This is a genomic window from Variovorax sp. V116, assembly GCF_041154435.1.
Lineage (GTDB): Bacteria > Pseudomonadota > Gammaproteobacteria > Burkholderiales > Burkholderiaceae_C > Variovorax > Variovorax paradoxus.
On record NZ_AP028661.1, the window covers coordinates 1 to 446,401 of the forward strand.

Annotated in this window: 418 protein-coding genes, 1 tRNA gene, 3 pseudogenes and 2 riboswitches (1 of these 424 cut by a window edge); of the genes and pseudogenes, 194 read left to right on the plus strand and 228 right to left on the minus strand. The window is 68.5% G+C overall.

The window, feature by feature from the left end; all coding sequences use genetic code 11:
- Positions 1-116: 116 nt before the first annotated feature.
- The 7 genes from ACAM58_RS00005 to sucC all read right to left on the minus strand — a co-directional run bounded on the left by ACAM58_RS00005 (position 117) and on the right by sucC (position 7,645).
- The gene (locus tag ACAM58_RS00005; RefSeq protein WP_319440045.1) at positions 117-920 is read right to left on the minus strand and encodes a 3',5'-cyclic-nucleotide phosphodiesterase; all 804 of its coding nucleotides are present in this window, start codon (positions 918-920) and stop codon (positions 117-119) included.
- Between the two features lie 32 nt (positions 921-952).
- Complete coding sequence (locus ACAM58_RS00010) at positions 953-3,229, minus strand: CHASE2 domain-containing protein (protein ID WP_369663822.1); 2,277 nt, start codon at positions 3,227-3,229, stop codon at positions 953-955.
- A gap of 42 nt (positions 3,230-3,271) precedes the next feature.
- Complete coding sequence (locus ACAM58_RS00015; RefSeq protein ID WP_278876393.1) at positions 3,272-3,928, minus strand: FHA domain-containing protein; 657 nt, start codon at positions 3,926-3,928, stop codon at positions 3,272-3,274.
- A gap of 24 nt (positions 3,929-3,952) precedes the next feature.
- Positions 3,953-4,753, minus strand: a complete 801-nt coding sequence (locus ACAM58_RS00020) for a Stp1/IreP family PP2C-type Ser/Thr phosphatase (protein WP_369663823.1) — start codon at positions 4,751-4,753, stop codon at positions 3,953-3,955.
- A 32-nt stretch (positions 4,754-4,785) separates the two neighbouring features.
- Positions 4,786-5,472, minus strand: coding sequence for a TerC family protein (locus ACAM58_RS00025; RefSeq protein ID WP_015867929.1), 687 nt, complete (start codon positions 5,470-5,472; stop codon positions 4,786-4,788).
- 102 nt (positions 5,473-5,574) lie between these two features.
- Positions 5,575-6,468 (minus strand): succinate--CoA ligase subunit alpha, encoded by an 894-nt coding sequence (gene sucD, locus ACAM58_RS00030; RefSeq protein WP_015867930.1) that lies wholly within the window; start codon positions 6,466-6,468, stop codon positions 5,575-5,577.
- 10 nt (positions 6,469-6,478) lie between these two features.
- Entirely contained in the window at positions 6,479-7,645 is a 1,167-nt protein-coding gene (gene sucC / locus ACAM58_RS00035; RefSeq protein ID WP_007828709.1) for an ADP-forming succinate--CoA ligase subunit beta, read from the minus strand.
- Between the two features lie 206 nt (positions 7,646-7,851).
- Between sucC and argC the strand changes: the two genes are divergently transcribed.
- The gene (gene argC, locus ACAM58_RS00040; RefSeq protein ID WP_369663824.1) at positions 7,852-8,775 is read left to right on the plus strand and encodes an N-acetyl-gamma-glutamyl-phosphate reductase; all 924 of its coding nucleotides are present in this window, start codon (positions 7,852-7,854) and stop codon (positions 8,773-8,775) included.
- 50 nt (positions 8,776-8,825) lie between these two features.
- On the opposite strand, the gene recX is transcribed toward argC, so the two are convergent.
- Positions 8,826-9,278 (minus strand): recombination regulator RecX, encoded by a 453-nt coding sequence (recX, locus tag ACAM58_RS00045; protein ID WP_369663825.1) that lies wholly within the window; start codon positions 9,276-9,278, stop codon positions 8,826-8,828.
- A 27-nt stretch (positions 9,279-9,305) separates the two neighbouring features.
- Positions 9,306-10,424: a recombinase RecA gene (gene recA, locus ACAM58_RS00050; RefSeq protein WP_018903494.1), complete on the minus strand. Its 1,119-nt coding sequence runs from the start codon at positions 10,422-10,424 to the stop codon at positions 9,306-9,308.
- A 145-nt stretch (positions 10,425-10,569) separates the two neighbouring features.
- On the opposite strand from recA, the gene ACAM58_RS00055 reads away from it, so the two are divergent.
- From ACAM58_RS00055 to ACAM58_RS00065, 3 genes are all read left to right on the plus strand, one after another.
- On the plus strand, positions 10,570-11,055 hold the full coding sequence (locus tag ACAM58_RS00055; RefSeq protein WP_018903493.1) for a MarR family winged helix-turn-helix transcriptional regulator: 486 nt from the start codon (positions 10,570-10,572) through the stop codon (positions 11,053-11,055).
- A gap of 65 nt (positions 11,056-11,120) precedes the next feature.
- The gene (locus tag ACAM58_RS00060; protein WP_015867936.1) at positions 11,121-11,792 is read left to right on the plus strand and encodes a response regulator transcription factor; all 672 of its coding nucleotides are present in this window, start codon (positions 11,121-11,123) and stop codon (positions 11,790-11,792) included.
- Between the two features lie 45 nt (positions 11,793-11,837).
- Positions 11,838-13,283: a sensor histidine kinase N-terminal domain-containing protein gene (locus ACAM58_RS00065; RefSeq protein ID WP_369663826.1), complete on the plus strand. Its 1,446-nt coding sequence runs from the start codon at positions 11,838-11,840 to the stop codon at positions 13,281-13,283.
- A gap of 21 nt (positions 13,284-13,304) precedes the next feature.
- Here ACAM58_RS00065 and ACAM58_RS00070 read toward each other — a convergent pair whose 3' ends face one another.
- The 3 genes from ACAM58_RS00070 to ACAM58_RS00080 are packed head-to-tail and all read right to left on the minus strand — an operon-like array spanning position 13,305 to position 14,969.
- A complete protein-coding gene (locus tag ACAM58_RS00070; RefSeq protein WP_015867938.1) occupies positions 13,305-13,493 on the minus strand; it encodes a hypothetical protein in 189 nt (62 codons plus the stop codon).
- Between the two features lie 13 nt (positions 13,494-13,506).
- Positions 13,507-14,334, minus strand: coding sequence for a biotin--[acetyl-CoA-carboxylase] ligase (locus tag ACAM58_RS00075; RefSeq protein WP_369663827.1), 828 nt, complete (start codon positions 14,332-14,334; stop codon positions 13,507-13,509).
- Positions 14,335-14,336: 2 nt separating this feature from the next.
- Positions 14,337-14,969 (minus strand): SET domain-containing protein, encoded by a 633-nt coding sequence (locus tag ACAM58_RS00080; protein ID WP_062363961.1) that lies wholly within the window; start codon positions 14,967-14,969, stop codon positions 14,337-14,339.
- A 184-nt stretch (positions 14,970-15,153) separates the two neighbouring features.
- Here ACAM58_RS00080 and ACAM58_RS00085 point away from each other — a divergent pair, with 184 nt between their 5' ends.
- Entirely contained in the window at positions 15,154-18,096 is a 2,943-nt protein-coding gene (locus tag ACAM58_RS00085; protein WP_369663828.1) for a DNA topoisomerase III, read from the plus strand.
- Positions 18,093-19,082 carry a Bug family tripartite tricarboxylate transporter substrate binding protein gene (locus ACAM58_RS00090; protein WP_369663829.1) on the plus strand — a complete coding sequence of 330 codons (990 nt, stop codon included), beginning with the start codon at positions 18,093-18,095 and terminating at the stop codon, positions 19,080-19,082. The genes ACAM58_RS00085 and ACAM58_RS00090 overlap by 4 nt, the downstream gene beginning before the upstream one ends.
- 19 nt (positions 19,083-19,101) lie before the next feature.
- Here ACAM58_RS00090 and ACAM58_RS00095 read toward each other — a convergent pair whose 3' ends face one another.
- Positions 19,102-20,031, minus strand: coding sequence for a LysR substrate-binding domain-containing protein (locus ACAM58_RS00095; RefSeq protein ID WP_369663830.1), 930 nt, complete (start codon positions 20,029-20,031; stop codon positions 19,102-19,104).
- Positions 20,032-20,143: 112 nt separating this feature from the next.
- Between ACAM58_RS00095 and ACAM58_RS00100 the strand changes: the two genes are divergently transcribed.
- The 3 genes from ACAM58_RS00100 (at position 20,144) to ACAM58_RS00110 (ending at position 22,283) form a co-directional block, all read left to right on the plus strand.
- The gene (locus ACAM58_RS00100) at positions 20,144-21,109 is read left to right on the plus strand and encodes a tripartite tricarboxylate transporter substrate binding protein BugE (protein ID WP_307593280.1); all 966 of its coding nucleotides are present in this window, start codon (positions 20,144-20,146) and stop codon (positions 21,107-21,109) included.
- Positions 21,110-21,121: 12 nt separating this feature from the next.
- Positions 21,122-21,994, plus strand: coding sequence for an N-formylglutamate amidohydrolase (locus tag ACAM58_RS00105; RefSeq protein WP_369663831.1), 873 nt, complete (start codon positions 21,122-21,124; stop codon positions 21,992-21,994).
- Positions 21,995-22,100: 106 nt separating this feature from the next.
- Complete coding sequence (locus ACAM58_RS00110; RefSeq protein WP_018903485.1) at positions 22,101-22,283, plus strand: hypothetical protein; 183 nt, start codon at positions 22,101-22,103, stop codon at positions 22,281-22,283.
- 13 nt (positions 22,284-22,296) lie between these two features.
- Here ACAM58_RS00110 and ACAM58_RS00115 read toward each other — a convergent pair whose 3' ends face one another.
- Complete coding sequence (locus ACAM58_RS00115; RefSeq protein WP_018903484.1) at positions 22,297-23,184, minus strand: gamma-glutamyl-gamma-aminobutyrate hydrolase family protein; 888 nt, start codon at positions 23,182-23,184, stop codon at positions 22,297-22,299.
- A 128-nt stretch (positions 23,185-23,312) separates the two neighbouring features.
- On the opposite strand from ACAM58_RS00115, the gene ACAM58_RS00120 reads away from it, so the two are divergent.
- From ACAM58_RS00120 to ACAM58_RS00145, 6 genes are all read left to right on the plus strand, one after another.
- Positions 23,313-24,368 carry a sugar phosphate isomerase/epimerase family protein gene (locus tag ACAM58_RS00120; protein WP_369663832.1) on the plus strand — a complete coding sequence of 352 codons (1,056 nt, stop codon included), beginning with the start codon at positions 23,313-23,315 and terminating at the stop codon, positions 24,366-24,368.
- A 388-nt stretch (positions 24,369-24,756) separates the two neighbouring features.
- Positions 24,757-25,017, plus strand: a complete 261-nt coding sequence (locus ACAM58_RS00125) for a hypothetical protein (RefSeq protein ID WP_015867949.1) — start codon at positions 24,757-24,759, stop codon at positions 25,015-25,017.
- Positions 25,018-25,078: 61 nt separating this feature from the next.
- On the plus strand, positions 25,079-25,351 hold the full coding sequence (infA, locus tag ACAM58_RS00130) for a translation initiation factor IF-1 (RefSeq protein ID WP_015867950.1): 273 nt from the start codon (positions 25,079-25,081) through the stop codon (positions 25,349-25,351).
- Between the two features lie 88 nt (positions 25,352-25,439).
- The gene (gene dbpA, locus ACAM58_RS00135; RefSeq protein WP_369663833.1) at positions 25,440-26,870 is read left to right on the plus strand and encodes an ATP-dependent RNA helicase DbpA; all 1,431 of its coding nucleotides are present in this window, start codon (positions 25,440-25,442) and stop codon (positions 26,868-26,870) included.
- Positions 26,871-26,970: 100 nt separating this feature from the next.
- Positions 26,971-27,141 (plus strand): hypothetical protein, encoded by a 171-nt coding sequence (locus tag ACAM58_RS00140; protein WP_319428235.1) that lies wholly within the window; start codon positions 26,971-26,973, stop codon positions 27,139-27,141.
- An 86-nt stretch (positions 27,142-27,227) separates the two neighbouring features.
- A complete protein-coding gene (locus ACAM58_RS00145) occupies positions 27,228-27,542 on the plus strand; it encodes a hypothetical protein (protein ID WP_015867953.1) in 315 nt (104 codons plus the stop codon).
- A gap of 21 nt (positions 27,543-27,563) precedes the next feature.
- Here ACAM58_RS00145 and ACAM58_RS00150 read toward each other — a convergent pair whose 3' ends face one another.
- From ACAM58_RS00150 to ACAM58_RS00265, 24 genes are all read right to left on the minus strand, one after another.
- Entirely contained in the window at positions 27,564-28,487 is a 924-nt protein-coding gene (locus ACAM58_RS00150) for a fatty acid desaturase family protein (protein WP_369663834.1), read from the minus strand.
- Between the two features lie 53 nt (positions 28,488-28,540).
- Complete coding sequence (locus ACAM58_RS00155; protein ID WP_026283856.1) at positions 28,541-29,209, minus strand: GntR family transcriptional regulator; 669 nt, start codon at positions 29,207-29,209, stop codon at positions 28,541-28,543.
- A gap of 32 nt (positions 29,210-29,241) precedes the next feature.
- A complete protein-coding gene (locus ACAM58_RS00160; RefSeq protein ID WP_369663835.1) occupies positions 29,242-30,537 on the minus strand; it encodes an FAD-dependent oxidoreductase in 1,296 nt (431 codons plus the stop codon).
- Positions 30,534-30,782, minus strand: coding sequence for a (2Fe-2S)-binding protein (locus ACAM58_RS00165; RefSeq protein WP_018903478.1), 249 nt, complete (start codon positions 30,780-30,782; stop codon positions 30,534-30,536). The genes ACAM58_RS00160 and ACAM58_RS00165 overlap by 4 nt, the downstream gene beginning before the upstream one ends.
- Positions 30,779-31,885, minus strand: a complete 1,107-nt coding sequence (locus ACAM58_RS00170) for an NAD(P)/FAD-dependent oxidoreductase (RefSeq protein ID WP_369663836.1) — start codon at positions 31,883-31,885, stop codon at positions 30,779-30,781. Before ACAM58_RS00170 ends, ACAM58_RS00165 begins: the two co-directional genes overlap by 4 nt.
- A gap of 11 nt (positions 31,886-31,896) precedes the next feature.
- Positions 31,897-32,847 carry a 4-hydroxyproline epimerase gene (locus ACAM58_RS00175; protein ID WP_278873951.1) on the minus strand — a complete coding sequence of 317 codons (951 nt, stop codon included), beginning with the start codon at positions 32,845-32,847 and terminating at the stop codon, positions 31,897-31,899.
- A 14-nt stretch (positions 32,848-32,861) separates the two neighbouring features.
- A complete protein-coding gene (locus ACAM58_RS00180) occupies positions 32,862-34,001 on the minus strand; it encodes a branched-chain amino acid ABC transporter substrate-binding protein (protein WP_369663837.1) in 1,140 nt (379 codons plus the stop codon).
- A 45-nt stretch (positions 34,002-34,046) separates the two neighbouring features.
- Positions 34,047-34,964 (minus strand): dihydrodipicolinate synthase family protein, encoded by a 918-nt coding sequence (locus ACAM58_RS00185; RefSeq protein WP_369663838.1) that lies wholly within the window; start codon positions 34,962-34,964, stop codon positions 34,047-34,049.
- A 439-nt stretch (positions 34,965-35,403) separates the two neighbouring features.
- Positions 35,404-36,381 (minus strand): tripartite tricarboxylate transporter substrate-binding protein, encoded by a 978-nt coding sequence (locus ACAM58_RS00190; protein WP_026283855.1) that lies wholly within the window; start codon positions 36,379-36,381, stop codon positions 35,404-35,406.
- 48 nt (positions 36,382-36,429) lie between these two features.
- Positions 36,430-37,635 carry a M20 aminoacylase family protein gene (locus ACAM58_RS00195; protein ID WP_369663839.1) on the minus strand — a complete coding sequence of 402 codons (1,206 nt, stop codon included), beginning with the start codon at positions 37,633-37,635 and terminating at the stop codon, positions 36,430-36,432.
- Positions 37,636-37,719: 84 nt separating this feature from the next.
- A complete protein-coding gene (locus ACAM58_RS00200) occupies positions 37,720-39,003 on the minus strand; it encodes an aspartate aminotransferase family protein (RefSeq protein WP_369663840.1) in 1,284 nt (427 codons plus the stop codon).
- Between the two features lie 9 nt (positions 39,004-39,012).
- Entirely contained in the window at positions 39,013-40,068 is a 1,056-nt protein-coding gene (locus ACAM58_RS00205) for a phosphotransferase (RefSeq protein WP_369663841.1), read from the minus strand.
- The gene (locus ACAM58_RS00210) at positions 40,065-41,093 is read right to left on the minus strand and encodes a histone deacetylase family protein (RefSeq protein WP_369663842.1); all 1,029 of its coding nucleotides are present in this window, start codon (positions 41,091-41,093) and stop codon (positions 40,065-40,067) included. Before ACAM58_RS00210 ends, ACAM58_RS00205 begins: the two co-directional genes overlap by 4 nt.
- Before the next feature lie 18 nt (positions 41,094-41,111).
- Positions 41,112-41,900, minus strand: coding sequence for a GntR family transcriptional regulator (locus tag ACAM58_RS00215; RefSeq protein ID WP_062363924.1), 789 nt, complete (start codon positions 41,898-41,900; stop codon positions 41,112-41,114).
- Positions 41,887-42,813, minus strand: coding sequence for a DMT family transporter (locus tag ACAM58_RS00220; protein ID WP_369663843.1), 927 nt, complete (start codon positions 42,811-42,813; stop codon positions 41,887-41,889). The genes ACAM58_RS00215 and ACAM58_RS00220 overlap by 14 nt, the downstream gene beginning before the upstream one ends.
- A gap of 49 nt (positions 42,814-42,862) precedes the next feature.
- Positions 42,863-44,233 (minus strand): aminotransferase, encoded by a 1,371-nt coding sequence (locus tag ACAM58_RS00225; RefSeq protein WP_369663844.1) that lies wholly within the window; start codon positions 44,231-44,233, stop codon positions 42,863-42,865.
- A 30-nt stretch (positions 44,234-44,263) separates the two neighbouring features.
- Positions 44,264-45,220, minus strand: a complete 957-nt coding sequence (locus ACAM58_RS00230) for a 2-hydroxyacid dehydrogenase (RefSeq protein ID WP_369663845.1) — start codon at positions 45,218-45,220, stop codon at positions 44,264-44,266.
- On the minus strand, positions 45,220-46,878 hold the full coding sequence (locus ACAM58_RS00235) for an ABC transporter ATP-binding protein (RefSeq protein ID WP_369663846.1): 1,659 nt from the start codon (positions 46,876-46,878) through the stop codon (positions 45,220-45,222). The genes ACAM58_RS00230 and ACAM58_RS00235 overlap by 1 nt, the downstream gene beginning before the upstream one ends.
- A complete protein-coding gene (locus tag ACAM58_RS00240) occupies positions 46,875-47,726 on the minus strand; it encodes an ABC transporter permease (protein ID WP_015867972.1) in 852 nt (283 codons plus the stop codon). Before ACAM58_RS00240 ends, ACAM58_RS00235 begins: the two co-directional genes overlap by 4 nt.
- A complete protein-coding gene (locus ACAM58_RS00245) occupies positions 47,723-48,694 on the minus strand; it encodes an ABC transporter permease (protein ID WP_018903463.1) in 972 nt (323 codons plus the stop codon). Before ACAM58_RS00245 ends, ACAM58_RS00240 begins: the two co-directional genes overlap by 4 nt.
- Before the next feature lie 40 nt (positions 48,695-48,734).
- Positions 48,735-50,303 carry an ABC transporter substrate-binding protein gene (locus tag ACAM58_RS00250; RefSeq protein ID WP_369663847.1) on the minus strand — a complete coding sequence of 523 codons (1,569 nt, stop codon included), beginning with the start codon at positions 50,301-50,303 and terminating at the stop codon, positions 48,735-48,737.
- 94 nt (positions 50,304-50,397) lie between these two features.
- Positions 50,398-51,189, minus strand: coding sequence for a class II aldolase/adducin family protein (locus ACAM58_RS00255; RefSeq protein ID WP_369663848.1), 792 nt, complete (start codon positions 51,187-51,189; stop codon positions 50,398-50,400).
- A 313-nt stretch (positions 51,190-51,502) separates the two neighbouring features.
- On the minus strand, positions 51,503-52,363 hold the full coding sequence (locus ACAM58_RS00260; protein ID WP_369663849.1) for a pirin family protein: 861 nt from the start codon (positions 52,361-52,363) through the stop codon (positions 51,503-51,505).
- A 36-nt stretch (positions 52,364-52,399) separates the two neighbouring features.
- Positions 52,400-52,789 carry a DoxX family protein gene (locus tag ACAM58_RS00265; protein ID WP_369663850.1) on the minus strand — a complete coding sequence of 130 codons (390 nt, stop codon included), beginning with the start codon at positions 52,787-52,789 and terminating at the stop codon, positions 52,400-52,402.
- 85 nt (positions 52,790-52,874) lie between these two features.
- On the opposite strand from ACAM58_RS00265, the gene ACAM58_RS00270 reads away from it, so the two are divergent.
- On the plus strand, positions 52,875-53,798 hold the full coding sequence (locus ACAM58_RS00270) for a LysR family transcriptional regulator (RefSeq protein ID WP_369663851.1): 924 nt from the start codon (positions 52,875-52,877) through the stop codon (positions 53,796-53,798).
- Between the two features lie 19 nt (positions 53,799-53,817).
- Here ACAM58_RS00270 and ACAM58_RS00275 read toward each other — a convergent pair whose 3' ends face one another.
- From ACAM58_RS00275 to ACAM58_RS00300, 6 genes are read right to left on the minus strand one after another with little or no spacing between them, the layout of a single operon-like run.
- Positions 53,818-54,501 carry a GntR family transcriptional regulator gene (locus tag ACAM58_RS00275; RefSeq protein ID WP_369663852.1) on the minus strand — a complete coding sequence of 228 codons (684 nt, stop codon included), beginning with the start codon at positions 54,499-54,501 and terminating at the stop codon, positions 53,818-53,820.
- Between the two features lie 37 nt (positions 54,502-54,538).
- Positions 54,539-55,207 (minus strand): amino acid ABC transporter permease, encoded by a 669-nt coding sequence (locus ACAM58_RS00280; RefSeq protein ID WP_369663853.1) that lies wholly within the window; start codon positions 55,205-55,207, stop codon positions 54,539-54,541.
- Between the two features lie 2 nt (positions 55,208-55,209).
- Positions 55,210-55,890 carry an amino acid ABC transporter permease gene (locus ACAM58_RS00285; RefSeq protein WP_369663854.1) on the minus strand — a complete coding sequence of 227 codons (681 nt, stop codon included), beginning with the start codon at positions 55,888-55,890 and terminating at the stop codon, positions 55,210-55,212.
- A 33-nt stretch (positions 55,891-55,923) separates the two neighbouring features.
- Positions 55,924-56,775, minus strand: coding sequence for a transporter substrate-binding domain-containing protein (locus ACAM58_RS00290; RefSeq protein WP_319440092.1), 852 nt, complete (start codon positions 56,773-56,775; stop codon positions 55,924-55,926).
- Positions 56,776-56,828: 53 nt separating this feature from the next.
- The gene (locus ACAM58_RS00295) at positions 56,829-57,782 is read right to left on the minus strand and encodes an aminotransferase class IV (RefSeq protein ID WP_369663855.1); all 954 of its coding nucleotides are present in this window, start codon (positions 57,780-57,782) and stop codon (positions 56,829-56,831) included.
- A gap of 19 nt (positions 57,783-57,801) precedes the next feature.
- Positions 57,802-58,587 carry an ATP-binding cassette domain-containing protein gene (locus ACAM58_RS00300; protein WP_027729570.1) on the minus strand — a complete coding sequence of 262 codons (786 nt, stop codon included), beginning with the start codon at positions 58,585-58,587 and terminating at the stop codon, positions 57,802-57,804.
- 138 nt (positions 58,588-58,725) lie between these two features.
- Here ACAM58_RS00300 and ACAM58_RS00305 point away from each other — a divergent pair, with 138 nt between their 5' ends.
- On the plus strand, positions 58,726-59,202 hold the full coding sequence (locus ACAM58_RS00305) for a peptidylprolyl isomerase (protein ID WP_369663856.1): 477 nt from the start codon (positions 58,726-58,728) through the stop codon (positions 59,200-59,202).
- 27 nt (positions 59,203-59,229) lie between these two features.
- Here ACAM58_RS00305 and ACAM58_RS00310 read toward each other — a convergent pair whose 3' ends face one another.
- Positions 59,230-60,849, minus strand: coding sequence for a CHAD domain-containing protein (locus ACAM58_RS00310; RefSeq protein ID WP_369663857.1), 1,620 nt, complete (start codon positions 60,847-60,849; stop codon positions 59,230-59,232).
- A gap of 75 nt (positions 60,850-60,924) precedes the next feature.
- On the opposite strand from ACAM58_RS00310, the gene ACAM58_RS00315 reads away from it, so the two are divergent.
- From ACAM58_RS00315 to ACAM58_RS00325, 3 genes are all read left to right on the plus strand, one after another.
- Complete coding sequence (locus ACAM58_RS00315) at positions 60,925-62,298, plus strand: amidase family protein (RefSeq protein WP_369663858.1); 1,374 nt, start codon at positions 60,925-60,927, stop codon at positions 62,296-62,298.
- 108 nt (positions 62,299-62,406) lie between these two features.
- A complete protein-coding gene (locus tag ACAM58_RS00320; protein ID WP_015867988.1) occupies positions 62,407-62,829 on the plus strand; it encodes a VOC family protein in 423 nt (140 codons plus the stop codon).
- A 77-nt stretch (positions 62,830-62,906) separates the two neighbouring features.
- Entirely contained in the window at positions 62,907-64,079 is a 1,173-nt protein-coding gene (locus ACAM58_RS00325; protein ID WP_369664514.1) for a pirin family protein, read from the plus strand.
- 19 nt (positions 64,080-64,098) lie between these two features.
- Here ACAM58_RS00325 and ACAM58_RS00330 read toward each other — a convergent pair whose 3' ends face one another.
- Complete coding sequence (locus tag ACAM58_RS00330) at positions 64,099-64,389, minus strand: YciI family protein (protein ID WP_015867990.1); 291 nt, start codon at positions 64,387-64,389, stop codon at positions 64,099-64,101.
- A 147-nt stretch (positions 64,390-64,536) separates the two neighbouring features.
- Here ACAM58_RS00330 and ACAM58_RS00335 point away from each other — a divergent pair, with 147 nt between their 5' ends.
- A complete protein-coding gene (locus ACAM58_RS00335) occupies positions 64,537-65,607 on the plus strand; it encodes a M4 family metallopeptidase (RefSeq protein ID WP_049805747.1) in 1,071 nt (356 codons plus the stop codon).
- Positions 65,604-65,945 (plus strand): protealysin inhibitor emfourin, encoded by a 342-nt coding sequence (locus tag ACAM58_RS00340; protein ID WP_018903447.1) that lies wholly within the window; start codon positions 65,604-65,606, stop codon positions 65,943-65,945. Before ACAM58_RS00335 ends, ACAM58_RS00340 begins: the two co-directional genes overlap by 4 nt.
- A gap of 21 nt (positions 65,946-65,966) precedes the next feature.
- Here the strand turns inward: ACAM58_RS00340 and ACAM58_RS00345 are convergent, their stop codons facing one another.
- A complete protein-coding gene (locus ACAM58_RS00345) occupies positions 65,967-67,295 on the minus strand; it encodes an Nramp family divalent metal transporter (RefSeq protein ID WP_369663859.1) in 1,329 nt (442 codons plus the stop codon).
- Positions 67,296-67,397: 102 nt separating this feature from the next.
- Between ACAM58_RS00345 and ACAM58_RS00350 the strand changes: the two genes are divergently transcribed.
- From ACAM58_RS00350 to ACAM58_RS00360, 3 genes are all read left to right on the plus strand, one after another.
- Positions 67,398-67,706 (plus strand): putative quinol monooxygenase, encoded by a 309-nt coding sequence (locus ACAM58_RS00350; protein WP_015867994.1) that lies wholly within the window; start codon positions 67,398-67,400, stop codon positions 67,704-67,706.
- Positions 67,707-67,809: 103 nt separating this feature from the next.
- On the plus strand, positions 67,810-68,379 hold the full coding sequence (locus ACAM58_RS00355; protein WP_369663860.1) for a hypothetical protein: 570 nt from the start codon (positions 67,810-67,812) through the stop codon (positions 68,377-68,379).
- Positions 68,380-68,408: 29 nt separating this feature from the next.
- Positions 68,409-69,008, plus strand: a complete 600-nt coding sequence (locus ACAM58_RS00360; RefSeq protein WP_015867996.1) for a hypothetical protein — start codon at positions 68,409-68,411, stop codon at positions 69,006-69,008.
- Between the two features lie 70 nt (positions 69,009-69,078).
- Here the strand turns inward: ACAM58_RS00360 and gap are convergent, their stop codons facing one another.
- Together gap and ACAM58_RS00370 are read right to left on the minus strand one after the other, a co-directional pair.
- Positions 69,079-70,080 carry a type I glyceraldehyde-3-phosphate dehydrogenase gene (gene gap, locus ACAM58_RS00365; RefSeq protein ID WP_015867997.1) on the minus strand — a complete coding sequence of 334 codons (1,002 nt, stop codon included), beginning with the start codon at positions 70,078-70,080 and terminating at the stop codon, positions 69,079-69,081.
- Positions 70,081-70,143: 63 nt separating this feature from the next.
- Entirely contained in the window at positions 70,144-72,249 is a 2,106-nt protein-coding gene (locus tag ACAM58_RS00370) for a transketolase family protein (RefSeq protein ID WP_369663861.1), read from the minus strand.
- Between the two features lie 136 nt (positions 72,250-72,385).
- Between ACAM58_RS00370 and speD the strand changes: the two genes are divergently transcribed.
- The 3 genes from speD to ACAM58_RS00385 are packed head-to-tail and all read left to right on the plus strand — an operon-like array spanning position 72,386 to position 74,894.
- Positions 72,386-72,766 (plus strand): adenosylmethionine decarboxylase, encoded by a 381-nt coding sequence (gene speD, locus ACAM58_RS00375; protein ID WP_369663862.1) that lies wholly within the window; start codon positions 72,386-72,388, stop codon positions 72,764-72,766.
- Between the two features lie 26 nt (positions 72,767-72,792).
- Entirely contained in the window at positions 72,793-73,503 is a 711-nt protein-coding gene (locus ACAM58_RS00380; protein WP_369664515.1) for a nucleotidyltransferase family protein, read from the plus strand.
- Complete coding sequence (locus ACAM58_RS00385; protein WP_369663863.1) at positions 73,500-74,894, plus strand: aminopeptidase P N-terminal domain-containing protein; 1,395 nt, start codon at positions 73,500-73,502, stop codon at positions 74,892-74,894. The genes ACAM58_RS00380 and ACAM58_RS00385 overlap by 4 nt, the downstream gene beginning before the upstream one ends.
- On the opposite strand, the gene ACAM58_RS00390 is transcribed toward ACAM58_RS00385, so the two are convergent.
- From ACAM58_RS00390 to ACAM58_RS00420, 7 genes are all read right to left on the minus strand, one after another.
- A complete protein-coding gene (locus ACAM58_RS00390) occupies positions 74,836-75,810 on the minus strand; it encodes a LysR family transcriptional regulator (RefSeq protein ID WP_369663864.1) in 975 nt (324 codons plus the stop codon). The two genes, ACAM58_RS00385 and ACAM58_RS00390, sit on opposite strands and share 59 nt — an antisense overlap.
- Positions 75,811-75,859: 49 nt before the next feature.
- Positions 75,860-77,218 carry an esterase-like activity of phytase family protein gene (locus ACAM58_RS00395; protein WP_062363878.1) on the minus strand — a complete coding sequence of 453 codons (1,359 nt, stop codon included), beginning with the start codon at positions 77,216-77,218 and terminating at the stop codon, positions 75,860-75,862.
- An 87-nt stretch (positions 77,219-77,305) separates the two neighbouring features.
- Complete coding sequence (locus ACAM58_RS00400; RefSeq protein WP_369663865.1) at positions 77,306-78,937, minus strand: FAD-dependent oxidoreductase; 1,632 nt, start codon at positions 78,935-78,937, stop codon at positions 77,306-77,308.
- A gap of 4 nt (positions 78,938-78,941) precedes the next feature.
- On the minus strand, positions 78,942-80,486 hold the full coding sequence (locus ACAM58_RS00405) for a polyamine aminopropyltransferase (protein WP_369663866.1): 1,545 nt from the start codon (positions 80,484-80,486) through the stop codon (positions 78,942-78,944).
- A 14-nt stretch (positions 80,487-80,500) separates the two neighbouring features.
- Positions 80,501-80,719, minus strand: a complete 219-nt coding sequence (locus ACAM58_RS00410; protein WP_015868006.1) for a DUF350 domain-containing protein — start codon at positions 80,717-80,719, stop codon at positions 80,501-80,503.
- Between the two features lie 62 nt (positions 80,720-80,781).
- The gene (locus ACAM58_RS00415; RefSeq protein WP_369663867.1) at positions 80,782-82,263 is read right to left on the minus strand and encodes a DUF4178 domain-containing protein; all 1,482 of its coding nucleotides are present in this window, start codon (positions 82,261-82,263) and stop codon (positions 80,782-80,784) included.
- 9 nt (positions 82,264-82,272) lie between these two features.
- Positions 82,273-83,322, minus strand: coding sequence for an SPFH domain-containing protein (locus ACAM58_RS00420; protein ID WP_015868008.1), 1,050 nt, complete (start codon positions 83,320-83,322; stop codon positions 82,273-82,275).
- Positions 83,323-83,487: 165 nt separating this feature from the next.
- Here ACAM58_RS00420 and ACAM58_RS00425 point away from each other — a divergent pair, with 165 nt between their 5' ends.
- From ACAM58_RS00425 to ACAM58_RS00435, 3 genes are all read left to right on the plus strand, one after another.
- Positions 83,488-85,830 (plus strand): NADP-dependent malic enzyme, encoded by a 2,343-nt coding sequence (locus ACAM58_RS00425; protein WP_369663868.1) that lies wholly within the window; start codon positions 83,488-83,490, stop codon positions 85,828-85,830.
- Positions 85,831-86,010: 180 nt separating this feature from the next.
- Entirely contained in the window at positions 86,011-86,421 is a 411-nt protein-coding gene (locus ACAM58_RS00430; protein ID WP_015868010.1) for a ribonuclease domain-containing protein, read from the plus strand.
- A 44-nt stretch (positions 86,422-86,465) separates the two neighbouring features.
- Positions 86,466-86,897 carry a barstar family protein gene (locus ACAM58_RS00435; protein ID WP_369664516.1) on the plus strand — a complete coding sequence of 144 codons (432 nt, stop codon included), beginning with the start codon at positions 86,466-86,468 and terminating at the stop codon, positions 86,895-86,897.
- A 358-nt stretch (positions 86,898-87,255) separates the two neighbouring features.
- On the opposite strand, the gene rsmA is transcribed toward ACAM58_RS00435, so the two are convergent.
- The 3 genes from rsmA to ACAM58_RS00450 are packed head-to-tail and all read right to left on the minus strand — an operon-like array spanning position 87,256 to position 92,032.
- Positions 87,256-88,023, minus strand: a complete 768-nt coding sequence (gene rsmA / locus ACAM58_RS00440; RefSeq protein WP_369663869.1) for a 16S rRNA (adenine(1518)-N(6)/adenine(1519)-N(6))-dimethyltransferase RsmA — start codon at positions 88,021-88,023, stop codon at positions 87,256-87,258.
- Positions 88,023-89,432, minus strand: coding sequence for a peptidylprolyl isomerase (locus tag ACAM58_RS00445; RefSeq protein WP_015868013.1), 1,410 nt, complete (start codon positions 89,430-89,432; stop codon positions 88,023-88,025). Before ACAM58_RS00445 ends, rsmA begins: the two co-directional genes overlap by 1 nt.
- A 17-nt stretch (positions 89,433-89,449) precedes the next feature.
- Complete coding sequence (locus ACAM58_RS00450) at positions 89,450-92,032, minus strand: LPS-assembly protein LptD (RefSeq protein ID WP_369663870.1); 2,583 nt, start codon at positions 92,030-92,032, stop codon at positions 89,450-89,452.
- 234 nt (positions 92,033-92,266) lie between these two features.
- On the opposite strand from ACAM58_RS00450, the gene ACAM58_RS00455 reads away from it, so the two are divergent.
- The 5 genes from ACAM58_RS00455 to ACAM58_RS00475 all read left to right on the plus strand — a co-directional run bounded on the left by ACAM58_RS00455 (position 92,267) and on the right by ACAM58_RS00475 (position 97,833).
- A complete protein-coding gene (locus tag ACAM58_RS00455) occupies positions 92,267-93,523 on the plus strand; it encodes an aminoglycoside phosphotransferase family protein (protein ID WP_369663871.1) in 1,257 nt (418 codons plus the stop codon).
- Between the two features lie 266 nt (positions 93,524-93,789).
- A complete protein-coding gene (locus ACAM58_RS00460; RefSeq protein ID WP_369663872.1) occupies positions 93,790-94,524 on the plus strand; it encodes a 16S rRNA (uracil(1498)-N(3))-methyltransferase in 735 nt (244 codons plus the stop codon).
- 61 nt (positions 94,525-94,585) lie between these two features.
- Positions 94,586-95,950: a M20/M25/M40 family metallo-hydrolase gene (locus ACAM58_RS00465; RefSeq protein ID WP_018903430.1), complete on the plus strand. Its 1,365-nt coding sequence runs from the start codon at positions 94,586-94,588 to the stop codon at positions 95,948-95,950.
- 100 nt (positions 95,951-96,050) lie between these two features.
- Entirely contained in the window at positions 96,051-96,512 is a 462-nt protein-coding gene (locus tag ACAM58_RS00470) for a YidB family protein (protein ID WP_018903429.1), read from the plus strand.
- A 142-nt stretch (positions 96,513-96,654) separates the two neighbouring features.
- Positions 96,655-97,833, plus strand: coding sequence for an MFS transporter (locus ACAM58_RS00475; RefSeq protein ID WP_018903428.1), 1,179 nt, complete (start codon positions 96,655-96,657; stop codon positions 97,831-97,833).
- 12 nt (positions 97,834-97,845) lie between these two features.
- Here ACAM58_RS00475 and ACAM58_RS00480 read toward each other — a convergent pair whose 3' ends face one another.
- Together ACAM58_RS00480 and ACAM58_RS00485 are read right to left on the minus strand one after the other, a co-directional pair.
- Entirely contained in the window at positions 97,846-98,712 is an 867-nt protein-coding gene (locus ACAM58_RS00480) for an alpha/beta hydrolase (protein WP_018903427.1), read from the minus strand.
- Positions 98,709-100,220 carry a M20 family metallopeptidase gene (locus ACAM58_RS00485; protein ID WP_369663873.1) on the minus strand — a complete coding sequence of 504 codons (1,512 nt, stop codon included), beginning with the start codon at positions 100,218-100,220 and terminating at the stop codon, positions 98,709-98,711. The genes ACAM58_RS00480 and ACAM58_RS00485 overlap by 4 nt, the downstream gene beginning before the upstream one ends.
- Positions 100,221-100,308: 88 nt before the next feature.
- Here ACAM58_RS00485 and ACAM58_RS00490 point away from each other — a divergent pair, with 88 nt between their 5' ends.
- Positions 100,309-101,094: a DUF72 domain-containing protein gene (locus ACAM58_RS00490; RefSeq protein ID WP_278878493.1), complete on the plus strand. Its 786-nt coding sequence runs from the start codon at positions 100,309-100,311 to the stop codon at positions 101,092-101,094.
- Positions 101,095-101,107: 13 nt separating this feature from the next.
- Here the strand turns inward: ACAM58_RS00490 and ACAM58_RS00495 are convergent, their stop codons facing one another.
- A complete protein-coding gene (locus ACAM58_RS00495) occupies positions 101,108-101,623 on the minus strand; it encodes a polymer-forming cytoskeletal protein (RefSeq protein ID WP_015868023.1) in 516 nt (171 codons plus the stop codon).
- 135 nt (positions 101,624-101,758) lie between these two features.
- Here ACAM58_RS00495 and ACAM58_RS00500 point away from each other — a divergent pair, with 135 nt between their 5' ends.
- Positions 101,759-102,691 (plus strand): ion transporter, encoded by a 933-nt coding sequence (locus tag ACAM58_RS00500; protein WP_018903424.1) that lies wholly within the window; start codon positions 101,759-101,761, stop codon positions 102,689-102,691.
- Here the strand turns inward: ACAM58_RS00500 and ACAM58_RS00505 are convergent.
- From ACAM58_RS00505 to ACAM58_RS00520, 4 genes are all read right to left on the minus strand, one after another.
- Positions 102,636-103,226 (minus strand): YigZ family protein, encoded by a 591-nt coding sequence (locus ACAM58_RS00505; protein WP_369663874.1) that lies wholly within the window; start codon positions 103,224-103,226, stop codon positions 102,636-102,638. The genes ACAM58_RS00500 and ACAM58_RS00505 overlap by 56 nt on opposite strands.
- Positions 103,227-103,263: 37 nt before the next feature.
- Positions 103,264-103,851, minus strand: coding sequence for a methionine biosynthesis protein MetW (gene metW / locus ACAM58_RS00510; protein ID WP_021013169.1), 588 nt, complete (start codon positions 103,849-103,851; stop codon positions 103,264-103,266).
- Positions 103,848-105,023: a homoserine O-acetyltransferase gene (locus ACAM58_RS00515; RefSeq protein WP_015868027.1), complete on the minus strand. Its 1,176-nt coding sequence runs from the start codon at positions 105,021-105,023 to the stop codon at positions 103,848-103,850. Before ACAM58_RS00515 ends, metW begins: the two co-directional genes overlap by 4 nt.
- A 134-nt stretch (positions 105,024-105,157) precedes the next feature.
- Positions 105,158-105,721 carry a TMEM165/GDT1 family protein gene (locus tag ACAM58_RS00520; RefSeq protein WP_015868028.1) on the minus strand — a complete coding sequence of 188 codons (564 nt, stop codon included), beginning with the start codon at positions 105,719-105,721 and terminating at the stop codon, positions 105,158-105,160.
- Positions 105,722-105,737: 16 nt separating this feature from the next.
- Positions 105,738-105,912: riboswitch (yybP-ykoY riboswitch) on the minus strand.
- A gap of 263 nt (positions 105,913-106,175) precedes the next feature.
- Here ACAM58_RS00520 and ACAM58_RS00525 point away from each other — a divergent pair.
- Positions 106,176-106,721, plus strand: a complete 546-nt coding sequence (locus ACAM58_RS00525; protein ID WP_369663875.1) for an RNA recognition motif domain-containing protein — start codon at positions 106,176-106,178, stop codon at positions 106,719-106,721.
- 80 nt (positions 106,722-106,801) lie between these two features.
- Here the strand turns inward: ACAM58_RS00525 and ACAM58_RS00530 are convergent, their stop codons facing one another.
- Genes ACAM58_RS00530 through ACAM58_RS00545 form a run of 4 tightly spaced genes read right to left on the minus strand, consistent with a single transcriptional unit; the run spans position 106,802 to position 109,771 of the window.
- Complete coding sequence (locus ACAM58_RS00530) at positions 106,802-107,584, minus strand: SDR family oxidoreductase (protein ID WP_369663876.1); 783 nt, start codon at positions 107,582-107,584, stop codon at positions 106,802-106,804.
- An 8-nt stretch (positions 107,585-107,592) separates the two neighbouring features.
- Complete coding sequence (lptC, locus tag ACAM58_RS00535; protein WP_015868031.1) at positions 107,593-108,228, minus strand: LPS export ABC transporter periplasmic protein LptC; 636 nt, start codon at positions 108,226-108,228, stop codon at positions 107,593-107,595.
- Positions 108,225-108,773 (minus strand): KdsC family phosphatase, encoded by a 549-nt coding sequence (locus ACAM58_RS00540; RefSeq protein ID WP_369663877.1) that lies wholly within the window; start codon positions 108,771-108,773, stop codon positions 108,225-108,227. Before ACAM58_RS00540 ends, lptC begins: the two co-directional genes overlap by 4 nt.
- The gene (locus tag ACAM58_RS00545; protein ID WP_015868033.1) at positions 108,773-109,771 is read right to left on the minus strand and encodes an SIS domain-containing protein; all 999 of its coding nucleotides are present in this window, start codon (positions 109,769-109,771) and stop codon (positions 108,773-108,775) included. Before ACAM58_RS00545 ends, ACAM58_RS00540 begins: the two co-directional genes overlap by 1 nt.
- Positions 109,772-109,858: 87 nt before the next feature.
- On the opposite strand from ACAM58_RS00545, the gene ACAM58_RS00550 reads away from it, so the two are divergent.
- On the plus strand, positions 109,859-111,844 hold the full coding sequence (locus ACAM58_RS00550) for a monovalent cation:proton antiporter family protein (RefSeq protein WP_018903420.1): 1,986 nt from the start codon (positions 109,859-109,861) through the stop codon (positions 111,842-111,844).
- 22 nt (positions 111,845-111,866) lie between these two features.
- Here the strand turns inward: ACAM58_RS00550 and ACAM58_RS00555 are convergent, their stop codons facing one another.
- From ACAM58_RS00555 to rpmH, 7 genes are all read right to left on the minus strand, one after another.
- Entirely contained in the window at positions 111,867-112,835 is a 969-nt protein-coding gene (locus tag ACAM58_RS00555) for a zinc ribbon domain-containing protein (RefSeq protein ID WP_015868035.1), read from the minus strand.
- A 94-nt stretch (positions 112,836-112,929) separates the two neighbouring features.
- Complete coding sequence (locus tag ACAM58_RS00560; RefSeq protein ID WP_015868036.1) at positions 112,930-113,394, minus strand: Crp/Fnr family transcriptional regulator; 465 nt, start codon at positions 113,392-113,394, stop codon at positions 112,930-112,932.
- Positions 113,395-113,485: 91 nt separating this feature from the next.
- Positions 113,486-114,901 (minus strand): tRNA uridine-5-carboxymethylaminomethyl(34) synthesis GTPase MnmE, encoded by a 1,416-nt coding sequence (gene mnmE, locus ACAM58_RS00565; RefSeq protein ID WP_015868037.1) that lies wholly within the window; start codon positions 114,899-114,901, stop codon positions 113,486-113,488.
- Between the two features lie 69 nt (positions 114,902-114,970).
- On the minus strand, positions 114,971-116,668 hold the full coding sequence (gene yidC / locus ACAM58_RS00570) for a membrane protein insertase YidC (RefSeq protein WP_062363864.1): 1,698 nt from the start codon (positions 116,666-116,668) through the stop codon (positions 114,971-114,973).
- On the minus strand, positions 116,665-116,952 hold the full coding sequence (gene yidD / locus ACAM58_RS00575) for a membrane protein insertion efficiency factor YidD (protein ID WP_015868039.1): 288 nt from the start codon (positions 116,950-116,952) through the stop codon (positions 116,665-116,667). Before yidD ends, yidC begins: the two co-directional genes overlap by 4 nt.
- Positions 116,949-117,368, minus strand: coding sequence for a ribonuclease P protein component (locus ACAM58_RS00580; protein ID WP_369663878.1), 420 nt, complete (start codon positions 117,366-117,368; stop codon positions 116,949-116,951). The genes yidD and ACAM58_RS00580 overlap by 4 nt, the downstream gene beginning before the upstream one ends.
- Positions 117,369-117,469: 101 nt before the next feature.
- Complete coding sequence (gene rpmH, locus ACAM58_RS00585; RefSeq protein ID WP_007834827.1) at positions 117,470-117,604, minus strand: 50S ribosomal protein L34; 135 nt, start codon at positions 117,602-117,604, stop codon at positions 117,470-117,472.
- A 287-nt stretch (positions 117,605-117,891) separates the two neighbouring features.
- Here rpmH and dnaA point away from each other — a divergent pair, with 287 nt between their 5' ends.
- The 4 genes from dnaA (at position 117,892) to ACAM58_RS00605 (ending at position 124,500) form a co-directional block, all read left to right on the plus strand.
- Positions 117,892-119,271, plus strand: a complete 1,380-nt coding sequence (gene dnaA, locus ACAM58_RS00590) for a chromosomal replication initiator protein DnaA (RefSeq protein ID WP_012745166.1) — start codon at positions 117,892-117,894, stop codon at positions 119,269-119,271.
- Between the two features lie 89 nt (positions 119,272-119,360).
- Entirely contained in the window at positions 119,361-120,467 is a 1,107-nt protein-coding gene (dnaN, locus tag ACAM58_RS00595) for a DNA polymerase III subunit beta (RefSeq protein ID WP_012745167.1), read from the plus strand.
- A gap of 134 nt (positions 120,468-120,601) precedes the next feature.
- A complete protein-coding gene (gene gyrB / locus ACAM58_RS00600) occupies positions 120,602-123,226 on the plus strand; it encodes a DNA topoisomerase (ATP-hydrolyzing) subunit B (RefSeq protein ID WP_012745168.1) in 2,625 nt (874 codons plus the stop codon).
- A gap of 386 nt (positions 123,227-123,612) precedes the next feature.
- Positions 123,613-124,500: a cupin domain-containing protein gene (locus ACAM58_RS00605; RefSeq protein WP_369663879.1), complete on the plus strand. Its 888-nt coding sequence runs from the start codon at positions 123,613-123,615 to the stop codon at positions 124,498-124,500.
- A gap of 99 nt (positions 124,501-124,599) precedes the next feature.
- On the opposite strand, the gene ACAM58_RS00610 is transcribed toward ACAM58_RS00605, so the two are convergent.
- Positions 124,600-124,887 (minus strand): hypothetical protein, encoded by a 288-nt coding sequence (locus ACAM58_RS00610; RefSeq protein WP_012745170.1) that lies wholly within the window; start codon positions 124,885-124,887, stop codon positions 124,600-124,602.
- 302 nt (positions 124,888-125,189) lie between these two features.
- Between ACAM58_RS00610 and ACAM58_RS00615 the strand changes: the two genes are divergently transcribed.
- The 3 genes from ACAM58_RS00615 to ACAM58_RS00625 all read left to right on the plus strand — a co-directional run bounded on the left by ACAM58_RS00615 (position 125,190) and on the right by ACAM58_RS00625 (position 127,699).
- On the plus strand, positions 125,190-125,702 hold the full coding sequence (locus ACAM58_RS00615) for a hypothetical protein (protein ID WP_012745171.1): 513 nt from the start codon (positions 125,190-125,192) through the stop codon (positions 125,700-125,702).
- A 129-nt stretch (positions 125,703-125,831) separates the two neighbouring features.
- A complete protein-coding gene (locus ACAM58_RS00620) occupies positions 125,832-126,320 on the plus strand; it encodes a hypothetical protein (RefSeq protein ID WP_012745172.1) in 489 nt (162 codons plus the stop codon).
- A gap of 131 nt (positions 126,321-126,451) precedes the next feature.
- Complete coding sequence (locus ACAM58_RS00625) at positions 126,452-127,699, plus strand: metallophosphoesterase (RefSeq protein WP_278878950.1); 1,248 nt, start codon at positions 126,452-126,454, stop codon at positions 127,697-127,699.
- Between the two features lie 13 nt (positions 127,700-127,712).
- Here the strand turns inward: ACAM58_RS00625 and ACAM58_RS00630 are convergent, their stop codons facing one another.
- Entirely contained in the window at positions 127,713-128,213 is a 501-nt protein-coding gene (locus tag ACAM58_RS00630) for a polyhydroxyalkanoate granule-associated phasin (protein ID WP_369663880.1), read from the minus strand.
- 204 nt (positions 128,214-128,417) lie between these two features.
- Between ACAM58_RS00630 and ACAM58_RS00635 the strand changes: the two genes are divergently transcribed.
- Entirely contained in the window at positions 128,418-128,993 is a 576-nt protein-coding gene (locus tag ACAM58_RS00635; RefSeq protein WP_369663881.1) for an acyloxyacyl hydrolase, read from the plus strand.
- Here ACAM58_RS00635 and ACAM58_RS00640 read toward each other — a convergent pair.
- Genes ACAM58_RS00640 through ACAM58_RS00650 form a run of 3 tightly spaced genes read right to left on the minus strand, consistent with a single transcriptional unit; the run spans position 128,990 to position 132,042 of the window.
- On the minus strand, positions 128,990-129,961 hold the full coding sequence (locus ACAM58_RS00640) for a lysylphosphatidylglycerol synthase domain-containing protein (protein ID WP_012745176.1): 972 nt from the start codon (positions 129,959-129,961) through the stop codon (positions 128,990-128,992). The two genes, ACAM58_RS00635 and ACAM58_RS00640, sit on opposite strands and share 4 nt — an antisense overlap.
- Positions 129,958-131,226 (minus strand): cardiolipin synthase ClsB, encoded by a 1,269-nt coding sequence (gene clsB / locus ACAM58_RS00645; protein WP_278878954.1) that lies wholly within the window; start codon positions 131,224-131,226, stop codon positions 129,958-129,960. The genes ACAM58_RS00640 and clsB overlap by 4 nt, the downstream gene beginning before the upstream one ends.
- A 33-nt stretch (positions 131,227-131,259) precedes the next feature.
- Positions 131,260-132,042, minus strand: a complete 783-nt coding sequence (locus ACAM58_RS00650) for an endonuclease/exonuclease/phosphatase family protein (RefSeq protein WP_018903409.1) — start codon at positions 132,040-132,042, stop codon at positions 131,260-131,262.
- A 211-nt stretch (positions 132,043-132,253) separates the two neighbouring features.
- Here ACAM58_RS00650 and ACAM58_RS00655 point away from each other — a divergent pair, with 211 nt between their 5' ends.
- Positions 132,254-132,682 carry a hypothetical protein gene (locus ACAM58_RS00655; protein ID WP_012745179.1) on the plus strand — a complete coding sequence of 143 codons (429 nt, stop codon included), beginning with the start codon at positions 132,254-132,256 and terminating at the stop codon, positions 132,680-132,682.
- A 92-nt stretch (positions 132,683-132,774) separates the two neighbouring features.
- Here the strand turns inward: ACAM58_RS00655 and ACAM58_RS00660 are convergent, their stop codons facing one another.
- The 8 genes from ACAM58_RS00660 to ACAM58_RS00695 form a co-directional block, all read right to left on the minus strand.
- Positions 132,775-133,353: a Spy/CpxP family protein refolding chaperone gene (locus ACAM58_RS00660; RefSeq protein ID WP_369663882.1), complete on the minus strand. Its 579-nt coding sequence runs from the start codon at positions 133,351-133,353 to the stop codon at positions 132,775-132,777.
- A gap of 149 nt (positions 133,354-133,502) precedes the next feature.
- On the minus strand, positions 133,503-134,594 hold the full coding sequence (locus tag ACAM58_RS00665) for a flavodoxin family protein (RefSeq protein ID WP_369663883.1): 1,092 nt from the start codon (positions 134,592-134,594) through the stop codon (positions 133,503-133,505).
- 75 nt (positions 134,595-134,669) lie between these two features.
- On the minus strand, positions 134,670-135,569 hold the full coding sequence (locus ACAM58_RS00670) for a pirin family protein (protein WP_012745182.1): 900 nt from the start codon (positions 135,567-135,569) through the stop codon (positions 134,670-134,672).
- A gap of 56 nt (positions 135,570-135,625) precedes the next feature.
- Complete coding sequence (locus ACAM58_RS00675; RefSeq protein ID WP_018903405.1) at positions 135,626-136,378, minus strand: GNAT family N-acetyltransferase; 753 nt, start codon at positions 136,376-136,378, stop codon at positions 135,626-135,628.
- Positions 136,375-137,649, minus strand: coding sequence for a transglycosylase domain-containing protein (locus tag ACAM58_RS00680; RefSeq protein ID WP_028256396.1), 1,275 nt, complete (start codon positions 137,647-137,649; stop codon positions 136,375-136,377). Before ACAM58_RS00680 ends, ACAM58_RS00675 begins: the two co-directional genes overlap by 4 nt.
- A gap of 10 nt (positions 137,650-137,659) precedes the next feature.
- The gene (locus ACAM58_RS00685; protein ID WP_028256395.1) at positions 137,660-138,229 is read right to left on the minus strand and encodes a hypothetical protein; all 570 of its coding nucleotides are present in this window, start codon (positions 138,227-138,229) and stop codon (positions 137,660-137,662) included.
- A complete protein-coding gene (gene xrtQ / locus ACAM58_RS00690) occupies positions 138,210-139,139 on the minus strand; it encodes an exosortase Q (RefSeq protein ID WP_369663884.1) in 930 nt (309 codons plus the stop codon). The genes ACAM58_RS00685 and xrtQ overlap by 20 nt, the downstream gene beginning before the upstream one ends.
- A gap of 18 nt (positions 139,140-139,157) precedes the next feature.
- Entirely contained in the window at positions 139,158-141,233 is a 2,076-nt protein-coding gene (locus ACAM58_RS00695) for a VIT domain-containing protein (protein ID WP_028256393.1), read from the minus strand.
- Positions 141,234-141,443: 210 nt separating this feature from the next.
- Between ACAM58_RS00695 and creD the strand changes: the two genes are divergently transcribed.
- The 3 genes from creD (at position 141,444) to ACAM58_RS00710 (ending at position 146,068) form a co-directional block, all read left to right on the plus strand.
- On the plus strand, positions 141,444-142,925 hold the full coding sequence (creD, locus tag ACAM58_RS00700) for a cell envelope integrity protein CreD (protein WP_369663885.1): 1,482 nt from the start codon (positions 141,444-141,446) through the stop codon (positions 142,923-142,925).
- A gap of 48 nt (positions 142,926-142,973) precedes the next feature.
- Positions 142,974-145,382 (plus strand): penicillin-binding protein 1A, encoded by a 2,409-nt coding sequence (locus ACAM58_RS00705; RefSeq protein WP_369663886.1) that lies wholly within the window; start codon positions 142,974-142,976, stop codon positions 145,380-145,382.
- Positions 145,383-145,462: 80 nt separating this feature from the next.
- On the plus strand, positions 145,463-146,068 hold the full coding sequence (locus ACAM58_RS00710) for a hypothetical protein (protein ID WP_369663887.1): 606 nt from the start codon (positions 145,463-145,465) through the stop codon (positions 146,066-146,068).
- Between the two features lie 6 nt (positions 146,069-146,074).
- Here the strand turns inward: ACAM58_RS00710 and creC are convergent, their stop codons facing one another.
- Together creC and creB are read right to left on the minus strand one after the other, a co-directional pair.
- Complete coding sequence (gene creC / locus ACAM58_RS00715) at positions 146,075-147,517, minus strand: two-component system sensor histidine kinase CreC (protein WP_369663888.1); 1,443 nt, start codon at positions 147,515-147,517, stop codon at positions 146,075-146,077.
- Positions 147,514-148,296 carry a two-component system response regulator CreB gene (gene creB / locus ACAM58_RS00720; RefSeq protein ID WP_369663889.1) on the minus strand — a complete coding sequence of 261 codons (783 nt, stop codon included), beginning with the start codon at positions 148,294-148,296 and terminating at the stop codon, positions 147,514-147,516. The genes creC and creB overlap by 4 nt, the downstream gene beginning before the upstream one ends.
- A gap of 567 nt (positions 148,297-148,863) precedes the next feature.
- Here creB and ACAM58_RS00725 point away from each other — a divergent pair.
- Complete coding sequence (locus ACAM58_RS00725; protein WP_369663890.1) at positions 148,864-149,817, plus strand: YcjF family protein; 954 nt, start codon at positions 148,864-148,866, stop codon at positions 149,815-149,817.
- 12 nt (positions 149,818-149,829) lie between these two features.
- Here ACAM58_RS00725 and cueR read toward each other — a convergent pair whose 3' ends face one another.
- Positions 149,830-150,234, minus strand: coding sequence for a Cu(I)-responsive transcriptional regulator (gene cueR, locus ACAM58_RS00730; protein ID WP_012745194.1), 405 nt, complete (start codon positions 150,232-150,234; stop codon positions 149,830-149,832).
- The gene (locus ACAM58_RS00735; protein WP_018903395.1) at positions 150,231-150,425 is read right to left on the minus strand and encodes a heavy-metal-associated domain-containing protein; all 195 of its coding nucleotides are present in this window, start codon (positions 150,423-150,425) and stop codon (positions 150,231-150,233) included. Before ACAM58_RS00735 ends, cueR begins: the two co-directional genes overlap by 4 nt.
- A gap of 135 nt (positions 150,426-150,560) precedes the next feature.
- Here ACAM58_RS00735 and ACAM58_RS00740 point away from each other — a divergent pair, with 135 nt between their 5' ends.
- Positions 150,561-152,804 (plus strand): heavy metal translocating P-type ATPase, encoded by a 2,244-nt coding sequence (locus tag ACAM58_RS00740; RefSeq protein ID WP_369663891.1) that lies wholly within the window; start codon positions 150,561-150,563, stop codon positions 152,802-152,804.
- 12 nt (positions 152,805-152,816) lie between these two features.
- Here the strand turns inward: ACAM58_RS00740 and ACAM58_RS00745 are convergent, their stop codons facing one another.
- From ACAM58_RS00745 to ACAM58_RS00760, 4 genes are all read right to left on the minus strand, one after another.
- Positions 152,817-153,248, minus strand: a complete 432-nt coding sequence (locus ACAM58_RS00745; RefSeq protein ID WP_369663892.1) for an N-acetyltransferase family protein — start codon at positions 153,246-153,248, stop codon at positions 152,817-152,819.
- 117 nt (positions 153,249-153,365) lie between these two features.
- Positions 153,366-154,592 carry a beta-ketoacyl synthase gene (locus ACAM58_RS00750; protein ID WP_369663893.1) on the minus strand — a complete coding sequence of 409 codons (1,227 nt, stop codon included), beginning with the start codon at positions 154,590-154,592 and terminating at the stop codon, positions 153,366-153,368.
- Entirely contained in the window at positions 154,589-154,897 is a 309-nt protein-coding gene (locus tag ACAM58_RS00755) for an acyl carrier protein (protein ID WP_018903391.1), read from the minus strand. The genes ACAM58_RS00750 and ACAM58_RS00755 overlap by 4 nt, the downstream gene beginning before the upstream one ends.
- A 17-nt stretch (positions 154,898-154,914) precedes the next feature.
- Complete coding sequence (locus ACAM58_RS00760; RefSeq protein WP_369663894.1) at positions 154,915-155,793, minus strand: alpha/beta hydrolase; 879 nt, start codon at positions 155,791-155,793, stop codon at positions 154,915-154,917.
- A 142-nt stretch (positions 155,794-155,935) separates the two neighbouring features.
- Between ACAM58_RS00760 and ACAM58_RS00765 the strand changes: the two genes are divergently transcribed.
- Together ACAM58_RS00765 and ACAM58_RS00770 are read left to right on the plus strand one after the other, a co-directional pair.
- On the plus strand, positions 155,936-156,625 hold the full coding sequence (locus ACAM58_RS00765) for a response regulator transcription factor (protein WP_012745201.1): 690 nt from the start codon (positions 155,936-155,938) through the stop codon (positions 156,623-156,625).
- Entirely contained in the window at positions 156,622-158,034 is a 1,413-nt protein-coding gene (locus tag ACAM58_RS00770; protein ID WP_369663895.1) for a sensor histidine kinase, read from the plus strand. Before ACAM58_RS00765 ends, ACAM58_RS00770 begins: the two co-directional genes overlap by 4 nt.
- On the opposite strand, the gene ACAM58_RS00775 is transcribed toward ACAM58_RS00770, so the two are convergent.
- The 5 genes from ACAM58_RS00775 to gstA all read right to left on the minus strand — a co-directional run bounded on the left by ACAM58_RS00775 (position 158,031) and on the right by gstA (position 163,136).
- A complete protein-coding gene (locus ACAM58_RS00775; RefSeq protein ID WP_018903389.1) occupies positions 158,031-158,516 on the minus strand; it encodes a RidA family protein in 486 nt (161 codons plus the stop codon). The genes ACAM58_RS00770 and ACAM58_RS00775 overlap by 4 nt on opposite strands.
- 23 nt (positions 158,517-158,539) lie before the next feature.
- Positions 158,540-159,643 carry an alkene reductase gene (locus ACAM58_RS00780; protein WP_369663896.1) on the minus strand — a complete coding sequence of 368 codons (1,104 nt, stop codon included), beginning with the start codon at positions 159,641-159,643 and terminating at the stop codon, positions 158,540-158,542.
- 84 nt (positions 159,644-159,727) lie between these two features.
- Positions 159,728-161,584: an acyclic terpene utilization AtuA family protein gene (locus ACAM58_RS00785; protein ID WP_369663897.1), complete on the minus strand. Its 1,857-nt coding sequence runs from the start codon at positions 161,582-161,584 to the stop codon at positions 159,728-159,730.
- On the minus strand, positions 161,581-162,375 hold the full coding sequence (locus ACAM58_RS00790; RefSeq protein WP_369663898.1) for an enoyl-CoA hydratase/isomerase family protein: 795 nt from the start codon (positions 162,373-162,375) through the stop codon (positions 161,581-161,583). Before ACAM58_RS00790 ends, ACAM58_RS00785 begins: the two co-directional genes overlap by 4 nt.
- Before the next feature lie 152 nt (positions 162,376-162,527).
- On the minus strand, positions 162,528-163,136 hold the full coding sequence (gene gstA / locus ACAM58_RS00795) for a glutathione transferase GstA (RefSeq protein WP_018903385.1): 609 nt from the start codon (positions 163,134-163,136) through the stop codon (positions 162,528-162,530).
- 188 nt (positions 163,137-163,324) lie between these two features.
- On the opposite strand from gstA, the gene ACAM58_RS00800 reads away from it, so the two are divergent.
- The 9 genes from ACAM58_RS00800 to ACAM58_RS00840 all read left to right on the plus strand — a co-directional run bounded on the left by ACAM58_RS00800 (position 163,325) and on the right by ACAM58_RS00840 (position 170,600).
- Positions 163,325-163,510 carry a DUF1328 family protein gene (locus ACAM58_RS00800; protein WP_012745208.1) on the plus strand — a complete coding sequence of 62 codons (186 nt, stop codon included), beginning with the start codon at positions 163,325-163,327 and terminating at the stop codon, positions 163,508-163,510.
- Complete coding sequence (locus ACAM58_RS00805; RefSeq protein WP_012745209.1) at positions 163,510-163,656, plus strand: hypothetical protein; 147 nt, start codon at positions 163,510-163,512, stop codon at positions 163,654-163,656. The genes ACAM58_RS00800 and ACAM58_RS00805 overlap by 1 nt, the downstream gene beginning before the upstream one ends.
- Positions 163,657-163,846: 190 nt before the next feature.
- Positions 163,847-165,805 (plus strand): tRNA uridine-5-carboxymethylaminomethyl(34) synthesis enzyme MnmG, encoded by a 1,959-nt coding sequence (gene mnmG, locus ACAM58_RS00810; RefSeq protein ID WP_369663899.1) that lies wholly within the window; start codon positions 163,847-163,849, stop codon positions 165,803-165,805.
- Positions 165,802-166,443 carry a 16S rRNA (guanine(527)-N(7))-methyltransferase RsmG gene (gene rsmG / locus ACAM58_RS00815; protein WP_369663900.1) on the plus strand — a complete coding sequence of 214 codons (642 nt, stop codon included), beginning with the start codon at positions 165,802-165,804 and terminating at the stop codon, positions 166,441-166,443. The genes mnmG and rsmG overlap by 4 nt, the downstream gene beginning before the upstream one ends.
- Before the next feature lie 114 nt (positions 166,444-166,557).
- Positions 166,558-167,172, plus strand: a complete 615-nt coding sequence (locus tag ACAM58_RS00820) for a LysE family transporter (protein WP_307593191.1) — start codon at positions 166,558-166,560, stop codon at positions 167,170-167,172.
- 7 nt (positions 167,173-167,179) lie between these two features.
- Positions 167,180-168,094 (plus strand): ParA family protein, encoded by a 915-nt coding sequence (locus tag ACAM58_RS00825; protein WP_012745213.1) that lies wholly within the window; start codon positions 167,180-167,182, stop codon positions 168,092-168,094.
- Positions 168,094-168,645 (plus strand): alpha/beta hydrolase, encoded by a 552-nt coding sequence (locus ACAM58_RS00830; RefSeq protein ID WP_307593190.1) that lies wholly within the window; start codon positions 168,094-168,096, stop codon positions 168,643-168,645. The genes ACAM58_RS00825 and ACAM58_RS00830 overlap by 1 nt, the downstream gene beginning before the upstream one ends.
- Positions 168,645-169,592: a ParB/RepB/Spo0J family partition protein gene (locus ACAM58_RS00835; RefSeq protein WP_307593189.1), complete on the plus strand. Its 948-nt coding sequence runs from the start codon at positions 168,645-168,647 to the stop codon at positions 169,590-169,592. The genes ACAM58_RS00830 and ACAM58_RS00835 overlap by 1 nt, the downstream gene beginning before the upstream one ends.
- A gap of 108 nt (positions 169,593-169,700) precedes the next feature.
- Complete coding sequence (locus tag ACAM58_RS00840) at positions 169,701-170,600, plus strand: CsgG/HfaB family protein (RefSeq protein ID WP_012745216.1); 900 nt, start codon at positions 169,701-169,703, stop codon at positions 170,598-170,600.
- 83 nt (positions 170,601-170,683) lie between these two features.
- Here the strand turns inward: ACAM58_RS00840 and ACAM58_RS00845 are convergent, their stop codons facing one another.
- A complete protein-coding gene (locus tag ACAM58_RS00845; RefSeq protein ID WP_369663901.1) occupies positions 170,684-172,108 on the minus strand; it encodes an FAD-binding oxidoreductase in 1,425 nt (474 codons plus the stop codon).
- Between the two features lie 87 nt (positions 172,109-172,195).
- Between ACAM58_RS00845 and ACAM58_RS00850 the strand changes: the two genes are divergently transcribed.
- From ACAM58_RS00850 to ACAM58_RS00865, 4 genes are all read left to right on the plus strand, one after another.
- Entirely contained in the window at positions 172,196-172,702 is a 507-nt protein-coding gene (locus tag ACAM58_RS00850; RefSeq protein WP_307593187.1) for a DinB family protein, read from the plus strand.
- A gap of 16 nt (positions 172,703-172,718) precedes the next feature.
- Positions 172,719-173,324: a cob(I)yrinic acid a,c-diamide adenosyltransferase gene (locus tag ACAM58_RS00855; RefSeq protein ID WP_307593186.1), complete on the plus strand. Its 606-nt coding sequence runs from the start codon at positions 172,719-172,721 to the stop codon at positions 173,322-173,324.
- Positions 173,321-173,689, plus strand: a complete 369-nt coding sequence (locus tag ACAM58_RS00860) for a hypothetical protein (RefSeq protein WP_012745220.1) — start codon at positions 173,321-173,323, stop codon at positions 173,687-173,689. The genes ACAM58_RS00855 and ACAM58_RS00860 overlap by 4 nt, the downstream gene beginning before the upstream one ends.
- 313 nt (positions 173,690-174,002) lie before the next feature.
- Positions 174,003-174,521, plus strand: coding sequence for a class IV adenylate cyclase (locus tag ACAM58_RS00865; RefSeq protein ID WP_307593185.1), 519 nt, complete (start codon positions 174,003-174,005; stop codon positions 174,519-174,521).
- Positions 174,522-174,530: 9 nt separating this feature from the next.
- Here the strand turns inward: ACAM58_RS00865 and ACAM58_RS00870 are convergent, their stop codons facing one another.
- On the minus strand, positions 174,531-175,169 hold the full coding sequence (locus ACAM58_RS00870; protein WP_307593184.1) for a GDSL-type esterase/lipase family protein: 639 nt from the start codon (positions 175,167-175,169) through the stop codon (positions 174,531-174,533).
- Positions 175,170-175,182: 13 nt separating this feature from the next.
- Positions 175,183-175,365, minus strand: a complete 183-nt coding sequence (locus ACAM58_RS00875; protein WP_018903373.1) for a hypothetical protein — start codon at positions 175,363-175,365, stop codon at positions 175,183-175,185.
- Positions 175,366-175,543: 178 nt separating this feature from the next.
- Here ACAM58_RS00875 and ACAM58_RS00880 point away from each other — a divergent pair, with 178 nt between their 5' ends.
- Entirely contained in the window at positions 175,544-175,975 is a 432-nt protein-coding gene (locus ACAM58_RS00880) for an RcnB family protein (protein WP_307593183.1), read from the plus strand.
- A gap of 19 nt (positions 175,976-175,994) precedes the next feature.
- On the opposite strand, the gene ACAM58_RS00885 is transcribed toward ACAM58_RS00880, so the two are convergent.
- Together ACAM58_RS00885 and ACAM58_RS00890 are read right to left on the minus strand one after the other, a co-directional pair.
- Complete coding sequence (locus tag ACAM58_RS00885; RefSeq protein WP_012745225.1) at positions 175,995-176,255, minus strand: hypothetical protein; 261 nt, start codon at positions 176,253-176,255, stop codon at positions 175,995-175,997.
- 114 nt (positions 176,256-176,369) lie between these two features.
- Positions 176,370-177,314: a CysB family HTH-type transcriptional regulator gene (locus ACAM58_RS00890; protein ID WP_307593182.1), complete on the minus strand. Its 945-nt coding sequence runs from the start codon at positions 177,312-177,314 to the stop codon at positions 176,370-176,372.
- Between the two features lie 195 nt (positions 177,315-177,509).
- Between ACAM58_RS00890 and ACAM58_RS00895 the strand changes: the two genes are divergently transcribed.
- Together ACAM58_RS00895 and ACAM58_RS00900 are read left to right on the plus strand one after the other, a co-directional pair.
- Positions 177,510-178,112: a TetR/AcrR family transcriptional regulator gene (locus ACAM58_RS00895; RefSeq protein ID WP_012745227.1), complete on the plus strand. Its 603-nt coding sequence runs from the start codon at positions 177,510-177,512 to the stop codon at positions 178,110-178,112.
- Positions 178,113-178,328: 216 nt separating this feature from the next.
- The gene (locus ACAM58_RS00900; RefSeq protein WP_307593181.1) at positions 178,329-179,246 is read left to right on the plus strand and encodes an alpha/beta fold hydrolase; all 918 of its coding nucleotides are present in this window, start codon (positions 178,329-178,331) and stop codon (positions 179,244-179,246) included.
- A gap of 48 nt (positions 179,247-179,294) precedes the next feature.
- Here ACAM58_RS00900 and minE read toward each other — a convergent pair whose 3' ends face one another.
- The 5 genes from minE to ACAM58_RS00925 form a co-directional block, all read right to left on the minus strand.
- Complete coding sequence (gene minE, locus ACAM58_RS00905) at positions 179,295-179,573, minus strand: cell division topological specificity factor MinE (RefSeq protein WP_012745230.1); 279 nt, start codon at positions 179,571-179,573, stop codon at positions 179,295-179,297.
- 3 nt (positions 179,574-179,576) lie between these two features.
- Positions 179,577-180,392, minus strand: a complete 816-nt coding sequence (gene minD, locus ACAM58_RS00910; RefSeq protein WP_012745231.1) for a septum site-determining protein MinD — start codon at positions 180,390-180,392, stop codon at positions 179,577-179,579.
- A 55-nt stretch (positions 180,393-180,447) separates the two neighbouring features.
- Positions 180,448-181,221, minus strand: coding sequence for a septum site-determining protein MinC (gene minC / locus ACAM58_RS00915; protein ID WP_278877705.1), 774 nt, complete (start codon positions 181,219-181,221; stop codon positions 180,448-180,450).
- Positions 181,222-181,342: 121 nt separating this feature from the next.
- Complete coding sequence (locus ACAM58_RS00920; protein ID WP_278877708.1) at positions 181,343-182,629, minus strand: solute carrier family 23 protein; 1,287 nt, start codon at positions 182,627-182,629, stop codon at positions 181,343-181,345.
- A 97-nt stretch (positions 182,630-182,726) separates the two neighbouring features.
- Positions 182,727-183,149 carry a hotdog fold thioesterase gene (locus ACAM58_RS00925; protein ID WP_012745234.1) on the minus strand — a complete coding sequence of 141 codons (423 nt, stop codon included), beginning with the start codon at positions 183,147-183,149 and terminating at the stop codon, positions 182,727-182,729.
- Positions 183,150-183,232: 83 nt separating this feature from the next.
- On the opposite strand from ACAM58_RS00925, the gene ACAM58_RS00930 reads away from it, so the two are divergent.
- The gene (locus tag ACAM58_RS00930) at positions 183,233-184,573 is read left to right on the plus strand and encodes a hypothetical protein (protein ID WP_307593180.1); all 1,341 of its coding nucleotides are present in this window, start codon (positions 183,233-183,235) and stop codon (positions 184,571-184,573) included.
- 21 nt (positions 184,574-184,594) lie between these two features.
- Here ACAM58_RS00930 and ACAM58_RS00935 read toward each other — a convergent pair whose 3' ends face one another.
- The 3 genes from ACAM58_RS00935 to ACAM58_RS00945 form a co-directional block, all read right to left on the minus strand.
- Positions 184,595-185,983: a tripartite tricarboxylate transporter permease gene (locus tag ACAM58_RS00935; RefSeq protein WP_307593179.1), complete on the minus strand. Its 1,389-nt coding sequence runs from the start codon at positions 185,981-185,983 to the stop codon at positions 184,595-184,597.
- A complete protein-coding gene (locus ACAM58_RS00940) occupies positions 185,980-186,432 on the minus strand; it encodes a hypothetical protein (protein ID WP_307593178.1) in 453 nt (150 codons plus the stop codon). The genes ACAM58_RS00935 and ACAM58_RS00940 overlap by 4 nt, the downstream gene beginning before the upstream one ends.
- 97 nt (positions 186,433-186,529) lie before the next feature.
- On the minus strand, positions 186,530-187,816 hold the full coding sequence (locus ACAM58_RS00945) for a hydroxymethylglutaryl-CoA reductase, degradative (RefSeq protein WP_307593177.1): 1,287 nt from the start codon (positions 187,814-187,816) through the stop codon (positions 186,530-186,532).
- A gap of 137 nt (positions 187,817-187,953) precedes the next feature.
- On the opposite strand from ACAM58_RS00945, the gene ACAM58_RS00950 reads away from it, so the two are divergent.
- Positions 187,954-189,345: a PLP-dependent aminotransferase family protein gene (locus tag ACAM58_RS00950; protein ID WP_307593176.1), complete on the plus strand. Its 1,392-nt coding sequence runs from the start codon at positions 187,954-187,956 to the stop codon at positions 189,343-189,345.
- Here ACAM58_RS00950 and ACAM58_RS00955 read toward each other — a convergent pair.
- The 3 genes from ACAM58_RS00955 to ACAM58_RS00965 are packed head-to-tail and all read right to left on the minus strand — an operon-like array spanning position 189,329 to position 192,465.
- Entirely contained in the window at positions 189,329-190,579 is a 1,251-nt protein-coding gene (locus ACAM58_RS00955) for an amidohydrolase family protein (RefSeq protein ID WP_307593175.1), read from the minus strand. The two genes, ACAM58_RS00950 and ACAM58_RS00955, sit on opposite strands and share 17 nt — an antisense overlap.
- Positions 190,576-191,085 carry a GAF domain-containing protein gene (locus ACAM58_RS00960; protein WP_307593174.1) on the minus strand — a complete coding sequence of 170 codons (510 nt, stop codon included), beginning with the start codon at positions 191,083-191,085 and terminating at the stop codon, positions 190,576-190,578. The genes ACAM58_RS00955 and ACAM58_RS00960 overlap by 4 nt, the downstream gene beginning before the upstream one ends.
- A 12-nt stretch (positions 191,086-191,097) precedes the next feature.
- Positions 191,098-192,465, minus strand: a complete 1,368-nt coding sequence (locus tag ACAM58_RS00965; protein ID WP_307593173.1) for an MFS transporter — start codon at positions 192,463-192,465, stop codon at positions 191,098-191,100.
- A gap of 130 nt (positions 192,466-192,595) precedes the next feature.
- Here ACAM58_RS00965 and ACAM58_RS00970 point away from each other — a divergent pair, with 130 nt between their 5' ends.
- Positions 192,596-193,513, plus strand: coding sequence for a LysR family transcriptional regulator (locus tag ACAM58_RS00970; RefSeq protein WP_307593172.1), 918 nt, complete (start codon positions 192,596-192,598; stop codon positions 193,511-193,513).
- 27 nt (positions 193,514-193,540) lie between these two features.
- On the opposite strand, the gene ACAM58_RS00975 is transcribed toward ACAM58_RS00970, so the two are convergent.
- From ACAM58_RS00975 to ACAM58_RS00990, 4 genes are read right to left on the minus strand one after another with little or no spacing between them, the layout of a single operon-like run.
- Positions 193,541-195,358: a feruloyl-CoA synthase gene (locus ACAM58_RS00975; protein WP_307593171.1), complete on the minus strand. Its 1,818-nt coding sequence runs from the start codon at positions 195,356-195,358 to the stop codon at positions 193,541-193,543.
- A 1-nt stretch (position 195,359) separates the two neighbouring features.
- Positions 195,360-196,304: a 3-hydroxyacyl-CoA dehydrogenase NAD-binding domain-containing protein gene (locus ACAM58_RS00980; RefSeq protein WP_369663902.1), complete on the minus strand. Its 945-nt coding sequence runs from the start codon at positions 196,302-196,304 to the stop codon at positions 195,360-195,362.
- A 10-nt stretch (positions 196,305-196,314) separates the two neighbouring features.
- A complete protein-coding gene (locus ACAM58_RS00985) occupies positions 196,315-197,307 on the minus strand; it encodes a Bug family tripartite tricarboxylate transporter substrate binding protein (RefSeq protein WP_307593169.1) in 993 nt (330 codons plus the stop codon).
- 23 nt (positions 197,308-197,330) lie between these two features.
- Positions 197,331-198,257 carry a 3-keto-5-aminohexanoate cleavage protein gene (locus ACAM58_RS00990; RefSeq protein ID WP_369663903.1) on the minus strand — a complete coding sequence of 309 codons (927 nt, stop codon included), beginning with the start codon at positions 198,255-198,257 and terminating at the stop codon, positions 197,331-197,333.
- Positions 198,258-198,389: 132 nt separating this feature from the next.
- Between ACAM58_RS00990 and ACAM58_RS00995 the strand changes: the two genes are divergently transcribed.
- Positions 198,390-199,100, plus strand: coding sequence for a Crp/Fnr family transcriptional regulator (locus ACAM58_RS00995; protein WP_307593167.1), 711 nt, complete (start codon positions 198,390-198,392; stop codon positions 199,098-199,100).
- Between the two features lie 143 nt (positions 199,101-199,243).
- Here the strand turns inward: ACAM58_RS00995 and ACAM58_RS01000 are convergent, their stop codons facing one another.
- Positions 199,244-201,046 carry an NAD(P)/FAD-dependent oxidoreductase gene (locus tag ACAM58_RS01000; RefSeq protein WP_307593166.1) on the minus strand — a complete coding sequence of 601 codons (1,803 nt, stop codon included), beginning with the start codon at positions 201,044-201,046 and terminating at the stop codon, positions 199,244-199,246.
- Between the two features lie 224 nt (positions 201,047-201,270).
- Here ACAM58_RS01000 and ACAM58_RS01005 point away from each other — a divergent pair, with 224 nt between their 5' ends.
- Together ACAM58_RS01005 and ACAM58_RS01010 are read left to right on the plus strand one after the other, a co-directional pair.
- Positions 201,271-201,915: a TetR/AcrR family transcriptional regulator gene (locus tag ACAM58_RS01005; protein WP_307593165.1), complete on the plus strand. Its 645-nt coding sequence runs from the start codon at positions 201,271-201,273 to the stop codon at positions 201,913-201,915.
- Positions 201,912-203,121, plus strand: a pseudogene (locus ACAM58_RS01010) (glycosyltransferase). Before ACAM58_RS01005 ends, ACAM58_RS01010 begins: the two are co-directional and overlap by 4 nt.
- A 6-nt stretch (positions 203,122-203,127) precedes the next feature.
- Here ACAM58_RS01010 and ACAM58_RS01015 read toward each other — a convergent pair.
- The 3 genes from ACAM58_RS01015 to ACAM58_RS01025 all read right to left on the minus strand — a co-directional run bounded on the left by ACAM58_RS01015 (position 203,128) and on the right by ACAM58_RS01025 (position 206,176).
- Positions 203,128-205,059, minus strand: coding sequence for a sigma-54-dependent Fis family transcriptional regulator (locus tag ACAM58_RS01015; RefSeq protein WP_307593164.1), 1,932 nt, complete (start codon positions 205,057-205,059; stop codon positions 203,128-203,130).
- Positions 205,060-205,203: 144 nt separating this feature from the next.
- The gene (locus tag ACAM58_RS01020) at positions 205,204-205,425 is read right to left on the minus strand and encodes a 4-oxalocrotonate tautomerase family protein (RefSeq protein WP_012745243.1); all 222 of its coding nucleotides are present in this window, start codon (positions 205,423-205,425) and stop codon (positions 205,204-205,206) included.
- A gap of 10 nt (positions 205,426-205,435) precedes the next feature.
- Positions 205,436-206,176, minus strand: a complete 741-nt coding sequence (locus ACAM58_RS01025) for an SDR family NAD(P)-dependent oxidoreductase (protein WP_012745244.1) — start codon at positions 206,174-206,176, stop codon at positions 205,436-205,438.
- 111 nt (positions 206,177-206,287) lie between these two features.
- Here ACAM58_RS01025 and ACAM58_RS01030 point away from each other — a divergent pair, with 111 nt between their 5' ends.
- Positions 206,288-207,199: a LysR family transcriptional regulator gene (locus tag ACAM58_RS01030; protein WP_012745245.1), complete on the plus strand. Its 912-nt coding sequence runs from the start codon at positions 206,288-206,290 to the stop codon at positions 207,197-207,199.
- A gap of 12 nt (positions 207,200-207,211) precedes the next feature.
- Here ACAM58_RS01030 and ACAM58_RS01035 read toward each other — a convergent pair whose 3' ends face one another.
- From ACAM58_RS01035 to ACAM58_RS01085, 11 genes are all read right to left on the minus strand, one after another.
- Positions 207,212-209,122 (minus strand): tannase/feruloyl esterase family alpha/beta hydrolase, encoded by a 1,911-nt coding sequence (locus tag ACAM58_RS01035; protein ID WP_307593162.1) that lies wholly within the window; start codon positions 209,120-209,122, stop codon positions 207,212-207,214.
- A 108-nt stretch (positions 209,123-209,230) separates the two neighbouring features.
- Positions 209,231-210,115, minus strand: coding sequence for a helix-turn-helix domain-containing protein (locus tag ACAM58_RS01040; RefSeq protein WP_307593161.1), 885 nt, complete (start codon positions 210,113-210,115; stop codon positions 209,231-209,233).
- 20 nt (positions 210,116-210,135) lie between these two features.
- Entirely contained in the window at positions 210,136-210,837 is a 702-nt protein-coding gene (locus tag ACAM58_RS01045; RefSeq protein ID WP_018903360.1) for an ABC transporter ATP-binding protein, read from the minus strand.
- Position 210,838: 1 nt separating this feature from the next.
- The gene (locus ACAM58_RS01050) at positions 210,839-211,585 is read right to left on the minus strand and encodes an ABC transporter ATP-binding protein (RefSeq protein ID WP_018903359.1); all 747 of its coding nucleotides are present in this window, start codon (positions 211,583-211,585) and stop codon (positions 210,839-210,841) included.
- A gap of 139 nt (positions 211,586-211,724) precedes the next feature.
- Positions 211,725-212,699 (minus strand): branched-chain amino acid ABC transporter permease, encoded by a 975-nt coding sequence (locus ACAM58_RS01055; RefSeq protein WP_307593160.1) that lies wholly within the window; start codon positions 212,697-212,699, stop codon positions 211,725-211,727.
- Positions 212,696-213,568 carry a branched-chain amino acid ABC transporter permease gene (locus tag ACAM58_RS01060; protein ID WP_307593159.1) on the minus strand — a complete coding sequence of 291 codons (873 nt, stop codon included), beginning with the start codon at positions 213,566-213,568 and terminating at the stop codon, positions 212,696-212,698. Before ACAM58_RS01060 ends, ACAM58_RS01055 begins: the two co-directional genes overlap by 4 nt.
- Before the next feature lie 154 nt (positions 213,569-213,722).
- The gene (locus ACAM58_RS01065; RefSeq protein ID WP_307593158.1) at positions 213,723-214,895 is read right to left on the minus strand and encodes an ABC transporter substrate-binding protein; all 1,173 of its coding nucleotides are present in this window, start codon (positions 214,893-214,895) and stop codon (positions 213,723-213,725) included.
- Positions 214,892-215,695, minus strand: coding sequence for an alpha/beta fold hydrolase (locus tag ACAM58_RS01070; protein ID WP_307593157.1), 804 nt, complete (start codon positions 215,693-215,695; stop codon positions 214,892-214,894). The genes ACAM58_RS01065 and ACAM58_RS01070 overlap by 4 nt, the downstream gene beginning before the upstream one ends.
- Before the next feature lie 151 nt (positions 215,696-215,846).
- Positions 215,847-217,394: a benzoate-CoA ligase family protein gene (locus ACAM58_RS01075; protein ID WP_307593156.1), complete on the minus strand. Its 1,548-nt coding sequence runs from the start codon at positions 217,392-217,394 to the stop codon at positions 215,847-215,849.
- A 27-nt stretch (positions 217,395-217,421) separates the two neighbouring features.
- Positions 217,422-218,972 (minus strand): 3,4-dehydroadipyl-CoA semialdehyde dehydrogenase, encoded by a 1,551-nt coding sequence (locus ACAM58_RS01080; protein WP_307593155.1) that lies wholly within the window; start codon positions 218,970-218,972, stop codon positions 217,422-217,424.
- Positions 218,969-219,442, minus strand: a complete 474-nt coding sequence (locus ACAM58_RS01085) for a DUF4863 family protein (protein WP_307593154.1) — start codon at positions 219,440-219,442, stop codon at positions 218,969-218,971. Before ACAM58_RS01085 ends, ACAM58_RS01080 begins: the two co-directional genes overlap by 4 nt.
- A 200-nt stretch (positions 219,443-219,642) precedes the next feature.
- Between ACAM58_RS01085 and ACAM58_RS01090 the strand changes: the two genes are divergently transcribed.
- The 5 genes from ACAM58_RS01090 to ACAM58_RS01110 all read left to right on the plus strand — a co-directional run bounded on the left by ACAM58_RS01090 (position 219,643) and on the right by ACAM58_RS01110 (position 225,730).
- Positions 219,643-220,593 (plus strand): helix-turn-helix transcriptional regulator, encoded by a 951-nt coding sequence (locus tag ACAM58_RS01090; protein WP_012745257.1) that lies wholly within the window; start codon positions 219,643-219,645, stop codon positions 220,591-220,593.
- 129 nt (positions 220,594-220,722) lie between these two features.
- Positions 220,723-222,399 (plus strand): 2,3-epoxybenzoyl-CoA dihydrolase, encoded by a 1,677-nt coding sequence (boxC, locus tag ACAM58_RS01095; protein ID WP_307593153.1) that lies wholly within the window; start codon positions 220,723-220,725, stop codon positions 222,397-222,399.
- Between the two features lie 37 nt (positions 222,400-222,436).
- Positions 222,437-223,864, plus strand: a complete 1,428-nt coding sequence (boxB, locus tag ACAM58_RS01100) for a benzoyl-CoA 2,3-epoxidase subunit BoxB (RefSeq protein WP_307593152.1) — start codon at positions 222,437-222,439, stop codon at positions 223,862-223,864.
- Between the two features lie 128 nt (positions 223,865-223,992).
- Positions 223,993-225,279, plus strand: a complete 1,287-nt coding sequence (boxA, locus tag ACAM58_RS01105) for a benzoyl-CoA 2,3-epoxidase subunit BoxA (protein ID WP_369663904.1) — start codon at positions 223,993-223,995, stop codon at positions 225,277-225,279.
- 10 nt (positions 225,280-225,289) lie between these two features.
- Entirely contained in the window at positions 225,290-225,730 is a 441-nt protein-coding gene (locus ACAM58_RS01110) for a MaoC family dehydratase (RefSeq protein WP_307593150.1), read from the plus strand.
- Positions 225,731-225,786: 56 nt separating this feature from the next.
- On the opposite strand, the gene ACAM58_RS01115 is transcribed toward ACAM58_RS01110, so the two are convergent.
- Complete coding sequence (locus ACAM58_RS01115) at positions 225,787-226,326, minus strand: adhesin (RefSeq protein ID WP_307593149.1); 540 nt, start codon at positions 226,324-226,326, stop codon at positions 225,787-225,789.
- 251 nt (positions 226,327-226,577) lie between these two features.
- On the opposite strand from ACAM58_RS01115, the pseudogene ACAM58_RS01120 reads away from it, so the two are divergent.
- Positions 226,578-226,964: pseudogene (locus ACAM58_RS01120) on the plus strand (Rrf2 family transcriptional regulator); the annotation flags it as partial.
- Here the strand turns inward: ACAM58_RS01120 and ACAM58_RS01125 are convergent.
- A pseudogene (locus ACAM58_RS01125) lies at positions 226,962-227,030 on the minus strand (hypothetical protein); the annotation flags it as partial. The pseudogenes ACAM58_RS01120 and ACAM58_RS01125 sit on opposite strands and share 3 nt — an antisense overlap.
- On the opposite strand from ACAM58_RS01125, the gene ACAM58_RS01130 reads away from it, so the two are divergent.
- Together ACAM58_RS01130 and ACAM58_RS01135 are read left to right on the plus strand one after the other, a co-directional pair.
- A complete protein-coding gene (locus tag ACAM58_RS01130; protein ID WP_369663905.1) occupies positions 227,029-227,937 on the plus strand; it encodes an NAD(P)/FAD-dependent oxidoreductase in 909 nt (302 codons plus the stop codon). The pseudogene ACAM58_RS01125 and the gene ACAM58_RS01130 overlap by 2 nt on opposite strands.
- A gap of 54 nt (positions 227,938-227,991) precedes the next feature.
- A tRNA-Gly gene (locus ACAM58_RS01135) sits at positions 227,992-228,067 on the plus strand.
- A 62-nt stretch (positions 228,068-228,129) separates the two neighbouring features.
- On the opposite strand, the gene fahA (ACAM58_RS01140) is transcribed toward ACAM58_RS01135, so the two are convergent.
- From fahA (ACAM58_RS01140) to ACAM58_RS01170, 7 genes are read right to left on the minus strand one after another with little or no spacing between them, the layout of a single operon-like run.
- Positions 228,130-229,455: a fumarylacetoacetase gene (fahA, locus tag ACAM58_RS01140; protein ID WP_369663906.1), complete on the minus strand. Its 1,326-nt coding sequence runs from the start codon at positions 229,453-229,455 to the stop codon at positions 228,130-228,132.
- 19 nt (positions 229,456-229,474) lie between these two features.
- Positions 229,475-230,281, minus strand: a complete 807-nt coding sequence (locus tag ACAM58_RS01145; protein WP_018903343.1) for a cyclase family protein — start codon at positions 230,279-230,281, stop codon at positions 229,475-229,477.
- 39 nt (positions 230,282-230,320) lie between these two features.
- Entirely contained in the window at positions 230,321-231,112 is a 792-nt protein-coding gene (locus ACAM58_RS01150) for an ABC transporter permease (RefSeq protein WP_307593145.1), read from the minus strand.
- Entirely contained in the window at positions 231,109-231,879 is a 771-nt protein-coding gene (locus tag ACAM58_RS01155) for an ABC transporter permease (RefSeq protein ID WP_018903341.1), read from the minus strand. The genes ACAM58_RS01150 and ACAM58_RS01155 overlap by 4 nt, the downstream gene beginning before the upstream one ends.
- On the minus strand, positions 231,872-232,654 hold the full coding sequence (locus ACAM58_RS01160; RefSeq protein WP_307593144.1) for an ABC transporter ATP-binding protein: 783 nt from the start codon (positions 232,652-232,654) through the stop codon (positions 231,872-231,874). Before ACAM58_RS01160 ends, ACAM58_RS01155 begins: the two co-directional genes overlap by 8 nt.
- Positions 232,651-233,595, minus strand: a complete 945-nt coding sequence (locus tag ACAM58_RS01165; protein ID WP_307593143.1) for an ABC transporter substrate-binding protein — start codon at positions 233,593-233,595, stop codon at positions 232,651-232,653. The genes ACAM58_RS01160 and ACAM58_RS01165 overlap by 4 nt, the downstream gene beginning before the upstream one ends.
- Positions 233,592-234,320 (minus strand): TetR/AcrR family transcriptional regulator, encoded by a 729-nt coding sequence (locus tag ACAM58_RS01170; RefSeq protein WP_012745271.1) that lies wholly within the window; start codon positions 234,318-234,320, stop codon positions 233,592-233,594. The genes ACAM58_RS01165 and ACAM58_RS01170 overlap by 4 nt, the downstream gene beginning before the upstream one ends.
- Positions 234,321-234,419: 99 nt before the next feature.
- On the opposite strand from ACAM58_RS01170, the gene ACAM58_RS01175 reads away from it, so the two are divergent.
- A complete protein-coding gene (locus ACAM58_RS01175; RefSeq protein WP_369663907.1) occupies positions 234,420-236,435 on the plus strand; it encodes an acetoacetate--CoA ligase in 2,016 nt (671 codons plus the stop codon).
- Here ACAM58_RS01175 and ACAM58_RS01180 read toward each other — a convergent pair.
- The 10 genes from ACAM58_RS01180 to ACAM58_RS01225 all read right to left on the minus strand — a co-directional run bounded on the left by ACAM58_RS01180 (position 236,414) and on the right by ACAM58_RS01225 (position 247,133).
- Entirely contained in the window at positions 236,414-238,360 is a 1,947-nt protein-coding gene (locus tag ACAM58_RS01180) for an adenylate/guanylate cyclase domain-containing protein (RefSeq protein WP_307593140.1), read from the minus strand. The genes ACAM58_RS01175 and ACAM58_RS01180 overlap by 22 nt on opposite strands.
- A gap of 189 nt (positions 238,361-238,549) precedes the next feature.
- Positions 238,550-239,263, minus strand: coding sequence for a 2OG-Fe(II) oxygenase (locus tag ACAM58_RS01185; protein WP_369663908.1), 714 nt, complete (start codon positions 239,261-239,263; stop codon positions 238,550-238,552).
- Positions 239,264-239,346: 83 nt separating this feature from the next.
- Positions 239,347-240,132, minus strand: a complete 786-nt coding sequence (locus ACAM58_RS01190; protein WP_244883452.1) for a 2-keto-4-pentenoate hydratase — start codon at positions 240,130-240,132, stop codon at positions 239,347-239,349.
- Positions 240,108-241,487, minus strand: coding sequence for an amidase (locus tag ACAM58_RS01195; protein WP_369663909.1), 1,380 nt, complete (start codon positions 241,485-241,487; stop codon positions 240,108-240,110). The genes ACAM58_RS01190 and ACAM58_RS01195 overlap by 25 nt, the downstream gene beginning before the upstream one ends.
- A gap of 25 nt (positions 241,488-241,512) precedes the next feature.
- Entirely contained in the window at positions 241,513-242,805 is a 1,293-nt protein-coding gene (locus tag ACAM58_RS01200; RefSeq protein WP_369663910.1) for a TRAP transporter large permease, read from the minus strand.
- Positions 242,802-243,464, minus strand: a complete 663-nt coding sequence (locus ACAM58_RS01205; protein ID WP_369663911.1) for a TRAP transporter small permease subunit — start codon at positions 243,462-243,464, stop codon at positions 242,802-242,804. The genes ACAM58_RS01200 and ACAM58_RS01205 overlap by 4 nt, the downstream gene beginning before the upstream one ends.
- Before the next feature lie 11 nt (positions 243,465-243,475).
- Positions 243,476-244,558 carry a TRAP transporter substrate-binding protein gene (locus ACAM58_RS01210; protein WP_018903331.1) on the minus strand — a complete coding sequence of 361 codons (1,083 nt, stop codon included), beginning with the start codon at positions 244,556-244,558 and terminating at the stop codon, positions 243,476-243,478.
- Between the two features lie 175 nt (positions 244,559-244,733).
- Positions 244,734-245,573, minus strand: coding sequence for an IclR family transcriptional regulator (locus ACAM58_RS01215; RefSeq protein ID WP_012745280.1), 840 nt, complete (start codon positions 245,571-245,573; stop codon positions 244,734-244,736).
- A 184-nt stretch (positions 245,574-245,757) separates the two neighbouring features.
- A complete protein-coding gene (locus ACAM58_RS01220; protein WP_012745281.1) occupies positions 245,758-246,162 on the minus strand; it encodes a phage holin family protein in 405 nt (134 codons plus the stop codon).
- A gap of 62 nt (positions 246,163-246,224) precedes the next feature.
- Positions 246,225-247,133 carry a LysR substrate-binding domain-containing protein gene (locus tag ACAM58_RS01225; protein ID WP_369663912.1) on the minus strand — a complete coding sequence of 303 codons (909 nt, stop codon included), beginning with the start codon at positions 247,131-247,133 and terminating at the stop codon, positions 246,225-246,227.
- A gap of 176 nt (positions 247,134-247,309) precedes the next feature.
- Between ACAM58_RS01225 and ACAM58_RS01230 the strand changes: the two genes are divergently transcribed.
- The 3 genes from ACAM58_RS01230 to ACAM58_RS01240 are packed head-to-tail and all read left to right on the plus strand — an operon-like array spanning position 247,310 to position 250,217.
- On the plus strand, positions 247,310-248,509 hold the full coding sequence (locus ACAM58_RS01230) for an acyl-CoA dehydrogenase (protein WP_093435448.1): 1,200 nt from the start codon (positions 247,310-247,312) through the stop codon (positions 248,507-248,509).
- Between the two features lie 11 nt (positions 248,510-248,520).
- Entirely contained in the window at positions 248,521-249,762 is a 1,242-nt protein-coding gene (locus ACAM58_RS01235; protein ID WP_369663913.1) for a CaiB/BaiF CoA transferase family protein, read from the plus strand.
- Between the two features lie 17 nt (positions 249,763-249,779).
- Positions 249,780-250,217: a VOC family protein gene (locus ACAM58_RS01240; RefSeq protein ID WP_278878426.1), complete on the plus strand. Its 438-nt coding sequence runs from the start codon at positions 249,780-249,782 to the stop codon at positions 250,215-250,217.
- Here ACAM58_RS01240 and ACAM58_RS01245 read toward each other — a convergent pair.
- Entirely contained in the window at positions 250,214-250,672 is a 459-nt protein-coding gene (locus ACAM58_RS01245) for a hypothetical protein (protein WP_369663914.1), read from the minus strand. The two genes, ACAM58_RS01240 and ACAM58_RS01245, sit on opposite strands and share 4 nt — an antisense overlap.
- Positions 250,673-250,771: 99 nt before the next feature.
- On the opposite strand from ACAM58_RS01245, the gene ACAM58_RS01250 reads away from it, so the two are divergent.
- Both ACAM58_RS01250 and ACAM58_RS01255 read left to right on the plus strand, forming a co-directional pair.
- On the plus strand, positions 250,772-251,602 hold the full coding sequence (locus ACAM58_RS01250) for an oxaloacetate decarboxylase (RefSeq protein ID WP_369663915.1): 831 nt from the start codon (positions 250,772-250,774) through the stop codon (positions 251,600-251,602).
- A 16-nt stretch (positions 251,603-251,618) separates the two neighbouring features.
- Positions 251,619-252,197, plus strand: a complete 579-nt coding sequence (locus ACAM58_RS01255; RefSeq protein WP_369663916.1) for a uracil-DNA glycosylase family protein — start codon at positions 251,619-251,621, stop codon at positions 252,195-252,197.
- Here the strand turns inward: ACAM58_RS01255 and ACAM58_RS01260 are convergent.
- The 7 genes from ACAM58_RS01260 to ACAM58_RS01290 form a co-directional block, all read right to left on the minus strand.
- On the minus strand, positions 252,194-253,870 hold the full coding sequence (locus ACAM58_RS01260; protein WP_369663917.1) for an amidohydrolase: 1,677 nt from the start codon (positions 253,868-253,870) through the stop codon (positions 252,194-252,196). The genes ACAM58_RS01255 and ACAM58_RS01260 overlap by 4 nt on opposite strands.
- Positions 253,871-253,872: 2 nt before the next feature.
- Positions 253,873-254,868 carry a tripartite tricarboxylate transporter substrate binding protein gene (locus tag ACAM58_RS01265; protein ID WP_307593130.1) on the minus strand — a complete coding sequence of 332 codons (996 nt, stop codon included), beginning with the start codon at positions 254,866-254,868 and terminating at the stop codon, positions 253,873-253,875.
- A 54-nt stretch (positions 254,869-254,922) separates the two neighbouring features.
- Positions 254,923-255,285 carry a cupin domain-containing protein gene (locus tag ACAM58_RS01270; protein WP_018903319.1) on the minus strand — a complete coding sequence of 121 codons (363 nt, stop codon included), beginning with the start codon at positions 255,283-255,285 and terminating at the stop codon, positions 254,923-254,925.
- Between the two features lie 25 nt (positions 255,286-255,310).
- Positions 255,311-256,309 (minus strand): zinc-binding alcohol dehydrogenase family protein, encoded by a 999-nt coding sequence (locus tag ACAM58_RS01275; RefSeq protein ID WP_369663918.1) that lies wholly within the window; start codon positions 256,307-256,309, stop codon positions 255,311-255,313.
- Positions 256,310-256,669: 360 nt separating this feature from the next.
- Complete coding sequence (locus tag ACAM58_RS01280; RefSeq protein ID WP_369663919.1) at positions 256,670-257,560, minus strand: 3-keto-5-aminohexanoate cleavage protein; 891 nt, start codon at positions 257,558-257,560, stop codon at positions 256,670-256,672.
- Positions 257,557-258,321, minus strand: coding sequence for an SDR family NAD(P)-dependent oxidoreductase (locus ACAM58_RS01285; RefSeq protein WP_307593122.1), 765 nt, complete (start codon positions 258,319-258,321; stop codon positions 257,557-257,559). Before ACAM58_RS01285 ends, ACAM58_RS01280 begins: the two co-directional genes overlap by 4 nt.
- A gap of 22 nt (positions 258,322-258,343) precedes the next feature.
- Positions 258,344-259,210: a dioxygenase gene (locus ACAM58_RS01290; protein ID WP_369663920.1), complete on the minus strand. Its 867-nt coding sequence runs from the start codon at positions 259,208-259,210 to the stop codon at positions 258,344-258,346.
- 148 nt (positions 259,211-259,358) lie between these two features.
- On the opposite strand from ACAM58_RS01290, the gene ACAM58_RS01295 reads away from it, so the two are divergent.
- Complete coding sequence (locus ACAM58_RS01295) at positions 259,359-260,390, plus strand: LacI family DNA-binding transcriptional regulator (protein ID WP_369663921.1); 1,032 nt, start codon at positions 259,359-259,361, stop codon at positions 260,388-260,390.
- Here the strand turns inward: ACAM58_RS01295 and ACAM58_RS01300 are convergent, their stop codons facing one another.
- Positions 260,391-262,073: a hypothetical protein gene (locus tag ACAM58_RS01300; RefSeq protein ID WP_369663922.1), complete on the minus strand. Its 1,683-nt coding sequence runs from the start codon at positions 262,071-262,073 to the stop codon at positions 260,391-260,393. It lies immediately after the preceding gene.
- A gap of 28 nt (positions 262,074-262,101) precedes the next feature.
- Positions 262,102-262,293: a DUF1127 domain-containing protein gene (locus ACAM58_RS01305; protein WP_018906665.1), complete on the minus strand. Its 192-nt coding sequence runs from the start codon at positions 262,291-262,293 to the stop codon at positions 262,102-262,104.
- Between the two features lie 90 nt (positions 262,294-262,383).
- On the opposite strand from ACAM58_RS01305, the gene ACAM58_RS01310 reads away from it, so the two are divergent.
- The gene (locus ACAM58_RS01310; RefSeq protein WP_369663923.1) at positions 262,384-263,274 is read left to right on the plus strand and encodes a LysR family transcriptional regulator; all 891 of its coding nucleotides are present in this window, start codon (positions 262,384-262,386) and stop codon (positions 263,272-263,274) included.
- A 2-nt stretch (positions 263,275-263,276) separates the two neighbouring features.
- On the opposite strand, the gene ACAM58_RS01315 is transcribed toward ACAM58_RS01310, so the two are convergent.
- The 7 genes from ACAM58_RS01315 to ACAM58_RS01345 form a co-directional block, all read right to left on the minus strand.
- A complete protein-coding gene (locus tag ACAM58_RS01315; protein WP_369663924.1) occupies positions 263,277-264,311 on the minus strand; it encodes an aliphatic amidase in 1,035 nt (344 codons plus the stop codon).
- Positions 264,312-264,475: 164 nt separating this feature from the next.
- A complete protein-coding gene (locus tag ACAM58_RS01320; protein WP_369663925.1) occupies positions 264,476-264,976 on the minus strand; it encodes a hypothetical protein in 501 nt (166 codons plus the stop codon).
- A gap of 53 nt (positions 264,977-265,029) precedes the next feature.
- Positions 265,030-265,968: a glutaminase gene (locus ACAM58_RS01325; RefSeq protein ID WP_369663926.1), complete on the minus strand. Its 939-nt coding sequence runs from the start codon at positions 265,966-265,968 to the stop codon at positions 265,030-265,032.
- On the minus strand, positions 265,965-266,864 hold the full coding sequence (locus tag ACAM58_RS01330; RefSeq protein WP_012745303.1) for a DMT family transporter: 900 nt from the start codon (positions 266,862-266,864) through the stop codon (positions 265,965-265,967). Before ACAM58_RS01330 ends, ACAM58_RS01325 begins: the two co-directional genes overlap by 4 nt.
- 22 nt (positions 266,865-266,886) lie before the next feature.
- The gene (locus tag ACAM58_RS01335; protein WP_244883451.1) at positions 266,887-267,390 is read right to left on the minus strand and encodes a BON domain-containing protein; all 504 of its coding nucleotides are present in this window, start codon (positions 267,388-267,390) and stop codon (positions 266,887-266,889) included.
- Complete coding sequence (locus tag ACAM58_RS01340) at positions 267,387-267,896, minus strand: flavin reductase family protein (RefSeq protein WP_012745305.1); 510 nt, start codon at positions 267,894-267,896, stop codon at positions 267,387-267,389. The genes ACAM58_RS01335 and ACAM58_RS01340 overlap by 4 nt, the downstream gene beginning before the upstream one ends.
- Positions 267,897-268,002: 106 nt before the next feature.
- A complete protein-coding gene (locus ACAM58_RS01345) occupies positions 268,003-269,232 on the minus strand; it encodes a nucleoside recognition domain-containing protein (RefSeq protein ID WP_278879816.1) in 1,230 nt (409 codons plus the stop codon).
- Positions 269,233-269,310: 78 nt separating this feature from the next.
- On the opposite strand from ACAM58_RS01345, the gene ACAM58_RS01350 reads away from it, so the two are divergent.
- The gene (locus ACAM58_RS01350; RefSeq protein ID WP_369663927.1) at positions 269,311-270,894 is read left to right on the plus strand and encodes a phospholipase D family protein; all 1,584 of its coding nucleotides are present in this window, start codon (positions 269,311-269,313) and stop codon (positions 270,892-270,894) included.
- Between the two features lie 18 nt (positions 270,895-270,912).
- Here the strand turns inward: ACAM58_RS01350 and ACAM58_RS01355 are convergent, their stop codons facing one another.
- On the minus strand, positions 270,913-271,719 hold the full coding sequence (locus tag ACAM58_RS01355; protein ID WP_369663928.1) for a metallophosphoesterase: 807 nt from the start codon (positions 271,717-271,719) through the stop codon (positions 270,913-270,915).
- 123 nt (positions 271,720-271,842) lie between these two features.
- On the opposite strand from ACAM58_RS01355, the gene ACAM58_RS01360 reads away from it, so the two are divergent.
- Positions 271,843-272,016 (plus strand): hypothetical protein, encoded by a 174-nt coding sequence (locus tag ACAM58_RS01360; RefSeq protein ID WP_369663929.1) that lies wholly within the window; start codon positions 271,843-271,845, stop codon positions 272,014-272,016.
- Between the two features lie 10 nt (positions 272,017-272,026).
- Here ACAM58_RS01360 and ACAM58_RS01365 read toward each other — a convergent pair whose 3' ends face one another.
- Positions 272,027-273,007: a LysR family transcriptional regulator gene (locus ACAM58_RS01365; protein WP_012745310.1), complete on the minus strand. Its 981-nt coding sequence runs from the start codon at positions 273,005-273,007 to the stop codon at positions 272,027-272,029.
- A gap of 107 nt (positions 273,008-273,114) precedes the next feature.
- Here ACAM58_RS01365 and ACAM58_RS01370 point away from each other — a divergent pair, with 107 nt between their 5' ends.
- Complete coding sequence (locus ACAM58_RS01370) at positions 273,115-273,663, plus strand: hypothetical protein (RefSeq protein WP_018906658.1); 549 nt, start codon at positions 273,115-273,117, stop codon at positions 273,661-273,663.
- Between the two features lie 99 nt (positions 273,664-273,762).
- On the opposite strand, the gene ACAM58_RS01375 is transcribed toward ACAM58_RS01370, so the two are convergent.
- From ACAM58_RS01375 to ACAM58_RS01385, 3 genes are all read right to left on the minus strand, one after another.
- Complete coding sequence (locus ACAM58_RS01375; RefSeq protein WP_369663930.1) at positions 273,763-275,625, minus strand: phosphoenolpyruvate carboxykinase (GTP); 1,863 nt, start codon at positions 275,623-275,625, stop codon at positions 273,763-273,765.
- Positions 275,626-275,771: 146 nt separating this feature from the next.
- Complete coding sequence (locus ACAM58_RS01380) at positions 275,772-275,924, minus strand: hypothetical protein (RefSeq protein ID WP_012745313.1); 153 nt, start codon at positions 275,922-275,924, stop codon at positions 275,772-275,774.
- 88 nt (positions 275,925-276,012) lie between these two features.
- Complete coding sequence (locus ACAM58_RS01385; protein ID WP_027730607.1) at positions 276,013-277,233, minus strand: threonine ammonia-lyase; 1,221 nt, start codon at positions 277,231-277,233, stop codon at positions 276,013-276,015.
- A gap of 116 nt (positions 277,234-277,349) precedes the next feature.
- On the opposite strand from ACAM58_RS01385, the gene ACAM58_RS01390 reads away from it, so the two are divergent.
- The 3 genes from ACAM58_RS01390 to ACAM58_RS01400 all read left to right on the plus strand — a co-directional run bounded on the left by ACAM58_RS01390 (position 277,350) and on the right by ACAM58_RS01400 (position 282,681).
- Positions 277,350-279,677 carry an ATP-binding protein gene (locus tag ACAM58_RS01390; RefSeq protein ID WP_307593112.1) on the plus strand — a complete coding sequence of 776 codons (2,328 nt, stop codon included), beginning with the start codon at positions 277,350-277,352 and terminating at the stop codon, positions 279,675-279,677.
- Positions 279,678-279,760: 83 nt separating this feature from the next.
- Positions 279,761-281,353 carry a S41 family peptidase gene (locus tag ACAM58_RS01395; RefSeq protein ID WP_307593111.1) on the plus strand — a complete coding sequence of 531 codons (1,593 nt, stop codon included), beginning with the start codon at positions 279,761-279,763 and terminating at the stop codon, positions 281,351-281,353.
- A gap of 143 nt (positions 281,354-281,496) precedes the next feature.
- Positions 281,497-282,681, plus strand: a complete 1,185-nt coding sequence (locus ACAM58_RS01400; protein WP_369663931.1) for a nucleoside hydrolase — start codon at positions 281,497-281,499, stop codon at positions 282,679-282,681.
- Positions 282,682-282,688: 7 nt separating this feature from the next.
- On the opposite strand, the gene recQ is transcribed toward ACAM58_RS01400, so the two are convergent.
- Complete coding sequence (recQ, locus tag ACAM58_RS01405; RefSeq protein WP_369663932.1) at positions 282,689-284,593, minus strand: DNA helicase RecQ; 1,905 nt, start codon at positions 284,591-284,593, stop codon at positions 282,689-282,691.
- 290 nt (positions 284,594-284,883) lie between these two features.
- Between recQ and ACAM58_RS01410 the strand changes: the two genes are divergently transcribed.
- From ACAM58_RS01410 to ACAM58_RS01480, 15 genes are all read left to right on the plus strand, one after another.
- On the plus strand, positions 284,884-285,855 hold the full coding sequence (locus ACAM58_RS01410; RefSeq protein ID WP_369663933.1) for an ABC transporter substrate-binding protein: 972 nt from the start codon (positions 284,884-284,886) through the stop codon (positions 285,853-285,855).
- Positions 285,836-286,714: an ABC transporter permease gene (locus ACAM58_RS01415; RefSeq protein WP_369663934.1), complete on the plus strand. Its 879-nt coding sequence runs from the start codon at positions 285,836-285,838 to the stop codon at positions 286,712-286,714. The genes ACAM58_RS01410 and ACAM58_RS01415 overlap by 20 nt, the downstream gene beginning before the upstream one ends.
- Positions 286,714-287,496 carry an ABC transporter ATP-binding protein gene (locus tag ACAM58_RS01420; RefSeq protein WP_369663935.1) on the plus strand — a complete coding sequence of 261 codons (783 nt, stop codon included), beginning with the start codon at positions 286,714-286,716 and terminating at the stop codon, positions 287,494-287,496. The genes ACAM58_RS01415 and ACAM58_RS01420 overlap by 1 nt, the downstream gene beginning before the upstream one ends.
- 19 nt (positions 287,497-287,515) lie before the next feature.
- On the plus strand, positions 287,516-288,253 hold the full coding sequence (gene hutC / locus ACAM58_RS01425) for a histidine utilization repressor (RefSeq protein ID WP_012745322.1): 738 nt from the start codon (positions 287,516-287,518) through the stop codon (positions 288,251-288,253).
- Between the two features lie 61 nt (positions 288,254-288,314).
- Positions 288,315-289,868 carry a histidine ammonia-lyase gene (gene hutH / locus ACAM58_RS01430; RefSeq protein ID WP_369663936.1) on the plus strand — a complete coding sequence of 518 codons (1,554 nt, stop codon included), beginning with the start codon at positions 288,315-288,317 and terminating at the stop codon, positions 289,866-289,868.
- Positions 289,869-289,892: 24 nt separating this feature from the next.
- A complete protein-coding gene (hutU, locus tag ACAM58_RS01435; RefSeq protein WP_278880739.1) occupies positions 289,893-291,611 on the plus strand; it encodes a urocanate hydratase in 1,719 nt (572 codons plus the stop codon).
- Positions 291,612-291,755: 144 nt separating this feature from the next.
- The gene (locus ACAM58_RS01440; protein WP_026284237.1) at positions 291,756-292,490 is read left to right on the plus strand and encodes an IclR family transcriptional regulator; all 735 of its coding nucleotides are present in this window, start codon (positions 291,756-291,758) and stop codon (positions 292,488-292,490) included.
- A 54-nt stretch (positions 292,491-292,544) separates the two neighbouring features.
- A complete protein-coding gene (locus ACAM58_RS01445; protein ID WP_018906646.1) occupies positions 292,545-293,285 on the plus strand; it encodes a transporter substrate-binding domain-containing protein in 741 nt (246 codons plus the stop codon).
- A gap of 110 nt (positions 293,286-293,395) precedes the next feature.
- Positions 293,396-294,064: an amino acid ABC transporter permease gene (locus ACAM58_RS01450; RefSeq protein ID WP_012745327.1), complete on the plus strand. Its 669-nt coding sequence runs from the start codon at positions 293,396-293,398 to the stop codon at positions 294,062-294,064.
- A gap of 151 nt (positions 294,065-294,215) precedes the next feature.
- Positions 294,216-294,788: a HutD family protein gene (locus tag ACAM58_RS01455; RefSeq protein ID WP_369663937.1), complete on the plus strand. Its 573-nt coding sequence runs from the start codon at positions 294,216-294,218 to the stop codon at positions 294,786-294,788.
- 28 nt (positions 294,789-294,816) lie between these two features.
- The gene (gene hutI, locus ACAM58_RS01460; RefSeq protein ID WP_369663938.1) at positions 294,817-296,067 is read left to right on the plus strand and encodes an imidazolonepropionase; all 1,251 of its coding nucleotides are present in this window, start codon (positions 294,817-294,819) and stop codon (positions 296,065-296,067) included.
- A complete protein-coding gene (locus tag ACAM58_RS01465; RefSeq protein ID WP_369663939.1) occupies positions 296,064-297,473 on the plus strand; it encodes a formimidoylglutamate deiminase in 1,410 nt (469 codons plus the stop codon). The genes hutI and ACAM58_RS01465 overlap by 4 nt, the downstream gene beginning before the upstream one ends.
- 6 nt (positions 297,474-297,479) lie before the next feature.
- Positions 297,480-298,295 carry an N-formylglutamate deformylase gene (hutG, locus tag ACAM58_RS01470; protein WP_369663940.1) on the plus strand — a complete coding sequence of 272 codons (816 nt, stop codon included), beginning with the start codon at positions 297,480-297,482 and terminating at the stop codon, positions 298,293-298,295.
- A gap of 48 nt (positions 298,296-298,343) precedes the next feature.
- Positions 298,344-299,390, plus strand: coding sequence for a homocysteine S-methyltransferase family protein (locus ACAM58_RS01475; RefSeq protein ID WP_369663941.1), 1,047 nt, complete (start codon positions 298,344-298,346; stop codon positions 299,388-299,390).
- An 84-nt stretch (positions 299,391-299,474) separates the two neighbouring features.
- Entirely contained in the window at positions 299,475-300,269 is a 795-nt protein-coding gene (locus ACAM58_RS01480; protein WP_012745333.1) for an SH3 domain-containing protein, read from the plus strand.
- Here ACAM58_RS01480 and ACAM58_RS01485 read toward each other — a convergent pair whose 3' ends face one another.
- Positions 300,270-301,199 carry a LysR family transcriptional regulator gene (locus ACAM58_RS01485; RefSeq protein WP_012745334.1) on the minus strand — a complete coding sequence of 310 codons (930 nt, stop codon included), beginning with the start codon at positions 301,197-301,199 and terminating at the stop codon, positions 300,270-300,272.
- Positions 301,200-301,297: 98 nt separating this feature from the next.
- Between ACAM58_RS01485 and ACAM58_RS01490 the strand changes: the two genes are divergently transcribed.
- The 5 genes from ACAM58_RS01490 to ACAM58_RS01510 all read left to right on the plus strand — a co-directional run bounded on the left by ACAM58_RS01490 (position 301,298) and on the right by ACAM58_RS01510 (position 307,932).
- Positions 301,298-301,759: a PACE efflux transporter gene (locus ACAM58_RS01490; protein WP_369663942.1), complete on the plus strand. Its 462-nt coding sequence runs from the start codon at positions 301,298-301,300 to the stop codon at positions 301,757-301,759.
- A gap of 48 nt (positions 301,760-301,807) precedes the next feature.
- Positions 301,808-301,916: riboswitch (S-adenosyl-L-homocysteine riboswitch) on the plus strand.
- A 62-nt stretch (positions 301,917-301,978) separates the two neighbouring features.
- Positions 301,979-304,693 (plus strand): methionine synthase, encoded by a 2,715-nt coding sequence (metH, locus tag ACAM58_RS01495; protein WP_369664465.1) that lies wholly within the window; start codon positions 301,979-301,981, stop codon positions 304,691-304,693.
- Positions 304,694-304,745: 52 nt separating this feature from the next.
- Entirely contained in the window at positions 304,746-306,554 is a 1,809-nt protein-coding gene (locus ACAM58_RS01500; protein WP_369663943.1) for an ArnT family glycosyltransferase, read from the plus strand.
- Complete coding sequence (locus ACAM58_RS01505; protein WP_062363823.1) at positions 306,551-307,528, plus strand: glycosyltransferase family 2 protein; 978 nt, start codon at positions 306,551-306,553, stop codon at positions 307,526-307,528. Before ACAM58_RS01500 ends, ACAM58_RS01505 begins: the two co-directional genes overlap by 4 nt.
- Positions 307,525-307,932 (plus strand): GtrA family protein, encoded by a 408-nt coding sequence (locus tag ACAM58_RS01510; RefSeq protein ID WP_012745339.1) that lies wholly within the window; start codon positions 307,525-307,527, stop codon positions 307,930-307,932. The genes ACAM58_RS01505 and ACAM58_RS01510 overlap by 4 nt, the downstream gene beginning before the upstream one ends.
- 12 nt (positions 307,933-307,944) lie before the next feature.
- Here ACAM58_RS01510 and ACAM58_RS01515 read toward each other — a convergent pair whose 3' ends face one another.
- Genes ACAM58_RS01515 through ACAM58_RS01525 form a run of 3 tightly spaced genes read right to left on the minus strand, consistent with a single transcriptional unit; the run spans position 307,945 to position 310,651 of the window.
- Entirely contained in the window at positions 307,945-309,144 is a 1,200-nt protein-coding gene (locus ACAM58_RS01515; protein WP_369663944.1) for an amidohydrolase family protein, read from the minus strand.
- Positions 309,090-309,860 (minus strand): TetR family transcriptional regulator, encoded by a 771-nt coding sequence (locus tag ACAM58_RS01520; protein ID WP_049809389.1) that lies wholly within the window; start codon positions 309,858-309,860, stop codon positions 309,090-309,092. Before ACAM58_RS01520 ends, ACAM58_RS01515 begins: the two co-directional genes overlap by 55 nt.
- Before the next feature lie 17 nt (positions 309,861-309,877).
- Positions 309,878-310,651 (minus strand): ferredoxin--NADP reductase, encoded by a 774-nt coding sequence (locus tag ACAM58_RS01525; protein WP_028256313.1) that lies wholly within the window; start codon positions 310,649-310,651, stop codon positions 309,878-309,880.
- Positions 310,652-310,976: 325 nt separating this feature from the next.
- On the opposite strand from ACAM58_RS01525, the gene ACAM58_RS01530 reads away from it, so the two are divergent.
- The 28 genes from ACAM58_RS01530 to ACAM58_RS01665 all read left to right on the plus strand — a co-directional run bounded on the left by ACAM58_RS01530 (position 310,977) and on the right by ACAM58_RS01665 (position 347,045).
- A complete protein-coding gene (locus ACAM58_RS01530) occupies positions 310,977-312,593 on the plus strand; it encodes a 6-hydroxynicotinate reductase (RefSeq protein ID WP_369663945.1) in 1,617 nt (538 codons plus the stop codon).
- Positions 312,594-312,760: 167 nt separating this feature from the next.
- Complete coding sequence (locus ACAM58_RS01535) at positions 312,761-313,663, plus strand: UPF0280 family protein (RefSeq protein WP_369663946.1); 903 nt, start codon at positions 312,761-312,763, stop codon at positions 313,661-313,663.
- A gap of 21 nt (positions 313,664-313,684) precedes the next feature.
- Complete coding sequence (locus tag ACAM58_RS01540) at positions 313,685-314,326, plus strand: amino acid synthesis family protein (RefSeq protein WP_012745345.1); 642 nt, start codon at positions 313,685-313,687, stop codon at positions 314,324-314,326.
- A gap of 37 nt (positions 314,327-314,363) precedes the next feature.
- Positions 314,364-314,948 (plus strand): amino acid synthesis family protein, encoded by a 585-nt coding sequence (locus ACAM58_RS01545; RefSeq protein WP_012745346.1) that lies wholly within the window; start codon positions 314,364-314,366, stop codon positions 314,946-314,948.
- A 73-nt stretch (positions 314,949-315,021) separates the two neighbouring features.
- Positions 315,022-316,227, plus strand: a complete 1,206-nt coding sequence (locus tag ACAM58_RS01550) for an ABC transporter substrate-binding protein (RefSeq protein WP_369663947.1) — start codon at positions 315,022-315,024, stop codon at positions 316,225-316,227.
- Positions 316,228-316,251: 24 nt separating this feature from the next.
- A complete protein-coding gene (locus ACAM58_RS01555) occupies positions 316,252-318,180 on the plus strand; it encodes an ABC transporter permease (protein WP_307593094.1) in 1,929 nt (642 codons plus the stop codon).
- Between the two features lie 730 nt (positions 318,181-318,910).
- On the plus strand, positions 318,911-319,717 hold the full coding sequence (locus ACAM58_RS01560) for an ABC transporter ATP-binding protein (RefSeq protein ID WP_047783365.1): 807 nt from the start codon (positions 318,911-318,913) through the stop codon (positions 319,715-319,717).
- Positions 319,714-320,448: an ABC transporter ATP-binding protein gene (locus tag ACAM58_RS01565; RefSeq protein ID WP_028256307.1), complete on the plus strand. Its 735-nt coding sequence runs from the start codon at positions 319,714-319,716 to the stop codon at positions 320,446-320,448. The genes ACAM58_RS01560 and ACAM58_RS01565 overlap by 4 nt, the downstream gene beginning before the upstream one ends.
- A gap of 53 nt (positions 320,449-320,501) precedes the next feature.
- The gene (gene pncA, locus ACAM58_RS01570) at positions 320,502-321,224 is read left to right on the plus strand and encodes a bifunctional nicotinamidase/pyrazinamidase (RefSeq protein ID WP_018906627.1); all 723 of its coding nucleotides are present in this window, start codon (positions 320,502-320,504) and stop codon (positions 321,222-321,224) included.
- 65 nt (positions 321,225-321,289) lie between these two features.
- Entirely contained in the window at positions 321,290-322,450 is a 1,161-nt protein-coding gene (locus ACAM58_RS01575) for an ABC transporter substrate-binding protein (protein ID WP_012745353.1), read from the plus strand.
- Complete coding sequence (locus tag ACAM58_RS01580) at positions 322,428-322,931, plus strand: (2Fe-2S)-binding protein (protein WP_369663948.1); 504 nt, start codon at positions 322,428-322,430, stop codon at positions 322,929-322,931. Before ACAM58_RS01575 ends, ACAM58_RS01580 begins: the two co-directional genes overlap by 23 nt.
- A gap of 133 nt (positions 322,932-323,064) precedes the next feature.
- A complete protein-coding gene (locus ACAM58_RS01585; protein WP_369663949.1) occupies positions 323,065-326,832 on the plus strand; it encodes a molybdopterin cofactor-binding domain-containing protein in 3,768 nt (1,255 codons plus the stop codon).
- 111 nt (positions 326,833-326,943) lie between these two features.
- Positions 326,944-328,131 carry a fumarylacetoacetate hydrolase family protein gene (locus tag ACAM58_RS01590; protein ID WP_369663950.1) on the plus strand — a complete coding sequence of 396 codons (1,188 nt, stop codon included), beginning with the start codon at positions 326,944-326,946 and terminating at the stop codon, positions 328,129-328,131.
- 132 nt (positions 328,132-328,263) lie between these two features.
- Positions 328,264-329,355 (plus strand): type VI secretion system protein TssA, encoded by a 1,092-nt coding sequence (tssA, locus tag ACAM58_RS01595; RefSeq protein ID WP_369663951.1) that lies wholly within the window; start codon positions 328,264-328,266, stop codon positions 329,353-329,355.
- Positions 329,356-329,435: 80 nt separating this feature from the next.
- Positions 329,436-330,005: a type VI secretion system contractile sheath small subunit gene (gene tssB / locus ACAM58_RS01600; RefSeq protein ID WP_012745358.1), complete on the plus strand. Its 570-nt coding sequence runs from the start codon at positions 329,436-329,438 to the stop codon at positions 330,003-330,005.
- A gap of 18 nt (positions 330,006-330,023) precedes the next feature.
- Positions 330,024-331,532 carry a type VI secretion system contractile sheath large subunit gene (gene tssC, locus ACAM58_RS01605; protein WP_012745359.1) on the plus strand — a complete coding sequence of 503 codons (1,509 nt, stop codon included), beginning with the start codon at positions 330,024-330,026 and terminating at the stop codon, positions 331,530-331,532.
- A 49-nt stretch (positions 331,533-331,581) separates the two neighbouring features.
- Entirely contained in the window at positions 331,582-332,064 is a 483-nt protein-coding gene (locus ACAM58_RS01610; protein WP_012745360.1) for a type VI secretion system tube protein Hcp, read from the plus strand.
- Between the two features lie 113 nt (positions 332,065-332,177).
- Complete coding sequence (locus tag ACAM58_RS01615; RefSeq protein WP_369663952.1) at positions 332,178-333,044, plus strand: type VI secretion system accessory protein TagJ; 867 nt, start codon at positions 332,178-332,180, stop codon at positions 333,042-333,044.
- Between the two features lie 29 nt (positions 333,045-333,073).
- On the plus strand, positions 333,074-333,601 hold the full coding sequence (gene tssE, locus ACAM58_RS01620; protein ID WP_012745362.1) for a type VI secretion system baseplate subunit TssE: 528 nt from the start codon (positions 333,074-333,076) through the stop codon (positions 333,599-333,601).
- The gene (gene tssF, locus ACAM58_RS01625) at positions 333,602-335,473 is read left to right on the plus strand and encodes a type VI secretion system baseplate subunit TssF (protein ID WP_369663953.1); all 1,872 of its coding nucleotides are present in this window, start codon (positions 333,602-333,604) and stop codon (positions 335,471-335,473) included.
- Complete coding sequence (tssG, locus tag ACAM58_RS01630) at positions 335,470-336,636, plus strand: type VI secretion system baseplate subunit TssG (protein WP_369663954.1); 1,167 nt, start codon at positions 335,470-335,472, stop codon at positions 336,634-336,636. The genes tssF and tssG overlap by 4 nt, the downstream gene beginning before the upstream one ends.
- The gene (tssH, locus tag ACAM58_RS01635; protein ID WP_369663955.1) at positions 336,633-339,359 is read left to right on the plus strand and encodes a type VI secretion system ATPase TssH; all 2,727 of its coding nucleotides are present in this window, start codon (positions 336,633-336,635) and stop codon (positions 339,357-339,359) included. The genes tssG and tssH overlap by 4 nt, the downstream gene beginning before the upstream one ends.
- A 20-nt stretch (positions 339,360-339,379) precedes the next feature.
- On the plus strand, positions 339,380-341,713 hold the full coding sequence (locus ACAM58_RS01640; RefSeq protein WP_369663956.1) for a type VI secretion system Vgr family protein: 2,334 nt from the start codon (positions 339,380-339,382) through the stop codon (positions 341,711-341,713).
- Between the two features lie 28 nt (positions 341,714-341,741).
- Positions 341,742-342,182: a DUF3592 domain-containing protein gene (locus tag ACAM58_RS01645; RefSeq protein ID WP_278877288.1), complete on the plus strand. Its 441-nt coding sequence runs from the start codon at positions 341,742-341,744 to the stop codon at positions 342,180-342,182.
- Positions 342,182-344,842 carry a DUF2169 domain-containing protein gene (locus ACAM58_RS01650; protein ID WP_369663957.1) on the plus strand — a complete coding sequence of 887 codons (2,661 nt, stop codon included), beginning with the start codon at positions 342,182-342,184 and terminating at the stop codon, positions 344,840-344,842. Before ACAM58_RS01645 ends, ACAM58_RS01650 begins: the two co-directional genes overlap by 1 nt.
- Positions 344,839-345,915, plus strand: coding sequence for a pentapeptide repeat-containing protein (locus ACAM58_RS01655; RefSeq protein WP_278877285.1), 1,077 nt, complete (start codon positions 344,839-344,841; stop codon positions 345,913-345,915). Before ACAM58_RS01650 ends, ACAM58_RS01655 begins: the two co-directional genes overlap by 4 nt.
- Before the next feature lie 16 nt (positions 345,916-345,931).
- Positions 345,932-346,633: a DUF3540 domain-containing protein gene (locus ACAM58_RS01660; protein WP_244883446.1), complete on the plus strand. Its 702-nt coding sequence runs from the start codon at positions 345,932-345,934 to the stop codon at positions 346,631-346,633.
- A gap of 25 nt (positions 346,634-346,658) precedes the next feature.
- Positions 346,659-347,045: a DUF4150 domain-containing protein gene (locus tag ACAM58_RS01665; RefSeq protein WP_012745371.1), complete on the plus strand. Its 387-nt coding sequence runs from the start codon at positions 346,659-346,661 to the stop codon at positions 347,043-347,045.
- Positions 347,046-347,064: 19 nt separating this feature from the next.
- Here the strand turns inward: ACAM58_RS01665 and ACAM58_RS01670 are convergent, their stop codons facing one another.
- From ACAM58_RS01670 to ACAM58_RS01680, 3 genes are all read right to left on the minus strand, one after another.
- Positions 347,065-347,874 (minus strand): PP2C family serine/threonine-protein phosphatase, encoded by an 810-nt coding sequence (locus ACAM58_RS01670; RefSeq protein WP_018906613.1) that lies wholly within the window; start codon positions 347,872-347,874, stop codon positions 347,065-347,067.
- Positions 347,867-349,792 (minus strand): type VI secretion system-associated FHA domain protein TagH, encoded by a 1,926-nt coding sequence (gene tagH / locus ACAM58_RS01675; protein ID WP_369663958.1) that lies wholly within the window; start codon positions 349,790-349,792, stop codon positions 347,867-347,869. Before tagH ends, ACAM58_RS01670 begins: the two co-directional genes overlap by 8 nt.
- 132 nt (positions 349,793-349,924) lie before the next feature.
- Positions 349,925-350,296, minus strand: coding sequence for a TssQ family T6SS-associated lipoprotein (locus ACAM58_RS01680; protein ID WP_230537943.1), 372 nt, complete (start codon positions 350,294-350,296; stop codon positions 349,925-349,927).
- A 23-nt stretch (positions 350,297-350,319) separates the two neighbouring features.
- Here ACAM58_RS01680 and tssJ point away from each other — a divergent pair, with 23 nt between their 5' ends.
- The 6 genes from tssJ to ACAM58_RS01710 all read left to right on the plus strand — a co-directional run bounded on the left by tssJ (position 350,320) and on the right by ACAM58_RS01710 (position 360,483).
- A complete protein-coding gene (gene tssJ / locus ACAM58_RS01685) occupies positions 350,320-350,976 on the plus strand; it encodes a type VI secretion system lipoprotein TssJ (RefSeq protein ID WP_244883444.1) in 657 nt (218 codons plus the stop codon).
- 159 nt (positions 350,977-351,135) lie between these two features.
- Positions 351,136-352,515, plus strand: a complete 1,380-nt coding sequence (tssK, locus tag ACAM58_RS01690) for a type VI secretion system baseplate subunit TssK (protein WP_018906609.1) — start codon at positions 351,136-351,138, stop codon at positions 352,513-352,515.
- 8 nt (positions 352,516-352,523) lie between these two features.
- Entirely contained in the window at positions 352,524-353,912 is a 1,389-nt protein-coding gene (locus ACAM58_RS01695) for a DotU family type VI secretion system protein (RefSeq protein WP_369663959.1), read from the plus strand.
- On the plus strand, positions 353,912-357,547 hold the full coding sequence (tssM, locus tag ACAM58_RS01700) for a type VI secretion system membrane subunit TssM (RefSeq protein WP_369663960.1): 3,636 nt from the start codon (positions 353,912-353,914) through the stop codon (positions 357,545-357,547). The genes ACAM58_RS01695 and tssM overlap by 1 nt, the downstream gene beginning before the upstream one ends.
- A 1-nt stretch (position 357,548) precedes the next feature.
- Entirely contained in the window at positions 357,549-358,274 is a 726-nt protein-coding gene (gene tagF / locus ACAM58_RS01705) for a type VI secretion system-associated protein TagF (RefSeq protein WP_369663961.1), read from the plus strand.
- Between the two features lie 31 nt (positions 358,275-358,305).
- Positions 358,306-360,483 (plus strand): serine/threonine-protein kinase, encoded by a 2,178-nt coding sequence (locus ACAM58_RS01710; RefSeq protein WP_369663962.1) that lies wholly within the window; start codon positions 358,306-358,308, stop codon positions 360,481-360,483.
- A gap of 28 nt (positions 360,484-360,511) precedes the next feature.
- On the opposite strand, the gene ACAM58_RS01715 is transcribed toward ACAM58_RS01710, so the two are convergent.
- On the minus strand, positions 360,512-362,059 hold the full coding sequence (locus ACAM58_RS01715) for a YifB family Mg chelatase-like AAA ATPase (RefSeq protein ID WP_369663963.1): 1,548 nt from the start codon (positions 362,057-362,059) through the stop codon (positions 360,512-360,514).
- Positions 362,060-362,276: 217 nt separating this feature from the next.
- On the opposite strand from ACAM58_RS01715, the gene ACAM58_RS01720 reads away from it, so the two are divergent.
- The 9 genes from ACAM58_RS01720 (at position 362,277) to ACAM58_RS01760 (ending at position 372,095) form a co-directional block, all read left to right on the plus strand.
- A complete protein-coding gene (locus ACAM58_RS01720) occupies positions 362,277-363,101 on the plus strand; it encodes a TorF family putative porin (RefSeq protein ID WP_012745382.1) in 825 nt (274 codons plus the stop codon).
- Between the two features lie 70 nt (positions 363,102-363,171).
- Entirely contained in the window at positions 363,172-363,510 is a 339-nt protein-coding gene (glnK, locus tag ACAM58_RS01725) for a P-II family nitrogen regulator (protein WP_007833403.1), read from the plus strand.
- 22 nt (positions 363,511-363,532) lie between these two features.
- A complete protein-coding gene (locus ACAM58_RS01730; protein WP_369663964.1) occupies positions 363,533-365,065 on the plus strand; it encodes an ammonium transporter in 1,533 nt (510 codons plus the stop codon).
- Between the two features lie 290 nt (positions 365,066-365,355).
- The gene (locus tag ACAM58_RS01735) at positions 365,356-366,291 is read left to right on the plus strand and encodes an SMP-30/gluconolactonase/LRE family protein (RefSeq protein WP_369663965.1); all 936 of its coding nucleotides are present in this window, start codon (positions 365,356-365,358) and stop codon (positions 366,289-366,291) included.
- 367 nt (positions 366,292-366,658) lie between these two features.
- Positions 366,659-367,540: a LysR substrate-binding domain-containing protein gene (locus ACAM58_RS01740; RefSeq protein WP_369663966.1), complete on the plus strand. Its 882-nt coding sequence runs from the start codon at positions 366,659-366,661 to the stop codon at positions 367,538-367,540.
- A 130-nt stretch (positions 367,541-367,670) separates the two neighbouring features.
- Positions 367,671-369,179, plus strand: a complete 1,509-nt coding sequence (locus tag ACAM58_RS01745; RefSeq protein ID WP_369663967.1) for an FAD-linked oxidase C-terminal domain-containing protein — start codon at positions 367,671-367,673, stop codon at positions 369,177-369,179.
- Between the two features lie 29 nt (positions 369,180-369,208).
- The gene (gene glcE / locus ACAM58_RS01750) at positions 369,209-370,315 is read left to right on the plus strand and encodes a glycolate oxidase subunit GlcE (RefSeq protein WP_369663968.1); all 1,107 of its coding nucleotides are present in this window, start codon (positions 369,209-369,211) and stop codon (positions 370,313-370,315) included.
- Positions 370,316-370,338: 23 nt separating this feature from the next.
- On the plus strand, positions 370,339-371,571 hold the full coding sequence (glcF, locus tag ACAM58_RS01755) for a glycolate oxidase subunit GlcF (RefSeq protein WP_369663969.1): 1,233 nt from the start codon (positions 370,339-370,341) through the stop codon (positions 371,569-371,571).
- An 89-nt stretch (positions 371,572-371,660) separates the two neighbouring features.
- Positions 371,661-372,095 carry a carboxypeptidase regulatory-like domain-containing protein gene (locus tag ACAM58_RS01760; RefSeq protein ID WP_307593073.1) on the plus strand — a complete coding sequence of 145 codons (435 nt, stop codon included), beginning with the start codon at positions 371,661-371,663 and terminating at the stop codon, positions 372,093-372,095.
- A gap of 12 nt (positions 372,096-372,107) precedes the next feature.
- On the opposite strand, the gene ACAM58_RS01765 is transcribed toward ACAM58_RS01760, so the two are convergent.
- The 3 genes from ACAM58_RS01765 to lplT all read right to left on the minus strand — a co-directional run bounded on the left by ACAM58_RS01765 (position 372,108) and on the right by lplT (position 374,922).
- On the minus strand, positions 372,108-372,599 hold the full coding sequence (locus tag ACAM58_RS01765) for a glutathione peroxidase (RefSeq protein ID WP_012745390.1): 492 nt from the start codon (positions 372,597-372,599) through the stop codon (positions 372,108-372,110).
- A 13-nt stretch (positions 372,600-372,612) separates the two neighbouring features.
- Entirely contained in the window at positions 372,613-373,503 is an 891-nt protein-coding gene (locus ACAM58_RS01770) for a DMT family transporter (RefSeq protein ID WP_369663970.1), read from the minus strand.
- Positions 373,504-373,617: 114 nt separating this feature from the next.
- Positions 373,618-374,922: a lysophospholipid transporter LplT gene (lplT, locus tag ACAM58_RS01775; protein WP_012745392.1), complete on the minus strand. Its 1,305-nt coding sequence runs from the start codon at positions 374,920-374,922 to the stop codon at positions 373,618-373,620.
- Positions 374,923-375,094: 172 nt separating this feature from the next.
- Here lplT and alr point away from each other — a divergent pair, with 172 nt between their 5' ends.
- Both alr and ACAM58_RS01785 read left to right on the plus strand, forming a co-directional pair.
- On the plus strand, positions 375,095-376,195 hold the full coding sequence (alr, locus tag ACAM58_RS01780; RefSeq protein ID WP_369663971.1) for an alanine racemase: 1,101 nt from the start codon (positions 375,095-375,097) through the stop codon (positions 376,193-376,195).
- The gene (locus tag ACAM58_RS01785; RefSeq protein ID WP_369663972.1) at positions 376,192-376,926 is read left to right on the plus strand and encodes a hypothetical protein; all 735 of its coding nucleotides are present in this window, start codon (positions 376,192-376,194) and stop codon (positions 376,924-376,926) included. Before alr ends, ACAM58_RS01785 begins: the two co-directional genes overlap by 4 nt.
- 1 nt (position 376,927) lies before the next feature.
- Here ACAM58_RS01785 and ACAM58_RS01790 read toward each other — a convergent pair whose 3' ends face one another.
- Positions 376,928-377,860, minus strand: a complete 933-nt coding sequence (locus ACAM58_RS01790) for a LysR family transcriptional regulator (protein ID WP_369663973.1) — start codon at positions 377,858-377,860, stop codon at positions 376,928-376,930.
- Between the two features lie 94 nt (positions 377,861-377,954).
- Here ACAM58_RS01790 and ACAM58_RS01795 point away from each other — a divergent pair, with 94 nt between their 5' ends.
- The gene (locus ACAM58_RS01795) at positions 377,955-378,911 is read left to right on the plus strand and encodes a DMT family transporter (protein ID WP_369663974.1); all 957 of its coding nucleotides are present in this window, start codon (positions 377,955-377,957) and stop codon (positions 378,909-378,911) included.
- 64 nt (positions 378,912-378,975) lie between these two features.
- Positions 378,976-379,794 carry a hypothetical protein gene (locus ACAM58_RS01800; RefSeq protein WP_018907524.1) on the plus strand — a complete coding sequence of 273 codons (819 nt, stop codon included), beginning with the start codon at positions 378,976-378,978 and terminating at the stop codon, positions 379,792-379,794.
- A gap of 15 nt (positions 379,795-379,809) precedes the next feature.
- Here ACAM58_RS01800 and ACAM58_RS01805 read toward each other — a convergent pair whose 3' ends face one another.
- From ACAM58_RS01805 to ACAM58_RS01890, 18 genes are all read right to left on the minus strand, one after another.
- Positions 379,810-380,787: a 2-dehydropantoate 2-reductase gene (locus ACAM58_RS01805; protein ID WP_278881289.1), complete on the minus strand. Its 978-nt coding sequence runs from the start codon at positions 380,785-380,787 to the stop codon at positions 379,810-379,812.
- Position 380,788: 1 nt separating this feature from the next.
- The gene (locus ACAM58_RS01810; RefSeq protein ID WP_369663975.1) at positions 380,789-381,586 is read right to left on the minus strand and encodes a class II aldolase/adducin family protein; all 798 of its coding nucleotides are present in this window, start codon (positions 381,584-381,586) and stop codon (positions 380,789-380,791) included.
- Between the two features lie 20 nt (positions 381,587-381,606).
- Positions 381,607-382,596 carry a Bug family tripartite tricarboxylate transporter substrate binding protein gene (locus tag ACAM58_RS01815; RefSeq protein WP_369663976.1) on the minus strand — a complete coding sequence of 330 codons (990 nt, stop codon included), beginning with the start codon at positions 382,594-382,596 and terminating at the stop codon, positions 381,607-381,609.
- Between the two features lie 31 nt (positions 382,597-382,627).
- Entirely contained in the window at positions 382,628-384,364 is a 1,737-nt protein-coding gene (gene ilvD, locus ACAM58_RS01820) for a dihydroxy-acid dehydratase (protein WP_369663977.1), read from the minus strand.
- Positions 384,365-384,406: 42 nt separating this feature from the next.
- The gene (locus tag ACAM58_RS01825) at positions 384,407-384,880 is read right to left on the minus strand and encodes a nuclear transport factor 2 family protein (RefSeq protein ID WP_012745402.1); all 474 of its coding nucleotides are present in this window, start codon (positions 384,878-384,880) and stop codon (positions 384,407-384,409) included.
- Between the two features lie 38 nt (positions 384,881-384,918).
- On the minus strand, positions 384,919-385,740 hold the full coding sequence (gene hpaI, locus ACAM58_RS01830) for a 4-hydroxy-2-oxoheptanedioate aldolase (RefSeq protein WP_369663978.1): 822 nt from the start codon (positions 385,738-385,740) through the stop codon (positions 384,919-384,921).
- A 10-nt stretch (positions 385,741-385,750) separates the two neighbouring features.
- A complete protein-coding gene (gene hpaH / locus ACAM58_RS01835; protein WP_369663979.1) occupies positions 385,751-386,554 on the minus strand; it encodes a 2-oxo-hept-4-ene-1,7-dioate hydratase in 804 nt (267 codons plus the stop codon).
- A gap of 4 nt (positions 386,555-386,558) precedes the next feature.
- A complete protein-coding gene (locus ACAM58_RS01840; protein ID WP_018907538.1) occupies positions 386,559-386,963 on the minus strand; it encodes a 5-carboxymethyl-2-hydroxymuconate Delta-isomerase in 405 nt (134 codons plus the stop codon).
- An 11-nt stretch (positions 386,964-386,974) separates the two neighbouring features.
- Entirely contained in the window at positions 386,975-387,850 is an 876-nt protein-coding gene (hpaD, locus tag ACAM58_RS01845) for a 3,4-dihydroxyphenylacetate 2,3-dioxygenase (RefSeq protein ID WP_012745406.1), read from the minus strand.
- Between the two features lie 22 nt (positions 387,851-387,872).
- Positions 387,873-388,847 (minus strand): tripartite tricarboxylate transporter substrate binding protein, encoded by a 975-nt coding sequence (locus ACAM58_RS01850; protein WP_369663980.1) that lies wholly within the window; start codon positions 388,845-388,847, stop codon positions 387,873-387,875.
- A gap of 32 nt (positions 388,848-388,879) precedes the next feature.
- Positions 388,880-390,343 (minus strand): 5-carboxymethyl-2-hydroxymuconate semialdehyde dehydrogenase, encoded by a 1,464-nt coding sequence (gene hpaE / locus ACAM58_RS01855; RefSeq protein ID WP_369663981.1) that lies wholly within the window; start codon positions 390,341-390,343, stop codon positions 388,880-388,882.
- Entirely contained in the window at positions 390,340-391,113 is a 774-nt protein-coding gene (locus ACAM58_RS01860; protein ID WP_369663982.1) for a fumarylacetoacetate hydrolase family protein, read from the minus strand. Before ACAM58_RS01860 ends, hpaE begins: the two co-directional genes overlap by 4 nt.
- On the minus strand, positions 391,110-391,748 hold the full coding sequence (locus ACAM58_RS01865) for a fumarylacetoacetate hydrolase family protein (protein ID WP_369663983.1): 639 nt from the start codon (positions 391,746-391,748) through the stop codon (positions 391,110-391,112). Before ACAM58_RS01865 ends, ACAM58_RS01860 begins: the two co-directional genes overlap by 4 nt.
- A complete protein-coding gene (gene hpaR / locus ACAM58_RS01870; RefSeq protein WP_012745410.1) occupies positions 391,745-392,179 on the minus strand; it encodes a homoprotocatechuate degradation operon regulator HpaR in 435 nt (144 codons plus the stop codon). Before hpaR ends, ACAM58_RS01865 begins: the two co-directional genes overlap by 4 nt.
- A 110-nt stretch (positions 392,180-392,289) precedes the next feature.
- On the minus strand, positions 392,290-392,823 hold the full coding sequence (locus ACAM58_RS01875) for a hypothetical protein (protein WP_369663984.1): 534 nt from the start codon (positions 392,821-392,823) through the stop codon (positions 392,290-392,292).
- 43 nt (positions 392,824-392,866) lie between these two features.
- A complete protein-coding gene (locus ACAM58_RS01880) occupies positions 392,867-397,198 on the minus strand; it encodes an RHS repeat-associated core domain-containing protein (RefSeq protein WP_369663985.1) in 4,332 nt (1,443 codons plus the stop codon).
- A 42-nt stretch (positions 397,199-397,240) separates the two neighbouring features.
- A complete protein-coding gene (locus tag ACAM58_RS01885) occupies positions 397,241-398,824 on the minus strand; it encodes a hypothetical protein (RefSeq protein ID WP_369663986.1) in 1,584 nt (527 codons plus the stop codon).
- A gap of 7 nt (positions 398,825-398,831) precedes the next feature.
- Positions 398,832-401,216 carry a type VI secretion system Vgr family protein gene (locus tag ACAM58_RS01890; protein WP_369663987.1) on the minus strand — a complete coding sequence of 795 codons (2,385 nt, stop codon included), beginning with the start codon at positions 401,214-401,216 and terminating at the stop codon, positions 398,832-398,834.
- Positions 401,217-401,296: 80 nt separating this feature from the next.
- Between ACAM58_RS01890 and radA the strand changes: the two genes are divergently transcribed.
- Both radA and ACAM58_RS01900 read left to right on the plus strand, forming a co-directional pair.
- Positions 401,297-402,685 carry a DNA repair protein RadA gene (gene radA, locus ACAM58_RS01895; RefSeq protein ID WP_012745415.1) on the plus strand — a complete coding sequence of 463 codons (1,389 nt, stop codon included), beginning with the start codon at positions 401,297-401,299 and terminating at the stop codon, positions 402,683-402,685.
- Between the two features lie 236 nt (positions 402,686-402,921).
- On the plus strand, positions 402,922-403,365 hold the full coding sequence (locus tag ACAM58_RS01900; protein ID WP_012745416.1) for a hypothetical protein: 444 nt from the start codon (positions 402,922-402,924) through the stop codon (positions 403,363-403,365).
- A 24-nt stretch (positions 403,366-403,389) separates the two neighbouring features.
- Here the strand turns inward: ACAM58_RS01900 and ACAM58_RS01905 are convergent, their stop codons facing one another.
- Positions 403,390-404,397 (minus strand): recombination-associated protein RdgC, encoded by a 1,008-nt coding sequence (locus ACAM58_RS01905; RefSeq protein WP_369663988.1) that lies wholly within the window; start codon positions 404,395-404,397, stop codon positions 403,390-403,392.
- Positions 404,398-404,528: 131 nt separating this feature from the next.
- Between ACAM58_RS01905 and ACAM58_RS01910 the strand changes: the two genes are divergently transcribed.
- The 3 genes from ACAM58_RS01910 to ACAM58_RS01920 are packed head-to-tail and all read left to right on the plus strand — an operon-like array spanning position 404,529 to position 406,110.
- Positions 404,529-405,482, plus strand: a complete 954-nt coding sequence (locus ACAM58_RS01910; RefSeq protein ID WP_369663989.1) for a branched-chain amino acid transaminase — start codon at positions 404,529-404,531, stop codon at positions 405,480-405,482.
- A gap of 8 nt (positions 405,483-405,490) precedes the next feature.
- The gene (locus tag ACAM58_RS01915; protein WP_012745419.1) at positions 405,491-405,700 is read left to right on the plus strand and encodes a zinc-finger domain-containing protein; all 210 of its coding nucleotides are present in this window, start codon (positions 405,491-405,493) and stop codon (positions 405,698-405,700) included.
- A complete protein-coding gene (locus ACAM58_RS01920) occupies positions 405,697-406,110 on the plus strand; it encodes an ABZJ_00895 family protein (RefSeq protein WP_369663990.1) in 414 nt (137 codons plus the stop codon). Before ACAM58_RS01915 ends, ACAM58_RS01920 begins: the two co-directional genes overlap by 4 nt.
- Here the strand turns inward: ACAM58_RS01920 and ACAM58_RS01925 are convergent, their stop codons facing one another.
- The 7 genes from ACAM58_RS01925 to ACAM58_RS01955 form a co-directional block, all read right to left on the minus strand.
- Positions 406,111-407,370 (minus strand): O-antigen ligase, encoded by a 1,260-nt coding sequence (locus tag ACAM58_RS01925; RefSeq protein WP_018903876.1) that lies wholly within the window; start codon positions 407,368-407,370, stop codon positions 406,111-406,113.
- Positions 407,371-407,512: 142 nt separating this feature from the next.
- Positions 407,513-408,709, minus strand: a complete 1,197-nt coding sequence (locus ACAM58_RS01930; protein WP_278879258.1) for an ATP-binding protein — start codon at positions 408,707-408,709, stop codon at positions 407,513-407,515.
- Positions 408,710-408,716: 7 nt separating this feature from the next.
- Entirely contained in the window at positions 408,717-409,439 is a 723-nt protein-coding gene (locus tag ACAM58_RS01935; protein WP_012745423.1) for a response regulator transcription factor, read from the minus strand.
- Positions 409,436-411,142: an NAD(P)/FAD-dependent oxidoreductase gene (locus tag ACAM58_RS01940; RefSeq protein ID WP_369663991.1), complete on the minus strand. Its 1,707-nt coding sequence runs from the start codon at positions 411,140-411,142 to the stop codon at positions 409,436-409,438. Before ACAM58_RS01940 ends, ACAM58_RS01935 begins: the two co-directional genes overlap by 4 nt.
- A gap of 6 nt (positions 411,143-411,148) precedes the next feature.
- Positions 411,149-411,985, minus strand: coding sequence for a beta-ketoacyl synthase chain length factor (locus ACAM58_RS01945; protein WP_369663992.1), 837 nt, complete (start codon positions 411,983-411,985; stop codon positions 411,149-411,151).
- Between the two features lie 124 nt (positions 411,986-412,109).
- The gene (locus tag ACAM58_RS01950) at positions 412,110-413,312 is read right to left on the minus strand and encodes a beta-ketoacyl-[acyl-carrier-protein] synthase family protein (RefSeq protein WP_369663993.1); all 1,203 of its coding nucleotides are present in this window, start codon (positions 413,310-413,312) and stop codon (positions 412,110-412,112) included.
- Between the two features lie 130 nt (positions 413,313-413,442).
- Positions 413,443-414,813, minus strand: coding sequence for an AmpG family muropeptide MFS transporter (locus ACAM58_RS01955; protein WP_369663994.1), 1,371 nt, complete (start codon positions 414,811-414,813; stop codon positions 413,443-413,445).
- Positions 414,814-414,889: 76 nt separating this feature from the next.
- On the opposite strand from ACAM58_RS01955, the gene ACAM58_RS01960 reads away from it, so the two are divergent.
- From ACAM58_RS01960 to ACAM58_RS02020, 13 genes are all read left to right on the plus strand, one after another.
- A complete protein-coding gene (locus ACAM58_RS01960; protein ID WP_369663995.1) occupies positions 414,890-415,756 on the plus strand; it encodes a M48 family metallopeptidase in 867 nt (288 codons plus the stop codon).
- A gap of 211 nt (positions 415,757-415,967) precedes the next feature.
- The gene (gene atzF, locus ACAM58_RS01965) at positions 415,968-417,677 is read left to right on the plus strand and encodes an allophanate hydrolase (RefSeq protein WP_369663996.1); all 1,710 of its coding nucleotides are present in this window, start codon (positions 415,968-415,970) and stop codon (positions 417,675-417,677) included.
- A gap of 17 nt (positions 417,678-417,694) precedes the next feature.
- A complete protein-coding gene (locus tag ACAM58_RS01970) occupies positions 417,695-418,702 on the plus strand; it encodes an ABC transporter substrate-binding protein (RefSeq protein ID WP_369663997.1) in 1,008 nt (335 codons plus the stop codon).
- 2 nt (positions 418,703-418,704) lie between these two features.
- Positions 418,705-419,535, plus strand: a complete 831-nt coding sequence (locus ACAM58_RS01975) for an ABC transporter permease (protein ID WP_062363791.1) — start codon at positions 418,705-418,707, stop codon at positions 419,533-419,535.
- A complete protein-coding gene (locus tag ACAM58_RS01980; RefSeq protein ID WP_012745432.1) occupies positions 419,532-420,365 on the plus strand; it encodes an ABC transporter ATP-binding protein in 834 nt (277 codons plus the stop codon). Before ACAM58_RS01975 ends, ACAM58_RS01980 begins: the two co-directional genes overlap by 4 nt.
- Complete coding sequence (hpxZ, locus tag ACAM58_RS01985; RefSeq protein WP_018903884.1) at positions 420,362-420,742, plus strand: oxalurate catabolism protein HpxZ; 381 nt, start codon at positions 420,362-420,364, stop codon at positions 420,740-420,742. The genes ACAM58_RS01980 and hpxZ overlap by 4 nt, the downstream gene beginning before the upstream one ends.
- A 47-nt stretch (positions 420,743-420,789) precedes the next feature.
- Positions 420,790-421,908, plus strand: coding sequence for a BMP family ABC transporter substrate-binding protein (locus tag ACAM58_RS01990; RefSeq protein ID WP_369663998.1), 1,119 nt, complete (start codon positions 420,790-420,792; stop codon positions 421,906-421,908).
- Positions 421,909-421,933: 25 nt separating this feature from the next.
- Positions 421,934-422,995, plus strand: a complete 1,062-nt coding sequence (locus tag ACAM58_RS01995) for an ABC transporter permease (protein WP_369663999.1) — start codon at positions 421,934-421,936, stop codon at positions 422,993-422,995.
- Positions 422,992-423,915 (plus strand): ABC transporter permease, encoded by a 924-nt coding sequence (locus ACAM58_RS02000; RefSeq protein WP_369664000.1) that lies wholly within the window; start codon positions 422,992-422,994, stop codon positions 423,913-423,915. Before ACAM58_RS01995 ends, ACAM58_RS02000 begins: the two co-directional genes overlap by 4 nt.
- Before the next feature lie 5 nt (positions 423,916-423,920).
- Entirely contained in the window at positions 423,921-424,625 is a 705-nt protein-coding gene (locus ACAM58_RS02005; RefSeq protein WP_369664001.1) for a cysteine hydrolase family protein, read from the plus strand.
- A gap of 7 nt (positions 424,626-424,632) precedes the next feature.
- The gene (locus ACAM58_RS02010; protein WP_369664002.1) at positions 424,633-426,231 is read left to right on the plus strand and encodes an ABC transporter ATP-binding protein; all 1,599 of its coding nucleotides are present in this window, start codon (positions 424,633-424,635) and stop codon (positions 426,229-426,231) included.
- A 280-nt stretch (positions 426,232-426,511) separates the two neighbouring features.
- Complete coding sequence (locus tag ACAM58_RS02015; protein ID WP_369664003.1) at positions 426,512-427,183, plus strand: cysteine hydrolase family protein; 672 nt, start codon at positions 426,512-426,514, stop codon at positions 427,181-427,183.
- Positions 427,180-427,944, plus strand: a complete 765-nt coding sequence (locus ACAM58_RS02020) for a GntR family transcriptional regulator (RefSeq protein WP_012745440.1) — start codon at positions 427,180-427,182, stop codon at positions 427,942-427,944. Before ACAM58_RS02015 ends, ACAM58_RS02020 begins: the two co-directional genes overlap by 4 nt.
- A 14-nt stretch (positions 427,945-427,958) precedes the next feature.
- On the opposite strand, the gene ACAM58_RS02025 is transcribed toward ACAM58_RS02020, so the two are convergent.
- Positions 427,959-428,762, minus strand: a complete 804-nt coding sequence (locus ACAM58_RS02025) for an exodeoxyribonuclease III (protein ID WP_012745441.1) — start codon at positions 428,760-428,762, stop codon at positions 427,959-427,961.
- A 12-nt stretch (positions 428,763-428,774) separates the two neighbouring features.
- Here ACAM58_RS02025 and pyrE point away from each other — a divergent pair, with 12 nt between their 5' ends.
- Positions 428,775-429,458: an orotate phosphoribosyltransferase gene (pyrE, locus tag ACAM58_RS02030; RefSeq protein ID WP_012745442.1), complete on the plus strand. Its 684-nt coding sequence runs from the start codon at positions 428,775-428,777 to the stop codon at positions 429,456-429,458.
- Positions 429,459-429,468: 10 nt separating this feature from the next.
- Complete coding sequence (locus ACAM58_RS02035; protein ID WP_012745443.1) at positions 429,469-430,155, plus strand: DUF4124 domain-containing protein; 687 nt, start codon at positions 429,469-429,471, stop codon at positions 430,153-430,155.
- Between the two features lie 3 nt (positions 430,156-430,158).
- On the opposite strand, the gene gatB is transcribed toward ACAM58_RS02035, so the two are convergent.
- Genes gatB through gatC form a run of 3 tightly spaced genes read right to left on the minus strand, consistent with a single transcriptional unit; the run spans position 430,159 to position 433,434 of the window.
- The gene (gene gatB / locus ACAM58_RS02040) at positions 430,159-431,649 is read right to left on the minus strand and encodes an Asp-tRNA(Asn)/Glu-tRNA(Gln) amidotransferase subunit GatB (protein WP_369664004.1); all 1,491 of its coding nucleotides are present in this window, start codon (positions 431,647-431,649) and stop codon (positions 430,159-430,161) included.
- Position 431,650: 1 nt separating this feature from the next.
- Positions 431,651-433,138, minus strand: coding sequence for an Asp-tRNA(Asn)/Glu-tRNA(Gln) amidotransferase subunit GatA (gene gatA, locus ACAM58_RS02045; protein WP_012745445.1), 1,488 nt, complete (start codon positions 433,136-433,138; stop codon positions 431,651-431,653).
- Positions 433,135-433,434 carry an Asp-tRNA(Asn)/Glu-tRNA(Gln) amidotransferase subunit GatC gene (gatC, locus tag ACAM58_RS02050; RefSeq protein ID WP_012745446.1) on the minus strand — a complete coding sequence of 100 codons (300 nt, stop codon included), beginning with the start codon at positions 433,432-433,434 and terminating at the stop codon, positions 433,135-433,137. Before gatC ends, gatA begins: the two co-directional genes overlap by 4 nt.
- 215 nt (positions 433,435-433,649) lie before the next feature.
- Here gatC and ACAM58_RS02055 point away from each other — a divergent pair, with 215 nt between their 5' ends.
- The 4 genes from ACAM58_RS02055 (at position 433,650) to mrdA (ending at position 438,301) form a co-directional block, all read left to right on the plus strand.
- Positions 433,650-434,693 carry a rod shape-determining protein gene (locus ACAM58_RS02055; protein WP_007833435.1) on the plus strand — a complete coding sequence of 348 codons (1,044 nt, stop codon included), beginning with the start codon at positions 433,650-433,652 and terminating at the stop codon, positions 434,691-434,693.
- An 85-nt stretch (positions 434,694-434,778) separates the two neighbouring features.
- The gene (mreC, locus tag ACAM58_RS02060; protein WP_012745447.1) at positions 434,779-435,759 is read left to right on the plus strand and encodes a rod shape-determining protein MreC; all 981 of its coding nucleotides are present in this window, start codon (positions 434,779-434,781) and stop codon (positions 435,757-435,759) included.
- A complete protein-coding gene (gene mreD / locus ACAM58_RS02065) occupies positions 435,756-436,277 on the plus strand; it encodes a rod shape-determining protein MreD (RefSeq protein ID WP_012745448.1) in 522 nt (173 codons plus the stop codon). Before mreC ends, mreD begins: the two co-directional genes overlap by 4 nt.
- Before the next feature lie 56 nt (positions 436,278-436,333).
- On the plus strand, positions 436,334-438,301 hold the full coding sequence (gene mrdA, locus ACAM58_RS02070) for a penicillin-binding protein 2 (protein ID WP_369664005.1): 1,968 nt from the start codon (positions 436,334-436,336) through the stop codon (positions 438,299-438,301).
- 42 nt (positions 438,302-438,343) lie between these two features.
- Here mrdA and fahA (ACAM58_RS02075) read toward each other — a convergent pair whose 3' ends face one another.
- The 6 genes from fahA (ACAM58_RS02075) to ACAM58_RS02100 form a co-directional block, all read right to left on the minus strand.
- Positions 438,344-439,618 carry a fumarylacetoacetase gene (fahA, locus tag ACAM58_RS02075; RefSeq protein ID WP_012745450.1) on the minus strand — a complete coding sequence of 425 codons (1,275 nt, stop codon included), beginning with the start codon at positions 439,616-439,618 and terminating at the stop codon, positions 438,344-438,346.
- A 25-nt stretch (positions 439,619-439,643) separates the two neighbouring features.
- Positions 439,644-440,621 carry a tripartite tricarboxylate transporter substrate binding protein gene (locus tag ACAM58_RS02080; protein ID WP_012745451.1) on the minus strand — a complete coding sequence of 326 codons (978 nt, stop codon included), beginning with the start codon at positions 440,619-440,621 and terminating at the stop codon, positions 439,644-439,646.
- Entirely contained in the window at positions 440,618-441,931 is a 1,314-nt protein-coding gene (gene hmgA / locus ACAM58_RS02085; protein WP_012745452.1) for a homogentisate 1,2-dioxygenase, read from the minus strand. The genes ACAM58_RS02080 and hmgA overlap by 4 nt, the downstream gene beginning before the upstream one ends.
- 41 nt (positions 441,932-441,972) lie before the next feature.
- Positions 441,973-442,167: a DUF2783 domain-containing protein gene (locus ACAM58_RS02090; RefSeq protein ID WP_012745453.1), complete on the minus strand. Its 195-nt coding sequence runs from the start codon at positions 442,165-442,167 to the stop codon at positions 441,973-441,975.
- Between the two features lie 8 nt (positions 442,168-442,175).
- Positions 442,176-443,813 carry an FAD-dependent oxidoreductase gene (locus ACAM58_RS02095; RefSeq protein ID WP_012745454.1) on the minus strand — a complete coding sequence of 546 codons (1,638 nt, stop codon included), beginning with the start codon at positions 443,811-443,813 and terminating at the stop codon, positions 442,176-442,178.
- A 138-nt stretch (positions 443,814-443,951) separates the two neighbouring features.
- A complete protein-coding gene (locus tag ACAM58_RS02100; protein WP_012745455.1) occupies positions 443,952-444,911 on the minus strand; it encodes an MBL fold metallo-hydrolase in 960 nt (319 codons plus the stop codon).
- Between the two features lie 144 nt (positions 444,912-445,055).
- Here ACAM58_RS02100 and ACAM58_RS02105 point away from each other — a divergent pair, with 144 nt between their 5' ends.
- Positions 445,056-445,919, plus strand: coding sequence for an IclR family transcriptional regulator (locus tag ACAM58_RS02105; protein ID WP_012745456.1), 864 nt, complete (start codon positions 445,056-445,058; stop codon positions 445,917-445,919).
- On the plus strand, positions 445,916-446,401 hold the 5' portion of the coding sequence (locus tag ACAM58_RS02110) for a Sir2 family NAD-dependent protein deacetylase (protein WP_062363775.1). Its footprint extends 264 nt past the window's final position; the window shows 486 of its 750 coding nt (coding positions 1-486); the start codon lies at positions 445,916-445,918; its stop codon lies off the right edge, out of view. The genes ACAM58_RS02105 and ACAM58_RS02110 overlap by 4 nt, the downstream gene beginning before the upstream one ends.

A 446,401-nucleotide genomic window follows, 5' to 3' on the forward strand; every position in this document is an offset into this window, starting at 1 on the left:
CCCACAACGCCCAAACCGAACACTTTGCACTCAATCCGGTTACATCGAGTGACAGAAACTGCTTCCAAATGCTACAGAGCGTGACAATTTTGTCAGCCCGCTCGGCCTCCACCGCCTCAAAAAGTCAGCACCCCATCCGCCTTCAACCACCGAATATCCCGCTGCGCCAGCCCCGCCACCTGGTGCCCGGCCAGGTGCTCGATCTGCCACATGATCTCTTCGGTTTCGGCCGGCTTGGTGTGGGTGATGTAGATCGGAAACTGCTTGCCCGGATCGATATGCGCCAGCTCGTCGGCGAGCGCGCGGGGGGACAGGTGCAGGCTGCGTTCCGCCAGGGCCTGCTCGCGGTTGCTGAATGCGGTTTCTATGACGAGCATGGCCACGTCCAGGGCGTTGAGGCGGTCCCAGAAGGGGGTGTTGCGCTCGGTGTCGCCGGTGAAGACCCAGTTGGCGCCGCCTTCGGCGCGGCTCACGGCAAAGCCGCAGGCGGGCACGGTGTGCACGGCCGGCAGCACCTCGATGCGCTTGGGGGCGGCGCTGCCCAGTTGCAGCACCTGGCCCACGGCAATGTCGTGAAAGCTCACGAAGGGGGCCTCGGGGCTGGGAATGCTCTCGAAGTCGGGCCAGATGACGTTGTTGAACACATGGGCGCGCAGCGCCTCGATGGTGGCGCGCAGGGCGTGCACGCGCAGCGAGCGGGTGCGGCGGCCGCCGACGGCGTCGAGCATGAGGGGCAACGCGGCGATGTGGTCGAGGTGGCAGTGGGTGAGCACCACGTCGTCGATGCCGGCCATTTCGTCGAGGGTGAGGTCGCCCACGCCGGTGCCCGCATCGACGAGCAGGTCGGTGTCGATCAGGAACGAGGTGGTCCGGCAGTCCTTGGCAATGGCGCCCGAGCAACCCAGCACGCGAACCTGCATTGTGAGAGACCCTCTGCTTGTGTCTTCTGCCGTCATTTGGTTTCGAAGCGGGTTGCGCCGTCCCATTCGGGGTCTTGGGGCCGCAACGCCATGGAGGCTAATCGTTGTGCGTAGAGCTGGTAAAGGACTTTTTTGGCATCCGCGGCCAGCAGCGGATCCAGCAGGTTCCGGCCCATGGCCCAGTCCTGGCGGCGGTAGGCGGCCAGCACTTCGGCCCAGCGCTGCAGCTGGGCGGATTGCTGCAGTGCGGCAGGGGTCTGGGCCTCTGCCTTCGTGGTGGCGCCGAGCGGCGTGAACACGGCCACGGCCTGCGCCCGGCCCTTGACGAGCACGCTGTCGAGCTCCTGCCAGACGAAGCCGGGCGCGAGTTCGCGGGTGGCGCCGCTGGCGACGATCTCCACGCCGTAGTGCACGCTCAGGCCTTCGAGGCGGGAGGCGAGGTTGACCGCGTCGCCAACGACGGTGTAGCTGCGCCGCGCAGCCGAGCCCATGTCGCCCACGCTCATGACGCCGCTGTTGATGCCGATGCCCACGCTGATCTCGGGCCGGCCGGTGCTGCGGTGGAGGTTGTTGATGTCGCGCACGGCCTCGGCCATGTCGAGCGCGGCGCGCACGGCCAGGGTGGCGTGCTCGGGGGTGTCGATGGGGGCGCCCCAGAAGGCCATGACGCAGTCGCCCATGTATTTGTCGACGGTGCCGCGGTGGGTGCTGATGACGCTGGTGAGCCGGTTGAACACGTTGTTCAGGAAGGCCTGCAGTTCGGCCGGGGCCATCTGCTCCGACAGGCGGGTGAAGTTGCGCATGTCGCAGAACATGACGGTCATGTGCTTGCTCTCGGCGCGCATGCTGTAGCGGCCGGGGGTGACGAGCATTTCCTTGACGAGCTGCGGCGGCACGTAGGTGCCGAAGAGCCGCACCAGCCCGCGGCGCGCGCGCGACTCGATGAAGTAGCCCCAGCCCATGTTGAAGGCAAAGGCGAGCACCGCCATGGCCAGCGCGGAGGCAAGCGGCAGCACGAGGCTGTGGCGCTGGTAGAGCCAGGCATTGACGCCGACCAGCGCCGCGACGGTGGCAATGGCCAGCACCACGGCGCGCGGGGCGGGCAGCAGCGACAGGCCCAGCGCCAGCACGAGGCCCGCGGCCAGCACGCTGAGCACTTCATAGCCCGGGGCGTAGTCGGGCACCGCGAGCAGGCGGTGGTCGAGCATGGCCGAGACGATGTTGGCATGCACTTCGACGCCGGGGAAGGCGGCGCCGACAGGGGTGGCGCGCAGGTCCTGCAGGCCCGGCGCGGTGGCGCCGACGAGCACGATGCGGTCCTTCAGCTCGCCAGGCGCAAGCCGCCCTTCGAGCACGTCGCCGGCCGACACGTAGCGGAACGATCCGCCGTGCGCTCCGCCGGGGCCGCGGAACGGCACCTGCATGGAAGCGGCTTCGTTGACGGGGATGCGCAGGCCGCCGACCAGCAGGGACTGGAGCGGCGGCGCGGCGCCGCCGGATCCGCCGGGTGCAAAGGCCGGCCGCACGGGCGGCGAGCCGCTGGCGAGCCGGTAGACGGCCAGGCCCAGCGATTCGTAGTAGCCGGGCCGGGCGCGGTCGCCTTCATAGCGGGCGATGAGCGGCACGGCGCGGATGACGCCGTCGCCGTTGGACATGACCAGCGTGTTGAGAAAGCCCGCCGCCGGCGCAGCATCGGCCAGCACCGGCAGGCTGGCACCAAAGCCGTTCCAGGCGGTGGCATAGCCACGGCCCGGCGGAAAGGCCTCGGCCTGCAGCACGGGGGCCGGCGGCAGCTGGCCCTTGGCGCCGGGCTTTTCGGTGCGCGTGAAGTAGTAGCCGAGCGCCACGCGCTGGCCCTGCATGGCGGCGGCAAAGATGGCGTCGTTGTCGAGCGTGGGGGCGAGCCGGTCGATTTCAGCGGCCAGGCCCGGCATTTCGCGCAGCGGGCCGCGTGCGATCTGGCGCAGCTTGTCGAGGCCGGAGCTGCGGTCGGGCTCGACGAACATCACGTCGAAGCCCAGTGCCGCCGCCTGCTGCCGCCCGGTGAGCTCCCGGGTGAGCCGGGCCAGCTTGTCGCGCGACCACGGCCACTGGCCCTGCCGGGTGAGGCTGGCGTCGTCGACGTCGACGATCACGATGCGCGGATCGAGCGTGCCCGGCATGGTGGCGCGCAGGCGGGTGTCGTAGATCAGGTGGTCGAGCCGGTCGATGGCATCCAGGCGCCAGAGGCCGGTGGCATGCGCGAGCGCGAGCAAAACCGGCAGCAGGGTGATGGCAATGCGCAACCCGTGGCGCCTCATGGCGGTCACCAGTGCAGCCTGGGCGCCGCTGCTGCTGCGCCGCAAGAAAGATCAGACCCGCACGAACTGCATGCGCGTGGCGCCGCCAAGTTCGAGCACGTCGCCTTCCTGCAGCCCGATGGGCTCGGCGCCGAGCGGTGCGCCGTTGAGCGTGACGCCGCCCATGATGGTGGAAGCCATGTAGCTCTGCCGGCGGCGCGTGACCACGGCCACCGCAACGCCGGGCTTGCCGATGGTGGTGACCACCTTCTGCAGCGGCACTTCCTGCCCCTGGTCGGTGCCCGAGAGAACACGCAGTGCGGGCATGCCCAGTTCGAGCAGCGCGCCGGCTTCGGTGGGCGCGGCCGACAGTGGAACGGAGGCCGCGTAGTCGCCGCGCGCAGCACCGCGGGGGGAACCGGCATCGGCGGCCGCGCTGCTGCGGGCGCGGAAGTGCAGGCGGCAGCCGCCGATTTCGATGACGTCGTTGTCCTTGAGCTTCTGCTGCTTCTGGACGACGATCGCATTGACGTAGGTGCCGTTGGTGCTGTTGAGATCTTCAATTTCGACTTCAGCGCCGCGCATGTGCAGCACGGCATGCTCGCCGCTGACCGCGAGATTGTCGAGCACGATGTCGTTGTAGGCGCGCCGCCCCAGCGTGGTCCGGTCCTTGGCAAGCGCCATTTGCCCGATGACAGTGCCATCGATCGAAATGATCATCTTCGGCATTGCCGACTCCCTGAATGCATGTTTTTATTCAGGCGCACCGCCAACGCGCGCCCTGGCCAGGACAACTGAAATATTGTCCCGGCCGCCATTGTCGTTGGCAACGGCCACCAGAAGTGATGCTTTCTGCTGAAGCTCGACATCGTGATTCAAAAGCGTGAAAAGCTGCGCATCCGGGACCATCTCGCTGAGCCCATCGGAGCAGAGCATATAGAGATCGTCGGGCCTTGCGGTGTGCTCGTGCATCTCGAGCACCACCTGCGGCTCCACGCCCATGGCGCGCGTCACGAGGTTGCGGTGCGGGGAGATCAGCGCTTCCTCGGCCGTGATGGCGCCGGCGTCGAGCTGCTGCTGGCGCAGCGAATGGTCGCGCGTGAGCTGCTCGAGCTTGTTGTTGCGAAGCCGGTAGCAGCGCGAATCGCCGATGTGGCCGACCAGCACGCGCTGGGGCCGGAACGCGGCCAGCACCAGGGTGGTTCCCATGCCCTGGAGTTCGGCATTGGCCAGGCCGGCTTCGAGGATGGCGGAGTTGGCTTCGTCGGTGGCCGCCTGCAAGGCGCGCCGGACCACGCGCGCGGGCGCCTGCAGGCCGGCCTGCGCGAACCAGCGCGCAAAGCTGGCGTGCACCAGCGACACGGCCATGGCGCTGGCCACTTCGCCGCCCTTGTAGCCGCCCATGCCGTCGGCCAGCACCGCCAGGCCGAGGGCAGGGTCGACGTGCAGGTCGTCCTCGTTGTGGGCGCGCGCGCGGCCGACGTCGGTCAGCGCCGCAAAGTCCCAGGAGAGCTGGGGCCGGGTGGAGAAAAGGGACGCGCCGACACTCGCCATATGTTTTCAGGAAGCGTCGACGCGCGACGGTTTCAGTGCCCCTCGGCGGCCTGCGCGCGCCGCTGCAGCAGGCGGCCCACGGCCACCACGAAGAAGGCACCGGCGGCCGCGGCCGCATAGTGCAGCCAGGGGTTGGCAGCCAGCACGCCGTGCAGCGACACGTCGCTGGCAATGGTTTCGCCGCCGACCCAGCCGATCAGGGCGGCGCCCAGCATGACGACGATCGGAAAGCGTTCCATGAGCTTGATCATGAGCGTGCTGCCGAAGATCACCAGCGGAATGCTGATGGCCAGGCCAAGCACCAGGAGCACCATGTTGCCCTGCGCGGCGGCCGCCACGGCAATCACGTTGTCCAGGCTCATGACCAGGTCCGCCAGCAGGATGGTGCGCACGGCCGCCATCATGCTGCCGTATTCCTTGGCTTCGCCTTCGCCTTCATCCTCTTCGCTCAGCAGCTGCAGGCCGATCCACAGCAGCAGCAGGCCGCCGACGATCTGCAGGTAGGGCAGCGCCAGCAGCCTGGCCGCCACCACCGTGAGCACGATGCGCAGCACCACGGCCGCGCCCGAGCCGAACAGCACGGCCTTTTTCTGCTGCGCGGGCGGCAGCGAACGGGCCGCCATGGCAATCACCACGGCGTTGTCGCCCGAAAGAATGATGTTGATCCAGACAATCTTGATCAGACCGATCCAGAAGTCGGCGCCTTGAAGGAGTTCCATGTCTCTTGTTCCACTGTGTTGTAGTGAAAAAAGCGCCCGCAATCCAGATTGCGGGCGCTTTTTCTTTTTGCGTGGTTGCGCGGAGAACTGCCGGGGGCTTGTTTAGAGCTGGGCCTTGAGCAGTTTTGCCAGTTCCGAGAAGTTGCGCGTCACGGTGAAGCCGCACTCTTCCATGATGGCGAGCTTGGCATCGGCCGTGTCGGCACCGCCCGAGATCAGCGCGCCGGCGTGGCCCATGCGCTTGCCGGGAGGGGCGGTGACGCCGGCGATGAAACCGACCACCGGCTTCTTCATGTGTTCCTTGCACCAGCGGGCCGCGTCGGCTTCGTCGGGGCCGCCGATTTCGCCGATCATGATGACGGCGTCGGTGTCGGGATCGTCGTTGAAGGCCTTCATCACGTCGATGTGCTTGAGGCCGTTGATCGGGTCGCCGCCGATGCCCACTGCCGACGATTGGCCAAGGCCGATTTCGGTCAGCTGCGCCACGGCTTCATACGTGAGCGTGCCCGAGCGCGAGACCACGCCGATGCGGCCCTTGCGGTGGATGTGGCCGGGCATGATGCCGATCTTGATTTCGTCGGGCGTGATGAGGCCGGGGCAGTTGGGGCCCAGCAGCAGGGTCTTCTTGCCGCCGGCCGCTTCCTTGGCCTTCATCTTGTTGCGCACTTCGAGCATGTCGCGCACCGGAATGCCTTCGGTGATGCAGATCGCCAGGTCCAGGTCGGCCTCGACGGCTTCCCAGATGGCGGCCGCGGCGCCTGCCGGCGGCACGTAGATCACCGACACGGTGGCGCCGGTCTGCGAGGCGGCTTCCTTGACCGAGCCGAAGATCGGGATGTTGAAGATCGACTCGCCGGCCTTCTTGGGGTTCACGCCCGCGACGAAGCAGTTCTTGCCGTTCGCGTATTCCTGGCACTTCTCGGTGTGGAACTGGCCGGTCTTGCCGGTGATGCCTTGCGTGATGACTTTGGTGTCTTTGTTGATGTAGATCGACATGACTTGTTCCTTAGGCCTTCTTGACTGCTGCGACGACCTTCTGGGCCGCTTCCGCCATGGTGTCGGCGCTGATGATCGGCAGGCCCGAATCGGCCAGCAGCTTCTTGCCTTCGACTTCGTTGGTGCCCTTCATGCGCACGACCAGCGGCACTTGCAGGTTCACGGCCTTGCAGGCTGCGATCACGCCGGTGGCGATGGTGTCGCACTTCATGATGCCGCCGAAGATGTTGACCAAGATCGCTTCCACGTTCTTGTTCTTCAGCATGATCTTGAAGGCTTCGGTGACCTTCTCGGGGGTGGCGCCGCCGCCCACGTCCAGGAAGTTGGCCGGCTCGCCGCCGAACAGCTTGATGGTGTCCATGGTGGCCATGGCCAGGCCGGCACCGTTCACCAGGCAGCCGATGTTGCCGTCCAGCGAGATGTAGGCGAGGTCGAACTTGGAGGCTTCGACTTCGGCCGCGTCTTCTTCGTCGAGGTCGCGCAGGGCCACGATCTCGGGGTGGCGGAACAGCGCGTTGCTGTCGAAGTTGAACTTGGCGTCCAGCGCCATGACCTTGCCCTTGCTGTCACGGTTGAGCGGGTTGATCTCGACCAGCGAGGCGTCCGTCTCCATGTAGCAGGTGTAGAGCTTCTTGAGGATGTCGACCGTCTGAGCGGTGGAATCGGCCGGCATGCCGATGCCGTCGGCGATCTGCTTGGCCTGTTCGTCGGTCAGGCCCTTTTCGGGGTCCGCGAACACGGTGATGATCTTCTCGGGCGAGGAGTGGGCCACTTCCTCGATGTCCATGCCGCCTTCGCTCGAGGCGATGAACGCGACCTTCTGCGTGGCGCGGTCGGTCACGGCCGAGACGTAGTATTCCTTGTTGATGTCGGCGCCATCTTCGATGTAGAGGCGGCGCACCTTCTGGCCTTCGGGGCCGGTCTGGTGGGTCTTGAGCTGCATGCCGAGGATCTCGCCGGCGAGCTTCTTGACGTCCTCGATGGACTTGGCGACCTTGACGCCGCCGCCCTTGCCGCGGCCACCCGCGTGGATCTGGGCCTTGACGACCCACACCGGGCCTCCAAGTTTCTGGGCGGCCTCGACCGCCTCCTGAACCGTATAGGCCGGAATGCCGCGCGGCACCGGCACGCCGAACTTGGCAAGGATTTCCTTGCCTTGGTACTCGTGAATCTTCATGAGGGATGTCTCTCGGAAGGAGGAGGTTGAGAACGGGGGATCTGGGGTCTGAGGCGTCTTTGGCTCTGTTGCTCGCGGGCGACGGCAGCCTGGCGGCTGGGGGCGGCGAACAACCGCGGACTGTATCATGGTGCGGCGCACCAATACTCGACGTGGCCTTGCGGTCAATACGTACTTTCTTCTAGCCCCTCTACGCATACTCCGATATGGCCAAGGTTTTCATCGACGGCGAAGCCGGCACCACCGGCTTGCAAATTCGCGAGCGGCTCCAGACGATGCCGCAGATCGAACTCGTGAGCATTGCGCCCGAGCTGCGAAAAGACGTGGCCGCCAAGCGCGAGCTGATGGCCGGCGTCGACCTGGTGGTGCTGTGCCTGCACGACGATGCGGCGCGCGAATCGGTCGCGCTGATCGACCAGCTGCCCGGCAAGAAGCCCAAGATCATCGACGCCTCCACCGCGCACCGCGTGGCGCCCGGCTGGGTGTTCGGCTTTCCCGAACTGGTGCAAGGCCACTGGCAGGCCGTGGCCGCGGCCGACCGCGTCGGCAACCCGGGCTGCTATGCCACGGGTGCCATCGCCATGGTGCGGCCGCTGGTCGATGCCGGCCTGCTGCCGGCCGACTTTCCGATTTCGCTGCCTTCGGTGAGCGGCTATTCGGGCGGCGGCCGGGCCATGATCGAAGACTACGAGAACGGCAAGGCGCCGCTTTTCGAGACCTACGCGCTCGGCCTCAAGCACAAGCACATTCCTGAAATCATGCAGTACACCGGCCTCACGCGCCGGCCGGTCTTCATTCCTTCGGTGGGCAATTTCAAGCAGGGCATGCTGGTGCAGCTGCCGCTGCACCTCGACCTGCTGCCCGGCAAGCCGAAGGCCGGCGACCTGCAAGAGGCCCTGGCCGCGCACTACGCCAAGAGCAACACGCCCGAGCAGTTCGTGAAGGTGCTGCCGCCCACCGATGACGGCAAGCTCGACGCGCTGGCGCTCAACGACACCAACAATCTCGAAATTCGCGTGTTCCCGAACGAGGACCACCGCCACGCCGTGGTGATTGCGCGCCTGGACAACCTGGGCAAGGGCGCGAGCGGCGCCGCGGTGCAGAACCTGAAGCTGATGCTGGCGCTCTGAGCGCCCGCGGCTGAGCCGTTCCTGGCAGGCCGGGGCCGCGCGCCCGGCCGTCAGTCTTCGTCGAAATCGCTCCGCAGCACCTTGGCCACCACCGCGCCCGCAAAGCCGCGCGCCAGCAGGAAGCGCGTTTGCCTGGCGCGCTCCTTCGCGTCGGCGGGCGGGGCGTCGAAGCGGCGGCGCCACAGGGCCGTGGCGCGCTCCACCTCGGTGTCCTGCAGGCTGGCCACGGCTTGCGCAATGGCCTCGGGCGCAATGCCCTTGGCCTGCAGCTCCTGCCGCACCCGCAGCGCGCCCGAGCGGGCGGCGCGCTGGTTCAGCACCGAGGCCACCACCCGCGGCTCGCTGATGAAGTCCTTGGCGGCCAGCTCGTCGAGCGCGCGGGCCAGCTCGCCCGGTGTTTCTTCGTGCCTGGCCAGCTTGCGCTCCAGCTCCACGCGCGAATGCTCGCGCTGGCTCAGGAGCCGCAGTGCGCGGCCTTTGAGGGAGGGGGCGCCGAAAGCCATGCGCTGCCTGCGCGCGTGCTCGCCGGCTTACTCGCCCTTGTCGGCTTTGTCGGCCTTGGCCGCCTTGGCGGGCTTCTCGGCCTTTTCGGGGGCGGGAGCGTTGGCATCGGCCGCCAGCAGCGGAATGCCCAGCGATTCGCGCACCTTGTTCTCGATCTCGCGCGAGAGTTCGGGGTTCTCGCGCAGGAACTCGCGGGCGTTGTCGCGGCCCTGGCCGATCTTTTCGCCGTTGTAGGCGTACCAGGCACCCGACTTGTCGAGGATCTTGGCGTTCACGCCCATGTCGATGATCTCGCCTTCGCGGCTGATGCCTTCGCCGAACAGGATGTCGAACTCGGCCGTCTTGAACGGAGGGCTGACCTTGTTCTTCACCACCTTGACCTTGGTTTCGTTGCCGATGGCCTCGTCGCCCTTCTTGATGGTGCCGATGCGGCGGATGTCCAGCCGCACCGAGGCGTAGAACTTCAGCGCATTGCCGCCGGTGGTGGTTTCGGGCGAGCCGAACATCACGCCGATCTTCATGCGGATCTGGTTGATGAAAATGACCATGCAGTTGGTCTTCTTGATGGTGGCGGTGAGCTTGCGCAGCGCCTGGCTCATCAGGCGGGCCTGCAGGCCGGGCAGCGAGTCGCCCATTTCGCCTTCGATTTCGGCCTTGGGCGTGAGCGCGGCGACCGAGTCGACCACGATCAGGTCGACGGCGCCCGAGCGCACCAGCGAATCGACGATTTCGAGGGCCTGCTCGCCGGTGTCGGGCTGGCTGATGAGCAGGTCGGACAGGTTCACGCCGAGCTTCTGGGCGTACTGCACGTCGAGCGCGTGTTCGGCGTCGACGAAGGCGCAGGTGCCGGCCTGCTTCTGCATCTGGGCGATGACCTGCAGCGTGAGCGTGGTCTTGCCCGAGGATTCCGGGCCGTAGATTTCGATGACGCGGCCGCGCGGCAGGCCGCCGACGCCCAGCGCGATGTCCAGGCCGAGCGAGCCGGTGGAGACCACCTGGACGTCTTCGAGCGCCTCGCCTTCGCCGAGCCGCATGATCGTGCCCTTGCCGAACTGCTTTTCGATCTGGGCCAGCGCGGCCTGCAGGGCCTTGGCCTTTTCGCTGCCTGCGACCGAGATGCTGGTGCCCTTGACGAGTGCGTCCATGAAGAAATCTCCTTGAAAATCAACGGTTTGTGTGTGGATGCGGTCCATCTGCTTTTAATTACAGGCTGGATGCTTGAACAGTAGTGTAGGGGCTGATTGGTTTGAGTAAACCCATTTTTTGGTCAGTTTGCTTTACCATCTGCCGATGGCCGAATCCGCTTTTCCGACCGACCCGGACGCCTGGCGGCAGACCCACCTGGGCCGCCTGCTGGGCCATGCAATGCGCCGCTTCGACGAGCGCGTGCTCGAACTCATGGCGCATGACGTGAACGTGCCGCTGGCGCTGTCGAACCTTGCGGCGCGCGCGCAGGTGAGCGCGGCGCACATCCACATCACGCGGCACCTGGCGCGCGAGGGCTCGCGCCTGACCGAGCTCGCGCAGCGCGCCGGCATGACCAAGCAGGCGATGGGTGCGCTGGTGGACCAATGCGAGGCCTGGGGCCTGGTCACGCGCGGGCCCGATCCGCTCGATGCGCGGGCGCGGCGCGTGCTCTTCACCACCGACGGCCTGGCCTGGCTCGACGCCTTCCGCGGCGCGGTGACACAGGCCGAGCGCGAGTTCCGCGCGAGCGTGGGCAACGACATTGCCACCGTGGTAACCATCGGACTCGAGGCCTACACGGCGGGCTAGACTCGGCAAAGAGACATGTGTGAACGCGGCGCCAGTGCGGCGCCCGAACCGGCCGGAGGTGGCTCATGCGGATTCTGATTGCCGAAGACGACCAGGTGCTGGCCGATGCCCTGCTGCGCAGCCTGCGCACCTCGGGCGCGGCGGTCGACCACGTGGCGAACGGATCGCAGGCCGACACCGCGCTCATGACGCACAGCGAGTTCGACCTGCTGATCCTCGACCTGGGGCTGCCCAACCTGCACGGCATCGAGATCCTGAAGCGGCTGCGCGCACGCGGCTCGCAGCTGCCGGTGCTGGTGCTCACCGCGGCCGACAGCGTGGAGGAACGCGTCAAGGGCCTGGACCACGGCGCCGACGACTACATGGCCAAGCCCTTCAGCCTGCAGGAGCTCGAGGCGCGCGTGCGGGCGCTCACGCGGCGCGGCATGGGCGCCACCAGCAACACGATCCGCCACGGCCCGCTGGTGTACGACCAGGCCGGCCGGGTGGCCACCATCGACGGCAAGATGGTCGAGCTCTCGGCGCGCGAGCTGGGCCTGCTGGAGGTGCTGCTGCAGCGCGCCGGCCGCCTGGTCAGCAAGGACCAGCTGGTGGAGCGCCTGTGCGAATGGGGCGAGGAAGTGAGCCTGAACGCGATCGAGGTCTACATCCACCGGCTGCGCAAGAAGATCGAGAAAGGCCCGGTGCGCATTGCAACGGTCCGAGGCCTCGGCTACTGCCTCGAGAAGATTCCTTGACGCGCCGCCACGCGTAGTGCCCGAAGACCCCCGGGGGCAACTGCCTTGAAACTCTTCCAGCGCGCGCAGCGCTCCCTGTTCGGCGAGATCCTCGACTGGATGCTCACGCCGCTCCTGCTGCTGGTGCCGGTGAGCATCGGCGTGACCTGGCTGGTGGCGCAGGGCATTGCCAATGCGCCCTTCGACCGCGCGCTCGAATACAACGTGCAGACGCTGGCGCGGCTGGTCACGGTGCAGCAGGGGCAGACGCAGTTCGTGCTGCCGCAGCCGGCGCGCGAGATCCTGCGGGCCGACGGCGCCGACCGCGTCTACTACCAGGTGCTCGACAGCCACGGCGCGCTGCTCAGCGGCGAGCCCGACGTACCGCATCCCAACTCCGATGAGCCCCCGGTTCCCGGCGTGGTCACGCTCCGCAACGGCGAGATGCGCGGCAAGTCGGTGCGCGTGGCCTCGCTCTGGCTCGCGGGCCCCGACAGCGACGCGGAGCCGGCGCTGCTGCAGGTGGCCGAGACGCGCGAGAAGCAGTCGGTGCTGGCCACCGAGATCATCAAAGGCGTGCTGCTGCCGCAGTTCGCGATCCTGCCGCTGGCCGTGCTGCTGATCTGGCTGGCGCTGGTGCGCGGCATCAAGCCGCTGTCGGTGGTGGAGGCGCGCATCCGCGAGCGCCGCCCGGGCGACCTGAGCCCGCTGGACGAATCGTCGGTGCCGCTGGAGGTGGTGCCGCTGGTGTCGTCGGTCAACGAGCTGCTCGACAAGCTCAACGATTCGATCCACACGCAAAAGCGCTTCCTGGCCGATGCGGCGCACCAGCTCAAGACGCCGCTCGCGGGCCTGCGCATGCAGGCCGACCTGGCGCAGCGCGAGGGCGCCAATGCCGACGAGCTCAAGCAGTCGCTCAAGCAGATCGGCCGCGCCAGCGTGCGCGCCACCCACACGGTGAACCAGCTGCTCTCGCTCGCGCGCGCCGAAAGCACCGGCGCCGGCACCGGCCGCCAGGCCTGCGACCTGGCGCGGCTCACCATCGAGGTGGTGCGCGAAGCGGTGCCGCGCGCGATCGAGAAGCGCATCGACCTGGGCTACGACGGCGCCGAGGCAGGCGCGCCCGGCGTGGTGATCGAAGGCAACCAGACCCTGCTCAAGGAGCTGGTGCGCAACCTGCTCGACAACGCGATCAACTACACGCCCTCGACCGCCGGGCGGCCCGGCGTGATCACTGCGCGCGTGCTGGCCGACCCGTTCGGCCACGTGGTGCTGCTGCAGGTGGAGGACAACGGGCCGGGCATAGCGGAGTCCGACCGCGAACTGGTGTTCGAGCCGTTCTACCGCGTGCTCGGCAACGAGGCCGACGGCTCGGGCCTGGGCCTGCCGATCGTTCGCGAGATCGCCAACCAGCACCATGCGCAAGTGAAGCTGGAAGACGCGCATCCGGGCCGGCGGCCGCCGGGGGCGCGCTTCACGGTGCGCTTCGAGGGCGAAGAAGCCGCGGCCTGACGAGACGCGGCGGCGGGGTCGTCAGGGCGTGCCCTTGGCGTCCTTGCGGATCTGGAGCCACTCGGGATGCACCTGGCGCGCGAGGCGCTGCGGCTCGCGCTCGTTGAAGCCGGCGGGCGTGAGGCCGAAGCCGGCCAGGTCGCCGCGCGACCACAGCCAGTAGCCCAGGTTGGCGGCGAGCAGGGCCATCAGCACCAGGCGCAGTTTCATGGTGGCCGGTGCCTCAGAACGCCATGCCGCTCGGGCGCACGCTGACTTCGTCGCTCGAGACCAGCTGCAGCCCGCCGGCGGTGCGCACCTGGAGCTCGCCGCCCCAGGCCACGCCCTCGCACAGGCCGAAGCTGCCGTCGCTGAGCTGGACCTGCCGCCCGCGCAAGGCGTCGCGCGCGGCAAAGCGTTCGGCAAACGGCCCGAAGCCCTCGGCCTCGAAGGCCTGCACGCTGCGCACCAGCGGCGCGGCCAGCTCGGCCAGCACCTGGGGCGCGGTGGCATCGGGGCGCCACTGGCGCAGCCAGGCCGGCGGGGTGCGCATGCCATCGCCCTCGCGCGGGCCGATGTTGATGCCGATGCCGATCACCAGGTAGCGCGGCGGGGCCGGCACATCGGCGCGGCCCGCATGCGGCATGGCGGTTTCGATCAGGATGCCGGCCAGCTTGCGGTCCTCCACCCACAGGTCGTTGGGCCACTTGAGCGCGACCTTGGCCGCGCCCGTGGGATCGAGGCTTTCCGCCACGCTCACACCCACGGCCAGCGAGAGGCCGGCCCAGTCGCGCGGCGCGAGCGGCAGGCCCAGCGAGAAGGTGAGGGAGGCGGCGCCTTGTTCTTCGCCCTGCTGCGCGCTCTGCCAGGGCCGGCCGAGGCGGCCGCGCCCGGCCGTCTGGCGCTCGGCCACCAGCAGCACCGGTTCGACACGTCCGGCGCGCGCGCGGCGCATCAGTTCGGTATTGGTGGAGTCGATCTCGGCCACCGCCTCGACCGCGAAGCCGAGCAAGAGCGGCGCCACCGCCGCAGCGATCCGGTCTTCGAGCCAGGCGGCCTGGGTACCCATCATGCTCAGCCCTTGGCGGCTCCGTCGGCCTTCTTGGACTTCTTTTCTTCCGACTTCTTTTCAGCCTTTTTTTCGGCTTTCTTGTCCGCCTTCCTGGCTTCCTTTTTCTCGGCCTTTTTCTTTTCGGCCTTCTTCCTGGCCTTTTTCTTCTTTTTCTTTTCTTCGTCTTCGTCCTTGGGCGTCAGCAGCGTGCCGCGGCAATTCTCGGAACCGCACCAGCAGGGAAACTCGGACAGCAGCTTCGGCGTGTAGGGTTCGTCGATGATCAGGCCGTAGTCGTAGTTGAGCTCTTCTCCTGCAGCGATGTTGCGCAGCGCCTTGATATAAACGCGCCCATCGATCTCGTCGGCCTCGCAGTTCGGCTCGCACGAATGGTTGATCCAGCGCGCATCGTTGCCCTTGACGTTGCCGTCGATCACGCGCCCGTCGTCGATGTGGAAGTAGAAGGTGTGGTTCGGCTGGGCCGGGTCGTGCGGGTGGCGGCGCAGCGCCTCTTTCCAGCTGATGACTTCGCCCTTGTATTCGATCAGCGTTTCGCCCTCGGCCAGGTCGTCCACGGCGAACACGCCGTTGCCGTGGACATCCGAGCGCCGCATCTGGATGCGGCGGCCGGCGAATTGTGGGGATTTGGAAGGCATCGCCGAAGTCTGTTAGGTTGAATATGCACACATGCGCGTGTGCGCGTGCGCACACGCGGGAAGCCGCAGATTGTATGTGGCCCCCACGCTCCCGCACTGCGTGTCGTCGCTGCCCCCCGAGGGGGCCGCAGGCCGCCTTGAGGCGGCTCGGCGGCGGCCTGAGAACTCTTTTAGGAATTTGTTGATGAAGACCTTGGTAATCGCAGAAAAGCCGTCGGTGGCACAGGACATCGTCCGTGCACTCACGCCCGTGGCCGGCAAGTTCGAGAAGCATGATGAGCATTTCGAGAACGACAGCTACGTGGTAACCAGCGCGGTCGGCCACCTGGTCGAAATCCAGGCCCCGGAGGAGTTCGACGTCAAGCGGGGCAAGTGGAGCTTCGCGAACCTGCCGGTGATTCCGCCTCACTTCGACCTGAAGCCGGTCGACAAGACCAAGACGCGCCTGAACGCCGTGGTCAAGCAGGCCAAGCGCAAGGACGTGACGCAACTCATCAACGCCTGCGACGCGGGCCGCGAGGGCGAGCTGATCTTCCGCCTGATCGAGCAGTACGCGGGCGGCAAGACCGGCCTGAACAAGCCCGTGAAGCGCCTGTGGCTGCAGTCGATGACGCCGCAGGCCATCCGCGACGGCTTCGACGCGCTGCGCACCGAAAAGCAGATGCAGGGCCTGGCCGATGCCGCGCGCTCGCGCTCCGAGGCCGACTGGCTGGTGGGCATCAACGGCACGCGCGCCATGACGGCCTTCAATTCGCGCGACGGCGGATTCTTTCTGACGACGGTGGGCCGCGTGCAGACGCCCACGCTGTCGGTGGTGGTCGAGCGCGAGGAAAAGATCCGCAAGTTCGTGAGCCGCGACTACTGGGAAATCCACGGCGTGTTCCAGGCCGAGGCCGGCCAGTACCCGGGCAAGTGGTTCGACGCCAACTTCAAGAAGCCGCCGCCCGGCCCTGACGGCACGGCCGACGCCGAGATCCGCGCCGACCGCGTGTGGAGCGAGCGCGAGGCGCGCGAGATCGCCGATGCGGCGCGCGGCAAGCCCGCCAGCGTCACCGAGGAAAGCAAGCCCACCACGCAGGCTTCGCCGATGCTGTTCGACCTGACCTCGCTGCAGCGCGAGGCCAACGGCCGCTTCGGCTTCTCGGCCAAGACCACGCTGGCGCTGGCGCAGAGCCTGTATGAGCGCCACAAGGCGCTGACCTATCCGCGGACCGACTCGCGCGCACTGCCCGAGGACTACCTGCCGGTGGTCAAGGACACCATGAAGATGCTCGCCGAGAGCGGCATGAAGCACTTGGCGCCCTTCGCGCAGCAGGCGGTCGACGGCAGCTACGTGAAGCCGAACAAGCGCATCTTCGACAACGCCAAGGTGTCGGATCACTTCGCCATCATTCCCACGCTGCAGGCGCCGAGCGGTCTTTCGGACGCCGAGCAGAAGCTCTACGACTTCGTGGTGCGCCGCTTCATGTCGGTGTTCTTCCCGAGCGCCGAGTTCCAGGTGACCACGCGCATCAGCACGGTCGAGACCAATGGCAAAAAATACCCGTTCCGCAGCGACGGCAAGGTGCTGGTCAAGCCGGGCTGGCTCGCGATCTGGGGCAAGGAAGCCATCAGCGACGACGACGAGAAGGACGGCAAGAACCTGGTGGTGGTGAAGCCGGGCGAAACGGTGAAGACCGAATCGGCCGACCTGAAGGCGCTGAAGACCCGGCCGCCCGCGCGCTATTCGGAAGCCACGCTGCTGGGCGCGATGGAAGGCGCCGGCAAGACCATCGACGACGACGAACTGCGCGAGGCCATGCAGGAGAAGGGCCTGGGCACGCCAGCCACGCGCGCGGCCACCATCGAAGGCCTGATCACCGAAAAATACATGCTGCGCGAAGGCCGCGAGCTGATCCCCACGGCCAAGGCCTTCCAGCTCATGACGCTGCTGCGCGGCCTGGGCGTGGAAGAACTCTCCAAGGCCGAGCTCACGGGCGAGTGGGAATACAAGCTCGCGCAGATGGAGAAGGGCGCGCTGAGCCGCGACGCCTTCATGCGCGAGATCGCCGAGATGACGCAGCACATCGTCAAGAAGGCCAAGGAATACGACCGCGACACCGTGCCGGGCGACTACGCCACGCTGTCGACGCCATGCCCCAACTGCGGCGGCGTGGTGAAGGAAAACTACCGCCGCTACAGCTGCACCGGCAAGGCCGGGCAGGAGCCCTGCGGCTTCTCGTTCGGCAAGTCGCCGGCGGGGCGCACCTTCGAGGTGGCCGAGGCGGAAGTGCTGCTGCGCGACAAGCACATCGGCCCGCTGGAAGGCTTCCGCTCCAAGGCCGGCTGGCCCTTCACCTCCGAGATCGTCCTCAAGTACGACGAAGAGGCGAAGAACTGGAAGCTGGAGTTCGACTTCGGCGACGACAAGAACGCCGACACCGGCGAGATCGTCGATTTCAGCGAGCAGGACACGGTGGGCCCGTGCCCGATCTGCGGCGCGCCGGTGTTCGAGCACGGCAGCAACTACGTCTGCGAGAAGTCGGTGCCCACCACTGCGCAGCCGACGCCCAGCTGCACCTTCAAGACCGGCAAGATCATCCTGCAGCAGCCGGTGGAGCGCGCGCAGATGGAAAAGCTGCTGGCCACCGGCAAGACCGACCTGCTCGACAAGTTCGTGAGCATGCGTACGCGCCGCGCCTTCAAGGCCTTCCTGACCTGGAACGCCGAGGAGGGCAAGGTGACCTTCGAATTCGCGCCGCGCGAAGGCGGCAGCAAGTTCCCGCCGCGCAAGACCTTCGGCAAGGCCGCGCCGGCGGGCAAGACCGCGGCGGCCAAGAAGGTGGCGGCCAAGAAGACGCCAGCCGCCAAGAAGGCACCGGCCGCGAAGAAGGCTGCCGCGCCACGCAAGCCGGGCGCGGGCCTCAAGCCCAGCGACTCGCTGGCCGCGGTGATCGGCGCCGAGCCGGTGGCGCGCACCGAGGTCATCAAGAAGCTCTGGGACTACATCAAGGCCAACGGCCTGCAGGACGCGGCCAACAAGCGCGCGATCAATGCCGATGCCAAGCTCAAGCCGGTGTTCGGCAAGGACCAGGTGACGATGTTCGAGCTCGCGGGCATCGTGGGCAAGCACCTGTCGGCGCCATGAAGACCACCATGCAGCGCAGACACTTCGCCGTCGCGCTCGCCGCGGCCTGCACGTTGGCCGTCGGCGCGGCGCAGGCGGCCGCCTGGCCCGACAAGCCCGTGAAGCTCGTGGTGCCGTTCCCGCCCGGGCAGGCCACCGACATCTTCGCGCGCGCACTCGCCGAGCAGCTCGGCAAGCGGCTGGGCCAGCCGGTGATCGTCGACAACAAGGCCGGTGCCGGCAGCAACATCGGCACCGAGTTCGTGGTGCGCGCGCCGGCCGACGGCTACACGCTGGTGGTGGCCGGCAGCGCGATGGCGGTGAACCAGACGCTCTACGCCAAGCCGGGCTTCGACCCGCGCAAGGACCTGGTGGGCATCTCGCTGATTGCCACGGTGCCGCTGGTGTTCCTGGCCACGCCCGAAAGCGGCATCCGCAGCATGGCCGACCTGGCCGCGCGCGCCAAGGCCGAACCGGGCCGGCTGAGCTATGCGAGCGCCGGCATCGGCGGCACGCAGCACCTGTCGGGCGAGATGTTCAAGTCGGCCGCGCGCGTCTTCATCACCCACATTCCATACCGCGGCAGCGGGCCGGCGCAGTCGGACTTCCTGGGCAACCAGATTCCGCTGATGGTCGACTCGGTGACGGCCGCGCTGCCGCACATCAAGTCGGGCAGGGCGGTGGCGCTGGCGGTGACCTCGGCCAAGCGCTCCTCGCAGCTGCCCGACGTGCCCACCGTGCGCGAAAGCGGCGTGGCCGGCACCAGGGACTTCGAGGCCGTGGGCTGGCTCGGCCTGATGGCGCCGCGCGGCACGCCGCCCGAGATCACGGCGCGGCTGAACCAGGAAGTGACCGATATCCTCAAGAGCGAGCAGATGGCGCGCTTCATCCGCGACCGCGGCTCCGAGCCCGCGCCCACCACGGGCGCCGAGTTCGACCGCTTCGTGGCGAACGAGATCCAGCGCTGGGGCGGCGCGGTGAAGGCATCGGGCGCCAAGCCCGAGTAGCCCTTTTGCCGCGCGCCGCTCAGGCGACGGCCGGCGGCGCTTGCTCCTCCGCGCTGCGGTCGGCATCCGCCAGCAGCCAGCGGCGGAAGTGGTCGAGCGTGGCCAGCTGGCCGCGGCCCTCGGGGTAGCAGAACCAGTAGCCCTGGTCGCCGCGGTAGCCGCCGCCCGGCAGCGGCTCGTCCACCAGCCCCGAGGCGATCTCGTCCTGCACCAGGCAGCGCGGCACCAGCGCCACGCCCATGCCCACCATCACCGCGCGGATCATGGTCTGGAACTGGTCGAACTGCGGGCCCGCGAGCGGATCGAGCCCGCGCACGCCGTGCGCCTCGCTCCATTGCAGCCACGATTGCGGCACCGTGACATGGCGCAGCAGGGTGCAGCGCGCCACGTCCTGCGGCGTACGGATGGCGGCTTCGGCCAGGCCCGCGCGCGGCGCGATCAGCGCCACGTCGCGCCCGGCCAGGTAGTGCGAGCGCGCGCCGGGCCAATGGCCGTCGCCGAAGAGGATGGCGCAGTCGAGCTCGGGGCGCTCGAAGTCGTAGCCATGCACGAAGGGCACGAAATGCAGCGTGATCTGCGGATGCAGGCGCTGGAAGTCGGGCAGGCGCGGAATCAGCCACTTGGCGCCGAAGGTGGGCAGGGTGGACAGGTGCAGCGCGCCGCCGCCGTCGCCGCTGGTGATGAATTCCAGCGTGGCCGCCTCCAGCTGCGCGAGCAGGGCGCGCACGGCTTTTTCGTAGCGCTCGCCCGCGGGCGTGAGCGCCAGGCGCTTGCGGCTGCGCTCGAACAGCGGCACGCCGATCCAGCGCTCCAGCTCCTGCACCTGCTTGCTGACCGCCCCCTGCGTGAGGTGCAGCGCCTCGGCGGCGCGCGAGACGCCGCCGAAGCGCACCACGGTGGAAAAGGCGCGCAGCAGGTTCAGCGGCGGGTTGAGGCGGCGGAGCGACATGGCTGGATGCCCATTAAAACATTCCAGATCAGAATGTTAGCTGGTCTATCCTTTGCTTCAAGTAGCGCAGCAACTTTTGCTTCATTGCTTCCGTCTCATTGGAGAAACCCCCATGCAACGTCGTCATCTTCTTTCTGCCCTGGCCGCTGTTTCTGTCGCGCCTGGAATATCCTTTGCCCAGCAAGGCAAGCCGATCCGCATGATCGTGCCCTTCCCGCCCGGCGGCGCCACCGACATCACGGCGCGCGTGCTGTCGGAGCCGCTGGCCAAGATCCTCCAGCAGCCCGTGGTCATCGACAACCGCGCCGGCGCCGGCGGCTCCATCGGCATGGCCGAGGTGGCCCGCTCCGCACCGGACGGCCTCGCCTTTGGCGTGGCCACGCTCTCCACGCACGGCGTGAACCCGGCCGTCTACCAGAAGCTGCCTTATGACCCGCTCAAGGGCTTCGTCGCCGTGACCGAGCTGGTGAAGGCGCCGGGCGTGGTCGTCATCAACCCGCGGGTGCTGCAGGTGCAGAGCTTCGCGGAACTCGTGAAGTACCTGAAGGCCAATCCGGGCAAGGTGTCGTACGCCTCGCCGGGCAACGGCACCATCGGCCACATGTGGGGCGAACTCTTCAAGAGCAGCACCGGAACCTCGATGGTGCACATCCCCTACCGCGGTGCGGGCCCGGCCATCAACGACGTGCTCGCGGGCGAGGTGCCGGTGTACTTCGACCAGGTGGCCTCGTCGCTGCCGCACGTGAAGGCGGGCAAGCTGAAGGCGCTGGCCGTGTCCTGGAGCAGCCGGCTCGACGTGCTGCCCGAAGTGCCGACCTACCGCGAGCTCGGCTACCCGGCCAACAACGATCCGTCGTGGTTCGGACTCGTGGCGCCCGCCGGCACGCCGGCCGACATCGCGCTGCGCATGCAGCAGGCGGTGGCCACGGCGCTGAAGGACGCCACGGTGCGCGAGCGCCTGGCGCTGCAGGGGCTGTACGCCTCGGGCACCACGCCGGCCGAATTCGCGAAGCAGATCGACAGCGAGATCGAGAAGATGAAAAAAGTCGCCGCCTTCGCGCGCATCCGATTGGACTGATCTCGCCTGCCTATGCATCCTGTTCTGAAGCTCATCCAAACCCGCGCCCAGGTGACCAGCATCGCCGGGCACACGCCGCTGGTGCTCGATTCGCCGCACAGCGGCACCGTCTACCCCGAGGACTTCCGGCCCGTGTGCGACCTGGCCACGCTGCGCCGGGCCGAGGACACGCACGTCGAGAAGCTCTACGCCTTTGCGCCCGAAATGGGCGCGGCGTGGATCGAAGCGCACTTTCCGCGCAGCTACCTGGACGCCAACCGCGACACCACCGAGCTGGACACCGCGCTGCTCGACGGCCCGTGGACCGAGCCCCTGTCGGCCGACCCGCGCGTGCTGGCCAAGGTGCGGCTCGGCAAGGGCCTGGTCTGGAAGCTCACCGACGAGGGCCTGCCGATCTACGACCGGCTGCTCACTGTGGACGAGGTGCGCGCGCGCATCGACAGCTGCTGGCGGCCCTACCACGCGGCGGTGGCCGAGGCCATCGACGCGGCGCATGCGCGGCACGGCTACAGCATCCACATCAACTGCCACTCGATGCCGGCGGTGGCGGGCAGCCATGCCACCGATTTTCCGGGCCTCGTGCACGCGGACTTCGTGATCGGCGACCGCGACGGCAGCACCGCCGACCCGGCGCTGTCGCAAAGGATCTGCGCGCACCTGCGCGCGCGCGGCTACAGCGTGGACTACAACCATCCCTACAAGGGCGTGGAACTGGTGCGCCGGCATGGCCGGCCGGCCGAGCACCGGCACAGCATCCAGGTGGAGGTCAACCGCAAGCTCTACATGGACGAGGCCACGCTGGCGCTCGACGAGGCCGGCGCGGCGCGGCTGCGGCAGGACCTGCAGTCGATGGTGGCGATGCTGCTGGCCACCGATCCGCGCTGACCGGCAACAACAACAACCCTGCCGCCGGCGCGTGTGTTGCGGCAGGGCCCGAAGGCGCGCGGCCTATAGTGGCCGCAAGTCTTTTCATCTTCGCCTGGAGTTTGACGTGAAGCCATTCCTTGCAGCTGTTCTTGCCATCGCGATGGGCGCCCTGGCGGCGGGCTGTGCCGGCACGGGCTCGGCCGGCAGCGGCGACCGCGCCGCCGCGTCGTCCGGCAGCGGCGTGACGGTGTTCGGCACCATCGACGCCGGCGTGAGCGGCAGCACGAACCGTTCCGAGCGGCGCTAAGCCGGCCGGGGCGTCAGCGCCGCAGCAGCGCCTGGCGCAGCACCCGCGCCGCGCGGTCGCGGATGCGGCCGTGCCCGGCATCCGGCAGGGTGCGCGGCGCCACCTTCGCGGTGGCGCAGGCCCAGAGAAAGTCGTGCAGGATGGGCGTGTCGTCGACCGTCTCGGTGCTGCCGTACTTGTGGAATTCGGGGTGCCACTGCGTGGCGGCGATGTAGCTGCGGCCCCTGTCGGCGCGGCGGCGGATGGCCTCGGGCACGCGGTCGGGCAGGCTCCAGGCCTCGATCTCGAAACCCGGCGCGAGGTCTTTCACGCCCTGGTGGTGGATGCTGTTGACCTTGGCGGTCTTGACCTCGGGGTAGAGCTTGGCCAGGCGCGTGCCCTCGACGATCTCGATCTGGTGGAAGTTCTGGTCGTAGGTCACCGGGTCGCGGTGCCGCACGGCTTCGGGATGCTCGTGCTGCGCCTCGATGTCCTGGTAGAGCGTGCCGCCGAAGGCCACGTTGATCAGCTGCAGCCCGCGGCAGACGCCGAAGATGGGCTTGCCGGCCTGCTCGAAGGCCTCGACCAGCGCCAGGTCGTACAGGTCGCGGATGCGGTCGCCCACCCAGGCGTCCTTGAGCGGCACCTCGCCGTAGCTGCCGGGCCAGACGTCGGCGCCGCCGTGCATCACCACGCCGTCGAGCCATTCGGCATAGTGCGAGAGCTTGGTGTCGCCGCGCGCGGTTTCGCCCGTGGGGCAGGGCACCATCACCACCATGGCACCGGCCGACATGAGCCAGTGCGCAATGGACTGCTCGACGTACTGCAGCGTCTTGTTGGTGAAGAGCGAACGCGCCGGGTCGGCATGGGAAAAGCAGGCGGACAAGCCGATCTTCAGCCGGGCGGAAACGGGTTGCGGCATCGCGGGACGAGCAGGGCGTGCTGTGCGAAAAGGAAAGTCCATTGTGGCGCTTTGGCCTCTCGCACGGGGTCGGACGACACGCCAAAGTATGCTTTCAACGCCGCCACGACCAAGAAGGAAGACAAGCCATGAAAACGATCAAGGGCCCGGCCATATTCCTGGCCCAGTTCGCCGGGGACGAAGCCCCGTTCAATTCGCTCGACGCCATTGCCGGCTGGGCCGCCGGGCTGGGCTACAAGGGCGTGCAGATCCCGAGCTGGGACGCGCGCCTGTTCGACCTGAAGAAGGCCGCCGAGAGCAGGACCTACTGCGACGAGGTCAAGGGCACGCTGGCCGCGCACGGCCTGGAGATCACCGAGCTGTCGACCCACCTCCAGGGCCAGCTGGTCGCGGTGCACCCGGCCTACGACGCGGGCTTCGACGGCTTCGCGGCGCCCGAGGTGCGCGGCGATCCGGTGCGGCGCCAGCAGTGGGCGGTGGAGCAGCTGCACTTCGCCGCGAAGGCCTCGGCCAACCTGGGGCTCACGGCGCATGCCACCTTCTCGGGCGCGCTCGCCTGGCCGTACCTCTATTCGTGGCCGCCGCGGCCGCCGGGACTCATCGAGGAGGCCTTCGACGAACTTGCGCGCCGTTGGCGCCCGATCCTCGATGCCTTCGACGCGGCGGGCGTGGACGTGGGCTACGAGATCCACCCCGGCGAAGACCTGCACGACGGCGTGAGCTACGAGATGTTCCTGGAGCGCGTGGACAACCACCCGCGCGCCTGCCTCCTGTACGACCCGAGCCACTTCATGCTGCAGCAGCTCGATTACCTGGCGTACATCGACCACTACCACGAGCGCATCAAGATCTTCCACGTGAAGGATGCCGAGTTCAACCCGACCGGCAAGCAGGGCGTCTACGGCGGCTTCCAGAGCTGGATCAACCGCGCGGGGCGCTTCCGCTCGCTCGGCGACGGGCAGGTCGATTTCGGCGCCATCTTCTCGAAGATGGCGCAGTACGACTTCCCGGGCTGGGCGGTGCTCGAGTGGGAGTGCTGCATCAAGCACCCCGAGGACGGCGCGCGCGAGGGCGCGGCCTTCATTGCCGACCACATCATCCGGGTGGCGGAGCGGGCTTTCGACGATTTTGCGGCGGGCGGCGTGGACGTGGCCGCCAACAAGCGGATGCTGGGGATCGGTTGAAGCGCTTTTGAGCTATATTTTTGATAGCATCAAACACTTGACCGGCGGGTGTTTGATGCCGAATTCGCCAAGGCGTTGTTTTTAAGACAAGCAACTGTCATGCCCCGCGGGCTATAATGCCGGGTTCGTTTCGATACCACGACGAAGCACTTTTCGTCACTCCGCCGGCTGACCTGCACTGTCCCTTGGATTTTTCAGGCCTCTTTCCCCCAAGCCGGCTTCACAGTGTGTTGGAGCGCCAGACCGGGCGCCCATGATTGCCACCACTGCCTTCGTTCTTGTTGAAGCGAATAGCGCGTCCGCCGCGCCATTCCGGCCGGCCCACGCCCGTTTTCAATTATTTTTCCGGCATCTTGCGCACACTTTCCGCGCAGGGTGCCAAGGCTTCATGGACATCATTCAACACAGTATCGCGGTGGGCAAGTACCTTGTTTCTCCGCTCATTCGCCACCAGGACGACGGCAATTTCGCCGCATCCGTCTCGATCCGCTCCGGCCGGGGCAGCGGCATGCACGACCGCGTGATGCGTTTCACGCCGCGCTTTGCCAGCCATGCCGCCGCGGCACGCTATGCCGTCGCCCAGGGGCTCGGCTGGGTGCGCGAACGCCACCCCCGCAGCGCGCCGCTCGCTTTGCCGTGCGCGGGCTGAAACAATTACGCCCATCTTCATCTCCAACACACATCGAACGAGAATTCAGAGGTAATCACACATGCCCAAGGAAGAACTGATCGAAATGAACGGCGCAGTGACCGAAGTCCTGCCCGACTCGCGCTACCGCGTGACGCTCGACAACGGCCATCAGCTGATCGCCTACAGCGGCGGCAAGATGCGCAAGCACCACATCCGCATCCTGGCGGGTGACAAGGTGTCGCTCGAACTCTCGCCCTACGACCTGACCAAGGGCCGTATCACCTTCCGCCACCTGGAGCGTCGCGGCCCGCCGCCGACCAACTCCGGCAACAACAACGCACCTCGCCGCTGATCCGCGACGGACGAAGGGCCTTGCAAGCGCCCCGCGCGGGCGCTTGGCAAGGCCTTTGTTTTTGTTGCGGCCGCCCGGCTGCAAAACGATGACCACATCCCCTTCCACCGCCGGCGGCCCGCCAGCCGGCAACGGTTTTGCCACGCTGGCGCTCTCGCCCCAGATGCTGGCCAACCTCACGCAGCTGGGCTACACGCAGATGACGGCGATCCAGGCGGCCGCGCTGCCGCCGGCGCTGCTCGGCAAGGACCTGATCGCGCAGGCCAAGACCGGCAGCGGCAAGACCGCCGCCTTTGCGCTCGCGCTGCTCTCCAACCTGAACCCGCGCCGCTTCGCCATCCAGGCGATGGTGCTGTGCCCCACGCGCGAACTGGCCGACCAGGTCACGACCGAAATCCGCCGCCTGGCGCGCGCGGAAGAGAACATCAAGGTGGTCACGCTCTGCGGCGGCGTCGCGCTGCGCGGGCAAATTGCCAGCCTGGAGCACGGCGCGCACATCGTGGTGGGTACGCCCGGCCGCATCATGGACCACCTGGAGCGCGAGAACCTGAATCTCGAGGCGCTCAACACGCTGGTGCTCGACGAAGCCGACCGCATGCTGGACATGGGCTTCTTCGACGACATCGTGAAGGTGGCGCGCCAGTGCCCCAAGGAGCGCCAGACGCTGCTGTTCTCGGCCACCTACCCCGAAGGCATCGCCAAGCTCGCGCAGCAGTTCATGAAGAACCCCGAGCAGATCACGGTGCAGGCGCAGCATGAGGGCAGCAAGATCCGCCAGCGCTGGTACCAGGTGAAGGAAAGCGAACGGCTGCACGCCGTGAGCCTTTTGCTCGACCATTTCCGCCCCGTGAGCACGCTGGCCTTCTGCAACACCAAGCAGCAGTGCCGCGACCTCGTCGAGGTGCTGCAGGGCCAGGGCTTCAGCGCGCTGGCGCTGTTCGGCGAGCTGGAGCAGCGCGAGCGCGACCAGGTGCTGGTGCAGTTTGCCAACCGCAGCTGCTCCGTGCTGGTGGCCACCGACGTGGCGGCGCGCGGGCTCGACATTGCGCAGCTCGAAGCCGTGATCAACGTCGACGTGACGCCCGACGCTGAAATCCACATCCACCGCATCGGCCGCACCGGCCGCGTGGGCCAGCAGGGCGGCGCCGAGGGCCTCGCGCTGAACCTGGCGAGCATGGACGAGATGGGCAGCGTCGGCAAGATCGAGCAGCTGCAGGGCCGCGAATCCGAGTGGCACCCGCTGGCCGAGCTCACGCCGGCCCGGGGCGCGCCGCTCGCGCCGCCCATGGCCACCTTGCAGATCGTGGGCGGGCGCAAGGAGAAGATCCGCGCCGGCGACGTGCTGGGCGCGCTCACCGGCGACTGCGGCTACGCCAAGGACCAGGTCGGCAAGATCAACGTCAACGAGTTCTCGACCTACGTGGCCGTGGAGCGCGGCATTGCGGCCGAAGCGGCGCGCAAGCTCTCGAGCGGCCGCGTGAAGGGCAAGAGCGTGAAGGTGCGCCTGCTGGAGCTCTGAAAGAAACCCTGTCATGCCGGTTGCTTCGGCTTCTGGCAGGCAAAATCCCCGCTGTGGCCTAATTGAGCCTCGAACATCACTTTTTTTACCCGAGCTTTTCATGCCCAAGAAAATTCGTACCGAAGCCGACCGCGTTGCCACCCCGAAGCCGACGCCCATGCCCGGCTACGCCCTGACCAAGGCCGGTGGCGGCCAGAAGGTCAGCCTCGAACGCGGCACCGCCACGCGCAGCAAGAAGAACCCCGGCAAGCGCGCCAAGAAGGGCGGCTGATCCAGCCCCCGGAGGCTCGCAAGAGCCGCGACGAACGCGCCCTTGGGCGCGTTTTGTCATTGGGACCGCCATCAAGCCAATCCGCGATGTCCGACGACAACCAGATCTTCATCCCGCCTTCGTTCTTCGCGGTCTACAGCGATGCGCGCCAGCGCCTCTCGGAGCCGATCGGCGTGGTGCGCGAGCGCTACGAGATCTGCGAGGACCTGGCCAGCCACCTCGTGGGCCACGCGCAGATCCAGCACCACACCGAGGTGCCGGTCGAGAGCGAGATCCTGCGGCGCATCCATGCCGGGCTCAGGGCGCCCGAAGCCGGCGTGTCGGCCGCCGAGGCCGGCTGGATCGTGCAGCGGCTGGCTGAATTGCTGGGCTGGCCCGGACCCGAGCTGGCTGCGGACTGACGCAGAGCGGACGGGCACCCGTCAGGCCGGCGCGGCGCGCCTGAGCAGGCTCAGGTAGCCGGGCTGCACTTCCATACGCGCGATGGCGCCACGCCGCTGCAGCAGCCGGTGCGCCTTTGGCAGGCTCCAGCAGGGCAGGCCGGTGAACATGTGGTGCTCGCAGTGGTAGTTGACCCAGTAGGGCGCCACCAGCGCGCGTTCGAGCCAGCCGGCCTGCGTGGTGCGCGCCTGGCGCAGCGGATCGGCCTCGTTCTGCGCCACCAGCGCATGCTCGGCGATGTTGCGCACGCGGCTCACGAGCGGCAGCCAGGTGGCCATGGGCAGCAGCCACATCAGGAGCCAGGCCCATCCATATCCGGCCAGCGCGAAGGCCAGGAAGCCGAGGCCGTTGCCGGCCAGGAAGCGCCGGTCCTTCGCCAGCTCGCGCCCGAATGCCTTCAGCGCCGATTCGCCCGGTGCGCGCTGCCGGATGCCCTCGGCGATGTGGCCGAAGCGCTGCTTGTAGAAGGTCTGGCCGCTCAAATCGCGCACGACCTTGCGCCACATCGAATCGCGCGTGATGGGGAAGGGCGCGGACAGCACGAGGTCCGGGTCTTCGGTCTGCTGCACGAAGCGGTGGTGCTGCAGGTGATAGGGCCGGTAGTCGCGCAGCGTGGACGAGCAGAGCCAATGGCCGACCCAGTCGTTGACCCTGCGGCTGCGATGCAGGCCCGCATGCGCGGCGTCGTGCATGAGGATGAAGAGCCCGAGCTGCCGCGCGCCGACGATCGGCACCATGAGCGGCATGGTCCACGGCCACACGATGCCCGCGAGCATCGCGGCGCCGATGACGCCCCAGCAGTGCGCCACCAGCCACAGGCCCTTCCACGGCGAGCGGCGAGTGAGCGACTGCCACTCTTCGTTGGAGAAGAAGTCCTCGGGTTGCGCGCGGGGGGCGACGGCCATCGGGCCAGTATGCGCCGATGGCCCGGCCGCGGCACGCGGAATTCCCCGGGGCTTCAGTTGTCGATCACCTTGCGGGCGAACAGCTCGAGGTAGTCCATCAGGCGGTTGGCGCCGGCAATGGCCGCGGCCTCGTCGCCGGTCGCGATGCCCTGCGCGAGTTCGAGGTGCGCATTGGCGCCCTCGACGATCTCGCCTTCGTGCTGGTAGGCGTACCAGAAGCGGCGGCACTGCACGATGAGCGGGATCACGGCCTTCACCGCCGAGTCGTTGTGGCTCGCCTGGTGGTTGACGAGGTCGAGCGCGCGGTCGGCCTGCATGTAGTCGTTCAGGTCGCCGCGATGGGCGGCCTTCACCATCAGCTCGGCGCAGCGCACGATCTCCTTGCGCTGCAGCGCGGTGGCGCGGCGCGCCGAGCAGGCCGCGATCAGCCGTTCGAGCACGCGCCGGGTCTGGATCACGTCGAGGTGGTCGGCCAGGTCGATGGTCGACACCAGCAGGCCGCGGCGCGGCTGCTGCACGATGAGGCCGATCGACACCATGCGCATCAGCGCCTCGCGCACCGGCGTGCGGCCAAGGCCGGTGCGCTCGGCGAGGTCGGCCTCGACGATCTGGCTGCCGGGCTCCAGCTGCAGCGTGGACAGCAGCGTTTCGATCGCGTCGTAGGCGAGGTCGGCGGCCCGTCGCTTGGGCTGGGGGCGGGGCGCGGTCTTCGGGGGGGCCATTGTTTTCTTTTGCTGCTGGTGCTGCTTCGGCTTCATTGTCGGTCCACATCGCCATCCGGGCGCGCGAGGCCGGCCAGCGTGGCAATGCGCGCCGGCGAGAGCGGCGGCCGCGGCGCGGGCGGGGTCCAGCCGAACAGGAACTGCGCCGCATCGCCGCAGACGCGGCCCTGGCAGGCGCCCATGCCGCAGCGGCGGTGGAGCTTGGCGTCGGTCCAGCCGCTGCAATCCGCAAGTGCCGAAAAGGGTACGTCTTCGCAGCGGCACACGAGGGTGTCGGGCTGCGGCATCTGCCGGATCGCGGGGGCTAGCGCGAAGCTGCGGTGCAGCTGCGCGGCAAAGGCATTCCAGCGGGCGCGCTCGCGTTCGTTCTGCTTCGCTGCGCGCTCGTTGCCGACGGCTGCGTAGCCGGCGATGGTGCCCTGGGCGAGGGCGCGCTCGCTGCCGCCGAAGCCGGTGCATTCGCCGGCCGCGTAGACACCGGGCAGGCTGGTGGCTTGCAGCGCATCGACGGCCAGCGCCTGTGCGCCGGCCTCCGCGGGTGTCAGGTCGCAGCCGAGCATCCGGCCAAGCTGTATGTTGGGTGTGAGGCCGAAGCCGCAGGCGATGCGGTCGCAGGCGATCTCCACCTCGCGCTCGCCCAGCAGGAGCCGAACCGATTCGACCTGCGTGCCGCCGTGGGCCGAGACGATGCGCGACGAAGTGCGGTACTGAGGATCGGCCAGCGTCACCGCCTGCATCGCCTTGCCCGGCCAGCGCAGCAGGCTGGCGGCAAAGCCCGCAACCGCCGCGAACGAGGCCTGCTCGGCGATGCGCACGACCTTGGCGCCCGCCGCGCGCGCCGTTGATGCAGCAGCCAGCAGCAGAGGCCCGCTGCCGGCGATCACGATGCGCTCGCCCTCGACCGGCAGCCCCGCCTTGATGAGCGCCTGCAACCCACCCGCGCCCGTGACGCCGGGCAGCGTCCAGCCCGGGAAGGGCAGCAGCAGCTCTCGCGCGCCGGTGCAGAGGATCAGCTTGCTCCAACGCATGCGCCAGCCGCGTTCGGCGTCTTCGAGCAGCAGTTCGTTGCGCGCAGGCGCCGCGACGACGCGCGTGCCGCTGCACACGCGGATGTTGGCGTGGCGCTCGAGCGCATCGCGCCACCTGCGCGCGGCCACGGGCAGCGACGCGCCGGGCCCGTCGCGCCAGATCTGCCCGCCGGGCGCGGGGTTGTCGTCGATCACGGCGATCGATGCGCCGCTCGGCGCTGCCGCTACGGCCGCAGCCATGCCGGCCGGGCCTGCGCCGACGATCAGCAGGTCGCAGTGCGCCAGCACCATGGCCGTCATGCCGAGGTCTCCACGCGCATGCCTTCGGCGCAGACCGCCTGGCAGGCGAGCCTTTGCCGGCCATCGATCCGCACGCGGCATTCCTGGCACACGCCCATGCCGCAGAAGGGCGCGCGCGGCTGGCCCGTGACGGAGCTGCGCGCCACGCCCATGCCGCCGGCCACGCGCAAGGCGGCGGCGACCGAACTGCCCGCCTTCACGCGGACGGGTTGGCCGTCGATGTGCAGCAAGGTCTCGCCGCTCATGCGCGCTTCTCCAGCAGGCCGCGCGGCGCATAGGGCGCCGCGTCGAACTCAGGGGCAGCGCCGGTCATCAGCGCCGCGAGCAGGTGCGCGCTGCCCGGCGCGGTGGTCACGCCCAGGCCTTCGTGGCCGACCGCGAGCCAGAGCTTCTCGCGCCAGGGATGCTTGCCCAGCAGCGGCAGCCCGTCGGGCGTCGCGGCGCGCAGGCCGGTCCACGAGCGGACCGCGTTGAGCTCCGCGAGCCCCGGCAGGTAGCCGATCGCGCGCTGCAGCATGCGCGCGAGCATCGGCGCTTCGACCGCCGGATCGGTGGTGCCGAACTGGCGCGAGGAGCCGATCAGCAGCTGACCCGTGGGCCGCGGCTGCACGTTGAAGGCGACCGAATCGCCATCGCTGTGGTGCGCGCTCGTCACATAGCCGAGTTCGACGAGCTGGTGGCGCACCGTGCCCGGGTAGCGGTCGGTGATCAGCAGGTGGCCCTTCTTGGGGCGGATCGGAAGTTCAGGGCAGAGCGCCGTGGCTTCGATGCCGTTGGCCAGCACGATCTGCGGCGCGCTGCGGCGGCTGCCGTCCGCGAGCCGCAGCGTGCCGTCAGCTTCGATCGCATCGACCTTCGCGTGCTCGACGCGGATCGAAGCGCCGCCCTCTGCGAGCAGCCAGCGCGCCGCGTTCGGCGCATAGAGGATGCCGTCGCCGGGCACTTCGAGCGCGCCTGCGAGGCCCCGGCGCAGCGCGGGCTCGGCGCGCGCGAGCGTGGGCGCATCGAGCAGGCGGCTGTCGACGCCGTGTGCATGCAGTCGCTCGCGCTTGCGCTCGGCCTCGGCCATTTCTTCTTCGTTCGCGGCGATCCAGAGCGTGCCGCAGGCGCGGTACGCGCAGTCTTCGCCCATGCGGGGCGCCAGGGCGCGCCACTGCGCGATCGAATGGCGGCTCAACGCAAGCTCGGCCGGGTTGTCGTCCATCACCACCAGGTGCCCCATGCCCGCGCCGGTGGCGCCGCCGATGCGCGCATCGAGCACCAGCACGCGGCGGCCTGCCTGTGCCAGCGCATGCGCGCAGGCGGCGCCGACGATGCCGGCGCCGATGACGATGGCATCCGCATCCATGCCGCGCGAGCTCAGAGCCGAATGCCCCAGCCGAAGGGGTCGCTGTCGTCGATCAGCAGCGTGGCTTCGGCGCTGACGTGGGCGCGGCCGCGCAGCGTCGGAACGACCTTGCCGCCGTCTTCCAGCGTGTAGCTGGCCTCGAAGCGGCTGCCGATCACGCTGGCCTGCGTCCACACCTCGCCCGGCGCGAGCTTGCCGTCGGCCGCGAGGCAGGCGATCTTGGCGCTGGTGCCGGTGCCGCAGGGCGAGCGATCGTAGGCGTTACCGGGGCACAGCACGAAGTTGCGGCTGTCGGCGCCCTCGCTGTCGTCGGCAAAGAGTTCGATGTGGTCGATCTCCGCGCCCTCGGCGCCCGTGATGCCCTGTGCCGCCAGCGCGCGGCGCAAGGCGGCGGTGTAGCCGGTCAGCGCGGCGAGGTTGTCGCTGGCCACGCGCTGTCCGTGCTCGCTCACGAGGAAGAACCAGTTGCCGCCCCAGGCGACATCTCCGCGCACGGTCTCGCGCACGGTGCCATGACCGGCCAGCTCGACCGCCACCTGGTGCAGGTGCCGATACGCCGGCACGTTGCGCACGCTGACCGAACCATCGGCATGCAGCGTGGCGGTGACGGTGCCCACGGGCGTTTCGATGCGGTGCTCGCCGGTGCCGATGCGCCCCATGTGCGCGAGGCTCGCGACCAGGCCGATGGTGCCGTGGCCGCACATGCCGAGATAGCCGGTGTTGTTGAAGAAGACCACGCCGGCCGCGGCATCCTTCGACACGGGTTCGCACAAGAGCGCGCCCACCACCACGTCGCTGCCGCGCGGCTCGAGCACCGTGGCCGCGCGCCATTGGTCGTGGCGGTCGGCCAGCAGCGCGCGGCGCGCGGCCATGGTGCCGCCGCCGAGATCGGGAAAGCCGCCGACGACCAGCCGCGTGGGCTCGCCGCCCGTGTGCGAATCGATGACCTGGATGCGCTGCATGTCGTCCTTCAGCTTCAGTAGCTCGCGAGCGGAACGGGCGCGGCGTTCTTGAAGGTGAACACCGTGATCGGCGCCTGTTTCATGTTGCCCTTGTCGTCGTAGCTGTAGGTCGCGGCCACGCCCTTGTAGGTGGTCTTGTAGAGCTCGGCGCCCACCTTGTCGGGGTCGGTGGAGTTGGCCTTCTGCATCGACTCGCCGATGAACATCAGCTGGTCGTAGTACGAGGCGGCATACGCATCCGCATCGGCGTTGAAGCGCTTCTTGAACTTGGCCTTGAAGGCCGGGCCGCTCTGCGCCTTTTCAAGGATGGAGCCGCCCTGCGCGCAGAACACCAGGTCGTTGACCGCGTCGCCGCCGAGCTTGCCGGTGGCCGGGCTGCAGACGGTGTCGCCGCCGAGCAGCTTGCCGGGCACGGCCAGCTGCTTCATCTGGCGCGCCATGGGTGCGGCCTGCGGCGCATAGCCGCCGAAGAAGATGGCTTCGGGCGCCTTGGCCTTCATGTTGGTGAGGATCGCGGTGAAGTCCACGGCCTTGTCGGTGGTGAACTCCTGGCCCACGATGGTGAGGCCCTGCTTCTTCGCTTCCTTGCTGAACTCTTCCGCCAGGCCCTGGCCGAAGGCGGTGCGGTCGTCGATCACGCCCACCTTGCTGACCTTGAGCACCTTGGCCGCGTACACCGCCATGCTGGAGCCGATCTGGTTGTCGCTTGCGATGATGCGAAAGAGGTTCTTGTAGCCGCCCTGCGTGACCTTCGGGTTGGTGCCCACGGTGGAGACCATGGTGCCGCCGTCGGCATAGATGCGCGACGCCGGGATGGCCACGCCCGAGCAATACGGCCCCATCACGTACTTGACGCCGTCGTCCACCAGTTTCTGCGCCACGCTGACGCCGGTCTTGGCGTCGCACTGGTCGTCTTCGGAGACCAGTTCGAACTTCAGCGTCTTGCCGCCGGCCGTGATCTTCTTTGCGTTGAGTTCCTCGATGGCCAGGCGCACGCCGTTTTCGTTGTCCTTGCCCGCGAAGGCATTGGGGCCCGAGAGCGGCCCGCTGTGGCCGATCTTGACGACCTGCTCCTGCTGCGCATGCGCGTGGCCCGCGACGGCGATGGCCGCCACGAGGCCGAGAAACGGAATCATGTGTGCTTTGGACTTCATGCTTGTTCCCAGGTAAGGACGATGAAAAAAGAGTGAGAGCGCGCGTTATGACACGACCGACTGGTATTGCACAGGCCGCGTGGCCAGCGCCTTCTTCACGATGGCCTCGATGGCGGCGCGCTCCTCGCCGATGAGCGGCAGCCGCGGGCGGCGCATGTGCTCGCTGCCCACGCCCACCAGCACGTCGATCAGCTTGAGGTTCTGCACCAGCTTGGTCGACACGTCCAGGTGCAGCATCGGCGTCATCCACTGGTAGAGCTTCAGCGCCTCGGCGAAGCGGCCCGCCTTCATCAGGTCGTACAGCGCCACCGTCTCGCGCGGGAACGCGCAGCCCACGCCGGCCAAGAGGCCATCGCAGCCCAGCGCCAGGCCTTCGTAGGCGAGGTCGTCCACCCCCAGGAACAGCTGGTAGCGATCGCCCACCGTGTTGCGCAGGTCGGTGATGCGGCGGATGTCGTCCGAGCTCTCCTTGATGGCCGCGATCCATTCGCAGTCCGCCAGTTCCAGCATGTGCTCGGGCTTCAGGTCCACCCGGTAGGCCACCGGGTTGTTGTAGACCATGATGGGCTTTTGCGCCGCGTTGGCGATGGTGCGCACGTTGAGCATGGCTTCGCGCGCATCGGCCACGTAGATCACCGAGGGCATCACCATGAAGCCGGCGACGCCGAGCTTGTTGGCTCCGTCCACGTAGCGCAGCGCCTCGCGCGTGCTGGTTTCCGACACATTGGCCAGCACGGGGATGCGGCCGTCGGCGGCTTCGAGCGCGATCTTGGCGACCTGCAGCTTCTCTTCGAGCGTGAGCGTGCTGGCTTCGCCCAGCGAGCCGCAGGTCACGAGGCCGTGGACGCCGTTGCGGATCTGGAAGTCGATGTGCCGCGCGGTGCCTTCGGCATCGATGCTTTCGTCGGCGTGGAACTTGGTGGTGATGGCGGGAAAGATGCCTTGCCAGCGGGGTTGGGTCACGTGAGCGCTCCTGGATGTGCGGTGGGGAAGGGTCCTGATTTAAATATATTAGCGATATATCGTCAAGATATGCGTGGGGTGGGCGCTCTTCCGGGTGGGGTTCTTGTGTGATATCTGCGCAGGCCAGGTGTCTACCGTTCGGGGTGCGATCACGCCGACGGGGTACCTTGCTCCGCGAATGTCCCCCGGCCTGCGGCCTCCTCCTTTATTTCGCTGCGCAAGGCACCCCATCGGCGTGCTCGTCATGCGCAGTGGTCGTTGATCGGTCAGCACCACAGCCGCGCCCATCGTGCACAGGGCATCGGGTGCTCCCCGCAGCGAAATCAAGGAGGAGGCCGCAGGCCGGGGGACATTCGCGGAGGGGAGTACCCGGTGGCCTGGGCACGCGCCCTGAACAACAGCGCCAAAAAACTACGGCGCCAAAAACAACAGCACAAGATCAGTCGATCTTCGCCCCCGAAGCCTTGACCACCGCCCCCATCGCATCCCAGTCCGCGCGCAGCAGCTTCTGGAACTCTTCGGCGCTCTGCATGCGCGGCTCCACGCCCAGGCGCTTGAAGCGCTCCTGGATCGCCGGATCGGACAGCACCTTGTTGGTGGCCGCGTTGAGGCGCTCGACCTCGGCCTTGGGTGTGCCGGCCGGGGCGAGCAGGCCGATCCATGAATCGAAGGCGTAGCCCGGCAGGCCGCTCTCGGCCACCGTCGGCAAGTTTGGCAGGAACGGGCTGCGCGCCTGGCCCGTGGAGGCGAGCAGCTTCATGCGCGGATCGGCCTGGAAGCCCATCACGCCGATGCTCGACGAGATCACCGCCTGCACGCGGCCCGCGAGCACCTCGTTGACCGCCTCGCCGGTCGACTTGGTCGGGATGTGCGTCATCTGCAGCCCGGCCTTGGCAAGGAACGACGCCATTGCCAGGTGCGTGGCGCTGCCGTTGCCGGCCGAGGCGTAGTTGTACTTGCCCGGATTGGCCTTGACCTCCTTGATGAAGTCCGCCGTGTTCGACACGTTGAGCCCGCTCGATACGGCCAGCGCGTAGCCCGCGTTGCCGATGTTGGCCACGCCCACGAAATCCTTCAGCGGGTCGTAGGACAGCTTGCTGTACAGGAAGCCCGCGATGTTGTGGCTCGCGGCCGCGAGCAGCAGCGTGTTGCCGTCCGCAGGCGCCTTGGCCACCGCGGCCGCGCCCACCGTGCCGCCCGCGCCCGCGCGGTTCTCGACGATGGCGCTGGCATTGAGCGCCGCACCCAGCTCGGCGTTGAAGGCGCGCGCCACCGTGTCCTGCACCGCGCCGGTGCCGAAGGGCACGACGATGTGGATCACACGTTGTTGTTGCGCATGCGCGGGCACGAGCGCGCCGAGCGTTGCGGCGGCTGCAAGGGCGGCGAGCGAACGCCGGTTGAATACGGAGGAGGTCATCGAGGCGGCCGCTTTCATCATCATCATCATCGTTGGCAGTGAAAGATCTCAGCCGCCCGCGGGCAGCCAGCGCTGCACCAGCTTCACGAAGTAGCTGGCGCCAATCGGAATGATCTCGTCGTTGAAGTCGAACGAGGTGTTGTGGATGATGCAAGGGCCGGGCCCATGGCCGTCGAGCCGGTGGTCGCCGTCGCCATTGCCGAGGAACGCATAGCAGCCGGGCCGCGCGAGCAGCATGTGCGCGAAGTCCTCGGCGCCCATCACGGCGGGAAAGTTGTCGGTGACCATGCCGTCGCCCACCACCTCGCGCATCACGCTGGTGGCAAAGCGCGCCTCGGCCGGGTGGTTGACCACCGGCGGCGAGGAGCGGTTGAAGAAGACCTCGGCCGTGCAGCCGTGCGCCGCGGCCACGCCCGCGGCCACTTCGCGCAGGCGTGCCTCGATCTTGTCGATGGCCTCGATGGAGAAGGTGCGGATGGTGCCGCCGACCGTGGCCACGTCGGGAATCACGTTGGGCGCATCCGAGCCCTGCAGCTGCGTGACCGCGAGCAGCGCGCGCTCGGTGCTCGGAATGGTGCGCGGCACGATGGTCTGCAGCTGCTGCGCGAGCGTGACCACCGCGGCCACGGGGTCGATGCCGGTGTGCGGCATCGAGGCATGCGTGCCGCGCCCGCGAACGGTGATCTTGTAGGTGTTGCTCGAGGCCATCAGCGCGCCTTCGTTGAGCGCGAAGCGGCCCACGTCGCCGACCGGGAAGTTGTGCAGCGCAAAGACCGCGTCGCACGGGAAGCGCTCGAACAGGCCGTCCTGGATCATCTTCTTCGCGCCGGCCTTGCCCATCTCCTCGGCGGGCTGGAAGATGAAATGCACGGTGCCGTCGAAGTCATCGGGCCCCTGATGCGACAGGTGCCAGGCGGCGGCCAGCAGCATGGTGGTGTGGCCGTCGTGACCGCAGGCATGCATGCGGCCGGCGTGGGTGGACTTGTGCGCGAACTCGTTGGCCTCGTGCAGCGGCAGCGCATCCATGTCGGCGCGCAGGCCGATGGTGCGTGTGCCGCTGCCCTTGCGCAGCACGCCGACCAGGCCGGTGCCGGCAATGCCGCGGTGCACCTCGATGCCCCATTCGGCGAGCAGGCCCGCCACCTTTTCGGAAGTGCGGTGCTCCTCGAAGCCGAGCTCGGGATGGGCATGGATGTCGCGCCGGATATCGACGAAGCGGGAGGCGTGGGCGGCAAAGGAATCGACGATGTTCATGGTGGCAGGCAAGGGTCGTGGGGGCGAATGATTCTGGCGCAAGGCGGCGATCGGCGCCACGCGCAGCAGCGAAGAGGCGATTGGTCAGAGGCCGGCCAGCACCTGGCCGAGCGTCTCGGCCAGCAGGTCGGCATGGGCTTCGGAGAACACCAGCGGCGGGCGGATCTTGAGCGTGTTGGCGTGCTCGCCGGTGGCGCTCAGCAGCACCTGCCGCTCGCGCAGGCCGTTGACGATGCGCGCGGTTTCCGCGGTGGCGGGCGTGCGGGTGCGGCGGTCGGTGACGAGCTCCACGCCCACGAACAGGCCCGCGCCGCGCACGTCGCCGATCAGGCTGTGGCGCTCGGCGAGCTTCGCGATCTGCGCACGCAGGTAACCGCCGACGCGCTGCGCATTGGCCATCAGTTCTTCGCGCTCGATCACGTCGAGCACCGCCATGCCCGCGGCCATCGAGACCGGGTTGCCGCCGAAGGTGTTGAAGTAGCGGCACTCGCGTCCGAAGGCGGCCAGCGCCTCGGGCCGCACCGCGAGGCCGGCCAGCGGGTGGCCGGCGCCCAGCGGCTTGCCCATGGTGACGATGTCGGGCACCACGCCGTGGCGCTGGAAGCCCCAGAACGCATCGCCGGTGCGGCCGAGGCCGGGCTGCACTTCGTCGGCGATGAAGAGGCCGCCGGCCTCGCGCACCGCGTCCACCGCCTCGGCCATGAAGCCCGGCGGATCGGTGAAGATGCCGTCGCTCGAGAACACGGTATCGACCATCAGCGCGGCCGGGCGCATGCCGTGCGCCTTGAGGTCCGCAATGGCCTCGCGCACGCCATCCGCGAACGCGCGGCCCAGTTCGCCGGGCGCAGTGCGGTAGCTGTCAGGCGCGGGCACGGTGCGCACCGCATCGCCGAGCTGCACGAACTTGCCGAGCGAGGGCGAGGCCTCGGCGATCGACGCGGTGACGCCGTGGTACGCGAAGCGCGTGACGATCAGCCCCTCGGCTTTGGTGTGTGAGCGTGCGATGCGCATCGCAAGGTCGTTGGCCTCGCTGCCGGTGCAGGTGAACATCGCGTGTGCGAGCTCGGCCGGCAGGGTGGCGAGCAGCCGCTCGGCGTAGTCGAGCACGCCTTCGTGCAGATAGCGCGTGTGGGTGTTGAGCACGCCGGCCTGGCGCGCGATGGCCTCGACCACGTGCGGGTGGCAATGGCCGACCGAGGCGACGTTGTTGTAGGCGTCGAGATGGGGCCGGCCCTCGGCGTCGTACAGCCACACGCCTTCGCCGCGCACCGGGTGCAGCGGCGTCTCGTAGAACAGGCGGTAGGCCGGGCCGAGCACGCGCGCACGGCGCTCGACGAGGGTTTGAGTCTGGGAGGCGAGGGAAGTCATGGCGATCTCTCAGAGGTTCAGCGCGTGGCGAAAGGCTGCTGTCGCCGCGGCGCTGCCGACGCGCTCGCAGGCCTGCAGCCGCGCCCACGACAGCGGGTTGTTGCGCAGCAGGTAGGGCGCGTTCTCGGGATAGCGCGCGGCGCGCCAACCGCTGATGGCCACCACCATCACGAGCCGCGCGGCGATCAGGTCGAACAGCACGCCGGCCTCGGCCGGCGACAGCGGACGCACCGCGTGGTAGGCGGCCACCAGCGGCACGATGGCCGCGAGCGGATCGTCGCCGGTGCCGGCCTGGTAGGCGGCGGCCACGGCCAGGTCGTTGATGCACGGCGCGCGCACCATGTCGCCGAAGTCGAGGATGGCGGCGATGCGGTCGGTGTCGGCCGGGTCGACCAGCAGGTTGTAGATGTTGAAGTCGTTGTGGATCGGCTGTGCGGGCAGCGTGCGCAGCACCGGCTTGGCGTCGCGCTCGAAGCGGTCGAGCGCGGCGGCGGCCAGCGCGCGGCGCTCCGGCTCGGCAATGTGCGCGAGCAGGCCGCGCACGCTGTCGGCGCGCTGCAGGTCCCAGGGCAGCGGCAGCTCGCCGGCCGGATGATCGAAGCCCGCGAGCGCCACGTCGAGCCGGGCCAGCATGCGTGCAAGGTTCTGCTGCTGCGTCGGCGTGCGCGGCGCCTCGGGCAGCGGCAGGCCGGGCAGGTAGCTGAAGAGGCGCACCACGCGCGGCAGGCCGTCGCCCGGATCGCAGACGAAAGAGGCGGCGCCGCCCTGCGTCGGCACGATGCGCTGCACCGGCAGGCCCGGCTCGGCGGCCGCGAGATGCAGCAGGGCCTGGGTCTGGAAGTCGGCGACGAGCGCGGTCTCGGCCGGGTGCGATATCTTCAGCATGAAGCGGGCGCCGTCGGCGGCGCGCTCGAGCCGGTAGTTGCGGTCGCGCTCGCCGGTCAGCGGCTTCATCTCGCCTTCGATGCCGTAATGCTCGCGCGCGAGTTCGCGCACCCAGGCGCCGTCGAGCGCGGGCGAGGCTTCGCTGAGCACCTGCGTGTCGGCGAACTCTGCAATCGTCATGCCGCGCTCTCGAAACCGCGCAGCGCGCTCGCGATGTTGGGCCCCAGGTCATCGGACAGATAGCCGCCTTCCTGCACCAGCACCGTGGGCAGTCCCAGGCGCGCGATCTCGGCCAGCAGCACGGCGAAGCCGGCGGTCTGGATCTTCATGCCCTTGTAGGGATCGCGCTCGTGTGCGTCGAGGCCCAGCGCCACCACCAGCGCGCCGGGCGCGTAGGCGCGGATGCTGTCGCAGGCATCGCGCAGCGCGGGCAGGTAGCCGTCGATGTCGGTGCCGAGCGCGAGCGGCTTGTTGATGTTGTAGCCCAGGCCTTCGCCTTCGCCGCGCTCGTGCGCGTGGCCGATGAAGAAGGGCGTGAAGTTGCGCGGATCGCCGTGCAGCGAGATGGTCAGCACGTCGGCGCGGCGGTAGAAGATGCCCTGCGTGCCGTTGCCGTGGTGCACGTCGATGTCGAGGATGGCCACGCGGTCGTGCACGCCGCGCAGATATTGCGCGGCAATCGCCACGTTGTTGAGGTAGCAGAAGCCGTTGGCGCGGTCGGCATACGCGTGGTGGCCGGGCGGGCGGCACAGCGCATAGGCCACGCGCTCGCCACCCCGAACGAGCTGCGCCGCATGCGTTGCCATGTTGGCCGAGGCGACGGCGGCCTCCCAGGTGCGCGCGCCGATCGAGCAGGCGTTGTCGCCCATGTGGAAGCCGGCCTGGCCGACCATGCTGTCGGGGTAGGTGCAGGGCTGGCCCGGGAACGGATGGATGTTGGGCATCACCTCTTCGGACGGATCGTCCAGCAGCTGCCAGCGCGCGTAGGCGGTCTCGAGGAAGCGCAGGTACTCGGGCGTGTGGATGGCGGCGCGCGGGCCGGCGCCGAAGTCGCGCGGGGCAACGATCTCGTGGCCCTCCCGCTGCACCGCCTCGAGCAGGCGGAAGGCGCGCTCGGGCTGCTCGTTGCTGCGCTTGAGCTTGCCGCGCACCATGAAGAGCTGCGGGTCGTGGTCCTTGTGGGTGTCGCTGTAGACGACTTTCATCGGTGTGTTTCTCCGGTCTCAGGCATTGGCGGGAAGGGGCGCGGCGCCGTGCTGCTTCACGAACAGCGCGCGCACGTGCTGCCAGGCGTCTTCCAGGTGCACGCGCATCGCGGCCTTGGCGGCCTCGGGGTCGCGGCGCACCAGGGCATCGACGATGGGGCGGTGGGTCTCGGCCATGGCGGTGGGGTCGTGGTAGACCGCGTCGATCAGCGCGATGATCATCTGCATCTCGGTCTGCGTGTTCATGAAGATGCGGTGCAGGTGCGCGTTGCCCGACAGCTCGCAGATCAGCGTGTGCAGCGCCAGGTCGTTGGCGATGCGGTGGTGCTGCGGCTGCGTGTTGGCCTCGCGCACCATGGCCTCGACCAGCGCCTGCACGCGCGCGATGCCGGCGTCGTCGGCCTTGCGGCAGGCCAGCTCGATCGAAGTCAGCTCCAGGCTCAGGCGCACTTCGAACAGGTCGTCGATCTCCTGCACGCTGATGGTCCGCACCGCGAAGCCGTGGCGCGGCTTGGCGACCAGCACGCCCTGGCGCTCGAGCCGCCGCGCCGCCTCGCGCACCGGCGCGCGGCTCACGCCCATGCGGCGTGCGATGTCGGCTTCGACGATGCGGCTGCCGGGTGCCAGGCGCCCTTCGACGATGGCGCGCGTCAGCTGGGCCTCGACCAGGCCGACGAGGTCGGTCGACTCGACCGATTCGAACAAAGCCGCGTCGGCAGCAGGAGGAGGAGGAGAAATTGTGGAAATTGCCATGTTGCTTGTCTCGTCATTGGTATGCGCCAGGGGCGATTCTTCACCGGATGGCATCTGGCGCGGCCGGTGCGGTCTTCAGGCCCCGCCCCGCGCGCGCCAGGTAGATGCCCGCCGCCATGATCAGCGCGATGCCGGCCATCGCGATCGCGTCGGGCGGCCGGCGGAACCAGAAGGTGCTGAAGGCCACGGCCAGCAGCAGCTGGAAGTAGTTGAGCGGCGCCAGCGTCGAGGCCTCGACGCGTTCGAACGCGGCCAGCAGCAGCCACTGCGCCGCCGCGCTGCAGGCGCCGCCCGCGAGCAGCAGCGCCACGTCGCCCCAGGGCGGCGGGTGGGCGGGCAGGAAGAAGGGCGCGGGCAGCAGCGTGACGACGAAGCAGGCCAGCGCGGTCCAGGCGTACTGCACCGGCCCCGCGACCAGGCCCGCGAGCCGCCGCGTGAGCAGCTGGAAGATCGCGTAGCAGACGGCGGCCACCGCCATCAGCACCGTGCCGAGCAGCGGCAGGTCGGCGCCCGGCCGCACGATCAGCAGCATGCCGCCGAAGCCGACCGTCACCGCCACCCAGCGGCTGCGCCGCACCTGCTCGCCCAGGAGCCACGGCGACAGCGCCACCATCAGCAGCGGCGCGGTGAAGTAGATGGCCGTGGCCTCGGCCAGCGGCATCCAGATGAGCGCCGTCATGAAGCAGGTGGCCACCGTCGCGAGCATCAGCCCGCGCAGCAGCAGCAGGGGCTTCTGCTGCGTGCGCCACATGCGCAGGTCGCCATGGCGCAGCAGCATCGCCAAGGCAATGCCGCTCACCGCGACATAGCGCATCACGTTGACGAAGGGCGCCGGGTAGAACTGCAGCATGTACTTGCAGAAGGCGTCGTAGGAGGCAAAGGCCACCAGCGCGCAGAAGAACAGCGCCACGCCGGCGCGCCTGGAGTCCGCCGGACGCAGTGCGAGAGCCGTGGCGGCGGTGCTCATCGCGCGGCCTGAAAGCCCCGCGGGAAACTCTCGTCCGTGCAGAAGGCCTTCACGCGAAGCTTTCTTCGAAGATCGCCATCGCGCGGGCGAAGCGCGCGAACATGTCGTCGACCTGTTCGGCCGTGATGATGAGCGGCGGGCAGAAGGCGATGGAGTCGCCCATGGCGCGCACGATGAGGCCCTGCGCCAGCGCGAGTTCGGCGAGGCGTGCGCCGGCCTTCTGCGCGGGATCGAAGGGCGTGCGCCTGGCGGGGTCGGCATACAGCTCGATCGCGCCGATGAGCCCCACGCCGCGCACCTCGCCGACGTACCTGCGCCCGGCGTAACTCTGCAGCCCTTTCTGGAATTGCGGCACCAGCGACTGCACGTGCGCGAGGATGCTCTCGTCTTCGTAGACCTTGAGCGTCTCCAGCGCGATGGCGCAGGCCACCGGATGGCCCGAGTAGGTGAAGCCGTGGCCGAAGGTGCCGATCTTGCCGCTGTTGGCGGCCACGGCCGCATGCACTTTCTCGTTGACCATCACGGCCGAGATCGGCACATAGCCCGACGAGAGCGCCTTGGCCGCGGTCAGGATGTCGGGCTTCAAGCCGAAGGTGGTGGAGCCGAACATCTGGCCGGTGCGGCCGAAGCCGCAGATCACCTCGTCGGCGATCAGCAGCACCTCGTACCTGGCCAGCACCTTCTGGACCTTGTCGAAGTAGGTGGCTGGCGGCACCAGCACGCCGCCCGCGCCCATCACGGGCTCGGCGATGAAGGCGCCGACCGTCTCGGGGCCTTCGTCGAGGATGCGCTGCTCGAGCGCAGCGGCCAGCCGCGTCGCGAAGTCTTGCTCGCTCTCGCCGGCTTCGGCGTAGCGGAAATGGTGCGGGCAGTCGACGTGCAGGATGCGGTCGATCGGCAAGTCGAAGTCGCGGTGGTTCGGCGCGAGGCCGCTCAGGCTCGCGGCCGCGACGGTGACGCCGTGGTACGCGTTGCGGCGCGCGATGATCTTTTTCTTTTCAGGCTTGCCGATGGCGTTGTGGTAGTACCAGACCAGCTTGACCGCGGAGTCGTTGGCCTCCGAACCGGAGTTGGCGAAGAACACCTTGGACATCGGCACCGGCGCCAGCGCGAGCAGCTTTTCGGCCAGCGCGATCGCGGCCGGGTTCGAGCGGCCGTTGAAGGTGTGGTAGTACGGCAGCCCGTGCAGCGCCTCGCTGCCGGCCTTGGCCAGGCGTGCGTTGCTGAAGCCCAGCGAGGCGCACCACAAGCCCGACATCGCCTCGAGATAGCGGCGGCCCTGGTCGTCCTCCACGAAGATGCCGTCGCCGCGCTGGATCACCAGCGGGCCGAGCTGCGGATGCGTCGCAAGGTTGGTGAAGGGGTGCAGATGCGCGGCGATGTCGTTGGCGGCGTTCTCTGCGTGCGTGCTGGCGTTCATGAAGGCGGTTCCGTTGTGTAGGGAGTTCGATCAATAGCCGCGCGCCAAGTCGACCTGGTTGGCGGGTCGGCGGCCTTGCCGCACCGACGCGAGGTTGTCGAGCGTCTGGCGCGCGATCACGAGGCTGTCGGTGCGCGTGGCGATGTGCGGCGTGACGAGGATGCGCGGGTCGCCCCAGAACGGATGGTCCGGCGGCAGCGGCTCCTGCGAGAAGGCGTCGAGCGTGGCCGCCGAGAGCTGGCCCGCGTCGAGCGCCGGCTGCAGGTCGGCCTCGACCAGGTGGTCGCCGCGGCCGACGTTGATCAGGTGCGCGCCGCGCGGCAGCCTGGCGAACAGCGCGGCATCGAGAAAGCCGTGCGTCTCGGCGGTGAGCGGCAGCAGGCACACCAGCGTGTCGCAGCCCGCAAGGAATTCATCGAGCTGCGCGGCGCCGTGGAAGCCCTCGACGCCGGCCGGCAGTGCCTCTTTCTTGCTGCGGCTCCAGCCGCGAACCGGGTAGCCGATGGCGGCCAGCGCCTCGGCGCAGGCCATGCCCAGCGTGCCCAGGCCCGCAATGCCCACGCGGTGCTGGCGCGGCGACACGATCGGCTGCTCCTCCCATCGGCGGGCCGCGGAACTCGCAACGTAGGCGCGCATGCCGCGGTGCTGCTGCACCACGGCCCAAGAGACATAGGCCTTCATGCCGGCTGCCATGCCGGTGTCGACGATGCGGCACAGCGGCAGGTGGCGCGGCAGTTCAGCATCGGCGGTGATGTGCTCGATGCCCGCGGCCAGCGACTGCACGAGCCGCAGCTTCGGCATCCGGGCGAGCAGGCCGTGCGGCGGGAACCAGCAGACGGCTGCGTCGATCTCGTCGAGCGCGCCGAGCTCTTCGCCCAGGCGCAGGTCGATGCCCGGATGGGCCTCGCGGAAGGCTGCGGCAAGGTATTCCATCTCCAGCACCGCGCTCAGGATCGCCACGCAGGGCACGTCGTCCTTCGCCGCCATCACGCGACCAGCGCCTCGGCCGGCGACGCGGCGGACACCAGCCGCGGCACCGCCTCGATCAGCTTGCGCGTGTAGGCGTGCTTCGGATCGCCGAGCACCTTGTGCGTCTCGCCGTATTCGACGACCTCGCCGCGCTGCATCACCGCGATGTGGTCGCACATCTGGCCCGCCACGCGCAGGTCGTGCGTGATGAAGACCATGGCGAGCTGGAACTGCTCGCGCACCTGCGCGAAGAGCTCGAGCACCTGCGCCTGCACCGAGACGTCGAGCGCCGACACCGGCTCGTCGGCCACCAGCAGTTCGGGCTGCATGGCCAGCGCACGCGCAATGCCGATGCGCTGGCGCTGCCCGCCCGAGAACTCATGCGGATAGCGCTCGGCCGCATCGGCGCCCAGGCCCACGAGCTTCAGCAGCTCCATCGCGCGCGCCATGGCTTCGGCCTTGCCCACGCCCTGCGCAATGGGCCCGCCTGCGATGGCCGCGCCCACGCGGTGGCGCGGGTTGAGCGATGCGTACGGGTCCTGGAACACCATCTGGATCTTGCCCGCGGCCTCGCGCCGGAAGGCCGGCCCCTGCGACAGGCTGCGGCCCTTGAAGAGGATGCGGCCGCTGTCGAACGGCGAGAGCCCCACCAGGCAGCGGCCCACGCTCGACTTGCCCGAGCCCGATTCGCCGACCAGCCCCAGCGTTTCGCCGCGGCGCAGTTCGAAGCTGACGTTCTTTGCGGCCTGCACCGAGCGGCCGCGCTTGAAGAGGCCGTTGCCCGAGCTGTAGGTCTTGCACAGGTCCTGCACCTGCAGCACGCGCACCACCTCGCCGCTTGGCGTGTCGCGCTCGGCAGTGCCGGTGGGAATGGCGGCGATCAGCTTGCGCGTGTAGGGGTGCTGCGGCGCATCGAGCACCTGGCGCACCGGCCCGGCCTCGACCACCTGGCCGGTCTGCATCACGACCACGTGGTCGGCAATTTCCGAAACCACGCCGAAGTCGTGCGTGATGAACAACACCGCCGTGCCGCGGCGCTGCTGCAGCTCGCGGATCAGCGCGAGGATCTGTGCCTGCGTGGTCACGTCGAGCGCGGTGGTCGGCTCGTCGGCAATCAGCAGCACGGGCTCGAGCACCAGCGCGCAGGCGATCATCACGCGCTGGCGCTGGCCGCCCGAGAGGCGGAACGGATAGGCGTCGATCAGCAGCTCCGGATCGGGCAGGCCCACGTCGGCCAGCGCGGCCAGGATGCGCCGCCGCTTCTCGGCCGCGGGCACGCTGCCGTGCGCATCGAAGACTTCGCCGATCTGCTCGCCGATACGCATCACGGGGTTCAGCGCCGTCATCGGCTCCTGGAACACCATGCCGATGCGCCGTCCGCGCAGCTCGCGCATCTGCGGCTCGCTGAGCTGCAGCAGGTCGCGGCCCTCGAACAGGATCTGCCCGGCCACGGGCTCCACATGCGGGCGCGGCAGCAGGCCCATCACGGCATTGGCGATCATCGACTTGCCCGAGCCCGATTCGCCGACCACGCACAGCGTCTGGCCCGGCAGCACCGACAGCGTGGCGCCGTCGACGGCCAGCGCGCGGTCCGCGCCCTTGGGCAGGCGGATGCCCAGGTTGACGACATCGAGCACCGGCTGCACCGGCTTCATGGGCGTGACGGTGGCGCTCATTTGCCCCTCCCGTCGAGCCGCGTGTTGAGCCCGTCGCTCAGGCCTTCGCCCACCAGGTTGAGCGCAAGCACCGTCAGCACGATGGCCAGGCCCGGGAACAGCGCCATCCACCAGGCCTGGCGCAGCACGGTGCGCGCCGCACCCACCATGTAGCCCCAGCTCATCTGGTTCGGGTCGCCCAGGCCAAGGAAGCTCAGGCTCGACTCCAGCAGGATGGCCGTGGCCGTCATGAGCGAGGCCATCACGATGATGGGCGACATGGCGTTGGGCAATATCTGCGTCAGGATGATGCGCGGTGTCGACTGGCCCGCGAGCAGCGCGGCCTGCACGAAGTCGCGCTGGCGCAGCGTGAGGAATTCGCTGCGCACCAGCCGCGCCACCGGCGGCCAGGAGACGATGGCAATCGCCACCACGATCGAATTCACCGAAGGCTGAAAGATCGCCACCAGCACGATCGCCAGCGCGAAGCTCGGCACCGCCTGGAACAGCTCGGTGAAGCGCATCAGCGCCGCGTCGATCCAGCCGCCGAAGTAGCCGGCAATGGCGCCGAGCGTCACGCCGATCAGCAGCGCGACCACGGTCGACACCAGTCCGATCAACAGCGAGATGCGCGCGCCGTAGATCACGCCCGAGAGGATGTCGCGGCCCAGCGTGTCGGTGCCGAGCGCAAAGCCGGGCTCCGTCCACGGCCGCAGGAAGGGCTGCTCGACCATGTTCCACGGATCGTTGGTCGCAACCCACGGGCCGATGAGGGCGACGACCGCCACCAGCACCAGCACGGCCATGCCGAGCACGGCGCCCTTGTTGCGGCAGAAGCGCCGCCAGAATGGACTTTGCAGCAGGGTCATAGCTCGATCCGGGGATCGACCAGCGTGTAGACGAGGTCGGTGATGAGGTTGAACAGCACGGCCATGGCCGCGGTCACGAGGAAGGCGCCGAGCAGCAGGTTGTAGTCGCGCTGCAGCAGCGCGTCGAACATCAGGCGGCCGATGCCGGGCCAGGCGAACACGGTCTCGGTCAGCACCGCGCCGCCGATCATTCCGCCGGCCTGGATGCCCGCGAGCGTGACCACCGGCAGCAGCGCGTTGCGCAGCACGTGCGCCCGCAAAATGCGGCCGGGCTTCACGCCCTTGGCGCGCGCGGTCTTCACGAAGTCCATCTGCGCCACCTCGAGCATGGCGGCGCGCGTCATGCGCGCATACACCGCCATGTAGAAGAGCGCGAGCGTCAGCGCCGGCAGCACCAGGTGGCCCGCGATGTCCCAGGCCAGCGCCAGGCCGGTGGCGCCGGAGCCCACGGTGCTGAAGCCGAAGCCCGGCAGCCAGTCGAGCTGCACCGTGAACACCAGCACCGCCATCAGCGCGAGCCAGTAGAGCGGCGTGGCATAGAAGATGAGCGCCACCACCGTGATCGAGCTGTCGACCCAGCTGCCGGCGCGCCGCGCGGCCAGCGCACCGAGCGTGATGCCGAACAGCAGCGACAGCGCAAACGCCGTGCCCGTGAGCAGCAGCGTGGCGGGCAACCGGTCCATGATGAGCTTCAGCACCGGCTGCTGCTGCCGGTACGAGAAGCCCAGGTCGAGCCGCACCACCTTGCCGACGTAGGTGGCGAGCTGCGTCGTGATCGGCTGGTCGAGCCCGAACTGCGCGCGCAGCTGCGCCACGAACTGCGGATCGGACGCGCCCGCCTCGCCCGCCAGCACCGACACCGGATCGCCCGGCGCCGCGCGCACCAGCATGAAGTTGACCGTGGCGATCAGCAGGATCGCCAGCAGGCCCTGCATCACGCGGCCCAGCATGAACTGCGTACGTTTCATCGGCGGCTCCTGTTGCGTTGCATGTGCTGCGGGCTGGCCGTCATGCGAGCGTCGCGGTGCCCAGGCTGTCGTTCAGGCCGATGCCCGAGCTGATGATGTTGTTCAGCTTGGTGCGGTACAGCGTCGGAAAGTTGAGCTCGTGCAGCCAGGCGACGGGCACTTCGTCGAGCAGGATCTTCTGCACCTGCAGGTAGATGGCCTTGCGCTTCTCGGGATCGCTCTCCTTGGCGCCGGCGTCGAACAGCTCGTCGACCTTCGGGTTCGAATAGCCCTCGACGTTGTTGAACGGCGAGCCCTTGGCGATGTTGCCGGTGGTGTAGTTGCGCGCCACGCCCAGCGCCGGGTCGCCGTACTGGTAGACGTAGGTGAAGGCGAGGTCGTAGTCCCACTCGTTGAGCTTCTGGTTCCAGCCGGCCACGTCGGTGGCCACCAGCTCGACCTTGATGCCGGCCTGCGCGAGGTTCTGGCGCAGGATCTCGGCCGAGCGCGCCCAGGTCTCGCCGTAGGGCAGCGGCAGCAGGCGCAGCGTCTCGCCCTTGTAGCCGGCTTCCTCGAGCAGCTTCTTGGCGGTGGCCACGTTGCGCGGGTACTTGGCGACGTCGGTGCTGTGGAACTTGATGTTGCTGTTGAACGGCCCGGTCGCCGGCTTGGCGAAGCCCTGCCAGGCGATCTTGGCCATGGCTTCGCGGTCGATCGCGTACATCACGGCCTGGCGGAACTTGAGCTTGTCCATCGGCGCCTTGCGGTTGTTGAGCCACAGCCACGAATGCGGCGCGAAGAACTCCCAGCCCTTGGTGGTGACCGCCGCGCCCGGCAGCTTGGAAAGCCGCAGCACGTCGAAGTACTCGACCGCGCCGCCCGGCACCAGGTCGACCTTGCCCGACTCGAAGGCCGCCGCGCGCGAGGCGGCATCGGGAATGATGTGGAAGTACACGCTCTCGACCAGCGGCACGTCCTTGACGTGGTACTTGTCGTTGGCCACGAGCTGGATGTACGAGCCCTTGACCCATTCCTTGAACTTGAACGGCCCGGTGCCGATGGGCGTGGCATTGGCCGGGTTGGCCGCGAACTCGGTGCCTTCGTAGATGTGCTTGGGGATCATCGGCATGCTGCCGACCTCGAAGATGCCGATGAAGGGGCCAAAGGGGTACTTGAGCTTGAACTCGACCGTGAGCGGATCGATGGCCTTGATGCTTTCCACCGCCGCCAGGTTGGCGCGCAGCCGCGCATGCGTCTTGCGCAGGAACACGTCGGCCGAGAACACCACGTCGGCCGAGGTGAAGGGCTTGCCGTCGTGCCAGGTGACGCCGGGCTTGAGCTTGAAGGTGTAGAGCGTGCCTTCCTTGTTGACGGTCCAAGAGGTGGCCAGCGAGGGCAGCGGGTTGATCTTCTCGTCGTAGCGCAGCAGGCCCTCGTAGATGTTGCCCGCGATCATCTGCGTGGGGCCGTTCTGCGTGATGCCCAGCATCAGGCCCGGCGGCTCGGGCTGCACCACGGCGTTGATCACGCCGCCCTTCTTGCCCTGCGCCAGCAGGTGCAGCGGGACACCCGCCAGCGTCAATCCGGCGGCCGAGGCGGCGCCCATCTGGATGAGGTTGCGACGTTTCATGTGCGGAAACTCCTTGTGGCTCTGTGCGAGCGGGTGGGGACGAAGAAACGGGAACGAAAGAACGCGGGCGCCGGCAATGGCGGCACCGCCGCGCTCAGTCGCGGTACGAGGTGGCGGGAAGCGGATCGATGCGCTGCAGCAGTGCGCGCCACTCGCGCGCGTTGGGGTCGGGCTGGCCCGGCTGGCGCACGCTGTCGCCGCTTTCGTACTGCTGCGCGGTCTTTTCGCAGACCTCGGCCGGCACCGGATGCACCGGCAGGCCGCTCGACTGGATCGCCACCTGCACGCGGCAGGCGCGCTCCAGGTTGAGCATCAGGATGAAGGCCTCGGGCACCGTGCGCCCGAGCGTGACCAGGCCGTGGTTGCGCAGGATCAGCGCACGCGCCGTCGGGCCCAGGTCGGCCACCAGGCGCTCGCGCTCATCGGCGTCCAGCGCGATGCCCTCGAAGTCGTGATAGACCACGCGGTTGTAGAACTGCAGCGCCCACTGGTTGCAGGGCTGCAGCCCGCCCGCCAGCGACGACACCGCTACGCCCGCCACCGTGTGCGTGTGCAGCACGCAGGCCGCGTCGTGGCGCGCCGAATGCACCGCGCTGTGGATGGTGAAGCCGGCCGGGTTCACGTCCCAGGGCGAGTCGTCGAGGATGCGCCCCTCCAGGTCGATCTTCACCAGCGACGAGGCCGTGATGTCCTTGAACAGCATGCCGAAGGGGTTGATCAGGAACTGGTCCTCGGTGCCCGGCACGCGTGCGGAGATGTGCGTGTAGATGCTGTCGTCCATGCCGTAGTGCGCCACCAGCCGGTAGGCGGCGGCCAGGTCTTCGCGCACTTGGCGCTCGGCATCGGAAACGGATGGGGCCTGGCGGCCCACTGCCTGCAATTGCATGTCGCGTTCCTTTTTAGGCCCGGCGGGAGGCCGCCGGCGCCATGTTCGGGGTTCATCGGATCGACTGCGCAAACTGTCGACAGTCAACCGACGACAGTCTTAAGCAATATGCAGGCCTGCGTGATGGGGTAAGCCCTTGGTGAGGCGGCTGGAGGCGCGCAAAGGCGCGCCGGCAAAGGGCGAGCGCCAGGAAAAACGCCGCGCGCACTGGGGAAAGTGCGCGCGGCGGATGGGGCGGATGGTGCCTTTGAGCCGGCTTGGCTGCGCCATGAAGGCGCCGGATGCACCAGGGTGCAGCGGGAAAGTGCCCTCTTCAGCGCAGCCGGCCTTCCTCTCGCAGCCGCGCACCGATGCGGCGGATTTCGGCCTCGCCCTGCTCGAGCGCGGCCTTGCTGGTGTGCACCGAGTAGTGCCCCATCACCAGTTCATGCGGATGCTTCGCGGCCGAGCCCAGCACGAAGGAGGTGTCGCCTTGGGCCACGAAGCCGATGGCCGCGCCCGATTCCTCGAACACCGCCAGCTCGCCGGCGGCGACCGGTTCGCCGCCGCCCGCATCGAGCCGGCCCGCGTCGACCGCGATCCAGCCCACCGTGTGGCCGGCCGGCGGCGTGTAGCGCCAGTGCTCGCCGTCCTTCAGCTGCACGGCCAGGTAGTTGATCGGCGCCGGGGCCGGAATGGGGCTTTGCGCCGCGCCGTGGCGCCCGAGCAGCACGCGCGCCGGGCCTTCCCGCGGCACCTGCGAGGGCGACAGGTAGATGCTCTGCGCCGGCGCGTTTTCTTCCGAGGCCGGCAGGGCCACCCAGAGCTGGAAGCCCTGCACGCGCTTCGTGCCCGGCGCGGGCGCGCCGTCGTGCCACACGCCGTTGCCGGCGCGCATCCACTCGACACCGCCGGCCGGCAGCACGCCCTGCTCGCCGGTCGTGTCTTCGTACAGCGTGTCGCCGTCGATCAGCCAGGTCAGCGTGGCAATGCCCGAATGCGGGTGCATGCCGAAGCCCTTGCGGCCGCCCGAGGTGTCGAAGCCGAAAAGGTCGAGGAACACGAAGGGCTTGAGGAATTCGCCCAGGTCGCCCGGGCTCATGAGCCGCGTGATCGGCCCGTGCTGGGAGCCGCGCGTGCGGTAGACGATGGCGCGGGCTTCGGTGGTGATGGCAGTGGCAACGGCGGTGGTCATGGGAGGCTCCTTAACCGATGGAAGAAGAAAGAAAGATCAGGCGGCGCTGGCCGCCGGTACGGGCCGCAGGCGCCAGGCCACGAAGGCTGACAGCAGCAGGAGCACCATGGCCGGCGCGGGGCTGCCGCCGATCAGCACGAGGTGCGTGGCCACGGCGCCGGCCATGGTCGCGGCCAGCAGCAGGCCGCCGATGAAGCCGGTCGCCGGCACCAGCAGCAGCACCGCGCCGCCGACCTCGACCACGCCCGTCAGGTAGCGGAACCACTGGCCGAAGCCGACCGCCTCGAACACCTGGACCATCTGCGGCACGCCGGCCAGCTTGGCGAGGCCGGCGGCACCGAAGGCCAGCGCCAGAAGAATGCGGACGCCCCAGACGATGCGGCGCTGGGTTGTGGAGGAAGTGGAAGCGGGAGATGTGGAAGTCATGGGCACAAGGTTAGGGCGGCACCCATTGATCGACTAGACGGCAGAATCGGATTGCACTCGTCCATCAGTAGAAGGAATCCCCGCCATGCTCGACCTCAACGACATCGCCATGTTCGTGCAGGTGGTGCGCCACGGCAGCTTTGCCGCGGCGGCGCGTCGGCTGGGCCTGCCGCCCAACACCGTGAGCCGGCGCATCCAGCAGCTCGAGGCGCAGCTGGGCACGCGGCTCATGCAGCGCTCCACCCGCAGGCTCACGCTGACCAGCGCGGGCCGGGCGTTCCACGAGCGCTGCGCGGGCGCGGTCGACGGGCTGGTCGAGGCCGGGCAGGCGCTGATCACCGGCAGCCAGCAGCCCAGCGGCCTGGTGCGCGTGGCGGCGACGGCCGATTTCTTCGATTTCTTCCCGATGGAGTGGGTGGCCGGCTTCCTGGCCGCGCACCCGCTGGTGCGCGTCGACTTCGTTCTGAGCGACGCCCGGGCCGACCTGATCGCCGAGCAGATCGACATCGCATTCCGCGGCGGCGCACTGCCCGACTCCGGCTACGTCGGCCGCAAGCTCCTGGGCGCCCGGACCGACGGCATGGTCGCGAGCCCCGCCTACATTGCCGCGCGCGGCGCGCCCGCCACCCTGCAGGACCTGGCGGACCACGACTGCGTGACCTCGCCCCATCCGAGCGGCCGCGCCCTCTGGCGCCTGGCCGGCCCCGGCGGCGCGGAAGAAGAAGTGCAGGTTGGGGGCCGCTTCAGCGGCAACACCGCGCAGGCGCTGCGCAAGGCCGCGCTCGCCGGCCTGGGCATCGCGCTGCTGCCGCCCACCATGGCCCGGCTCGACCTGGAGGCCGGCCGGCTGGTGCCGGTGCTGCCGCAGTACCAGCGCACGGGGCAGGGGCTGAGCGTGCTCTACCCAAGCCGCAAGCACCTGCCGCTGGCGGTGTCGGCGTTCATCGGAATGGTGATGGAGAAGCTCAGCGCGGTGGAGGCGCTGCCGGAGATGCTGCGCACCGAATAACGGGTTTCATGACCCATGCTCAGCCGCGCGGGGCCGTGTTGCGCAGCGCGTGCCGAATGGTCGACAGGCCGCGCAGCAAGTGCGCATCGAGCTCCTCGAGCATCGCGTTGAGGTCGTTGCCGATGGCCAGCTCGAGGAACAGGTGGTGGTTCTCCGCGAAGTCGGGCTTGGGCGCGTGCGTCAGGCGGCACACCGCAAAGCCGAGCTGGATCTTCTGCGTCATCTGGCGCCAGACATCGAGCAGCAGCTGATTGCCGCAGCGCTCGTAGACCAGGCCGTGGAAGTGGGCCTCCGCCGCGCTCTCGCGATGCAGCTCGCTGCTGGAGGCGGCTTCGGCCAATGCCTCGTAGCGCGCGGTCATCTCGGCGCGAAAGGCTTCGTCGCGCTGCGGCCACAGGCGGATGAACGCCTGCCTTTCCATGATGCGGCGCACCTCGTACACGTCGCTCATGGTTTGTTCGCTGATGTCGGTCACGTAGGTGCCGGCGTAGGGCTTGTTCACGAGCAGGCCGGTCTCGATGAGCTCGCGGATCGCCTCGCGCAGCAGGCCGCGGCTGACGCCGAACTGGGTGGCGAAGTGGCTCTCGACCAGCTGCGTGCCGGGCGCGATCTTGCCGGTGAGGATGGCGTCGCGCAGGGTCTGCGCCACGTAGTCGCGCCGCGTGGCCGAGGGAGCGGGTGCGAAATCGGGGAGGGTCTTCATCGCGGCGGGTCGGGTGTCGGGGCGTGGGCGGAGGGCGTCAATGGCTGCGCAGGGCCAGGCGCTTTTCGAGGCGGCTTGCGGCATAGGCGCCAGGGTAGATGAGCACGAAGTACACCACGGCCACGGCCGTCAGGATTTCCAGCGGCCGGTAGTAGGCGGCGCTCAGCGCGCGGCCCTGGTACATGAGCTCGTGCACCGCGATGACGGACGCGATGGACGTGTTCTTCGCCAGCTCGATGCCGCGGTTGGTGAAGGCCGGCAGCATGCGCTTGAGCACCTGCGGCAGCACCACGCGGCGCAGCACCTGCACGCGCCGCATGCCCAGGGCGCGCGCGCCCTCCCACTGGCCCGCCGGCAGCGAGGCGATGCCGCCGCGGAAGATCTCCGAGCAGTAGGCCGATGCGTTGAGCGAGAGCGCGAGCAGCGCCGCCGCATATGGCGTGAGCTGCCAGCCCGTGAGGATCGGAAACGCGTAGAAGAACCACACCAGCTGGATCAGGATCGGGATGTTTCGGAACAGCTCCATGTAGCCGCGCGTCGCGGCGCCCACGAGGCGGCTTTTCGAGCGCGCGCCCAGCGCGATCAGCAGGCCGATCGCCATGGCCGAAGGAAAGGCGACAGCCCACAGGCCGGCCGTGACGCCCACGCCCTTGAGCAGCACGGGCCAGTGCTGCAGCACGGCCGAGAAGTCCCAGGTGAAGTCCATCGTCAGTGTCCTGCAGCGCGGGTGGAGATGGCCAGGCGATGCTCGGCCACGCGTGCGACGAGGCTCAGCGAGAACAGCGCCAGGAAGAAGATGGCCGCGACCACCGTGTACACCTCCAGCGGCCGGAAGGTGATCGAGTTGAGCTGCATGGCTTGGTAGAGCAGGTCGGAGTAGGCCAGCGTGGAGGCCAGCGCGGTGGTCTTGATGAGTTCGAACGAACGCTCGATGAACGGCGGCAGCATGCGCGCGAGCGCCTGCGGCAGCACCACGCGGCGCAGGGCCTGGTGCGAGCGCATGCCGACGGCGCGCGCCGCTTCCCACTGCCCGCGCTCGATCGACACCAGGCCGCCGCGGAACACCTCGGCGAAGAACGCGCCCGACTGCGTCGACAGCGCGATGACCGCCGCCGCATACGGGTCCAGGCTCACGCCGATGAGCACCGGCAATGCGTAGAAGGCCCAGAAGAAATGCACCAGCGGCGGCGTGTTGCGATAGAACTCGATGATCCACAGCGCGGGCCTGGCGAGCCACGCCCTGCCCGACAGCCGAAGGGCCGCGAGCACGACGCCGAACACTACGCCCAGCGCGATGGCAACGGCGGCGATCTTCATCGTGCCGACGAAGCCCGCCAGGAGCATGTCGCGGTGCGCCCAGACGCCGCTGAAGTCCCATTCGTAGTTCATGTGCGCCCGCCCGCCGGTTCGATGCGGCCCGGCCTACTGGCCGAGCGTCTCTTTCATCACGCCCGGCACGGTGGCCGGGTCGATGCCCTTGGTCTTGAGGTACTGGCCGTACAGCGCCTGCGTCTGGCCCGAGGCGTAGAGCTTGCCGATCAGGCCGTCGAGCTGGTTGCGAAAGCCCGCATCGGCCTCGCGCCGGATGCCCACGCTGGTCGGCAGCGCGACGACCGGCTGTGGCACCTGCACCTTGCCCTTGCGGATCTTCGAGTACGCGATGACCAGGGCCGGATGGTAGAAGCCGATCGCGTCGACGCGGCCCGACATGAAGGCCGCCACGGTCTCGTCGGTGTTGGTGAAGCGCTCGATCTTCGCCTTCGGCAGGCGGGTGGTCAGGTCGCGGTCGGTGGCCGTGCCGAGCGCCACGCCGATGCGCACTTCGGGCTTGTCGAGGTCGGCCCAGTTCTTGGCGACGAGGCCGTCCTTCGCGAGCACGCCCTGCGCATACCAGAGCAGCGGGCTGGCCGGAAAGTCGATCGCCTTCTTGCGCTCCTCGGTGGCATCGAGCACGAACATGGCATCGATCTGCCCGGCCTGCAGCGCCGCCACGCTGTTGCCCCAGGTGGTCTCGACCGGCGTCATCTTCACGCCCATCTCCTTGGCGACCTGTTCGCCGAGCAGCACGCCGAGCCCGGTCCAGGTGCCCGAGGCGGGATCGCGGAAGTACCACGGATCGCCGGGCGCGACGCCGATGCGCAGCTCGCCGCTCTGCTTGATCTTCTGCAGCGTGTTGGTCTGCGCGCCGGCGGCAAGGCTGCCGAGCGACAGGGAGGCGGCGAGCGCCAGGGCGACGGCACGGCGCAGGCGCCGGAAGGGAGTGGTGGCGTTCATGGGATGGGCTTTCCGTGGACTGGAGTTGAAGGGAGCAGGCGGTGCGGCGGTGTTCAGGCGGCTGCGGGCAGCGCGCCGTGGGCCTCGTTCGCGCTCGCGATGTAGGTGCGGTAGAGCGCGTCGAGCCGCTGCGTGAGCGGGCCGAGCGGCGCCAGCGCGCGGCCGTCGACCGACGACACCGGCGTGAGGCCGGCCAGCGTGCCGGTGACGAAGGCCTCGTCGGCCGCGTAGACCTCGGCCAGCGTGAAGTCGCCTTCGTGCACCGGGATGCCCGCCCCGCGCGCGAGCCGCACCACCGTGGCGCGCGTGATGCCGTTGAAGCAGTAGCGCCCCGACGAGGTCCACAGCGCGCCGCCCCGCACCGCGAAGAAGTTGGTGGAATTGCAGCTCGAGACGAAGCCGTGGGGGTCGAGCATCAGCGCCTCGTCCGCGCCGGCCTGGATGGCCTGGATCAGGGCCTGGATCAGGTTGAGGCGGCTGTGCGAATTGAGCCGCAGGTCGAACACGTCCGGCCCGCTGCAGCGCAAGGTCGAGGTGAAGAGCTTCAGGCCGTTGCGCTTGGCCTCCGGCGTGACCACCTTGTGCTCGGCCACGCACACCACGGTGGCGCCGCCGATGATGAAGCGCGGGTCCTGGTTGGGCGTTTTCTTGACGCCGCGCGTGACCATGAGCCGGGCGTGCGCGCCGTCGCGCATGCCGTTGCGCAGGAAGGTGTCGACCACCACCTGCTTCATCTGCGCCCGGGTCATGCCGATGTCCAGCGCGATCGACTTCGCGCCCTCGTACATGCGGTCGATGTGGGCGTCGAACGAGATGATGCGGCCGTCGACCAGGCGCACGCCCTCCCACACGCCGTCGCCGCACACGTAGCCGGCATCGAACACCGACACCACCGCCTGGTGACGCGGCACGAACTGCCCGTTCACGTAGACGAGCACTGCGTCGTTGCGTGCATCGGGGGCGTAGGCCTGGGAACTGGTCTTCGAGGGGGCGCTGTCGGCGTGCATATGAATGAGGGTCCTGGGATCAGAAGTGGAAGGCGGTGAAGCGCTCGATGAAGCGCTGCGTGCGCTCCTGCTTCGGATGCTTGAGCACCTCGTCGGGCGTGCCGCTCTCGTGCAGCAGCCCGTCGGCGAGGAACACCACCTTGCTCGCGAAGTGATAGGCAAAGCCGAGCTCGTGCGTCACGAGCAGCATGGTCCGGCCTTCGTCGGCCAGCGCGCGGATGGTGCCGAGCACCTCGCCGACCAGTTCGGGATCGAGCGAGGACGTGGGCTCGTCGAACAGCAGCACCTCGGGCTCCATGGCCAGCGCGCGGGCGATGGCGACGCGCTGCTGCTGGCCGCCGGACAGGTGGCCCGGGTAGGCGGCGGCCTTTTCCGCCAGGCCCACCTTGGCGATTTCGGCCAGCGCGCGCTCGCGGGCCTCTGCCGCAGGCAGGCGCTTGACGGTCACCAGCCCCTCCATGACGTTCTGCAGCACCGTCATGTGCGGGAACAGGTTGAACTGCTGGAACACCATGCCGACCTGCTTGCGCACTTCGCTGAGCTCGGCCTCCCCATAGCGCAGCGTGTCGGACCCCGGCACGGGCCGGCCCACGGCGCGTCCCTTGAGGACCACCTGCCCGGCGGAAGGCACTTCCATGAAGTTGAGGCAGCGCAGCAGCGTGCTTTTGCCAGAACCGCTCGAACCGATGATGGCGATGCGGTCGCCGGGCAGCACGTCGAGGTCGATGCCGCGCAGCACGTGGTGGCTGCCGTAGCGCTTGTGCAGGGCCTGGATGCGGAGAACGGGCGGCGGGGCGGCTGTCATGGCGTGCAATGGTATGGATTGTCGAACAATCGACAATCGGGGGTTGTACTATCCATGCAAAGTCCATGCCATGCTTCCCCACGGGGGCGCTCGCCAGCCGCGCGCGGCCGCTTCGCCCCTGCGGGAGAATCGCCCCCCATGAAAATCGAAAAAGACACAGTCGTCACCCTCAAGTACAAGGTCGCCGACGCCCAGGGCAAGCTGATCGAAGCCAGCCCCGAGCCGATGGCCTACCTGCATGGCGGCTACGAGAACACGCTGCCCAAGATCGAGGAAGTGCTCGATGGCAAGGAAAAGGGCTTCCAGACCACGCTGAACCTGGCGCCCGAAGACGCCTTCGGCCTGCGCGACGAGTCGCTGGTGCGCAGCATCCCCAAGTCCGAATTCCCGCCGGGCGTGAAGGTGGGCGGGCAACTCGAGGGGCGGCTCGACGATGGCACCGAGCACCTCTTCACCGTGATGAAGATCAAGGGCCCGGTCGTGCTGCTGGACGGCAACCACCCCTGGGCCGGCAAGGCGCTGAAGTTCAGCCTCCAGGTGACGGACGTGCGCGCGGCGCTGCCGGTGGAGATCGAGCATCGGCACGTGCATGGTGCGCATGGGCACCATCACTGACCGATCGGGTCCGGCGGCCCGGTCGTTCTAGTTGTTCTTCTTCCAGAACCGCGGCGCCTTTGCGATCCGGCCCAGTGCCTTGCGGCAGGCCTTCGCGCCCGCCGCGTGGCGCGCGCTGAACCAGCCGACGGCGAACCATGCGCGCGCATCGCGCGCGGTGGCTTCGCGGTAGAGCGCGAGCGCCACGGCTTCGTCGTTGAATTCGCCCAGCGCGTCCTGCGCGGGGCGCAGGCGCTTCAGGTAGCGCTCGGCGGCCGGCTTTTCCTTGTCGTCGTCCGCATCGGCGGCGAACAGCGGCGCCGCGAATTCGGCCAGGTAGCGCAGGCGCTTGAGCCGCTTGCGCGTGCGATGCTGGTCTTCGGCCGACAGCGATTCGAAGCGGCGGCCGTCGCGCACCGCCTGCCGATGCAGCCGCTGCAGGCGCTTGCGCAGAAGGCGCCGTGCCTCGGCGGCGTCGAGCGGCGCCGGCGCTGACGCGGGCTGGCCGGCAGCTTCGGCTTCGGTCTGCGGCGCAGCTTCCCCGGCGGTGGCCGCGGTAAAGCCGATCAGCGACACCAGCACCGACTGGAACGCCGGCGCGCGCACCACCTCGCCGGGCGAGGGCGCCTCGGCCGCCGCATCGTCGCCAGCCAGCGGATCGAACTCCGGCGCCCCCGCCTCGCGCAGTTGCGGCTGCGCCAGCTTCAGGATCTGCTCGCGGTCGCGCAGCGCGCCGAGCGCGCGGAAGGCCTCGACCAGCGGCGGCTCCCATTCGCCGCCGTTGAAAAGACCGGTGCGCGGGTCGAGCCCCGCGAGTTCGCGCAGCGCGGTGCGCAGGCGCCGGATGCCGATGCGCAGCTGGTGGATCTGCTCTTCATCCGTGCTGCCCGCGGCGATCTCGCTCGCGTTGGGCAGCATCTGCGCGAGGCACGACGCGACCACGGCCTGCTGGATGGCGCGGCCGCCCGGCTTTTCTTTCTCGTTGGCAAAGCGCGGCGCCTCGGCCTTCACGGCCGGAACCGCATCGACTTTCGCCAGCAGCCGCGTGCCGCGCTCGGCCTTGGACACGGTGCTGAACCACAGGCCGTGCTGCTGCGACCAGCGGCGCGCGAGCGCCACCAGCCCCTGCACGCCGCCGCGCTTGAGCTCGAGTTCCAGTTCGCACACCGGCGACTCGCGCTCGTCCGGCGTGCCCGCATGGGCGATGACCTTGCCGACATCGAGCGCCAGTTCCACCACGGCGGCGCCGGCGCCGGTGGTGCGCACATCACGTGTGAGCCGCACGATGTCGGTGGACTGGCGCTCGACCAGCGCGGCGCCGCTCGCGGCCAGCACCTGGGCAAGCCGCTCGCCCACGGGCGTGCCCTGGTGGCGCTGCGGTTCGATGGCCGGCGCGCCGCCGCCGGCCGCTGCGGCGCCCAGGTCGACGTTGTGTTCGAGCCGGTGCAGCGCGTTGTCGCCGGTGGCCTTGACGGTCTGCACCCAGCGCGGCCCTTCCTTGCGCAGGCGCAGCACGATGCCCTGGGCGGCCAGCGCCTGGTCCGCGGTGTCGAAATAGCGCGCCTGCAGCCGCGTGCGCACCACGCTGCCGCGCCGCATGGCGGCCTCGACGGCTTTCAGGCGCTGTGCGGGAACATGAAACTTGAACTCGATTTCCATGCCGGCCATGATGCCCGGTCTTGTTCATCGCGCCGCCGGCTTTGCGCCTGCCGCTGCGCATCAGGAAAGAAGGAAAGGCTCGCCATGGCCACACCGCTCGATCCCACCGCCCTGCTCGCCGCAGGCGCCGCCCCATCGGCCAGGGCACTGGCCGCCGGCCAGCTGAGCGCCGCGGCGCTGTGCGAAGCCGCCATCGCCCGCATCGAGGCGATCGACGGTGCGCTCAACGCGGTGGTGGTGCGCGACTTCGCCCGCGCGCGCCGCCAGGCCGCCGAAGCCGACGCGGCCCTCGCGCGCGGCGAGCGCCGGCCGCTGCTGGGCGTGCCGATGACGGTGAAGGAGGCTTTCAACGTGGCCGGCCTGCCGACCAGCTGGGGCCTGCCGCAGTTCCGCGATTTCGTGCCGCAGCAGGACGCCGTGGCCGTGGCGCGCCTCAAGGCGGCGGGCGCGGTGATTCTCGGCAAGACCAACGTGCCGCCGGCGCTGGCCGACTGGCAGAGCGCCAACCCGGTGTACGGCCGCACGGTGCACCCGCTCGACGCCGGGCGCACGCCGGGCGGCTCGTCGGGCGGCGGCGCGGTGGCGGTGGCCACCGGCATGGTGGCGCTGGAGCTGGGCTCCGACCTCACGGGCTCGCTGCGTGTTCCCGCGAGCTTTTGCGGCGTGTACGCGCACAAGCCGAGCCACGGCCTGCTGCCGACGCGCGGCTTCGCGTTTCCGGGCACCGAGGAGGCGCTGGCCTCACTGCCCTCGGTGATCGGACCGATCGGCCATGGCGCCGAGGACCTCTCGCTGGCGCTCGACGTGCTGGCCGGGCCCGATGCGGCCCACGTGGCGCAGGGCCGCTTCATGCTGCCGGCGGCGCGCCATGCGGCGGCCAAGGACTGGCGCGTGCTGGTGGTCACCGCGCATCCGCAGGCCGCGGTGGCGGCCGATGTGCGCGCCGCCGTCGAAGGCGCCGGGCAGCGGCTGGCAAAGGCCGGCGCCTCGGTGGCCCGAGCCTCGGACCTGCTGCCCGACCTGGCCGAAGTCGGCGACACCTACGGCCAGATCGTGCAGACCGTGCTCGCGCATGCCGAGCCCGGCGGCCGCTCGCCGATGCAGCTTCGCACCTGGTTCGACCTGCTGGCCACGCGCACGCGCATCCGGGCGCAGCTGCGCACGCTGTTCACGCAATTCGACGCCGTGCTGTGCCCGGCGGTGGGCTGTGCAGCCTTCGAGCACATGGCCGAGCCCGATTTCGAGAAGCGCACGCTCACTATCGACGGAAGGCCCACACCGTATGGCGAGCTGGCGGCCTGGTCCGGGCTCGCGAGCCTGGGCGGGCTGCCCGCCACGGTCGCGCCCGCGGGCTTCACGGCCGGCGGATTGCCGCTGGGCGTGCAGATCGTCGGCCCGTATTTCGAGGATCGCAGCACCCTCGCGCTGGCCGGGCTGCTGGCCAAAAGTGCCGCTTGAAAAAATAATGTGGACACCGTACATTTTCTTTGGTATCTTTTGTGGACGGTGTACACAACACACCGGCAAAGCTCCGATCCATTCTTCATCGACACAGGAAAGACAACCATGGCCAACAAGCAGATCTTCGTGAACCTCGCCGTCAAGAACCTCGACAAGTCCAAGGCATTCTTTGCCGCGCTGGGCTACACCTTCAACGAGAAGTTCACGGACGCCAACGCCGCCTGCATGGTGATCCAGGAAGGCAGCATCCACGCGATGCTGCTGGTGGAAGACTTCTTCAAGACCTTCACGAGCAAGAGCCTCGCCGACACCAGCAAGAGCACCGAGGTGCTGCTGTGCCTGTCGTGCGAAAGCCGCGCCGAGGTCGACGAGATGGTGGCCAAGGCGGTGGCCGCGGGCGGCACGGTGCCGCGCGAGCCGCAGGACTACGGCTTCATGTACGGCCACGGCTTCCAGGACCTCGACGGCCACCTGTGGGAGCTGATGTACATGGACCCGAACGCCGAAGTGACCCACCAGAACGCCTGAGGGCGCGCCGCCAAGCACGCAGAACGATGCCCATCGTTCCATATGCGCTCCTCACTGTTGCGCGGAAGGCCCCTTCCCTGAAGCGCGTGCGCCCCGATATTCCGGACAGCAGCGTTGCCGCGCATCCGGCCGCGGCACGCCCAACCGAAAGGAATACCGAGGTGTCCAGCAACAACGACAGCAGCAGCCCTATCGAGGACGGCCGCAGCCCCGTGCTGCAGGTGAGCCCGCTCGGCTTCCCGTGGCAGACGATCGACCCGTTCCTGTTCTGCGTCTATCACGACGACGCCTATCCGAAGGCCAACGCGCAGATGGGGCCTGAGGCGCCGCTCGCGGGCCGCCAGATCGGCCAGGACTTCAGCCGCAAGGACGGCTGGAGCATGTACCACGGCGACACGGTGCCGGGCTTTCCCTCGCACCCGCACCGCGGCTTCGAGACGGTGACCATCGTGCGCAAGGGGCTGGTCGACCATTCCGATTCGCTGGGCGCCACCGCACGCTTCGGCGGCGGCGACGTGCAGTGGCTCACGGCGGGCAAGGGCATCGTGCATTCGGAGATGTTTCCGCTGCTCGATGCGAACGCGCCCAATCCGCTCGAACTGTTCCAGATCTGGCTCAACCTGCCGGCCAGCAGCAAGATGGCCGAGCCGCACTTCACGATGTTCTGGTCGGAGGCCATTCCGCGCCTTGCGTCCGACGACGCGGCGGGCGGCCGCACCGAGATCGCGGTGGTCGCGGGCCGTTTCGGCGGCACGGCCGCGGGCAACGGAGAGCCGATCCGCCCGCTGGCGCCGCCGCCCGATTCATGGGCCGCGCAGGCCGATGCCGACGTCGCGATCTGGACGCTCAAGATGACGCCCGGCGCGCAGTGGACGCTGCCGCCCGCCGCGGGCGAGGGCACGCGGCGCATGCTGTACTTCTTCAAGGGCGCGGTGGCCACCATCGCAGGCCGGCGCGTGGAAGGCCCGGCCGCCATCGAACTGCGCGCGGACACCGCCGTCGAGCTGCGCAACGGCGATGAAGAGCCGGGCGAATTCCTGCTGCTGCAGGGGCGCCCCATTGCCGAGCCGGTGGCGCAGTACGGTCCGTTCGTGATGAACACGCAGGCCGAGATCAGCCAGACGCTGGCCGACTACCGCCGCACGCAGTTCGGCGGCTGGCCCTGGAGCGATCCGGCGCCGGTGCATGGCCGCGATGCGGCGCGCTTTGCGCGGCACCCCGGCGGGCGCGAGGAAAAGCCGGCGACCTGAGCCGCGCGGGCAAGCGGCCTCAGAGCGCCTTGAGGATCTCGGTCGCGGGCGCGGTCATGCTCGGCACGAACTCGATCACGTGCGTGCTGGCCACGCCGTTCTGCACGAAGGGGTCGCGTGCGAGCACGGCCTCGAGCTCTGCCCGGTCGCCCGAGCGCGCGAAGATCACGCCGCCCTTGCGCGGCACCTGCCGGCCCGAGGCCAGGAACAGACCACTTTGGTAGTGCTTTCGCAGCCACGCCATGTGCCCATCCATCAACACATCGAGCTCTTCAAGCGGACGGATGTAGGTGAGCGTGACGATGAACATGGCAGCAGCGGCAAGTGGATCGGAAGGCTCCGATCGTATGGCCTGGAACGCGGCCACCTCATGACCAGAAGTAACGGTGTGATCCAGGTTTTACGGCTTTCTGATACCGTCTTTTTTGTTGCCCTCAACTGCAAAGGAGAGTCGCCCATGCCGCTTCGCTCGCCGGGCCTTTTGCCGCCCAGCTTCGTACCGCCGTACCTGCTGGACCGGCTGGCGCAACATGCCGGTGCGCATGCCAGCGCGAAGGCGGCGCAGACGCTGATGATCGACCTGCAGCACCGCGGCCTGCGCGAGGCGGTGGCCGGGCAGGGCGTGTCGTCGGGCCCCGCGCCCAGCTATGTGCGGCGCGGCTCGCCCGCGCGCGCCATCCACGACGCAGAGCACACCATGGTCCTGCCGGGGCGGCTGGTGCGTGCCGAAGGACAGGCCGCCACCGGCGACATCGCCGCCGACGAGGCCTACGACTACCTGGGCGCCACCTACCGCCTCTACCACGACATCTTCGAGCGCGATTCCATCGACGGCGCGGGCATGCCGCTCACGGGCAGCGTGCACTACGGCAACGACTACGACAACGCCTTCTGGAACGGCCAGCAGATGGTGTTCGGCGACGGCGACGGCGAGGTCATGAACCGCTTCACCATCGCGGTGGACATCATCGGCCACGAGCTCACGCACGGCGTGATCGACCACGAGTCGGGCCTGGTCTACCAGGGGCAGCCGGGGGCGCTCAACGAGTCGATCTGCGACGTGTTCGGCGCGCTGGTCAAGCAGCACCTGCTCAAGCAGACGGCGCAGCAGGCCGACTGGCTGGTGGGCGCGGGGCTCTTCACCGGCAAGGTCAAGGCGCGCGCGCTGCGCTCGATGGCCGAGCCCGGCACGGCCTACGACGACCCGGTGCTCGGCAAGGACCCGCAGCCTGCCCACATGAAGGACTTTGTCGACACGCGGCAGGACAATGGCGGCGTGCACATCAATTCCGGCATTCCGAACCGCGCCTTCCATCTCGCTGCCACGGCCATCCAGGGTCCGGCATGGGAGACGGCCGGGCGCGTCTGGTACGACACGGTGTGCGACCGGCGGCTGCGCCAGGACGCCGATTTCCTGGCCTTCGCGCAGCTCAGCGTGGAAAATGCGGCCAGGCGCTTCGGCGCCGGCAGCGCGGCGCACAAGGCCGTTGGCGCTGCATGGAACACCGTGGGAGTCACACCATCATGATTCAGCTTCCGCCCCTGGACCAGGCCTCCGTCGTGCGCGTGACGCGCGAGGGCGGCGTGGCCTACGTGCCGGGCCTGTCGCGCCCGCGCAGCTACCAGCTGGGCAACTGCAGCGAGGAACTGCGCCAGCAGATCGGCGAGGCGCTGCAAAGCGCGGCGCCGCACGCGGAGCCGCGCGCAGGCCCCGGTTCGCCGGGCGGCGACCAGCGCTTCTACCGCGTGGAAGTGGTGGTGGAAAGCGCCACCTCCCATTCAGGTTCTTCGGTCAGCTTCGAGGTGCCCGAGAACGAGGCGCCCGCGTCGCTGGTGCACCTGTGGAAAGACGCGGCCGAGCGCTGAGGCTTTTTCTTCTCCGCCGAATCAAGGGCCGCCGAGCACCGCCGACGCCACCAGCCACACGTTGGCCGCGCTGATCACGCCGAACAGCCCCCAGGCCAGCAGCTTGACCAGCGTGCCGCTGGCAAAGCCGCCCATCAGCGCGCGGCTGCTCGTGAAGCGGATCAGCGGCCACATCGCGAAGGGCAGCTGGAAACTCAGCACCACCTGGCTCAGCACCAGCATCTTGCCCACGCCGCCATCGCCGAACCACCAGACCCCCAGGAACGCCGGCCCGAGCGCCAGCCCCCGCGTGATCAGGCGGCGCTGCCAGCACGGGATCTTCAGGTCGAGAAAGCCTTCCATGATGATCTGGCCTGCAATGGTGCCGGTGAAGGTCGAGCTCTGGCCCGAGGCCAGCAGCGCAATGCCGAACAGCGTGGCCGCCACCGCGCTGCCCACGATGGGCTCGATGAGCCGGTAGGCGTCGTCGATCTCGGTCACTTCCACATGGCCGGTGCTGTGGAAGGCGCTGGCCGCCAGCACCATGATGGCCGCGTTGACCAGGAGCGCGAGCGAAAGCGAGAACACCGCGTCGAAGGTGCAGAAGCGCACCGCCTCGCGCCGCGCCGCATCGCTGTCGGCCACCAGCCGGGTCTGCACGATGGACGAATGCAGGTACAGGTTGTGCGGCATCACGGTGGCGCCCACCACGCCGATCGCAAGGTACAGCGCGCTCGGCTGCTGCAGCCGCTCGAAGCTGGGCGCAAAGCCCATTGCCACGCCGAACCAGTTGGGCTGCGACATCGCAAGCTCCACCACGAAGCAGCCCGCGATGGTGCCCACCAGCCCGAGCACGATCGCCTCCACGCGCCGGAAGCCCGCACCCTGCAGCCCCAGCACGAGCAGCGTGTCGAACGCCGTGATGCCGATGCCGACCGGGATCGAGACGCCGAACAGCAGGTGCAATGCGAGCGCGCTGCCCAGCACCTCGGCCAGGTCGCAGGCCACGATGGCCAGCTCCGCGCCCAGCCACAGGAAGCGGCTCACGCGCGGCGAATAGTGCTCGCGGCAGGCGCGCGCCAGGTCTTTCTGCGCCACCAGGCCGAGCCGCACGCACAGCGTCTGCAGCAGCATGGCCGCGAGGCTCGCGAGCAGCACCACGAAGAGCAGGCCGTAGCCGAAGCGCGAGCCGGCCTCGATGTCGGTCGCCCAGTTGCCCGGGTCCATGTAGCCCACCGAAACCAGCAGGCCCGGCCCCGCGTAGCGCAGCAGCTTCTTGCCGAACGGCAGGTCCTGCGGGACCGCCACGCTGCCCTTGACTTCGGAGGGGCAGAAGGGCGCGGTGGCCGTGCGGGGCAGGGGAAAGAACATGCGGGCGATGATAGGGTCGCGCGCGGGACCGCTGTCCCAGCGGCCGGTCTTTTAGATTCGGCGGTCCCATTCCACACACATGAAACTACGGAGCTTTTTTCCATGATCCACGTCGTCGCCGTCATCACCGCCAAGCCGGGCCAGCGCGCCAGCCTGCTCGAAGCCTTTGCCGCCAACCGCGCGGCCGTGCTGGCCGAGGAGGGCTGCATCGAATACGGCGCCACGGTCGACGCGGCGGGCGTGCCGGCATCGAAGGCCAGCTTCGGCCCCGACACCTTCGTGGTGATCGAGAAATGGGAAACGCTGGCCCACCTGCAGGCCCATGCGGTGGCACCGCACATGGCGGCCCACGGCGCGAAGACGAAGGAGCTGGTCCAGAGCAAGCTGATCCACGTGCTCGAGCCGGTCTGAAAATCGGCCTTCGCGCGCGGCGCAATGCCTGCTACCCTCGCGCCGGGATCAGGCATCCCGAGGAGGGACACGAGGCATGGCGATCTTCTTCAGACCGCGGGGTATGCGCCTGCGCGCTTTCACCGCAAGGCTCTTCGCATCGGCCGCGCTGGTGCTGGCGTCCGGCTGCGCGCAGCTCGCCGCGCCGCCCTATGCGGCCGACTACGAGGCGCTCGACCGGCTCGAAGCCGCGCGCCCCGGCATGGTGGCGGTCGCCAAGGTGCAGCCGACCGACCCGAACGACAGCGTCAACACCCTGCGCCTGCGCCGCGCGAAACTGCTTTCGCCCAGCGGCAGCTTCGCGCAGTACCTGGAAGACGCGCTGACGCGCGACCTGGGAGAAATATCGGCCTACGACCCCAAGGCCCCGACCCGCATCGCGGCGCGGATTCTCGTCAACGAACTCGACCTTGGCGTGATCAACGGCAGCGGCCGCATGGAGGTGGAGGTGGTCGTGACGCGCGCGTCCGCGCAGAGGCTGCGCAAGACCTACCGCGGCGAGCTTGCCTTCGACTCGAGCTACGCCAACATCGTGGCCGTGCCCGCCGGACAGGCCGCCTATCCGAGGCTGGTGCGCGCGCTGCTGCGGCAGGTGTATGCCGATCCGCAGTTCATCGCGGCGATTGCACCCTAGCCACAGCCATTGCCGGAGAAAGCCGCACCATGCCTTTTCTTTTTTCTTCTTCGGCCGCTCGCCTGTTTGCCGCTGCGGTCCTGGCGGCCTTGCTGGCCGCCTGCGCCCATCCGATCACGATGATCACGGAAACCGCGCCGCCGCGATCGCAGGCGCGCCTCCTTCCCAAGAAGGTGGCCTACGTGATGACCGACGCCCAGCGCGACCAGCAGGTGACCACCGCCGGCGGCAGCGGCGACCGCGTGAGCTACTACCCGTACCGCGACCTCGAGAAGTCGATCCGCGATGCGCTGCGCGCGGTCTACCGCGACGTGGTCGTGCTGCGCACCGCCGGCGATGCCAAGGCCAACGAGGCGGCGGGCGTGTCGCTGGTGTTCACGCCGCAGATCAGGACCGATTCGAGCTCGTCCTCGTGGATCACCTGGCCGCCCACCTCGTTCACCGCCGAGGTGAGCTGCGTGGTGAGCGATGCGGCCGGCGCCGAGCTCACGCGGGTGCGCGCGGTCGGCAACGGCACGGCGGAGTTCGGCGAGTTCAACGGCGACTACGGGCTCGCCGCCCGCCGCGCCGCCACGCGGCTGACGTCGCAGCTCAGCAGCGAGATCCGAAGGAACGAGAAGCTGCGCTGAAACGCCCGGTGCTCGCCCATGAAAAAACGCGCCCTCGGGCGCGTTTTTGTTGTCGGAGCCGCGAAGCTTTTTACTTCGCCACGACCTTCACCATTTCCAGACACTTGTTCGAGTAGCCCCATTCGTTGTCGTACCAGCTCACGAGCTTCACGAAGGTGCCGTCCAGCGCAATGCCGGCTTCGGCGTCGAAGATCGAGGTGCGCGGGTCGCCGCGGAAGTCGGTGGCCACCACCTTGTCCTCGGTGTAGCCCAGCACGCCCTTGAGCGCGCCTTCGCTCTGCGACTTCATCTCGGCGCAGATTTCCTTGTAGGTGGCTTCCTTCTCGAGCTCCACCGTGAGGTCGACCACCGACACGTCGGAGGTCGGCACGCGGAAGCTCATGCCCGTGAGCTTCTTGTTGAGCTCGGGGATCACCACGCCCACGGCCTTGGCAGCGCCGGTGCTCGAGGGAATGATGTTTTCCAGGATGCCGCGGCCGCCGCGCCAGTCCTTGTTGCTCGGGCCGTCGACGGTCTTCTGCGTGGCGGTGGCGGCGTGCACGGTGGTCATCAGGCCGCGCTTGATGCCCCACTTGTCGTTCAGCACCTTGGCCAGCGGCGCCAGGCAGTTGGTGGTGCAGCTGGCGTTGCTGACGATGGCTTCGCCGGCGTACTTCTTGTCGTTCACGCCGTAGACGAACATGGGGGTGTCGTCCTTCGACGGCGCCGACATGATCACCTTCTTCGCGCCCGCGTCGAGGTGCTTCTGGCAGGTTTCCTTGGTGAGGAACAGGCCGGTGGATTCGAGCACGATGTCGGCGCCGACTTCATTCCACTTCAGCTGCGCGGGATCGCGCTCCTGCGTGAGGCGGATCTTCTTGCCGTTGACGATCAGCGTGTTGCCTTCCACCGTGACTTCGCCCTTGAAGCGGCCATGCACCGAGTCGTACTGGAGCATGTAGGCCAGGTAGTCGGGCTCGAGCAGGTCGTTGATGGCGACGATCTCGATGTCGTTCTTGAAGTTCTGCACCGCTGCGCGCAGCACGTTGCGACCGATGCGACCGAAGCCATTGATACCGAGTTTGATAGCCATCTGATTTGCTCCTAAGGTTGAAAAACTTGTGGTCGGACAGAAAGGAAAAACGCCTCGCCGGGCTCAGCCGCGCAGGGCGGCTTCGACCGTGGCGGCAACGTTCTCGGCCGTGAAGCCGAAGTGCTTGAACAGCGCCGGTGCCGGTGCCGACTCGCCGTAGCTGTCGATGCCCACGACGGCCGCGCAGCCGTATTTCCACCAGCCGCCGGTGCAGCCCATTTCCACCGCGATGCGCGGCAGCTTCTTGGGCAGCACGGCCTTCTTGTAGGCCACGTCCTGGCGGTCGAAGGTGGTGGTCGAGGGCATCGACACCACGCGCACGGCAATCTTCTTTTCGGCCAGCAGTTTCTGCGCGGCCAGCGCGAGCTGCACTTCGGAGCCGGTCGCGATGATGACCGCGGCGGTCTTCTTGCTCTTGAGGCCGACGGCTTCGGGCTCCGACAGCACATAGGCGCCGCGGCTGATGTCGCCGAGGTCACCCTTGGGCGCATAGGCGATGTTCTGGCGGCTCAGGAGCAGCGCGGTGGGGCGCGACTGGTTCTGCAGCGCCACGGCCCAGGCCACGGCGGTTTCGGCGGTGTCGCCCGGGCGCCAGACGTCGAGGTTGGGAATCAGGCGCAGCGAGGCGGCATGCTCGATCGACTGGTGCGTGGGGCCGTCTTCGCCCAGGCCGATGGAGTCGTGCGTGAACACGTGCACCACGCGGCGCTTCATGAGCGCGGCCATGCGGATGGCGTTGCGGCTGTAGTCGCTGAAGGTCAGGAAGGTGCCGCCGTAGGGAATGAAGCCGCCATGCAGCGCAATGCCGTTCATGATGGCCGCCATGCCGAACTCGCGCACGCCGTAGTTGATGTGGCGGCCGATCTCGCCGTGCGGCGGCTCGACGGCTGCGCCCTGCGAGGCTTCGTCTTCGGCGCCTTGCGGGGACTGCGTCGCGATTGGTGCATTCAGCACCACGGCGCCGGTCTTGGCGTCGAAGCGCAGCGCGGCGGTGCTCTTGGTGTTGGTGAGATTGGAGCCCGTGAGGTCGGCGCTGCCGCCGAGCATTTCGGGCAGCGCGGCGGTGAAGGCCTCGAGCGCGAGCTGGCTGGCCTTGCGGCTGGCCACGGTTTCGCCCTTGGTGTGGGCGGCGACCACGGTGTCGAACGCCACCTGGTGGAAGTTCTTCGGCAGCTCGCCCTTCATGCGGCGGGTGAACTCGGCGGCCAGGCCCGGGTAGGCCTTGGCGTAGGCGTCGAAGCGGTCGTTCCAGGCGGCTTCGGCCTTGGCGCCTTCTTCCTTGTGGTTCCAGTCGGCATACGCCTCCTGCGGCACTTCGAAGGCCGCGTACGGCCAGTTCAGCGCGGCGCGCGTGAGCGCGATTTCGTCGGCGCCCAGCGGCTCGCCATGGGCCTTGGCGGTGTTGGCGCGGTTCGGGCTGCCCTTGCCGATCTGCGTCTTGCAGATGATGAGGGTGGGCTTCGAATCTTCCTTCCTGGCCTTGGCGATGGCCTTGGACACGTCCTTGGCGTCGTTGCCGTCGATCGGGCCGATCACGTTCCAGCCGTAGGCCTTGAAGCGCTCTTCGGTGTTGTCGATGAACCAGGGCTTGACCTGGCCGTCGATGCTGATGCCGTTGTCGTCGTACAGCGCAATCAGCTTGTTCAGGTGCCAGGCGCCGGCCAGCGCGCAGGCTTCATGGCTGATGCCTTCCATCATGCAGCCGTCGCCCAGGAAGGCGTAGGTGTGGTGGTCGACGATCGCGTGGTCCTTGCGGTTGAACTCGGCCGCGAGCAGCTTCTCGGCCAGCGCAAAGCCCACGGCATTGGTGATGCCCTGGCCCAGCGGGCCGGTGGTGGTTTCCACGCCGGGGGTCACGTCGACCTCGGGGTGGCCCGCGGTCTTGCTGTGCAGCTGGCGGAAGTTCTTGAGCTCGCTGATGGGCAGGTCGTAGCCCGTGAGGTGCAGCACCGCATACAGCAGCATCGAGGCGTGGCCGTTCGACAGCACGAAGCGGTCGCGGTCGAACCAGTGCGGGTTCGCGGGGTTGTAGCGCAGGTGTTCGCCCCAGAGTGCGACGGCCATGTCGGCCATGCCCATCGGTGCGCCCGGATGGCCGGAGTTTGCTTGTTGGACGGCATCCATGGCCAGCGCGCGAATCGCGTTGGCCATCAGGGCTTGGTTTGCCATGGGCGGTGGGCTTTCGGGGAATGTGGATTAGGGGGAACCCGCGATTTTACCGGCCTCGCTCCAACCCCCTCGCGCAGCGGCCAGAACACCCCACTGATGCTCTTTGGCGACACCCGGGCTGCTAGAGTTGCCACCCATGCACGGGCTGCACCTCACCGCCGATCTCCACGACTGCCAATGCGCCATGCAATGGCTCACCGACAAGGAGGCGCTCGGCGCCGTCTGCCTCAAGGCGGCAACGGCCGCCGGGCTGCAGCCGGTGGGCAAGCTGGTCCATGGTTTTCCGGCCACGCCGCAAGGGCCGGGCGGGGTCACGGCCACCGTGCTGCTGGCCGAATCTCACCTGTGCATCCACACCTGGCCCGAACAGCGCGGCGCCACGCTCGACGTCTACGTGTGCAACTTCGGCGGCGACCATTCGGCCAAGGCGCATGCGCTGATGGAATGCCTGATCTCCCTGTTCAAGCCCGGCCACAGCGAACGCAACGAATTGCTGCGCGGCAAGGTGGCGGCTTGAAGCCTTCTTCTTCTGCGGTGCGGGCGATGATCCTGGCCGCCGGCCGCGGCGAGCGCATGCGGCCGCTGACCGACAGCCTGCCCAAGCCGCTGCTCGAAGTGCGCGGCAAGCCGCTGATGCAGTGGCCGATGGAGGCACTGGCCGCCGGCGGCTTCACCGAACTGGTGGTCAACACCGCCTGGCTCGGCGAGAAGATCTCCAGCCGCTTCGGCCTCAATGCCTTGCTGGATGGGCACCCTGCGCTATCGATTTCATACTCCGACGAAGGCCATGACTTCGGCGAAGCGCTCGAGACGGCCGGCGGCATCGTGCGCGCCCTGCCGCAACTGGGCGAGATTTTCTGGGTGGCGGCCGGCGACGTGTTCGCGCCGGATTTCGTCTTCACGCAGGCCTCGGTGGACCGCTTCGCGGCCAGCGGCAAGCTGGCGCACCTGTGGCTGGTGCCGAACCCGGCGCACAACCTCAAGGGCGACTTCGGTCTTTCGGCCGACGGGCTCGCACTGAACCAGGCAGCCGAGAAATACACCTTCTCGACCATCGGCCTCTACCGGGCCACACTCTTCGCGCCGCCTTACTGCGGCATCCCGGCCGGCAACCCGGCGGGCGCCAAAGCCCCGCTGGCCCCGATCCTGCGCGCCGCGATGGACAATGAACGCGTGAGCGCCGAGCTCTATGCCGGTCCCTGGACCGATGTGGGAACGCCCGAACGGCTTCTTCAACTGAACACGCCAAGATGACCTCAGAAGACAACCGGATCTACGCCGAGCGCCGCGCGCGCCTCGCCTCGCAACTGGGCAAGGACGGCATCGCCATCGTCCCGACCGCGCCCGAGCGCCAGCGCAACCGCGACAGCGACTTCCTGTTCCGGCACGACAGCTACTTCTACTACCTGACCGGCTTCACCGAACCCAACGCCTGGCTGGTGCTCGCGGGCGACGGCCGCAGCATGCTGTTCTGCGCGCCCAAGGACCTGGAGCGCGAGATCTGGGACGGCTATCGCCTGGGCCCCGACGCGGCCCCCGCGGCGCTTGGCGTGGACGAGGCCTTCTCGGTCGGCGAGCTCGACGCCCGGCTGCCGAAGCTGCTCGAGAACAAGTCGACCGTGTGGTTTCCGTTCGCGATCCACAAGGGCCTTGAAACCCGCGTCGACGGCTGGCTGCAATCGGTGCGCGCGCGCGTGCGCTACGGCGCGCTGTGCCCCGAGGAACTGCACGACCTGTGCGGCCCGCTCGACGAAATGCGCCTGGTGAAGGACGCCCACGAGCAGGACATCATGCGGCGCGCCGCGCAGATCAGCGCGCGCGCCCACGTCCGCGCGATGCAGCTGTCGGCGCGCATGCTGCGCGAAGGCAAGGACGTGCGCGAGTACCACCTCGATGCCGAGCTGCTGCACGAGTTCCGCCTGGGCGGCTCGCAGTACCCGGCCTACGGCTCCATCGTGGCGGCAGGCGCCAATGCCTGCGTGCTGCACTACCGCGCCGACGCAGCGCCGGTGCGAAGCGGCGAGCTGGTGCTGATCGACGCCGGCTGCGAGCTCGACGGCTACGCCAGCGACATCACCCGCACCTTCCCCGCCAACGGCAAGTTCAGCGGCCCGCAGCGCGCGCTGTACGACCTGGTGCTGGCCAGCCAGGACGCCTCGGCCGCGGCCACCAAGGCCGGCAACCGCTTCAACGATCCGCACGATGCGGCCGTCAAGGTGCTGGCGCAGGGCATGCTCGACCTGGGCCTGCTCGATGCCGGCAAGGTGGGCAGCGTCGACGACGTGATCGACTCGCGCGCCTACTTCCAGTTCTACATGCACCGCACCGGCCACTGGCTCGGCATGGACGTGCACGACTGCGGCAGCTACGTGGAGCCCACGCAGGTCGGCGAGGTCAGCGAGCGCAAGGACCCGCTGTCCAACGAAGTCATCAAGAACCGGCCGAGCCGCATCCTGCATCCCGGCATGGTGCTGACGCTGGAGCCCGGCATCTACGTGCGCCCCGCCGAGGGCGTGCCCGAGCAGTTCCACAACATCGGCATCCGCATCGAGGACGACGCGATCGTCACGGCCACCGGCTGCGAACTCATTTCGCGCGGCGTGCCGGTGAAGGCGGACGAGATCGAGGCGCTGATGCGAGCTTGACGGCGCGCTGCGACACCGGCGGCGGCGCATGCCGCGCCTGCAGGAAGTCGATGAACACCCTGAGCTTGCGCGGCATCTGCGCGCGGCTCGGGTGGTACAGGTAGAAGCCCGGAAAGGTGGGCCACCAGGGCTCGAGCAACGGCACCAGGCGTCCGCTTTCCAGGTCGCCGCGCACCATGCCTTCGAAGGCCACCATGATGCCCGCGCCGTCGCGCGCGGCGGCCAGCAGCACATCGCCGTCGTTGCTGATCAGCGGCCCGGCCACTTCGACATCGAGCACGCGGCCGTCCTGCGCGTATTCCCAGCGATAGAGGGCGCCCGTGGTCAGGCGATAGTTCAGGCACTGGTGCTCGCGCAGGTCCTCGGGCGTCTTCGGCGGCCTGCGCCCCGCCAGGTAGCGCGGCGACGCCAGGGTCACCATGCGCTGCGGCCCACCCACCGGCAGCGCCACCACGTCCTGCGCCAGGCTTTCGCCAAGCCGGATGCCGGCATCGAAGCCGCCTTCGACCAGTTCGATCATGCGGTTGTCGCAGACCAGCTCCAGCGTGATGTCGGGATAGGCCTCGGCAAAGTCCGCGAAGTGCGGGTTCAGCAGCAATTCGGCCGACACGCGCGCGACGTTCAGGCGCAGCAGCCCGGCCGGCTTGTCGCGCGCCTCGTCGAGGCCTTCGACCGCCTGCGCGAGCGCGGCCAGCGCCGGCTGCGCGCCCTTGAGCAATTGCTGGCCCAGCTCGGTCACGCCGACGCGCCGCGTGGTGCGGTCGAGCAGGCGCACGCCCAGCCGCCCCTCGAGCGTGCGCACGGTCTGCGACAGGGCCGAGGGCGATACGCCCAGCTCTTGCGCAGCCCGCGTGAAGCTGGCGTGGTGCGCAATGCGTGCGAAGGCGGCGATCGCGGGGAGCAGTTCGGGGGACATGCGCGGATTATGAGGACGCGCTTCCGCCGGCGGCTCGCGCCGGCGCCGCCTACCTGGCCTGCAGCAGCGCGCCGGCTTCGAGCAGCACCAGCTCGTTGTCGTCCGCCTTGTTGGGCTCGCGGCTGCTGGAGAACGGCAGGTTGTTGTCGTTGCCCACCACGATGTGCGTGGCATCGACCACGTCGACGTTCTCGATCGTGAAGAACGGGAACTTGAGCACGCCGTCGTTCAGCGGCTTGCGCGCGAGCCTGGCCGGGTCGGCGATGTTCAGCAGGTCGATGTAGCCGATCTTGCGCACCGCGCCGCCCACGTTGGCATCGCTCAGTTCGATCTTGTAGACGCGCTTGAACCTGGCGATGTCGTGGAAGCAGTCGCTGCGCTTCTGGCCCTCGGGGCAGGCCTTGTCGCTGGTGCCTTCGCCGTTGTCGCGCTCGATGACCAGCGCCGTGGTCGCGTCGATCATGTTGAAATCGCCGATGGCGTGGCCGTTGGCTTCGAGCGGGTACTTCCAGTGGCGGCCGGTCCATTTTTCAGACGCCACGTCGAACTCCAGCACGCGCAGCGCTTCCTTGCCGTCGACACGTTCGTAGTCCTTGGCCTCGGCGTTCCACACCGGGCCTTCGAGCAGCGCGTAGAGCCTGCTGCCGTCCTTCGAGGCCGCCATGCCTTCGAAGCCCTTGGAGCGCTTGACCTGGAAATCGACCGTGCCGCCCGGGGCGCCCGGCGTGGTGAGCGCCGGATGGTCGGGCGAGCGCACGGCCTTGCCGTCGACCTCGGTGTCGAACACCGCGAGCACCTTGCCCTTCAGATCGGCCTTGATCAGGAAGGGGCCGAACTCCTCGCCGATCCACAGTGCGCCGCCGGCAAACTGGAAGCTCTCGGGGTCGAAGTCGGAGCCGGTCAGGTAGCGCTGCTTCGTGCCTTCATGGACGATGCGGAACGGCACCTTCTTGTCCGGGTCGTGCAGGAAGATGGTGTTCAGGCGGTTGAACCTGCCGCTCTTGAAGTCCACCTTGTAGTGGTTCAGGTAGAGCATGAAGTCGGGCGAGTTGGCCTTGGCGCCGGCGCCGTTGTCGGTGAGGATCCAGAACGTGCCGTCGTCCATCTTCTTGATGCCCGAGTGGCCCTGCAGCGGCTGGCCCTTGAAGGGCAGCGAGACGCCGGTGCCGCGCCCGCCGGAGAGGCCTTCGATGGTGCCCACCGCCTCCACGCGCTTGCCCGAGGTGAACTTGCCGCTCACCTGCAGGTCGGCGGGCGCGTCCTTGGGCGCAGCGACGAAGCTTTGCGCGGGCAGCACGGCGTGGCCCGCGAGCGTGGCGGGGAAGGCGGTCTGTGCAGCGGCATGGCCGCAGGCGAGCGCGGCGGCCAGCGCGATGAAAGAAGAAATGAAAGAGGCAGGACGCGTCATTGGGAAAGAGAGGTTCCGTGTCGAAACGCGAGACCATGCCGGCCACGCGTGACGCGGCCATGACATGGCCGGCAGGCCCCTGCGGCTTCAGCCCAGCGCCGCGCCCGCGACGTGCCCGCGCGTGAACGCCTCCTCGAAGATCGAGTAGCCCGACCAGTCGGCATGCGCGAACGAAAGCCGTCCCGCGACGACGCGGCCACGGTGCGCCGCGTCCGGCGGCATGCGCTGCGCGCCGATCTGCGCGAGCAGCCCCGGCCGCGGGATCGACATGGCGTGGCCGTAGCGCGTGATCTCGATGCGCGTCGCGAGCGCAGGCAGATCGGGATGCGGCACCGAGAGTTCGGCGAGCAGGTCGTCGCGCCAGCCGGTCCAGGGGCGGTCGAGCAGCAGGCGGCGGCCGTCGGCGCCGTCATGGCGGCTCGGGCCGAGCGGGCGGTACCAGCTCAGCACGGTGCCGCGCGGCGTGGGGTCGAGCGTCTGATGGCGCGCGTCGACATAGCCGAGGCCGCGCGTGCCGTGGATCACGTTGTCCCAGCTCGGCGCGGCGCCGGGGCGGTCGGCGAGCGGCCCGCGCAGGTGCACGTTGGCCACGAGCCAAGGGGCATAGCGCAGCTGCGCGGCGGCGTTCTTCAACACCTGCGGCGCGTTCTCGACCACGCGCGCGGCGATGAACACCGGCAGCGCGACGATGCAGCGCTCCGCCTGCCAGCGCACCAATGATTTGGACGCGGCGTCCCATGCGTCGACCTCGACGCCGCCGCGCAGCTCGGCAATGCGCGTGACGGCCTGGCCCGTGTGCAGGCGATCGCCGAGCGGCCCGGCCAGCCGCTTCGTGAGCCAGCCGTTGCCCTCCGGCCAGGTCAGCACGCCGTCGCGCTCGGCATTCGAATCGGCGCTGCTGCCCGACGAGCCCGGCGCGTGAAAGCCGTGCCGGCTCGCGAAGTAGTGGATGCCGGCCCAGGCCGAGACTTCTTCGATGCCCGCGCCGTAGTCGTCGCGGCAGCAGTAGTCGAGGTACCAGCGCAGCTGCGCATCGCCGAAGCCCTCGCTGTCGAGCCAGTTCGCGAAGCTCACGGCATCGAGCGCCAGCAGCTCGGGCGTGACGTCGGCCTTGAGCGTGGGAATGACGAAGTGCGCCGCGTGCTGCAGCGTGTCGATGCGCTGCGCGAACTTGCGGTACTGCGCATGCGTCTCGGCGCCGACGCCATGCACGGGCAGCAGGCCTTCCTGCCATTCGCCGCGGAAGAACAGCCGCTCCTGCGGGCTGTGGCAGAGGTGGCGCTCGTCGTATTCCCAGCGGCCCGCCACGCGCCGGCGCAGGCCGAGTTCCTCGAGCAGGTCCTGCACTTCGCGCGCATCGTCGCCGGGCGTCGGCAGGTAGTGCGCGCCGAGCGGGCAGGCAATGCCGCTGACCATGCCGCCGCGCGCATTGCCGCCTGCCGCATCCTCGAGCTCGAGCAGCACGAAGTCCTCGATGCCCGCGAGCCGCAGTGCGCGCGCGGCGGCGAGGCCTGCGACACCGCCACCGGCGATCACCACGCGCGTGCGCTCGACGCTTGCCGGAGACGGGCCCTTGAGCGCGCCATCGCGCAGCGCATGGCCGCGCGCCACGTCGATGCCGGTGAAGCCGCCTTCGATGGGCGGCGGCGGGGCCTCGCAGCCGGAGAGCGCAAGGGCACCCGCCGCACCGGCCACGCTGAGGAAATCGCGCCGCTGCATGGCCCTAGTGCGTCGTGATCACCTTGCCCCACTCCTGCTCGTAGGTGGTGACAAGGGTCTGGTTCGACAGCCGGTTCACTTCGGCCGGCACGCGCGCCATGTCGAGCGGAAAGTCGAACATCAGCGGCAAGGTGGAAGGCGAGAGAAAACGCAGGCCCGAAGGCAGCGCATCGGGCATGCGGTACGGCCGCCGGCTCGCGATGATGTAGCCCCATTCGCCGAAGCTCGGCACATGCGCGTGGTAGGGCGTCGCCTGCAGGCCGACCGACTCGATGGTTGCCGCCACGGTCCAGTAGCTCTTGCGCGCGACCAGCGGCGAAGTGGTCTGGATCACCGCGTAGCCGCTCGCCGAGAGGCGCTTCTCGAGCAGCGCATAGAAGCTGTTGGTGTAGAGCTTGCCGATCGCGAAGTTGGTGGGGTCGGGAAAGTCCACCACGATCACATCAAAAATATCCCCAGGCTGCTGCAGCCACTGGAACGCATCGGTATTGACGATCTTCACCTTCGGCGAAGACAGCGAATGCCCGTTGAGCGCCGCCAGCGTTTCGTGCGCGGTGAAGAGCTGGGTCATGTTCGGATCGAGCTCCACCAGCGTGACCGATTCGACCGAGGGATATTTCAGGATCTCGCGCACCGCCATGCCGTCGCCGCCGCCGAGCACCGCGACCTTCTTCGGCGCGCCCTGCGCGGCCATCACCGGGTGGACGAGCGCCTCGTGGTAGCGGTACTCGTCGCGCTCGGCGAACTGCAGGTTGCCGTTCAGGAACAGCCGGTGCCCGAGCTGCCCGCGCGTGACCACGATGCGCTGGTAGGGCGAGGTGGCGCTGAACACGATGCGGTCCTGGTAGAACTTGTCCTCGGCCAGCGTGGTGATGTGGCCGGCCCCGGCGAAGGCGCCGACCAGCGCGGCCAGCGCCAGCAGGCAGGCCAGCGCATGCGCGCCGATGCGGCGCAGCTCATGGCGGAACAGCCACAGCGCCCACACGGCCACGGCGGCATTCATGATGCCGAACAGCAGGCCGGTGCGGATCATGCCCAGCTGCGGCACCAGGATGAGCGGAAAGGCCACCGACACCGCCAGCGCGCCGAGGTAGTCGAAGGTGAGCACCTGCGACACCAGGTTCTTGAGCTGGATGTTGCGCTTGAGGATGCGCATCACCAGCGGGATCTCGAGCCCCACGAGCGTGCCGACCACCACCACGAGCCCGTAGAGCAGCAGGCGGAACGCGCCCGGCACGTAGGCGTTCGCAAGGAAGAGAACGGCCGGCAGCGCGCCGCCGACCAGCGCCACGAGCAGTTCGATGCGCAGGAAGTGCGCCGGCAGCTGGCGCTCGAAGAAGCGCGAGAGCCACGAGCCCACGCCCATCGCGAACAGGTAGGTGCCGATGATGGTGCTGAACTGCAGCACCGAGTCGCCGAGCAGGTACGAGCTCAGCGCGGCCGCGGTCAGCTCGTAGACCAGCCCGCAGGCCGCGACCACGAACACGCTGGCCAGCAGCGCGATCTCGACCGGCTGCGGCCCGCGCGCATCGGCGGAATGCGCGGACACGGCCGCCTCCCCGCTCAATGGATCGCTGCGGCCACGATGACGCAGATGCCCAGGCTCATGGCGGCCACCACCAGGCCCAGCGCCACGTTCTGCTTCTCGACGATCTCGCCCCAGAGGTCGTATGGCGTGAGCTTGTCGATGATGAGGAAGCAGAGCCAGAAGATCAGCACGCCAAGCAGCGCATACACGAGCGATCCGAGGACCACGCCCGGTTTCAGCCATTCAAATCCCATGGGGACCTCCAGTCGTAGTTGCAGTAGTGGATGACATCAGCGCGAAGCCATGTTGCGCTTGTTCATTTGTGGCCGCCGCCGCTCGAATAGCCGCCGTAGGAGCCGCCGTAGCTGCGCGACCCGCCGGACGAGCCACCGCTGCAGGTGCTCAGGATGACCAGCAGCACGATGATGACGATCACGATGAGGATGATGGTGCCGCAGCCCAGGCCCGATGCGGCGCTGACCGGCAGCGCATCGCCGCGCGCGAACATGTCCTTCTTGTCGTCGAGCTTGAATGCGGCGGACACCAGGCCGCTGTCGAGCTTGCTGCCCGAGGACCAGGTCAGCTCGTTGGCCGAGCGCTCCATCGACAGCAGCGCGTTGCCGCTCGCGAAATCGCGGTTGAAGGTTTTCTGGCCACGCTCCACCTGCCAGTAGAACTCGCCCGCCACGTAGGTGGTCTCGGCGTTGTAGGCGTATTGCTGCGTGTAGCGCTTGCCCAGGTAGCTGGCGCTGCTGCCGTTCTCGGCCATCACCGGCGCGCCGGTGGTCGGCTTGACCATGCTCCAGCCGTCCTCGGCATCGACCAGGAAGCTGAAGCCGCGCTTCTTGTTGTACAGCAGGTATTCGTTCCAGCCAAAGTGCTCGTCGTCGCCGGGCTCCACGCCCATGCGGTGCTGGAAGCCCACCACCTGCCATTGCGCACCCTGCAGCTGGCCGGTGCTGCCGATGGGGATGAGCGGGCGCACGGGCTCGTCCTGCACCGCGTGCTTCAGCTCGCCGCCGATGCCCTGCGACAGGTCGATGATGCTGTTGCACGAGCCGCAGGTGATGCTCTTGCTGTCGGCCAGGTTGACGGTGACGGGCGCGCCGCAATTGGGGCAATTGAAGGCGCGGCCTTTTTCGTCCTTGGCGGATTCGTCGCGCAGGCCGGTGAGCTGCAGGTCCTCCAGCTGCACCGAGCGGCCCAGGTAGGCGCCCGGCGGCTCGGTGCCGTAGTCGATGCTGAGCACCAGCCCCTTGTCGCTGCGCAGCTCGACCATCGGGAAGGGGCGGCCCAGCTCGGGCAGGTGCGGCAGTTCGCCCTGGGCGGACAGCAGCGCCACCTGCTCGTTCGACGAGACGGTGTAGCTCTGGCCGTTGAATGCGCTGGTGGCACCCACGCGCAGGTCCGTGGGCGGCGGCGCGGCGCGCTGCAGCTCGAAGGGCAGCGCGAACACGTAGGCGCCGTTGTCCTCGCTCAGGATGCCGGTGCGGTCGCCGTCCAGCGCGGCGATCCACTCGGTCCAGCGCCCGCCGGGGTTGCTGTATTGCAGCCGGCCGACGATGGTGAACGGCTGGTTCTGGATGCGGCCCGCGGCAAACAGCTGCAGCGGGCTGAAGTCGTCGAACAGCTCCGCCATCTTGCCGACGCGCGCGAGCGTCTCGCCCTGGCGCACGACGGTGCTCTGGCAGTAGGGGCAAACGGCGAAGGCCGATTGCGCGGACCTGAATTCGACCGGTGCGCCGCAGCCAGGGCAGGGCGCACGGTAGGCGCGCTGGGCGCCTGCTTGCTCAGCCATTGCCGGTGCTTAGACCAGCTTCTTGAGCAGTTCCGCCTTCTTGGCGTCGAACTCTTCCTGCGTGAGGATGCCCTTGGTCTTGAGCTCGCCGAGCTTCTCGAGCGTGGTCATCACGTCGGCCGGGCTCACCACGGCCACGGCCGGCTGCTGCTGGGTTGCGGCCGCCTGTGCCGCCGCGCCCGGGCTCAGCCCTTGCGCGAGGTTCTGCGCCAGCACCTGGCCGAGCGCCACGCCGGCGCCCAGGCCCATGGCATCGCCCGCGATGCCGCTGCCGCCGCCCGCGCCTTCGGCGAACTTGGGAATGGCCTGCGCGGTCTGGTACTGCATGAACTTGCCCATGTCGTTGCCGACCATGCCCATGCCGATCTTCTGGTCGAGGATCTTCTGCAGTTCTTCGGGCAGCGAGACGTTCTGGACCGTGATGTTCTCGAGCTTGATGCCGATCTTCTCGAACTCGGGCACCAGCTGGGCCGCCAGCGCCTGGGCGAACTGGATCTGGTTGGCGGCAAGGTCGAGGAACGGCACGCCGCTGGACGCGATGGCGTTGCTGATGTTCTGCAGCACCAGCCCGCGCAGCTGGCCGTCGAGGTCGGCCACGCCGTAGATGTCGCGCGTGCCCGAGATCTCGGTGTGGAACAGCTTGGCATCGCCGATGCGGAAGCTGTAGTTGCCGAAGGCGCGCAGGCGCACGGCGCCGAAGTCCTTGTCGCGGATGGTGATGGGCTGCGGCGTGCCCCACTTCTGGTCGACCTGCTGGCGCGTGCTGAAGAAGTAGACGTCGCTCTTGAACGGGGACTCGAACAGCTTGTCCCAGTTCTTCAGGTACGTGAGCACGGGCAGCGTCTGCGTCGTGAGCTTGTACATGCCCGGGCCGAACACGTCGGCCACCTGGCCTTCGTTGACGAACACCGCCACCTGCGACTCGCGCACGGTGAGCGAGGCGCCGTTCTGGATTTCCATCTCCGCCATCGGGAAGCGCCAGGCCAGCGTGCCGTCGCCGGTCTCGGTCCACTGGATGATGTCGATGAACTGTTTCTTGATGAAATCCATCAGGGCCATGGCTGCTCCTCGTCGGTTTTTTTCCGGATTGCGCATATTGCCACATCGTCTTGACGGGTCTGCGCGCTTTCGGCAGGGCCGATCTGCGCCATGCGGCCTATGGCGCCGCGGGCCGAGGTCTACAATCGGCGCCCCCAGAAGAAGCGCCACCAGGAGCAACGGCCCATGTCCGATTCGACGATCTCATCGACCCCCACGCCCGAAGACAAGCGCGCCGAACTGCGGCGCGCCGCCCTCGAGTACCACGAGCTTCCGGTGCCGGGCAAGATTGCCATTGCCGCCACCAAGCAGATGATCAACCAGCGCGACCTGTCGCTGGCCTATTCGCCCGGCGTGGCCGCGCCCTGCGAAGAGATCGTCAAGGACCCGGCCAACGCCTTCAAGTACACGGCGCGCGGCAACCTGGTGGCGGTGATCACCAACGGCACCGCCGTGCTGGGCCTGGGCGACATCGGCCCGCTGGCCTCCAAGCCGGTGATGGAAGGCAAGGGCGTGCTGTTCAAGAAGTTCGCCGGCGTCGACGTGTTCGACATCGAGATCGACGAGAAGGACCCGGCCAGGCTGGTCGAGGTGATCGCCGCGCTGGAGCCCACCTTCGGCGCCATCAACCTGGAGGACATCAAGGCCCCCGACTGCTTCTACGTGGAGCGCGAGTTGCGCAAGCGCATGAAGATCCCCGTCTTCCACGACGACCAGCACGGCACGGCCATCACCGTGGCGGCGGCCATGCTCAACGGCCTCAAGGTGGCGGGCAAGGACATCAACGAGGTCAAGCTGGTCACCTCGGGCGCGGGCGCCGCGGCGCTGGCCTGCCTGAACCTGCTGCTCAAGGTGGGCCTCCAGCGCGAGAACGTGTTCGTGACCGACCTGGCCGGCGTGGTCTACGAAGGCCGCGAAGAGCTCATGGACGACGACAAGCGCCAGTACATGCAGAAAACCACGGCGCGCACGCTGGCCGAGGTGATCGAGGGCGCCGACGTGTTCCTGGGCCTGTCGGCCGGCGGTGTGCTCAAGCCCGCCATGGTGGCCAAGATGGCGCCCAAGCCCGTGATCTTCGCGCTGGCCAACCCGAACCCGGAAATCGCTCCCGAGGACGCCCATGCGGTGCGCCCCGACGTGATCATGGCCACCGGCCGCACCGACTACCCGAACCAGGTCAACAACGTCCTGTGCTTCCCGTACATCTTCCGCGGCGCGCTCGATTCGGGCGCCACCACGATCACCGACGAGATGGAAATTGCCGCGGTGCGCGCGATTGCCGATCTCGCCCAGGCCGAGCAGAGCGAGCGCGTCGCGGCCGCCTACGTCGGCGAAAAGCTGACTTTCGGGCCTGAATACCTGATTCCGAAGCCCTTCGATCCGCGCCTCATGATGAAGATCGCGCCCGCGGTGGCCAAGGCCGCCGAGGAAAGCGGCGTGGCCTCGCGCCCGATCAAGGACATGGACGCCTACCGCGACCGCCTGCAGAGCTTCGTCTACGCCTCGGGCACCACGATGAAGCCGATCTTCGACGCCGCCAAGCGGGCGCAGAAGAAGCGCGTGGCCTATTGCGAGGGCGAGGAAGAGCGCGTGCTGCGCGCCGCCCAGATCGTGGTCGACGAAGGCATTGCGCGCCCCACGCTGATCGGCCGCCCGGCCATCATCGCGCAGCGCATCGAGAAGTTCGGCCTGCGGCTGAAGGAAGAGCTCGACTACGACGTGGTCAACGTCGAGCAGGACCACCGCTACCGCGACTTCTGGCAGACCTACCACCGCATGACCGAGCGCAAGGGCCAGACGGTGCAGACCGCCAAGATCGAGATGCGCCGCCGCCTGACGCTGATCGGCGCCATGCTGCTGCACAAGGACGAGGTCGACGGCATGATCTGCGGCACCTGGGGCACCACGCTGATCCACCTGCACTACATCGACCAGGTGATCGGCAAGCGCCCCGGCGGCTGCGAAAGCACGCCGCAGGACGTGCCGGTGTACGCCTGCATGAACGGCCTGCTCTTGCCTGACCGCCAGGTGTTCCTGGTCGACACCCACGTCAACTACGACCCCTCGCCCGAGGAACTGGCCGAGATCACGACCATGGCGGCCGAGGAAATGATGCGCTTCGGCCTCAAGCCCAAGGCCGCGCTGCTGTCGCACTCCAACTTCGGCACCAGCAACGAGCCCAGCGCGGTCAAGATGCGCAAGACGCTCGACCTCTTGCGCGTGCAGGCGCCCTGGCTCGAGGTGGACGGCGAAATGCACGGCGACGTGGCGCTCGACAGCAAGCAGCGCGCGATCGTCATGCCGCACAGCGCGCTGGCGGGCGACGCCAACCTGCTGGTTTTCCCGAACATCGACGCGGCCAATATTTCCTACAACCTGCTCAAGACCGCGGCCGGCGGCAATATCGCGATCGGCCCGGTGCTGCTCGGAGCCGCCAAACCTGTGCATATTCTCACGGCCAGCGCAACAGTTCGGCGCATCGTGAACATGACAGCCTTGACAGTCGCCGACGCAAACGCAGAGCGATAAGCCATTTGGCGAGAGTGGCCGCCAACTTAAAGCGCCACTCGATCCCCTTGCGACTGCTCAAACTTTGGGCAGTCGCTTGCTATTTTCGCCAGCGTGGTGCACACTCGCGGGCTTGAATTTGCGGGTTAACCCCAGGGTTGGCTGCCAATTCGGAACCCCGCTCTTTTCTTGTGGTGCCCCATGGCGGCTTACGCCTCGATCACGTCCTCTGTCACTAAGTTTGCGCTCACCGGCTTGATGCTGGTGGCATTGGCGACGGGGGCCGAGGCCCGCGGATGGTTCGGCACCGGAAAGCCCGCCCAGGAATCGATTGCACTGTCCGAACTGCCGGTTCAGGGCCAGCGAACCTACGAAGCCATCCTGAGTGGCGGCCCCTTCCGATTCGAAAAGGACGGCACGGTATTTGGCAACCGCGAGCGTCTTTTGCCGCCCGCGCGGCGCGGTCACTACCGCGAGTACACGGTGGCAACGCCCGGCTCGCGCGATCGCGGTGCACGGCGCATTGTCTGCGGCGGAGAACAGCGCACCACACCCGAGGCCTGCTGGTACACGGCAGACCACTACGCGAGTTTCAGACGGATTGCACCATGAGCGATGACAGCGACTTGAGCGGCGCCCCGAAGCGCCCCGAAGAAATGATGATGACTATGGAAAGACCAGCGGAGATGACTTTATCCCTTCGTGCCGTACGCCCGAACATCGTGCAGTCGATTCGTGCGTTCCGCGTGAACGACCTGCAGGAAGCCGCCAACGCCGCGGGCCAGCACTTCCTGTACGCCAATCTGGGGAACGCCCAGACCAAGCAGGACGTTCTGGACCTGATCGCCCAGCAGTTCACCTTTCCGGCGCATTTCGGCAAGAATTTCGACGCGCTGTACGACTGCATGACCGACCCGTTGCATAAATCGGGCCCGCAGCCCGGCTTCGTGATCGTGCTCGAGCAGATCCCGGCCAACGCCAAGTTCGACAAGGAAGCGCGCGAGCAGCTGCTCGACATCTTCCGCGATGCCTCCGATTACTGGGGAGACCGGAAAGTCCCGTTCCGCTGCTTCTATTCTTTTCTGTAGCCCGTTCTGCACACACCAGCCAAGCAGAACGGGCGAACGAGGCTCAGCCGAACGGCGCAGCACTCGATGGCATCGAAATCAACGGCAACACCGCCAATGCGGCAGCCGGCACGGAACCCGAAGGCGAAAAGATGCCGACCGACAAACTGGTCGACGTCTCGCCGCTCGCATTGCGCATGAGCAGCCCCTTCAACGCGGGCTACTGGCTCGCGGCGGCCTGAACGAGCCCACCCCCGAAGCGGCTCGCTTCGTGTAGCCGCCTCCCCCTCGAGGGGGCAACACCTGCGGCCCGGCGAAGCCGGTTCCGCGGTGTTCACGAATCAAAGCCAAAAGCCCGCCTTTGCCAAGGCGGGCTTTTTTATGGGCTTGGCGGGACCGCTTGGGCCAGGGCCACGTACTCAGCCACCGGCACTTCCTCGGCCCTGCGCTGGGCATCGAACTGGCCTGCGAAGCCGTGCTCGTCGAGCCACTTGCCCAGTGTGTGCCGCATGATCTTGCGGCGCTGGCTGAAGGCCACCTGCACGATCTCGCCCAGGCGGGCGGCATCCACGGCCGGCGGCTCGGCCAGCGGCACCATGCGCACCACGGCGCTGTCGACGCGCGGCGGCGGATCGAAGCTCTCGGGCGGCACGAACAGCACGTTTTCCATCCTGTAGCGCCACTGCAGCATCACGCTCAGGCGGCTGTAGTCGGAGGTGGCGGGCCGCGCGACCATGCGGTCGATCACTTCCTTCTGCAGCATGAAGTGCTGGTCGGCGATCAGGTGCGCGAAGCCCAGCAGATGGAACAGGATCGGCGTGGAGATGTTGTAGGGCAGGTTGCCCACCACGCGCAGCGGCGCCGCGAACCTGGCGGCCAGCGCGGCGAAATCGACCTTGAGCACGTCGGACTCGATGACCTCGAGCTGCAGATGCTCGCGCAGCCGCTTGGCCAGGTCGCGGTCGAGCTCGATGACCGTCAGGCGCCCGAGCCGCTCGACCAGCGGCTGGGTGAGCGCCGCCAGGCCCGGACCGATCTCGACCATGGCGTCGCCGGGCTGCGGCGCGATCTCCTGCACGATGGCATCGATGATGCCGCCGTCGGACAGGAAGTGCTGCCCGAACCGCTTCCTGGCGATGTGTGCCATCAGGACTGGGGCGGCTCGCGGTATTCGACGTAGGCGCGCGCGCGCGTTTCCTGCACCCACGTGCTGAAGGCTTCCTCGACCCGCTGCTCGCGCAGCACGGCCCGCGCGGCTTCGCGCTGCTCGGCCTGCGTGAGCTTGGATTCGCGCCGGCCGACCACCTGGATCAGGTGCACGCCGAAGCGCGAGACCACCGGGTCGCTGATCTGGCCCGGCGCCAGGCGGTCCATGGCTTCCTCGAACTCGGGCACGAACTGGCCCGGGCGCGACCAGCCCAGGTCGCCGCCCTCCTTGGCGCTGGCGTCCTGCGAGTTGTCGCGCGCGAGGCCGGCGAAGTCGGCCGTGCGGGCCTGCAGGCGGCGCTTGAATTCCGCGAGCTGCGCCACGGCCTGGGCGGTGGTGCGCTTCGGGTCGTTGAGCAGCAGGATGTGGCGCACCTGCGTCTGGGTCACGGTGGCGTCGGTGGCGCCGAGCTGGGCCTTGGCCAGCACCTTGAGCACGTGGAAGCCCGCACCCGAGCGGATCGGGCCGGCAATGCCGTTGACCGGCGTCGACTGCGTGGCTTCGACGAACAGCGATGGATAGCGGTCGGCGGTGCGCATGCCGACGGCGCCACCGTTGGCGCGGTCCGGCGAATCGGAGTTCTCCTGCACCAGCTTGGCGAAGTCTTCGCCGGCGCGGGCGCGCTGCGCGAGGCCCTGGGCCCGCTGCTGCAAGGTGGCGACCTGCGCCTCGGTGGCGTTCTCGGGCACGGCGACCAGCAGGTGCGCGAGGTTGATGTTCTGCAGCGCCGCGTCCTTGGTGGGGGCGTTGCGCTGGTCGCGCAGGTATTCGTCGGCCTCGGCGTCGCTGATCTTGACCTTGGACTCGACCTCGCGGTCGCGCAGGCGCGTGAGCAGCAGCTGGTCGCGCAGGTCGTTGCGGAATTCGCGCTGCGAAATGCCCTCGGCCACCACGCGGCGGCGCAGCTCCTCGACGCTGATCTGGTTCTGCCGCGCCACGGTCTGCTCGGCCTGGTCGATGGCGACCTCGTCCACCTTGATGCCGTTTTCCTTGGCCAGCTGGAGCTGTGCGCGCTCGGAGATCAGGCGTTCGAGCACCAGGCGCGTGAGCTCGGCGCGCGGCACGCGCTCGGCTTCGGCGTTTTCGCGGATCAGGCGCGTGACGCGCGACTGCACCTCGGTGTTGGTGATGGGCTCGGAATTGACCAGTGCGACGATGTATTCGGCCGCGCGCTGCACCGGCGCGGCGGTGGAAGGCGCGGTGCGCGGCGCCGGCGGCGCCAGCCGGGGACCGGCGCGCATGATGTCGGTGATGCCGCTGCCGCCACCGGGACGCAGGCCTTGCGCGCCCGAGGCCGCGGCCAGTGCCGCGAGGCAGCCCAGGGTCAGGATGGAACGGATGTGTTTCATGGCGTTGCTCAATCGTCTCAGTCGTAATTGGTGAAGCGGCTCGGCCCTTCGGTGGGCTGGCGAAGGGGCTGGTAGCGCTGGATGTTGGTCCGCAAGGTCTGCATCGGGCTCGACCCGATGCTGGAGAACCCGACGAATTCGAGCTGGAACATGATGCGGGTGTTGGCCGTCACCGTGCCGGTCGTGATGCGCTGCAGCACCACGCGCCCGATCCAGCAGCAGCCGTCGTACTCGAAGCCCAGCACGCCGTCCGTGAGTTTCTTGTCCTGCAGGCTGTAGTTGAGCCGGCCGACCGCGTACCACCGCCCGCCGCCCTGGCCCTTGCCCGGGCCGAGGTCCTTGCCCTTGTCGCCCCACAGGTCGTTGAGCGGCCATTGCCAGCCCACGTCGAAGGACTTGTTGCCGTCGGTGGCAAGGGGCGTGGTGGGCGCCTGGTAGCGGAAGGCCGCGCTCAGGTTGCGGTAGGGCCCTGGGTTGTAGCGCGCGGTGATGGCCGAGCGGTCCGACTTGTGCGTGTCGGGGTTGTACTGGACGACCGTGTCCAGGCTCCACTTGGGCGTCCAGTTGATCTGGGCACCCAGCAGCAGGTCGCTCGCGCGGTCGGTCACCGGCGTGCCGCCCGGCAGCGTGACCTTCTGGTCGCTGAAGCGCAGCCGCTGCGCAATGCCGAAGCGCGCCGCCTCGACGCCGGTGTCGGGGTCGATCAGGCGCGAGGTGACGCCGAGCGTGAGCGTGTTGGTGTCGGAGATGCGGTCGTTACCCGAGAAGGCGTTCTCGGTGTAGATGGTCGCAAAGCTGAAATCGTTGGCCGCCGAATCGTAGTTCGGCAGCATGCTCTGGTTGCGGAACGGCGTGTAGACGTAGTAGGCGCGCGGCTCCAGCGTCTGGCGGAAGGCGCGGCCGAAGTAGTTCGCGTCGCGCTCGAAGATCAGGCCGCTGTCGAGGCTGAAGGTCGGCACCGTCCGGTTGCTCGAGGTCGGGAAGAAATACAGCGAGTTCGGGTTGTAGGGCACGCCGTTGACGTACTGGGTTCCGTTGACGGTGAGCCTCGGAACGTCGGACTGCGGCAGGTAGTAGTTGTATGAAGCCGTGTTCAGCTGCAGCTTGGGGATGACGAAGGAGCTCGGCGTGATGAACGGCCGGCTGATGGTGGCAATGGCCAGGGCGCGGTCGCCGTCGGGCTGCGACTGCTGGTTGATGTCGAAGCCCGGCTGGCCGGCCAGGATGGTGTTGACGCGAAAGCGCGTGTAGTCCAGGTTCAGCGAAACGTCGAAGCCGTGCCAGTCGTACTTGTTGTAGTTGGCCGTGATCTGCGGCATCCGGTCATAGGACGGCACGATCGGCGACAGGCTGTATTGCAGCGTCTGGTAGCGCAGCGCCCGGATGCCGCCGCTCCAGTCGCCCTTGCTCCAGTTGAGCGAGGCGTCGTTCGTCAGCTGGCGCTGCGCCAGGGTGGGCGTGCGCGTGAAGTCGCGCCAGTAGTCGTTGTCGCTGACGCGGTTGATGTTGATGTTGGCCGAGAGCGAATCGAGCCCCAGCGCCTTCGCGTTGAAATCCTGGTGGTGGTTGGCCCAGATGCCCCAGCGCTTGCTGCTGGGCGGCGCGCCGAAATTCAGGGCCGAGGCCTGGATTTCCCCGTTGGCGAGCTGCTGCAGCTGCGCCGCGCGCGTTTCGTTGTAGCGCTGGCCCACGAGGCGGTCGCTGCCCATCAGGTCCAGGCGGATGCTGCCGCTGTATTCCTTCTCGAGGTAGCGGAATTCCGAGCCCAGGTTGAGGCCGCGCTTGCTCATCAGCGTGGGCGTGAAGGTGGCGTCGCGGTTGGGCGCGATGTTCCAGTAGTACGGCTGCGAGATCTCGATGCCGTTGGTGTTGTCGATGCCGATCGTGGGCGGCAGCAGGCCGCTCTTGCGCTCGTTCGACAGCGGAAAGCTCACGCTCGGCAGCGGCGGCGTGCTGATGCCCATGAAGCTCAGCCGCGCGTCGGTGGCCACGCCGACGTTTTCCTCGGTGTCGGTGGTCAGCGTGGCTGCAGACAGCAGCCAGGCCGGCATCCAGCCCGGAAAGTCCTCGCGGCGGCAGGTGGTGTAGGTGGCGGTGCGGGCCACCGACACGTTGCTGTCGACGAAATCGATGCGCTGCGCCTCGCCATGTCCGCCGGTGGCAAGGAAGGAATAGCGCACGTTGTTGAAGAAGCCCTCGAAGGTCTCGAGCTTGAGCTCGAGCTCGGGGCCTTCGTACACATTGCCGGCCTGGTTGACGCGCACGTTGCCGCGCGCCCTGGCGCGGTCGTCGGGCTGGTAGTACTCGAGCCGGTCGGCGGTGATGGCGACTTCGCCGCGGCGCAGCGTGGCATGGCCTTCGACCACGGTTTCGAGATCCTGGCGGCCCGACAGGCGGTCGCCGGTGATCAGGCTGGGCAACTGGCTGCGCTCGGCGGGCGGCTGCGTTTCGGTCAGCTGCGGCGTGCGCTTGAGCGTGAGCGGGCCATCGAGGCCCCCGGCCGGCTGGGCCGAGGCGCCGTGCGCATGCAGCAGCGCCAGCGACAACAGGGCCAATGGCAGGGGCGGGCCGGAACGCCGCAAGGCAACGCGCCGCCTCATCAGGCCTCCCGCCGCATCGTTCCGGAGAAGGTCCGCAGTCTTCCTGGGGAGGGCTGCGAGTGCACAGGGTGCCAAGCGTGGGGGCTTTGGGTCGTAGGCATCGGTCAGGAACGAAGGATCGTCGGGAGGACGGCGCGGCAGGCCGGCAGGTTGCAGGAGCCGGCGGCAACTCTGTTCGACCAGGGAGGACCGCAGGAGTTGCCGCGCCAGGCGGATTTGTAGAATCGATTATCCATGACAGCACCCCCGCTCCCGGCCTCCGAGCCCACACCCTCCGCCACGGCCATTCTCTGGGCAGATCCGCAGCGGGCTGCGGCGTTCCAGAACTGGCTGGCCGGCATCGGCGCCGCGCACGGCCTGCGGCCCGAGACGGTGCGCCTTGCATCCGCCGATGCGAGCTTTCGCCGCTACTTCCGCATCGACGCCACGGGGAGCGCCGCCAGCCGCATCGTGATGGATGCGCCGCCCGACAAGGAGAACAGCGAGCCCTTCGTGCAGGTCGCCCGCCTGATGGCCGAGGCCGGCGTGACCGCGCCGCAGGTGCTCGAGTGGGACCGGACCCACGGCTTCCTGCTGCTCGACGACCTGGGCCGCGAGACCATGCTCGACGTGATCGATCCGGCCCGGCCCGACGCCAGCCGCCCGCTCTACGACCAGGCGATTGATGCGCTGATCCGCTGGCAGCTGGCCTCCAGGCCAGGCGTGCTGCCGCCCTACGACAGGGCGCTGCTCGAGCGCGAACTGGCGCTTTTTCCCGAGTGGTACATCGGGCGGCATCGCGGCATCGCGGTGGAGGGCCAGCTCAAGGAGCGGCTGGAACGCAGCTTCAGGCTGATCGTCGAGAGCAACCTGGCCTCGCCGAGCGTCTACGTGCACCGCGACTTCATGCCGCGCAACCTGATGGTCAATGTGGCCCCCACGCTCGGCACTGGCGTGTCCTCGCTGCCCCCCGAGGGGGCGCTCGCCGCCTCGGGGCGGCCCGGCGGCGGCTCGGCCCCCACGCTCGGCACTGGCGTGTCCTCGCTGCCCCCCGAGGGGGCGCTCGCCGCCTTGGGGCGGCCCGGCGGCGGCTCGGCCCCCGATCTCGGCGTGCTCGACTTCCAGGACGCGGTCTACGGCCCGATCACCTACGACATCGCCAGCCTGATGCGCGACGCCTTCCTGAGCTGGGACGAGGAATTCGTGCTCGACGTCACCATTCGTTACTGGGAAGCCGCGCGCAAGGCCAAGCTGCCGGTCGATGCCGATTTCGGCGCGTTCTACCGCTCGGTCGAATGGATGGGGCTGCAGCGCCACCTCAAGGTGGCCGGCATCTTCGCCCGCCTCACGCTGCGCGACGGCAAGCCGCGCTATTTGGCGGACACGCCGCGCTTCATCGCCTACATCCGCTCCACCGCCAGCCGCTACATGGAGCTCACGCCGCTGCTGCGGGTGATCGACGAGATCGAAGGCACGTCGGCGCTGACCGGCTTCGCCTACGGCAGGGTCTAGGGCCTGTTGACGCTATGCAAGGGGTCGCGAAGCTCGCCACAGCCCGCCCATCAAGGCGCGCGACGCCGTGCGTGCGTCCGCACGCACAAGGAACGCAACGCCGAGGGGCGGGCTGTGGCGAGCTTCCCTTCGGGTTGCCTCGCCAAAGGGCCGTCTGCGGCGTTGCCCGCGCTTGCAAGGCGCGAGCCTTGCTGCGCCCAGGCGCCTTGCATCCAGCCCTTTGGCGAAGCAACGCGATCCCCTTGCATAGCGTCAACAGGCCCTGAATGCCCCGTTTCCACTGTCCGGTGCCCTTGACCGCGGACGCCTCGCTCGAACTGCCTCCCGGCCCCGCGCGCCACGTCCAGGTGCTGCGCATGCAGCCCGGCGATGCGCTCACCTTGTTCGACGGCTCGGGCGGCGAATATGCGGCAACCGTGGAGCGCATGGGGCGCAGCGATGTGTCGGTGACGATCGGCGCCCATGCACCGGCCGAGCGCGAGGCCGTGCGCTCGGTGCACCTGGCCGTCGGCATGCCGGCCAACGAGCGCATGGACTGGCTGGTCGAAAAAGCCACCGAACTGGGCGTCGCGAGCATCCAGCCGCTGGCCACGGCCCACGGCGTGCTGCGCCTTTCGGGCGAGCGCGCCGAGAAGAAGAGGGCGCATTGGGAAGCGATTGCGATTGCCGCCTGCGAGCAATGCGGCCGCAACCGCGTGCCGCGGATCCATCCGGTGCGGCCGTTCTCGGGCCCCTCGGCCTGGATCGGCGCGCATGCGGGCGAGGCCCCGCTGCGCCTTGTCCTGAGCCTGGCCGAAGGCACGCGGCGCCTGGCCGATGCCACCGCCTCGGCGCCGGCCGATCGCAGCGTGCTGGTGCTGAGCGGCCCCGAGGGCGGCCTGAGCAGCGCCGAAGAGCAGGAAGCACTGGCCTGCGGCTTTGCGCCGGTCACGCTCGGGCCGCGCGTGCTGCGCGCCGAAACCGCGGCGCTGGCCGCGCTGGTATTGCTCGCGGGCCCTTGAGCGGCGCTTCCGCCAAGACCCGCCTCATCCATCCCCATCACAAGAAAAGGATCTCCACGCCATGCCTCGTTCGCCACGCGCCCTCCGGCTTGCCCCCCTCGCGCCCCTTGTGCTGGCCCTGCTCTGCGCCGCGCCGGGCGCGCAGGCCCAGAACACCGCCGTCGCCCCCACGCCGGCGCAGGTCACTCCCGAGGTGGAAAAAACCTTCACGCAGCTGATGGCGGCGCCCGCGGTCCAGAAGCTGCTCGACGCGGTCAAGGCCGACCACGAGCGTTCGGTCGAAGACCTGAAGATGCTGACCGAGATCGAAGCGCCGCCGTTCAAGGAAAGCAAGCGCGCCGAGGCCTTCCTGGCGCGCATGAAGGCGCTCGGGCTCGCCGACGCAAAGATCGATGCCGAGGGCAACGTGGTCGGGCTGCGCAAGGGCACCGGCAACGGCCCCAAGCTGCTGGTCTCGGCCCACCTGGACACCGTGTTCCCCGCCGGCACCGACGTGAAGGTGAAGGAGCATGACGGCAAGCTCCACGCGCCCGGCATCGCGGACGATACGCGCGGCCTGTCGGTGCTGCTGTCGTGGCTCAAGGTGCTCAACGACAACAAGGTCCAGACCGTGGGCGACCTGCTCTTCGTTGCCAATGTGGGCGAGGAAGAGCTCGGCAACCTGCGCGGCATGAAGGCCATCTTCCGCGACCACCTCGACATCGACGGCATGGTGGGGCTGGAGCCTTCGCCCGACGGCAACGTGCTGGTGCTCGGCACGGCGAGCCACCGCTACGAAGTCACGTTCAAGGGCCCGGGCGGCCACAGCTTTGCCGCCTTCGGCCAGGTGCCCAGCGCGATCCACGGCATGGGCCGCGCCATTGCCAAGATCGCCGAAGTCCGCACGCCCAGCTTTCCCAAGACCACCTTCACCGTCGGCACCGTCGGCGGCGGCACCTCGGTGAACACCATTGCGCCCGATGCCCGCATGGCCATCGACATCCGCTCGGACGACATGGCGTCGCTGCTGGAGACCGAAAAGAAGATCCTCGCAGCCATCGACGAAGCGGTGGCCGAGGAGAACAAGCGCTGGAACGTGGCGACGCTGAGCGCCAGCAACAAGCTGATCGGCGACCGGCCGGGCGGGCGCACGCCGTCCGATTCGGTGATCGTGGAAGCGGCTGTGCGCTCGAACACCGCCTTCGGCCACAAGACGCTGCTGCGCGGCGGCAGCACCGACGCCAACGTGCCGATGTCGTACGGCATCCCGGCCATCATCATCGGCGGGGGCGGAAAGTCGACCGGCTTCCATGCCCTGAGCGAAGCGATCGACGTGACAGATGCCTGGAAAGGCGCGCAGAATTCGCTGGTGACAGTGCTGGGTCTGGTCGGCGTGCAAGGGGTAAGCCCCGCATTGCTGCCAAAACGCGCACCGCGTCCCAGGTAATTTGTCACGCTGCGGGCTTAAAAGTAAACAAGCTTGTTCGCCCGCGGCCCCTCGCGCTGGGAAAATGCCAGCGGTTCTGTCACACACCAAGGAAACGTCCATGGGAATGCTCGATTCGGTACTCGGCCAGGTTCTCGGGGGCGCCGCCCAGCAGCAGCCGCCGCAAGGCGGCGGCATCGGCGGGCTGGGAGACCTGGGGGGCCTTGCCGGCGCGCTGGGCGGCCTGCTGGCCAACAACGGCGGCGCGGGCGGCCTGGGAGGGCTGGTCTCGAAATTCGAGCAGGCCGGCATGGGCGACGTGATCGGCTCCTGGATCGGCAAGGGCGAAAACCAGCCCGTGTCCGGCGGCCAACTGGAGAACGCGCTGGGCAGCGACACCATCGCCAGCATCGCCTCCAAGCTCGGCATCAATGCGCAAACGCTGCTGCCCATGCTGGCCACCATGCTGCCGGCCCTGATCGACCAGCTCACGCCGCACGGCAAGGTGCCGGAGCAGGGCCTGGACAACCCGAACGACCTGCTGGCTTCGCTCGGCGGCCTGCTGCAGAACAGGCAGCCTTGAGCGAACTGTTTGCTCATCGGAAATTCCGGCGCCCGCGAGGGCGCTTTTTTTTGGTCCGCCGCAGTTCGGCTGGCGCATCCGGGACGATTCGCGTAGAACCGCAGCCTTCCATGCCGCAACGCGCCTTCGCCGCCATTCCTCCATGAACCGCAACCTCTGGCTGCTCGCCATCTGCCAGGGCCTGTTCCTGACCAACAACGTCACCTTCATCGCCATCAACGGGCTGGTGGGCCTGAGCATCGCGCCGCGCGGCTGGATGGCCACGCTGCCGGTCATGGGCTACGTGGTGGGCGGTGCGCTCACCACCGGGCTGGTGGCGCGCACGCAGCAGCGCTTCGGGCGGCGCGGATCGTTCCAGATCGGGCTGGCGGTGGGGCTGGGCTCGGCCTTGCTGTGCGCATTCGCGGCCATCTCGAAGAACTTCTGGCTCCTGTGCCTGGCCACGGTGGTGGCGGGCTACTACAACGCCAACGCGAACCTCTATCGCTTCGCGGCCGCCGAACTTGCGGCCCCGGCCTGGCGCGAGAAGGCGGTGTCGCTGGTGATGGCCGGCGGCTTGATCGGCGCGGTGGCGGGACCCAACCTGGCGGCCGCCACGCGCGAGGCGTTCGCGGTGCCGTTCGCGGGCGCCTACATCGCGCTGGCGGCGGTGGCGCTGCTGTCGATGGCGGTCATGCGCTTCATCGAGTTTCCCGCCACGCTCACGCGCCAGGAGGCGCTGGGTGGACGGCCGCTGTCGCAGATCGTGCGCCAGCCGGTGTTCATCGTGGCGGCCGCGGCAGGCGCGCTGGGCTTTGGCGTGATGAACCTGCTGATGGCCGCCACGCCCATTGCCATGCAGATCTGCAGCCTGCCTTTTTCCGATGCCGCGCTGGTGCTCGAATGGCACGTGATCGGCATGTTCGCGCCGGGCTTTTTCACCGGCCACCTGATCCGCCGCTTCGGCGCGCTGCCGGTGATGGGCGTGGGGCTTGCGCTCAACTTCGGCTGCATCGCCGTGGCGCTGTCGGGCGTGGAGCTGCAGCACTTCCTCGTGGCGCTGTGCCTCTTGGGCGTGGGATGGAATTTCCTGTTCACGGGCAGCACCACGCTCTCGCTCACGGCCTACACCCCGCAAGAGCGCGACCGGGCGCAGGGCGCGCTCAATTTCTGCGTGTTCGCGACGCTCGCGCTGACTTCGTTCGCCTCGGGCGTGCTGGTCACGACGCAGGGCTGGCAGCTGCTGAACTACGGCTCGCTGGTGCCGGTGGCGCTCACGGGCGCGGCGCTGCTGTGGCTTGCGCAGACGCGCCGGCGCGAGGCCGCAGCCGCGAGCGCCTGAAAGGCTTCTTCTTCAGTCCGGCGGAAAGCGCTTGCCGAGCCAGCGCTGCAGCGCGGCGAACACGGGTTCGGCATCGAGCTCGTTGAATATCTCGTGGTACAGCGTTTCGAAGCACTGCGCCTCGACCATGCCGCCGGGCGCCGCGGCGGCCGCGAAGGCGCGGCTCGCGGCCGGCAGCACCAGGCGGTCGTCGCCCGCATACAGCAGCAGGGTCGGCACCGGCCAGTGTGCCGCGGCCTGCTGCACCACCGCCCCTTCGTGCGCCAGAAAGCGCGCGAGCCGGCCGCCGATGCGGTCGTGCGTGAGCGGGTCGTCGCGGTAGGCCTGCACCACGGCCCGGTCGTGCGAAAGAAAGTTGTCGTCCAGGCCGTTGCCGACGCGCAGCCCGGGCGCAATGCGCGGCAGCACCGCGAGCAGCGCCTTCTGGAATCCGCTCAGGCCCGGGTCGAGCCCCGGCGAAGACAGCACCAGGCCGTCGACCGGCCGCACACCGCGTGCCACCAGGCTGGCAGCGACCAGCCCGCCCAGGCTGTGGCCGAGCAGCAGCAGCGGCAAGCCGGAGTTCCCGCGGCGCGCATCGTCGATGACCAGCGCGAGGTCTTCGACCAGCCGCAGTTCGCTGGGCAGTGCGCCGCGCGCGCCGGACGATCCGCCGTGGCCATGGTGGTCGTGGGCCCACACCGCGAAGCCCCATGCATGCAGCCGCGCCGCGAGCTGGTGATAGCGCCCGGCATGCTCGCCGAGGCCATGCACCAGCACGACGACGCCGCGCGACGCGCCGGCCGCCGGAAGGCGGCGCAGCAGCAGCGTTTCGCCGTCCGGCGTGGGCAGCGAAACCCGCTGCGGCAAAGGCAGCGGCGCCGGCGCCGCCGGGCTCAAGCGGCCGCCGGCTCCGCGGTGGCGGCGCGGTGCGCCGCCGGCAGGGCCGCGATCACCTCGGCCACCGCGGCCGTGAGCTTCTTGGCGTAGGGCACGTGCAGGAATTCATTCGGGCCGTGGGCATTGCTCTTCGGACCCAGCACGCCGCAGACCATCATCTGCGCCTTGGGAAAGCCGGCGCTCAGCATGTTCATCAGCGGGATCGTGCCGCCCTGGCCGATGTAGCCGCAGGATGCGCCGAAATGCGCCTGCGAGGCCTTGTTGAGCGCATCCTCGAACCACGGCGTGATGGTCGGCGCATTCCAGCCGGTGGCGCCGCCGCCGCTTTCGAAGGTCACGCGCGCCTGGTAGGGCGCGTTGTCCTCGAGCAGCGTCTTCAGCTGCTGCACCGCCTCGGCCGCATCGACCAGCGGCGGCAGGCGCAGCGACAGCTTGAAGGCGGTGTAGGGGCGCAGCACGTTGCCCGCGTCCTTCAGCGCCGGAAAGCCTTCGGCGCCGGTCACCGACAGCGTGGGCTTCCAGGTACGGTTGAGCAGCGCCTCGACCGGATCGGTGGTGGTCGGCAGCGCGAACATGGTTGAGCCGCCGCAGTCGTAGTGGGCCCACGGAAAGCGCTTGTAGACCTCGTCGCCCAGGATCGCCGCGGTGGCCCTGGCCTGCGCGAGGCGGTCGGCCGGCACTTCGCAGTGGAAGCTCGCGGGAAGCAGTCGGCCGGTGGCGCTGTCCTCGAGGCGGTCGAGCACCTGCCGCATGATCCGGAAGCTCGAGGGCACGAGGCCCGAGGCGTCGCCCGAGTGGATGCCTTCGGTCAGCACCTCGACCTTGAGCGTGCCGCTGGCCATGCCGCGCAGAGAGGTGGTGAGCCACAGCTGGTCGTAGTTGCCGGCGCCGGAGTCCAGGCAGATCACCAGCTCGACGTTGCCCAGCCGCGGGCGCAATGCATCGACGTACGGCAGCAGGTCGTAGGAGCCGCTTTCCTCGCAGGTCTCGATCAGCCCGACGATGCGCGGATGCGCCGCGCCCTGGTTCTTGAGCGCCTGAAGCGCGGCGATGCTGGCGTAGACCGCATAGCCGTCGTCGGCGCCGCCGCGGCCGTAGAGCAGGCCGTTCTCGTACTTGGGCGTCCAGGGGCCGAGGTCGTTGCGCCAGCCGGTGAATTCGGGCTGCTTGTCGAGGTGGCCGTACATCAGCACGGTCTCGCCCATATCGGTGCCTCTGGCGGCCACTTCGAAGAACAGCACCGGCGTGCGGCCTTCCAGGCGCACGATCTCGAGCTTCAGGCCCTCGACCTTCTGCGCCTCGACCCAGGCCGCCGCATTGCGCAGCACGGTTTCCAGGTAGCCGTGGGCCGACCAATCCTTGTCGAAGCCGGGCGACTTGGCAGGAATGGCGATGTAGTCGGTGAGCTGCTTGAGGATGTCGCCGTCCCATTGGGCGCTGACATCGGACAGGGCGCGCTCGGCATCGAGCAGGCCGGCAGGCATTTCGCGGTGCAAGGGGGCGTTCATCGGGTTCTCCGCGGCTAAGGAAAAAATCGCATTTTGCGCCCTTGGGCGAGCGCGCGTAGAGTGCGGCGATCTCAACCCGGAGCGCAATGTGAGCAAGGCAGCATCGACTCGGATCAAGGTGGGCATCGGCGGCTGGACCTACGAGCCCTGGCGCGACAACTTCTATCCCAAGGGGCTCGCGCAGGCGAAGGAGCTGCGCTATGCGAGCCGGCAGGTGAGCGCCATCGAGATCAACGGCACCTACTACAGCACCTTCAAGCCCGAGACCTTCCGCAAATGGCACGACGAGGTGCCGGAAGACTTCGTGTTCTCGATGAAGGCCTCGCGCTTTGCCACCAACCGCAAGGTGCTGGCCACGGCGGGCGATTCGATCAAGCGCTTCATCGACAGCGGCGTGAGCGAGCTCGGCGACAAGCTCGGCCCGATCGTGTGGCAGTTCATGCCCACGAAGCCTTTCGATGCGGAAGACTTCGAGGCCTTTCTCGAGCTGCTGCCCAGGAAGGAAGGCAGCCGCGCGCTGCGCCACGTGATGGACGTGCGGCACCCGAGCTTCATCACGCCCGGCTACCAGGCGCTCGCGAAGAAGCACAAGGTCTCGACGGTGTTCACCGACGCCGACAAGTTTCCTTCGTTCGAGGAGCCCGAAGGCGACTTCGCCTATGCGCGGCTCATGATGGCCGACGCCAAGCTCAAGACCGGCTATGCGCCGAAGGCGCTCGACGCCTGGGCCGAGCGCGCACAGCGTTGGGCCGAAGCACCCAGGAAGCGCGACGTGTTCGTCTACTTCATCAACGGCGCCAAAGAGAAAGCACCGGCCGCGGCCGGTGCCTTGCTGGAGCGCCTGGGTTGGAAGCCGCCCGAAGAGGCGGCCTGAGCCGAAAGCCTGATCAGGCTGCGGCTTGCAGCGACGGCTTGGCGCCGAAGCTGATTTCGCCCGAAAGCTGGCCGCCTTCCTCGATCACGATCTTGCCGTAGCGGATCTTGCCGGTGACCTTGCCGGTCGAGTGGATCACGAGCTTTTCGCGCACCGTGAGGTTGCCGTCGAACACGCCGCGGATCTCGGCGATGTCGATCTCGGCCGAGCCCTTGAACTCGCCCTGTTCGGCGATCTGCATCAGGCGCGAGTCCATGGTCGCTTCGACCAGGCCTTCGACCACGAGCGTGTCGCAATCGGTGATCTCGACGCCCTTAAGCTTGATGTTGGGGCCGACGGTGAGCTTGCTGCCGCCTTCCTTGGCCGGTGCGGCCGCTGCGGAGAGGCCCCCTTGCTGCGCGGTCAGCGACGAAGGATTGACGGGCGAGCCCGAGAGATTGGTGCCCGAGCCCACCAACGGCGCGGGGCGAGAGGTCAACGAGTCGGTATCACGATCACGCTTGCCGAAAAAGGGGGACTGTGTGGCCAATGGGGAGCTCCTCAACAAAACGACTATCGTAAGAACCCGCTCGCGGCCTGCGGCACTTCATTGCGCAATAAACGTAACCGAATAAATCCCGCGGCGCCCGACAATGACACTCTCCAGTGACCCCGGCCCCGCAAGATGACCCGATCGAACACCGCGCCTGCCGCCCGGAGCCTCGCGATCTCCTCGACCATCGATTCGCGCTTCGACAAGCCTGCCAGCGGCTGGCGGCGCCGGCTGTTCACGGTGATCTTCGAGGCCGACACGCGCGCGGGCCTGCTGTTCGACCTGGCCTTGATCGCGGTGATCGTGGCCAGCGTGCTGGTGGTGATCCTCGACAGCGTGCAGTCGATCCGCGAGCAGTGGCGGCCCGTGTTCAACGTGCTCGAATGGGTGTTCACCATTTTGTTCACGCTCGAGTACATCGCGCGGCTCGCCTGCGTGAACAAGCCGCTGCGCTATGCGCTGAGCTTCTACGGCGTGATCGACCTGCTCGCGCTGCTGCCGACCTTCCTGGTGGCGCTCGCGCCCGAGCTCGCCTACCTGATCGACGTGCGCATTCTTCGGCTTTTGCGCGTGTTCCGCATCTTCAAGCTCTCGCGCTATTCGGTGGAATACCGCGCGCTGGTCTCGGCCGTGGCCGCGAGCCGCCGCAAGATCACGGTGTTCGTGGGCTTCGTGATGCTGGTGGTGCTGGTGATGGGCACGCTGATGTATGTGGTGGAAGGCCCGCAGCACGGCTTCACCAGCATTCCGGTGGCGATCTACTGGGCCATCTCGACCATGGCCACCGTGGGTTTCGGCGACCTCGTGCCCAAGACGGACCTCGGCCGCGCGGTTGCCTCGGTGATGATGCTGCTGGGCTGGGGCGTGCTCGCCGTGCCGACCGGCATCGTGACGGCCGAGATGGCGCGGCGCGGTCCCGACGACGATACGCCAGTGCCCGTGGCGCTCGCGCCGCGCGGCGTGCTGGCGATGGCGCCGCCCTCGGCCGTGGCCGCACCGGCGCGCCGGCTCACGCCTGCGGCCAGACGGCGCGACCTTGCGCAGCATCGTCGAGGCGGGCGATGAAGGCATCCGCGTCGGGCTCGGGCAGCGTGAAGGTGAAGTCCACCGCATCGCCATGCCGCACATCGACCAGCGACGCGCCGGGCGCCGCGGCAATTTCGCGCCGTACCAGTCCTTCGAGCGCATAGGGCACGGCGCATTGCAGCAGCCGCTGGCGCACCAGCGGCACCAGCGTGGCCCCGAGGCAGGCCTGCGCCACCGCGTCGGTGTAGGCCCGCACGAGTCCGCCCGCGCCCAGCTTGATGCCGCCGAAGTACCGCACCACCGTGGCAAGCACGCCTTCGAGCTGCTGGTGCCGCAGCACTTCGAGCATGGGGCGCCCGGCCGTGCCGCCCGGCTCGCCGTCGTCGTTGGCGGCCGACTGGCCGCCCGCCATGAGCGCCCAGCAGACATGCGCGGCGGCGGGATGCTCGCTGCGCAGGGATGCCACCACGGCCAGGGCCGCGGCCCGGTCGGCCACCGGCTGCACGCAGCCGATGAAGCGGCTCTTCTTGATCAGCAGTTCGCTGTGCGCCGGTTGCGAGAGCGTGAAGCTCATGGAGCAGCCGTTGTTTTCGGTCGGGGCGCGGAATCGCTCAGCGCTCCCGCTCGAACTTGAACACGGCCGTACCGGCGCGCGCATTGGGCAGCCAGCGCACGCTGCGGCCTTCCTGCACGCCGAAGGCATCGAGCACGCGCAGGCTGTTCTTCTGCGCCAGCACCTCGAAATCCTTGAAGGTGCCGACCCGGATGTTGGGCGTGTCGTACCACTGGTAGGGCAGGCGGCGCGTCACCGGCATGCGGCCGCGCGCAATGCTGATGCGGTTGGGCCAGTGCGCGAAATTGGGAAAGGCCACGATGCCGATGCGGCCCACGCGCGCGGTTTCGCGCAGCATGATCTCTGCGTTTCGCAGATGCTGCAGCGTGTCGATCTGCAGCACCACGTCGAACGAGGCGTCGTCGAACATCGCCAGGCCTTCGTCGAGGTTCAGTTGGATCACGTCGACGCCGCGGCGGATGCACTGCAGCACGTTGCCGTCGGCAATTTCCACGCCGTAGCCGGTGCAGCCGCGCTCGCGCTGCAGCAGGTCGAGCAGGGCGCCGTCGCCGCAGCCGAGGTCGAGCACGCGCGCGCCCTCCGGCACGAGGTTGGCAATGAGCCGCTGGGTCTCGATGTCGCTCACGACGCGCTCCCTTCGGCCTGGATCTCGTGCGCCACGCGCTCGAAGTAGGAGCGCACCACGCCCATGTAGCGCACGTCGTCGAGCAGGAAGGCGTCGTGCCCGTGCGGCGCGTCGATCTCGGCGTAGCTCACGTTGCGGCGGTTGTCCAGCAGCGCCTTCACCAGTTCGCGGCTGCGCGCGGGCGAGAAGCGCCAGTCGGTCTTGAAGCTCACGAGCAGGAACTTGGCCGTGGCGCCCGCGAATGCCGCGCTGAGGTTGCCGCCATGCGAACGCGCGGGGTCGAAGTAGTCGAGCGCGCGCGTGATCAGCAGGTAGGTGTTGGCGTCGAAGTATTCGCTGAACTTGTCGCCCTGGTAGCGCAGGTAGCTCTCGATCTGGAACTCGACGTCCTGCGTGGAATAGCGGTAGTCGAGCCCCGCAGCCTCGCCCTCGACCGCGCTGCGCAGGATGCGGCCGAACTTCGCGTTCATGACGTCGTCGCTCAGGTAGGTGATGTGGCCGATCATCCGCGCGATGCGCAGGCCCCGCTTGGGGATCACGCCGTGCTCGTAGAAGTGGCCGCCGTGGAAGTCGGGGTCGGTGACGATGGCGCGGCGCGCCACTTCGTTGAAGGCGATGTTCTCGGCCGTGAGGTTGGGCGCGCTGGCCACCACCACGGCATGCCGCACGCGATCGGGGTACTGCAGCGTCCACGACAGCGCCTGCATGCCGCCCAGGCTGCCGCCCATCACCGCCGCGAGCGTGCGGATGCCGAGCGCGTCGAGCAGCGCCGCCTGCGCATCGACCCAGTCTTCGACCGTGACCACCGGGAAGTCCGCGCCATAGACGCGGCCGGTGGCGGGATCGACGTGCATCGGGCCGGTGGAGCCGAAGCAGGAACCCAGGTTGTTCACGCCGATCACGAAGAAACGGTCGGTGTCGACCGGCTTGCCCGGGCCCACCATGTTGTCCCACCAGCCTTCGGACCGCGCCTGGCCTTCGTAGGTGCCGGCCACATGGTGCGAGGCATTGAGCGCATGGCACACCAGCACCGCGTTGCTGCGCTCGGCGTTCAGGGTGCCGTAGGTTTCGTAGGCGAGCGTGTAGCTGCCGAGCGACGCGCCGCTGCGCAGGGCCAGCGGGCCTTCGAACTGCATCGACTGCGCAGTGACGACCAAGGGAGGTGACGACATCAATGAAAAAACCCGGCCTCGCCAAAAACGAGCCGGGTTGCTTGTTCGCCAACTGGACTGTCTTTAGCTGAATTTATTAAGCGCCCGCAAGCTGAAGCAAATCGGCGCAGCCGGCAGTATATCGCCCCGCCGCGCTACCAGCCGACGATCATCACGATGCCGAGCACGAGGAAGATCGCGGCCGAGACGCCGTGCACCAGCTTGATGGGCACGCGCCGTACGATCTTCTCGCCGAGCCACACCACCGGTGCGTTGGCCAGCATCATGCCGAGCGTCGTGCCGGCGACCACCCAGACGTAGTCCTGCGTGAAGCGGGCGGCCAGCATGACGGTCGCGATCTGGGTCTTGTCGCCCATTTCGGCCAGGAAGAACGCGACCAGCGTGGTGCCGAAGACCCCGTAGTGGCTGGCTGCGGGCGCGTCGTCTTCGTCGAGCTTGTCGGGAATCAGCATCCACGCCGCCATGGCGATGAACGAGCCGCCCAGGATCCAGCGCAGCACGTCGGGCCCGAGCCAGTGGGTGATCCAGTTGCCGACCGCGCCGGCCAGCGCGTGGTTGACGATGGTGGCCGCGAAGATCCCGAGCACGATCGGCCAGGGTTTCCGGAAACGCGCCGCGAGCAGGAGGGCCAGCAGTTGGGTCTTGTCGCCCATTTCGGCGAGCGCAACCACGCCGGTTGCAACGAGAAAAGCTTCCATGAAAGAGAGGGTTCCTTGGGCCGAAGGACGCAATTGACCGTGCAACACCTTCGGCCATATTCCCGAAGTTGCACGGTCAAAGGTCTCGCCAGGTGTGTTCACTGCACGCGCCATGTCCTGTGGGGCAGGACAAGTCTGTTGACGCGGGCCCTTCTCGCGATGGAAGGCGGCTACTCCCCAATGACGGGTCGGATTCTACCTGCTGCGCGGCAGCCACCGGCCGGGTTTGTAAGCGTGCGCTAGCTTTCTGTAAATTTTTCGAGGCCCTACAGGATGCAGCAAATTACTGCTTGCATTTCACGTATTTCACCCATAATGCACGAGCCTCCCTCTTCATTTTGCCGGGGAGGAAGTTCGGTGATCGGTCAGTTTCGCGCGACTCGACGGCTCTCGTTTGAGTGATGCTTTCGGGACTCCATCGCTTTTCTTGCTATGTGTTTATAGGAGTCCCTTGATGGGCAACAAACTGTATGTCGGCAACCTGCCTTACTCGGTGCGCGACAGTGATCTCGAACAGGCTTTTGGACAATTCGGCGCGGTGACCAGCGCCAAGGTCATGATGGAACGCGACACGGGCCGCTCGAAGGGCTTCGGCTTCGTCGAGATGGGCAGTGACGCGGAAGCGCAAGCGGCCATCAATGGCATGAACGGCCAGCCGCTCGGCGGCCGCAGCGTCGTCGTCAACGAAGCACGTCCCATGGAAGCACGTCCGCCCCGCAGCGGTGGCGGCGGCTACGGCGGCGGCGGCGGTGGTGGTTATGGCGGCGGTGGTGGCGGTGGCTACGGCGGCGGCGGTGGTGGCGGCTACGGTGGTGGCGGCGGCGGCCGCTCCGGCGGTGGTGGCGGCTATGGCGGCGGTGGCGGCGGCCGCTCCGGCGGTGGTGGTGGCGGCGATGGCGGCTTCCGCAGCCCCTACGGTGCCGGCCCCCGTGGCGGTGGCGGCGGTGGCCGCTCCGGCGGTGGTGGTGGCTACGGCGGCGGCGGCAACAGCGGCTACTGAACGCTGCATCCCGTCACGCACAAGTAAAAAAGGCTCCTCAGGGAGCCTTTTTCATTGGAGCCGCCGCTCCGGCGAAGCCATCAGTTTTCGCCGCTGCGCTTCTTGCGGGCGCGGCCCTGCACGGCGCGGTCGAGCAGCGCATTCGGCAGCATGCGCATCAGCTTGGCGACGACCCCCATCTGCCAGGGAATCACGCGGTAGCTGGTGCCCGCCTCGATGGCGCGCAGCGCCTGGTCGGCAAAGTCCCGGGCCTTCATGAGAAAGGGCATGCCGTAGCGGTTGCCCTGGGTCAGCGGCGTGTCGATGTAGCCGGGGCAGAGCGTGACAACCTTGACGCCGCTGTTGTGCAGCTCGCCGCGCAGGCTCTCGCAATACGCGACCACGCCCGCCTTGCTGGCGCAGTAGGCGCCGTGCCCCGGCAGCCCGCGAATGGCCGCGACGCTCGCGATGCCGACCAGCCGGCCGCTGCCGCGCTGCCGCATCGCGGCCACGAAAGGATGGAAGGTGGCCATCAGGCCGACGTTGTTGGTGGCGAAGGTCCGGGCCATCACCTCGATGTCCTCGCGCTCCGCGGTGTCGATACCCACGCTGATGCCGGCGTTGGCAATCACCACGTCGGGCAGGCCCTGGCGCGCGATGCAGGCGGCGCCGGCGGCCACGATGCTGTCGGTTTGCGCGACGTCCGCGCCATAGACCTGGTAGCGGGCGGGGTCCAGCTGGCGCTCGCCGGCCCAGGATTCGATCTCCGCGGTGCGCCGCGCCACCAGCGCCAGGCGGTAGCCCGCCTCGTAGAAGCTGGCGGCCAGGGCCTGGCCGATGCCGCTCGATGCGCCGGTGATGAAGACAAGCGGAGACGGGCTCATGCGCGGGTTCAGCGCGGCTTGCCGGCCGCCGAGGGAATCAGCACGCCGCGCACCCGGCCGGTCAGGTTGGCGACGCCGCTCAGGTTGTCGTAGTCGAGGTGGTCGGCGGTGAACTGGTCGCTGCCGCGGATGAGCGTGACCGGCTTGTTCGAGGTCACGCGTTCGGTATCGAGGAAGGCGTGCAGGAAATCGCCGCGGAACTCCAGGCGCGGCGTGGACTTGCCGCTGGGCCCCACCACCGGGTCGCGGATGACGATGGCGTTGCCGAAGAGCTGGATCTCGCTGCCGTCGGAATTCGAGATGCCGCGATTGGCCGTCGCGTGGGTGGTGTAGCCCTGCGGCGAAACGGAGCGCATGCGCACGTCGTCGACCTCGACGGTGTCGGTGTCGGGGTAGTGCCGGCCTTCCTTGCCATGGAGTTCGCTGCGCAGGTCGCCGTTGGGCAGGAAGTTCTTGATCACGAAGCCGCGCATGAAATAGTCGGGCTCGTGCGTGGGCGCGGCCTTGGCGGTGGGTGCGAGCAGCTTGGGCGCGTTGCGCACCAGCCAGTAGGTGCCGAGCGCAACCGCCGCCGTGAGAATGATGGGCAGGTAGATGGTGGCGCGGTCGAGCACGTCGCGCAGCAGGTTCCAGGCACGCTTCATTGCCTCGGACCCCGGGCGGCGTCGAGCAGGCGGCGGTACTGGCCGCAGGCCGTCAGCAGCAGATCGCAGAACTCGCGCGCCGCGCCTTCTCCACCGCGTGCGCGCGTGACGTAGTTGACCGCCTGGCGCACTTCGGCATGCGCATTGGCGGGCGCGGCCGCAAAGCCGGCGCGCGCCAGCACGGGGAGGTCGGGCCAGTCGTCGCCGATGGCCGCGGCCTGCAGCCAGCTGAAACCGAGCTCCTCGAGCATGGCCTGGGCCGCGGGCAGCTTGTCTTCGGTGCCGTAGCGCACGTGCTGGATGCCCAGCGCTTCGAGCCGCACGCGCAGCGGCTTGGAGTCGCGCCCGGTGATCACCGCCGGCGTGATGCCCGCCAGGCGCAGCAGCTTGAGGCCGTAGCCGTCCAGGATGCTGAAGCGCTTGAGGGTTTCGCCATGCTCGGTGAAATACACGCCGCCGTCGGTCAGCACGCCGTCGATGTCGAAGAACGCGATGCGCACGTCCTGCGCGGCGAGCAAGGTCTCGGCCTGGAAGTCGATCGGCATCAGATGACCTTCGCGCGCATCAGGTCGTTGATGCTGAGCGCGCCGATCAGGAGCCCCTCGGGGTCGACGATGAGCACGCTGGTGATGCGGTGTTCTTCCATCAGCTCGGCCGCCTCGACCGCCAGCGCCTCGGCGCGCAGCGTGCGCGGGCCGGGGTGCATCACGTCGGCGGCGGTGAGGCCGCGCAGGTCGCCGCCGGTCTCGACCTGGCGGCGCAGGTCGCCGTCGGTGAAGATGCCGATGGCGCGGCCTTGCGCGTCGACCACGGCGGTGGCGCCCAGGCCCTTGGAGCTCATCTCGCGCATCAGCTCGCTGAGCGTTGCAGTGGGCGCCACGCGCGGCACCTCGTCGCCCGAGCGCATCACGTCGCTCACATGCGTGAGCAGCTTGCGGCCGAGCGCACCGCCGGGGTGCGAGCGCGCGAAGTCCTCGGAGCCGAAGCCGCGCGCGTCGAGCAGCGCCACTGCCAGCGCGTCGCCCATCGCCATCTGGGCGGTGGTGCTTGCGGTGGGGGCGAGGTTGAGCGGGCAGGCCTCCTTGGCCACGCCGGCGTCGATCACGATGTCGGCGTGGCGCGCGAGGGTGGAATCGGTGCGGCCGGTCATCGCGATGAGAGGCACGCCCTGGCGCTTGACCACCGGCAGGATCACGGTGAGCTCGTCGACCTCGCCGCTGTTGGAGATGGCCAGCACCAGGTCGACCGGCTTGATCATGCCGAGATCGCCGTGGCTCGCTTCGGCCGGGTGGACGAACATGGCCGGCGTGCCGGTGGAGGCCAGGGTCGCCGCGATCTTGCGGCCGACGTGGCCGCTCTTGCCCATGCCCATGACGACCACGCGGCCGCGCACGTCCAGGATCTTGCGCACGGCCTCGACGAAGCTCGGACCCACGCGCGACTTCAGGCCGATCACGGCATCGGACTCGATGTCGAAGGTGGCGCGCGCCCGCGCCAGGATTGCGTCGGCGTCGACCACGGGGGGCAGGGGAGCTGAACTCATCGGCGGATTTTACGGGCCGGCCGGCGCGCGCCGCCGCTCGATGCAAGCCGCACGTTCGGGGCATGGACATTGCTCTAGCATCCGGCAATGTCCTCGTTCGATCTCACGCTGATGTATTTGCTGGCCGCAGTGCTCGGCGTGGTGGTCTGCCGCTCGCTGAAACTGCCGCCGATGCTGGGCTATCTGTCGGCCGGCGTGCTGATCGGGCCGCATGCGCTGGCATTGGCGCAGAACTCCGAAGCCATCCGCCACCTCGGCGAATTCGGCGTGGTGTTCCTGATGTTCGTGATCGGGCTCGAATTCAGCCTGCCCAAGCTGCGCGCCATGCGCAAGCACGTGTTCGGCCTGGGCCTGCTGCAGGTGCTGCTGACCATGGCCATTGCCACCGCCGGGGCGCTCGCCATCGCCTCGCAGCTCCCGCCGGCCTGGCGGCTCGGGTGGCAGACCGCGCTGGCGCTGTCGGGCGCCCTCACGATGAGCAGCACCGCGATCGTGGTCAAGCTGATGGCCGAGCGGCTCGAGCTCGAGAGCGAACACGGCAAGCGCGTGATGGGCGTGCTGCTGTTCCAGGATCTGGCGGTGGTGCCGCTGCTGGTGCTGATTCCCGCGCTGGGCGCGCCGCCCGAGGCGCTGGCCAAGGCGATCGGCCTGGCGCTCGTGAAGGCCACGCTGCTGATCGGCGTGCTGCTCTATGGCGGCCCGCGCATCATGCGCTGGTGGCTCACGCTCGTTGCGCGGCGGCGCAGCGAGGAGCTCTTCATCCTGAACGTGCTGCTGGTCACGCTCGGCCTGGCCTGGCTCACCGAACTGGCCGGCCTGAGCCTGGCGCTGGGCGCCTTCATCGCCGGCATGCTGGTGTCGGAGACCGAATACAAGCACCAGGTCGAAACCGACATCCGTCCGTTCCACGACGTGCTGCTGGGCCTGTTCTTCATCACGGTGGGCATGTCGCTCGACTGGCACATCGTGGTGCAGCGCTGGGCGCTGGTGGCCGTGCTGCTGCTGCTGCCGCTGGCGTTCAAGCTGGCGCTGGTGACGCTGCTGGCGCGGGTGCTGGGCGCCACCGCGGGCGTGTCGCTGCGCACCGGCCTCTACCTGGCGCAGGCCGGCGAATTCGGCTTCGTGCTGCTGGCGCTGGCGCAGGAGCGCAGCCTGCTGCCGCCGTGGCTGGCCAACCCGGTGCTGGCGTCGATGGTGCTGTCGATGCTCGCCACGCCCTTCATCGTGATGTACACCAACGCCATCGTGCGCAAGCTGGTGGCGAGCGACTGGCTCCAGCAATCGCTGCAGATGACCACGATCGCGCGCAAGACCATCAATACCGCCAAGCACGTGATCATCTGCGGCTACGGGCGCTGCGGCCAGAACCTGGCGCGCATCCTGGAGCGCGAAGGCATTCCCTACATGGCGCTGGACCTCGACCCCGACCGTGTGCGCCAGGCCGCCGCGGCGGGCGATTCGGTGGTGTTCGGCGACGCGGCGCGGCTGCAGGCGCTGATGGCGGCCGGCCTGGCGCGCGCCAGCGCCGTGGTCGTGACCTATCTCGACGTGCCGGGTGCCATGAAGGTGTTGGCCAACATCCGCTCCCACGCGCCGCAGGTGCCGGTGATCGTGCGCACGCAGGACGACCTCGACCTCGAGAAACTGCAGGCCGCCGGCGCGACCGAGGTGGTGCCCGAGGCCATCGAGGGCTCGCTGATGCTCGCGAGCCATGCGCTGGCGCTGGTCGGCGTGCCGATGCGGCGCGTGATCCGCGTGGTGCAGGACCAGCGCGATGCGCGCTACAACCTGCTGCGCGGCTACTTCCACGGCGCGGACGACGACAACGCGGACGAGCTCGACCACGAGCGGCTCAACACCTTCACGCTCACGCCCGGCGCCCGCGCCGTCGGCCAGACCCTGGCGCGGCTGGCACTCGACAGCCTGGGCGTGCGCGTCGCCAGCCTGCGCCGCCACGACGGCCAGAACCAGGTGTTCACCGACGACACGGTGCTGACCGATGGCGACACGCTCGTGCTGTGCGGCAAGCCTGCCGCCCTGGCCGTGGCCATCGAGCGGCTGCAAAAGGGCTGAGCCTCTGCGCCGCAGCGTGCGCTCAGTTCACCAGGGTGGGGTTGCGCTTTTCTTCCTCGATGCGCTGCTGCCGGCGCACGGCTTCGCACTGCGCATGCGGCTTGTATTCGGGCTTGAGGCACTGCGCGGCCATGCACTGGGCCTTCGCGATGAAGTTCCGGTCGCCGCAGAGGGCCTGGGGATCGGTGGGCGCTGCCGCCGCCGGGGGCGAGGGCGGCACGGCGGCGGGAGCCGGTGCGGGATCGGCCATCGCGCCGGCCTGCAAGGGTGCCGCCGGCGCTGGCTTGCGGGACTTGGCGGTGGCGGCTGGCGGCTTGTTATTGGCTGCCGCCGGCGTGTCGCTTGCCGCAACTGGTGCGGCCGTCTCCGCGGCCGGCGCTTCGGCGGCTGGAGGTTCCGGCAGCGCCGCAGCGGCCGGCTCGGGCAGCGGGACAGTTGGCGCGGGCGGCGCGGCAGGCGCTGCTGCAGCAGCAACCGGCGTCTCTTCGGACGGCTTGCCGGTCCCGTAGCCGTACCAGCCGGCGGCGATCATGAGCAGGCCCACCGCCAGCAGCGCCCCCCACAGCCACATGCCGCGGGAGCGAGGCGGCTTCTTCTGCGCTTCGGCGCCGACGGGCCGCCGCGTCCTGCTCCCGGAAGAAGATGAAGAAGAGGATTTCTTCCTTGCGCGGCCCTCCCGCGGCCGCGAAGGCAGCCGCCCGGAAGACCCCGGCGCAACGATGACGGTCTTGTCCTCGTCCGGCAGGCTCGCGCTCGCGGAAGAGGCAGCGGAAGCCGCGTAGGCACCGGCTTCGAACAGCCCGCCCGGAATGGTGGGCGCACGCAGTTGCGCGGGTGCCGTGGCGGCCCACTCGCGCTCCGATCTGCTGCCGGGCGGCGGAGGCGGCGCCATTGGTGCGGGTGCCGCAGGGGCCAGCTTGCCGCCGCAGCCGCGGCAGAAATTGGCGCCGGCGCGGTTCTCCGCGCTGCACACCGGACAGATCAAGGCCATGACGACGGACTTCTAGGGAAAAACGATTTCAGAAAAAACTGGCGGCGAAGAGCCGTCGAGGCCGAATTCGAGGCGCGAAGCGGCAGGCCGGTGCTCAGGTCACCGCAACGCGCTTGGAGCGGTGTGCCATGCGCTTGGCGATCACCGCGCCGAGCCCCATCGCAATCTCCAGGGCCAGGTTGGGCTGCCGGTTCGACATTTCCGCGAAACGGATTGCCGTGAGGCGCCACACGCGGCCCGCGCCGGTGACCACCACGTTGGCGGAGTGCGGCTGGCGCGAGAAGAAGGAGCCTTCGCCCACCACCGATCCGGGCATGAGCACGGCCAGCTTCATCTGTTCCTTGCTGCTCACGCGGTGCACGCTGATGGCGCCGCTCTCCAGGAAGTACACCGACCGGTCGTGCGTGCCCTGCTCGATGAGAACGTCCCCCACGCCGGTGTCGATGGGCTGCAGGTAGCCCGCCAGCGTTTCCCACTGCTGTACGTTGAGCGTCAACGCGAAGGCGTCGCTGCTGCTGTTGTTGTCCGCGATTGCGCGGCTCAGGTTCTGGATGGACATGCTTTTCTCAAACCCCCGCATCTGTGCCGGAGTATCCGCGAAGGGCGCGGTTCTCGGCTACAACTCTTTACGTTTTTCGGACGAGCTGTCGCTATTTGCCGATACAGAAGCGAGAAAAGATGACGCCCAGCAGGTCGTCGGCGCCGAATTCGCCGGTGATTTCGTTCAGTGCGTTCTGCGCAAGGCGAAGCTCCTCGGCCAGCAGGTCGAGCAGTTGCGCCTGCGCCGCCAGATGGCTCGCGGCCAGCGCCAGGTGCGTTTCCACCTGGCCCAGCGCCTGCACATGGCGCGCCCGCGCCAGGTAGACGCCCTCGGGCACGGCCTGCCAGCCGGCCATGGCCAGCAGCTGTTCGCGCAGCGCCTCGATGCCGAGGCCGGTCTTGGCGGACAGGGCGATGCCTTGGGCCGCACCCGCCGTCTCCGGCATTGGCGCGGCGTCCTGCTTGTTCCAGACATCGAGCACCGGCACGCTCGCGGGCAGCTTGTGTTGCAGCACGCGCAGGATCTCGGCGTCGGCGGCGGCGTACTCGGGCTGGCCGGTGCGTGTCAGGTCGTGCAGGAACAGCACGGCATCGGCGCCCTCGATCTGGCCCCAGGCGCGGGCCACGCCGATCTGTTCGACCTCGTCGCTGCTTTCGCGCAGGCCGGCCGTGTCCACCACGTGCAGCGGCACGCCGTGGATCTGGATGGTCTCGGACACCACGTCGCGCGTCGTGCCCGCCACCGCGCTCACGATGGCCAGCTCGGCGCCGGCCAGCGCATTGAGCAGCGAACTCTTGCCCGCATTGGGCTGGCCCGCAATGACCACCTTGATGCCTTCGCGCAGCAGCGCACCTTGTTTGGCGCGCTGCTGAACTGCCGCCAGCTGCGCCTGCAGCTTCGCCAGCTGCCCCGTCGCATCGGCCTTCTGGAGAAAGTCGATTTCCTCTTCCGGAAAGTCGAGCGTCGCCTCCACCAGCATGCGCAGGTGGATCAGCGCATCGCGCAGCGCGTGGATCTCGCGCGAAAAGGCACCCGACAGCGAACGCCCGGCGCTGCGCGCGGCCGCCTCGGTGCTGGCGTCGATCAGGTCGGCAATGGCTTCGGCCTGGGCGAGGTCGATCTTGCCGTTGAGAAAGGCGCGCTGGCTGAACTCGCCCGGCTCGGCCACGCGCAGGCCAGGCAGGCGCGGCCGGCCGGTGACCGGATCGGCCTCGGCGGCGGCTTCGAGGCAGCGCGCCAGCAGCAGCTGCAGCACGACCGTTCCGCCATGGGCCTGCAGTTCGAGCACGTCTTCGCCCGTGAACGAATGGGGCGAGGGAAAGTGGATGGCCAGGCCGTGGTCGACCGGCTCGCCGGCCGCATCGCGAAAGGGAAGGTAGGTGGCTTCGCGCGGCTTGAGCGGCCGGCCGCAGAGCGCGTCGACCAGCGGCGCGAGCCGGGCGCCAGACACCCGCACGATGCCGACCGCCCCGCGCCCCGAGGCGGTGGCGATGGCGACGATGGGATCGGTGGTGCGGGCGAGCATGGTGCGGATTCTTTCAGCAAAAAGGGCCGCTGACGCGGCCCTTCGGGGATGGTTCGGAGCGCGGGCGGGCTACTTGGTGCCCAGCACGCCCAGCCGCTTGTTGATGAACCACTGCTGCGCGATCGACAGCACGTTGTTGGTGATCCAGTACAGCACCAGGCCGGCCGGGAAGAAGATGAACATCACGCTGAACGCGAGCGGCATGATCCACATCAGCTTGGCCTGCATCGGATCGGGCGGCGTCGGGTTGAGCCAGGTCTGGAACAGCGAGGTGAGCGTCATCACGACCGGCAGGATGTACCAGGGGTCCGGTGCCGACAGGTCGGTGATCCAGCCAATCCACGGCGCGTGGCGCATTTCGACCGACGACAGCAGCACCCAGTAGAGCGCGATGAACACCGGGATCTGGATCACGATCGGGAAGCAGCCGCCCATCGGATTGACCTTCTCGGTCTTGTAGATCCGCATCATTTCCTGCTGCATTTCCTGCGGCTTGTCCTTCAGCCGCTCGCGCATTTCCATGATCTTGGGGTTGATGGCCTTCATCTTGGCCATGCTTGCGTAGGCCTTGGCATTGAGCCAGTAGAAGGCCGCCTTCAGCAGCACCACCAGCGCCACGATGGCCCAGCCCCAGTTGCCCAGGATGCCGTGCAGCTGCGTGAGCAGCCAGTACAGCGGCTTGGAGATGATCGCGAAGATGCCGTAGTCCTTGACCAGGTCCAGGCCAGGGGCGATGGCTTCGAGCTTCTTTTCTTCCTCGGGGCCGGCGAACAGCGCGCTGTTCACGACCTGCGTGGCGCCCGGAGCGATCTTCGGCAGCGTCGCCACCATGGCGACGGTGTAGAGGTTGTCGCCCAGGTCCTTCACGCGGAACTCGCGGCGCAGCTGTTCGCTGGCCGGGTCGCCCTTGAGCAGCCAGGCCGACGCGAAGTAATGCTGCACCATCGCGATCCAGCCGTCGTTGGCGGGCGGCGGCGGCTCGATCTTGCCCTTGGCAATGTCCTTGAAGTCGAGCTTGTGGAACTTCTTCTCGTTGGTGTAGGCGGCCGGGCCGGTGAAGGTGTTGGTGCCGAACATGGTGCCGGCGGCCACGGTGCCGTGGCGCAGCAGCTGCATGTAGAGCTGCGCATCGCGCGGCTGGTCGCTCACGTTGACGACTTCATGGCGCACGCCGATGGCGTAGTCGCCGCGCTTGAAGACGTAGGTCTTGACGTATTTCAGGCCGCCGACCGGCGCGCTTTCGAAGCTCACTTCCAGCGTGTTCTGGCCTTCGGGCATTTCGCGCGGACCGGCCTTGGGCGCCATCGGCGTCAGGTGGTTGGGGAAGCGCTCGCCCGAATCGACCGGGTTCAGCAGGCCGGTCTGCGCCACGTAGCGGGTGGCCGGCGAGGCGTTCTCGAACAGCACGACGTGCTTGGTGCGGTCGGCCTCGTCGTACTTGAGCAGTTCGAGGTAGTTGACCGTGGCGCCTTCGCTGTCGATCACCGCCTTGAACAGGTCGGTGGTCACGTTGACCTGCTCGCGCGGCGCGGCCGCGGCGGCCTGCGTGGGCACGGCGCCGGCGCTGCCCGTGGCGGCGGACGCGCTGGGCACGCCGTTGCCGGCAGCGGGTGCGGCGGCGCCCGCCGGAGCGGAGGCCACGGCGGCCGGCTTGCTCGAGGGCAGGAAGGTCGGCTTGTTGCCGTTGAAGACCTGCCATTGGTCCCACAGCAGCACCAGCGAGAAACCAAAAATCACCCACAGGATCGTGCGGCGGATATCGTTCATGACGAAGACTTCTTGTCGGAGGAGAGGAGAGACGAAAACAGTGAGCCTGACTTGTCAGTACGACACTGTGATGCCGGAGGAACCGGATCGTGCCCGCCCTGGCACCAGGGCTGGCAGCGCGCGATGCGGTGCAGCGTGAGATAGCTGCCCTTGAGCGCGCCGTGCACTTCCAGCGCCTCGATCGAATACACCGAGCAGGTCGGCGTGAAGCGGCACGACTGGCCGAGCCAGGGGCTCAGCAGCAGGCGATAGCCCTTCACGAGGCCGATCAGCAGGCGTTTCATGTGGAGGAGGGAGAAGAGGGCACGGCCGGCGGCACCGGCGCACGCGCGGCGCGCGCCAGCAACTGCTGGAGTTCAGCCCGAACGGCACCCTTGAGCTTGTCCGAAGAGGCGCTCACGAATTCCTTGCGGTCGAAACCCGCGCGCAGGCGCACCACGTGCGCAGCACGCGGCAGGCCGGCGCCGGGCGCGGCGCTCACGGTGTAGATCTGTCGCTTGATGGCATTGCGCGTGACCGCGCGGCGCGCCCAGCGCTTGGGCACCATGGCGCCCAGCCAGACATCGTCGGACGCGAACAACGGCTGTGCGCTCGACGAAAGATCGAGCGCACAGCGATGCAATGCGAAATGAGCAGTGCGCGCCACGGTGGCACCTGCGAGGACGGCCTGGAATTGCGCGCGGGTCTTGAGCCGCTGCATGGAAGCCGAGCCGCGTCCGCCGTTACGGGTCGGGCCAGAAGCGCTGGCTGCAGGAGCTGGCGCTGGCGGTTCGGCTGCTGGCAACGGCAGGCGGGCTGCCGTCAGACGGCCAGGCGCTTGCGGCCCTTGGCGCGGCGTGCGTTGATGACGGCACGGCCGCCGCGGGTCTTCATGCGGACCAGAAAGCCGTGGGTACGGGCGCGGCGGACTTTGGATGCTTGGTATGTGCGTTTCATGATGGTTCCTGATTCCCTGTTTCCGCAGGCGAAAAAGCCGCGGGCGCCGGAGAGCGTGTTTCGGATTGGCCCCCGAAAGACGCAATGAGGTTTTCAGGGAAACCCGCAATTATCGCAAACATTCGGGCCCTGAACAATCTTCGACTGGATTTGCGGGCCTTTCACCGCCGCCGCTGGCGTGTGGATAAGGTTTTGACAAGTTAGAATGCCGAGCGCCTTCAGCAGAGAATATCCACAATACATATACCAAAAAATGCCCGAGGGTTTCACCATTTTTTCAAGCGCCCATGTCCACTGACGGCATCGGCGAAAGCCTCTGGCAAGCCTGCGTCGACCAACTCGCGCAGGAGTTGTCCGAGCAGCAGTTCAACACCTGGATCAAGCCCCTGACAGCGCAGGTCGCCGACGACCTTTCGCGCATGACGGTGTTCGTTGCCAACCGCTTCAAGCTCGACTGGATCCGGGCCCAGTACGCCGGCAAGATTGCCGCCATGGCCGAGAAGATGTACGGCCAGCCGGTCGCGGTTGAGTTAGCGCTTGCTCCGCGAGAAGCGCCCGTACGCTCTGCCCCGGTTGCCGTGCTGGCCGAAACCGACGTGCCGCGCGACGTGGCCGGCCCGGGCGAGGAGCCCGCCAACGCCGGCTTCAAGAACCGGCTGAATTCGGGCCTCACCTTCGACACCCTGGTGGAGGGCACGGCCAACCGCATGGCGCGCGCCGCCGCCATGCACGTGGCCGGCATGCCGGGCCACCTGTACAACCCGCTGTTCATCTACGGCGGCGTCGGCCTGGGCAAGACCCACCTGATGCACGCGGTGGGCAACCGGCTGCTGGCCGACCGCCCGGATTCCAAAGTTCTCTACATCCATGCCGAGCAGTTCGTCTCGGATGTGGTCAAAGCCTATCAGCGCAAGACTTTCGACGAGTTCAAGGAGCGCTACCACTCGCTCGACCTGCTCCTGATCGACGATGTGCAGTTCTTCGCCAACAAGGACCGCACGCAGGAAGAATTCTTCAATGCGTTCGAGGCCCTGCTGGCCAAGAAGTCGCACATCGTGATGACCAGCGACACCTATCCCAAGGGCCTGGCCGACATCCACGAGCGGCTGGTCTCGCGCTTCGATTCGGGCCTCACGGTGGCCATCGAGCCGCCCGAGCTCGAAATGCGCGTGGCCATCCTGATCAACAAGGCGCGCGCCGAATCGGCCGAAATGCCGGAAGAAGTGGCCTTCTTCGTTGCCAAGAACGTGCGCTCCAACGTGCGCGAGCTCGAAGGGGCGCTGCGCAAGATCCTGGCCTACTCGCGCTTCAACCAGAAGGAGATCTCGATCGCCCTGGCGCGCGAGGCGCTGCGCGACCTGCTGTCGATCCAGAATCGGCAGATCTCGGTCGAAAATATCCAGAAGACGGTGGCCGACTACTACAAGATCAAGGTCGCCGACATGTACAGCAAGAAGCGCCCGGCCAGCATTGCGCGGCCGCGGCAGATCGCGATGTACCTGGCCAAGGAGCTCACGCAGAAGAGCCTGCCCGAAATCGGCGAGCTGTTCGGCGGGCGCGACCACACGACGGTGCTGCACGCGGTGCGCAAGATCTCGGGCGAGCGCCAGCAGCTCACCGAGCTCAACCAGCAGCTGCACGTGCTCGAGCAGACGCTCAAGGGCTGATCCCGGATGTCGCCAGGCATGCCCCTCGCAACAGCGGAGAATGGCGTCTCAATGGCGGATTCAAAGAGATAAGAGAAGAGGAAGAAGACATGATCGTTTTGAAGGCAACCCAAGACAAGGTCCTCGCCGCGCTGCAGTCGGTGGCTGGCATCGTGGAGCGGCGCCACACCTTGCCGATCCTGGCCAACGTGCTGATCCGCAAGACCGGCGGCCAGCTGCAGCTGACCACCAGCGACCTCGAGATCCAGATCCGCACCACGGCCGAGCTCGGCGGCGACGAAGGCAACTTCACCACCACCATCGGCGCGCGCAAGCTGATCGACATCCTGCGCACCATGCCGGCCGACCAGACCGTGAGCCTCGAATCGAGCGCGAGCAAGCTGGTGCTCAAGGGCGGCAAGAGCCGCTTCACGCTGCAGTCGCTGCCGGCCGAGGACTTTCCGCTGGTGCAGGAAGCCGCCAACTTCGGCCCGGTGTTCAGCGTGCCGCAAAAGACGCTGAAGGACCTGCTCTCGCAGGTTTCCTTTGCCATGGCCGTGCACGACATCCGCTACTACCTGAACGGCATCCTGTTCGTGGCCGAAGGCAAGCAGCTGAGCCTGGTGGCCACCGACGGCCATCGCCTGGCGTTCTCGTCGGCCACGCTCGACGTCGAGGTGCCGCGCCAGGAAGTCATTCTTCCGCGCAAGACCGTGCTCGAGATGCAGCGCCTGCTGTCGGACGCCGAAGGCGCCATCGAGATGCAGTTTGCGAACAACCAGGCCAAGTTCAGCTTCGGCGGCATGGAGTTCGTCACCAAGCTGGTCGAGGGCAAGTTCCCCGACTACAACCGCGTGATCCCCAAGAACCACAAGAACAGCGTCACGCTCGGCCGCGCGCCGCTCTTGGCCAGCCTGCAGCGCACCGCCATCCTGACGAGCGAGAAGTTCAAGGGCGTGCGCCTGAACATCGAGCCCGGCACCCTGCGCATCGCGTCGAACAACGCCGAGCAGGAAGAGGCCCAGGACGAACTCGACATCGACTACGGCGGCGACGCCATCGAGATCGGCTTCAACGTGACCTACCTGATCGACGCGCTGTCCAACATGGACCAGGACATGGTCAAGCTGGACCTGGCCGACTCCAACAGCTCGGCCCTTTTGACCATCCCCGAGAACGCATCCTTCAAGTACGTCGTGATGCCGATGCGAATCTAGAAGCCAGAAAACACAGCGCCTTGCGCAGACAGCCCGCGGCCCTCCGCGGGTTTGCGCTTTCAAGAGGCAGGAAAAACCGGCTCCGAGAGCCCGAGAAATCCCGTGAATGCCGTGAGAGATAGAGGAATATCCGAATGAGTGCAGAAGAGAACAAGCCCGAAGTACCCCACACCGAGCCGGTCTACACGCCCGAGATCGAGAGTGCGGTACCGATCGAGATCACGCCCGCCGACACCAGCTACGGCGAAGGCTCGATCACGATCCTCGAAGGGCTCGAGGCGGTGCGCAAGCGCCCCGGCATGTACATCGGCGACACCTCCGACGGCACGGGCCTGCACCACCTGGTGTTCGAGGTGGTCGACAACTCCATCGACGAGGCGCTGGCCGGCCACTGCGACGACATCGTCGTGACCATCCACACCGACAACTCGATCTCCGTCACCGACAACGGCCGCGGCATTCCCACGGGCGTGAAGATGGACGACAAGCACGAGCCCAAGCGCTCGGCCTCCGAAATCGCGCTCACCGAGCTGCACGCGGGCGGCAAGTTCAACCAGAACAGCTACAAGGTGTCGGGCGGCCTGCACGGCGTGGGCGTGAGCTGCGTGAACGCGCTGAGCGTGATGCTGCGCCTGGTGGTGCGGCGCGAAGGCAAGATCCACGAGCTCGAATTCAGCCGCGGCTTCGTGCAGAACCGCCTGATCGAGACCGTGAACGGCGTCGAGGTGTCGCCGATGCGGATCATCGGGGAGACCGACAAGCGCGGCACCGAAGTCCACTTCCTGCCCGACACCGAGATCTTCAAGGAGAACGCCGATTTCCACTACGAAATCCTCTCCAAGCGGCTGCGCGAGCTGAGCTTCCTGAACAACGGCGTGCGCATCCGCCTGAAGGACGAGCGCAGCGGCAAGGAAGACGACTTCTCGGGCGCCGGCGGCGTCAAGGGCTTTGTCGATTTCATCAACAAGGGCAAGACCGTCCTGCACCCCAACGTGTTCTACGCAATGGGCGAGAAGCCGGCCGACACCTACGGCGGCATCCCGGGCACGCACATCGGCGTCGAAGTGGCGATGCAGTGGAACAGCGGCTACAACGAGCAGGTGCTGTGCTTCACCAACAACATCCCGCAGCGTGACGGCGGCACCCACCTCACGGGCCTGCGCGCCGCGATGACCCGCGTCATCAACAAGTACATCGAAGAGAACGAGTTCGCCAAGAAGGCCAAGGTCGAAGTCACCGGCGACGACATGCGCGAAGGCCTGTGCTGCGTGCTGAGCGTGAAGGTGCCCGAGCCCAAGTTCTCGAGCCAGACCAAGGACAAGCTGGTGTCCAGCGAAGTGCGCGCGCCGGTGGAAGACATCGTCGGGCGCCTCCTGACCGACTACCTGCAGGAACGCCCGAACGACGCCAAGATCATCTGCGGCAAGATCGTCGAGGCCGCCCGCGCCCGCGAGGCTGCGCGCAAGGCCCGCGAGATGACGCGCCGCAAGGGCGTGCTCGACGGCATGGGCCTGCCCGGCAAGCTGGCCGACTGCCAGGAAAAGGATCCCGCGCTGTGCGAGGTCTACCTGGTGGAGGGCGACTCCGCCGGCGGCTCCGCCAAGCAGGGCCGCGACCGGAAGTTCCAGGCCATCCTGCCGCTGCGCGGCAAGATCCTGAACGTGGAAAAGGCGCGCTACGAGAAGCTGCTCACCAGCAACGAAATCCTCACCATGATCACGGCCCTGGGCACCGGCATCGGCCGTGCCGGCGCCACCAGCGCGGGCGGCGGGGCGGACGACTTCAACGTCGCCAAGCTGCGCTACCACCGCATCATCATCATGACCGACGCCGACGTCGACGGCGCCCACATCCGCACGCTGCTGCTCACCTTCTTCTACCGGCAGATGCCGGAGCTGGTCGAGCGCGGCCACATCTACATCGCGCAGCCGCCGCTGTACAAGGTGAAGGTCGGCAAGGAAGAGCAGTACCTGAAGGACGGCCCCGCGCTGGACGCCTTCCTGCTCAAGGTGGCGCTGAAGGACGCGAGCATCGAGACCGGCGGCCCCAACTCGACCACCCTCTCCGGCGACACGCTGGCCGAGCTCGCGCGCAAGCACCAGCTGGCCGAAGCCGTGATCGCGCGGCTGCGCAACTTCATGGATGCCGAGGCCCTGCGCGCCATTGCCGACGGCGTGGCGCTCGATCTCGACACCACGCCCGCGGCCGAAGCCTCGGCCGTGGCGCTGCAGGCCAAGCTGCGCGAGCTCAACACCACCGGCGTGCCGGCCGAGGTGAGCAGCGAGTTCGACGCCCGCACCGACAAGCCGCTCCTGCGCATCAGCCGCCGCCACCACGGCAACATCAAGAGCAGCGTGCTCACGCAGGACTTCGTGCACGGCGCCGACTACGCCGCGCTCGCCGAAGCCGCCAACACCTTCCGCAACCTCCTGAGCAGCGAGGGCGCCACCGTCCGCCGCGGCGAAGGCGAGCGCGCCAAGGAAGAAAAGGTGGCCGACTTCCGCATCGCCATGAAGTGGCTCATCGGCCAGGCCGAGAACGCCACCTCGCGACAGCGCTACAAGGGCCTGGGCGAAATGAACCCCGCACAGCTGTGGGAAACCACCATGGACCCGACCGTGCGCCGCCTGCTGCGCGTGCAGATCGACGACGCGATCGAAGCCGACCGCGTGTTCACCATGCTGATGGGCGACGAGGTCGAGCCGCGCCGCGAATTCATCGAGCAGAACGCGCTGCGGGCGGCGAATATCGACGTCTGATCGCTGAAGAAATCCGACAGCGTCGGTGAAACAAAAAAGAGCGCCCGGTATTGCCGGGCGTTTTTTTTGTTTCTTCGAGCCACAGGCCCGCCAACCTGCCACGCGCGCCAACCCACTCCGATAGCCCTTTAGTCGCCCATAGGTACTTTCACCAATAGGCCCTGTTTTGTCAGGCAAAAGTCAGCAGTTAATCTCATAATTGAGTTCCAAAGTATTACTTTTGCTCGCGGACTTTGCCTTGACCTTGTTTGAGGGAAAAGGCGCCCAGAAGCGATCTGGAGGGTGCGATGTGCGTCACCAGCATGAATTCCGTCGGGGCTTCGGAAACGACGTATCGGGTGTGGACGGACGATCCCGGCAGCTTCTCTACCCAGAGGATCACGCCGATGCACCACAACTTCCACGAGCATCCGCTGTTCCAGGTGCCCGAGCTCGTGAGGCTCGGGATGGAACTCTCGAAGCTGGACCAGTGCAGGTTCATGAACCCCGACAGGACGGTCGCTTCCAGGCTCGCGCACGACAGCCGGCCGCCCGACGGGCGCAGCATCGCGGAATTCTTCAAGCGCGTGGAGGAGCCAGGTTCGTCGGTGGCCTTCTACAACATCGAAGTCATCCCGCGCTACCAGGCCCTGCTGATGTCGGTGGTGAATTCGATGCGCTCCCTCGTCGAGCGCGAGCAGCCGGACATCTTCAGGGTGAACGGATTCGTTTTCTTCTCTGCGCCGCCTTCCGTCACGCCCTTTCACATCGATCGCGAGAACAACTTCTGGCTGCAGTTGCATGGCCACAAGATCCTCAACGTCTGGGACCACCGCGACCGCAGCATCGTGCCGGCGGAAGCGGTGGAGGATTTCATCGTCACGCAGTCGCTCCAGAAAGTGCGCTTCAACCAAGCGTTCTTGCCGCGCGGGCTGGAATTCGATGCGCAGCCCGGCGATGCCGTCTATTTCCCGAGCACCTCGCCCCACATGACGAGATCCACGGCCGACCGGGCCGCCACCCCTGGCGGTCGCCTGTCGATCTCGATCGGCGTGACCTTCTACACCGCTTCGACGCGCAAGGTGGCACGCATTCACCAAGTGAACCGGCTGATGCGCAAGTGCGGAATGTCTCCCTCCTATCCGAGCGAATCGCCCACCGCAGATACCGCCAAATCCGCCGTCGGCGGCTTGGTGGGCGCCTGCCGCGCACGGCTCGGCGCTGCGCGGGCCCGGTTCATCTGCATGACCTCGGCACGGCGAGTCAAGCACGCGCCGCCGCCGGGCTCCTACTGAAACGCCCGGCCATTCCGCCGATCATTCGCCCGATCAGCGGCAGCCCAGGCGGAACCGCCCGGAGTTCAGCCGCCTCTTTCAGCAAATAGGCGGCTTGGCTCAAATGGACCGGTGGACGTGAACGCGGCCTCTGCCTGCGCTCCGCTCGCCCCGGCCACCGTGCATCATTTGCGCGACGCGTGCCAGCCCGCCGGTTCCGCTGGCCGCGCGGCCGACCAGCGCACCGCCGGCGGCGCCCGCCAGCAGGCGGCGCGCCAGGGAGTGGCTGCGCCCCGCGGTCAGCAGCAGCAGGACACCTGTGCCGAGCACGGCAAGGTGCTCGCCCGGGAAGCCGGGCCGCCGCGCGTCCTTCTGCTTGATTGCCTCGATCCTGGATCCAATGGTCATTTGAAGCTCCTTTCTGCTGTACGAACTTTCTTCATAACGAGCGGTACGGTGCACCTCTGTAGGCGCCGATGACGTGCACCGCGTCGAATCGGGCCCACAGCGGCGGCTTCTCAGGGTTTTCACAGGGAGGAGCCTCCGAAAGGGCGCCGACGCCCGTCACACGTCTGTCATCAGCTATTAAAACAATAGCGTTCAGTCCTTCCCCGAAGATCCTTCCTCGTAAACGCTATATCTAGCCCGACTCTTGCTAAGCAAAATCCTCGACGGATTTCACGTCACCCCATGATCGAGGACTCGAAGCAATGAACCTTATGCGTCTGCGGCAGCCGATGGCTGCATTGGTACTGGGCGGCACAGCAGCATTCTTCGGGGCGATGACATCGGCCCATGCGTTCTCGAACCCGCCCATCCAGATGGCGCAGGGCGTCGAATACATGTGCGGCGGCACGAACAAGGCCGAGGCGGCCTTCATGCAGATGGTCTCGCCGCGCTGGGCAGCCACCATCGAGTTCGGTATCAACGACAGCGCGCAGCGCGGCAGCTTCCCCGCGCGCGCGGCGGTCCAGGTGCGCGAGAAGTACACGGGCCGCCCCGTGATGGAGGCGCAGTCGCAGGGGCCCTACATGCTCGCGCGGCTGGACCCGGGCGCCTACGACGTGAACGTGACGCTCGGCGGCCTCACGATGACACAGACGCTGACGGTGATTGCAGGCGTGCCGGCCCGGGCAGTGTTCATGTGGCCGTCGAACTTCGACATGGCCTCGGTGATGCCGCCGATGCCGCAGGCGCTCGCGCAGACCTCGGCGGCGCGCTGAGCTTCCTCCCTTTCCTTCCCGGCCCGGCCGGGCCTGGACCTTTTCGTTAAGCCTTGCCTAAGCCGTGCGCCGCACAGTGGCGCACGTGGCCTTCCCCGGCCACGCAGACAAGGAAGAAAGGACCCAGACATGACCCCCCGGATTTCATCGCATGCGCGGCCTCTCGCGGCCGCCATGCTGTGCGGCGCCGTTCTCCTCGCGGCGCTTTCTTCTTCGGCACACGCGACGGTCAACCCGCCGATCCGCATGGCGCACGGCATCGAATACATGAGCGGCGGCATCGGCAGCGACGAGGCCAAGCTGATGGAGACGGTGGCGCCGCGCTGGCCGGCCACCTTCGAATTCGCGATCAAGGACCACGCGGGCGCCGAGTTCGCCTCCGACGTGCGCGTGACCGTGCGCGACAGCCATGGCACGGTGCTGCTCGACAACGTGGAGTCGGCCGGTCCGTTCATGGTGGCGCGGCTCGACCCCGGCACCTATGAAGTGGAGGCTCGCTTGCGTGGAAACACGCTCAAGCAGACGCTGCAGGTCAGGCCCGGCGCGCCCGCTCGGGTGGCATTCGTCTGGCCGGCGGGCACCGATATGGCTTCTGCCGGCACGCGCGCGGTGCAGTGACTGGCGAGCGCCGGCCCGGTGGCGGCGCGGCGCAACGGGAGCCTCGCCGCCCGCTTCGACCGCAGCGCACGCTATCCGGCTGCCCGGCGCTATAGAAAAAATAGCGAGGCAGCGGCCGGAGACCGCCTTGAATGCGCGGCATGCGCCTTGCAGATGCCGTGTCCCGGGCCACGCCCGTTCCCATTGCCCCCATGCCGATACGTTCCCTGAGCGTGCTCACCGCGCTCCTGCATGTCTACATTGCGCTGCGGCTGCTGCCCGCGCTGGCCATGCTCACGCCGGCCTGGCCGCTCGCGCTGGCCGCGCTCGCCATCTCGGCCCTGACGATCCCGCTGCCCTTTGTCTCGCGCGGCAGGGAGCGCGGCGCCTCGGCGGGCGAACTGCTCCAGTGGACGGGGCTCATCAGCATGGGCTGGTTCTCCTCGCTGTTCGTGTCGACGCTGCTGCGCGACGCGGGCCTGCTGCTCGCCTGGCTGGCGAGCGTGCTGTTCGGCGCGCCGGTGCCCTGGCATGCCGTGCTGCCATGGAGCGCAATGGCCGTGCTGGTGCTGGCCACGCTGGTGTCGATGGTGGGTTTTCTCAATGCCCGCCGCACCGCGGACGTGAAGCGCGTGGAGGTTCCGATCCGCGGCCTGCCGGCGGCGCTCGAGGGCTTCACGATCGCGCAGCTCAGCGACATCCACGTCGGCCCCACGATCAGGAGCGCCTACATCCAGCGCATCGTCGATGCGGTGAACCGGCTCGGCGCCGATGCCATCGCGATCACCGGCGACCTGGTGGACGGCAGCGTGGCCGAGCTGCGCGAGCACATCGCGCCGCTGGCGGGGCTGCGTGCGAAGCACGGCACTTTCGTGGTCACCGGCAATCACGAGTACTACGCCGGCGCGCACGCATGGATCGACGAGCTGCGCAGGCTGGGCCTGAAGGTGCTGCTCAACGAGCACGTGGTGCTGCAGACGCGCAACGTGCGGGGCGCCCAGAACGACGAAGAGCTGTTCGAGAGCCAGCTGGTGCTGGCGGGCGTGACCGACTACACCGCCGGCCATTTCGATGCCGCGCACGCCAGCGATCCGCACCTGGCGCTGTTCGACGCGCCGCCGCTGGTGCACACGCGGGTGCTGCTCGCGCACCAGCCACGCAGCGCGACGCTGGCGGCCCAGGCCGGCTACCAGCTGCAGCTGTCGGGCCACACGCACGGCGGCCAGTTCTTTCCGTGGAACCTGTTCGTGCCGATGCAGCAGCCCTTCACCGCCGGCCTGCACCGGCTGCACGACATGTGGGTCTACGTGAGCCGCGGCACCGGCTACTGGGGGCCGCCCAAGCGTTTTGGCGCGCCGTCCGAGATCACGCTGCTGACGCTGGTGATGGCGCGCGGCTGACGCGCCGGCGCGCTCAGCCGCGCAGTTCGGCAGCCAGCCGCCGGGCGTTCGAGGTGGCGGCGGCGTGGATCGGCTTCAGTCCTTCGCGCGCGATGCGCACCGCCGCGCCCGAGAGCCGGCTGGCCGTGCCCGCCGCCCGGGCCGTGGCCTGCACGAAGGCGTCGCTGCGCTCCGCGGCCTGCGCCGGCGTGACGCTGCCGGCCATCGACAGAAAGGCCCCTGCACTCAGGAGCCATTGCTGCAGCGCGCGGTTCGCCAGCGAGACGTGGCTGCTGTGCCATTGCCGGACCATGGCGGCCCCGGACTGGCCTGCGGCGGCAATTTTTTCATCGCCCATGAGCTGGAACTCCGCGAGATCGGCCGCGCTGGGCGCGAGCCCCGCCTTGGCCATGCGCCCGGTGCGCATCTGGATCACGGAGCCGGAGGACAGCAGCATCTCCTGGGTCTTGAGGGCCACGTCGACCCACAGCATCAGCGGGTTGGACAGGCGGGCGACGGAGGTGAGGGATGGCATGGGGCGCGATCTATGAGGACGGACGAGCCCCACTATAGACGCGAGGCGCGGCAATTGCTGCACCGCAACAAAACCGATTCCGCAATTCTGTTGAACAAGTCCTACTTTCCGACATGGCAATAGCCTCGGGCCCAGGCGCGGACTGCAGCGGAAAGTAATTATTTCTTTTCTTTTCTTTCATTATTTGCAGTCAACAACCACATCATGAAAGCACACAGGTCCGCGTCCCTCGGGGCCGCCGTGTTCGCAGGCGTCCTGAGCCTGCTGGGCGCACCGGCTCATGCGTTCGAAGACAGCGCGCGCGGCTACTACTTCGAGGGCGGCCATGCGCCGCATGGCGACCAGGGCGGCACCGAGTCGGCCACGGTGGGCGTCACGCTGCCGTGGTCGCCGCGCCAGCCGGTGCATGAAGGGGCGCTCACTTCTTACTGGGATCTGTTCGCGAGCCATTGGCATGCGCCGGCCCTGGGCGGCGGTTCGCGCAACTACACGCAGATCGGCGCGATCTACACCTGGCGCTACCGCTTCGACAGCGGCAGTTCGCCGTGGTTTGCCGAAGGCGGCGTCGGCGGCACGGTGATGGACCACCTCTACCGGACGCCCGACCGCAGCTTCAGCACCGCGTTCCAGTTCACCGAAGTGCTGGGCGTGGGACGCAGCTTCGGCGAGAACGGCAGGCACGAACTCACATTGCGGCTGCAGCATTTCTCGAATGCCGGCATCAAGAAGCCCAACCCGGGCGAAAACTTTGTGCGGCTGCGCTACACCTATCACTTCTAGCGCTTCAGCGGCGCGGCATGCCGCCAGCGCCGCGCACGCAGCTCGGTGACGAAGTACGCCACCGTGGCCACGCCCAGCGGCAAGAGGTAGTAGAGCCCGCGGTAGACCAGCAGCACGCCCAGCAGCCGGCCTTGCGCCACCTCGTGCGAGAGCAGCGCAAGGAACACCGCCTCCAGCACGCCCAGGCCCGCCGGCACGTGCGTGACCACGCCGGCCACCGCAGCCACCAGCAGCACCGCGAGCACCGTGTGGTAGGCCACCGCGCCCTGCAGCAGGACCCAGATCACGCTGCCGATCAGCGCCCAGTTCAGGCAGGACAGGGCCAGCTGGAGCCAGGCCATCCGAAGGGACGGCACCTTGAACGGATAGTGGCGCAGCCGGAACACGTGCCCGCTGGCCAGGGCGCACAGCACGAAGTAGCCCGCGGCCAGCAGCAGCAGCACCGCGCCCAGGATGCGCAGCCCGCCGTTGCCGACCTTCCATTCGGCCGGCAGCACCAGCGGCCAGAAGCAGAAGGCCACCCCCGCCACCACCAGGTAGCCGAGCCAGTTGGTCAGCATGCTGAAGCCGAGCACGCGCGTGATGGTGCCGTTGGGAAGGCCCAGCCGCGAATAGAGCCGGTAGCGGAACGCCACGCCGCCCACCAGCGAACCGAGGTTGAGGTTGAAGGCATAGCTGATGAAGGTCACGCCCATCACGGTGCGGGCGCCGAGCGGATGGCGCGTGAGATGGCGGCCCAGCAGGTCGTAGGTGCTGTAGGTGGCAAAGCTGCCGGCGGCCAGCGCGCCGGCCAGCCACAGCGTGGCCGCGGGCAGCGCGCGCATGGCGTCGAACACCTCCTGCCAGTCGATGGCACGCGCCTGGCTCACGAGCAGCCAGGCGATCAGGCCGAAGAAGGCCCAGACCGCGATGCGCCGCAGCCAGGGCCACCAGGGCCGGTGCGCGGGCTTCGCAGTGGAGATGCTCATGCCGCTTCCGTCGGCGTGGCCCCGTTGTCGCCGGCGCCTTCGCGCTTTTCGCGCTTCTCGGCAAGCTCGATGGCCTCGGCCGGGGTGAGGCGCGGCACCTGCCGCGGCAGCCAGCCGAGCCACGACGGATACCAGCGCAGGAAGTGGAAGATGAAGAAGCTGCGCACCAGCCGCCAGCCGCTCCATCCGCTCTCCAGGTCGGCCTCGCCGATCTGCTGGCAGCTCTCGCGCATGAGCTTGTCCATGCGTTCCCACAGCAGCTGGTTGAAGGCCCTGCCACGCGCAAACACGTTGGCCTCCAGGTTGAGCGACAGGCTCAGCGGATCGAGATTGCTCGAGCCGACCGTGGTCCATCCGTCGTCCATCAGCGCGACCTTGGCGTGCAGCGGGCGGTCGCAGTATTCGTAGATGCGCACGCCCGCATGCAGCAGGTGGTGGTAGAGCATGGTGGCGGCCGTCTTGACGATCGGCATGTCGGGCTCGCCTTGCAGGATGAGCCGCACGTCCACGCCGCGCCGGGCAGCGCGGCGCAGCTCCTTGATGAGCCTGTAGCCGGGAAAGAAATACGCGTTGGCAATCACGATGCGCTTGCGCGCGGCGCGGATCGCGGCCAGGTACTCGCGTTCGATGTCGCTGGTGTGGCGGCGGTTGTCGCGCGTGATGAGCACCGCCTCCACGTCGCCGACGGACTCGCGGTCGACGGGCGGCGCCTGCTTGAGCCGGCGGCGGAACCAGCGCGGCCCCTTGTCGCCGAGCGCGATGGCGCGCAGCACGAACTGGTGGATCTGCGCCACGACGGGCCCGCGCAGCTCCACCGCGTAGTCCTGCTTGGCCTTGGGCCCGTAGTCCAGCAGGTGGTCGGCCGAATAGTTGATGCCGCCCACGAACGCGAGTTCTCCATCGACCACCACGATCTTGCGGTGCATCCGCCGAAACACGTTGAGCCGCTTGCCGAGGACGGGTTGCCCCGGATCGAACACCCGCACCCGCACGCCCACGGCGCTCAGCTGCGCGATGAATTCGCGCGAGAGATCCGGCGAGCCGAAGCCGTCGACCAGCAGGTCGATCTTCACGCCGCGCTGGGCCGCCGAGCGCATGGCGGCATGCAGCGCCAAGCCGACCTTGTCCTCGAACAGGATGAAGGTCTCGATGATGACTTCGCGCTGCGCCTGGCGAATGGCATCGAACACGCGCGGGAAGAACTCCTCGCCGTTCTCGAGCAGCGCGATGCGGTTGCCGCCCACCCATTGGCCGACGTTATCCATGGCGTTCACCGCAGGTCATGGCTCGTGTCCGCTTCAAAGATCGATGTTCGCCACCAGCGGCGCATGGTCCGACAGGTGCGACCAGGGCTTGCGCGGCAGCACCACGGGCGCATGCACGCCCGCGTTGCGAACATAGATGCGGTCCAGAGGCAGCAGCGGAAAGCGCGCCGGAAAGGTCTTGGCGGCCGAGCCGTTCGCATGCACGAAGACCTCGCGCAGCGCGGCGCCTTCCTCCAGCACCTGGTGGGCACGGCCGCGCCAGTCGTTGAAGTCGCCCGCGACGATCAGCGGCGCGTCGGCCGGCACCTCGTCGCGCACGATGTGCAGCAGCAGTTCGAGCTGCTGCTGCCGGTGCGCCTCGGCCAGGCCGAGATGTGCGCAGATCGCGTGGACGTCGACCGTGCGGCCCGGCAGGCGCAGCACGCAATGGAGCAGGCCGCGCTTTTCGGGCCCGGCCACCGACACGTCATGGTTGCGGAAATGCACGATCGGAAACTTGGACAGCACCGCGTTGCCGTGATGGCCCCTCGGGTACACGGCGTTGCGGCCATAGGCGAACTGCGGCCACATGGTGTCGGCCAGGAATTCGTAGTGCGGCGCCTCGGGCCAGTTGTTGACCTTGCGCGAGTGGCGCGAATGGGTGCCGAGCACTTCCTGCAGAAACACCACGTCGGCTCCCACCGTGCGCACCGCGTCGCGCAGCTCCGGCAGGATGAACTTGCGGTTGAGCGCGGTGAAGCCCTTGTGGGTGTTCACCGTCATGACCTTGAGCGAAGTCGGCGCCGCGGCGGCAAGTGGAATCGGTGAGGAAGACATCGGTGTTGTGGTTGTACGTTGCCGCGCCCGGCGCGCCTGTAGGAACGCGCCACCTTCTTTGCCGCCTTTCGCGAGGCGACGGCCGGCTCCTACAGGCAGGCCTGCCGCACCCCGACACGGGCCGCATGGGGGGCCTCCTACGGTGGTTTTCAGGCCGCAGCAAAAACAAGCCGGCGGTCCTCTTCATCATCATTTTTCAAAGGAACGCACCATGAAGCACGCAATCCTTCACGCCACGGCGCTGGCCGGCCTGATGGCCGCGGCCGGTGCCGCCATGGCGCAAGCCACGTCGATACCTGCGCAGCCGGACCCCGCCGTGAGCGGCCAGGCCAGCACGCAGACGCCCTCCGGCGTGCCCAACCCGCCGCAGCGCCCCGACGCCAGCATGCCGGTGTCGCGCGAAGCCGTGAAGGCCGAGGCGCGCGCCCACAACCGCAACAACGCCAACAACCCGGTGCCCAAGGGCGAGGCCAGCACCACCGTGAATGCGCAGCCGAACGCGATGCCGCAACCCACCGGCGAAATGTCGCGCGCCGAGGTGAGCCAGATGGCCCGCAAGACCAAGCCCCGGTTCGGCCAGCCCGGCGAGCGGCCGGACGTGCCCACCAATCCGTCCGAAAGGACCGGCACGCCCCAATAGCCGTCCATGTACGAAGAAAGAAAGCCCGCGGTGCTCAAGGCATCGCGGGCTTTTTCATGCGTGGGCGCCGGTTCCGGCGCCCCGGCGGCGGGTCAGCTCTTGGCGGGTGCTGCCGAAGGTTGCCCGTCAGCGCCGCCGTGGCCGTGGTGGCCGCGGTGGCCATGCATGCCGACATGCACCGTCTCCGCGTCGAAGGTCTTCTGCTGATCCGGCGTCAGCGCGGCATAGAAGGCCTTGGTGGCTTCGGCGCGCTTGGCGAACCTGGCGCTGCGCTCGGCCTGGCGGGCCTGCATGCGCTCCAGGCGCTCGGGCGTGGTGAGCTTGGCGAATTCCGCGCGGTCCATGCGCTGCGTGCGGGCCGGCGGCTGGCTGGCCGCTGCGAAGGTGGTCCACGCGCTTTCCTGTCCGGCATTCAGCTTGAGCTTTTCCTTCAGCGCGGCAAGCCGCTTGGCGCGGTGCTCCTGCATGCGCTCCATGCGCTGGGCCGGGTCCATGCGCTTGTGCTGCGCCTTGGGTGTCGCGCTGCCCTCGGCCTGCGCAACGGCGGCCGTGGGCGTGGAGGGCGAAGTGCCGGGTGCCGCCGGGGCCTGTTGTGCGAAGGCGCCCGAAGAGGCGAGGGCGGCCGAGCCCAGAAGGCTGGCCCAGACGATGCGTTGGCGAAGAGAGATCATGAGAAGTGCTTCCTTTCGAAGAAGCCCGCCGCCAAGGGGCAGCAGGTGAGACGAAGTGTGGAAGACCTCTGTATCGGCCAGGTGAGCCGCAAGTGAGCCTGCGTAAAGAATCATGAACGGGCGCGCGGCTTCCGGCGGCGCGGCATGCCTCATTTGAGCCGCGGCGGCTTCAGCCCGCGGTCGGGCGCCTGCAGCTTGCCCGCGCGCAGTTCGCCCACGGCCAGTGCCACGGCACGGGCCACGTTGCGCACTTCCTCCTGCACGCCTTCGTCGGCATCGAGGCTGTCGTGGCTGGTGGCGTAGGGCTCGTAGTAGCCGATGTAGCGGTCGAGCCGGGCCTGCGCACCCGCGTCGATGAGGCCCATCCAGTCGAGCCAGTCCGACAGGTTGCGCCGCACGCTCTCGGCGCCGGCCACGTCGCCGTGCACCACCAGGCCGTAGACCCGCCCCGCCAGGTGCTTGGGATAGCCCCAGCCCTGGAGCTCGAGGGCCTTGGCTTCGTCGGGCTTCTTGCCATGGGTGCTGGTGGGGTCGGGGTTGCCGCCGTCGGCGCACACCAGCCGGTCGGTCATGAGCTTGAGCGGGCTGGCGGACTGGTACCAGTGCGTGGGCGTGAACAGGATCACGCCGTGCGCGGCCACCCAGCGCTCGTAGATCTCGTTCATCCAGTCGCCGGTCTGGCGCAACGCATGGTTGGGATAGCAGCTGCAGGGCCAGTGGCACAGCGGCATGGCGGTGGACACGCAGCCCTTGCAGGGATGGATGTAGCGCCCGTAGTCGGAAGCGAGAAGGCTCAGGTCGAGCACGTCGACCTCGATGCCGCAGCCATCGAGCACCTCGCGCGCGATCTGCAGCAGCCGCCAGCTCTTGGAGATCTCGCCCGGGCAGGTGCCGTCGTTGCGCGGCGAGCCGTTGACGAGCAGCACGCGCGAGCGCGTCTGCGGGCTGCCCCAGGCGGCCTGCGCGGCGTCGATGCGCGCCCTGGCTTCGAGCCAGTCGACCGAAAGTTCGTAGTCGGGGTCGGCATGGCCCGGACCTGCCTTGCGCGTGACGGGCGACTTGCGGCCCTGTTCGTAGGCCTCCCATGCGATGAGCTCGATGCGCCGCAGCGCCTCCTTTTCGGACTGGAAGGCGGGGTCCTGGAAGGGCTGCATGAAGCGCTCGTGGAACTGGTCGCGCTTCAGTGTTTCGGGCGCCTGGCCCTTGCGGACCTCGGGGGCTTTGGTCGTGCGATGCGGCATGGCGGCCAATCTATGCCCCATGCGTGCGCCCGTGACCTGCGGGCGATGCCGATTTTCGGTAGGCCTGCGACTACATCAGGCCCCGAACTTGCCGCTCTGGAAGTCCTGCACGGCCTCCTTCAGCTGCTCCTGCGTGTTCATCACGAAGGGGCCGTACTGCGCGATCGGCTCGTGCAGCGGCTTGCCGGCAATCAGCAATGCGCGCGCCGGGCTGTGGTTGGTGGCGCCGGCGCGCAGCACCACGCCATCGCTGCCGGGATCGTTCGCCAGAATGGCCATGCGGCGCGTGGGCACCTCGCTGCCCGCGATCCACACCGACTCGCGGAACGCATAGACGAGCGCGTTGTGGTCGTCGGGCAGGGGCTGGGCGAACTCGGCGCCGGGCGGCAGCGTGATGTCGAGGTAGAGCGGCTCGGTGTGCTCGCGCCGCACCGCGCCCTCGATGCCGTGGCTCGCGCCCGCGATCACGCGCACGTGCACGCCCGCGGCGGTGGTGTATTCCGGAATCTCCTCGCTCTGGATGTCGCGATACCAGGGCTCGCGCATCTTGTCCTTGGCCGGCAGGTTGAGCCAGAGCTGGAAGCCTTCCATCAGGCCGTCCTCCTGCTCGGGCAGTTCGCTGTGGACGAGGCCGCGGCCGGCCGTCATCCATTGCACGCCGCCGTTCTGCAGCAGCCCTTCGTGGCCGGCGCTGTCGCGGTGCCGCATGCGGCCCGCGATCATGTAGGTCACGGTTTCGAAGCCGCGGTGCGGATGGCTCGGAAAGCCGCCGATGTAGTCACCCGGGTTGTCGCTGCCGAAGGCGTCGAGCATCAGGTAGGGGTCGAGCCTTTTCTGCAGCGGCTGCTGCAGCACGCGGGTGAGCTTGACGCCGTCGCCATCGCTGGTGGAAACACCGGCCACGATGTGGTCGATGCCGCGCGGCGTGGCCACGGGATCGGTCGGGTGGTTGGCGTGGTGGTTTGCATTCGTCATGCAGCCATGGTGGCACTAACGGCCCGACCGCGCCACCCGGTAGGAATTGCCCGTCTTCAGCGCGGCCACTGCTGGCGCTGCCAGTAGCGGTACTGCCACCGGGTCGAGAAACCGGCGCGCCGGTAGAGCGCATGGGCCGCCAGGTTGTGCGCGTCGACCTGCAGGAACACCTGCTCGAAGCCGCGCGCGAGCGCCGCCTGCGCAAGGCCTGCCAGCACGCGCCCGGCCAGGCCCCGGCCGCGCTGCGACTGCTCGGTTCGCATGCCGTGCACGCTGGCCCATCCGTGGCCGAAGGCCATGGCGCCGGCCGCGACGGTCCGGCGGCCCTCGCGCACGCTGGCATAGAGCGAGCCCTGGGCGCGCGAGAGCGCACGCACGCGGTGGGCGCCGTCCACGGGATCGAAGCCCTCGCCGAGGAACAGGGTGGCCCAGGCGTCGTCGGGCGCCAGGTCGACATCGGCCAGCGGGGCGCCGGCCGCGGCCACCTCGCGCATGCGCCGTGCGGAGCCGACCTGCACGCAGGTCGGCGAGTCGCCGACGTAGTGCCGCTGCTCCAGCTCGGACTGCAGCGCCACGAAGGAGGGCACATCGGCCAGGCGGAAGGCGGGCACGAAGTGCCGGCGGTCGTAGCGGTCCTCGATGCGGTCGATCGTGCGGCCGGCGACCGGCTCGCGGTGCAGCGGCACGGCCGACCTGGCGCGCTTGACGGTGCCGTCGTCGAAGGGCAGCAGCCAGCCGTCGAGCTCTTCGACGACCAGCGGCGACACGGCGGCCACGGTGGCGCGCTCGATGGCCTCGACCTCGTTCATGGAAAGGCCTCCGGTGCGGTGAATCTGGCAGCCGCCACGCTCTTGAGCAGCGACTCGCGCTGGTTGCGGCTGATGCCGCGCACGCTCTCGGCGACCCACTTGGTGCGGTCCGGGTCGATCTGCCCGTCGCGCCGCCATTGCTCGAGCACCGCCTGCGGCTTGTGCAGCATGGACGCGAGCCAGACCGCCTGCGCGGGCTCCAGGCTGCGCGCGGAACGCTTGAAATAGCGCCGGGCGGCGGCTTCGGCGCCGCACAGGTTGCCGCCCCACGGCGCGTTGTCCAGGTAGAGCTGCAGGATGCGCGCCTTGCCCAGGGTCTGTTCCATTTCGACCGCGTAGAGCAGCTCGCGCAGCTTGCGCTCCGCGGTGCGGTCGCTGCCGGTCACCAGCATCTTGGCGAGCTGCTGCGTGAGCGTGCTGCCGCCGCGCTTGGGCTGGCCTTCCTTCTGGTTGTTGTCGATCGACGCGACGATCTCCGCCAGGTCGTAGCCGGCGTGGGTGAAGAAGCGCTGGTCTTCGGCCGCGATGACGGCGCGCGCCAGCCAGCTGTCGTTGGCCAGCTTCGACGGCGCGCCGCAGCTGGTGCGCGCGCCGAGCATGGCTTCGGTGCCCAGCCCCTCGACGGTGAACTGGCTCACGGTGGGCTGCACCGCGAACGTGGCCTCCGGCAGCATGACCTGCCCGCGCAGCGCCAGCGTGCCGCCGATGCGCGCGCGCTGCAGCTCGGGCAGTTGGGGTGCGAGCACCGCATACCAGCGGGCAATGGGTGCGTCCTTGATGTCGGCGCCGAGCTGCAGGCCCTTGCCCTTGGGCACCAGCTGTCCTTGCCACTGGCCCTGGAGCACGGCGGCGGCCTCGGCGCTGCGCGGCGTGGCCTCGATGGTGCCGGCCAGCGTGTTGCCTTCGCGCTTCACGGTGGCGACCAGGCCTTCGAACACGATCGGCTGCGTGCCGAGCGCGGCAACCTCGGCGCTGCAGGGCGAGCAGCGCACTTCGAGCACGCCCGCCGCGTCCTTCCAGGCGAAGTGCAGGGTGCCGAAGCGGCTGTCGAACGAGTGTCCGTCCAGCCGCGGCGCGAACCACGAGGAGGTGGCCAGGCGCACCGCCGTGGGCACGCCCACCGCAAAGCGCAGCGGGCCGGCCTCGACCGTGGTGCTCCACTCCCCCGCGGCCGGTGCAAGCACCAGTTTTACTATCAGGAAGATAGCAACGCAGGTTGTCACGACAAGGGCCAGCAGCCCGTAGATCACGAATCGCAGAAACTGTTTCACAAAACTCTCATCACATCGGCCTCGCCACCGTCACAGCTTGCCACGGACCGCTCGAGCGTCCACTGGCCGCCGCCCAGTACCAGGCTGAAGTGTCGGTGAAAGCCGTGCCTTCGGCATCGACGATGCGCTCACAGACACGGATCTTTTGCGCACTGTGCCGTTGCGCAACAAAACAGCGCCACAGCCGCTCCTGCGCATCGCGTTCGAGGCGCGCCTGTTCGATGCGAAAACCCAGCGCGCGGTAGCAGTCGGCCGCCGGATGCAGCATGCGCGTGGGGGCGTTCACCGCGCGCATCACGATGGTCTGCGTGCCGTCGGTCATGCGGCCGATGGCACCCGGAAAGCGGTCGGCAAAGCGCTGCTCGACGTCGCCGAGCGCCAGCGGCCGCAGTGGAACGCCGTCCCACTGGTTCGGCCATTCGTGCGAGGCCATGGCGATCGAGGGTTCGGGCGGCGCACGCAGCGCCGCCGCGGTCGACCACAGCATGCACAGCAGCATCAGGAGCGCAAAGGCGGTCTTGTGGCCGATGCGGTTGATGAAATGGTTGGCAAACAGGACTTCAAAGAACCGTGTCGACATGGCGGCCTCCTTGCGTGGTGATCAGGCCCGGGATCGGCCGGTCGGCGAACGCGGGCTCGGTGCGCACCGGCACCATCAGGCGGGCGATGCCGCCGCACACCGCGGCCAGAATCAACAGCCCGAGCAGGTTGTGCGCCCAGGGCGCGAGCGGATGGGCCGCGCCTTCGAACGCGATCAGCATGCTGTTGCGCAGGATGTTGCCGCCCAGCACCATGAGGCCGACCATCGGCAGCCGGCGCAGGAAGCCGCGGTCGCTGCGGCGGGCCCAGAGCGCCACCGCGCAGGCCGTGAAGTAGCCAAGCCACACCATCTGCACGCCCGAGCACGGCGCGTCGACGATCACCAGCCGGCCATCGACAACCAGGCTGCTTCCCTCGCGCGCCACGCTGAAGCCCGGCGCCAGCAGCCAGCGGCTCGCCTCGGCCGTGACCACGCGCAGCGGATAGCCCGCATAGAACTGCAGCGACGACAGCAGCGGCAGCGCGAGCACCGCCAGGCCGGCCACCGGCAGCGCGGCCACGCGCCGCGGCAGGAAGGCCAGCAGGCCGCAGGCCAGTGCCAGCACGGCCACCAGGCCCGTGGCGAGCGGCGGCAGCGCGGGCAGGGCGCCGAGCCCCGTGCGCAGCACTGTCGCCAGCACGGTGCCGGCGCCTGCCAGTGCCAGCCAGCCCAGCTGCGGCGCAGCGCGCAATTCGCGCCGGCAATGCCAAGCCAGCGCGGCCAGGGCAGCCAGTGCCAGCAGGCCCAGCGGATCGTCGGAACCGTCGCGCAGCCGCCGGGCCATCCAGGCCCAGGTCGGCGCGAGCGCGGCGAATTGCAGTGCGAGCCAGCCGGCAGCCGGTGCGCGGTCGACGTGGATGCCCCAATCCACGATGCGCGGATGGCGATGGGCGAGTGCGGCCAATGACATTTTTTCTTTTCCCCTGGCTCAGGCCGTGAAGCGGCGCGGGTCGTTGCGGCGCGCGCGGCGGCGCAGCATCGCGAGCATCGACAGCACCACGGCAATCGCGCCCAGCGTCTCGGGTTCCGGCGTGCTCGGCACCTCGGCGCCGAGTGCGAGTTCGCTCACGCCCTGCGGCAATGGCAGCGGCTGGTTCACGCCCACGCTGTTCTGCGGCGCGGGGTTGCGCACCACCTTGTCGACGGCGATGAAGCTGGTGTACTGGGTCAGCAGGCTGTACTTCAGGCCGAGCTCGGTGATGCGCTCCTTGAACGCGCTGCCGCCTTCGAGCGTTTCCTGGTCGCTCAGGCTCTGGATGCGGTGGCGCGCCCACAGCGTGCGCAGCGCGGCGGTGTCCTGGCGCAGCTGCGGGTCGATGCGCAGTTCCTGGCGGTACGGGCCGTTGGCGCCCTGGCCTTCGACGATCACGCGGCCCTTGGCCTTGCCTTCCGCGTCCGCGCGCCACTTGCCGAACACGATCACCGGGCGTTCGCCCAGCACGTCGGGCAGCGCCTGCGGCTCCACGTCGTACACGTCGAGCCCGCCGAAAGTCACCTTCACATTGGTGAGCACCGGCGACTCCACCATGCGGCGGAAGCGCGCGGCCTGCTCGGGCGCCTGGATCGGGTCGGTGATGATGAAGGGCTCGCCCATGCCGGCGCGCGCAATGCCTTCCATCAGGCTGCGGTTGACCGACGACCCGATGCCGAAGGCGAACACATTGGCCTTCGAAAGGTTCTTGCGCACCAGCTCGAAAGCCTCGCGCTCCACACTCACGTAGCCGTCCGTCACCAGCACCACGGTGCGCGAGACCTTCTCCTCCTTCGGCTCGGCGTAGACGCGCTTGAGCGCGGGAATCAGCTCGGTGCTGCCGCTGCCGCCGTAGTTCTGGATGGTGGCCAGCGCCTGCTCGATGTTGGCGCGCGTGGCCGGCACCGACCGGGGCGAGAGCATCTTGTTGCTGCCCGAGAACAGCAGCACGTTGAAGGTGTCGCTGGGCCTGAGGCCGCCAATCAGGCGTTCGAGCACCGTCTTGGCGGTGTCGAGCGGAAAGCCGTGCATCGAGCCCGAGATGTCGACCACGAAGATGTAGTCGCGCGGCGAGATCGCGCTGGCGGCCACGGCCTTGGGCGGCTCGACCATCGCGAGGAAGAAGTTCTCGGCGCTGCTGTCTGTGTTCTGGCCCTTGTAGAGCATCAGGCCCGATTCGATCCTTTCGCCCGCAAGGCGGTAGTCCAGCACGAAGTCGCGGTTGTCCGCGGGCCGGCCATCGGCCGCGAGCAGGATGTCAGCGTGCCGGTCTTCATCGCTCTTCTTCACCTCGATGGTGTGGGACGAGGAGCGCACCTCCTTCAGCCCCATGGGCGTGTCGATACTGGCCTTGAGCCTGAAGCTGGTGTTCGGCGCCACGTCCGCGCGCAGCGTGGGCTGCGCCACCCACTTCGCCTGGGCGTTCTCCGACTGCGGGCTGTTGTAGCGCGGGCCCACCACGGTGGGAAAGACGAACGCATAGTTGCCCGACTGCGGCACCAGCAGTTCGGTATAGCGCAGCTCCACCTTCACGTCGTCGCCCGGCAGGATGTTGGCGACGTTCATCTGGAACACGTTGGGCAGGTGCTGCTCGAGCAGCGCGGCGGTCTTGCCTTCCTTCTTGGCGCTGTCGTATTCGATCTGCGCCTGCTGCTTCTCGCGGATCTGCGCGGTGATCAGCCGGTCGGCCAAGCGCACGTTGAGACCGCTGACCGCGGCCTTGGTCGAGCCCGGAAAAACATACTTCGCCTCGATGGCGCGCTGGCCTTCGTTGCGGTAGGTCTGCGTGACGGTCACGTCGGCAATGACGCCCGAGATCTTCACCGCCACCTCGGTGGCCTTGAGCGGCAGGCGGTCGACCGCGGGATCGTCGCTCTTCACGAAGAAGTACGGGCTCTCGGTCTTCAGCCGCGGGCCCGGTGCTTCCTGGGCATGCACGGGGTTGAGGCTGAGCGCGACGAAGCCCGCCGTGGCCAGGCTCACGGTGGCGAGCCAGAGCCAGCGGCCGGGACGGGTGGAGGTGTGGGCATCCATGGCGGTGTGGGTGTTGGTGTCCGTGCGAACTTGCACAGCCGCAACTGTCGGCACCGCGCGAGAAGGGAATTGGAAGGCTCCTTGAAGTCCGGCGCGTGGATGCGGCGTTGTGTGAAGCCTGTGTGAAGTCCGCGGGCGGCTGCGCTTCACACGCGCTTCGGATGGCGCAGCGAGCATCGCGGCTTCGACAACCGACGAGGAGAAAAAAACATGTTCCAGTTGCTGAAGGCCCTGCAGGGTTCGATGCTGGTCAAGGTGGCCGGACTGCTGATGCTCACGCTCCTGCTGTGCATTCCGCTGGCCGAGATCAATGCGATCAACCGCGAGCGCGGCAACAGCCAGCGCGAGGCGGCCGCGGAGCTCGCAGCCACCTATGCGGGCCCGCAGACCGTGGTGGGCCCGCTGCTGCTGGTGCCCTATGTGGAGCGCTGGATGGAGCCGGTGCGCAATGCGCAGGGCCAGGTGATCGGCCAGGAGGCGCGCAGCAAGGAAATGACCCATGTGGTGTTTCCCGACAAGCTGCACATCGAAGGTTCGATGGCACCGCACGAGCGCTACCGGGGCATCTTCAGGATTCCGTTCTATACGCTCAGCGCCACGCTGGGCGGCGGCTTTGCGGCCTTCGATCCGAAGTCGGTGGCGCACAGCGAAACCGATTCGCGCATCGAGTTCAAGGCACCGTTCGCCGTCTTCGGCGCGAGCGACCTGCGCGGGCTCGACGGTTCGCCTTCGATCGCGATGAACGGCGAGGCCTTGCGTTTCAGGCAGCGGGTGCCTGGCCTGGCGGACGACGCCCTGCTGGCCGACGGCATCCACGCACCGCTCACCGGCGCCGCGCTGGCCGCATGGGAGGCGAAGCTGCCGCTGCCCTTCGAGATGAAGCTCGGCCTGGTCGGGCAGGACACGCTCTCGATGGTGCCGATTGCCGAGGAGACCACCGCCCATCTGAAGTCGCCCTGGGCGCATCCGAGTTTCGGCGGCCGTTTTCTCGCCACCCAGCGCGAAGTGACGCCGCAGGGCTTCGATGCGCACTGGCGCGTGTCTTCGCTCGTGACCTCGGCGCGCGAGCAGGTGCGCGCCGGGCTGCCGGGCCGCGGCGATGCCGCCAGTGCCGCGACGGCGGCGGCCGTGGCTGCAACCAGCCATGCGCAGCGCAACCTCGGCCCGCTGCAGACCTTCGACGTGTCGCTCGCGCAGCCGGTCAACGTGTATTCGATGAGCACGCGCGCCGGCAAGTACGGCGCGCTCTTCATCGGCCTGGTGATCATGGCGGCCTTCATGTTCGAGCTGTTCCGCAGGCAGCGCATGCACCCGGTGCAGTACGGCCTGGTCGGCCTCTCTATCGCGCTGTTCTTCCTGCTGCTGCTGGCCCTGTCCGAGAAGCTGGCCTTCTGGCTGGCCTATGCCAGCGCGGCCGGCGCGAGCGTGCTGCTGCTGGGCATCTATTTCAGCGCGGTCTTGCAAAGCTGGACACGCGGCGCGGGCTTCGGGGCCTATGTCGCGGTACTCTATGGCGCGCTCTACGGCCTGCTGGCATCGGAAAGCAATGCGCTGCTGCTCGGCGCCCTGCTGACATTCGGCATGCTGACGGTGCTGATGCTCGCCACGCGCAAGGTCGACTGGTATGCGCTGTCGGCCGGGAACCCCCGAATACCCGAGCCGGTCTTACCTGAGGCGGCCGCGTCCGTGTAACCAACGCTACGGACTGTTTTTTTCCTTACCTTTTTGCCACTGATTCCCATGGACGATTCTTCTCCCTCCGCCGAACCCGCGCGCCCGCAGCGTTCAGCGAAGCTGCGGCGCGCGGCGCGGTGGAGCGCCATCGCGCTCGGCTGCGGCGCGCTGGTGCTGCTGGTGGCCGCCGTCGTTGCGGTGGCCTCCATCTATCCCCGGCTGCCCGACATTTCCGAACTGGCCGACTACCGGCCCAAGCTGCCCCTGCGCGTGTACACGGTCGAAGGCACGCTGATCGGCGAGTTCGGCGAAGAGCGCCGCATGCTCACGCCCTTTGCGAGCATTCCCAAGGTCATGAAGGACGCCGTGCTCGCGGTGGAAGACGCGCGCTTCTACGACCACGGCGGCGTCGACTACAAGGGCTTCGCGCGCGCGGCCGTGGCCAGCCTCAAGGGCGGCCGCAAGCAGGGCGCCTCGACCATCACGATGCAGGTGGCGCGCAACGTCTACCTGAGCTCCGAACGCACGCTGAGCCGCAAGGCCTACGAGATATTGCTGGCGCTGCGCCTGGAGCAGCAGCTCAGCAAGGACCAGATCCTGGAGATCTACCTGAACCAGATCTACCTGGGCAACCGCGCCTACGGTTTTGCCGCCGCATCGGAAGCGTATTTCGGCAAGCCGCTACAGAACGTCACGCTGGCCGAGGCCGCCATGCTGGCCGGCCTGCCCAAGGCGCCCGGCGCCAACAACCCGGTGGCCAATCCGCGGCGCGCCCGCGCCCGCCAGCTCTACGTGATCGACCGCATGCACGAAACCGGCTTCATCACCGCCGAGCAGGCGGCCGAGGCCAAGAAGGAAGAGCTCCACTTGCGCGATGCCGCCGACCCGGAGCGGCTGCATGCGGAATACGTGGCCGAGACGGTGCGCCAGATGATGTACGCGCAGTACGGCGACAGCATCTATACCAGCGGCATGAAGGTCTACACCTCGCTGGTCGCGGCCGACCAGGCGGCGGCCTACAGGTCGCTGCGCAAGGGCATCATGGACTACGAGCGGCGCCAGCCCTATCGCGGGCCCGAGCGCTTCGTCGACCTGCCGGACGATCCCAAGGAAGTCGACGAGGCGGTGGACGACGCGCTGGCCGAGCATCCCGACAACGGCGACGTGATGGCCGCGGTGGTGCTGGAGGCCGGCAGCAAGGAAATCAACGCGGTGCGCGCGAACGGCGAAACCGTGCAGATCACCGGCGAAGGCCTCCGGCCTGCGCAGTCGGGTCTTGCGGCGAAGGCGCCGCCGCACATCAAGATCCGCCGCGGCGCGGTGATCCGCGTGGCCCGCACGCCGAAGAACACCTGGGAGATCACGCAGCTGCCCGAAGTGGAGGGCGCCTTCATCGGCATGGATCCGCGCAGCGGCGCCATCAAGTCGCTGGTGGGCGGCTTCGACTTCGGCAAGAACAAGTTCAACCACGTGACGCAGGCCTGGCGCCAGCCGGGCTCGAGCTTCAAGCCCTTCATCTATTCGGCCGCGCTCGAAAAAGGCTTCACGCCCGCGACCATCGTCAACGATGCGCCGCTGCACTTCGAGCCGGGCACCGCGGGCGGCCAGCCCTGGGAACCGAAGAACTTCGATGGCGGCTTCGAGGGTCCGATGCCGCTGCGCACCGCGCTCATGAAGTCGAAGAACCTGGTGACGGTGCGCCTGCTGCAGGCCATCGGCGCGCCGTATGCGCAGGAGTGGATCACCCGCTTCGGCTTCGACAAGGACAAGCACCCGGCCTACCTGCCGATGGCGCTGGGCGCCGGCTCGGTCACGCCGATGCAGATGGCCACGGCGTACTCGGTGTTCGCCAACGGCGGCTACAAGGTCAATCCGTACCTGGTCACGCGCATCACCGACCTGCGCGACAAGGTGCTGGTCGAAACCGAGCCGCCGGTGCTCGACGAAAGCCGCCGCGCCATTCCCGAGCGCAACGCCTTCATCATGGATTCGCTGTTGCAGAGCGTGGTGAAGGGCGGCACCGCCGCGCGCGCCTACCAGGCGCTCAAGCGCGACGACCTGTTCGGCAAGACCGGCACCACCAACGATTCCTTCGACACCTGGTTCGCGGGCTTCCAGCCCACCACCGTGGGCATTGCATGGATCGGCTACGACACGCCGCGCCAGCTGGGCGTGCACGGCGAAACCGGCGGCAGCCTGAGCCTGCCGATCTGGATCGGCTACATGCAGGCCGCGCTCAAGGGCGTGCCGGTCAGCAAGATGGCCGAGCCGCCGGGCGTCGTCAACATCGACGGCGAGTGGTACTTCGACGACTTCACCCCAGGCCACAGCGTGGCCAGCCTGGGCGTGGAGAGCGAGCCGCCGCCGGTGCCGGCCGAAGAACTCACGGGTGTGCCGCCGGCCGCCGTCCCGGTGCCGCTGGGCCCGCCGCCGCAGCCCGAAGAGCGCAACCGCATCCTCGATTTCTTCCGCTGAGGCATTGGCGGGAAGAAGCCGCAGCGAGTCTCTACACTCGGTGCGGCTTCTTTCGCTTGACCTTCCCACGCTTCTTCCCCATGGAAATCCTCACCCTGGCGACATTGATCGTCGTCGGCGCCTACATCCTCAAGTCCAGGGACCAGCGCCAGCGCATCGCGCTGCTGGGCAGCCACCTGGGCCGATACCAGATCGAAAGGCTGATGGAGAGCCTCACCGAAGGCTACCTGCGCTGCCTGGGCGAGGACAACGCCGAGCGGCGCCAGCAGATCTGGAGCCTGCTCGATTCCACCGAGGAAAAGCTCTCGGCCCAGTTCGACAGCTTTGCCGCCGAGTTCGCGCGGGTCGACGCGGCCGATGCGCGCGTGAGCAAGCTGCCGGTGGCCATTCCGTTCGCGCACAGGCTGTTTCCGGCCGCCACCTTCGACCTGCGCCAGGCGCTGGCGATCCACGCGCGCGGCATTGCCGATGTCATGCGCAACGACGCGGGCCGCACGCCCAAGGCCAAGGCCTTCACCATGTCGGCCGAGCTGTTCCTGATGCAGCACACCTGCCACTGGTTCTGCAAGTCGAAGACGGTGGCCTCGGCGCGCATGCTGGCGCGGCACAAGACCTCGTACGAGCAACTGCTCGAGGCCGTGAGCCCCGCAACGCGCCGGGCCTACGCGGCGCTCACGGGCCAGTGACCCCCTTCAGTGGTGTAACGGCAGCAGCGGCAACGTGAGCGTGGCCACCGCGCCGCCGCGCGCCGCATTGCCGAGCTCGATGCGCCCGCGGTGCAGCGCGGCAATCTCCTTCACGAAGGCCAGCCCGAGCCCGGTGCTCTTCTTCTGGCTGTGCGGCCGCGCGAGCGAATAGAACTTCTGGAAGACCTTTTCCTGTGCGTAGTCCGGAATGCCCGGGCCATGGTCGCGCACGCTCACGCGCGCGAGCTTCGAGGTGGTCTCCAGCGTCAACAGCACCTCGCTGCCCTGCGGTGAAAAATCGATCGCGTTGTCCAGCAGGTTGCTGATGGCGCGCCGCAGCAGGAACGGATCACCTTCTGCACGCGCCTGGGCGCGGATGTTCACGCGCACGTCGATGTTGCGCTTGGCCGCCGCGGGCTGCGCGCTGATCGCGATGTCCTCGATCAGCGAAGCCAGCGCCACCGGCTCCGTGCGGTCCAGCCCGTGGCGGGTTTCCAGCGCGGTGAGCTCCATCATGCGGTCGACGATTTCCTGGATGCGCTGCGTCTCGCGTTCGATGTTCTTCAGGAAGCGCTCGCGCTCGGCATGCGGCATCGACGGCTCCTGCAGCAGCTCGGCCGCGCCGCGGATCGCCGAGAGCGGGCTCTTCACTTCGTGCGTGAAGGTCTGCACATAGTCGGCCACGTAGTTGCGGCCGGTCAGCGCATCGCGCATTTCGCTGAATCCGGTGCGCACCGCATCGACCGCGCGCCGCGCCATGCGCGAAAGGCTCAGCGTGCGCTGCGCTCGCACCCAGGCCCAGTAGTCCGAGATCAGCCCGAAGGGCCGCACCAGCCAGACCGAGACGATCACCGCCAGCAGCAGCAGCGCGAGCCCCGAACCCACGCCCACCCACAGCGTGCGGGCGCGCGCGTCCTCCACGAACTGGCCGAAGCTCTGCACCGGCTTGCCGACGCTGACCATGCCGACGATCTCGTTGTTCCACCGGATCGGCGCGCCCACGTACATCACCGAGGTGCGCGGATCGCCGTCGACGTCGCGCGAGGTGCGCGCGCCGTACAGGCCGGCGAGCGTGCGGCTCACGTCGCTCCACTGCGAATAGTCGGCGCCCAGGTGCCGGCCGAGCGAATCGAACACCACGCGGCCGCTGCGGTCGGTGACGTACACGCGCAGCTCGACGCGGTTCTTGTGCAGGTTGTAGATCTGCGCGGAGAACTCGCGCGCATAGACCGTGCGGAACAGCGGCTCGAGCCGCGCGGTGTTGAGGGCGCCCGCGATCACGTCCTGCTCGACCAGGCTGGCCACGAGTTGCGAAGTCTCGACCAGCGATTCCTCGGCCGATTCGCGGTAGCGCGGATCGATGTCCGACACCACGCGGTAGAGCAGGAAGGCGATGCCCGCCGTGTAGATCAGCAGGATGCCGATGAATATCCTTGTACGCCGGCTCACGGCGTATGCGGCAAATCTTCGTTCAGCGCATAGCCGGTGCCGCGCAGCGTGCGGATCGGCTCCACCTCGGGCGCCACGGCCTTGAGCTTGGCGCGCAGGGTCTTCACATGCGCATCGACCGTGCGGTCGAAGCTGTCGCTCGCGTCATCCCAGACCATCTGCAGCAGCTCGTCGCGCGTGAACACGCGTCCGGGCCGCTGGACCAGCAGGCGCAGCAGCCCGTATTCGTAGCGCGAGAGCTCGAGCAGGCGTCCGTAGTAGCGGATCTGCATGCGCTCGTTGTCCAGCGCGAATGGCATTGCGAGGGGCTGGGCGGTCGCTGGAGGCGCCGCGCCCGGAATTCGAGGGGGTACCCCATCGCCGGGGCCCGCGGCCCCTCCAGCGCCCGCTCGTGCGCTGCGCCGCAGGATGGTGCGCACCCGCGCCACCAGCTCGCGCGGCGAAAAGGGCTTGGCGATGTAGTCGTCGGCACCGAGTTCCAGCCCCACCACGCGGTCGATCTCGTCGCTCCTCGCCGTGAGAAACAGCATCGGCACCTCGGCGCCGCCCTGCGACTGGTTCAGCGCGCGCAGCCGCTTGAACAGCTCGAAGCCGTTGAGGTCGGGCAGGCCGACATCCAGGATCGCGAGCGCCGGCGGCTCCTGCGCGAATTGCGCGATGGCGTCTTCGGCCGTGGCGCACCAGACCGGCGTGAAGCCATCGCTCTTGAGCACGTACTGGAGGGTGTCGGCAATGCCCGATTCGTCTTCGGCGATCAGGATCCGCGGTTTGAAGCTCATCCCCGGATGTTAGCGAGCGGGCGCCGTCCGGCGAGGCTGGTTTGGCTGCGTGGCGCCGCGAACACGGCGCGGCCGTCCACGGACTTTTTTTCGGGCGCGGCGCTGTCCCCGTTTCTATTTCTTATTTCTCTTATTCAAATTAGTAGTAGTAGATAAGGGCAGCACCGGTCTGTGGACATGGCACTTTTTTCCTTGCGTGACATGGACTTGTCATGCCCGCGTCACTGTGCGCAGCTGCGCTTCCGTGCTGTCGCGCCAAAAGGAACAACATTGCCGGAAGCGCCGGCCCTGTGGATAACGCCCTGCTTGTGCCGGAAATCTCCCCAGAGTTGTCCTTTGACACGCTCCGGAAAATCTGCCAAAGGCGTTTTCCGGCGCGAGAAATTCATTGCCTCATATTTGGGCAGACTGTAGATTTTCCTTAAAGATCAAGCACTTAGCTTTCTCTTACAAGGAAGTGCGAGTGTTATCCACAGAGTTGCCCAAGCTTTGTGGGGAGAACCGGCGGCGGAACCTTCGGGCGCCATGCCGAACGAACTTTGTCCCTCAACCAGTGGAAATTCGAACGTGACACCTTCCGAAACCCGGGCCATCGTGTCCCTCAGCCTCTTGGCCGCCTTTGTCGACGGCGAGAAGCACGAGCGCGAACGCGCCGAGATCAAGCGCATTGCCGAAGGTCTTTCGCAAGCCGACGGCATGAACCTGCCCACGCTCTACCAGGACGTGCTGATGAAGCGCGTCTCGCTGGCTTCGGTCGCGGGCGAGCTCAAGAGCACGGAATCGAAGCAGCTGGCCTACGAGATGGCGGTATGCGTGTGCGATGCGGACGGCACGCAGTCCGATGCCGAGCGCATGTTCCTGGCGGACGTGCGCAGCTCGCTCGGGCTCGATGCCTCGGCGGCGCAGTTCTCGCAGCAGGCGGAAGAGATTGCCGCGGCGGTGCCGGCGGCGGCCGCCGGCACCGCTACAACTGTCGCGCCTGTTGCTGCTGCTGCGCCATCGCCCGACAGCGCGGAGCTCGACAAGTCGATCCTCAACGCCTCCATCCTCAACGGCGCGCTCGAACTGCTGCCCGAGACGCTCTCGACCATGGCGATCATTCCGCTGCAGATGAAGCTGGTCTACCGCATCGGCAAGGCCTACGGCTACGAGCTCGACAGCGGCCATGTGAAGGATTTTCTGGCGACGGTCGGCGTGGGCCTGACTTCGCAGTACCTGGAACAGGCCGGGCGCAAGCTGCTCGGCGGCCTGCTCGGCAAGATGGGTGGCGGGCTGCTGCGCGGCCTCGGCAACCAGGCGGTGAGCTCGGGCATGAGCTTCGCCTCGACCTACGCGCTCGGGCACGTGGCCAAGCGCTACTACGCCGGCGGCCGCACGCTCTCGGCGCAGATGCTCAAGGAAACTTTCTCGGGCGTGGTGCAGGAAGGCAAGAGCCTGCAGACCCAGTACCTGCCGGCGATCCAGGAAAAGGCCCGCACCCTCGACGCCGGAAAAGTGCTGTCGCTCGTCAGGGGAGCGTGAGTCTTTCCTCGCTTATTTCGCGAGGTCGTCGAGGATGGGGCAATCGGGGCGCGCGTCGCCGTGGCAGCAGTGCACCAGGTGCGCAAGCGTGCTGCGCATCGACTGCATGTCGGCAATGCGCTGCTCCAGTTCGCCCAGGTGCCTTTGCGCAATGCGCTTCACGCTGGCGCTCGCACGGCGGCGGTTGTGCCACAGGCCCACGAGCTCGGCGATCTCTTCCATCGAGAAGCCGAGATCGCGCGAGCGCTTGATGAAGCGCAGCGTGTGGATGTCGGCATCGCCGTACTGGCGGTAGCCGCTGTCGGTGCGCGCCACCGGGGGCAGCAGGCCCAGGCCTTCGTAGTGGCGCACCATGCGCGCCGAGACACCCGAGAGCCGCGCGGCCTCGCCAATGGAAACGGTGCCGAAGCCGCTCATTGGACTCGGTAGCCGGCGTTCTCGATGGCCGCCACGATGTCCTTTCGGGGCTGCGCGCTCAGCACGTCGACATGGCCGGTTTCAAGATCCACCGTGACCTGCGCTTCGGGGTCCACCGTCTGTACCGCGTTCTGCACCGCGCTCACGCAGTGGCCGCAGCTCATGCCCGACACCTGGAATTTCTGGCTCATCGTGTTTGCTCCTTTTGGATGAAATGAAGTGAACGAAGCGCCAGTTTGAACCTTCTCATGATGTCAATGTCCAGCGCAGGGACACTGCGCGTGCCGGCTTGACCTTGCCATGATGTGAGACTTTAGCCTCGGGGCATGGACAATCTGCTGCACAACCTACACGACCCGATGAGCACCCTCGATCTTTCCGTCGGCGGCATGACCTGCGCCTCTTGCGTGATGCGCGTGGAACGCGCGCTCAAGAACGTGCCGGGCGTGCAGGACGTGAGCGTCAACCTCGCCACCGAATCGGCCCGCGTGGTGACCGCCGCCGGCGGCGAAGACATGAACGCCCGCCTGCGCCGCGCCGTGCGTGCTGCCGGCTACGAGCCGCGCGCGGCCAGCAGCGCGGCCGACGACGCCGCTGCGCTGTCGCCCTGGCACGGCTTCGGGCCCGTGGGCGTCGGGCTGCTGCTGTCGATACCGCTCTTGGCACCGATGCTCGGCCAACCCTTCGGGCAGGACTGGATGCTGGCGCCCTGGCTGCAGCTGCTGCTGGCGGCGCCAGTGCAGTTCTGGCTCGGCGCGCGCTTCTACCGCGCGGGCTGGCATGCCGCAAGGGCGGGCACCGGCAACATGGACCTGCTGGTGGCGCTCGGCACCAGCGCGGCATTCGGCCTGTCGCTGTGGCTCTGGTGGCGCGCGGCCACGGGCGAGCATGCTGGGCACGGCGGCATGCCGCATCTGTATTTCGAAGCCTCGGCCGTGGTGATCACGCTGGTGCTGCTCGGCAAGTGGCTGGAGGCGCGCGCCAAGCGGCAGGCCACCTCGGCGATCCGCGCGCTGCAGCAGCTGCGGCCCGAGACCGCGCACCTGGTGGGCCCGCGCGGCGAAAACGACGTGCCGCTGGGCGAGGTGATGGTGGGCGACCGGCTTGCGGTGCGCCCGGGCGAACGCGTGCCCGCCGATGCGCGCGTGATCGAGGGGCAGTCCGAGGTCGACGAATCGATGCTCACGGGCGAGCCGCTGCCGGTGCCGAAGGGACCTGGCGACCCGCTGACGGGCGGCGCCGTGAACGGCGACGGCCGCATGGTCGTCGAGGTGAGCGCGGTGGGCGCCGAGAGCGTGCTGGCGCGCATCATCCGCCTGGTCGAGGACGCGCAGGCCGCCAAGGCGCCGATCCAGCGGCTGGTGGACCAGGTCGCGGCCGTGTTCGCGCCGGTGGTGCTGGCGATTGCGCTGGCCACGCTGGCGGGCTGGCTGCTGGCAGGCGCCGGCATCGAGCTTGCGATGATCCATGCGGTGGCCGTGCTGGTCATTGCCTGCCCCTGTGCGCTGGGCCTGGCAACGCCGGTCGCCGTGATGGCCGGCACCGGCGTGGCGGCGCGCCGCGGCATCCTCATCAAGGACGCGCGGGCGCTGGAGCTGGCGCACCGTGTCGGCACCGTGGCCTTCGACAAGACCGGCACGCTGACGCTGGGCCGCCCGGTGCTCACGGCGCTGGTGCCGGTGGCGGGCAGCGGCGACGAAGCCGCATTGCTTGCAACTGCCGCCAGCCTGCAAGGCGGCAGCGAGCATCCGCTGGCACGCGCCGTGATGGCGGCTGCCAAACAGCGCGGCGTGCAGCCGCTGCCCTTGAGCGCGATGCAGGCGATGCCGGGCCGCGGCGTGCGCGGCCAGGTGGATGGCGAGCCCTGGGCCATTGCCAGCCTGCGCTGGTGCGCGGAGCTCGGCGCCGTGCCCGACGCCGTACAGCTCGAGCGCCTGCATGCGCAGGGCGCCACGGTGTCCGCGTTGCTGCGTTTCGATGCGGCCGGCGCTGCCCGGGTGCAGGCGCTGCTGGCCTTTGCCGACGAGCCCAAGCCCGAGGCCGCGCAAGCCATCCGCACGCTGCATGCACGCGGCCTGCGCGTGGTGATGATCTCGGGCGACAACCTGCGCGCCGCGCAGGCGATGGCCGCGCGGCTCGGCATTGCGGCGGGGGACGTGCGCGCCGAGGTGTTGCCCGCCGACAAGGCGGCGCAGGTCAGCGCCCTGAAGAAGAACGGCCAGGTGGTCGCGATGATCGGCGACGGTGCCAACGACGCACCCGCACTGGCCGCGGCCGACGTGGGCATTGCGATGGCGCCTGCGGGCGGCGGCACCGACGTGGCAATGGAAGCGGCGGGCATCACGCTGATGCGCGGCGACCTGGCGCTCGTGGCCGAGGCGCTCGAGCTTTCGGCACGCACGGTGGCCAAGATCCGGCAGAACCTGTTCTGGGCCTTTGCCTACAACGTGGCCGGGATTCCGCTGGCCGCCTTCGGGCTGCTGAGCCCGGTGGTGGCGGGTGCGGCGATGGCGCTGTCGAGCGTCAGCGTGATGGCCAACGCGCTGCTGCTGCGGCGCTGGAAGCCCTGAGCCTCATCGTTCTCAGTCGATCAGCAGCGCCAGCAGGTGGTCGTCGATGTAGTCGGCCTCGCCGGCGCGCTTGTAGAACTTGCGCAGGGTGCCTTCGTACTCGAAGCCCAGCTTCTCGTAGAAGCGCAGGCCCGGCGCGTTGTCGCTCTCGGCATAGAGCTCGATGCGCTTGACGCCCTCGGCCTTGAGCCTGGCGATGGCATCGTTCACCATGGCCTGCGCAATGCCCTTGCCGTGCAGCGGGGGATCGACCGCCAGCGTGCCGAAGCAGGCCACGTGCCGCGCGCGGCCCGGGTAGCGCGTCGCGCGGTAGAAGCCCGCGACGCGGCCGTCGACTTCATAGACATGGAAGCTGCGGCTGTCGACCAGCTCCTTGTAGATGGCGCGGAATTCATCGAGCGGCATCGGGTCGTAGCCCAGGAACGGGACCACGCTCTCGTGCATGTAGTGGAGAAGACCGCTTCGAGGTCCTGGGGTGTGGCGAGCCTGCGCATGGATGACGGGTTTTCTGCGGATGCGGCGAAGGCGCCAGCATACCCAGCCCCGCCGGCACGCTGTTCTTCAACGGCCCGCAACCAGCACGGCGTTGGTGCCACCGAACGCGAACGAATTGGAAAGCACGTAGCGCAGGTGGCGGGCTTCGCGCGGCTCGCCGCGCACGAAGTCCAGATCGAAGGCCGCATCGGGCACGCGCAGGTTGGCGGTCGGCGGAAGCACCCCTTGCGCCAGCGTTCGCAGCGCCGCCACCAGCTCGATGGCACCGCCGCCGCCCAGCGCATGGCCGTGGATGGCCTTGGTGGCGCTCACCGGCGTGGCACGGCCGAACACCTCGCGGATGGACGCCGCCTCGGCGGCGTCGCCCGCCGTGGTGGCGGTGCCGTGCGCATTGATGTGGCCGACCTGCGCGGCCTCGATGCCCGCATCGCGCAGCGCCGCGCGCATGGCACGCACCTGGCCGGCGGAGTCGGGGTTGGTGATGTGCGTGGCATCGCAATTGGTGGCGTAGCCCGCAAGGAAGAGCGAAGAGGCATTCACGGCGCCTCGCGCGCTGGCATGCGCTTCCGATTCGAGCACCAGCGCCGCCGCGCCTTCGCCGAGTGCGAAGCCCGCGCGGTCGCTCGAGAACGGCCGACAGGCGCTGGCGGGTGCACCGGGCGGCGGCGGCGCCGTGACGCGCATCGCATGCCAGCTGGCCATCACGCCCGGCGTGAGCATGGCCTCGTGTCCCCCGACGATGGCCGCGTCGATCCAGCCGCCCCGGATGGCGCGCATCGCCTCGCCGATGGCCACGGCCGAGGAGGCACAGGCGCAGGCGTATGCAATGGCCGCGCCCTGTGCGCCGAACTGCAGCGCGAGCTCCGCCACCGCCGCGTTGGGCATCACGGTGAGCACGGTGGTCGGCCGCATGCGGCGCTGCTCACCGTAGAGCGCGCGCGTGGTGTCGTCGAAGCTGCCGGCGCCCGCCAGCCCGCTGCCCCAGTAGATGCCCAGGCGTTCGGGGTCGACGCTGCCGGCAGCCAGGCCCGCCTGCGCGGCGGCATCGCGCGCGGCCGCGAGCGCCATGGCGGTGCCTCGATCGAGCGGCAGGCGCGAATTGCTGCGCACGGCGGCCGCGTCGAAATCGCAGGCGGCCACGGCCAGCGTGATCGGATCGAGGCCCGCGATCTCGAGCGCTCGCGCGCGCACCGCGGAACGGCCGCTGAAGAGCGCATCGTCGAAGGATTCGACGGTGCCGCCCAGCGGTGTGACCAAGCCGATGCCGGTGACGTGAACGCGGGCGCCGCTCACGCCTGCGCGGCCATCGGCGAATCGAGCTTGCAGTCGATCTGGGCTTCGATCGCCTCGCACAGGTGGCCGAGCGTGATGCCGGCCTCGCGCGGATCGAGGCGGTCTTCGGGCAGGCGCAGGTGGAAGGCGTCTTCCACCGCGAACACGAATTCCATCAGCGACAGCGAATCCAGGCCGAGCTCGGACAAGGCCGCGCCGGGCGCGATCGCATCGCGCGCCACGTCGAACTGGTTCACCAGGATGGCGGCGATGCTGTTGAAGACGGTCGAAGACGAGGAGGAGGAAAAGGAGGAGGAAGAAGACATGGCGTGCTTTCTTTCTTTCAGGCGGCCAGCGGGCGCGCGGACAGCGCGCCGAAGGGCTCGGGCGTGCCGTGGGCCACGGCATCGGCGAAGGCGCAGGTTTCGCGCACCACCTGGTGGCGGTCGTTGTCGATCGTGATCATGTGGTAGCTGTTGCCCAGCACCACGCTGCGGAAGGACGGGCAGCGAAGGCCGCGCGCAAGGAGGTCGACATTGGCGAGGCTGGCCACCTCGTCCTCGCGCGCATGCAGCGCGAGCACGCTGGCGCATTGCACGCGGTGCAGGTTGCGCCGCACGTGGCGGATCAGCCGATCGTGCTCGCGCAGGTGGCCCACGCCGATCACCGCGCTGCCGGCGCTCGACACCTTGCGGTGGCGCAGCTCGCGCTCGATCCAGGCACGCACGCGTTCGTTCTTCACGCCGTAGGGCGCGCGTTCGCGGTATTGCCAGAAGCGCCCGAGCGGCGTGTAGAAGGCCAGCGGCAGCAGCACCTGCGTTCGCGGCACGGCCCAGCCGTCGAAGCGCAGCGTGGTCGACATCAGCACCAGCGCATCGACGCCGCTGCCGCAGCGGATGGCCGCGCCCAGCGCCAGCGACGAACCGGCCGAGATGCCCACCAGCATCACGCGATCGTGCGCTGTGCGCAGCGCCTTCACCCGTGCTTCGATGGCGTCGATCCAGCGTTCGTACGGCAGCGCCTGCTGCACCGGTGCGGCGGCATCGAAGGAGTAGCCGTCGACACGCATCGGATGCACCGGGTAGCCGCTCGCGCGCAGGGACGACTGCACGGTCAGGAGCTCGTCAGGTGTGCTGCATAAACCATGCAGCAGCACAATGGCCGTGCGCCGCACCGCGGGATGCACGACGCTCAGGAGATCGGAGGGATCGCGGGCGCTCATCGCGTGGTGCGAGCGGCCCGGAAAGAGACCCGTGCCGCAGGTTGCTGTCGTATGCTCATGGCGCGTTTATCGCCGGGGTGTGCTGACCGGCCGCTGACCCTCCTTCGCGCAAGAATAGGCACTTCCAACCACCACACACACCATGCGAATCCTGCTTGTCGAAGACGATGCCGTGCTGCGCGACGTGATGCTGCGCAGCCTTGCGGATGCCGGCCACCGGGTCGACGTGTCGACCAACATCGAGGACGCCGACCACCTCTGGCGCGTGCAGCCTTTCGATGCGGTGCTGCTCGACCTGAACCTGCCGGCCACGGCCAGCCCCACCAGCGGCCTGGCGAGCGGCCTCAACGCCCTGCGCCAGGCGCGCGCCCGCGGCGACCGCACGCCAGTGCTGGTGCTGACGGCACGCGGCCGCACCGAGGAGCGCATCGCGGGCCTCGATGCCGGCGCCGACGACTACCTGGGCAAGCCCTTCGACCTGGCCGAGGTCGAGGCACGGCTGCGCGCACTGGTGCGGCGGGCCAAGGGCACCGAGGACATCGTGCTGCTGGGCCAGCTCAAGCTGGACCGCAAGGCGCGCCGCTTTTCCACCGCGAGCGGGCCGCTCGACCTGCCGGCGCGCGAGTTCGAGGTGCTGTGGGAGCTGATGAGCCCGCCGGGCCGCACGGTGAGCAAGCGCGCGCTGTCCGACAAGCTCTCCAGCTTCGACGAATCGCTGGGCGACAACGCGCTGGAGGCCTTCATCTCGCGGCTGCGCAAGAAGCTGGCCGGTTCGGGCGCGGGCATCCGCACGCTGCGCGGCATCGGCTACCTGCTCGAAGCCGAAGTGTGAGCCGCACGCAGCCGGCCGCGCCCGAGCCATCGAAGGCAGCGCCTTCGCTCACGCGGCGCGTGCTGCGCAACGTGCTGGTGCCGCTGGCGCTCACGTGGATGGTGGGCGCGGTGATCGCGCTGGTCATCGCCAACTATTTTTCCGAGCAGGCCTTCGACCGCGCGATGCTCGACGACGCCTATGCGCTTTCGGCCAACGTGCAGGCGGGCGAGCGCGGCATCGAGCTGCTGCTCACGCCGCGCGAAGTGGCCACGGTGCTGTTCGACCAGGTCGACAAGATCTACTTCGCGGTGCAGCGGCTCGACGGCACGCTGATCTCGGGGCAGCCGGGCCTGACTGCGCCGCTGCCCACGGGCGATGCGCGCTACCGCTTCTCGGACGTCAACTTCGACGGCAAGGTCCTGCGCGCGGTGGTGCTCGAGCCGGTTGCCGAGGCGGGCACTCTGATGCCCTACCGGGTGGTGATTGCCCAGACCACGCTGAGCCGCGCGGCGCTGGTGCAGCGGCTGCTCGGCTATGCGCTGGCGCCGCAGGTGCTGCTGCTGGTTCTGCTCGCGGTATGGCTCTGGCATGGCATTCGCAGCGACCTGCGTCCACTCGGCGAACTCCAGCAGGCGCTGGACCGGCGCGATGTGTACGACCTTTCTCCGGTTGCGGTGGTGCGCACCTCGCGCGAGGTGCAGCGCCTGGGCGATGCCGTGAACGCGCTGTTCGACCGGCTGAACCACAGCGTGCGTGCGCAGCGCGAATTCGTGGGCAACGTCGCGCACGAGCTGCGCACGCCGCTCGCGGGCATCCGCGCACTGGCCGAATACGGGCTCGCGCAGCACGACTCCACCGTGTGGCGCGAGCAGCTCGCGCGCGTGGCCGAGCGGCAGGCGCGCGCGAGCCACCTGATCGACCAGCTGCTCGCGCTCGCGCTCGCGGATGAAGCGCGCACCGGCCTCGCGCGCGAGCCGGTGCGGCTCGACATGCTGGCCGAGCAGACGGTGCTGCGGCACCTGGCCCGCGCCGACGCGCACGGCGTCGACCTGGGCGCGCGCGGCCTCGACGAGCGCGTGACGGTGCTTGCCAACGAAGCGCTGGTCGAGGGCATTCTCGACAACCTGATCGACAACGCGCTGCGCTACGGCGGACGCACCATCACCGTCGAGCTGGCGGGCCGCACCCTGAGCGTGATCGACGACGGCCCCGGCATTCCGCTGGAAGCGCAGCGCGACCTGATGCAGCGCTGGTCGCAGGGCCCGGCGGGCCAGAAACTCGGGCAGGGCTCGGGCCTGGGCCTGTCGATCGTCGCGCGCTATGCGGAGCTGCTGGGCGCCGAGCTGCGGCTCGATGCGGCCGAGCCCACGGGGCTGCGCGTGAGCATCGGCTTCGCGGAACTGCGCCTGGCGGCGGCCGGCGATTAATCCCCGAACTCCACTTCGCCTTCGATCTCGACCGGGAGGTTGAACGGAAGCTCCGCCATGCCGACGGCACTGCGTGCGTGAGCGCCGATCTCCGGGCCGAAGAGTTCGAGCACGAGGTCCGAGAAGCCGTTGATGACGGCGGGCTGCCTGTCGAAGCCCGGTGCCGAAGCCACCATGCCGAACACGCGCGTCCAGGCCGTGATGCGGTCGAGGTCGCCGAGCGCGCGCTGCAGGCTGCCGAGCATCGCCAGCGCGGTGAGCCGCGCCGCCCTGTAGCCCTGTTCGACCGTCAGCTCGCGGCCCAGCTTGCCGAGCGGCGCGGCAATGGTGCCATCGGCATTCAGCGGGCCGTGACCCGAGATGATGGCGCGGCGCCCGGCGATGCGCACGAAGGCGAAAGGCAGCACCACGCCCGGCGGCGGCGTGACCGGCGGCGGCAGCACGAGACCGAGCGTGGCGAGTCGCTGTTCGATGCGGGCCATGGCGTTTTTTTCCTACTGCGAACTCAGTCCAGCGCTGGATAGTCCGTGTAGCCCTGGGTGCCGCCGCCGTACATGGTGGCCTTGTCCACGGCGTTGAGCGGTGCGTTCTCGCGCAGGCGGCGCACCAGGTCGGGGTTGGCGATGAAGGGCTTGCCGAAGGCGACGAGGTCGTCGCCTTCCTTGACGGCTTCGTCCGCCAGCGGCTTGTCGTAGCCGTTGTTGACCATCCATGCGCCCTTGCCGCCGGCCTGGCGGTAGGCGGCCTTGAGCGCCTCGTAGTTGAAGGGGCGGTCCTCGATCTCGCGCGGGCCGCCGGTGGCGCCTTCGATCACGTGGATGTAGGCCAGGCCGAGCGGGGCGAGTTGCTTCACCACGTAGGTGAAGAGCGGCTGCGGATCGGAGTCGTGCACGTCGTTGGCCGGCGTGACGGGCGACAGGCGGATGCCGGTCTTGCCGCCGCCGACCGCGTCGACCACGGCGCGCGTGGCTTCCAGCAGCAGGCGGGCGCGGTTCTCGATGCTGCCGCCGTAGTCGTCGGTGCGCTTGTTGCTGCCGTCCTTCAGGAACTGGTCGAGCAGGTAGCCGTTGGCGCCGTGGAGTTCCACGCCGTCGAAGCCGGCGGTTTCCACCGCGTTGCGCGCGGCGGCCGCGTAGGTGTGGACGATGCCGGGCAGCTCTTCGGCACCAAGGGCGCGCGGTTCGGAGGTTTCGACGAAGGTCGGCACGCCCTCCTTGATGAGCACGGTCTTGGTTTTGGCGGTGATGGCCGAGGGCGCGACGGGCTTGCCGCCGCCGGGCTGCAGTTCGCTGTGCGAGACGCGGCCCACATGCCAGAGCTGCACCACGATCTTGCCGCCCTTGGCATGCACCGCATCGGTCACGCGCTTCCAGGCGTCGAGCTGCTCGGTGCCGTAGAGGCCCGGCACGTCGGCATAGCCCTGGCCCTGGTGGCTGATGGCGGTGGCTTCGGTGATGAGCAGGCCTGCGGAGGCGCGCTGCGCGTAGTAGGTGGCGGCAATGTCCTGGGGAATCGCGTTGGGCGAACGGTTGCGCGTGAGCGGCGCCATCACGATGCGGTTGGCGAGCTGCAGGTCACCGGCCTGTACGGGATCGAAGAGGGAGGGCATGGCGAAACGTCAAAGAGTGGGACAGAGGCCGCGAGGCTAAACCTGCACAGTCAAACCTGCTGTCGCACGGTTGTCCGTTTGCTGCTAGGCGTTCAGGGCGCTGCGATCGGACCCTGCGAGCGCGAGCAGCTCCGCGCTCACGCGCACGGGCATCGCAAGCAGGATCTGCCCCATGCCCTTGCCGAGCGGATCGTTGCGCAGCGAGGCCATGCCGCCGCCGCCGAGCGCCTGCCCGCAGACGAAGTTGAAGGCGCCGATGCCCGGCACTTCGTAGCGCGTCACCGGTCCCTTGACGAGGTGCGCGAGCCATTCGGCCACGCGCGCTTCGCTGAGCTGGCTGCGCAACAGCGGCAGCAGGGCAGGGTGGCGCGCGATGACGCCGATGTTCGAGGTGTCGCCCTTGTCGCCGCTGCGGGCCCAGGCCAGGCGGATGAGCGGCACTTCGATGGCGTCGGCATCGATGGAGATCACGGCATTCGCATCGACGGCCGCCTGCCGTGGCGAAGGCGCATCGGCCGCCGCCGCAACCACGGCGTCGCGCGGGATCTCGATGTGCTGTCCGTCGATGCTCACGCGCGCCGGGGCCATCGCCTTGTCGAGCAGGAAGGCGTACTGCCGGATCGACGCCGCTACCGAGGGCCGTCCGCCCGCGCCCGTGGTGCCCGGCGCCCACGAGGTGCCGGCCGGTGCCACTTCGCGCGCGAAGAGTTCGAGTGCCTCCTTGCGCGCATGCGTGACCGCGAGCCGCAGCACGGCCTCGCGCGTTTGCAGGGCCTGCGCGTGCGGGCCATAGCAGGATTCGGCGCCGAGCACTTCGAGCTGCGTGCCGCTGTAGGGACCAAGGCCTTGCTGGTCGAACAGCGCACCGGTGCGCGCAAGGATCGCCTCGCCGGTGCGCCTGGCCTTGGCCACGGCGTCGAAGCCGACGATGGTGAGCTGCGCCGCGGCCTTGAAGCCCTCCGCATAGGTGGCGCAGACCTTGTAGCTCGCGGTGGGCGCGCGGCCCCGCGCGCCATGCACGCGCACGCGGTGCTCGCCGGCCTGCGCGATGCGCACCCGCGTGAAGTCGGCCACCACGTCGGGCAGCAGGTAGGCCGACGGATCGCCGATCTCGTAGAGCAGCTGCTCGCCCACCACGGCCGGCGTGAGCTTGCCGCCGGTGCCCGCGGGCTTGGTGACGACGAAGCTGCCATCGGCGCTGCACTCGACGATCGGATAGCCGATGTTCGGCCAGTCGGGCACGGTGTCCCAGTCGGTGTGCAGGCCGCCGGTGGCCTGGCAGCCGCATTCGATGATGTGGCCCGCGAGGCTGCCGGCGGCGAGCAGGTCGTGGTCGCCGGGTTGCCAGCCGAACGCATGCATCAGCACGCCGAGCGTCACGGCCGAATCGACGCAGCGGCCGGTGATGACCACCTGCGCGCCCGCATCGAGCGCGGCCTGGATCGGCCGTGCGCCCAGGTAGGCATTGGCCGTGAGCACGCGCCCGGGCAGCGGCGCGCCGCTCTGCAGTTCGCGCACGGGGGGCTGCTGCTGGCGCAACTGTGGCAGCAGCGGCGACACGTCGTCGCCGCTGACCACCGCGATCTTCAGCGCGATGCCCTGCTCGGCCGCGAGCGCGGCCAGTGCATCGGCGCAGCCCTGCGGATTGACGCCGCCCGCATTGCTCACCACGCGGATGCCCTGCTGCACGACATCCTTCAGCACCGCCTTCATCGCGATGGAAACGAAGTCGGTGGCGTAGCCGAGCTCCGGCTTCTTGAGGCGCGCGCCCGCGAGGATCGACATCGTGAGCTCGGCCAGGTAGTCGAACACCAGGTAGTCGATCTGGCCGCTGGCCACGAGCTGCGGCGCGCCCACGCTGCTGTCGCCCCAGAAGCCCGAGGCGCCGCCGATGCGCACGATGCGTTCGCTGCTGTTGTTGTTGCTGCTGCGCGCGCTCATCGGCCGCTCCATTGCGGCTTGCGCTTTTCGCGGAAGGCGAGCTGGCCTTCGGCCGCATCTTCGGTGAGTGCGAAGAGGCCGATCTGGCTCTCGGTGAAGGCGATCGATTCCTCGAAGGCCATGGCCTCGATCTTCTTCATCGTGTAGAGGCCCCGGCGGATAGCGGCGGGCGACTTGTCGAGCATGCGGCCGAGCAGCCAGTCCAGGCTTTCGTCGACGTCCTCGCTCACGCGGTTCACGAGCCCGTGTTCGAGCGCCTGCGCGGCGGTGATGGGCTCGCCCGTGAGGCACATCTGGGCCAGCACGCGGCGCGGCAGCAGAGGGCCGAGCACGCTGAGCACCTGGGCGGGAAAGAGGCCGACCTTGACCTCGGGCAGGCCGAACACGGCGTGGCTGCCGGCGGCCGCCATGTCGCACATGCCCAGGAGGCCCATGCCGCCCGCCATGCAGGCACCGTTGACGCGCGCGACCAGCGGCACCGTCAGCTGCCGGGCCTGGCGCAGGAGGTTGGCGAAGCCCTGGTACGGCTCGGCAGGGTCGAACCTGAAAGAGGCGCCGGCTTGCAGGTCGGCACCGGCGCAGAAGGCGCGCGTGCCGGCGCCGGTGATGACCACGGCGCGCACCGTGCGGTCGGCACCGGCGCGGGACAGTGCCGACGAGAGCGCCGCGAGCACGCCGGGGCTGATGGCGTTGCGGCGCTCCTCGCGGTCGACGGTGAGCCACATCACGGGCCCGCGCATCTCCTCGCGCAGTTCCTGGTGATGAGAATGAAGGGCAGGGGCTTCGGCCATCGTCGGGTCCTTCGCTACGGGGTCTGGAAGAGGCCCGTAGCGTGACCCGAAAAAAAAGCCGCGGCATGCGGCTTGTGGCTGAAGCAGCCCGGGTTTTCCCGGGGCTGGGGCAGGCCGCTTCGCGGCTCTTGCGAGCTTCTGCCTGCTTCTTCTTACTTCAGCAGGCCTTCGGCCTTCATCGCCGATTGAACGGCGGGACGGGCGGCCACGCGCGCATGCCAGGCTTGGAGGTTGGCGAAGCCCGAAATGTCGACGCCCGTGGGCTTGGCCCAGTTGGTGACGGTGAACAGGTAGCCATCGGCCACGCTGAACTGCTCGCCCATCAAATACTGCTTGTCGGCAAGCTGGCCGTCGAGCCATTGATAGCGCGACTTGAGCTTGTCCTTAAAGATGGCCTTGGCTTCTTCGGGCATGTTCGGGTTGAACAGCGGGCTGTAGCCCTTGTGCATCTCGGTGCCGATGAAGGTCAGCCATTCCTGCAGGCGGTAGCGCTGCAGCGTGCCGGCGGCCGGCGCGAGGTTCTTGGTAGGGGCCAGGTCGGCGATGTACTGGACGATGGCCGGGCCTTCGCGCAGGCGCGTGCCGTCGTCGAGCTCGAGCATGGGCACGTAGCCCAGCGGATTGATGCCGTAGTAGTCAGTGCCGTCCTGCAGCTTGTGGGTCTTGGTGCTGGCCAGCACGGGCTCGAAGGCAAGGCCTGCCTCGTGCAGCGCGATGTGGGGCGAAAGGGAGCAGGCACCGGGCGAGTAATACAGCTTCATGCGAAGAAATCTCCAATGTTGGGAATATGGATAGCGGGAATCGATCCATCGACCCACGGGATGCTAGCGGGTTTGCGCGCTGGGCGTTTGTCCTACGGCCGCTCGCGCGGCGCGACTATCGGGGCGGCAGTGGCCGGTTCCTAAGCTCCCCCGCACGGCGGGCGAGGCTCGCCGCAAGGAGTTTTCAGATGTTGAAGTACGCGATTATTTTTGCCTTGATCTCGCTGGTGGCCGGGGTGCTGGGCTTCGGCGGCATTGCGGCAGGCGCAGCCGGCATCGCAAAGCTGCTGTTCGGGCTGTTCCTGGTCCTGGCGGTGGTGTTCGTGGTCCTGGCGGCGCTGGGGATTGGCGCGGTGAAAAAGGCGATCGACTGATGCAGCATCCGGCACCCGTCTGGCCGCGGCCCCGTCCGCTCGGCCTGCTGCTGCAGAGCCCGGCGCATCGCGTGGTGCGCGTGCTGCTGGTGACGCAGACGCACTGGCAGCTTCCAGAGCACCGCTCGCGCCGGCGGCACGCCTGAGCGCCGCCGCCTTTTGCTATTAAATCAATAGCAAACTATCTAATCTACAAGAGGGTTTGGCCGAGATGCCGAGGTGGTTTAGGCGCCATTAACCATATTGCCCGCATTTCGAACGCAAACCGGCACCCCCGATTAAAATCGGTGCCCCCTTTGCGCAGCGCACGCGTCAGTAGTGCGCCCCCTCTTTCAAATGCTGTACCCCGAAGAATTCGATGTGATCGTCGTCGGCGGTGGCCATGCCGGCACCGAAGCCGCGCTTGCCGCCGCACGCATGGGCGCCAAGACGCTGCTGCTCTCCCACAACATCGAGACGCTGGGGCAGATGAGCTGCAACCCGTCGATCGGCGGCATCGGCAAGGGCCACCTCGTGAAAGAGGTGGATGCGCTGGGCGGTGCCATGGCCATTGCCACCGACGAGGCGGGCATCCAGTTCCGCATTCTCAATTCGAGCAAGGGCCCGGCGGTGCGTGCGACCCGCGCGCAGGCCGACCGCGTGCTGTACAAGGCCGCGATCCGCCGTCGCCTGGAGAACCAGCCGAACCTGAGCCTGTTCCAGCAGGCCGTCGATGACCTGATGGTGGAAGGCGACCGCGTGGTCGGCGCCGTCACGCAGGTGGGCATTGCCTTTCGTGCGCGCACGGTGGTGCTCACCGCCGGGACTTTTCTCGACGGCCGCATCCATGTGGGCCTGGACAACTACCAGGCCGGACGCGCGGGCGATCCGCCGGCGGTCAGCCTGTCGGCGCGGCTCAAGGAACTCAAGCTGCCGCAGGGCCGCCTGAAGACCGGCACGCCCCCGCGGCTGGACGGCCGGAGCATCGACTTTTCGAAGTGCACCGAGCAACCCGGCGACGGCATGCCGGGCGGGGCAGGGCCGATGCCGGTGTTCAGCTTCATGGGCCGGGCCGACATGCATCCGCAGCAGATGCCGTGCTGGATCACCCACACCAATGCGCGCACCCACGACATCATCCGCTCGGGCTTTGACCGCAGCCCGATGTTCACCGGCAAGATCGACGGCGTCGGTCCGCGCTACTGCCCGAGCGTCGAAGACAAGATCAACCGCTTTGCCGACAAGGAAAGCCACCAGATCTTTCTCGAGCCCGAAGGCCTGACGACCAACGAGTACTACCCCAACGGCATCTCGACCAGCCTGCCGTTCGACATCCAGTACCAGCTCGTGCGCTCGATGCCCGGGCTGGAGAACGCCCACATCCTTCGGCCCGGCTACGCCATCGAGTACGACTACTTCGATCCGCGCGAACTCAAGAGCAGCTTCGAGACGCGCTCGATCAAGGGCCTGTTCTTTGCCGGGCAGATCAACGGCACCACTGGCTACGAAGAGGCGGCGGCCCAGGGCCTGTTTGCCGGCATCAATGCCGCGCTCCAGTGCCGCGGCGAAGAAGCCTGGCTGCCGCGCCGCGACGAAGCCTACCTGGGCGTGCTGGTCGACGACCTGATCACCAAGGGCGTGACCGAGCCTTACCGCATGTTCACGAGCCGCGCCGAGTTCCGGCTGCAGCTGCGCGAGGACAACGCCGACATGCGCCTGACCGAAGCAGGGCGCAAGCTGGGCCTGGTGGACGATGCGCGCTGGGATGCTTTCAGCCGCAAGCGCGACACTGTTTCACGTGAAACAGAACGGCTCAAGTCGATCTGGGTGAATCCGCGCAACCTCCGGGCTGCCGAGTCGGAGCGCGTGCTCGGCAAGGCCATCGAGCACGAATACAACCTGGCCGACCTGCTGCGCCGGCCTGATGTGAACTACGAAACGCTGATGTCGCTGGACGGTGGAAAGTACAGCGCCGGATCGCCCCTCAGTGAAACCGAGATCGAGCAGATCGAGATCTCGGCCAAGTACTCGGGCTACATCGAGCGCCAGCACGACGAAGTGGAGCGCGCGGCGCATTTCGAGAACCTGCGCCTGCCGGCCGATTTCGACTACAGCCAGGTCAAGGCGCTGAGTTTCGAAGTTCGCCAGAAGCTCGACAAGCACCGGCCCGAGACGCTGGGCCTGGCGTCGCGCATCTCGGGCGTCACGCCGGCCGCCATTTCCTTGCTGATGATCCACTTGCGCAAAGGCGGCCACAAGGCATTCAACCGCGACGCCGCCACGGAAGCCGCCGCAGAATCGCAACCCGCCCAATGAGCGCGCCCATCGACACGCTGCGCCAGGGCGCGGCAGCCCTGGGCACGGCCTTGTCCGATGCGCAGGCGGAACAGCTGCTGGCCTACGGCACGCTGATGCTCAAGTGGAACAAGGTCTACAACCTCACGGCGCTGCGCGATCCGGCCAGCGTGCTGACGCACCATCTGCTCGACAGCCTCGCGGCCGTGGCGCCGCTGCAGCGCGAATGGGCAGGGAAGGGCAAGCTGCTCGACGTGGGATCGGGCGGTGGCCTGCCGGGCGTGGTGATTGCCGTCCTGCGGCCAGACCTCGAGGTGAGCTGCCTCGACGCCGTGGCCAAGAAGGCGGCCTTCGTCCAGCAGGTGGCGGCCGAGCTCGAATTGCCCAACCTGCGCGGTCTGCATGCGCGCGTCGAATCGCTGACGGGCAGCTATGAAGTCATCAGCTCCCGCGCCTTTGCCTCCTTGCCCGATTTCTTCAACGGTTCGCGGCACCTGCTGGCGTCGGGCGGTGTCTGGCTGGCCATGAAAGGCAAGGTGCCCACCGATGAGCTCGCCGCCTTGCCCCAGGGTATCGCGGTGTTTCACGTGGAACAATTGACTGTTCCCGGCTTGGACGCCGAGCGCTGCATTGTCTGGGCGCGCCAGGAAGCGGCCTGAATCGCCAAAAAAGAGGTTGCCGGATCGGCGAAAGCCGGTGCCGAACGATCCTCGCCGGGCCGGCCTCGCTTAGACTCGACGCCTCCCCCTGGCTCTCTTCTCGAGGCAAATCCCATGTTCGGCATTGCTGACTACGGCGCATTCGTCGCCGCCATCGTCCTCTTTCTCCTGATTCCCGGTCCGGGCAACCTCGCGTTGATCACCTCGACCAGCAAAGGCGGAATCCGTGGCGGCCTGGCGGCCACCTTGGGCGTGATCGTCGGCGACCAGTTCCTGATGTGGGCGGCGGTCGCGGGCGTGGCGGCCGTGCTGGCGGCCTATCCGGCCGCATTCAAGGCGGTGCAGTGGCTGGGCGCCGTCTACCTGGCATGGTTGGGCGCCAAGATGCTGCTGGCCAAGCCCGGCGCGGCACCCATCCTCAACATCCGCCCCAGCCACTTCATGCGCCAGGCGCTGGCCATCACCTTGCTGAATCCCAAGGCCATCGTGTTCTACATGGCCTTCTTTCCGCTGTTCGTCGACCCCGCGCGCCACCAGGGCGTGGTCACTTTCGGCGCCATGGCGGTGACGATCGCCGCGCTGACCTTCCTCTACGGCCTCACGTCGACGCTGCTCACGCACTTTCTGGCGGAGCGCATCCGCGCCAATCCGCGCATTTCGAGCAGGCTCGAAAAGCTCGCGGGCGTCTTCCTGATCGCCTTCGGCATCAAGCTCGCCATTTCCCGCTGATCCTCATATGGCCAAGATTTTCTGCATTGCCAACCAAAAGGGCGGCGTCGGCAAGACCACCACCACCGTCAACCTGGCCGCCGGCCTGGCCAAGGTGGGCCAGCGGGTGCTGATGATCGACCTCGATCCCCAGGGCAATGCAACCATGGGTTCGGGCATCGACAAGCGTCAGCTGGAGCTCACGGTGTACGACGTGTTGCTCGAGTCGGCTTCGGTGGCCGAGGCGCGCGTCAAGGCCGACAAGCTGGTGGAGGGCGGCTGCGGCTACGACGTGCTCGGTGCCAACCGCGAGCTGGCCGGCGCCGAAGTCGAAATGGTGGCGCTCGACCGCCGCGAAAAGCGCCTGCGCACCGCGCTTGCGACGGTGGGCGCCGAGTACGACTTCGTGCTGATCGACTGCCCGCCGAGCCTGAGCCTGCTGACGCTCAACGGCCTGTGCGCCGCCCATGGCGTGATCGTGCCGATGCAGTGCGAGTACTTCGCGCTCGAGGGGCTCACGGACTTGGTCAACACCATCAAGCAGGTGCACGCCAACCTCAACAAGAACCTGCAGATCATCGGCCTGCTGCGCGTGATGTTCGATCCGCGCATCACGCTGCAGCAGCAGGTGAGCGAGCAGCTCAAGGCCCACTTCGGCGACAAGGTGTTCGACACCGTGATTCCGCGCAACGTGCGGCTGGCCGAAGCGCCCAGCTATGGGCTGCCGGGCGTGGTGTTCGACCCGGCCGCGCGCGGCAGCCAGGCCTTCGTTGCCTTTGCCAAGGAACTGGTCGAGAAGATGCCGCCCGCCAGCGCCTTCGCATCCGGTGCCGTTGCGCCGCCCATTGCGCCGGTCGGGCCGGTCGCGCCGCCCAACCTGGCGGTCCCGGAGGATGTGCTGTCGCCGGCAGGCGGCCCCGATTCGGGCGAGAAAAGCTTCTGATGGCCGTGTTGTCTCGCGTCTTCCTGCTGCCGGGCTGGCGGAACAGCGGCCCCGGCCATTGGCAGACCCGCTGGGAATCGGTCCACGCCGACCACCGCGTCGAACAGCACGACTGGATGCGGCCGCTGCGCGGCGACTGGTCCGCGCGGCTCGAGGAAGAGGTGCTGGCGGCACCCGAGCCCGTGGTCTTTGCGGCGCACAGCCTGGGATGCATCCTCGTTGCGGCCTGGGCCGCGCATTCGCGCAATACGCACAAGGTGCGGGGCGCGCTGCTGGTCGCGCCCGGCGACGTCGAACGCGACGACCTGCGCCAGCTGATTCCGGGCTGGGCGCCCATCGTGCGCCAGCCGCTGCCCTTTGCCTCGGTGCTGATCGCCGCCAACGACGATCCCTACTGCGAAGCCGCGCGCTCGCGCCAGATGGCCGCCGACTGGGGCGCCCGCTTCGTCGACGCCGGTGCGGGCGGCCACCTGAACGCCGAATCCGGCTTGGGCGACTGGCCCCAGGGCCGGCAACTACTGAACGAAATCTCGACGAAAGACACGCACTGATGGCGACCAAGAAACCCAAGGGCCTGGGGCGCGGCCTCGAAGCGCTGCTCGGCCCCACGGCCGCGCCGTCCGCCGACCCCAGCGGTACCGACGAAGGCGCCGCCGCGCAGAACCCGAACACGTTGATGCTCGACGAGATGGTGGCGGGCGTCTACCAGCCGCGCACCCGCATGGACGAAGGCGCGCTCTACGAGCTGGCCGAGAGCATCAAGGCGCAGGGCATCATGCAGCCGATCCTGGTGCGCCGGCTCGATGCCGAATCGGCCGCCGCCAAGAACGCCGAATACGAAATCATCGCGGGCGAGCGCCGCTTCCGCGCCGCCCGGCTCGCGGGCCTGGACCGCGTGCCGGTGCTGGTGCGCGACGTGCCCAACGAGGCCGCGGCGGCCATGTCGCTGATCGAGAACATCCAGCGCGAAGACCTCAATCCGCTCGAAGAAGCCCAAGGCCTGCAACGCCTGGTCTCAGAGTTTGGGCTCACTCACGAAGCGGCTGCACAGGCCGTGGGCCGGTCGCGCAGCGCGGCCAGCAACCTGCTGCGGCTGCTGAACCTGGCCGAGCCGGCGCAGCAGATGCTGATGGCAGGCGACATCGACATGGGCCATGCCCGCGCGCTGCTCTCGCTGGACCGCGGCACGCAGATCACGGCCGCCAACCAGATCGCGGCCAAGAAGATGTCGGTGCGCGAAGCCGAGGCGCTGGTCAAAAGGCTGGCGGCCGAGTTCACCCTCACGCCGTCCCGCCGCAGCAACGACGGCGAGAAGTCGCGCGACCTGCAGCGCGTGGAAGAGGAGCTGGCCGACCTGCTGACCGCCGAGGTCGAGGTCCGCATCAAGAAGCGCAGCAAGCGCGGCGGCAAGGTGGAGGAGAGCGGCGAGCTGGCGATCCACTTCGGCTCGATCGAGGCGCTCAACGGGCTGATCGAGCGCATCCGCCGAACGGCCTAGGTACGGACGCGTCCAGTCGGACATTCGCGCGATTGATTCTTGCAATCTTTTACGCGTATCCTCGCCGCTGACGTTTCAACACCAGATCTCGAGGAGAGGGAGTTCATCATGAAGTTCAGGACAAGGTTTCCGTTCGCGGCCGTGGCCGTCGGCGCACTGCTGCTGACCGGTTGCGCGACCACCGACATGCAGATGGGCAGCCAGTCGGCCAAGACCATGGCCACGGGCAGCGCCGCGGGTTCCGCCACCGCCGGCGAAAGCAGCCAGCTCGAGCGCTGCGAATCGCCGCTCGGCACCGTCTCGCTGATCGAGAACGTGAATGCCGGCTGGTACACCATCCTCACCGGCGAGTACCGCCTGCCGCCCACGGCCAACCTGCTGCGCCTTCTGGTGCAGCAGTCGAACTGCTTCGTGGTGGTGGAGCGCGGCGCGGCCGGCATGAACGCGATGACGCGCGAGCGCGCGCTCATGCAGTCGGGCGAGATGCGCGGCGGCAGCAACTTCGGCCGCGGCCAGATGGTGGCGTCCGACTACGGCCTGTCGCCCGAGATTGTGTTCAGCAACAGCGATGCCGGCGGCATCGGCGGCGCGCTGGGCGGGCTGGTCGGCGGCGGCCGCGGCCGCGCGCTGGCCACCATCGGCGGCAACATGCAGACCAAGGAAGCCAGCGCGCTGCTGACGCTCATCGACAACCGCTCGGGTGTGCAGGTCGCGGCTTCGGAAGGCAGCGCCTCCAAGACCGATTTCGGCGCCTTCGGTGCACTGGCCGGCCGCAGTGCCGGCGGCGGCCTCGGCGGCTACACCAACACGGCGCAAGGCAAGGTGATTGCCGCGGCCTTCATGGACGCCTTCAACCAGATGGTCCGTTCGCTGCGCAGCTACAAGGCGCAGACGGTGCGCGGCCAGGGCCTGGGCGGCGGCGGCCGGCTCGGCGTGGATGGCGGCGCGGCACCGTCGCAGACCTATGTGCCGGCCGAGCAGCCGGCGCCCGCACGCCGCCGCAGGTAAGGCAAGGCGTTCGGCCAGCGGCAAAAAAGCCCCGGGGCTCTTGCGAGCCGCCGGGCTTTTTCATGGGCGTGCTTCCGAAAGGATCAGAGCGCGAAGATCTTTCCGGGATTCATGATGTTCTTCGGGTCGAGCGCGCGCTTGATCGTGCGCATCATGTCGATCGCACCCACGCCAGCTTCCGTCACCAGGAAGTCCATCTTGTGCAGCCCCACGCCGTGCTCGCCGGTGCAGGTGCCCTCGAGCGCCAATGCGCGGCTCACGAGCGAATGGTTCAGTTCCTCGGCCTTCACGCGCTCTTCGGGGATGTTCGGGTCGAGCAGGTAGCCGAAGTGGAAATTGCCGTCGCCCACGTGGCCGACCAGGAAGTAGGGGATGCCGCTGGCATCGGCCTCGGCCACGGAGTCGAGCAGGCAGTCGGCCAGGCGCGAGATCGGCACGCAGGTGTCGGTCGAGATCACGCGGCAGCCGGGGCGCGACTGCACGGCCGCAAAGTAGGCGTTGTGCCGCGCGGTCCACAGGCGCGTGCGCTCTTCCGGCGTGCTGGCCCATTCGAAGGCGTTGCCGCCATGGCCGCTCGCGAGCTCCTGCACCGTCTCGGCCTGCTCCTTCACGCCGGCCGGCGAGCCGTGGAATTCCATCAGCAGCATCGGCTCTTCGCGCAGGTTCAGCTTGGCGTAGGTGTTGACCATGCGCACCGTGTTCACGTCGATCAGCTCCACGCGCGCGATCGGCACGCCGAGCTGGATGGTCTCGATGGTGGTGCGCACCGCGGCCTCGATGCTCGGGAACGAGCAGATCGCGGCCGACACCGCCTCGGGCAGCGGGTAGATGCGCAGCGTGACTTCGGTGACCACGCCCAGCGTGCCCTCGCTGCCCACCATGAGGCGCGTGAGGTCGTAGCCGGCGGACGACTTCTTTGCGCGCGTGCCGGTGCGGATCACGTCGCCGCTGGCCGTGACCACTTCGAGCGCCAGCACGTTCTCGCGCATGGTGCCGTAGCGCACCGCGTTCGTGCCGCTCGCGCGCGTGGCGGTCATGCCGCCGATGGAGGCGTCCGCGCCCGGGTCGATGGGAAAGAACAGGCCCGTGCTCTTGATCTCGTCGTTGAGCTGCTTGCGCGTGACGCCGGGCTGCACGGTCACGGTGAGGTCGTCGGCATTGACCGACAGTACGCGGTTCATGCGCGAGACGTCGATGCTGATGCCGCCCTGCACCGCCAGCAGGTGGCCTTCGAGCGACGAGCCCACGCCAAAGGGAATGACCGGCACGCTGTGCTCGCTTGCGAGCTTCACCGCGTCGGCCACGTCCTGCGTGCTTTCGGCAAACACCACGGCCGAGGGGGGCGGCGCATCGAACGAGGACTCGTCGCGGCCATGCTGGGTGCGCACGGCCATGGCCGTGGAACAGTTGCTGCCGAAGCGCGCTTTCAGGCCCTCGATCAGGCTGTCGGGCACATTGCGCAGATGAACCTCCGGCAGCAGGTGCGAGGTTGGGGTCGGGGCGTTCATCGGGCGTCTCCTGGGCGTGAAAGGGGGGCGGGGGCTCTGTCCGGCCATTTTACGGAGCGCGCACCATAATGCGCTTCGGAAAAAGCCATGAACCCCACGACCCTCGCAGCGCTTGCCGCATTCCCTTCGCAGCTCGAAGCCCACTACGCGGCCATTCCCCATGCCTTCCGGCACTGGGCGCCGCCCTCGTGGGAGGGTGTGCCCAGCGAGGCCTTCACGGCCATCGAGCAGCTCTGCCATGTGCGCGACATCGAGGTCGAGGGTTATCACGTGCGCTTTCGCCGCACGCTGGAAGAAAGCCGTCCGACGCTGGCCTCGATCGACAGCGAGCCGCTCGCCATTGCGCGTGCCTATGGCATGGCCAACGCGGAAAAGGTGCTGGCGGAATTTCGCATTGCGCGTGCCCGGACCATGGACATCGTCTCGAACCTGACGGACATGCAACTTGCGCGCACGGCGGTGTTCGAAGGCTATGGGGCACTCACGATGCGCAGCCTTGTCCACTACCTCTGCAGCCACGACCAGCAGCATCTGGCGGGCCTGCAATGGCTGGCCGGCAAGATCGATGCGTCGAAGGCCGCGGTCGCCGCATAAACCAGGAGCACCCATCATGGGCAACCGACTTTCGCAGATCGCCACCCGCACCGGCGACGACGGCACCACCGGCCTCGGCGACAACACCCGCGTGCCCAAGGACCACCTGCGCGTGCACGCGATGGGCGACGTGGACGAGCTCAACTCGCAGATCGGCCTGCTGCTGTGCGAGCCCATGCCGGAGTCCGTGCGCGAACTGCTGGTCGACGTGCAGCACCAGCTCTTCAATCTGGGCGGCGAGCTTTCGATGCCGGGCTACACGCTGCTGAAGGCCGACGCGCTGCTGCAGCTGGACAACGCGCTGGCCGAGCACAACGCCGCCTTGCCGCGCCTGGCCGAATTCATCCTGCCCGCGGGCACGCGCGCGGCCTCGCTCGCGCATGTGTGCCGCACGGTGGCGCGGCGGGCCGAACGCGCCGTGGTGGCGCTCGGCGCAACGGCCGAGCTCAACGATGCACTGCGCCAATATCTCAACCGGCTCAGCGACCTGCTCTTCGTGCTCGCGCGCGTGCTCAACCGGATGAACGGCGGCGACGACGTCTACTGGAAGAGCGAACGCATGGCGCGCGCCGCGGCGGCGGATACAGCCGAGCCCATCGACGAAGAAGGAAGCCCATCATGACGATAAAGAAAACACCCGCCCATGGATTCGCGCTGGCCGCGGCAAGCGCCGCGCTCCTGCTGCTGTCCGCCGCCACCGTTCACGCGCAGAGCGCCGACAACCCGCCCAGGGCGCAGCCGGCGCACACGCTCAAGCCGCCGCCGCGTGACAGCAAGGTCGTGAACAGCGTGCAGCGCGGCACCAACGCCGCCGGCCGCGGCATCGACCGCGCCGAGAACGCGACGCGGCGCGGCGTCAACAACGTTTCGGAAAAAGCCAGCCGGCCGGTGCGCCGGGTCGGCGAAGCCTTCGGACGCAAGCTCGCGCCGGGTTCGAGTGGCCGCACCGCGCCGCCGCCTGTGGGGCCGCAGGGTAGCGCGCCTTGATGTGAGCGCTTTGTTCGGGGCGCGCTCCCGCCGACGGGGTACCTTGCTCCGCGAATGTCCTCCGGCCTGCGGCCTCCCCCTTGATTTCGCTGCGCAAGGCACCCCATCAGCGGGAGCGTTGGACAGAGCATTGGTTGATCAGCGGTACACCAGCAGCGTGCCCTCGTGCACAGGGTATCGGGTGCTCCCCGCAGCGAAATTAAGGAGGAGGCCGCAGGCCGGGGGACATTCGCGGAGGGGAGTACCCGGTGGCCTGGGCACGCGCCCTGAACAAGAACGCGAACAAAAGCCGCAACACACAGACCACCAGAAAATGGCAAGAAACATAGAGATCAAGGCCCGCATCGACAGCGTCGAACGCGTGGCACTCATCGCCGCGAAGCTCGCCGATTCAGGCCCTCTCGAAATCGCGCAGGACGACACTTTCTTCCGCTGCGAAAACAACGCCGACCGCCTCAAGCTGCGCACCTTCGCGCCCGACCGCGCCGAGCTGATCTTCTATCGCCGCGCCAACAGCAGCGGCCCGAAGGAATCGTTCTACCTGATCTCGCCCACCACCACGCCCGACGCGCTGCGCGAATCGCTCACGCTCGCCTGGGGCCAGGCCGGGCGCGTGCGCAAGCAGCGAAGGCTCTTCATCGTGGGCCGCACGCGCGTGCACCTCGACCGCGTGGAGGGCCTGGGCGAATTCCTCGAACTCGAGGTGGTGCTGGAAGATGGCGAGCCTGCCGAGGTTGGCACGGCCGAAGCGCATGCGCTCATGGCGCAGCTGGGCATTGCGTCCGAGCAGCTCGTGCAGGGTGCCTACGTCGACCTGCTGCAGACTGCCTGAGCCCCGCCGTCACCGCCAGCCGGCGGCCTTGAGCTGGTCGGCGAGCTGCTGCGCAATGCGCGCATAGCCTTCAGCATTGGCATGGATGCGGTCGGAGCGCAGCGATGCGTCCGACAGCACGCTCGAATACACATTGGCCACGAGCAGCGCCTGCCCCGACTTCGCCACCTCCTCGTAGAACAGCGCATCGCTCAGCGAGCCGACGGCCGCGCGCATGGCGTCGGGCGAGGGCGTGGCCAGCAGCGCCACGTAGGGCGTGTGCGCGCGCGCCTGGCTGACAAGGGCCGCGAGGTTCTCGCGCGTGGCCGCTGGCGACACGCCGCGCAGCATGTCGTTGCCGCCGATGCCGATCAATACCGCGTCGTAGCTGCCGGCAGCCAGCAGCGGCGCGAGGCGCTCCAGCGCGCCGGCCGAGGTGTCGCCGTTGAGGCCCGCGTTCTCGATCTGCCAACCGGTGAGCTCGCCCAGCTTCACGGGCCAGGCGGCCTCGGGCGGCGCGCCGTAGCCGAAAGTCAGGCTGTCGCCCAGCGCGAGCACGCGGGCATCTGATTTCAACGCGGCGGCGGAGGGCTTGCGCTTGCCGCAGGCGGGCACAAGGACGGCTGCGGGCACGCCGGCCAGCAGGTGGAGGAGGTGACGTCGCTTCATGCTGCGCGTCGCCTCAGTCGGGACGCTTGAAGAAGCGGTACAGGCCCGCAACCAGCATGACCGCGCCCAGCAGAGCCCCGGCGGTCTGACCGCCTTGGTAGCCGCCGATGCCGGCCGGCGGGCCCGACATGAGCCACCTCAGGAGCATGCCGCCGCCCCACACGATGCCGATGGCGCCAATGATCTTGTCACGCATGTTGATGATGGCGCCTCCACGCCGGCGATGGTTGGGAGGCCCATTGTCGCCAGGGTCGGACAGCACGCCGCCCGGATACCTGCACTTACCTGATTTCACCTGACCGCGACCTGATGCGTGCGGGGCAGACACAAGCGCCGCTGACAATGGACTCGTCATCAACACGAAGGAGTTCCAGATGATCATCAAGTCAAAGAGCATGGCCGTCGCTGCTGCGGCGCTCGCGATGTGCATGGCAGCGGGGAGCGCCTTCGCGCAAGGCCGCGGCCATGACGGCGACCACGACAACCGCGGCAACGGCCGCTACGAACAGCAGAACCGCCAGTTCGACCGGCACGACGATCGCCGCGGCGACCGCTATGGCCGCGAGGACTATCGCCCCGGCCGCCAGTTCGATCGCCGCGGCTACCCGCAGCCGCACGCGGAATGGCGCCGCGGCGGGCGCGTGCCCAGCGAATACCGCGGCCGCAACTACGTGGTGAACGACTGGCGCAGCTATCGCCTGCAGCAGCCGCCGCGCGGCTACCAGTGGGTGGGCGTGGGCGGCGACTACGTGCTCGCGGCCATTGCGACCGGCGTGATCGCGCAGATCATCGTGGGCAGCCAGTAACCCGCCGGGCGCGGGACTCTCAGGCCACCACCGTGGGCAGCGACTGGGCGCAGACGTTGCGCCCGGTAATGGTGAGCCGCAGGCCGCCGCCGTGCCATTCGAGCCAGTTCAGGCTCACGTAGGCCTCGATGTCGCTGTCGTCGATGCGGTCCGCCTGGCGGCTCTGCAGCAGTTCCACCGTGGCGGGCAACGCACGCCTCAGCCGCTCGCGCCGTTCGGCGGCGTCGGCGGCCTTCAGGGCGGCCCTTGTTTTCTGTTGCTGCTGCGGGGTCGATGCCATTGCTGATCCGTTCCGGGAAGCCAAGGAATTAACCCGAATGTACGCCCCCTTTGTGAAGCAGCGCGCATCTTTCTAAAACCTGTTGCAGCGGGCGCCGAAGGCGTTGCGCGCGCACTAGATTTCGTAGTGCGATCCCTTCGCTTCATCGCCCAGAGCCTTTTCGACGACCGCGCGCGTGAGCGTGGGTGCGAACGATTCGATGAAGGCGTAGACGTACTTGCGCAGGTAGTTGCCGCGCCGCACCGCGAGCTTGGTCATGTTGATGCCGAAGAGCCGGCCCGCATCGAGCGCGCGCAGCTGCGTGTCGCGCTCCGTCTCGTAGGCCACGCCGGCCACGATGCCCACGCCCATGCCCAGCTGCACGTAGGTCTTGATCACGTCGGCGTCCATCGCGGCCAGCACAATGTTGGGCGCGAGCCCGCGCTGTGCAAAGGCCTCGTCGATGCGCGAGCGCCCGGTGAAGCCGGTGTCGTAGGTGATCAGCGGATGGCGCGTGAGCGCCTCGAGCGTCAGCGGCGCATCGAGCAGCGCATGGCCCGGCGGCACGATCACCGAATGCGTCCAGCGGTAGCAGGGCAGGGCCACCAGCTGGGGATAGTCGCCCAGCGCCTCCGTGGCGATGCCCACGTCGGCCTCGCCGCCGATCAGCATCTGCGCGATCTGCTTGGGCGAGCCCTGGTGCAGGTGCAGCTTCACGTTGGGAAACTGCGCGCGGAATTCCTGCACCGCCACCGGCATCGCATAGCGCGCCTGCGAATGCGTGGCCGCCACCGAGAGCAGGCCGCTTTGCTGCGCGACGAACTCCTGCCCGGCATGGCGCAGGTTGCTGCTTTCCAGCAGCATGCGCTCGATGATCGGCAGCACGTGGCCGCCCGGCTCGGTGAGTCCGGTGAGGCGCTTGCCGGCGCGCACGAAGAGCTCGATGCCGAGCTCTTCCTCCAGCTCGCGGATCTGCCGGCTCACGCCCGGCTGGGAGGTGTGGAGGGTATGGGCGACTTCGGTCAGGTTGAAGCCGCAACGAACGGCCTCGCGTACCGAGCGCAGTTGTTGGAAGTTCATCTGGCGCGGAAGAAGATCGGGAGGAGGAAAAGGCACGGGCCCGCAGCGGGCCGAGCGGCGATTCTCGGCACAAGTGCTTATGCGGGGAACGATGCGTTTGTTGGTTTCACATGAGAAAAACATCTGTGCGGGCCTTCCGCCAATGCCGCAACAGGTGAATTTGCAATTTCGCACGGCTGTGCTAAAATGGCCTGCATGGACGCCAAGACCCAGAAAAGCGAACTCACCCGCGCCGCCATCGTCGGCGCGGCGATGGACCTTGCGCTGGCCGAAGGCCTGGAGGCCATCACGCTGCAGGCCGTCGCCAGCCGCCTGGCGCTCTCCAAGAGCGGCGTGTTCTCGCGCGTGGGTTCGCGCGAGGCGCTGCAGAAGGCGGTGATCGAGGAATACGGCCGCCGCTTCCTGGCCGACGTGTTCGTGCCGGCCATGCAAAAGCCCAAGGGCCTCGCGCGGCTCGACGACATCGTCGGACGCTGGATTGCCCGCACCCGCGACATCGAGGCCGAAACCGGCTGCATCTACATGGCGGGTGCCTTCGAATACGACGACCGCGAAGGCGAGCTGCGCGACCTGCTGTTCGGCGAGATCACGCGCTGGCGCGCCGCGCTGCGCCGCACGGTGCTCCAGGCGGTGGAAACCGGCGAGCTGCGGGCCGACACCGACCCGGCGCAGCTGGTCAGCGAATTGAACGGCCTCATCATGGGCCTGCTGCACGACGCGCGCTTCCTGCGCGACCCCCAGGCCGCCGATCGCGCCACGCAGACCTGGCAGCGGCTTCTTTCGAGCTACCGCGCCTGAGCCACGGCACAGGCCATTCCGTTTTCGTCTTTCTTTGTCTTAATTTCGCACGATCGTGCGATAAAAAGGAGAAGCACCATGCTGATCATTGCCCTCTGCCTTGCCGTCTATGTGGGTGCCATCGGCGCCGACGCCACCCGCGATGCGCTGCGCAGCCTGCCGCGCAGCAACGAGGACTGGGTCTGGTACTGAATGAAGAACGCAGGAGCCCATGGCATGACGAGCACCACCACCTCCGCGGCCACGCATGCCGCCCAGTCCAACTACTACCGTCCGGGCCGGCTGATGCGCGCATTGCGCTTCGGCCTGACCGCCTCGCAGCGGCTGTGGCCCGCGCTGGGCGTGCGCGCCGCCTACCGCGTGTTCGGCACGCCGCTGCCGCCCAAGTGGCTCTACCGCGGCCAGGGGCCGGGCGCGGCGTGGCGGCGCGAGGCCTGGGCCTTCGAAGACGCCAGCCTCGGCCTCTATCATCTGGCTGCGCAGGACTTCGGCGCGGAATCGGCGCCCGTCGTGCTGCTGGTGCACGGCTGGGGCGGGCATGCGGGGCAGATGCTGGCGCTCGCGCAGGCGCTGGCCGATGCGGGCCTGCGGCCGGTGCTGCTCGAACTGCCGGCCCATGGCCGCAGCGCGGGCACCATGAGCAACTCGCCGCAGTTCGCGCGGGCCATTGCGTACGTGGTTGCCAGGCTGGCGGCCGACGGCCATGCGCTGCGCGCGGTGGCCGCCCATTCGCTGGGCGCCAACGGGCTGGCGCTGGCGGCCGCGCAGGGCCTGCAGGCCGAACGGCTGGTGCTGCTCGCGCCGCCGGCCTCGCCACGCGAATACACGCGCTACTTCGCGCACACCTTCGGCCTCAGCGAGGCGACGCGCCTGGCCATGCAGCGGCGGTTCGAGGCGCGCGAAGGCGTCCTGATGGCGCAGCTGGAGCCGGCGGCCGTCGGTCCGCGCATCGCGCAGCCGACGCTGATCGTGCATGACCAGGGCGACCGCGTGAACCGCTTTGCCGACGCCGAGGCTTACAGAGACGCGATCAGGGGAGCGCGGCTGGTGGCCACGCAGGGACTGGGGCACCGCCGCATCCTCAAGGAGGAGGACGTGGTCCGCCAGGTGGTGCGCTTCGTGGCGCAGCCCTGAGCGGCGGGCGAACGCGGGCAGGTGGCGCCCCGCCCGCGCGTTCTTTCTTCAGCGCGCCGGCGAGGGTGCCGGGTCGGGCAGCTCGATCTTGATGTCGAGCACTTCGAGGTCGTCCTGCTTCTCCAGGTGAACCTTGATGTCGTCGGCATTGATCTTCACGTACTTGGAGATCACCGCCATCAGCTCGCGCTGCAGGTCGGGCAGGTAGTCGGGGCGCTTCTTGCCGCTGAGGCTGGACCGCTCGTGCGCGAGGATGATCTGCAGCCGCTCCTTGGCGACGCTGGCCGTCTTCTTCTTTTCGCCGAGCAGGAACGAGAAAAAGGACATGGCCTACTTGCCTCCGAAAATTCGCTTGAAGAAGCCCGGCTTTTCGGCGTCGACGAAGCGCATCGGGCGGTCTTCGCCCAGGAAGCGCGCGACCACGTCGCTGTAGGCCTTGGCCACGTCGGTATCCTTGTCGTGGATTGCGGGCACGCCCTGGTTGGACGCCTGCAGCACGCTTTCCGACTCGGGAATGACGCCGATCAGCTTGATGCGCAGGATGTCCTGGATGTCTTCCAGCGAGAGCATCTGGCCGCCGGCCACGCGGTTGGGGTTGTAGCGGGTGATCAGCAGGTGCTCCTTGATGGGGTCGCCGCCTTCCTTCGCCCGCTTGGTCTTGCTGCTGAGCATGCCCAGGATGCGGTCGGAGTCGCGCACCGAGGATACCTCGGGGTTGGTCACCACGAGCGCCTCGTCGGCAAAGTGCATGGCCATCATCGCGCCGGTCTCGATGCCGGCGGGCGAATCGCAGACGATGTAGTCGAAGTCCATGGCGGCCAGGTCGGCCAGCACCTTTTCGACGCCTTCCTGCGTGAGCGCTTCCTTGTCGCGCGTCTGCGAGGCCGCGAGCACGAACAGGTTGTCGCACTGCTTGTCCTTGATGAGCGCCTGGCTCAGGTTGGCCTCGCCCTGGATCACGTTGATGAGGTCGTACACCACGCGGCGTTCGCAGCCCATGATGAGGTCGAGGTTGCGCAGGCCCACGTCGAAGTCGATCACCGCCGTCTTCTTGCCCGCGAGCGCGAGGCCCGACGCGAAGCTGGCGCTCGTCGTGGTCTTGCCGACGCCGCCCTTGCCTGAGGTCACCACCACAATTTTGGCCATGGCCATTCCTTCTTGTTTCAATTCGGTTGTTGTTGGTCGGATGTGCCTCGGCACATCAGATCGGATCGATCACCAGCTTCTTGCCATCCAGGCGTATCTGGGCCGGCTTGCCGAGCACCGGGTCGGGCAGCGGCACCTCGTTGGTGCGATAGATGCCCGCAATGGCCACGAGCTGCGCTTCCATGCAGGTCGAGAAGATGCGCGCCTCGGTGTTGCCGCGCGCGCCGGCAATGGCCTTGCCCCGCAGCGGCGCGTAGACGTGCACGTTGCCGTCGGCAATGACCTCGGCGCCGAAGCTCACCACGGCGGTCACCACCACGTCGCCGCCGCGGGCGTAGACCTGCTGGCCCGAACGCAGCGGCTTGTCGATCAGCAACGTGCCGTTGGCCGGCACCGGCACTTCGCGCACGATCTGCGGTGCTTCGCTGGCGGGCGCCGGCGAAGCGGCCGGCGGCGCCGGTGAGCGCGGCGCGGGCGCCACCGGCATGGCCGTGAGCGACAGGCCGGCGGCGCGCGCCGCGGCATTCTGGGCGTTGTTGCCCCCGCGCACCGCAATCGGCTGCGTCTGGTGGCGCGCCAGCAGGCCGCGCAGCGCCGCGAAGTCGAGCGCCGGGGGTTCCTCGCCGCTTTCCTCGTCCGGCTGAAGCTGCGAGAGGTCGATGACCACCGGCTCCTGCTCGAAGAAATCGGGCGAATCGGCCAGCTGCGCGTCGAGGGCCTCGGCCAGCACGGCCAGGTCGGCCGTCTTGAGGATCACTGCGATCAGCGGCAGCGTGGCGCTCTTGAATTCGAAAACCGCCTTGGTGCGCGCGGCGGAGACATCGGCCATTGGAAAACGTCGGTGCGAAAAGCGTTGAAGTCTAACGGGCGCGGGCTTCCGGCCAGTGAACGGGGCCCGCTTCAAGCACCCCGCAGAACATTTATTGCACGAGGTTTCACTTTTAAAAGGCTCAGGCGTTGCGCGATCTGCCGAGCAGTGCGTAAAGAATGATCGCCCCGAAAGTCGCGGTGCCGATGCCGCCCAACGCGAAATCGCCGAACTTCAGCGTGAAGTCGCCAGTGCCGATGATGAGCGTGATGGCGGCCACGATCAGGTTCTTGTTCTGCGAGAAGTCGACCTTGTTGTCGACCCAGATCTTGGCGCCCGCAATGGCGATGAGGCCGAACACCACGATGCTCACGCCGCCCATCACCGGCAGCGGAATTGCCTGGATCAGCGCGCCGAACTTGGGGCTGAAGCCCAGCACCAGCGCAATGAGCGCGGCCACCACGAACACCGCCGTCGAGTAGATGCGCGTGGCCGCCATCACGCCGATGTTCTCGGCATAGGTGGTCACGCCGGTGCCGCCCGAGGCGCCGCTCACCACCGTGGCAATGCCGTCGCCGATGAAGGCGCGGCCGATGTAGGGGTCGAGGTTGCGCCCCGTCATGGCCGTGACCGCCTTCAGGTGGCCGAGGTTCTCGGCCACAAGGATGATGGCCACGGGCGCGATCAGCAGCATGGCGTTGGTGGTGAACACCGGCGCGGTGAAGGTGGGCATGCCGAACCAGGCCGCATTGGCAATGCCGGACAGGTCGACCGGCTTGCCCATGCCCAAGAGGTTGGTCAGCAGCGCATAGACCGCAGTAGCCAGGATGAGCCCGATCAGGATCAGCAGGCGCTGCAGCATGCCGCGCGTGAACACCGCCACCAGCCCCACGCAGAGAAAGGTGACGGCCTGCATCCACGAGTCGAAATTGCTGGCTGCCATGTTCTTGATCGGCACGCCCGCCAGGTTGAGCCCGATCACCGCCACCACGGCGCCCGTGACCACCGGCGGCATGAAGCGCTCGATCCAGCCGGTGCCGATCGCCTGCACGAGGGCGCCGATCAGGATGTAGACCACCCCGCAGGCCACGATGCCGCCCAGCGCCACCGCGATGTTGGCGTTGGGCCCCTTGCCCGCATAGCCGCTGGCCGCGATCACCACGCCGATGAACGCGAAGCTCGAGCCCAGGTAGCTGGGCACCTTGCCGCCCGTCACCAAAAAGAAGATCAGCGTGCCGATGCCGCTCATCAGGATGGCGATGTTGGGATTGAAGCCCATCAGGATGGGCGCCAGCACCGTGGCGCCGAACATCGCGATCACGTGCTGCACGCCCATCGCGCCGGTCTGCAGCCAGGGCAGGCGTTCATCGGGCGCGACCACGCGGCCCTCGGTGGCGGCGACTTCGCGCCAGCTGAACAGGTTGCTCATGAGTGGTTATCTCCTCGGTAGTTATTTCTATTCCTGGGGGGCTTCTCTCGGCCCGCTGCCGCCCGCGTGCCGGGCGGATTTTCTTCTCTTCTCCTGGCTAGCGCGGCGGCAGCACCGCCATTGTGATGCGCGAGACGCAGGTCAATTCGCCCGCGTCGTTCGTCATGTCGATCTGCCACACCTGCGTGGTGCGCCCGCGGTGCACCGGCCGCGCGGTGCCCGTGACCCAGCCGCTCGTGGCGGAGCGGATGTGGTTGGCGTTGATGTCCAGCCCCACGGCCCGGTCGCCTTCGGGCGCCGAGTAGTGCGCGCCGCAGGAGCCCAGCGTCTCGGCCAGGACCACCGACACGCCGCCGTGCAGGATGCCGTAGGGCTGGCGGGTGCGTTCGTCCACCGGCACGCGGGCGCGGATGAAGTCGTCGCCCACCTCCAGGAACTCCATGCCCAGCGTGGACACGGCGGTACCGATGTGGTTGCGGGTCAGTTCCTCGACAGAGATGTCTTTTTTCCAGATACGCATTCGGTTTCTCCAGTGCAGGGTTTGGGAAACTATAGCGACGGGGGCTGACAACGGCAGTCGCCTTTGCGTGCTAAGTTGGCCGGATGAAACTCCCTCTTCGCCGTTGGCTCATCGGCATTGCCGCGGTCCTGCTGCTGGGCACCGGCGCGCTGGTGTGGGTGGCGAGCACCCGCCTGCCCAGCGACGAGGAAGTGGCCGCGCGCATCGCCGAGGGTTTCGAGAAGCGCTTCGGCGTCGGCCTGAAGATCGGCGGCGCGCACTGGGCGCTGTGGCCCAGCCCCGTGCTGGTGCTGTCCGACCTGGCCACCGAGCAGCCGCGCCCGGTCACGCTGCGCCGCATCACGGTCCAGCTCAAGCTCAGGGAGCTGCTGCGCCGGGTCGTCGCCATCGATGAGGTCGAGATCGAGAGCCTGGTGCTGCCGCGCGAGTCGGTGCGCGCAATCCGCGGCGGCAGCCCCAAGCCGAAGGAGGATGGGCGCATCGTCGCGCTGCCCGCGCCCTGGACGCTGGCGCCGGTTCCTCTCGAAAAGCTGCGCTGGCGCGACCTGGTCTGGATCGACCGGCGCAACATGGCACTGGCCTACGACGGCGAAATCACTTTCGACGCCGGCTGGCGCCCGCGCCAGGCGCGCATCGAGCGCGCCGGCGCCTCGCCGCCCGCGCGGCTGCGGCTGGACCGCGCGGCCGGCCAGGACCGGTGGCGCACCCGCATCGACATTGGCGGCGGCACGGCGAACGGCGTGGCCTGGTTCGAGACCCTGCCGCCGAACGACCTGCTGCGCGTGTCGGCCGAACTCGAGCCGCGGCAGGTGGACATCGAGGGCATGCTGCAGGCCTTCGGCCGGCGCAGCGCCGTGGCCGGCAAGGCCTCGGGCCAATCGATGCTGGTGGCCGAGGCCGAAGAGGTGGGAGCGCTCTTGCGCAGCCTGCGCACCCGCACCACCTTCTCGGTCCAGCCCGCCACGCTCACGCGGCTGGACCTGGCCAAGGCCGTGACCACCGCCGGCATCAGCCGCGGCGGCACCACGCCGCTGGACGAGCTCACCGGCGTGCTCGACACGCAGGGCACCGATGACGGGGTCGTGATGCGCTACACCGGGCTCAAGGCGCGCTCGGGCGTGCTCACCGCGAGCGGCCGCCTGCGGCTCTTCAACCGCAAGCTGGACGGCGAGATCGCGGTCGACCTCATCGACGGCGTGGTGGGCATGCCGCTCCAGATCGGCGGGACCATGAGCGAGCCGGAGGTCTCGCTGACCGGCGGCGCGCTGGCCGGCGCGGCGGTCGGCACCGCGGTGCTGCCGGGCGTGGGCACGGCCCTCGGCGCGCGCGCGGGGCAGCAGTTGGAAAAGCTCTTCGGCGCGGAAGAGCCGGTGAAGAAGAAGCCGGCGCCGGCAGCTCGCAGGGGCCGGTCGGTTTCTCCCTGAGGTGCTGGCGGCGTCACGGCGTCAGCCGAAGGCCTTGATGACGGCTGGCACCGTCAGCACCGCCGTGTAGTAGCCCATGAACTGCACGCCGGTGTTGAAGCCGATGGCGCGCGACAGCAGGCCGCCGAGCAGGCCCATCGTGAGGATCACCAGCAGGCCGAGCAGCTGCCCTTCCCATACGCTGATCACCACGATCAGGCCGACGAAGGTCGCGATGATGGCCTCGTGGCTCACCTTGCGCGAGACGAAGAGCGCCGCGCGGCGCGCGAAATTCATCGTGAATGGATAGGCCACCAGCGCCGCGAGCACCACGGCCAGCATGCCGTAGCCCAGGAACTCCCAGTGGTTCAACAGGTTGTGCAGGTTGTGTGTCTGGCCCGTGGCCGTGTCGATGGTGAACACCGGCGGCGCGTTGAACAGCGGCGCCGCCGGACCGGCCGCCACGGGGCTCAGTGGCAGGCCGATCGCGATCAGCGGGATCAGCGCCTCGGCAATGTAGGTCGCCTCGGTCACGCCGTTGCGCGCGGCCAGCGTGGTGGTGAGCCGGTGGTAGGCGTGCCTGATGCGCGAGCCCACCAGCTCGCCCAGGACCACCGTCATTGCGACCGGGCTGAACACGAAGGTGGCGCTGGAGATCGCGGCGGTCGCGAAGGTCCACTTCACCTGGCTGCGGTCGAGCACCTTGAACGGGTTCGGGAAGTAGCCGGTCCAGCCCTTCACGTCGGGTGCGAGTGAGAAGGTGCGGACCTTCTCGCGCTTCATGCGCAGGCGGGCCGCGGGAGAAATCACCGAGAACAGGTCGGCCACCAGCGGTCCGATCGCAATGCCCAGGAAGTAGCTGATGCTGAGCTTCACGCCGTACTTGCCGGTGAGCGCCTGCAGCGCCACGATCACCATCACGAACGGCACCAGCGTGGCCACCGAGGCCCAGCGGCCGCTCGAGAAATACGCAATGGCCACGGCCGCCGCCACGAAGATCCACGGCGCCGCCTTGGTGATGGCCGCGCCATAGGGCGCCAGCAGCACAGCGAAGAGCACGGCCAGCGGCACCGCGAGGAAGGCCGCGATGATCGCGCCCGACACCATCTTGCGCAGCGCGATGTGCGGCACGCCGAGGTTGCGCAGCAGGTTCGCGTCCTGGAGCAGCGGCGTGGCCATGGTGTCGCCCGGAATGCCCAGCAGCGCGGTGGGCACCGCATGCGTCATGTGCTTGGCCACGGCCGCCGCGAGGAAGAAGGTGAACACGCCTTCGGGCGGCACGCCGAGCAGCACCACCAGCAGGGTGAGCGGCGCGAGCGTGGTGGTTTCGTCGGTGCCCGAGACGAGGCCGATGGCCGCGAACACGATGGCGCCCACCAGGCCCATGCCGGTGGCGACGAGGATCTGGTTCAGGAGTGCGGCGTCGATCACGGTGCGGCCCCCTCGGCGTTGCGAGCGCGGGGCTTGTACGACGCGAACAGGTCGTAGATCTCCAGCTCCTTCATCTCGCGCACCACGGACGGCGGCAGCTCATCCATCGAGCCCAGGTCGCCGTGCTCGCCGGCCAGTTCGGCCAGCACTTCCTCGCGCCAGCGCGGATCGGCTTCGGTGCCTTCCACCACTTCGCGCTTCGGCGTGAAGAGTTTCGCGCAGATCAGGCCCGACACCACGCAGCCGCCGAGGCCGGCGAGCATGGCGTAGGCGCGTGCCAGCTCGGGTGTGCTCACGGCGCTCGCGAGCACGCGGCTGGCCACGAGATAACCCGCGAGGCTCACCGCGACGCCGATGACGATCGACCATCCGAGATGGCCCAGGTCGGCCGTGTCGCCCCATATCTCCACCAGCCGCCATCTGGCGCGCGTTGCACTGTCTGCGTTCATTTTTCGTGTGTCTCCGTCTGTGGTCATGTGACGACCATTCCCATGGCCGCCGCGGTATCGGCCGCGGTCCGTTGTGCGGGGCTCTCCCGCCTTCTGCCTACTTCTTGCGCAGCGCTTCGAGCAGCGCCACGGCGCGGTCGGTGCGCACGTCGTGCTCTGCGGCCATCTGCCTGGCGATGCTGTCGATCTCGTCGCCGGTGGCACCCGCGACCAGCGCGATGTTGCGGGCATGCAGCGCCATGTGGCCGCGCTGGATGCCTTCGGTGGCCAGCGCGCGCAAGGCGCCGAGGTTCTGCGCGAGGCCCACGGCCACCGCGACTTCGCCGAGTTCCTGCGCGGACTTCACGTCGAGGATCTTGAGTGCGAGCCTTGCGAGCGGGTGCGTCTTGGTGGCACCGCCGACCAGGCCCACCGGCATCGGCATCTCGATGGTGCCGACCAGCGCGCCCGTCGTGTCCTTCTCCCACGTGGTGAGCGATGTGTAGCGCCCGCTGCGGCATGCATAGGCATGCGCGCCGGCCTCCACCGCGCGCCAGTCGTTGCCGGTCGCGACGATCACCGGATCGACGCCGTTCATGATGCCCTTGTTGTGCGTTGCCGCGCGGTAGGGGTCGATGGCTGCGAAGGTGTAGGCGTCGATCACGCCCTCGACCACTTCCTCGCCGCTGCGCTCGCGCGTGGCCAGCACCGCGGGGGCGAGCCGCACGCGCGCACGTGCCAGCCGCAGGTCCGCCAGGTTCGACAGGATACGCAGGCGCACCGTGCCGCCCGTGAGCTTCTCGACCAGCGGCGAGACCGCCTCGGCCATCGTATTGACGGTATTCGCGCCCATCGCGTCGCGCACGTCGACGACGAGGTGCATCACCACCATCGCGCCGCGTGGCGTGTCGCCGAACACATGCACCTCGATGTCGCGGCAACCGCCGCCCAGGCCGATCAGCACCTTGTCGCGGCTGTTTGCCACGGCGAGGATCTGGTCGCGTGCACGCAGCAGCGCGAGTCGCGCGCCATGCGGGTCGGTGATGCCGATTACCTGCACCTGCGCGCGCATCAGCGGCCCGGTGCTCGAGGCCTCGAAGCCGCCGCCTTCGCGGGCCAGCTTGGCCATGAAGGACGCGGCCGCCACCACCGAGGGCTCTTCGACAGCCATCGGCACGAGGTAGTCGCGCCCGTTCACGGTGAAGTTGCCGGCGACGCCCAGCGGAAGCTCGAAGGTGCCGACCACGTTCTCGACCATGCCGTTGGCGCGGTCCACGCCCAGGGCGCCGGGTTGGGCGAGCAGCGCCGCCTCGTCGTCGGTGAACGAAGCGGCCTGCGCGATGTGGGCCAGGCGCTGTGCGGGGGTGAGCGCGCGGAAGTTGGGAATGCGGGAATCGGCGACCATCGTTGCTTGTCTCTTCGGAAGATGAATTCGGGAGCAGGCAATTTAGGCCGGCTGTACCGCAGGCGGAAGGCACAGTTTGGCGGGACAGTGCGGACAGTGGTTCGCCGCGGGGGCTCGCTGTGTCACAGTCGCAGTCCATGACCACGATCGCCGATTCGCTTGCCGAAACCCTCGCGCGCCAGATCGCGAGCGGCGCCTACAAGGCCGGCGACAAGCTGCCGTCGCTGCGCGAGCTCGCGCAGCTGCACGGCTACGCCAAGAACACCGTGGTGGCCGCGTTCGAGCTGCTGGTGTCGCGCGGGCTTGTCGAGCCGCGGCGCGGTTCGGGCTATTTCGTGCTCGCGCAGCCGACTCCCAAGCCCGTCGAGGAAGACGCGGGCAGCCTCGGCCGCGCCATGGACATCGTGTGGCTCATGCGCGAGCAGCTCAAGACGCAGCCCGACGCAGTGGCCGTGGGCGACGGCTTTCCTCCGGTCGAATGGCTGGCCGACGTGCGGCTCGACAAGTACCACCCCAAGGTGGTCCGCACCGGGCTCGGCGCGCTGTTCCGCTATGGCAGCCGCTTCGGCTATGCGCCGCTGCGCGACCACCTCGTGCGCAAGCTGGCCGACTTCGGCATCGGCGCCGAGCCGCGGCAGATCGTGCTCACGCACGGCGCCAACGAGGCGATGGACATCGTCATCCGCTATTTCGTGCCGCCGGGCGGCAAGGTGCTCGTGGACGATCCGGGCTACTACCCGCTGTTCGGAAAGCTCAAACTCGCGGGTGCGCAGATGCTGGCCGTGCCGCGGCTGGCCGACGGGCCCGATCTCGACGTGCTGGAGCGGCTGCTGATCGCCGAGCGGCCGCGCCTCTTCTTCACGCAGTCGCTCGCGCACAACCCCACGGGCTCCGACATCTCTCCGGCCAAGGCCTTCCGCGTGCTGCAGCTCGCGCAGAAATACGACCTGCTGATCGTCGAGAACGACCCGCTGGCCGACTTCAAGCCCACGGCCTTGCCGCGGCTCTCGGCGCTCGACCAGCTGGAGCGCACCATCTACATCGGTAGCTTCTCGAAGTCGTTCTCGGCCGCGCTGCGCGTGGGCTTCATCGCCTGCGGGGCCGACCTGGCGAGCGACCTTGCGGACCTGAAGGCGCTGATCCACGTGAGCAGCTCGGAGTACAGCGAGCGCACGGTCGACGTGATCCTGAGCGAAGGCCACTACCAGCGGCACCTGAACCGCTTGCAGAATCGGCTCGGCGAGGCCACGCGCAAGGCGTTGCAATTGTTCGATTCGGTCGATGCGGAGGTCTTTGCGCGCACCCCGCAGTCGCTCTATGTCTGGGCCGCGCTTCCCGGCGTGGCCGACTCGCTGGTGCTCGCGAAGAAACTGCTGCCGCGCAAGATCGTGATGGCGCCGGGCCGCATCTTCAGCACCGATTCGACGCAGGTCTCGCGCTGGTCGCGCTTCAACGTCGGTGCCATGGCCGACCCGCGTTTCGCGAAGGCGCTGCGCACCGCGCTGAAGGGCCTCATTCCAGTTCGTTGAACTGGATCGCCCCTTCCTTCATGACCAGCGGAATGCGCTCGCCCTGCCCGAGCAGGCAGGACACATCGCGCAGCGGGTTGCCTTCGACCACCAGGATGTCGGCCAATGCGCCCGGCACCAGCCGGCCCAGGCGGCCGGGCATGCCCAGCACCTCGGCGCCGACCACGGTGGCGCTGGCCACGGCCTCGGCCGGCGAGAGCACCTCGGCGCGCAGGCGGAATTCGTCGCTCTGCAGCCGCTGCGATTCGCCCAGCAGGTCGGAGCCGAAGCCCATCTTCACGCCCGCCGCCTTGTAGATCTCGAGCGAGCGCAGGCCGGCCTCGCGCACGTCGGCCACCTTGGCCACGCTTTCCTTCGGCAGGCCGAAGCGCTCGCCCTCGTTGGCCAGCGCGTCGTAGGTGACCAGCGTCGGCACCACGTAGGCACCGCTCTGCGCCATCAGCGCCGCCGTGGGCGCATCGACGAGGTTGCCGTGCTCGATGGTGCGCACGCCGCAGCGCACGGCCCGCGCAATGGCCGCCGCGGTATAGGCGTGTGCCAGCACATAGGTGCCGCGTGCCTCGGCCTCCTGCACGATGGCGTGGATCTCGTCCTCGCTGTAGCCGAAGGCACCCACCGGGTCGGTCGGCGAGGCCACGCCGCCGGAGGCCATGATCTTGATCTGGTCCGCGCCCATCTGCAGTTCCTCGCGCACGGCCCTGCGCACTGCGTCGACGCCATCGACCACGCGTGCCAGCGCGCCGACGCGCACGCAGGTCGGGCAGCTTGCACCAGGGTCGAGAAAATCGGAGCGCGCGCGCATGTCGCCGTGCCCGCCGGTCTGGCTCAGTGCGCGTCCCGAGACGAACAGGCGCGGCCCCTGGGCCAGGCCGGCCTCGACGGCCTGCTTGAAGGCAAACCCCGCGCCGCCTGCATCGCGCACCGTGGTGAACCCGCGGCGCAGCATGCCGCGCAGCATCGGTACGCTGCGCAGCGTGATGAGCACGTTCGGCATGTGCACCTGCCGCGCAAGGTTGAGTTCCACCGCGATCACATGCACGTGCAAGTCGATCAGGCCAGGCATCAGCGTCTTGCCCTTCACGTCGATGACCCGCGCGGCCTCGCTGTGCAGCGGCTTGTCGGAAACTTCGCGCACCACGCCTTGCTCGACCAGCAGGTCGTGGCCTTCCAGCAGCTCGCCGCGCAGCGGGTCGAGCAGGTTCGCGTTCCTGAAAAGTACCGTGTGGGTCGTCATGTCTGGAACTCCTTCGCCTGTTGTGCCATTACGGCCGGTACCGCCAGCTGCGCGAACACGCGCGCGAGCTCGACATGGCCGGTGCCGTACCAGTTTTCCTCGTGCAGCATGTTGAGCGTGCCCAGCGTCTCGCCGCGCCAGCGCAGCGGGATGTTCAGCACGCTGCGGCAGCCCAGCGACACGATGAGCTCGTGGTCGTAGAACACGTCGCGCAGGTCGTCGGCATTGCGGCCGATGTAGGGCAGGCCGCGTTGCATCACCTGCTGCATCCAGGGCGAATCGGTGATCGGCTTGCGCCCGCCCACGGGGTAGGCCTCGCGCATGTTGGTGTAGACGCGCTCGGACTCGCGCGCTGCGCGGTGGTGCACGAGGATGGTGAAGAGCCGGTGGCCGATGGTCGCGGCCACCGCCTTGTCGATTGCGCCGAAGGTGGCTTGCGGCTGGGCGGTGTCGGCATGGGCGAGCGCCACGGCCGAGAAGGAATCTTCGAGAGAGCTGGGCTGCATGGATGTCGGAAGTCAGGAAAGTTCGCTGGCCGCAATGTCCTCGAGCGAGCGGCCGCGCGTGGGAATACCCATGAACGTGACAGCCGCTGCGCCGAGCAGCAGCACCGCCGTCGTCATGCCGAACACGCCCGCGAAACCGGCGGTCGGGTAGATGAAGCCGACCAGGATCGGCGCGGTGATGCCGCCGATGCGGCCGATGGCCGATGCCAGGCCGGAGCCGGTCGCCCGCACCTGGGTGGGAAACACCTCGGGCGTGTAGGCGTAGACGCCGGCATAGGTGCCGTTCATGAAGAAGGACAGCAGCACGCCCGCGGCCATGATCTGCGCATCGCTGTGCGTGAAGGCCAGGCCCAGCGCGCAAAGCCCGCCCAGCAGCATGTAGCTCACGATGGTGGCCTGGCGGCCGATGCGCTCGTTGAGCCACGCGGCCGAAAAGTAGCCGGGGATCTGCGCGATGTACATCACCAGCGAGTAGCCGAAGCTCTTGGTGATCGTCATGCCGTTCTGGATCAGAAGGCTCGGGATCCAGGTGAAGAACGAGTAGTAGCTGAAGGTGATCGACAGCCACATCAGCCAGGTCATGGTGCTGATGCGAATGAGCTTGCTGGACACCAGCGTTGCGTAGTTCTTCAGCAGCTTGCCGCGGCTGGTGCTGGGCGGCGGTGCGGCCACGTCCTGGGCATTGAGCGCGGGCAGCGCGCGGCCGCCCTGCACATGGTCGGCCTCCATCGCATCCATGATTGCGTCGGCCTCGGCCTGCCGCCCCTGGCTCTCGAGCCAGCGCGGCGACTCGGGCAATGCCCGGCGCCACCACAGCAGCAGCACCACGGGCAGCGCCGTGATGAAGATGACGATGCGCCAGCCCTGCGGATGCGCCGGCACGATGAAGTAGCCCAGCAGCGCCGCGGCCACGAAGCCGAACGAGAAGAAGCCCGCCAGCGCCCCCGTGAAGGTGCCGCGGTAGCGGCGCGCCACGAACTCCGACAGGTAGGGCGCGATGATCGCGCTCTCGGCCCCGGCGCCGAAGCCCGCCACGATGCGCAGCGCGAGAAAGATCGTCCAGTCGTTGACCATGCCGCTGAAGAGCGAGGCCACGCAGTAGATCGCCAGCGCCGACATCATCACCTTGCGCCGCCCGATCAGGTCGCCGCAGGCGCCGGCCGCCAGCGCACCGAAGAAGAAGCCGATGAAGTTCGCGCTGGCCAGCACGCCGATCTGCACGCTGCTCAGGCCCCAGTCGGTGCGCAGCACCGGCAGCACGAAGGCGATGACCGCGGCATCCATCGCATCGAAGGTGTAGCCGAGGCCTCCCATCATGAGCAGCCGGCGGTGAAAGCCGGAGAAGGGCAGGCGCTCGATGCGAGCCGACAGCATGGTCATGTGGTTTCCCTCGACGACGGTTCAAGAACGCGGCATGGACGACGCGCCCGATCGTAGGATCGACGGGATATAACGGCAAATTTATACTGGCAATTGTGTTTATAGATCGCGTGAATGAACAGATGACCGAATGAACTACCGCTCCGCCGATCTCAACCTGCTGAAGGTGTTCGAGGCCCTCATGACCGAAGGCAACGTCACGCGCGCGGCCCGCAAGCTGTCGCTCACCCAGCCCACAGTCAGCAATGCGCTGCGCCGCCTGCGCGAGACCTTCGACGATCCGCTCTTCGTGCGCAGCGGCGCGGGCGTCAACCCCACGCGGCGCGCCATCGACCTGTGGGAGCCGCTCTCGCAGTCGCTGCATGCGATCCGCGCCACGCTGGACGTGGAGCGCTTCGATGCATTGCGCAGCACCGCCAGCCTCAGCATCGCGATGTCGGACTATGTGTCGAGCATCGTGGTGCCCCGGCTGGCAGCCAGGCTGAGCAAGGCCGCGCCGTCGATGCAGATCCACGCCATACCCAACACGCTGGTCGACTTCGACAAGGTGCTGGCGGACAACAAGGCCGACTTCGCGATCAGCGTCTACAACGAGGAAGTGCAGCGGCCCGCGTTCCTCAAGTCGAGGGCGCTGTGGTCGCCCGACTTCGTCTGCGTGCTGCGCACCGGACATCCGCTGGCACGCGCGGACAAGATCCCGCTGAAGAAATTCCTGGCCGCGCGCCATGTCGACGTGAGCCTGGTCGGCAAGACCATGCCGACCTACGACCTCTTCCTGCACAGCCGCGGATTGCAGCGCAACCTGGTCGCCACGGTGAACCACTACCACGCCGCCTTCGAGGCGGTGCGCCGCTCCGACCTGGTCGCGGTGCTGCCGTGGTCCGAGCGCTTCGAGCCCGCGCGCCTGGCCGGCCTGCGCCGGATGCCCGTGCCGCTCGATGCGCCGCCGCGCATCATCGAACTGTTCTGGCACCAGCGGCACGAAACCTCGGCCTTGCACCAGTGGCTCAAGAACATGCTGCTGGCGCTGTTTGAGCAGCCTTCCTGAATGAAGCAGTGAAAGCGGCGGAGCCGGTCAGTCGCGCAGCCGGATCACCTGCAGGTCGTGGTCCGCGCCGGCATGCAGCCGCGCCACCTCGGCCGCGCGCCGCGTGAGCACCGCGCGCTGGTTGATGTAGCCCTTGTCGGTGATCTCGCCCGCGTCGAGGCTCGGCGGCTCGGCGAGCAGCAGCGCGCGCGTGGGGCACTGCGAGGAGCCCCCGCCTTCGCTGCGCAGCGTGCGCAGCACTTCGGCGATGCGTGCTTGCAGCGCCTGCGGCGCGAGCGAGGCGGCCTGCGGGCTCGCGAACACCAGCATGCCGATCTCGTCGCGGTCATGGCCGGTGAGCACCACGTCCTGCACATGCGGCGCCAGCATCGAGACCAGCTTCACGCGCAGCGTGCCCACCGAGACCCAGGTGCCGCTCGAGAGCTTGAAGTCCTCGGCCACGCGGCCGTTGAAGATCACGCCCTGCGAGGGCTCGGCGGGGTTCGCAAGAAAGCCGGCATCGCCGATGCGGTAGTAGCCCTCATCGTCGAAGGCTTCGGCCGTTTCGCGCGGCGCATGGCGGTAGCCCGGGAACACCGAGACGCCCTTGACGCGCATCTCGAGCTTCTGGCCGTTGGGCACGAACTTGAGTTCGAGCCCCGGCAGCGGCGCGCCGATGCAGCCCGCGCCATCGAGTTTCCAGTGCGCGGATGTAATGGCCGGCGAAGTCTCCGTGGCGCCCCAGGAAGTGGTGAGCCACAGTGGCCGCTCGGGCCGCACGCGCTGGGCCACGGCTTCGAGCCGTTGCCAGGTGGAGGGCGCGAGCGCCGCGGCCGCATAGAAGGCCAGCCGCAGCCGCGAGAGCACTTCGCGCGCGAGCGCATCGTCGGCTTCGAGAAAAGGCAGCAGCATGTCGAAGCCGCGCGGCACGTTGAACAGCAGCGTGGGCTTCACCTCGCGCAGGTTGCGCACGGTCTTCTCGATCAGGCCCGGCGCGGGCCGGCCCTCGTCGATGTAGAGCGCGCCGCCATGGGCGAGCACCATGTGCAGGTTGTGGTTGCCGCCGAAGGTGTGACTCCAGGGCAGCCAGTCGACCAGCACCGGCTTCTCGTATTCGAGGAAGCGCCAGGTCTGCGCCATCATCTGCTGGTTGGCGCAGAGCATGCGGTGCGTGTTGATCACCACCTTGGGCTTGCCGGTGGAGCCCGAGGTCAGCAGGTACTTGGCGTGGGTGTCGGGCAGGATGGCTTCGTAGGCCTGCATCACGGCCGGCGTCTCGCTCGCCTGCAGCAGTTGCGCAAAGGGCAGGGCGCCCGCATGCGCATCGGCGTTGCGGCTGAACACCGCGGGCGCCTCGACGCCGCAGCCCGCGAGTGCGCCGCCGTAGACCTTGGCATCCGAGGCGTAGATCAACGCCGGCTGCAGCGCCTGCAGCACGCCGTGCAGCCGCGACGGATCCTTGGCCATGCGCGAATACGCGCTCGACAGCGAGCATGCGGTGCGGCCGATGTGCATGGCCGCGAGCATCAGCACCGCGTGGTCGATCGCATTGTCCGAGAGGATCACGATGGGCTTGTCGGCCGGCAGCTTGAGGTCGAGCAGGCCCTGCGCCACCGCACCCACGGCCTGGCGCAGCGCGCGGTAGTCGAGCTTGCGCCAGCCTTCGCCGCTGTCGTCGCGTTCCGCGAAAGCCAGCGCCTCGGGCGTCTCGCGCGCCCAACGCTCCAGCCATTCGCCGATGCAGCGCGCATAGGGCTTGAGCGCCATCGGCGAACGCAGCGCGAAGGAGCCGTCGTCGAAGTCGACGCGCACGGTGCGCGGCGGGGCGATCTGGCTGGGGTCCAAAAGGAAGTGGTCGTTGTTCATTTCAATCGAGTCTGCCGGTGTCGGCCTTGGCGCGAATCAGGTCTAACAGCAGCATGTCGCGCGCAGCCTCGAGCTCGGCCACGCGCCGCGCGCCCAGTTCTGCGGCCACGCCCTCGGCCACCTTCTGCTTGAGTTCTTCCGTCATCGACGGCGCGCCCAGGTCCTTCCACCAGTCCTCGATCGGCCCGCCCAAGTGCGCGAGCACATGTTCGATGCCGCCCGCGCCGCCCGAAAGATGCAGGTTCATGAACGGCCCCATCACCGCCCAGCGCAGGCCGGGGCCGTGCGCAATGGCGGTGTCGATGTCGGCCACGCTCGCCACGCCCTCGTCGACCAGGTGGAAGGCCTCGCGCCAGAGCGCGGCCTGCAGCCGGTTCGCGATGTGGCCCTTGACCTCGCGCTTCACGTGGATCGGCCGCTTGCCGATGGCGGCGTAGAAGGCCATCGTGCGTTCGATGGCCTGGGCCGAGGTGCGCTCGCCGCCGACCACCTCCACCAGCGGGATCAGGTGCGGCGGGTTGAAGGGATGGCCCAGCACCACGCGTTCCGGATGCTTGCATTCGGCCTGCACCGCGCTGATCGCGAGCCCCGAGGAGCTCGACGCCAGGATCGCGTGGGCCGGCGCGGCCTCGTCCATGCGCCGGAACAGGCCGGTCTTGAAATCCAGCCGCTCGGGGCCGCTTTCCTGGACGAAGTCGGCTTGCACCACCGCGTCTTCGAGCCGCGCATGAAAGCGCAGCCGCCCGGCCGAGGCGCCGGTGGCCAGGCCGAAGCGCTCCAGCGTGGGCCAGTGCGCGGCCACGGCCGCGTGCAGCCGCGCCTCGGCACCGGGCGAGGGGTCGGTGGCCTCCACGTCGAGGCCGCGCGCGAGGAAGTAGGCGGCCCAGCTGGCGCCGATGACGCCGGTGGCAACCACCGCGACGCGTTTCGTGGCAATCGGTTCCATCTGCATCCCCTCAGGAGTCCGCCGTGAAGCCGATCTTCCTGACCAGCGGGCCCCAGCGCTCGGCCTCGGCGCGCTGCGAACGCGCCATCTCCTCGGCGGTGGAGCCCTGGGCGATCAGGCCGACCACGGCCAGGCTGTCGGTCACCACCTTTTCCTTGATGGCCGCGTTGATTGCTGCATTGGCCGATGCCACCACGCTCGCGGGCGTCCGGGCCGGCGCGTAGAAGCCGAACCATTCCTCGGTGGTCAGCTCGGCGAAGCCCTGCTCGGCAAAGGTCGGCACTTCGGGCGAGAAGGGCGAGCGCGCCTTGCCCGAGGTGGCGAGCAGCCGCAGCTTGCCGGCCTTGTGGTTGGGAATGAAATCGCCGCTGGGCGTGACCATGGCGGCGATCTGCCCGCCCACGACGTCGGTCACGCCGGGGATGGAGCCGCGGTAGGGCACGTGCTTGAGATCGACCCCGTGGTTGAGGCCCAGCAGCGCGCCGATGAAGTGCGGCGTCGAGCCGGCCGCGGGCGAGCCGTAGCTGGCCTGGTTCGGGTTGGCCTTGGCCCAGGCGAGGAAGTCTTTCACCGTGCGCACCTCGGGCGGCACCAGCGGGCCGACCGCGAGGCCGTGGTGCATGACGGCGGCGATCGACACCGGCGCGAAGTCCTTGCTGGGGTCGTAGCTGAGCTTGCTGTAGATGTGCGGATAGATCGAGGTGCACGAGAAGGGCGACAGCGCCAGCACGCTGCCGTCGGCCGGCGCGCTCCTGAGGCTTTCCAGCGCGATGCGCCCCCCGGCGCCCGGCTTGTTCTCGACCACGGCCGCGTTGCGGCAGTAGGCCGAGCCCGCGAGCTTTTCGCCCACGCGGCGCGCCACGCTGTCGCCGGCACTGCCGGCCGGGAAGCCGTAGTAGATCTTGACCTGCTCGAGCGCCTGGGCCAGCGCGGCCAGCGGCGAGAGGGCGCCCAGCGCAGTGGCTGCGCCGAGCGTGTGGAGGAAGTGGCGGCGGGTGTCCATGCGATGTCTCCTTGGGTTGTTCTTCAGCGCGGCGCGAACTCGGGGCGCGGGCCGCCTCTGCGCGGCAGGCCCATCATCTGCCTGGCTTCGGCCGGCGTGGCCACGTCCATGTCGAGTTCATGGATGACGCGCACGATACGTTCGGTGAGCTGCACGTTGGTGGCCAGCTCGCCATGGCGGACGTAGAGGTTGTCTTCCAGCCCCACGCGCGCATGGCCGCCCAGCAGCAGCGCCGCCACATTGGCTTCCAGCTGCGAGGGGCCGATGCCGCTCACGCCGAAGATGCTGCCGCGCGGCAGGGTGTCGACCATCATCTGCAGGAAGCGCGGCGAATACGGCATCGCGTTCTGGAAGTTGCGGTGCACGTTCATCACCAGGTTGATGAAGTAGGGCTCGTCGTCATGGCCCTCGTCGATCAGCGTGGTGGTGTCCTGCAGGATGTGCGTGGGGCTGAACACCTCCCACTCGGGCTTGATGCCGCGCGCCTTCATGCCGGCGGCGAGCTCGCGGCCGCGGGTGATGGGCGTGTCCATCAGGATCTGCCTGCCCTCGAAGCTCAGGTTGAGCGTGGTGGCGTCGAGCGTGCACATCTCGGCGCCCGCGTCCATGCCCTTGATGCGTTCTTCCCAGGCGATCTCCCAGCGATCGCCGGCCAGCGGCTTCACCATGTCGCCATGCACGCCGCCGCCGGTGGAGTTGTTGATGACGATGTCGCAGCCGGCGTTGCGGATGCGGCTGTTGATGTCGCGGTAGACGTCGGCGCTGCATGTGGCGCCGTCGTCGGGGCGGCGCGCATGGATGGCGGCCACGCTCGCGCCGGCGTTCCAGCAGCGCAGCACGTCGGCCGCGATCTCGTCGGGCTGGGTGGGAAGGTGGGGGGTCTGCGACTTGTGCGCCATGCCGCCGGTGGGGGCGATGGTCACGATCACTTTGCGCTTGGACGACGACATGCTCCGGGTCTCCTGGGGTGTCTTCTTTGGTGAGGGGCGCGCTATTATTTTTGGCGGCGCAGGCACACTCAGTCATTGCGACGACATTTGGGCTCAGGGTTTACGCACCCGGGCCCCAGGAGCTTTCATTTCATGGCCACGACGAAGCCGGCCTTCAAGGCGGCATCGCTGACGATTCCCCAGTTGCTGCAGCGCTCGGCCTGGTATCCGCTGCTCGACGAAGCGGCGCGCGAGCGCGTGCTCGACGAGATCCGCGAAGTCGACGTGGCGGCCGGCGCCGCGCTGTGCCGGCGCGGCGATACGCCGCTGCACTGGTACGGCACGCTCGAAGGCTTGCTCAAGTGGTCGATCACCTCGAGCGACGGCCGCTCGGTGACCTTCGGCGGGCTGTCGGTCGGCAGCTGGTTCGGCGAAGGCACGCTGCTGCGCGGCGCTCCGCGCTCGGCCGACGTCATTGCGCTGCGGCCCAGCCGCGTGGCCCAGTTGCCGCTGGAGACTTTCGAGTGGCTGCACCGCACGCAGCGCGGCTTCGATCACTTCCTGCTGCAGCAGCTCAACGAGCGGCTGCACTGGTTCATGGGCAACTACGCGGCGCACCGGCTGCTCGACGCCGACGGCCAGGTGGCGCGCGCGCTGGCGGGGCTGTTCCATCCATGGCTGTATCCGGGCAGCGAGCTGCACCTGCAGACCTCGCAGGAGGAGATCGCCAATCTTTCGGGCGTGTCGCGCCAGCGCTGCAATGCGGCGCTGAACCGGCTGAAGGAAGCGGGCTTTCTTCGCATCGAATACGGCGGCATCACCGTGATCGATCTCGAAGGGTTGCGGCGCTTCATCAGCGAATGAATGACTCGCTCCCTCTCCCCGTGGGGAGAGGGCGGGGGTGAGGGTGGCGGCCGTCATTCGAGCGCCGTGCTTCATTCATCGCACCTGCCCTCACCCCAACCCTCTCCCGCAGGCGGGAGAGGGAGCAAGAAGGCAACGCCCGCTCAGCGCGTGTGATAGGACGGCGCGCGCTCGTACACCGGCGTGTCGATGCCTTCCATGCGCGCCTTCAGCTGCAGCGCCAGGAACTGCGAGTAGTGACGCGACTGGTGCAGGTTGCCGCCGTGGAACCAGAGGTTCTCGACCTGCGTGGGCTTCCACATGTTGCGCAGCTCGCCCTCCCACGGACCCGGGTCCTTCGGCGTGCCGGAGCCCAGGCCCCAGCACTTGCCGACCTTGTCGGCGATCTCGGGCGAGATCAGGTCGGCCAGCCAGCCGTTCATCGAGCCGTAGCCGGTGGCGTACACCAGCAGGTCGGCCGGCAGCTCGGTGCCGTCGGTCAGCGTCACCGAGCGCTCGTTCACCTGCTCGATGTTCACGCCGCTTTTCAGGTGGATGCTGCCGTTGGCCACCAGCTCGGAGGCGCCCACGTCGATGTAGTAGCCCGAGCCGCGCCGCAGGTACTTCATGAAGAGCCCCGAGCCGTCGACGCCGAAGTCCAGCAGGAAGCCCGCCTTCTCGAGCCGCGCGTACAGGTCGGCATCGCGCTTCTTCATCTCCTCGTACACCGGGATGTGGAAGGTGTGCATGATCCTGTAGGGCACCGAGGCGAAGATCAGGTCGCCCTTGTGGTGGTCGATGCCGTTCTTCACGGCCTGCTCGGAGTAGAGCCCGCCCAGTGCCAGCTCCATCAGCGACTGCGACGGCGCAATGTGCGTGGACGAGCGCTGGACCATCGTCACGTCGGCGCCGTGCTCCCACAGAGCCGCGCAGATATCGTGCGCCGAGTTGTTCGAGCCCAGCACCACGCACTTCCTGCCGGCATAGGCCTCGGGCCCGGGATGCTGGCTCGAATGGTGCTGGTCTCCCTTGAAGTTCTCTGCGCCCGCGATCTTCGGCACGTTCGGGTAGCCCGAGACGCCGAGCGCGAACACCAGCTGCCTCGGCCGCAGCACCACCGGCTTGCCTTCGCGCTCGACCGTCACTTCCCAGCGCTGCGTGGCCTCGTCGAAGCGGGCCTTCCTCGCGTGGGTGGAACTCCAGTAGTTGAGCTCCATGATCTTGGTGTACATCTCGAGCCAGTCGCCGATCTTGTCCTTGGGCGCGAACACCGGCCAGTCGTCGGGAAAGGGCATGTAGGGCAGGTGGTCGTACCAGACCGGGTCGTGCAGGCACAGCGACTTGTAGCGCTTGCGCCAGGAGTCGCCGGCCTTCGCGTTGCGCTCCACGATGATGGTCGGCACGCCCAGCCGGCGCAGCCGCGCGCCCAGCGCGATGCCGCCCTGGCCGCCGCCGATGATCACCACCTCGGGCTGCTCGGTGTAGCCGAGCGCGGCCTCTTCGTCGCGGCGCTTCTCGAGCCAGTTCTTGCGGCCCTTGTGCACGCCGTGCTCCGCGCCCTTGATGCGGTTCGCGCCCGTCTTTTCCTCGAAGCCCTTGAGCTCGGTCATGGTGGTGAGCAGCGTCCAGGCCTTGCCGCCACGCAGCCGAAGGTGGCCGCGGCCGCGCGCCACGCGCGTCTCGAAAGTGAACCAGGCATCGACCACGCCGTCGGCCTCGGTCGCCTCGCCCTCGAGCGCAAAGGCCGCGGGCTGCGTGTCGGCCAGCCGCGCCTGCAGCATCGCGCGGATGGCATCGGCGCCTTCCTGCGTGCGGATGTTCCAGGTGAAGGCGACGAGGTCGCGCCAGTAGCTGTCGGCCTCGAACAGCGAGACGGCCACATCGGCGTCGCCGCGCGCGAGGGCGGCGGCAAAGTCGGCGAGCCAGGTGGCGGCGGCCCGGGTGGGGCCGGTGGTCGGGTCTGTCATTGCATGTCTCCGTGTGTCGTTGAACGAATCGAATCGCGGCGCGGCAAGGCGCACGCGGTGTTCCTGGCGCAGCTTTCGTGCCGCGTGACACGGGACGAAGAATCAAGGGGTTGGCGGCGGTTTTGTCGCAGGCGCTTGCCGCTGTCTCACCGAGACTGAGACAATGCATGAGAATTTGAACGACGTATAAAATTGGACGACGTTTAAATCCAAGGGCCCACACCGTGACAGAACCCGACCCCCCAGGCCGCCGCGAGCGCCGCCGCACCCAGACACTCGACCACGTGGCCTCCACCGCCATGCGCCTGTTCGAAGCCCAGGGCTACGACGCGACCACCATGGAGCAGATCGCGCAGCAGTCGGACGTGGCCAAGGGCACGCTCTACAACCACTTTCCGACCAAGGAAGCGATCCTGGCGCACTGGGTGCACCTCGAGCTCGTATCCGACGTGCAGCGGCTGCACGAGGCGGTCGATCCGAAGGCGGGCTTCGCGGTGCAGCTCGCCGGCCTGCTCGACGCGTCGGCCGAGTGGTCCGAGCGCTACCGGGCCTACCTGCTCGACTACTTCCGATTTCGCTTCCTCAACATCGAGAGCGAACTCGGCGGCGGCGACCGCAGCACGCCGCGCGACCTGTCGGGGCTGTTCGAGGCGCTGATCGCCGCCGCCCAGCAGGCGGGCACGCTGCGCACCGACGTGTCGGCCGCGCACCTCGCGAGCCTGCTGCATCACCTGTACTTCGGTGCGCTGATGCGCTGGCTCACGCTGCCCGGCCTCGTGCTGCGCGAGGAGTTTGCCGTGGTCGTCGAGCTCTTCGTCGCTGGCGCACGCGTGGCCCCGAAACCCCCTGCAAGGAGGCGCTCCTCATGAAACTCGCCGTGCTCACCTACGGCACCGAGGGCGACGCCCGGCCGCTCGCTGCGCTGTGCCGCGCGCTGGACGACGCGGGCCATGCGTCGGTGCTGCTGGCAGACGCGACCACGCTCGGCGCGGCTGAACGGCTCGGCGTTCGCTCGCAGGCGCTGGCCGGCGACATGCGCGAGGCGCTCGGCGGCGTCATCGCGCAGGGCGACAAGCCGGCCGCGGCCGCGAAGGCGCTCGCGGACATCGCCAATGCCAACGCCCTGGCTGCGCCAGACCGTCGAGACCGCGCAGGGCTGCGACGCGGTGGTCTGCGCGGGGCTCGCGGCCTTCGTGGGCCTGTCAGCGGCCGAGGCCCTGGGCGTGCCCGCCATCGGCGCTGGCATGTTTCCGCTCACGCCGACGGCCGCGTTCGCCTCGCCCTTCCTGCCGCCCGCGCGCGTGCCGCGCTTCCTGAACCGCGCGAGCCACCACCTCGTCAACGGGCTGCTCTGGCGCGCCTTCCGGCCGGCCGTGAATGCCGCGCGCGCCGAGGTCTGCGGCCTGCCGCCGCGGCGCCGCCTGTGGACCACGCACCCCGTGCTCTACGGCTACTCGCCGAGCCTGCTGCCGCGCCCGGCCGACTGGCCCGCCAACGCCGCGGTGTGCGGCCAGTGGCTCGCGCCCGCGCCCGACTGGCAGCCGCCGCCGGCGCTGCGCGACTTTCTCGCGGCCGGCGAGGCGCTCGTCTACATCGGCTTCGGCAGCATGACGGGTTTCGACCAGGCGCGTCTGCTTGCAGCCCTCGTCGAGGGCGTGGCCGGCCGGCGCGCGCTGCTGCATCCCGGATGGAGCGGCCTCGATGTGCAGCAGCTGCCGCCGAACTTCCACGCCATCGGCGACACGCCGCACGACTGGCTGTTTCCGCAGATGGCCCTGGTGGTGCACCACGGCGGCTCGGGTACCAGCCACTCGGCCGCGCGCGCGGGCGTGCCATCGGTGGTCGTGCCCTTCGCGGGTGACCAGGCGTTCTGGGCGCATCAGCTCGCGCAGGCGGGCGTGGCACCGCCCGCGGTGGCGGGCAGCCGGTTCGGCGCCGAGGACCTGGCGCGCGGCATCGCTTTCGCGCACGACCCGCAGGTGCGTGTGCGGGCCCGGGCGCTGGGCGAGCGGATGCGCGCGGAAGACGGCCTGGGCGCGGCCGTGCGCGCCATCGAGCAGATCCTGGCGCGCTGAAGCAGGTCAGCCGCGCTGCGGCGCCACGATGCCGAAGCGCTTCATGTGGCGGTACGCGGTGGCGCGGCTGATGCCGAGCGCCTGCGCGGCCCGCGCCACATGCCAGCGATGGCGCTGCAGCGCGTCGAGCAGGCGCGCGGCGTCGGCGGCGCTGTCGCCGTCGTCGGCCGGAGAGGGCGTGGCGCCGGAGGGGTCGAGCGACGGACGATGCGGCGCCAGGCGCAGCTCCTCGGACGTGATGCTGGCGCCCGTGCACAGTGCCAGCGCCAACCGCAGCACATTGCGCAACTCGCGCAGGTTGCCCGGCCAGTCGTGCGCCATCAGCCGCAGCATCGCGGCCTCCGACAGCCGCGCGGCCGAGTCCATCGCCGCGGCCTCTTCATTGAACATCGCCTCGATCAGGTAGCGCCGGTCGCGGCGCGCACGCAGCGGTGGCAGCTTGAGCACCGCGCCGCACAGGCGGTAGTACAGGTCTTCGCGGAAGCGCCCGGCCGCGACCAGCGCCGGCAGGTCGCGGTGCGTGGCCGCCACCACCGCAAGGTCCACGCGCTGCGGCGACTCCGCCCCCAGCGGCAGCACCTCGCCTTCGGACAGCACGCGCAGAAGCCGCGTCTGCAGCGCCATCGGCATGTCGCCGATCTCGTCGAGGAACAGCGTGCCGCGGTCGGCCTGCGCGATCAGCCCCTTCATGCCCTTGGCGCGGCCGCCGGTGAAGCTGCCGGGCGTGTAGCCGAAGAGCTCGCTCTCGATCAGCGAATCGGGAATGGCCGCGCAGTTCACCGCCACGAAGGGCATGGCCGCGCGGCGGCTCGCGCCGTGCATGGCGCGCGCCAGCACTTCCTTGCCGCTGCCGGTTTCGCCTTCGACCAGCACATGGATGCCGCGGTCCACCAGACGGCGCGCCTGCGCGAGAAGCTGCTGCATGGCCGGATCGTCGCCCGCGATGCGCGCGAGCGGCGGCAGGCGATCGGAAGGACGGGCCGTGTCCGGCGCGGGCGCTGCCGCCCGCCGCACGCGCGGCGCCAGCAGCGAGGCGTGGTATTCGCCGCCGCCCGGCAGCAGCACCGTGTGCGCGAAAGGCATGGCCGATGCGCCGCCGTTGCCCAGGCGCCAGATCGCGTCCATCGGCATGTGCAGCAGCTGCGCCACCTCGCGGCCCAGCAGGTTTTCGCCCAGGGCCTGCCGCGCACCGCTGTTGGCGCCGACCACCGTGCCGCCCTCGTCGAAGGCCAGCATCAGCTCGCCGGCCACGTCGACCAGCCCGTAGGCCGTGCCCAGCCGCAGGATCCAGTGGCCGCGGAAACTGCGCAGGAAATCGGCGTCTTCGATCATCCGCGCGTAGATCGACACCAGGTGCCGCACCAGGTGCTGGCTCTCCCGGGCCTCGGGCGAGCGCAGCGCCGAGACGTCGAGGATTGCCGTGAGCTTGCCGCTGTGGTCGAACAGCGGCGCCGTCGTGCAGGTCAGCGCGATGTGCGTGGCATCGAAGTGCTCGGTCTGGTGGCAGGTCATCGGCTGGCGCTCGACCAGGCAGGTGCCCACGCCGCAGGTGCCCGCATGGGCTTCGTTCCAGTCGGCGCCCAGGTAGAGGCCGGCGCGGCGCAGCTGGTCGTCCCAGGCCGGGTTGCCGATGTAGTCGACCGTGATGCCTTCGGCGTCGGTCAGCAGCACCATGTAGCCGAGGTCCGCCACGCGGCGGTAGATGTCTTCCATGCCGGCGCGCGCCGCGCGCAAGAAATGCTCGAGCTGCTGCTGGTGCGCGCGCAGCTCCTGCGCCGGCAGGATGCGCGCCGGGCTCGGCTTCGTCGGATCGAGCCCATGCTCGCGCACGCAGCGCGCCCACGACTTGTGGACCACGCTCGCCGCCGGATCGGCCAGCGCCGAGCCGGTGGCGATGGAGTAGACGTTGTCGATGTGACGCGATTGCAGGGAAGTCATGCTCAACCTTGCGGTGCGCACGGCCCCCGCGGGGATCCATGGGGCGTGCAGCCGCACATCATTCGGCGGCCGCATGGCCCGGGGTGAGAGGTGAAACCCGGTGGAACGGAGGTTTTACGCTCCCTCACACCGTGGGCATGCTGCTCACGCCGGTTTCGCACGGTCGGCCAGCCGCTTGCGGTATTCGGTGGTGGTCAGGCCCGCGAAGCCCCAGTCGTCGGTGTCGATCTCCTCGATCACGATGTGCGTCCATTCCGGCGGCTTCTTCAGCACCCGTTCGAGCGTTTCCGTGAACTCGGCGATGACCTGGGTTTTCTGTTCGCGCGTGACACCGTCGCGCGTGATCTTCAGATTGACGAAAGGCATGGCGTGCTCCTTACCACTTGCCGGAGCTCATGCCGCCGTCTACGGGCAGCACCACGCCGGTCGTGAAATCCGCGCTCGTGAGGTAGAGCACCGCATCAGCGATCTCGCGCACGGTCGCGATGCGGCCGGCGGGCGCCAGGCCGTTGAGGAAGCCGTGCTGCTCGGGCGTGTACAGCGGCGTGTCCACGATGCCGGGTGCCACCGCATTCACCTTGACGTTGTGCGGTGCGAGTTCGAGCGCCAGCGCGCGCGTCGCGGCATTGATGCCGCCCTTGATCAGCACCGGCAACGCAGCCGGCACCTGCTGGTTCGGCTGCAGCGCGATGCTGGCGGTGATGTTCACGATGTGGCCCTGCCGGCGCGCCACCATGTGCTTCGCTGCGGCCTGCGAGGCATAGACGAAGCCCTTGAGGTTCGTGGCCACCATTTGCTCGAGGTCGTCTTCGGTGTATTCGACGAAGGGCTTCGCGTTGAAGATGCCCGCGTTGTTGATGAGCACGTCGACCTGGCCGAAGCGTTCCACGGCGCGTTCGACCAGTTGCTGCGCAGTGTCGCGGCGGCCGATGTCGCCCGCGACGCCGAGAAGGCGCGCCGGGTTGCCGAGCTGCTTCGCGGCGGCTGCGAGCCGCTCTTCGGTGCGGGCATTCGCGACCACGTTGAAGCCGCGCTCGAGGTACGCCTGCGCAAGGCCCAGGCCGATGCCGCTCGAGGCACCGGTGATGACCACGGTGGGGGATGTGTTGTCCTGCATGTCGGTTCTCCAAGGAAGTTGATGAGGTGGGGAGAACTGTATTGATGACGTGGCAATAGATAAATCACTAGACTCGCACTTCACTTGATACGCGAGGTAATCAATCAATCCATGCAGCGGCAATTCGGCGACATCCTCCTGGGCAGCATCGAGTTGTTCTGCCTTGCTGCGGAGACCGGCGGCTTCACCTCGGCCGCACTTGCTGCCGGTGTGACGCCGGCGGCCGTGAGCCGCTCGATCTCTCGGCTCGAGAAGCGGCTGGGTTTGCGGCTTTTCGTGCGCACCACGCGCAGCGTGCGGCTCACCGACGCGGGCCGCTCCTACTTTGCGCAGTGCCGCCAGGCGCTGGCGCAGCTTGCCGAGGCCGAGCGCGAGGTGATGGGCCAGCAGGCGCTGCCTTCGGGCATGCTGCGCATCAGCGTGCCGACCACCTACGGCCACCACCGCATCCTGCCCTTGCTGCCGGCGTTTCGCGAACGCTTTCCCGACATCCGGCTGCACGTGCACCTGAGCAACCGCAACATCGATTTCGTGGAAGAGGGCTACGACATGGCCGTGCGCGTGCGGGCCCAGCCCGATTCCACGCTGATCGCGCGGCACCTCGAGGATGCGGATCTTGTCGTGGTCGCCACGCGCAAATACCTGAGGAGGGCCGGCACGCCGCGCACGCTGGACGATCTTGCGGCGCACGAGTGCATCCAGTTCGAGCTGCCCAGCAGCGGCCGCCGCATTTCGTGGCTCTTCAAGGAGAACGGCAAGGACCGCGAAGTCTTCGCGGACGGCGCCTACAGCTGCTCCGACGACGTCCTTGGCGGCGTCACGCTCGCGAAAAGCAGCGCCGGGTTGTTCCAGACCTACCGCTTCGTCGTGGAGAAGGAACTGGCCGACGGCTCGCTCGTCGAGGTGCTCAAACCCTTCGCGGGCTGTTCGCGGCCCTACACGCTGCTGTACCCAGACGGACGCCACGTGCCGCTGCGCATGCGGGTGTTCATCGACTTCCTGATGGCGCAGCGCGGCGCGTGACGCCCGCCGGCGTCAGCGGCAGGCGAAGCTCGCCGCCGCCTTCACATCGCCGCCCGTGTAGGCGATCTTTTTCGGATAGGTGCAAAGCGGCCGCGCAAGCGACTTGTCGGCGTTCTGCAGCACCAGGTTGTCGGGTGCAATGCCTTTCTCGACCCAGTCCGTGAGGGCCGAGAACAGCTGGTCGGACGCCGGCAGCGGCGGGTTGGCCGCGGGGCTCACGCCGGCGAGCCCGTTGACCGAGCCGACGCCTACGCAGTGGCCCATCGCCGGGATTTCGAGATAGCGGTAGAACTTCTGCGTGGCCTCGATGCCGCCCATCGTCTTGGCCACGCGCTCGTAGTAGTTCGCCGTGCCGGAGCTGGCGATCAGCTGGTCGGCCAGGCCGTGATAGGTCAGCAGCTTAGCGCCGCGGTCGCGGAACCTGGCGAGGTCGGGGTTGTCGGCGTTGATGCCCGCGAACGCGGATTGCAGCGCCTTGCCGCGATCGCTGGCATTGGCCAGTTGGGCGTACGACAGGCCCTTCCAGTTGTTCGCGCCGTTGCCGGTTGCGTTCACGAAGTCGGGCGTTGCGATCGTCGGGTCCTGCAGGTTCAGGGCCACCTGGTGCGCCGCGATCGGAAACGGATGGGGCGTGCCCGCCGTGGAGTCCGCCAGCGAGAATCCCGGCGCGCCGGGGCTGTTGAGCGAGGTGCCGCGCGTGAGGCCGTACCAGAGCTGGCCCGGCGCCAGCGTGGCGCCGTAGCCGATGTCGCTCGCGGGAGCGGGCGCGCTGCCGTCGCGCGTCTGGCCGTACCAGATCTTGTTGACGGCCTGTGCCTGCACGGTGCTCAGGCAGGCCGCGGTGGCGTTGGTGCCGCCGCTGCCGATGCACAGCACCGCCTTGTCCTGCACGGGGTCGTACTTGCAGGCGGCCGGGTCGCTGATGAAGCCTTCGTGCTGGCCAGTGAGCGTACTGTCGCAAGCGCTCACCGCGGCGGACGACACCAGCGCGAGCTGCTCGGCCGCGAGCGGCGTGCCGCCCAGGTCGCGCTGCATCACGATCTGCGGATAGAGCTCGGAGGTGATGAAGGTGGTCCAGTTGATGGCGCTGTTGCCCGCCAGGATGCCGTCGAAGTCGCCGGGGTTCACCTGCGCCTGCATGTGGCCCTGGCGGCCGCCGGTGGAGCAGCCGTCCCAATAGGCGTACTGCGCGTCGCGCTGGTAGAAGCCGGATGCGAGCGCCTTGGCCTTCACGGCCATCTCGTGGATGCCGCGGCTCGCGAAGTCGGTCCAGAGCGTGGTGTTGACGGTGCCGTCGGGGTTCATGGCGAACGAGCCGTCCACCGCGGGCACGGGCAATTTCGATGCATGCCCCGCATCGGTCACTGCACTCACCGATCCTTGGCCCGCCGCAATGGCCGCCGCACCGGCACCGCCGATCTGCGTCCTGGAGCTGATGCCCGCATCGCCCACAAAGCCGCCGCCGCCCAGCACGCGCAGGCGGTTGTTCCATTTGGCTGCCGCCGGCAGCCATACCTCGATGCCGATGCCGGGCGAGGTGGACGGCGCATCGGCCGGTCCCGCATGGCCCGGCCCCACGTTGAGCTTGACCATGCACACGTCGCTGGCCGCCACGGTGCCCGATGCCTTGCCGTCGAGGTTCAGGTCATCGCCCTGCTTGAACTGCTTCACCACCGTGACGGTGGTGTTTGCGTCGGGCTTGAAGGCGGTCTTCAGGCTTTCGTCGCATGCGAGCGCGCTCGATGTGCCGGGCGTGGAGGGCGGCGGCACCACGGGAAGGAAAGGCAGCGAAGCGCCCGAAGAGCCGCTGCCGCCGCAGGCCGCGAGCGTTGCAAGAGTGCCGATGCCCAGGCAGGCGGCGGCCAGCCGCGCGGCGATGGCGGTGCGCGATGCGGTGCGCGTGCGGCGTTGAGGACGAGGCATGGCGGGATCTCCGGTTGTTGTATGGAGATCGAATTTGCCCTTCGCCTGCGTTCCGGTCTATCGACAAGCGATCATCGCTTGCGGGATCCATTCACCTCGCACGAGGACTTACCCGAGCCGTGCGCGCGCGGGCGTGGTGCCCACCAGTTGCTTGAACACCTGCGTGAAATGCGCCTGGCTCGAGAAGCCGACGGCATGTGCGATCTCGGCGAGCGACAACCGGCCCTCCAGCAGCGCAAGCGAATGGCGCACCCGCTGCTCCATCACATAGCGGTAGGGCGTCGAGCCGGTGCTGGCCCTGAAAAGACGCGTGAAGTGCACCGCACTCATGTTCAGTTCGGCCGCGAGCTGGTCGATGCCGAAGTCTTCGCCCAGGTGCTCCATCACCCAGTCGTAGACCTTGCGCAGGTCCGCCTGCGAGAGCCGCCCCGGCGCGCGCCTTGCGTTGCCCGCACCGCCGTAGCGGTTCTGCAGGTAGCTCACCAGCGCCATGGACAGGCCCTGCGCGTGCATGCGGCCCGAAGTGCAGCCGCGCTCCACCTCGTCGCGCATGGCGATGGCGAGCGAGGTCAGGGTGGCGTCGGTGGTCGAGAGATGGGTCTGCAGGCGCAGCTCGCCGTCGCCCTCGGGCATCAGGCTGCGCAGGGTCTCGGGGCGGATCTCCAGCGCAATCACTTCGACGGACTGGCCGGAGTACGTCACGCGATCGACCTCGTATCCCTTGTCGAAGATGCACACGCTGCCGGGCCGGGTCTCGATGTGGCTGCTACGGCGCCCCCTGGTCATCACGGACTTCGCATGACCGCGCATGCAGAAGGCGAGCAGCGGGTGGGGGTTGTAGCAGGCCGGGTTTTCGCCGTCGCCGTGCATGGCGCGCACCTCCAGCGCGAAGCCCTGCCACGGCGTGGCGGCCGCGTTCATCAGCATCCTGCCGTCGAAGCGCACGGGCTTGCCCGAGAGGTCGAGGAGGTTGATCTCTCGCGCCACCGCCATGCTCTCCTGCTACATCCGTTCTACACGCCCAGCAGTTCCTCGAGCGCCTGCGGCTCGGCCAGCAGGTCCGCCGATGCGCCGTGCCGCACGATCTGCCCCTTCTCCATCACCACCGCCAGGTCGGTGTGCGCGAGCACCTTGCGGTAGTCGCGGTCCACGATCAGCGTGGCGATGCCGGTCGCGCGGATCTCGCCGATCACGCGCCAGATCTCGGCCACGATCAGCGGCGCGAGGCCCTCGGTGGCCTCGTCGAGGATCAGCAGGCGCGGGTTGGTCATGAGCGCGCGGCCGATCGAGAGCATCTGCTGCTCGCCGCCCGAGAGCTGCTGGCCGCCGTGCGAGAGCCGTTCGGCCAGCCGCGGGAAGGTGGCCATCACGCGGTCGAAGGTCCAGGCGCGCCGGCCGTCGATGCCCGCGCGCTCGCTCATCACGAGGTTCTCGCGCACCGAGAGATTCGGAAAGATGCCGCGGCCTTCGGGCACGTAGCCGATGCCGAGGCGCGCCATCTTCTCGGGCGGCCAGCCGGTGACGGTGCGGCCATCGACCTGCACCTCGCCCGAAGCGGGTCGCACATAGCCCATGACCGTGCGGATCAGCGTGGTCTTGCCCATGCCGTTGCGCCCGAGCAGGCCGACCGAGGTGGCGGCCGGAATGCCGGCATGCACGCCGCGCAGGATGTGGCTGTTGCCGTAGTAGGTGTTGAGATCGCGGACGACGAGCATGTCAGTGATCCTCTCCAAGATAGGCGGTGCGGACTTCGGGGTTCTCGCGGATCGATTTCGGATCGCCGGTGGCAATGACCGTGCCGTTCACCATCACCGTGATGCGGTCCGCAATGCGGAACACCGCATCCATGTCGTGCTCCACCAGCAGGATCGCGTGCGTGGCCTTCAGCCGCGCGAGCAGCGTGAGCATGCGGTCGGTTTCCTCGGCGCCCATGCCCGCGAGCGGCTCGTCGAGCAGCAGCACGCGCGGCTTGGTGGCCAGGCACATCGCCACTTCGAGCTGGCGCTGCGCACCGTGGCTCAGCGTGCCGGCGATGCGCAGCGCTTCGTTCGACAGGCCCGCGGCCTCGAGCGCCGCGTCGGCCGCCGCATTGCTGGCCGCGCAGCGCCCGGACGACTGCCACACGGTCCAGGGCCGCGCCGTGGCGGCCTGCGCCGCGAGCCGGCAGTTCTCGTGCACGCTGAACTCCGGGAAGATGGTGGTGCGCTGGTAGCTGCGTCCCACGCCGGCACGCGCGCGGCGCCACTGCGCGCGCCGCGTGATGTCGACGCCGTCGAGCGCGATGCGGCCCTCGGAGGCCTCGATCTCGCCCGAGAGCATGTTGATGAGCGTCGACTTGCCCGCGCCATTGGTGCCGATCACCGCATGGACTTCGCCCACGTGCAGGTCGAGCGTGATGGCATTGACGGCTGTGAGGCCGCCGAAGCGGCGGGTGAGGCCTTCGACGGAAAGCAGTGCGGTCATGGTGTTGCTCCTTCCCCTTCCGGGGGAAGGTGGGGATGGGGGCGTGCGGCCTTCGAGGCTGCGCGGCGCTGGAGGCCGCGTGCCCCCACCCCGGCCCTCCCCCGGGAGGGGAGGGAGAAAGAGGGAATGCAGGGGCCGGTCATGCAGCCCCCTTCGGCGACAGCCGCTTCGCCAGGCCGATCAGCCCCTTGGGCAGCCACGCCACGAACACGATGATCGCGATGCCCAGCGTCAGCTGCCAGTGGTCCGCGAGCGGCCCCATCACCGCGTGCGTGGAGAAGATTTCCTTCAGCAGCGTGAACGCGATGGCGCCGATGACCGCGCCGCGCAGGTGGCCGAGGCCGCCGAGGATCACCATCAGCAGCACCTCGCCCGAGTTGTGCCAGGCCATCAGCTCGGGGTTGACCACGCCGTCGCGCGAGGCCAGCAGAAAGCCCGCGAGCCCGGCCAGCGCACCCGCCAGCACGAAGGCCGCGAGCTTGTAGCCGTACACCGGAAAGCCCGCCGCGCGCATGCGCTGCTCGTTCACGCGGATGCCCGCGAGCGCCGCGCCGAAGCGCGAGCGCCGCACCAGCGCCAGGAGGCCGTAGGTGAACACCAGCGATGCGAGCACGATGTAGAACAGCACCATGCGGTTCTCCATGTCGAGCTTGCCGATGGCGGGCCGCACGTACATGTAGATGCCGTCGCTGCCGCCGCCCACCTTGGTGTCGTGGAACACGAAAAAAGCCATCTGCGCGAAGGCCAGCGTCACCATGATGAAGTACACGCCGCGCGTGCGCAGGCTCAGCGCGCCTACGAACAATGCGTAGAGCGCCGCCGCGCCCATGGCCAGCGGCAGCAGCAGCGCGAGGTTGCCGCCCTCGCTGCCCGAGGCCAGCACCGTGACGTAGGCGCCGATGCCGTAGAACGCCGCATGGCCCAGGCTCACGAGCCCCGTCATGCCGACCAGCAGCTCCAGGCTCAGCGCGAAGATCGACAGGATCATCACCTTGACGACGAAGTCCGAGACGTAGTTGCCCATGAGCGGGCCGAGCACGCCGATGGCAATGGCGCAGGCCACCGGCACGAGGAACGCGCCGCGCCGCATGGAAGAAGTGTGGGCCTGCGTCATGGCCGCCTCCCCATCAGCCCTTCGGGTTTCCAGATCAGCACGATGGCCATCAGCAGATAGATGCCGATGCCGCTCAGGTCCGCGAAGAACACCTTGCCGAAGGTGTCGACGAAGCCCACCAGCAGCGAGGCCACGAGCGCGCCCGTGATCGAGCCGATGCCGCCGATCACCACCAGCACGAAGCAGATGATGAGCACGCTTGCGCCCATGTTGGGATACACCGAGGACATCGGCGCCGCGATCATTCCGGCCAGCGCCGCGAGCGCCACGCCGGCCGCAAACACGATGCGGTAGAGCCGTTTCACGTCGATGCCCAGGCCCCGCACCATGTCGCGGTTGCTCGCGCCGGCGCGGATCATCATGCCCAGCCGCGTGCGGTTGACCACCCAGTACAGCGCCACCGCCAGCACGATGCAGGCGGCCGAGGCGAAGAGCCGGTACCACGGATAGCTCATGACGTTGCCGAGCGCAAAGCTGCCGTCCAGCCAGGCCGGCACCTTCACGCCGTGCACGTCGTTGCCCACGAGAATGGAGCGCAGCTCCTCGAACACCAGGATGAGCCCGTAGGTCATCAGCACCTGCTGCAGGTGGTCGCGCTGGTAGAGGTAGCTGAAGAAGGCCCATTCGAGCAGGTAGCCGAAGATCGCCGCCAGCACCACGCCGGCCACCAGCATCAGCAAGAACTGGTCGCCGAACAGCGGCGAGAGCGCGAACGCCATGTACGCGCCGATCATGTAGAAGCTGCCGTGCGCAAGGTTGATCACGCCCATGATCCCGAAGATCAGCGTGAGCCCCGAGGCCACCAGGAACAGAAGAAGTCCGTACTGAACCGAGTTCAGGCACTGGACAAGGAAGGTGCCGAAATCCACGTTAGGTCATCCCGGTAGTGGCTTGAAGAAAGAGCGTGGCGCGCAGCGCCCGCGATGTTCGTGAGACACCGCGGAACCGGCTTCGCCGGGCCGCCGGTGTCGCCCCCTCGAGGGGGAGTCGAGCTACACGCAGTGAGCGAGGGACGGGGGTGGGCTACATCCGGCAGCCGCGGGCCGGGTCTGCAAGGCCCTTGATCGCGGTGCTCACCAGCTTGTTCTCCTTGCCTTCCACCTTGCGCAGGTAGATGTCCTGCACCGGGTTGTGCGACTTGCTCATGGTGAACGTGCCGCGCGGGCTGTCGATCTTGGCCTTCTCGATGGCGGCGGTGAACTCGGCCTTCTTGCCGATGTCGCCCTTGGTGGCAGCCAGGCCCACGCCCAGCATCTGCGCCGCGTCGTAGCCCTGCACGGCATACACGTCGGGCTGCAGCTTGAAGGCCTTGGCGTAGCCGACGCGGAAGGCGTTGTCGCGTGCGGTGTTGAGGCCGTCGGCGTAGTGCAGCGTGGTCAGCATGCCTTGGGCGGCCTCGCCCTGGGCGTCCAAGGTGCCGTCGGTCAAAAAGCCCGGGCCGTAGAGCGGAATGGTCTTGCTCAGGCCCGCGGCCTGGTAGTCCTTGACGAACTTCACCGCGCCGCCGCCCGCGAAGAAGGCATACACCGCATCGGGCTTGGCCGCCGCGATCTCGGTCAGGAGCGCCTGGAACTCGACGTTCGGAAAGGGCAGCGTGAGCTGCTTGTCGACCTTGCCGCCGTTCTTCTCGAAGCCTTCTTTGAAACCGTTGACCGACTCGTCGCCCGCCGCGTACTTCCAGGTGATGGTCATCGCCTTCTTCTTGCCCTGCTGCTTGGCCGCCACTTCGCCCATCGCGAAGGCCGGCTGCCAGTTGCTGAACGAACTGCGGAAGATGTTGGGCGCGCACATCGGGCCCGTGACCGCGTCGGCGCCCGCGTTCGGCACGATCAGCACGGTGCCGCTTTCCTTGGCGGCCTTGGCCATGGCCATGGCGACGCCCGAGTGCACGGTGCCGACGATCACGTCGACGTTGTCGCGCTTGATCAGCTTGTTGACGTTGTCGGTGGCCTTGGCCGGGTCGGACTCGTCGTCGACCTTGAAGTATTCGATCTCGCGGCCGGCGAGCTTGCCGCCGTGCTCGTCGACATAGAGCTTGAAGCCGTTCTCGATGGCCACGCCCAGCGCGGTGTAGGTGCCGCTGTAGGGCAGCATCAGGCCGACCTTGAGCTTGGCCGAACCCTGCGCGCCGGCGGCGCTGGCCAGGGCGGCGAAGGCGATGGCCGTGAGGGCCAGGCGGGCAGTGCGAATGGTCATGGTGTTTGTCTCCTGTTGTTGGTGATGAAAGCGGTGGCCGCGACGATGACACGATCCGGCTGATCGCGATGCGGGGAATGCCCGCATTCCGGGATTTCGAGCAGCTCGCATCCCCTGACGCGCGCCGCGATGCCGTGGATCTGCGCGAGCGTGCCGTACTCGTCGCCCGTGCCCTGGATGGCGAGGACGGGGCAGCGGATGGCGTGGAGCTCGGCCTCGATGTTCCATTCGCGGAAGGGCGGATGCAGCCAGATGCGGTTCCAGCCCCAGAAGGCCGAGTCGGCGCTGTCGTGGTAGCGGCCGAGCTTCGCCGGCAGGTCGGTCGAGAGATACGCGGTGCGGGCCTGCTCGATGTTCGCGACGGTCACGTCTTCCACGAAGATGTGCGGCGCGAGCACCACGAGGCCGCTGACGCGGTCCGCAAAGCGCGAGGCATACAGCAGCGAGATCGAGCCGCCGTCGCTGTGGCCGAAGAGCCAGGGTTTCTCGTCGTCGAGCTTCAGTGCGGTGAAGAGCGCGGGCAGCACCTCGTGTGCCTGGCGGTGCATGAAGTCGACGTCCCAGATCTCGTCGTCTGCGCGCGGCGTCGAGCGGCCGTAGCCGGGGCGCGAGAACACGAGGCCGCGGGCGTTGGCGGCTTCACAGACCCGGGTGGGGAAGTCCTTCCACATCGCGATGGAGCCGAGGCCTTCGTGCAGGAAGACGATGAGCGGGGCATCGGTGCGCTCGGGGGCGATCCATTGGCATTCGATGCGCACGGGGTGGCCGCGCCAGGAGATGGTGGCGAAGTCGGGAGTCATGGCTGTTGCTCCCTCTCCCTCTGGGAGAGGGCGGGGGTGAGGGCCAGCGGCGCTGGCGAAGGCGGTGCTTTTGCGAAGGCCGAAGCCCTCACCCTAGCCCTCTCCCGGAGGGAGAGGGAACAACGCGGGAACCTCATGCTCATGCTCATGCTCATGCCTGCCTCTCCCGCTCGCGCAAGCGAAACCGCTGGATCTTCCCCGTCGCCGTCTTCGGCAGCTCCTGCACGAATTCCAGGAAGCGCGGGTACTTGTACGGCGCGAGCCTTTCCTTCACGAAGGCCTTCAGCTCTTCGTCGCCGACCGACTGGCCGTCCTTCAGCACGACAAAGGCCTTGGTCTTGGTCAGCCCGTCCGCGTCTTCCTTGCCGATCACCGCGGCCTCGAGCACCGCGGGGTGCTGCATCAGCGTGGCTTCCACCTCGAAGGGCGACACATAGATGCCGCTGACCTTGAGCATGTCGTCGCTGCGTCCGGCATAGGTGTAGTAGCCGTCGGCGTCGCGCGTGTACTTGTCGCCGCTCTTGGTCCAGCCGCCCTGGAAGGTCTCGCGCGACTTCTCGCGGTTGCACCAGTACATGAGCGCCGCGCTCGGGCCGCGGATGTAGAGGTCGCCCACTTCGCCATCGGGCACCGGGCGGCCGTCCTCGCCGCGCAGCTCGACCTCGTAGCCTTCCACCGGCCGGCCGGTGGTGCCGTAGCGCACGTCGCCGGGGCGGTTGGAGATGAAGATGTGCAGCATCTCGGTCGAGCCGATGCCGTCGATGATCTCGCAGCCGAAGTGCGCCTTGAAGCGCTGCGCGATCTCGCCGGGCAGTGCCTCGCCGGCGGAAGAACACATGCGCAAGGCCACGGCTTCGCGCGCCGGCAGCTTCGGCGAGGCGAGCATGCCCGCGAAGCCGGTGGGCGCGCCGAAGAACACGGTGGGTTTGTGCTCCACCCAGCGGCGGAAGGTGGCGTCGGGCGTGGGGCGCTCGGCCATCAGCACCACCGTGGCGCCGACCGACAGCGGAAAGGTCAGCGCATTGCCCAGCCCGTACGCGAAGTACATCTTGGCGGCCGAGAAGCACACGTCGTTCTCGGCCAGCCCGAGCACCGGCTTGCCGTAGAGCTCGGCCGTCCACCACAGGTTGGCATGCGTGTGGACCGTGCCTTTGGGCTTGCCGGTGGAGCCGGAGGAGTACAGCCAGAAGCCGGGGTCATCGGAAGCCGTGGCTGCGGGCGCTGCCATCGGCTGGGCGGCGGCGAGCGCGGCTTCGAATTCCTGCGCGCCTTCGTGCAGCGCGCCCGTTGGCTGCGAGACGACCAGCGTGTGCACTTCATGCGCGCCGAGCGCCATCGCCTCCTGCAGCGTGGGCAGCAGCGCGCCCGACACCAGCGCGGCCTGCGCGCGGCTGTGGTCGAGCATGTAGGCGTAGTCCGCGGGCGTGAGCAGCGTGTTGACGGCGACGGGGACCACGCCGGCATAGAGGCAGCCGAGAAAACTCACGGGCCAATCGCTGCTGTCGAGCATCAGCAGCAGCACGCGCTCTTCGCGCCGCACGCCGGCGGCCTTGAGCGCGGCGGCCAGGCGGCGTGCACGGTCCTCGAGCTGGCCGTAGGCGAGCGTGCCGCGGTCGTCGATGTAGGCCGTGCGATTGGCGCGGCCGCGGTTCAGCGCGAACAGGTGCTCGGCGAAATTGAATCGTTGGGGCAGGGTCATGTTGTCTCCTTCGGCCGGGTTTTTTTTCTAGAGGCCCAGTGCGGCCAGCACGCCGGGGCTCGCCTGCACCGCGCTGCGGCGATGGTAGAAGTCCAGCGCGCGCAGGCCGCCGAGCTCGGCGCCGCCGCCCGCGCGGCCCGGGCCGCCGTGCAGCGACATCGGCATCACGTTGCCGTGGCCGGTGTGGGCCTGCGCCACCTCGGGCGTGATCACGTGCACCCGGCCGTGGCTCGGCGCCACCGCGAGCGCGGCCTGCGCCAGCGCAGCGTCGTCGCTGCCATAGAGCGAAGTCACGAGCGAACCCTGGCCGCGATGCGCCAGCGCGATGCCGTGCGCCAGGTCGCGGTAGGGCAGCAGCGTGGCGACGGGCCCGAACACTTCCACGTCGTGCACGCGCTGCGCCGCATCGGCGTGGCGCGCACCCAGCAGCACGGGGCCGATGCAGGCGGCTACCGACGGTTCGGCATCGATCAGCGGCGTGTTGCGCCCGTCGTACAGCACGCCGGCCTGCGCAGAGAGCGCTTCCAGGCCCTCGCTCACTGCGTTCATCTGCGCCCGGCTCACGAGCGAACCCATGCGCACGCTCTCGTTGCGCGGATTGCCCACCGTCACACCTTTGAGCTTCGCGCCGATGGCCTGGGCCGCGGCGTCGTAGAGCTCGGCCGGCACCAGGATGCGGCGGATCGCGGTGCACTTCTGGCCCGACTTGACCGTCATCTCGCGCACCACTTCGCGCACCAGCAGGTTGAAGGCCTCGCTGCCGGCCGCGGCGCCGGGCAGCAGCAGGGCGCTGTTGAGGCTGTCGGCCTCGATGTTCACGCGCACCGAGCGTTCGGCCACGGCCGGGTGCGAGCGGATCACGGCGGCCGTCTCGGCCGAGCCGGTGAACGAGACCACGTCGAAGGGCTGCAGCGCATCCATCAGGCCCGCCGAGCTGCCGCAGACGACCGAGAGCGCGCCCGCGGGCAGCACGCCCGCGTCGACCACGTCCTTGACCATGCGCTGCGTGAGCCAGGCGGTGGCCGTGGCGGGCTTCACGATCACCGGCACGCCCGAGAGCAGCGCCGGCGCGGCCTTTTCCCACAGCCCCCATGACGGGAAGTTGAAGGCGTTGATGAACAGCGCCACGCCGTGCGTCGGCAGCTGCAGGTGCTGCGACTGGAACACCGGCTCCTTGCCGAGCTTCACGGCCTCGCCGTCGCGCAGCGCGCGCACGTCGCCGAGCGCATCGCCCCATTTCGCGTACTGGCCCAGCGTGAAGATCGCGCCGTCGATGTCGACGGCCGAGTCGTTCTTCACCGTGCCGGAGTTCGCGGTGGCGATCTCGTAGTAGGCATCGCGGTTCGCCTGCAGCACCTTCACGATGGCGCCGAGCAGCCCGGCGCGCTGGCGGTAGCTGAGGGCGCGCAGCGCGTGGCCGCCCTCATCGCGCGCAAAGGCAAAGGCGGCGGGCAGGTCCAGGCCGGTGGCGTCGACGCGCACGAGCTCGGTGCCCAGCACCGGGTCGAAGAGCGGCGTGCCGGCGCCCGATCCGCCTTGCCAGCGGCCGGCGACGTAGTTGGGGAGGAGTTCGGTCATGGGGTGAACTTGATCTGCCCTTCAGGCAGGAGATAGAGAACGAGGGCGCGGCCGTTCGCCACGGTCGGGCGGTGCGCGGTGCCGGGACCGTAGACGCACCAGCCCGCGGGCCGGCCGTCGAAGGTGGCGCCGGGGCTGCCTTCGATCGGCATGATCAGGTCGATCTCGCCGTTCGGATGCGTGTGGTGCGGCCCCGCGATGTCCTGCATGTCGACCACGTCGACCGAGAAGCGCTGCAGCGCGTCCTCCGCCTTGAACACGCGGCCGTAGCGGATGCCGCCGCCTTCGCGCTCGCACAGCCAGCCTTCGGCCACGCCGCCGATGCAGGCCTGGCGCAGCGCCTCGAAGCGCGCGCTGCCTGCGCCGTGCGTGGCGTTGAGCCACTGGTCGAGCTGTACGTCGAGCGGCCGGCCGGCAATTTCGGCGGCCAGGCCGGCGATCAACTGGTGAAATGCTTCCTTGCTGGACATGGGCGGGCTTCCTTTTTGGAGGCTGGCTGGCAGGGTGAATGGCGCAGCGAACTTTCGGACTACCTTGCAGGATTGGTGCGCGTGCAGTATCTTGCTTGTGGCCGAACAATAAGCATCGACTCCATGGGTGTCAAGCAATATAGTGCATCTATGGTGTTTACCCTGAGCGCGCACAATCCCGGCCAAGAACGAGGACATGCATGAACGAGCACGTAGACGCGGTGCTGGCCCCCGCGCCCGAAGAAGGCCAGCGCGCCGGCAACCCGGCGGCACCGGCCGGGGAGGCCAAGAATCCATTGCTGGCGGCATTGGGCGAGCGCGTGCGCAACCTGCGCGCACAGCGCGGCCTCACGCGCAAGGCGGTGGCCATTGCGGCCGACGTGTCGGAGCGGCACCTGGCCAATCTCGAATACGGCATCGGCAACGCGTCGATCCTGGTGCTGCAGCAGGTGGCCGGCGCGCTGCACTGCTCGCTGGCCGAGCTGGTCGGCGACGTGACCACCAGCTCGCCCGAGTGGCTGCTGATCCGCGAGCTGCTCGAGAACCGCAGCGAGGCCGACCTGCGCCGCGTGCGCGTGGCGGTGGGTGAGCTGCTGGGCACGGCCTCGGTCGATCCGGCGCGCCACCGCCGCATTGCGCTCGTGGGCCTGCGCGGCGCGGGCAAGTCGACGCTCGGGCAGATGCTGGCCGACGACCTCGACGTGCCCTTCGTGGAGCTGAGCCGCGATATCGAGAAGCTCGCGGGCTGCAGCGTGCGCGAGATCCACGACCTCTACGGCACCAACGCCTACCGCCGCTACGAGCGCCGCGCGCTCGAGGAAGCCATCCAGATCTACGGCGAGGTGGTCATTGCCACGCCGGGCGGCATCGTCTCGGACCCCGCCACCTTCAACGAGCTGCTCGCGCACTGCACCACCGTGTGGCTGCAGGCCGCGCCCGAGGAGCACATGGGCCGCGTGGCCGCGCAGGGCGACACCCGTCCGATGGCCGCCAGCAAGGAAGCCATGGAAGACCTGCGCCGCATCCTGAACGGCCGCGCCGCCTTCTATTCGAAGGCCGATCTCTCGGTGGACACCAGCGGCAAGACGCTGGCGCAGAGCTTCCAGGCGCTGCGCACCGTGGCCCGCCAGGCAATCGGCACCGGCGCCTGATCTGAAGTTTTGAAAAAAAGCGCTTCAGGCATTGACTTGCCTGTTCGCATGCATCATGATGCATGTCATCGACGCCAGAAGCTGCATTATTCTTCCGATTTTGCATCTGCCCCCACAGGAGACTTCCGTATGACCGAGACCACGACCCTTCAGGCGCCTCTGCGCGTCGACTACCGCATCGAACCCGCGCAATACAGGCACTGGAAGCTCAGCTTCGAAGGCCCGGTGGCGCGCCTGGTGCTCGACATCGCGGAAGACGGCGGCATCCGCCCCGGCTACAAGCTCAAGCTCAACAGCTACGACCTGGGCGTGGACATCGAACTGAACGACGCGCTCAACCGCGTGCGCTTCGAGCATCCCGAAGTGCGCAGCGTGATCGTCACCAGCGGCAAGGACCGCATCTTCTGCTCGGGCGCCAACATCTTCATGCTGGGCGTGTCGAGCCATGCCTGGAAGGTGAACTTCTGCAAGTTCACCAACGAGACGCGCAACGGCATCGAGGATTCGTCGAAGCATTCGGGCCTGAAGTTCATCGCGGCCGTGAACGGCGCCTGCGCCGGCGGCGGCTACGAGCTGGCGCTGGCCTGCGACGAGATCCTGCTGGTGGACGACCGCTCTTCCTCCGTCTCGCTGCCCGAGGTGCCGCTGCTCGGCGTGCTGCCCGGCACCGGCGGCCTGACCCGCGTGACCGACAAGCGCCATGTGCGCCATGACCTCGCCGACATCTTCTGCACCAGCGTCGAAGGCGTGCGCGGCCAGCGCGCGGTCGACTGGCGCCTGGTCGATGCCGTGGCCAAGCCCGCGCAGTTTGCCGCCGCCGTGCAGGAGCGCGCCGCGCAGCTGGCCGCCGCGAGCGACCGCCCGGCCAGCGGCAAGGGCGTGGCGCTGACCCGGCTCGAGCGCACCGACAGCGCCGACGGCATCGCCTATTCGAACGTCGACGTGAAGATCGACCGCAGCAAGCGCACCGCCACGATCACCGTCAAGGCACCCACCGGCACGCAGCCGGCCGACATTGCCGCCATCGAGGCTGCGGGCGCCGCCTGGTGGCCGCTGGCCGTGTGCCGCGAGCTCGACGACGCCATCCTCAACCTGCGCACCAACGAGCTCGACATCGGCACCTGGCTGCTCAAGACCGAAGGCGACGCGGCCGCCGTGCTCGCATCGGACGCCCTGATGCTCGCCCACAAGGACCACTGGCTGGTGCGCGAGACCATCGGCGCACTGCGCCGCACGCTGGCGCGGCTGGACGTGTCGTCGCGCAGCCTGTTCGCGCTGGTCGAAGCCGGCTCGTGCTTTGCCGGCACGCTGGCCGAGCTGGCCTTTGCGGCCGACCGCAGCTACATGCTCGCGCTGCCCGACGATGCCGCGCGCGCACCCAAGCTCGTGCTCAACGAATTCAACTTCGGCTTCTTCCCGATGGTGAACGACCAGAGCCGCCTGCAGCGCCGCTTCTACGAAGAAGCCGCGCCGCTGGACGCCGCCCGCGCCGCGGCCGGCAAGCCGCTTGATGCCGATGAAGCGCTGAAGCTCGGCCTCGTCACCGCCGCGCCCGACGACATCGACTGGGACGACGAGATCCGCATCGCCGTCGAGGAGCGCGCCGCCATGTCGCCCGATGCGCTCACCGGCCTCGAAGCCAACCTGCGCTTCGCGAGCCAGGAGAACATGGCCACCCGCATCTTCGGCCGGCTCACCGCCTGGCAGAACTGGATCTTCAACCGCCCCAACGCCGTCGGCGAAAAGGGCGCGCTCAAGGTCTACGGCACCGGCGAAAAAGCCGGCTTTGATCTGAACCGCGTCTGAAGAAGAACTCCCAGTCCGCACAACCCAAGGAACAGCGATGAGCACGATCAACTACAGCGAGAAGATCCCCAACAACGTCAACCTCGGCGAAGACCGCACGCTGCAGCGCGCGCTCGAAGGCTGGCAGCCCAACTTCATCAACTGGTGGGACGACGTCGGCCCCGAGGGCTCGACCAACCACGAGGTCTACCTGCGCACGGCCGTGAGCGTCGACCCGCAGGGCTGGGCCCAGTTCGGCCACGTGAGGATGCGCGACTACCGCTGGGGCATCTTCCTGAACCCGGGCGATGCCAACCGCGAGATCCACTTCGGCGACCACAAGGGCGAGAAAGCCTGGCAGGACGTGCCCGGCGAACACCGCGCCAACCTGCGCCGCATCATCGTGACGCAGGGCGACACCGAGCCCGCCTCGGTCGAGCAGCAGCGCCACCTGGGCCTCACGGCACCGTCGATGTACGACCTGCGCAACCTGTTCCAGATCAACGTGGAAGAGGGCCGCCACCTGTGGGCCATGGTCTACCTGCTGCACAAGCACTTCGGCCGCGACGGCCGCGAGGAAGCCGAGGCGCTCTTGCAGCGCACCTCGGGCGACCAGGACAACCCGCGCATCCTGGGTGCCTTCAACGAGAAGACGCCCGATTGGCTCGCGTTCTTCATGTTCACCTACTTCACCGACCGCGACGGCAAGTTCCAGCTGGCCGCGCTGGCCGAGAGCGCCTTCGATCCGCTCGCGCGCACCACCAAGTTCATGCTGACCGAGGAAGCGCACCACATGTTCGTGGGCGAGAGCGGCGTCTCGCGCGTGCTCGCGCGCACCGCGCAGGTCATGAACGAACTCAAGACCGACGACGCGCAGAAGGTGCGCGCGGCCGGCGCCATCGACCTGGGCACCATCCAGCGCTACCTGAACTTCCACTACAGCGTGACCATCGACCTGTTCGGCGCCGACCAGTCGAGCAACGCTGCCATCTTCTACAGCTCGGGCCTGAAGGGCCGCTACGAGGAAGGCAAGCGCGGCGACGACCACGTGCTCAAGGGCCAGACCTACAAGGTGCTCGAGGTGAAGGACGGCCAGCTCGTCGAAAAGGACGTGCCGATGCTCAACGCACTCAACGAAGTGCTGCGCGACGACTTCATCAAGGACTCGGTGGCCGGCGTCGGCCGCTGGAACAAGGTGCTCGAGAAGGCCGGCATCCCCACCCGCCTGACCGTGCCGCACAAGGCCTTCAACCGCCAGATCGGCGCGCTCGCCGGCATCAAGATGTCGCCCGAAGGCCGCGTGGTGAACGAGGTCGAATGGGCCGCCAAGCGCAACGAATGGCTGCCGAGCGCCGAAGACTTCGCTTTCGTGGCATCGTTGATGGGCCGCGTGGTTGAGCCGGGCAAGTTCGCAGGCTGGATCTCGCCGCCGGTGATGGGCATCAACCGCCAGCCGGTGGATTTCGAGTACGTGCGTTTCGGTTGATGGGTATTGGTATTGCTCCTTCCCCTCCCGGGGGAAGGCTGGGATGGGGGCCAGCAGCGCGACCACGACAAGCGCCGCAAGCTCCCACCCAACCCTCCCCCGAAAGGGGAGGGCTCTAGGAGAACAACATGGACATGGCCGTTGAAGCCGGGGTCATCAAGCAGCACCTGATCGACCCCGAGATCTGCATCCGCTGCAACACCTGCGAGGCCACCTGCCCCGTCAACGCGATCACGCACGACGACAACAACTACGTCGTGCGCGCCGATGTCTGCAATGGCTGCATGGCCTGCATCTCGCCGTGCCCCACGGGCTCGATCGACAACTGGCGCACCATGCCGCTGGTGCGCGCCTACACGATCGAGGAACAGCTCAGCTGGGAATCGCTGCCCGCGGAGCTCACGCCCGAGGAGCTCGAGGCCGCAGGCGTTTCCGCCGCCGATGCCGGCGATGAAGCCGCGCCGGCTGCCGCGCCCGCATCGAGCCAGACTGCCGTCGACGCCGTCGAGCCGGTCTTCAACTCGGCCCAGTACGGCGCCACCGTGCCGCCCTGGTCGGCCGCGCACGCCTACACCAACCTCTTTGCGCCGAAGTCGCCGACCACGGCCACCGTGGTGGGCAACTTCAACTGCACCGAGGCGGGCTTCGACAGCGAGACCCACCACATCGTGCTCGACTTCGGCGTGGTGCCGTTCCCGGTGCTCGAAGGCCAGTCGATCGGCATCGTGCCGCCGGGCGTCGATGCCATCGGCAAACGCCACCATGCGCGCCAGTACTCGGTGGCCAGCCCGCGCAACGGCGAGCGGCCCGGCTACAACAACGTGTCGCTCACCGTGAAGCGCGTGACCGAAGACCACCAGGGCGACCCGGTGCGCGGCGTGTGCTCCAACTACGTCTGCGACCTGAAGGTGGGCGACACGGTGCAGGTGGTGGGCCCGTTCGGTTCCTCGTTCCTGATGCCGAACCATCCCAAGTCGCACATCGTGATGATCTGCACCGGCACCGGCAGCGCGCCGATGCGCGCCATGACCGAATGGCGCCGGCGCCTGCGCAAGAGCGGCAAGTTCGAAGGCGGCAAGCTCATGCTGTTCTTCGGCGCGCGCACGCAGCAGGAGCTGCCGTACTTCGGGCCGCTGCAGTCGCTGCCCAAGGACTTCATCGACATCAACCTCGCGTTCTCGCGCACGCCGGGCCAACCCAGGCGCTACGTGCAGGACCTGATGCGCGAACGCGCCGCCGACCTGGCCGCGTTGCTGAAGGACGGCGCAAGCCACTTCTACGTGTGCGGGCTCAAGAGCATGGAAGAAGGCGTGGTGCTTGCCTTGCGCGACGTGGCGAAGGAAGCAGGGCTCGATTGGGACACCGTGGGCGCCGCACTGAAGCGCGAAGGCCGGCTGCACCTCGAAACCTATTAAGCTGCGGCGAATGAAGTTCGCCGACTTCCACCCCGGCCAGGTCATCGAGGCCGGGCCCTATGTCGTGTCCGAAGCGGAGCTCATCGGCTTCGCACAGGCCTACGACCCGCAGTGGTTCCACACCGACGCCGTCGCCGCGGCGGACAGCGCCTTCGGCGGGCTGATCGCGAGCGGCTGGCACACCTGCTCGATCGCGATGCGGCTCGTGGTCGATGCCGCGCTCAGGGGCTCGGAATCTTTTGCCTCTCCGGGGCTCGAGCATGTGCGCTGGCCCCATCCGGTGCGGCCCGGCGATGCCTTGCGGCTCGTGGCCGACGTCATCGAGGCGCGGCGCTCCGAGAAGCGGCCCACGCTCGGCATCCTGCGCTGGCGCTGGCGGCTCTTCAACCAGCGCGAGCTGATGGTGCTCGACGTGGAAGTGACGAGCCTGTTCAGGCTGGAAGCGAGTTAAGAAAAAAAAGCCCGCGGCGCAGGCGCACCGCGGGCTTCTTTCCCTGAGCGAAGTGCTTATTTCTTGACGTCGACCGCGCCGGATCCCTTGGCCTTGCCGCTGGCCTTGGCGCCCACGGCCGGTGCCTTCAGCGCGCCGCCGGCCGAGCCTGCGGCGCCGGTCACGCCGCCCACCGTGTCACCGACGACATTGGTCGCGCCGGTCACGTTGCCGGCCGCGCCGGTCGCGGCATTGGTGGCACCGCCCACGGCGCTGGTGGCACCGCCGACTGCGCTGGTGGCACCGCCGACTGCGTTGGTGGCACCGCCGACCACGCCGCCCAGGGTGTTGCCCAGCCCGCCTGCGGCCTTGCCGGGAACTTCGACCGGTTGCACGCCGGCATTCGTGGCGGCACTGCCGCCGGCACTTCCCTCGGTGCGTGCACCGGCGCCCGCGGCGCCTTGGCGTTGGGGCGCGGTCGCGCTGCCCGATGTGTTGACGTCGGCATTCACGCCCACGCCCACGCCCACGCTCTGTGCCTGTGCGAAGCCGCTCATGGCAAGAAGGCCTGCGAGCAAGGCGCCGACGAAAAGGGATTTGTGTTGTTGCTGCTTCATAGGTGACTTTTCCTTTCGTTGAATGGTCACTGAACCGGCTTTGGGCCAGTTCGGTCGCTACCGTGACCACCTCCGCACATGTCGCCGTGTGCGAGGTGGCCCCCGGCGCGTGTGGGACGCCTCCGTCGTCCGGAATGGGGGGTCGTGCGTTAGGCGGCGCGCCCCTCCCAGGGGGGAAGGCAACCGCAATGCCCGCAGGGTCAAATGCGGCCTCTCGAGTGCCTCCGATTTCACGCAACTCATAATGTTGCATGAAACGAGACAGCAAGCTTTCAGGTGTTCTCCACGCACTGCTGCACATGGCCGAGATGGAGGGGCCCGTCACCTCCGAATCGCTGGCCATGGCCATGCAGACCAATCCCGTCGTGGTGCGCCGGGTCATGGCGGGCCTGCGCGAGGCGGGCTTCGTGAGTTCGGCCAAGGGCCATGGCGGCGGCTGGGTGCTGTCGTGCCCGCTCGATGCGGTGACGCTCGGCGACATCCACCAGGCGGTGGGGTCTCCGGCGCTGCTGGCCATGGGCAACCGCACCGAGAGCCCAGGCTGCATCGTCGAGCAGGCCGTGAATGCGGCGCTCGACGGCGCCTGCCGCGAGGCCGAGGCCCTGCTGCTCGAGCGTTTCCACAGCATCACGCTGGCCGATCTTTCCAAGGACTTCCACCGCCGCATGACGGGCGGCGGCTTCACTCGCAAGGACATCGAACATGCACTATGACGCTCTGGTCGTGGGCGGCAGCTTTGCCGGCCTTTCCGCTGCCCTGCAGCTTGCGCGCGCGCGAAAAACCGTCTGCATCGTCGATGCGGGCGCACCGCGCAACCGCTTCGCCGCCGCTTCGCACGGCTTCTTCGGGCAGGACGGCACGCCGCCCTTGAAGATGATTGCCGATGCGCGCGCCAAGGTGCTCGCGTATCCGAATGCCAGCTTCGTCGAGGGCCGGGTCGCCGAGGCGCGGGCCGACGGCGCGGGCGGGTTCGCCCTTTCGCTCGAAGGCGGCGGCGCGCCGCTGTCGGCCAGCCGGATCGTGCTCGCCTTCGGCGTCGAGGACGGTTTTCCGCAGATCGAAGGCGTGCGCGAACGCTGGGGCCGAAGCGTGCTGCACTGCCCGTACTGCCACGGCTATGAAGTCAGCGGCCGGCGCCTGGGCATCCTGATCGAGCGGCCCCATGCGCCCGAGCATGCGATCCTGTTCGCCGAATGGGGATCGGCCACGCTGTTCCTCAACGGCAACAACGCGGTGGACGAGGAGACGCGCGCCAGGCTGCAGGCGCGCGGCGTGGCGATCGAGCCGGGCCGCATCGCGGCGCTCGAGGGGCCGTCGCCTACCGAGCTCTCGGGCGTCCGATTCGCGGACGGCCGGCGCGTGCCGCTCGATGCGATGTTCCTCGTGCCGCGCACGCGCCTCGCAAGCCCGCTTGCCGAGCAGCTCGGATGCGCGATCGACGAGGGCGGCTTCGGCCCGCTGATCCGCACCGACGCAATGAAGATGACCACGGTGCCCGGCGTGTTCGCGGCCGGGGATGCGGCCATGATGTTCCACAACGCCACGATGGCTTCGGCCGATGGCGTGATGGCCGGCATTTCGCTGCACCGTGCCTCGGTGTTCGGCCACTGAGCGAGGAGCCGAAGAAGGCCTGAAAAAACCAGGCTATAATCTGCGGCTCGAAATGCGGGAATAGCTCAGTTGGTAGAGCGCAACCTTGCCAAGGTTGAGGTCGAGAGTTCGAGACTCTTTTCCCGCTCCACATTTCATGCAAAAGGCCACCTCACCGGTGGCCTTTTCTTTTGGCGCGCCGGATGGATGCCTTCAGCCCTTGGCGGGCAGCACCGTCCCGCGGCTTTCGCCGAAGCCGATGCGCGCATGGCCCGGCTTCTCGCACCAGCCGCGCAGCAGCACTGCATCGCCGTCTTCCAGGAAGCCGCGCTGCTCGCCGTTGGCCAGCGTGACCGGGTCCTGCGCGGCGCGCGTCAGCTCGATGATCGCGCCGGCCTCGCCCGGCCCCGGTCCCGAGATGGTGCCGCTGCCGAACAGGTCGCCCGGGTTCAGGCTGCAGCCGCCCACCGTGTGGTGTGCCACCATCTGCGCCACGCTCCAGTACTGGTGCCTGAAGCTGGTGCGCGACAGGCGCGAAGGCCCGCTCCCCTCGCTGCGCGCCCTCTCGCTTTCGAGCCAGACCTCCAGCCGGATGTCGATCGCGCCACTTTCGCGGTTGCCGCGGCTTTCGAGGTAGGCCAGCGGCTGGGGCTCGCCAGCGGGCCGCGTCCAGGCCTGGCGATAGGGCGCGAGCGCTTCCATCGTCACGATCCACGGCGAGATGGTGGTCGCGAAATTCTTCGCAAGGAAGGGACCGAGTGGCGCCATCTCCCAGAACTGGATGTCGCGCGCCGACCAGTCGTTGAGCAGGCAGATGCCGAAGATGTGCTCTTCCGCGCGTTCGAGCGGAATCGGTTCGCCGGCCGCATTGCCTTCGCCGATCCAGATGCCAAGCTCGAGCTCATAGTCGAGCCGCGCGCAGGCGTGGAACGTGGGTGCCTTGGCGCCCGGCGCCATGGTCTGCCCCATCGGGCGGTGAAAGCGCTGGCCGCTGATGCCGATGGTCGACACGCGCCCGTGGTAGGCCGTCGGAATCCAGCGGAAGTTGGGCGTCACGTCGCCTTCGGGGTTCATCAGGCGGCTGATGTTCAGCGCATGGTCGATGGAGGTGTAGAAGTCGGTGTAGTCGCCGATGCGCGCGGGCAAGGTGTATTCGACCTCGGCCTGCGGCACCAGGCATTCGCGCACGAGCTTGGCCGTGGCGGCCGGTGCATCGTCGCGCAGCAAGGCGAACACCGCGTGGCGCAGCGCACGCCATGCGGTGCCGCCGAGCGCGAAGAAATCGTTGAGCGCTGGCAGCGCGGCAGCACGGGCCGCATCGAGCGCAAGTCCGTCGAGCAGCTGGCGCGCGGAGAGCGCGGCCATGTCGAGCACCTGGTCGCCAATGGCCACGCCGCCGCGGAACGGCTGCGGGCTGCCGGTGCGGCGGAACACCGCGTAGGGCAGGTTCTGGATCGGAAAGTCGGTGCCTTCCGTGTTGGCAGCGGCGACCCAGCTCCTGGCGTTGGCGTCGTGCGTGTGGTTGAGCGCGGCATTCATGGCCCTGGCCTCCCGCGTTTCAGGCCGACGCCATCAGCGCATCGTCGAAGATCGCCACCGCGCGCGTCCAGCCGGCCGACGCGCCGCGAATCTTGTGCGGAAAGCAGCTGATGAAAAAGCCCGTGGGCGGCAGCGCCTCGAGGTTGTGCAGCTTCTCGATGTGGCAGTAGCCGATGTCGCGGCCGGCCTTGTGGCCTTCCCAGATCAGCGAGGCGTCGTGCGTCTCGCCGTACTTCTTGGCGGTGTGCACGAAGGGCGCGTCCCAGCTCCAGGCGTCGGTGCCCGTGAGGCGCACGCCGCGCTCCAGCAGATACATGGTGGCCTCGTAGCCCATGCCGGCGCCGGCCGAGACGTAGTCGTTGTGGCCGTAGCGCGAGCCCGCGCGCGTGTTCACCACCACGATCTCCAGCGGGCTCAGCGTGTGGCCGATGCGCTTCAGTTCGGCCTCGACGTCATTCGCCGTGACCACATAGCCGTCGGCGAAGTGACGGAAGTCGAGCTTCACGCCGGGCTGGAAGCACCATTCGAGCGGCACCTCGTGGATCGCGATGGCGGGCTTCTTCTCGCCCAGCGCCTTGTCCATGGTCGAGTGGAAGTGATAGGGCGCATCGAGGTGCGTGCCGTTGTGCGTCGACAGCTGCACCAGCTCCACGGCCCACCCTTCGCCGTCGGGCAGGTCTTCTTTCTTGAGGCCTGGAAAGAAGGGCTCGATCTGCTCGTAGGTCTGCTCGTGCGTGAAGTACTGGATCTTCGGCGCGAAGGCCGGCGGATCGGACAGCACATCGTTCTCGAGAAAGATCGAAAGGTCGACGAATTTGCGTGGCATGGCGGGGCTCCTTGTGGAATGGGGGTGTGAGGGAGGGCGTCAGGGCTGCTGCCAGCGCAGCAGCCGCTTTTCTGCAAAGGCCAGCAGCGCATTGCTCGCGAAGCCGATCAGCCCGAGCAGCACGATGCCGGCGAACAGGTCGCTCGCGCGGAAGGCGCGCGCGGCCAGCAGAATGGCCTGCCCCAGGCCGCTTTGCGAGGCGATCATTTCGCCCACCACCGCGACGATCAGCGCAATGGTCAGCGCAAGCCGCATGCCGGCCAGGATGTCGGGCATGGCGTTGGGCAGGCCCATCTTCCAGACAAAGGCCGCGCGCGACATCTGCAGGCAGCGCGCCACTTCCGCGAGGCGCGGCTCCACGGCCGCGAAGCCGTGCACCGTGGCCAGCAGCACCGGCCACATCGCGCCGAAGGCCACCACGAACAGCACCATGCCGGGGTTCAGCCCGAAGATCGAGATCGCGAGCGGCAGCAGCGCGGAGGCGGGCAGCGGGCGAATGAATTCGAGCGTCGGCTGCACCCACGCGCGCACCGCGGGCGACACGCCGATGGCCGCGCCCAGCAGCACACCGAACAGCGACGCCAGCAGCCAGCCCTGCAGCATGCGGCCGACCGTGGCCTGCGTGAAGGCGAGCAGCTCGCCGTTGCTGTTCGGGCCGCGGAGGTTGAGGCCTTCGAGCAGGCTGGCGAAGGTGGCCTGCGGTGTCGGCAGGAACACGCGGCTCACCCAGCCCGCGTTGCTCGCCATCCACCACAGCGCAATCAATGCAAAGAGCACGGCGAGCGAGCCGAGCCGGTTCACCAAGATGCCAACGCGGCCGTTGCCGTTCATGGCAGCACCCCCATGCGCCGTGCGACCACGCGCTGCAGCAGCACCATGCCCGCATTGACCGCAAAGCCCACCACGCCGATCCAGCCCAGCCACGCGAGCATCAGCGCGGGATCGAAGCTCTGCTGCGCGATCATCATCGCGTAGCCCATGCCGTTGGGATTGGCCGCGATCTCCACCGTGACGGCCACCACCAGCGCCACCGCCACGCCGAGGCGCAGCGCCACGAACAGGCGCGCCGCGATGGCCGGCAGCACGATCTTGAAAGCACGCTCGCGCGCCGAGAGCCCCAGCACGCGGCTCACCTCGAGCAGCCGCGGTTCGATCTGCTGCACCGCCGACTGCACCAGCACCAGCAGCGGCCAGAAGGTGGCAAAGGCGACGATGGCCAGTTCCATGCGCACGCCGAAACCGAAGGTCAGCATCGCGAGCGGAATCAGCGCCACCGAGGGCACAGGCCGCAGCACCTCGATGGAGAGCGAGCCGAGCTGCGCCGCGCGGCGCGAGAGCCCGAGCACCAGGCCCAGCGCAATGCCCAGCACCGCGCCCAGCAGCAGGCCGAGCGCGGCCGTGCCGAGCGTGAAGCCCGTCGCCTGCCACAGCGAGCCATCGAGCGCCGCGCCCATGAAGGCCCGGGCCGCCGCGCTCGGCGGGGCGAGCGCATCGCTGCCCAAGGCGGCTGCGCGCCGCGCGTACCACTCGAAGGCGCCGACCAGCAGGGCCGGAAAGACCCAGGGCCGCAGCCAGCGCAGGAGGCGGCGTTCAGTCATGGCTTTGCTCGATGAAGGCGAAGAGTTCACGGCGCAGATGCAGGTATTCCGGATGCTCCTTGGTCGTGAGCTGGTCGCGCGGCCGTGGAATCTTCACGTCGATCATCCGCGCCAGGCTGGGCCGTCCCGGCCCGGGGTTGGCCTGCAGCGCGATCACGCGGTCGCCAAGGTAGATGGCCTCCTCGAGATCGTGCGTGACGAACAGCACCGTGAGCCCGTCGTCGCGCACCAGCCGCGCGAGTTCGTCCTGCAGGCTCTGGCGCGTGAGCGCATCGAGCGCGCCGAAGGGCTCGTCCATCATCATGAGTTCGGGCTTCTGCGCGAGGCAGCGGGCAATCTGCGCGCGCTGCTGCATGCCGCCCGAAAGCTGCACCGGAAACTTCTGCGCATGCTTCGCGAGGCCGACCTTGCCGAGCACCTCGGCAATGCGCGGCGCGCGCTCGGCCGCGGGCACGCCAGCCGCTTCGAGCGCGAGGCTCACGTTGCCTTCGACCGTGCGCCAGGGCAGCAGCGCGCGGCCGTAGTCCTGGAACACGAAGGCCACTTCGCGCGACGGCTCGCTCATCTTCACGCCCTTGCGCCGCACCTCGCCGGCGCTCGCGGCGACCAGGCCGCTGGCCGCGCGCAGAAGCGTGGTCTTGCCGCAGCCGCTCGGGCCCACGATGCAGACGAACTCGCCGCGCGCCACGTCGAACGAGGTGGGCGACAGGATCTCGCGTCCGCCGAGCCGGATCGCGACGCCGTCGAAGCGAAGGAAGTCGGCGGCCGTGCTCACTTGGCGATCAGCTTCGCAACGTCGATGGAGGTCTTGAGCATGTCCTGGTCCTTCATCAGGCCGACCCAGTAGCCCAGCTGCTTCTCGCTCACCGTGGCGCCGGGTGGCGAGATCTGGATCTTCGCGAGCACCTCGGGCGGCAGCTTGATGTACTTGCCGATGGCCGCGCGCACCTTGGCGTCGTTCCTGGGCTGCTGCATGAAGGCCGCGGCCTCGACCAGCGACTCGCGGAACGCGCGCGCGGCGCCCGGGTTCTTCGCCACCCATTCGCGCTTGGCCGCATGCACGATGGTCTGGTTGTTCTCGGGCAGGAAGGTGGAGTAGTACGAGGCCACGTAGCCCGCGCCGCTTTCGGTGATGCGGCTCATGAACGGATCGGCCGACACCACCGCGTCGACCGAGCCACCGCGCAGCAGGTCGGCATGCTGCGGGAACGAGGCCTCGACGAAGTTGACCTTGCGGTAGTCCACGCCGCTCTCCTTGAGCCAGGCACGGAAGGTCACGTGCAGGAACGCGCCGAGCCCCGGCACGCCGATCTTCTTGCCCACGCAGTCCTGCGGCCCTTTGATGCCCGAGCCCGCACGCGCCACCAGGCCGAAGCCCGTGATGGTCTTCGAGGTGAGGCCGCCGCCGGCCACCAGCACCAGGTCGAGTCCGCCGTCCACCGCCTGCAGGAACACCGAGGGCGTGGGCCCGCCGATCTGCAGCGAGTCGGACTGCAGCGCCGCGGGAATGGTGGAGTTGAGCGGAATGAACTTGAGCTCGACGTCGAGATTGCGCTTCTTGAAGTAGCCCTCTTCCGCGGCCACGAAGACCGAGGCGAAGTCGGACACGGCCGTGTAGCCGAACACGATCTTCGGGTTCGATTGCGCGCGCGAGGGCAGCGCCGCGGCGGCCGAGGCGGCGGCCAGCGCCGACAGCAGGGTGCGTCGTTTCATCATGTCTTCTGTCTCCTGGGGGTGGTTTTCTTCTGCGGGGCCTTGGGTCGCGGCAGCGCGGCGCGCAGCCCGCCGACGATGAAGTTCACCAGCATCGGTGCCACGGCCGGATCGCTGCGCCGGTTCTCGCCGCGCGAGAGCCGCTCGATGCGGCTGTCGTTCAGGTGGTGCAGCAGCGCCCCGAGCGAGAACTGGTAGCCCCAGGCGGCCTGCCCGCGCGTGGCATGCGGCAGCGCGACGTGCAGCGCGTCGATGTAGGCCTCGGCCAGCGGGTCGAAGTAGCCGCGCAGCACGCGGTCGGCTTCCTCGGTGGCGTGGTAGAGCTCGCGCGCCACCAGCAGCGCGTAGTACTCGCCCTCGGCGCTCGCGCGCAGCGCCAGCACCGGCCCGGTGAAGGCCTCGATGATGCGCGGCAGCGTGCGTGCGTCGTCAGGGTCGTTGTCCACGGCCTTGAGGCCCGCGAGCCGTTCCTCGATGCTGTGGCTCCAGTGCTCGAAGATCGCGTGGAAGAGCTCGTGCTTCGGGCCGAAGTAATAGCCCACCAGCGCCAGCGGCACGCCCGCTTCCTCGGCGATCTGGCGGATGGTGACCGCGTGGTAGCCGTGCTGCGCAAAAAGCTTTTCCGCCGCCAGCAGGATGGCGTGGCGCCGATCGGGCCGGGCCGCTTCGGCAGCGGCGGCCGGGGCGCGGTGGGCGCTTCGCCTGGCGGGCGGGGTGCGGGTGTTCATCGGGCGTATTGAACGTCTGTACAAAACTATTGAACACGCGTACAAACCCTGAGGTCAAACCCGGTTGAACGGCGCGGAATGCGGCATTAGGCTCGGTGCATGCCCGCTCCCAACATTCCCCAGATCCGCCTCTACCAGGACTGGCTGCGCGAGCAGCGCGGCCTGTCCTTCGACACCTACGACGCGCTGTGGCGCTGGTCCGTGACCGATCTCGACGCCTTCTGGCAGAGCATCTGGGACTACATGGGCATCGTGTCGCCCACGCCGCACACGGCGGTGCTGGCCGACGACCGCGTGCCCGGCGCCACGTGGTTTCCGGGCGCCGAGGTCAACTACGCGCGCGAGGTGCTGCGCCATGCCGATGCGGCGCATGCGGCCGGCCTGCCGGCCATCGTGAGCGACAACGAGCTGGGCGAAGTGCGCGAGATGCCGTGGCCCGAGCTGCGCCGGCAGGTGGCCTCGGTGGCGCTCACGCTCAAGTCGCTGGGTGTGCAGCGCGGCGACCGCGTGGCCGCCTACCTGCCCAATGTGCCCGAGACCATGGTGGCCTTTCTCGCGTGTTCGAGCATCGGCGCGGTGTGGAGCGTGTGCGCGCCCGACATGGGCACGGCCGCCGTGGTCGACCGTTTCCGCCAGATCGAGCCCAAGCTGCTGATCGCCGCCGACGGCGTGCACTACGGTGCCAAGCCCATCGACCGCAGCGCGGTGGTGCAGGAGCTGCGCGATGCGCTGCCCAGCGTGCAGAAGCTGCTGTTGCTGCGCACGCCCCATGCCGCGCAGCAGCTCGCCGCCGACGCCGACTGGCGTGCCGCCAGCGCGCGCCGCGACGCCGAGGTGGCGGCCTTCGAGCCCGAATGGCTGCCCTTCGACCACCCGATCTGGATCGTCTATTCGAGCGGCACCACCGGCCTGCCCAAGCCCATCGTGCACGGGCAGGGCGGCATCATCATGACGATGTACGCCTGCGGCCTGCACAACGACATCGGCGCGAGCTACGGCGCCAACAACTTCGACGAGCGCTTCCACTGGTACAGCTCGACCGGCTGGGTCATGTGGAACTGCCAGCTCGCGGGCCTGGCCTTCGGCGCGACCATCGTCATCTACGACGGCCATCCGGCCGGCAGCAAGGAGAAGCCCGACTGGGCCGTGCTGTGGCGCTTCGTCGCGAAGCACCGCATCACTTTCTTCGGTGCCGGCGCGGCCTACTTCACCAACTGCATGAAGGCCGGCGTGGTCGCGGCCGAGTGCGGCGACCTGTCGCGCGTGCGCGCGCTCGGCAGCACCGGCTCGCCGCTGTCGGAAGAGGTGCAGCGCTGGGGCACGGCGCAGCTGATGGCTGCGGGCGCGAGCAGCGTGTGGTGGTGCAACATTTCCGGTGGCACGGATTTTTGCGGCGCCTTCGTCGGCGGCAACCGCGAGCTGCCCGAAGTGCCCGGGCAGATGCAGTGCCGCCAGATCGGCCATGCGGTGGAAGCCTGGAACGAAGACGGCAAGCCCGTCATCGGCGAAGTGGGCGAGCTGGTCTGCACGCGGCCCATTCCGTCGATGCCGCTGTACTTCTGGGGCGACGAAGGCAACGCGCGCTACCTGTCGAGCTACTTCGACACCTACCCCGGCGTCTGGCGCCACGGCGACTGGATCAGGATCGGCGAGGACGGCGGCTGCATCATCTACGGCCGCAGCGACGCCACTATCAACCGCCAGGGCCTGCGCATGGGCACCAGCGAGATCTACAGCGCCGTCGAGGCGCTGCCCGAGGTGCTCGACTCCATGGTGGTCGACCTCGAATACCTGGGCCGCGAAAGCTACATGCCGCTGTTCGTGGTGCTGCGCCCCGGCGTCGCGCTCGACGATGCGATGCGCGGCAAGATCAACCACGCGATCAAGACCTCGCTCTCGCCGCGCTTCCTGCCCAACGACATCTTCCAGGTGGCCGAGATCCCGCGCACGCTCTCGGGCAAGAAGCAGGAGCTGCCGATCAAGAAGCTGCTGCTGGGCCAGCCGCTTCAGAAGGTGGTCAACCCCGAGGCCATGGCCAACCCCGGCTCGCTCGGCTGGTATGTGGAGTTTGCCGCGCGGCGCGCCGCGGCCTCTCAGGGCATCAGCAGTTCGTAGAGCACCATGCGCGTCTGGCGGCCGCGCAGCGCCACCCGCTCGTCGATGCGGCGCGTCTGCAGCCGGCCCTTCAGGCCCGCGCAGGTGACCTCCGAGATCAGCGTGTGCGTGCCCAGCTGCTTGTTGATGCCCTCGATGCGGCTCGCCACGTTGACCACGTCGCCCAGCGCCGTGTAGGACAGCCGGTCGTTGGAGCCCAGCACGCCCGCGATCGCCACGCCGGTGTGGATGCCCACGCGCGTGCGGAACTCGGGCAGCCCGTCGGCGCGCCACCTGCGGTTGAGCGCACTCGTCTCGATGTGCAGCTGCAGCGCGGCCAGGCAGGCGCGGTACTCCGCGTCCTTCAGGTCGGCGGGCGCGCCCCACAGCACCATGATGCCGTCGCCCATGAACTTGTCGACCACGCCGCCGTAGCGCGCCAGCACGCGCGTTGCCAGGTTGAAGTATTCGGTCAGCATGCGCACCAGCACATTGGCTTCCATCGATTCGGAGATCCGCGTGAAGCCCTCGATGTCGGTGAACATCACGGTCATGCGCCGCGGCGAGCCGCTGGGCGCCAGCGCCTGGCCCTCGGCCACGAGCTGGCTGATCACGTCCACCGGCACGAACTTGCTGAACGCCCTGAGGCTGCGCGCCGATTCGTCCAGCGCCCGGTCCAGGTTCTGGATCTCGAGCACGCGGCTCGGCTCGCGCGGCAGGTCGTCGAGCTCCAGCAGGCCGATGCGGCGCGCGATTTGCGCGAGCTTCTCGACCGGCGAGGTGACCAGCCTGGACAGCTGCAGCGACACGAACAGCGCGGCCGCGAGCAGCGCCAGGCCCAGCAGCAGCCACCACAGCACGGCGCGCCGCAGGGCGCCGAGCACGAAGTCCTCGGGCACCCAGCTCACCAGCTGCCAGCCGGCCGAAGGAATGCGCGAAGCCTGGGCCAGGTAGCCGCGCCCTTCGTGCTCGAACGAGAAGGCCGCGCCGCCCGCGCCGTCCGGCGTGCGGTTCTCCAGCATCTGGGCGTGCAGCGCGCCCAGCACGCCGGTGGGCGGCTCGGGCTGGCGCAGCACGCCGGGCTGGTCGCTGCGCGCGAGCACCTGGTCGCCGGCGTCCAGCAGGGCGCCGTCGCCGCGGCCGTCGCTTGCGAACAGCCGCACGAACTGCGAGAGCCGGTCCAGCGAGACATCGCCGCCCACCACCAGCAGCCGGGGGCCGCCTTCGGCCGCGCGGCGCTTGCTGGGCAAGGCATAGCTCACGCCCAGCTCCTGCATCGCGGCGAAGGCGTAGGGCGCGGTCCACACGGGCCTTTGCATCTGGCGCGCCTGCTGGTACCAGCGCTGCAGCCGCGGGTCGTAGCTGCTGCGGAAGGACTCGATGCGCTGCGTGGCGAAGCGCTGCTGCGCGTCGATCTCGGGCGCGGGCGGCAGCTTGTACTGCCAGGTCTCGATGGCGAGTTCGCCGGTGCCCGCGCCGCGCGCGATGCGCCGGATGGCCGGCACCGGGTAGCGCAGCGCCATCAGCATCTGGCCCGTGTCGTCGGCCACGTAGAGGCTGTCGAGCTCGGGCGCCTGCTGCAGCAGGGTCCACAGAAGCTCGGCCGTGCGCTGGGCATGCTCGCCCGCGGCGCCGAGGCTGGGCGCGCCGGCCAGCGCACCGACCGCCGACTCGGTCTTGGCGAGGACCGCGAGCATGTTGTCCTCGGTGCGGTAGTGGTTGGCCGCGTGCGCGGAGGCGCCGATCTTCGCCACCAACCGCTGCGAGCCCCAGTAGCCGAGCGTGGCCAGCAGCAGCGACTGCGTCAGCGCCACCGCGCTCACGATGGTGCTCACGTCGACCCTGAAGCGGCGCGAAAGCCGCGCCACGGCGGCGGAAAATTCAAAGAATGCGAGAGGCGGCTTTCCCGCCCCACCAGCAGACCCGGATGAGTTCTTCTTGTTCATACAGCTCCCTGTCGACCACTCGAACGCACCCGCGGCCGTCACGTCGGGCCGCGGATCGCATCCGGCCGCTCGCTGCTCCGATCGTTTGGTTGTCGGAAATCATGGCGAGCACCCGGGGTGCAGGGCGGATTTTGCGCGACTTCGGGCCGCGCGCGTCATGGCACGGTCGTGCGCAAGACGCGGGCTTGGCTAGCGCGCGTCGTGGAAGATGATTCCCAGCGTGTGCCGCCGCCCCGCGCGCACGCGGCTCACGCCGTGCCGCATGGTGACGCGGTAGCTGCCGCGCGTGCCCGCCACGGGCCGCTGGTTGACCGCGAAGACCACCGCCTCGCCCTGCGCGAGCGGCACCACCTCGGCGCGCGACTGCATGCGCGGGCGCTGCTCGGTGAGCACGAATTCGCCGCCCGTGAAGTCGTCGCCCGGCCGGCTCAGCAGCACCGTGAGCTGCATCGGAAACTGGAGGTCGCCGTACAGGTCCTGGTGCAGGCAGTTGTAGTCGCCTTCGACGTAGCGCAGCAGCAGCGGCGTGGGCCGCAGCTGGCCCGCCGCATGGCAGCGCGCGAGGTAGGCCGCGTGGTCCGCCGGGTAGTCGGCCGGCTGGCCCATCGCGGCGGCCCATGCGTTCGCGAGCGGCGCGAGGCGCTCGTAGAGCGCGCTGCGCCAGGCCGCGATCGAAGCGGGCAGCGGGTTGTCGAAGTACTGGTACTCGCCCTGGCCGAAGCCGTGGCGCTGCATCACCACGCGGCTGCGGAAATGGCCGGGCTCGTCATACAGCGCGGCCAGCGCGGCGCACTCCTTCGGGCTGAACAGCACGCCCGTGGTTGCGCAGCCGCGCGTGGCGAGGTCGGTTTCGATGCGGGGCCAGTCGAGGGCGCGGACGATGTGGGCAGGGGAGGTCGGCATGCCGAAAGTGTGCGGCCGCCGCGGGCGCGGCGCTCGCTGTTTCCGGACATGGGTTCCGGCCGCGGCGGTGCCGCAAGAAGACGTCAGAACGAGAGGGCCACGGGCGCGAGCTCGCCGATCTCCACGCGCACGGCAGTGCCCGCCGACGCGAACAGCATGCCGGTGCACGAACCGCTCGTGACGATCTGCCCGGCCTTGAGTCCGGCGCCGCGCGCGGCGCAATGGTTGGCCAGCCACACCAGCAGCGCGCCCGCGTCGGGGCTCGGATGCTCGCCCACGGTGTGCGCGACGGTCTGCCCGTCGAAGTGCAGCGCGGCCTCGGCGCGTTGCAGGTCGAACCAGGCCGGCGCGAAGGGCTGGCGCTGCCCCAGCACCAGCGCGCCATGGCTCAGCAGGTCGGCCAGCAGGGCGTTGGCATGGGCGCCGAACCAGTCGGCCAGCCGGGTCTCGACGACCTCGATCACCGGCAGCACCGATTCGACGGCGCCGGCCACATCGGCCAGCGTGTAGGGTGCGGCGCGCGGCGGCAGGTCGGCGCCCAGCTGGAAGCCGACCTCGGCCTCGATGCCGCGCAGCCGCCATGCCGGACCCTGCAGGCGCACGCCGCCGGGCAGCAGCCCCTCGGCCGGCAGCGGCGCGCAGGTGGGCTCCTGGCCGGGCGCGCGCGCGCCCACCTTCCAGCCGCCGACCGGGCCGATCGCCGCCAGCGTGGCGTCCTGGATGGCATAGGCCTCGGCGCGGCTGGCCGTCTGCAGCAGTGCCGAGGGCACGCGCCGGCCCTCGCGCCGCGCGAGGTGCAGCGCATGCGCGGCGCTGGCGGGCGCAAGGCCGCCGGCCGCCGCGCTCACAGGGCGGGAAAGCGCTGCCACGGATGGGCGCGTTCGAATTCGCGGGCCAGCGCCAGCAGCGCGTCGTCGCCGCCTTCGCGCGCGACCAGCTGCAGCCCCACCGGCAGGCCTTCGGCAAAGCCGCAGGGCAGCGCGATCGCGGGCAGGCCCACGGCGTTGACGAAGCCCGCGAACACCGCATGGCCGCGCGGGCCGACCTCGCGGCCGTCGATGCGCGGCGGATGCGTGTCGGCCGCGGGCCAGGGCAGCGCCGCGGTCGCGGGAGTCAGCAAAAAGTCGTGCTGCTCGAACAGGCCCGCGAGTTCGCTGCGCAGGCGCTCGGCCTCGAACAGCAGCTCGAACAGCTCGCGCGCCGAAGCGGCGCGGCCGGTCCCGGTGTTGGCCTGCATCGCGGGGCCGAACAGCGCGGGATCGAAGGGCCGCGGCGAGAGCTCTTGCGGATGGTCCACCAGCCAGGCCAGGCCCACCTGCGCGAGCAGCGGCCAGCGCTGGTTCACCGCCTCGGCCAGCTCGAAGCGCGGCAGCGTCGTGACCTCATGCCCGAGCGCGGCCAGGTTCCCGGCGGCGGCATCCACCAGCCGCGCGATGCGCGGGTCCACCGGGTGGTCCGCGAAGCGCGGCAGGTAGAGGATGCGCGCGGCCTTGGCTCCAGGCGGCGCATCGGCCGCCGTGCGCGGCGCGATCGCCCGCATGACCGCGGCCACGTCGTCCACGCAGCGCGCCATCGGCCCCACCACCTCGAAGTCCAGGAAGATCGGCGGCAGGCCATTGCCGCGCCGCACGCGGCCGCGCGAGGGCTTGAGCCCGACGAGGTTGGTGTGCGAGGCCGGCCGGCGGATGGAGCCGCCGCCATCGGTGCCCAGTGCGATCGGGCAGCCGCCCGCGGCCACCAGCGCCACCGCGCCGCCCGAGGAGCCGCCGGGCGTGAGCGCCGGGTTCCACGGATTGCCGGTGGGCCCGAAGACCGGGTTGGCGGTGTAGCCCTGCATCGTGAACTCGGGCACGTTGGTCTTGCCGAAGATCACCGCGCCGGCTTCGCGCAGCCGCGCCACCGGCAGCTCGTCGCGCTCGGCGACAAAGCCGGCCAGCGCGCGGCTGCCCCAGTGCGTGAGCAGGCCGCGCACCTGCAGGTTGTCCTTGATGGTGGCGGGCACGCCGTCGAGCGCGCCGAGCGCCCGGCCCGAGCGCCAGCGCGCGGTGCTTTGCGCCGCGGCCTCGGTCGCGCCCTCGGCATCGAGCACCACCAGCGCATTGAGCCGCGGGTTCACCTCGGCCGTGCGCGCCAGGCAGGCCGCGAGCGCCTGCTCCGGCGTGAAGGCGCCGGCGCCAAAGCCTTCGGCGAGCTGGGCCGCCGTGAGTTGCCAGAGTGCTTTCATCGTGCGCTTGCCGCAGTGGCCCGGCTCACATGTGGCCCGGCAGCCAGGTCACCAGCTGCGGCACGGCCAGCAGCAGCAGGGTGAACAGGATCATGATCAACGCATAGGGCAGCGCGCCCCAGATCGCGTCCTCGATGCCGCCCTTGTCGGGCCGGATGCCGTGCACCACGAACAGGTTCATGCCCACCGGCGGCGTGATGAGCCCGAGCTCGCACATCAGCACGATGAAGATGCCGAACCAGATCGGATCGACGCCCAGCGCGGTGGCGATCGGATAGGTGATGGGAATGGTCGCCACCTGCATCGACAGCACGTCCATGAACATGCCCAGCACCAGGTAGAACACCATCAGCGCGAGGATCAGCCCCGTGGCCGACAGGCCCAGGCCCGAGACCCATTTGGTCATGGCCTCGGCCACGCCGGTGAGGCTCACCGTGAGGTTCAGCACGAAGGCCGCCACCACGATCAAGAGGATCATGCCGCTCACGCGCGCGGTCGAGACGAAGCAGTTGCGCATCAGCTCCCAGCTCAGCTTGCCCGAATGCAGCACGAAGCCCAGCGCCGCAATCACGCCCAGCGCGGCGCTCTCGGCCGCGGTGGCAATGCCGAAGTAGAGGCTGCCCATGACGATGCCGAACACCACCGCCGGCGGCACCAAGTGCACCAGCGCGCGGATGCGCGCCTCCAGCGGCACCTTGGGCTCGCGCATCGCGTTGCCGCTCGCCAGGCTGGAGCCCGCGATCCAGAGCATGAAGAAGCCGGTCAGCAGCAGGCCCGGGATGATGCCCGCGATGAACAGCTTGCCGATCGAATTGTTGGTGAGCGAGCCATACACGATCATGTTCACGCTCGGCGGAATCAGGATGCCCAGCGTGCCGCCCGCGGCCAGGCTGCCGAGCGAGGCGCGCATCGAATAGCCGCGCCGGTGCAGCGAAGGCAGCGCCACCGTGCCCACCGTGGCGGCGGTGGCCACCGACGAACCCGAGGTGGCCGCGAACAGCGCGCAGCTGCCGATGTTGGTGTGCAGCAGCCCGCCGGGCAGCCGGCCGAGCCAGGCCGACAGCGCGATGTACATGCGGTCGGCAATGCCCGAGCGCAGCAGCAGTTCGCCGAGCAGCACGAACAGCGGCACCGAGGTCAGCAGGTTCTCGTTCTGCACGCCCCAGACCACGGGCGCGATCGAGTCCATGAAGGGCGCGCCGTAGGCCGCGATGCCGCCGACGATGCCCACCAGCGCCATCGAGACGGCAATCGGCATGCCAACCAGCATCATGCCCAGCATCGCGAAGAACGCGAGCCCTATGACGAAGAGGTTCATGGCTTGTTTCCTTCGCCGGGCTGCGGGGCCTGGCGCACCGCGAGGTCGTCGAGCTCTTCCTTGAGCTCTTCCTTCGCGCTCTTGGGATGGAAGTCGGTGTTCAGCGCCGCGATGTCGCCGCGCAGCAGCAGCTGGGTGGCGCGCAGCGCGAGACCGCAGGCCACCAGCGCGAAGACCACGAGCCCCGCATACCAGACGCCCTGCGGAATGATCAGCGGCGTGGCCCACGGCGTCTGCGCGGTGCTGCGGTAGGCCATGGTGTCGCCGATCACCTTGAACGCCACCCAGCCGATGAACACCGCGAGCGCGGCCAGCGACACCGCCGAGATCCAGTTCAGCAGCGCCTGCACGCGGGCCGGAAACTTCTCGTGGAACACGTCGACGCGGATGTGGTTGCGGCCCATGAGCGCGAGGCTGAAGGCAATGGTCGAGCCCACCGCGAGCGCATAGCCGCCGAGCTCGTCCGCGCCCTGCAGCGAGATGTTGAACAGCTTGCGCGCGGCGGTCTCGATAGTCACGATGACCGACAGGCCGAGGAAGATCGCGCCGAAGACGGTGGCCAGCACCGTCTCCACGCGCGTCTTGAAGCTGGCGTGCCCCGGCGCACGCTGCGCTTCTTCAGGCGACGCGGCGCCAGGCTGCTGCGGCCGCTCGCTCATGGCCGCGCTGCTCACTTGTTGAGCCCCAGCACCGGCGCCACCGTGGCCTGCCAGCCCTTGGAGCAGCCCGGGTTCGACTTGTCGCAGACCTCGGCCCACACCGGCAGCGACACCTTGCCGACCGCGCCGCGCACCAGCTCGAGGTCGGCCGGCGTGACCGGCACGTCGACCAGCTTGAACTTCTTGCCGGTGGTGCACGGGTCCCTGCCGGCGTTGCAGTTGAGCGCATCGCGGAACAGCTCCTCGGAGTACTTCCACACCTCGTCGGTCAGGCCGTCGAAGGCGGCCTTGAGCTTGGCCTGCTGGTCGGGCTTGAGCGCGTTCCATGACTTCATCGTCATGCCGTAGCCGTTGAGCGCCATCTGGAAGCCGATGGCCAGCTGGTGGGTCGTGACCTCGGGCCAGCCGGCCGAGTTGGCCGAGCTCGGCCCGGTGATGGCGCAGTCGACCACGCCGAGCGACAGCGACTGGTGCGTGTCGGCGAACGACACCGGCACCGGCGTCGCGCCCACCAGCTCGATGAACTTGGCCAGGTTCTGGTCGTACACGCGCACCTTCATGCCCTTGATGTCGGCCAGCGAGGCAATCGGCTTCTTGCAGAACAAGATCTGCGGGCCGAAGGGCCACACGCCGAGCAGCTTCACGTTGAACTGCTGCTGCAGCCGCGCGTCGACCGTGTCGAAGTAGGCCTTGGCCACCTTGCGGCCGGTGGCAAAGTCGGGCGCGGCGCCGACCAGGTCGAGGCCCAGGATCGTCGGCTCGTCGCGCGAGTTCTGCGACACGCGCAGCGAGACGATGTCGAACAGGCCCGCCTTCATCACGCGCAGCTGCTCGGTGTCCTTGATGCCGAGCGTGTCGATGGGCTTGTAGTCGACGTCGATCGGCAGGCCGGTGCGGGCCGCGAAGTTCTCGAAGAAGGGCTGTTCCTTGTTCTTCTGGATCAGCCCGGTGGCCAGCGGCTGGCCGATGGCCTTGAGCTTGATCCGGTCCTGCGCCTGGGCGGCGGGAAGGGCGAGCACGGTGGCCAGCGCGAGCAGGCAGGCCGCGGCGAACGGCCTTGGAAAAGAGGGCTTGGCAAGAGGGCGCAGCGGCATGATTTCTCCTGGAAGGGCAAAGGTGGGCGGATCGGCAAGGCGGCAATGCAGGAGGCCATTGAAGCGCGCCGCATGGCGCCCGCGCAGAGTTTTCCGCGCACCGGGAACGGCAGAAAAAATCTTTGCGGATCAAGCACTTGGCGCTGCGCGCCGGTGGAAGACGCGCGGCCGGCGGCTACTTCAGGCGCCCGCCGTAGGCCGCGGTGATCTCGTCGGCGGCGCCGCGCACCGTGGCGCCCAGCTGCGCGAAGTCGGCCGCCTTGATGCGCTGCGTCGGCCCCACCAGCGAGATCGCGCCGAAGGGCTGGCCGTGCTCGTCGCGGATGGCGGCGGCAATGCAGCGCAGGCCCACGGCGTTCTGCTCGTCGTCCACCGCATAGCCCGCGCGGCGCACCTCGCCCAGCGTTTCGTGCAGCCGCGATGCGCGTGCGATGGTGTTGGGCGTGAGCTTGGGCAGGCCGTAGGTGCGCAGGTACTGCAGCACGTCGTCCTCGGCCATGGCGGCCAGGATCGCCTGCCCCATGGCGGTGCCGTGCAGCGGTGCGCGGAAACCCGGCTTGCCGATGGCGCGCATCAGCTCGCGGCTTTCCACCTGCGTGACGAACACGATGTCGCCCAGGTCGGCAATGCCCAGGTTGATGCTTTCGCCCGAGCTGTCGCGCAGCCGCCGCATCACCGGCAGCGCCAGGTGCGCAATGCGGCGCCGGCGCCCGAAGGCCGCGCCCACCGAGAAGCAGCGCACGCCCACATACCAGAGGCTGGTTTCGCGGTCGAACTGGACGAACTGGCGCTGCTCCAGCGTGGTGAGCAGGCGGTGCGCGGTGGACGATGAGAGGCCGCTGCGCGCCGCGATGTCGACCAGGCGGTAGCCCTCGTCGTCGTCGGCCAGCAGTTCGAGCAGCTGCATGGCGCGCGTGAGCGATTGCACGGTGCCGTCGCCGTCGCGGTCGATGCGCATGACCTTGCCGGCGGCCTTGGAAGAGGAGGAGGAGCGGGGGGAGCTGCTGTCCGTCATGTCCAGATCCTTGCAAGTTGCACGCCACCCCCGCCGCCGGCACGGCCTCAGCCGCTCAGCGCCGGTGCGTCCGGCTATTTTTGTCGACAAAAGTATTGAATATTGTCGACATCATCCTCGCCAATCGAGTGCCCCGGGGGCAGTGATTACGCGGATGCCGGCCATCGGCGGCATCCCGCCGCGGCTACAGCCACTTGCCGCTGCCCGTCGGCATCTGGATGGTGGTGGCGGGGTCGCCGCTGCTCACCAGCGAATCGATCGCAATGCTCAGCAGCGAGATGAAGATGCTCGCGAAGAACGCGGTCCAGAAGCCCGAGAGCTTGAACCCGCGCACCAGCGCGGCCACCAGCATGATCATCAGCGCGTTGATCACCAGCAGGAACAGGCCGAGCGTCAACAGCGTCAGCGGCAGCGTGAGCACGATCAGGAGCGGCTTGACGACGGCATTGGCCAGGCCCAGCAGCAGGGCCGAGATCACGAGCGCCGAAGTGCTCTCGAACTTGATGCCGCGAAAGATCAGGCTGGCCACCCACAGCGACAGCGCGGTGATGGCCCAGTGCACGAGAAAGGGAGCGAGGTTGTTCAGCATGGTGTGAGGGGCGCAAGGCGGTGCGCGCGATGGTGCGGACCATCATATCGGCACTGCCTTGGTTAGACGGCGCTGCGCTGCGCCTCGGCCAGCAGCCAATCGCTGAAGAACTTCAGCAGCGGCCGCTGGTCGGCGCGCTCGGGCGTCACGAGGTAGTAGTTGCGCTCGCCCGACAGCGGCCGCGCGCAGGCCACCACCAGTTCGCCGCGCGCGAGTTCGTCGGCCACCAGCATGGTGGGCATCAGCGCCACGCCCAGGCCGTGCGAGGCGGCCGCGGCCAAGATGGAAAAGAGCTCGTAGCGCGGCCCGCCGCGTGCATTGGGTGCATCGACCTGCTGCGCGTCGAACCACTGGCGCCAGCCGTCGGGCCGCGTGCTCTGCTGCAGGAGCGGCATCTGCGCGATGGCCGCGGGCGCGACCGCCTTGCCGCGCAGCAACAGCGAGGGGCTGCACACCGGCACCACGTCCTCGCGCATCAGCATGAGCGCGCGCGTGCCGGCCCAGTTCTCGACCTGCGCGGGCGTGCCGGCATACAGCGCGGCGTCGAACTCCGCGTCGGCAAACAGGAAAGGCCGGGTGCGCGTCTCGATGTGCACCACCACGTCGGGCTGCAGCGCCGCGAAGCCCTTGAGCCGCGGCATCAGCCAGCGCGTGGCAAAGGTGGGCACCGCCGCCAATGAGAGCGAGCCGCCTTCGCCCTGGTGCGCCATGGCGTCGAGCGTGTCGCGCTCCATCGCCTCGAGCCGCTTGGTGATCTGCCGCGCATAGGCCGCGCCGCTCGCGGTGAGCGCCACGCCGTGGCGCGTGCGGCGGAACAGCGCCACGCCCAGGAAGGCTTCGAGCGTGCCGATCTGGCGCGACACCGCGCTCTGCGTGAGCGCGAGTTCCTGTGCGGCGCGGGTGTAGCTCTCGTGGCGCGCGGCGGCATCGAAGCACACGAGGGTCTGCAGGGGCGGGATCTTGCGGCGCATGTATGCCGCAAGTGTATGACTGGGTGGACGCCGTCACCAATAGAAACGTCTCGCCAGGCGGGTGCCAGATGTGCGCAAGGCGCATATCTGGGTGAGGATTCATCGTTTGCGCCCAACCCCCTGCATGGCTAGGATCGACCCATTCCCCTCTTTTCCCTTCTTCCGGAGACAAGTACATGGCCGCCAAAGCGCAATTCCACTGGGACGACCCCCTTCTTCTCGACCAGCAGCTGACCGACGAAGAACGCATGATCCGCGACGCGGCCAATGCCTACTGCCAGGAGCGCCTCGCGCCCCGCGTCATCGAGGGCTTTCGCAGCGGCGAGACCGACCCCGCCATCTTCCGCGAAATGGGCGCGCTCGGCCTGCTCGGCCCGACGATCCCCGAGCAGTACGGCGGCCCCGGCCTCAACTACGTGGCCTACGGCCTGATCGCGCGCGAAGTCGAGCGCGTCGACTCGGGCTACCGCTCGATGGCCAGCGTGCAGAGCTCGCTCGTGATGGTGCCCATCTTCGAATTCGGCACCGAGGCGCAGAAGCAGAAATTCCTGCCCAAGCTCGCCACCGGCGAATGGATCGGCTGCTTCGGCCTGACCGAACCCGACCACGGCTCCGACCCCGGCAGCATGGTCACGCGCGCCAAGAAGGTGCCGGGCGGCTACTCGCTTTCCGGCGCCAAGATGTGGATCAGCAACTCGCCGATCGCCGACGTGTTCGTGGTCTGGGCCAAGGAAGTCAGCGAAAGCGGCACCGTGGGCCCGATCCGCGGCTTCGTGCTCGAGAAGGGCATGAAGGGCCTGAGCGCCCCCGCCATCCACGGCAAGGTCGGCCTGCGCGCCAGCATCACCGGCGAGATCGTCATGGACGGCGTGTTCTGCCCCGAGGAAAACGCCTTCCCAGAAGTGCAGGGCCTGAAGGGCCCCTTCACCTGCCTCAACAGCGCACGCTACGGCATCTCGTGGGGCGCGCTCGGCGCCGCCGAAGACTGCTGGCACCGCGCCCGCCAGTACACGCTGGACCGCAAGCAGTTCGGCCGCCCGCTCGCCGCCAACCAGCTCATTCAAAAGAAGCTGGCCGACATGCAGACCGAGATCACGCTGGGCCTGCAGGGCAGCCTGCGCCTGGGCCGCATGAAGGACGAGGGCACGGCCTCGGTCGAGATCACCTCGATCATGAAGCGCAACAACTGCGGCAAGGCCCTGGACATCGCCCGCCTGGCGCGCGACATGATGGGCGGCAACGGCATCAGCGACGAGTTCGGCGTGGCGCGCCACCTGGTGAACCTGGAAGTGGTCAACACCTACGAAGGCACGCACGACATCCACGCGCTCATCCTCGGCCGTGCCATCACCGGCATCGCCGCCTTCGCCAACTGAACGAAGAGCGCATGACGGCCACCAAGCCCGCAGCCCTGGACGGCATCAAGGTCCTCGATCTGTCCCGCGTGCTCGCGGGCCCCTGGTGCACGCAGATCCTCGCGGACCTGGGCGCCGATGTCGTCAAGATCGAACGCCCCGGCGTCGGCGACGACACGCGCACCTGGGGCCCTCCGTTCATCAAGGACGCGGACGGCAACGACACCGACCAGGCCAGTTACTTCACGGCCTGCAACCGCAACAAGCGCTCGGTCACGGTCGACATGGCCACGCCCGACGGCCAGGCGCTCCTGAAGCAGATGGCGGCGCAGGCCGACATCGTGGTGGAGAACTTCAAGACCGGCGGCCTCAGGCAGTACGGCCTCGACCACGAGAGCCTGCGCGCGGCCAACCCGCGCCTCATCTACTGCAGCGTGACCGGCTTCGGCCACGACGGCCCCTACGCCGAGCGCGCGGGCTACGACCTGATGATCCAGGCCATGACCGGCATGATGAGCATCACCGGCCGTCCCGACGGCGAGCCCGGCGGCGGCCCGCTGCGCGTGGGCGTGGCGCTCACCGACCTGTTCACCGGCGTCTATGCAAGCACCGCCATCCTCGCGGCGCTGCAGGTGCGCGGCCGCACGGGCGAAGGCCAGCACATCGACATGGCGCTGCTCGACGTGGGCATGGCCATCCTCGCCAACCAGGCGAGCGCCTTCCTCAACACCGGCAAGGCGCCGCAGCGCCAGGGCAACACGCACCCGAGCCTGGCGCCGTACCAGGACTTTCCGACGCTGGACGGCTCGATGCTCTTGGCCATCGGCAACAACGGCCAGTTCGCGCGCTTCTGCGAAGCGGCCGGCCATGCCGAGTGGGCCGTCGATGCGCGCTTTGCGAGCAACACGCTGCGCGTGAAGCACCGCGGCGTGCTCATTCCGATGATGGAAGAGCTCACGCGCACCCGCAGCACCACCGACTGGGTCGCGCTGCTCGAAGACAAGGCCGTGCCCTGCGGCCCGATCAACGACATCGCGCAGGCCTTCGACGACGCGCAGGTCAAGTCGCGCGGCCTGGCCGTCACGCTGCCGCGCGATGCGGACGACGGCATCGCCAGCATCACCGGCGTGGCGAGCCCGCTGCGCCTCACGGCCACGCCGCCCGTGCTGCGCCATGCGCCGCCGGCGCTCGGGCAGCACACGCGCGAGGTGCTGGCCGAGTTCGGCATCGATGGCGCGCGCTTCGACGCGCTGCGCGCGGCAGGCGTGGTGTAGAGCAAGGAGAGCAAACCATGACGGACCCGATACACAGCCCACCGTTCTCGGTGCTGCGCATCGATCATGTTGTGCTGCGCGTGAAGGACGCGGAGCGCGCCATTGCCTTTTACCGCGACGTGCTCGGCTGCGCGGTCGAGAGGCGCCGCGAGAACCTGGGGCTCGTGCATCTGCGCGCCGGCACCAACCTCATCGACCTCGTCACGCCCGATGGCCCGCTCGGCAAGCAGGGCGGCGCGTTGGCCGGCAAGGAAGGCCGCAACGTCGACCACCTCTGCCTGCGCATCGAGCCCTTCGACGAAGCGGCGATCCGCGCATTGATGGCGCGGCACGGCGTGCCGGTGCACGGCGAGGTGCAGAACAACTTCGGCGCCGAGGGCAACGGCCCGTCGATCTACATCACCGACCCCGACGGCAACAGTGTCGAGCTGAAAGGGCCGGCCGGCAGCAACTAGCTGGCGCGCCCGATGATCGCCACGCCGAACACCGCCACGCCGAGCGCGAGGTTCAGGCTCACCAGCTTGCGGACCATGTCGAGCCGCCCGGCCGCCACCGGCCACGCGCTTTCCTCCACCGCGCGCCGCATCACCCTGAACACCGAGGCGCGGATGTACACGTAGATGCCGGCCATCACGATCGCGATGCCCATCATCGCCTCGATGCGCCAGTGCACCGCGCGGAAGCCGCCCGCGAGCAGGATCATCGCCACGCCGGTCACGAACAGCAGCGTGACGGCCGCGTCCACGCCCACGAAGAAGCGCCGCAGCACCGCCGCCATGGTGCGCAGCCGCAGCGGCGGCTCCAGCGTGGCGACCGCGGCGGGGCGCACCGCGAAGTGCAGGGTGGCCATGCCGCCGACCCAGAAGGCGGCGGCGAGAAGATGGATGAAGAGCAGGAAGGCGTAGGACATGGGGCCCGATCAGAACACCGAAAGCTGTGCCCGCGCAATGTCCGAGCCGTTGCGTTAAAACCCCATCCTTCGCACGCAACAAAGAAAGATGAGGCTTCCATGACCCGCACCGTCGCCCAGAAACGCGCCGAGTTCCGCGCGCTGCACGAGCAGGGCTGCTTCGCCATTCCGAACCCCTGGGACAAGGGCAGCGCGCGCTACCTGCAGGGCCTGGGTTTCAAGGCGCTGGCCACCACGAGCTCGGGCCATGCCTGGTCGCTGGGCCTGGCCGACGGAGGGCAATCGCGCGACACCATGCTGGCCCACCTGCGCGACATCGTCGGTGCCACCGACCTGCCCGTGAATGCGGACTTCGAGAACGGCTTCGCGGCCGATGTAGAGGGCGTGGCCGAAAGCGTGCGCCTGGCCATCGAGACCGGCGTGGCGGGCCTGTCGATCGAGGACTCGACCGGCGATGCGGCGAATCCGCTGTTCGAGATCGGCGTTGCGGTCGAACGGCTGCGCGCGGCGCGCCGCGCCATCGACGCGGCCGGCGGCGACACGCTGCTGGTGGGCCGCGCCGAGAACTTCTTCGTCGGCCGCCCCGACCTGGACGACGCCATCGCCCGCCTCAAGGCCTACGCCGAGGCCGGTGCCGACTGCCTCTACGCGCCGGGCATCCGCACGCGCGAGCAGATCGCGGCGGTGGTGGCCGCGGTCGCGCCCAAGCCGGTCAACCTGCTGATCGGCTGGGCCAGCGAGCTCAGCATGCAGGACATTGCCGCGCTCGGCGTGCGGCGCGTCAGCGTGGGCGGTGCGCTCGCGCGCGCGGCCTGGGGCGGCTTCGACCGCGCCGCGCGGGCGCTGGCCGAGCAAGGGCGTTTCGGTGGCTTCGAAGGCGCGGCCTCCGGGGCCGATCTCGATGGCTTCTTCGGCCGGTTCTCCGAATAGCGCGCGGGCCGGCGCCATGGATGCGCTGCTCGCGGAAATCCGCGGCTGCACCGCCTGCGCCGCGCAGCTGCCGCTGGGCCCGCGGCCCGTGGTGCAGGCCAGCGCCAGCGCGCGCCTCTTGATCGTCGGCCAGGCGCCGAGCCTGACAGTGCATGCCACCGGCCTGCCATGGGACGACAAGAGCGGCGAGCAACTGCGCCGCTGGCTCGGCATCGAGCGCGAGGTTTTCTACGACGCCGCGCGCATCGCGATCATGCCGATGGGCTACTGCTACCCTGGCCGCGGCAGCAGCGGCGACCTGCCGCCGCGCCGCGAGTGCGCCGAGCTCTGGCATGCGCGCCTGCTCGCGCAGATGGGCCGGGTCGAGCTCACGCTACTGATCGGCCAGTACGCGCAACGCCACTTCCTGGGCGCGGCGCGCAAGGCCGGCGTCACCGAAACCGTCGCGGCCTTTGCGGACTACGCACCGCGCTTCATTCCGCTGCCGCATCCGTCGCCGCGCAACACCGGCTGGTTCAAGCACCACCCGTGGTTCGAGAGCGAGGTGCTGCCGGTGCTGCGCGAACGCGTGCGGCAGGCGCTCGCGCAGCCCTAGGGCGCCGCGGCGACCGAGGTGCCTGCGGCATCGAAGGGCCGCGCGGCATGCACCACGCGCCCGCCCACCACCGTCATCAGCGACACCGTCTTGCCGATGCGCTCCAGCGGCACCGAGAAGAAGTCCTGGTCGAGGATCGCGAAGTCCGCGAGCTTGCCCACTTCGAGCGTGCCGCGCCTTGCCTCGTCGAAGCTTAACCACGCGCTGCCCACCGTGTAGAGCCGCAGCGCCTGTTCGCGCGTGGGCGTCTCGTCGGCACCGCGCATCGCCTTGCCGCTCACGGTCCTGCCGTCGAGCATCCATTGCAGCGCGACAAAAGGGTTGTACGAAGCCACGCGGTGCGCATCGGTGCCGGCGCCTACGTTCACGCCGGTGCGCAGTGCGCTGCCGATGGGCGGCATGCGGCGCGCCGCGTCGCCGCGCGTGGCGAGCGCGCGGTCGCCCTGGAAGTACATCGCGTCCTGCATGGTCCAGCCGATGCCCAGCGCCTTCATGCGCGAGAGCGTCTCGGGCGAGGCGTCGTCCAGGTGCGCGATCGACCAGCGCAGCTCCTTGATCGGCACTTCGGCGTTGAGCTTCTCGTAGAGCCCGAGCAGGTGGTCGACCGAGCCGTTCTCCTGCCAGTGGATGGTGACCGCGAGCCTGCGCATCGCCGCCCATTTGACGAGCTCGTAGAACTTCTCCTTCGCGGCCGCGTCGGGAAAATTGTTGTTGTACATCGCGAGCGTCACGCGCTCGCCGAGGCCGTTGAACTTGAGCATGTCGTCGCCAAAGCCCATCGGCAGCATCTGCGTGAGCTCGCGGAACTCCTGCAGCTCGGCGCCCGGCTTCTGCGCGAACACGCTGTAGGCCACGCGCAGCGTCAGCGCCTTCTCGCGCCACAGTTCGAACAGCGCCGCGTACTGTGACGGCGCAATGCTGAAGCCGCCCGGGTCCACGAGGCCGGTGACGCCCAGGCGGTTCAGCTCGCGGAAGAAGGCGCGCGTGCCGGCCAGGTTGTCGTCGTAGGTCGGCTTGGGAAGCTTGTCGAACAGGGCCGAGATGCCGACGATGTCGCCCGTCATCCAGCCCGGCGAGCCGTCCGCCGCGGGCTTCATGCCGGCCGGCAGCGTGCCCGCCGGAACGCCCAGCGCTTCGAGCGCCTTGGGCGTCATCACCACCGCTTCGTAGAACAGCTGCACGTACACCGGATGGTTGGGCGCCGCCTCCTGCAGCTCGGCCGCGGTGGGGCGGCGGCGCTCGGCGAACTGCTGCTCGGTCCAGCCGCCGGCCACGATCAGCCAGCCGCCGGGTCGCGCACGCGCGGCCGCGGCGCGGATGCGGTCCATGGCTTCGCCGATGCTGCCGGCGCCGATCCAGTTGACCTCGGTCGAATAGCTCAGCGCCGCGCGCACCGCATGCATGTGCGAGTCGATGAGGCCGGGGATCACGGTGCGGCCGCCCGCATCCACCGTGCGCGTGATCGGGCCCGAGAGCGCGCGCACCTGCGCGGCATTGCCGACCGCCACGATGCGGCCGTCGCGCACGGCCAGCGCCTGCGCGGTGGTGGCGGCCGCGTCGAGCGTGGCGATCTTCGCGTTGGTGACGATCAGGTCGGCCGGCTGGGCCTGCGTGGCAGGCGGCAGCAGCAGCAGTGCAGCCGCCCCGGCCGCCGTGAGCAGTGTGCGCAGCATGGTCAGTCGACCTTGATGCTCGCGGCCTTGACCACCTGCTGCGCCTTGGTGGTTTCATCGGCAATGAACTTGTTGAACTGCGCCGACGGCATCGTGAAGGGCTCGGCGCCGAGCTTGTCGAGGCGTTCCTTGAGTTCGGGCGAGGCCATGATCTTCGCGACCTCGGCCTGCAGCCGGTCCACCACCGGCTGCGGCGTCTTCGCGGGTGCGAAGAGCCCGACCCAGAACAGGTACTCGGAACCCGGCACGCCGGCTTCCACCGTGGTGGGCGCCTCGGGCAGCGCGGGCGAGCGCTTCGCGGTGCCCACGGCCAGCGCCTGCAGCTTGCCGCTCTTGATGAGCGGCAGGGCCGAGACCATCGGCGCGAAGAACCAGTCGACGCGTCCGGCCATCACCTCGGTCATGGCCTCGGGCGTGCCGCGGAAGGGCACGTGCTGCGCATCGAGCCCGGCCGCGAGGCGGAACACCTCGGCATTCATGTGCGTGGCCGAGCCATTGCCCGCGGAGCCGTAGTTGAGTCCGCCCGGATTGGCCTTGGCTTTTGCGACCAGGTCCCGCACGTTCGCGAAGTGCGAAGGCCCGGTCACCAGCACGTTGGGCAGGCTCGCCATCGGCGTGATGCCGGTGAAGTCCTTGATCGTGTCGTACGACAGGCCCTTGTAGATCCATGGATTCACCAGGTGCCCGGCCGAATGCACCAGCAGCGTGTAGCCGTCGGCCGGCGCCTTGGCCGTGATGGCTGCGCCCAGCGTGCCGCCGGCGCCGGGCTTGTTGTCCACCACCACGCTGGTGCCGAGCGCGGGCCCGAGCTTCTCGGCCACGAGCCGCGCGACGATGTCGGTGCCGCTGCCCGCGGTGAAGGGCACCACGAGCTTGATCGGCTGCGTGCCGGGCCACGGGTTCTGCGCGTGCGCGGCGCCGAGCGTGCTGATGGCCGCGAGCGCCGCGGCCAGCGCGAGCGCCTGCCGGCGGCTCCAGGTGTCGAATGTCTTCTTCATGCGTCTTGTCTCCGTTGATTTAATTGGGTGAGCGATGAAAGACCAGGGCAGGGCCTATGCGGCCGGCGGCGCGCTGTTCGGCATCACCAGCGCCACCAGCACCGGCCGGTTGCTGCGGTTTTCGAGCTGGCGCTTTTCGCCGGGTGCGAAGCGGCAGCTGTCGTAGGGGCCGAGCACTTCTTCCTGGTGCGCGCCGTCGAGCTCGCCGACCACATGGAGCTGGCCTTCGAGCACGAGGTAGAGCTTCTCCATCGGCGAGCCGTCGAGCCCGGTGCGGCCGCCGGGCAGGATCTGGCTCATGCCCATCCACATCTGCGTCGAAGGCCCGGCCTCCTTGCCCTGCAGGCGCAGGCAGCGCATGTCGAAATGGTTGGGCGCCTCGTAGTGCGGCGCCTCGCTGAAACGGGTCACGTGCATGGCGGTGTTCCTTGGGTTGTTCGATTCAGGGGCGCAGCACGACGCGGTCGGTGCTGCCCGAGAGCACGAGGCGGTAGGCGTCCATGGCTTCGTCGAGCGCGAAGTGCCGCGCCACGGGAAAGGGCTTGAGCGTGCCGCGCTCGAAGCCTTCGCGCATCGCGTCGAGCTGGGCGGTGGAGGCCACGCAGTCCATCGCGAGCGAGTCGATGCCCACGAAGGTGTGCATGCCGCGGTAGAACGCGAAGATGTCGAAGGGCACGGCGCGTTCGTGCGTGGCGATGAAGATCTGCGTCGCGCCCTTGGCCATGGCCTTGTTGGCGGCCTCGAAGTAGGCGCTGCCCACGGTGTTGTAGACGATGTTCGCGCCGCGCCCGCCGGTGAGCTCGCGCACCTGCGCGCCCACGTCGGCATGGTGGCGCGCATCGATCACGTCGACCGGCCCGCACGCGAAGCCCTCGAACGGACCGGCGCGGCGTTGCACCGCGATCACGCGCGCACCAGCCTGCGAGGCCAGCTGCACCGCCGCCTGGCCGACCTTGCCGTTGGCGCCGAGCACCAGCACGGTCTGCCCGGCCTGCGGCATGCCGCTGCGCCTGAAGCCTTCGTACGCGGTGACGAAGGGCACGCCCACGGCACCGGCTTCGTCCATCGAGATGCCTTGGGGCTTGGCGCGCAGCGCGGCCTCGGGCAGCACGAGATAGCGCGCATGCGAGCCGTCGCGCGTGATGCCGATGTCGCCGCCCGAGCCATAGACTTCGCGGCCGATCCATTCGCTGGGACCACTCACCACGGTGCCCGCGAAGTCGCGGCCCGGCGTGCGCGGCCACACGGCCTGCGGCATGAGGCCCAGCGTGGCCTTGACGTCGCTCGGGTTGACCGCGGCAGCGGCGACTTGCACCACGGCGTGGCCGGGGGGCGCGGTGGGTTCGGGCTGCGGAGCGGCTTGGAGCTGCAGCGCTTCGAGGTTGGCGGCCTTTTCGTTCACGCGCAGTGCGCGGGAGGTGGGGGGCGTGTCGGTGCTCATGTTGCGGAGTGCTTGTGTTGTTCGGGCGTTCTTTTGTTCTTGGCGCTGTTATTCGGGGCGCTGTTGTTCAGGGCGTGTGCACAGATCACCGGGTACTCCCCTCCGCGAATGTCCCCCGGCCTGCGGCCTCCTCCTTGATTTCGCTGCGGGGAGCACCCGATGCTCTGTGCACCTGGGCACGCCGCTGGTGCATCGCCGATCAACGACCGCTCTGTCCAACGCTCCCGTCGATGGGGTGCCTTGCGCAGCGAAATCAAGGGGGAGGCCGAAGGCCGGAGGACATTCGCGGAGCAAGGTACCCCGTCGGCGGGAGCGCGCCCTGAATGCCCCACAACGCTCTGAATGGAAAAAGTTCTCAAGTCAGCTCCCCCCACCAGGCAAGCCCAGCATCGCGCGCGCCTCCCGCGGATTGGCAACCTCGCCCCCAAGGCTCAGCAGGATGTCGCGCGCCTTCGCCACCAGTTGCGCATTGCTCTCGGCCAGCACGCCTTTCTCCAGGTAGATGTTGTCCTCCATGCCCACACGCACATGGCCGCCGAGCAGCCATGCCTGCGCAACGATCGGGAACTCCATGCGGCCGATGCCGAAGGCGCTCCAGAACGCGGCGCGCGGCAGCATGTTGCGGGCGTAGAGCAGCGTCTCGGGCGTGGGCGCGAAGCCGTACTTCACGCCGAGGACGAAGGTCCACATCGCGGGGCCGTCGAGCGTGCCGTCGGCGATGAGGTCGAGCGCAAGGTTGATGTCGCCCGAATCGAAGATCTCCAGTTCGGGCTTCACGCCCGCCTCGCGGATCACCCTGGCCATGCGGCGCACGTTCTTCGGCGTGTTCATCACCACGTCGGGGCCCGAGTTCATGGTGTTGAGATCGAGCGAGCACACGTCGGGCCTGATCAGCGCGATGTGCTCCACGCGCTTCTCGGGCGGCAGCAGCGTGGTGCCGGGCGCGGCGATCTTCGGATCGCCCTCGCTCGGAATGAAGCGTCCGCCCGGGCCGGTCGTGAGGTTGATGACCAGCTCGCGATTGCTGCGCCGGATGCGGTCGACCACCTCGCGGTAGAGATCGACCTCCATCGACGGCTTGCCGGTTTCGGGATGGCGCACATGGATGTGCACCTGCGCCGCGCCGGCCTCGGCCGCGGCCAGGCATTCGTCGGCAATCTGCACCGGCGTGATCGGCAGGTGCGGCGTCTGCTCGGGCTTCACGAGGTTGCCCGTGACGGCGCAGGTGATGAGGGTCTTGGCGGTGCTCACAGGTGGCGCCCTCCATCGACCACGATGCGCGTGCCGGTGACGAAGCGCATCGTCGTTGCGAGCGCCTCCACCGCGGCGGCCACGTCGTCGGGCTTGCCGATGCGTCCGAGCGGCGTGGTGCTCGCCATCTTGCTCGCGAACTCGGCGCCGCGGCCTGGCACGAAGCCCGATTCGACCGCGCCCGGCGAGACGGACACCACGCGCACCGCCGGCGCCAGCGCCTTGGCCAGTGCATCGCCCACCACGTCGAGCCCGGCCTTGGCCGCGACATACGCGAGGTTGCTGCCCACGCCCGTGAAGCCGGCGATCGACGAGATGTTGGCAACGAGCCCGTCGCCGCTGTCCTTCAGCATCGGTGCGAAAGCGCGGATGGTCGCGAACACGCCGCGGAAGTTGGCGCGCACGATGTCGTCGATGAGCTCGTCGGTCAGCGCATCGAGGTCGCCCGCCGGAACGGGCTGCGTGTGCCCGGCGCTGTTGACGAGGATGTCGCAGCGCCCATGCGCGGCCTTCACCTCGGCGGCCGCGGCCTGCAGGCTCGGCGTGTCGACGATGTCGGCGCGGATCGCCGCGTGGCGCTGTCCGCTGGCAGAGGGCAGGGCGGCCGCGCGTGCAGCCGCATCGTCGCCCTTGCGGTGCAGCAGCACGCAGGTGGCGCCGAGCGTTGCAAGGCGCACCGCCGTCGCATAGCCGATGGCGCCAAGGCCGCCAGTGATGACGGCGACCTTGCCGTCGAGTCGGGAAACAGGATCGAAGCTCATGGAGTGGGATGCAAGCGTGGGTTCAGGGAATGGGTGGACGCGGAAACTTCATCTCGCCCGGTTCGAGCTGGAAGTCGTACTGCAGCGTGGCGCTCCGGCCGTCGGGCGCCAGCGCGAAGCAGCCGATCAGCCGCTGCGTCACGCCGAAGGTCGGGTCGCTCTCGAGGTTCTGGTCGTCATCGGCGAACACCTGCGTGACCAGCACCTTGTGGCCCGGCTTGCTCACCATGAAGTGCAGGTGCGCGGGCCGGTTGGGGTGGCGCTGCTGCGCGCGCAGCAGCACGCCGCAGGGCCCGTCGGTCGGCACCGGATAGCCGGCCGGCCGCACGCTGCGGAAGTGGAAGCGCCCTTGCGCATCGGTGGTGAAGCGGCCGCGCAGGTTCATGTCTTCCTGCGCCGGGTCCTGGTTTTCGTACAGGCCGATGGGCGAGGCCTGCCACACGTCGACCGTGGCGCCGGCGATCGGCTCGCCCCGCGCATTGCGCACCGTGCCCGCCACCGCGAGCGGCAGGCCCGGCGTGCCCGAGCGCGCGATGCTGTCGCCCAGCGCGCAGGCCGGCGAATTCGCGCGCCAGAACGGGCCGAGCAGCGCGGCCGGCGATTCGCCGTGCGGGTCCTGGTTGTTCTGCAGCGCCACCACGGTGGAGATGCCGAGGATGTCGGCCGCCAGCACCACCTCGTTCTTCTTCTCGCCCGTGGCCTGGCCGATGGCGACGATGAATTCGAGCGCCTGCTCGAACTCCTCCTCGCTCAGCTTCACCTCCTGGACGAAGGCATGCAGGTGGCGCGTGAGCGCGTTCATCACGGTGCGAAGGCGCGCATCGGGCGTGCGCTCCATGGCCTGGAGCGCGAAGCCCAGCACCGAGTCGGGGGAGGTGGCGATGTTCATGGGAGTCTCGTCGGATGTTTGTGCAATCGTTTGCATGATCTTAGTCCAAACCGGCAGAAAGTAAAATGACCCTGTTGGCGAACCTGGGAATGCCGGAAAGCCGTTCCAGCGCTCCGCACAAGCGACAATCGTTTGCACCAATCAGTCCATGAGCACCAGCCCGCCTTCTCCCCCCGTGACCATCCGCGACGTTGCCCGCGCGGCCGGCGTGCATGTGTCGACCGTCTCGCGCGCGCTCAGCCCCGAGAAGCGCTCGCTGATCAGCGACGAGGTGCTGCGCGTGGTGGAGGAGGCCGCGCAGCGCCTGGGCTACCGGCCCAACCGCGCGGCCTCGGCGCTGCGCACGGGCCGCACCCACACCATCGGCGTGCTGGTACCCGACATCACGAACGCGGTGTTCCCGCCGATCCTGCAGGGCATCGAGGCCAGCGCGGCGGCGCGCGGCTACTTCGTGTTCGTGACCAACGTGGTCGACCCTGCGCTCGCGCGGCCGGTGCTCGAGCGCATGCTCGCGCAGCGCGTCGACGGCGTGATCCTGGCCACCGCCACGCGCGACGATCCGCTGGTCGACTTCGTCGCCAAGGCCGGCATGACGGCGGTGCTGGTCAACCGCGCCGATGAAACGGGCCGCCTGCCCGCCGTGGTGAGCGACGACCGGCTCGCAATGAAGCTCGCGGTCGACCACCTCGTGGGCCTGGGCCACAAGCGCATCGCGCACCTGGCCGGGCCGCAGAACATTCCCACCGGCGTGGGCCGGCGCCTGGGCCTGGAGCAGGCGCTGCGCGACCACCGCATGAAGCCGCTGCGCGTGGTCGAGTGCGAGAGCTACAGCCGCGAGGCCGGCGCGGCCGCCATGCGGCAGATGCTCGAGGCCGGCCCCCCGCCGCAGGCCGTGGTGTGCTGCAACGACCTCGTGGCGCTGGGCGCCTACGACGCGCTGCGCCAGGCCGGCCTGCGCGTGCCGAAGGACATCTCGGTCACCGGCCACAACGACATGCCGCTGGTCGACATGGTCGACCCGCCGCTCACCACCATCCGCTTGCCGCACCGCGAGCTCGGCTGGCGCGCGGCCGAGATGCTGTTCGAGGAGATCGACGGCCGCGCGATGTCGGCATCGACCGTGGTGCTGCGGCCCGAGCTCGTGGTGCGCAAGTCGACCGGCGCGCCTTCCGTGCGCTGATCAGCGCGTGGATGTCTTGCGCGCCGCCGGCCGCCGCGGCGGCTTCGCTTCGAGCACCAGCTCGGCCGGCAGCGTGTCGTTCCACGATTCGGTGAAGTAGGCGCGGTCGCTCGGCACCAGCTGCGGCAAGGCTTCGCGCAATGACGCCAGCGACTGCTCGGCCGCCTTCAGGTCGCCCGCATGCGCCGCATACCAGGCGTGCTCGAACAGCAGGCTGCAATGCTGCAGGCCGGGGTAGCGGCGCCGGCCGGCCTGGTGGTCGGCCAGCCGCGCCTGTGCCACCCCGACCCAGCGCGCGGGCCAATGCGCGGTGTCGAAGGCATCCGCGAGCGGTCCGGCGAGCTGCGAGATCGCGGCCGGGTCGAGCGGCTTCTGCGCGCGGAACTGCGCGAGCGTGGGCTGCGGCTCGGGCCGGCAGTGGCCGCGCGCGATGCGCATCAGGTAGATCGCGTTCCAGGCCGAGCGGCCCTGGCCGTCGGTGTGGCCGCAGAGCCATTCGCTGAAGGCGATCCACTGCACTGCGCGGCGCGTGGTGTCGGCATGGCCGTCGTGCGCGAGCGCCGGCAGGTCGGACAGGCCCACGCGGTCGAACAGCCACGCGGCCATGCCCATGTTGGCGGCCACGTGCTGCGCGGCGTCGAAGGAGTGCGACTCGAAGGCCGCGGCCAGCGCTTCGCCGAAGCGCTGCAGCGACTCTTCGGCGAGCGCTGCGGCGGCTGGCTTGTCGTCGGCGGAGAGCCCCAGCGCGCGCGAGCGGCACACCAGCGCCCACAGGTTGCACCACTCGAAGCGCACGTCGGGGTGGTGCCGCAGCACCAGGCTGCGCGCCGCATCATTCGCCATGCCGCCCAGCAGCGACTGCGCGAGCGGCAGGTCGCGTGCGGTGTAGGCGCACCAGGCCGAGACGATGCATTCCATCGCGCCCAAATAGTCGTTGCCTGCCACGTGGTGGGCCAGGCGCTGCTTCTTGAGGGCCTGCAGGCGGCGGCGCGCCTGCTCGTTGTCGCCGAGGCGGCGCCACAGCATGGCCTCGTTGAGCGTGACCAGCGCGCGCTGGAAGTCCGTGGCGGCCAGCGTGCCGGCCAGGCGGATCGACTCCAGCGCACTGGGCGGCGACTTGGCCGGCGATCCGGCCGTGCTGCCGCCCGCCACCGGCGCCATCAGCCGGCCTTGCCGCGCCGCCTGCTGCGAGGCCACCAGCTGCTTCCAGAACGCGGCGTCCTGCAGGTGCACCGCATCGGGCGGCGGCGAACCGGTCGCGGCCGCGCGGGCCCTGCGCGAGCGCAGCCCCAGGAAGGAAGCCACCTCGGCGGGCGTCGCCGCGCGGCCGCCCACCAGCATGCGCACGCGCTTCGCTTCGGCGGGCGGCAGCCAGAACGGCCCCTGGCTGCGCCGCTCGGCGTTCAGGAAGCGCGGCTCGCGCTGCGTGTCCTCGCCCCAGCCGACCTCGATGTGCCAGGCCTTGAAGTCGCGGAACGCGCGGCTCACGACCATGCGCAGCGTGCTCGCATCGGAGACTTCGCCGCGCAGGTCGGCCAGCCGCACGAGGCCGCCTTCGGCATCGTGCGCGTGCTTCATGCGTGCGAGCAGCCAAAGCGACTGGAACGCCGCGCGCTGGCCGTTGACCGATTGCGGCGAGGTGAGTTCGATGGAAAGCGGGGTGGGGGCGGCGGTTTGGGGCACGCCCCGGATTGAACCTCAAATCCGGTGGTCAGCGATGCCGGTCGAGCAATCCGGCCACCTCGCTGCGGCCGATGCCCAGGTCGCGCAACTCGTGCTCGCTCATGCCGGCCAGGTGCCGCGCATCCATGTGGGCGCGGCGGCGCTCGGCGGCGCGGCGGCGCCAGCTGCGCAGGGCGTGCATCAGGCGTTGATGAAAGGGCGAGTGCGTCGGCGCTGTCACGATGGGTCTCCTTGTGGGGAGCGCTCATCTTGCGGCGGTGCGTGCTATTGTGGAAGTTGAGATTTCTGACACCTTCAATCAGCATTCCTGATGCGACAGCTCAACCTCGACCAACTCCGCACGCTCATCGCCATCGCCGATCTCGGCACCTTCTCGGCGGCGGCCAAGGCGCTGCACCTTGCGCAGCCCACGGTGAGCCTGCACATCAGCGAACTCGAATCGCGCCTCGATGCGCAGCTGGTGGTGCGCGGCAATCGCCGCGTCACGCCCACGGCGGCCGGCGCGGCGCTGGTCGAGCGCGGGCGCAAGCTGCTGCGCGACACCGACGATGCCGTCGAGGCCGTCAAGCGCCAGGCCGAAGGCCGCACGGGCCGCGTGCGGCTCGGCACTTCCACCGGCGTGGTGGTCGACCTGCTGCCGCAGGTGCTCGAAGCACTCGGCGCCCGGCATGCGGGCATCGACGTGGAGGTCAGCATCCTGGGCTCGTACGAGGCAATGGCGCGGCTGGCCGCCGGCACGCTCGACATCGGGCTGGTCGCCATGCCGCAGCCGCCGCTGCGCGAACTGGTCGTCACGCCCTGGTGCGACCAGGCCATGATGGCCTTCGTGCCGCAGCGCTGGAAGGCGCCCAGGCGCGTCACGCCGGCCTGGCTGGCCGCGCAGCCGCTGATCTTCAACGACGCCACCACCCACATGTACCGGCTCTCGATGGAGTGGTTCGCCGCGGCCGGCTTCGCGCCGCGTGCGCGCATCGAGCTCAACTACGACGCCGCGATCCGCAGCCTGGTGGCGGCCGGCTACGGCGCCGCACTGCTGCCGCTGCAGCAGACCACCGATGCGGCGCTGAACGAGCGCATGCAGGTCCTGCCGATCACGCCCAGGCTCACGCGCCGCTTGGGCATTGCGCACCGCCAGCGCGCCCTGCTCGATGGCGCCACGCAAAGCGTGCTGCAGGTGCTGACGGCCTTTCGCCAGGTCTGATTTCAGCTGCGGGCAGCTTCGTTCGGCAGGCCCTCGATCGGGCATTCCGCCGTGCCGATGGTGCTGCGCGTGAACGACTCCACCTGCTCGCGCGCGCCCTCGGGGTCGTTGATCCACTGCTTGTAGAAGTCGAACGGGCAGGCCGCCACGCCCTTGTCGCCGTCGCCCGAATGGATGACGCCGGTGTAGCCGCGGTGCATCAGCTTGAACAGGTGGTTCTGCGACTGGCCGTTCCTGCGCGCATCGCGGATCAGGCCCATCGAGAGTTCGGCGTAGTTGATGCCCATTTCCTCCTCGCCGCATTCGCCGAGCGTGCGGCCGTCGAAGCCAATGATGGCCGAGTGCCCGAAGTACGAGTACACGCCGTCGAAGCCCGCCGCATTGGCCACCGCCACGTAAGTGTTGTTCATGAAGGCCATGGCCTTGGACACCAGGATCTGCTGCTCCTTGGCCGGGTACATGTAGCCCTGGCAGCGGATGATCAGCTCGGCGCCGCGCATCGCGCAGTCGCGCCAGATCTCGGGGTAGTTGCCGTCGTCGCAGACGATCAGGCTGATCTTCATGCCCTTGGGGCCATCGCTCACATAGGTGCGGTCGCCCGGGTACCAGCCCTCGATGGGCACCCACGGCATGATCTTGCGGTACTTCTGCACGATCTCGCCCTGGTTGTTCATGAGGATCAGCGTGTTGTAGGGCGCCTTGTCGGGATGCGCCTCGTGGCGCTCGCCGGTCAGCGAGAACACGCCCCACACGTTGGCGCGGCGGCAGGCGTCGGCAAAGATGGCGGTCTCCTCGCCGGGCACGGTGGCGGCGGTGTCATACATCTCCTTGGCGTCGTACATGATCCCGTGCGTGGAGTATTCGGGAAAGATCACCAGGTCCATGCCCGGCAGGCCCTTCTTCATGCCGACCAGCATCTCGCCGATCTTGCGCGCGTTGTCGAGCACCTCGGCCTTGGTGTGCAGGCGGGGCATCTTGTAGTTGACGACCGCGACGCCCACGCAATCACTGCTGCTCGAAATATCACCATGTCTCATGACGCTGCTCCTGGAGGGTGGTTGAGAAAAAACAAGAAAGCCCGAGCCGGTGGTCGACCGGTTCGGGCTTGTTCCTGGGGGCAGCGGCGGGTGTCGTCGAAGCCGATTGTTCTCAACTCAGCGCGAGCTGCACATACGTCATTTCGCTGATTGCGAATGCGCGCTCAGCGCGGCCGCGCGTAATCGGATTCGATCCAGGCGGCGACGCTGCTTGCCGTGAGCCGGAAGGCGGGCGAGACATTGACGCTGGCGAGTTCCGAGTCGTCAGCATCGTCGTAGGCGGTGAGCGTGGCCGAGGGGTTGTCCTCGTCGGGCACGATGGCGAGCGACACACGAATGCGCCGGCCGCCCTGCGCCGTCACCGTCACGCTCTTGTTGAGCGTGGCGTGCAGCTGCTGCTCGTGGCGGCGGATCACCTCGGCGGCGGTCTTCACCAGCGTGGAGAAGGCGGGTCCGTCGAGCGGCTTCGGGTTCTTCTTGTCGCGGCCCATGGTCCAGGGGCCGACCAGCGCCGGCTCGGGGTCGCCGTGGCGCGTCATCTCGACGGCCCAGCCGTCGTCTTCCTCGTTCTTGATGACGCGGGCGGTCCATTGGCCGTCGCGCCAGAGGCGGGGTTCCTGCAGGGGGAGGGTGTCGGAGTCGGTGGAGTCTGTGGCTTCGGTCATTCGGATGCTCGGGTTCGTGCGTGGCCCATTTTCGCCTGCGCTGCACGCGCCGCTCAGAACACCGACAGCCCGGTCCGCGCCACGAACAGTTCGAGCGCCTTCATGCCGAGCAGCGAGTTGCCCGTCGCATCCAGCGCGGGCGACCACACGCACAGCGTGAGCCGGTCGGGCACCACGGCCACGATACCGCCGCCCACGCCGCTCTTGCAGGGCAGGCCGATCGAGAACGCCACGTCGCCCGCGGCGTCGTAGGTGCCGCAGGTGAGCATCAGCGCGTTGATGCGGCGCGTCTGGCGCTCGCCGGTCACCTCGGCCTGGCCGTCGATCGGATGCGCGCCGTCGCGGCACAGGAAGGCCGCCGCGCGCGCGAGCTGGCGGCAGCTCATGCGCAGCGCGCACTGGTGGAAGTAGGTGTCGAGCACCACGGCCACGTCGTTGTCGATCTTGCCGAAGCTCTTCATGAAGTTGGCGAGCGCGATGTTGCGAAAGCCGGTCGCGGCCTCGGAGCGCGCCACTTCGTCGTCGAACGCAATCGGCTCGCCGCACAGGCTCCCCATCAGCGCAAGGATGTCGGCCTTGGCGCTGCCGCCGGCCTGCAATGCCTGGCTCACGAGCCGGTCGGCCACGGCGATGGCGCCCGCATTGATGAAGGGATTGCGCGGCTTGCCCTGCTCGTTCTCCAGCTGCACCAGCGAGTTGAAGGGGTTGCCCGAAGGCTCGCGGCCGATGCGCTCCCACAGCGCGTCGCCCATGCGCTGCATGGCCAGCGTCAGCGTGAAGAGCTTGGACACGCTCTGGATCGAGAACGGCGTTTCGGCATCGCCCGCGAAGGCCTCGGCGCCGTCGCAGGTGCGCAGCGCAACGCCGAGCTGGCGCGCATCGATGCAGGCCAGCGCCGGGATGTAGCTGGCCACCGTGCCGGCGGTGCCCAGCAGCGGCCGCAGGGTGGCGACGATGTCGTCGAGCACCGGCTGGAAGTCCGCGTCCTTCATGCCCGTGCCTTTCGCCGGTTGACCATCACGATGCCCAGGCCCACGCCTGCCAGCGCCAGCATCAGCTGCAGCGTGAGCGGTTCGCCGAGCAGCACCACGCCGAACACCAGCGCGAACAGCGGCGTCAAAAAGCTGAACGACGACATCTGCGTGGCGGGGTAGTGCCTCAGCAGCCACATCCAGGTGAGATAGCTCGCGAAGGCGCCGATCACGGTCTGCAGGCCGATCGAGGTCCAAGCCCAGGCCGAATACGAGAAGCCCCAGCTTTCGCCGAGCGCCAGCGACAGCAGCGGACACACGGCCGCGGTCACGGCCACCTGGTAGAACAGGGCCTTCTCGGCGCTCGCGGTGGCAAGCCGCGTGGTGCGCAGCGCCAGCGTGGTCAGGCCCCAGAGCATGCCGCCGACGATCGCCATCGCATCGCCGAGCAGCTGGCCCGAGCTCGAGTGTCCGAAGCCTTCGCTGAACGCGAACAGCACCGCCGCAAAGGCGATGCCCAGCCCCAGCCACTGCAGGCCGCGCAGCCGCTCGGCCGGCACCCAGCGCGGCAGCAGCAGCGAGACCCAGAACGGCGCGGTGTAGAGAAACACCGTGAGCCTGGAAGCCGAGGTGTGCTGCAGCCCCAGGTAGATGCAGGCGAACTCGCCCGCGAACAACAGGCCCACGAGCAGCCCGCCCGGCAGCGTGCCGTCGCGCTCGAACAGCGGCACGCGGCGCCACAGGCACCAGAGCCACAGCAGCGCCACGGCGCCCGCCATGCGCACCGAGGCCTGCCAGAGCGGCGGCACTTCGGCGACGGTGGTCTTGATGAGGATCTGCTGCAGGCCCCAGAACGCGCAGCATGCGATCAGGAGGCCGATGGCGAGGGAGTCGAGATGGGTCTTGCGCTGGATCATTCGTCGCGTTGTTGTTGTTCGTTCACCGGCCGGCCACCGGATACGGCGGCTTGCCCCGCGTGCCGACCATCAGGTCGGTCACCACGGTCTCGACATCGGGCACTGCGCGCGCGGCGCGTTCGAGCTTCCTGGCCACCGCGGCCGAGGGCACGCAGCCTTGCAGGTAGACCCAGCGCCGCTGGATCATCACCCACACGCTCGCCTTCTGCACGCCCGGCACGGCCGAGAGCGCGGCGCGCACCTTGGGCGCGAGCGGCTTGTCGTAGCGGTAGGCGTTGCTGTCGGTGCATTGGCCGGCAAGCCAGCAGCTGGTGCCGCGCTCCAGCCGCGAATGGGTCTGGGCGCGGCGCTCCTCGGCGGTGTAGAACGGGCCTTCGGGCATGGCGCAGGCGGGCAGGCCGGCGGAAACCTGGAAGAAGGGATCGTCGAACCAGTTCTGCTTGAGCGGTGCGGCCGGCTCCTGCGCCGCCACGTTCTGCGCAACCAGCAGCAGCGACATGCACATGAACGCGGCGCCGCGGCTCACAAGGGATGTTCCGTGTAGAAGCGCCCGCCGTGGAACAGCAGCGGCGAGGCGCCGGCATTGTGGGTGCAGCGCTCCACCTCGCCCACGAAGATCACGTGGTCGCCTTCGTCGTAGCGGCTGCGGTTGAAGCACTCGAAGCTCGCGGCCGCACCGGCCAGCACTGGCGCGCCGCCCAGGCCTTCGGTGAAGGCCACGTCGGCCCAGCGGTCGATGTTCTTGGTGGCGAAGCGCTCGGCCAGCCCCTTCTGGTTGGCGGCCAGGATGTTGATGGCGTAGTGCGAGCCGGTGCTGAGCGCCGGCATCGAACCGGCCGCGCGCGCCAGGCTCCACAGCACCAGCGGCGGCGCGAGCGACACCGAATTGAACGAGTTGGCCGTGAGGCCGACCAGCGCGCCCTCGGCCGAGCGCGCGGTGACGATGGTCACGCCGGTGGCGAACATGCCGAGCGCTTCGCGGAATTCTGCGGGCGAAAAAGTAGGGGGCTTGGCCCGGCGGGAGGTGGTCACGGAAGAGGCTGTGCGTTAGGCGGCGGAGGACCATTTTGGCTCAGCGCACGGCGCGCTGCTCGGCCGGGTGGCATCGCCCCGCCCGCGAGGGCCGGTTTCGCGGCGCTCAGCCGAAGAACCAGTAGCACACCGCAATCGCCGCCACCACGCCCGCCAGCTCGGCCGCGAGCGCGCAAGAAACCGCATGCCGCGCGCGCTGGATGCCGACCGCGCCGAAGTACACCGCCAGCACGTAGAAGGTGGTTTCGGTGCTGCCCTGGATGGTGGCCGCCACCAGCGCGGGGAAGCTGTCCACGCCCTGGCTCTTCATGGTCTCGATCAGCATCGCGCGCGCGGCGCTGCCCGAGAAGGGCTTGACCAGCGCGGTGGGCATGGCGTCGACAAAGCGCGCATCCCAGCCGCCCGCGCTCACCAGCCAGCGCAGGCCGCCGAGCACGAAATCCAGCGCACCCGAGGCGCGCAGCACGCCGACCGCGCACAGCATTGCCACCAGGTAGGGCAGCAGGTTCTTCGCGATGTCGAAGCCTTCCTTCGCGCCCTCAATAAAACATTCGTACACCTTGATGCGCCGGATCGCGCCGGCCAGCAGGAACACGATGATCACGCCGAACAGCACAAGGTTGCCCATGAGCGATGAGAGCGACGCAATCGCCGCCGCCGAGAGCGTGCCCAAGAGCGCCATGAAGCCGCCCAGCAGCAGCGCGGCCGGCACCAGGTAGGCCAGCACCACCGGGTCCCACAGCCGCAGGCGCTGCGCCACGGCCACCGCGAGCAGGCCCACCAGCGTCGATGCGCTGGTGGCCAGCAGGATCGGCAGGAACACCATCGTCGGATCGCTCGCGCCCTGCTGCGCGCGGTACATGAAGATCGTCACGGGCAGCAGCGTGAGCGAAGACGCGTTGAGCACCAGGAACAGGATCTGCGCGTTGGTGGCCGTGACCGGGTCGGGGTTGAGCCGCTGCAGCTCGCGCATGGCCTTGAGGCCGATGGGCGTGGCCGCGTTGTCGAGCCCGAGCGCATTGGCCGCGAAGTTCATCGTGATGAGCCCCAGCGCCGGATGTCCCGCGGGCACGCCCGGCATGAGCCGCCTGAAGAGCGGGCCGAGCAGGCGCGCGAGCCAGCCCACCAGCCCCGCGGCCTCCGCGATGCGCAGGAAGCCGAGCCACAGCGTGAGCGTGCCGAACAGCAGCACCATCACCTCGACCGCGAGCCGCGCCATCGCGAACAGGCTTTCGACGATGGCCGCGAAGACCGCCGCATCGCCGCCCACCAGCCAGCGCCCGAGCGCCGCCAGCATCGCCACCCCGAAGAAACCCAGCCACAAGCCGTTGAGCACGCGTGTCCTTTTTCCTTTTTTTGTGAGGGCGATCATAGGGCTGTGCCAGAGCCCGCCCCGCGGGCTACAGTGCGGGCCATGGCAGCCTCTTCCCCGATCCGCAGGCTCGCGGCCCTTGTCTGGGCCGCCGTGGCGCTGGCGTGGCTGGCGGGCTGTGCGGGCCTGCCGCCGCCGCAGCCTCGCGCGCCGGCCATGGCCATCACCGACGTCGCGGACACTGCGCTCGGCCAGCTGGCGCGGCAGCGCGCGCCGCAGGAGTCCGAATCGCTGTCGGGCTTTCGGCTGCTGCCCGAGGCGGCCTTTGCCTTCGACGCGCGCATTTCCCTTGCGCGGCATGCCGAGAAGTCGCTCGACGTGCAGTACTACCTGATCCAGAACGACGACGTCGGCCTGCTGCTGCTGCGCGAACTGCGCGAGGCCGCCGCGCGCGGCGTGCGGGTGCGGCTGCTGGTGGACGATCTGTACACCGCCGGCGAAGACGAGGTGTTCAGCGCGCTCTCGGCTTTTCCCAACATCGAGGTGCGGCTGTTCAACCCGCTGCCTTCGCGTGCCGACTCGTTCGCGCTGCGGCTGCTGTTCTCGCTGGGCGACTTCGGCCGCATCAACCACCGCATGCACAACAAGCTGCTGGTGGCCGACAACAGCTTTGCCGTCTCGGGCGGCCGCAACATCGCCAATGAATACTTCATGCGCGGCACGGCGGCGAACTTCATCGACATGGACGTGCTCTCCTGCGGACCGGTGGTGCGCCGGATGTCCGAAGGCTTCGACCGCTACTGGAACAGCGAGCATGCCTGGCCCATCGAGCGCATCGTGCCGCAGCGCATGGCGGCCGAAGAGGCGCACAAGCGCTTCGACGCCCTTGCGGCCGCCGCGCTGCCCGACGTGCGCATTCGACCGCGCGACGTGCTGGACCATTCGCCCGTGGGCGAGCAGCTCGCCACCGGCAAGCTCGAGCTGCAATGGGCGACGTCCACGCTGTTCGTGGACGACCCCGCGAAGATCACGCGCACCTCGGAGGCCGCCTACGAGGGCAGCGTGACCGCCGGCGCGCTCGGCGTCATCAATTCGGCCAAGCGCGAGGTCAAGATCGGCTCGCCGTACTTCATTCCCGGCGCGCGCGGCATGGCGATGATGAAGCAGGCCATCGAGCGCGGCGGGCGCATCACCGTGGTGACCAACTCGCTCGGCGCCACCGATGAGCCGCTGGCCTACGCGGGCTACGAACGCTACCGCGCCGACATGCTGAAGATCGGCGTCACCATCTACGAAATCGCGCCCCGGCTCACCGGGCGCTCGGGGCGCTTCGGCGATTTCGGCCAGTCGATCAGCCGGCTGCATGCCAAGCTCGCGGTGATCGATGGCGAGCGCTTCTTTGTCGGCTCCATGAACCTCGACCGCCGCTCGGCCGCGGTGAACACCGAAATGGGCCTCGTGATCGACAGCCCGGCGCTCGTGGCCGACTACGAAAGGCTCATGAGTGGCGAGCGCGTGAGCCTGGGCTACCGGCTGCGGCTCGCGCCGGGCGGCCGCCGCGTGCAATGGCTCGAATACGACGACGCCGGCGGCGACATCGTCCACGAGGACGAGCCCGGCGAGTTTCTGTGGCTGCGCTTCAAGAACTGGCTGCTGCTGCCGATCGTGGGCGAGGAGCTGCTGTAGGGCCGCTGTAACGCGCGCTCAGGGCACCTCGATCAGCAGCTCCGGCCGAAAGCCTTCCTGTTCGCCCTTGCCCTTGTAGCCGAGCGGGTTGGCGACCACGCGGCAGCCGTCCTTCACGTAGTCGAAGGGGCAGTGCAGGTGGCCGTGCAGCCAGAGCCGGGCGCGCGGCAGCAGCGCATCGAGCGAATTGCAGAAGCCGGCCGTGCCGGGCGTGAGGCCGTAGCGCGGATCGGCGCTCGCAAGGCTGGGCGCGAAATGCGTGATGGCGACCGTGGTGCCGTCGAAAGGCTCGGCCAGCGCCTGTTCGAGCCAGGCCTGGCAGGCTAGCGCCTGCTCCCGCATGGCGCCGGCCATGAAGGGCTGGCCGTGGCGCACCGTCGCGGCTTTCTCAAGATAGAAGTCGGCCGCGCGCATTGCCTTGCCGCGCTTCTTGAGCGCGTCGGCCAGGCCGTCGGTGGGCTCCACCAGCGCATCGAAGTCGGCCCAGAGCGTGGTGCCGACAAAGCGGATGCCGTCGATCACCAGGGTCTCCCGCTCCAGCCAGAGGATGCCCAGCTCCTGGCACAGCGCGCGCAGGCGCTCGTGGGTCTGGTCGAAATCGGTGTTGTCGTACTCGTGGTTGCCCGGCACGTACATCACGGGCACCGGCCAGCCGTTGCGCGGCGAAAAGCGGCCCAGGCCGAAGTCGGGATCGGTCAGGCGCGAGCCTTCCTGGTAGGAGCCGATGTCGCCCGCCAGCACCAGCATGTCGGCGCCGGGCGCGGGCTCGGCGTGGAAGCGGGGGTGGGACTCCAGGTGCAGGTCGGACAGCAGTTGCAGCTTCATTGGAACCAGTCTAGGGGAATCAGCCCATGCATAAAGCGCATGAAGTGGGGCTTTCAATACTAGGGATAACCCCTATTCTTGGAACATCAACCACTCCAGCGCAGCCAAGAGCCGCGCACTGTCATGTTCAGCCTCATTGCCCAAGTGGCCCGTTTCTTCCGTTCTTCCGCCGCCAGCGCCCCGGCCAGCCACGCCGCCGCGCTGATGGAAAGCGCCGATGTCCGCGCCGGCCGCGGCGCGCACCACGCGCAGGAACTGCGCGCAGCCGCCAGCGCCTGGCTGTCGGTCATCCGCTGAAAAACCCCGGTCATCCGGGCACCTTCTGCCCGAGGACCGAATCCGCAAAAGCCGCCGCGGCGGAGCGCAGCAGCGCGGTGCGCAGCCACTCGTGCGCATGCCCGTGCTGCGCGCGCCGGTGCCAGATGGCATCCACGTGCACCATCGGCTGGTCGAAGGGCAGGTCGCGCAGCACCAGCTGCTCGTCGATGCCGGTCACGGTCACGAAATGGCGCGGCAGCACGGTGAGCAGGTCCGAATTGGCCACCACCCGGCCGGCCGTGAAGAACTGGTTCACGGTTACCACGATGCGCCGCTCGCGCCCCAGCGCGCCCAGCGTCTGGTCGATGAAGCCGTAGGGGCGCCCCGAAAAACTCACGAGCAAATGCCGCGCGGCGCAATAGTCGTCCAGTGTGAGCGGCGCATTGGCCAGCGGATGGCCGCGCCGCATCACGCAGACGTACTGCCCCAGGTAGAGCCGCTGGGTCTCGAAGGCCACGCCCACGCCCGACTGCCCGCGCGCCGCCAGGCTCGCGATCACGGCCGGAAAGTAGCCGATCGCCATGTCGACTTCCTCCTGCTCGAGCATCCGCCGCGGATCGCGGGTGGTCAGCGGCAGTACGCGCAGCGAGATAGCGGGCGCTTCCTTCTCCACGATCTGGACCAGCCCCGGAATGAGCTCGGCGGCGGTGGCGTCGGCCATGGCCAGCAGGAAAGTGGTGTCGGCAGTCGATGCGTCGAACTCGCCCGGCGCCAGCGTGTGCTGCAGCTGGCGCAGCGCGTCGCGCACCGTGGGCCAGAGCGCCAGCGCGCGCGGCGTGGGCTCCACGCCCGCGCCGGAGCGGCGCACCAGCTCGTCGCCGAGCACCTCGCGCAGGCGGCGCAGCGCATTGCTCACCGCGGGCTGGGTGATCGACAGGTTGCGCGCGGCGCGCGTGAGGTTGCGCTCCGCCATCACTTCGTCGAAGACGCGAAGCAGGTTGAGATCGAGTGTGCGGAAGTTGACGTCCATCAGTGATGTGAATGATAAACATCAGAAAGATAAAGTGGCAAAACACTAGGGCAAACCCTAATATCTCCCCATCGGCACTCGCCATTCATCCCACGGAGGGATTCATCATGACCAGCTTTGTCCACGTAGACCAACCCACTGTCCATCCCGGCGTGCAGCGCGCCGAGATCCTGTTCGGCCAGCTCAAGGCCGCACGCGCCGGCGCGAACGGTTCGCGTCCGCTGATCGCCCTGCTGATCGTCGCCGTTGCCGCGGCGGTGATGGTGGTGGCCGACAAGCTCGTTTCCAACTGGGACGAAGGCGCGCTGCTCGCAGCCTGGGCCGTGCTCTGCGCCGCCGCCTTCGGCATTGCCGCGCTGTTCGCCGGCTCGCTGCGCGCTCCCCTGGCCCGCGTGGGCGCCGCCTGGAACGCAGCCGCCCAGCGCCGTGCCTCGGCCCGCGCCGACGCCCGCTTCCTGGAAACCGCGAGGAACGACCCGCGCGTGATGCAGGAACTGCAAGCCGCCACCTGGCGCGAGCAGTCCGAAGGCAAGGTTTCCGTCGCCACTGCCGCCAAGGTGGACGCACTGGCCCGCGTGGCCGCACGCTCCAGCGAAGCGCGCATGCCGACGCTCTACGAAGCCATGCGCCGCATGAACAGCTCGCGCTACTACTGATCGATCGGCGCCAGCCGCCGGCCGACCCATGAAAAAGCCGCCCATCCGGGCGGCTTTTTTGCGTGTGCGGACAGGCCGCACAAGACCTGGGGACCGGCGTCAGGCCGCCAGGCGCTGCTCGATGGCCGCCTTGGTTTCCGGCAGTTCCTTGGGCAGGTGGTGCGCCAGCTGCCGGAACAGCTCGGCATGCAGCTTGAGTTCGGCCTGCCAGGCGGCCTTGTCCATGCTGGTGACGGTGGCGAACTGCTCGGCGCTGAATTCCAGGCCGTTCCAGTTGAGGTCTTCGTAGCGCGGGCTCACGCCGGTGATGTGCTCGGTGCCCTTGGCGGTGCCTTCGACGCGGTCGATCATCCACTTGAGAACGCGCATGTTCTCGCCGTAGCCGGGCCAGGCGAACTTGCCGTCGGCACCCTTGCGGAACCAGTTGGTGGTGTAGATCTTCGGCAGCTTGGCGCCCGAGGCCTCGAGCTTCTTGCCCAGGTCGAGCCAGTGCTGGAAGTAGTCGCTCATGTTGTAGCCCGTGAACGGCAGCATCGCGAACGGGTCGCGGCGCACCACGCCCTGCTGGCCGGCGGCCGCGGCGGTGGTTTCGGAGCCCATGGTGGCGGCCATGTAGACGCCTTCGACCCAGTTGCGGGCCTCGGTCACGAGCGGCACGGTGGTCGAGCGGCGGCCGCCGAAGATGAAGGCGTCGATGGCCACGCCCTTCGGGTCGTCCCAGGCATCGTCGAGCGCCGGGTTGTTGGTGGCGGCCACGGTGAAGCGCGAATTCGGATGCGCGGCCTTGGCGCCGGTTTCCTTGGCGATCTGCGGCGTCCAGTCCTTGCCCTGCCAGTCGATCAGGTGCGCGGGCAGCGTGCCGGTGTCCTGCTCCATGCCCTCCCACCAGACGTCGCCGTCGTCGGTGAGCGCGACGTTGGTGAAGATCACGTCATGGTCCAGGCTGTCCATGCAGTTCGGATTGGTCAGCATGTTGGTGCCGGGCGCCACGCCGAAGTAGCCCGCCTCGGGGTTGATCGCGTAGAGGCGGCCGTCCTTGCCGGGCTTGATCCAGGCGATGTCGTCGCCGATGGTCGTGACCTTCCAGCCCTCGAAGCCGGCCGGCGGCACCAGCATCGAGAAGTTGGTCTTGCCGCAGGCGCTCGGGAAGGCTGCGGCCACGTGGTATTTCTTGCCCTGGGGATTGGTCACGCCCAGGATGAGCATGTGCTCGGCCAGCCAGCCTTCGTCGCGGCCCATGTTGGAGGCGATGCGCAGCGCGAAGCACTTCTTGCCCAGCAGCGCATTGCCGCCGTAGCCCGAGCCGTAGCTCCAGATCTCGCGCGTTTCGGGGTAGTGGACGATGTACTTGGTCTTGTTGCAGGGCCAGGCCACGTCCTTCTGGCCCGCTTCCAGCGGCGCACCCACGGTGTGCACGCAGGGCACGAATTCGCCGTCGGCGCCGAGCACCTCGTACACGGCCTTGCCCATGCGGGTCATGATGCGCATGTTGACCGCCACGTAGGGGCTGTCGGAAAGCTCGATGCCGATGTGGGCAATCGGCGAGCCCAGCGGGCCCATGCTGAACGGCACCACGTACATCGTGCGGCCCTTCATGCAGCCGTCGAACAGCGGCTGCAGCGTGGCGCGCATTTCGGCCGGGGCCATCCAGTTGTTGGTGGGGCCGGCGTTTTCCTTCTTTGCGGAGCAGATGAAGGTGCGGTCCTCGACGCGCGCCACGTCGCTCGGGTCGGACACCGCGAGGAAGGAGTTGGGGCGCTTGGCCGGATTGAGCTTCTTGAAGGTGCCCGCGTCGACCAGCTGCTGGCAGAGGCGGTCGTACTCTTCCTTGCTGCCGTCGCACCAGTGGATGGCCTGGGGTTTGCAAAGCGCGGCCATGTCGGCCACCCAGGCAATCAGTTTTGCGTTCTTGACGTACGAGGGTGCCTGGATGGCGAGGCCCTGCATCGTGGGTGCGTTCATCGGAAATCTCCTAAGTTGAAAAAATCGTCTTTCCGAACGGGACGCCGCGCCTGCTGGCGCGGAGGTCCGTTTGAGAAAACGTTTTCGCTTCGGGAGACTGCGTCAACGCGGGCCGCACGACCCGCGGACGAAGACGCAAATGGCTGTCAGGCCAAGTAGACGGCGATGGATGCCAGGAGCAGCATCAGCACGCCGCCAGCCAGCGGCAGCACGAGCGGCATCAGGTGCACGATCGATTCGACGGCGTCTTTTTCAACGGCGGCGGCGTGGCCGGGCTCGACGGGAGTAGGGTTGGACATTGATTACCTCGAATACTCAAATACGGAAAAACTGCGGCCATTTTACCGGCGGCCCCCGGCGCCGCGGTCTAGGGGGTTGCGAGCCCCTTCAGTGCTGCTCCTCGGCCTCGAAGCCGGCGTCGTGCAATGCGCCCAGCACGCTGGCCAGGTGGGCCCGCCCGCGGGTCTGCAGCACCAGCTCGATGTCGACGTTCTGGGCTGCCAGCATGGTAAACGCTCTTTGGTGGTGAACCTCATCGACGTTAGCGCCCGCTTCTGCCACAGTGGCCGTGATCTGGGCCAAGGAGCCCGGCACGTCGCGCGCACTCACGCGCACGCGCGCCAGCCGGCCGGCCCGCACCATGCCGCGTTCGATGATGGCCGCCAGCAGCAGCGGGTCGATGTTGCCGCCCGACAGCACCAGGCCCACGCGCTTGCCCTTGAAGCGCGCCGGATGCCGGATCAGCGCCGCCAGGCCGGCCGCGCCTGCGCCCTCGACCAGGGTCTTTTCGATCTCGAGCAGCATCAGCACGCCCTGCTCGATGTCGCCTTCGTCGACCAGCAGCAGGTCGTCGACGTGCTGGGCGATGATCTCGCGCGTCAGCACGCCGGGCGTTCCGACCGCGATGCCTTCGGCGATGGTGCTCTTGCCCTGCAGGTGCTGGGTGCCCTTGACGGCATTCACCATGCCCGGAAAGCGCGTGGTCTGCACGCCGACGATCTCGATGCCGGGCTTGCGCTCGCGCGCCGCGATCGCCATGCCCGCGATCAGCCCGCCGCCGCCGACCGACACCACCAGCGTGTCGAGGTCCGGCACCGCATCGAGCATTTCGAGCGCCACCGTGCCCTGGCCCGCGATGATGGCCTCGTCGTCGTAGGGGTGGACGAAGGTCAGCCCCTCGCGTTCGGCCAGCTCCAGCGCATGCGCGCGCGCTGCGTCGAGCGTGTCGCCGTGCAGCACCACCTCGGCGCCGAAGCCGCGCGTGCGCTCGATCTTCACGCCAGGCGTGAAGCGCGGCATCACGATGAGCGCGCGCAGGCCGAGCCGCTGCGCGTGGTAGGCCACGCCCTGGGCATGGTTGCCGGCCGACATGGCCACCACGCCCCGCGTCGCTTCCTGGCCGCCGCGCGTGTCGGCCTCCAGGAGATCGACCAGCTTGTTGCACGCCCCCCGCTCCTTGAACGAGGATGTGAACTGCAGATTCTCGAACTTCAGGTAGACCTGCGCGCCCACGATCTCGGAGAGCGTGCGCGATTCGACGCAGGGCGTGTTGAGCACCTGACCCTCGAGACGCGCCGCGGCGCGCCGGATTTCTTCGATTCCGACCATGGCGGGCATTGTGGCTGGAATCGCCTCATCAGGGTTTTTACCGCTCCCGCGTCTTCCCGAAGCCAAAAGTCTGCGTTATGGTCGCCCCAAGAAGTTCCTCGTCTGGAGGTTGTCCGATGGTCAAGCGTGCGGGTGTCGATGTAGTGGCTGCTGCGGTACGCGGGCAGGCATTGCCGTCGCCTGGGCTCAAGGGTGCGCCGGTGCTCGAACTCATGTGCTCGCACTTCGTGCTCACGCTGGCCGCCAAGCAGGGGCCGCGCTTCAACGTGCGCCGCGACATCAACGGCCTGCTCTCGCTCACCGGCCGCCACCTGGTGTGGCCGGCCGCGGTGCTGCAGCGGCTGCGCGAATTCCTGGGCCGGCGCTGCGCCGGCAACGAGGTCTGGAAGGGCGTCGAGAATTTCGACGGCCGCACGCTGCTCGAGCGCCATGGCGTGTGGCGCGGACCCTACGAGGAAGGCACGCTGTTCTTCTACCTCGACGAATACGCCAAGGACTACCCCAAGGACCTGCTCTCGGTGCTGGCCGTCACGCGCGACTGGCTCACGCATGCGCTGCGCAAGCAGTCGACGCTGGTCGAGAAGAACATCGACGCGCTCGCGGGCCTCCTGCAGCTCAACAAGGCCGAGCGCGCGCTGCTGCTCTACGGCACGCTCGCGCGCTACCAGCGCGACCTGCGCTCGCTGCTGGTCGAGTTCAAGGTCAACAACGCGCCCGAGGCCTATGCCGCCATTGCCGACATCGCGGGCGTCAACGCCACCGAAGTGGGCGAGGCCCTGCGCGCGGGCTCGCGGCTGGAGCGCATCGGCCTGGTCGAGAACCTGATCTCCGAGCACAACATCACCGACCTGGCCGACCTCATGAAGGTCAGCGAGAAGCTGCCGCCGGTGCTGATGCGCGAGTACCGCGACCACAACGAACTGATGGCCGTGTTCACGCGGCCCTCGGCCAAGAGCGCGCTCACCACGCACGACTTCTCCTTCGTCGAGGAAGACGCGCAGATGCTCGTCACGCTGCTGCGCGCCGCGGTGGCGCGCAAGGAACCCGGCGTCAACGTGCTGCTCTACGGGCCGCCCGGCACCGGCAAGACCGAGCTCGCCAAGGTGGTGGCGCAGGCGGCGGGCCTGGAGCTGTTCGAGGTCGAATATGCCGACCGCGACGGCAACTCGCTGAGCGGCCGCGACCGCTACCGCTCGCTGCAGATCGCGCAGGTGTTCCTCAAGGGCAGCGCGCAGGCCGCGCTGCTGTTCGACGAGGTCGAGGACGTGTTCCCGCCCATCAGCACCGAGGCCGCGCAGTTCATGGCGCGCGCCGAGCAGATTCCCGCGCCCACCAGCGGCAGCGTGAGCGGCAAGGCCTGGGTCAACCAGATCCTCGAGGCCAACCCCGTGCCCACGCTGTGGGTCACCAACCGCATCGAGCAGATCGACCCGGCGTTCCGGCGCCGCTTCGCCTACCACCTGGAACTCAAGTCGCCGCCGCCCGGTGCGCGCGAGCAGCTCGTGAAGAAGACGCTCGAAGGCATCGTCGTGTCCGAGGCCTTCACCGCCAAGCTGGCCGAGCGCAAGGGCCTCACGCCCGCGCAGATCCGCACCGCGGTGCGCTTTGCGGGGCTCGCGCAGACGGAGGACGGCGCCTCGATGGAAGCGCTGATCGAGCGCCAGCTCAAGAACGCCGACCTCGCGCTCGGCACGCTCGACACCGGCCCGGGCGAGCGGCGCAGCGTCACCACCTACGACCTCGACATGCTCAACGTCGAGACCCGCTTCGAGATCCCGCGCATCGTGGCGGCCATCAAGGCGCGCGGCCACGGCACGCTGTGCTTCTACGGCGCACCCGGCACCGGCAAGACCGCGCTGGCCGAGCACATCGCCAAGGCCATCGGCCGGCCGCTGATCATCAAGCAGGCCAGCGACCTCATGAGCAAGTACGTCGGCGAGACCGAGCAGAACATGGCCGCCATGTTCAAGGAAGCCGAGGCCGAGAAGGCCGTGCTGCTGCTCGACGAGGCCGACAGCTTCCTGCAGGACCGGCGCGGCGCGCAGCGCACCTACGAAGTGACCGAGGTCAACGAGATGCTGCAGGGCATGGAGCGCTTCAACGGCGTCTTCATTTGCACCACCAACCTGCTCGACCGGCTCGACCAGGCGGCGCTTCGGCGCTTCACCTTCAAGATCAAGTTCATGCCGCTCACCGCGCCGCAGCGCGAGCGCATGTTCGTGACCGAGGCGCTGGCGGGCGACGCCGCGCTGCTCACCGCAGGCATCAAGGCGCGGCTGGCGCAATTGCAGCAGCTGTGCCCGGGGGATTTCGCGGCCGTGAAGCGGCAGACGGATATTCTTGCGGTCGAGTTCTCGGCTGCCGAATTCCTGGACCAGCTCGAGGCCGAGCACCGCATCAAGCCCGAGGTGCGCGAATCGCGCGGCATCGGCTTCATGCAATAGCGCACAGCAGGCAAGACCGCGGGAGCGCGGCGGCAGACAAGAAAGAAGAACCGTCCGCCGCGGCGGGCACGAGGAGGATCTCGATGAGCTTGGGCAATGGACATGCGCGGGCGAGGCCGCGCTTCACCGCATCGGCTGCGGCCGCATTCGCGTTGGCCGGCATCGTTTGCGCGCTGGCGGGCTGTGGCGGCGGAGGAGGAGGTGGTGGTGGAGGTGGCGGATTTCCGATCGTCGCGCCGCCCGGCACCACGCCGCCTCCTGCCAGCGGCGGCGACGACGACGCCATCGTCGCCTCGTCCACCGTGGCCGGCCTGTGCGCCGCGCCGCGCCCCGGCACCAACCCCGAGACGGGAATCGCCTACCCCGACAAGCCCGGCACGCTGACCGACGAGAAGCGCTGGGTGCGCGGCTGGATCGACGAAACCTACCTCTGGTACGGCGAGGTGCCCACCACCCTCAAGGCCGCCGACTACGCCACGCCGGTGGCGTACTTCAGCGTGCTCAAGACCCCGTTGCTCACGGCCTCGGGCCGCGCGAAGGACCGCTTCCACTACGTGTACGACACCGAGCGCTACCGGCAGCTCTCGGAGAACGGCGTGGCGCCGGGCTACGGCATGGAGTTCGCGTTCGTGCGCAACTCGCGCCCGCGCGACCTGCGCATCGCGTTCACCGAGCCCGGCTCGCCAGCGGCCACGGCAGGCATCGCGCGCGGCGCCAAGGTGCTCGAGGTCGACGGCGTCGACGTGGTCAACGGCACCAACACCGCCGTGATCAACCGCGGCATCGCGCCCACGGCCATCGGCGAATCGCACAGCTTCAAGCTGCAGGAAGGCAGTGCGACGCGCACCGTCACGCTGGCCGCGGCGAGCATCACGCGCACGCCGGTGCAGAACGTCAAGAGCATCGACACCGGCAGCGGCCGCGTCGGCTACCTGCTCTTCAACGACCACATCACGACCTCCGAGTCGCAGCTCATCAGCGCCTTCAACCAGTTCAGGCAGGACGGCGTGCAGGACCTCGTGCTCGACATGCGCTACAACGGCGGCGGCCAGCTCAACATCGCGAACCGCCTCGCCTCCATGGTGTCTTCGTCGGCCACCACCTCGGGCAAGGTCTTCGAGCGCCTGTCCTTCAACGACAAGAACCCGTTCCACCTGACGCCGGCGCAGACCATCTATCCGTTCTACGGCACCAGCCGCACGGGCGCGACGCTGCCAAGGCTGGGCCTCTCGCAGGTCACGGTGCTGGTCGGCCCCGACACCTGCTCGGCGAGCGAATCGGTGGTCAACGGCCTGCGCGGCATCGACGTCAAGGTCAACCTCGTGGGCGGCGCCACCTGCGGCAAGCCCTACGGCTTCTCTCCGCAGGACAACTGCGGCACCAGCTATTTCGCGATCCAGTTCCAGGGCGTCAACGCCAAGAACTTCGGCGACTACGGTGATGGCTTCGCGCCCGACTGCACCGTGGCCGACGATTTCGACCACCCGCTCGGCGACCCGGCCGAGGCGCGGCTGGCGGCCGCGCTGGCCATGCGCAGCGGCGGCGCCTGCCCCGTTTCGGCCAAGACCGGAGCGGGGCTCGAGAAATCCGGGACGGCCGGCGAACAGCCCTACCTGCTCGACCGTACGCCGCTGCGCGAAATGCGCCTGCTCGAAGCCGCACCGTCGCCGGGCTGAACCGCTTCGTCGCCGGCCTCGGTTACCCCTTGAAACCTTGCGCTTTGCCACACCCGTGGCATGCGCTTTAGAGTTCGAGCAAACGTTTGCGCAAACGTTTGGCATTTAGTTCTACACACAAGACCACTCGAAAAGGAGCCGGGATGATGATTCGGATTCAGCGACGCAGGTGGATGGCGGCGGCCTTGCTCGCCACGGCGCTCTCGGCCTGCGGGGGCGGCGGCAACGGCAACAGCGGCATCGGGCTCGCACCGGGCTTCGGCGCGGCGCCGCCGCCGGCGCAGAAGATCATCATCGACAGCGACTACAACACCATGAGCGACGACGGCCAGCTCGGCGTCATGGCCGCGCAGCTGCAGGCCCAGGGCAAGGTGCAGGTCATGGGCATCAGCGTGGTGTCGGGCAACCAGTGGCTCAAGCAGGGCGTGGCCGACGCGCTGAAGTCGGTCGAGCGGCTGGGCGTGGGCGACCGCATCGGCATCTATGCGGGCGCGAACTACGCCTTCAACCACGACTACGCAACCATCGAGGCCGAGATGGCGGCCGGCTCCGGCGGCGACGGCTACCTGGGCGCCTGGAGTTCGCCCGAGCCCAAGACCGACGCCGACCTGAAGCCCTCGCCCGACGGCTTTGCCACCCACACGGTGCTCCAGCCCCGGAGCGCGGTCGACTTCATCGTCGACACCGTGAAGGCCAACCCCAACGAGATCACCATCCTGGCCATCGGGCCGCTCACCAACATCGCGCTCGCGGTCAAGCAGAACCCCGAGATCGTGCCGCTGATCAAGAAGATCATCTACATGGGCGGCGCGGTCGACGTGCCGGGCAACACCACCAAGTTCGCCGAGTTCAACTGGTGGTTCGACCCCGAGGCCGCGCAGTTCGTGGTGCGGCTGCCGATTCCGCAGGTGGTGGTGCCGCTGGACGTGACCGACACCGTGTTCCTCACCAAGCCGATCTACGACCGCATCGCGCACCCGGCCACGCCCACCGCCGTGACCGAGGTGTTCCGCCAGCTCAACGGCTACGGCTTCAGCGGCACCAACGGCTTCGAGAACAACCCGGCCTACACCCAGAACATCTGGGACACGCTCACGCTCGCCTACCTCATCGATCCGGCCTATGCCACCGAAACCGTCGAGCGCTACGTCGACGTGGTCGCCAAGCCCGGCGCCGCCGACAACGGCCGCTCCATCGGCTACGCCTCGCAGCCCGCGGGCCCGGCGCTGCAGAAGATGACGGTGGTGAAGAAGTTCGACAACGCGCGCTTCTTCGAGCTGTACGTCGACCTGCTCACGCGGCCCGTGCCGATCGCGCTGCGGCCCTGAAGCTCGACTAGAACGCGCTGCAGACGCGCAGCACCTCGGCGCCGTAGGCCTCGAGCTTCTTGCTGCCGATGCCGCTGATGCCCTGCAGGTCCTCGAGCGTCGCGGGCGCGCGTTCGGCAATGGCCGCCAGCGTGGCGTCGTGGAAGATCACGTAGGCCGGCAGGTTGTGCTCGCGCGCCACTTCCGCGCGCCAGGCCTTGAGCGCCTCGAAGCGCTTCTGGCCGTCGGCATCGAGTGCCGCGGCCGCCGGAGACGGGGCGCCGCGCGCCGCCTTTTCGCGCCGGGGCTTGCCGCTGCCGCGCGCGGCCGGCGACGAAACCGACTCGCGCAGCGTCACGTTCGCTTCGCCCTTGAGCACCGCGCGCGAGCCTTCCGTGAGCTTCAGCGTGTTGAAGGCTTCCGCATCGACCGCCAGCGCACCCGTGGCGATGAGCTGGCGCAGCACGCCGCGCAGCTGCACTTCGCTGAACTCCGCGCCAATGCCGAAGGTGCTGATGCGCTCGTGCCCGAACTGCTTGACCTTCTCGGTCTCCTTGCCGCGCAGGATGTCCATGATGTGGCCCGCGCCAAAGCTGATGCCGCTCAGCTGCTGCACGCGGTAGATGGTGGAGAGCAGCTTGCGCGCGGCATCGGTGCCGTCCCACACCTGCGGTGGGTTCAAACAGTTGTCGCAGTTGCCGCAGGGCGTGCTCTTCTCGCCGAAGTAGCCCAAGAGGCGCACGCGCCGGCAGTCGCTCGCCTCGGCCAGCGAGAGCAGCGCGTCGAGCTTGCCGCGCATCACCTGCTTGAACTCTTCGCCCGCGGGGCTCTCGTCGATCATGCGGCGCTGGTTCACCACGTCCTGCAGGCCGTAGGCCATCCATGCATCGGCCGGTGCGCCGTCGCGGCCCGCGCGGCCGGTTTCCTGGTAGTAGCCCTCGATGTTCTTGGGCATGTCGAGGTGGCCGACAAAGCGCACGTCGGGCTTGTCGATGCCCATGCCGAAGGCAATGGTCGCGACCATCACCACGCCCTCTTCGCGCAGGAACCGGTCCTGGTGCTTCTGGCGCACTGCTGCGTCCAGGCCCGCGTGGTAGGGCAGCGCGTTGATGCCCGCGCCCTTCAGCATCACGGCCACGTCTTCCACGCGCTTGCGCGACTGGCAATAGACCACGCCCGCATCGCCTTCGTGCTCGCGCTCGATGAAGCGCAGCAGCTGCGTGGTCGCGTCCTTCTTCTCGACGATGGTGTAGCGGATGTTCGGCCGGTCGAAGCTCGAGACGAACTGGCGCGCTTCCTCCAACTGCAGCCGCTCGACGATGTCGGCGCGCGTGAGCGCATCGGCCGTGGCGGTGAGCGCGATGCGCGGCACGCCCGGGTAGCGTTCGTGCAGCACCGTGAGCGCGCGGTATTCGGGGCGGAAATCGTGGCCCCACTGGCTCACGCAATGCGCCTCGTCGATCGCGAACAGCGAGAGCTTGCCGCGCTCCTTCAGCGAATCGAGCTGCGAGAGAAAGCGCGGCGTGTTCACGCGCTCGGGCGCCGCATACAGCAGCGTGATCTCGCCGCGCAGCATGCGGCGCTCGACGTCCTGCGTCTGCTCCCAGTCGAGCGTCGAATTCAGGAAGGCCGCGTTCACCCCGGCCTCGTGCAGCGCGCCGACCTGGTCGTGCATCAGCGCGATCAGCGGCGACACCACCACCGAGACGCCGCGCCCCGCGCGCTGCCGCGCAATGGCCGGGATCTGGTAGCACAGCGACTTGCCGCCGCCCGTGGGCATCAGCACCAGCGCGTCGCCGCCGGCCACCACATGCTCGACGATGTCCTGCTGCGGCCCGCGGAACTGCGAATAGCCGAAGACTTCGTGAAGGATGTCGGCGGGTGCGCTGCTGCTGCCGGGGGCGTCGAGGGGGAGGGGAGCGAGCGAGGACACGGGCAGCGGATGCGAAGGGTGGGGTGGGCGAAAAGGGGGAAACGCCGATTGTCCCCCAGCGGCACCGGCAGGACTGTGGCACGAGGTTTGCAATGGTGAAGCCCGCCTTGCCGCCTTCCTGTATAGACAGCAATCTGGTGCATTTTGCTGAAGGAATGCACCGAAACGGTCCTTTCGGGTTATCCTGTATATACAAGCTGGGGCGCTTGGCAACAATGCGAGGTGCGCGCAGCCCGTGGTCGGGAGCGTATCGCCAAGCTTTTTCCTAGAAAACAGACCCAGGAGTACCCATGGTCGTCAAGACGGTAGTTGTGAAAGTCGCGTCGCTGCTGGCAGCAGGCGCGTGTGCAGCAGGCATGGCCCAGACGGCCGCCGCGCAGGAAACCAGGATTGCGCTCGGCATGTCGGGCTGGACCGGCTTTGCGCCGCTCTCGCTGGCCGACAAGGCCGGCATCTTCAAGAAGCACGGCCTGGACGTCGAGCTCAAGATGATTCCGCAGAAGGACCGGCACCTCGCGCTGGCCTCCGGCGCCATCCAGTGCGCCGCCACCACGGTGGAAACGCACGTGGCCTGGAACGCCAACGGCGTGCCCATCGTGCAGATCTTCCAGATGGACAAGTCCTACGGCGCCGACGGCCTCGCGGTGCGCAACGACGTGAAGGGCTTTGCCGACCTCAAGGGCAAGACCATCGGCGTGAGCGCGCCGGGCACCGCGCCTTACTTCGGCCTGGCCTGGATGCTCAACAAGAACGGCATGACGCTGAAGGACGTGAAGCTGGTCTCGCTCGAGCCGCAGCCCGCGGCCCAGGCCTTCGTGGCCGGCCAGAACGACGCGGCCATGACCTACGAGCCGTATCTTTCGACCGTGCGCGCCAACCCCACCGCCGGCAAGATCCTGGCCACCACGCTCGACTACCCGATGGTGATGGACACCGTGGGCTGCGCGCCCACCTGGCTCAAGGCCAACGCCAAGGCGGCGCAGGCGCTCGCGCAGTCGTACTTCGAGGCGCTCGACATGATCAAGGCCGACCCGGCCAAGGCCAACGAGCTCATGGGTTCGGCCGTCAAGCAGACCGGCGAGCAGTTCGCCAAGTCGTCGGCCTACCTGCGCTGGCAGGACAAGGCCGCCAACCAGAAATTCTTCGCGGGCGAGCTCACCAGCTTCATGAAGGAAGCCGCGCCCATCCTGCTGGAGGCCGGCGTGATCCGCAAGGCGCCGGAAGACTACACGGCCATGTTCGATGCAAGCTTCGTCAAGTAAGGCCCTGCCGCAGGTGGCGCCGCGCGCGGCGGCGCCTGCATCGGCCGCAACCTCCCAGGCCGCCGTGCCCGCGCGGCGCCGTTCGCTCGCGCCGCTCGAGCCCGTCAGCGGGCGCGCCCGCGTGCTGCTGGGCCTCGGCTTCTTCGTGGCCTTCGTGCTCGTGTGGTCCGTTGCCACGCTGGGCGGCTTCGTGCCGCCGACCTTCCTGGCCAGCCCCGTGACCATGCTGAAGGAAGGCTGGATGCTGTTCGCCGAATTCGGCTTCATCGGCGACGTGGGCATGACCGTGTGGCGCGTGTTCGGCGGCTTCCTGCTGGCGGCCGTGCTGGCGGTGCCGCTGGGCATTGCCATGGGCACCTGGAAGGCCGTGGAGGCCTTCTTCGAGCCCTTCGTCTCGTTCTGCCGCTACCTGCCGGCCTCGGCCTTCATTCCGCTGCTCATCCTGTGGGCGGGCCTGGGCGAGATGCAGAAGCTCTTGGTGATCTTCATCGGCTCGTTCTTCCAGATCGTGCTGATGGTGGCCGTGACGGTGGGCGGCGCGCGGCGCGACCTCGTCGAGGCGGCCTACACGCTGGGTGCCAAGAGCCGCGGCATCGTGGCGCGCGTGCTCATTCCGGGCGCTGCGCCCGGCATTGCCGAGACGCTGCGCCTGGTGCTCGGCTGGGCCTGGACCTACGTGATCGTGGCGGAACTCATCGGCTCCTCGTCGGGCATCGGCCACATGATCACCGACAGCCAGGCCTTGCTCAACACCGGGCAGATCATCTTCGGGATCATCGTGATCGGCGTCATCGGGCTGGTGTCCGACTTCGCTTTCAAGGCGCTCAACCGCCGCATGTTCGCCTGGGCTGCACTCTGATGAACGATCAACTTTCCATCCAGGGCGTCTCGCGCGTCTTCACCGGCGCCAAGGGCCAGCGCACGCAGGCGCTGCTGCCGATCGACTTCGAGGTGAAAGAGAACGATTTCGTCACCATCCTCGGCCCCTCGGGCTGCGGCAAGTCGACGCTGCTGCGCATCGTCGCGGGGCTCGACTTCCCGACCACAGGCCAGGTGCTGCTCGACGGCGAGCGCATCGAAGGCCCGGGTGCGGACCGCGGCGTGGTGTTCCAGAGCTACACGCTCTTTCCGTGGCTCACGGTGGCGCAGAACATCCGCTTCGGCCTGCGCGAGTGCGGCATGAGCGAGGCCGACCAGAAGGAGCGCAGCGAGTTCTTCATTGCCAAGGTGGGGCTGCGCGGCTTCGAGCACCACTTTCCGAAGCAGCTCTCGGGCGGCATGCAGCAGCGCACCGCAATTGCGCGCGCGCTCGCCAACGACCCCAAGATGCTGCTGCTGGACGAGCCCTTCGGCGCGCTCGACAACCAGACCCGCGTGCTGATGCAGGAGCTCCTGCTCGGCATCTGGGAGTCGGCGCGCAAGACGGTGCTGTTCGTCACGCACGACATCGACGAGGCGATCTTCATGGCCAACCGCGTGGCGGTGTTCAGCGCGCGGCCGGGCCGCATCAAGACCGAGATCGCGGTCGACTTTCCGCATCCGCGCAGCTACACCATCAAGACCTCGCCGGAGTTCATGGAAATCAAGGCGCGGCTGACCGAAGAGATCCGCGCCGAGTCGATGGCCGCGGCCGAGCACTGACACGAGCCCCACGCCCGAAATGAAACGCGACCTGCCGTCCCTCGCGCTCTATGCGCAAGTCAAGGATCACATCTCCCGCAAGATCCAGGACGGCACCTGGCCGGCCGGCCATCGCCTGCCGTCCGAGAGCGAATTGGTCGCGCAGTTCGGCATCTCGCGCATGACGGTGAACCGCGCGCTGCGCGAGCTCATGGAGCAGGGCCGCATCGTGCGCGTGGCCGGGGTCGGCAGCTTCGTGGCCGAGAACAAGCCGCAGTCCACGCTGCTGCAGATCGCCAACATCGCGAGCGAGATCCGCCAGCGCGGGCACGACTACCGCTGCGAAATGCTCGCGGTGGAACGCCTGGCCGCCTCGCCCGACGTGGCCGCCTGGCTCGACATGCGCGCGGGCACCTCGGTGTTCCACAGCGTCTGCCTGCACCTGGAGAACGACACGCCGGTGCAGCTGGAGGAGCGCTACGTCAATCCGCTGGTCGTGCCCGATTTCCTCGAGCAGGACTTCGCCGCCGTGCCCCCCAGCGAGTACCTGGTGCGCCACGTGCCCTTCGACCAGATCGAGCACGTGGTCGACGCCGTGCTGCCCACCGCCGAGCAGGCGGCCCGGCTCGCGATGGAGCCCACCGACCCCTGCCTGCTGCTCACGCGCCGCACCTGGACGCGCAACACGCCGGTCACCTGGGTGCGCTGCCTGCATCCGGCGTCGCGCTACAGCCTGGGCAGCCGCTTCAAAGCCGACGGCAACCCCAGCTTCGGCTGACCTTTTTTTGTCACGGAAACCGAAGGTTTTCTCTCGCAACTACTTGTATAGACAGGTTCACATGCCAACAAGCAAACACACCGCCACCCCCCTGACCCTCACGCCCGGCAAGGTGGACCTTGCCATGCTGCGCCGCATCCAGGCCGGCGGCGTGCGGCTGGCGCTCGATCCTTCGGTGCAGGAGGGCATGGCGCGCGCCGAAGCGGCGGTGCGCCACATCGTCGAGAACGACCAGGTGGTCTACGGCATCAACACCGGTTTCGGCAAGCTCGCGAGCACGCGCATCGGCAACGACCACTTGGCCGAGCTGCAGCGCAACCTCGTGCTCTCGCACAGCGTGGGCACGGGCGAGCCGCTGGCCGCGCCTGTCGTGCGCATGGTGCTCGCGACCAAGGCCGTGAGCCTGGCGCGCGGCCACTCGGGCGTGCGGCCCGCGCTGGCCGAGGCGCTGCTGGCGCTGTTCAATGCGGGCGTCATGCCGCGGATTCCGTGCAAGGGCTCGGTCGGCGCCTCGGGCGACCTCGCGCCGCTCGCGCACATGGCCTGCGTGCTGATCGGCGAGGGCGAGGCCACCACGGCCGACGGCGCCGTGGTCAGCGGTGCGGAGGCCATGCGCCTCGTCGGGCTCGAACCTTTCGTGCTCGGCCCCAAGGAAGGCCTGGCGCTGCTCAATGGCACGCAGGTGTCGACCGCGCTTGCGCTCGCCGGCCTGTTCGGCGCCGAGGACGTGTTCGCTTCGGCCCTGATGTCGGGCGCGCTCTCGCTCGAAGCGATCCAGGGTTCGATCAAGCCCTTCGATGCGCGCATCCATGCCGCGCGCGGCCAGCCGGGGCAGATCGCGGTGGCGGGCGCGGTGCGCACGCTGCTCGAAGGCAGCGAGATCGTCCCTTCGCACGCCGACTGCGGCCGCGTGCAGGACCCGTATTCGGTGCGCTGCATTCCGCAGGTGATGGGCGCCTGCCTCGACAACCTCGCGCATGCCGCGCGCGTGCTGGTGATCGAGGCCAATGCCGCTTCGGACAACCCGCTGGTGTTCACCGACACCGGCGAAGTGATCTCGGGCGGCAACTTCCACGCCGAGCCGGTGGCCTTTGCGGCCGACATCATTGCGCTGGCCGTGAGCGAAGTGGGCGCGATTGCCGAGCGCCGCATCGCGCTGCTGCTCGACACCGGCCTGTCGGGCCTGCCGCCGTTCCTAGTGCGCGACGGCGGCCTGAATTCGGGCTTCATGATCGCGCAGGTCACGGCCGCGGCGCTTGCATCGGAGAACAAGTCGCTCGCGCATCCCGCGAGCGTCGACAGCCTGCCCACTTCGGCCAACCAGGAAGACCACGTGTCGATGGCCACCTTCGCGGCGCGCCGGCTCGGCGACATGGTCAACAACACGGCGGTGGTCGTCGGCATCGAAGCCATGGCTGCCGCGCAGGGCATCGAATTGAAACGCGGGCTCAAGAGCTCCCCGCTGGTCGAAGCCGAGTTCGCCAATATCCGCAAGAAGGTCGCCTTCCTCGAACGCGACCGCTACCTTGCGCCCGACATCGAAGCCATGCGCCAGTGGGCGCTGAAGGCCGAACTGCCGGCCGCGCTCTTGAACATCCTGCCCAGCCACGCCTGAACACCGAACAAGGAGAACCTCGCCATGAACGCACCCGAAAAGCTCCCGCTGCAAAACACCGACCCGCGCCACGACCCCACGCGCGTGATCCGCGCCCCGCGCGGCAGCACGCTCAACTGCAAGAGCTGGCTCACCGAGGCGCCTTACCGCATGCTGCAGAACAACCTCGACGCCGAGGTGGCCGAGCGTCCGCAGGACCTCGTGGTGTACGGCGGCATCGGCCGCGCCGCGCGCAACTGGGCCTGCTACGACCAGATCCTCGCGTCGCTGAAGGAACTGAACGACGACGAGACGCTGCTGATTCAATCGGGCAAGCCGGTCGGCGTGTTCAAGACGCATGAGAACGCGCCGCGCGTGCTGCTCGCCAACTCGAACCTCGTGCCCAAGTGGGCCAACTGGGAGCACTTCAACGAGCTCGACCGCCAGGGCCTCTTCATGTACGGCCAGATGACGGCCGGCAGCTGGATCTACATCGGCAGCCAGGGCATCGTGCAGGGCACCTTCGAAACCTTCGTCGAAGCCGGCCGCCAGCACTACAACAACAGCCTCGCGGGCAAGTGGATCCTCACGGCCGGCTTGGGCGGCATGGGCGGCGCGCAGCCGCTCGCGGCCACGCTCGCGGGCGCGGTGTCGCTCAACATCGAGTGCCAGCAGACCAGCATCGACTTCCGCCTGCGCACGCGCTATGTGGACAAGCAGGCGCGCGACATCGACCATGCGCTCGAGCTCATCCAGCAGCACTGCGACGCGAAGGAAGCCGTATCGATCGCGCTGCTCGGCAATGCGGCCGACATCCTGCCCGAGCTCGTGAAGCGCGCGAAGGCCGGCGGCATCAAGCCCGACCTCGTGACCGACCAGACCTCCGCGCACGACCTGATCAACGGCTACCTGCCCTCGGGCTGGAGCGTTGCGCAATGGCAGGCCGCGATGAAGGACGCCTCGCAGCACGATGCGCTCAAGAAGGCCGCCGCCAAGTCGTGCGCCGTGCACGTGCAGGCCATGCTCGACTTCCAGGCCATGGGCATCCCCACGGTCGACTACGGCAACAACATCCGCCAGGTCGCCTTTGACGAGGGCGTGCAGAACGCCTTCGACTTCCCGGGCTTCGTGCCGGCCTACATCCGCCCGCTGTTCTGCGAAGGCAAGGGCCCGTTCCGCTGGGTCGCGCTCTCGGGCGACCCCGAGGACATCTACAAGACCGACGCCAAGATCAAGGAGCTGTTCCCCGAGAACACCCATACGCACCGCTGGCTCGACATGGCGCGCGAGCGCATCGCCTTCCAGGGCCTGCCGGCGCGCATCTGCTGGCTGGGCCTGGGCGAGCGCCACATCGCCGGCCTGGCCTTCAACGAGATGGTGAAGAACGGCGAACTCAAGGCGCCCATCGTGATCGGCCGCGACCACCTCGACACCGGCTCGGTGGCGAGCCCCAACCGCGAGACCGAGGCCATGAAGGACGGCACCGATGCGGTGAGCGACTGGCCGCTGCTCAACGCGCTGCTCAACACCGCGGGCGGCGCCACCTGGGTCAGCCTGCACCATGGCGGCGGCGTGGGCATGGGCTATTCGCAGCACTCGGGCGTGGTGATCGTGTGCGACGGCACCGAGGCCGCCGCCAAGCGCATCGAACGCGTGCTCTGGAACGACCCGGCCACCGGCGTGATGCGCCATGCGGACGCGGGCTACGACATTGCCGTGGCCACCGCGAAGAAGCAGGGCCTCAATCTGCCGATGGTGCGCTGACCGGCGCATGAAGCAGCGGTAAGCCGAAGGTAGAAAGAAAAAGCGCGCCCATTCCCACTCAGTGGGAATGAAGGCTTGGATGTGGGAACGGCGGGCAAGATACTGCACACCGCATCCACTTTCGACGCCCCGCGATTGGTCCAGATGACGTCCATGCCCGAAGCTTCCGCCCACAACGACCGCGCGCTGCGCGTGCTGTCGGTGCTGGCGCAGAGCAAGTCGGCGATGAGCGCGGCCGAACTCGCCGAAGCCACGGGCCTCGTCAAGAGCACGCTGTACCGGCAGATCGCGGTGCTGCGGCGCTGGGGCTTCGTGATGGAGACCGACGGACGCTATTCGCCCGGCCCCGTGAGCGTGCAGCTCGCGAGCGGCTTCGACGGCAACTCCGACCTCGTCATGGCCGCGCGCGCCGACATGCGCGCGCTCGCGCAGCAAAGCCATGAAAGCGTGGCGCTGGTCACGCTGGTCAACGACCGCGTCGTGTGCCTGGAGATGATCGACAGCGAGCAATCGCTGCGCTGCTCGTTCGACCGCGGCCGCAGCGTGCCGGCGCGCGACGGCGCCAGCGCCAAGTGCCTGCTGGCCCACCTGCCGGCCGACCAGCGCGATGCCTTGCTCGACAGCCTTGGCGACAGCCCTGCGCGCCGTGCCGAGCGTGCCGCCGAGCTCGACGCGATCCGCGAGGCCGGCCATGCCGTGACCCATGGCGAGGTCGACGCGGGCGTCTGGGGCGCGAGCGCACCGGTGCTCGGCCCGGGCCGGCGCCTGCGCGGCGCGATCACGCTCATGGCGCCGCTCACGCGCGCCGGGGGCATGGAAGCTGCATGGGCCGCCCTCACCGTCGTCACCGCGGCGCGCATCTCGCGCGCGCTGCAATAGCCGGTCGCTGCCTTTCTTTCCCTCTTTCTTTTTCAAACCCACGGAAGCCTTCACATGAACACCCGCCGCACCCTCGTTGCCGCCGCACTCTCCAGCCTCGCCTTCTTCGGCTTTGCCGCCACCGCGCAGGCGCAGGGCGAGCCGCTGCGCGTGGCCACCGATGCCACCTTTCCGCCGATGGAGTTCGTGGAGAACGGCAAGCGCACGGGCTTCGATGTGGAGCTGGTCGAGGCCATCGGCAAGGCGCTGGGCCGCAAGATCGAATGGATCGACATCGACTTCAAGGGGCTCGTGCCGGGCCTCATTTCCAAGCGCTTCGACATGGCCGTCTCGGCCATCTACATCACCGACGAGCGCAGGAAGGTCGTCGACTTCACGGTGCCCTACTACGCGGGCGGCCTCGTGGTGATGGTGAAGGACGGCAACACGGCCATCAAGGCGCCGGCCGACATCAACGGCAAGAAGGTCAGCGTGCAGGTGGGCACCAAGTCGGTCGCCTACACCAAGGAGAAATTCCCGCAGGTGCAGCTGATGGAAGTCGAGAAGAACCAGGAGATGTTCAACCTCGTCGACATCGGCCGCGCCGATGCCGCCGTGACCGGCAAGCCCGCCGCCTACCAGTACGTGCGCACGCGCGGCGGCCTCAAGGTGCTGCCCGAGCAGATCACCACCGAGGAATACGGCATGGCCATCCGCAAGGACACGCCCGAACTCACCAAGGCGGTGAACGGTGCCATCGAGAAGCTCAAGGCCGACGGCACCTACGCGCAGATCGTCGCCAAGTGGTTCAAGTAATGTCAGCCCCCCGGCTTTTCACGCGCTGCGCGCGTGTAACTCCACCCCCCATGGGGGAGGCGCGGCCGGCTTGGGGCGGCCCGGCGCTCGGCCGCCGAAAAGGCTGACCCATGGATTTCGACTTCTCGCCGGTCTGGCAGGGCTGGCCCGACCTGCTGCGCGGCGCGCTGGTCACGGTGGAGATCACCGCCTGCGCGCTCGCGCTCGGCTGCGTGCTGGGCCTGCTGGTGGGCATCGGCCGGCTCAACCCGAAGCGGCGCTGGCTCTACGGCGCGTGCACGGCCTACGTGGCGGCAATTCGCGGCACGCCGCTGCTGGTGCAGCTGTTCATTTTGTTCTTCGGACTGCCGCACTTCGGCATCCTGCTGCCGGCCTTCCTGTGCGGCGTGCTGGGGCTCGGCGTGTATTCGGGTGCCTACGTGTCGGAGATCGTGCGTGGCGCGATCCAGTCGATCGACAAGGGCCAGACGATGGCGGCGCAATCGCTGGGCATGACGCCCGGCACGGCGATGCGCGAGATCGTGCTGCCGCAGGCGGTGGTGCGCATGATTCCGCCGCTGGGCAACGAGTTCATCGCGCTCATCAAGAACTCGGCGCTGGTGTCGCTCTTGACGATCCACGACGTGATGCACGAAGGGCAGAAGATCATCAGCGTGTCGTACCGCTCGCTAGAGGTCTACCTGGCGATTGCGCTCGTGTACTTCGTGCTCACGGGCACGATGACGCTGGTCCTCAGGCACTTCGAGCAGAAGCTGCGCCAAGGCGGGTTGATGCGATGAGCGGCGCTGCATTCGCATTTGCATTTCTCCCTCCCCTCCCGGGGGAGGGCCGGGGTGGGGGCGCGACGGCCTTGCCCTTCGCACAGCGCTCGTTGGGCGCGGCCCCCATCCCAGCCTTCCCCCGGAAGGGGAAGGGGCAAGAGGACCGGTCATGAACAACGTGCAGCGCTTCTCTCGCAGCTCTCTCCCAGCCATGCCCTGGAAGAACGGCGGCGGCACCACGCAGGAGATCGCGAGCTGGCCGCAGGGCGCGGGGCTCGATGGCTTCGGCTGGCGCGCGAGCATCGCGACCATTGCGGCGGCCGGGCCGTTCTCGACTTTCGCGGGCGTGGACCGCAGCATCATGCTGCTCGAAGGCGACGGCGTGCGGCTGTTCACGCACGACGGGCGCATCGAGCACCGGCTCGACGTGCCGCACCGGCCGTTCGCATTCAGCGGCGACGACGCGATCGACTGCACGCTGCTCGGCGGCGCATCGAACGACTTCAACATCATGACGCGCCATGGACAGTGGCGCGCCGACGTGCAGGTGCTGGACCACGCATCGGCCATCGAGGCCGCACCGCACGGCGTGCTGCTCGCGCTTGGCGGCGCATGGCGCCTGAACGGTGAGCCCTGCCGCGAGGGCGAAGGCCTGTACTGGACCGACAGTGCGCAGGCATGGCAGGCCGAGCCCGCGCAGGAAGGCGCGCGGCTGGCTGCGATCCGCATCGTGCCGGCGTAAGCTGTGCAAACACAAGACAAGACAAGACATGACATCCGCAAGCACATTCCCATCGGCCGACGGCCTCTGGACGGGGCTCCGCCTGGCGCCCGGTGCCGCGCCCGGCACCACCCTGGACGCCAACACCGAAGCCGCCATCGCGGTGGCCGAAGGCACGGTCCGCTGGGTCGGCGCACGCAGTGCCCTGCCGGCCGAGTTCGCAGGCCTGCCGCCGCACGATGGCGGCGGCGCGCTCGTCACGCCAGGCCTGGTCGATTGCCACACGCACCTGGTCTACGGCGGCCAGCGCGCCAACGAGTTCGCGATGCGGCTCGCGGGCGCCAGCTACGAAGAAGTGGCGAAGGCCGGCGGCGGCATCGTCTCGTCGGTGCGCGCCACGCGCGAGGCCGATGAAGACGCACTCTTCGCGCAGGCTGCGCCGCGGCTCGAACAGCTGCTGGCCGACGGCGTCTGCGCGATCGAGATCAAGTCGGGCTACGGCCTGGCGCTCGAGCACGAGCGCAAGCAGCTGCGCGTGGCGCGGCGCCTGGGCGAGGCTTATGGCGTCACGGTGCGCACCACCTTCCTCGGCGCGCATGCGCTGCCGCCCGAATACGCGGGCCGCAGCGGCGACTACATCGATCTCGTCTGCAATGAGATGCTGCCCGCGCTCGCGGCCGAGGGGCTGGTCGATGCGGTGGACGTGTTCTGCGAACGCATCGCCTTCACGCTCGCGGAAACCGAGCAGGTGTTCCAGGCCGCGAAGGCGCTGGGCCTGCCTGTCAAGCTGCATGCCGAGCAGCTCTCCGACATGGGCGGCGCCGCGCTCGCCGCGCGCTACGGCGCGCTCTCGTGCGACCACATCGAGCACCTGTCGGCCCAAGGCATCGAGGCCATGCGCCAATCAGGCACCGTGGCCGTGCTGCTGCCCGGCGCCTACTACACGCTGCGCGACACGCACCTGCCGCCGATCGAGGCGCTGCGCACCGCCGGCGTGCCGATGGCCGTGTCGACCGACCACAACCCCGGCACCTCGCCCGCGCTGAGCCTGCTGTTGATGATGAACATGGCCTGCACGCTGTTCCGCCTCACGGTGCCCGAGGCGCTGGCCGGCGTCACCCTGCATGCGGCGCGCGCCCTGGGCCTACAGAAAACGCACGGCGCGATCGCCGAGGGCATGCCCGCCAACTTCGTGCTGTGGAACGTGCGCGACGCAGCCGAGCTCGCCTACTGGTTCGGCCAGCGCCCGGTGCGCACCGTCGTGCGCCAGGGCCGCATCGCCGTGGGAGCTGCCCAATGAACACGCTGTTCGCGGCCGATGCGCTGCTGCCCGGCGGATGGGCAAAGAACGTGCGGCTGTCGTGGAACGAGGCCGGCCAGCTCACGCAGGTGCAGTCCGCGGCCCCGCCGGCAGCGGGCGCGCAGGTGGCGAAGGGCCCCGTGATCCCCGGCATGCCCAACCTGCATTCGCATGCCTTCCAGCGCGCCTTCGCGGGGCTCACCGAATACCGCGCCCAGCAGCAGGACAGCTTCTGGAGTTGGCGCACGCTGATGTACCGCTTTGCCGCGCGCCTCGGCCCGCAGCAGATGGAGGCCATCGCGACCTGGCTCTATGCCGAGATGCTCGAGGCGGGCTACACCAGCGTGTGCGAGTTCCAGTACGTGCACCACGATGCCGATGGCCGCCCCTATGCCGACGATGCGACGCTGAGCCTCGCGCTGCTGCGCGCCGCGAAGAAGGCCGGCATCGGTTTCACGCTCTTGCCCGTGCTCTACCAGGCCAGCGGCTTCGGCGGACTGCCGCCCAACGAGGGGCAGCGCCGCTTCATCCGCTCGACGGATTCGATGCTGCGCCTGCTCGACACCCTCAAGCCCGCATGCGAGGCGCAGGGTGCACCCGGACCGCAAGGCGGTCCCTCGGCCCGCCTGGGGCTCGCGCCGCATTCGCTGCGCGCCGTGCCGCCCGATGCGCTGCGCGAAGCCGTGGCGGGGCTCGAAGCCATCGACCCGGGCGCACCGATCCACATCCACATCGCCGAGCAGACCAAGGAGGTCGACGACTGCGTGGCCTGGAGCGGCCAGCGGCCCGTGGCCTGGCTGCTCGACCATGCGCCGGTCGACGCGCGCTGGTGCCTGGTGCATGCCACGCACATGGACGCGGCCGAATACGAGCGTGCCGCAAAGAGCGGCGCGGTCGCCGGCCTGTGCCCGACCACCGAGGCCAACCTGGGCGACGGCATCTTCGATTTTTCCGCTTGGCGCCACCATGGGGGCGCCTGGGGCCTGGGCTCCGACAGCCATGCCACGGTCAATGCCGCGGAAGAGCTGCTGATGCTCGAATACAGCCAGCGCCTGGCCTGGCGGCAGCGCAACGTCGGCGCCAGCGCGGCGCAGCCGCATGTGGCCACCGCGCTCACGCTCGAAGCGGTGCGCGGCGGCGCGCAGGCCTCGGGCCGGCCCATTGGCGGCTTGGCGGTGGGGCAGCAGGCCGACTTCGTCGTGCTCGATGCCGCACAGCTTGCGCTGCAAGGCCTGCCGGCGCCCGACATGCTGTCGGCCCACGTCTTTGCGAGCCATCGCACCTCGGCCATCGATGCCGTCTGGGTGTCGGGCCAGCCGCGCGTGGCGGCCGGCCGCCATGCCCTGCACGCCGAGGCCGCCGCCGCCTTCGTCGCGGCGCGCAGCCAGCTTCTCCTCGAAAATTAGAGTCCCATGAGCTTCACCACCACCGAACCCGCCTTCCGCTTCCGCCAGGGCACGCGTCCCTTGCTGATCTCGATGCCGCACGTCGGCACCTACGTGCCGCCCGCGCTCGCCGCCCGCCTGACCGACGAGGCGCGCCAGGTGCCCGACACCGACTGGCACCTCGAACGGCTCTACGATTTTGCCGACGAACTCGGCGCCTCGGTGCTCGTTGCCACGCATTCGCGCTACGTGGTCGACCTGAACCGCCCGCCGGATGGCGCCAGCCTGTACCCGGGCCAGAGCGTCACGGGCCTGTGCCCGGTCGACACCTTCGACGACACGCCGGTCTACGCGTCCGCTGCCGACCTTCCGGACGACGCGGAAATCGCCGCGCGCCGCGACGCCATATGGCAGCCCTACCACCGGCAGCTGCAGGCCGAGCTCGACCGCCTGAAGGCCGCGCACGGCACCATCGCACTGTGGGACGCGCACTCGATCCGCTCGGTGCTGCCGCGCTTCTTCGAAGGCAAGCTGCCCGACTTGAACCTGGGCACCGGCAAGGGCAGCAGCTGCGACCCGGCGCTGGCCGCCACGCTGCTCGGCATTGCCGAATCGGCCACCGGCTACACGGGCGTGCTCAATGGCCGCTTCACCGGCGGCTACATCACGCGCCAGTACGGCAACCCCGCGGCCGGCGTGCACGCGGTGCAGCTGGAGATGACGCAGTCGAGCTACATGCAGGAGAAGCTGCCCTTCGACTACCTGCCCGAAGTCGCGGCCGGCGTGCAGCCGCATGTGCGGCGCATGATCGAGGCGGTGCTGGAATTCGTCGAACGCCGCTAAAGCACTGACGCCGCCCAGGGGCAGCCCCGCTTCCTACAATCGGGGGCTATGAAGCCCGTCATCTATACCCGCGGCCAGGCGCTTGCCGGCATCCTCGAAAAGCGCATCGCCATCCTCGACGGCGCGATGGGCACGATGATCCAGCGCTTCAAGCTCACGGAGGAACAGTACCGCGGCGAGCGCTTCAAGGACTTCGAGCGCGACGTCAAGGGCAACAACGAGCTGCTCTCGCTGACGCGGCCCGACGTGATCCGCGACATCCACGAGGGCTACCTCGCGGCCGGCGCCGACCTGATCGAGACCAACACCTTCGGCGCGACCACCATCGCGCAGGAGGACTACAAGATGGCGCACCTCGCACGCGAGATGAACCTCGAATCAGCCAAGCTCGCGCGCGCGGCCTGCGACAAGTTCAGCACGCCCGACAAGCCGCGCTTCGTGGCCGGCGCCCTCGGCCCGACCCCCAAGACCGCGAGCATCAGCCCCGACGTGAACGACCCCGGCGCGCGCAACGTCGACTTCGAGCAATTGCGCGCGGCCTACTACGAGCAGACCGAGGCGCTGGTCGAGGGCGGCGCCGACGTGATCCTGGTCGAGACCATCTTCGACACGCTCAATGCCAAGGCCGCGCTGTTCGCGGTCGACGAGTATTTCGACAACAGCGGCCAGCGCCTGCCGCTGATCATCAGCGGCACCGTGACCGACGCCTCGGGCCGCATCCTGAGCGGCCAGACCGTCACCGCGTTCTGGCACAGCGTGCGCCATGCGCAGCCGCTGGCCATCGGGCTCAACTGCGCGCTGGGCGCGGCGCTGATGCGGCCCTACATCCAGGAACTGGCCAAGGTGGCGGGCGACACCTTCATCAGCTGCTATCCGAACGCGGGCCTGCCCAATCCGATGAGCGAGACCGGCTTCGACGAGACGCCCGACGTCACCTCGCGGCTGCTGCACGAGTTCGCGGCCGAAGGGCTGGTCAACATCGTGGGCGGCTGCTGCGGCACCACGCCGGACCACATCGCGGCCATCGGCAAAGCCGTGGCGCCGATGACAGGCCGGCTGTTGAACAACAACGGCTTCTACCGCGAAGCGGCCTGACCGGCGCCCGGCGCTGTCGCGCTCCCGGCTGATTGACGGCATCCGGGCCGCCGCCTAGGCTGGCGGCGCAAAGGAAGCCTCGTCATGAACAACAAACTCTCCATGCGCTGGATCGGCATCGGCGCCGTTGCGCTCGCCTTGCCGATGGCCGCCGCGGCGCAGCAGGCCTTCACGCGCGGCGCGGTCAACCTGCGGGCCGGGCCCTCGGGCGACTATCCGCTGGTGGCGCGGCTCGGCCCGGGCCAGCCGCTCGACGTGATCGGCTGTACCGGCGGCTACAGCTGGTGCGACGTGGTGCTGCCCGACGGCGGGCGCGGCTGGGTCTGGGCCCGGAGCCTGGACTACGCCTACCAGGAGCGGCGCGTGCCGCTGGCCAGCTACGCCGCGGTGATTGGCGTGCCCGTCGTCACCTTCGTGATCGGCAGCTACTGGGCCGACTACTACCGCGACCGGCCCTGGTACGGCGAGCGCCGCTGGTGGGGCGGCCGGCCGCCGCCGCCGCCGATGCCCGGCTGGCGTCCCCCGCCGCCGGTGCGGCCGGCCTGGCAGCCGAGGCCGTGGCCGGGCCCGGGGTTCAAGCCCGCGCCGGGGCCCGGCTTCCATCCGCAACCCGGACCGGGCTACCGCCCGCCACGGCCGGGGCCGGGCTATCGCCCGCCGGCCGACCCGGGCATCAAGCCGCCGCGGCCCCAGCCGGCCTTCCGGCCCGGACCGCCGCCCGGCCAGCCGCAGATGCATCCGGGCGGTGGCCGGCCCGGCGCCGGTGGCGGCGGCGGCGGGCGCCCGCATGGCGGCGGTGAAGGCGGCGGCAGGGGTGGCGGCCACGGCCATGGTGGCGGTGGTGGTGGAAAGGGCGGTGGTCACGGCCACCGCGACTGATCAGCCCCGCGGATCGTCGGCGGCGGAAATGCCCGCCGCGGCCTGCCGGTCGCGCGCGATCAGCGCCACGAAGCGCTGCGCGCCGAGGCCCAGCGGCCGCTCGCGCGACCACACCACGTCGACCCACAGGTCGAGCCCGTTGCTGAGGTTCTCGAACGGAATCTCGACCAGCGCGCCGGCGGCCACGTGCGGCCTGGCGAAATTGCGCGGCAGCCAGCCCCAGCCGAGGCCGGCCGTGATCAGGCTCAGCGCGGCCAGCGCGTTGTCGGTGCGCCAGACGTGGCGCGCGAACACGAAGCGCGGGTCGCTGGTGGCGAGATCGCGCCCCGCCACCACGATCTGCCGGGTGTTCGTCAGGTGCTCCTCGCGCAGCCGCTCGCCGGCGGCCGCCAGCAGCACGGGATGGCCGGGCGCCATCACGGCCACCATGGTGTCGCTGCCGACTTCCTGGAACCCCTCGCGCCCGTCGAGGCTCGGGCGCTCGAACACCAGCGCCAGCTGTGCGCGGCCGCTGTGCAGCAGCGCCAGCGCATCAGCCTGCGGCGCGGCCAGCACCTCGACCTGCAGCAGCGGATATTCCTCGGCCAGCGCGGCCAGCGGCCCGCTCCAGGGCGCCGCCAGCAGCTCGGGCGCAATGGCCAGCGTGAGGCGGTTTTCCAGGCCCTGCGTGAGCGCCAGGGCCTGCACCTGAAGCTGCTTGAGCTGCGCCGCCAGGAGGCGCGCCTGCGGCTCCAGCGAGCGGGCGGCGGCGGTCGGCTGCGGCTCGCGGCCGCTGCGGTCGAACAGCGGCAGGGCCAGTTCGGCCTCGAGGTTGGCAATCGCCATGCTGACGGCCGAGGGCACCTTGCGCAGTGCGCGCGCCGCGGCCGAGAAGGAGCCGTGGTCGATCACGGCCAGGAAGACCTCGACGTTGTCGCTGGAGAAAGCCATCGGCTGATCTATCAATAAAACTGAAACAAGTTGACTTTTTATATCAGCAAACAGCAAATAAAGTCCAGCCATCGTTTTCATTTGCCAGGGGAAAAGCCATGCAGGGGTTTCAGCGCCGCGTCGTCTACATCAGCCTTTACGAAGGCATCGCCATCGTGGCCGCCAGTGCCGGGCTGGCGTTGATGACCGACGCCGGGCTCGGCCATTCGGGCGTGCTCGCGGTGGCCGCCTCGGTCATTGCCGTGATCTGGAACCTCGTTTTCAACGCCCTGTTCGAGCGCTGGGAGTCGCGCCAGGCGGTGCGCGGGCGCAGCGTGCGCCGGCGCGTGGCGCATGCCGTCGGCTTCGAGGGCGGGCTGATCGCGGTGCTGGTGCCGCTGTTCGCCTGGGGCCTGGGCGTGACGCTGTGGCAGGCGCTGGTGATGGACCTGGGCCTGGTGGTGTTCTTCCTGGTCTACACCTTCGTCTTCAACTGGGGCTTCGACCGGGTGTTCGGGCTGCCGGCCTCGGCCGCGCCCGCCAAGACTGGCCCGGCAGCGGCGGCCAGGCAGGGCGCCTGAACGCCCCTGGCGGCCGCGGCCCTTGCCGCAGCCGGTAAAATTGCGCTCCCTTCCAAGGAGCGTTGCAGCGGCGGCCCGCATCAAGAGGCCCGCCGTCAGGCTTGGAAGGCGCCCCGCCGGCCGGGGCGCAAGCCGCAACAAACGACGCTCACCTGACGTTTTTTCCTGCCCAGGTGAGCCCCCATGAGCGAAGAAGTTTCCACGCCCCGCGTCCCCCCGATGAAGCTGTCCGGCCTCGAGCCCGTGGCCATCGATGCCGGGTCGCTGTTCGTCAACATCGGTGAGCGCACCAACGTCACCGGCTCCAAGGCCTTCGCGCGGATGATCCTGAACGGCCAGTTCGAGGACGCCCTGGCCGTGGCGCGCCAGCAGGTGGAGAACGGCGCGCAGGTGATCGACATCAACATGGACGAGGCCATGCTCGACAGCAAGGCCGCGATGGTGCGCTTCCTGAACCTGATTGCCAGCGAGCCCGACATCGCGCGCGTGCCGGTGATGGTCGACAGCTCCAAGTGGGAGGTGATCGAGGCCGGCCTGCGCTGCATCCAGGGCAAGGGCATCGTCAACTCCATCTCCATGAAGGAGGGGGTCGACAAGTTCAAGCACGAGGCCAAGCTCGTGAGGCGCTACGGCGCCGCCGCGGTGGTGATGGCCTTCGACGAAAAAGGCCAGGCCGACACCTACCAGCGCAAGATCGAGATCTGCGAGCGCGCCTACCGCATCCTGGTCGACGAGGTGGGCTTTCCGCCTGAGGACATCATCTTCGACCCCAACATCTTCGCGATTGCCACCGGCATCGAGGAGCACGACAACTACGCGGTCGACTTCATCAATGCCGTGCGCTGGATCAAAGAGAACCTGCCAGGCGCCAAGGTGTCGGGCGGCGTGAGCAACGTGAGCTTCAGCTTCCGCGGCAACGACCCGGTGCGCGAAGCGATCCATACCGTGTTCCTGTACCACGCGATCCAGGCCGGCATGGACATGGGCATCGTCAATGCCGGCATGGTGGGCGTGTACGACGACCTCGAGCCCACGCTGCGCGAGCGCGTGGAGGACGTGGTGCTCAACCGCCGCCCCGATGCGGGAGAGCGCCTCGTCGAAGTGGCCGAGACCGCCAAGAGCGGCGCCAAGGACGACAGCAAGAAGCTCGAATGGCGCGGCACGCCGGAGCACCCGGTGCACGTCAACCAGCGCCTGTCGCACGCGATGGTGCACGGCATCACCGACTTCATCGTCGAGGACACCGAGGAGGCCTACCAGCAGATCCTTGCCAAGGGCGGGCGGCCGCTGCACGTGATCGAGGGGCCGCTGATGGACGGCATGAACATCGTGGGCGACCTGTTCGGCCAGGGCAAGATGTTCCTGCCGCAGGTGGTGAAGTCGGCGCGCGTGATGAAGTCGGCCGTGGCCCACCTCATTCCCTACATCGAGGAAGAAAAGCGCCAGGACGAGGCCGCGGGCCGCGACGTGCGCACCAAGGGCAAGATCATCATCGCCACCGTGAAGGGCGACGTGCACGACATCGGCAAGAACATCGTCACCGTCGTGCTCCAGTGCAACAACTTCGAAGTGGTGAACATGGGCGTGATGGTCCCGTGCCACGAGATCCTTGCCAAGGCGAAGGTCGAGGGCGCGGACATCGTGGGCCTGTCGGGCCTCATCACGCCGAGCCTCGAAGAAATGCAGTACGTGGCCGGCGAGATGCAGAAGGACGACCACTTCCGCATCCGGAAGATTCCGCTTCTGATCGGCGGCGCCACCACCAGCCGCGTGCACACCGCAGTCAAGATTGCGCCGCACTACGAAGGCCCGGTGGTCTACGTGCCCGACGCCTCCCGCAGCGTGAGCGTGGCGCAGTCGCTGCTCTCCGACCAGGCCACCGCGTACATCGACGAGATCAACGCCGACTACGAGAAGGTGCGCACGCAGCACGCCAACAAGAAGCAGGTGCCGATGTGGCCGCTGGCCAAGGCGCGCGCCAACAAGACGCCGGTCGACTGGTCGGCCTACACGCCGCCCGTGCCCAAGTTCATTGGCCGGCGCCTGTTCAAGAACTTCGACCTGACCGAGCTCGCCAAGTACATCGACTGGGGGCCGTTCTTTCAGACCTGGGACCTGGCCGGCCCGTTCCCGGCCATCCTGAAGGACGAGATCGTCGGCACCGAGGCCGTGCGCGTGTACGCCGACGGCCAGCGCATGCTCAAGCGCCTGATCGAAGGGCGCTGGCTCAGCGCGAGCGGCGTGGTCGGCTTCTGGCCCGCCAACACGGTGAACGACGACGACATCGAGCTCTACACCGACGAGACGCGCAGCGAAGTCGCGCTCACCTGGTACGGCATGCGCCAGCAGACCGAGAAGCAGGTGATCGACGGCGTGATGCGCCCGAGCCGCTGCCTGGCCGACTTCGTCGCGCCCAAGGACAGCGGGCTGAAAGACTACGTGGGCGTGTTCGCGGTGACGGCGGGCCTGGGCGTCGAGAAGAAGGAGAAGTACTTCATCGACGACCTCGACGACTACTCCGCCATCATGCTCAAGGCGCTGGCCGACCGGCTGGCCGAGGCCTTTGCCGAATCGCTGCACCACCGCGCGCGCACCGACCTCTGGGGCTATGCGCCCGACGAGGGCCTCAGCAACGAGGACATGATCGCCGAGAAATACCGCGGCATCCGCCCCGCGCCCGGCTACCCGGCCTGCCCCGACCACAGCGTGAAGCGCCCGATGTTCGACCTTCTGGGTTGCGCGGACATTGGCATGACGCTGACCGAAAGCCTCGCTATGATGCCCGCCGCCAGCGTGAGCGGCTTCTACCTGAGCCATCCCGAGTCGACCTACTTCAACGTCGGCAAGATCGGGCACGACCAGTTGCAGGACCAGGCGGCGCGGCGCCGGACCAGCGAATCCGAACTCGAGCGCCTGCTGGCGCCGAACCTTTGAACCTGCCGGCCGGCGTGGCCGCCCGGCGCCGGGAGTTGTTATTCAGAAGCTGATGTTTGCTGCCGCGCACTATGCGGCACTGGCGGTCTTTGTGCTTGGCTGCTGGGGCTTCGGCCGCGCGCTGCTGGTGCGCCTGGCGCCGCCGCCGCGCCGGGACGCGGGGCTCGAGGCGGCCATGGCGGCGGCCCTGGGCGTGGGCCTTTTCATCTGCGCCTTCCAGCTGCTCGCGATCTTCGGCGCATTCAAGCCGGGCGCCACCGTGGCACTGATCGCTGCCGGCGTGCTGGCGGCCGCACTGCAGCTGCGGCCCTGGTGGCGGGAAGCGCGGGCGCTGCACGTCGCTGGTGCCCCCGCCGCGCCATGGACCCGCGCCGAAAGGATCGCCGCCATTGCGCTGGCGCTGGTGGCGCTGCCCGCGCTGGTCGCGCCGCTCGCGCCGCCCGCCGCCTTCGACGAGCTGATGTACCACCTGCCCTATGCGCGGCTGGTGGCGCAGCAGGGCTCGCTGGGCATCCACGAGTGGCTGCGCTACCCCTGGTTCCCCTACAACTACAACCTGCTCTACGCGGCCGCGCTGCAGCTGGGCGACGACGTGCTGCCGCACTTCCTCAATGCGCTGGCCGGAGTGATCTCGGCGGTGATGGTCTACCGCCTCGGCATCCAGCATGCGAACCGGCTCACGGCCTGCATCGGCGCGGCCATCTGGATCGGCATCGGCGACTATTCGAACGCGCTGATCGACATGGGCGTGGCGCTCTTCGTGCTCAGTGCCTGCGTGGCGCTGTGGTGGTGGCGTGAATCAGAGCCGCTGCCGGGCGGCACGCGCTGGCTCGGGCTGGCGGCGTTCTGCCTGGGCGTGGCCGCGGGATCCAAGTACCAGGCGCTCACCTTCCTGCCGCTGGTGGCGCTGTTCGTGGTGTGGCACGAGCGCCGGCCCAAGGCCTGGGCGCTGGCGCTGCTCTGCTTCCTGGTCCCGTGCGTCTATTGGTACGCGCGCAACGCCATCATGACCGGCGATCCGTTCAACCCCATCGGCGCGCGCGTGTTCGGCTTCACCGACTGGATCCCGGCCGACTACGTGCAGCAGGTGGCCGACGTGCGCGACCATGCGGCGCGGCCCAACGCGCTGATCTGGGCCGTGTTCCTGGCACCGTTCAGCCTGCTGTGGAAGCGCTCGGCCGCGCTGCGCGCCGCGGGCTGGTTCTGCTTCTATTCGGTGGCCGTGTGGCTCTTGACCTCGCGCTATCCGCGCTACCTCACGGCCTCGTTCCCGCTGCTCGCGCTGATGGCGGCCATCGGCTGGCAGGTGCTGTTCGGCGGGATCGCTGCGGGCGTGCGCCGCGTCTTCGGGGCCAGGGGCGGGCCCGTGGAGGCCGCGCCTGCCGCCGCCGCACCCGCCGGACGCCTGGCCCTTGCCGGCGACTGGATCGTCGTGCTGCTGCTGGCCGCGCTGGCCGCGGTGTCGCTGCGCCAGACTGCGGGCAAGGTGGCGATGATCTCGCCCACGCCCGAAACCCGCGAGGCTTTCCTGCGCCAGCATGTGCCGGGCTATGCCGCCATGGACTACCTGCGCCAGCATGCCGACGGCCGTGTCTACCAGATCGCGCTGAACGAGGCGATCTACTACGGGCCCAATCCGATCTGGGGCGATACGCTCGGCCCGTGGCGCTACCGCGATTTCCTGCTGCTGCTTCCGGGCGACATGGCGCGCAAGCTGGCCGCCAAGGGATTCACGGCCATCGTCATGCCGACGTCGATGGTGCCCACGCTGGCCACGCGGCCCGGCTTCGACGAACATTTCGCCCTGCTGTACGAAAAAGACGGTGGCCGGGTCTACCGCATTCTCTCGACCGCACCATGACCGACGACAACCCCTGCGCCGCCGCCCGCGCCCCGATCCGCATCGCGGCGGTGATCCCCTGCTACAACGAGGCGTTGTCGATCGCGCAGGTGGTCGCGCAGTTCCGCGCGGCGCTGCCCGAGGCCGAGATCCACGTCTTCGACAACAACTCGACCGACGACACGGCCGCCATCGCGCGCGCGAGCGGCGCCACGGTCACGCACGTGGCCGCGCCCGGCAAGGGCAACGTCGTGCGCCGCATGTTCGCCGACGTCGAGGCCGACGTGTACGTGACGGTCGACGGCGACGCCACCTACGACGTGGCCAGCGCGCCGCGGCTGGTGGACGCGCTGGTGGAGCGCAACCTCGACATGGTGGTGGGCTGCCGAGTCGACGATGGGCAGAACGCGCTCACCTACCGCGCCGGCCACCGCTTCGGCAACCGGCTGCTCACGGGCGCCGTGGCGCAGCTCTTCGGCGGCGGCCTGACCGACATGCTCTCGGGCTACCGCGTGTTCTCGCGCCGCTACGCCAAGTCGTTCCCGGCGCTCTCGCAGGGCTTCGAGATCGAGACCGAGCTCACGGTGCACGCGCTCGAGCTGCGCATGCCCCATGCCGAGTTCGACACCGCCTACAGCACGCGGCCCGAAGGCTCGCACAGCAAGCTCTCGACCTACCGCGACGGCTGGCGCATCCTGAAGACCATCTGCAAGCTGTTCATCAGCGAGCGGCCGCTGCAGTTCTTCTCGATCCTTGCGGCAGTGCTCGCGGCGGGCGCGATCGCGCTGGCCATTCCGCTGCTGCTCACCTACCTGCACACCGGCCTGGTGCCCCGGCTCCCCACGGCGGTGCTGGCGACCGGCGCCATGCTGGCCGCCATGCTGTCGATGGTGTGCGGCGTCGTGATGCACGCGATCCGGCTCGCCCGCCGCGAAGCCAAGCGGCTGCGCTACCTCGCGATACCCGGCGTCGGGCAGTTCCGCCGCAAGCCATGAAGGCCGGCCGCGAGTTCCTGGCGTTTGCGGTGGTCGGGGTCATCGGGCTGGTGGTCGACGTGGCCGTGCTGTACCTTGCGGCGCCGCTTTTGGGCTGGTACGGCGCGCGCGTGCTGTCCTTCCTGGCGGCCGCCACCACCACCTGGGCGCTGAACCGGCGCTACACCTTCGCGGCGCGGCGCGCCCTGGGCGCGGCAACGCCGATCGTGCGCGAGTACCTCGGCTATCTCGCCACCATGCTGGGCGGCGCGGTCGTCAACTACGGCGCCTATGTGCTGGTGCTGCACTGGCTCGAAGGCCCGTGGGTGCCCGCACTCGGCGTCGCGGCCGGCAGCTGCGCGGGAATGGCGGTCAACTTCCTGGCCGCGCGGCACCTCGTCTTCAAGCCGCGGCGCAGCCCCTGAGCCGAAGGCGCCTCAGTGCGCCGCCGGCAGCACCACCGGGATCTCGGTCGCCGGCGGCGTGTTGCGGCTGCGGCCGCAGCGCACGATGCCGTCGATCATCACCATGCCCACGCCCGGGATGTCGCCGAGCTGCACGCTCTCGAGCAGGCCCGGCGCGGGCGAGTGCTGCGCGCGGTCCATGAAGACGAAGTCGGCGTCGCGGCCCACTTCGACCAGCCCGCAGTTGAGCTTGCGGATCTTCGCCGTGTTGCCGGTGGCAAAGCAGAACACCAGCTCGGCCGGGATGTTTGCAATCGACGACAGCATGGCCACCATGCGCAGGATGCCCAGCGGCTGCACGCCCGAGCCCGCGGGCCCGTCGGTGCCGAGGATCACGCGGTGCGGGCACTTGAGCTCGAGCGCGGCCTTGGCCGCCGCAATGGCGACGCGCTCGTTGCCGTTGTGCACGATCTCGATCGCGCGCGAGCTCTTCTCGCACAGCTCGCACACATGCGCCTCGGGCAGCGAGGTGTGGCCGCCGTTGATGTGGCCGATGATGTCGGCGTCGGCCTCCAGCACCACGTCCTTGTCGATCAGGCCCGAGCCCGGGATCGACGGGCCGCCCGTGTGGATCGTGCTCTGGATGCCGTACTTGCGCGCCCAGGCCACCATCTCCTTGGCCTCGTAGCCGGCCTTGACCGAGCCCAGGCCCACTTCGCCGAGCAGGCCGACGCCGGCGTCGGCCAGTTCCTTGAAGTCGCTCTCGACCATGCCCTTCTCGATCACGGGCGCGCCGGCCAGCACCTTCACGCCGCCGGGGCGGAAGTTGTCGAAGGCGCGCTGCGCGGTGATGGCCAGCGCCTTCAGGCCCACGATGTCCTTGGGCCGGCCGGGCAGGTGCACCTCGCCGGCCGAGATCATGGTGGTGACGCCGCCGTGCATGGTGGAGTCGATCCAGCCGATCTGCCCCTGGCGCGGCGTCCAGTCGCCGAACACCGGGTGCACGTGGCTGTCGATCAGGCCGGGCGCGACGCAGGTCTTCTTCGCGTCGATGATGGTCTGCGCGCCTTCGAGGTCGCAGTCCTTCTCCTTGCCGACCGCCACGATCAGGCCGTCGTTCACCACGATGGTGTCGGCGTCCAGGATGGGCTTGTCGATGTCGCCCGAGAGCAGCAGCCCTATGTTCTTGATGACGACCTTGCCCGACTTTGCGCCGGCTGCGATTTCTGCCATTTGGTGGTGTCCTCGTCGTGGGGTGGGGTGTGAGTGTCCTGCTCCTGCAGGTCGTCTGCGCGCACGGTGCGCAGCACGGTCTCGATCACGAAGTCTTCCCAGTGCGTGATCGCCTCTGGCGACTCCAGCGGCTCGCCGAGGAAGGCCGTGAGCGTGTGCCGGTTCGAGGTGTAGAAGTAGCCGGTGGACGCGATCAGCAGGTAGATGTCGCGCGCGTTCAGGTCGCGGCGGAACAGGCCCTGGGCCGCGCCGCTGGCCAGGATCTCGGCAATGATCGCCACCGCCCGCGACGAGTATTCGCGCGCCCGCAGCGACTTCGAGATATGCCGGCCCTTGTGCAGGTTCTCGGTGTTCAGGAGCGTCACGAACTCGGGGTTCTTGCGGTAGTAGCCGAGCACGAAGCGGATCACTTCGGTGAGCGCCTCCACGGGCCGCGAGGCGTCCAGCGCAATGGCGGCCTCGGCGTCGTCCATGCGCTTGTAGATGCCTTCGAGCACCGCGATGAACAGGCCTTCCTTGCTGCCGAAGTAGTAGTAGATCATGCGGTCGTACGACTTGGCGGCCTTGGAGATCTTCTCCACGCTGCCGCCGTCGTAGCCGTACTTCGCGAACACCTTGGTCGCCGACTTCAGGATGCTGTCGCGCGTGGCCTGCGCCGCGGCCTCGCGCACGCCGGTGCGGCGCTGGGGCTTGGCGGCGGTGCGGCTGTCGGCCATCGTGCGCGGTGCGGGGCTTATTTTTCGGCGAAGGCGCGTTCGACGACGAAATCGCCCGGCGTCGAGGTGTTGCCTTCCTTGAAGCCGCGCTTCTCCAGGATGTGCTTCAGGTCCACCAGGAGGCCCGGGCTGCCGCACAGCATCACGCGGTCTTCCACCGGGTTGATCGGCGGCAGGCCGAGGTCGTCGGTGAGCTTGTTGGTCTCGATCAGGTCGGTGATGCGGCCCTGGTTGCGGAATTCCTCGCGCGTGACCGTCGGGTAGTAGAGCAGCTGCTTCTCGACCATCTCGCCCAGGAACTCGTGCTTGGGCAGGTGGTCGGTCACGAGGTCGTGGTAGGCCAGCTCGTCGACCTGGCGCACGCCGTGCACCAGGATGACCTGCTCGAACTTCTCATACGTGTCCGGGTCGCGGATGATGCTCATGAATGGTGCGAGGCCCGTGCCGGTGCCGAACAGGTACAGGCGCTTGCCGGGCAGCGTGTAGTCGATCAGCAGCGTGCCGGTGGGCTTGCGGCCCACGATGATGGTGTCGCCCACCTGGATGTGCTGCAGCTTCGAGGTGAGCGGGCCTTCTTCCACCTTGATGCTCAGGAACTCGAGATGCTCCTCGTAGTTCGGGCTCACGATGCTGTAGGCGCGCAGCAGCGGCTTGTTGTTGACCTTCAGGCCGATCATCGTGAAATGGCCGTTCGAGAAGCGCAGCGCCGGGTCGCGCGTGGTGGTGAAGGTGAACAGGCGGTCGGTCCAGTGGTGGACGCTCAGGACGCGTTCTTCGCTGAAAGCACTCATACGGAACTCAAGAGTTGGTTGGAACAGTGGAAGGTGGCTCAGCCGGAGTGCACGCCCATGGGGCATGCAGCCGCCGGCCGGCTGCGAACCCTCCATTGTCGTTGGTCGGAAAAACCCCGATGAACACCGCGAGAAAACACCATTGCAAGCATCGGGCCTGTTTGCTACATTGACCTCGAATGTAGTGAACGCAACATGAAAGTGTAGGGAATGCTACACAAACGGAAGGCGGTGCACAAGCGGGCAGGCGGCACGTTTGTTGCAACCCTCCGCTGACCGAGTTTCCCCGTGCCCGACCCGCATCACGCCCCACGAGATCGCCCCGATGACAGAACACACCAAGACAGACGGACTGCCCGGCATGGACATGCCGGTGGCCTTCGAAACCGGCGCCGGCGCCTTCGGCAAGGCGCCGCCGCGCAACGAGAAGATGAGCAGCGCCAAGGTCGAATGCAACGCCTGCCCGGTGCTGTGCCAGATCTCCGAAGGCCGCACCGGCGCCTGCGACCGCTATGCGAACAAGGAGGGCGTGCTGGTGCGCGTGGACCCGGTGCTGCTGCTGCGCCGCGAGATCGCGAGCGAGGCCCCGGTGCTGGTGCCCTTCGACCGGCCCGCCGCCGAGAAGGCCGAGGGCAGCGTGCCCGACTGGAACGGCGACCTGCTGCACGCCGACGAAGTCTTCGTGACCGGCGTGGGCTCGTCCACCACCTATCCCGACTACAAGCCGGCCCCGTTCATCGTCGCTTCCAAGGCCCAGGGCGTCGACATGGTCACCGTGGTCACCGAAGGCATCTTCAGCTACTGCAGCTTCAAGGTGAAGATCGACACCGACCGCTTCCTCGGCTCCGAGCAGGCCAATGTGCGCTACCGCGGCGAGGTGGTCGGCCATGTCACCACGGCCGAATACGGCTCGCAGATGCTGTCCCTTGGCGGCGTGCACCACCTCACCGGCGGCAGCAAGAAGGAAGGCCGCATGACGGCCGAGCTGATGCAGCTGCTGGGCAACAAGAAGGCCGTCGAATGCACCATCGACGGCGGCTCCACGCTCGTCATCCAGGCCGGAAAAGCACCCATCGTCAATGGCGTGGAAGAGCAGCGCATGCGCGTGGGCTGCGGCTCGGCGGCCGTGGGCATCTTCGCGCGCCAGTTCGCGGGCGTGGCCGACGAGGTGGTGGTGGTGGACGACCACATCACCGGCGTGCTCACCGAGCACCAGGCCGGGCGCTGCCTCGACATGGCGCCTTCGGGCATCCAGATGCTGGGGCGCAAGTCCACGCCCGGGCGCTACTTCCAGGTGGCGAACCCGGGCAACGGCTGGGGCGGCACCGACATCGCCGATCCGCTCTCGATCATCGAGGGCTGGGAAGAAGGCGTGGCGCGGGCGGGCCTGCGCCTCCTGATGACCTCGACCACCGGCGAGCATGCCCAGTGGTACGTGCTCGACGAGGCACTCAAGCCGGTCGAGCAGCCGATGCCGCCCGAGGTGCGCCGCATCGTCGAGCGCATCGGCGAGAACTGCGAACCATCGCTGTGCACCGTGCTGTTCCTCGGTGGTGCGGGCGGCTCCCTGCGCGCCGGCGTCACCGAGAACCCGGTGCTGCTCACGCGCGCCATCAAGCGTGCGCTCGTCAACGTGACCTGCGGCGGCGCGCCGGCCTATGTGTGGCCCGGCGGCGGCATCACCGTGATGGCCGACGTCATGCGCATGCCCGACAACAGCTTTGGCACCGTGCCCACGCCGGCCATCGTGGCGCCCATCGAGTTCAGCATGCGGCGCGACGACTACGAGGCGCTCGGCGGCCACATGGAACACATCTTCCCGCTCGAGCAGGCGCTCGCGCGCGGCGCCTGGCAGGAAGACGGCGCGCCGCTGGCGCGGCAATGGGTCGTCATCGACGAGGCCAATCCGTGGCCGCTCGGCCACCCACCCATGCTGGGTTGAGCGATGCCCACATCAATGTGCGCCGTGGCTGTTGCTCCTTCCCCTTCCGGGGGAAGGCTGGGATGGGGGCGGGTAGAGCGCCCGATGGATGCGCCGCGTGCCCCCACCCCGGCCCTCCCCCGGAAGGGGAGGGAGAAACACCGCGCCGTCCCCGCGCCCTTGCTGCCATGACCGCCCAACGCACCCCGCTCGACGCGAGCCGCTGGCACTTCAACCATGGCCCGATCGACATCGTGGCCGAGGCGCATGGCGACCCCTACGCGGTCGCGGCCGCGCACGACGCGGCCTGGGCGCGCTTCGGCCATGTGCTGGACGAGCTGGTGCGCGAGCTGCCGCTGCTGCGCCGGCCCACGAGCGACGGCGTGCGGCCGCGCGGCGTGGTCGGCGCGCGCATGTGGGATGCCTGCGCGGCGTTCTCGCCGATGTTCATCACGCCGATGGCGGCGGTGGCCGGCTCGGTGGCGCAGGAGCTGATCGCGTTCTACGACCGCCCGGGCATCGAGCGCGCCTGGATCAACAACGGCGGCGACATCGCGCTGCACCTTGCGCCGGGCCAGTCGGCGCGCGTGGGTGTCTATGCCGACCTCGCACGCTTCGACTGGCAGGACAGCGGCATTCTCACCACCGACGGCCAGTTCGAAATCAGCGCCGCACAGCCGGTGCGCGGCGTGGCCACCAGCGGCTGGCGCGGGCGCAGTTTCTCGCTGGGCATTGCCGACAGCGTGACGGTCCTGGCCGCCACCGCGGCCGAGGCCGATGCCGCCGCCACCGTGATTGCCAATGCCGTCGACGTGGACGATGCGGCCATCCGGCGGCGCCCCGCCAGCGAATGCAAGGACGATAGCGACCTGGGCGAGATGCTCGTCACGGTCGACGTGCCGCCGCTTTCGCCCGCGCAGGTGAAGAGCGCGCTCGACACCGGCGCCGTGTGCGCCAAGGTGCTGCAAAAAGAAGGGCTCGCCTGGGCCGCTCTGCTCGTTTGCCAGGGGCAGTGGCGACTTGTCGAACCCTTATGCTCGAAGTCGCTGGCCAGCGCGCCGGCCGATGCAGTTGGTTCAGTATTTGCTTAACGAAAAGCAAGGTTCCTTTCCATGATCGATATACGCCGCGTCTTCACCCATGTCGAGCACATCCACCACGAGTTCGGACCGCGCGCCGCAACGCCGCTGGTGCGCGGTGCCATCGGCGCGGTGCTGGCCAATCCCTTCGCGGGCCGCTACGAGCCCGACATCCTGCCGATGATGGCGCTGCTCGACCCGGTGGGCGTCGACATGGCGCACAGGCTGCACGCCGCCATGGACGTGCCGCTCGAGCAGATCGCCACCTACGGCAAGGGCGCCATCGTCGGCGCCGCCGGCGAGCTCGAGCACGGCGCGCTCTGGCACGTGCCCGGCGGCTATGCGATGCGCGAGCTGCTCGGCTGGAAGGGCGACCGCGCGGCCTATACCGCGGGCAAGGCGGAAGAGAAGACCGGCCAGCCCGGCAATGCGCTGTCCATCGTGCCCTCGACCAAGAAGGTCGGCCCGCCCGGCGCCGCGCTCGACGTGCCGCTCACCAACATCAACGCCAGCTACGTGCGCGGCCAGTTCGACGCCATCGAGGTGCGCGTGCCCGGCGCGCCGGCGGCCGACGAGATCGTCTTCATCCTGGCGATGAGCACCGGCTACCGCGTGCATGCACGCGTGGGCGGCCTGCTCGCCAAGGACATCAGCAAATGGGACGGCCTGCGCTGACCTGATGAACAAGAGACACGAAGAAGGAACACAAGACATGACCGCCAACATCCGCAAGCTCGTCGTCCAGGTGGACGAAACCCGCAAGGAAATGGGCCGCGATATTTCGCCGCCCACGCGCCGCGCCGTCGCCATTGCGGTGATCGACAACCCCTACGCGGGCCGCTTCAGCGAGAACCTCGACGAGCTGATCGCCATCGGCGAAGAGCTTGGTGCGCTCTTGGGCCAGAAGGCCGTGAAGGCGCTGGGCATCGAGCCCGGCCAGGCGCAGAGCTACGGCAAAGCCGCCATCGTCGGCGAGAACGGCGAGCTCGAGCATGCCGCTGCCATCCTGCATCCCAAGCTCGGCGCACCGCTGCGCGTGGCCGTCGAAAAGGGCGCGGCGCTGGTGCCCTCGGCCAAGAAGCGCGGCACGCTGGGCACGGCCATCGACGTGCCGCTCGGCCACAAGGATGCGGCCTTCGTGCGCAGCCACTTCGACGCCGTCGAGGCGCGCGTGTCCGACGCGCCGCGCGCCAACGAGATCGTGGTGGCCGTGGCCGTCACCGACAGCGGCCGTCCGCTGCCGCGCATCGGCGGGCTGCAGGCCAGCGAGATCAAGGGCGAGGACGGGCTGCGCTGAATCCATCCATCGCCGTTCACGCGCCCCTCCATCCCCATTGCTTTTTCCTCTTTCGATTCCAAGGAGTTTCCCCATGAACCCATTGCGTCACGTCTTCAGCGCCGCGGCCGTTGCCACGCTGGCCACCGCCCTCGTTCCTGCCCATGCCCAGGGCGTGATCAAGATCGGCGAGGTCAACAGCTACAAGGCGCAGCCCGCCTTCCTCGAGCCCTACAAGAAGGGCATGGAGCTGGCCGTGGAAGAGATCAACGCCAAGGGCGGCGTCAACGGCCGCAAGGTCGAGCTCATCACGCGCGACGACAACGCCAACCCCGGCGACGCCGTGCGCGTGGCCGAGGAACTGGTGGCGCGCGAGAAGATCGACGTGCTCACCGGCACCTTCCTCTCGAACACCGGCCTGGCCGTGGCCGACTTTGCCAAGCAGAAAAAAATCTTCTTCCTGGCCGGCGAGCCGCTGACCGACAAGATGACCTGGCAGGGCGGCAACGAATACACCTTCCGCCTGCGCCCCGGCACCTACATGCAGGCCGCGATGCTGGTGCCCGAGGCGGCCAAGCTCAAGAAGAAGCGCTGGGCCGTCGTGTACCCCAACTACGAATACGGCCAGTCGGCCGTGGCCGCGTTCAAGACGCTCCTGAAGGCCGCGCAGCCCGACGTCGAGTTCGTCGCCGAGCAGGCGCCGCCGCTCGGCAAGGTCGATGCGGGTGCCGTGGTGCAGGCGCTGGCCGATGCCAAGCCCGATGCGGTCTTCAACGTGCTGTTCGGCGCCGACCTTTCCAAGTTCGTGCGCGAAGGCAACACCCGCGGCCTCTTCAAGGACCGCACGGTGGTGAGTGTGCTGACCGGCGAGCCCGAGTACCTCGACCCGCTCAAGGACGAAACGCCCAACGGCTGGATCGTGACCGGCTACCCCTGGTACGGCATCCAGACGCCCGAGCACAAGGCCTTCTTCCTGGCCTACCACGCCAAGTACAAGGACTACCCGCGCCTGGGTTCGGTGGTGGGCTACAGCATGATCAAGTCGGTGGCGGCCGGCGTCGACAAGGCCAAGAGCACCGAGACGCCGAAGCTCGTCGCCGCCTTCAAGGGCCTGCAGGTCGACACCCCGTTCGGCAAGATCAGCTACCGCGCCGAAGACCATCAATCCACGATGGGCGCCTTCGTCGGCAAGACGAAGAACGAGAACGGCAAGGGCGTGATGGTCGACTACACGTATTTCGACGGCGCCAAGTTCCAGCCGAGCGCCGTCGACGTGAAGAAATCGCGCGCTGCCGACTGACCTTTTTCCGGAACGCTTGCACCCATGAGCCTCTCGTCCCTGCTGCTTCAGTTCCTCACCGGGCTGTCGTCGGCTTCGTCGCTGTTCCTCGTGGGGGCCGGCCTTTCGTTGATCTTCGGCGTCACGCGCATCGTCAACTTTGCGCATGGCTCCTTCTTCATGGTGGGCATCTACCTTGCCTACACATTGGTCGACAAGCTCGGCACGCTCGGCTTCTGGCCGGCCGTGCTGATTGCCGCGCTGGCGGTGGGCGTGATCGGCGCGCTGATCGAGATGGTGCTGCTGCGCCGCATCTACAAGTCGCCCGAGCTGTTCCAGCTGCTGGCCACTTTTGCGCTGGTGCTCGTCATCAAGGATGCGGTGCTTTATTTCTGGGGGCCGGACGAACTGCTCGGCCCGCGCGCGCCGGGCCTGTCGGGCTCGGTCGACATCCTGGGCCGGCAGTTTCCGACCTACGACCTGTTCCTGATCGTGGTCGGTCCGGTGGTGCTCGGCCTCATGTGGCTGCTGCTCACGCGCACGCGCTGGGGCACGCTGGTGCGCGCCGCCACGCAGGACCGCGAGATGGTCAGCGCGCTGGGCGTGAACCAGGCCTGGCTGTTCACTGCGGTGTTTGCGCTGGGCGCCACGCTCGCGGCATTGGGCGGTGCGCTGCAGCTGCCGCGCGAGCCGGCCACGCTGGCCATGGACCTCAACACCATTGGCGCGGCCTTCGTGGTGGTGGTGGTGGGCGGCATGGGCTCGATTCCCGGCGCGTACGTGGCGGCGCTGCTGCTGTCCGAGATCAAGGCGGTGTGCATCTGGCTTGGCGTGGTCGAGATCTTCGGCTACAGCGTGTCGTTCTCCAAGCTCACGCTGGTGGTCGATTTCATCGTGATGGCCATCGTGCTGGTGTGGCGCCCCTGGGGCCTGCTCGGCCGCCCGCAGGCGCCCAGCCGCTACGTGGGCATGCAGGAAGAGCCTCTGCGGCGCGCGAGCAAGGGCTACCTGTGGCTCGTTGCCGCGCTTGGCGTGGCGCTCATGGCGATGCCGCTGCTCACCGCCGATTCGCCCTACACCACAGTGCTGATGATCGACCTGCTGATCGCGGCGCTGTTCGCGGCCAGCCTGCACTTCATCATGGGGCCGGCCGGCATGCATTCGTTCGGCCATGCGGCGTACTTCGGGCTCGGTGCCTATGGCGCCGCCTTGCTGGTGCGCACCAGCGGCATGCCGATGGAGCTTGCGCTCATCGTCGCGCCGCTGGTCGCCGCCATCGGCGCGTTCGTCTACGGCTGGTTCGCGGTGCGGCTTTCGGGCGTGTACCTGGCGATGCTCACGCTGGCCTTCGCGCAGATCACCTGGGCCGTGGTCTACCAATGGGATTCGTTCACCGGCGGCAGCAACGGGCTCACCGGCGTGTGGCCTTCGGAGTGGCTGTCGGACAAGCGCGCTTACTACTGGCTCACGCTGGTGCTGGTGGCCGCGGGCATTCTGATGCTGCGCCGCGTGCTGTTCTCGCCGTTCGGCTATGCGCTGCGCGCGGGGCGCGATTCGGTGCTGCGGGCCGATGCGATCGGCATCGACGTCAAGCGCATGCAGTGGACGGCGTTTGTCATTGCGGGTGCTGCGGCGGGGTTGGCCGGGGCGCTTTATGCTTTTTCGAAGGGCAGCATCTCGCCTGAGAGCCTGAGCGTGGACAAGTCGGTCGACGGGCTGGTGATGGTGCTGCTGGGCGGTATCCAGACGCTCGCGGGGCCGGTGGTGGGGGCTGTCACTTTCAGCTGGCTGCATGACACGGTGGCGCGCAATACCGACTATTGGCGGGCGACGCTGGGGGCGATCATCCTGCTGCTGGTGCTGCTGTTTCCGCAGGGGATTGCTGGGTTTGCGAAGCAGCTCAGTGAACGCTTGTTGCGGGGGCGGCGTCGGCGTTCGGAAGTGGATGTTGCCTTGACGGAGAGGCGGACGTGAAGGGCGGTTGTCTTTTGTTCTTTGGGGGTTCTTTTTTTGGCGGGGGCCGGGTCTCGCCCCGGCGGGCGACCTACTTTTCTTTGCTTCGCCAAAGAAAAGTAGGCAAAAGAAAGGCGACCCTACTGTCTGCGTCCCTCCGCTTCGCTGCGGGCAACCTGCGGTGCTCGATTCCGGCGGGGGTCCGCAGAACTCGCTCCACTGCGTTCCGCTCAAACAGCTGCGGCCCTGATCCCGCCTTCATCTGCGCTCCTCGGCGCATACAGAAGGGGTGGGAGCGGGCGGCCTTCGCTTCGCTCGGCCCCAAGACCAACAGCCAATACCAACAACCCAATCCAATCCCAACCACCACGGCGCGCAGCGCCGCGGTGGCCTGGTGGCCGAGCGAAGCAAAGGCCCGTTCGGTATCCAATCCCCTCTGTATGCGCCGAGGAGCGGAGCGTTTCGCGGATCAGGGCTCGCCCTTGTTTGAGCGAAGCGAGTTTGGGCGAGACCCCGCGAAACGCGAGCACCGCAGGTTGCCCTGTAGCGAAGCGCAGGGGTCGCAGACAGTGGGGTCGCCTTTCTTTTGCCTACGTTTCTTTGGCGAAGCAAAGAAAAGTAGGTCGCCCGCCGGGGCGAGACCCGGCCTCGGGAAGCAAACGATCAGCACAGATCAAAAGATCGGCAGCGATGGAAAGGCCGCCAGCCCTCACCCCAACCCTCTCCCGGAGGGAGAGGGAGTAAGCCAGAAATGACCCTCCTCAAAGTAGACAACCTAGGCAAATCCTTCGGCGGCGTCAAAGCCGTCGACGGCATCAGCTTCGAGCTCAAGGCCGGCGAGCTGCTGGCCCTCATCGGCCCGAACGGCGCCGGCAAGTCCACCACCTTCAACATGGTCAACGGCCAGCTCAAGGCCGACCAGGGTTCGATCGTGTTCGACGGCCATGAGCTCGTGGGCCAGAAGCCGCGCGAGATCTGGCGCAAGGGCGTGGGCCGCACCTTCCAGATCGCCGAAACCTTTGCCTCGCTCACCGTCGCCGAGAACGTGCAGATGGCGATGCTCTCGCATGACGGCAAGCTGTTCTCGATGTGGCGCCGCGCGGCGGACCACAAGCGCGACGAGGCGCTGGCGCTGCTCGACCAGGTCGGCATGAAAGCGCAGGCCGACCGGCCCTGCAGCGAGCTCGCCTATGGCGACGTCAAGCGCGTCGAGCTCGCGATCGCGATGGCCAATGCGCCCAAGCTGCTGCTGATGGACGAGCCCACCGCCGGCATGGCGCCGAAGGAGCGCAACTCGCTGATGGCGCTGACCAAGGAGCTCGTGGTCCAGCGTGGCCTGGCCGTGCTGTTCACCGAGCACAGCATGGACGTGGTGTTCGCCTACGCCGACCGCATGATCGTGCTGGCCCGCGGCCGCCTGATCGCGCAGGGCAAGCCGCTCGAGATCCGCGACCATCCGAAGGTGCAGGAGGTGTACTTCGGCAGCGGCAAGACCTTCGAGAAGATCGCAGAGAAAGCCGCCGAAGTGAACGCGGCCGTGGGAGCAGCAACCGCATGAGCACGCACGAAACACTGTTGAAGGCGAACTCGCTGTGCGCCTGGTATGGCGCCGCACAGATCCTCTACGACGTCGATCTTGAAGTGCGGCGCGGCGAGGTCGTCGCGCTCATGGGCCGCAACGGCGCGGGCAAGTCGACCACGCTCAAGACGCTGATCGGCATGCTCGCCAAGCGCAAGGGCAGCGTCAGCTTCCTCGGCCACGACATCTCGAAGAGCGAGCCCCATCACGCGGCGAAGCTCGGCCTGGGTTTCGTGCCCGAGGACCGCCGCGTGTTCACCGATCTCACGGTGATGGAGAACCTCGAAGTCGGCAAGCAGCCGCCGCGCCGCTGGGCTGACGGCAGCGAGGCGCCGCTGTGGACGCCCGAGCGGCTGTTCAAGCTCTTTCCCAACCTGGGCGAAATGCCCGACCGCCCGGGCGGCCGCATGAGCGGCGGCGAGCAGCAGATGCTCACCGTGGCGCGCACGCTCATGGGCAATCCGTACCTGGTGCTGCTCGACGAGCCCTCCGAAGGCGTGGCGCCGGTCATCGTCGAGCAGATGGCCAACATGATCCTCGAACTCAAGGCGCAGGGCGTGAGCATCCTGCTGTCGGAGCAGAACATGCACTTTGCCGAGCTGGTGTCCGACCGCGCCTATGTGCTGGAGAAGGGCCAGATCCGCTACCACGCCACCATGGCAGAGCTCGCGGCCAACGAAGAGGTGCGCCGCGCCTACCTGAGCGTCTAGCCGCACCCACGCGGCCATTTTCTTTTTTGTCATCAACCACCGGAGCACACGCCATGCACGACTCGCACCGCAGATCCCTTCTGAAGTCCACGGCCGCACTGGGCCTGCTGGGCGCGGCCGGAACGCTGTTCGCGGCTCCGAAGCTCAAGCCGAACGACAAGTCCGCGCTGATCGTGATCGACGTGCAGAACTGCTTCGTCGACGGCGGCACGCTGCCCGTCAAGGGCGGCGCCGAGGTGGTGCCGGTGATCAACAAGCTGGCCGATTCGTTCGAGAACATCGTGGTCACGCAGGACTGGCACACGCAGGGCCATGCGTCGTTCGCGAGCGCGCATCCGGGGCAGAAGCCGTTCAGCAGCATCAAGCTCTCGTACGGCAACCAGGTGCTCTGGCCCGACCACTGCGTGCAGGGCACCGACGACGCGGCGCTGCACAAGGACCTGAAGCTGCCCACCGCGCAGGTCATCGTCCGCAAGGGCTTCCACAAGGGCGTCGACAGCTATTCCGCCTTCGAGGAGGCCGATCGCAAGACCGCCACCGGCCTGGGCGGCTACCTCAAGCAGCGCGGCATCAAGACGGTCTATGTGGCGGGGCTGGCCACCGACTTCTGCGTGGCCTGGACCGCGCTCGATGCGCGCAAGGCCGGCTTCGAGGTCTACGTGATCGAGGACGCCACGCGCGCCATCGACCTCAACGGCTCGCTTGCCGCCGCATGGAAGCAGATGGCGGCCAAGGGCGTCAAGCGCATCCAGTCCGCCGACATCCAGGCGGCCTGAGCAAGCCAACCCACGCCGCATTCACACCCGCCCGGCAACAACGACAACAACGAGCTCGACAACGCATGACGATTCCGATTTCAAGGCGCGCCCTGGTGGCGGGCGGCGCAGCCCTGGCACTGGGCCCGGGCCTTCTTCGTTCGGCGCGCGCCGACAACGGCGTGACCGACGGCCTCATCCGCATCGGCCAGTCGGCCGTGTTCAGCGGCCCGGCCAAGGACTTCGGCATCGACTACCGCGCGGGCATCAAGCTGTACTTCGAGCGCGCCAACAAGTCGGGCGGCATCAACGGCCGCAAGCTCGAGCTCGTCAGCTACGACGATGCCTACGATCCCGCCAGGACGGCCGCCAACACCGCGAAGCTGATCGACGAGGACAAGGTCTTCGCGCTCGCGGGCTTCGTCGCCACCGGCAACCTCGCGGCCGCGATGCCGCTGGCCGAGAAGGCCGGCGTTCCGATGTTCGCGCCGCTGGTGGGCACCACCTCGTTCCGCACCAAGGTCAACCGCCTGCTGTTCCACGTGCGCGCGGGCTACGACCTCGAGCTGCGCAAGATCATCAGCCATCTCTCGACCCTCAGCCTCGCGTCGATCGCGGTGGTCTACCAGGACAGCGCCTTCGGCAAGTCGAACCTCGCCACCTGCGAGCAGCTGGCCGCCGACTACAAGGTGCAGGTCGTGAAGACGCTGCCGCTCGCGATTGCCGCCGAAGACGCGAAGCAGGTGGTCGCCAGCCTGGCCGAGGCCAAGCCCGGTGCGGTCCTGATGATCATGGCCGGGCGCATGGTCGAAGTGTTCATGCGCGACTACCGTGCGAACGGCGGGGCGGCGCCGCTCTATACGCTGTCGGTCGGCATCACCGATGCGGCCGGTTCCGCCAAGCGGCTCGAAGGCAAGCTCGCGGGGCTGGTCACGGCCAGCATCGTGCCGCCGCCGCAGGCCGTGCGCGTGCCCATCGTGGCCGACTACCAGCGCGACCGCGCCGAGTTCGGCGAGAAGATCGACAGCTACACCACGCTCGAAGGCTACATCGCCTCGCGCGTGATGGTCGAAGGCCTGCGCCGCGCGGGCAAGGCGCTCACGCGCGACAGCTTCATTGCCGGGCTCGAAGGCATCGGCAATGCGCGCTTCGGCGATTTCCCGGTCGAGTACAGCGCGAAGAACCACAACGGCTCGACCTTCGTGGACCTGGAGATGTACACCCGTGACGGCCAGTTGCGGCGCTGAGCCGCCGCTGTACCTGCAGGTCAACGGCAGGGCCTGTTCGATCGAGGGCGTGCCGCATGCGGCCACGCTGCTGCACCTGCTGCGCAACGACCTCGGCCTGAACGGGCCCAAGTACGGCTGCGGGCTGGGGCAGTGCGGCGCCTGCACGGTGCATGTCGACGGCGTGGCGGCGCGTGCCTGCGTGATTCCCGCGCACGGCGTGGCGGGCCGCGCGATCACCACGCTCGAAGGCCTTGGCACGCGCGGCCGCTGGCATCCGGTGCAGGCCGCCTTCGAAGACGCGCAGGCCGCGCAGTGCGGCTACTGCCTGAGCGGCATGGTGATGCAGGCCGCGGCGCTGCTCGCGCGCGATCCGCAGGCGAGCGAGGCGCGCATCCGCAGCGAGCTCTCGGGCAACCTGTGCCGGTGTGGAACGCACATCGAGATTCTGGACGCGGTGCAGCGCGCGGCGGTGCGGATGCGCGCGGAGGCAAACCCATGAGCCGCCCGTCTTGTTCCCTCTCCCTCCGGGAGAGGGTCAGGGTGAGGGCATCGGCCTTCGCGCAAGCACGGCCCTTGCCATCGCCGCCGGCCCTCACCCCCGCCCTCTCCCAGGGGGAGAGGGAGCAAAGACCATGACGCGCCGCGCCGATCTGCCGCGCACGCGCGCGGACTTTCTCTCGGCCGACGGCGTGCTGCTGGTCGTGCGCGAGACACCGCCCGCGCCGGCGCCCGCCAACGGCCAGCCCACGGCCGTGGCGGGCAATCCGATCGAAGGCGACGAGATCCTGCTCGCCGTGTGGGACGACGGCAGCGCCTCGGCGCTCAACGGCCACGTCGACCTGGGCACCGGCATCCAGACCGCGCTCGCGCAGATCGTGGCCGAGGAACTCGAGCTCGGGATGCCCTGCGTGCGCATGATGCTCGGCGACACCGCACGTGCGCCCAACCAGGGCGCGACGATCGCGAGCGCCTCGATCCAGATCCACGCACAGCCGCTGCGCCTGGCCGCCGCGCAGGCGCGCGCCTGGCTGCTCGCGCGCGCGGCCGAGCGGCTTGGCGTGGCCGCCGAGGCGCTGCAGGTGCGCAACGGCGTGGTGCGCGTGGCCGAGGCACCGGACCACCGCATCAACTACGCGGACCTGGTCGCGGGGCAGCGCACCGTGCTGCGGCTCGACCCCGCCGCGGTGCCCAAGGATCCGGCCGACTACCGCATCGTCGGCACGCGCCAGGCCCGCGTCGACATTCCCGCCAAGCTCGCGGGCGACCTCGTGTTCGTGCACGACATGCGCGTGCCCGGCATGCTGCATGGCCGCGTGGTGCGCCCGCCGTATGCGGGCGCGGACCACGGCGAGTTCATCGGCAACACGCTCGAGTCGGTGGACGAGTCGTCGATTGCGCACATTCCCGGCATTCGCGCGGTGGTCGTGATCCGCGACTTCGTCGGCATCGTGGCCGAGCGCGAGGAGCACGCCGAACAGGCGCTGCGCGAATTGCGCGTCAGGTGGAAACCCTGGCCCGGCATGCCTGATCTTTCCAACCTCGCGCAGGCCCTGCGCGACAACCCGTCGACGCGGCGCCTGCTGGTCGACGAGGGCGACGTCGACGGCGCGATCGCCGCGGCCGCGCAGCCGATGCACCGCACCTATGTGTGGCCCTACCAGATGCATGCGTCCATCGGACCCTCGTGCGCGCTGGCGGAGTGGCTGCCGGAGGACGGCAGCAGCATGCAGTTGCGTTGCTGGGCCGGCTCGCAGAACCCGCACGTGCTGCGTGCCGATCTCGCGAAGCTCATGGGCGTGGACGACGTGCAGGTCGACGTCATCCGCATGGAAGCGGCGGGCTGCTACGGCCGCAACGGCGCCGACGACGTGGCGGCCGATGCGGCGCTGCTCGCGCGCGCCGTGGGCGCACCGGTGCGCGTGCAGCTTACGCGCGAGCAGGAGCATGCCTGGGAGCCCAAGGGCGCCGCGCAGCTCATGGAAGTGGATGGCGGGCTCATGGCCGATGGCCGCATCGCCGCCTACGACTTCGAAACCTCCTATCCGTCGAACGGCGCGCCCACGCTCGCGCTGCTGCTCACGCGCACCATCGAGCCGGTGGCGCAGGCCTTCGAGATGGGCGACCGCACGGCGCGTCCGCCCTACAGCGTCGACAACCTGCGCGTGAAGGTCAACGACATGGCGCCGATCGTGCGCGCCTCGTGGCTGCGCGGCGTGTCGGCGCTGCCGAATTCGTTTGCGCACGAGTCGTACATCGACGAGCTGGCCACCGCGGCTGGCGTCGATCCGGTGCAGTTCCGGCTGCGCCACCTGAACGATCCGCGCGCCGTCGAGCTGGTGCAGGCCACCGCGCAGAAGGCGGGCTGGCGCATGCGCACGGGGCCAGAGGAGAACGCCGACGGCGGGCTCGGTGAAGGCGGCGACATCCTCTTCGGCCAGGGCTTCGCCTACGCGCGCTACATCCACAGCAAGTGGCCCGGCTTCGGCGCCGCGTGGGCCGCATGGGTGGCCGATGTCGAGGTCAACCGCAGGACCGGCGAGGTGCACGTGCGCCGCGTGGTGGTGGGGCACGACGCGGGGCTGCTGGTCAACCCCGCGGGCGTCGAGCACCAGGTGCACGGCAATGTGATCCAGACCACGAGCCGCGCGCTCAAGGAAGAGGTGCAGTTCGCGCCGCAGCAGGGCGCAGAAGCCGCGGCGGCCGGTGCGCAGCTGCTGCCCGGCGTGCGGCCCTCGGGCGTGGTCGCGAGCCGCGAGTGGGGCAGCTACCCGATCATCAATTTCCGCGACGTGCCGGTGATCGAGGTCATGCACATGCCGCGGCCCGGCGAACCCTCGCTCGGCGCGGGCGAGTCGTCGTCGGTGCCGGGAACGGCGGCGATCGCGAATGCGATCTTCGATGCGACGGGCGTGCGCTTCCGCGAGCCGCCGTTCACGCCGGAGAAGGTGCTGGCGGCGTTGAATCGGGGTTTGCTCCCTCCCCTTCCGCGGGAGGGCGGGGGTGGGGGCGAGCGGCGCTCGAAGGGTGGCGCTGCCGTGCCCCCATCCCAACCTTCCCCCGGGAGGGGAAGGAGCAAGACCGATGCGCCGTGGCCCGCGCGCAAAGGCCTCTGGGCCACCAGCGCCGCACTCTTCATCGGTGGCATCGGCCTCATCGCCGGCCTGCTCGGCTGGCGCTCCGCCATTGCTCCGGTCTCGCTCAGCGCCCCGGTCTACAGCGAGGCCACCATCGAACGCGGCCGCGTGCTTGCCGCGCTCGGCGACTGCGCCGTGTGCCACACCGCACCGGGTAGCGCGCCCAATGCGGGTGGCCGCGCGATGCAGACGCCCTTCGGCACGCTCTACACCACCAACCTCACGCCCGATGCCGACACGGGCCTGGGCCGCTGGTCGTTCAGCGCCTTCCAGCGCGCGATGCGCGAGGGCGTCTCGCGCGACGGCCACCACCTGTACCCGGCGTTCCCGTACACCGCCTTCGCGAAGACCAGCGACGACGACCTGCAGGCGCTCTACGCCTACTTCATGTCGATGCCCGCGGTGCGCGCCGAGACGCCGAAGGCCGAGCTCAAGTTTCCGTTCAGCATGCGGCCGCTCATGGCCGGATGGAACGCGCTCTTCCACGACCCGGCACCGCTGCAGCCGGTGGCCACGCAAAGCGCCGAGTGGAACCGCGGCGCCTACCTCGTGAACGGCCTGGGGCATTGCGGCGCCTGCCACACGCCGCGCAACGCGCTCGGTGCGGAGCAGGGCGGCAGCGCGTTTCTCTCGGGTGCGATGGTCGATGGCTGGGAGGCGCCGGCGCTCACGCAGCTGTCGAAGTCCGCCGTGCCGTGGGACGCCGACGCGCTCTACCGCTATCTGCGCAATGGCCACTCGCCGCGCCATGGCATCGCGGGTGGGCCGATGGCCGAGGTGGTGCGCGAACTCGCGCAGGTGCCCGATGCCGACGTGCGCGCGATGGCCACGTATCTCGCCTCGTTCAATCCGGCGCCCGCGGCCGATCCGCAGGCCGTGGCGCAGCAGGTGGTCGACAATGCGGCGCGCACGCAAGGCCGGCTGCTCGGTCCCGCGCAGCGCATGTTCGACAGCGCCTGCGCGTCGTGCCATCACGACGGCGACGGCCCCACGCTGCTCGGCGTGAACACGCCGCTCGCGCTCAACGGCAACCTCACGAGCGCGCGGCCCGACAACCTGCTGCGCACCATCCTCGATGGCGTGCGCGAGCCCGCGAGCCAGGGCATCGGCTTCATGCCGGCCTTCCGCGACGCGCTCGACGACCGTCAGATCGCCGAGCTCGCGGGCTACATGCGCGCGCGTTTCGCACCGCAGGAGCCGGCGTGGAAGAACCTGCCGGCCGAAGTCGCCCGCGTGCGCGCCGCGCGCGGCCACGGCGCCGAATAAGCGGCGCTCGGCGCGTCCTGCTTTCCGCTCGCGCAGCGGCAGGGAACGCATTCATTCAGAATGTCCGCTCCAAGAACCCAACCCAAGTGCCGAAGTGCCTCCGGAGACAACATGCCCCTGAATCTTTCCACCGCCGCCAGCCTTCCCCGCGACGCCGAGCGCGCCACGCTCGTCGGGCGCATCTGGCAGCCCGGCGTGGGCCCCGTACTCGTGGCGGTGCACGAGGGCGGGCTGCACGATCTCTCGCGCCTCGCGCCCACGATGAGCGACCTGCTCGAGGCGAAGGAGCCGCCCGCCGATGCGGTGCGGCGCGCATTGCGCAGCGGCCAGGCTCCGCGTGTCGCCGCGCTCGACGAGGCCATCGCCAACAGCGACGCCACCGCGCGCGACGAAGCCAAGCCCTGGCTGCTCGCACCCTGCGACCTGCAGGCCATCAAGGCCAGCGGCGTGACCTTCGTCGAAAGCCTGCTCGAGCGCGTGATCGAGGAGCAGGCGCGCGGCGATGCCTCGCGCGCCGAGGCCACGCGCGCGGCGCTCAGCGGCGTGCTCGGCGACAACCTCGCGGGCATCGTGCCGGGCTCGGCCGAGGCCGCGAAGGTCAAGGAGGTGCTGATCTCGCAGGGCGCGTGGTCGCAGTACCTCGAGGTCGGCATCGGGCCCGATGCCGAGATCTTCACCAAGGCACCGGTCCTCTCGGCCGTGGGCATGGGCGCCGACGTGGGCATCCACGCCGCATCGGTGTGGAACAACCCCGAGCCCGAGGTCGTGCTCGCGGTCAACAGCCGCGGCGAGACGCTGGGCGCCGCGCTCGGCAACGACGTCAACCTGCGCGACTTCGAGGGCCGCAGCGCGCTGCTGCTCGGCAAGGCCAAGGACAACAACGCCTCCTGCGCCATCGGCCCGTTCATCCGGCTGTTCGATGCGCACTTCGGCATCGACGACGTGCGCCGCATCACGGTGGCGCTCGAAGTGAAGGGGCCCGAAGGCTTCAGGCTCGAAGGCTCGAGCTCGCTCGCCAAGATCAGCCGCGATCCGCTGGACCTCGTCTCGCAGGCCGTCGGCGCGCACCACGACTATCCCGACGGCTTCATGCTGTTCCTGGGCACCATGTTCGCGCCGACACAAGACCGTCATGGTCCTGGGCAAGGATTCACCCATGTCGTCGGCGATCGCGTGAGCATCGCCGCGCCGGAACTCGGCGCCCTCGTGAACCGCGTGGTCCATTCGGACCAGGCGCCGCGGTGGACTTTCGGGTTAAGTGCGCTGATGCGGAATTTGGCTGCGCGCGGATTGCTGTAAACGTTCTTTCTACGCTTTAGAAGGAGTTGTACTCCTTTGTGATTCATAGCCGGCACGTAGCAAACTGTTGCTGTTGACCGCGTCTCGCGTTCCCCTCAAGATAACCGGTCTTGAAAATGGTTAACACGGGAGATGGGGTTGCCGCCGAGCGAGATCGAACTACTGCAGTCGCCTGTTGAAGGCCCGCTTCCGTGCGGTGAAGACCTCGAATACGACCCCGATTTCATGGCGTTGCAGCAAGCGGCAACGGGAAAGCGGGAGCAGCAGTTCGGCTCGACCATCATTCCGGCCGAGCCGCCCGACTGGGCCCGTGTCGAGCGCATTGCCAAGCAGCTGTGCCGGCGCACGCTCGACGTGCGCGTGCTGGTTCTGCTGACGCTGGCATGGACCGAGAGCCGGGGATTGCCGGGCTACGTCGATGGCTTGCGCGTGGTGGACGGCATCCTGCAAAAGTTCTGGAACGACGTGCATCCGCGCGTTGTCGATGGCGATTTCGAAGACCCGCTGCCGCGCATGAATGCGCTGGCTGCATTGGCCGAAGCCGAGGGGCTCGGGCGCAGCGTGCGCGATGCGCGCCTGCTCGAGGATGCCGGCGCGTCGATGAGCCTGCGGCAGGTCGAGGCCCTGCTCGACTCGAGCAAGGCCGACCAGATCGATTACCCGGGCGGCATCGGCCGGCTGCGGGAAGTGGCGCGCCGCGCGCAGGAGAAGGCGGCGCCCGCGGTGGTGGCATTGCATGCGGCGCTGGAGCTGCTGCGGCGCATCCGGGAGACCTCGGAGCGGGCCCTGGGACAGAGCTGGGCCCCCGATTTCTCCCGGCTCGAACGCTCGCTTCGCACCGTGGTCCAGCTGCTGCCCGAGCAGGCCCAGCCGGAGCCGGCCGAAGCATCGCAGGCGGCAGCGCAAGGCCATGGGTCGGCGCCGGCCGCTCCTTCGGCGCAGGGCGCTGCGGCCTTGGGCAATGGCGCCTCCGGTGCGCGTGCGGCAAGCATTAAAGATATTGAAATATCGACTCGTGATGATGTGCAGGTCTTGTTGGAAAAGGCGTGCCAGTACATGGAACGCACCGAGCCCAGCCATCCGGCCCCCATGCTCATCCGCAGAGCGCAAAGGCTGCTGGACCTCAACTTTTTCCAGATCATCGAAGAACTCGTTCCCGAGGGCCTGCAGAAGATCGAAAGCCTGGCCGGCCGCTCGCTGAGCGGCGGGTCGGCAGCGGAGTGAACGGCCGGCGCAGGAACCCGGGGGCAGGCCGCCGGGACTCGACCCATACGAATAGGCATTGAGATTCAAGAGGAAGCTTTATGGCAGACAACCGTGTCAGAAACAGTGGTCAGAAGTTCATCGCGCGCAACCGGGCACCCCGCGTGCAGATCGAGTACGACGTCGAGATCTACGGCAGCGAGCGCAAGATCCAGCTGCCCTTCGTGATGGGCGTGATCGCCGATCTCGCGGGCAAGCAGGTCGACCCGATGCCCGACCTTGCCGAGCGCGACTTCATGGCGGTGGACATCGACAACTTCGACGACCGCATGAAGGCCATCAAGCCGCGCGTGGCCTTCCAGGTGCCCAACACCCTCACGGGCGAAGGACAGATGAACGTCGACATCACCTTCGACAGCATGGACGACTTCTCGCCCGCGCGCATCGCCCGCCAGGTCGGCGCGCTGCAGCATCTGCTCGAAGCGCGCACCGAGCTTTCCAACCTGCTGTCCTACATGGACGGCAAGAACGGCGCCGAGCAGCTGATCGCCCAGGCGCTGCAGAACCCGGAACTGCTCAAGTCGCTCGCATCCGCACCCAATCCCGCCGTTGCCAAGGCGATCGAGGCCGCGAACGAAAAGTCGGGCAACCCCGGCACCCCTTCCGAGTAAGCCGACAGGATCTCCATCATGAGCACTGCACCCAAACAGACAGCGCGCGGACAGGCCGCCACCATCGAAGCGCTCGAGCCCAACGAGTTCTCCGACCTCCTGCAGCGCGAGTTCAAGCCCAAGACCGACCAGGCGCGCGAGGCGGTGCAAAGCGCCGTCAAGACGCTGGCGGTGCAGGCGCTTGAAAGCACCGTCACCATCTCGAACGATGCCTACCGCACCGTGCAGGCGATCATCACCGAGATCGACCGCAAGCTCTCCGAGCAGATCAACCAGATCCTGCACCACGAAGACTTCCAGCAGCTCGAAGGCGCATGGCGCGGCCTGCACTACCTGGTCAACAACACCGAGACCGACGAGCAGCTCAAGATCCGCGTGATGTGCGCCTCCAAGCGCGAAGTGGCGCGCTCGCTCAAGCGCCATAAGGGCATCGGCTGGGACCAGAGCCCGCTGTTCAAGAAGATCTATGAGGCCGAGTACGGCCAGTTCGGTGGCGAGCCCTTCGGCGCGCTGATCGGCGACTTCCACTTCGACCACAGCCCGCCCGATGTCGAGATGCTCGGCGAAATGGCCAAGATCGCCGCGGCCGCGCACTGCCCCTTCATTGCCGGCGCATCGCCCACCGTGATGCAGATGGATTCGTGGCAGGAACTGTCGAACCCGCGCGACCTCACCAAGATCTTCCAGAACACCGAGCACACGGCCTGGCGGTCGCTGCGCGAGTCGGAAGACGCGCGCTACATCGGCCTGGCCATGCCGCGCTTCCTGGCGCGCCTGCCGTACGGCGCGCGCACCAATCCGGTCGACGAGTTCGAGTTCGAGGAAGAAACCGACTCGGCCCTGCACAACCGCTACACCTGGGCCAATTCGGCCTACGCGATGGGCGTGAACATCAACCGCTCGTTCAAGCAGTTCGGCTGGTGCACGTCGATCCGCGGCGTGGAGTCGGGCGGCGCGGTCGAGAACCTGCCCACCCACACCTTCCCGACCGACGATGGCGGCGTGGACATGAAGTGCCCCACCGAGATCGCCATCAGCGACCGGCGCGAGGCCGAGCTCGCCAAGAACGGCTTCATGCCGCTGGTGCACCGCAAGAACTCCGACTTCGCGGCCTTCATCGGCGCGCAGTCGCTGCAGCAGCCGGCCGAGTACTACGACGCGGATGCCACGGCCAATGCCAACCTGGCGGCGCGCCTGCCTTACCTGTTCGCATGCTGCCGCTTCGCGCACTACCTGAAGTGCATCGTGCGCGACAAGATCGGTTCGTTCCGCGAGCGCGAGGACATGGAGCGCTGGCTCAACGACTGGATCATGAACTACGTGGACGGCAGCCCCGGCACGTCGTCCCAGGATACGAAGGCAATGAAGCCGCTGGCGGCGGCCGAAGTCCAGGTGGAAGCCATCGAGGACAACCCCGGCTACTACGCCGCCAAGTTTTTTCTCCGGCCGCACTATCAGCTCGAAGGGCTGACGGTGTCATTGCGGCTGGTTTCGAAGCTGCCATCCAACAAGAAGGACAGCAGCTAGTTCAACGGTGTCCCGCAATCGGGCATATATATAACTCTGGGGGTTAATCATGGCAGTAGACATGTTCATGCGCGTCGAGGGCGCGAACGGCGAATCCAAGGACTCGAACCACAAGGACTGGACCGATATCAAGTCGTTCGCATGGGGAGCAACGCAGCCTGGCAACATGGTCAGCGGCGGCGGTGGCGGTGTGGGCAAGGCGAGCTTCAACGACCTGCAGGTGCTCGCGCGCATCGACAAGGCGGCGCCGTCGGTGATGAAGAACTGCGCGAGCGGCAAGCACCTGAGCAAGGTGGAAGTGTCGGTGTGCAAGGCCGGGGGCTCGCAGATCGAATACACGCGCGTGACGCTGGAAGAAGTGCTGGTCACCTCGGTGCAGTACTCGGCCGAGCAGGGCGGCGATGCGGTGCTGGTGCAGTTCGCCTTCCAGGCGGCCAAGGTCAAGCAGCAGTACTGGGAGCAGACCGACAAGGGCGGCAAGGGCGCCGAGACCGTGCTGGCCTGGAACATCAAGGAAAACCGGGAAGCCTGATTTCCCTTTTTTCCTGCTTGTTCCCGACCGGCCCGCGCATGCCGCGGGCCGGTCGCCTGCAGATAGTTGTCGACGGCCTTCCGGGGCCGTGCGCGAGTCAATGAGGAAGTTTCATGGGCGATGGGTTTGCAGTGCTGGGCGAGCGCTCCGTGGCCGAACACACCGAATGGGTACAGCGGCAGATTCGCGCGAGTCCACAGAATGCCGGCCTGCGGCTTGCCCTCGGCCACTTTCTTGCGCTGCGGGGCGACTGGCAGCGGGCTGAAGATCAGCTCAAGCTGGCCGCGAAGATTGATCCTTCCTTCGCTCCCGCCAGTGCCACCTGCGCAATGGCGCTGGCCGCCGAGCGGCATCGAACCGAATTCTGGAACGGCGGCCGTGCGCCGGCCGTCGTGGCCGGCGAGGCCGGCTGGGTCGCGGCGCTGATTGCTGCCGCCGCCCTGCCGGCCGAACGCGCCGCCGAAGCGGCCGAGTTGCGCGAGAGCGCGCGGCAGGATGCGCCCGCATTGCTGGGCACGCTGAGCTGCGTCGACCGGTCGGACTCCCGCGCCGTGCAGGCCATCGACGGCGAGCCGGTGCAAAGCATTGAGTTCGCCTGGCTTTGCGACGGCGACGCGCGCATGGGCGCCGCGCTCGAGCTCCTCACGCCTTCGGGCTATGCGTGGCTGCCGCTGCCGGCGGTGCGCCGCCTCAAGTTCTCCCGTCCGCAGCACCTGGTCGACCTGCTCTGGGCACCGGCCGAGATCGTGCTGCATGACGGACGCGGGCTCAACGGCCTGGTGCCGGTGCGCTATCCCGGCGCGCTCGAGGCGCTGGACGACGAAACAACCCTGGGCCGCCGCACCGACTGGCTGCCGCTGGCCGGCGAGGACCAGTACGCCGGCATCGGCCAGCGCACGCTGATCAGCGAAGCCGGCGACCATTCGCTGCTCGACATCCGGCTGGTCGAGTTCGCGCCTGCCGAGAGTGCCGCGCAGTGAGTTCCGTCCTGCCAGCCAGCCGCCCGGCCATGGAGGCCGATGGCGACCAGCAAGAAAGCGTTGCACGCGACCGCCTGCAGCCGGTGCTGCTCGACCGCCTGACCGACAAGCAGCCGCAAAGCCGCCAGGAGCGCGCGGGCGCCTTCCTCATGAGCGGCAAGCTGCTGCGCGACTCGGTGCTGCGCGACCTGCAGTGGCTGCTCAACACCACCAACTTCGGCGCGGACCACACCATCAACGCCATGCCGCGCGCGCGGCGCTCGGTGGTGAACTACGGCGTGCGCGGCTGGGCCGGTGGACGCATGTCGGAGGTCGACTTCGCGGACGTCGAGGCCGCCATCCGCGCCGCGATCATCGATTTCGAGCCGCGCATCATGAAGGACAGCATCGACGTGCGCTGCGTCACCGACGCCACCGACCTGGAGCACCACAACCTGCTCGCGCTCGAGATCCGCGGCACCTTGTGGTCGGTGCCTTACCCGATTGAATTCATCCTGCGCTCCGAGCTCGACCTCGAGAGCGGCCACATGGTCCTGCGCCCGACGGGAGGGCTCTGAATGGACGCCAGGCTGCTCGACTACTACAACCGCGAGCTCACCTACATGCACGAGCTCGGTGCCGAGTTCGCGCAGCGCTACCCGAAGATCGCCGGGCGGCTGGGCATGCGCGGCATCGAGGTCAGCGACCCCTACGTGGAGCGCCTGCTCGAGGGCTTCAGCTTTCTCACGGCGCGCATCCAGCTCAAGATGGATGCGGAGTTTCCGCGCTTCTCGCAGCGGCTGCTCGAGGTGGTGTACCCCAACTTCCTCGCGCCGCTGCCGGCCATGGCCGTGGTGCAGATCGACGGCAACCTCAACGAGGGCTCGCTGAAGGCCGGCTACGAGCTGCCGCGCCACACGATCATGCGCGGACGCATGATCAAGGGCGAGCAGACGGCCTGCGAATTCCGCACCGGCCACGAGGTCACGCTGTGGCCCATCAGGATCGCGGATGCAAGCATCGGCCCCGTGCCCGCGGAAATCGCGCATGCGATGCCCGCGGTGGCCCGGCGCGCCAGGAGCGCGATCACCATCAAGCTCGAAGCGGTGGGCGGCACCACCTTTGCCGAGATGCCGATCGAGCGGCTCGAGTTCTTTCTTTCGGGCGCGGAGCTGCATGCGCTGCGCGTGCTCGAGCTTGCGGTGCACCACAGCATCGGCACCGTGTGCCGCAGCGGCCCGGGCAGCAAGGCGCGCATCGTTCCGCTCGGCGACGAAGCCATTCGCCACGAGGGCTTCGATCCCGAGCAGGCGCTGCTGCCTTATGACGCGCGCTCGTTCCAAGGCTACCGGCTGCTGCACGAATACTTCGCCTTCCCCGACCGCTACCTGTTCTTCAGCGTGAAGAACCTGCGCGCGGCGGCCTCGGCCATGGGCGGCACCACGATGGAAATCGTGATCCTGCTCGACCGCGCCGACGCCGACCTGGAGCGGCTGGTCGATGCCAAGCACTTCTCGCTGTTCTGCACGCCCATCATCAACCTGGTGCCGCGCCGCAGCGACCGCATTCCGGTGGGCCCCGGGCAGCACGAGCACCATGCGGTGATCGACCGCACGCGCCCGCGCGACTTCGAGATCTTCACGGTCGAGCGCGTCACCGGCCACATGGCGAGCGGCTCGGAAGAGCGCGAGTTCAGGCCGTTCCTTGGCTCGTTCGCTGCCGACGACGGCGACTTCGGCGCGTACTTCTCGCTGCGCCGCGAGCCGCGCCTGGTGTCCGACCGCGCACGCGCGCAGGGCACGCGCACCAGCTACACCGGCAGCGAGGTGTACGTGTCGCTGGTCGACCAGCACGACGCGCCCTTTCCGCACAGCCTGCGGCACATCACGATCGACGCGCTGTGCACCAACCGCGACCTGCCGCTGCTGCTGCCCACCGGGCTGGAGTCGGACTTCTCGCTGCGCGTGTCGGCGCCGGTGCGCGGCATCCGCATCCTGCGCGGGCCGTCGAGGCCCTATCCGGCGCTGGCAGAGGGGGCGCTCACGTGGCGCCTGATCAGCCACCTGGGCCTCAACTACCTGAGCCTGACCGACGTCGACGCCACGCAGGGCGCGGCCGCATTGCGCGAGATGCTCGACCTCTACGGCAACCTGGCCGACCCCGCGGTGCGCCGCCAGATCCAGGGCGTGCGCTCGATGGCGCTGGCGCCGGTGTTCCGCCGCCTGCCCGAGCCGGGGCCGATCGTCTTCGGGCGCGGGGTGGAAATCGCGCTGAAGATCGACGAAGTGGCCTTCTCGGGCGCGAGCCCTTATCTCTTCGGCGCCGTGCTGGAGCAATTCTTCAGCCGGCACGTGTCGCTCAACGCGTTCACCGAGTTCGCGCTCTCCAGCCTGCAGCGCGGCGAGATCGCGCGCTGGACGCCGCGCATCGGACGCCGCCCCGCCGTATGAGCATGCGCACCACGGCCGAGCTCGCCGACGATTCGCAGCAGGCGCCGCCGGCTGCGGTCGAGCATGCCGCGCCCGAGCATGCCGCGGCACCCGCGCGGCGCGGTGCGCCCGAGGCCGATCCGGTCCTGTGGGCCGGCCTGGTCGACCAGCCTTTCGAGCACGACCTGTTCATGCTGCTGCGCCGGCTCGATGCGCACGGCAGCCATCCGCTGCTGGGCCGCGCGCCGCGCCCGCTCGACGAGCCTTTGCGGCTGGGCCAGGAGCCGTCGATGGCCTTTGCGCCCTCGAACGTCTCGGGCGTCGATGTCGACGGCGACGGCCCGCCGCGCATCTCGATCTACGGCTTCGGCCTGTTCGGCCCCAACGGGCCGCTGCCGCTGCACCTGACCGAGTACGCGCGCGAGCGCAAGCGCCACCACAGCGACAACACGCTCAGCGCCTTCGCCGACCTGTTCCATCACCGGCTCATCCTGCTGTTCTACCGGGCCTGGGCCGATGCCCAGTCGGTCAACAGCCTGGACCGCCCCGACGGCCACCGCTTCGTCGACTACGTGGCCAGCCTCATGAACATGGGGCAGCCGGGCCTGAAGGAACGCGACCGCATCGCCGACCATGCGCGCACCTTCATGGCCGGGCACCTCGTGCGCCAGACGCGCAACCCCGAGGGGCTGATCCAGATCCTGCGGCTGTACTTCGACGTGCCCGTGCGCGTCGAGGAGTTCGTGAGCGACTGGGTGATGCTCGACGAGCGCGAGATCAGCCGCATCGGCACTTCCGGGCGCAACCAGAAGCTGGGCGCCGGCGCCACCGTCGGGCTGGCGGTGCGCGATGCGCAGGGCAAGTTCAGACTCGAACTCGGCCCGCTCTCGCAGCGCGAGTTCCGCGACTTCCTGCCGGGCAGCAAGCGCCTGCAGCAGGTGGTCGACTGGGTGCGCCAGTACGTGGGCATCGAGTTCGCGTGGGAACTGCGCCTCGTGCTCAAGAAGCAGGAAGCCCTCGGCATGCAGCTGGGCAGCGACCAGCGCCTGGGCTGGGGCAGCTGGCTCGGCACGCGCCTCTCCCCCACAGACGCCGGCGACATGCTGTTCCAGCCCGAAGCCCTGTATTCCCGTTCCGCATCGGCTGCTTCCGCGGCGGCCGAAGCCTCTTCCATGGCCTTATGACCGATATCCGCCGCGTCTCCCTTTTCTCGAAACTCAATCCGATGCTCTACAAGGCATTGGAGACCGCCACCGCCTTCGCCAAGCTGCGCGGCAATGCCTACGTGGAGCTGGTGCACTGGCTGCACCAGATCCTGCAGCTGCAGGACAGCGACCTGCTGCGCATCGTCAAGCGCGCCGGCCTCAACCTCGATGCGGTCGAGCAGGACCTGGTGCGTGCGCTCGACCGGCTGCCGCACGGCGCCACCTCGATCAGCGACATCTCGGAGCACGTCGACAACGCCGTCGAGCGCGCCTGGGTCTATGCGAGCCTGCGCTTCGAGGCCACGTCGATCCGCGGTGCCTACCTGCTCGCGGGCATCGTCAAGACGCCGGGGCTGCGCCAGGTGCTCTCGGGCATCTCGCGCGAGTTCGACAAGATCGTGCCCGACGTGCTCGTCGCGCAGCTTCCCGCATGGACCGAAGGCTCGCCCGAGGACGACTTCGACGCCGCGGCCGCGCCGGGGCAAGCCGCCCCTGCGGTGTCCCACCAGGGCGACGGCGCTGCCGCGGGCGGCTCGGCGCTGGCCAAGTACGCGAGCGACCTCACGGCCAAGGCGCGCGCGGGCGAACTCGACCCGGTCTACGGCCGCGACGACGAAATCCGCCAGATCATCGACATCCTGATGCGCCGGCGGCAGAACAATCCGCTGCTCACGGGCGAGGCGGGCGTGGGCAAGACGGCAGTGGTCGAGGGCCTGGCCTCGCGCCTTGCGGCGGGCGACGTGCCACCCTCGCTCAAGGGTGTGTCGCTGTGGGTGCTCGACCCCACGCTGCTGCAGGCCGGCGCGGGCGTGAAGGGCGAGTTCGAGCAGCGGCTGCGCCAGGTGATCGACGAGGTCGAGAAGAGCCCCAAGCCCATCGTGCTGTTCGTCGACGAGGTGCACACGCTGGTCGGCGCGGGCGGCACGGCCGGCACCGGCGATGCGGCCAACCTGCTCAAGCCCGCATTGGCGCGCGGGCGGCTGCGCACCATCGGCGCCACCACCTGGTCCGAGTACAAGAAGTACATCGAGAAGGACCCGGCGCTCACGCGGCGCTTCCAGACCATCCAGGTGCACGAGCCCACCGAGTCCAAGGCCGTGGTCATGCTGCGCGGCATCTCGGCCGAGCTCGAGAAGCACCACGGCGTGCTCATCCTGGACGCCGCGCTCGAAGCGGCCGTGAGCCTGTCGCACCGCTACATTCCCGCGCGCCAGCTGCCCGACAAGGCCGTGAGCCTGCTCGACACGGCCTGCGCGCGCGTGGCCCTGAGCCAGCATGCGCTGCCCGCGGCGATCGAAGACCTGCAGCGCCGCATCGAGGTGCTGGGCATCGAGTCGGGCATTGCGGGGCGCGAGGCGGCGATCGGCGTCGGCGAGCACCAGCGGGTGGAAGACATCGCGGCCCAGGTGGCGGCGGCGCAGGCCGAGCTCGGCCTGCTGGAGCAGCGGCGTGCGGAAGAAAGCGTGCTCGTGGAGCGCATCGTGGCGCTGCGCAAGCTGCTCTCGCCCGATGCAGTGCCGGTGCGGGCCGAGGCCAAAGAGGAAGAGGGCGACGAAGCCGAAGCTCCAGTTGAAGCCGAGCCTGCTCCGTCGGAACCCGAAAGAACACCCGAAGAGATCCGCGCCGAACTCGACCAGGCGCAGGACAAGCTCGTGCAGTTGCAGGGCGAATCGCCGCTCATCCTGGCGGCCGTCGACGCGCAGGCCGTTGCCACCGTGGTGGCCGACTGGACCGGCATTCCGATCGGCCGCATGGTGCGCGACGATGCGCAGTCGGTGCTGCGCCTCGGCGAAATACTCTCGGCCCGCGTGGTGGCCCAGCCCGACGCGCTGGAGACCATCTCGCGGCGCATCCGCACCGCGCGCGCGCGGCTCGACAACCCGAACAAGCCGGTGGGCGTGTTCCTGCTGTGCGGCCCCTCGGGCGTGGGCAAGACCGAGACCGCGCTCGCGCTGTCGGAGGCGCTCTACGGCGGCGAGCAGAACCTGGTCACCATCAACATGAGCGAGTTCCAGGAGTCGCACACCGTCTCCACGCTCAAGGGCGCGCCGCCCGGCTACGTGGGCTACGGAGAAGGCGGCGTGCTCACCGAGGCCGTGCGCCGCCGGCCCTACAGCGTGGTGCTGCTCGACGAGATCGAGAAGGCCCACCCCGACGTGCACGAGATCTTCTTCCAGGTGTTCGACAAGGGCTGGATGGAAGACGGCGAGGGCCGCCACATCGACTTCCGCAACACCGTGATCATCATGACGTCGAACGTCGGCACCGACCTGGTCATGCAGCTGTGCGAAGACCCGACCCTGCGCCCCGACCCCGAGCCGCTCGCGGCCGCGCTGCGCGAACCGCTGCTCAAGGTGTTCGCGCCGGCGCTGCTGGGCCGGCTGGTTGTAGTGCCTTATTACCCGTTGCAAGCCGACGCATTGCATCGCATCATTCGCCTCCAGCTCGACCGCATTGCCACCCGCCTCGATGCGAACCATGGCATTGCGCTGGACTACGACAACAGCGCCGTCGAACTGGTGGCGCGCCGATGCACGGCCATCGAGTCGGGTGGGCGGATGATCGATGCGATCCTCACGCACACCATCCTGCCGCGATTGAGCGAAGAAGTCATCGGCGCCACCGTCAGTGCGCGCAAGCTCGCCGGCGTGCGGCTGTCCGCAGCGGGCGACGACTTCCGGTACGAATTTTCCGAAGCCTAAGAAGACAAGGAGACAAACTCATGGCCAGAGTCGTACGAGCGCACACCCCGCTTGGGGAAGACCAGCTCCAGTTCCGCTCGATGCATGGCACCGAGGGACTGTCGCAGTTGTTCGAATTCGAGGTCGACCTGCTGAGCCCGAGTGCGTCGATCGACATGAAGGCGGTGCTCGGAAAACCCATGGCCCTGGAGATCCAGACAGCCGGCACGCCCCGTTTCCTGAACGGCCAGGTGGTCCGCTTCTCCATGATCGGACGCGAAGGCGGTACCTCGCGCCACACCGTCTATCGTGCTTCGATGCGCCCATGGCTCTGGTATCTCACGCGCTCCAGCGACAACAAGATCTTCCAGAACAAGACGGTCGTCGAAGTTCTCGAGGACGTATTCGGCGACTACAACTTCGCCTTCGAGAAGAAGCTCACCGGCACCTACCGCCAGTGGGAGCACTGCGTGCAGTACAACGAGACGGACTTTGCCTTCGTGAGCCGGCTCATGGAACTCGAAGGCATCTACTACTACTTCAAGCACGACAAGAACCAGCATACGCTGGTGCTGACCGACGACGTCACGATGCACGAGCCGATGTCCGGCTACGAAACCATCAATTACTTCGCGGCCGATCGCGACGTGACCGAGGACATGGAGGTCATCGACAACTGGCAAGTGACGGCCGAGATCCGCTCGGGCAGCTATGCGGTGGATGACTACAACTTCACCACGCCGGGCGCCGATCTGAGCGGTGCCCGCTCCATGCCGCAGCCGTACGACCACTCGGGCTATGAGATGTACGAGTGGCTCGGCGAGTACACGAACCCCGGCGAAGGCGAGCACTATGCGCGCGTGCGGCTGGAAGAAGCGCAGTCGATGGCCGAGCGCAGCGTGGGCCATGCCACGGTCCGGGGCATGGCGCCCGGCTACACCTTCTCGATGCAGAACTCGCCGAGGTCGGACGACAACCGCGAGTACCTGATCGTTTCGGTGAACTACATGCTGCGCGAAGGCGGCTACGCCACCGGAGCCGCACCGGGCGAATACAGCTTCAACTTTGTCGTCCAGCCGACGTCCCTGCCCTTCAGGGCACCCCGGATCACGCAAATCCCCAGGACCACCGGTCCGCAGACCGCGGTGGTGGTCGGCCCCGAAGGCGAGGAAATCTGGACTGACCAGTACGGCCGCGTCAAGGTGCAGTTCCGGTGGGACCGCAGCGGGCGCCGCAACGAGAACTGCTCGTGCTTCGTGCGTGTGTCCCATGTCATCGCAGGCGACGGCTTTGGTGCTGTTTTCACGCCGCGCATCGGCCAGGAAGTAGTGATCGATTTCGTCGACGGGCGGGCCGACCGGCCGCTCGTCGTGGGGCGGGTCTACAACCCGCGCCAGATGCCACCCTTCAATCTGCCGGGCGAGCAGACCAAGAGCGGGTTCGTCACGCGTTCTACGCCGGGCGGCTCGCCGGAAACCGCCAACTCGCTCGTCTTCGAAGACAAGATGGGCGCTGAATACGTAGCGCTTCATGCAGAGCGCGACCTGAATGTCTCGGTGGAGAAGAACGAGACCCACGACACCGGTGGCACGCGCACGACCGTCATCGTGGGGCATGAATCGGCCACCTACAAAGCCGGCGAAGAACGTCATATCACCGAGGGCGCGGTGGAGACGATCGACGGCGGAGAGACTCGCACGGTGACCGGCGGAGCGACCGAGACAGTTTCCGGCGGCGAGACGCGGACGATTTCGGACGGCGCGACCGAGACGATCAGCGGCGGCGAAACGCGCACTGTCAGCGGAGGGTTCACGGAAACCATCAGCGGTGGTGCGACCGAGACGATCAGTGGAGGTGTGAACTCGACGATCACCGGCGGCGTGACCCAGACGATCACGGGCGGCGTGAACGAGACCATCAGCGGCGGCCTTACCTTCATGGTGAATGGCGGGGTCACCAGCAACGTCCTGGGCAACCACACGCATGTCGTCACGGGGGGCAGCACGACCACCACGACCGGACCCACGATCAATAACGCGCCGGACATTGTTGACAACTCGGACAGGCGGACGATCAATGCGGGCGACAACACCGTCAACGCAGCCAAGGAAGGCTGGTGGCGCAACACGGACAACCACGGAACGCTCGAACATACGGGCGTCAATGTGGCGGCAGTCGATGTCAATGGCGTGAAGCTGCAATTCTCGGGGGTGAACGGCCAGTTCAACGGCGTCTTCATCAACCTGTCCGTGACCAGCATCATCGATGCGAAGTTCAAATACAAGCTCAATCCCGTTGGCATCTCGACAGTCGGACTCAGTCTCAAGACCGGCTACATCGCAGTGGCATTCAAGAGCCTTTTCATGAAGGCCTGATGCGCGGCATTCCTTCGAAAGAACGCAAGTGAGCTGGTGGAACATCCTGGCGGCAACCCTGTGCCTCGGCCTGTGCGGTATTGCGGGGGTGTTTGGGGTACACGTTATCGTTTCCTCATACGCTGCAAACGCCCGCTACATGGCCGAAGAAAAAACCTGGCAAGCACTGCGCGGCCAAGGCGTGCGCGCGCAAGGTGTGGTGGTCGGCATCTCGAGGCAGGCGAATCGATTGACCAAGAACGGCAACTATGGCAACAACGAAGTCGCCGCCACCGATCTGTTGCTCGCATATGAAGACGCGGCGGGAAACCGTCACGAAGTGCCGGTTGCGACTTTCATCGAACTCGGACTGCTGGCCAATTTCTCGGTCGGCAAGAAGATCGACGTGATCTATGCGCGAGATGCGCCCGATCGGGTGGCGATCGATCGGGAGCGCACGCCGCTGGAAATACCGTCAAGCGCCTACTGATGAAAACCATCAAGCCCCTGCGCCTGAGCATCCTGACGCGCCCCTACCTGAGGAACGGCGCCCAGTATCTGGCGATGACCGTCATCGCAATGACAAACCTGAAGGGCCAGCAGCAGCAGCTTGTGCCGGAACCCGAGATCTGGAAGACCCTGACCGATGAACTGGGCGACGACACGGTGTTTGATCTCGGCATGCCCAAGGACAATGCCGAATTCATCGTATCGGGCTTTGCGCACACAGCGCACCAGCCGGACAAGTCTCGCTGTGCAGTGAGCGTGCAAGTCGGGGCGCGCAAGAAAACGCTCCTGGTGTTCGGCGACCGATTCTGGATCGACGGCCGGGCGACCGCGCCCCAGCCATTCGATGCGATCCGCCTTGACTGGCGCAAGGCCTTCGGGGGCCCGGGGTTCGCAGAAAACCCCCTGGGCATCGGACATGACGATGACATCGTCGAGGGGTTGAAAGTGCGGCGCGTGCCCAACATCGAACACGCGAACGGACTGCTGTGGCGGCCGGGCCAGGTGCCTGCACCCGCAGGCTTCGGCCCGATCGATGTGGCAAGGCCTTCGCGGATGCGCAAGATGGGGCGCGACTACGACGAGCATTGGAAGCAGAACCTCTATCCCGGTTTCGCGAGGGACATGGACTGGGGCTACTTCAATGCAGCCTCCGAAGACCAGTGGCTGGCGTTGGGCGAGCGCGGCCTGGCCGGTGCCAGCTACGAGATCCTGAACATGCATCCGGAGGATCCGGTGCAACGCGGCCGCCTGCCCGACTGGCAGGCGCGAGGGTTCATCGTCCGTGAAGCAAAGAACCGGCAACTGGCGTCGGGCATTTTTGACGAAGTCTCGCTGCGGCTCACGACGGCCTGGTTTTTTCCCCATCGAGAGCAGGTCGCGCTGGTGTACCACGGCAGCATCGGCATCGAGGAAGACGACGCATCCGACATCAGCCACGTCATGGCTGCCATGGAGGAAGGTGGGTCGGAACGGCCTTTGGCTTCGTACCGCGATGTATTGATTCAGCGCTGCGATCCCGAGAACGGCGCACTCTACGCATTGCGCGACGATCAATTGCTGCCGCCGAACTCGATTGGGCAGTGGCTCGAGAACAGCCAGGAAGACGACAGGGACGCCGACCCGCTCACCCGCAACATGAAAGTTCGCGCCGAACGTGCCCAAGCCAAGCTGGCCGAAGCATTCAAGGCGAGCGGCGGAGATCCGGCCAAGTTCGCCCTGCCGCCCCCGCCGATCACCACCCCGCCCAAGCTGCATGAGATCCCGGCCTATGTGCAGAAGATGAAAGCCATGGTGCAGGAGCAGCGGGAGAAGCTGGCGAAGGGGCGGGAGGCGATCGGCAAGGCCGCCGATGCCAATGCGGTCCAATCGAGAAAGCTTGGCTTCGATACCTCGACCTTTCTCGCGAAAGCAGAAGCGGCCAAGGGCAAGGGGCCTCCGCGGTTCGACCCCCGGCCTTTCGTAGACGGAATCTCGGGTGTTTCTGCGGCGGTAGGCGCGCCGCCCGCGCCCCCGGAGAGCCTCGCGGAACTCAGGAGGGTGACGGCCGACGCAAAAAGAGGATTGCTCGCGAGCTATCGCAGCATGGCGCAGTACCAGGACGCGGCCGACGCCATGCCGCCCGACGAGTCCGACAGGGCACGGGCCGAAATCGAGCGCGTGCTCGCGGGTTCGCGCGATTTCTCGGACATGGATCTGACCGGTGCCGACCTGTCGAACATGGACCTTCACGGCACCCGATGGCATCGAGCACTCCTCGAGGGCGTGGACTTCAGCAATAGCAGGCTCGACGATGCCGACTTCAGCGAAGCGGTGCTGGCGAGAGCGCGCCTGCATCGCACGTCGATGCGCCGTGCGATTTTCGATCGTGCCAACATGGCATTGGCACGATGCGAGGAGGCGGATTTCTCGGGTGCGCGCTTCATGAAGATGGTGCTCGACAAGATGGTTGCCAAGGGATGCAATTTTTCCGATGCGACCATGGAGGAGCTGAATTTCATGACCGTGCACCTGGAGAGGTGCAGCTTCGAACGTGCCGGCATCTCCTATGCCCATGTGCTGGAGAAGTCCGTGATGCATGGCGTGCGCTTCGACCACGCACGGATTCACAAGATGTCGTGGATCGATTGCGATGTCAACGAACTGAGCTTTGCGCACGCCGAGCTCGATTCATGCGGATGGGTCAACACCGATGGCGCAGGCCGTCTCGATTTCTCGGCCGCACACTTGACAACCACCTGCTTCGTGGGAGAGAGCAGCTTGAGGAAGGTCTGCTTTCGAGGCGCCATGCTGCGCGACTGCAGCCTGCGTGGCATTGCATTGGACGAAGCGGACTTTGCGAATGCGCGGATCGAAAACAGCGACTTCTCCGGGGCATCGATGCATCGCACGAACCTGGAGGGTGCCGACGCCAAGGGCGCGATGTTCGTGCGTTCGGACCTGACCCAGGCGTCGCTGCTGGATGCCGATCTCAGCGGCGCCATCCTGCAGAAGGCGGTGCTCGTGTCCACGGACCTGCGTCGTGCCAACCTGTTCAGGGCGGACCTGTCGCAATGTCTCATCGATGACAGAACGCTTTTCGACGGTGCCTATGTCGAGCAGGTCAAGACAGTTCCCTTGCGCAAGAAAGAGAAGGTGGAATGACCCCGGCCAGTGTGCAGGCGATGATCCATGGCGGAGAAACGATCGCTCGGAAGCAACTTCAAGCGCTCGACTTTCGGGGCATGGACCTCACGGGTGCCATTTTCCTGGAGACCGATCTGAGTGGTGCCGATCTGTCCGGTGCCAAGCTCGATGCGAGCATCTTCAAGCAGTGCAAGCTTGCCGGGGCCCGGCTCGATGCCGCGCATGTGGACCGTTGTGCATTCGAGCATTGCGATGCAACCGGGATCCGGATGGTCGGCGCCACGCTCGACGGTGCCGCCTTCTACCAATGTGGACTGGCCGGCGCAAAGCTCGATGACGCAAATGCCGGCGTGGCCTCTTTTGCCAACTGCACGCTCGACCGCGCCTCGTTCGTCAATGTGCTGTCGGAAGCCCTGGTGTTCTCCGAGACCTCGCTCGATGCCACCGACTTTTCCACGACGCTCCTGCACAAGACAGTGTTCTACCGGGCAGATCTTCGATCGGCAATCTTCCGTGGCAGCCGGTTCGACAAGGCTGTCTTCTCCGAGGCCAAGCTCTCGGGACAGAGGTTCAATGCGCAGAAGTTCCTGCTTTGCCAGTTCATCGACGCAGAACTCGACGGATGCGATTTTGACGAGTCCATGCTGGTGCAATGCAACTTCAAGGGCGCCAAGCTCGAAGGTGCGAGCCTGAACCGGGTCCATGCGCCCCAGTGCCTCTTTCCGTCGGCCAAGCTCGATGGCGTCGGTTGCCGCGGCGCCCATTTCAATCAAAGCATCTGGGTCGAGGTACAGGCGCGCGGAGCCGATTTCTCCGACGCGAAACTGGAGCAGTGCATCTTCCAGCGTGCCAGCTGCAGCCATGCCGTCTTCGCAAGGGCGGACCTTACATACGCCGATTTTTCTCACGCCGATCTGCGTGGTGCCGATCTGCGGGGCGCTCGCTTCCTGCGCACCAAGGTTCACCGCGCGCAACAGGAGGGAACGAGATATGGCGACCGTGGTGGCTTGCTGTTGAACGACCCCGACCTGTTTGCCGCCGAGGAGTTCTCGGCACGCCGCCTCGCGCGTCCGGGCGCATATCCCTCTTGAAACTGGAAACTTCATCATGACCACACGCGTTTCCTCCGTGACGGCCATTCGTGACGATTCACCACGCGAAGCCGCGCATGCGTCCGAGCAGGGCGGAATGGTCAACACCATCGGCATCGTCACGGGCGTCTTGCCCGGGGGAATCTACAGCGTGCAGACCGAACGCCGGCAACTGCTGCGATGCGCACGGGCAGCGAGCTGCCTGCTGCGCCCGGCCGTCGGTGACACCGTGCTGGTGACGGGGCCCGACGCGACCCGCCTTTACCTGACGGCAGTGGCGGAGCAGGCCGACGCAAGCGCGTCGCGCATCGATGTGGCGGGAGACATGACGCTCGCTTCGGAGCGCGGAGCGGTCACCGTCGAGAGTTCGACGCACATCGCGATGCGCGGCGAACAGGGCCTGAGCCTGGATGCACCGCACCTCAGAATCAACGCTGAAGATGCCGATTGCCGGGTGGACCGGCTTCAATATCAGGGACAGGAGGCGGTGACCACCGTGCTTTCGATCCGTGTGATCGGCAGGGTCTACGAAGCCGTGATGGACCGTCTCGTGCATCTGAGCAAGACGGCATTTCGCATGACCGAGGACGTGGAGCATTTGCGTGCGGGACGCATCGACTACGAAGCCGCGGAGACGGCGCGTTTGCATGGCAAGAACACCGTCGTGACGGCGAAAGAAATCGTCAAGGTCGATGCCAAGCAGATTCATATGGGCTGATATTCATGGATCCAAGGAGAAACGCATGTTCGCCAACTGCCAGATGATGGGAATGGATCTCGCATTCCCCGATGTGTGCAAGACGCCGCCGGCCATTCCGATCCCCTATCCGGATTTCGCGCTGGGTCCGACGGCCATACCGAACGCGTACAACATCCTCTACATGTGCACGCCGGCGCACAACATGGCCACCGTCACGCCACTGACCAACGGCGACAACGCGGGCGTCGCCATGGGTGTGGTGTCGCAAACGGTCATGGGCCAGTCCCGCCATCTGACGGGCGCCTTTACCGTTCTTCTCAAGGGAACTCCTGCCACCCGGATGACGAGCCTGACGCTGCAGAATTCCACCAACATGGTCGGCATGCGCATCGTGCCGAGCCAGTTCAAGGTGCTGATGCTCGCCGCCTGAGGATGGCGAGCGGAGCGTGTCATGCCGCCGGCCGCGCCGTCCCCGCCAGCGTCACTTGCTGCGGAAACCCCACCCACACCGCCAGCGCCGAGTAGTTGTCGCGCGACTCGTCGGCCTTGGCTTCGGCCGCGCGGCGCAGCAGCGCGAGCCATTCCTCGGCGCTGTCGGCCAGCTGCAGCGAGCGCTCCATCACCTGCTGCGAAATGAGCTGCCACAGGCCGTCGGTGCACAGCAGGAACGCGTCGCCATCGGCCAGGCGCTGCGGCGTCGATACGGTGGTCTCCGCCGTCGCCCGGGCGCCGAGCGCGCGGTACAGCAGGTTGGTCTTCACCAGCCGTTCGCCGCCGTTGGCACCGTTGCCGAGGGCGGCTTCGCCCGAGCGCTCCGAGAGGCTGTGGTCCTCGGTGCGCTGCATCAGCGCGCCGCGGCGGAACCAGTAGAGGCGGCTGTCGCCCACATGGGCCCAGCAGGCCTGGCCGCTGGTGCGGTCCACGAACAGCGAGACGATGGTCGCGCTCATGCGGCTCTGGTCGGCCAGCTCCCGCTGCTTGGCGAGGATGGCGTCGTTGGCGGCCTTCACGGCCTGAAGGATGTCGTGCTGCGCCACCGAAGGGTTGTCGACGAAGGTGTTGAGCGCAGTATCGACCGCAATGCGCGCGGCCAGCTCGCCGCCCGCGTTGCCGCCCACGCCGTCGCTCACGACGAAGCAGGCGTTGTATTCATCGAGGTGGTAGCCGATCGCATCCTGGTTGCCGCTGCGCTCGCCGACGCAGGAGAACTGCGAGGTCGAGATGGGCACCGCGAACGCGCGGGGGGTGGTCTCAAGCACGGCGTGCCTCCTTCAAGCGTTCCATCTCCTTGTCGTAGGCCTGCTGGAAGGCCCGGCCGAAGACGGCCTGGAAGTCGTCCTCGACGGCCGCGGTGGTTTCTGCATGCAGCTTCTGCAACTGGCGCCACAGGCGCGCCTCGCGGCCGCCGGGCAACAGTTTTTCGCCCAGCCCGCCGTCGTGCGGCGTGGCGGTGTTGAGCGCCGCGGGATCGAAGCGCTTGAGCACCGTGAGCAGCGCGGCGCGCATGCCGGCCACCATGCCGAGCTGATGCGACTGCAGGTCGCCGAGCGCGTCGTGCACGGCGGCCTCGGGCGACAGGAAGCCGGGCATGCGCGCGCCGAACATCTGCATCAGCACGGCGCGGCCGTTGGGAAGGATCTTGAAGGGGTTGTTCTCCTCGTCGACGATCATCGTGATCTCGGCCCGCACCTCGCGCTTGAGCATGGCGCGCGACGAGAGCAGCTCGATGGTGCCGTCGGTGAACGCGCGCATGAGCCGGCCGAGGCGCCGCATGGCTTCGGCATCCAGCGGCTGCTGGCCGGCCACGTCGGGCACGCCGGCGCCTTCGAGGAAGGCCTTGAAGAGTTCGTCCGAGGAGGAGGACGGTGCCGATGAGGGCGCTGGAACAGGGGCTGGCGGCGCGGCCACGGGCGAGGGTGCGGCAACAGGCTTCGGCTGCTGCGGTGCGGGCGGCTCCGGCGGCGGCGCCTTCGGAGAAGGCGGCGCAACATCTTCCACGCGCGCGGCCGCGACGGGCACCGGTGCTGGCGGCGGCGGCGGCGCCGACGGTGGTGGCTCGGCCTGGGCGGATGCCTGCGGCTCGGCCGGCTTCATTGCCGGCGCATCGAAGGGCACCGGGTTCGGCGGCCTGAACTGCGCCGCCAGTTCCCGCGCATGGTTCGAATGGCTGTAGCCCTGCGGGGCCGCCGCCGGCCTGGCCAGCAGATCGATGGCCGGATGCACGTCGCTGAGCGGATCTTCGTGGGTCAGCGCGGTGGGGCGCGGATCGGAGAGCGGCGAGGGTGCGTCGTTGTCGGCGGCAAAGAAGGACAGCGGGTCCATGCCGCGCTTGAGCGCCACGTCGGACATGCTGTCTTCCGCACGCGGATTCAGCTCGGCCAGCGGATCGACCGGGTTCCTGCGTGCCTGCGAGGGCAGCTCGAAGGGCTCGTGCGCCATCGGGTCGGGCATGGGCTCGGAGGCGCTCGCCTCGCGGCGCGGCGCATTCGCGAGGATGGCATCCCAATCGGCGGCGGAGGGAATCTGCGAGGCGCTCGCCTGCGTGCTTGCCTGCGCGCTTGCCGGCGAGGGGGCTGGCGATGGCGATGCTGCAGGCACCGGCGCAGCGGCCAGTACCTGTGCCGGCGGTGGCGCCGGCACGGCCGGCGGCGGCATCGCCACGGTCACGGGCTGCGTCTCGCCGATCGGCAGCGCGCCGGCGCCGAAGAGGTCCGAGAACACATCGGAGACGGGGGCGGCCGGCAGCAGCGAGTCCATCGGCGCGGGCGCCATGGTGTTGGCGGGCAATGCGCTGTGCACAGGCGCGGCCGGCGGCCGTGCAGCCGCCATCAGCGGCGCAGCAGGCTCCGCGATTGCTGCGCGTTGCCCGCTCCCCGCCACCAGCACATAGCTTCCGATGGTCACGCGGTCGCCTTCGGCGATCGGCGCCTCCTGCTCGTGCTGCAGCGTGCGCTCGTTGACGCCGATGGGCAGCACCGCGCTCATGTTGCGCAGCACCGCCGCGCCGCTGTCGTCGAAACGCACCGTGGCCTGCAGGCGCGAGATCTGGCGCTGCTCGTCGGGCAGCACCAGGTGGTTGTCGGGGCTGCGCCCGATGGTTCCGCCGGGCGCCGCGAGCAAGGCCGAAGGGCCTGCAGCCACCGGCTTGCCGGCATGTTCGATCACCGTCCAACGCATATCAGACCTCCCGCTGGGCCGCCCCAAGGGCGGGCTGCGCCCCCTCGGGGGGCAGCGAATACACACAGTGATGAGCGTGGGGGCTCATTGTCTCCATGTTCATGTCGAGCCGCGGCTCATCCCTTGCGGCGTTCAACGCTTCATTCGCTTGGCGGCCTCGAAGGCGGGGCCCCACACCGGGTGCTTGCGTTCGGCAACCGTAAGGTCGAAGTTGGGGAACGCATCGATGAGCTTGCGGAACTGCGCGCGGCATTCGGGCACCTGGTTGGCCACGCAATAGCTGAAGGCCTCGAGCTTCATGGCCTCGAGCCGCGTGGCCGGCTCTGCGGCGTCGAACACCGAGACGCCGCCGCTCTTGAGCGTGGTGATGGCCTTGGCGTAGTCGCCTTCGTCATAGGCCTGTTGCGCGCGCTCGAGCGTGCTGCGCGCGACTTGCTGGCTCAGGCGTTCGGGTTGCGGCGGCTCGGGCGGCGGCGTGGTCGTGCAACCAGCAACCAGAACCAAGGTGAACGCCAAAGCAGGCAGACATGACTTCAATCTTCTCTCCTACCTTGCAAAAGGCAATGCTTGAGATAGTGTGCCGCTGTCATGCGACAGGCACGCGATGCGACGCGATTCGTGCGCACGACTTCGATAATATAGGCCGCGAACCACTAGGGAAGATCTCAATGCATCGACGAACCCTGCTTCAAGGCGCACTTGCAACTGCACCGTTGCTGGGTGGCCTCAGTGGATGCGCATCGACTGCGAAGTCATTGCCCACGCCCTATGCCGTGACGATCAAGATCGACGACGGCGTCAACCCCGACGGACGCGGCCAGCCGGCACCGATTCTCGTCAAGGTCTTCGAATTGAAATCTTCCGGTAACTTCGAGACGGCAGACTACTTTGCACTACAGGACCGCGACCGCGAAACGCTTGCAGCGGAACTCGTGAACGCCGACCAGGCCATCATGCGCAGCGGTGAAGAGCGTGTGTTCAAGCGCGAGGCAGGGCTCGACTCGCGTGCCATCGGCATCATCGCCGGCTACCGCAAGCTCGAGGCCGCACGCTGGCGCATCGTGCTGCCGCTCAAGGAGCCGAAGCAAACCAATCTCTACAAGGTGTGGCAGTTTTCTCCGAGCGAGCAAAACGTGCGCATCGCGATCCGCAAGAGCGGCATCGAGTTACTACCAAGTCGTTAATTTCACGGCCTTGTAGTTAGAAAGTGCGAGAAATTCGCACGCTAAATGCGGTGCAAAACGTAAGAAGCGCCGTGTAGCATCAGAGAAAAAAACCGATTCAATCGGGAGGCCGTTAACGGGCACCTCCCGCTTCAGTGTGGGCACTCCCCAGGAGGTTCTTTGGTGACAGTTCGCAATCCGGGCGCCGGCAAGCAGGGCGCCCTTCCGCAGGCGTTGGCGAATCGCGTGGTGTGGTCCGAAGGCATGTACCTGCGGCCGCAGCACTTCCAGCAACTGGAGCGCTATGTCGAGCAGTACGTCACGCGCCGCACCGCAGGCCTGCAAGGTGCCTATTGGGGATGGCTCAGCCTGGACATCGATCGCGATGCCCACGCACTCGGCCGCGTGTCGCTGCTCGGCGGCGCCGGTGTGCTGCCCGACGGCACGCCGTTCTCGTTCGGCGCCGAAGATGCACCGCTGCCCTACGAGGTGCCGAGCGACCTGACCGATGAACTCATCGTGCTCGCGCTGCCGCTGCGCCGCACCGGCAGCGAAGAGGTCATCTTTGCCGACGACGAGGGCTCGGCCGCGCGCTTCGGCGTGATCGAGCGCGAGGTGGCCGACGGCAATTCGGTGGCGCTCGGCCCGGCGGTGCTGCAGCTTGCGAAGCCGCGCCTGCGGCTTGCGCGCGCATCGTCGCTCACCGCGGAGTGGCAGGCCATCGGCGCGGTGCGCGTGATCGAGCGGCGCACCGACCACAAGCTGGTGATCGACGCCAACTACATTCCGCCGGTGCTCGATGCATCGGCGCACCCCATGCTGCGCAGCATGGTTGCCGAACTGCACGGCCTGCTCACGCAGCGCTCCGAGGCGCTGGCCTCGCGGCTCTCGCAGCCGGGCCGCGGCGGCGTGAGCGAGGTCTCCGACTTTCTTTTGCTCGAACTCGTCAACCGCTATCTCGCCACGACCTGGCATGCGCAGCATGCGGTGCAGGTGCACCCCGAGGAACTGTTCATCGACTGGTTCAAGCTGGCCTGCCATCTCGCCACGCACACCTCGCCCACGCGGCGCCCCGTGGTGTGGCCCAAGTACGACCACGACAATCTCAACGAGACCATCCGGCCGCTGATGGAAGAGCTGCGGCGCTCGCTCTCGGCGGTGCTCGAACAGAGCGCCATCGCCATCGAACTGGAGGAGCGCAGCCACGGCGTGCGCGTGGGCCGCATGCCCGATCCGGTGCTGGTGCGCAACGCGGGTTTCGTGCTCGCGGTGCATGCCAACCTGCCCGCCGATGCGATCCAGCAGCGCTTTCCGACGCAGGTCAAGATCGGTTCGGTCGAGCGCATCCGCGACCTCGTGCAGCTGCAGCTGCCGGGCGTCACGGTGCGGCCGCTGCCGGTGGCGCCGCGCCAGATTCCATACAACGCGGGCTACCACTATTTCGAACTCGACAAGAGCGGCGACATGTGGCGCCAGCTCGAAAAATCGGGCGGCGTTGCAATGCACCTGGCCGGCGACTTTCCGGGCCTGGCCATGGAGTTCTGGGCAATTCGTCCGTGAGGGACCCTATGAACGGTGTCAACGACATGGCCGTCGGTCCGGGAGGCTTCGTGCCGCCCAACCCGGGCGGCGGCGCCAACAACAACGGCGGCAACGGCGATGCGGCGGGCATGCCGCCGGCATCGCGCGGCGCGGGGCAGCAGCAACCGCAGTCATTCACCGCCTGGCATGACGCACGCCGTCCGCATGCGGGCGACACGGCGCTGGCCGGCAACAACCCGCTCGTCGCGGCGGCCAACCCGCTGCTCGACCTGATCCCGCAGATCCGCGCCACCGGCCACCACGATGCGCCCGCGCAATTGCGCGAGCACCTGGTCGACGAGGTCCGGCGCTTCGAGACGCGCGCGCAGCAAAGCGGCATTGCGCCCGAAGTGATCATCGGCGCGCGCTACTGCCTGTGCACCGCGGTCGACGAAGCGGCCGCGCTCACGCCGTGGGGCGGCAGCATCTGGTCGTCGCAGAGCCTGCTCGTGATGTTCCACAACGAGACCTGGGGCGGCGAGAAATTCTTCCAGCTGCTGTCGCGGCTGGTGCAGAACCCGCAGCAGCACCTGCAGCTGATCGAGCTCATCTACTTCTGCCTGGCGATGGGCTTCGAAGGGCGCTTCCGCGTCATCGACAACGGCCGCACGCAGCTCGAAACGCTCAAGCAGCGGCTGCTGCAGATCATTCGCCAGGCGCGCGGCGAAATTGCCGTGCCGCTGTCGCCGCACTGGCAGGATGCGAGCGCGCCGGTGCGCCGCACGCGCAACTGGGTGCCGCTGTGGGCCGTGGGCGCGGTGGCGGCGGTGCTGCTGGTGCTGGTGTTCGGCGTGCTCACCTTCAGCCTGGCGGGCCGTTCCGACGGCGCATTCGCCGCGGTCAATGCGGTGCGCCTGCCGCAGACGCAGCGTGCCGTGGCCGTTGCGCCGGCACCGCAGCCGCGGCTGCAGCGCTTTCTCGAACCCGAGATCCGCGACGGCCTGCTGACGGTGCGCGACGAGGCCGACCGCAGCGTGGTGGTGCTGCGCGGCGACGGCCTGTTCGCATCGGGCTCCGACCGCGTGCTCGACCGCTATGCGCCCGTGCTCGCGCGCGTGGCCGATGCACTCAACTCGGTGGAAGGCAATGTGCTCGTCAGCGGCTTCAGCGACGACCAGCCGATCCGCAGCGTGCGCTTTCCGTCCAACTGGCAGCTCTCGCAGGCGCGTGCCGATGCGGTCAAGAAGATGATCGCCACGCGCGTCACGCGGCCCGAGCGGCTGCGCGCCGAAGGCCGCGGCGATGCCGACCCGCTGGTGCCCAACGATTCGCCGGCCAACCGTGCGCGCAACCGTCGGGTCGAAGTGACGCTGCTGGTGGCACCCGTGGCCGCAGGCGCCGCTCCCGCACCAGCGCCGCAGGGAGGAACCCGCTGATGCTGCGCGCGATTTTCCGTTTTCTCGTGAGCCGCGACCTGTGGGTCTTTCTCGGGCTGCTCGCCGTTGCGTTCCTGATCTGGATCATCGGCCCCGTCATTGCGGTGGGCCGCTACCGGCCGTTCGAAAGCGAGTTCGTGCGCATCGTGGTGATCGCGCTGATGTTCGCGATCTGGATCGCGCGCGTGCTCTACCGCAAGTGGCGCGAGCGGCGCCTCAATGCGCAGCTGCTCAACCAGCTGCGCACGCCGTCGCCCAAGGAGAAGGCGGCCAAGCCGGAAGATGCGCCCGAGATCAAGGAGCTGCAAAGCGGCTTCACCGACGCCACGTCCATCCTGAAGAACATGCGCTTCGGCGCCGATGCCGGCGGCAAGCCCGCGGGGCGCTTCGCGCTGTTCGACCGCCAGTACCTGTACCAGCTGCCCTGGTACATCTTCATCGGCGCGCCGGGCTCGGGCAAGACCACCGCGCTGGTCAATTCCGACCTCGACTTTCCGCTCGCCGACCAGCTCGGCAAGGCCGCGGTGCGCGGCATCGGCGGCACGCGCAACTGCGACTGGTGGTTCACCAACGAGGCGGTGCTGATCGACACCGCCGGACGCTACACCACGCACGAGAGCAACCGCGAGACCGACGAGGGCGAGTGGAAGGGCTTCCTCGACCTGCTCAAGAAGTTCAGGCCGCGCCAGCCGATCAACGGTGCCATCCTCACCATCAGCATTGCCGACCTGCCGCTGGCCGACGACGCGCAGCGCGCGCGCCACGCGATGGCGCTGCGCAAGCGGCTGCTCGAACTGCGCAATGGGCTGGGCATCAATTTTCCGGTGTACGTGCTGGTCACCAAGACCGACCTCTTGGCCGGCTTCAACGAGTACTTCGGCGCGCTCGGCCGGGCCGAGCGCGCACAGGTCTGGGGCTTCACCTTTCCGATCGATGCCAACCCCGCAGACCCGGCCAAGGCCGACCTGCGAGAGCGCTTCCACCAGGAATACAAGCTGCTGCACCAGCGCCTGGACGAGCGCCTGCCGGAACTGCTGGCGGCCGAGCCCGACCAGCTGCGCCGCGCGCAGGCCTACCTGCTGCCGCAGCAGTTCGCGAGCTTCGAGGACATCCTGGGCACCTTCCTGGCCGACGTGTTCAACCCCTCGAAGTTCGAAGTCGCGCCGATGCTGCGCGGCGTGTACTTCACCAGCGGCACGCAGGAGGGCACGGCTTTCGACCGCGTGATGGGCGCGATCAAGCGCTACCTGCAGGTCAACGCGCCGCCCGCGCCGCCGCCGGGCCCGGGCAAGAGCTACTTCCTCAAGGAGCTGCTGCAGCAGGTGATCTTCCGCGACGCGGGCGTGGCCGGCACCAACCTGCGCTGGTACCGGCGCAAGCGCGCCATCGACCTCGCGGGCTACGGCCTCATCGGCGTGCTGCTGGTGGTGGTGCTGGGCGCCTGCGTGAACAGCTGGCGCAACAACCGCGACTACGTGGCCGAGGTCGACACCAACGCCAAGGCCTTCAACAAGGCCGCGGCGCGCGGCGAGCTGCCGACGGTGGTCGATTCCAACAGCGACATCGCGAGCTCGCTGCCGGTGCTCGACCGCCTGCGCGACCTGCCCAAGTCGAGCCATTTCGACATCGGCGATCCGCCCATGGGCTACCGCTTCGGCCTCTACCAGGGCGAGAAGCTGCAGGCCGCGACCGACGGCGTCTACCAGCGCGCGCTCGAAGGGGTGCTGCTGCCGCAGGCCGCGCAGCGCGTGGAGCAGGCGCTGCGCGAGGCCTCCAAGACCGATGCCGAATACAGCTACGAGGCGCTCAAGGCCTACCTCATGCTCTACGACGCGGAGCGCTACGACGCCGACTTTCTCCAGGCCTGGCTGCTCACCGACGTGGACCGCAAGATCGGCGCCGGCCTCACGCGCGAGCAGCGCACCAACCTCGAGTCGCACCTGAAGGCGCTGTTCGCCGAACGCGTGGTGACCTCGCCCTTCGCCAAGGACGACCGGCTCGTCACCGAGACGCGCAACCGCCTGGCCGGCGTGCCGCTGGCGCAGCGCGCCTATGCGCGGCTGCGGCGCATCCTGCTGCAGACCAGTCCGCCCAATGCCTTCAGCATCGCGGAGGCGGCGGGGGCCGAGTCGGCGCTGGTGATCAAGCGCACGAGCGGCAAGCCGCTCACCGACGGCATCCCGACGCTGTTCACCTACCGCGGCTACTGGGACATCTTCGACAAGCGCATGGCCGAGACCACGCTTGCGCTCGAACAGGAAGACCGCTGGGTGCTGCAGATCCGCGCGCCCGGCATGGCCGACATCACCTCGCGCGAGCTGCTGCTGCGCGAGGTGCGCCGGCTCTATCTCACCGACTACATCCGCGTCTGGGACGACTACCTGCTCGACGTCCGGCTGGCCGACAGCCGCTCGCTGCTGCAGAGCATCCAGATGACGCGCGTGCTCTCGACCAGCGAGTCGCCGATGTCGCGCCTCATCCGCGGCGCGGCGCGCGAGACCGACCTGCTGCGCAACCACGACGAGGCCACGCGCAGCCTGCTCGACCAGGCGCAGAACCGCGTGGCCAGCACGCGCGAGCGCATCGAGCAGCTCATCGGGCAGCCCGACGGCAGCCAGCGCCGCAACACGGTGCCGGACCGCCCCGAATCGCTGGTGGACAACCACTTCGCGCCGCTTCGCCGCATGGTCACCGCGCCCAAGGCCGGCGGCCAGGCGCCGATCGACGCGACGGCCGCGCTCATCAACGAGCTCTACACCTTCCTCACCGCCACCGACACGGCATTGCGCAGCGGCAACATCCCGCCCTCGAGCGACGCGGTCACCAAGGTGCAGGCCGAGGCGGGCCGCCTGCCGGTGCCGTTCCAGGGCATGCTGAACGACCTCTCGGCCACCGCGTCGTCCAAGGCGGCGGCGGTGACGCGGCAGAACATCGGGCAGAACGCGGCCGCCACCATCGGCCAGTTCTGCAGCCAGGCCATTGCGGGGCGCTATCCGTTCTCGCGCGGCTCGAGCCGCGACGTGGCCGCCGGCGACTTCGCGCAGCTGTTCGCGCCGGGCGGCATGATGGACGACTTCTTCCAGAAGAACCTGGCCTCGCAGGTCGACACCTCCGTCAACCCCTGGGCCTTCAAGAAGGGCGTGGACGGCAGCTCGCCGGGGCGCTCGGCGTATCTCGATTCGTTCCAGAAGGCGCAGGCGATCCGCGACGTGTTCTTCTCGGGCATGGCGGGCGGGCGCACGCCCTCGTTCACCATCGACATACGGCCCGAGGACATGGACGCCGCCATCAGCCAGTTCACGCTCGACGTCGACGGCCAGACGGTGCGCTATGCACACGGGCCGCAGGCCCCCAGCACCGTCAAGTGGCCCGGCCCGCGCAACAGCAACCAGGTGCGGCTGCAGGTGACGACCGCCAGCGGCACGCCGGCCGGCGGCATCGTCACCGAAGGGCCGTGGGCGCTGCACCGGCTGTTCGACAAGGCCTCCATTTCGTCGGGCAGCGCGCCCGAATCGTTCAACGCAACCTTCGACCTGCAGGGCAGGAAGGTGGTGCTCGCGGTGACGGCGAACAGCGTCTACAACCCGCTGCGCCTGCACCAGATGAACGGCTTTTCGTGCCCGGGGAAATCCTGACATGAACAGCGGCATTCCTTCGCCGCGGGTGTGGGTGCCCGACGACGAGCAGATCGGCTGGTACGGCAAGCTGCCCGCGGCCGGCGACTTTCTCTACCGCCGCGTGCCGCGCGAGCTGCAGGCCTGGTGGGACCGCTGGATGCAGAACGGCCTGGGCACCTTCAAGCGCTGGCCCGACGCCATGACGCGGCACTACGTGGTGGCGCCGGTCTGGAACTTCGCGATTCCGGCCACGCAGGGCGTGGACGCGGTGCAGTTCGGCTGCCTGGCGCCCAGCTGCGACCGCGTGGGGCGCTACTACCCCGTGTGCGTGACGCTGCAGGTGGCCGCCTCGAGCTACCGGCCCTCCATGCTCGAGGGCTCGGCCGCGTGGTACTGGCAATGCGGCAGCGCGCTGCTGCAGGCGATCCGCCACAGCGTGGCGCCCGACCAGTTCGACCGCCAGGTGCTGGCCGCGGCCCACGGCGGCTTCCAGACCGCGAGCGGCGGCTCGGACGACATCCTTTCGATCCTCGGGCCCGCGGCTGGCGGCGCCGGCGCCACCGGTGCGCAGCAGCGCCTCGGCTGGCCCGAGCTGCCGCTGTGCTTCGACGCCTTCGGAAGCACCAGCTACTGGTGGACCAACCAGGCGGACGGCTCGCCGCTGCGCACCGCCGCCCACGGCGGAGGCCTCAACACGCCGTTGTTCTCGAAGTTGTTTTCACAGGGGCATGTGCCATGGGCATGAACGACCAGACCCCCGCCGCGGGAGGAGATGCATGACGACCAACGCCAGCAATGACAACAGCAACGGCAGCGCCAGCATGCAGGCCGATCCGCAGGAGCGCCCCCATCCGCTGGACGCGGGCCACCGGCTGGACGAATTCGAGCTGCTCGAGGTCATTGGCGAAGGCGGCTTCGGCATCGTCTACCGCGCCTACGACCACTCGCTGCAGCGCGAGGTGGCCATCAAGGAATACATGCCCTCGATGCTCGCGCGCCGCGTGGGCGACGACAGCGTGCACGTGCGTTCCGACCGCCTCACGGCCACCTTCCAGGCGGGCCTGCGCAGCTTCATCAACGAGGCGCGCACGCTCGCGCAGTTCAGCCATCCGGCGCTGGTGCGGGTGCACCGCTTCTGGGAGGCCAACAGCACCGCCTACATGGCGATCCAGCTCTACCGCGGCCGCACGCTGCGCCGCCTGGCCGAGGAAGAGCCGAAGAAGATCTCCGAGGCCTGGCTGCTGAGCATGCTCGGCCCGCTGCTCGGCGCGCTCGAGACGCTGCACCGCAGCCAGTGCTTCCACCGCGACATCGCGCCCGACAACATCTTCATTCAGCAGGACGACCTGCCGGTGCTGCTGGACTTTGGCGCGGCGCGCAAGTCGATCGCCGACCTGGTCGACGAAGTGGCGGTGATGGTGAAGTCCGGCTATTCGCCGATCGAGCAATACGCCGACGACAACACGCTGCTGCAGGGCGCCTGGACCGACCTCTACGCGCTGGGCGCCGTGCTGTACCGCGCCGTCACCGGCCACCCGCCGCCCTCGGCCGTGGTGCGCAGCGTGCAGGACGCCTACGTGCCGCTGTCGTCGCTGGGCCGCAGCGACTTGAGCCCGGCCTTCTGCGCGGCCGTCGACCACACGCTGGCCGTGCACAGCAAGGACCGCACGCAGACCGTGGCCGCGTTCGCGGCCGAACTGGGGCTTGCCAAGCTGGGCGATACCTACGTGAGCGGACTGGCGGCGCCCATGGCCGTCATCGCGCCGCCGCCGCCTTCGAAGGCCGCGCCCGCGGTGGCACCGGTGCCGCAGCAAGCGCCGGCTGCCTCGGCGGCACCCCAGGCATCGGCGCCAGCGGCGGCCGCAGCGGCGCAAGCCACTGCATCGGCCAGTGCCGTGCGGCCTGAAGCCGCTGCCCCCGAGCCGGTCGAGCCCAAGCCCAAGCCTCAGCCCGCGTCCAAGGCCGAGCCTCCGTCATCCTCGCCCAAGCCCGCCGCACCGCGCGAGGCTGCGGCAGCGCCGGCACGTCCTCCATCGGCTCCCGGCAAGCCGCAGCCTCAGCCAGCACCGACCGGCAAGAAATCGTCGCGGCCGCCGTGGGGCCTGGTCGGCGTGCTGCTGATTGCGCTGGTGGCCGTGGGCAGCTGGATCGGTCTTCACTTGACTTCAGGCCGGCAGGAAACATCGACCGCCATGGTGCCGGTGCCCCCGCCGTCGGGGCCGATGTCCGCCACCTCGCCGCCGCCTGCCGCCATGCCGCCGGGCGAAGGCGCCGCCGGCGGCTCATCATCGTCATCGGCGCCCGCGGGCGAGAACGTGGCGGCAGCGCCCGGCACGCCGCCTCCCGCGGCAGCGGCCAGCGCACCGGCCGGCCCGTTGACGCCGCTGACCAATGTGCCAGTGGGCGCGGCGCCGGCAGCTGCACCGGCCACACCGGACCCCGCAGCCACGCCCCCGGGCGCAACGCCAACGCCCGTGCCGCCGCCGGAGGCCGCCATGGCCACCGCCGAAGCCGAGGACTGGAACCTGGCCCAGGCCGAGAACACGCGCGAAGGCTACGAGGCCTATCTGCGCCGCTACCGGCGCGGCCCGCATGCGCGCGATGCCCGCAACGCCATCGCCGAGCTGAACCGGCTCGCGCAGGCCGTGCCCGCGGCACCGGGCACGGCGCCCACGAATCCGGTACCCACCGTGATCGCCGGCGGCCCGACCCCGCCGGCCGCGTCGCCGGCCGCTCCGCCCGGCATGGGACGCGTGGTGCTCAACATCCGTCCCTGGGGCCAGGTCTTCGTGGACGGCGCCGAGCGCGGCGTGAGCCCGCCGCTCAAGTCGCTCTCGCTGCGCCCGGGCATCTACAACATCGAAGTGCGCAACGGCGACCTCGATGTCTACCGCCAGCGCGTGACGGTGCAGGACAGCAAATCGGCGCCCGTGGTGAGCCACGAGTTCAAGTAGGCGCTCCTCTGCACCTTGGTGGGCGCGCTCAGTTCCGCAGCGCCCTGCGGTACTGCACCGCCTCCGCCACATGTACCACCCCCACCGATTCGGCGCCCGCCAGGTCGGCCACGGTGCGCGCCACCTTGAGCGCGCGGTGCGTGCTGCGCGCCGACCAGCCGAGCTTGGCGGCGGCGTTGTAGACGAACTTGCGTGCCGCATCGTCGAGCGCGGCATGCTTGTCGATGGCGCCGGCCTGCAGCGCCTGGTTGGGGCCGCCCTGGCGCTGCAGCGCGAACTCGCGCGCGGCCACCACGCGGGCGCGGATGCTGGCCGTGGATTCGCCGGGCGGCGCGTCGATGAGCTGCTGCGCCGACACCGCGGGCACCTCGATGTGCAGGTCGATGCGGTCCAGCAGCGGGCCGCTGAGCTTGGCCTGGTAGCGCGAGATCTGGTCCGGCGTGCAGCGGCAGGCCTTCAGCGTCGAGCCCAGGTAGCCGCAAGGGCAGGGGTTCATGGCCGCGACCAGCTGGAAGCGCGCCGGAAATTCGGCGCGACGGGCGGCGCGCGCGATGGTGATGGTGCCCGTCTCCAGCGGCTCGCGCAGCGCCTCGAGGGCCGAGCGGGCGAACTCCGGAAATTCGTCCAGGAAGAGCACGCCATGGTGCGCCTGCGAGATCTCGCCGGGCCGCGGGGGCGAGCCGCCGCCCACCAGCGCCACGGCGCTCGATGTGTGGTGGGGCGCCGAGGTCGGCCGGTTCATCCAGCGCGCGGCCGAAAAACTGCCGGCCAGGCTGGCCACGGCCGCGCTCTCCAGCGCCTCGTCGACGCTCATGGGCGGCAGCAGGCCGGCAAAGCGCTGCGCCAGCATCGACTTGCCCGAACCGGGCTCGCCGACCATCAGCAGACTATGGCCGCCGGCGGCGGCGATCTCGAGGGCGCGTTTGGCGCCGGCGTGGCCCTTGACGTCGGCCAGGTCGGCATAGAGCGGCGCGGCCGCCGCGGCTGCGGCGTGCACGCGGGCCCAGCCGTCCGTGGCGGGCTGCTGCTGCTGTTCCTCGCCCTGCGGCAGCGCGGCGCCCTCGGGCATGAAGCGCTGCACCACGTCCAGCAGGTGCCTGGCGCCATACACCTCGCTGCCGGGCACCAGCGCCGCTTCCTGGGCGCTGGCGGCGGGCAGCACCAGCCGCGTCGCGATGCCGCGCGTGTGCAGGGCCAGCGCCATGGCGAGCGCGCCGCGCACCGGCCGCAGTTCGCCTGAAAGGGAGAGCTCGCCGGCAAATTCATGGCCCGCCAGCAGCGCAGGCTGGATCTGCCCGCTGGCCGCGAGGATGCCGAGCGCGATCGGCAGGTCGAAGCGGCCGGAATCCTTGGGCAGGTCGGCCGGCGCCAGGTTGACGACGATCTTGTTGTTCGGAAACTCCAGGCCGGCGTTCTGGATGGCCGAGCGCACCCGCTCGCGCGCCTCCTTGACCTCGGTTTCCGCCAGCCCGACGAGCGTGAAGCTCGGCAGGCCGTTCGCCAGATGCACCTCGACCGTGACACTGGCCGCTTCCAGCCCAAGCAAAGCGCGGCTTTGCACCAAAGACAGGCTCATTCCACTCCCTCTCACCATTGTGGTGCGCCCGTTTTTGGCCGGGCTCATGCACCGCGGTGCCCCATGGGGTACCGCAACTGAACACGCTTGTAACTATTTCGCCTGGGTTGCAGGTGCGGGGGCGGCCGCCGTGCCGCAGGGCAAAACGTGCACTTTGGCACGCTCCCTGCTATGAGACGGTGTCCCCCAACAATCCAACCAACTCCGAGGAGTCTCGATGATGCACCGTAAATTCGCCCAGGCAATGGCCGTGGCCGCCCTTGCTGCCCTGCCGATGCTTGCGAGCGCACAGCTCACGGGGAATGTGGCACTGACCAGCAACTACAAGTTCCGCGGCCAGGACCAGGACATGATCGGGAAGAACGACTACGCCAAGACCAAGGGCTTCAAGCCCGCGATCCAGGGCGGCTTCGACTACGCCTTCGGCGAGACCGGCTTCTACGTGGGCAACTGGAACTCCAGCGTCAACTGGCTCAAGGGCAACAGCATCGAGAGCGACATCTACGGCGGCTACAAGTTCAAGGCCGGCCCCTTCGACATGGACGTGGGCGCGCTGACCTACATCTACCCGGGCAACTCCGCCGGCAACACCACCGAGCTGTACGGCGCCGGCACCTGGGCCGACGAGGCCATCGGCTCGTTCACGCTGAAGTATTCGCACACGGTGTCGAAGGACTACTTCGGCTACGCGGGCAACAAGGCCGGCTCGGGCCTGAAGGGCACCAACACCGGCTACCTGAACCTGGCCTACAGCAAGGAGATCGTGCCCAAGCTCACGCTGAAGGCCGCCGTGGGCTACACCCACATGTCCAGCGACATCCGCAGCCTGGGCTACAAGAGCTACGTGGACTACAACGTGGGCGTGTCGTACGACTTCGGCAGCGGCCTCGCACTGGCCGGCTCGATCCAGGGCGCCAACAAGAAGAGCTCGTACCTGGCGGTGTCCAACCCGGGCGTCGACCTCGGCTTCGGCACCTTCGGCCAGACCACCTATTCGCCCAACAAGGCGCGCTTCATCGTTACGCTCAGCAAGACCCTGTAAGCAGGCACAAGAACAAGGTGCGGCCCAAGCTGCCGCACCATCCATTCCATCCAAGAAGGAGAAAGTCATCATGAAGCTGGTCACAGCCATCATCAAACCGTTCAAGCTCGACGAGGTGCGCGAAGCCCTCTCGGCCATCGGCGTGCAGGGCATCACGGTCACGGAGGTCAAGGGCTTCGGCCGCCAGAAGGGCCACACCGAGCTGTACCGCGGCGCGGAGTACGTGGTCGACTTCCTGCCCAAGGTCAAGATCGAGGCGGCGGTGTCCGACGACCTCGTCGACCGCGTGATCGAAGCCGTGGAGGGTGCGGCGCGCACCGGCAAGATCGGCGACGGAAAGATTTTTGTCTACAACCTCGAGCAGGTCGTTCGCATCCGCACCGGTGAAACCGGCCGCGAAGCCCTCTGATCCAGCCCGGAAAACAACAACCATGAAAAAACTGCTTGTTTCTCTCGCGCTCGGCCTGAGCCTGCTCGCTGCAGGCACGGCGAGCTTCGCCCAGGCGCCTGCTGCCACGCCCGAGGCGCCGGCGGCGTCCGCGCCCGCAGCCGCTGCTCCGGCACCTGCAGCCGCTCCGGCTGCCGCCGCACCCGCTGCGGCTGCCGAAGCAGCGCCCGCCGCGGCGCCTGCCGCTCCTTCCTTCAACAAGGGTGACACCAGCTGGATGATGCTGTCCACGCTGCTCGTCATCATGATGACCGTCCCCGGCCTGGCGCTGTTCTACGGCGGCCTGGTGCGCAGCAAGAACATGCTGTCGGTGCTGATGCAGGTGATGGTCACCTTCTCGATGATCGTGGTGCTGTGGCTCATCTATGGCTACAGCCTCGCGTTCACCGAGGGGAACGCCTTCTTCGGCGGATTCGACCGGCTCTTCATGAAGGGGATCTTCGATCCGGCCACCGGCGTGTTCGCGCCCGGCGCCACCTTCAGCAAGGGCGTCTACATCCCCGAGCTGCTGTTCGCCGCCTTCCAGGCCACCTTCGCCGGCATCACCTGCTGCCTGATCGTGGGTGCCTTCGCGGAGCGCGCCAAGTTCTCGGCCGTCCTGCTGTTCATGGTGATCTGGTTCACCTTCAGCTATGCGCCGCTCGCGCACATGGTCTGGTTCTGGATGGGCCCGGACGCCTACACCGCCGCCAACGTGGTGGACGCACAGAACGCCAAGGCCGGCCTGATCTGGCAGTGGGGCGCGCTCGACTTCGCGGGCGGCACCGTGGTGCACATCAACGCCGCCGTGGCGGGCCTGGTCGGCGCCTTCGTGATCGGCAAGCGCGTGGGCTACGGCAAGGAAGCCTTCACGCCGCACTCGCTCACGCTCACCATGGTCGGCGCTTCGCTGCTGTGGGTCGGCTGGTTCGGCTTCAACGCCGGTTCGGCCCTGGAAGCCGGCACCAGCGCCGTGCTCGCCTTCATGAACACCTTCACCGCCACGGCCGCTGCCGTGCTCGCATGGTGCATCGGTGAAGCGCTGATGCGCGGCAAGGCCTCGATGCTGGGCGCTGCTTCGGGCGCCGTGGCAGGCCTGGTGGCCATCACCCCGGCCGCCGGCAACGTCGGCCTGATGGGCGCGATCATCATCGGCTTCATCGCCGGCTTCGCCTGCCTCTGGGGCGTCAACGGCCTCAAGAAGCTGCTCGGCGCGGACGACTCGCTCGACGTGTTCGGCGTGCACGGTGTCGGCGGCATCGTCGGCGCGCTGCTCACCGGCGTGTTCAACACCCAGGCCCTGGGCGGCCCCGGCCTCGTGGGCGACTGGGTCACGGCCAGCGTGGTGTCCAACGGCATCGGCGCCCAAGTGTGGATCCAGCTCAAGGGCGTGCTGCTGACCATCGTGTGGTCGGGCGTGGTGGCGTTCATCGCCTTCAAGATCGCCGACCTGACCATCGGCCTGCGTGTGTCGGAAGAAGAAGAGCGCGAAGGCCTCGACATCTCCTCGCACGGCGAGACCGCATACAACAGGTAACCCCAAAGCAATAGGCAACCCCCCAGTCTTCGCGCACTTCGTGTCGCTTCGCCAACCCCCCTGCTGGGGGCAACACCAGCGGCCCGGCAAAGCCGGTTCCGCGGTGTTTCGCGAAGAAGGCATGCGGTGCGGGGGCTGGTGGTGAGAAGAAGAAAAAGAAAGAACAGGACGATTTTTCAGCGAGGTCTCCTTTGGATGTTCAGCCCGCGAGCGCTTCGGCGTCAGCGGGCTTTTTTTTGCCTGCGTTTTTCCTCTGGAGCGGCGATGTCCGCGCATGCACAATTCCGGGCATGTGGACCTCCATCGACAACAGCCTCTGCGAGCTCGGCGAATCGCCGTTCTGGCATCCGCGGGAACGCGCCTTGTACTGGCTCGACATCCCGGGCCGTGCGGTGCTGCGCACGCGCGGCGACATCGGCACGGACTCGGCCAAGGTGGAGCGCTGGGCTTTGTCCACCGAGCCCGGCTGCATGGCGCCGGCGCGCAGCGGCGGCCTCGTGATTGCGCTGCGCGACGGCATCTACCGGGCGCGCGAGTGGGGTGGTGAACTTGTCGCCATCGCGCGCGTGGATCACGACGTGCGCACCATGCGCTTCAACGACGGCAAGTGCGACGCGCTCGGCCGCTTCTGGAGCGGTTCGATCAACGAGGCCAAGGACCGCGCCAACGCCGCGCTCTACTGCCTCGATGCGCGGCCCGGCAGCGGCGTGGCGCCGGCCCTCACGCAGATGGCCAACCAGGTGACGACGGCCAACGGGCTCGCGTTCTCGCCCGATGCGCGCACGCTGTACTGGGCCGATACGCCCGCGCACCAGGTGCGCGCCTGGAACTGGGACGCGGCGGCCAATACGCTTTCGCAGCCCCGCGTGTTCCACCAGTTCGACGCCAAGCCCGAAGGCTGGACCCCCGATTCGCTGGCGCTGCGCTACGAAGGCCGCCCCGATGGCGCCACGGTCGATGCACAGGGCCACTACTGGGTCGCGATGTTCGAAGGCGCGCAGCTGCTGCGCCTTGCGCCTTCGGGCGAGATCGTGGCCGCCGTTCCTGTGCCGACCCAATGTCCCACGATGCCCTGCTTCGGCGGCGACGACCTGAAGACGCTCTTTGTCACCACCGCCCGCAAGGGCCGCCCCGCCGCCGAGATCGAGCGGCTGCCGGCGTCGGGCACGGTGATCTCGATGCGGGTCGATACGCCGGGGTTGCCCGTCAGCTTCTTCGAGGACTAGGGGTGAATCCCATGACTCGATGCGTCGTGCATGACGTGCTTTGTTCGGGGCGCGCTCCCGCCGACGGGGTGCCTTGCTCCGCGAATGTCCCCCGGCCTGCGGCCTCCTCCTTGATTTCGCTGCGCAAGGCACCCCATCAGCGGGAGCGTTATGCGGAGCGGTCGTTGATCGGCTGTGCACCCGGAGCGTGTCCTCGTGCACAGGGCATCGGGTGCTCCCCGCAGCGAAATAAAGGAGGAGCCGAAGGCGGGGGACATTCGCGGAGGGGAGTACCCGGTGGCCTGTGCACGCGCCCTGAACAACAGCGCCGAAACCAACAGCGCCGAAATCAAGAACGCCCCGGACAAGTGACCGAAGGGTAAACACAATGGCCCTGCAGCACATCCCGCCCATCCAGTGCCTGCTGACCTTCGAGGCCGTGGCGCGGCTGCGGCATGCGGGCCGCGCGGCCGACGAGCTGTGCGTCACCGCCAGCGCCGTGAGCCACCGCATTCGCCAGCTCGAGGCGCACGTGGGCTTCAAGCTCTTCGGCCGCGGCGACTTCAGCCTCACGGCCGACGGCGCCGCCTACCTTGCCAACGTGCGCACCGGCCTTGCTGCGCTGCAGGCCACGCCGCTCGGCAACGCGGCGACGCGTGCCACGCGCCTGCGCATTGCCGTCACGCCCACCTTCAGCCGCGTGTTCCTGATGCCGCGGCTCGAGCTGTTCCGCAACATCTACCCCGACATCGAGCTGGTGCTGCAGGTGTCCATTCCGCTGCTCGACGTCACGGCCGAGCAGGCCGATCTCGAAGTGCGCTACGGCACCGGTGCGTATGCTGACTGCGAACACCGCCTGCTGCTCGAGGAAGAGGTGGTGCCTGCCTGCAGCCCGAGCTACCTCAACGAATTCGGCCCGTTCGACGGCTTTTGCACCGCGGCGGAGATTGCCAGCGCGCGGCTGATCCGCAGCCCGCTCGAGCCCTGGGGCACCTGGTTCGCAAGCTGCGGCCTCGACCAGCCCGAGCCACACGTCGGCTCGCAGTTCAACGACCTGGGCCTGGTCTACGACGCGGCCGCGAGCGGCTTCGGCGTGGCGTTGGTACGCCAGAAGATGGGCGTCGCCTGGTTCGAATCGGGCCGGCTGGTGCCGCTGTCCGACCGGCCCGTGCCCTCGCCGCACCGCCACACCATCTGCTGGCAGCCAGGCACGCTCGATCGCTGGGAATGCGCGGCGTTTGCGGACTGGCTCGCGCAGAGCCTGCGCTGAACCGGCGGCCGGCCGGCCGGCCCACCCGGCAGAGTTCTATCCGCAAAGTTCTCTCAAGCGCCGCGCAAAAAAGCATCAACCCGGCCGCGCCGCATTTTGCGTAGAGTGCAGGGCACCAAGAGAGACATCCATGAACGCGCCGCTCACCGCCGCCCAGCACGATTCGCTGCTGCAAAAAAAAACCGACCGCCAGTCGCAGATCGTGCGTGCCCTGCAGGCCCACCTGCCGACGCACGCGCTGATCTGGCACACCGAGGACACCACGCCCTACGAGTGCGACGGCCTCACCGCCTACCGCCAGCGCCCGCTGGTGGTGGCCCTGCCCGAGACCGAGGCGCAGGTGGCTGCGGTGCTCAAGACCTGCCACCAGCTCGGCGTGCCCGTGGTGGCGCGCGGTGCGGGCACCGGGCTTTCGGGCGGCGCCATGCCGCATGCGCTGGGCGTGACGCTGTCGCTCGCCAAGTTCAACCGCATCCTGAAGATCGATCCGGTGAGCCGAACGGCCGTGGTGCAGTGCGGCGTGCGCAACCTCGCCATCAGTGAAGCCGCCGCGCCCTTCAACCTCTACTACGCGCCCGATCCGTCGAGCCAGATCGCCTGCACCATCGGCGGCAACGTGGCCGAGAACTCGGGCGGCGTGCACTGCCTCAAGTACGGGCTCACCTTGCATAACGTGCTGCGCGTGCGTGGCTTCACGGCCGAGGGCGAGCCCGTCGAGTTCGGCGGCGAGGCGCTCGACGCGCCGGGCCTGGACCTGCTCGCGCTGGTCATCGGCAGCGAAGGCATGCTGGCCGTGACCACCGAGGTCACCGTCAAGCTGGTGCCCAAGCCGCAGGTCGCGCGCTGCATCATGGCCAGCTTCGACGACGTTCGCAAGGCGGGCGATGCGGTGGCCGCGGTGATTGCGGCCGGCATCATTCCCGCGGGGCTCGAGATGATGGACAAGCCGATGACCGCCGCCGTCGAGGACTTCGTGCACGCGGGCTACGACCTCGACGCCGCCGCGATCCTGCTGTGCGAATCCGACGGCACCGCCGAGGAAGTGGAAGAAGAAATCGGCCGCATGACGGCCGTGCTGCGCTCCTGCGGCGCCACCGCCATTGCGGTGAGCAGCAGCGAGGAAGAGCGCATGAAGTTCTGGAGCGGCCGCAAGAACGCCTTCCCCGCATCGGGCCGCATCAGCCCCGACTACATGTGCCTCGACTCCACCATTCCGCGCAAGCGCCTGGCCGACATCCTGCTGGCCATCCAGCAGATGGAGAAGAAGTACAACCTGCGCTGCTGCAACGTGTTCCACGCGGGCGACGGCAACCTGCATCCGCTGGTGCTGTTCGATGCCAACGACCCCGACGAGTTGCACCGCTGCGAACTCTTCGGCGCCGACATCCTCGAGACCAGCGTGGCCATGGGCGGCACCGTGTCGGGCGAGCATGGCGTGGGCGTGGAAAAGCTCAACAGCATGTGCGTGCAGTTCACCGCGGCCGAGAACGAGCAGATGTCCGGCGTCAAGCGCGCCTTCGATCCGGCCGGCCTGCTGAACCCCGGCAAGGTGATCCCCACGCTGCAGCGCTGCGCCGAATACGGCAAGCAGGTGGTGCGCGGCGGCCGGCTGCCGCATCCCGAGCTGCCGCGCTTCTGAGAACGACGACAAGAAAAGCAGCACAGACCATGGAACCCGCCCTCCGCCAGATCGCCGAACGCATCCGCGCCGCGGCCGCCGATGCCACGCCGCTTCGCATCCGCGGCGGCGGCACCAAGGATTTCTACGGCGAGGCGTTGCAAGGCGACGTTCTCGACACCACGGCGCTCGCAGGCATCACGAGCTACGAGCCGAGTGAACTCGTCGTCACCGTGCGCGCCGGCACACCGCTCGCCGAACTCGAAGCCGCATTGGCCGAGAAGGGGCAGTGCCTGCCCTTCGAGCCGCCACACTTCGCAAGCAACAGCACGGTGGGTGGCATGGTCGCCGCCGGCTTGAGCGGCCCCGCGCGCGCCAGCGTGGGCGCGGTGCGCGACTACGTGCTCGGTGCCACGTTGGTCAACGGCCGTGGCGACATCCTGAGCTTCGGCGGGCAGGTGATGAAGAACGTCGCAGGCTACGACGTCTCGCGCGTGCTCGCGGGATCGCTCGGCACGCTGGGCGTGATCGCCGAGGTCAGCCTCAAGGTGCTGCCGGTCGCGCCCGCCGAGGCCACACTGGAATTCGCCTGCAGCCAGGCCGATGCGCTGCGCCTGCTCAACGAATGGGGCGGCCGGCCGCTGCCGCTGAATGCGAGCTGCTGGTTCGAACAGGCGGGCACCGGCATCCTGCAGTTGCGCCTGCGCGGCGCGGTCGCGGCGGTGGAAGCCGCCTGCGCGCATCTCGGCGGCGAGCGCAGGGACAACGCGCAGGCCGCGGCGCACTGGCAGGCGCTGCGCGACCAGCAGCTGCCGTGGTTCGGCACGGGCGCGAACGCCCTGTGGCGCCTGTCGGTGCCGCAGACCGCATCGGCGCTTGCATGGGATGGCGATGGTGCCGCGCCGCTGGTCGAATGGCATGGCGGGCAGCGCTGGTACCAGGCGCCGCCCGCGCAGGCCGCGCGCATCCGCGAAGCCGCGCGCGCGGCCGGCGGGCACGCCACGCTGTTCCGCATGCCCGCAGGCCAGGCCGCGGACAGCCGCGTGCCGCGCTTCGACGCACTGAGCGCGCCCGTGGCCCGCATCCACCAGGCGCTGATGCACGAGTTCGATCCGCACCGCATCTTCGATCGCGCACGGCTGCTCGCCGGCGCATAGATAAAAAACCGAGACACCCCGCGATGCAAACCGAACTCGCCCCCGAATTCCGCGACACCGACGAAGGCCGCGAGGCCGAAGCCATCCTGCGCAAATGCGTGCACTGCGGCTTCTGCACCGCCACTTGCCCCACCTACCAGCTGCTCGGCGACGAGCTCGACGGCCCGCGCGGACGCATCTACCTGATCAAGCAGGTGCTCGAAGGCAAGGCCCCCACGCGCAGCACGCAGCTGCACCTGGACCGCTGCCTGACCTGCCGCAACTGCGAGAGCACCTGCCCGAGCGGCGTGCAGTACGGCCACCTGGTCGATATCGGCCGCAAGATCGTCGACGAGAAAGTGCCGCGCCCCGCCATGGAATCGGCCACGCGCTGGCTGTTGAAGGAGGGGCTGCCATCGCCGCTGTTCGGGCCCGCGATGAAGCTCGGCCAGTCGGTGCGCGGCCTGCTGCCCGATGCGCTCAAGGCCAAGGTGCCGGCCAGGCAGGAGGCCGGCGCATGGCCCAGCGCCACGCATGCGCGCAAGGTGCTGATGCTCGCGGGCTGCGTGCAGCCGTCGATGATGCCCAACATCAACAGTGCCACCGCGCGCGTGCTCGATGCGGCCGGCATCCAGGCCGTGGTCGCGCCCGAGGCCGGCTGCTGCGGCGCCGTCAGGTTCCACCTCAACGACCAGGAAGGCGGCAAGGCCCAGATGCGCGCCAACATCGACGCCTGGTGGCCGATGGTCGAACGCAACGAGGTCGAAGCCATCGTCATGAACGCCTCGGGCTGCGGCGTCACGGTGCGCGAGTACGGCCACATCCTGCAGCACGACCCGGCCTACGCCGCCAAGGCCGCGCGCATCAGCGAGCTGACGCGCGATTTGAGCGAGCTGCTGCCCGACCTGGTGCCCGCCCTGAAGGCCCGCGTGCATGCGCCGCAGGGCGTGGTCGCCTACCACCCGCCCTGCACGCTGCAGCACGGCCAGAAGCTGCGCGGCGGCGTCGAAACGCATCTGCGCGCGCTCGGCTTCGACGTGCGCGTGGCCATGAACGAATCGCACCTGTGCTGCGGCTCGGCCGGCACCTATTCGGTGCTGCAGCCGGAGCTGGCCTATCCGCTGCGCGACCGCAAGCTCGGGCACCTGGCGCAGCTGCAGCCGAGCGTCATCGCCTCGGCCAACATCGGCTGCATCACGCACCTGCAAAGCGGCAGCCAGCAGACGCCCGTGCGGCACTGGGTGGAGCTGCTGGACGCGGCGCTGGCGGCGGCCTGATCGCACACCGAAGAGCGCCCTGGTCCGACTCGCGCGCCGGGCTTTTGCGCCACATCATGGCGGCACCGTTTTTCCTAGGAGCAAGCCTCATGTCTTCTGTTCAAGCAGCTTCCACCGTTCCGAAGAAGCACTTGCGGCGCGCGCTGCTGGCGCTGGCATGCATGGCCGGCGCCGTTGGCGCGCAGGCCCAGTCGGCCATGCCGCAATGGAAGGGCGAGGGCGCGGTGCGCTATGTCTGCGGCGGCATCGGCTCGGACGAATCGACCGCCATGCGCGCCGCCATGAAGGACCATCCGCTGGCCCTGCTTTTCGCGCGCTCCGACGGCGCCTACCTGGCGGATGTGCAGGTCGACATCAAGGGCGCCGACGGCGCGCCCTCGCTGGCCTTGCGCGCGAGCGGGCCGGTCTGCCTGGTCGACCTGCCCGCGGGCCGCTACACCATCGACGCTGCCATGGCCGGCAGTGCCAAGAGCCAGGCGGTGACAGTGGGCAGCGGCTCGAAGACTGTCGATTTCAGGTTCTGAGCGGGCCTCGATTCAGCCCGCCGCCAGCGCCGCCTCGATCTCGCGCGCGATTGACGCGGGCGTGTCCAGCGGCGCGTAGCGCTTGCGCACCCGCCCGTCGCGGCCGACCAGGAACTTGGTGAAGTTCCACTTGATGGCCGTGCTGCCCAGGAGGCCCGGCTTTTCCTTGGTGAGCCACTGGTAGAGCGGCGCGGCGTTGCCGCCGTTGACGTCGATCTTTTCCATCATCGGAAAACTCACGCCGTAGTTGGTGGTGCAGAAGGCGCCGATTTCCTCGTTGGTGCCTGGGTCCTGCGAGCCGAACTGGTTCGACGGAAAGCCCAGCACCACCAGCCCCTGGCTCGCGTACTTCTCGTGCAGCTGCTCGAGCCCGGCGAACTGCGGCGTGAAGCCGCACTGGCTGGCCGTGTTGACGATCAGCAGCACCTTGCCGCGGAAGTCCGAGAGCTTCACCTTCTTGCCGTCGATCCGGTTGGCTTCGAAGTCGTAGATGCTGGTGGTCATGGCGCTGCCTCGGTCAGGTGGGGGATGAAAGCCGATCATCGCCCTGCACCGGCGTTCGCGCAAACGCCGACCACACGGCCGCCAGCACGATCAGCGCGCCGCCCGCCAGGATGCGCGGGTCCATCTGGGCCGCACCCAGCGCCACGGAGGAGACGCTGGCAAAAAGCACCTCCGACAGCATGATCACCGCCGTGGCGCTGGCCGCCAGCCGGGCCGCGCCGTACTGCAGGCAGATGTTGGCCAGCACGAAGCCGGTGCCCAGCAAGGCCGCCCATCCGATCCAGCCCGGCTCCGCGGTGAGCGGGGAGCCGAAGGCGCCGAGCAGGGTGCCGGCCGCCGCCGCGATGCCGGCCACCGCCGCGCATCCGCAGAACATGGCCAGCGCGCGCGATTCGCCGGGCGCGTCGCGCAGGTGGCGCAGCACGATGTTGGTCACGGCAAAGCTGAAGCCGGCCGCCAGGCCCAGCCAGTCGGGCAGGCTCGACGGCACCGGCCACTCGACGCCGGGTGTCTTGAGCACCACGGCCACGCCGGTCAGCGCCAGCGCCACGCGCGCGAGCGCGCCGCCGGTGGGCCGCTCGCCCAGCACGGCCCAGCCCAGCAGCACGCTCCACAGCGGCATCAGGTAGAACAGCAGCACCACCCGCACCACGTCGCCCTGCGTCACCGCCCAGTTGAAGCCCAGGTTGGTGAAGCCCGCCGCCAGGCCCAGCAGCACCAGCATCGGATACGCCGCGAAGCCGCGCCAGGCGTGCCGGCGAAAGAAGCCCATCGCCAGCGAGATCGCCACGTAGATGATGCAGGTGGTCCAGACGGGATGCAGCCCGTGGCTTTCGATGTGGCGAAAGGGGAACCACGAAACGCCCCAGACGAAGGCATTGAAGATCAGTGCTAAAGCGGGCATGAGGGCGGGATTTTTTTCGTGGAACACCGTGGATCCGGCTTCGCCGGGCCACCGGTGTTGCCCCCGGTGAGGGGGTGGGCGAAGCGACACGAAGTGCGCGCAGCCTGGGGGAGGTCAATGATGCTTGTCGCTGCGGGCGATGGCGAGCAGGTGCTCGACTTCTTCGGGGTACTTGCGCAGGTTGTGATGATGCCAGCGCTGGATCAGCCACATGCAGCCCGCCACCACGCCGCCGAAGGCGCCGATGGCCGCGAAGGCCGACAGGCCCAGGCCGGTGCAGGCGCTGTAGAAGCCGCCGAGCAGCAGGATGCAGGCCTGCTCGTTGAAGTTCTGCACGGCAATCGATCGGCCCGCGCCCATGAGGTTGTGGCCGCGGTGCTGCAGCAGCGCGTTCATCGGCACCACCAGGAAGCCGCCCAGCCCGCCCAGCAGGATCAGAAAGGGCACCGCGATCCAGACGTTGCCGATCAGGTTCATGCTGATGACCAGCAGCCCCATGGCAATGCCCATGGGAATCACGCGCGTGGCCATGTCCAGCCGCATGCGCATCGACGCCACGATGGCGCCCACCGCCATGCCGATGGTGACCACGCCGGTGAGCGCCGTGGCCTGCGTGGTGTTGTAGTCGAGCGCGAGCGCGGCCCAGGCCAGCACGATGTACTTGAGGTTGGCGCCCGCGCCCCAGAACAGCGTGGTGGTGGCCAGCGAGATCTGGCCCAGCTTGTCGCGCCACAGGCGTGCGTTGCAGTGCCAGAAGTCGGGCAGCAGCGAGAACATGTTGCGCGCCAGGCCGTGCGCCGGATTGGCGCGCAGCGGCCGCATCTCGACGCCGGTGTGCGGAATGCGCGTGTTGAACCAGGCCGCCAGCATGTAGACGAAGATCAGCACCGAGATGGCCGCCTCGGCCGGCGAATCGACCCCCGTGTCGATCAGCGGCATGTCGAAGGACAGCAGCCGGCTGGAAACCGCATGCCCCACCAGCGAGCCGCCGAGCACGATGCCCAGCAGGATCGAGGCGATGGTGAGTCCTTCGATCCAGCCGTTGGCTTTCACCAACTGCGAAGCGGGCAGGAGCTCGGTCAGGATGCCGTACTTGGCCGGCGAATAGGCCGCGGCGCCCAGCCCCACGATCGAATACGACAGCAGCGGATGCGAGCCGAACAGCATCATCAGGCAGCCGACCACCTTGATCGCATTGCTGATGAACATCACCCGCCCCTTGGGCAAGGCGTCGGCAAAGGCGCCCACCAGGGGCGCCAGCACCACGTAGAAGACGGCAAAGATCGGCACCAGCGCCGCGCGCTGCCATTCGGCCGCTCCCGTGCTTCGCATGAGCTCGACCGCCACGACAAAGATCGCGTTGTCGGCCAGCGACGAAAAGAACTGGGCCGACATGATCGTGTAGAAACCGCGCTTCATCGATGGGCTGGCTGGCCAGGAATGTGCTGGCTGTAGTGAAAAAGTGTCGCGACTTTTGGGCGAATGGGCGGTTATAGCATGGGGGTACGACGGCGAAATCAGCGTTCACATCCTGGACAGCCTGGTCCGGGAAGATGCTAAAACCCCATCCGTCCACCATTCGACGCCCATCATGCCGCGCCCCATTCTCGCCACTGTCCACACCGCCGCGCTTCGCCACAACCTCGACCGGGCACGGCGTGCCGCGGTCGATGCCCGCGTCTGGGCCGTGGTCAAGGCCAATGCCTATGGCCACGGCATCGAGCGGGTCTATGAGGGCCTGCGCGGCGCCGACGGCTTTGCGCTGCTCGACCTGGCCGAGGCCGAACGCGTGCGCGCCCTCGGCTGGCGCGGCCCGGTGCTGCTGCTCGAAGGCGTGTTCGACGCGCGCGACCTGGAGCTGTGCTCGCGGCTGGACCTGTGGCACACGGTGCACTGCGACGAGCAGATCGACATGCTCGCAGCCCACAAGACGCTCAAGCCGCAACGTGTGTTCCTCAAGATGAATTCCGGCATGAACCGCCTGGGCTTCGCGCCCGAGCGCTTCGGCTCGGCCTGGACGCGGCTGAACGCACTGCCGCAGGTCGACGAGATCTCGCTGATGACGCATTTCAGCGACGCCGATGGCGCGCGCGGCATCGCGCACCAGCTGGAGGTGTTCGAGCGCGCCACCCACGACCTGCCGGGCGAACGCTCCATCGCCAACAGCGCCGCCACCCTGCGCCATGCCCGCCAGACCCGCGGCGACTGGGTGCGCCCCGGCATCGTGCTGTACGGCAGCGCGCCCGACTTTCCCGAGCACGGCGCGGCGCACTGGCAGCTGCAGCCCACCATGACGCTCTCGACCAAGCTGATCGGGATCCAGACACTGAAGGCCGGCGACACCATCGGCTACGGCTCCAACTTCACGGCCGAGGGGCCGCTCACCATCGGCGTGGCCGCGGTCGGCTATGCCGACGGCTATCCGCGCCACTGCAACACCGGCACGCCGGTGCTGGTGAACGGCATTCGCACCCGCATGGTGGGCCGCGTGAGCATGGACATGATCACGGTCGACCTCACGCCCGTGCCCGGCGCCAAGTTCGGCACCGAGGTCACGCTCTGGGGCCGCTCGGCCGTGAGCGGCGCGGTGCTCCCCATCGACGAGGTCGCGCAGGCCGCCGGCACCGTCGGCTACGAGCTCATGTGCGCGGTGGCGCCGCGCGTGCCCTTCGCGCCGGCCGACGGCGAATGAAGGTTCTCTCCAACTGGCGCTCGGTGCGCCTGTGGGAGACGCAGCTCGAGCGCGAGCTGCACCGCAACTACAGCCTGCGCACGCACGGCATCCTAATCGGCAGCATCACGCTGCTGCTGATGTGGGGCGTGTCGGCGCTGCAGATGCATGTGCTGGACGTGCAGTCGCTGGCACTGCGCTACCTGCTCACGCTGGGCGTGGGGTATCTGGGCTACCTGGGGGTGCTGCGCTGGTGGGCCCGGCGGCTGGTCGAGAACCGGGCCGGCTTCAACGTCGATGCCGGTGATGTCGTCGATGCGGGCGATCTGGCGTTCGATGCGGGCGGCAGCCCGGCCGGCGGCACCGGCGGCAGCGCGCTGTCCGATGCGGCCAGCGGCGCGCTCGAGGTGGCGGGCGCCGCGGACGAGGGCGCCGTCATCGTGGTGCCGGTGGTCGCCGTCTTCCTGATCTGCGTGGCCATCGTGCTGGGCGCCGGCTCGCTGGTGCTGCTCTACTTCAGCTGGGACGCGCTGCTGGCCGTCGCCGTCGAGGTGGCGTTCTCGTACGTGTCCGCGCGCGCCGCGGTGCGGGTGGCGCGCGAAGGCTGGCTGATGGCGGCCGTGCGGCTGACGTGGAAGCCGCTGCTGGGGGCGGTCGTCTGCGCCGTGGCCCTGGGCGCCGTGCTCGACCACTTCATGCCGCAGGTCAATTCGCTGCCCGAGGCGGTGCGGGTTCTGCTGAAGAAGCACTGAGCTATTTCCGCCGGCCGCGCTGCGTGGCGAGCGCGTCCAGCAGATGGTCGATCAGCACCCGGCACTTGGGCACGGTGAAGCGGCTGGGCGGATAGAGGATATAGGCGTGCCCGTGGTAGTTGCCCTGGAACTCCCAGTCGGCCAGCACCCGCATCACGCTTCCGTCTTTCAGCGCCTGCTGCGCCATGAAGGCCGGCACGCACGCCACGCCCAGCCCCGCCAGTGCGGCTTCGAGCCGCACCTCGCTGTGGTTGGAGACGTAGCGGCCCCGCACCACCACCTCGGCTTCGTCTTCATCGCCCTTCCTGAAGCACCAATGGTTGTCGCGCTCGTGCTCGCCGAGCGAGAGGCAGCTGTGCGCGAGGAGATCGCGAGGGTGCGCGATGGCGGCGCCTTGCGCCAGGTAGCGCGGCGAGGCACACAGGATGTGCGCGACCGGCATCAACTGCCGCGCCACCAGCCCTTCGGGCGGTTTCGTCGTCAGCCGCACCACCAGGTCCACGCCTTCGCGGATCGGATCGATGTCGCGGTCTTCCACGATGAGCTGCACGTCGACCTCGGGATGGCGCTGCAGGAAGTCGAGGATATGCGGATGCAGCACGCGCCGCGCGAAGGCCTTCGGCGCGCTGATGCGCACCAGCCCGCTCGGCTTCTTGGAGAACCGCTGCGCGACGTCCATCGCGCCTTGGGCCGCAAGCACCAATTCGCGGCACCGTGCGAGGGCCTCGACGCCGGGGTCGGTCAGCCGCAGCTGGCGCGTCGTGCGCTGGATCAGCTGCGCGCCGATCTCCTTTTCCAGGCGCTTCACCTGCCGGCTCGCGGCCGAAGGCGTCATGCCCAGCAGATCGGCGGCCGCAGAGAAGCTGCCCAGCTCGGCGACCCGAAGAAAGGTCACCATCTCCGGTAGTACTTTGAGAAATGAATTCGTTCCCACGGCGCAAGGGTCCTGTTCCGGCCGACGGCTGTTCGGCCCGTGTGATGCCCGGAACAATTCTTTGCTTTGTTGTTCAGGACGGTGGGCTGACAGTATGGATTCAAAGCAGGTGCTCGGCACCGCCTCCGGTGCATGGGGCGAGAGGAGGTGGGCCGGCGTCGGCGCCGCCGAGGTCATGCTGCTGGCTGTGGCGGCGGTGTGGGGCGGCAGCTACGCGGTGGCCAAGCAGGCCACGCAGCAGCTGCCCGTGCTGGAGTTCATTGCGCTGCGCTTCGGGCTGACATTCGTCGTGCTGCTGCCGGCGCTCAGGCCGCTGTTCGATGCGCAATGGCGGCAAGGCCTCGCGGTGGGCGGCCTGCTCGGCGCCAACCTGCTGGCGATCTTCGTCTGCGAGACCTTCGGTGTGTCGCTCACTGCGGCGAGCAACGCCGCATTCCTGATCAGCCTGTGCGTGGTGCTCACGCCCTTTGTCGAATGGTGGCTGCTCGGGCGGCGGCCGGAGCCGCGCATGTTCTGGGCGGCGGGCCTGTCGGCGGTGGGCGCCGCGATGCTGTCGGCCACTTCGCCCGCCAGCATCTCGGTGGGATGGGGCGATGGCCTGATGGTGATTGCGGCCTTCCTGCGCGCCGTGATGGTGTGCATGACGCGGCGGTTCGCTGGCCGCCATTCGATGCCGGCGCTGACGCTGACCGCCATGCAGTCGGGCATGATGGCGCTCGGCGCGATGGCGCTGTCGCTCGTCGCGTCGAAGGGCGCATGGCACATGCCGCCCGCCACGGCCTCCTTCTGGTGGGGCATGGCGTACCTCGTGCTCCTGTGTACGGTTTTCGCGTTCTTCGCGCAGAACCATGCGGCTTCGCATTCGAGTCCGAGCCGGGTGTCGCTGCTGATGGGGAGCGAGCCGGTGTTCGGGGCCTTGATCGCGGTGTACGGGTTCGGGGAGACGGTCGGGGCCTGGGGCTGGGCCGGTGGATTGCTGATCGTGATGGCGGCTTGGTGGGTGACGATGCCGCAGTCCGCCGCGCCGCGTGCGCATTCCGTGAATTTGTAGCGCGAAGCGGTCGAACGGCCCTCTCCGGCCAAGGACAATCCGGGCTGGAGGAAGAACTGTTCACATGAACTTGAAGAAACGACCACCCGCCGCTTTCGCCTGCGGCATTGCGCTGGCCATCGGCGGTTTTTCGGCGCATGCCGTCGAGCCGGAGGCATCGACAACCCCGTTCGCGACGAGCGCTGCCGACGCCCCAGCCACCCCGCCGCCGTCAGCGGTCGCTCTGGGTGCACAGGAGGCTGCGGCGCCGCAAACTCGGCTGCGTTTCACTCGCGGCGTCTACAAGCCCGGCATCGAACGGCTTCGCGTGGTCCGGCGCGAAGACACGGGGAATCGCATCGCGGGGCAGGTCGCGCTGAACGTGGTAACGACCTTGATCGCGGGCGGGCTCTCCATCGGCGCACAGGGTTTTTCGAAGGACGACCTGGGCGGCGTGACGTTGGAAGAGCTGAAGGATGACCCCTTGGCCGTCAACCCGGCCATCACCGAGCTGAACGATGCCTTGAGCAAGGTCGCGACCGACATCTATCGCAAGCGCGCCGAAGCGGCGTATGCAACAGCCCTGACGGATGGCTCGACGCCCGAGGAAATCGAAGAAGCGCGAAAGGTCCAGAAAGAAGCCGACACGCCCCTGAACTCGGGGCCTTGGCATCTGGTCTACGAAAACCTGACGGGCTCGGACGAATTGTTCCGCCTGAAATTCGGCGCCGAGCTCGGCCGCGCGGGCTTCATGCGCCCACCGTTCGCGTGCCTCTATCAGTCGGAGCCCGTGGCGTGGACGCAATGGAAGGCGGACAACTGGCAGCGGCTGCGCGAAGAGCGCGCGAAGGCCGTGACCAGCTGCACCGAGACGCTGGCAGCCACGCCCGAGAAGCGGTGGTGAGCCCGGGGCTCGGGCTCAGTACAACCCGAGCTTGCGCATCTTCAGCCGCGCCAGCCCCAGCAGCGCATCGGTGAACGGCGTGGCCACTGCCGTCAGCTCGCCGAGCTCCCGCACCACGGTGACCAGCGCGTCGAGCTCCACGGAGCGTCCGGCTTCCACGTCCTGCAGCATCGAGGTCTTGAACGCGCCGAGCTTCATCGTCACCGCGTGCCGGTCTTCGGGGCTCTGGGTGATCTCGATGCCGATGCGGTGTCCGATCTCCTTGGCTTCGAGCATCACGGCCGAGATGAAGCCGCGCACGTAGTCGTCGCCCATGATCAGGTCGGTGGTGACGCCCGTGAGCGCGCTGATCGGGTTCACCGTCATGTTGCCCCAGAGCTTGAACCACACGTCCTTCTGGATCTGCGGCGACAGCGTGGCGTCCAGGCCCGCGCGCTGCAGCAGCGCGACCAGCTTCTGCACGCGCGGCGTGGCTTGGCCCGAAGGCTCGCCCACGATCAGCCCGTTGCCGAAGTGATGCCGCACCACGCCCGGCGCATCGAGCGAGCAGCTCGCGTGCACCACGCAGCCGATCACGTTGCGCGAGGGGATGGCCCTTGCAATCGCGCCGTCCGGATCCACGGCCGCCAGGCGATGGCCGGTGATGGCGCCGCCGAAGCCGCCTTCGAGGAACCACCACGGCACGCCGTTCATGGCCACCAGCACCAGGGTGTCGGGACCGATCAGCGGCCCGATGCGTTCGGCCACGCCGGCCAGCGCGGGCGCCTTCACGGCGATGACCACCAGGTCCTGCGTGCCGAGCGCTTCGGGGTGGGCCACCGCGTTGACGGGCACGCGCGTGCGCACGTCGCCGCGCATCAGCGAAAGGCCGTCCTGCCGCAGCGCTTCGAGCGTGGTGCCGCGCGCCACCACGTTGAGCCGCTCGCCGGCCTGCGCCAGGCTGGCGCCGATCCATCCGCCGATGGCGCCGGCGCCGTAGATGCAGATCTTCATGTCAGTTCTTGTAGCTGGCGTCGATGCGGTCGACCTGGCGCACCAGCGCATCGAACACGTCCTGCCCCGCGCCATGCTCGGGGCTGAACTGCAGCGCGTCGCGCGTGCAGCGCTGCGCGATCTCCTCGCTCACGGGAATGGCCGCCCCCATCGAGAAGGTGGCCATCTGGATCTCGCAAGCGCGCTGCAGGGTCCACAGGATGGCGAAGGTCTGCGGCAGCGTCTGCCCCCAGGCCAGCAGGCCGTGGTTGCGCAGGATCACGGCGTTGCGGTCGCCGATGCTCCTGAGCAGGCGCGGGCCCTCGTCGGCATGGATGGTGATGCCCTCGAAGTCGTGGTAGGCCACCATGCCGTGCAACTGCGCGGTATAGAAATTGGTCTGCTGCAGGCCGCCCTGCAGGCAGGCCACGGCCACGCCGGCCGTGGTGTGCGTGTGCATCACGCAGTGCGCGCCGGGCAGGCCGTCGTGGATGGCGGCGTGCACCGTGAAGCCGGCCGGGTTCACCGGCCAGGTCGAGCCGTCGAGCACCTTGCCCTGCAGGTCGATCTTCACCAGGTTGCTGGCCGTCACTTCGCTGTAGTGCAGGCCGAAGGGGTTGATGAGGAACTGCTTCTCTCCGCCCGTCACGCTGTCGGGCAGCCGCACCGTGATGTGGTTGTAGATCATCTCGGTCCAGCCCAGCATCGCGAACACGCGGTAGCAGGCCGCGAGCTGCTCGCGCGCGGCGCGCTCGTCCGAGTGGATCGAGGGATGGACCGGAGCCGATGGCGGCACGCGGGTGGCGAGTGTTGTGTTCATTGCAGTTCCTTCATGCAGGTTTACCCCTCCGCGGTGAAGCCGACTTCCTTGACGATCGGCGCCCACTTGGCGGTGTCTTTCTTCAGCAGCTCGGTCAGCTCGCCGGGCGTGGAAGACATCGCCTCCAGGCCGAAGGTGCCGAGCCCGTCGATCACGTCCTTTTGCGCCAGCGCGTTCTTCATTGCAGTGTTCAGCTTCGCGACCAGTTCCGGCGAAGCCTTGGCCGGCAGGAAGAAGGCGAACCATTCGCTGTGCGCCATGTCCTTGATGCCCTGCTCGCCGAAGGTGGGCACCTCGGGCGCGAAGCGGCTGCGCTTGGCGCCCGAGACGCCCAGGATGCGCACCTTGCCCGAGGCCAGGTGCTGCGTGATGTCGCCGATCGGCCCCGAGACGGCCGAGATGTTGCTGCCCAGCAGGTCCAGCATGGCCGGCTGCGTGCCGCGGTAGGCGGCATGCTTGAGCTCGACGCCGCCCTTCTTGCCCAAGAGTGCGCCGATGAAGTGCGGCGTGGAGCCCGCGGCCGGCGAGCCGAAGTTGGCGCCGGCCGGGTTGGCCTTGGCCCAGGCCAGGAACTCGGGCACCGTCTTCACGCTGGCGGGCACCGCGGGGCCGACCGCAAAGCCGAAGTCGAAGATGCAGGCGATGCTCACGGGCGTGAGGTCCACCATCGGGTCGTACGGCAGCTTCTTGTAGATGTGCGGGTAGATCGTGAGGATGGAGGTGGGCGTCTGCAGGATGGTGGCGCCGTCGGCGGGCCGGCCCTTCACGTAGCTCACGGCGATCTGGCCGCCCGCGCCGGTGCGGTTTTCGACCACGGCGGCCTTGGCGTACTCGGGGCTGAGCTTCTGCGCGAGGCGCCGGCAGGTGGTGTCCGAGGTGCCTCCGGCCGCAAAGCCGGTGACGATGGTGGCGGTTTCGAGCGAGGCCTGCGCGAAGGCGCGCTGGCCCAGGCTGGCAAGCAGCGCCGAGGCGCCGGTGGTCTGCAGCAGCTGGCGGCGGGTGAAGGTCATGGTCTGTCTCCGGGGTGTTGTTGGTTGCGTTTCACGACTCGTCGCGCAGCCAGGTGACTGCGCCCGAATGGGTCACGGCGCCCTGGTGGGCGGGGCGCACGGTGAGCGCGTATTTTTCCAGCAAGCCGCGGTGCGCCACCCCCGCGTTTACCTGACGTCTGGACAGCCGCAGCGCGATTTCTTCCGCTGCCAGTTCCACCGAAATGGTGCGCGCCCCGGGCCGCGCGTCAATGGCCACCATGTCGCCGTCCTGCAGCGCCGCAATCGGCCCGCCGTCGGCCGCTTCGGGCCCCGCATAGCCGATGCACAGGCCGCGCGTGGCGCCCGAGAAGCGCCCGTCGGTCAGCAGCGCCACCTTGTCGCCCATGCCCTGGCCGTAGAGCAGGGCGGTGATGCCCAGCATCTCGCGCATGCCGGGGCTGCCCTTGGGGCCCTCGTTGCGGATCACGATCACGTCGCCGGCTTCGTAGCGGCGGTTCTGCACGGCGGCCTGCGCTTGTTCCTCCGAATCGAAGACGCGCGCCGGGCCGCGGTGCACCAGCGTCTGGAGGCCCGCGGTCTTGAGCAGCGCGCCGTCAGGGCAGAGGTTGCCCTTGAGCACGGCCAGGCCGCCGTCGCGCGTGATCGGGTTGCCGGGCGCGCGCACCACGCGGCCGTCGGGCGCCGCGGCATCGGCCAGTTCCTCGGCCAGCGTGCGGCCGGTGAAGCTGAGCGCGTCGCCGTGCACGAAGCCCTGCTCCATCAGCGTGCGCAGGATGACGCCGGCGCCGCCGATGTAGAACACGTCGCGCGCCAGGTACTGCCCGCCCGGGCGCAGGTCGGCGATGAGCGGCGTGCGCGCAAAGACCTCGGCCACGTCGTCCAGGTGGAACTTGATGCCGGCCTCGTGCGCGATGGCCGGCAGGTGCAGCGCGGCGTTGGTCGAGCCGCCGGTGGCCGAGACCACGGCGCAGGCGTTCTCGAGCGCCTTGCGCGTGACGATGTCGCGCGGCAGCGGGCTGTCGCCCATCACCGCCTTCATGAGGTTCTTTGCGGCGCGGCGCATCAGCGGCGCGCGTTCGCTGAACACCGCCGGCACCATGCTCGAGCCGATGGGCGCCAGGCCCAGCGCTTCCGACACCATGCCCATGGTGTTGGCCGTGAACTGGCCCGCGCAGGCGCCCGCGGTGGGCAGGCAGGCGCGGCTCATGGCGTCGAGCTCGTCGTGCGTGGCGGTGCCGGCCAGCACCTTGCCGATGGTCTCGTACGTGTCGACCACGTTGAGGTCGCGGCCATCGGGCCCCGGCATCTGCCCCGGCAGTGCCGAGCCGCCGTGCACGAACACGCTCGGCACGTTGCAGCGCACCATGCCCATCATCAGGCCCGGCAGGTTCTTGTCGCAGGCGCCGATGGCGAAGATGCCGTCCCACTGGTGGCCGCGCGTCGAGGCCTCGACGCTGTCGGCAATCAGCTCGCGCGAAATCAGCGAGAAGCGCATGCCCGAATGCGCCATGGTGAGCCCGTCGCTCACCGACACCACGGGGCATTCGTGCGGCGTGCCGCCGCCCGCGTAGATGCCGGTCTTGGCGTGCTGCGCCTGCTCGCGCAGGTTGAGGTTGCACGGGCTCATCTCGCCGCCGGTGTGGAACACGCCGATGTGCGGGCGCGCGATGTCCTCGTCGTCCTGGCCGAGCGCATGCAGGAAGCTGCGCGTGGTGGCGCGGATCGTGCCCTCGCGGATGGTGGCGGAGCGGAAGCGCTTGCTGTTCGGATCGGTGGGAGTGGTCATCGGGCTGGCATCGGCTGGCTGGCTGTCTGGATTGCAGAAGGGTCAGAACATGCCGTTGCTGTTCGCGGCGGTCTCGGGCACGGGCTGCACCACATCCCAGTGCTCGACGATCTTTCCGTTCTCCAGCTTGAAGATGTCGACGATGGCGCTGCCGCGCGTGCCCGGCTCGCGCACCGCGTTGACGTGCAGGATCACAAAGTCGCCATCGACAAAACTGCGCTTGATGTCGCTGTGCGACTTCGGAAATTTCTCGCGCAGGAACGCGATGAACTTGCGGAAGCCCTCGGGCCCGTCGGCCGCCGTGGGGTTGTGCTGCACGTAGCGGTTGCCCACGTACTGCAGGGCCGCGTCGGCGTCCTTCTGGTTCAGGCCTTTTTCGTAGAAGGCTAGGACCGCCTGGCGGTTGGCCTCCTGCTGGGCGGTGGCGGCTTGCGGCTTGCCGGTGCCCATGGGGGCGCAGGCGGCGAGGAACAGCGTGGCGGCCGCCGAAAGGGCCGCAAGGGTGGCGCGTTGCATGACAGGTGCTCCGGTGCGAAAGAGATGGAATGAATCGTTCAGTAGCCGCTGGGCGTCACCGCGCTCGCGGCGCTCTTGTAGCGGGACGACAGCTGCCTTGCCGCCGCCGTGAGCAGGATGGTGTCCACGCCCACCGCCACGAACTGCGCGCCGGCGGCCAGCCACTTGCGCGCCTGCTCCTCGGTGGTCGAGAGAATGCCCGGCGCCTTGCCGGCCTTGCGGATGCGCGCAATGGCGTCGGCGATCATGGCCTGCACCTCGGGATGGTTGGGCTGGCCGACGAAGCCCATCGAGGCCGACAGGTCGGCCGGACCGATGAACACGCCGTCCACGCCCGGCGTGGCCGCGATGGCGTCGAGGTTCTTCATCGCCTCCACGGTTTCGGCCTGCACCAGCAGGCAGGTTTGGGCGTTGGCCTCGTGCAGGTAGCGCGGATAGGCCTGCCAGCGCGAAGCGCGCGCCAGGGCGCTGCCCATGCCACGGATGCCTTCGGGCGGATAGCGCATGCCCTGCACCATGCGCGCCGCCTGCTCGGCGGTGTCGACCATCGGCACCAGGATGGTCTGCGCGCCGATGTCCAGGAACTGCTTGAGCAGCGTGACGTCGCCCACCGGCACCCGCACCACGGGGTGCGAGCGCTCCGACTCGGGCTGTGCCGACCAGGCGCTCGAGATGCCCTGCAGCTGCGCGAGCACCGAGCGCACGTCGTTGGGCGCGTGCTCGCCGTCGACCAGCAGCCAGTCGAAGCCGGTGCCTGCCAGGATCTCGGCCGCATAGCCGTCGGCCAAGCCGACCCAGAGGCCGATCTTCTGTTCGCCGGCCTGCATGGCCTGCTTGAAGGTGTTCAAAGGTGTTTGCATGGTGGGTCTTTTAGATGAGACGAAAGGCAATGCTGCCCAGAGGGCCGTAGTCGGCATGGAAGGTATCGCCGGGCAGCGCGGTGGTGGGCCGCGTGAACGAGCCGCCCAGCACCACTTCGCCGGCTTCGAGGCATTCGTCCCACGGTGCGAGCTTGTTCGCGAGCCAGGCCACGCCCGTGGCCGGGTGGTTGAGCACGGCCGCGGCCACGCCCGATTCCTCGATCACGCCGTTCTTGTAGAGCAGCGCGCTCACCCAGCGCAGGTCGACCGCATCGGGCTTGACGGGCCGCCCGCCCATCACGATGCCGGCGTTGGCCGCGTTGTCGGCAATGGTGTCGAACACCTTGCGCGGCGCCTTGGTGTGGCGGTCGAACTGCTCGATGCGCGCGTCGATGATCTCGATGGCCGGCACCACGTAGTCGGTGGCGGCCAGCACGTCGAAGATGCTCACGTTCGGCCCCTGCAGCTTCCTGCCGAGCACGAAGGCCAGCTCCACCTCGATGCGCGGCGCGATGAAGCGCTTGAACGGAATGTCGCCGCCCTGCTCGAAGAACATGTCGTCGAGCAAGGTGCCGTAGTCGGGCTCGTCGATCTGGCTGGACTGCTGCATGGCGCGCGAGGTCAGGCCGATCTTGTGGCCCCGCGGCACGCGGCCTTCCGCGATCTTCTGCTTCACCCATGCGCGCGAGATGGCGTAGCCGTCCTCGATGGTCATTTCGGGAAAGCGCTTGGAGAAATGCTCGACCTGCACGCGCGACTTTTCGCTTTCGTGCAGTTCGGCGGCCAGCCTGGCGATGGTGTCGGCAGTGAGCATGGTTCTACTTGTTGAAGAGTGGATGCAGGTTGCTGTGCTTGCCGTCGTACACCTGGCCGGGGCTTTCGTCGATCTGCAGCGTGATGCCGATGTGGCGCTTGTCGAAGATGGGCGCGAAGTGCTTCTTCACGCCTTCGAGCAGCGCGTCGCCGGCCTTCTTCCTGTCTTCTTCGCTCCGGCCCGCCGCAATGCGCACGTTGATGTAGACGAAGGCGTAGTCGTCCGCATCGTCGGCCACGGCGTAGTGCACGGCCGGGTAGGCCAGCACCCGTGTGCCGCCGGTGGGAAAGAGCTTGCGGCCCGCGCCATCCTTCTGCGCGACCAGGACGGCGGCGAGCGAGCGGCACAGGCCGCCCATGTCGGCTTCGGCTTCGAGATTGGCGGTGTACTGGATGACGACGTGGGGCATGCGGTGCTTTCTCAGGTGGTGGTTTCCGCAGGCAGTGGCGTCACGGGGAAGATGGCATTGATCTGTCCCGTGCCCGAGCTCCCGAAATAGGGCGTGACCACTTCCACCGGCGCGGCGTAGCGGTCCCAGCCCAGGAGGCCCAGCAGCATTGCGGTGTCGTGCATGTCGCCTTCGCCCCAGCACTTGTCGGCGTACATCGGCAGCATGCCGACGAAGGTCTTCCAGTCGCCGGCCTCCCAGAGCTCGACCACGCGGCGGTCCACCTGCTCGAGGAAGGGATCGTAGACCTTGTGCATGAATTCGGGGGCGCGGCCGTTGTCCGCGAAGTGGTGCGAGAGCGAACCGCTCGCGAACACCGCCACCGTGCCTTCGTAGCGCTCCTCGATCGCGCGCCGCACCGCCAGGCCGAAGCGGCCCGACTCGGTCAGGTCGTGCCAGTCGCACCAGCCGCTGATGCTGATCACCTTGTAGTGCTGGTCGGCGTTCATGTAGCGCATGGGCACCAGCGTGCCGTACTCGAGCTCGAGCGTGGTGTCGCTGTGCGCGCGGCTCTTCACGCCCATTTCGTTCGCCACGTCGGCAATCAGGTGGCCCAGCGCCGGGTTGCCCGGGTAGGCGTACGGCATGTTCTTGATGAAGTGCGGCAGCTCGTTGCTGGTGTAGGTGCCGCCGAACTTCGGGCCGCAGTTGATGTGATATTCGCTGTTGACCTGCCAGTGCACGTCGAACACCACGATGGTGTCCACGCCCAGCGCGCGGCAGCGCCGGTCGATTTCCTTGTGGCCGTTGATCGCCGCGTCGCGGCAGCCGAAGTTCGGTCCCGGGAATTCCGAGAGGTACATCGACGGCACATGCGTGATCTTGGCGGCGAGTGCGAGGGTGCCCATGGTGCGTGTCTCCTTGTTCCGTTCAGCTCTCGAGCTGGATGTTGGCCTTGCGGATCACGTCGCCGTACCTGGCGATCTCGCTCTGGATGAAGCCCGCGAAGCGCTCGGGCGTGCCCGAGAGCGACGCGATGCCGCCGTTGCGGAAGGCCTCGCTCACGGCCGGCGACGCCAGCGCACGGTTCACCTCGGCGTTCATGCGCTGCACGATGGCGTCGGGCGTGCCGGCGGGCGCCAGCAGGCCGTTCCACGAATTGGACTCGATGGCCACGCCCTGCTCGGCCAGCGTGGGTATGGCGGGCGCGTACTGCGAACGCTGCGCGGTCGCCATGCCCAGCGCCACCAGCTTGCCGGCTTGCACATGGCCGCGGAACTCGGGCCAGTTGCCGAACATCAGCGTCACCTGCCCGCCGAGCAGGTCGCTGAGCGCGGGGCCTTGCCCCTTGTAGGGCACATGCACGATGTCCAGGCCCATCTGCAGCTTGAGCATCTCGCCCGACAGGTGCGCCGAGGTGCCGTTGCCGAAGGAGGCAAAGCTCAGCGTGCCGGGCTTGGCCCTGGCCTGGCTGCGCAGGTCGGCCAGCGTCTTGAGGCCGCTGGCCGGATGCGTGGCGAGCACATGCTCCGACATGCCCATGAGCGCGACCGGGCGCAGGTCCTTCAGCGTGTCGTAGGGCAGCTTGCGCACCAGCGTCTGGTTGGCCGTGAAGCTGTTGGCCACGCAGACGAAGGCGGTGCCGTCGGGTGCCGACTTGGCGACCGCATCGACACCGATCACCGTGCCCGCGCCGGGCTTGTTCTCGACGATCACGGGCTGGCCCAGCGCCTTGGCCAGCTCGGTACCGACAAGGCGCGCGACGAAGTCGGTGGTGCCGCCGGGCGTGAAGGGCACGACGATGCGCACCGGCTTGGCGGGCCATGCCGTCCGTGCGCGTGCCAGTGCGGGCAAGGCCGCGAGTGCGGCGGCGCCCTGCATGAGCGCGCGGCGTTGCAGCGTCATGCCACGCCCCAGCGTGAATCCTGGAGCGTGGCTCACGCCACGCCCCAGTGCGGAATGTGGTGCGAGCCCATCGACACCGCCACGTTCTTCGGCTCGCAGAACACCTCGTAGCTCCAGGTGCCGCCTTCGCGCCCCGTGCCCGAGGCCTTGGTGCCGCCGAAGGGCTGGCGTAAGTCTCTTACGTTCTGGCTGTTGACGAAGCACATGCCGGCCTCCACCGCCGCGGCCACGCGGTGGGCGCGGCCGATGTTCTCGGTCCAGACGTAGCTCGACAGGCCGTAGGCGATGTCGTTGGCGAGTTCAATGGCGTGCGCCTCGTCCCTGAACGGGATCAGGCAGGCGACGGGGCCGAAGATCTCGTCCTGCGCGATCTTCATGCGGTTGTCGACGTCGGCGAACACGGTGGGCATCACGTAGTTGCCGCGCTGAACGCGGTCAGGCAGGTTGGCCGGTGCATCGAGGCCGCCGCACAAGAGCGTCGCGCCTTCCTTCGGACCCAGCTCGATGTAGCTGCGCACCTTGGCCAGGTGCGCCTGCGAGATCATCGGGCCCACGATGGTCTTCTCGTCGAGCGGGTCGCCCACCGCGATGCGCCTGGCGCGCTCCGCGAATTTGGCGGCAAAGTCGGCGTAGATCGACTGCTGCACCAGGATGCGCGAGCCGGCGGTGCAGCGCTCGCCGTTGTTGCTGAAGATCATGAACACGGCCGCGTCGAGCGCGCGGTCGAGGTCGGCGTCCTCGAAGATCACGAACGGGCTCTTGCCGCCGAGCTCCATGCTGAACTTCTTGAGGCCCGCGCTCTTCACGATGCGGTTGCCCGTGGCGGTGGAGCCGGTGAACGAGATCGCGCGCACGTCGGGGTGCGCCACCAGCGGCTCGCCGGCCTCCTTGCCGTAGCCGTGCACCAGGTTCAGCACGCCGGGCGGAATGCCCGCTTCGAGCGCGAGCTCGCCGAGCCGCGCGGCCGTCAGCGGCGAGAGCTCGCTCATCTTCAGCACCGCGGTGTTGCCGAAGGCCAGGCAGGGCGCGACCTTCCAGGTGGCGGTCATGAAGGGCACGTTCCACGGGCTGATCAGCGCGCACACGCCCACCGGATGGAACAGCGTGTAGTTCAGGTGCGTGGGCGTGGGATAGGTGTGGCCGTCGACGCGCGTGCACATCTCGGCGAAGTAGTAGAAGTTGTCGGCCGCGCGCGGGATCAGCTGCTTGCCGGTCTGCGCGATGACCTGGCCGCAGTCGTTGGTCTCGGTCTGCGCGATCTCGGGCACGTGCTGCGCGATCAGGTCGCCGAGCTTGCGGATGAGCTTGGCGCGCTCGGGCGCGGGCAGGCCGGCCCACTTGGGGAACGCCTCCTTCGCCGCAGCCACGGCCGCGTTCACTTCGGCTTCGCCGCCCGAGGCGACTTCGGCCAGCACCTCCTGCGTGGCGGGGTTGACGGTTTCGAAGTATTCGCTGCCGGCAACAGCCTTGCCGGCGATCAGGTGATCGACTCTCATGCTTTTCCTTGGATGGTGTTGACCAGCGCGCCGATGCGCTCGATCTCCGTCACGACCACGTCGCCCGGCTTGCAATCGACCACGCCGTCGGGCGTGCCCGTGAGGATCAGGTCGCCGGGCGAGAGCGTCATGAAGCGGCTGAAATATTCGATGAGGAAGGGCGCGTCGAAGATCATGTCGCGCGTGCTGCCCTGCTGCGTGACGGTGCCGTTCACCGTGGTCTTCAATGCGAGCGCCATGGGGTCGGGCACGTCGGCCGCATCGACGAACCACGGGCCGAGCGGCGTGCAGGTGTCGCGGTTCTTCACGCGCAGGTTGGGGCGGTACCAGTTTTCGAGGTAGTCGCGGATCGCGTAGTCGTTGGCCACGGTGTAGCCGCCGATGAAGTCGTAGGCGTCACCCTGCTTCACGCGCTTTGCGGTCTTGCCGACCACGATGGCGAGCTCGCACTCGTAGTGCATGAACTGCACGCCGGCCGGGCGGTGCGTGTGCTGCCGGTGGCCGATCAGCGTGCTCTGGCCCTTGACGAACACCAGCGGCTCCTCGGGCGCCTTGAATTCGAGTTCCTTCGCGTGGTCGGCGTAGTTGAGGCCGAGCGCGAGGATGGTGCGCGGCCGCAGCGTGGGCGCGAGCGGCGGCAGCCACGTGAGCTGTTCCTGCGGCACGATGCGGCCGTCGTCCAGCCGCACGGCGGCGTCGGGCTGGCCGTTGAAATCGTGCGCGGTGCCGGTGTGCTCGCGGCCTTCGAAGATGACGCGTGCGTGCTTCATGCGGCGGCCTCCTGCACCAGCGTGTTGCAGAGGCTCTCGAACCCCGGCGCGGAAATCTCGATGCGGTCGCCCGCACGCGCCAGCGGCCGGCCGGCGTCGCAGCCGAGCATCAGCACGTCGCCATGCGCGAGCGTCATGAATTCGCCCACGTCGGCCAGCAGCTGCTGCGCGGGCCGCACGAGCTGCGAGAAGTCGATCGACTGCTTCAGCGCGCCGTTGACACGCACCTCGGCGCGAAAGCCCGCGGGATCGGCCACGTCCTGCGCATCGCGCAGCGCCGGTCCGACGCCCAGGAAACCGTCGATGCACTTGAACTTCACGGGCGGGCGGAAGAAGCTCGCATGCGGGAACGAGAGGTCGTTCATCAGCACGAAGCCTTCCACGTCGCCCTCGGCGCCGATCACCATGCCGATGCTCGCGCCGATCTCCACCTCGGGCACCGATGCAGGCACCGCGATGGCGCTGCCGTGCGGGCTCCAGGTGTTGGCGGTCTTCACGTAGAGCACGGGCGCCTTCGGCGGCGCCTTGTACGGCGGCTCGGTCATCTGCGGCGCGAGCGCCTGCATTTCCGCGCGGAAGTTCAGCAGCGTGCCGTACACGGTGCCGGCGGGCAGGAAAGGGGAGGAGGGGCTCATTCGGGTTGCTCCAGCGCGATCAGTTCGTCCAGCAGCCCATACAGCTGCGTCAGCTTGGTCTTGCCCAGCGACTGCTCCAGCCACTGGTAGTGCGACTCGATGCTCGAGGACAGCTTCTTCACCAGCTTCATCCCGTGCGCCGTCGCCTCGACCACGGTGCGGCGCTGGTCCTCGGGATCGCGGCTGCGGGTGATGAGGTCGTCGCGCTCCATGCGCGCGAGCACGCCGGTGAGGCTGGGGCCGAGGATGAAGGCCTCGCGCGCCACGCGGCCGGTTTCCACCGCGCCGTGCTCGCCGAGCACCCGCAGCACGCGCCACTGCTGGTCGGACAGCGCATGCTCGCGCAGGCTGGGCCGCGTGTGGGCCATGACGGCTTCGCGCGCCTGCAGCAGCAGGCGCGGGAGGTTGCGGTGGGTGAAGGTGCTGGCCACGGAAGAGTGTTTTGCAGATTATTTAATATATTAAATGATCCGCGATAGAGAAGCCAGCCGGCAATCGGGAAAACCCGTGTGTGGCGGAGGGTGGGTGCGCGGCGCAGGCGTCAGGACAGGAAGGACTTGTCGCCGTCGTACTCGCTGGCGACCAGTGCCAGCGTGTCCGCCATGGCCTGGCCCAGCGCCTCGGCATGCACTTCGGCAACATGGATATCTCTTGGAGTGGTGTTCTTCTGATGTCCGCGGATTTCGCAGGACAAGTACAGACGACCTTGGGCAGGAATCAGGTAGCTCCAGACATCCAGCGTGATGTCGCCGAAATGCAGGAACTCGTACAAGCTCGAGAGATCCTGCATGTCGGAATGTTCGTCCGAGTCTTCCGTGAAGATGAGATGGATGTCCTTGGGGCCGAGTTCGCCGAAGACATCCGGTCTTTGTTCGAGTCTGGTCTTCTTCCTGAAGCTCACCAAGGTTCTGTCCAGCCGGAACATGAAGTTCGGAACATAGACGTGGTTGTCTTTCTCGGTCACGTGCAAGTTCAGCGCGTAGATATCCACGCGGCGCATCGAGGCGTTCTCCGGCTCTTTGGGCCCGACCTCGAATTGGAGGATTTCTCTGCTGCCGAAAAGTTGATTGAGCATCAGGCAATGATTCCCCATGAAGGTGGTTCTTGAAATCTGGACGCTATCCGCGGCACAGGGGCACCGTATTGGCGAACTTGCGTTGATAGGGTTTCAAGTCGAGACCTTTCTCGGTGCCATTGAGCCTGACGCCATTTTCCGATCCCGCCCAGTGATAGCTCCTGTGGCCGGAATCCTGAAACTGATGGATGTTGCCTTCACTGTCTCGGGCATATCGCACGGTGCGATCGTAGGGGTTGGACTGGCTGCTTTTGAACAACTCCACATGGTTCTCAGGAAGCACGCTTTTGTCCGGGTCATAGCGAGCGCTTCCTCGTCCCGGAGAGTTCCGGTTGTTGTCATGCGTACCCGGATTTTCGTAGTGGTCGAACTTGCCGTCGTTACCCCTTACGCGTGCGAGGATCTGATGTCCATGGGGGCCGCGATCGCCGACCTCCCAGTACGGGATCTTGCTGCCGGACACGAGTCCCAACGGATCAATGCCAAGGATCGGGTTCTCGGCATAGCGCGTCAGGTTCTCGCCCGCGCGCAGCCGCAGCGGGTCCTGCGAGATGAATTGGCCGCTGTTCGGATCGAAGTAGCGGTACCTGTTGTAGTGCAGCCGTGTTTCCGGGTCGAAGTACTGCCCCTGGAACCGCAGCGGGTTCGAGACCTCTTCTCGATGCAGTGCCGTGATTGCACCCCAGGCGTCGAAGCTTGCCGACCAGACCACGCCTCCGTCCTCGTCCGTGATGCGGGTCGGGCAACCGTTGGGGTCGACGTGGTAGTGCAGCGTGCGGGTCACGCCGCCGTCGTGCGCGATGAGCGCCAGTGGCACGAAGGTGGAGGGGTAGTACACGTACTCCCGTGCGTGCTGGTACCGCCGATCCTGCTTGCCAGGGGGCTGGCGGGCGCCCGCCAGGCGCAGCATGGGGCTTGACGGCGAGGCCAGGGGTGGCCGTGGCGCATCGTTGTCCTCGACCATCTCGCCAAGCAACGCATTGCCATCCCAGAAGAACCAGGTGGTCTGCGTCAGGCCGCGCTTGAAGACCCGTCGGCCCGCCGGATCGTAGCCATAGCGTGTCGCGGCCGCGCCGCTGCGGCTTTCGGCCAATCGATGGTTCGCATCCCACAGCAGGTCCAGTCCGCCGTCGGCCGATTCGTCGCTGCCCATCCGCACCAGGTCCCCGGCGCGGTCGAAGACGTAGTGGACGCCCTCGAGACTGCCCTCGCGCGTCCAGAGCACAGCCTCGGGGCCGGCTTCGCCACCGGCCACCTGCTTCAGCGGCGCCAGCCGGATGCGCGTCTGCAGGCGGTCGCCGGCCGGATCGTGCAGGAAGCGCCGGATGCGGCCCTGGGGCGCCATGTGTTCCAGGAGTTGCCCGAGCACGTCGTAGCGGTACTGGTCGACGCCCTGCTGACTGTCGCTTCGGCTCACGAGTTGGCCTGCGCGGTCATAGTCGTAGCGGGTGTCGAAGACCGGTGCCACATCCTTGAGCAGGCGCTGGGCCGTCAACTGGTCGCGCGTGTCGTAGTCGAACCGACGTTCCAGTCCTGGGCCCAGTTGCTCGTGGGTGGTGCGGCCGAGCGCGTCGCGGGTCATCACGATGGGAGGCCGGTCGTCGATGGTGAGGCTCTCCAGCCTGTTGCCCGGATCGAAGGCACAGGCCGTGCGATGGCCCGCGCTGGTCTCGCGCAGGACGCGGTTCCCGGCCTCGTCGTACCGGTAGGTCACCCGGAAACCGCCTTGCCGCTCTTCCAGCAAAAGACCTGCGGGATCGAAGCGGCGCTTGACGTGCATGGCCTCGTTGCGCATCTCCACCAGTTGCCCGCACAGGTCGTAGGCAAAGTGTTCCTGCACCTGTCGATCCGGCCGCAACGGGTCGGCGAAGGTCTTTCGCGTGATGCGGCCCATCGGATCGTTGGCGAATGCGATGCGCTGGCCCAGCGGGTCGATGGTGGCCGCCAGGCGTCCCGCCGCGTCGTATTGATAGTGGCGCGACTGGCCCCAGTAGTCCACCTCCTCGACGATGCGGTCCAACGCATCGCGCCGCAGCGTGTAGCGCTCCCCGCGCTGGTTGGTCAGTCCGACCAGCCACTCCTCGGTGTCGTAGTGGTATTGCACCGTCTGGCCATCGGGTTGGATGCGCCGGCTGATGCGGCCGGTGCCCACATACTGCAGTCGTGTCTGGGCGCCGCTTTCGTCGATATGGACGACCAACTGATCCTCTGCGTCATAAGTGCAGTTGATCTGCCCGCCGCCCGGGTGCTCGATACGCAACAACCGTCCCTTGGCATCGTGGTGATAGCGGTACACGCGGCCCAGCACGTCGGTCTGCTCGGTCAACCGGCCCAGCACGTCGTGGTCGAAGCGGCTTTCATGGCCCAGCGGATCGGTCAGCGCGCGCAACTGGCCGTGCCGGTCATGCTGCAACTGGGTGAGCGCACCCCGCGCATCGACATGCTGTGCCAGCTGCCCGCGAGCATCGTGCGCGAAACGCGTGATGGCGCCCCGCGGGTCGCGTTGGCTGGCCAGAAGACCGCGAGCGTCATAGGTCTGGGTCCAGCGATGGCCGAGTGGATCGATGACGGCGAGCACCCGGTCCTCATCGTCGAACTCGTTGCCGATGGTGCTCCCGTCCGGCCGCCGCACCCCCAGCAGGTTGCCCCGCGCGTCATACGTGAACCCGGTGCGCAGCCCCCCGGGCGCCGTCACCGCCACGGTCCGCCCCACATCGTCGTACTCAAAGGTCGTCACGCCATCCAACGGATCGATCTCCGCCAACGGCAGCCCCGCCTCGTCGAACTTGACCACCGTGAGGTGCCCCAGCGAGTTGGTCACCTCGGTCTGCCGCAGCGCCGCGCTGTAGGCGAAGCGGTAGTCGTGCAGTCCGCCGTCGCCCCAGGCGTGCACCACGCGCCATTGTTCGTCGTAGGCGTAGTGAAACGACAGGCCCGTGCGATCCGTGTGGCGCGCCATGCGGTGCTGCAGGTACGCGAACTCGCGCGCCGCACCCAGCGCATCGATCGCCGCCAGCAGGTCGCCGTCGGCATGGCGGTAGCGCACCAGCGGATGGTCCTGCCCGGTGGCGGGGTCGCGCAGCGCCATGGACTCGATGTACCCGCCGCGCGACTGCACCTCGATGCTGCGGCCCGGCAGGCCGTCCACGCCGCTTTCGGCGATGCGCACCAGGTCGCGGCCCCGCCGCACGAAGCGCCAGTGGTTGCCACAGGCATCCTCGATGCGCGCGATGGGCAGGGTCGCGGCCTGCAGTGCTCCCTCGGGCGACAGCGCATCCTCGAAGTGGTAGCGCAGGCCGCTCTTGAAGCGCACCACGAGCGCCGTGCCCTGGCGCATCAGCCGCGCACCGTCCACCACGTCGAGCACCTGCTGTCCTTCGGCCTGCGGCAGCGCAGGGAACAGCGCGAATTCCTCCGGCCCCTGCAGGCTGAGCAGGCCGTCGGCTTCCACCATCAGGCGCACATCCGCCGGCGTCTGCCAGCCATGGCCGCAATGGCCGGGCAGGGCGTGGTCGCGCGATGCATAGACGCGCGTCCAGCTCAGCGGCAGCCGGCCCGGAATGCTGAAGTCCTCGTGCGTCACCGAGACGCTGCCATCGCGGATGTCCACCGGCTCGGCGCGCAGCACCTGGCACTTGAGGAAGCCCGGCGGCATGTTCTTGAACACGCGCCGCGCGATGCGGGTGTAGGCCCGGCCCAGCGCCTTGAACAGCCCGCGCTGGACCATCGCGCCCCACGAGATGGTCGGCGGCCCGCCCACGAACACCTGCGGCGGGATGGCGACGTTGAAGGTGGTCGGCAGCATCAGGCTCAGCCGCAGCGGCTTGACCGCCTTCTTCTTTCGGAACGGCGGCACCAGGCCCACGATGTTGCAGGCCAGCACCGGCACGCCGATGCGCGAAAAGGGCTCGCCATCGGCCAGCACGATGCGGCTGCCCATGAAAAGCTCGTCCTCGAACTGCGGGCCGCCGGGCGCCTTGATCACCGGCATGGGGGCGCCGACGAGGACGTGGAAGTCCACGCCGCCGGTGCCGGCATTGGCCCGGCGCACCCCCGCCACCTCGACGGTGGCACCGAGCGGAAAGGGAATGCTCTCGGGCATCTCGCCGCCGCCGGCCGGCGCGCCCGGCGGTGCCGGCACCTCGGGCGCCGCGGTGCCTTGGCCGATGGTGTCCAGGCCCGCCTGCATGGCACCGTCCACGGCTGCCATGCCCTTCACGATCGGGTTGTCGGGCGAGACCTGGATGGTCGGCAGGTAGTCGAACGGGTCCATCACGATGCCGATGTGCAGCGTGGGCCACACGCCGGGCGGCGCCAGGTAGGTGTGGGCATCGATGCCCAGCTGGGGGTCGAAGTGCTTGGCCGCGAAGAACACGGTGCTTTCTCTCCGGCGTGTGTTGGGCTGAGGCGGCGCGGTTCAGGCTGCCTCGACGAAGGGCTGCGGATCGGGCAGGCGGGCGAACGCCGGCGGCTCGCGCCATTCGTCGACCCCCTGGTCCAGCGGATGGCTCACATGCGGCAGCCCGCTCCAGGCCGGATCGAGCCATTGGCGGCCCAGCGCAATGACGGTGCGGAACACGTCCTCGCTGCCCTGGACCCATTTCTCGCGCTCGCCAAGCAGGGTCTGGAATGCCTGCTCGTAGCGCTGCGCGAGCCGTGCCTCGATGGCGTCGATCGCGGGCCGCGGCGGCCGTTCGCCCAGCCGATGGCCGGCCAGGTCGGCGTCGGCCAGGGCCGCGCGCGCGTCGCGCTCGTAACGGGTGGCGCAGTGCGCGATGCGCTCGCAGCGCCTGGGGTCCTGCATCACGAGCATGTCGTGCAGCAGCTGCGGCACGGTGCTCCGGGGGCGGTCGGTGTCGGCCATGGTGCGCGCCTCGCGGATGCCGGCCAGCGCCGAGGCCCATGCCCGGTCGCGCTCGCCGGCGCTGCGCCAGGCCTGGGCCGCGGCGCGCTGGCCTTCGACGGCGAACATGGGGTGGGGCACGCGGCGGGCCGCTTCGGCGGCCTCTTCGAATGCATGGGCGGCCTGCTTCATGTCGCCCGCCGCGGCCCAGGCCCCGCCTTCGGCCATCCAGCCCTGCATGAACAGCGTGGCACCCATGGGGTTGCCGGCCTGCGCCGCCTCGGCCGCCGAATCGCGGGCCCGGCGGTAGCGCGCGATCGACGCGCCGAAGTCGCGCGCCTGCAGCCAGGCGCCGCCCACCATCATGTCGAGCACGGCGCGCTGGTCGGCCCAGCCGTTGCGCGTGGCCAGCCGCAGGGCGCGTTCGCCCGCGGCCTGCACCCCGGCCGCGTCGCCCAGGCGCAGCAGCGACAGCATGTCGGCATACAGCTGGCGGAAGAGGGCCGCGCCGCTGCTCCCGCCGCCGCTCTGGGCGGCGATCTCGCGCGCGGCCTCGAGGATGTCCAGCGGCGCATCGACCACGCGCATCGCGCCCGCGTGCCGCTCCACCAGCGGCTGCCAGGCGCGCGAGTCGCTGTCGTCCACCAGCACCAGCCGCAGCAGGCCGGCCTCCTGCGGCGGCATGGGCGTCTGCATCGCCGCATCGAACCAGCGCTCGAAGCAGTCCGCGTCGCTCACGCTGGCGGGCTGCAGCACGACCGACATGCGCTGGCAGCGCAGGTGCCGCGCCAGCGAACAGCCGGCCTCCACGAAGCCGGCGGCGCTGTCCCAGCCGGGCTGGCTTTCCTCGTCCCAGTGGGCTGCGACACCCTGCTTCACGAGCTGCGGCCGGTTGTGCCTGCAGGTGTCGATCAACTGCTGCCGCAGTTCGCGGCTGTAGCGAAAGCCGGTCTCGAAGGCCGTGTCCAGCCGCAGGAAGAGATCGGGCGTGCTGTATTCGCTGTCGACCATCTGGAGCGTGAAGAAGGCCTCCAGCATGCGCTGCGAGTCGGGCGGCGCGCGCAGCACGATGGCGCGCAGGGCCGGGTCATCGGTGCGCTCCCACCACAGGTCGTGCAGCTGGGCCATGCGCTTCTCGACGGGGTTGCGTGTCGACATGGCGGCCTCAGCAGTTCAGGAAGATCTTGGTGCCGTTGACCGTGACGCCGGCGTCGTCCAGCATCAGGTTCGCGCTGCCGGCGCGCAGCACGATGCGCCCCGGTGTGACCTCCACCGCCGTGCCCTCGACATTGAGCACCACGCTGGTCGGGCTCGCATGCGTCATGGCGCCGGACGAGTAGGTGTCCAGCGTGCCGCCCTCGGCGCTCACGCCGACATTGGTCGAGGCCACGGCGGAAAAGTCCCCGCCCTGCGCGAACAGGCCCACGTTGAGGGCGGCCGTTCCATAGATGTTGGCGGCCGAACTGGTCAGGGAGAAGTCGCCCTGCGAAGTGGCCGAGGCCGGGCCGGCCGGCACGTTCAGCGTCATCGCGTCGTTGTAGGTGCCGGTGTGCGACTTGGCGGAAACCTGGTAGGCCTGCCCGATGGTGGTGGTCTGGCCGAGGGCGACGTTCCAGGTGTCGCTGTCCTGGACCGTGACGCTGCGGGCCTGCGTCACCGCGAGCGAATCCGTGCCTGTGACCGAGGTGCTCTGGTTGCCGGTGACGCTGGCGGTGCGGTTGGCCTTGGCGGTGTGGGTCTGGTCGCCCGTGACCGTGAGGGTCTCGGTGCCGGTGACCGAGTGGCTGCGGTTGGACTTGACGGTGACCGTCTCGTCGCCGTCCACCGTCTCGGCGCGCTGGCCATGGACCGTGATCGTCTCGTTGCGGTCCACCGTTTCCGTGCGGTCGTTCTTGATGTGACTGGTCTCGTCGTGGTCGACGGTCTTGGTGCGGTCGCGGCCCACCGTGTGCACCTCGTCGTTCTCGACCTCGATCAGCTGGTCCTTCTCCGCATGCAGCCAGAGCTGCTCTTCGCCCTTCTTGTCCTCGAAGCGAAGGGCGTTCGCGTTCTCGCTGGTGCCGCCTTCGGAGCTGCGCGACAGCAGGCCGCTTTGCGTGGCGTTGGCCGGCAGCTCCCACGGCGGCATGTTGTCCGCGTTGTAGACGCGGCCGGTGATGATCGGCCGGTCGGGGTCGCCGTATTCGAAGTCGACCACCACCTCCTGCCCGATGCGCGGAATCTGCATGCCCCCGAAGTTGCTGCCGGCCCACGGCGAGGACACCCGCACCCAGCACGAGCTGCTTTCGTCCCGGGTGCAGTAGCGGTTCCAGTGAAAGCTGAGCTTCACGCGCCCGTACTGGTCGGTCCAGATCTCGCGGCCCGCGGGGCCGGTGACCACCGCGGTCTGCGGCCCGGCGGTGCGCGGCTTGGCCGCGTCCGGGGTCGGGCGGAAGATGTTGCTTGCCGGGATGACCTCGAACTCGACGTTGCACTGGAACTCTTCCTGCCCCGTGGCGTCGCCCGCTTCCTGCAGCAACAGGCGTGCCGCGGTGACGAGGTAGTCGGCGTTCGCGCCGTCCTGCGGATGGCCGGCCAGCGTGAAGCGATGGCCGGCCGCCACGCCGCGCAGGTTGCCCGCGCCGCTGGCCACCTGCCCCGGCGCACCGGCTTCTTCCATGCGCGCACGCGCGAGCTGCTCGCCCTCGGATTCCACGGCGTAGTTGCCGGGCCACGCGAACACCTCGCGCGTGCTGTGCTGCGTGCGCCGCGGCATCGCGCGGGCCTGCGTGAGGTCCGCCTTCGGCCGCGTGAAGTCGAAGTCGCCCGTGACCCACTTTCCGCTTTGCAGGCCTTCGGACAGCCGGAAGCGGTGGCAATGCTCCTCGTTGGACGATGCCTGCAGGGCCCTGAAGGGAACCTGCTCGTAGCCGCCGGCCGGAAAGGGCCGGTGCGACTGCATGTCGTCGACGATCACCATCGTGTGGCCGGCCTCGCCGTGCTCGAAGTAGTAGTACAGGCCCCACTCGTGCAGCAGGCGGCTCGCGAAGTCGTAGTCCGTCTCGCCATACTGCACCACGAACTCGCGCGCGGGATAGCTGCCCGTGGCCCGGATGGAAAGCGCAAAGCCGTACGCGCCGAGCACCTCGCCCACCGTGTCGAGCACGCTGTTTTTCTGGAAGATCCTGTAGTCGCGCGTTCGCTGCGCCAGGCTCAGCCAGGGCTCGATGACCACTTCGTAGAGCGCCCGCCTGTTCTCCAGGCGCAGGAAGCGGGCGCGCGTCACCAGGCCGGAAATGTGGCGCTCCTGCCCCGCGCCGCCGGGGCGCCCGTCGAGCAGGATGTGCACGCTGAACTCCTCGCCGATCAGGGGCTTGAGCTTGACGTTCGCCGCCGAGCGCGCATCGATGTCCGGCGACTCCGGCGTGGTCAGCGTGATGGTGTAGCTGTAGGGGCGGCTGAGGGCTTCTTCCCCCTCCACCCGCATCGGTTCAAGTGCGTCCATGCCTGCGAGCGTGGGCATGGCGCTGGAAGTTGCGGCGAGCTTGCGGCCGCGGTTGAAGGCGGACATGGCGTTGAGACTCCCTAGGTTGGGCCCATACTTCCTTGACCAAAACACATTTCGCTTCTTGCGTCTCCCTACACTTCGGCATGGCCAAGGAAAAAACTCTCTTCGTCTGCAGCGAATGCGGCGGCACCAGCCCCAAGTGGCTCGGCAAATGCCCGAGCTGCGGCGCCTGGAACACTCTCATCGAACAGGTGGCGGGCGGCAGCGGCCCGGCCAACAACCGCTTCGGCACGCAGTACGCCGCGCTGGCGGGCGTGTCGGAGCTCGCAACCCTTTCCGAAATCGAAGCGACCGACGTCGCGCGCACGCCCACCGGGCTCGACGAGCTCGACCGCGTGCTGGGCGGCGGCATCGTCTCGGGCGGCGTCACGCTGATCGGCGGCGACCCGGGCATCGGCAAGTCGACCTTGCTGCTGCAGGCGGTCGATGCGCTGCAGCGCGCGGGGCAGAACGCGCTCTACGTCACGGGCGAGGAAAGCGGCGCGCAGGTGGCGCTGCGTTCCAGGCGGCTTGGCCTGGACCACTCGCAGGTGCAGGTGCTGGCCGAGATCCAGCTCGAGAAGATCATCGCCACGCTCGACGCCACGCGCCCGGCCATCGCGGTGATCGACTCGATCCAGACCGTGTACTCCGACCAGCTCACCTCCGCGCCGGGCTCGGTGGCCCAGGTGCGCGAATGCGCGGCCCACCTCACGCGCTTTGCCAAGACCAGCGGCACGGCCGTGGTGCTGGTGGGCCACGTCACCAAGGAGGGCGCGCTTGCCGGACCGCGCGTGCTCGAGCACATGGTCGACACGGTGCTGTACTTCGAGGGCGACACGCATTCGAGCTTTCGCCTCGTGCGCGCCATCAAGAACCGCTTTGGCGCCGTCAACGAGATCGGCGTGTTCGCCATGACCGAGCGCGGCCTGAAGGGCGTCGCCAACCCGAGCGCGATCTTCCTGAGCCAGCATGCCGAGCCGGTGCCCGGCAGCGTGGTGCTGGTCACACTCGAGGGCACGCGGCCGATGCTGGTGGAGATCCAGGCGCTGGTCGACAACGGCGGGCCGAGCCCGCGCCGCCTCTCGGTGGGCCTGGACCGCGACCGGCTCGCGATGCTGCTGGCCGTGCTGCACCGCCATGCGGGCGTGGCCTGCATGGACCAGGATGTGTTCGTGAACGCGGTGGGCGGCGTGCGCATCAGCGAGCCGGCGGCCGACCTGGCCGTGATGCTCGCCATCACCTCGAGCCTGCGCGGCAAGCCGCTGCCCAGGGGATTCATCGCATTCGGCGAGGTCGGCCTTGCGGGTGAAGTGCGCCCCGCGCCGCGCGGCCAGGAGCGCCTGCGCGAAGCGGCCAAGCTGGGCTTCAGCGTGGCCGTGGTGCCCAAGGCGAATGCGCCGCGCAAGGGCACGAAGGAGATCGAAGGTCTGACGATCCATGCCGTAGAACGTATCGAGGAGGCGATGGACGTGGTCCGCCGCCTGGATTAAGACCGGTTGCCAGGGAAAAAATGCCCGGCGCGCCAGGGGCGCGCCGGGCGATCCTCCCTGTTCCCACGATGTGTGCCATGTTGTGCTGGCAACCTCGGTTGCCTCTCCCTGAAGCCGGTTGCGTCGGCCCGTGCGGTGAAATGTGCCTGCTGGAACCGCGACTCGATGCGCTTTTCGGGGCGAGTACCGCCTTGCGCGCCTGGCAGTAGCAACGGCCGCTACCGCACAAGGCGACAATGCGCCCCATGAATTTCCAGAAAATATGGGTGCCCGTGGGCGGCATCGTCCTGCTCGGGCTCGCATGGCGCAGCTATGGCTGGGCCGGCGTGGCGCTGACCGGCGGCGCCATCGTGATGTTCCTGCTGCTGCACTTCAACCGCGCGATGCAGGTGCTCAAGCGCGCGGCCGACCGGCCGGTGGGCTATGTGGCGAGCGCGGTGATGCTCAACGCCAAGCTCAAGCCGGGCGTGACGCTGATGCACGTGATCGCGATGACGCGCGCCCTGGGCGAACTGCGCTCGCCCAAGGACGAGCAGCCCGAGCTCTACCGCTGGACCGACACCGGCGGCTCGTACGTCGACGCCGTGTTCAACGGCGGCAAGCTGCAGAGCTGGACGCTGACGCGGCCCGAAGCCGCGCCCGACGACGCGCCGTCTTCCGAAGAAGACAAGGCGGGCTAGGAAGAAGCCAGGACGCGCCGCGCGTCAAAACGGCGCGTCTTCTTCCTCGGCTTCGGCATCGGCCGGCGTGGTGGTCGTGGGTGCTGCCGCCGCAGCCTTCGGCACTGCTGCTGCGTCCGCGGGGGCGCCGCTGAAGGCCGCCTCGCCGCCCAGCGCGTCGAGCAGTGCCGGCACCAGCTGGCCGAGCTCGCCGGTGGCAATGGCCACGTCGGCGTCGAAGTTGTCTTCCTTCTTGCCGCCGGCCGCGCCGTCGCCCGTGCCTTCGAGGAACACGATCTTGCGGATCAGCATGCCGTGCGTCAGCTCGAAGGATACGCGGTCGTCCCAGGTGAGCGCCAGGCGCGTGGGCCGCTTGCCGTCGGTGATGTGCTTTTGCACTTCCTCGATGTCGAGCGGGTGCTTGGCGTAGCGCACCACGGCCTTGGAGTCGTCCGAGGCCTTGAGCTCGCATTCGCGGTCGATGGTGAAACCGGCCGGCGGCTCCTGCGTCAGCAGCCAGTTGGCCATGGCGGCGGCCGGCTCCACCTGCGTGTTGATGAGGGCCACCGCAAAGCCGTCGAGCGACTTCACGAGGCTGGTGACCACTTCGTCGGCGCGCGAGGCGTTGCCGCTGTTGATCACCAGCCGGTGCTCGGCCTTGTCGATCCACACGGCCACGCGGGCGCTGCGCGTGAAGGCCATCGGCAGCAGCTCCAGGGTGATGTCCTCCTTGAACTCCTTCTTTTCCTTCTTGCCGGGCTTGCGGCCGGTGGCGGCCTCGATCTGCGCGCAGCGCTCGTCGAGCTTGCGGCGCACCACGGAGCCGGGCACCGCCTTGCTCTCGATCATGTATTCGACCAGCCACTGGCCGTCGATGGATTCGACCAGCGGGCCGTTGGCTTCGCCGCGGGGCTCCACCCAGCCGGCGGATTTTTCCTGCGAGGGGCCGCAGGGCTCGAAGCGCGCCTTGGCGAGCGCTTCTTCGGCCTCGGCCAGTGTTTGGGACCAGGCAGGTTCGATGCGATAGACGATGACGTTCTTGAATACGGACACGGAAACCCTTTTTTCCACTGGTTTGGACAACCGGCCATTGTCGGGCACGGCGTCGCGGGCTCGGCCGTAAAATCGAAAGCTTTTGCGACTTCCCCCGTCGCTCCCCACACAGCTCCCAAAGGAATCAGGAAATGAGCTCGATCCCCCCCTCGCTGGACGACCGTGACGGCAAGATCTGGATGGACGGCGAACTCGTGGACTGGCGCGACGCCAAGATCCACGTGCTGAGCCACACGCTGCACTACGGCTGCGGCGCCTTCGAGGGCGTGCGCGCCTACAAGACGGCCGACGGCAGCACCGCCATCTTCCGCCTGGCCGAGCACACCGAGCGCCTGTTCAACAGCGCCAAGATCCTGCGCATCAAGATCCCCTTCACGCAGGAGCAGCTCAACGAAGCCCAGAAGCAGGTCGTGCGCGAGAACAAGCTCGAAAGCTGCTACCTGCGCCCGCTGATCTGGATCGGCTCCGAAAAGCTCGGCGTGAGCCCCAAGGGCAACCGGATCCACGCCATGGTCGCGGCCTGGTCCTGGGGCGCCTACTTGGGCGAAGAGGGCATGAAGCGCGGCATCCGCGTGAAGACCTCCAGCTTCACCCGCCACCACGTCAACATCACGATGACGCAGGCCAAGACGGTGAGCAACTACACCAACTCGATCCTCGCCAACATGGAAGCGCTGGACGACGGCTACGACGAGGCGCTGCTGCTCGATGCGAGCGGCTTCGTCTCCGAAGGCGCGGGCGAGAACATCTTCGTGGTCAAGGGCGGCGTGGTCTACACGCCCGACCTCTCGGCCGGCGCGCTCAACGGCATCACGCGCAACACCATCCTGCACGTGTGCAAGGACCTGGGGCTCGAACTGGTGCAAAAGCGCATCACGCGCGACGAGGTCTACATTGCCGACGAGGCCTTCTTCACCGGCACCGCCGCTGAAGTGACGCCCATCCGCGAGCTCGACCGCATCGAGATCGGCAACCGCGGCGACGGCGGCTCGCGCGGCCCCATCACCGAAAAGATCCAGGCTGCCTTCTTCGACATCGTGAATGGCAAGAACCCCAAATACGCCCACTGGCTCACGAAAGTCTGAGAAAAACCATGCCTACCAACGCAGTCGTCGAACTCCTGGCCAGGGAGCTCAACCATCAGGGCGGCGTGTTCTGCCCCAGCCCCAAGGCCGACATGAAGCTCTGGGACACCCACCCCAAGGTCTACCTGGACGTGGCGCGCACCGGTGAAGCCAAGTGCCCGTACTGCGGCACCGTCTACCGCCTGAAGGCGGGCGAGACGGTGTCGTCGCGGCATTGACCGTTCGCGGCCTGCTCGGGCGCTTCGGCGCCGCCTACCTGCTCCTGCTGCTCATCCTGGGCCTGGCGCTGAACATGTTCGGCGTCCAGGCCAACGCGGGCGTCAATACCGCCGCGCTGCTGGGCGCCGTGATGTGGGTGTGCCTGGCCTTCGGCAAGAAGAACGGCCGCTACCTCGCGCGCAATGAAAAGACCCGCGCCGTGCTCGGCATGATCGCGATCGACCTGGCGATCCAGGCCGCGGTCTCGGTGGCGGCAGCCATGGTTGCCGGCGCCTCGGTCCTGCAGCTGGGGCCGATGCTGCTGGTGCTGCTCTTCGTGGGCGTGCTGCACGCCGCGGTGATCTATTTCTTCGTTGGCATGGCCGGCCGGCAGTTCGCGGCCGCCGAAGCCAGGCGCAGCAGCAGATAGCTATCGGGATTGCGGCGGGACTTCGAGCGCCGCCGCGATGCGGCGCGTCGGCCACAGGCCCTGCCAGGGCTGCGTCTCCCGCGGTTCCTGCGCGAGCCGCAGGTAGACCATCGCGATCCACAGCAGCGCCAGGCCGATCTGCGCGTCGCGCACGGCCGAGTTCACGCTCGACGCAATCAGCGCGATCAGCGTGGCCGCCAGCGCGTAGCGGCCCGCGATGTCGGGCCGCTTCCACGCCTGCCAGACGGCGCCCGCCATGATGGCCAGCAGGCTCAGCAAGGCCGGCAGCCCGCCCTGCGCGCCGACCCAGAGGAAGTCGTTGTGCGGCATGTTCGAGTCGGCGAAGAGCGCCGGCCCGCGCTTGTGCCACTGGTCGGTCCAGCCGCCGATGCCCCAGCCCGTGAGCGGCCGGTCGGCGATCATGAGGCCGGTGTCGCGGTACATGTAGTAGCGGATGACCCAGCTGCCCTTGAAGATTTCGCCGGCCTGCGCCTTCTCGATTTCCTCCACGCCGGTCTCGACCTTGTGCTGCAGCTGCGGCAGCTGGTAGAGCGCGGCCGCCAGCACCACGGCGCCCAGCACCAGCGCGCTCACCAGCATCTTCAGGTGGCTGCGCCACTGGTGGATGCAGACCACCGGGATCACCAGCAGCAGCGCGAGCACCGAGGTGCGCGAGGTCAGCGGCAGCGCCACCACCAGCCCCAGGCCCAGCATCAGCACGAAAGCCGGAATGGCGCGCAGCGGCCGGTGCGCGGCGATCTGCGCAATGCCCCACACGGCGGCCGTGGACGCCACCACGCTGAACAGCAGCGCATTGCTGATCGACTTGTTGCCCACTTCCATGACCACCGCGCGCAGCGGCGACCAGATCGGAAAGCCGATGGCGTAGTAGGCCACGACCAGCAGGATGTTCAGCGCCGCGATCAGCAGGAAGCCGCGCAGCGCCCAGACCGCTTCCTCGCGCGTGAGCGCCATCGCCATCAGGATGGTGAGGCCGATGCGCAGGCCGTGGAACAGGTTCGAGCCGGTCTCGGGGTAGTGCGGCCCGATGGCCAGCACGATGAAGGTCCAGGCCAGGTACGCCACCAGCGGCCACCACAGCGGGTTGGCGCGCAGCCGCGCGAAGCGCTCGCGCAGCCCGCCGGCCAGGAGCATGGTGGCGAGCAGCAGCAGGGCCGAAAGGTAGGTGAGGCCGACGGGCATGAACACCACCAGCCCCCAGAACATGGCCGCGGGCCTGACGATGTGCGATCTCTGCATAGGGGCGGGATTTTAGGTGGAAGGCTTGGTACTCCCCCAGGCTTCGCGCACTTCGTGTCGCTTCTCCTTCCCCCTCGCCGGGGGCGACGCCAGCGGCCCGGCGAAGCCGGTTCCGCGGCGTCCCGCGGACGAGACCGGGGGCTCAGTTCGCGGGCGCGCCCGCCGGCAGGCGGATCACGAAGCTCGCGCCGCCGCCCGGGCCGTCTTCGCAGCGCACGCTGCCGCCGTGCCGCTCGGCGATCGACTTCACCAGCGCGAGCCCCAGGCCCACGCCGCCGTTGCGCTCGCTGGCGCCGGGCAGCCGGTAGAAGGGCTCGAAGATGCGTTCGCGCAGGGCCGGCGGCACGCCCGGGCCGCGGTCGGTGACGCGCACGGTGGCAAAGCCGTTGGCGCTGCCGAGCTCCACCCTGATCTCGCCGGCGCCGTAGCGGCGCGCGTTCTCGAGCAGGTTGCGGATCGCGCGGCGCAGCAGGCGCGAGACGCCGGGCACGGTGAGCCTGGCGTTGTCGGTGCCTTCGACCAGGTCGAGCTCGGCATTCACCTGCGAGCACTCCTCGGCCGCGAGCCCCGTGAGGTCGACGGCCTCGATGGTGCCCAGGTCGGCCTCGCTCGCGTCGAGCCGGCTGGCCAGCAGGATCTCGTCGATGAGCTGGTCGAGCTCGCCGATGTTGCGCGAGATTTCCTCGCGCGCCTTGGGGCTCGGGCGTTCGCCCATCAGCTCCAGGCCCATGCGGATGCGGGTGAGCGGCGAGCGCAGCTCGTGCGATGCATTGGCCAGGAGCGACTTGTGCGAACGCACCAGCTGTTCGATGCGTTCGGCCGACGCGTTGAAACGTTTGGAGAGATCAGCCACTTCGTCCTGCCCTTCTTCGGTCACGCGCACCGAGAGATCGCCTTCGCCCCAGCGCTGCACGCCGCGCTGCAGCGCCTCCAGCCGCTGGGTCAGCCGCCGCACGATCGGGTACACGCCCAGCGCCACCGCAATGCCCACGAGCGCGATCATCCAGCCCAGGCCGAACGGCGTGCGCCAGGGCGCGAATCCGCCGCCGGGCGGTCGGTCGCGCGGCGCCACGCGCAGCGTGAGTGCCTTGCCGTCGCTGAGCGTCACGTCGAACTCCAGGCCCTGGCCCGGCACGCGCAGCGCCTTGCCGGTGCCGATCGGCGTGTCCTGCGCATCGAGCACCACCACGTTGCGCGGCACCGGCGCCAGCCGTTCGCGCTCGGCCTGGGCCGCCTCGCGCACGATCCAGTTGGCCATCAGCGTGAGGATGACGACGCCGCCCACCACCGCGAGCCAGATGCGCACGTAGAGGTGGCGGGAGTAGAGGCTGCGCAGCATCGGCCGGTCAGTCCTGCTGCTTGGCGAACACGTAGCCCACGCCGCGCACTGTGAGGATGCGCTTGGGGTTCTTGGCGTCGACCTCGATGGCGGCGCGGATGCGGCCCATGTGCACGTCGATCGAGCGGTCGAAGGCCTCGAGCTCGCGGCCGCGCACGGCCTCCATGATCTGGTCGCGCGTGAGCACGCGGCCGGCGCGCTCGGCCATGGCCACCAGCAGGTCGAACTGGTAGGAGGTGAGGTCGGCCAGCGCGCCGCCCACCGACACGGTGCGCGCATTGCGGTCGATCTCGAGCGTGCCGAAGCGCATCACGGTGCTGGCTTCGGTGTCGGCATTGTTCTCGCTGCGCCGGCGCAGCACCGCGCGGATGCGCGCGAGCAGCTCGCGCGGCTCGAAGGGCTTGGGCAGGTAGTCGTCGGCGCCGATCTCCAGGCCGATGATGCGGTCCATCGGATCGCCCTTGGCGGTGAGCATCAGCACCGACACCTTCGAAGCCGGAGGCGGCAGCGAGCGGATGCGGCGGCAGATCTCCAGGCCGTCGGTGTCGGGCAGCATCAGGTCGAGGATCACCAGGTCGGGCGCGTGCTGCTGCAGCTGCTCGAGGCCGCTCGCGCCGTCGCCGGCATGGGTGAAGAGGAATCCCGACTGCGTCAGGTATTCGCCCACCATCTGTGCCAGGCGGGCGTCGTCTTCGATCATCAGGAGCTGGGGGGTACTCATGCGCTTCATGGTCGTGCACGGGGGGCAACGGGGCTTGAACGCTCCGTAAAGTTGGGTAAACGCCGCGTCCGGCTGTCCTCCGGAAGTGCTGCGAAAAGCATAGCGCCGGCTTGCGCGCCGGCGGGCAGGGCGGCGATGTTTTCCTCGAGCAGCGAGGGCAGGGCGCAATCGCCCAGGTCCGCATTGTCCGCCCGAGCGCGCGCGAGGATCTCGCCGGCCAGCTGGCGCAGCTGCGCGGCCGAGGCCCGGATGCGCGCCCTGAACGCGGCGTCGCCCAGCCGCGGGTCCTTCAGGCTGCGGTTGAGCTCGGCGAACCAGGGCATGGCGGCCTGGTCGAGCATCACCGGGGCGTTGCGCCTGGCGCTGGCCGCGGACCAGCTGCGCAGCAGCTGCTGCACCGCGAGGTTCAGGCGCTGGCAATGCTGCAGCTCGTCCTTCAGGCTGCCGAGCAGCATCAGGTCGGTGAGCCGCTGCTGGAAGAAGATCTGCGAGAGCACGCCCCAGTAGTAGGCGTAGTCCCAGATCACCTTCACCGGCAGCACCTCGGGGTCGCCGAACAGCGGGTACTGGTCCTGGTAGAGCGCCAGCGTGCTTTCGTAGAACGAGTGGTAGATCTGGTCGTAGAGCTGCGCGCGCGCTTCCACCGGGCGGCCCGCGCGGTCGTGCGCCACCAGGTCGGCGATGTAGGTGTTGCTGATCGCGATGAAGTCGCTGCCCGGCGAATAGAAGGGGTCGAGGAACAGGCCGGCCTCGCCCGTCAGGGCCCAGCGCCGGCCCGAGAACACCTGCCTGCAGCCGTGCGAGAAATGCTTGAGGAACGCGAAGTCCTGCAGCAGGTGCCGCTTGCCGTCGAGCGCGTCGTACAGCCGCGGCTGGTAGGTGGCGAACCACCGCATGGCCTTGTCGAAGGTGTCGATGGTGTCCAGCGGGTGCAGCTTCGGGTCGGCCACGATGCCCACCGAATGCGAGCCCGAGGCCAGCGGAATCAGCCAGGCCCAGTAGCCCGCGCCCACCAGGTGGTTGGTCGAGAGCCAGCGCGCCTGCGGATCGCAGCGCCCGCGCCAGGCGGCGTCGTCGCTCCACTCGTCGATGGCAATGCGCTCGCCGATGCGGAACCACACGGCGTTGACGTCGTGCGCGTTGGCCTCGGCGAGCCCGAGCTTGCGCTTGAGCAGGCCGGCGCGGCCGCAGGCATCGACCAGCCAGCGCGCCTCGGCGCTGTGGGTTTCGCTGCCGCGCGTCCATTCGAGGCGGTGCGGCGCCTCGGCGTCCGGGGCCAGTTCGACGCGGCGCACCAGCGCGGCATCGTCGAAGCGTACGCCGCGCCGCACGGCCTCCTCGGCCAAGTAGTTCTCGAAGATGCCGCGGTCGATCTGGTAGCTGGGCACCGCCAGGTAGCGGCTGGCGCCGATCTCGGTGACCTGGTCGATGTCGCGCCGGCCCTCGCTGAAGAAGAAGCGGAAGCCGAACTTGCGCAGCTGCGCGCCGTCCATGTGGGGCTTGAGGCCGAGCACCGTGTCGAAGTAGTGCGCGCCGATCTCGACCGACGACTCGCCCACCTTGTGCGCCGCATGCGGCACCGGGTGCGTGCGGCGCTCCAGCACCAGCACGTCGATGTCCTGGAAGCGCTGCTTCAGCTGCAGCGCGAGGGTGAGGCCCGCGAGCCCGCCGCCCATGATCACTGCGTCACATCGTTGCGCAGTGCCGGTCATGGAATCTCAGTCCCGGATCGGCCGCAGTTGCAGCCGCAGCGACAGGGTGGAGGAAAGCGGCAGCCCGATGGGCGGCGGCGGACCGTCGCCATCCAGCCGTGCCAGCGCTTCGAACAGGCCGAGCGCATGGGCCATCGGGTTGATGTGCGCCAGGGTCTTGGCGGCTTCGGAAAGCGGCGCCGGCGGGTTGCCGCCACCGCCGCTGCCGTCCATCGACCAGTCGAGCGCGGCCACGCTGCGCGCCGTGCGCTCGGGCGCGATCACCAGCGCCACGGCCAGGAGGCCCTGGCTGTCGGTCACCGAGGTCAGCGGGCCCACCGTGGGCGTGTCGTAGCCCACCAGCAGCACCGGCGACTGGTCGGCCGCGCATTGCACGGCCGCTTCGAGCAGGCCGGCGGCAAAGCTGTTCTCGTAGGCCGAGACCGAGTTGCTGGCCGCCATGCAGCCGGTGCCGATGGTCCAGTAGCCCACGGCCGCGTTGTGCACCGAGTTGTGGAAGCGCGTGGGCGACAGCACCGTGGGGTCGGTGGCCAGCGTGCTGCACATGTAGTCGTTGATCGACAGGTCGCCATGGGCCGAGACGAACACGCAGGGCACGTCGGCCGCGTTGCGGCCCGAGCCTGCCATCGACGCGGCGGCCACTTCGAGCGCCAGCGCCACGGTGTCGGGCGCGCGCCGGCGCTCGGCCGGCGCCAGCACCTGCGGCGACGGCCGCTTGGCCGGCGGATCGGCCAGCCCGCCTTCGCCGCGGAAGGCGGCGCGCGCGGCGTCCCAGCCCGGCAGGGTGGGCGTCCAGAAGGCCGGGCCTTCGATGTAGAGAGTCGGGGGCGTGGGGACGCTCATGCTGGTTGTCATTGGATGGCCCCTTCGCGGAACACCGTGGAACCGGCTTTGCCGGGCCACTGGTGTTGCCCCCGGTAGGGGGAGGGAGAAGCGACACGAAGTGCGCGGAGCCTGGGGGCGAGCCTCATGCCTTTGCCTTGCCGAAGACCAGCGAGCAGTTGTTGCCGCCGAAGCCGAAGGAGTTGGTCAGCGCATAGCGCACCTCGCCGTGCGCGGGCGCGAGCCGGATCTGCGGGCCGAAGCCGGCGTCGAGCAGGTTCGTGTTGACCGTGCCCGGCATCAGGCCGCGCTCGATCGCGAGCAGGCTGATCACCGATTCGACGATGCCCGCCGCGCCCAGCGTGTGGCCCATGAAGCCCTTGGTCGAGCTGGCGTGGGTGGTGGCAGGGAAGCGCCGCGCCACCAGCGCGCCTTCGACCTCGTCGTTCTTCTGGCTCGCGGTGCCGTGCATGTTGATGTAGTCGATGGCCTCGGGCGCGAGGCCCGCGCGCGCCAGCGCCTCGTCGAGCGCGCGTTCGGCGCCCAGGCCCTCGGGGTGCGGCGTCGACATGTGGTGCGCATCGCTGGCTTCGCCGTAGCCCAGGAGCCGCAGCGGCGCGGCGGCGTCGTCCTGCACGCGCTCCACCAGCGCGAAGCCGGCCGCTTCGCCCAGGCTGATGCCCTTGCGGCTCGCATCGAACGGCCGGCACGGCTCGCTCGACACCAGTTCGAGCGAGTTGAAGCCGAACAGCACGCTGCCGCACAGCGTGTCGACCCCGCCCACCACGGCGGCGTCGGCCAGGCCCAGGCGGATCAGCCGCTCGGCCGAGGCAAACACCTTGGCGCTCGACGAGCAGGCGGTGGAAATCGTCTCGCTCGGCCCGCTGAGCCCGAGCACCTGCTGCACGAACATCGCCAGCGAATGCGGCGTGTGCACGGCCGGACGGCGCTGGTCCATGGGAAAGCGGCCGTCGGCGTCGAGCTGGGTGTAGGCCAGCTCGGTCTCGCCGATGCTGGAGGTCGAGGTGCCGAGGATCAGCGCGATGCGCGAAGGGCCGTACCTGGCCCGCGCGGCCGCCACGGCCTCGGGAAAGCCGTCCGCATGCAGGCCCAACCAGGCCAGCCGGTTGTTGCGGCAGTCCCACGAGGCCAGCGCCTCGGGCAGGCGGATGTCCTCGAGTCCGTCGACCCGGCCGATCCAGGTGGGCAGCGGCGCGTCGCCGAAATCGTTGGCGCGCAGGCCGCTGCGCGAATGTTCGAGCGCCTCGGCGAGCGGCTCCTTGCCGACGCCGACGGCCGAAGTGGCCGTGAAGGCGCTGATCTGAAGGGGAGAAATGCGGGGCGGCACGTTGCTTGTGGGTTGGCGGACGGAAGGTGAATGATCGCTCTGGGAGCGAGGCGGCAGGTAACCGGAAAGTGACAGCCTACCAGTTGCGCGGGGCCCCGGGCGTCAGCTGTTTTCCCATGCGGACCGCGCCCTATTGACGCCCGGCCGGCGCCTTGGTGGTGGTGATGCGGGCGGCCAGCGCCACCAGCAGCAGCACCGGCACGCCCAGCAGCGCGGTGGCGGTGAAGAACTGGGCGTAGCCGTGCGCATCGACAAAAGCGCCCGAATAGCCGGCAATGAACTTGGGCAGCAGCAGCATCAGCGAGCTGAACAGCGCGTACTGCGTGGCCGAATAGCTGATGTTCGTGAGGCTCGACAGGTAGGCGATGAAGGCCGCCGAGGCAATGCCCCCGGCCAGGTTGTCGGCCGACACCACCGCGATCAGCGCCGTCAGGTCGTGCCCGCGCGAGGCCAGCCAGGCAAAGAGCAGGTTGCTCGCCGCGCTCAGCACCGCGCCCAGCATCAGCACGCGCATCACGCCCAGCCGCATCGACAGCACGCCGCCCACGAAGGCGCCGGCCAGCGTCATGACCACGCCGTAGATCTTGCTGACCGTGGCCACCTCGTCCTTGGTGAAGCCCATGTCCACGTAGAAGGGGTTGGCCATGATGCCCATCACCACGTCGCTGATGCGGTAGATGGCAATGAGCGAGAGGATCAGCGCGGCCTGCCACTTGTAGCGGCGGATGAAGTCGGCAAAGGGCTCGATCAGCACGCTTTGCAGCCATTCGGCCGCGTTCTTCGGCTTGGGCAGCACGCGGCGCACCGGCTCGGGCGAGAGCAGCACGGTCAGCACGCCCACCGCCATCGAGGCCGCCATCACCAGGTAGGCCGTCTTCCATGCGCCGTTCTGGTAGGCCGCCGCGCCCGTGGCGGCCGCTGCTGCCGGCGCCACCTCGGCCCAGGCCGCCACCCACAGCACACCGGCGCCGGCCCAGATCATCGCCAGGCGGTAGCCCGTTTGATAGGCGGCGGCGAGCGCGGCCTGCTTGCGCGTTTCGGCCGACTCGATGCGGAAGGCGTCCAGCGCGATGTCCTGCGTGGCCGAGCCGAAGGCCACCAGCAGCGCGCACCAGATCAGCGGCGCGAGGCCCTGGCGCGGATCGTTGAGCGCCATGCCGACCAGCCCCGCGACCACCATCCCCTGCGCCAGCAGCAGCCAGCCGCGCCGGCGCCCGAGCAGCGTGGTCAGCGGCGGCAGCGGCAGCCGGTCGACCAGCGGCGCCCAGACCCACTTGAAGCCATAGGCCAGGCCCACCCAGCTCAGGTAGCCGATGGTGGTGCGGTCGATGCCCGCCTCGCGCAGCCGAAAGCTCAGCGTGCCCAGCACCAGCAGCAGCGGCAGGCCGGCGGAAAAGCCCAGCGCCAGCATGCGCAGCGTGGCGGGCTCGAGGTAGACCTTCAGCGCATCGCGCCAGGGCGGGGAAGGGGCGGTGGAGGTTTCGGCGGGCTGGGCAGACATGAACTCCGGATTGTCCATGAGCGCGCGCCGCCTGCCGAGCCGTCTTTTTGTCGGCAATTGTTCCTATGATCCGCGCATGTGCACACGATGCGAGCTTCTTGTTGTTTCTTCCGCGGCTTCTTCGGCGCCGCGCGCCTCGGCCTGGCAGCCGCGGCGGGCCTTCCTGCTGGCGGCCGGCGCCGCGCTGGCCGGACCGGCCCTGGCGCAGGTGAACGTGGGCAATGCCTCGGTGGCGCGCAACCTGGTGCCGGCCGACCGGATCGAGGCCGCCGGCGTGCAGCAGTACGGCCAACTGCTGGAGCAGGCGCGCGCCAAGCGTGCGCTCGCGGGCGACGGCAATGCGCAGCTGCAGCGGCTGCGCACCATCGCGAACCGGCTGATTCCTTTTGCCACGCCGTGGAACGCGCGCGCGCGTGAATGGAAGTGGGAGGTCAACCTGATCGGCAGCAAGCAGATCAACGCCTTCTGCATGCCCGGCGGCAAGATCGCCTTCTTCACCGGCATCCTCGAACAGCTCAAGCTCAGCGACGACGAGGTCGCCATGGTGATGGGGCATGAGATGGCCCACGCGCTGCGCGAGCACGCGCGTGCCCGCATGGCCAAGAGCGCGGGCACCGGTGCGGCGCTTTCCATCGGCGCGCAGCTGCTGGGCCTGGGCCAGATGGGCGATCTGGCGGCGCGCGCCGGCACGCAGCTGCTGACCCTCAAGTTCAGCCGCAGCGACGAGACCGAGGCCGATCTCGTCGGGCTCGAGCTTGCAGCGCGCGCGGGCTACGACCCGCAGGCCTCGGTGTCGCTCTGGAAGAAGATGGCCGCGGCATCGAAGAACCAGGGCGGTCTCAGCTTTCTGTCGACCCACCCGAGCGGGCCGGACCGGATCCAGAAGCTCGAGGCCAACCTGCCGAAGGTCGAGGGGCTTTACAAGGAAGCCAGGCGCAGCTGAGGTCTTGCTCCCTCTCCCTCCGGGAGAGGGCGGGGGTGAGGGCGGCGGCCTTCATATGTGAGCCGCGCTTCATCGGCGGCACGGAGCCCTCACCCCAACCCTCTCCCGGAGGGAGAGGGAGCAAAACCCTGAACAGGATCTTTTGAAGGACGGCCTTCGGTCGCCTGGCACATTGCTTGCATCTCGACTTGTACACAAGTTTGGATGCCTGATGATGGTGCATGAAGAAAACGGATCGGCTGCCGCAGCGTGGATTGCCCGCTTTCCCCGGCCCGTGCCCGGCGCGGACGCGGGCCCTCTGGCCGGCCTGCGCTTCGCCGTCAAGGACAACATCGACGTGGCCGGCGTGCCCACCACGGCCGCCTGCCCGGCCTTCGATCGCCGGCCGGCTGAGCACTCGGCCGTGGTGCGGAAGCTGCTCGATGCCGGTGCATCGCTGCTCGGAAAGACCAACCTCGACCAGTTCGCCTGCGGCCTGAACGGCACGCGCTCTCCATACGGCGAAGTGCCCAATGCCTTCGACACGCGCTATGTCTCGGGCGGTTCCAGCTCCGGGTCGGCCTATGTGGTGGCCGCCGGCGAGGTCGATTTCGCGCTCGGCACCGACACCGCCGGCTCGGGCCGCGTGCCCGCCGGGCTCAACAACATCGTCGGGCTCAAGCCCTCGCGCGGCCTCTTGAGCGCCTTCGGCGTGGTGCCCGCCGCCCAGAGCGCGGACTGCGTGTCGATCTTTGCGCGCAGCGTCGGCCTGGCCGTCGACGTGCTTCTTGCAGCCGCCGGGCCTGACGCGCGCGACCCTTACTCGCGGGCGCTTGCGCTGCGCAGCCATCCGTTTCCGCCGGCCTTCCGTTTCGGCGTGCCCGACACGCTTCGCTTCTTCGGCGATGCCGCGGCCGAGCAAGCCTTTCGCGATGCGCAGCTGCGGCTCGCCGCCCTCGGCGGCACGGCCGTGGAAATTCCCTTTGCGCCGCTGGCCGAGGCCGCCGCGCTGCTCTACGAGAGCGCGCTCGTGGCCGAGCGCTATGCGGCGGTGCGCGGGTTCTTCGATGCGCACGGCTCCCAGGTGATCGAGCCGGTGCGCGGCATCCTCGAAAGCGGCCGCGGCTACAGCGCCGCCGACGTGTTCGAAGCGCAGACCCGGCTGCGTGCCATCGCGCAGCAGGTCGAGCCGATGTGGCGCGGCATCGACCTGCTGCTGGTGCCGACCGCGCCCACGCACTACACGCGCGAACAGATGCGCGCCGACCCCGTGGTGCTCAACCGCAACCTCGGCGCGTACACCAACTTCGTCAACCTGCTGGACTACGCCGCCATCTCGGTGCCGAGCGCGCTGCGCGCCGACGGCCTGCCCTTCGGCATCACGCTGATCGGCCCGTGCGGCAGCGATCTGGCGCTGGCCGAGCTGGGCCAGCGCTATCACCACGCCACCGGCCTGCCGCAGGGCGCCACGGGCTTGCCGCTGCCCGAGCCGCGCCCCCTTCCGGGTCTGGGCGCTTCGCCAGTGCAGGCCATGCCCATCGCCGTCGTCGGCGCGCATCTCTCGGGCATGCCGCTCAACGGCCAGCTCACCGAGCGCGGCGCCACGCTGCTGCGCGCCACCACCACCTCGCCGCGCTACCGCCTGCATGCCTTGCCGGGCACCGTGCCGCCCAAGCCGGGGCTGCAGCGCAGCACGGCCGGCGGAGCAGCCATCGCGCTCGAAGTGTGGTCCGTTCCCGTGGCCGAGGTCGGCAGCTTTCTCGCGCTGATCCCGCCCCCGCTGGGTCTGGGCAGCGTCGAGCTCGCCGACGGCAGCTGGGTGCACGGCTTCATCTGCGAAGGCCATGCGCTCGCAGGCGCCGAAGACGTGAGCCACCACGGCGGCTGGCGTGCCTACATCGCGAGCCGCGCCGCGGCCTCTTCCCCAACCATTCCAACCTGACCGATCGAGGAGTCTTCATGCGCATCCCTGAGAAATCGCCCGCGGCCGCCGCGTCGCGCCGCCAGCTGCTGCAGGCCGGCGCCGCGGGGCTGGCCGTGCTGGCCGCACCCGCCATCGTGCGCGCGCAGGCCGCGCCCAAGATCCGCATCGGCTTCTGGCCCGTGGCCGCGGGCCTGCCTTTCTTTGCCGCGGTCGATCGCGGCTATTTCAAGGAAGCCGGCCTGGAGGTGGAGCCGCTCAAGTTCGCGGGCGCGCAGCAGGTCATGGAAGGCATGCTCGCGGGCCGCTGCGACGGCAGCGCCAACGGCACGGGCTCGGCCAACCTCGCCATCGGCGAGATCGCGCAGCCGGGGCTGTTCAAGATCTTCTGCACCAACCCGAGCAACGCCAGGTTCGTGCTCGACGAATTCATCGTCGCCAAGGACAGCCCGATCAAGACCATGGCCGAGCTGGCCGGCAAGAAGATCGCATCCGGCCCCGGCATCCAGAACGTGACGCTGTGCAAGACCATGCTCGAGCGCGCGGGCGCCAAGGGCGCCACGGTGAGCGAGCTGCCCATCGGCCAGCATGTGGCGGCGCTCGTGGCGGGCCAGGTCGATGCCTGCTACACGCTCGAGCCCACCGGCACCGTGGGCCGCATGAACGGCACCACGCGCGTCATCGAGGCCGGCGTGGTCGCCAAATACATCCTCGGCGATCCAATGGCGCCCTGGCACGGCGGCGCAGCCAGCCTCACCAGCGAATTCATCAAGAAGAACCCCGACGCGGCAAGGAAGTACATCGCCGCCTATGCGCGCGGCGTGGAGCTGGTGCGCAGCAAGCCCGACGATGCGCGCCAGCACATGAAGGGCTACACCGCCATCGAAGGCAGCCTCACGGCCGAAGTGCCGCTCGCCTCGTACATGCTCTACAACGAGTTCAAGCCGAGCGACGTCGCGTACTTCCAGAAGTTCTACGACCTGTTCACCGAAAAAGGCATCTTCGAGAAGAAGGTGCCGGTGGACGGCCTGCTCTACAAGGCCTGACCATGGCCGACGCAAGCACGACCACGGCCACGCCGTGGACACCGCCGGCCGACGGCACCGCCGCCTCGGCACCGAAGCCGCCGCTGCGCGACCGGCTGCTGCCCTTCATCGGCCCCGTGGCGCTGTTCATCGTGTGGGACCTGGCGGTGCGCCTGGGCTTCATCAAGCCGATCCTTCTGCCCACGCCCGCCGACACCGTGGCGGCGCTCATCACGGGGCTCGCGGGCGGGCCGCTGCTCACCGACTTCGCGATGACCGTGTGGCGCACGCTGCAGGCCTTCGCGATTGCGGCGGTGGTCGGCGTGCCGCTGGGCGTGCTGCTCGGCAGCAACGAAAAGGCCTACCGCAGCGTCGAGTTCCTGATCGACTTCTTCCGCTCCACGCCTTCGTCCGCGCTGATCCCGCTGTTCCTGCTGATCTTCGGCGTGTCGGACGTCAACAAGGTGGCGATCGCGGCTTTCGGCGCGCTGCTGATCGTGGTGTTCAACAGCGCCTACGGCGTGATCAACGCGCGCAAGCAGCGCGTGATGGCGGCGCGCGTCATGGGCGCTTCGCGCTGGCAGATCTTCAAGGACGTGCTGGTGTGGGAAAGCCTGCAGCCCAGCTTCGTGGGCCTGCGCTCGGCGGTGTCGATGGCGCTGGTGATCGTCATCGTGGCCGAGATGTTCATCGGCTCCGACACGGGCCTCGGCCACCGGATCATCGATGCGCAGCAGGTGCTCAACGTGAAGAGCATGTATGCGGCCATTCTGGCGGCGGGTGCGCTGGGCTATGCGCTCAACATCCTCTTCCTCATCGCCGAGCGTCGCATCGTGCACTGGAGCGGAAGATGAAAGCCACGCCCGACATCGTCGTCAACGGCCCGGTGTACGCCGACGTGCCCAGGCCGGTCTTCAAGCCCGGCCCGGCCGGCACGCACATCACCATCCGCGGCCTGACCAAGTACTTTGCGGGCTGGCCGCTGTACGAAAACTTCGACCTCGACATTCCCAAGCACCGGATCGTCTCGGTGTTCGGGCCCAACGGCTGCGGCAAGTCCACGCTCATCAACATGATCGCGGGCCTGATCCCGATCGATGCGGGCGAGATCCTGTTCGACGGCAAGCAGCGCAAGGACACCAAGATCGGCTACGTGTTCCAGAACTACCGCGAGGCGATGTTCCCGTGGATGCGCACCATCGACAACATCGCTTACCCGCTGAAGCTCGAAGGCCGCAGCAAGGCCGAGGTCGACCGCCGCATGGAAGAGCTGGTGGCGTCCTTCGACGTGAAGTTCGACCTGAAGCGCTTTCCGTACGAGCTCTCGGGTGGGCAGCAGCAGACCGCATCGATCATGCGCGCGCTCGCGCCCAAGCCCGAGGTGCTGTTTCTGGACGAGCCCTTTTCGGCGCTCGACTTCGAGATGACGCTCTTCATCCGCGAGAAGCTGCAGGAGGTGTTCATGCAGACCGGCACCACCATGCTCCTGGTGTCGCACGACCTCGAGGAGGCCGTGTACCTGGCCGACGAGGTGCTGCTGCTGACCAAGCGGCCCACCCGGGTGGCCGAGATCCTGCGCTACGGCGATGCGCGGCCGCGCACGGTCGAGACCCTGAGCACCGAGAGCTTCGTCGCAACCAAGAAGCTCAGCCTCGACATCTTCCAGCGCGAGGTCCGCCGGTGACGCCCGAGATCAACATCCCCGAGGTGCTCGCCGAAGTGACGGACGTGTTCGCGCGCTATGAGCAGGCGCTCATGGCCAACCAGCCCGCGGTGCTCGACGAGCTGTTCTGGAACAGCCCGCACACGCTGCGCTACGGCTTCTCGGAGAACCACTACGGCCATGCCGGCATCAGCGCCTTTCGCGCATCGCTGCCGGTGCAGAGCCCGCCGCGCGAACTGCTGCGCACCGTCATCACCACCTACGGCCGCGACTTCGCCACGGCCAACTGCGAGTTCCGGCGCGAAGGCGCCACCGCTGTCGGCCGGCAGAGCCAGACCTGGCTGCGCACGGCCGACGGCTGGCGCGTGGTCGCCGCCCACGTGAGCCTCCTGGGCTGAGCGCGGGGCCATTTTTTGCACTCCCTTCAACCTCTGGAAAGAACGCCATGACAAGCCAAATCAATCGCCGCGATTCCCTCAAGTCCCTGGCTGCGCTCGGCGCCGCCGGCACCCTCGGAGGCTGGAGTGCGCTCGCCGGCGCGCAGGCCAAGCCGCTGACCGTCGGCGTGATCTACGTCGGCGCGCGCGACGACTACGGCTACAACCAGGCGCACGCCATGGCGGCCGCCGAAATCAAGAAGCTGCCCGGCATCAAGGTGGTGGAAGAAGAGAACGTGCCCGAGACCACGGCCGTGCAGAAGACCATGGCCGGCATGATCTCGCAGGACGGCGCCAAGCTGCTGTTCCCCACTTCGTTCGGCTACTTCGATCCGCACATTCTGGCCGTGGCGCCCAAGAATCCCGACGTGCGCTTCTCGCATTGCGGCGGCCTCTGGACCGAAGGCAAGCACCCGAAGAACGCGGGCAGCTTCTTCGGCTACATCGACGAGTGCCAGTTCCTGAACGGCGTGATCGCTGCGCACATGACCAAGAGCAACAAGATCGCCTTCGTTGCCGCCAAGCCGATTCCGCAGGTGCTGCGCAACATCAACGCCTTCACGCTGGGTGCGCGCTCGGTCAAGCCGAACATCACCTGCAGCGTGATCTTCACCGGCGACTGGTCGATGGCCGTGAAGGAAGCCGAGGCCACCAACAGCCTGGCCGACCAGGGCTGCGATGTCTTCACCATGCACGTGGACGGCCCCAAGGTGGTGGTGGAAACGGCGGCCAAGCGCGGCAAGATGGTCTGCGGCTACCACGCGAGCCAGGCCAAGCTCGCGCCCAACGCGTACCTCACCGGCGCCGAATGGAACTGGCTCACGGCCTACAAGACCGCCATCGAGGCCGCGCAGGCCGGCAAGCCGCATCCCAACTTCCTGCGCGGCGGGCTGAAGGAAGGCTACGTGAAGATGTCGGCCTACGGCCCGATGGTGCCGGACGCCGCAAAGAAGCAGGCCGACGAGATCAAGGCGAAGATGGTGGCGGGCAGCTTCGACATCTTCAAGGACGGCATCAAGGACAACAAGGGCGCGGTCGTGGTGCCTGCCGGCAAGGTGCTCAAGCAGACCGACCTGGAACTCGAAAAGATGAACTACCTGGTCGAAGGCGTGATCGGCCAAGCCTGATCGCAGCCGCACCGGCCCGCACGCCATGCGTCACGCGCTCAAGGAATTCGCCCTGCCGGTGTTCGCCATTGCGGCGGCGCTGCTGCTGTTCGGCGTGCTCGCGGCCTTTGCGGGCGTCAATCCGCTGGAGGTCTGGGCGACGCTCTTCAAGGGCGCGTTCGGCGACTGGTTCTCCTGGCAGAACACATTGCAGCGCGCCGCGCCGCTGATGCTCACCGCGCTGTGCGTGGCGCTGCCGGCGCGCGCGGGCCTCATCGTCATCGGCGGCGAAGGTGCGCTGGTGCTGGGCGGGCTGGCGTGCGCGGCGCTCGCGCATGCGGTGCCGCTGCCCGGCAATGTCCTGGGCACGGCGATCGTCTGCATCGCGGGTGCATTGGCCGGTGCGCTGTGGATCGTGCTCGCAGGCTGGCTGCGCCAGTACCGCGGCATCAACGAAACCATCAGCAGCCTGCTGCTGGCCTATATCGCCATCGGCATCTTCAAGCACCTGGTCGAAGGGCCGCTGCGCGATCCCGCGAGCCTCAACAAGCCATCGACCCATGCGCTGGCCGACGGGCTGCTGATCGGCGGCATCGGCGGCTCGGACGTGCACTGGGGCCTGGTGATCGGCGTGGTCGCCTGCCTGGCGCTCGGGTGGTGGCTGCGTGCCACCGCCTCGGGCTTTTCGGTGCGCGTGGTGGGCGGCAATCCGCGCACCGCGCAGCTCGTGGGCCTGCCGGCCACGCGGCTCATCCTGGGGGCCTGCGCGCTCGGCGGCGCCTCTGCGGGGCTCGCGGGCGCGGTCGAGGTGGCGGCGGTGCACACCAATGCCAATGCCTCGCTGATCGCGGGCTACGGCTATGCGGGCATCCTGGTGTCGTTCATCGCGCGGCACAACCCGGTGGCCATCGTGCCGGTGGCGATCCTGTTCGGCGGCTTCGGCGCGGCCGGCAGCCTGCTGCAGCGGCGGCTCGGGCTGCCCGATGCCTCGGTGCTGGTGCTGCAGGGCATGGCCTTTGTGCTGATCCTGGCGAGCGAGGGCTTGCGCATGGTCGACTGGAGCGCCCTGCGCGCTCGCGTGCCGCGTGGCGCGGGGGTGGTGCCATGAGCGCGGACCAGTGGATCGCGCTCGCGGCCGGCATCGTCGGTGGTGCGCTGCGCGTGGGCGCGCCGTTTCTTTTCGTGAGCCTGGGCGAATGCCTCACCGAGAAGTCGGGCCGCATCAACCTCGGGCTCGAAGGCGTGCTGGTGCTTTCGGCGATGGCGGCCTTCGGCGGTGCCTATCTCACCGATTCCGCCTGGCTGGGGGTGGTGATCGGCGCGCTGGCCGGGGCGGCGCTCGCGCTGCTGCATGGCCTCTTGTGCTCGCTCGACCGCGTGAACGACGTGGCGACCGGCATTGCATTGATGCTGCTCGGCACGGGGCTCGCGTTCTACCTGGGCAAGCCGCTGATCCAGCCGCAGGCGCCGCAGATTCCCGCGATACCGCTGGGCTTCTGGAGCGACAACACGGTGGTGCGCTCGGCGCTGCAGCTCAATGCGCTGGTGCCGATCGGCGTGGCGCTCGCGGTGCTGCTCTGGTGGGGCTTTGCGCGCACGCGGGCCGGCCTCCTGGTGCGCATGGCCGGCGACTCGGCGCAGGCGACGCGCGCGCTCGGCTACTCGGTCTCGGGCCTGCGCATTGCGGCGACCACGGCCGGCGGCTTCATCGCCGGGCTCGGCGGCGCATCGCTCACGCTGTTCTATCCGGGCAGCTGGAACGAAGGCATCTCGAGCGGCCAGGGCCTGATCGCGGTGGCGCTCGTGATCTTCGCGCGCTGGAGCCCGCTGCGCTGCGTGGGCGCGGCGCTGCTCTTCGGCGGGGCCGGTGCCATCGGACCGGCGCTGCAATCCATCGGCATCGGCTGGGGCTACCACCTGTTCAACACCGTGCCTTACGTGCTCACGCTGGTGATCCTGGTGTTCACTTGCAGGCCCGGCACGGCCGCCGCCGGTGCGCCGGGCGAACTTTCATCGACAAGGAGCTGAACCCCATGGCGAACACCGCATCTCTCCGCCACGTGGCCGCCGAGCCCTATGCCTGGCCCTACAACGGCGCGCTGCGCCCCGGCAACACCGCGCTCATCGTGATCGACATGCAGACCGACTTCTGCGGCACCGGCGGCTACGTCGACGTGATGGGCTACGACCTCTCGCTGGTGCAGGCGCCGATCCAGCCGATCGCGCGCACGCTCGCGGCGCTGCGGCCGCTGGGCTTCCACATCATCCACACGCGCGAAGGCCACCGTCCCGACCTGGCCGACCTGCCCGCCAACAAGCGCTGGCGCTCGCGCCAGATCGGCGCCAACGGCGTGGGCATTGGCGACGACGGGCCGTGCGGGCGCATCCTGGTGCGCGGCGAGCCGGGCTGGGAGATCATTCCCGAGCTCGCGCCGCTGCCCGGCGAGGTGGTGATCGACAAGCCGGGCAAGGGATCGTTCTATGCCACCGACCTGGAATTGATCCTGCGCACGCGCGGCATCGAGAACCTGATCCTCGCGGGCATCACCACCGACGTGTGCGTGCACACCACGATGCGCGACGCGAACGACCGCGGCTTCGAATGCCTGCTGCTGTCCGACTGCACCGCCGCCACCGACCATGGCAACCACCTGGCGGCGCTGAAGATGATCACGATGCAGGGCGGCGTGTTCGGCGCGCATGCCGCCTCGCAGGCGCTCTTGGCCGCGCTGGACTGACCCGGGCATGGCCGACCCCACGCCCCACGCCATCGGCGCACTGCCTGCGGGCAGCGGCGCGCTCGCGCTCGACACCTACGAGCTGACCAAGCGCTTCGGTGCCTTCACCGCGATGGACCGCGTGACGATGCGCGTGGAGCCCGGCACGGTGCATGCGCTGCTCGGCGAGAACGGCGCGGGCAAGAGCACGCTGGTGAAATGCGTGGCGGGCTTTCAGCGCGCGGAGGAGGGCAGCATCCTGATCGACGGGCGCGAGCAGGACATTGCCAACCCGATCGTGGCGCGCGTGCTCGGCATCGGCATGGTCTACCAGCACTTCACGCTGGCACCGGGCATGACGGTGGCCGAGAACCTGCTGCTCGCGGGCGGCAAGACGCCGGCGCTGATCGACTGGAAGGCCAAGCGCGCGGAGCTCAGGGATTTTCTTGCGGCCACGCCCTTCAGCCTCGACCTCGATGCGCGGCCCTCCGAGCTTGCGGCGGGCGAGAAGCAGAAGCTCGAACTGCTCAAGCAGCTGTACCTGAAGCCGCGCCTGCTGATCCTCGACGAACCGACCTCGGTGCTCACGCCGCAGGAGGCCGACGAGGTGCTGGGCCATGTGCGCGAGTTCGCGAAGAGCGGCCTGTGCACGGTGCTCATCATCACGCACAAGTTCCGCGAGGTGATGGCGTACGCCGACAGCGTGACGGTGCTGCGCCGCGGCAAGGCGGTGCACCACTGCCGCGTGGCGGACACGAACCCGGCGCAGCTGGCGCAGGCGATGATGGGCGGCGAGGGCGCTTCGGCGCCTGTACCGGCTTCATCGCCCGTCGCGAGAAAACCGGTGCCCGATGCGGCACCCGTCGCCTTGCGCGTCGAGGGCCTCGAGGCGCAGGGCGACCGCGGCACGCTCGCGCTGCACGGGCTGAGCCTTGCGGTGCGCGCGGGCGAGATCCTCGGCGTGGCGGGCGTCTCGGGCAACGGCCAGCGCGAACTGGTCGAGGCGCTGGTCGGCCAGCGCGCGCGGCTGGCCGGCAAGGTGAGCGTGATGGGCCAGCCCTACAGCGCGCGCCGCGCCGAGAACCGCAGCCTCAAGGTCCGCAGCCTGCCCGAGGAGCCGCTGCGCAATGCCTGCGTGGGCGACCTCAGCGTGGCCGAGAACATGGCGCTGCGCGATTTCGACCGGCCGCCCTTGTCGCGCGGCGGCGTGCTGAACTTTCCGTTCTGGCGCCACCGGGCGCGCGAGTGGATTGCCGAATACGGCGTGAAGACGCAGGGCGAGGGCGCGCCGATCCGCAGCCTGTCGGGCGGCAACGTGCAGCGCGCGGTGCTGGCGCGCGAACTGGCCGGCGACATCAATGTGCTGATCGCGGCCAACCCGGTGTTCGGCCTCGACTTTGCCGCCGTGGCCGAGATCCACGAGCGCATCGTGCAGGTGCGCGAGAAGGGCGGCGCGGTGCTGCTGATCAGCGAGGACCTCGACGAGCTGCTGGAGCTGGCCGACCGCATCGTCGTGATGAGCGAAGGGCGGATCGTGTTCGAGACTTCGGCTGCGGGGGCAGAGAGGCATGTGATCGGGGCGCACATGGGTGGGGGGCACCATGAGCCTTCGAAGGCTGTGGCATGAGTGCCCCGCTTGCTGTTGGCGGGCCGCCCGGCGTGCGGTGCGGCGCGGTCGGCCCCACTGTGCCGGCCGCTTCGCGGCTCCCCTGCGGTGCTCGCGTTTCGCGGGGTCTCGCAGAACTCGCTTCGCTCAAACAGCTGCGAGCCCTGATCCGCGAAACGCTGCGCTCCTCGGCGGCACAGAGGGGCCGCCCACCCCGCACCACACACCGGGCTCGGCGGTGGAGTGTTTGCCACCGATGCGCCATCGCCGCGCCCCGGCATGGAAAACAGCGAGAACAAGCATGCGCATAGAAACTGCCAACCCCTTTCCCTACGACTTCGAGCTGAAGAACACCGCGCTGGTCCTCATCGACATGCAGCGCGACTTCATCGAGCCCGGCGGCTTCGGCGAAACGCTGGGCAACGATGTGTCGCTGCTCGAAGCGATCGTTCCGGCCACAAAATCGGCGTTGCAGGCATGGCGGGAGGCCGGCGGCCTCGTGGTGCACACGCGGGAGGCGCACAAGGCGGATCTTTCCGATTGCCCGCCAGCCAAGCGCAACCGCGGCAACCCGAGCCTGCGCATCGGCGACCAAGGGCCGATGGGCCGCATCCTCGTCGCGGGCGAACCGGGCAACCAGATCATCGATGCGCTGGCGCCCGTCGATGGCGAAATCGTCGTCGACAAGCCCGGCAAGGGCGCGTTCCATGCCACCGGCCTGCATGAGCTGCTGCAAGCGCGCGGCATCACGCACCTGCTGTTCGGCGGCGTCACCACCGAGGTCTGCGTGCAGACCAGCATGCGCGAGGCCAACGACCGCGGCTACGACAGCCTGCTGCTCGAAGACTGCACCGAGAGCTACTTTCCGGCCTTCAAGGCGGCCACGCTCGACATGGTCCGTGCGCAGGGCGCGATCGTGGGCTGGACCGCGCCGAGCAGCGCGCTGCTGGCGGTGCTCGGCCAAGGGCAATGACTGCGACTACCATTCCCCACGTGCCTACCGCCCGACCCCGCTCCGCTTCGCCCGCCCCCGCTTCCGACGCCACCGTTTTCCGCACGCGGGCCGACGAGGTCTACGCGCAGCTCAAGCGCGACGTGGCCGATTTCATCCTCGTGCCCGGCGACCGCTTCACCGAGAACGAGATCAGCGACCGGCTCGGCGTCTCGCGCACGCCGGTGCGGCAGGCGCTGTTCCGCCTGCAGCAGGAAGGCTTCGTCGAGGTGCTGTTCCGCAGCGGCTGGCGCGTGCTGCCCTTCGACTTCGACCAGTTCGAGCAGCTCTACGACCTGCGCATGGTGCTCGAGACCACCGCGGTGCACCGCCTCTGCGAAGCCGACCGCCGCGTCGACCGCAGCCTGCTCGACGCGCTGGCCGAGATCTGGCTCGTGCCCGCGGCCCAGCGCAGCAGCGACACCGCGCAGGTGGCGCAGTGGGACGAGGCCTTCCACTGCGCGCTCGTGGCCGCGGCGGGCAACGCCGAGATGGCGCGCGTGCACCGCGACGTGACGGACCGCATCCGCATCATCCGCCGGCTCGACTTCACCCAGCAGCCGCGCATCGACGCCACGTATGAAGAGCACGCCAAGATCTTGAAGGCCGTGCGCGCCAACCGAGGCGAGCAGGCCGCGATGCTGCTGCGCGCGCACATCGAGACCAGCCAGGCCGAGGTGCGCAAGATCACGCTGCACCAGGTGCACCTCGCGCGGCACGCGGGCAAGGCGGCGCCGCGCTGAAGCGGCCGGCGGGGCTACAGCGTGAAGTCGTAGTCCACCGTGATCGGCGCGTGGTCGCTGAACTTGATGGTCTTGTAGATCTGCTCGCTGCGCGCGAGCGCGCCCAGGGCCGGCGTGGCCAGGTGGTAGTCCAGCCGCCATCCCACGTTGTTCGCGTAGGCCTGGCCGCGGTTGCTCCACCAGGTGTAGGCCTCGCCCGTGGTGTCGGGCTTGAGCAGGCGGTAGACGTCGACCAGGCCCGCGCCGTCGGCGCCGGCGTCCAGCAACCGGGTCATCCAGGCGCGCTCTTCCGGCAGGAAGCCGCTGTTCTTCTGGTTGCCGCGCCAGTTCTTGAGGTCGATTTCCTTGTGGGCGATGTTGATGTCGCCGCAAAGGATGAATTCGCGCTCCTTCTTGAGCGCGGTGAGGTGCGGAAAGAAGCCCTTCAGGAAGCGGAACTTGGCTTCCTGCCGCTCCTCGCCCGAACTGCCGCTCGGGAAGTAGCAGCTGATGATCGAGAGCTTGCGCCGGGGCGTGTCGAAGCGCAGTTCGAGATACCGGCCCTCGGCGTCGAATTCGGCGTCGCCCCAGCCCACCACCACGGCGCTCGGCGCGTGGCGGGTGTAGATCGCGGTGCCGGCGTAGCCTTTTTTCTCGGCGAAATGGAAATGGCCCTTGAGGCCGGCCATTTCCTCGAAACGGCCTTCGATGTCGCTCGCCTGCACCCGGATCTCCTGCATGCAAATACAATCCGGCGCAAGTTCGGCCACCCAGTCCGCCACCCCTTTCGTGGCGGCCGAACGCAGGCCATTGAGATTGAGGCTGGTCAGTTTGAACACAAGGAATTTCCGATGGCTGTAGATGGTGTGCAAGGCAGCGCGGTGGCGCAGGATTTCGTCCAGTTCGCCCTCGACGCAGGGGTGCTGCGCTTTGGCGAGTTCAAGACCAAGGCCGGGCGAATGAGCCCTTATTTCTTCAATTCGGGGCTCTTCGACGACGGCGCCAAGATCGCGCGGCTCGCCGGATTCTATGCAGACCGGCTGATCGAGAGCGGCGTCGAGTTCGACATGATCTTCGGCCCCGCCTACAAGGGCATTCCGCTGGGCGCCACGGTGGCGGCCGAACTGGCCCGGCGCGGCCGCAACCATCCTTTTGCCTACAACCGCAAGGAAGCCAAGGCGCATGGCGAGGGCGGCAACCTGGTGGGCGCGCCGCTCAAGGGCCGCGTGCTGATCGTCGACGACGTGATGTCGGCCGGCACCGCGGTGCGCGAATCCATTGCCGCCATCGAAGCCGCGGGCGCCACGCCGCACGCCGTGGCCATTGCACTCGACCGGCAGGAAAAAGCCACCGAGAACGGCGTCGACGTGGACCACAGCGCCGTGCAGTACGTGCGCAACCAGCTGGGCCTGCAGGTGGTGGCGATTGCCACGCTCGACGACCTGCTGAACTACCTCTCGGGCAGCGCCGCCGCCGACCTGGGCGTGCATCGCGAGCGGGTGCTCGCCTACCGCGCGCGCTACGGCGCCAACTGAGATCGACGCCGTGCCCATTCACAAGCCCGGCCTGGCGGCCCGACCGTTCGCAGCCCCCTGGGTGCTGCTGTTGCCGATGGCACTCTGGGCTGGCGCGGTCCCGGCGCAGCCCGCACCGGCGCCGGCCGCGGGCATTTATTCATGCACCGATGCGCGCGGCCGCACGCTCACGGCCGACCGCCCGATTGCCGAATGCGTCGACCGCGAACAGCGCGAACTGAGCCCGAGCGGCACCACGCGCCGCCGCATCGAACCCACGTACACCGCCCGTGAACTGGCCGAGCGCGAAGACCGCGCCCGCGAGGCCGCCCTGCAGGCCGCGCGCCTGACCGACGAGCGCCGCCGCGAACGTGCGCTGCTGGTGCGCTATCCCAATGCCGAAGTGCATGACCGCGAGCGCGCCGAGGCGCTGGTGCAGATCGACGCGGTGATCCAGGCCGCGAAGAAGCGCCTGGCCGAACTCGCCGAAGACCGCCACAAGATCGACGAGGAGCTCGAGTTCTACAAGCACGACGTGAGCAAGGCGCCCGGCGCCGTGCGCCGCAAGCTCGAGGACAACGCGCAGAGCGTGGCGGTGCAGAACCGCTTCATCGGCGAGCAGGAAGACGAGAAGAAGCGCGTCAATGCGCGCTTCGACGAGGAGCGCACGCGCTTGAAGCAGCTCTGGTCCCCCCAGAACGGCGGTATCAAGCGCTGAGGCTCAGCCCAATTTTGCTTTCAGCAGCTCGGTCACCTGCGCCGGGTTCGCCTTGCCGCCGCTGGCCTTCATCACCTGGCCCACGAGGCCGTTGAGCGCCTTTTCCTTGCCGCCGCGGTATTCCTCGACGTTCTTTGCGTTCTTGGCGATCACCTCGTCCAGGATCTTGTCGAGCGCGCCGGTGTCGCTCATGGGCTTCAGGTCCTTGGCCTCGATGATGGCGTCGACATCGCTGCCTTCGCCGGTCCAGAGCGCGTCGAACACCTGGCGCGCGGCGTTGTTGGGCAGCGTGCCGTCGGCAATGCGCCCGACCAGCTGCGCCAGCTGCTGCGCCGTGACGGGCGCGGCCTCGATGCCGATCTCCTGCGCGTTCAGGCGGCGCGCCATCTCGCCGGTGATCCAGTTGCTCGCGAGCTTGGGCGTCGCGCCGGCCTTCACCGCGTCGTCGAAGTAGCGCGCGAGCGCCGGGCTCTGCGTGAGCTGCGCCGCGTCGTATTCGGACATGCCGTGGTCGCGCACATAGCGCTCGGCCATGGCGCGCGGCAGCTCGGGCATGGTGGCGCGCACGCGCTCGATCCACTCGGCCTCGATGGCCAGCGGCGGCAGGTCGGGATCGGGAAAGTAGCGGTAGTCGGCCGCGTCTTCCTTGGTGCGCATGGTGCGCGTCTCGCCGGTGTCGGGGTCGAACAGCACGGTGGCCTGCTCGATCTTGCGGCCGTCTTCCAGCTCGTTGATCTGCGAGTTGATCTCGTAGTCGATCGCCTGCTGCATGAACTTGAAGCTGTTCAGGTTCTTGATCTCGCGCCGCGTGCCGAGCTTCTCGCCGGGCTTGCGCACCGACACGTTGGCGTCGCAGCGGAAGTTCCCTTCCTGCATGTTGCCGTCGCAGATGCCGATCCAGGTGACGATCTTGTGCAGCTCGCGCGCATAGGCCACGGCCTCGGCGGTGGAGCGCATGTCGGGCTCGGTCACGATCTCCAGCAGCGGCGTGCCGGCGCGGTTCAGGTCGATGCCGCTCTGGCCGATGAAGTTCTCGTGCAGCGACTTGCCCGCGTCTTCCTCGAGGTGGGCGCGCACCAGGCGCACGGTCTTCTTTTCTTCGCCAAGGAAGAAAGAGACCGCGCCGCCCTGCACCACCGGGATCTCGTACTGGCTGATCTGGTAGCCCTTGGGCAGGTCGGGGTAGAAATAGTTCTTGCGCGCGAACACGCTGCGCGGCGCGATGTGCGAGCCGAGCGCCAGGCCCAGCTTGATGGCGCGTTCGACCGCGCCCTTGTTCATCACGGGCAGCGTGCCGGGCAGCGCGAGGTCGACCGCGCAGGCCTGCGTGTTGGGCTCGGCGCCGAAAGCGGTGGAGGCGCGGCTGAAGATCTTGCTCGCGGTCGAGAGTTGCGCGTGCGTCTCGAAGCCGATGATGACTTCATAGCCGCGCACCAGCGGGCCGGTCGGGCGGCCTTCTTGCTGTGCTTCGAAAGTGTTCACGGGTTCGCTCATTTCAAAAGCCCTCCGGCGTGCGCATGTGCCAGTCGGTGGCTTGCTGGAAGCGGTGGGCTGCGTTCAGCAGCTTCGCTTCGCCGAAGTAGTTGCCGATCAGCTGCAGGCCGACGGGCATGCCGGCGTCGAAGCCCGCGGGCACGCTCATGCCCGGCAGGCCGGCCAGCGAGGCAGGCAGCGTGAAGATGTCGGCCAGGTAGTCGGCCACCGGATCGCCGCCGTGCTCGCCGATCTTCCAGGCGGTGGTCGGCGCGGCCGGGCCGGCGATCAGGTCGCACTGCCTGAAGGCCTGCTGGAAGTCGTCGGCGATCATGCGGCGCACCTTCTGCGCCTGCAGGTAGTAGGCGTCGTAGTAGCCGTGGCTCAGCACGTAGGTGCCGATCATGATGCGGCGCTTCACCTCGTCGCCGAAGCCTTCGGCGCGCGTGCGCTCGTACATCTCGGCCAGGTCCTTGTACTGCTTGGCGCGGTGGCCGAACTTGACGCCGTCGAAGCGGCTCAGGTTGCTCGAGGCTTCGGCCGCGGCCAGGATGTAGTACACGGGAATCGACAGCTCGGTGAGCGGCAGCGACACCTCGACGCGCTTGGCGCCGAGCTTCTCGTACTGCACAAGGGCCGCATCGATGGCCGCGCGCACGCCGGGTGCCACGCCTTCGCCGAAGAACTCCTTCGGCACGCCGATGCGCAGGCCTTCGAGCGAATCGCCGAGCGAACGGCCGAAGTCTTCGGCGGGCTTGTCGAGCGAGGTCGAGTCGCGGTCCAGGTCGGGGCCGCAGAAGGCCGACAGCAGCAGCGCGCAGTCTTCGGCCGAGCGGGCCATCGGGCCGGCCTGGTCGAGGCTCGATGCGAAGGCCACCATGCCGTAGCGCGAGGCGCGGCCGTAGGTCGGCTTGATGCCGGTGATGCCGCAGAACGAGGCCGGCTGGCGGATCGAGCCGCCGGTGTCGGTGCCGGTGGCCGCAGGGGCCAGGCGCGCCGCCACGGCCGCCGCGCTGGCGCCCGAGGAGCCGCCCGGAATGCGCTCGCGGTTCCACGGGTTCTGCACCGGCACGGCCTTGTCGTGGCCCACGGCGGGCACGGCGACGTTCTCGTTGGCCGAGCCCATCGCGAATTCGTCGCAGCTGAGCTTGCCCAGCGTGACCGCGCCGGCCTCGGCCAGGCGGCGCACCACGGTGGCGTCGAAGGGCGAGCGGTAGCCCGCGAGCATCTTGGAGCCGGCGGTGGTGGCGAAATCGGTGGTGACGAAGATGTCCTTGTGCGCGATCGGCACGCCGGCCAGCGCCGGCGCGTTGCCCTTGGCAATGAGCGCGTCGGCCGCGCGGGCCTGGGCCAGCGTGACGTCTTCGTTCACGTCGACGAAGGTGCCGAGCGATTCGTGGGCCTTCATGCGGCCCAGGAAGACCTGCGAGGCCTCGACGGCCGAAACCTTGCGCTCGGCCAATGCCTTGGCCAGGTCAGCCACGCCCATCTGGTGCAATTCGCCGCTCATTCGATCACCTTCGGCACGAGGAACAGGCCGGCTTCGACGGCCGGGGCGCTCTTCTGGTTGGCTTCGCGGTTGTCGGGTTCGCTTGCCACGTCGTCGCGCAGGCGCAGCGTGATGTCCTCGACAGCGGCCACCGGATGGGCCAGCGGCTCGACTCCGGCGGTATCGACCGAACGCATGCGTTCGACCAGGTCAAAGAAGCCGTTGATCTGGCTGAGCATGCGCTCGCTTTCGTCGGAAGCAAGCTGCAGCCGCGCCAGGGAGGCGATGCGTGCAATATCTGAGGCGGAAAGTGACATGGGTCGGACCGGTCGAAAAAACCGGAAGTAATCGCACGCCGGAGAGGGTGCTAACACGGGATTCAGAGGGGATTCGGGTATTATCCCGCCTTTGCCGCAACCCCCGCGAACGCGCCGGCTTTTGCGCCAAAAACGATCAATTCACCCCGTCATACGACCCAAAAAACAGAGCGACGACCTGCCGACGCGCAGGCGTGCTCCAGAGGATTCCGCACATGTTTGGAGCTTTCCGTCGGTACTTTTCCACCGACCTGGCGATTGACCTCGGCACCGCCAACACCCTGATCTTCGCCCGCAACAAGGGCATCGTGCTGGACGAGCCCTCGGTCGTCGCCATCCGCCACGAAGGCGGTCCCCACGGCAAGAAGGTGATCCAGGCCGTCGGCCGCGAGGCCAAGGCCATGCTGGGCAAGGTGCCCGGCAACATCGAGGCGATCCGCCCGATGAAGGATGGCGTGATTGCCGACTTCGTGATCACCGAGCAGATGATCAAGCAGTTCATCAAGATGGTGCACCCGCGCACGCTGCTCACGCCGAGCCCGCGCATCATCATCTGCGTGCCCTGCGGCTCCACCCAGGTCGAGCGCCGCGCCATCAAGGACGCGGCCGAGGCGGCAGGCGCCACGTCGGTCTACCTGATCGAGGAACCCATGGCCGCGGCCATCGGCGCCGGCCTGCCCGTCAGCGAGGCTTCGGGCTCGATGGTGGTGGACATCGGCGGCGGCACCACCGAAGTGGGCGTCATCAGCCTGGGCGGCATGGTCTACAAGGGCTCGGTGCGCGTGGGCGGCGACCGCTTCGACGAAGCCATCATCAACTACATCCGCCGCAACTACGGCATGCTGATCGGCGAGCCGACGGCCGAGGTCATCAAGAAGAACATCGGCTCGGCCTTCCCGGGCTCCGAGGTCAAGGAGATGGAAGTCAAGGGCCGCAACCTCTCCGAAGGCGTGCCGCGCAGCTTCACCATCAGCAGCAACGAAGTGCTGGAAGCCCTGACCGATCCGCTCAACAACATCGTCTCGGCCGTGAAGAACGCGCTGGAGCAGACGCCCCCTGAACTGGGCGCCGACATCGCCGAGCGCGGCATGATGCTGACCGGCGGCGGCGCGCTCTTGCGCGACCTGGACCGCCTGCTGGCCGAGGAAACCGGCCTGCCGGTGCTGGTGGCCGAAGACCCGCTGACCTGCGTGGTGCGCGGCTGCGGCATTGCGCTGGAACGCATGGACCGCCTGGGCAGCATCTTCACGAGCGAGTAAAAGGCGTAAGCCATCATCGGCCGGCCTCTGCTTGCGCAGGCCGGCTTTTTTGCCATCTGACGTTGCACACAGCCAGGTCCGAACCATGCCCTTGGGCACGCTCGATCGCACAGCCCCACCCCTGTTCAACCAGGGGCAGTCGGCGCTCAGCAAGCTGATCTTCTTCGGCGCGCTCTCGCTGTTCCTGATGGTGGCCGATGCGCGCTTCCACCTCGTGCAGCCGCTGCGCGCGGCCGTCGGCGCGGTGCTCTACCCGGTGCAGTGGCTGGCGCTCAAGCCGGTGCAGATGATGATGGGCGGCAGCCGCTATTTCGAAGACCTGCAGACGGCCCAGCGCAACGAGGACGAGGCGCGCAAGGCGCTCATGCTGCAGGCCGAGCGCGCGAGCCAGGCCGACACGCTCGCGCAGGACAACGCGCGGCTGCGCGCGCTGCTCGAACTGCGCCAGACCACCCAGGCGCCGGGCCGCGCGGCCGAGGTGCTGTACGACGCGGCCGACCCCTACACGCGCAAGATCGTCATCGACCAGGGCCTCACGCAGGGCGTGGCGCCCGGCTCGCCCGTGATCGACGCGCACGGCGTGCTGGGACAGGTGACGCAGGTGCAGCCCTTCACGAGCGAGGTCACGCTGGTGATCGACCGCGATCTTTCCATTCCCGTGCAGAACACCCGCACCGGCGTGCGCAGCGTGGCCTTCGGCGACGCGTCGGCGCATGGCGGCGGGCTGGAACTGCGCTTCATGGCCGCCAATGCCGACCTGCAGGAGGGCGACCTGCTGTCCACCAGCGGCGTCGACGGCGTCTATCCGCCCGGCCTGCCGGTGGCGAAGATCGAGCGCATCGAGCGCCGCGCCGATTCGGCCTTTGCGCGCATCTACTGCGTGCCGCTGGCCCGCGTGACGGCCGCGCGCTACGTGCTGGTGCTCGCGCCCACCGGCGCTCCCTCGGCGCCGCCGGCCCCGGCGCCCGCCGCCGCGGTGCGCAAGAAGCCGGAAGCCAAGCCGGCCGCCAAGGCGGACAAGGCCACCGACAAGGCCGACAAGAAAGCCGCGGAGCGCGCCCGATGATCAAGCGTCCCGGACAACAGCAGCTCCTGCTGCCCGTGAGCCCGCTGTTCATGTGGGCCAGCCTGGTGGTGGCGCTGCTCATCAACATGATCCCGATCGGCCGCGCCGCATGGATGCCCGACCTGCTCGCGCTGGCCATCGTGTTCTGGGGCGTGCACCAGCCGATGCGCGTGGGCATCGGCGCGGCCTTCGTCTTCGGGCTGTGCATGGACGTGCACCAGTCGTCCATGCTGGGCCAGCATGCGCTGTCCTACACCACGCTGGGCTTCTTCGCGATCACCATCCACCGGCGCCTGCTGTGGTACCCGGTGGCCTCGCAGGCGCTGCAGGTGCTGCCGCTCTTTGCGCTGTCGCAGCTCATCGAGGTGATCACGCGGCTGGTCGGCGGCGGCGTGTTCCCGGGCTGGAGCGTGCTGGTCTCGCCCGCCATCGAGGCCGCGCTGTGGCCGCTGGCCACCGCCTTGCTGCTCGCACCGCAGCTTCGCACGCCCGACCCCGACGAGAACCGGCCGCTGTGAATTCGCCCGCATTTGCCATGGCCACGGCCCGCGCCTAAGCTCGCACTTTCCCCGCCATGACCGAAATCCGCAACGTCGCTGCCGACCTCGCGCGCTTCAAGCGCCGCGTGGTCGTGATCGGCCTGGCGGTGCTGTTTGCCTTCAGCCTGCTGTGCGCGCGGCTGGTGTACCTGCAGGTGGTGCGCCACGAAGACCTGGCGGAGCAGGCCGAGAGCAACCGCACGGCCATCGTGCCCGTGGTGCCCAACCGCGGCCTGATCCTCGACCGCAACGGCATCGTGCTGGCCTCCAACTATTCGGCCTACACGCTGGAGATCACGCCTTCGAAGGTGGGCGACGTCGAGGAGACCATCGAAAGCCTGACCCAGGTGCTCGAGATCTCGCCGCGCGACCGCCGCCGCTTCAAGCGCCTGCGGGAAGACTCGCGCAGCTTCGATTCCATTCCGATCCGCACCCGCCTGAGCGACGAGGAGGTCGCGCGCTTCGCTGCGCAGCGCTACCGCTTCCCGGGCGTGGAGATCAAGGCCCGGCTGTTCCGCAACTACCCGCACGCCGAGCTGGCCTCGCACGTGCTTGGCTACATCGGCCGCATCAACCAGCGCGAGAAGACCGCGATGGAAGACTGGGACGAGGAAGACCAGGCCAACTACAAGGGCACCGACTACATCGGCAAGCTCGGCATCGAGCAGAGCTACGAGAAGACGCTGCACGGCCAGACCGGCGTCGAGCAAATGGAAACCTCGGCCGGCGGCCGCGCGGTGCGCCGGCTCGCCAGCCACCCGGCCACGCCCGGCAACACCGTGATGCTGTCGCTCGACATCAAGCTGCAGAAGCTGGTGGAAGACATGTTCGGCGACCGCCGCGGCGCGCTGGTGGCCATCGACCCCAAGTCCGGCGAGGTGCTGGCCTTCGTGAGCAAGCCCACCTTCGACCCCAACCTGTTCGTCGAAGGCATCGACACCGAGAGCTGGCAGGCGCTGACCGAATCGCTCGACAAGCCGCTTTTGAACCGCGCGCTGCGCGGCACCTATCCGCCCGGTTCCACCTACAAGCCCTTCATGGCGCTGGCGGCGCTGCAGACCGGCAAGCGCGGCCCCAACGTGGTGGTGAACGACCCCGGCTACTTCAACTTCGGCGGCCACCGCTTCGGCAGCCCCGAGGGCAACATCGGCGGCGTCGACATGCGCCGCTCGATCCAGCTGTCGAGCAACATCTACTACTACTCGCTGGCCAATGAAATGGGCGTGGACCTGATCCACGACTTCATGAAGCCGCTGGGCTTCGGCCAGATCACCGGCATCGACCTGGGCGGCGAGGTGCGCGGCGTGCTGCCGAGCACCGAGTGGAAGCGCAACGCCTACAAGCGGCCCGAGCAGAAGAAGTGGTATGCGGGCGAGACCATCTCGCTGGGCATCGGGCAGGGCTACAACGCCTTCACGATGCTGCAGCTCGCGCAGGCCACCTCCATCGTGGCCGACGGTGGCCGCAAGCACAAGCCGCACCTCGTGCTGGCCACGCGCAACACCGTGAGCGGGCAGGTGGTGCCGCTGCCCCAGCCGCCGGCCGAGAACCTGGGCTACACCGCGGCCAACGTCGCGGTGGTCCGCGAGGGCCTGACCAGCGTGGTCACCAGCGGCACCGCGCGCGGCGTGTTCGCCGGCGCGGGCTACCAGGCGGCCGGCAAGACCGGTACCGCGCAGGCCGTGACGCAGGCGCAGAACACCAAGTACAACGCGCGCGCGCTCGAGGAGCACCAGCGCGACCACGCGCTGTTCATGGCCTTTGCGCCGGTCAACGATCCGAAGATCGCGCTCGCGGTGATCGTCGAGAACGCCGGCTGGGGCGCAGGCGCGGCGGCGCCCATTGCGCGCCGCGTGTTCGACTACTGGCTGATGGACCAGTATCCGAGCGAGGCCGACATGGCCGCCATCAAGGTCGGCAAGGCCACCGCGCCGATCGGCAAGCCGCGCGTGGCCAGCGAAGTGGCTTGGCCGGCAGCGTCGGCCGCCGCAACCGCACCCTGAATCTTGCTCCCTCTCCCTCCGGGAGAGGGGACAACACCAACGTCAGGCCACCACCGTACCGCTGACCTCGCCCAGGCCGATGCGCACCGCGCCTGCGCGCTCGCAGTAGCCGCGGATCACCAGCGTGTCTCCGTCCTCGAGGAAGGTGCGCTTCTCGCCGTTGGGCAGCGTGATCGGCTGCTTGCCGCCCTGCGTGAGCTCGATCAGCGAGCCGGCCTCGTCGGGCTGGGGGCCCGACAGCGTGCCCGAGCCCAGCAGGTCGCCGGGCTGCAGGTTGCAGCCGTTCACCGTGTGGTGCGCGACCAGCTGCGCGGCGGTCCAGTAGGCGGCCTCGGTGGTGTTGCCGCGCGTGAGGCGCGCGGGCGCCAGGCCTTCGGCGCGCATCTTCGCGGTCTGCAGCAGCACTTCGAGCGTGATGTCGAGCGCGCCGCTTTCACGGTTCGAGGGCGCATCGAGGTACGCGAGCGGCTGCGGATCTCCCGCGGGCCGCTCGAAGCGGGCGCGGAACGGCGCCAGCGCCTCCATCGTCACGATCCACGGCGACAGCGTGCTTGCGAAATTCTTCGAGAGGAAGGGGCCGAGCGGCTGGTACTCCCAGGCCTGGATGTCGCGCGCCGACCAGTCGTTGAGCAGCGCCACGCCGAACAGGTGGTCCTCGGCCTCGGCGATGGCAATCGGCTCGCCGAGCGCATTGCCGCGGCCGACGAAGAAGCCCAGCTCCAGTTCGTAGTCGAGCCGCTTCGAGGGGCCGAAGCCGGGTTCGGCCGCGTCGGGCGCCTTGGTCTGGCCCTGCGGCCGCTTGAAGACCTGCCCGCTCACGCCGATCGACGAGGCGCGGCCGTGGTAGCCGATCGGCACCCACTTGTAGTTGGGCATCAGCGGCTGGTCGGGGCGGAACAGCTTGCCGATGGTGGTGGCGTGGTGGATGCCGGTGTAGAAGTCGGTGTAGTCGCCGATGCGGCAGGGCACGGTCATTTCGGCCTTGGCTTGCGGCAGCAGTGCCTTGGCCCAGGCCGCCTGCTGGCTGCTGCCTTCGGCCAGGCCCGCGGAGATGGCCGCGCGCAGCGCCTGGCGCTCCTTCACGCTCGCGTTCATCAGCGCATTCATGTCGTCGCTGTCGACGAGGCCGGCCGCCTTCAGGTCCAGCACCTGGTCGCCGATGGCCACGCCGATGCGGAAAGCCTCGCTGCTGCCGGCCGTGCGGAAGCGCCCGAAGGGCAGGTTCTGGATCGGGAAGTCGCAGCCGGCTTGGTTGGCGGAGGCGACCCAGCTGCGCAGCTTCGGGTCGTGGGTGGCGTTCAGTGCGGTGGTGCTCATGGCGTGTCTTTCGTTGAAATTCGGTTCAGTCGGCGGTCATGCCGGCTTTCCTGGCGACGTCGCCCAGGCGCTGGTATTCGGTTTGCGTGAGCGTGGCCAGCTCCTGCGCGGTCGAGCCGCGCGGCGAGAAGCCGGCCTGCTGCAGCTTGGCCTTCACCTCGGGCATCGCGAGCGCCTCGACGAAGGCTTCGTTCAGCGCCTTCACGATGGGCGCCGGCAGGTTCGCCGGGCCGTACACGCCGAACCACGGGTCCAGCGCATAGCCCTTGAGCCCGGCCTCGGCCATCGTCGGCACATCGGGCAGCGAGGGCGAACGCGCCGGCCCCGCCACCGCCAGTGCGCGCAGCTTGCCGGCCTGGATGTGCGGCAGCGACGCCGGCAGGTTGTCGAACATCAGGCCGATGTTGTTGCCCAGCATGTCGGTGATGGCCGGGCCGCTGCCCTTGTAGGCCACGTGCACGAGCTCGGTGCCGGTCATCTGCGCGAACATCACGCCCGCCAGGTTCATCGAGGTGCCGGCGCCGGCCGTGGCGTAGGGCAGGCCGGGGTTCTTTTTTGCTGCCGCGACCAGGTCGGACACCGACCTGATCGGCGAGCTGGCGGGCACTTCGAGCACGATGGTCGAGGTGCCGAGCAGGCTGATGGCCGTGAAGTCGCGGCGCGGATCGAAGGCCATCGACTTGTAGATGTGCGGGTTGAGCGCATTGGTCGAAATGGCGCCGAAGCCGATGGTGTAGCCATCGGGCGCGGCCTTGGCCACGGCGTCCATGCCGATGTTGCCGCCCGCGCCGCCGCGGTTGTCGATCAGCACCGGCTGGCCCAGCTTCTGCGAGATCTGCTGGCCCACGGTGCGCGCCACAAGATCGGTGGTGCCGCCGGGCGTGTAGGGCACGATGAAGCGGATGGGTTTCGACGGAAACTCCGCCGCATGCGCCGCGAGCAGGGGCGCGGCGAGCAGCGCGATGGCGGCCGCGCGGCGCGTGATTCCAAATGCGTTCTTCATGGCTTGAACTGGTCCTTCAGGCCCGCCCAGCAGTCGGCGTAATCGGTATCGAGCGCGGGGCTCTTGAGCGCGAAGTCCGTCGGAATGAACCGGTAGCGGCTCTCGAACATGAAGGCCAGCGTGTTGTCCAGCTTGTGCGGCTTCAGGTCGGCGTGCGTGGCCTTGTCGAAGGCTTCCTCGTCGGGGCCGTGCGGCACCATGCAGTTGTGCAGGCTCGCGCCGCCGGGCTTGAAGCCGCCCGGCTTGGCGTCGTATTCGCCGAGCACAAGGCCCATGAACTCGCTCATGAGGTTGCGGTGGAACCAGGGCGGACGAAAGGTGTTCTCCATCACCATCCAGCGCGGCGGAAAGATCACGAAGTCGCAGTTCGCGGTGCCGGGCGTGTCGCTCGGCGAAGTCAGCACGGTGAAGATCGACGGGTCGGGATGGTCGAAGCTGATCGAGCCGATCACCATGAAATTGGCCGTGTCGTACTTCACCGGCGCCAGGTTGCCGTGCCAGGCGACCACGTTGAAGGGCGACTGCCTGGCCGGTGCCTTCCAGAAGCGGCCGCCGAATTTCTTCACCAGCTCGTAGGCGCCGCCGTCATCCTCGAAGGCCGCCACGGGCGCCTGGAAGTCGCGCGCGTTGGCCAGGCCGTTGGAGCCGATCGGGCCGAGCTCGGGCAGGCGGAAGTGCGCACCGTAGTTCTCGCAGACATAGCCGCGCGAGAGCCCGTCGGGCAAGGCCACCTTGAAAGCCATGCCGCGCGGCAGCAGCGCGATCTCGCCGGGCTTCACGTCGAGCACGCCGAGCTCGGTGGTGATCACGAGGCGGCCCTGCTGCGGCACCACCAGCATCTCGCCGTCGGCGTTGACGAAGGCGCGCTGGTCCATCGAGCGGCCCGCCAGGTACATCAGCGAGCCGATGCCCACCTGCGATTCGGCATCGCCGTTGGCCGCGATGGTGTGCATGCCGTCGATGAAGTCCGCTGCGGCCGCGCCGCCCTCGAGCGGCATCGGATGCCAGCGCAGCGGCTCGGGCGGCAGCGCGATCTCGCGGTCGGCGCCGGTGGTCCAGTGCGCCTGCGCATACGGCTGGTAGCGGCCCGACACCACCGAAGGCTGGCGGCGATACAGCCAGCTGCGGCGGTTCTCATGGCGCGGCGCGGTGAAGGCGGTGCCCGAGAGCAGCTCGGTGTAGAGGTCGAAGGGCGCGCGCTGCGGATTGTTGCGGCCCTGCGGCAGGGCGCCGGCAACGGCTTCCGAGGCGTACTCGTTGCCGAAGCCGCTCTGGTAGCGCCGTTCGGTATGGGCGGTTGGGTTGGTCATGGTGTTCTCTTTCGAAAATCAGGGCGAGAGCCGGCCCGTGTTCAGCTGCCGCGCGCGGCCTCGAAGGCCTCGCGCAGCACGGCCAGCGAGCCGATGTGGTTGGCCAGCACAAGCACGAGCCGCGCATTGAAGGCGTGGCTCTCCTCGGTGGAAAGCCCCTGGTGCGCCTCGATCAGCGCCTCGTAGAAATCGTCGGGCGCTTCGAGGTTCGGTGCGGTGATCAGTTGTTGTTGCATGGGGGTCCTCATGCCTTGGCCAGTGCGCGGCCGATGGCTGCGCGGATGTTTTCTGCCGTGGGTTGCCGCCAGCGCGCGCACACATGCTGGTCGGGCCGCAGCAGGTAGACGGTGCCGGGCTGCACGTCGTAGCGCTGCACGGCGAGCTCGCCTGCGGGCGTCGCGCCTTCCACGCGCACCACGTGCAGCGGAAGGTCGCAGGCCTTCAGCGCCTGCAGGCTGCGCTCGGCCGCTTCGTCCTTGCCGAACAGCAGCGCCGTGAACTGCGCCACATGGCATTCGCGCAGCAGCCAGCCGCTGCTGCCGTCGGCGCGCACGATGGGCGCATCGGCCGCCGCGGCACCGGGCACCATCGCACCCGCAAACACATCGGTATCGGGCGTGTTGAGCGGCGAATCGCGCAGCACCGCGGGCAGCGAGAGCCGCCCGCTGTTGACCAGCGTGCGCGCGAAGGCGTGGCGCTTGGTGAGCTCCAGCACCGCGTCGCGGAACAGCCGGCTCACTTCGCTCTTGGGCGTGATGAAGTCGGTGGCGCGCGTGGAGTGGCGGATGTTCTCGTCGGCCGCGTATTCGCGTTCGCTGGCATAGCTGTCGAGCAGCGCGTCGGGCGCCTCGCCATGGAGCACGGCCGCGAGCTTCCAGGCGAGGTTGTCGGCGTCCTGCACGCCCGAGTTGGCGCCGCGCGCGCCGAAGGGCGACACGCCATGCGCCGAGTCGCCCGCGAACAGCACGCGGCCGTGGCGGAAGCGCTCCATGCGCTGGCAGGCGAAGGTGTAGACGCTGGCCCAGCCGATCTGGAACTGCACGCCATCGAAGCCGATGCTGTCGAGCAGCGCGCGCACGCGCGGCATGATGTTCTCGGGCTTGCGCTCTTCCACCGGGTCGGCGTCCCAGCCGAGCTGGAAGTCGACGCGCCACATGCCGTCGGCCTGCTTGTGCAGCAGCACGCTCTGGCCGGGGTGGAACGGCGGGTCGAACCAGAAGCGCCGCTCCGTCGGAAGCTGGGCATCCATCGTGATGTCGGCGATCAAGAAGCGGTCGCGGAAAGTGCGGCCCTTGGCTTCGAGGCCCATCAGCTGCCGCAGGTTGGAGCGCGAGCCGTCGCAGGCGCCGACGTAATCGGCGGCCAGCTGGTAGTTGCCTTCGGGTGTTTCGATGGTCAGCAGCGCGCCGTCATCGCGCGGCTCGATGCCCGTGACCTTGTGGTTCCAGCGCAGGTCGATCAGCGGCAGGGTGGCGGCGCGCTCGACGAGGTAGCCCTCGACGTAGTACTGCTGCAGGTTGATGAAGGCCGGGCGCTCGTGGCCGGGTTCGGGCAGCAGGTCGAAGCGGTAGACCTGCTCGCCGTGGAAGAACACCTTGCCCACGTGCCACGACACGCCCTTGTCGACCATGCGGTCGCCGCAGCCGAGGCGGTCGAACACTTCGAGCGTGCGCTTGGCAAAGCAGATCGCGCGCGAGCCGCTGGACAGGGTGTTGTCGTTGTCGAGCAGAACCACCGGCACCTGGCGCAGCGCCAGGTCGATGGCCAGCGTGAGGCCGACCGGGCCGGCACCGACGATCACCACCGGGTGGCGGGCGGGCTTGGACGCGTCCTGGTCGGCATGGCGCCTGTAGTCGAAGCGCAGGCTTTGATAGTCGATCACGTGTTGTCTCCGTGTCTTTGTATTGCTTTGCTCCTTCCCCCTCCGGGGGAAGGCTGGGATGGGGGCTGACTGCGCTCGTTGCGGGCGCCGCGTGCCCCCACCCCAGCCCTCCCCCGGGAGGGGAGGGAGCAAAACCGGTCAGCCCTCGAGTGCCTTCCACATCTCGATGTCCCGCTCGGCCGTCCACACGCGCGGATCGGCATGGCCCGAGGCCTCGTCGTACGCGCGGCTCACGTCGAAGGGCATGCAGTGGTCGAAGATCACCCACTGGCTGTACTTGGGCTTGAGCTTGGCGTAGGTGTCCTTGTAGACCGTGTTCAGGTCGCGCCCGGCCTTCACGCCTTCCTGCACGCTCGCGTACACGTCGGAGATGAAGTTGCGCGTGCCGGCCAGGCCCTCGGCCACTTCGGCCGGCGTGGTGAGCGCGGCGCCGCGGCCGGGCACCAGCGCGGCGGGCTTGAGCGCGGCGATGTTGTCCAGCGTCTGCGGCCAGTCCTGGAAGTAGGCGTCGCCCGCATACGGCGTGGCGCCGAACTCGACCAGGTCGCCCGACAGCAGCGTGCGCTCCCCGGGCAGCCAGACGACGGTGTCGCCCTTGGTGTGGCCGCGGCCCAGCTGGATCAGCTGCACCTCGAGCTTGCCGAGCCACAGCGTCATCTTGCCGGTGAAGGTCATGGTGGGCCAGGTCAGGCCCGGCGGCACCGTCTCGACGTTCTGGAACAGGCGCGGGAAGCGGCCGATCTCGCTGGCCTTGTCGGCTTCGCCGCGCTCCACGATCAGGTCGCGCGTGTCCTGGCTGGCCAGGATGTGCTCGGCACCGTAGCCGGCCGCGCCCAGCACGCGCACCGCGTGGTAGTGCGTGAGCACCACGTACTTGATCGGCTTGTCGGTCACTTCGCGGATGCGGCGCACCACGTCGGCCGCCATGGCCGGCGTGGCCTGGGTGTCGGCCACCAGCACGCAATCGTCGCCGATCACGATGCCGGTGTTGGGGTCGCCCTCGGCCGTGTAGGCCCAGGCGTGTTCCGAGATCTGGCTGAAGGTGATCTTCTTCTCTTCCATGTCGGCCTGGCTGGCGAACTTCTTGGCTTGGCTCATCGTGTGTCTCCGTCGGGTGGATCGAAATTTGATTCGTCTAAAGCAAATGAATTTGCGGTTAACGAATTCCTGGAGTGTAAGCCCGAGATCAGTTCATGTCTAATCCCTTCTTCATGAACGAACAACCAGACGCCAAGGCGGGCCATGGCAGCCAATGACAACGACCGCGCCGCCCAGCGCGGCATCCAGAGCATCGAAGTGGGTGGCCAGCTGCTGCGCGCGCTGGTGCACCACGGCCGGCCGATGGCGCTGAAAGACCTGGCGCGCGAAGCCGACATGACGGCCGCCAAGGCCCATCCGTACATGGTGAGCTTCGGGCGGCTCGGCCTGATCGAGCAGGACCGCGCCAGCGGCCACTATCTGCTCGGCCCGCTGGCCTTGCAACTGGGGCTCATCAGCCTGCAGCAGGCCGACCCGGTGCACATTGCGACGCCGCTGATCGCCGAGGTGGCGCAGCGCATCGGCCACACGGTGGCGCTCGCGGTCTGGGGCGCGCGCGGCGCCACCATCGTGCGCACGGCCGAATCGCCGTCGCCGGTGCACGTGAACATGCGTCACGGCACGGTGTTCTCGCTCACCAACACGGCCTCGGGCCGGGTCTTTGCCGCCTACCTGCAGGCCGATGCGGTGCGGCAGCTGCTCGACGCCGAGCGCCAGCGCCAGAAGCAGCGCAAGGCCGGCGAAGAGCCGCCCGTGGCCGGCATGCCGCCGCAGCCGCCGCTGCCTTCGTGGAGCGAATTCGAACGCCAACTGCAGGAAGTGCGCGCGCACGGCATCAGCCGCTCCGAAGGCGAGGTGATCGAGGGCGTGAGCGCCATGGCGGCGCCGGTGTTCGACCACACGGGCGCCATCGTGCTGTCGGTCACGGCCATCGGCCCGGCCGCCATCTTCGACACCGCCTGGGACGGCGAAATCGCACGCGCGCTCAAGGCCTGCGCGGGCACGGTGTCCGCGCGGCTGGGCGCAACGTCTGGCGGAAGAAAGGCTTCCGCACCGCTGGATCCATGAGCAGCCTGGGCACCGCTTCATCTTCCACATCGCCCGTCGAATCCGCCATTGCCCTCCTGGGCGCCGCCCGGCGCATCGCCGTGCTGTCGGGCGCGGGGCTGTCCAAGGCCTCGGGCATTTCGACCTACCGCGACGCCGACGGCCTCTGGATGAACCAGAACGCGCTGCAGTTCTCCCATGCCGAAGACCTGCAGCGCGACCCCAGGGGATTCACCCGCTTCTGGGCCCGGCGGCTTTCCACCGTCGAGGCCGCGCAGCCGAACCCCGGCCATGCGGCGCTCGCACTGCTGCAGCGGCTGCGCCCCGCCACGCGGCTCGTCACGCAGAACGTCGACGGCCTGCTCTCGATCGCGGGCGGGCTGGACGTGCTCGAACTGCACGGCTCGCTGCGCCGCTGGCGCTGCGACCACTGCGGCAACCGCCGCGGGCCCTGGCCCTTTCACCGCTGCATGCGCTGCGCCTCGCGCGCCCGGCCCGACGTC

Coding starts and splice junctions, on each gene's coding strand:
- ACAM58_RS01475 (WP_369663941.1), top strand. CDS start 298,344: ATGAAGCCCGTCATCTATACCCGCGGCCAGGCGCTTGCCGGCATCCTC.
- ACAM58_RS00925 (WP_012745234.1), bottom strand. CDS start 183,149: ATGCGTATCTGGAAAAAAGACATCTCTGTCGAGGAACTGACCCGCAAC.
- ACAM58_RS01180 (WP_307593140.1), bottom strand. CDS start 238,360: ATGAACAAGAAGAACTCATCCGGGTCTGCTGGTGGGGCGGGAAAGCCG.
- ACAM58_RS00505 (WP_369663874.1), bottom strand. CDS start 103,226: ATGAGCTTCACGCTCTCGCAACCGGCGCACAGCGAACTGCTGATCAAG.
- ACAM58_RS00315 (WP_369663858.1), top strand. CDS start 60,925: ATGGCCACACCGCTCGATCCCACCGCCCTGCTCGCCGCAGGCGCCGCC.
- ACAM58_RS01660 (WP_244883446.1), top strand. CDS start 345,932: ATGACCACACGCGTTTCCTCCGTGACGGCCATTCGTGACGATTCACCA.
- ACAM58_RS01980 (WP_012745432.1), top strand. CDS start 419,532: ATGAAAGCCACGCCCGACATCGTCGTCAACGGCCCGGTGTACGCCGAC.
- ACAM58_RS00115 (WP_018903484.1), bottom strand. CDS start 23,184: ATGCCGCAACCCGTTTCCGCCCGGCTGAAGATCGGCTTGTCCGCCTGC.
- ACAM58_RS01250 (WP_369663915.1), top strand. CDS start 250,772: ATGACCCGCACCGTCGCCCAGAAACGCGCCGAGTTCCGCGCGCTGCAC.
- mnmG (WP_369663899.1), top strand. CDS start 163,847: ATGCTGTACCCCGAAGAATTCGATGTGATCGTCGTCGGCGGTGGCCAT.
- creD (WP_369663885.1), top strand. CDS start 141,444: ATGTTCCAGTTGCTGAAGGCCCTGCAGGGTTCGATGCTGGTCAAGGTG.
- gatA (WP_012745445.1), bottom strand. CDS start 433,138: ATGAGCGGCGAATTGCACCAGATGGGCGTGGCTGACCTGGCCAAGGCA.
- ACAM58_RS01240 (WP_278878426.1), top strand. CDS start 249,780: ATGACGGACCCGATACACAGCCCACCGTTCTCGGTGCTGCGCATCGAT.
- ACAM58_RS00370 (WP_369663861.1), bottom strand. CDS start 72,249: ATGGCAAACCAAGCCCTGATGGCCAACGCGATTCGCGCGCTGGCCATG.
- ACAM58_RS00140 (WP_319428235.1), top strand. CDS start 26,971: ATGCCCAAGAAAATTCGTACCGAAGCCGACCGCGTTGCCACCCCGAAG.
- ACAM58_RS00465 (WP_018903430.1), top strand. CDS start 94,586: ATGCCTCGTTCGCCACGCGCCCTCCGGCTTGCCCCCCTCGCGCCCCTT.
- ACAM58_RS00830 (WP_307593190.1), top strand. CDS start 168,094: ATGGCCGTGTTGTCTCGCGTCTTCCTGCTGCCGGGCTGGCGGAACAGC.
- ACAM58_RS00070 (WP_015867938.1), bottom strand. CDS start 13,493: ATGAAACTGCGCCTGGTGCTGATGGCCCTGCTCGCCGCCAACCTGGGC.
- ACAM58_RS01585 (WP_369663949.1), top strand. CDS start 323,065: ATGACGCGCCGCGCCGATCTGCCGCGCACGCGCGCGGACTTTCTCTCG.
- ACAM58_RS00080 (WP_062363961.1), bottom strand. CDS start 14,969: ATGCCTTCCAAATCCCCACAATTCGCCGGCCGCCGCATCCAGATGCGG.
- ACAM58_RS00270 (WP_369663851.1), top strand. CDS start 52,875: ATGCTCGACCTCAACGACATCGCCATGTTCGTGCAGGTGGTGCGCCAC.
- lptC (WP_015868031.1), bottom strand. CDS start 108,228: ATGAAGCGTGCCTGGAACCTGCTGCGCGACGTGCTCGACCGCGCCACC.
- ACAM58_RS00710 (WP_369663887.1), top strand. CDS start 145,463: ATGGAAATCCTCACCCTGGCGACATTGATCGTCGTCGGCGCCTACATC.
- ACAM58_RS01445 (WP_018906646.1), top strand. CDS start 292,545: ATGAACACCCGCCGCACCCTCGTTGCCGCCGCACTCTCCAGCCTCGCC.
- ACAM58_RS00985 (WP_307593169.1), bottom strand. CDS start 197,307: ATGGACACCCGCCGCCACTTCCTCCACACGCTCGGCGCAGCCACTGCG.
- ACAM58_RS01945 (WP_369663992.1), bottom strand. CDS start 411,985: ATGAGCGTCCCCACGCCCCCGACTCTCTACATCGAAGGCCCGGCCTTC.
- ACAM58_RS01910 (WP_369663989.1), top strand. CDS start 404,529: ATGAGCTCGATCCCCCCCTCGCTGGACGACCGTGACGGCAAGATCTGG.
- radA (WP_012745415.1), top strand. CDS start 401,297: ATGGCCAAGGAAAAAACTCTCTTCGTCTGCAGCGAATGCGGCGGCACC.
- ACAM58_RS02010 (WP_369664002.1), top strand. CDS start 424,633: ATGGCCGACCCCACGCCCCACGCCATCGGCGCACTGCCTGCGGGCAGC.
- ACAM58_RS01925 (WP_018903876.1), bottom strand. CDS start 407,370: ATGCAGAGATCGCACATCGTCAGGCCCGCGGCCATGTTCTGGGGGCTG.
- ACAM58_RS01035 (WP_307593162.1), bottom strand. CDS start 209,122: ATGCCTCGTCCTCAACGCCGCACGCGCACCGCATCGCGCACCGCCATC.
- ACAM58_RS00945 (WP_307593177.1), bottom strand. CDS start 187,816: ATGGTCGCCGATTCCCGCATTCCCAACTTCCGCGCGCTCACCCCCGCA.
- ACAM58_RS01490 (WP_369663942.1), top strand. CDS start 301,298: ATGCAGGGGTTTCAGCGCCGCGTCGTCTACATCAGCCTTTACGAAGGC.
- ACAM58_RS01735 (WP_369663965.1), top strand. CDS start 365,356: ATGTGGACCTCCATCGACAACAGCCTCTGCGAGCTCGGCGAATCGCCG.
- ACAM58_RS00820 (WP_307593191.1), top strand. CDS start 166,558: ATGTTCGGCATTGCTGACTACGGCGCATTCGTCGCCGCCATCGTCCTC.
- ACAM58_RS00880 (WP_307593183.1), top strand. CDS start 175,544: ATGATCATCAAGTCAAAGAGCATGGCCGTCGCTGCTGCGGCGCTCGCG.
- mreC (WP_012745447.1), top strand. CDS start 434,779: ATGCCCTTGGGCACGCTCGATCGCACAGCCCCACCCCTGTTCAACCAG.
- ACAM58_RS01955 (WP_369663994.1), bottom strand. CDS start 414,813: ATGTCTGCCCAGCCCGCCGAAACCTCCACCGCCCCTTCCCCGCCCTGG.
- pncA (WP_018906627.1), top strand. CDS start 320,502: ATGCACGACTCGCACCGCAGATCCCTTCTGAAGTCCACGGCCGCACTG.
- ACAM58_RS01155 (WP_018903341.1), bottom strand. CDS start 231,879: ATGACTGAACGCCGCCTCCTGCGCTGGCTGCGGCCCTGGGTCTTTCCG.
- ACAM58_RS00995 (WP_307593167.1), top strand. CDS start 198,390: ATGGCCACGACGAAGCCGGCCTTCAAGGCGGCATCGCTGACGATTCCC.
- tssG (WP_369663954.1), top strand. CDS start 335,470: ATGAGCATGCGCACCACGGCCGAGCTCGCCGACGATTCGCAGCAGGCG.
- argC (WP_369663824.1), top strand. CDS start 7,852: ATGGCCAAGGTTTTCATCGACGGCGAAGCCGGCACCACCGGCTTGCAA.
- ACAM58_RS01365 (WP_012745310.1), bottom strand. CDS start 273,007: ATGGACGTCAACTTCCGCACACTCGATCTCAACCTGCTTCGCGTCTTC.
- glcF (WP_369663969.1), top strand. CDS start 370,339: ATGCAAACCGAACTCGCCCCCGAATTCCGCGACACCGACGAAGGCCGC.
- yidD (WP_015868039.1), bottom strand. CDS start 116,952: ATGAAACGCCTGCTGATCGGCCTCGTGAAGGGCTATCGCCTGCTGCTG.
- ACAM58_RS00085 (WP_369663828.1), top strand. CDS start 15,154: ATGAAGACCTTGGTAATCGCAGAAAAGCCGTCGGTGGCACAGGACATC.
- ACAM58_RS01715 (WP_369663963.1), bottom strand. CDS start 362,059: ATGAGCCTGTCTTTGGTGCAAAGCCGCGCTTTGCTTGGGCTGGAAGCG.
- ACAM58_RS00235 (WP_369663846.1), bottom strand. CDS start 46,878: ATGAGCGCCACCGTCACGCCCATGAAGCCGGTGCAGCCGGTGCTCGAT.
- ACAM58_RS01865 (WP_369663983.1), bottom strand. CDS start 391,748: ATGAGCCCCTCCTCCCCTTTCCTGCCCGCCGGCACCGTGTACGGCACG.
- ACAM58_RS01075 (WP_307593156.1), bottom strand. CDS start 217,394: ATGACCCTGCCCCAACGATTCAATTTCGCCGAGCACCTGTTCGCGCTG.
- ACAM58_RS00745 (WP_369663892.1), bottom strand. CDS start 153,248: ATGCACGAGAGCGTGGTCCCGTTCCTGGGCTACGACCCGATGCCGCTC.
- ACAM58_RS00950 (WP_307593176.1), top strand. CDS start 187,954: ATGACCACGATCGCCGATTCGCTTGCCGAAACCCTCGCGCGCCAGATC.
- ACAM58_RS01085 (WP_307593154.1), bottom strand. CDS start 219,442: ATGTCCAGCAAGGAAGCATTTCACCAGTTGATCGCCGGCCTGGCCGCC.
- ACAM58_RS01540 (WP_012745345.1), top strand. CDS start 313,685: ATGATCGATATACGCCGCGTCTTCACCCATGTCGAGCACATCCACCAC.
- ACAM58_RS02100 (WP_012745455.1), bottom strand. CDS start 444,911: ATGAGCCAAGCCAAGAAGTTCGCCAGCCAGGCCGACATGGAAGAGAAG.
- ACAM58_RS01415 (WP_369663934.1), top strand. CDS start 285,836: ATGCAAGCTTCGTCAAGTAAGGCCCTGCCGCAGGTGGCGCCGCGCGCG.
- ACAM58_RS01900 (WP_012745416.1), top strand. CDS start 402,922: ATGCGCCCCATGAATTTCCAGAAAATATGGGTGCCCGTGGGCGGCATC.
- ACAM58_RS00550 (WP_018903420.1), top strand. CDS start 109,859: ATGTCCTCGTTCGATCTCACGCTGATGTATTTGCTGGCCGCAGTGCTC.
- glnK (WP_007833403.1), top strand. CDS start 363,172: ATGAAGCTGGTCACAGCCATCATCAAACCGTTCAAGCTCGACGAGGTG.
- ACAM58_RS00090 (WP_369663829.1), top strand. CDS start 18,093: ATGAAGACCACCATGCAGCGCAGACACTTCGCCGTCGCGCTCGCCGCG.
- ACAM58_RS00695 (WP_028256393.1), bottom strand. CDS start 141,233: ATGGATGCCCACACCTCCACCCGTCCCGGCCGCTGGCTCTGGCTCGCC.
- ACAM58_RS01400 (WP_369663931.1), top strand. CDS start 281,497: ATGATGATTCGGATTCAGCGACGCAGGTGGATGGCGGCGGCCTTGCTC.
- metH (WP_369664465.1), top strand. CDS start 301,979: ATGAAGCTGTCCGGCCTCGAGCCCGTGGCCATCGATGCCGGGTCGCTG.
- xrtQ (WP_369663884.1), bottom strand. CDS start 139,139: ATGTCATTGGCCGCACTCGCCCATCGCCATCCGCGCATCGTGGATTGG.
- hpaI (WP_369663978.1), bottom strand. CDS start 385,740: ATGCAAACACCTTTGAACACCTTCAAGCAGGCCATGCAGGCCGGCGAA.
- ACAM58_RS01745 (WP_369663967.1), top strand. CDS start 367,671: ATGAACGCGCCGCTCACCGCCGCCCAGCACGATTCGCTGCTGCAAAAA.
- ACAM58_RS00015 (WP_278876393.1), bottom strand. CDS start 3,928: ATGCCGAAGATGATCATTTCGATCGATGGCACTGTCATCGGGCAAATG.
- ACAM58_RS00285 (WP_369663854.1), bottom strand. CDS start 55,890: ATGAACTACGAATGGGACTTCAGCGGCGTCTGGGCGCACCGCGACATG.
- ACAM58_RS01380 (WP_012745313.1), bottom strand. CDS start 275,924: ATGTCCAACCCTACTCCCGTCGAGCCCGGCCACGCCGCCGCCGTTGAA.
- tssM (WP_369663960.1), top strand. CDS start 353,912: ATGCTGCGCGCGATTTTCCGTTTTCTCGTGAGCCGCGACCTGTGGGTC.
- ACAM58_RS01245 (WP_369663914.1), bottom strand. CDS start 250,672: ATGTCCTACGCCTTCCTGCTCTTCATCCATCTTCTCGCCGCCGCCTTC.
- ACAM58_RS01650 (WP_369663957.1), top strand. CDS start 342,182: ATGAAAACCATCAAGCCCCTGCGCCTGAGCATCCTGACGCGCCCCTAC.
- ACAM58_RS01720 (WP_012745382.1), top strand. CDS start 362,277: ATGATGCACCGTAAATTCGCCCAGGCAATGGCCGTGGCCGCCCTTGCT.
- hpaD (WP_012745406.1), bottom strand. CDS start 387,850: ATGGGCACCCTCGCACTCGCCGCCAAGATCACGCATGTGCCGTCGATG.
- ACAM58_RS00350 (WP_015867994.1), top strand. CDS start 67,398: ATGATCCACGTCGTCGCCGTCATCACCGCCAAGCCGGGCCAGCGCGCC.
- glcE (WP_369663968.1), top strand. CDS start 369,209: ATGGAACCCGCCCTCCGCCAGATCGCCGAACGCATCCGCGCCGCGGCC.
- ACAM58_RS00075 (WP_369663827.1), bottom strand. CDS start 14,334: ATGATGGGTACCCAGGCCGCCTGGCTCGAAGACCGGATCGCTGCGGCG.
- ACAM58_RS01970 (WP_369663997.1), top strand. CDS start 417,695: ATGCGCATCCCTGAGAAATCGCCCGCGGCCGCCGCGTCGCGCCGCCAG.
- ACAM58_RS00260 (WP_369663849.1), bottom strand. CDS start 52,363: ATGACCACCGCCGTTGCCACTGCCATCACCACCGAAGCCCGCGCCATC.
- ACAM58_RS00275 (WP_369663852.1), bottom strand. CDS start 54,501: ATGAAGACCCTCCCCGATTTCGCACCCGCTCCCTCGGCCACGCGGCGC.
- ACAM58_RS00105 (WP_369663831.1), top strand. CDS start 21,122: ATGCATCCTGTTCTGAAGCTCATCCAAACCCGCGCCCAGGTGACCAGC.
- dnaN (WP_012745167.1), top strand. CDS start 119,361: ATGATCGTTTTGAAGGCAACCCAAGACAAGGTCCTCGCCGCGCTGCAG.
- ACAM58_RS01465 (WP_369663939.1), top strand. CDS start 296,064: ATGAACACGCTGTTCGCGGCCGATGCGCTGCTGCCCGGCGGATGGGCA.
- dbpA (WP_369663833.1), top strand. CDS start 25,440: ATGACCACATCCCCTTCCACCGCCGGCGGCCCGCCAGCCGGCAACGGT.
- ACAM58_RS01420 (WP_369663935.1), top strand. CDS start 286,714: ATGAACGATCAACTTTCCATCCAGGGCGTCTCGCGCGTCTTCACCGGC.
- ACAM58_RS00625 (WP_278878950.1), top strand. CDS start 126,452: ATGCGCGGCATGCGCCTTGCAGATGCCGTGTCCCGGGCCACGCCCGTT.
- hmgA (WP_012745452.1), bottom strand. CDS start 441,931: ATGACCAACCCAACCGCCCATACCGAACGGCGCTACCAGAGCGGCTTC.
- ACAM58_RS00435 (WP_369664516.1), top strand. CDS start 86,466: ATGATGATGACTATGGAAAGACCAGCGGAGATGACTTTATCCCTTCGT.
- ACAM58_RS01170 (WP_012745271.1), bottom strand. CDS start 234,320: ATGAACACCCGCACCCCGCCCGCCAGGCGAAGCGCCCACCGCGCCCCG.
- ACAM58_RS00920 (WP_278877708.1), bottom strand. CDS start 182,629: ATGAGCAACCTGTTCAGCTGGCGCGAAGTCGCCGCCACCGAGGGCCGC.
- ACAM58_RS01145 (WP_018903343.1), bottom strand. CDS start 230,281: ATGCCACGCAAATTCGTCGACCTTTCGATCTTTCTCGAGAACGATGTG.
- ACAM58_RS01810 (WP_369663975.1), bottom strand. CDS start 381,586: ATGAACACAACACTCGCCACCCGCGTGCCGCCATCGGCTCCGGTCCAT.
- ACAM58_RS00420 (WP_015868008.1), bottom strand. CDS start 83,322: ATGGCCCTGATGGATTTCATCAAGAAACAGTTCATCGACATCATCCAG.
- ACAM58_RS00295 (WP_369663855.1), bottom strand. CDS start 57,782: ATGCACGCCGACAGCGCCCCCTCGAAGACCAGTTCCCAGGCCTACGCC.
- lplT (WP_012745392.1), bottom strand. CDS start 374,922: ATGAAGCGCGGTTTCTACACGATCATGTCGGCCCAGTTCTTTTCGTCG.
- ACAM58_RS00855 (WP_307593186.1), top strand. CDS start 172,719: ATGGGCAACCGACTTTCGCAGATCGCCACCCGCACCGGCGACGACGGC.
- ACAM58_RS00785 (WP_369663897.1), bottom strand. CDS start 161,584: ATGAGCGCGCGCAGCAGCAACAACAACAGCAGCGAACGCATCGTGCGC.
- ACAM58_RS00630 (WP_369663880.1), bottom strand. CDS start 128,213: ATGCCATCCCTCACCTCCGTCGCCCGCCTGTCCAACCCGCTGATGCTG.
- ACAM58_RS02005 (WP_369664001.1), top strand. CDS start 423,921: ATGGCGAACACCGCATCTCTCCGCCACGTGGCCGCCGAGCCCTATGCC.
- ACAM58_RS01325 (WP_369663926.1), bottom strand. CDS start 265,968: ATGAAGGACGCGGACTTCCAGCCGGTGCTCGACGACATCGTCGCCACC.
- ACAM58_RS01165 (WP_307593143.1), bottom strand. CDS start 233,595: ATGATGAAACGACGCACCCTGCTGTCGGCGCTGGCCGCCGCCTCGGCC.
- tssC (WP_012745359.1), top strand. CDS start 330,024: ATGAGCACTGCACCCAAACAGACAGCGCGCGGACAGGCCGCCACCATC.
- ACAM58_RS00895 (WP_012745227.1), top strand. CDS start 177,510: ATGGACGCCAAGACCCAGAAAAGCGAACTCACCCGCGCCGCCATCGTC.
- ACAM58_RS01290 (WP_369663920.1), bottom strand. CDS start 259,210: ATGAACATCGCCACCTCCCCCGACTCGGTGCTGGGCTTCGCGCTCCAG.
- ACAM58_RS00060 (WP_015867936.1), top strand. CDS start 11,121: ATGCGGATTCTGATTGCCGAAGACGACCAGGTGCTGGCCGATGCCCTG.
- rsmG (WP_369663900.1), top strand. CDS start 165,802: ATGAGCGCGCCCATCGACACGCTGCGCCAGGGCGCGGCAGCCCTGGGC.
- tagH (WP_369663958.1), bottom strand. CDS start 349,792: ATGCGTTGGACGGTGATCGAACATGCCGGCAAGCCGGTGGCTGCAGGC.
- ACAM58_RS00055 (WP_018903493.1), top strand. CDS start 10,570: ATGGCCGAATCCGCTTTTCCGACCGACCCGGACGCCTGGCGGCAGACC.
- mreD (WP_012745448.1), top strand. CDS start 435,756: ATGATCAAGCGTCCCGGACAACAGCAGCTCCTGCTGCCCGTGAGCCCG.
- ACAM58_RS00460 (WP_369663872.1), top strand. CDS start 93,790: ATGCCCCGTTTCCACTGTCCGGTGCCCTTGACCGCGGACGCCTCGCTC.
- ACAM58_RS00210 (WP_369663842.1), bottom strand. CDS start 41,093: ATGAAAGTCGTCTACAGCGACACCCACAAGGACCACGACCCGCAGCTC.
- ACAM58_RS00395 (WP_062363878.1), bottom strand. CDS start 77,218: ATGACGCGTCCTGCCTCTTTCATTTCTTCTTTCATCGCGCTGGCCGCC.
- ACAM58_RS02090 (WP_012745453.1), bottom strand. CDS start 442,167: ATGCAACAACAACTGATCACCGCACCGAACCTCGAAGCGCCCGACGAT.
- ACAM58_RS00805 (WP_012745209.1), top strand. CDS start 163,510: ATGCAGCATCCGGCACCCGTCTGGCCGCGGCCCCGTCCGCTCGGCCTG.
- ACAM58_RS00930 (WP_307593180.1), top strand. CDS start 183,233: ATGAAACTCCCTCTTCGCCGTTGGCTCATCGGCATTGCCGCGGTCCTG.
- ACAM58_RS00965 (WP_307593173.1), bottom strand. CDS start 192,465: ATGACCATGCTGTCGGCTCGCATCGAGCGCCTGCCCTTCTCCGGCTTT.
- hutH (WP_369663936.1), top strand. CDS start 288,315: ATGCCAACAAGCAAACACACCGCCACCCCCCTGACCCTCACGCCCGGC.
- ACAM58_RS01550 (WP_369663947.1), top strand. CDS start 315,022: ATGAACCCATTGCGTCACGTCTTCAGCGCCGCGGCCGTTGCCACGCTG.
- pyrE (WP_012745442.1), top strand. CDS start 428,775: ATGGCTGTAGATGGTGTGCAAGGCAGCGCGGTGGCGCAGGATTTCGTC.
- ACAM58_RS01040 (WP_307593161.1), bottom strand. CDS start 210,115: ATGGCGGTGGCGCGAGAGATCAACCTCCTCGACCTCTCGGGCAAGCCC.
- ACAM58_RS00180 (WP_369663837.1), bottom strand. CDS start 34,001: ATGAAGTCCAAAGCACACATGATTCCGTTTCTCGGCCTCGTGGCGGCC.
- mrdA (WP_369664005.1), top strand. CDS start 436,334: ATGACCGAAATCCGCAACGTCGCTGCCGACCTCGCGCGCTTCAAGCGC.
- ACAM58_RS01515 (WP_369663944.1), bottom strand. CDS start 309,144: ATGGCAGAAATCGCAGCCGGCGCAAAGTCGGGCAAGGTCGTCATCAAG.
- ACAM58_RS01930 (WP_278879258.1), bottom strand. CDS start 408,709: ATGCTGCGCAGCCTCTACTCCCGCCACCTCTACGTGCGCATCTGGCTC.
- gatB (WP_369664004.1), bottom strand. CDS start 431,649: ATGAGCGAACCCGTGAACACTTTCGAAGCACAGCAAGAAGGCCGCCCG.
- recX (WP_369663825.1), bottom strand. CDS start 9,278: ATGGCTTTCGGCGCCCCCTCCCTCAAAGGCCGCGCACTGCGGCTCCTG.
- boxB (WP_307593152.1), top strand. CDS start 222,437: ATGAGCACGATCAACTACAGCGAGAAGATCCCCAACAACGTCAACCTC.
- ACAM58_RS01710 (WP_369663962.1), top strand. CDS start 358,306: ATGACGACCAACGCCAGCAATGACAACAGCAACGGCAGCGCCAGCATG.
- ACAM58_RS01260 (WP_369663917.1), bottom strand. CDS start 253,870: ATGCTGCGCACACTGCTCACGGCGGCCGGGGCGGCTGCACTGCTGCTG.
- ACAM58_RS01050 (WP_018903359.1), bottom strand. CDS start 211,585: ATGACCGCACTGCTTTCCGTCGAAGGCCTCACCCGCCGCTTCGGCGGC.
- ACAM58_RS00415 (WP_369663867.1), bottom strand. CDS start 82,263: ATGGCTGAGCAAGCAGGCGCCCAGCGCGCCTACCGTGCGCCCTGCCCT.
- minD (WP_012745231.1), bottom strand. CDS start 180,392: ATGGCCAAAATTGTGGTGGTGACCTCAGGCAAGGGCGGCGTCGGCAAG.
- minE (WP_012745230.1), bottom strand. CDS start 179,573: ATGTCCTTTTTCTCGTTCCTGCTCGGCGAAAAGAAGAAGACGGCCAGC.
- ACAM58_RS01525 (WP_028256313.1), bottom strand. CDS start 310,651: ATGAGTGCTTTCAGCGAAGAACGCGTCCTGAGCGTCCACCACTGGACC.
- ACAM58_RS01015 (WP_307593164.1), bottom strand. CDS start 205,059: ATGACTTCCCTGCAATCGCGTCACATCGACAACGTCTACTCCATCGCC.
- ACAM58_RS01560 (WP_047783365.1), top strand. CDS start 318,911: ATGACCCTCCTCAAAGTAGACAACCTAGGCAAATCCTTCGGCGGCGTC.
- ACAM58_RS01440 (WP_026284237.1), top strand. CDS start 291,756: ATGACGTCCATGCCCGAAGCTTCCGCCCACAACGACCGCGCGCTGCGC.
- ACAM58_RS01025 (WP_012745244.1), bottom strand. CDS start 206,176: ATGCAGGACAACACATCCCCCACCGTGGTCATCACCGGTGCCTCGAGC.
- ACAM58_RS00215 (WP_062363924.1), bottom strand. CDS start 41,900: ATGCCATCCGGTGAAGAATCGCCCCTGGCGCATACCAATGACGAGACA.
- ACAM58_RS00990 (WP_369663903.1), bottom strand. CDS start 198,257: ATGTCGTCGTCCAAGCGCAAAGTGATCGTGACCATCGCCCCCACCGGC.
- ACAM58_RS01355 (WP_369663928.1), bottom strand. CDS start 271,719: ATGAAGCTGCAACTGCTGTCCGACCTGCACCTGGAGTCCCACCCCCGC.
- ACAM58_RS00665 (WP_369663883.1), bottom strand. CDS start 134,594: ATGCCGCATCGCACGACCAAAGCCCCCGAGGTCCGCAAGGGCCAGGCG.
- ACAM58_RS00825 (WP_012745213.1), top strand. CDS start 167,180: ATGGCCAAGATTTTCTGCATTGCCAACCAAAAGGGCGGCGTCGGCAAG.
- ACAM58_RS00740 (WP_369663891.1), top strand. CDS start 150,561: ATGGACAATCTGCTGCACAACCTACACGACCCGATGAGCACCCTCGAT.
- tssH (WP_369663955.1), top strand. CDS start 336,633: ATGACCGATATCCGCCGCGTCTCCCTTTTCTCGAAACTCAATCCGATG.
- tssF (WP_369663953.1), top strand. CDS start 333,602: ATGGACGCCAGGCTGCTCGACTACTACAACCGCGAGCTCACCTACATG.
- ACAM58_RS00445 (WP_015868013.1), bottom strand. CDS start 89,432: ATGAAACACATCCGTTCCATCCTGACCCTGGGCTGCCTCGCGGCACTG.
- ACAM58_RS00020 (WP_369663823.1), bottom strand. CDS start 4,753: ATGGCGAGTGTCGGCGCGTCCCTTTTCTCCACCCGGCCCCAGCTCTCC.
- ACAM58_RS00250 (WP_369663847.1), bottom strand. CDS start 50,303: ATGAAACGTCGCAACCTCATCCAGATGGGCGCCGCCTCGGCCGCCGGA.
- ACAM58_RS01375 (WP_369663930.1), bottom strand. CDS start 275,625: ATGAACGCACCCACGATGCAGGGCCTCGCCATCCAGGCACCCTCGTAC.
- ACAM58_RS01185 (WP_369663908.1), bottom strand. CDS start 239,263: ATGCCGACCTCCCCTGCCCACATCGTCCGCGCCCTCGACTGGCCCCGC.
- ACAM58_RS00385 (WP_369663863.1), top strand. CDS start 73,500: ATGACCTCAGAAGACAACCGGATCTACGCCGAGCGCCGCGCGCGCCTC.
- ACAM58_RS01265 (WP_307593130.1), bottom strand. CDS start 254,868: ATGAAGAAGACATTCGACACCTGGAGCCGCCGGCAGGCGCTCGCGCTG.
- ACAM58_RS00515 (WP_015868027.1), bottom strand. CDS start 105,023: ATGTCGTCACCTCCCTTGGTCGTCACTGCGCAGTCGATGCAGTTCGAA.
- ACAM58_RS00970 (WP_307593172.1), top strand. CDS start 192,596: ATGAACTACCGCTCCGCCGATCTCAACCTGCTGAAGGTGTTCGAGGCC.
- ACAM58_RS00635 (WP_369663881.1), top strand. CDS start 128,418: ATGAAAGCACACAGGTCCGCGTCCCTCGGGGCCGCCGTGTTCGCAGGC.
- ACAM58_RS00940 (WP_307593178.1), bottom strand. CDS start 186,432: ATGAACGCAGACAGTGCAACGCGCGCCAGATGGCGGCTGGTGGAGATA.
- ilvD (WP_369663977.1), bottom strand. CDS start 384,364: ATGACCACTCCCACCGATCCGAACAGCAAGCGCTTCCGCTCCGCCACC.
- ACAM58_RS01175 (WP_369663907.1), top strand. CDS start 234,420: ATGCCCGCTCCCAACATTCCCCAGATCCGCCTCTACCAGGACTGGCTG.
- ACAM58_RS00735 (WP_018903395.1), bottom strand. CDS start 150,425: ATGAGCCAGAAATTCCAGGTGTCGGGCATGAGCTGCGGCCACTGCGTG.
- ACAM58_RS00675 (WP_018903405.1), bottom strand. CDS start 136,378: ATGAACGAGGTCGAGGCCATCGAGCGCGCCACCGTGGCCGCCGTGTCG.
- ACAM58_RS00555 (WP_015868035.1), bottom strand. CDS start 112,835: ATGGCCTTGATCTGTCCGGTGTGCAGCGCGGAGAACCGCGCCGGCGCC.
- ACAM58_RS01090 (WP_012745257.1), top strand. CDS start 219,643: ATGAACGAGCACGTAGACGCGGTGCTGGCCCCCGCGCCCGAAGAAGGC.
- ACAM58_RS01610 (WP_012745360.1), top strand. CDS start 331,582: ATGGCAGTAGACATGTTCATGCGCGTCGAGGGCGCGAACGGCGAATCC.
- ACAM58_RS01080 (WP_307593155.1), bottom strand. CDS start 218,972: ATGACCGAACTCCTCCCCAACTACGTCGCCGGCCGCTGGCAAGGCGGA.
- ACAM58_RS01070 (WP_307593157.1), bottom strand. CDS start 215,695: ATGACTCCCGACTTCGCCACCATCTCCTGGCGCGGCCACCCCGTGCGC.
- ACAM58_RS00525 (WP_369663875.1), top strand. CDS start 106,176: ATGGGCAACAAACTGTATGTCGGCAACCTGCCTTACTCGGTGCGCGAC.
- ACAM58_RS00330 (WP_015867990.1), bottom strand. CDS start 64,389: ATGTTCATCGTCACGCTCACCTACATCCGTCCGCTTGAAGAGCTCGAT.
- ACAM58_RS00120 (WP_369663832.1), top strand. CDS start 23,313: ATGAAAACGATCAAGGGCCCGGCCATATTCCTGGCCCAGTTCGCCGGG.
- ACAM58_RS01665 (WP_012745371.1), top strand. CDS start 346,659: ATGTTCGCCAACTGCCAGATGATGGGAATGGATCTCGCATTCCCCGAT.
- ACAM58_RS00520 (WP_015868028.1), bottom strand. CDS start 105,721: ATGGAAGCTTTTCTCGTTGCAACCGGCGTGGTTGCGCTCGCCGAAATG.
- ACAM58_RS01385 (WP_027730607.1), bottom strand. CDS start 277,233: ATGGTCGGAATCGAAGAAATCCGGCGCGCCGCGGCGCGTCTCGAGGGT.
- ACAM58_RS00705 (WP_369663886.1), top strand. CDS start 142,974: ATGGACGATTCTTCTCCCTCCGCCGAACCCGCGCGCCCGCAGCGTTCA.
- hutC (WP_012745322.1), top strand. CDS start 287,516: ATGAAACGCGACCTGCCGTCCCTCGCGCTCTATGCGCAAGTCAAGGAT.
- ACAM58_RS01000 (WP_307593166.1), bottom strand. CDS start 201,046: ATGACAGACCCGACCACCGGCCCCACCCGGGCCGCCGCCACCTGGCTC.
- ACAM58_RS00340 (WP_018903447.1), top strand. CDS start 65,604: ATGATTCAGCTTCCGCCCCTGGACCAGGCCTCCGTCGTGCGCGTGACG.
- ACAM58_RS01575 (WP_012745353.1), top strand. CDS start 321,290: ATGACGATTCCGATTTCAAGGCGCGCCCTGGTGGCGGGCGGCGCAGCC.
- ACAM58_RS01530 (WP_369663945.1), top strand. CDS start 310,977: ATGACAGAACACACCAAGACAGACGGACTGCCCGGCATGGACATGCCG.
- ACAM58_RS00220 (WP_369663843.1), bottom strand. CDS start 42,813: ATGAGCACCGCCGCCACGGCTCTCGCACTGCGTCCGGCGGACTCCAGG.
- ACAM58_RS01545 (WP_012745346.1), top strand. CDS start 314,364: ATGACCGCCAACATCCGCAAGCTCGTCGTCCAGGTGGACGAAACCCGC.
- ACAM58_RS01045 (WP_018903360.1), bottom strand. CDS start 210,837: ATGCTCGTCGTCCGCGATCTCAACACCTACTACGGCAACAGCCACATC.
- ACAM58_RS00485 (WP_369663873.1), bottom strand. CDS start 100,220: ATGAACGCCCCCTTGCACCGCGAAATGCCTGCCGGCCTGCTCGATGCC.
- infA (WP_015867950.1), top strand. CDS start 25,079: ATGCCCAAGGAAGAACTGATCGAAATGAACGGCGCAGTGACCGAAGTC.
- ACAM58_RS01110 (WP_307593150.1), top strand. CDS start 225,290: ATGAAGTTCGCCGACTTCCACCCCGGCCAGGTCATCGAGGCCGGGCCC.
- ACAM58_RS00650 (WP_018903409.1), bottom strand. CDS start 132,042: ATGTCTTCCTCACCGATTCCACTTGCCGCCGCGGCGCCGACTTCGCTC.
- ACAM58_RS01935 (WP_012745423.1), bottom strand. CDS start 409,439: ATGAAGCGCATGAGTACCCCCCAGCTCCTGATGATCGAAGACGACGCC.
- ACAM58_RS00835 (WP_307593189.1), top strand. CDS start 168,645: ATGGCGACCAAGAAACCCAAGGGCCTGGGGCGCGGCCTCGAAGCGCTG.
- hutU (WP_278880739.1), top strand. CDS start 289,893: ATGAACGCACCCGAAAAGCTCCCGCTGCAAAACACCGACCCGCGCCAC.
- ACAM58_RS02055 (WP_007833435.1), top strand. CDS start 433,650: ATGTTTGGAGCTTTCCGTCGGTACTTTTCCACCGACCTGGCGATTGAC.
- ACAM58_RS00255 (WP_369663848.1), bottom strand. CDS start 51,189: ATGCAATTGCAGGCAGTGGGCCGCCAGGCCCCATCCGTTTCCGATGCC.
- tssE (WP_012745362.1), top strand. CDS start 333,074: ATGGAGGCCGATGGCGACCAGCAAGAAAGCGTTGCACGCGACCGCCTG.
- ACAM58_RS01390 (WP_307593112.1), top strand. CDS start 277,350: ATGGTCAAGCGTGCGGGTGTCGATGTAGTGGCTGCTGCGGTACGCGGG.
- ACAM58_RS01410 (WP_369663933.1), top strand. CDS start 284,884: ATGGTCGTCAAGACGGTAGTTGTGAAAGTCGCGTCGCTGCTGGCAGCA.
- ACAM58_RS00410 (WP_015868006.1), bottom strand. CDS start 80,719: ATGGGATTTGAATGGCTGAAACCGGGCGTGGTCCTCGGATCGCTCGTG.
- ACAM58_RS00170 (WP_369663836.1), bottom strand. CDS start 31,885: ATGGATGCGGATGCCATCGTCATCGGCGCCGGCATCGTCGGCGCCGCC.
- ACAM58_RS02000 (WP_369664000.1), top strand. CDS start 422,992: ATGAGCGCGGACCAGTGGATCGCGCTCGCGGCCGGCATCGTCGGTGGT.
- ACAM58_RS01695 (WP_369663959.1), top strand. CDS start 352,524: ATGAACGGTGTCAACGACATGGCCGTCGGTCCGGGAGGCTTCGTGCCG.
- ACAM58_RS00225 (WP_369663844.1), bottom strand. CDS start 44,233: ATGAACGCCAGCACGCACGCAGAGAACGCCGCCAACGACATCGCCGCG.
- ACAM58_RS00640 (WP_012745176.1), bottom strand. CDS start 129,961: ATGAGCATCTCCACTGCGAAGCCCGCGCACCGGCCCTGGTGGCCCTGG.
- ACAM58_RS01310 (WP_369663923.1), top strand. CDS start 262,384: ATGCGACAGCTCAACCTCGACCAACTCCGCACGCTCATCGCCATCGCC.
- ACAM58_RS01765 (WP_012745390.1), bottom strand. CDS start 372,599: ATGACCACCAGCATCTACGACTTCGAAGCCAACCGGATCGACGGCAAG.
- ACAM58_RS00790 (WP_369663898.1), bottom strand. CDS start 162,375: ATGGCCGAAGCCCCTGCCCTTCATTCTCATCACCAGGAACTGCGCGAG.
- ACAM58_RS01815 (WP_369663976.1), bottom strand. CDS start 382,596: ATGACCTTCACCCGCCGCCAGCTGCTGCAGACCACCGGCGCCTCGGCG.
- ACAM58_RS01825 (WP_012745402.1), bottom strand. CDS start 384,880: ATGCAACGCGCCACCCTTGCGGCCCTTTCGGCGGCCGCCACGCTGTTC.
- ACAM58_RS00335 (WP_049805747.1), top strand. CDS start 64,537: ATGCCGCTTCGCTCGCCGGGCCTTTTGCCGCCCAGCTTCGTACCGCCG.
- ACAM58_RS01975 (WP_062363791.1), top strand. CDS start 418,705: ATGGCCGACGCAAGCACGACCACGGCCACGCCGTGGACACCGCCGGCC.
- ACAM58_RS01230 (WP_093435448.1), top strand. CDS start 247,310: ATGGCCGCCAAAGCGCAATTCCACTGGGACGACCCCCTTCTTCTCGAC.
- ACAM58_RS00450 (WP_369663870.1), bottom strand. CDS start 92,032: ATGAGGCGGCGCGTTGCCTTGCGGCGTTCCGGCCCGCCCCTGCCATTG.
- ACAM58_RS02105 (WP_012745456.1), top strand. CDS start 445,056: ATGGCAGCCAATGACAACGACCGCGCCGCCCAGCGCGGCATCCAGAGC.
- ACAM58_RS00775 (WP_018903389.1), bottom strand. CDS start 158,516: ATGGCCCGCATCGAACAGCGACTCGCCACGCTCGGTCTCGTGCTGCCG.
- ACAM58_RS01860 (WP_369663982.1), bottom strand. CDS start 391,113: ATGAAGCACGCACGCGTCATCTTCGAAGGCCGCGAGCACACCGGCACC.
- ACAM58_RS00755 (WP_018903391.1), bottom strand. CDS start 154,897: ATGTCTTCTTCCTCCTCCTTTTCCTCCTCCTCGTCTTCGACCGTCTTC.
- ACAM58_RS01995 (WP_369663999.1), top strand. CDS start 421,934: ATGCGTCACGCGCTCAAGGAATTCGCCCTGCCGGTGTTCGCCATTGCG.
- ACAM58_RS00165 (WP_018903478.1), bottom strand. CDS start 30,782: ATGAGCGGCGAGACCTTGCTGCACATCGACGGCCAACCCGTCCGCGTG.
- alr (WP_369663971.1), top strand. CDS start 375,095: ATGCCGCGCCCCATTCTCGCCACTGTCCACACCGCCGCGCTTCGCCAC.
- ACAM58_RS00620 (WP_012745172.1), top strand. CDS start 125,832: ATGACCCCCCGGATTTCATCGCATGCGCGGCCTCTCGCGGCCGCCATG.
- ACAM58_RS00390 (WP_369663864.1), bottom strand. CDS start 75,810: ATGTCCCCCGAACTGCTCCCCGCGATCGCCGCCTTCGCACGCATTGCG.
- atzF (WP_369663996.1), top strand. CDS start 415,968: ATGATGGTGCATGAAGAAAACGGATCGGCTGCCGCAGCGTGGATTGCC.
- ACAM58_RS02015 (WP_369664003.1), top strand. CDS start 426,512: ATGCGCATAGAAACTGCCAACCCCTTTCCCTACGACTTCGAGCTGAAG.
- ACAM58_RS00230 (WP_369663845.1), bottom strand. CDS start 45,220: ATGGCGGCGAAGGACGACGTGCCCTGCGTGGCGATCCTGAGCGCGGTG.
- ACAM58_RS00760 (WP_369663894.1), bottom strand. CDS start 155,793: ATGAGCGCCCGCGATCCCTCCGATCTCCTGAGCGTCGTGCATCCCGCG.
- ACAM58_RS01395 (WP_307593111.1), top strand. CDS start 279,761: ATGAGCTTGGGCAATGGACATGCGCGGGCGAGGCCGCGCTTCACCGCA.
- ACAM58_RS01770 (WP_369663970.1), bottom strand. CDS start 373,503: ATGCCCGCTTTAGCACTGATCTTCAATGCCTTCGTCTGGGGCGTTTCG.
- ACAM58_RS01360 (WP_369663929.1), top strand. CDS start 271,843: ATGTTCAGCCTCATTGCCCAAGTGGCCCGTTTCTTCCGTTCTTCCGCC.
- ACAM58_RS01115 (WP_307593149.1), bottom strand. CDS start 226,326: ATGAAGCAGCAACAACACAAATCCCTTTTCGTCGGCGCCTTGCTCGCA.
- ACAM58_RS01505 (WP_062363823.1), top strand. CDS start 306,551: ATGACCGACGACAACCCCTGCGCCGCCGCCCGCGCCCCGATCCGCATC.
- ACAM58_RS00615 (WP_012745171.1), top strand. CDS start 125,190: ATGAACCTTATGCGTCTGCGGCAGCCGATGGCTGCATTGGTACTGGGC.
- gstA (WP_018903385.1), bottom strand. CDS start 163,136: ATGAAGCTGTATTACTCGCCCGGTGCCTGCTCCCTTTCGCCCCACATC.
- ACAM58_RS01255 (WP_369663916.1), top strand. CDS start 251,619: ATGGATGCGCTGCTCGCGGAAATCCGCGGCTGCACCGCCTGCGCCGCG.
- recA (WP_018903494.1), bottom strand. CDS start 10,424: ATGGACGCACTCGTCAAGGGCACCAGCATCTCGGTCGCAGGCAGCGAA.
- ACAM58_RS00380 (WP_369664515.1), top strand. CDS start 72,793: ATGATCCTGGCCGCCGGCCGCGGCGAGCGCATGCGGCCGCTGACCGAC.
- ACAM58_RS01275 (WP_369663918.1), bottom strand. CDS start 256,309: ATGAGCACCGACACGCCCCCCACCTCCCGCGCACTGCGCGTGAACGAA.
- tssB (WP_012745358.1), top strand. CDS start 329,436: ATGGCAGACAACCGTGTCAGAAACAGTGGTCAGAAGTTCATCGCGCGC.
- ACAM58_RS01350 (WP_369663927.1), top strand. CDS start 269,311: ATGGCAGCCTCTTCCCCGATCCGCAGGCTCGCGGCCCTTGTCTGGGCC.
- ACAM58_RS00095 (WP_369663830.1), bottom strand. CDS start 20,031: ATGTCGCTCCGCCGCCTCAACCCGCCGCTGAACCTGCTGCGCGCCTTT.
- rpmH (WP_007834827.1), bottom strand. CDS start 117,604: ATGAAACGCACATACCAAGCATCCAAAGTCCGCCGCGCCCGTACCCAC.
- ACAM58_RS01850 (WP_369663980.1), bottom strand. CDS start 388,847: ATGACGCTGCAACGCCGCGCGCTCATGCAGGGCGCCGCCGCACTCGCG.
- ACAM58_RS01840 (WP_018907538.1), bottom strand. CDS start 386,963: ATGCCCCACGTCGTCATCCAGTACACCGCCAATCTCGAAGCCGAAGCC.
- ACAM58_RS01730 (WP_369663964.1), top strand. CDS start 363,533: ATGAAAAAACTGCTTGTTTCTCTCGCGCTCGGCCTGAGCCTGCTCGCT.
- ACAM58_RS01195 (WP_369663909.1), bottom strand. CDS start 241,487: ATGAAAGCACTCTGGCAACTCACGGCGGCCCAGCTCGCCGAAGGCTTT.
- cueR (WP_012745194.1), bottom strand. CDS start 150,234: ATGAGCGGCTTCGGCACCGTTTCCATTGGCGAGGCCGCGCGGCTCTCG.
- ACAM58_RS01320 (WP_369663925.1), bottom strand. CDS start 264,976: ATGACCGAAGCCACAGACTCCACCGACTCCGACACCCTCCCCCTGCAG.
- ACAM58_RS00150 (WP_369663834.1), bottom strand. CDS start 28,487: ATGGCCGTCGCCCCCCGCGCGCAACCCGAGGACTTCTTCTCCAACGAA.
- ACAM58_RS00025 (WP_015867929.1), bottom strand. CDS start 5,472: ATGGAACTCCTTCAAGGCGCCGACTTCTGGATCGGTCTGATCAAGATT.
- gap (WP_015867997.1), bottom strand. CDS start 70,080: ATGGCTATCAAACTCGGTATCAATGGCTTCGGTCGCATCGGTCGCAAC.
- ACAM58_RS01520 (WP_049809389.1), bottom strand. CDS start 309,860: ATGGCCGACAGCCGCACCGCCGCCAAGCCCCAGCGCCGCACCGGCGTG.
- ACAM58_RS00290 (WP_319440092.1), bottom strand. CDS start 56,775: ATGAACGCCACCACTCCCTTCCGGCGCCTGCGCCGTGCCGTCGCCCTG.
- ACAM58_RS00360 (WP_015867996.1), top strand. CDS start 68,409: ATGCCTTTTCTTTTTTCTTCTTCGGCCGCTCGCCTGTTTGCCGCTGCG.
- ACAM58_RS01785 (WP_369663972.1), top strand. CDS start 376,192: ATGAAGGTTCTCTCCAACTGGCGCTCGGTGCGCCTGTGGGAGACGCAG.
- ACAM58_RS01875 (WP_369663984.1), bottom strand. CDS start 392,823: ATGCTCAATCAACTTTTCGGCAGCAGAGAAATCCTCCAATTCGAGGTC.
- ACAM58_RS00345 (WP_369663859.1), bottom strand. CDS start 67,295: ATGTTCTTTCCCCTGCCCCGCACGGCCACCGCGCCCTTCTGCCCCTCC.
- ACAM58_RS01640 (WP_369663956.1), top strand. CDS start 339,380: ATGGCCAGAGTCGTACGAGCGCACACCCCGCTTGGGGAAGACCAGCTC.
- ACAM58_RS00190 (WP_026283855.1), bottom strand. CDS start 36,381: ATGACCTCCTCCGTATTCAACCGGCGTTCGCTCGCCGCCCTTGCAGCC.
- ACAM58_RS00580 (WP_369663878.1), bottom strand. CDS start 117,368: ATGCAGCGGCTCAAGACCCGCGCGCAATTCCAGGCCGTCCTCGCAGGT.
- ACAM58_RS00655 (WP_012745179.1), top strand. CDS start 132,254: ATGAAGCACGCAATCCTTCACGCCACGGCGCTGGCCGGCCTGATGGCC.
- hpaH (WP_369663979.1), bottom strand. CDS start 386,554: ATGCTCACTGCCGACACCATCGCCAGGCTGGCCGCCGAACTGCACGAA.
- ACAM58_RS00865 (WP_307593185.1), top strand. CDS start 174,003: ATGGCAAGAAACATAGAGATCAAGGCCCGCATCGACAGCGTCGAACGC.
- ACAM58_RS01740 (WP_369663966.1), top strand. CDS start 366,659: ATGGCCCTGCAGCACATCCCGCCCATCCAGTGCCTGCTGACCTTCGAG.
- ACAM58_RS01555 (WP_307593094.1), top strand. CDS start 316,252: ATGAGCCTCTCGTCCCTGCTGCTTCAGTTCCTCACCGGGCTGTCGTCG.
- creB (WP_369663889.1), bottom strand. CDS start 148,296: ATGAGCTTCAAACCGCGGATCCTGATCGCCGAAGACGAATCGGGCATT.
- ACAM58_RS01655 (WP_278877285.1), top strand. CDS start 344,839: ATGACCCCGGCCAGTGTGCAGGCGATGATCCATGGCGGAGAAACGATC.
- ACAM58_RS01020 (WP_012745243.1), bottom strand. CDS start 205,425: ATGCCTTTCGTCAATCTGAAGATCACGCGCGACGGTGTCACGCGCGAA.
- ACAM58_RS00425 (WP_369663868.1), top strand. CDS start 83,488: ATGTCCGATTCGACGATCTCATCGACCCCCACGCCCGAAGACAAGCGC.
- ACAM58_RS01940 (WP_369663991.1), bottom strand. CDS start 411,142: ATGACCGGCACTGCGCAACGATGTGACGCAGTGATCATGGGCGGCGGG.
- ACAM58_RS00670 (WP_012745182.1), bottom strand. CDS start 135,569: ATGACGAATGCAAACCACCACGCCAACCACCCGACCGATCCCGTGGCC.
- ACAM58_RS01485 (WP_012745334.1), bottom strand. CDS start 301,199: ATGGCTTTCTCCAGCGACAACGTCGAGGTCTTCCTGGCCGTGATCGAC.
- ACAM58_RS00400 (WP_369663865.1), bottom strand. CDS start 78,937: ATGCAGCGGCGCGATTTCCTCAGCGTGGCCGGTGCGGCGGGTGCCCTT.
- ACAM58_RS01210 (WP_018903331.1), bottom strand. CDS start 244,558: ATGCCGCTGCGCCCTCTTGCCAAGCCCTCTTTTCCAAGGCCGTTCGCC.
- ACAM58_RS01455 (WP_369663937.1), top strand. CDS start 294,216: ATGAACAACGTGCAGCGCTTCTCTCGCAGCTCTCTCCCAGCCATGCCC.
- ACAM58_RS00900 (WP_307593181.1), top strand. CDS start 178,329: ATGACGAGCACCACCACCTCCGCGGCCACGCATGCCGCCCAGTCCAAC.
- mnmE (WP_015868037.1), bottom strand. CDS start 114,901: ATGCTCGCCCGCACCACCGATCCCATCGTCGCCATCGCCACCGCCTCG.
- ACAM58_RS00960 (WP_307593174.1), bottom strand. CDS start 191,085: ATGCAGCCCAGCTCTCTCGAAGATTCCTTCTCGGCCGTGGCGCTCGCC.
- fahA (WP_012745450.1), bottom strand. CDS start 439,618: ATGAGCACCACCGCACTGAACGCCACCCACGACCCGAAGCTGCGCAGC.
- ACAM58_RS01800 (WP_018907524.1), top strand. CDS start 378,976: ATGAACTTGAAGAAACGACCACCCGCCGCTTTCGCCTGCGGCATTGCG.
- ACAM58_RS00245 (WP_018903463.1), bottom strand. CDS start 48,694: ATGAAACGTACGCAGTTCATGCTGGGCCGCGTGATGCAGGGCCTGCTG.
- ACAM58_RS01370 (WP_018906658.1), top strand. CDS start 273,115: ATGACCAGCTTTGTCCACGTAGACCAACCCACTGTCCATCCCGGCGTG.
- ACAM58_RS01150 (WP_307593145.1), bottom strand. CDS start 231,112: ATGAACGGCAACGGCCGCGTTGGCATCTTGGTGAACCGGCTCGGCTCG.
- tssJ (WP_244883444.1), top strand. CDS start 350,320: ATGACTTCAATCTTCTCTCCTACCTTGCAAAAGGCAATGCTTGAGATA.
- ACAM58_RS00280 (WP_369663853.1), bottom strand. CDS start 55,207: ATGGACTTCACCTGGGACTTCTCGGCCGTGCTGCAGCACTGGCCCGTG.
- ACAM58_RS00780 (WP_369663896.1), bottom strand. CDS start 159,643: ATGCCCTCCCTCTTCGATCCCGTACAGGCCGGTGACCTGCAGCTCGCC.
- ACAM58_RS00885 (WP_012745225.1), bottom strand. CDS start 176,255: ATGGCATCGACCCCGCAGCAGCAACAGAAAACAAGGGCCGCCCTGAAG.
- gatC (WP_012745446.1), bottom strand. CDS start 433,434: ATGTCACTTTCCGCCTCAGATATTGCACGCATCGCCTCCCTGGCGCGG.
- fahA (WP_369663906.1), bottom strand. CDS start 229,455: ATGAATGCCGCGCTCAACCACACGCACGACGCCAACGCCAGGAGCTGG.
- ACAM58_RS00005 (WP_319440045.1), bottom strand. CDS start 920: ATGCAGGTTCGCGTGCTGGGTTGCTCGGGCGCCATTGCCAAGGACTGC.
- tagF (WP_369663961.1), top strand. CDS start 357,549: ATGAACAGCGGCATTCCTTCGCCGCGGGTGTGGGTGCCCGACGACGAG.
- ACAM58_RS00305 (WP_369663856.1), top strand. CDS start 58,726: ATGAAAATCGAAAAAGACACAGTCGTCACCCTCAAGTACAAGGTCGCC.
- boxC (WP_307593153.1), top strand. CDS start 220,723: ATGACCGAGACCACGACCCTTCAGGCGCCTCTGCGCGTCGACTACCGC.
- ACAM58_RS00455 (WP_369663871.1), top strand. CDS start 92,267: ATGACAGCACCCCCGCTCCCGGCCTCCGAGCCCACACCCTCCGCCACG.
- gyrB (WP_012745168.1), top strand. CDS start 120,602: ATGAGTGCAGAAGAGAACAAGCCCGAAGTACCCCACACCGAGCCGGTC.
- boxA (WP_369663904.1), top strand. CDS start 223,993: ATGGACATGGCCGTTGAAGCCGGGGTCATCAAGCAGCACCTGATCGAC.
- ACAM58_RS01270 (WP_018903319.1), bottom strand. CDS start 255,285: ATGCACGTGACCCGTTTCAGCGAGGCGCCGCACTACGAGGCGCCCAAC.
- ACAM58_RS00500 (WP_018903424.1), top strand. CDS start 101,759: ATGACCCGATCGAACACCGCGCCTGCCGCCCGGAGCCTCGCGATCTCC.
- ACAM58_RS00560 (WP_015868036.1), bottom strand. CDS start 113,394: ATGTCCATCCAGAACCTGAGCCGCGCAATCGCGGACAACAACAGCAGC.
- ACAM58_RS00195 (WP_369663839.1), bottom strand. CDS start 37,635: ATGAACATCGTCGATTCCTTTGCCGCCCACGCCTCCCGCTTCGTCGAT.
- ACAM58_RS00860 (WP_012745220.1), top strand. CDS start 173,321: ATGACGATAAAGAAAACACCCGCCCATGGATTCGCGCTGGCCGCGGCA.
- ACAM58_RS00175 (WP_278873951.1), bottom strand. CDS start 32,847: ATGCAGCGCATCCAGGTCATCGATTCGCACACGGGCGGCGAGCCCACG.
- ACAM58_RS00545 (WP_015868033.1), bottom strand. CDS start 109,771: ATGAGTTCAGCTCCCCTGCCCCCCGTGGTCGACGCCGACGCAATCCTG.
- ACAM58_RS01235 (WP_369663913.1), top strand. CDS start 248,521: ATGACGGCCACCAAGCCCGCAGCCCTGGACGGCATCAAGGTCCTCGAT.
- ACAM58_RS00155 (WP_026283856.1), bottom strand. CDS start 29,209: ATGGCCCCCCCGAAGACCGCGCCCCGCCCCCAGCCCAAGCGACGGGCC.
- clsB (WP_278878954.1), bottom strand. CDS start 131,226: ATGGATAACGTCGGCCAATGGGTGGGCGGCAACCGCATCGCGCTGCTC.
- hutI (WP_369663938.1), top strand. CDS start 294,817: ATGACATCCGCAAGCACATTCCCATCGGCCGACGGCCTCTGGACGGGG.
- minC (WP_278877705.1), bottom strand. CDS start 181,221: ATGGCCGATGTCTCCGCCGCGCGCACCAAGGCGGTTTTCGAATTCAAG.
- ACAM58_RS01795 (WP_369663974.1), top strand. CDS start 377,955: ATGGATTCAAAGCAGGTGCTCGGCACCGCCTCCGGTGCATGGGGCGAG.
- ACAM58_RS01960 (WP_369663995.1), top strand. CDS start 414,890: ATGTGCACACGATGCGAGCTTCTTGTTGTTTCTTCCGCGGCTTCTTCG.
- ACAM58_RS00540 (WP_369663877.1), bottom strand. CDS start 108,773: ATGCCGATCGACTTCCAGGCCGAGACCTTGCTCGCCGCGCAGGACGTG.
- sucD (WP_015867930.1), bottom strand. CDS start 6,468: ATGTCGATCTACATCAACAAAGACACCAAAGTCATCACGCAAGGCATC.
- ACAM58_RS01915 (WP_012745419.1), top strand. CDS start 405,491: ATGCCTACCAACGCAGTCGTCGAACTCCTGGCCAGGGAGCTCAACCAT.
- yidC (WP_062363864.1), bottom strand. CDS start 116,668: ATGAACGATATCCGCCGCACGATCCTGTGGGTGATTTTTGGTTTCTCG.
- sucC (WP_007828709.1), bottom strand. CDS start 7,645: ATGAAGATTCACGAGTACCAAGGCAAGGAAATCCTTGCCAAGTTCGGC.
- ACAM58_RS02080 (WP_012745451.1), bottom strand. CDS start 440,621: ATGAAGAACGCATTTGGAATCACGCGCCGCGCGGCCGCCATCGCGCTG.
- ACAM58_RS01615 (WP_369663952.1), top strand. CDS start 332,178: ATGGGCGATGGGTTTGCAGTGCTGGGCGAGCGCTCCGTGGCCGAACAC.
- ACAM58_RS01200 (WP_369663910.1), bottom strand. CDS start 242,805: ATGAACCTCTTCGTCATAGGGCTCGCGTTCTTCGCGATGCTGGGCATG.
- tssA (WP_369663951.1), top strand. CDS start 328,264: ATGGGGTTGCCGCCGAGCGAGATCGAACTACTGCAGTCGCCTGTTGAA.
- ACAM58_RS01890 (WP_369663987.1), bottom strand. CDS start 401,216: ATGTCCGCCTTCAACCGCGGCCGCAAGCTCGCCGCAACTTCCAGCGCC.
- ACAM58_RS01295 (WP_369663921.1), top strand. CDS start 259,359: ATGAGCACCAGCCCGCCTTCTCCCCCCGTGACCATCCGCGACGTTGCC.
- ACAM58_RS00100 (WP_307593280.1), top strand. CDS start 20,144: ATGCAACGTCGTCATCTTCTTTCTGCCCTGGCCGCTGTTTCTGTCGCG.
- ACAM58_RS00850 (WP_307593187.1), top strand. CDS start 172,196: ATGAACCCCACGACCCTCGCAGCGCTTGCCGCATTCCCTTCGCAGCTC.
- ACAM58_RS00975 (WP_307593171.1), bottom strand. CDS start 195,358: ATGAACAACGACCACTTCCTTTTGGACCCCAGCCAGATCGCCCCGCCG.
- ACAM58_RS00145 (WP_015867953.1), top strand. CDS start 27,228: ATGTCCGACGACAACCAGATCTTCATCCCGCCTTCGTTCTTCGCGGTC.
- ACAM58_RS00430 (WP_015868010.1), top strand. CDS start 86,011: ATGGCGGCTTACGCCTCGATCACGTCCTCTGTCACTAAGTTTGCGCTC.
- ACAM58_RS01065 (WP_307593158.1), bottom strand. CDS start 214,895: ATGACCATTCGCACTGCCCGCCTGGCCCTCACGGCCATCGCCTTCGCC.
- ACAM58_RS00870 (WP_307593184.1), bottom strand. CDS start 175,169: ATGAAGCGACGTCACCTCCTCCACCTGCTGGCCGGCGTGCCCGCAGCC.
- ACAM58_RS00160 (WP_369663835.1), bottom strand. CDS start 30,537: ATGACGGCCATGGTGCTGGCGCACTGCGACCTGCTGATCGTCGGCGCA.
- ACAM58_RS01760 (WP_307593073.1), top strand. CDS start 371,661: ATGTCTTCTGTTCAAGCAGCTTCCACCGTTCCGAAGAAGCACTTGCGG.
- ACAM58_RS00685 (WP_028256395.1), bottom strand. CDS start 138,229: ATGTCGACACGGTTCTTTGAAGTCCTGTTTGCCAACCATTTCATCAAC.
- ACAM58_RS00265 (WP_369663850.1), bottom strand. CDS start 52,789: ATGACTTCCACATCTCCCGCTTCCACTTCCTCCACAACCCAGCGCCGC.
- ACAM58_RS00875 (WP_018903373.1), bottom strand. CDS start 175,365: ATGCGTGACAAGATCATTGGCGCCATCGGCATCGTGTGGGGCGGCGGC.
- ACAM58_RS00470 (WP_018903429.1), top strand. CDS start 96,051: ATGGGAATGCTCGATTCGGTACTCGGCCAGGTTCTCGGGGGCGCCGCC.
- ACAM58_RS01285 (WP_307593122.1), bottom strand. CDS start 258,321: ATGAGCTTCGATCCTGTTTCCCGACTCGACGGCAAGGTCGCCGTCATC.
- ACAM58_RS00205 (WP_369663841.1), bottom strand. CDS start 40,068: ATGACGATTGCAGAGTTCGCCGACACGCAGGTGCTCAGCGAAGCCTCG.
- ACAM58_RS00980 (WP_369663902.1), bottom strand. CDS start 196,304: ATGGAACCGATTGCCACGAAACGCGTCGCGGTGGTTGCCACCGGCGTC.
- ACAM58_RS01590 (WP_369663950.1), top strand. CDS start 326,944: ATGCCCCTGAATCTTTCCACCGCCGCCAGCCTTCCCCGCGACGCCGAG.
- ACAM58_RS02020 (WP_012745440.1), top strand. CDS start 427,180: ATGACTGCGACTACCATTCCCCACGTGCCTACCGCCCGACCCCGCTCC.
- ACAM58_RS00610 (WP_012745170.1), bottom strand. CDS start 124,887: ATGACCATTGGATCCAGGATCGAGGCAATCAAGCAGAAGGACGCGCGG.
- ACAM58_RS00890 (WP_307593182.1), bottom strand. CDS start 177,314: ATGAACTTCCAACAACTGCGCTCGGTACGCGAGGCCGTTCGTTGCGGC.
- ACAM58_RS00765 (WP_012745201.1), top strand. CDS start 155,936: ATGCGAATCCTGCTTGTCGAAGACGATGCCGTGCTGCGCGACGTGATG.
- hutG (WP_369663940.1), top strand. CDS start 297,480: ATGAGCTTCACCACCACCGAACCCGCCTTCCGCTTCCGCCAGGGCACG.
- ACAM58_RS01220 (WP_012745281.1), bottom strand. CDS start 246,162: ATGCTGAACAACCTCGCTCCCTTTCTCGTGCACTGGGCCATCACCGCG.
- ACAM58_RS01510 (WP_012745339.1), top strand. CDS start 307,525: ATGAAGGCCGGCCGCGAGTTCCTGGCGTTTGCGGTGGTCGGGGTCATC.
- ACAM58_RS00200 (WP_369663840.1), bottom strand. CDS start 39,003: ATGACTTCCCTCGCCTCCCAGACTCAAACCCTCGTCGAGCGCCGTGCG.
- ACAM58_RS01450 (WP_012745327.1), top strand. CDS start 293,396: ATGGATTTCGACTTCTCGCCGGTCTGGCAGGGCTGGCCCGACCTGCTG.
- ACAM58_RS00125 (WP_015867949.1), top strand. CDS start 24,757: ATGGACATCATTCAACACAGTATCGCGGTGGGCAAGTACCTTGTTTCT.
- ACAM58_RS01565 (WP_028256307.1), top strand. CDS start 319,714: ATGAGCACGCACGAAACACTGTTGAAGGCGAACTCGCTGTGCGCCTGG.
- ACAM58_RS01225 (WP_369663912.1), bottom strand. CDS start 247,133: ATGCGCCGCAAGATCCCGCCCCTGCAGACCCTCGTGTGCTTCGATGCC.
- ACAM58_RS01805 (WP_278881289.1), bottom strand. CDS start 380,787: ATGAAGATCTGCATCTACGGCGCCGGCGCCATCGGCGGATGGATCGGC.
- ACAM58_RS01205 (WP_369663911.1), bottom strand. CDS start 243,464: ATGAGCGAGCGGCCGCAGCAGCCTGGCGCCGCGTCGCCTGAAGAAGCG.
- ACAM58_RS00320 (WP_015867988.1), top strand. CDS start 62,407: ATGGCCAACAAGCAGATCTTCGTGAACCTCGCCGTCAAGAACCTCGAC.
- ACAM58_RS01055 (WP_307593160.1), bottom strand. CDS start 212,699: ATGACGCAGGCCCACACTTCTTCCATGCGGCGCGGCGCGTTCCTCGTG.
- dnaA (WP_012745166.1), top strand. CDS start 117,892: ATGTCCACTGACGGCATCGGCGAAAGCCTCTGGCAAGCCTGCGTCGAC.
- ACAM58_RS00800 (WP_012745208.1), top strand. CDS start 163,325: ATGTTGAAGTACGCGATTATTTTTGCCTTGATCTCGCTGGTGGCCGGG.
- ACAM58_RS00660 (WP_369663882.1), bottom strand. CDS start 133,353: ATGATCTCTCTTCGCCAACGCATCGTCTGGGCCAGCCTTCTGGGCTCG.
- ACAM58_RS00605 (WP_369663879.1), top strand. CDS start 123,613: ATGCACCACAACTTCCACGAGCATCCGCTGTTCCAGGTGCCCGAGCTC.
- ACAM58_RS01030 (WP_012745245.1), top strand. CDS start 206,288: ATGCAGCGGCAATTCGGCGACATCCTCCTGGGCAGCATCGAGTTGTTC.
- ACAM58_RS00845 (WP_369663901.1), bottom strand. CDS start 172,108: ATGAACGCCCCGACCCCAACCTCGCACCTGCTGCCGGAGGTTCATCTG.
- ACAM58_RS01480 (WP_012745333.1), top strand. CDS start 299,475: ATGAACAACAAACTCTCCATGCGCTGGATCGGCATCGGCGCCGTTGCG.
- ACAM58_RS01990 (WP_369663998.1), top strand. CDS start 420,790: ATGACAAGCCAAATCAATCGCCGCGATTCCCTCAAGTCCCTGGCTGCG.
- hpaE (WP_369663981.1), bottom strand. CDS start 390,343: ATGAGAGTCGATCACCTGATCGCCGGCAAGGCTGTTGCCGGCAGCGAA.
- rsmA (WP_369663869.1), bottom strand. CDS start 88,023: ATGGCACACATCGCCAGGAAGCGGTTCGGGCAGCACTTCCTGTCCGAC.
- ACAM58_RS01315 (WP_369663924.1), bottom strand. CDS start 264,311: ATGAGACATGGTGATATTTCGAGCAGCAGTGATTGCGTGGGCGTCGCG.
- speD (WP_369663862.1), top strand. CDS start 72,386: ATGCACGGGCTGCACCTCACCGCCGATCTCCACGACTGCCAATGCGCC.
- ACAM58_RS00955 (WP_307593175.1), bottom strand. CDS start 190,579: ATGACGACCCACACGGTACTTTTCAGGAACGCGAACCTGCTCGACCCG.
- ACAM58_RS00355 (WP_369663860.1), top strand. CDS start 67,810: ATGCGCCTGCGCGCTTTCACCGCAAGGCTCTTCGCATCGGCCGCGCTG.
- ACAM58_RS01885 (WP_369663986.1), bottom strand. CDS start 398,824: ATGTCGACACGCAACCCCGTCGAGAAGCGCATGGCCCAGCTGCACGAC.
- ACAM58_RS00530 (WP_369663876.1), bottom strand. CDS start 107,584: ATGAGCCCGTCTCCGCTTGTCTTCATCACCGGCGCATCGAGCGGCATC.
- ACAM58_RS01215 (WP_012745280.1), bottom strand. CDS start 245,573: ATGACGGACAGCAGCTCCCCCCGCTCCTCCTCCTCTTCCAAGGCCGCC.
- ACAM58_RS01500 (WP_369663943.1), top strand. CDS start 304,746: ATGTTTGCTGCCGCGCACTATGCGGCACTGGCGGTCTTTGTGCTTGGC.
- ACAM58_RS00475 (WP_018903428.1), top strand. CDS start 96,655: ATGAACCGCAACCTCTGGCTGCTCGCCATCTGCCAGGGCCTGTTCCTG.
- ACAM58_RS01535 (WP_369663946.1), top strand. CDS start 312,761: ATGACCGCCCAACGCACCCCGCTCGACGCGAGCCGCTGGCACTTCAAC.
- ACAM58_RS00240 (WP_015867972.1), bottom strand. CDS start 47,726: ATGACCCTGCTGCAAAGTCCATTCTGGCGGCGCTTCTGCCGCAACAAG.
- ACAM58_RS00310 (WP_369663857.1), bottom strand. CDS start 60,849: ATGGCCGGCATGGAAATCGAGTTCAAGTTTCATGTTCCCGCACAGCGC.
- ACAM58_RS01330 (WP_012745303.1), bottom strand. CDS start 266,864: ATGATCCAGCGCAAGACCCATCTCGACTCCCTCGCCATCGGCCTCCTG.
- ACAM58_RS00840 (WP_012745216.1), top strand. CDS start 169,701: ATGAAGTTCAGGACAAGGTTTCCGTTCGCGGCCGTGGCCGTCGGCGCA.
- ACAM58_RS00300 (WP_027729570.1), bottom strand. CDS start 58,587: ATGACAGCCGCCCCGCCGCCCGTTCTCCGCATCCAGGCCCTGCACAAG.
- ACAM58_RS01130 (WP_369663905.1), top strand. CDS start 227,029: ATGCACTATGACGCTCTGGTCGTGGGCGGCAGCTTTGCCGGCCTTTCC.